This window comes from Martinezella lusitana, assembly GCF_900094565.1.
GTDB classification, from domain to species: Bacteria; Pseudomonadota; Alphaproteobacteria; order Rhizobiales; family Rhizobiaceae; genus Rhizobium; species Rhizobium lusitanum.
In genome coordinates this window covers 114588-574459 of sequence record NZ_FMAF01000002.1, presented here as the reverse complement: position 1 = coordinate 574459, position 459872 = coordinate 114588, and the positions used below count along the sequence as shown (strand labels likewise).

The 459872-nt window shown below is 61.1% G+C and carries 427 protein-coding genes, 4 tRNA genes, 3 pseudogenes and 2 riboswitches (2 of these 436 cut by a window edge); of the genes and pseudogenes, 193 read left to right on the top strand and 241 right to left on the bottom strand.

Annotation, left to right across the window (positions count from 1 at the left end; genetic code table 11):
- On the top strand, positions 1–510 hold the 3' portion of the coding sequence (locus GA0061101_RS05980) for a YdcF family protein (RefSeq protein ID WP_037196917.1). Its footprint begins 168 nt before the window's first position; only the last 510 of its 678 coding nucleotides appear in the window; its start codon lies off the left edge, out of view; its stop codon occupies positions 508–510.
- A gap of 98 nt (positions 511–608) precedes the next feature.
- A complete protein-coding gene (locus tag GA0061101_RS05975) occupies positions 609–1412 on the top strand; it encodes a lysophospholipid acyltransferase family protein (RefSeq protein WP_047637900.1) in 804 nt (267 codons plus the stop codon).
- A gap of 36 nt (positions 1413–1448) precedes the next feature.
- Here the strand turns inward: GA0061101_RS05975 and GA0061101_RS05970 are convergent, their stop codons facing one another.
- Positions 1449–1982 (bottom strand): gamma-glutamylcyclotransferase, encoded by a 534-nt coding sequence (locus GA0061101_RS05970; RefSeq protein WP_092573227.1) that lies wholly within the window; start codon positions 1980–1982, stop codon positions 1449–1451.
- 50 nt (positions 1983–2032) lie between these two features.
- On the opposite strand from GA0061101_RS05970, the gene GA0061101_RS05965 reads away from it, so the two are divergent.
- Positions 2033–3046: a DUF2125 domain-containing protein gene (locus GA0061101_RS05965; RefSeq protein ID WP_047637967.1), complete on the top strand. Its 1014-nt coding sequence runs from the start codon at positions 2033–2035 to the stop codon at positions 3044–3046.
- A gap of 39 nt (positions 3047–3085) precedes the next feature.
- On the opposite strand, the gene GA0061101_RS05960 is transcribed toward GA0061101_RS05965, so the two are convergent.
- The 3 genes from GA0061101_RS05960 to GA0061101_RS05950 all read right to left on the bottom strand — a co-directional run bounded on the left by GA0061101_RS05960 (position 3086) and on the right by GA0061101_RS05950 (position 6004).
- Entirely contained in the window at positions 3086–4015 is a 930-nt protein-coding gene (locus tag GA0061101_RS05960; protein WP_092573226.1) for a prephenate/arogenate dehydrogenase family protein, read from the bottom strand.
- Positions 4012–5121 (bottom strand): histidinol-phosphate transaminase, encoded by a 1110-nt coding sequence (hisC, locus tag GA0061101_RS05955; RefSeq protein WP_092573225.1) that lies wholly within the window; start codon positions 5119–5121, stop codon positions 4012–4014. Before hisC ends, GA0061101_RS05960 begins: the two co-directional genes overlap by 4 nt.
- Positions 5122–5224: 103 nt before the next feature.
- Positions 5225–6004 carry a class I SAM-dependent methyltransferase gene (locus GA0061101_RS05950; RefSeq protein WP_037196708.1) on the bottom strand — a complete coding sequence of 260 codons (780 nt, stop codon included), beginning with the start codon at positions 6002–6004 and terminating at the stop codon, positions 5225–5227.
- Positions 6005–6057: 53 nt separating this feature from the next.
- Between GA0061101_RS05950 and gloB the strand changes: the two genes are divergently transcribed.
- The 3 genes from gloB (at position 6058) to GA0061101_RS05935 (ending at position 8545) form a co-directional block, all read left to right on the top strand.
- Positions 6058–6828 carry a hydroxyacylglutathione hydrolase gene (gene gloB / locus GA0061101_RS05945; protein ID WP_037196709.1) on the top strand — a complete coding sequence of 257 codons (771 nt, stop codon included), beginning with the start codon at positions 6058–6060 and terminating at the stop codon, positions 6826–6828.
- The gene (locus GA0061101_RS05940) at positions 6828–7253 is read left to right on the top strand and encodes a cupin domain-containing protein (RefSeq protein ID WP_092573224.1); all 426 of its coding nucleotides are present in this window, start codon (positions 6828–6830) and stop codon (positions 7251–7253) included. Before gloB ends, GA0061101_RS05940 begins: the two co-directional genes overlap by 1 nt.
- 176 nt (positions 7254–7429) lie before the next feature.
- A complete protein-coding gene (locus GA0061101_RS05935) occupies positions 7430–8545 on the top strand; it encodes an esterase (protein WP_245297439.1) in 1116 nt (371 codons plus the stop codon).
- A gap of 22 nt (positions 8546–8567) precedes the next feature.
- Here GA0061101_RS05935 and yddG read toward each other — a convergent pair whose 3' ends face one another.
- On the bottom strand, positions 8568–9467 hold the full coding sequence (gene yddG / locus GA0061101_RS05930) for an aromatic amino acid exporter YddG (RefSeq protein WP_047637893.1): 900 nt from the start codon (positions 9465–9467) through the stop codon (positions 8568–8570).
- Positions 9468–9608: 141 nt separating this feature from the next.
- Complete coding sequence (locus tag GA0061101_RS05925) at positions 9609–10385, bottom strand: DUF3108 domain-containing protein (RefSeq protein ID WP_047554345.1); 777 nt, start codon at positions 10383–10385, stop codon at positions 9609–9611.
- Between the two features lie 237 nt (positions 10386–10622).
- Here GA0061101_RS05925 and rpmB point away from each other — a divergent pair, with 237 nt between their 5' ends.
- Both rpmB and GA0061101_RS05915 read left to right on the top strand, forming a co-directional pair.
- Complete coding sequence (rpmB, locus tag GA0061101_RS05920) at positions 10623–10922, top strand: 50S ribosomal protein L28 (RefSeq protein ID WP_037196918.1); 300 nt, start codon at positions 10623–10625, stop codon at positions 10920–10922.
- A gap of 114 nt (positions 10923–11036) precedes the next feature.
- Entirely contained in the window at positions 11037–11672 is a 636-nt protein-coding gene (locus GA0061101_RS05915) for a queuosine precursor transporter (protein ID WP_037196717.1), read from the top strand.
- 29 nt (positions 11673–11701) lie between these two features.
- Here the strand turns inward: GA0061101_RS05915 and GA0061101_RS05910 are convergent, their stop codons facing one another.
- The 4 genes from GA0061101_RS05910 to GA0061101_RS05895 all read right to left on the bottom strand — a co-directional run bounded on the left by GA0061101_RS05910 (position 11702) and on the right by GA0061101_RS05895 (position 16634).
- Entirely contained in the window at positions 11702–12709 is a 1008-nt protein-coding gene (locus GA0061101_RS05910) for an esterase-like activity of phytase family protein (RefSeq protein ID WP_167669530.1), read from the bottom strand.
- An 86-nt stretch (positions 12710–12795) separates the two neighbouring features.
- Positions 12796–14697 (bottom strand): cobaltochelatase subunit CobT, encoded by a 1902-nt coding sequence (cobT, locus tag GA0061101_RS05905; RefSeq protein ID WP_037196721.1) that lies wholly within the window; start codon positions 14695–14697, stop codon positions 12796–12798.
- Between the two features lie 17 nt (positions 14698–14714).
- Positions 14715–15704 carry a cobaltochelatase subunit CobS gene (cobS, locus tag GA0061101_RS05900; RefSeq protein WP_034511583.1) on the bottom strand — a complete coding sequence of 330 codons (990 nt, stop codon included), beginning with the start codon at positions 15702–15704 and terminating at the stop codon, positions 14715–14717.
- Between the two features lie 309 nt (positions 15705–16013).
- Positions 16014–16634 (bottom strand): J domain-containing protein, encoded by a 621-nt coding sequence (locus GA0061101_RS05895; protein WP_037196723.1) that lies wholly within the window; start codon positions 16632–16634, stop codon positions 16014–16016.
- A gap of 106 nt (positions 16635–16740) precedes the next feature.
- Here GA0061101_RS05895 and GA0061101_RS05890 point away from each other — a divergent pair, with 106 nt between their 5' ends.
- On the top strand, positions 16741–17028 hold the full coding sequence (locus GA0061101_RS05890) for a BolA family protein (protein WP_037196724.1): 288 nt from the start codon (positions 16741–16743) through the stop codon (positions 17026–17028).
- 18 nt (positions 17029–17046) lie between these two features.
- Here the strand turns inward: GA0061101_RS05890 and GA0061101_RS05885 are convergent, their stop codons facing one another.
- Genes GA0061101_RS05885 through GA0061101_RS05875 form a run of 3 tightly spaced genes read right to left on the bottom strand, consistent with a single transcriptional unit; the run spans position 17047 to position 20077 of the window.
- Positions 17047–18357, bottom strand: a complete 1311-nt coding sequence (locus GA0061101_RS05885) for an HlyC/CorC family transporter (protein ID WP_037196725.1) — start codon at positions 18355–18357, stop codon at positions 17047–17049.
- On the bottom strand, positions 18357–19487 hold the full coding sequence (gene aroB, locus GA0061101_RS05880; protein WP_092573221.1) for a 3-dehydroquinate synthase: 1131 nt from the start codon (positions 19485–19487) through the stop codon (positions 18357–18359). Before aroB ends, GA0061101_RS05885 begins: the two co-directional genes overlap by 1 nt.
- Positions 19484–20077 carry a shikimate kinase gene (locus tag GA0061101_RS05875; RefSeq protein WP_037196920.1) on the bottom strand — a complete coding sequence of 198 codons (594 nt, stop codon included), beginning with the start codon at positions 20075–20077 and terminating at the stop codon, positions 19484–19486. The genes aroB and GA0061101_RS05875 overlap by 4 nt, the downstream gene beginning before the upstream one ends.
- Before the next feature lie 158 nt (positions 20078–20235).
- On the opposite strand from GA0061101_RS05875, the gene GA0061101_RS39290 reads away from it, so the two are divergent.
- The 5 genes from GA0061101_RS39290 (at position 20236) to GA0061101_RS05850 (ending at position 24137) form a co-directional block, all read left to right on the top strand.
- Positions 20236–20403, top strand: a complete 168-nt coding sequence (locus GA0061101_RS39290; RefSeq protein WP_034511589.1) for a hypothetical protein — start codon at positions 20236–20238, stop codon at positions 20401–20403.
- A gap of 14 nt (positions 20404–20417) precedes the next feature.
- Complete coding sequence (locus tag GA0061101_RS05865; protein ID WP_037196921.1) at positions 20418–21374, top strand: site-specific tyrosine recombinase XerD; 957 nt, start codon at positions 20418–20420, stop codon at positions 21372–21374.
- Positions 21375–21437: 63 nt separating this feature from the next.
- Positions 21438–22391, top strand: a complete 954-nt coding sequence (locus GA0061101_RS05860; protein WP_037196727.1) for an acetyl-CoA carboxylase carboxyltransferase subunit alpha — start codon at positions 21438–21440, stop codon at positions 22389–22391.
- Between the two features lie 230 nt (positions 22392–22621).
- Positions 22622–23911, top strand: a complete 1290-nt coding sequence (locus GA0061101_RS05855) for a L,D-transpeptidase family protein (protein WP_037196923.1) — start codon at positions 22622–22624, stop codon at positions 23909–23911.
- Entirely contained in the window at positions 23904–24137 is a 234-nt protein-coding gene (locus GA0061101_RS05850; RefSeq protein ID WP_047637888.1) for a sulfurtransferase TusA family protein, read from the top strand. The genes GA0061101_RS05855 and GA0061101_RS05850 overlap by 8 nt, the downstream gene beginning before the upstream one ends.
- A gap of 284 nt (positions 24138–24421) precedes the next feature.
- On the opposite strand, the gene GA0061101_RS05845 is transcribed toward GA0061101_RS05850, so the two are convergent.
- Both GA0061101_RS05845 and GA0061101_RS05840 read right to left on the bottom strand, forming a co-directional pair.
- Positions 24422–25594, bottom strand: coding sequence for a CobW family GTP-binding protein (locus GA0061101_RS05845; protein ID WP_037196729.1), 1173 nt, complete (start codon positions 25592–25594; stop codon positions 24422–24424).
- Positions 25595–25609: 15 nt separating this feature from the next.
- On the bottom strand, positions 25610–26779 hold the full coding sequence (locus GA0061101_RS05840) for a D-alanyl-D-alanine carboxypeptidase family protein (RefSeq protein WP_037196730.1): 1170 nt from the start codon (positions 26777–26779) through the stop codon (positions 25610–25612).
- Between the two features lie 229 nt (positions 26780–27008).
- On the opposite strand from GA0061101_RS05840, the gene GA0061101_RS05835 reads away from it, so the two are divergent.
- The 4 genes from GA0061101_RS05835 (at position 27009) to GA0061101_RS05820 (ending at position 29662) form a co-directional block, all read left to right on the top strand.
- Positions 27009–28169 (top strand): M20 aminoacylase family protein, encoded by a 1161-nt coding sequence (locus tag GA0061101_RS05835; protein WP_037196732.1) that lies wholly within the window; start codon positions 27009–27011, stop codon positions 28167–28169.
- A 119-nt stretch (positions 28170–28288) separates the two neighbouring features.
- Positions 28289–28365 (top strand) — tRNA-Arg (locus GA0061101_RS05830).
- 73 nt (positions 28366–28438) lie between these two features.
- Positions 28439–28951, top strand: a complete 513-nt coding sequence (locus GA0061101_RS05825) for a P-loop NTPase family protein (RefSeq protein ID WP_037196733.1) — start codon at positions 28439–28441, stop codon at positions 28949–28951.
- Between the two features lie 111 nt (positions 28952–29062).
- Entirely contained in the window at positions 29063–29662 is a 600-nt protein-coding gene (locus GA0061101_RS05820) for a GNAT family N-acetyltransferase (protein ID WP_037196735.1), read from the top strand.
- Positions 29663–29716: 54 nt separating this feature from the next.
- Here the strand turns inward: GA0061101_RS05820 and GA0061101_RS05815 are convergent, their stop codons facing one another.
- Positions 29717–29983: a BON domain-containing protein gene (locus GA0061101_RS05815; protein WP_037196737.1), complete on the bottom strand. Its 267-nt coding sequence runs from the start codon at positions 29981–29983 to the stop codon at positions 29717–29719.
- Between the two features lie 200 nt (positions 29984–30183).
- On the opposite strand from GA0061101_RS05815, the gene dxr reads away from it, so the two are divergent.
- Positions 30184–31377: a 1-deoxy-D-xylulose-5-phosphate reductoisomerase gene (gene dxr / locus GA0061101_RS05810; RefSeq protein WP_092573220.1), complete on the top strand. Its 1194-nt coding sequence runs from the start codon at positions 30184–30186 to the stop codon at positions 31375–31377.
- Positions 31378–31414: 37 nt separating this feature from the next.
- Here the strand turns inward: dxr and hemA are convergent, their stop codons facing one another.
- The 4 genes from hemA to GA0061101_RS05790 form a co-directional block, all read right to left on the bottom strand.
- A complete protein-coding gene (gene hemA / locus GA0061101_RS05805) occupies positions 31415–32626 on the bottom strand; it encodes a 5-aminolevulinate synthase (RefSeq protein WP_092573263.1) in 1212 nt (403 codons plus the stop codon).
- A gap of 220 nt (positions 32627–32846) precedes the next feature.
- Entirely contained in the window at positions 32847–33641 is a 795-nt protein-coding gene (locus GA0061101_RS05800; RefSeq protein WP_047553525.1) for an FAD binding domain-containing protein, read from the bottom strand.
- 18 nt (positions 33642–33659) lie between these two features.
- The gene (locus GA0061101_RS05795) at positions 33660–36005 is read right to left on the bottom strand and encodes a xanthine dehydrogenase family protein molybdopterin-binding subunit (protein ID WP_047637961.1); all 2346 of its coding nucleotides are present in this window, start codon (positions 36003–36005) and stop codon (positions 33660–33662) included.
- Between the two features lie 81 nt (positions 36006–36086).
- Positions 36087–36575 (bottom strand): (2Fe-2S)-binding protein, encoded by a 489-nt coding sequence (locus GA0061101_RS05790; protein ID WP_037196745.1) that lies wholly within the window; start codon positions 36573–36575, stop codon positions 36087–36089.
- A 296-nt stretch (positions 36576–36871) separates the two neighbouring features.
- Between GA0061101_RS05790 and GA0061101_RS05785 the strand changes: the two genes are divergently transcribed.
- The 3 genes from GA0061101_RS05785 to GA0061101_RS05775 all read left to right on the top strand — a co-directional run bounded on the left by GA0061101_RS05785 (position 36872) and on the right by GA0061101_RS05775 (position 43641).
- A complete protein-coding gene (locus GA0061101_RS05785) occupies positions 36872–37159 on the top strand; it encodes a glycine zipper domain-containing protein (protein ID WP_037196746.1) in 288 nt (95 codons plus the stop codon).
- 300 nt (positions 37160–37459) lie between these two features.
- Positions 37460–39385: an autotransporter assembly complex protein TamA gene (locus tag GA0061101_RS05780; protein ID WP_092573219.1), complete on the top strand. Its 1926-nt coding sequence runs from the start codon at positions 37460–37462 to the stop codon at positions 39383–39385.
- 65 nt (positions 39386–39450) lie between these two features.
- The gene (locus tag GA0061101_RS05775; protein WP_092573218.1) at positions 39451–43641 is read left to right on the top strand and encodes a translocation/assembly module TamB domain-containing protein; all 4191 of its coding nucleotides are present in this window, start codon (positions 39451–39453) and stop codon (positions 43639–43641) included.
- A 3-nt stretch (positions 43642–43644) separates the two neighbouring features.
- On the opposite strand, the gene GA0061101_RS05770 is transcribed toward GA0061101_RS05775, so the two are convergent.
- On the bottom strand, positions 43645–44073 hold the full coding sequence (locus tag GA0061101_RS05770) for an Lrp/AsnC family transcriptional regulator (protein WP_037196925.1): 429 nt from the start codon (positions 44071–44073) through the stop codon (positions 43645–43647).
- A 238-nt stretch (positions 44074–44311) separates the two neighbouring features.
- Here GA0061101_RS05770 and rocF point away from each other — a divergent pair, with 238 nt between their 5' ends.
- From rocF to GA0061101_RS05755, 3 genes are all read left to right on the top strand, one after another.
- A complete protein-coding gene (gene rocF, locus GA0061101_RS05765) occupies positions 44312–45247 on the top strand; it encodes an arginase (RefSeq protein WP_037196750.1) in 936 nt (311 codons plus the stop codon).
- 182 nt (positions 45248–45429) lie between these two features.
- The gene (locus GA0061101_RS05760) at positions 45430–45906 is read left to right on the top strand and encodes a chemotaxis protein CheW (protein ID WP_034481767.1); all 477 of its coding nucleotides are present in this window, start codon (positions 45430–45432) and stop codon (positions 45904–45906) included.
- A 203-nt stretch (positions 45907–46109) separates the two neighbouring features.
- The gene (locus GA0061101_RS05755; protein WP_092573217.1) at positions 46110–46991 is read left to right on the top strand and encodes an alanine--tRNA ligase-related protein; all 882 of its coding nucleotides are present in this window, start codon (positions 46110–46112) and stop codon (positions 46989–46991) included.
- Between the two features lie 330 nt (positions 46992–47321).
- Here the strand turns inward: GA0061101_RS05755 and GA0061101_RS05750 are convergent, their stop codons facing one another.
- The 7 genes from GA0061101_RS05750 to GA0061101_RS05720 all read right to left on the bottom strand — a co-directional run bounded on the left by GA0061101_RS05750 (position 47322) and on the right by GA0061101_RS05720 (position 55623).
- Entirely contained in the window at positions 47322–47588 is a 267-nt protein-coding gene (locus GA0061101_RS05750) for a formate dehydrogenase subunit delta (RefSeq protein ID WP_037196755.1), read from the bottom strand.
- On the bottom strand, positions 47578–48405 hold the full coding sequence (gene fdhD, locus GA0061101_RS05745; protein WP_092573216.1) for a formate dehydrogenase accessory sulfurtransferase FdhD: 828 nt from the start codon (positions 48403–48405) through the stop codon (positions 47578–47580). Before fdhD ends, GA0061101_RS05750 begins: the two co-directional genes overlap by 11 nt.
- A gap of 178 nt (positions 48406–48583) precedes the next feature.
- The gene (fdhF, locus tag GA0061101_RS05740) at positions 48584–51463 is read right to left on the bottom strand and encodes a formate dehydrogenase subunit alpha (RefSeq protein ID WP_092573215.1); all 2880 of its coding nucleotides are present in this window, start codon (positions 51461–51463) and stop codon (positions 48584–48586) included.
- Between the two features lie 5 nt (positions 51464–51468).
- Positions 51469–53025, bottom strand: a complete 1557-nt coding sequence (locus GA0061101_RS05735) for a formate dehydrogenase beta subunit (protein ID WP_092573214.1) — start codon at positions 53023–53025, stop codon at positions 51469–51471.
- Positions 53022–53501: a formate dehydrogenase subunit gamma gene (locus tag GA0061101_RS05730; RefSeq protein WP_092573213.1), complete on the bottom strand. Its 480-nt coding sequence runs from the start codon at positions 53499–53501 to the stop codon at positions 53022–53024. Before GA0061101_RS05730 ends, GA0061101_RS05735 begins: the two co-directional genes overlap by 4 nt.
- Positions 53502–53661: 160 nt before the next feature.
- Positions 53662–54558, bottom strand: a complete 897-nt coding sequence (locus GA0061101_RS05725) for a LysR family transcriptional regulator (RefSeq protein WP_092573212.1) — start codon at positions 54556–54558, stop codon at positions 53662–53664.
- A gap of 99 nt (positions 54559–54657) precedes the next feature.
- The gene (locus GA0061101_RS05720; RefSeq protein ID WP_092573211.1) at positions 54658–55623 is read right to left on the bottom strand and encodes a quinone oxidoreductase family protein; all 966 of its coding nucleotides are present in this window, start codon (positions 55621–55623) and stop codon (positions 54658–54660) included.
- 63 nt (positions 55624–55686) lie between these two features.
- Here GA0061101_RS05720 and GA0061101_RS05715 point away from each other — a divergent pair, with 63 nt between their 5' ends.
- Positions 55687–56172: a MarR family winged helix-turn-helix transcriptional regulator gene (locus tag GA0061101_RS05715; RefSeq protein WP_047553546.1), complete on the top strand. Its 486-nt coding sequence runs from the start codon at positions 55687–55689 to the stop codon at positions 56170–56172.
- A 119-nt stretch (positions 56173–56291) separates the two neighbouring features.
- On the opposite strand, the gene GA0061101_RS05710 is transcribed toward GA0061101_RS05715, so the two are convergent.
- The 3 genes from GA0061101_RS05710 to GA0061101_RS05700 all read right to left on the bottom strand — a co-directional run bounded on the left by GA0061101_RS05710 (position 56292) and on the right by GA0061101_RS05700 (position 57934).
- Positions 56292–56492, bottom strand: coding sequence for a hypothetical protein (locus GA0061101_RS05710; RefSeq protein WP_131511877.1), 201 nt, complete (start codon positions 56490–56492; stop codon positions 56292–56294).
- Positions 56493–56722: 230 nt separating this feature from the next.
- Positions 56723–57061: an ArsR/SmtB family transcription factor gene (locus tag GA0061101_RS05705; RefSeq protein ID WP_092573210.1), complete on the bottom strand. Its 339-nt coding sequence runs from the start codon at positions 57059–57061 to the stop codon at positions 56723–56725.
- A 102-nt stretch (positions 57062–57163) separates the two neighbouring features.
- Positions 57164–57934: an SDR family NAD(P)-dependent oxidoreductase gene (locus tag GA0061101_RS05700; RefSeq protein ID WP_047554355.1), complete on the bottom strand. Its 771-nt coding sequence runs from the start codon at positions 57932–57934 to the stop codon at positions 57164–57166.
- A 97-nt stretch (positions 57935–58031) separates the two neighbouring features.
- Here GA0061101_RS05700 and GA0061101_RS05695 point away from each other — a divergent pair, with 97 nt between their 5' ends.
- Positions 58032–58805 (top strand): DeoR/GlpR family DNA-binding transcription regulator, encoded by a 774-nt coding sequence (locus tag GA0061101_RS05695; RefSeq protein ID WP_034511659.1) that lies wholly within the window; start codon positions 58032–58034, stop codon positions 58803–58805.
- 116 nt (positions 58806–58921) lie between these two features.
- Positions 58922–60433, top strand: a complete 1512-nt coding sequence (glpD, locus tag GA0061101_RS05690) for a glycerol-3-phosphate dehydrogenase (RefSeq protein WP_047637958.1) — start codon at positions 58922–58924, stop codon at positions 60431–60433.
- A gap of 10 nt (positions 60434–60443) precedes the next feature.
- On the opposite strand, the gene soxR is transcribed toward glpD, so the two are convergent.
- Positions 60444–60908 (bottom strand): redox-sensitive transcriptional activator SoxR, encoded by a 465-nt coding sequence (gene soxR, locus GA0061101_RS05685; protein WP_047553554.1) that lies wholly within the window; start codon positions 60906–60908, stop codon positions 60444–60446.
- Positions 60909–60982: 74 nt separating this feature from the next.
- On the opposite strand from soxR, the gene GA0061101_RS05680 reads away from it, so the two are divergent.
- Both GA0061101_RS05680 and GA0061101_RS05675 read left to right on the top strand, forming a co-directional pair.
- Positions 60983–61558, top strand: a complete 576-nt coding sequence (locus GA0061101_RS05680) for an NADPH-dependent FMN reductase (protein WP_037196772.1) — start codon at positions 60983–60985, stop codon at positions 61556–61558.
- A 204-nt stretch (positions 61559–61762) separates the two neighbouring features.
- The gene (locus GA0061101_RS05675) at positions 61763–62974 is read left to right on the top strand and encodes an acyltransferase family protein (RefSeq protein ID WP_047553563.1); all 1212 of its coding nucleotides are present in this window, start codon (positions 61763–61765) and stop codon (positions 62972–62974) included.
- 37 nt (positions 62975–63011) lie between these two features.
- Here GA0061101_RS05675 and GA0061101_RS05670 read toward each other — a convergent pair whose 3' ends face one another.
- The 3 genes from GA0061101_RS05670 to GA0061101_RS05660 all read right to left on the bottom strand — a co-directional run bounded on the left by GA0061101_RS05670 (position 63012) and on the right by GA0061101_RS05660 (position 66856).
- The gene (locus GA0061101_RS05670) at positions 63012–64133 is read right to left on the bottom strand and encodes a mandelate racemase/muconate lactonizing enzyme family protein (RefSeq protein ID WP_092573209.1); all 1122 of its coding nucleotides are present in this window, start codon (positions 64131–64133) and stop codon (positions 63012–63014) included.
- A 76-nt stretch (positions 64134–64209) separates the two neighbouring features.
- Positions 64210–65709 (bottom strand): aldehyde dehydrogenase, encoded by a 1500-nt coding sequence (locus tag GA0061101_RS05665; RefSeq protein WP_092573208.1) that lies wholly within the window; start codon positions 65707–65709, stop codon positions 64210–64212.
- A gap of 1 nt (position 65710) precedes the next feature.
- Positions 65711–66856, bottom strand: coding sequence for an iron-containing alcohol dehydrogenase (locus tag GA0061101_RS05660; protein ID WP_092573262.1), 1146 nt, complete (start codon positions 66854–66856; stop codon positions 65711–65713).
- A gap of 116 nt (positions 66857–66972) precedes the next feature.
- On the opposite strand from GA0061101_RS05660, the gene GA0061101_RS05655 reads away from it, so the two are divergent.
- Complete coding sequence (locus GA0061101_RS05655; protein ID WP_047553573.1) at positions 66973–67878, top strand: LysR substrate-binding domain-containing protein; 906 nt, start codon at positions 66973–66975, stop codon at positions 67876–67878.
- Between the two features lie 338 nt (positions 67879–68216).
- Here GA0061101_RS05655 and GA0061101_RS05650 read toward each other — a convergent pair whose 3' ends face one another.
- The 9 genes from GA0061101_RS05650 to GA0061101_RS05610 all read right to left on the bottom strand — a co-directional run bounded on the left by GA0061101_RS05650 (position 68217) and on the right by GA0061101_RS05610 (position 78317).
- Complete coding sequence (locus GA0061101_RS05650) at positions 68217–68624, bottom strand: F0F1 ATP synthase subunit epsilon (RefSeq protein WP_034511671.1); 408 nt, start codon at positions 68622–68624, stop codon at positions 68217–68219.
- A gap of 74 nt (positions 68625–68698) precedes the next feature.
- Positions 68699–70129, bottom strand: coding sequence for a F0F1 ATP synthase subunit beta (gene atpD / locus GA0061101_RS05645; RefSeq protein WP_037196782.1), 1431 nt, complete (start codon positions 70127–70129; stop codon positions 68699–68701).
- A 23-nt stretch (positions 70130–70152) separates the two neighbouring features.
- A complete protein-coding gene (locus GA0061101_RS05640; RefSeq protein WP_092573207.1) occupies positions 70153–71037 on the bottom strand; it encodes a F0F1 ATP synthase subunit gamma in 885 nt (294 codons plus the stop codon).
- 29 nt (positions 71038–71066) lie between these two features.
- Entirely contained in the window at positions 71067–72596 is a 1530-nt protein-coding gene (gene atpA, locus GA0061101_RS05635) for a F0F1 ATP synthase subunit alpha (RefSeq protein WP_037196785.1), read from the bottom strand.
- Positions 72596–73162: a F0F1 ATP synthase subunit delta gene (locus GA0061101_RS05630; RefSeq protein WP_080760447.1), complete on the bottom strand. Its 567-nt coding sequence runs from the start codon at positions 73160–73162 to the stop codon at positions 72596–72598. Before GA0061101_RS05630 ends, atpA begins: the two co-directional genes overlap by 1 nt.
- A gap of 261 nt (positions 73163–73423) precedes the next feature.
- Positions 73424–73807 carry an AGROH133_08824 family phage infection protein gene (locus GA0061101_RS05625; RefSeq protein ID WP_092573206.1) on the bottom strand — a complete coding sequence of 128 codons (384 nt, stop codon included), beginning with the start codon at positions 73805–73807 and terminating at the stop codon, positions 73424–73426.
- A gap of 112 nt (positions 73808–73919) precedes the next feature.
- Complete coding sequence (locus GA0061101_RS05620; protein WP_092573205.1) at positions 73920–76151, bottom strand: primosomal protein N'; 2232 nt, start codon at positions 76149–76151, stop codon at positions 73920–73922.
- Positions 76152–76208: 57 nt separating this feature from the next.
- A complete protein-coding gene (locus GA0061101_RS05615) occupies positions 76209–77345 on the bottom strand; it encodes an AAA family ATPase (protein WP_092573204.1) in 1137 nt (378 codons plus the stop codon).
- 24 nt (positions 77346–77369) lie between these two features.
- Entirely contained in the window at positions 77370–78317 is a 948-nt protein-coding gene (locus GA0061101_RS05610) for a GNAT family N-acetyltransferase (protein WP_092573203.1), read from the bottom strand.
- 244 nt (positions 78318–78561) lie between these two features.
- On the opposite strand from GA0061101_RS05610, the gene GA0061101_RS05605 reads away from it, so the two are divergent.
- Both GA0061101_RS05605 and GA0061101_RS05600 read left to right on the top strand, forming a co-directional pair.
- Entirely contained in the window at positions 78562–79497 is a 936-nt protein-coding gene (locus tag GA0061101_RS05605; protein ID WP_037196791.1) for a tyrosine recombinase XerC, read from the top strand.
- Between the two features lie 130 nt (positions 79498–79627).
- Positions 79628–80719, top strand: coding sequence for a TraB/GumN family protein (locus tag GA0061101_RS05600; protein WP_092573202.1), 1092 nt, complete (start codon positions 79628–79630; stop codon positions 80717–80719).
- Here the strand turns inward: GA0061101_RS05600 and GA0061101_RS05595 are convergent.
- A complete protein-coding gene (locus GA0061101_RS05595; RefSeq protein ID WP_092573261.1) occupies positions 80697–81209 on the bottom strand; it encodes a DUF2867 domain-containing protein in 513 nt (170 codons plus the stop codon). The two genes, GA0061101_RS05600 and GA0061101_RS05595, sit on opposite strands and share 23 nt — an antisense overlap.
- A 188-nt stretch (positions 81210–81397) precedes the next feature.
- Here GA0061101_RS05595 and GA0061101_RS05590 point away from each other — a divergent pair.
- Positions 81398–82341 (top strand): IS630 family transposase gene (locus GA0061101_RS05590; RefSeq protein WP_245297438.1). Its coding sequence is split into 2 segments (ribosomal slippage): positions 81398–81733 and positions 81736–82341, totalling 942 coding nucleotides; the frame shifts between segments, so codons are not numbered across the junction.
- A gap of 12 nt (positions 82342–82353) precedes the next feature.
- On the opposite strand, the gene GA0061101_RS05585 is transcribed toward GA0061101_RS05590, so the two are convergent.
- From GA0061101_RS05585 to sdhC, 20 genes are all read right to left on the bottom strand, one after another.
- A complete protein-coding gene (locus GA0061101_RS05585; protein WP_208864990.1) occupies positions 82354–85212 on the bottom strand; it encodes a M16 family metallopeptidase in 2859 nt (952 codons plus the stop codon).
- 114 nt (positions 85213–85326) lie between these two features.
- Positions 85327–86733 carry a dihydrolipoyl dehydrogenase gene (gene lpdA, locus GA0061101_RS05580; protein WP_092573200.1) on the bottom strand — a complete coding sequence of 469 codons (1407 nt, stop codon included), beginning with the start codon at positions 86731–86733 and terminating at the stop codon, positions 85327–85329.
- A 28-nt stretch (positions 86734–86761) separates the two neighbouring features.
- Positions 86762–87400 (bottom strand): LysE family translocator, encoded by a 639-nt coding sequence (locus GA0061101_RS05575; RefSeq protein WP_037196796.1) that lies wholly within the window; start codon positions 87398–87400, stop codon positions 86762–86764.
- A 17-nt stretch (positions 87401–87417) separates the two neighbouring features.
- A complete protein-coding gene (locus GA0061101_RS05570) occupies positions 87418–88173 on the bottom strand; it encodes an SDR family oxidoreductase (protein WP_037196798.1) in 756 nt (251 codons plus the stop codon).
- Positions 88170–88673, bottom strand: a complete 504-nt coding sequence (locus tag GA0061101_RS05565; RefSeq protein WP_092573260.1) for a hypothetical protein — start codon at positions 88671–88673, stop codon at positions 88170–88172. The genes GA0061101_RS05570 and GA0061101_RS05565 overlap by 4 nt, the downstream gene beginning before the upstream one ends.
- A gap of 20 nt (positions 88674–88693) precedes the next feature.
- Complete coding sequence (locus tag GA0061101_RS05560) at positions 88694–89443, bottom strand: DUF4241 domain-containing protein (protein WP_092573199.1); 750 nt, start codon at positions 89441–89443, stop codon at positions 88694–88696.
- Between the two features lie 14 nt (positions 89444–89457).
- Complete coding sequence (gene odhB / locus GA0061101_RS05555; protein WP_092573198.1) at positions 89458–90687, bottom strand: 2-oxoglutarate dehydrogenase complex dihydrolipoyllysine-residue succinyltransferase; 1230 nt, start codon at positions 90685–90687, stop codon at positions 89458–89460.
- Between the two features lie 31 nt (positions 90688–90718).
- Entirely contained in the window at positions 90719–91039 is a 321-nt protein-coding gene (locus GA0061101_RS05550) for a YciI family protein (protein WP_092573197.1), read from the bottom strand.
- A 72-nt stretch (positions 91040–91111) separates the two neighbouring features.
- Positions 91112–94096 (bottom strand): 2-oxoglutarate dehydrogenase E1 component, encoded by a 2985-nt coding sequence (locus GA0061101_RS05545; protein WP_037196805.1) that lies wholly within the window; start codon positions 94094–94096, stop codon positions 91112–91114.
- Between the two features lie 176 nt (positions 94097–94272).
- On the bottom strand, positions 94273–95175 hold the full coding sequence (gene sucD, locus GA0061101_RS05540) for a succinate--CoA ligase subunit alpha (RefSeq protein WP_037196807.1): 903 nt from the start codon (positions 95173–95175) through the stop codon (positions 94273–94275).
- 12 nt (positions 95176–95187) lie between these two features.
- Complete coding sequence (locus tag GA0061101_RS05535) at positions 95188–95679, bottom strand: DUF1579 family protein (protein ID WP_092573196.1); 492 nt, start codon at positions 95677–95679, stop codon at positions 95188–95190.
- Between the two features lie 5 nt (positions 95680–95684).
- Entirely contained in the window at positions 95685–96878 is a 1194-nt protein-coding gene (gene sucC, locus GA0061101_RS05530; protein ID WP_037196810.1) for an ADP-forming succinate--CoA ligase subunit beta, read from the bottom strand.
- 27 nt (positions 96879–96905) lie between these two features.
- The gene (gene mdh / locus GA0061101_RS05525) at positions 96906–97868 is read right to left on the bottom strand and encodes a malate dehydrogenase (RefSeq protein WP_037196811.1); all 963 of its coding nucleotides are present in this window, start codon (positions 97866–97868) and stop codon (positions 96906–96908) included.
- Positions 97869–98048: 180 nt separating this feature from the next.
- Positions 98049–99212 (bottom strand): cell division protein ZapE, encoded by a 1164-nt coding sequence (gene zapE / locus GA0061101_RS05520; protein ID WP_092573195.1) that lies wholly within the window; start codon positions 99210–99212, stop codon positions 98049–98051.
- A 60-nt stretch (positions 99213–99272) separates the two neighbouring features.
- On the bottom strand, positions 99273–99794 hold the full coding sequence (locus tag GA0061101_RS05515; RefSeq protein ID WP_047554363.1) for a protease inhibitor Inh/omp19 family protein: 522 nt from the start codon (positions 99792–99794) through the stop codon (positions 99273–99275).
- A 145-nt stretch (positions 99795–99939) separates the two neighbouring features.
- Positions 99940–100746, bottom strand: a complete 807-nt coding sequence (locus tag GA0061101_RS05510) for a nucleotidyltransferase domain-containing protein (protein ID WP_037196814.1) — start codon at positions 100744–100746, stop codon at positions 99940–99942.
- Positions 100747–100794: 48 nt separating this feature from the next.
- Positions 100795–101574, bottom strand: a complete 780-nt coding sequence (locus GA0061101_RS05505) for a succinate dehydrogenase iron-sulfur subunit (protein ID WP_092573194.1) — start codon at positions 101572–101574, stop codon at positions 100795–100797.
- A gap of 17 nt (positions 101575–101591) precedes the next feature.
- On the bottom strand, positions 101592–103433 hold the full coding sequence (gene sdhA, locus GA0061101_RS05500) for a succinate dehydrogenase flavoprotein subunit (RefSeq protein ID WP_037196817.1): 1842 nt from the start codon (positions 103431–103433) through the stop codon (positions 101592–101594).
- A gap of 7 nt (positions 103434–103440) precedes the next feature.
- Entirely contained in the window at positions 103441–103821 is a 381-nt protein-coding gene (gene sdhD, locus GA0061101_RS05495) for a succinate dehydrogenase, hydrophobic membrane anchor protein (RefSeq protein WP_037196818.1), read from the bottom strand.
- A 65-nt stretch (positions 103822–103886) separates the two neighbouring features.
- The gene (sdhC, locus tag GA0061101_RS05490) at positions 103887–104285 is read right to left on the bottom strand and encodes a succinate dehydrogenase, cytochrome b556 subunit (protein WP_037196819.1); all 399 of its coding nucleotides are present in this window, start codon (positions 104283–104285) and stop codon (positions 103887–103889) included.
- 303 nt (positions 104286–104588) lie between these two features.
- Here sdhC and GA0061101_RS05485 point away from each other — a divergent pair, with 303 nt between their 5' ends.
- Positions 104589–104990: a hypothetical protein gene (locus tag GA0061101_RS05485; protein ID WP_037196820.1), complete on the top strand. Its 402-nt coding sequence runs from the start codon at positions 104589–104591 to the stop codon at positions 104988–104990.
- Between the two features lie 6 nt (positions 104991–104996).
- On the opposite strand, the gene GA0061101_RS05480 is transcribed toward GA0061101_RS05485, so the two are convergent.
- The 5 genes from GA0061101_RS05480 to tsaD are packed head-to-tail and all read right to left on the bottom strand — an operon-like array spanning position 104997 to position 108507.
- Complete coding sequence (locus tag GA0061101_RS05480) at positions 104997–105647, bottom strand: class I SAM-dependent methyltransferase (RefSeq protein WP_047553628.1); 651 nt, start codon at positions 105645–105647, stop codon at positions 104997–104999.
- Between the two features lie 18 nt (positions 105648–105665).
- Positions 105666–106097: an EVE domain-containing protein gene (locus tag GA0061101_RS05475; RefSeq protein ID WP_037196822.1), complete on the bottom strand. Its 432-nt coding sequence runs from the start codon at positions 106095–106097 to the stop codon at positions 105666–105668.
- A gap of 3 nt (positions 106098–106100) precedes the next feature.
- Positions 106101–106394, bottom strand: coding sequence for a YciI-like protein (locus GA0061101_RS05470; RefSeq protein ID WP_037196823.1), 294 nt, complete (start codon positions 106392–106394; stop codon positions 106101–106103).
- 29 nt (positions 106395–106423) lie between these two features.
- Entirely contained in the window at positions 106424–107413 is a 990-nt protein-coding gene (locus GA0061101_RS05465) for an NAD(P)H-dependent glycerol-3-phosphate dehydrogenase (RefSeq protein WP_092573193.1), read from the bottom strand.
- Positions 107410–108507 carry a tRNA (adenosine(37)-N6)-threonylcarbamoyltransferase complex transferase subunit TsaD gene (gene tsaD / locus GA0061101_RS05460; RefSeq protein ID WP_037196826.1) on the bottom strand — a complete coding sequence of 366 codons (1098 nt, stop codon included), beginning with the start codon at positions 108505–108507 and terminating at the stop codon, positions 107410–107412. Before tsaD ends, GA0061101_RS05465 begins: the two co-directional genes overlap by 4 nt.
- Before the next feature lie 84 nt (positions 108508–108591).
- On the opposite strand from tsaD, the gene hemC reads away from it, so the two are divergent.
- From hemC to GA0061101_RS05430, 6 genes are all read left to right on the top strand, one after another.
- Positions 108592–109521 (top strand): hydroxymethylbilane synthase, encoded by a 930-nt coding sequence (gene hemC, locus GA0061101_RS05455; RefSeq protein ID WP_047637956.1) that lies wholly within the window; start codon positions 108592–108594, stop codon positions 109519–109521.
- A gap of 6 nt (positions 109522–109527) precedes the next feature.
- The gene (locus GA0061101_RS05450) at positions 109528–110256 is read left to right on the top strand and encodes a uroporphyrinogen-III synthase (protein ID WP_092573192.1); all 729 of its coding nucleotides are present in this window, start codon (positions 109528–109530) and stop codon (positions 110254–110256) included.
- Between the two features lie 79 nt (positions 110257–110335).
- The gene (locus tag GA0061101_RS05445) at positions 110336–111598 is read left to right on the top strand and encodes a COG4223 family protein (RefSeq protein ID WP_047637806.1); all 1263 of its coding nucleotides are present in this window, start codon (positions 110336–110338) and stop codon (positions 111596–111598) included.
- Positions 111599–111613: 15 nt separating this feature from the next.
- Complete coding sequence (locus GA0061101_RS05440; protein ID WP_092573191.1) at positions 111614–113221, top strand: heme biosynthesis protein HemY; 1608 nt, start codon at positions 111614–111616, stop codon at positions 113219–113221.
- A 50-nt stretch (positions 113222–113271) separates the two neighbouring features.
- Complete coding sequence (locus GA0061101_RS05435; protein WP_037196832.1) at positions 113272–113757, top strand: tellurite resistance TerB family protein; 486 nt, start codon at positions 113272–113274, stop codon at positions 113755–113757.
- Complete coding sequence (locus tag GA0061101_RS05430; RefSeq protein WP_047637955.1) at positions 113750–114475, top strand: glutamine amidotransferase; 726 nt, start codon at positions 113750–113752, stop codon at positions 114473–114475. The genes GA0061101_RS05435 and GA0061101_RS05430 overlap by 8 nt, the downstream gene beginning before the upstream one ends.
- A 13-nt stretch (positions 114476–114488) precedes the next feature.
- Here the strand turns inward: GA0061101_RS05430 and GA0061101_RS05425 are convergent, their stop codons facing one another.
- Entirely contained in the window at positions 114489–115109 is a 621-nt protein-coding gene (locus GA0061101_RS05425; RefSeq protein WP_092573189.1) for a poly-gamma-glutamate hydrolase family protein, read from the bottom strand.
- Positions 115110–115118: 9 nt separating this feature from the next.
- Complete coding sequence (locus tag GA0061101_RS05420; RefSeq protein ID WP_092573188.1) at positions 115119–116375, bottom strand: MFS transporter; 1257 nt, start codon at positions 116373–116375, stop codon at positions 115119–115121.
- A 115-nt stretch (positions 116376–116490) separates the two neighbouring features.
- On the opposite strand from GA0061101_RS05420, the gene GA0061101_RS05415 reads away from it, so the two are divergent.
- Both GA0061101_RS05415 and GA0061101_RS05410 read left to right on the top strand, forming a co-directional pair.
- Positions 116491–116814, top strand: a complete 324-nt coding sequence (locus GA0061101_RS05415; RefSeq protein WP_092573259.1) for a YggT family protein — start codon at positions 116491–116493, stop codon at positions 116812–116814.
- Positions 116811–117125, top strand: coding sequence for a DUF167 domain-containing protein (locus tag GA0061101_RS05410; RefSeq protein WP_092573187.1), 315 nt, complete (start codon positions 116811–116813; stop codon positions 117123–117125). Before GA0061101_RS05415 ends, GA0061101_RS05410 begins: the two co-directional genes overlap by 4 nt.
- Here GA0061101_RS05410 and ppa read toward each other — a convergent pair whose 3' ends face one another.
- From ppa to GA0061101_RS05385, 5 genes are all read right to left on the bottom strand, one after another.
- Positions 117126–117656, bottom strand: coding sequence for an inorganic diphosphatase (ppa, locus tag GA0061101_RS05405; protein ID WP_037196836.1), 531 nt, complete (start codon positions 117654–117656; stop codon positions 117126–117128).
- A 96-nt stretch (positions 117657–117752) separates the two neighbouring features.
- The gene (locus tag GA0061101_RS05400; RefSeq protein ID WP_034509000.1) at positions 117753–118259 is read right to left on the bottom strand and encodes a GNAT family N-acetyltransferase; all 507 of its coding nucleotides are present in this window, start codon (positions 118257–118259) and stop codon (positions 117753–117755) included.
- Between the two features lie 206 nt (positions 118260–118465).
- Complete coding sequence (typA, locus tag GA0061101_RS05395; RefSeq protein WP_037196837.1) at positions 118466–120292, bottom strand: translational GTPase TypA; 1827 nt, start codon at positions 120290–120292, stop codon at positions 118466–118468.
- Positions 120293–120465: 173 nt separating this feature from the next.
- Positions 120466–122529 carry a M3 family metallopeptidase gene (locus GA0061101_RS05390; protein WP_047553657.1) on the bottom strand — a complete coding sequence of 688 codons (2064 nt, stop codon included), beginning with the start codon at positions 122527–122529 and terminating at the stop codon, positions 120466–120468.
- A gap of 97 nt (positions 122530–122626) precedes the next feature.
- Positions 122627–123268 carry a LysE family translocator gene (locus GA0061101_RS05385; RefSeq protein WP_037196839.1) on the bottom strand — a complete coding sequence of 214 codons (642 nt, stop codon included), beginning with the start codon at positions 123266–123268 and terminating at the stop codon, positions 122627–122629.
- Positions 123269–123429: 161 nt separating this feature from the next.
- Here GA0061101_RS05385 and GA0061101_RS05380 point away from each other — a divergent pair, with 161 nt between their 5' ends.
- On the top strand, positions 123430–123912 hold the full coding sequence (locus tag GA0061101_RS05380) for a MarR family winged helix-turn-helix transcriptional regulator (protein ID WP_037196841.1): 483 nt from the start codon (positions 123430–123432) through the stop codon (positions 123910–123912).
- Positions 123913–124093: 181 nt separating this feature from the next.
- Here the strand turns inward: GA0061101_RS05380 and GA0061101_RS05375 are convergent, their stop codons facing one another.
- Positions 124094–125317, bottom strand: a complete 1224-nt coding sequence (locus GA0061101_RS05375; protein ID WP_037196933.1) for an argininosuccinate synthase — start codon at positions 125315–125317, stop codon at positions 124094–124096.
- 191 nt (positions 125318–125508) lie between these two features.
- Between GA0061101_RS05375 and GA0061101_RS05370 the strand changes: the two genes are divergently transcribed.
- Both GA0061101_RS05370 and GA0061101_RS05365 read left to right on the top strand, forming a co-directional pair.
- Entirely contained in the window at positions 125509–126363 is an 855-nt protein-coding gene (locus tag GA0061101_RS05370; RefSeq protein WP_037196842.1) for an SDR family NAD(P)-dependent oxidoreductase, read from the top strand.
- 64 nt (positions 126364–126427) lie between these two features.
- On the top strand, positions 126428–127069 hold the full coding sequence (locus GA0061101_RS05365; RefSeq protein ID WP_037196843.1) for a LysE family translocator: 642 nt from the start codon (positions 126428–126430) through the stop codon (positions 127067–127069).
- Here GA0061101_RS05365 and GA0061101_RS05360 read toward each other — a convergent pair.
- The 5 genes from GA0061101_RS05360 to GA0061101_RS05340 all read right to left on the bottom strand — a co-directional run bounded on the left by GA0061101_RS05360 (position 127053) and on the right by GA0061101_RS05340 (position 130631).
- The gene (locus GA0061101_RS05360) at positions 127053–127481 is read right to left on the bottom strand and encodes a hypothetical protein (protein ID WP_047637796.1); all 429 of its coding nucleotides are present in this window, start codon (positions 127479–127481) and stop codon (positions 127053–127055) included. The genes GA0061101_RS05365 and GA0061101_RS05360 overlap by 17 nt on opposite strands.
- Before the next feature lie 5 nt (positions 127482–127486).
- Positions 127487–128704, bottom strand: a complete 1218-nt coding sequence (gene rlmN, locus GA0061101_RS05355; RefSeq protein WP_376774247.1) for a dual-specificity RNA methyltransferase RlmN — start codon at positions 128702–128704, stop codon at positions 127487–127489.
- 282 nt (positions 128705–128986) lie between these two features.
- Complete coding sequence (locus tag GA0061101_RS05350) at positions 128987–129535, bottom strand: invasion associated locus B family protein (RefSeq protein ID WP_037196846.1); 549 nt, start codon at positions 129533–129535, stop codon at positions 128987–128989.
- Between the two features lie 334 nt (positions 129536–129869).
- On the bottom strand, positions 129870–130259 hold the full coding sequence (locus GA0061101_RS05345) for a YkvA family protein (protein WP_092573186.1): 390 nt from the start codon (positions 130257–130259) through the stop codon (positions 129870–129872).
- A 66-nt stretch (positions 130260–130325) separates the two neighbouring features.
- Entirely contained in the window at positions 130326–130631 is a 306-nt protein-coding gene (locus GA0061101_RS05340; RefSeq protein ID WP_092573185.1) for a 4a-hydroxytetrahydrobiopterin dehydratase, read from the bottom strand.
- A gap of 36 nt (positions 130632–130667) precedes the next feature.
- Here GA0061101_RS05340 and GA0061101_RS05335 point away from each other — a divergent pair, with 36 nt between their 5' ends.
- Positions 130668–131150: a low molecular weight protein-tyrosine-phosphatase gene (locus GA0061101_RS05335; RefSeq protein ID WP_092573184.1), complete on the top strand. Its 483-nt coding sequence runs from the start codon at positions 130668–130670 to the stop codon at positions 131148–131150.
- On the opposite strand, the gene thpR is transcribed toward GA0061101_RS05335, so the two are convergent.
- Both thpR and GA0061101_RS05325 read right to left on the bottom strand, forming a co-directional pair.
- Entirely contained in the window at positions 131081–131677 is a 597-nt protein-coding gene (thpR, locus tag GA0061101_RS05330) for an RNA 2',3'-cyclic phosphodiesterase (RefSeq protein ID WP_092573183.1), read from the bottom strand. The genes GA0061101_RS05335 and thpR overlap by 70 nt on opposite strands.
- Positions 131678–131745: 68 nt before the next feature.
- Positions 131746–132396: an arylesterase gene (locus tag GA0061101_RS05325; RefSeq protein WP_092573182.1), complete on the bottom strand. Its 651-nt coding sequence runs from the start codon at positions 132394–132396 to the stop codon at positions 131746–131748.
- A gap of 82 nt (positions 132397–132478) precedes the next feature.
- Here GA0061101_RS05325 and GA0061101_RS05320 point away from each other — a divergent pair, with 82 nt between their 5' ends.
- The 4 genes from GA0061101_RS05320 (at position 132479) to GA0061101_RS05305 (ending at position 137346) form a co-directional block, all read left to right on the top strand.
- Positions 132479–133189, top strand: coding sequence for an ABC transporter ATP-binding protein (locus tag GA0061101_RS05320; protein WP_047553670.1), 711 nt, complete (start codon positions 132479–132481; stop codon positions 133187–133189).
- Positions 133186–135732, top strand: coding sequence for an ABC transporter permease (locus tag GA0061101_RS05315; RefSeq protein ID WP_092573181.1), 2547 nt, complete (start codon positions 133186–133188; stop codon positions 135730–135732). Before GA0061101_RS05320 ends, GA0061101_RS05315 begins: the two co-directional genes overlap by 4 nt.
- Positions 135733–135928: 196 nt before the next feature.
- The gene (locus GA0061101_RS05310; RefSeq protein WP_037196856.1) at positions 135929–136669 is read left to right on the top strand and encodes a Bax inhibitor-1/YccA family protein; all 741 of its coding nucleotides are present in this window, start codon (positions 135929–135931) and stop codon (positions 136667–136669) included.
- A 119-nt stretch (positions 136670–136788) separates the two neighbouring features.
- Positions 136789–137346: a GNAT family N-acetyltransferase gene (locus GA0061101_RS05305; protein ID WP_037196857.1), complete on the top strand. Its 558-nt coding sequence runs from the start codon at positions 136789–136791 to the stop codon at positions 137344–137346.
- A 94-nt stretch (positions 137347–137440) separates the two neighbouring features.
- On the opposite strand, the gene GA0061101_RS05300 is transcribed toward GA0061101_RS05305, so the two are convergent.
- The 3 genes from GA0061101_RS05300 to acnA all read right to left on the bottom strand — a co-directional run bounded on the left by GA0061101_RS05300 (position 137441) and on the right by acnA (position 141899).
- Positions 137441–137842: a DUF2794 domain-containing protein gene (locus GA0061101_RS05300; RefSeq protein ID WP_037196858.1), complete on the bottom strand. Its 402-nt coding sequence runs from the start codon at positions 137840–137842 to the stop codon at positions 137441–137443.
- A gap of 359 nt (positions 137843–138201) precedes the next feature.
- Positions 138202–138945, bottom strand: coding sequence for a DUF1223 domain-containing protein (locus tag GA0061101_RS05295; RefSeq protein WP_037196859.1), 744 nt, complete (start codon positions 138943–138945; stop codon positions 138202–138204).
- Positions 138946–139208: 263 nt separating this feature from the next.
- Positions 139209–141899 (bottom strand): aconitate hydratase AcnA, encoded by a 2691-nt coding sequence (gene acnA, locus GA0061101_RS05290; protein ID WP_092573180.1) that lies wholly within the window; start codon positions 141897–141899, stop codon positions 139209–139211.
- Between the two features lie 263 nt (positions 141900–142162).
- Between acnA and ccmA the strand changes: the two genes are divergently transcribed.
- The 5 genes from ccmA to GA0061101_RS05265 all read left to right on the top strand — a co-directional run bounded on the left by ccmA (position 142163) and on the right by GA0061101_RS05265 (position 145287).
- Complete coding sequence (ccmA, locus tag GA0061101_RS05285; RefSeq protein ID WP_092573179.1) at positions 142163–142810, top strand: heme ABC exporter ATP-binding protein CcmA; 648 nt, start codon at positions 142163–142165, stop codon at positions 142808–142810.
- Between the two features lie 190 nt (positions 142811–143000).
- Positions 143001–143660 carry a heme exporter protein CcmB gene (gene ccmB, locus GA0061101_RS05280; protein WP_037196862.1) on the top strand — a complete coding sequence of 220 codons (660 nt, stop codon included), beginning with the start codon at positions 143001–143003 and terminating at the stop codon, positions 143658–143660.
- A 79-nt stretch (positions 143661–143739) separates the two neighbouring features.
- On the top strand, positions 143740–144501 hold the full coding sequence (locus GA0061101_RS05275) for a heme ABC transporter permease (protein ID WP_037196864.1): 762 nt from the start codon (positions 143740–143742) through the stop codon (positions 144499–144501).
- A 1-nt stretch (position 144502) separates the two neighbouring features.
- Positions 144503–144676, top strand: a complete 174-nt coding sequence (gene ccmD / locus GA0061101_RS05270; protein ID WP_037196865.1) for a heme exporter protein CcmD — start codon at positions 144503–144505, stop codon at positions 144674–144676.
- On the top strand, positions 144673–145287 hold the full coding sequence (locus GA0061101_RS05265) for a DsbE family thiol:disulfide interchange protein (RefSeq protein WP_037196867.1): 615 nt from the start codon (positions 144673–144675) through the stop codon (positions 145285–145287). The genes ccmD and GA0061101_RS05265 overlap by 4 nt, the downstream gene beginning before the upstream one ends.
- A gap of 215 nt (positions 145288–145502) precedes the next feature.
- Here GA0061101_RS05265 and GA0061101_RS05260 read toward each other — a convergent pair whose 3' ends face one another.
- Genes GA0061101_RS05260 through dapF form a run of 5 tightly spaced genes read right to left on the bottom strand, consistent with a single transcriptional unit; the run spans position 145503 to position 150530 of the window.
- Complete coding sequence (locus tag GA0061101_RS05260) at positions 145503–146093, bottom strand: DUF2585 domain-containing protein (RefSeq protein ID WP_092573178.1); 591 nt, start codon at positions 146091–146093, stop codon at positions 145503–145505.
- Positions 146090–146767 (bottom strand): septation protein A, encoded by a 678-nt coding sequence (locus GA0061101_RS05255; protein ID WP_376774248.1) that lies wholly within the window; start codon positions 146765–146767, stop codon positions 146090–146092. The genes GA0061101_RS05260 and GA0061101_RS05255 overlap by 4 nt, the downstream gene beginning before the upstream one ends.
- 38 nt (positions 146768–146805) lie before the next feature.
- The gene (gene ftsY / locus GA0061101_RS05250) at positions 146806–148335 is read right to left on the bottom strand and encodes a signal recognition particle-docking protein FtsY (protein WP_092573177.1); all 1530 of its coding nucleotides are present in this window, start codon (positions 148333–148335) and stop codon (positions 146806–146808) included.
- A gap of 18 nt (positions 148336–148353) precedes the next feature.
- Positions 148354–149628, bottom strand: coding sequence for a tRNA (N(6)-L-threonylcarbamoyladenosine(37)-C(2))-methylthiotransferase MtaB (gene mtaB / locus GA0061101_RS05245; protein ID WP_037196874.1), 1275 nt, complete (start codon positions 149626–149628; stop codon positions 148354–148356).
- Complete coding sequence (gene dapF, locus GA0061101_RS05240) at positions 149625–150530, bottom strand: diaminopimelate epimerase (RefSeq protein ID WP_037196876.1); 906 nt, start codon at positions 150528–150530, stop codon at positions 149625–149627. Before dapF ends, mtaB begins: the two co-directional genes overlap by 4 nt.
- A gap of 680 nt (positions 150531–151210) precedes the next feature.
- On the opposite strand from dapF, the gene GA0061101_RS05235 reads away from it, so the two are divergent.
- Positions 151211–151654, top strand: coding sequence for an SRPBCC family protein (locus tag GA0061101_RS05235; RefSeq protein WP_037196878.1), 444 nt, complete (start codon positions 151211–151213; stop codon positions 151652–151654).
- A gap of 83 nt (positions 151655–151737) precedes the next feature.
- Here the strand turns inward: GA0061101_RS05235 and GA0061101_RS05230 are convergent, their stop codons facing one another.
- Positions 151738–152757, bottom strand: coding sequence for an MBL fold metallo-hydrolase (locus GA0061101_RS05230; protein ID WP_092573175.1), 1020 nt, complete (start codon positions 152755–152757; stop codon positions 151738–151740).
- On the bottom strand, positions 152754–153746 hold the full coding sequence (locus GA0061101_RS05225; protein ID WP_092573174.1) for a hypothetical protein: 993 nt from the start codon (positions 153744–153746) through the stop codon (positions 152754–152756). The genes GA0061101_RS05230 and GA0061101_RS05225 overlap by 4 nt, the downstream gene beginning before the upstream one ends.
- A 408-nt stretch (positions 153747–154154) precedes the next feature.
- Here GA0061101_RS05225 and ffh point away from each other — a divergent pair, with 408 nt between their 5' ends.
- The 9 genes from ffh to GA0061101_RS05180 all read left to right on the top strand — a co-directional run bounded on the left by ffh (position 154155) and on the right by GA0061101_RS05180 (position 161491).
- Positions 154155–155723, top strand: coding sequence for a signal recognition particle protein (gene ffh, locus GA0061101_RS05220; RefSeq protein WP_092573173.1), 1569 nt, complete (start codon positions 154155–154157; stop codon positions 155721–155723).
- Between the two features lie 18 nt (positions 155724–155741).
- Positions 155742–156044, top strand: coding sequence for a chorismate mutase (locus GA0061101_RS05215; protein WP_034509068.1), 303 nt, complete (start codon positions 155742–155744; stop codon positions 156042–156044).
- Between the two features lie 116 nt (positions 156045–156160).
- Complete coding sequence (rpsP, locus tag GA0061101_RS05210; RefSeq protein ID WP_037196883.1) at positions 156161–156517, top strand: 30S ribosomal protein S16; 357 nt, start codon at positions 156161–156163, stop codon at positions 156515–156517.
- A gap of 222 nt (positions 156518–156739) precedes the next feature.
- On the top strand, positions 156740–157321 hold the full coding sequence (gene rimM / locus GA0061101_RS05205; RefSeq protein ID WP_092573172.1) for a ribosome maturation factor RimM: 582 nt from the start codon (positions 156740–156742) through the stop codon (positions 157319–157321).
- A gap of 24 nt (positions 157322–157345) precedes the next feature.
- Positions 157346–158038 (top strand): tRNA (guanosine(37)-N1)-methyltransferase TrmD, encoded by a 693-nt coding sequence (trmD, locus tag GA0061101_RS05200; protein WP_092573171.1) that lies wholly within the window; start codon positions 157346–157348, stop codon positions 158036–158038.
- Between the two features lie 288 nt (positions 158039–158326).
- Positions 158327–158746, top strand: a complete 420-nt coding sequence (locus tag GA0061101_RS05195) for a DUF1801 domain-containing protein (protein ID WP_037196886.1) — start codon at positions 158327–158329, stop codon at positions 158744–158746.
- A gap of 265 nt (positions 158747–159011) precedes the next feature.
- Positions 159012–159569: a 50S ribosomal protein L19 gene (rplS, locus tag GA0061101_RS05190; protein WP_047637772.1), complete on the top strand. Its 558-nt coding sequence runs from the start codon at positions 159012–159014 to the stop codon at positions 159567–159569.
- Positions 159570–159780: 211 nt separating this feature from the next.
- Positions 159781–160578, top strand: coding sequence for a basic amino acid ABC transporter substrate-binding protein (locus GA0061101_RS05185; protein WP_047637951.1), 798 nt, complete (start codon positions 159781–159783; stop codon positions 160576–160578).
- Positions 160579–160612: 34 nt separating this feature from the next.
- Positions 160613–161491 (top strand): amino acid ABC transporter permease, encoded by an 879-nt coding sequence (locus GA0061101_RS05180; protein WP_037196889.1) that lies wholly within the window; start codon positions 160613–160615, stop codon positions 161489–161491.
- A gap of 34 nt (positions 161492–161525) precedes the next feature.
- Here GA0061101_RS05180 and GA0061101_RS05175 read toward each other — a convergent pair whose 3' ends face one another.
- Positions 161526–162416 (bottom strand): tetratricopeptide repeat protein, encoded by an 891-nt coding sequence (locus GA0061101_RS05175; RefSeq protein ID WP_092573170.1) that lies wholly within the window; start codon positions 162414–162416, stop codon positions 161526–161528.
- Between the two features lie 246 nt (positions 162417–162662).
- On the opposite strand from GA0061101_RS05175, the gene GA0061101_RS40735 reads away from it, so the two are divergent.
- Entirely contained in the window at positions 162663–162785 is a 123-nt protein-coding gene (locus GA0061101_RS40735; protein WP_280117190.1) for a hypothetical protein, read from the top strand.
- Between the two features lie 69 nt (positions 162786–162854).
- The gene (gene leuC, locus GA0061101_RS05170; RefSeq protein WP_037196890.1) at positions 162855–164264 is read left to right on the top strand and encodes a 3-isopropylmalate dehydratase large subunit; all 1410 of its coding nucleotides are present in this window, start codon (positions 162855–162857) and stop codon (positions 164262–164264) included.
- 84 nt (positions 164265–164348) lie between these two features.
- On the opposite strand, the gene GA0061101_RS05165 is transcribed toward leuC, so the two are convergent.
- Positions 164349–165251, bottom strand: a complete 903-nt coding sequence (locus tag GA0061101_RS05165; RefSeq protein ID WP_092573169.1) for an EamA family transporter — start codon at positions 165249–165251, stop codon at positions 164349–164351.
- An 83-nt stretch (positions 165252–165334) separates the two neighbouring features.
- On the opposite strand from GA0061101_RS05165, the gene GA0061101_RS05160 reads away from it, so the two are divergent.
- Positions 165335–165823 (top strand): MarR family winged helix-turn-helix transcriptional regulator, encoded by a 489-nt coding sequence (locus tag GA0061101_RS05160; RefSeq protein WP_092573168.1) that lies wholly within the window; start codon positions 165335–165337, stop codon positions 165821–165823.
- On the opposite strand, the gene GA0061101_RS05155 is transcribed toward GA0061101_RS05160, so the two are convergent.
- Positions 165800–166726: a LysR family transcriptional regulator gene (locus GA0061101_RS05155; RefSeq protein ID WP_092573167.1), complete on the bottom strand. Its 927-nt coding sequence runs from the start codon at positions 166724–166726 to the stop codon at positions 165800–165802. The two genes, GA0061101_RS05160 and GA0061101_RS05155, sit on opposite strands and share 24 nt — an antisense overlap.
- Positions 166727–166863: 137 nt before the next feature.
- Here GA0061101_RS05155 and GA0061101_RS05150 point away from each other — a divergent pair, with 137 nt between their 5' ends.
- A complete protein-coding gene (locus GA0061101_RS05150) occupies positions 166864–168324 on the top strand; it encodes an MFS transporter (RefSeq protein WP_208864989.1) in 1461 nt (486 codons plus the stop codon).
- An 87-nt stretch (positions 168325–168411) separates the two neighbouring features.
- On the opposite strand, the gene GA0061101_RS05145 is transcribed toward GA0061101_RS05150, so the two are convergent.
- Together GA0061101_RS05145 and GA0061101_RS05140 are read right to left on the bottom strand one after the other, a co-directional pair.
- Positions 168412–169242 carry an aldo/keto reductase gene (locus tag GA0061101_RS05145; protein ID WP_092573165.1) on the bottom strand — a complete coding sequence of 277 codons (831 nt, stop codon included), beginning with the start codon at positions 169240–169242 and terminating at the stop codon, positions 168412–168414.
- 140 nt (positions 169243–169382) lie between these two features.
- A complete protein-coding gene (locus tag GA0061101_RS05140) occupies positions 169383–169931 on the bottom strand; it encodes a L,D-transpeptidase family protein (RefSeq protein ID WP_092573164.1) in 549 nt (182 codons plus the stop codon).
- A 148-nt stretch (positions 169932–170079) separates the two neighbouring features.
- Here GA0061101_RS05140 and GA0061101_RS05135 point away from each other — a divergent pair, with 148 nt between their 5' ends.
- Both GA0061101_RS05135 and GA0061101_RS05130 read left to right on the top strand, forming a co-directional pair.
- Positions 170080–170763 (top strand): response regulator transcription factor, encoded by a 684-nt coding sequence (locus tag GA0061101_RS05135; RefSeq protein WP_034509100.1) that lies wholly within the window; start codon positions 170080–170082, stop codon positions 170761–170763.
- A gap of 9 nt (positions 170764–170772) precedes the next feature.
- Positions 170773–171228, top strand: coding sequence for a cyclic nucleotide-binding domain-containing protein (locus tag GA0061101_RS05130; RefSeq protein ID WP_047553727.1), 456 nt, complete (start codon positions 170773–170775; stop codon positions 171226–171228).
- A gap of 202 nt (positions 171229–171430) precedes the next feature.
- Here GA0061101_RS05130 and GA0061101_RS05125 read toward each other — a convergent pair whose 3' ends face one another.
- The 6 genes from GA0061101_RS05125 to tesB form a co-directional block, all read right to left on the bottom strand.
- Positions 171431–172234, bottom strand: coding sequence for an exodeoxyribonuclease III (locus tag GA0061101_RS05125; RefSeq protein WP_037196897.1), 804 nt, complete (start codon positions 172232–172234; stop codon positions 171431–171433).
- Between the two features lie 196 nt (positions 172235–172430).
- A complete protein-coding gene (locus GA0061101_RS05120) occupies positions 172431–173081 on the bottom strand; it encodes an outer-membrane lipoprotein carrier protein LolA (RefSeq protein WP_037196898.1) in 651 nt (216 codons plus the stop codon).
- A 136-nt stretch (positions 173082–173217) separates the two neighbouring features.
- Entirely contained in the window at positions 173218–175890 is a 2673-nt protein-coding gene (locus GA0061101_RS05115) for an FtsK/SpoIIIE family DNA translocase (protein ID WP_037196899.1), read from the bottom strand.
- 272 nt (positions 175891–176162) lie between these two features.
- Positions 176163–177521, bottom strand: a complete 1359-nt coding sequence (locus tag GA0061101_RS05110; RefSeq protein WP_037196900.1) for an ammonium transporter — start codon at positions 177519–177521, stop codon at positions 176163–176165.
- Between the two features lie 28 nt (positions 177522–177549).
- Positions 177550–177900, bottom strand: a complete 351-nt coding sequence (locus GA0061101_RS05105) for a P-II family nitrogen regulator (RefSeq protein ID WP_034509110.1) — start codon at positions 177898–177900, stop codon at positions 177550–177552.
- 214 nt (positions 177901–178114) lie between these two features.
- The gene (tesB, locus tag GA0061101_RS05100) at positions 178115–178999 is read right to left on the bottom strand and encodes an acyl-CoA thioesterase II (protein ID WP_092573162.1); all 885 of its coding nucleotides are present in this window, start codon (positions 178997–178999) and stop codon (positions 178115–178117) included.
- A gap of 83 nt (positions 179000–179082) precedes the next feature.
- Between tesB and GA0061101_RS05095 the strand changes: the two genes are divergently transcribed.
- Together GA0061101_RS05095 and GA0061101_RS05090 are read left to right on the top strand one after the other, a co-directional pair.
- Positions 179083–180297 carry a ubiquinone biosynthesis hydroxylase gene (locus GA0061101_RS05095; protein ID WP_047637755.1) on the top strand — a complete coding sequence of 405 codons (1215 nt, stop codon included), beginning with the start codon at positions 179083–179085 and terminating at the stop codon, positions 180295–180297.
- 161 nt (positions 180298–180458) lie between these two features.
- Positions 180459–180932: a VOC family protein gene (locus GA0061101_RS05090; RefSeq protein ID WP_037196903.1), complete on the top strand. Its 474-nt coding sequence runs from the start codon at positions 180459–180461 to the stop codon at positions 180930–180932.
- 18 nt (positions 180933–180950) lie between these two features.
- Here GA0061101_RS05090 and GA0061101_RS05085 read toward each other — a convergent pair whose 3' ends face one another.
- From GA0061101_RS05085 to GA0061101_RS05070, 4 genes are all read right to left on the bottom strand, one after another.
- Positions 180951–181139, bottom strand: a complete 189-nt coding sequence (locus GA0061101_RS05085; protein WP_037196904.1) for a Trm112 family protein — start codon at positions 181137–181139, stop codon at positions 180951–180953.
- A gap of 10 nt (positions 181140–181149) precedes the next feature.
- A complete protein-coding gene (locus tag GA0061101_RS05080; protein WP_037196905.1) occupies positions 181150–181809 on the bottom strand; it encodes an LON peptidase substrate-binding domain-containing protein in 660 nt (219 codons plus the stop codon).
- Between the two features lie 231 nt (positions 181810–182040).
- A complete protein-coding gene (gene trxA, locus GA0061101_RS05075) occupies positions 182041–183015 on the bottom strand; it encodes a thioredoxin (RefSeq protein ID WP_037196907.1) in 975 nt (324 codons plus the stop codon).
- Positions 183016–183172: 157 nt separating this feature from the next.
- Positions 183173–183682, bottom strand: coding sequence for a prolyl-tRNA synthetase associated domain-containing protein (locus tag GA0061101_RS05070; protein WP_037196908.1), 510 nt, complete (start codon positions 183680–183682; stop codon positions 183173–183175).
- 244 nt (positions 183683–183926) lie between these two features.
- Here GA0061101_RS05070 and GA0061101_RS05065 point away from each other — a divergent pair.
- Positions 183927–184001 (top strand) — tRNA-Gly (locus GA0061101_RS05065).
- Between the two features lie 306 nt (positions 184002–184307).
- Here GA0061101_RS05065 and GA0061101_RS05055 read toward each other — a convergent pair.
- From GA0061101_RS05055 to GA0061101_RS05030, 6 genes are all read right to left on the bottom strand, one after another.
- A complete protein-coding gene (locus GA0061101_RS05055; RefSeq protein WP_092573160.1) occupies positions 184308–185372 on the bottom strand; it encodes an ABC transporter ATP-binding protein in 1065 nt (354 codons plus the stop codon).
- A 29-nt stretch (positions 185373–185401) separates the two neighbouring features.
- Complete coding sequence (locus GA0061101_RS05050; protein WP_037196125.1) at positions 185402–186256, bottom strand: sugar phosphate isomerase/epimerase family protein; 855 nt, start codon at positions 186254–186256, stop codon at positions 185402–185404.
- 30 nt (positions 186257–186286) lie between these two features.
- Complete coding sequence (locus GA0061101_RS05045) at positions 186287–187525, bottom strand: ROK family transcriptional regulator (RefSeq protein ID WP_037196124.1); 1239 nt, start codon at positions 187523–187525, stop codon at positions 186287–186289.
- A 148-nt stretch (positions 187526–187673) separates the two neighbouring features.
- Positions 187674–188516, bottom strand: coding sequence for a carbohydrate ABC transporter permease (locus GA0061101_RS05040; RefSeq protein ID WP_047553751.1), 843 nt, complete (start codon positions 188514–188516; stop codon positions 187674–187676).
- On the bottom strand, positions 188513–189442 hold the full coding sequence (locus GA0061101_RS05035; protein ID WP_092573159.1) for a carbohydrate ABC transporter permease: 930 nt from the start codon (positions 189440–189442) through the stop codon (positions 188513–188515). The genes GA0061101_RS05040 and GA0061101_RS05035 overlap by 4 nt, the downstream gene beginning before the upstream one ends.
- Before the next feature lie 158 nt (positions 189443–189600).
- A complete protein-coding gene (locus tag GA0061101_RS05030) occupies positions 189601–190899 on the bottom strand; it encodes an extracellular solute-binding protein (RefSeq protein WP_092573158.1) in 1299 nt (432 codons plus the stop codon).
- A 284-nt stretch (positions 190900–191183) separates the two neighbouring features.
- On the opposite strand from GA0061101_RS05030, the gene GA0061101_RS05025 reads away from it, so the two are divergent.
- Positions 191184–192230 carry a Gfo/Idh/MocA family protein gene (locus GA0061101_RS05025; protein WP_047553760.1) on the top strand — a complete coding sequence of 349 codons (1047 nt, stop codon included), beginning with the start codon at positions 191184–191186 and terminating at the stop codon, positions 192228–192230.
- A gap of 87 nt (positions 192231–192317) precedes the next feature.
- Here GA0061101_RS05025 and GA0061101_RS05020 read toward each other — a convergent pair whose 3' ends face one another.
- Together GA0061101_RS05020 and GA0061101_RS05015 are read right to left on the bottom strand one after the other, a co-directional pair.
- Positions 192318–193460, bottom strand: a complete 1143-nt coding sequence (locus GA0061101_RS05020) for an ROK family transcriptional regulator (protein ID WP_092573157.1) — start codon at positions 193458–193460, stop codon at positions 192318–192320.
- A 198-nt stretch (positions 193461–193658) separates the two neighbouring features.
- A pseudogene (locus GA0061101_RS05015) lies at positions 193659–193811 on the bottom strand ((R)-mandelonitrile lyase); the annotation flags it as partial.
- A gap of 165 nt (positions 193812–193976) precedes the next feature.
- Between GA0061101_RS05015 and GA0061101_RS05010 the strand changes: the two are divergent.
- Positions 193977–194870 carry a LysR family transcriptional regulator gene (locus GA0061101_RS05010; protein WP_037196112.1) on the top strand — a complete coding sequence of 298 codons (894 nt, stop codon included), beginning with the start codon at positions 193977–193979 and terminating at the stop codon, positions 194868–194870.
- Positions 194871–194942: 72 nt separating this feature from the next.
- On the opposite strand, the gene GA0061101_RS05005 is transcribed toward GA0061101_RS05010, so the two are convergent.
- The 3 genes from GA0061101_RS05005 to GA0061101_RS04995 all read right to left on the bottom strand — a co-directional run bounded on the left by GA0061101_RS05005 (position 194943) and on the right by GA0061101_RS04995 (position 197288).
- Positions 194943–195728, bottom strand: coding sequence for a carboxymuconolactone decarboxylase family protein (locus GA0061101_RS05005; protein WP_092573156.1), 786 nt, complete (start codon positions 195726–195728; stop codon positions 194943–194945).
- 190 nt (positions 195729–195918) lie between these two features.
- Positions 195919–196902 (bottom strand): aldo/keto reductase, encoded by a 984-nt coding sequence (locus tag GA0061101_RS05000; protein WP_092573155.1) that lies wholly within the window; start codon positions 196900–196902, stop codon positions 195919–195921.
- 14 nt (positions 196903–196916) lie between these two features.
- A complete protein-coding gene (locus tag GA0061101_RS04995; protein ID WP_037196109.1) occupies positions 196917–197288 on the bottom strand; it encodes a DUF2255 family protein in 372 nt (123 codons plus the stop codon).
- A 464-nt stretch (positions 197289–197752) separates the two neighbouring features.
- Between GA0061101_RS04995 and GA0061101_RS04990 the strand changes: the two genes are divergently transcribed.
- Positions 197753–198394 carry a DUF1007 family protein gene (locus tag GA0061101_RS04990; RefSeq protein ID WP_092573154.1) on the top strand — a complete coding sequence of 214 codons (642 nt, stop codon included), beginning with the start codon at positions 197753–197755 and terminating at the stop codon, positions 198392–198394.
- A 39-nt stretch (positions 198395–198433) separates the two neighbouring features.
- Here GA0061101_RS04990 and GA0061101_RS04985 read toward each other — a convergent pair whose 3' ends face one another.
- On the bottom strand, positions 198434–199180 hold the full coding sequence (locus GA0061101_RS04985) for a phosphatase PAP2 family protein (protein WP_092573153.1): 747 nt from the start codon (positions 199178–199180) through the stop codon (positions 198434–198436).
- Positions 199181–199828: 648 nt separating this feature from the next.
- On the opposite strand from GA0061101_RS04985, the gene GA0061101_RS04980 reads away from it, so the two are divergent.
- Entirely contained in the window at positions 199829–200614 is a 786-nt protein-coding gene (locus GA0061101_RS04980) for a MipA/OmpV family protein (protein WP_425349989.1), read from the top strand.
- Here GA0061101_RS04980 and GA0061101_RS04975 read toward each other — a convergent pair.
- From GA0061101_RS04975 to GA0061101_RS04920, 12 genes are all read right to left on the bottom strand, one after another.
- Complete coding sequence (locus GA0061101_RS04975; protein WP_051963419.1) at positions 200555–201895, bottom strand: SAM-dependent methyltransferase; 1341 nt, start codon at positions 201893–201895, stop codon at positions 200555–200557. The two genes, GA0061101_RS04980 and GA0061101_RS04975, sit on opposite strands and share 60 nt — an antisense overlap.
- The gene (locus GA0061101_RS04970) at positions 201895–202320 is read right to left on the bottom strand and encodes an EamA family transporter (protein ID WP_063835582.1); all 426 of its coding nucleotides are present in this window, start codon (positions 202318–202320) and stop codon (positions 201895–201897) included. Before GA0061101_RS04970 ends, GA0061101_RS04975 begins: the two co-directional genes overlap by 1 nt.
- Complete coding sequence (locus GA0061101_RS04965; RefSeq protein ID WP_047553776.1) at positions 202320–203468, bottom strand: GNAT family N-acetyltransferase; 1149 nt, start codon at positions 203466–203468, stop codon at positions 202320–202322. Before GA0061101_RS04965 ends, GA0061101_RS04970 begins: the two co-directional genes overlap by 1 nt.
- A complete protein-coding gene (locus tag GA0061101_RS04960; protein WP_037196105.1) occupies positions 203449–204264 on the bottom strand; it encodes an alpha/beta hydrolase in 816 nt (271 codons plus the stop codon). The genes GA0061101_RS04965 and GA0061101_RS04960 overlap by 20 nt, the downstream gene beginning before the upstream one ends.
- Complete coding sequence (locus GA0061101_RS04955) at positions 204254–205126, bottom strand: fatty acid desaturase family protein (protein WP_037196103.1); 873 nt, start codon at positions 205124–205126, stop codon at positions 204254–204256. Before GA0061101_RS04955 ends, GA0061101_RS04960 begins: the two co-directional genes overlap by 11 nt.
- Entirely contained in the window at positions 205123–205476 is a 354-nt protein-coding gene (locus tag GA0061101_RS04950) for a DMT family transporter (protein ID WP_037196102.1), read from the bottom strand. Before GA0061101_RS04950 ends, GA0061101_RS04955 begins: the two co-directional genes overlap by 4 nt.
- Positions 205473–206426 (bottom strand): arginase family protein, encoded by a 954-nt coding sequence (locus tag GA0061101_RS04945; protein WP_092573151.1) that lies wholly within the window; start codon positions 206424–206426, stop codon positions 205473–205475. The genes GA0061101_RS04950 and GA0061101_RS04945 overlap by 4 nt, the downstream gene beginning before the upstream one ends.
- Positions 206427–206430: 4 nt before the next feature.
- Positions 206431–207852, bottom strand: a complete 1422-nt coding sequence (locus GA0061101_RS04940; RefSeq protein WP_037196099.1) for an aspartate aminotransferase family protein — start codon at positions 207850–207852, stop codon at positions 206431–206433.
- Positions 207853–207872: 20 nt separating this feature from the next.
- Entirely contained in the window at positions 207873–208556 is a 684-nt protein-coding gene (locus GA0061101_RS04935; RefSeq protein WP_037196096.1) for an MtnX-like HAD-IB family phosphatase, read from the bottom strand.
- Between the two features lie 103 nt (positions 208557–208659).
- Positions 208660–210036, bottom strand: coding sequence for a sensor histidine kinase (locus GA0061101_RS04930; RefSeq protein WP_037196093.1), 1377 nt, complete (start codon positions 210034–210036; stop codon positions 208660–208662).
- Positions 210033–210689 (bottom strand): response regulator transcription factor, encoded by a 657-nt coding sequence (locus GA0061101_RS04925; protein ID WP_037196206.1) that lies wholly within the window; start codon positions 210687–210689, stop codon positions 210033–210035. The genes GA0061101_RS04930 and GA0061101_RS04925 overlap by 4 nt, the downstream gene beginning before the upstream one ends.
- A gap of 164 nt (positions 210690–210853) precedes the next feature.
- The gene (locus GA0061101_RS04920) at positions 210854–211720 is read right to left on the bottom strand and encodes a LysR family transcriptional regulator (protein ID WP_037196091.1); all 867 of its coding nucleotides are present in this window, start codon (positions 211718–211720) and stop codon (positions 210854–210856) included.
- A gap of 105 nt (positions 211721–211825) precedes the next feature.
- Between GA0061101_RS04920 and GA0061101_RS04915 the strand changes: the two genes are divergently transcribed.
- A complete protein-coding gene (locus tag GA0061101_RS04915; protein WP_037196204.1) occupies positions 211826–212254 on the top strand; it encodes a VOC family protein in 429 nt (142 codons plus the stop codon).
- Between the two features lie 62 nt (positions 212255–212316).
- Here the strand turns inward: GA0061101_RS04915 and GA0061101_RS04910 are convergent, their stop codons facing one another.
- Complete coding sequence (locus GA0061101_RS04910) at positions 212317–213771, bottom strand: aminotransferase-like domain-containing protein (protein WP_092573150.1); 1455 nt, start codon at positions 213769–213771, stop codon at positions 212317–212319.
- 108 nt (positions 213772–213879) lie between these two features.
- Between GA0061101_RS04910 and GA0061101_RS04905 the strand changes: the two genes are divergently transcribed.
- The 4 genes from GA0061101_RS04905 to GA0061101_RS04890 all read left to right on the top strand — a co-directional run bounded on the left by GA0061101_RS04905 (position 213880) and on the right by GA0061101_RS04890 (position 217439).
- Positions 213880–214743, top strand: coding sequence for a DMT family transporter (locus GA0061101_RS04905; protein ID WP_092573149.1), 864 nt, complete (start codon positions 213880–213882; stop codon positions 214741–214743).
- A gap of 87 nt (positions 214744–214830) precedes the next feature.
- On the top strand, positions 214831–215295 hold the full coding sequence (locus GA0061101_RS04900) for a nuclear transport factor 2 family protein (RefSeq protein ID WP_037196087.1): 465 nt from the start codon (positions 214831–214833) through the stop codon (positions 215293–215295).
- Between the two features lies 1 nt (position 215296).
- Entirely contained in the window at positions 215297–215860 is a 564-nt protein-coding gene (locus tag GA0061101_RS04895; RefSeq protein ID WP_037196085.1) for a TetR/AcrR family transcriptional regulator, read from the top strand.
- 253 nt (positions 215861–216113) lie between these two features.
- Positions 216114–217439, top strand: coding sequence for a glucoamylase family protein (locus GA0061101_RS04890; protein WP_037196084.1), 1326 nt, complete (start codon positions 216114–216116; stop codon positions 217437–217439).
- A 159-nt stretch (positions 217440–217598) separates the two neighbouring features.
- Here GA0061101_RS04890 and GA0061101_RS04885 read toward each other — a convergent pair whose 3' ends face one another.
- The 3 genes from GA0061101_RS04885 to GA0061101_RS04875 form a co-directional block, all read right to left on the bottom strand.
- Entirely contained in the window at positions 217599–218588 is a 990-nt protein-coding gene (locus GA0061101_RS04885; RefSeq protein ID WP_037196082.1) for an Ldh family oxidoreductase, read from the bottom strand.
- An 83-nt stretch (positions 218589–218671) separates the two neighbouring features.
- Positions 218672–220207 (bottom strand): L-piperidine-6-carboxylate dehydrogenase, encoded by a 1536-nt coding sequence (amaB, locus tag GA0061101_RS04880; protein WP_092573148.1) that lies wholly within the window; start codon positions 220205–220207, stop codon positions 218672–218674.
- A gap of 102 nt (positions 220208–220309) precedes the next feature.
- Complete coding sequence (locus GA0061101_RS04875; protein ID WP_092573147.1) at positions 220310–221593, bottom strand: NAD(P)/FAD-dependent oxidoreductase; 1284 nt, start codon at positions 221591–221593, stop codon at positions 220310–220312.
- 207 nt (positions 221594–221800) lie between these two features.
- On the opposite strand from GA0061101_RS04875, the gene GA0061101_RS04870 reads away from it, so the two are divergent.
- Both GA0061101_RS04870 and GA0061101_RS04865 read left to right on the top strand, forming a co-directional pair.
- Entirely contained in the window at positions 221801–222037 is a 237-nt protein-coding gene (locus GA0061101_RS04870; protein ID WP_034509182.1) for an Lrp/AsnC ligand binding domain-containing protein, read from the top strand.
- A gap of 411 nt (positions 222038–222448) precedes the next feature.
- Positions 222449–223651, top strand: a complete 1203-nt coding sequence (locus tag GA0061101_RS04865) for a glycosyltransferase family 4 protein (protein WP_037196073.1) — start codon at positions 222449–222451, stop codon at positions 223649–223651.
- Here the strand turns inward: GA0061101_RS04865 and GA0061101_RS04860 are convergent.
- Positions 223618–224472 (bottom strand): glycosyltransferase family 2 protein, encoded by an 855-nt coding sequence (locus tag GA0061101_RS04860; RefSeq protein WP_092573146.1) that lies wholly within the window; start codon positions 224470–224472, stop codon positions 223618–223620. The genes GA0061101_RS04865 and GA0061101_RS04860 overlap by 34 nt on opposite strands.
- A 200-nt stretch (positions 224473–224672) precedes the next feature.
- On the opposite strand from GA0061101_RS04860, the gene GA0061101_RS04855 reads away from it, so the two are divergent.
- From GA0061101_RS04855 to GA0061101_RS04840, 4 genes are all read left to right on the top strand, one after another.
- Positions 224673–226172, top strand: coding sequence for a lipopolysaccharide biosynthesis protein (locus tag GA0061101_RS04855; RefSeq protein WP_245297437.1), 1500 nt, complete (start codon positions 224673–224675; stop codon positions 226170–226172).
- Between the two features lie 10 nt (positions 226173–226182).
- Entirely contained in the window at positions 226183–227973 is a 1791-nt protein-coding gene (locus tag GA0061101_RS04850) for an alpha/beta fold hydrolase (protein ID WP_092573144.1), read from the top strand.
- A 63-nt stretch (positions 227974–228036) separates the two neighbouring features.
- Positions 228037–228705: a response regulator gene (locus GA0061101_RS04845; protein WP_047553810.1), complete on the top strand. Its 669-nt coding sequence runs from the start codon at positions 228037–228039 to the stop codon at positions 228703–228705.
- Positions 228695–230110: a sensor histidine kinase gene (locus GA0061101_RS04840; RefSeq protein ID WP_047637738.1), complete on the top strand. Its 1416-nt coding sequence runs from the start codon at positions 228695–228697 to the stop codon at positions 230108–230110. Before GA0061101_RS04845 ends, GA0061101_RS04840 begins: the two co-directional genes overlap by 11 nt.
- A gap of 174 nt (positions 230111–230284) precedes the next feature.
- Here the strand turns inward: GA0061101_RS04840 and GA0061101_RS04835 are convergent, their stop codons facing one another.
- The 3 genes from GA0061101_RS04835 to GA0061101_RS04825 form a co-directional block, all read right to left on the bottom strand.
- Positions 230285–231166: an ABC transporter permease gene (locus GA0061101_RS04835; protein ID WP_037196058.1), complete on the bottom strand. Its 882-nt coding sequence runs from the start codon at positions 231164–231166 to the stop codon at positions 230285–230287.
- Between the two features lie 14 nt (positions 231167–231180).
- Positions 231181–231999: an ABC transporter ATP-binding protein gene (locus GA0061101_RS04830; protein WP_034509194.1), complete on the bottom strand. Its 819-nt coding sequence runs from the start codon at positions 231997–231999 to the stop codon at positions 231181–231183.
- A gap of 91 nt (positions 232000–232090) precedes the next feature.
- On the bottom strand, positions 232091–233104 hold the full coding sequence (locus GA0061101_RS04825; RefSeq protein WP_047637736.1) for an ABC transporter substrate-binding protein: 1014 nt from the start codon (positions 233102–233104) through the stop codon (positions 232091–232093).
- Between the two features lie 330 nt (positions 233105–233434).
- Between GA0061101_RS04825 and GA0061101_RS04820 the strand changes: the two genes are divergently transcribed.
- From GA0061101_RS04820 to GA0061101_RS04805, 4 genes are all read left to right on the top strand, one after another.
- Positions 233435–233743 (top strand): hypothetical protein, encoded by a 309-nt coding sequence (locus tag GA0061101_RS04820; RefSeq protein WP_037196053.1) that lies wholly within the window; start codon positions 233435–233437, stop codon positions 233741–233743.
- A gap of 189 nt (positions 233744–233932) precedes the next feature.
- Positions 233933–234391, top strand: coding sequence for a helix-turn-helix domain-containing protein (locus GA0061101_RS04815; RefSeq protein ID WP_037196050.1), 459 nt, complete (start codon positions 233933–233935; stop codon positions 234389–234391).
- 185 nt (positions 234392–234576) lie between these two features.
- Positions 234577–235830, top strand: coding sequence for a YcaO-like family protein (locus tag GA0061101_RS04810; protein WP_047637938.1), 1254 nt, complete (start codon positions 234577–234579; stop codon positions 235828–235830).
- Positions 235831–236060: 230 nt separating this feature from the next.
- Positions 236061–236303, top strand: coding sequence for a hypothetical protein (locus GA0061101_RS04805; protein WP_047553818.1), 243 nt, complete (start codon positions 236061–236063; stop codon positions 236301–236303).
- A gap of 169 nt (positions 236304–236472) precedes the next feature.
- Here the strand turns inward: GA0061101_RS04805 and GA0061101_RS04800 are convergent, their stop codons facing one another.
- The gene (locus tag GA0061101_RS04800; protein ID WP_047637735.1) at positions 236473–237156 is read right to left on the bottom strand and encodes a TetR/AcrR family transcriptional regulator; all 684 of its coding nucleotides are present in this window, start codon (positions 237154–237156) and stop codon (positions 236473–236475) included.
- A 174-nt stretch (positions 237157–237330) separates the two neighbouring features.
- Between GA0061101_RS04800 and GA0061101_RS04795 the strand changes: the two genes are divergently transcribed.
- The 4 genes and pseudogenes from GA0061101_RS04795 (at position 237331) to GA0061101_RS04780 (ending at position 242467) form a co-directional block, all read left to right on the top strand.
- Positions 237331–238557 carry an efflux RND transporter periplasmic adaptor subunit gene (locus GA0061101_RS04795; protein ID WP_037196195.1) on the top strand — a complete coding sequence of 409 codons (1227 nt, stop codon included), beginning with the start codon at positions 237331–237333 and terminating at the stop codon, positions 238555–238557.
- A gap of 9 nt (positions 238558–238566) precedes the next feature.
- Positions 238567–241710 (top strand): efflux RND transporter permease subunit, encoded by a 3144-nt coding sequence (locus tag GA0061101_RS04790; RefSeq protein WP_047553827.1) that lies wholly within the window; start codon positions 238567–238569, stop codon positions 241708–241710.
- A 129-nt stretch (positions 241711–241839) separates the two neighbouring features.
- Positions 241840–242085: a FitA-like ribbon-helix-helix domain-containing protein gene (locus tag GA0061101_RS04785; RefSeq protein ID WP_047553829.1), complete on the top strand. Its 246-nt coding sequence runs from the start codon at positions 241840–241842 to the stop codon at positions 242083–242085.
- A pseudogene (locus GA0061101_RS04780) lies at positions 242082–242467 on the top strand (VapC toxin family PIN domain ribonuclease). The gene GA0061101_RS04785 and the pseudogene GA0061101_RS04780 overlap by 4 nt, the downstream one beginning before the upstream one ends.
- A 21-nt stretch (positions 242468–242488) precedes the next feature.
- Here GA0061101_RS04780 and GA0061101_RS04775 read toward each other — a convergent pair.
- From GA0061101_RS04775 to GA0061101_RS04760, 4 genes are all read right to left on the bottom strand, one after another.
- Positions 242489–245596, bottom strand: coding sequence for an efflux RND transporter permease subunit (locus GA0061101_RS04775; protein WP_092573143.1), 3108 nt, complete (start codon positions 245594–245596; stop codon positions 242489–242491).
- On the bottom strand, positions 245593–248712 hold the full coding sequence (locus GA0061101_RS04770; RefSeq protein WP_092573142.1) for an efflux RND transporter permease subunit: 3120 nt from the start codon (positions 248710–248712) through the stop codon (positions 245593–245595). Before GA0061101_RS04770 ends, GA0061101_RS04775 begins: the two co-directional genes overlap by 4 nt.
- On the bottom strand, positions 248709–250178 hold the full coding sequence (locus tag GA0061101_RS04765; protein ID WP_092573258.1) for an efflux RND transporter periplasmic adaptor subunit: 1470 nt from the start codon (positions 250176–250178) through the stop codon (positions 248709–248711). The genes GA0061101_RS04770 and GA0061101_RS04765 overlap by 4 nt, the downstream gene beginning before the upstream one ends.
- 216 nt (positions 250179–250394) lie before the next feature.
- Positions 250395–251495 carry an RHE_PE00001 family protein gene (locus tag GA0061101_RS04760; protein ID WP_092573141.1) on the bottom strand — a complete coding sequence of 367 codons (1101 nt, stop codon included), beginning with the start codon at positions 251493–251495 and terminating at the stop codon, positions 250395–250397.
- 171 nt (positions 251496–251666) lie between these two features.
- Here GA0061101_RS04760 and GA0061101_RS04755 point away from each other — a divergent pair, with 171 nt between their 5' ends.
- Both GA0061101_RS04755 and cueR read left to right on the top strand, forming a co-directional pair.
- Complete coding sequence (locus tag GA0061101_RS04755) at positions 251667–254171, top strand: heavy metal translocating P-type ATPase (protein WP_092573257.1); 2505 nt, start codon at positions 251667–251669, stop codon at positions 254169–254171.
- Positions 254172–254182: 11 nt separating this feature from the next.
- Complete coding sequence (gene cueR / locus GA0061101_RS04750) at positions 254183–254569, top strand: Cu(I)-responsive transcriptional regulator (protein WP_037196031.1); 387 nt, start codon at positions 254183–254185, stop codon at positions 254567–254569.
- 251 nt (positions 254570–254820) lie between these two features.
- Here the strand turns inward: cueR and GA0061101_RS04745 are convergent, their stop codons facing one another.
- On the bottom strand, positions 254821–256011 hold the full coding sequence (locus GA0061101_RS04745; RefSeq protein WP_092573140.1) for an acetyl-CoA C-acyltransferase: 1191 nt from the start codon (positions 256009–256011) through the stop codon (positions 254821–254823).
- Between the two features lie 188 nt (positions 256012–256199).
- Between GA0061101_RS04745 and GA0061101_RS04740 the strand changes: the two genes are divergently transcribed.
- Both GA0061101_RS04740 and GA0061101_RS04735 read left to right on the top strand, forming a co-directional pair.
- Positions 256200–256427 carry a type II toxin-antitoxin system VapB family antitoxin gene (locus GA0061101_RS04740; protein WP_037196027.1) on the top strand — a complete coding sequence of 76 codons (228 nt, stop codon included), beginning with the start codon at positions 256200–256202 and terminating at the stop codon, positions 256425–256427.
- The gene (locus GA0061101_RS04735; protein ID WP_092573139.1) at positions 256427–256822 is read left to right on the top strand and encodes a type II toxin-antitoxin system VapC family toxin; all 396 of its coding nucleotides are present in this window, start codon (positions 256427–256429) and stop codon (positions 256820–256822) included. Before GA0061101_RS04740 ends, GA0061101_RS04735 begins: the two co-directional genes overlap by 1 nt.
- A 22-nt stretch (positions 256823–256844) precedes the next feature.
- Here the strand turns inward: GA0061101_RS04735 and GA0061101_RS04730 are convergent, their stop codons facing one another.
- From GA0061101_RS04730 to hutI, 7 genes are all read right to left on the bottom strand, one after another.
- Positions 256845–257150, bottom strand: coding sequence for a hypothetical protein (locus tag GA0061101_RS04730; protein WP_047553839.1), 306 nt, complete (start codon positions 257148–257150; stop codon positions 256845–256847).
- An 83-nt stretch (positions 257151–257233) separates the two neighbouring features.
- Entirely contained in the window at positions 257234–258694 is a 1461-nt protein-coding gene (locus GA0061101_RS04725) for an MFS transporter (protein ID WP_092573138.1), read from the bottom strand.
- 208 nt (positions 258695–258902) lie between these two features.
- The gene (locus tag GA0061101_RS04720; RefSeq protein WP_047637725.1) at positions 258903–259565 is read right to left on the bottom strand and encodes a sulfite oxidase-like oxidoreductase; all 663 of its coding nucleotides are present in this window, start codon (positions 259563–259565) and stop codon (positions 258903–258905) included.
- Positions 259566–259643: 78 nt separating this feature from the next.
- A complete protein-coding gene (locus GA0061101_RS04715; RefSeq protein WP_092573137.1) occupies positions 259644–260207 on the bottom strand; it encodes a HutD/Ves family protein in 564 nt (187 codons plus the stop codon).
- Between the two features lie 2 nt (positions 260208–260209).
- Positions 260210–261895, bottom strand: a complete 1686-nt coding sequence (hutU, locus tag GA0061101_RS04710) for a urocanate hydratase (protein WP_047637723.1) — start codon at positions 261893–261895, stop codon at positions 260210–260212.
- A 1-nt stretch (position 261896) separates the two neighbouring features.
- Entirely contained in the window at positions 261897–263432 is a 1536-nt protein-coding gene (hutH, locus tag GA0061101_RS04705; protein ID WP_037196011.1) for a histidine ammonia-lyase, read from the bottom strand.
- Positions 263429–264685, bottom strand: a complete 1257-nt coding sequence (hutI, locus tag GA0061101_RS04700; protein ID WP_092573256.1) for an imidazolonepropionase — start codon at positions 264683–264685, stop codon at positions 263429–263431. The genes hutH and hutI overlap by 4 nt, the downstream gene beginning before the upstream one ends.
- A 101-nt stretch (positions 264686–264786) precedes the next feature.
- Here hutI and GA0061101_RS04695 point away from each other — a divergent pair, with 101 nt between their 5' ends.
- Entirely contained in the window at positions 264787–266130 is a 1344-nt protein-coding gene (locus GA0061101_RS04695) for a formimidoylglutamate deiminase (RefSeq protein WP_047553850.1), read from the top strand.
- A gap of 80 nt (positions 266131–266210) precedes the next feature.
- Complete coding sequence (hutC, locus tag GA0061101_RS04690; protein ID WP_092573255.1) at positions 266211–266930, top strand: histidine utilization transcriptional repressor HutC; 720 nt, start codon at positions 266211–266213, stop codon at positions 266928–266930.
- A gap of 13 nt (positions 266931–266943) precedes the next feature.
- On the opposite strand, the gene GA0061101_RS39285 is transcribed toward hutC, so the two are convergent.
- Positions 266944–267099: a hypothetical protein gene (locus GA0061101_RS39285; protein ID WP_167669529.1), complete on the bottom strand. Its 156-nt coding sequence runs from the start codon at positions 267097–267099 to the stop codon at positions 266944–266946.
- 314 nt (positions 267100–267413) lie between these two features.
- On the opposite strand from GA0061101_RS39285, the gene GA0061101_RS04685 reads away from it, so the two are divergent.
- The 3 genes from GA0061101_RS04685 (at position 267414) to GA0061101_RS04675 (ending at position 268758) form a co-directional block, all read left to right on the top strand.
- The gene (locus GA0061101_RS04685) at positions 267414–268028 is read left to right on the top strand and encodes a single stranded DNA-binding domain-containing protein (RefSeq protein WP_047553853.1); all 615 of its coding nucleotides are present in this window, start codon (positions 267414–267416) and stop codon (positions 268026–268028) included.
- A 90-nt stretch (positions 268029–268118) separates the two neighbouring features.
- Positions 268119–268352, top strand: a complete 234-nt coding sequence (locus tag GA0061101_RS04680) for an AbrB/MazE/SpoVT family DNA-binding domain-containing protein (protein WP_092573136.1) — start codon at positions 268119–268121, stop codon at positions 268350–268352.
- Between the two features lies 1 nt (position 268353).
- Entirely contained in the window at positions 268354–268758 is a 405-nt protein-coding gene (locus GA0061101_RS04675; protein ID WP_092573254.1) for a type II toxin-antitoxin system VapC family toxin, read from the top strand.
- Between the two features lie 17 nt (positions 268759–268775).
- Here the strand turns inward: GA0061101_RS04675 and GA0061101_RS04670 are convergent, their stop codons facing one another.
- Together GA0061101_RS04670 and GA0061101_RS04665 are read right to left on the bottom strand one after the other, a co-directional pair.
- The gene (locus tag GA0061101_RS04670) at positions 268776–271937 is read right to left on the bottom strand and encodes an efflux RND transporter permease subunit (protein ID WP_092573135.1); all 3162 of its coding nucleotides are present in this window, start codon (positions 271935–271937) and stop codon (positions 268776–268778) included.
- A complete protein-coding gene (locus GA0061101_RS04665; protein WP_173412156.1) occupies positions 271937–273100 on the bottom strand; it encodes an efflux RND transporter periplasmic adaptor subunit in 1164 nt (387 codons plus the stop codon). Before GA0061101_RS04665 ends, GA0061101_RS04670 begins: the two co-directional genes overlap by 1 nt.
- Before the next feature lie 207 nt (positions 273101–273307).
- Here GA0061101_RS04665 and GA0061101_RS04660 point away from each other — a divergent pair, with 207 nt between their 5' ends.
- Positions 273308–273931: a TetR family transcriptional regulator gene (locus GA0061101_RS04660; RefSeq protein WP_047637713.1), complete on the top strand. Its 624-nt coding sequence runs from the start codon at positions 273308–273310 to the stop codon at positions 273929–273931.
- On the opposite strand, the gene GA0061101_RS04655 is transcribed toward GA0061101_RS04660, so the two are convergent.
- Positions 273932–274402: an Lrp/AsnC family transcriptional regulator gene (locus tag GA0061101_RS04655; RefSeq protein WP_037196181.1), complete on the bottom strand. Its 471-nt coding sequence runs from the start codon at positions 274400–274402 to the stop codon at positions 273932–273934.
- Positions 274403–274514: 112 nt separating this feature from the next.
- Here GA0061101_RS04655 and GA0061101_RS04650 point away from each other — a divergent pair, with 112 nt between their 5' ends.
- The 4 genes from GA0061101_RS04650 (at position 274515) to GA0061101_RS04635 (ending at position 279700) form a co-directional block, all read left to right on the top strand.
- Entirely contained in the window at positions 274515–275303 is a 789-nt protein-coding gene (locus tag GA0061101_RS04650; RefSeq protein WP_245297436.1) for a tryptophan 2,3-dioxygenase family protein, read from the top strand.
- 349 nt (positions 275304–275652) lie between these two features.
- Positions 275653–277011: an Nramp family divalent metal transporter gene (locus GA0061101_RS04645; RefSeq protein WP_037195996.1), complete on the top strand. Its 1359-nt coding sequence runs from the start codon at positions 275653–275655 to the stop codon at positions 277009–277011.
- 132 nt (positions 277012–277143) lie between these two features.
- Positions 277144–278973: a M23 family metallopeptidase gene (locus tag GA0061101_RS04640; protein WP_037195993.1), complete on the top strand. Its 1830-nt coding sequence runs from the start codon at positions 277144–277146 to the stop codon at positions 278971–278973.
- A gap of 349 nt (positions 278974–279322) precedes the next feature.
- Complete coding sequence (locus GA0061101_RS04635) at positions 279323–279700, top strand: DUF427 domain-containing protein (protein WP_092573134.1); 378 nt, start codon at positions 279323–279325, stop codon at positions 279698–279700.
- On the opposite strand, the gene GA0061101_RS04630 is transcribed toward GA0061101_RS04635, so the two are convergent.
- From GA0061101_RS04630 to GA0061101_RS04615, 4 genes are all read right to left on the bottom strand, one after another.
- A complete protein-coding gene (locus tag GA0061101_RS04630) occupies positions 279697–280767 on the bottom strand; it encodes an ABC transporter ATP-binding protein (RefSeq protein ID WP_037195988.1) in 1071 nt (356 codons plus the stop codon). The genes GA0061101_RS04635 and GA0061101_RS04630 overlap by 4 nt on opposite strands.
- A 20-nt stretch (positions 280768–280787) precedes the next feature.
- Positions 280788–281636: a carbohydrate ABC transporter permease gene (locus tag GA0061101_RS04625; RefSeq protein WP_047553868.1), complete on the bottom strand. Its 849-nt coding sequence runs from the start codon at positions 281634–281636 to the stop codon at positions 280788–280790.
- Positions 281629–282567, bottom strand: a complete 939-nt coding sequence (locus GA0061101_RS04620) for a carbohydrate ABC transporter permease (RefSeq protein ID WP_092573133.1) — start codon at positions 282565–282567, stop codon at positions 281629–281631. The genes GA0061101_RS04625 and GA0061101_RS04620 overlap by 8 nt, the downstream gene beginning before the upstream one ends.
- Positions 282568–282872: 305 nt before the next feature.
- Entirely contained in the window at positions 282873–284174 is a 1302-nt protein-coding gene (locus GA0061101_RS04615) for an ABC transporter substrate-binding protein (RefSeq protein ID WP_092573132.1), read from the bottom strand.
- Between the two features lie 220 nt (positions 284175–284394).
- On the opposite strand from GA0061101_RS04615, the gene GA0061101_RS04610 reads away from it, so the two are divergent.
- From GA0061101_RS04610 to GA0061101_RS04560, 11 genes are all read left to right on the top strand, one after another.
- Positions 284395–285597, top strand: a complete 1203-nt coding sequence (locus GA0061101_RS04610) for an ROK family transcriptional regulator (RefSeq protein ID WP_092573131.1) — start codon at positions 284395–284397, stop codon at positions 285595–285597.
- Between the two features lie 40 nt (positions 285598–285637).
- On the top strand, positions 285638–286738 hold the full coding sequence (locus GA0061101_RS04605; protein ID WP_092573130.1) for a Gfo/Idh/MocA family protein: 1101 nt from the start codon (positions 285638–285640) through the stop codon (positions 286736–286738).
- Positions 286739–286762: 24 nt separating this feature from the next.
- Positions 286763–287404, top strand: coding sequence for a ThuA domain-containing protein (locus tag GA0061101_RS04600; protein WP_047553878.1), 642 nt, complete (start codon positions 286763–286765; stop codon positions 287402–287404).
- A 376-nt stretch (positions 287405–287780) separates the two neighbouring features.
- Entirely contained in the window at positions 287781–288809 is a 1029-nt protein-coding gene (locus GA0061101_RS04595) for a zinc transporter ZntB (RefSeq protein WP_037195972.1), read from the top strand.
- A 600-nt stretch (positions 288810–289409) separates the two neighbouring features.
- Positions 289410–290492, top strand: coding sequence for an ABC transporter ATP-binding protein (locus tag GA0061101_RS04590; protein WP_092573253.1), 1083 nt, complete (start codon positions 289410–289412; stop codon positions 290490–290492).
- Positions 290493–290507: 15 nt separating this feature from the next.
- Positions 290508–291578, top strand: a complete 1071-nt coding sequence (locus GA0061101_RS04585; RefSeq protein WP_092573128.1) for an ABC transporter ATP-binding protein — start codon at positions 290508–290510, stop codon at positions 291576–291578.
- Positions 291579–291580: 2 nt separating this feature from the next.
- On the top strand, positions 291581–292453 hold the full coding sequence (locus tag GA0061101_RS04580) for a carbohydrate ABC transporter permease (RefSeq protein ID WP_037195968.1): 873 nt from the start codon (positions 291581–291583) through the stop codon (positions 292451–292453).
- Positions 292454–292500: 47 nt separating this feature from the next.
- Entirely contained in the window at positions 292501–293373 is an 873-nt protein-coding gene (locus GA0061101_RS04575; RefSeq protein ID WP_234903919.1) for a carbohydrate ABC transporter permease, read from the top strand.
- 12 nt (positions 293374–293385) lie between these two features.
- Positions 293386–293673, top strand: a complete 288-nt coding sequence (locus GA0061101_RS04570) for a DUF2160 domain-containing protein (protein WP_037195965.1) — start codon at positions 293386–293388, stop codon at positions 293671–293673.
- Between the two features lie 68 nt (positions 293674–293741).
- Positions 293742–295472 (top strand): ABC transporter substrate-binding protein, encoded by a 1731-nt coding sequence (locus GA0061101_RS04565; protein ID WP_037195963.1) that lies wholly within the window; start codon positions 293742–293744, stop codon positions 295470–295472.
- A 303-nt stretch (positions 295473–295775) separates the two neighbouring features.
- A complete protein-coding gene (locus GA0061101_RS04560) occupies positions 295776–296630 on the top strand; it encodes a 5'-nucleotidase, lipoprotein e(P4) family (RefSeq protein WP_037195962.1) in 855 nt (284 codons plus the stop codon).
- A 260-nt stretch (positions 296631–296890) separates the two neighbouring features.
- Here GA0061101_RS04560 and GA0061101_RS04555 read toward each other — a convergent pair whose 3' ends face one another.
- On the bottom strand, positions 296891–298186 hold the full coding sequence (locus GA0061101_RS04555; RefSeq protein WP_037195960.1) for an ABC transporter substrate-binding protein: 1296 nt from the start codon (positions 298184–298186) through the stop codon (positions 296891–296893).
- A 149-nt stretch (positions 298187–298335) separates the two neighbouring features.
- Here GA0061101_RS04555 and GA0061101_RS04550 point away from each other — a divergent pair, with 149 nt between their 5' ends.
- The 4 genes from GA0061101_RS04550 (at position 298336) to GA0061101_RS04535 (ending at position 302978) form a co-directional block, all read left to right on the top strand.
- On the top strand, positions 298336–299358 hold the full coding sequence (locus GA0061101_RS04550) for a LacI family DNA-binding transcriptional regulator (protein ID WP_037195958.1): 1023 nt from the start codon (positions 298336–298338) through the stop codon (positions 299356–299358).
- Positions 299359–299397: 39 nt separating this feature from the next.
- Positions 299398–301254, top strand: coding sequence for a DUF2264 domain-containing protein (locus tag GA0061101_RS04545; RefSeq protein WP_037195956.1), 1857 nt, complete (start codon positions 299398–299400; stop codon positions 301252–301254).
- Positions 301251–302276 (top strand): hydroxyacid dehydrogenase, encoded by a 1026-nt coding sequence (locus GA0061101_RS04540; protein ID WP_037195954.1) that lies wholly within the window; start codon positions 301251–301253, stop codon positions 302274–302276. The genes GA0061101_RS04545 and GA0061101_RS04540 overlap by 4 nt, the downstream gene beginning before the upstream one ends.
- Before the next feature lie 114 nt (positions 302277–302390).
- Positions 302391–302978 carry a transglycosylase SLT domain-containing protein gene (locus tag GA0061101_RS04535; RefSeq protein WP_037195951.1) on the top strand — a complete coding sequence of 196 codons (588 nt, stop codon included), beginning with the start codon at positions 302391–302393 and terminating at the stop codon, positions 302976–302978.
- A 49-nt stretch (positions 302979–303027) separates the two neighbouring features.
- Here the strand turns inward: GA0061101_RS04535 and GA0061101_RS04530 are convergent, their stop codons facing one another.
- The 4 genes from GA0061101_RS04530 to GA0061101_RS04515 form a co-directional block, all read right to left on the bottom strand.
- Positions 303028–304290, bottom strand: a complete 1263-nt coding sequence (locus GA0061101_RS04530; protein ID WP_092573127.1) for a Gfo/Idh/MocA family protein — start codon at positions 304288–304290, stop codon at positions 303028–303030.
- Between the two features lie 111 nt (positions 304291–304401).
- Complete coding sequence (locus tag GA0061101_RS04525; RefSeq protein WP_037195944.1) at positions 304402–305823, bottom strand: mandelate racemase; 1422 nt, start codon at positions 305821–305823, stop codon at positions 304402–304404.
- Positions 305820–306017, bottom strand: a complete 198-nt coding sequence (locus GA0061101_RS04520; RefSeq protein ID WP_037195942.1) for a hypothetical protein — start codon at positions 306015–306017, stop codon at positions 305820–305822. Before GA0061101_RS04520 ends, GA0061101_RS04525 begins: the two co-directional genes overlap by 4 nt.
- 166 nt (positions 306018–306183) lie before the next feature.
- On the bottom strand, positions 306184–306879 hold the full coding sequence (locus GA0061101_RS04515; protein WP_037195937.1) for a TetR/AcrR family transcriptional regulator: 696 nt from the start codon (positions 306877–306879) through the stop codon (positions 306184–306186).
- A 181-nt stretch (positions 306880–307060) separates the two neighbouring features.
- On the opposite strand from GA0061101_RS04515, the gene GA0061101_RS04510 reads away from it, so the two are divergent.
- The 6 genes from GA0061101_RS04510 to GA0061101_RS04485 all read left to right on the top strand — a co-directional run bounded on the left by GA0061101_RS04510 (position 307061) and on the right by GA0061101_RS04485 (position 313498).
- Positions 307061–308347: an ABC transporter substrate-binding protein gene (locus GA0061101_RS04510; RefSeq protein WP_037195934.1), complete on the top strand. Its 1287-nt coding sequence runs from the start codon at positions 307061–307063 to the stop codon at positions 308345–308347.
- A gap of 61 nt (positions 308348–308408) precedes the next feature.
- On the top strand, positions 308409–309320 hold the full coding sequence (locus tag GA0061101_RS04505; protein WP_063835585.1) for a carbohydrate ABC transporter permease: 912 nt from the start codon (positions 308409–308411) through the stop codon (positions 309318–309320).
- The gene (locus GA0061101_RS04500) at positions 309313–310197 is read left to right on the top strand and encodes a carbohydrate ABC transporter permease (RefSeq protein WP_037195926.1); all 885 of its coding nucleotides are present in this window, start codon (positions 309313–309315) and stop codon (positions 310195–310197) included. The genes GA0061101_RS04505 and GA0061101_RS04500 overlap by 8 nt, the downstream gene beginning before the upstream one ends.
- A gap of 73 nt (positions 310198–310270) precedes the next feature.
- Positions 310271–311296, top strand: a complete 1026-nt coding sequence (locus GA0061101_RS04495; protein ID WP_092573126.1) for a Gfo/Idh/MocA family protein — start codon at positions 310271–310273, stop codon at positions 311294–311296.
- Between the two features lie 7 nt (positions 311297–311303).
- Positions 311304–312374, top strand: coding sequence for a Gfo/Idh/MocA family protein (locus tag GA0061101_RS04490; protein ID WP_092573125.1), 1071 nt, complete (start codon positions 311304–311306; stop codon positions 312372–312374).
- A gap of 44 nt (positions 312375–312418) precedes the next feature.
- Positions 312419–313498, top strand: coding sequence for an ABC transporter ATP-binding protein (locus GA0061101_RS04485; protein WP_092573252.1), 1080 nt, complete (start codon positions 312419–312421; stop codon positions 313496–313498).
- A 73-nt stretch (positions 313499–313571) separates the two neighbouring features.
- Here the strand turns inward: GA0061101_RS04485 and GA0061101_RS04480 are convergent, their stop codons facing one another.
- From GA0061101_RS04480 to epmA, 7 genes are all read right to left on the bottom strand, one after another.
- On the bottom strand, positions 313572–316043 hold the full coding sequence (locus GA0061101_RS04480) for a glycoside hydrolase family 2 protein (protein ID WP_092573124.1): 2472 nt from the start codon (positions 316041–316043) through the stop codon (positions 313572–313574).
- A 77-nt stretch (positions 316044–316120) separates the two neighbouring features.
- A complete protein-coding gene (locus GA0061101_RS04475) occupies positions 316121–317080 on the bottom strand; it encodes a DUF1839 family protein (protein WP_092573251.1) in 960 nt (319 codons plus the stop codon).
- A gap of 8 nt (positions 317081–317088) precedes the next feature.
- Positions 317089–317997 carry an amino acid--[acyl-carrier-protein] ligase gene (locus GA0061101_RS04470; protein ID WP_047637699.1) on the bottom strand — a complete coding sequence of 303 codons (909 nt, stop codon included), beginning with the start codon at positions 317995–317997 and terminating at the stop codon, positions 317089–317091.
- Between the two features lie 5 nt (positions 317998–318002).
- Positions 318003–319196 (bottom strand): acyl-CoA dehydrogenase family protein, encoded by a 1194-nt coding sequence (locus tag GA0061101_RS04465; RefSeq protein WP_092573250.1) that lies wholly within the window; start codon positions 319194–319196, stop codon positions 318003–318005.
- Positions 319196–319447 carry an acyl carrier protein gene (locus GA0061101_RS04460; RefSeq protein ID WP_037196168.1) on the bottom strand — a complete coding sequence of 84 codons (252 nt, stop codon included), beginning with the start codon at positions 319445–319447 and terminating at the stop codon, positions 319196–319198. The genes GA0061101_RS04465 and GA0061101_RS04460 overlap by 1 nt, the downstream gene beginning before the upstream one ends.
- Positions 319448–319797: 350 nt before the next feature.
- Positions 319798–320850, bottom strand: a complete 1053-nt coding sequence (locus GA0061101_RS04455) for a lysine-2,3-aminomutase-like protein (protein WP_092573123.1) — start codon at positions 320848–320850, stop codon at positions 319798–319800.
- Entirely contained in the window at positions 320847–321911 is a 1065-nt protein-coding gene (gene epmA, locus GA0061101_RS04450) for an EF-P lysine aminoacylase EpmA (protein WP_047553932.1), read from the bottom strand. Before epmA ends, GA0061101_RS04455 begins: the two co-directional genes overlap by 4 nt.
- Before the next feature lie 151 nt (positions 321912–322062).
- On the opposite strand from epmA, the gene efp reads away from it, so the two are divergent.
- Positions 322063–322632 carry an elongation factor P gene (efp, locus tag GA0061101_RS04445; protein ID WP_037195905.1) on the top strand — a complete coding sequence of 190 codons (570 nt, stop codon included), beginning with the start codon at positions 322063–322065 and terminating at the stop codon, positions 322630–322632.
- A 107-nt stretch (positions 322633–322739) separates the two neighbouring features.
- Here efp and GA0061101_RS04440 read toward each other — a convergent pair whose 3' ends face one another.
- Positions 322740–324599, bottom strand: coding sequence for an ABC transporter ATP-binding protein/permease (locus tag GA0061101_RS04440; RefSeq protein ID WP_037195903.1), 1860 nt, complete (start codon positions 324597–324599; stop codon positions 322740–322742).
- A gap of 165 nt (positions 324600–324764) precedes the next feature.
- Here GA0061101_RS04440 and GA0061101_RS04435 point away from each other — a divergent pair, with 165 nt between their 5' ends.
- The 4 genes from GA0061101_RS04435 (at position 324765) to GA0061101_RS04420 (ending at position 328353) form a co-directional block, all read left to right on the top strand.
- Positions 324765–325607 (top strand): AAA family ATPase, encoded by an 843-nt coding sequence (locus GA0061101_RS04435; protein ID WP_092573122.1) that lies wholly within the window; start codon positions 324765–324767, stop codon positions 325605–325607.
- The gene (locus tag GA0061101_RS04430; RefSeq protein WP_092573121.1) at positions 325607–326029 is read left to right on the top strand and encodes an NUDIX hydrolase; all 423 of its coding nucleotides are present in this window, start codon (positions 325607–325609) and stop codon (positions 326027–326029) included. Before GA0061101_RS04435 ends, GA0061101_RS04430 begins: the two co-directional genes overlap by 1 nt.
- A gap of 78 nt (positions 326030–326107) precedes the next feature.
- Positions 326108–326185, top strand: a riboswitch (SAM riboswitch).
- A gap of 50 nt (positions 326186–326235) precedes the next feature.
- Complete coding sequence (gene metA, locus GA0061101_RS04425; protein ID WP_037195896.1) at positions 326236–327162, top strand: homoserine O-acetyltransferase MetA; 927 nt, start codon at positions 326236–326238, stop codon at positions 327160–327162.
- 3 nt (positions 327163–327165) lie between these two features.
- Entirely contained in the window at positions 327166–328353 is a 1188-nt protein-coding gene (locus GA0061101_RS04420) for a vWA domain-containing protein (RefSeq protein WP_092573120.1), read from the top strand.
- A gap of 140 nt (positions 328354–328493) precedes the next feature.
- Here GA0061101_RS04420 and GA0061101_RS04415 read toward each other — a convergent pair whose 3' ends face one another.
- Positions 328494–329051: a DUF308 domain-containing protein gene (locus tag GA0061101_RS04415; protein WP_092573119.1), complete on the bottom strand. Its 558-nt coding sequence runs from the start codon at positions 329049–329051 to the stop codon at positions 328494–328496.
- 140 nt (positions 329052–329191) lie between these two features.
- Between GA0061101_RS04415 and GA0061101_RS04410 the strand changes: the two genes are divergently transcribed.
- The 6 genes from GA0061101_RS04410 (at position 329192) to GA0061101_RS04385 (ending at position 334893) form a co-directional block, all read left to right on the top strand.
- Positions 329192–329779, top strand: coding sequence for a TetR/AcrR family transcriptional regulator (locus GA0061101_RS04410; protein ID WP_092573118.1), 588 nt, complete (start codon positions 329192–329194; stop codon positions 329777–329779).
- 258 nt (positions 329780–330037) lie between these two features.
- A complete protein-coding gene (locus tag GA0061101_RS04405) occupies positions 330038–331060 on the top strand; it encodes an aldose epimerase family protein (RefSeq protein ID WP_167669528.1) in 1023 nt (340 codons plus the stop codon).
- Between the two features lie 122 nt (positions 331061–331182).
- Entirely contained in the window at positions 331183–331956 is a 774-nt protein-coding gene (locus GA0061101_RS04400; RefSeq protein ID WP_047554403.1) for a GntR family transcriptional regulator, read from the top strand.
- A complete protein-coding gene (locus tag GA0061101_RS04395; RefSeq protein ID WP_037195888.1) occupies positions 331953–332984 on the top strand; it encodes an SIS domain-containing protein in 1032 nt (343 codons plus the stop codon). The genes GA0061101_RS04400 and GA0061101_RS04395 overlap by 4 nt, the downstream gene beginning before the upstream one ends.
- Positions 332984–334141, top strand: coding sequence for an N-acetylglucosamine-6-phosphate deacetylase (nagA, locus tag GA0061101_RS04390; protein WP_092573116.1), 1158 nt, complete (start codon positions 332984–332986; stop codon positions 334139–334141). Before GA0061101_RS04395 ends, nagA begins: the two co-directional genes overlap by 1 nt.
- A 23-nt stretch (positions 334142–334164) precedes the next feature.
- The gene (locus GA0061101_RS04385; protein WP_092573115.1) at positions 334165–334893 is read left to right on the top strand and encodes an SIS domain-containing protein; all 729 of its coding nucleotides are present in this window, start codon (positions 334165–334167) and stop codon (positions 334891–334893) included.
- A gap of 94 nt (positions 334894–334987) precedes the next feature.
- Here the strand turns inward: GA0061101_RS04385 and GA0061101_RS04380 are convergent, their stop codons facing one another.
- The 5 genes from GA0061101_RS04380 to GA0061101_RS04360 all read right to left on the bottom strand — a co-directional run bounded on the left by GA0061101_RS04380 (position 334988) and on the right by GA0061101_RS04360 (position 342741).
- Positions 334988–338167: an efflux RND transporter permease subunit gene (locus GA0061101_RS04380; protein ID WP_092573114.1), complete on the bottom strand. Its 3180-nt coding sequence runs from the start codon at positions 338165–338167 to the stop codon at positions 334988–334990.
- Complete coding sequence (locus tag GA0061101_RS04375; RefSeq protein WP_092573113.1) at positions 338164–339342, bottom strand: efflux RND transporter periplasmic adaptor subunit; 1179 nt, start codon at positions 339340–339342, stop codon at positions 338164–338166. The genes GA0061101_RS04380 and GA0061101_RS04375 overlap by 4 nt, the downstream gene beginning before the upstream one ends.
- A 312-nt stretch (positions 339343–339654) precedes the next feature.
- Entirely contained in the window at positions 339655–341484 is a 1830-nt protein-coding gene (locus GA0061101_RS04370; RefSeq protein ID WP_092573112.1) for an ABC-F family ATP-binding cassette domain-containing protein, read from the bottom strand.
- Positions 341485–341486: 2 nt separating this feature from the next.
- Positions 341487–342140, bottom strand: coding sequence for a thiamine diphosphokinase (locus tag GA0061101_RS04365; RefSeq protein ID WP_092573111.1), 654 nt, complete (start codon positions 342138–342140; stop codon positions 341487–341489).
- A gap of 73 nt (positions 342141–342213) precedes the next feature.
- The gene (locus tag GA0061101_RS04360; protein WP_092573110.1) at positions 342214–342741 is read right to left on the bottom strand and encodes a MarR family winged helix-turn-helix transcriptional regulator; all 528 of its coding nucleotides are present in this window, start codon (positions 342739–342741) and stop codon (positions 342214–342216) included.
- A gap of 166 nt (positions 342742–342907) precedes the next feature.
- Between GA0061101_RS04360 and GA0061101_RS04355 the strand changes: the two genes are divergently transcribed.
- The 5 genes from GA0061101_RS04355 to GA0061101_RS04335 all read left to right on the top strand — a co-directional run bounded on the left by GA0061101_RS04355 (position 342908) and on the right by GA0061101_RS04335 (position 349882).
- Positions 342908–344443 (top strand): MDR family MFS transporter, encoded by a 1536-nt coding sequence (locus GA0061101_RS04355; protein ID WP_092573109.1) that lies wholly within the window; start codon positions 342908–342910, stop codon positions 344441–344443.
- A 70-nt stretch (positions 344444–344513) separates the two neighbouring features.
- A riboswitch (TPP riboswitch) is annotated at positions 344514–344630 on the top strand.
- Between the two features lie 50 nt (positions 344631–344680).
- The gene (gene thiB / locus GA0061101_RS04350; protein ID WP_092573108.1) at positions 344681–345709 is read left to right on the top strand and encodes a thiamine ABC transporter substrate binding subunit; all 1029 of its coding nucleotides are present in this window, start codon (positions 344681–344683) and stop codon (positions 345707–345709) included.
- Positions 345710–345719: 10 nt separating this feature from the next.
- Entirely contained in the window at positions 345720–347357 is a 1638-nt protein-coding gene (thiP, locus tag GA0061101_RS04345; RefSeq protein WP_092573107.1) for a thiamine/thiamine pyrophosphate ABC transporter permease ThiP, read from the top strand.
- The gene (locus GA0061101_RS04340; protein WP_047553961.1) at positions 347350–348078 is read left to right on the top strand and encodes a thiamine ABC transporter ATP-binding protein; all 729 of its coding nucleotides are present in this window, start codon (positions 347350–347352) and stop codon (positions 348076–348078) included. Before thiP ends, GA0061101_RS04340 begins: the two co-directional genes overlap by 8 nt.
- Positions 348079–348457: 379 nt before the next feature.
- Complete coding sequence (locus tag GA0061101_RS04335) at positions 348458–349882, top strand: M48 family metalloprotease (RefSeq protein WP_037196164.1); 1425 nt, start codon at positions 348458–348460, stop codon at positions 349880–349882.
- Between the two features lie 39 nt (positions 349883–349921).
- Here the strand turns inward: GA0061101_RS04335 and GA0061101_RS04330 are convergent, their stop codons facing one another.
- The 5 genes from GA0061101_RS04330 to GA0061101_RS04310 all read right to left on the bottom strand — a co-directional run bounded on the left by GA0061101_RS04330 (position 349922) and on the right by GA0061101_RS04310 (position 356255).
- A complete protein-coding gene (locus GA0061101_RS04330; protein ID WP_037195866.1) occupies positions 349922–350785 on the bottom strand; it encodes an RNA polymerase factor sigma-32 in 864 nt (287 codons plus the stop codon).
- A gap of 403 nt (positions 350786–351188) precedes the next feature.
- Positions 351189–351761, bottom strand: coding sequence for a CarD family transcriptional regulator (locus GA0061101_RS04325; protein WP_034509382.1), 573 nt, complete (start codon positions 351759–351761; stop codon positions 351189–351191).
- A gap of 396 nt (positions 351762–352157) precedes the next feature.
- Positions 352158–352496: a ferredoxin FdxA gene (gene fdxA / locus GA0061101_RS04320; RefSeq protein WP_034509384.1), complete on the bottom strand. Its 339-nt coding sequence runs from the start codon at positions 352494–352496 to the stop codon at positions 352158–352160.
- 207 nt (positions 352497–352703) lie between these two features.
- Positions 352704–353108 (bottom strand): RNA-binding S4 domain-containing protein, encoded by a 405-nt coding sequence (locus tag GA0061101_RS04315; protein WP_037195864.1) that lies wholly within the window; start codon positions 353106–353108, stop codon positions 352704–352706.
- A 3-nt stretch (positions 353109–353111) separates the two neighbouring features.
- On the bottom strand, positions 353112–356255 hold the full coding sequence (locus tag GA0061101_RS04310; protein ID WP_092573106.1) for a helicase-related protein: 3144 nt from the start codon (positions 356253–356255) through the stop codon (positions 353112–353114).
- A gap of 1272 nt (positions 356256–357527) precedes the next feature.
- On the opposite strand from GA0061101_RS04310, the gene GA0061101_RS04305 reads away from it, so the two are divergent.
- From GA0061101_RS04305 to GA0061101_RS39280, 3 genes are all read left to right on the top strand, one after another.
- Positions 357528–357683: a DUF3309 family protein gene (locus tag GA0061101_RS04305; RefSeq protein ID WP_075853478.1), complete on the top strand. Its 156-nt coding sequence runs from the start codon at positions 357528–357530 to the stop codon at positions 357681–357683.
- 45 nt (positions 357684–357728) lie between these two features.
- Positions 357729–357983: a YMGG-like glycine zipper-containing protein gene (locus GA0061101_RS04300; protein WP_037195857.1), complete on the top strand. Its 255-nt coding sequence runs from the start codon at positions 357729–357731 to the stop codon at positions 357981–357983.
- A gap of 160 nt (positions 357984–358143) precedes the next feature.
- A complete protein-coding gene (locus tag GA0061101_RS39280) occupies positions 358144–358317 on the top strand; it encodes a hypothetical protein (RefSeq protein ID WP_167669527.1) in 174 nt (57 codons plus the stop codon).
- A gap of 44 nt (positions 358318–358361) precedes the next feature.
- On the opposite strand, the gene phbB is transcribed toward GA0061101_RS39280, so the two are convergent.
- Together phbB and GA0061101_RS04290 are read right to left on the bottom strand one after the other, a co-directional pair.
- Positions 358362–359087, bottom strand: coding sequence for a beta-ketoacyl-ACP reductase (gene phbB / locus GA0061101_RS04295; protein WP_037195853.1), 726 nt, complete (start codon positions 359085–359087; stop codon positions 358362–358364).
- Between the two features lie 123 nt (positions 359088–359210).
- Positions 359211–360392, bottom strand: a complete 1182-nt coding sequence (locus GA0061101_RS04290; RefSeq protein ID WP_092573105.1) for an acetyl-CoA C-acetyltransferase — start codon at positions 360390–360392, stop codon at positions 359211–359213.
- Between the two features lie 240 nt (positions 360393–360632).
- Here GA0061101_RS04290 and phaR point away from each other — a divergent pair, with 240 nt between their 5' ends.
- Positions 360633–361205, top strand: a complete 573-nt coding sequence (gene phaR, locus GA0061101_RS04285; protein WP_034509395.1) for a polyhydroxyalkanoate synthesis repressor PhaR — start codon at positions 360633–360635, stop codon at positions 361203–361205.
- A 222-nt stretch (positions 361206–361427) separates the two neighbouring features.
- On the opposite strand, the gene rpmF is transcribed toward phaR, so the two are convergent.
- From rpmF to mtgA, 4 genes are all read right to left on the bottom strand, one after another.
- A complete protein-coding gene (rpmF, locus tag GA0061101_RS04280; protein ID WP_006724402.1) occupies positions 361428–361613 on the bottom strand; it encodes a 50S ribosomal protein L32 in 186 nt (61 codons plus the stop codon).
- A gap of 177 nt (positions 361614–361790) precedes the next feature.
- Positions 361791–362438 (bottom strand): glutathione S-transferase family protein, encoded by a 648-nt coding sequence (locus GA0061101_RS04275; protein ID WP_037195842.1) that lies wholly within the window; start codon positions 362436–362438, stop codon positions 361791–361793.
- Between the two features lie 16 nt (positions 362439–362454).
- Entirely contained in the window at positions 362455–363177 is a 723-nt protein-coding gene (locus tag GA0061101_RS04270) for a DUF1868 domain-containing protein (protein ID WP_092573249.1), read from the bottom strand.
- 94 nt (positions 363178–363271) lie between these two features.
- Entirely contained in the window at positions 363272–364018 is a 747-nt protein-coding gene (gene mtgA, locus GA0061101_RS04265; RefSeq protein ID WP_047554408.1) for a monofunctional biosynthetic peptidoglycan transglycosylase, read from the bottom strand.
- Between the two features lie 179 nt (positions 364019–364197).
- Between mtgA and GA0061101_RS04260 the strand changes: the two genes are divergently transcribed.
- A complete protein-coding gene (locus GA0061101_RS04260; RefSeq protein ID WP_047637684.1) occupies positions 364198–365112 on the top strand; it encodes a polyprenyl synthetase family protein in 915 nt (304 codons plus the stop codon).
- Between the two features lie 199 nt (positions 365113–365311).
- Positions 365312–365953: a LysE family translocator gene (locus GA0061101_RS04255; protein WP_047554292.1), complete on the top strand. Its 642-nt coding sequence runs from the start codon at positions 365312–365314 to the stop codon at positions 365951–365953.
- A 15-nt stretch (positions 365954–365968) separates the two neighbouring features.
- Here the strand turns inward: GA0061101_RS04255 and ispG are convergent, their stop codons facing one another.
- Together ispG and GA0061101_RS04245 are read right to left on the bottom strand one after the other, a co-directional pair.
- Positions 365969–367222: a flavodoxin-dependent (E)-4-hydroxy-3-methylbut-2-enyl-diphosphate synthase gene (gene ispG, locus GA0061101_RS04250; protein ID WP_037195836.1), complete on the bottom strand. Its 1254-nt coding sequence runs from the start codon at positions 367220–367222 to the stop codon at positions 365969–365971.
- Positions 367223–367349: 127 nt separating this feature from the next.
- Entirely contained in the window at positions 367350–368549 is a 1200-nt protein-coding gene (locus tag GA0061101_RS04245; protein ID WP_037195835.1) for an MFS transporter, read from the bottom strand.
- Positions 368550–368816: 267 nt separating this feature from the next.
- Here GA0061101_RS04245 and GA0061101_RS04240 point away from each other — a divergent pair, with 267 nt between their 5' ends.
- Complete coding sequence (locus tag GA0061101_RS04240) at positions 368817–369689, top strand: DMT family transporter (RefSeq protein WP_037195833.1); 873 nt, start codon at positions 368817–368819, stop codon at positions 369687–369689.
- Between the two features lie 28 nt (positions 369690–369717).
- On the opposite strand, the gene GA0061101_RS04235 is transcribed toward GA0061101_RS04240, so the two are convergent.
- The 4 genes from GA0061101_RS04235 to GA0061101_RS04220 all read right to left on the bottom strand — a co-directional run bounded on the left by GA0061101_RS04235 (position 369718) and on the right by GA0061101_RS04220 (position 373297).
- The gene (locus tag GA0061101_RS04235; protein WP_092573104.1) at positions 369718–370404 is read right to left on the bottom strand and encodes a GNAT family N-acetyltransferase; all 687 of its coding nucleotides are present in this window, start codon (positions 370402–370404) and stop codon (positions 369718–369720) included.
- Positions 370401–370892: a MarR family winged helix-turn-helix transcriptional regulator gene (locus GA0061101_RS04230; RefSeq protein WP_037195828.1), complete on the bottom strand. Its 492-nt coding sequence runs from the start codon at positions 370890–370892 to the stop codon at positions 370401–370403. Before GA0061101_RS04230 ends, GA0061101_RS04235 begins: the two co-directional genes overlap by 4 nt.
- Positions 370893–371214: 322 nt before the next feature.
- Complete coding sequence (locus tag GA0061101_RS04225) at positions 371215–372288, bottom strand: acyltransferase family protein (RefSeq protein ID WP_037195825.1); 1074 nt, start codon at positions 372286–372288, stop codon at positions 371215–371217.
- Positions 372281–373297: an SGNH/GDSL hydrolase family protein gene (locus tag GA0061101_RS04220; protein ID WP_131511887.1), complete on the bottom strand. Its 1017-nt coding sequence runs from the start codon at positions 373295–373297 to the stop codon at positions 372281–372283. The genes GA0061101_RS04225 and GA0061101_RS04220 overlap by 8 nt, the downstream gene beginning before the upstream one ends.
- Positions 373298–373774: 477 nt before the next feature.
- Between GA0061101_RS04220 and GA0061101_RS04215 the strand changes: the two genes are divergently transcribed.
- The 4 genes from GA0061101_RS04215 (at position 373775) to GA0061101_RS04200 (ending at position 376560) form a co-directional block, all read left to right on the top strand.
- Positions 373775–374548, top strand: coding sequence for an amino acid ABC transporter substrate-binding protein (locus GA0061101_RS04215; protein WP_047554412.1), 774 nt, complete (start codon positions 373775–373777; stop codon positions 374546–374548).
- An 87-nt stretch (positions 374549–374635) separates the two neighbouring features.
- A complete protein-coding gene (locus GA0061101_RS04210) occupies positions 374636–375316 on the top strand; it encodes an amino acid ABC transporter permease (RefSeq protein ID WP_037195818.1) in 681 nt (226 codons plus the stop codon).
- Positions 375313–376074: an amino acid ABC transporter ATP-binding protein gene (locus tag GA0061101_RS04205; RefSeq protein WP_047554296.1), complete on the top strand. Its 762-nt coding sequence runs from the start codon at positions 375313–375315 to the stop codon at positions 376072–376074. Before GA0061101_RS04210 ends, GA0061101_RS04205 begins: the two co-directional genes overlap by 4 nt.
- A 30-nt stretch (positions 376075–376104) precedes the next feature.
- Entirely contained in the window at positions 376105–376560 is a 456-nt protein-coding gene (locus tag GA0061101_RS04200; RefSeq protein WP_092573103.1) for a GNAT family N-acetyltransferase, read from the top strand.
- Between the two features lie 33 nt (positions 376561–376593).
- Here GA0061101_RS04200 and aidB read toward each other — a convergent pair whose 3' ends face one another.
- The 3 genes from aidB to GA0061101_RS04185 form a co-directional block, all read right to left on the bottom strand.
- Positions 376594–377415, bottom strand: a complete 822-nt coding sequence (aidB, locus tag GA0061101_RS04195) for an AidB family quorum-quenching N-acyl homoserine lactonase (RefSeq protein WP_092573102.1) — start codon at positions 377413–377415, stop codon at positions 376594–376596.
- A gap of 83 nt (positions 377416–377498) precedes the next feature.
- On the bottom strand, positions 377499–380960 hold the full coding sequence (gene pyc / locus GA0061101_RS04190) for a pyruvate carboxylase (protein ID WP_092573101.1): 3462 nt from the start codon (positions 380958–380960) through the stop codon (positions 377499–377501).
- An 80-nt stretch (positions 380961–381040) separates the two neighbouring features.
- Complete coding sequence (locus GA0061101_RS04185; RefSeq protein ID WP_047637921.1) at positions 381041–381781, bottom strand: helix-turn-helix transcriptional regulator; 741 nt, start codon at positions 381779–381781, stop codon at positions 381041–381043.
- Between the two features lie 369 nt (positions 381782–382150).
- Between GA0061101_RS04185 and GA0061101_RS04180 the strand changes: the two genes are divergently transcribed.
- Both GA0061101_RS04180 and GA0061101_RS41295 read left to right on the top strand, forming a co-directional pair.
- Positions 382151–383920: a glucan ABC transporter ATP-binding protein/ permease gene (locus GA0061101_RS04180; RefSeq protein WP_037196158.1), complete on the top strand. Its 1770-nt coding sequence runs from the start codon at positions 382151–382153 to the stop codon at positions 383918–383920.
- A gap of 383 nt (positions 383921–384303) precedes the next feature.
- On the top strand, positions 384304–385032 hold the full coding sequence (locus GA0061101_RS41295) for a hypothetical protein (RefSeq protein WP_483426002.1): 729 nt from the start codon (positions 384304–384306) through the stop codon (positions 385030–385032).
- A 50-nt stretch (positions 385033–385082) separates the two neighbouring features.
- On the opposite strand, the gene GA0061101_RS04170 is transcribed toward GA0061101_RS41295, so the two are convergent.
- Together GA0061101_RS04170 and GA0061101_RS04165 are read right to left on the bottom strand one after the other, a co-directional pair.
- Positions 385083–386297: an OpgC family protein gene (locus GA0061101_RS04170; RefSeq protein ID WP_081999507.1), complete on the bottom strand. Its 1215-nt coding sequence runs from the start codon at positions 386295–386297 to the stop codon at positions 385083–385085.
- A 91-nt stretch (positions 386298–386388) separates the two neighbouring features.
- Positions 386389–394899, bottom strand: coding sequence for a glycoside hydrolase family 94 protein (locus GA0061101_RS04165; protein WP_092573100.1), 8511 nt, complete (start codon positions 394897–394899; stop codon positions 386389–386391).
- 866 nt (positions 394900–395765) lie between these two features.
- Between GA0061101_RS04165 and GA0061101_RS39820 the strand changes: the two genes are divergently transcribed.
- Positions 395766–396083 (top strand): hypothetical protein, encoded by a 318-nt coding sequence (locus tag GA0061101_RS39820; RefSeq protein WP_162731006.1) that lies wholly within the window; start codon positions 395766–395768, stop codon positions 396081–396083.
- Between the two features lie 43 nt (positions 396084–396126).
- Here GA0061101_RS39820 and GA0061101_RS04160 read toward each other — a convergent pair whose 3' ends face one another.
- The 11 genes from GA0061101_RS04160 to GA0061101_RS40730 all read right to left on the bottom strand — a co-directional run bounded on the left by GA0061101_RS04160 (position 396127) and on the right by GA0061101_RS40730 (position 406754).
- A complete protein-coding gene (locus GA0061101_RS04160) occupies positions 396127–396315 on the bottom strand; it encodes a hypothetical protein (RefSeq protein ID WP_037195806.1) in 189 nt (62 codons plus the stop codon).
- A 162-nt stretch (positions 396316–396477) separates the two neighbouring features.
- Positions 396478–397227, bottom strand: a complete 750-nt coding sequence (locus GA0061101_RS04155) for an ABC transporter ATP-binding protein (RefSeq protein ID WP_037195804.1) — start codon at positions 397225–397227, stop codon at positions 396478–396480.
- On the bottom strand, positions 397224–398057 hold the full coding sequence (locus tag GA0061101_RS04150; RefSeq protein ID WP_037195802.1) for an ABC transporter ATP-binding protein: 834 nt from the start codon (positions 398055–398057) through the stop codon (positions 397224–397226). The genes GA0061101_RS04155 and GA0061101_RS04150 overlap by 4 nt, the downstream gene beginning before the upstream one ends.
- On the bottom strand, positions 398054–398986 hold the full coding sequence (locus GA0061101_RS04145; protein ID WP_037195800.1) for an ABC transporter permease: 933 nt from the start codon (positions 398984–398986) through the stop codon (positions 398054–398056). The genes GA0061101_RS04150 and GA0061101_RS04145 overlap by 4 nt, the downstream gene beginning before the upstream one ends.
- Complete coding sequence (locus GA0061101_RS04140; RefSeq protein ID WP_037195798.1) at positions 398983–400050, bottom strand: ABC transporter permease; 1068 nt, start codon at positions 400048–400050, stop codon at positions 398983–398985. The genes GA0061101_RS04145 and GA0061101_RS04140 overlap by 4 nt, the downstream gene beginning before the upstream one ends.
- A gap of 21 nt (positions 400051–400071) precedes the next feature.
- Positions 400072–401712 (bottom strand): ABC transporter substrate-binding protein, encoded by a 1641-nt coding sequence (locus GA0061101_RS04135; RefSeq protein ID WP_037195796.1) that lies wholly within the window; start codon positions 401710–401712, stop codon positions 400072–400074.
- Positions 401713–401740: 28 nt separating this feature from the next.
- Positions 401741–402817, bottom strand: a complete 1077-nt coding sequence (locus tag GA0061101_RS04130; RefSeq protein ID WP_037195794.1) for a dipeptidase — start codon at positions 402815–402817, stop codon at positions 401741–401743.
- Between the two features lie 174 nt (positions 402818–402991).
- Positions 402992–404017 carry an ABC transporter permease gene (locus GA0061101_RS04125; RefSeq protein ID WP_037195791.1) on the bottom strand — a complete coding sequence of 342 codons (1026 nt, stop codon included), beginning with the start codon at positions 404015–404017 and terminating at the stop codon, positions 402992–402994.
- A gap of 32 nt (positions 404018–404049) precedes the next feature.
- Complete coding sequence (locus GA0061101_RS04120) at positions 404050–405591, bottom strand: sugar ABC transporter ATP-binding protein (protein ID WP_037195788.1); 1542 nt, start codon at positions 405589–405591, stop codon at positions 404050–404052.
- A gap of 72 nt (positions 405592–405663) precedes the next feature.
- Positions 405664–406593, bottom strand: coding sequence for a sugar ABC transporter substrate-binding protein (locus GA0061101_RS04115; protein ID WP_037195787.1), 930 nt, complete (start codon positions 406591–406593; stop codon positions 405664–405666).
- 38 nt (positions 406594–406631) lie between these two features.
- Positions 406632–406754, bottom strand: coding sequence for a hypothetical protein (locus tag GA0061101_RS40730; protein ID WP_280518134.1), 123 nt, complete (start codon positions 406752–406754; stop codon positions 406632–406634).
- A gap of 208 nt (positions 406755–406962) precedes the next feature.
- On the opposite strand from GA0061101_RS40730, the gene GA0061101_RS04110 reads away from it, so the two are divergent.
- The gene (locus GA0061101_RS04110; RefSeq protein ID WP_037195786.1) at positions 406963–407469 is read left to right on the top strand and encodes a DUF1993 domain-containing protein; all 507 of its coding nucleotides are present in this window, start codon (positions 406963–406965) and stop codon (positions 407467–407469) included.
- Positions 407470–407490: 21 nt separating this feature from the next.
- Here GA0061101_RS04110 and GA0061101_RS04105 read toward each other — a convergent pair whose 3' ends face one another.
- From GA0061101_RS04105 to GA0061101_RS04090, 4 genes are all read right to left on the bottom strand, one after another.
- Positions 407491–409059: an alkaline phosphatase family protein gene (locus GA0061101_RS04105; RefSeq protein ID WP_092573099.1), complete on the bottom strand. Its 1569-nt coding sequence runs from the start codon at positions 409057–409059 to the stop codon at positions 407491–407493.
- Positions 409037–410020 (bottom strand): UDP-glucose 4-epimerase GalE, encoded by a 984-nt coding sequence (gene galE / locus GA0061101_RS04100; RefSeq protein WP_037195784.1) that lies wholly within the window; start codon positions 410018–410020, stop codon positions 409037–409039. The genes GA0061101_RS04105 and galE overlap by 23 nt, the downstream gene beginning before the upstream one ends.
- A gap of 139 nt (positions 410021–410159) precedes the next feature.
- Positions 410160–410843 carry a YoaK family protein gene (locus GA0061101_RS04095; RefSeq protein WP_037195783.1) on the bottom strand — a complete coding sequence of 228 codons (684 nt, stop codon included), beginning with the start codon at positions 410841–410843 and terminating at the stop codon, positions 410160–410162.
- Between the two features lie 126 nt (positions 410844–410969).
- Positions 410970–411158, bottom strand: a complete 189-nt coding sequence (locus tag GA0061101_RS04090; protein ID WP_047554321.1) for a hypothetical protein — start codon at positions 411156–411158, stop codon at positions 410970–410972.
- 258 nt (positions 411159–411416) lie between these two features.
- On the opposite strand from GA0061101_RS04090, the gene GA0061101_RS04085 reads away from it, so the two are divergent.
- Entirely contained in the window at positions 411417–412703 is a 1287-nt protein-coding gene (locus GA0061101_RS04085) for a nucleotide sugar dehydrogenase (RefSeq protein WP_047554323.1), read from the top strand.
- Between the two features lie 32 nt (positions 412704–412735).
- On the opposite strand, the gene GA0061101_RS04080 is transcribed toward GA0061101_RS04085, so the two are convergent.
- A complete protein-coding gene (locus tag GA0061101_RS04080) occupies positions 412736–413671 on the bottom strand; it encodes an NAD-dependent epimerase/dehydratase family protein (RefSeq protein WP_047637916.1) in 936 nt (311 codons plus the stop codon).
- Between the two features lie 189 nt (positions 413672–413860).
- Here GA0061101_RS04080 and GA0061101_RS04075 point away from each other — a divergent pair, with 189 nt between their 5' ends.
- A complete protein-coding gene (locus GA0061101_RS04075) occupies positions 413861–414436 on the top strand; it encodes a sugar transferase (RefSeq protein ID WP_037196155.1) in 576 nt (191 codons plus the stop codon).
- Positions 414437–414606: 170 nt separating this feature from the next.
- Positions 414607–415992 (top strand): O-antigen ligase family protein, encoded by a 1386-nt coding sequence (locus GA0061101_RS04070; protein ID WP_052224133.1) that lies wholly within the window; start codon positions 414607–414609, stop codon positions 415990–415992.
- Positions 415993–415997: 5 nt separating this feature from the next.
- Here the strand turns inward: GA0061101_RS04070 and GA0061101_RS04065 are convergent, their stop codons facing one another.
- The 12 genes from GA0061101_RS04065 to GA0061101_RS04005 form a co-directional block, all read right to left on the bottom strand.
- Entirely contained in the window at positions 415998–417113 is a 1116-nt protein-coding gene (locus GA0061101_RS04065; protein WP_092573098.1) for a glycosyltransferase family 4 protein, read from the bottom strand.
- A 42-nt stretch (positions 417114–417155) separates the two neighbouring features.
- Positions 417156–420077, bottom strand: a complete 2922-nt coding sequence (locus tag GA0061101_RS04060; protein ID WP_092573097.1) for a glycosyltransferase family 4 protein — start codon at positions 420075–420077, stop codon at positions 417156–417158.
- A gap of 476 nt (positions 420078–420553) precedes the next feature.
- A complete protein-coding gene (locus GA0061101_RS04050; RefSeq protein WP_092573096.1) occupies positions 420554–421519 on the bottom strand; it encodes a GDP-mannose 4,6-dehydratase in 966 nt (321 codons plus the stop codon).
- A gap of 28 nt (positions 421520–421547) precedes the next feature.
- Complete coding sequence (gmd, locus tag GA0061101_RS04045) at positions 421548–422522, bottom strand: GDP-mannose 4,6-dehydratase (RefSeq protein WP_092573095.1); 975 nt, start codon at positions 422520–422522, stop codon at positions 421548–421550.
- A 352-nt stretch (positions 422523–422874) separates the two neighbouring features.
- A complete protein-coding gene (locus GA0061101_RS04040; protein ID WP_092573094.1) occupies positions 422875–424008 on the bottom strand; it encodes a glycosyltransferase family 4 protein in 1134 nt (377 codons plus the stop codon).
- A 123-nt stretch (positions 424009–424131) separates the two neighbouring features.
- Positions 424132–424680 (bottom strand): dTDP-4-dehydrorhamnose 3,5-epimerase, encoded by a 549-nt coding sequence (gene rfbC, locus GA0061101_RS04035; protein ID WP_092573093.1) that lies wholly within the window; start codon positions 424678–424680, stop codon positions 424132–424134.
- Between the two features lie 62 nt (positions 424681–424742).
- On the bottom strand, positions 424743–425630 hold the full coding sequence (rfbA, locus tag GA0061101_RS04030) for a glucose-1-phosphate thymidylyltransferase RfbA (protein WP_092573092.1): 888 nt from the start codon (positions 425628–425630) through the stop codon (positions 424743–424745).
- An 83-nt stretch (positions 425631–425713) separates the two neighbouring features.
- Positions 425714–426613: a dTDP-4-dehydrorhamnose reductase gene (gene rfbD, locus GA0061101_RS04025; protein ID WP_092573091.1), complete on the bottom strand. Its 900-nt coding sequence runs from the start codon at positions 426611–426613 to the stop codon at positions 425714–425716.
- Positions 426610–427677, bottom strand: a complete 1068-nt coding sequence (rfbB, locus tag GA0061101_RS04020; protein ID WP_092573090.1) for a dTDP-glucose 4,6-dehydratase — start codon at positions 427675–427677, stop codon at positions 426610–426612. Before rfbB ends, rfbD begins: the two co-directional genes overlap by 4 nt.
- 522 nt (positions 427678–428199) lie before the next feature.
- Positions 428200–428273 (bottom strand) — tRNA-Gln (locus tag GA0061101_RS04015).
- Positions 428274–428512: 239 nt separating this feature from the next.
- Positions 428513–429148 carry an NrsF family protein gene (locus GA0061101_RS04010; RefSeq protein WP_092573089.1) on the bottom strand — a complete coding sequence of 212 codons (636 nt, stop codon included), beginning with the start codon at positions 429146–429148 and terminating at the stop codon, positions 428513–428515.
- Complete coding sequence (locus tag GA0061101_RS04005; RefSeq protein WP_037195762.1) at positions 429135–429701, bottom strand: sigma-70 family RNA polymerase sigma factor; 567 nt, start codon at positions 429699–429701, stop codon at positions 429135–429137. Before GA0061101_RS04005 ends, GA0061101_RS04010 begins: the two co-directional genes overlap by 14 nt.
- A gap of 312 nt (positions 429702–430013) precedes the next feature.
- Here GA0061101_RS04005 and GA0061101_RS04000 point away from each other — a divergent pair, with 312 nt between their 5' ends.
- The 5 genes from GA0061101_RS04000 (at position 430014) to GA0061101_RS03980 (ending at position 432820) form a co-directional block, all read left to right on the top strand.
- Complete coding sequence (locus GA0061101_RS04000; protein ID WP_037195760.1) at positions 430014–430280, top strand: BufA1 family periplasmic bufferin-type metallophore; 267 nt, start codon at positions 430014–430016, stop codon at positions 430278–430280.
- 47 nt (positions 430281–430327) lie between these two features.
- The gene (locus GA0061101_RS03995; protein ID WP_037195758.1) at positions 430328–430612 is read left to right on the top strand and encodes a BufA1 family periplasmic bufferin-type metallophore; all 285 of its coding nucleotides are present in this window, start codon (positions 430328–430330) and stop codon (positions 430610–430612) included.
- An 84-nt stretch (positions 430613–430696) separates the two neighbouring features.
- The gene (gene bufB / locus GA0061101_RS03990; RefSeq protein WP_092573088.1) at positions 430697–431551 is read left to right on the top strand and encodes an MNIO family bufferin maturase; all 855 of its coding nucleotides are present in this window, start codon (positions 430697–430699) and stop codon (positions 431549–431551) included.
- Positions 431552–431560: 9 nt separating this feature from the next.
- On the top strand, positions 431561–432316 hold the full coding sequence (locus GA0061101_RS03985) for an HvfC/BufC N-terminal domain-containing protein (RefSeq protein ID WP_092573087.1): 756 nt from the start codon (positions 431561–431563) through the stop codon (positions 432314–432316).
- Positions 432317–432334: 18 nt separating this feature from the next.
- The gene (locus tag GA0061101_RS03980; protein WP_092573086.1) at positions 432335–432820 is read left to right on the top strand and encodes a DoxX family protein; all 486 of its coding nucleotides are present in this window, start codon (positions 432335–432337) and stop codon (positions 432818–432820) included.
- A 67-nt stretch (positions 432821–432887) separates the two neighbouring features.
- Here the strand turns inward: GA0061101_RS03980 and GA0061101_RS03975 are convergent, their stop codons facing one another.
- The gene (locus GA0061101_RS03975; protein WP_037195748.1) at positions 432888–433844 is read right to left on the bottom strand and encodes a phytanoyl-CoA dioxygenase family protein; all 957 of its coding nucleotides are present in this window, start codon (positions 433842–433844) and stop codon (positions 432888–432890) included.
- Positions 433845–434324: 480 nt separating this feature from the next.
- On the opposite strand from GA0061101_RS03975, the gene GA0061101_RS03965 reads away from it, so the two are divergent.
- Positions 434325–435242, top strand: coding sequence for a DUF1003 domain-containing protein (locus GA0061101_RS03965; RefSeq protein ID WP_092573085.1), 918 nt, complete (start codon positions 434325–434327; stop codon positions 435240–435242).
- 128 nt (positions 435243–435370) lie between these two features.
- Here GA0061101_RS03965 and GA0061101_RS03960 read toward each other — a convergent pair whose 3' ends face one another.
- On the bottom strand, positions 435371–436033 hold the full coding sequence (locus GA0061101_RS03960; protein ID WP_092573084.1) for a flavin reductase family protein: 663 nt from the start codon (positions 436031–436033) through the stop codon (positions 435371–435373).
- A gap of 271 nt (positions 436034–436304) precedes the next feature.
- Between GA0061101_RS03960 and GA0061101_RS03955 the strand changes: the two genes are divergently transcribed.
- Positions 436305–436700 (top strand): cupin domain-containing protein, encoded by a 396-nt coding sequence (locus GA0061101_RS03955; protein ID WP_047559473.1) that lies wholly within the window; start codon positions 436305–436307, stop codon positions 436698–436700.
- 65 nt (positions 436701–436765) lie between these two features.
- On the opposite strand, the gene GA0061101_RS03950 is transcribed toward GA0061101_RS03955, so the two are convergent.
- Positions 436766–436855: transfer RNA gene (locus GA0061101_RS03950), tRNA-Ser, on the bottom strand.
- 305 nt (positions 436856–437160) lie between these two features.
- On the opposite strand from GA0061101_RS03950, the gene rplU reads away from it, so the two are divergent.
- From rplU to modC, 11 genes are all read left to right on the top strand, one after another.
- On the top strand, positions 437161–437478 hold the full coding sequence (rplU, locus tag GA0061101_RS03945; protein WP_034510937.1) for a 50S ribosomal protein L21: 318 nt from the start codon (positions 437161–437163) through the stop codon (positions 437476–437478).
- A gap of 32 nt (positions 437479–437510) precedes the next feature.
- Positions 437511–437780 (top strand): 50S ribosomal protein L27, encoded by a 270-nt coding sequence (gene rpmA, locus GA0061101_RS03940; RefSeq protein ID WP_037195734.1) that lies wholly within the window; start codon positions 437511–437513, stop codon positions 437778–437780.
- 129 nt (positions 437781–437909) lie between these two features.
- Positions 437910–438545: a GNAT family N-acetyltransferase gene (locus GA0061101_RS03935; protein WP_047637652.1), complete on the top strand. Its 636-nt coding sequence runs from the start codon at positions 437910–437912 to the stop codon at positions 438543–438545.
- On the top strand, positions 438542–439129 hold the full coding sequence (locus GA0061101_RS03930) for a GNAT family N-acetyltransferase (protein ID WP_092573083.1): 588 nt from the start codon (positions 438542–438544) through the stop codon (positions 439127–439129). Before GA0061101_RS03935 ends, GA0061101_RS03930 begins: the two co-directional genes overlap by 4 nt.
- 267 nt (positions 439130–439396) lie before the next feature.
- A complete protein-coding gene (gene obgE / locus GA0061101_RS03925) occupies positions 439397–440497 on the top strand; it encodes a GTPase ObgE (protein ID WP_047559468.1) in 1101 nt (366 codons plus the stop codon).
- A complete protein-coding gene (proB, locus tag GA0061101_RS03920; protein ID WP_092573082.1) occupies positions 440494–441663 on the top strand; it encodes a glutamate 5-kinase in 1170 nt (389 codons plus the stop codon). Before obgE ends, proB begins: the two co-directional genes overlap by 4 nt.
- The gene (locus GA0061101_RS03915; protein ID WP_092573248.1) at positions 441656–442939 is read left to right on the top strand and encodes a glutamate-5-semialdehyde dehydrogenase; all 1284 of its coding nucleotides are present in this window, start codon (positions 441656–441658) and stop codon (positions 442937–442939) included. The genes proB and GA0061101_RS03915 overlap by 8 nt, the downstream gene beginning before the upstream one ends.
- A gap of 37 nt (positions 442940–442976) precedes the next feature.
- Positions 442977–443558: a nicotinate-nucleotide adenylyltransferase gene (locus GA0061101_RS03910; RefSeq protein ID WP_234903911.1), complete on the top strand. Its 582-nt coding sequence runs from the start codon at positions 442977–442979 to the stop codon at positions 443556–443558.
- Positions 443559–444116: 558 nt separating this feature from the next.
- Positions 444117–444914 carry a molybdate ABC transporter substrate-binding protein gene (gene modA, locus GA0061101_RS03905; protein WP_092573081.1) on the top strand — a complete coding sequence of 266 codons (798 nt, stop codon included), beginning with the start codon at positions 444117–444119 and terminating at the stop codon, positions 444912–444914.
- 87 nt (positions 444915–445001) lie between these two features.
- Positions 445002–445703 (top strand): molybdate ABC transporter permease subunit, encoded by a 702-nt coding sequence (modB, locus tag GA0061101_RS03900; protein WP_092573080.1) that lies wholly within the window; start codon positions 445002–445004, stop codon positions 445701–445703.
- Positions 445700–446773, top strand: a complete 1074-nt coding sequence (modC, locus tag GA0061101_RS03895; protein ID WP_092573079.1) for a molybdenum ABC transporter ATP-binding protein — start codon at positions 445700–445702, stop codon at positions 446771–446773. The genes modB and modC overlap by 4 nt, the downstream gene beginning before the upstream one ends.
- Before the next feature lie 7 nt (positions 446774–446780).
- Here modC and GA0061101_RS03890 read toward each other — a convergent pair whose 3' ends face one another.
- A complete protein-coding gene (locus GA0061101_RS03890) occupies positions 446781–447164 on the bottom strand; it encodes a winged helix-turn-helix domain-containing protein (RefSeq protein ID WP_037195711.1) in 384 nt (127 codons plus the stop codon).
- A gap of 174 nt (positions 447165–447338) precedes the next feature.
- Between GA0061101_RS03890 and GA0061101_RS03885 the strand changes: the two genes are divergently transcribed.
- The 7 genes and pseudogenes from GA0061101_RS03885 (at position 447339) to GA0061101_RS03855 (ending at position 453750) form a co-directional block, all read left to right on the top strand.
- Positions 447339–447638 (top strand): DUF1330 domain-containing protein, encoded by a 300-nt coding sequence (locus GA0061101_RS03885; RefSeq protein ID WP_037195709.1) that lies wholly within the window; start codon positions 447339–447341, stop codon positions 447636–447638.
- 164 nt (positions 447639–447802) lie between these two features.
- A pseudogene (rsfS, locus tag GA0061101_RS03880) lies at positions 447803–448245 on the top strand (ribosome silencing factor).
- A gap of 116 nt (positions 448246–448361) precedes the next feature.
- Entirely contained in the window at positions 448362–448844 is a 483-nt protein-coding gene (gene rlmH / locus GA0061101_RS03875; protein ID WP_037195705.1) for a 23S rRNA (pseudouridine(1915)-N(3))-methyltransferase RlmH, read from the top strand.
- 200 nt (positions 448845–449044) lie between these two features.
- Positions 449045–450475, top strand: coding sequence for a murein hydrolase activator EnvC family protein (locus GA0061101_RS03870; RefSeq protein WP_092573078.1), 1431 nt, complete (start codon positions 449045–449047; stop codon positions 450473–450475).
- A complete protein-coding gene (locus GA0061101_RS03865) occupies positions 450465–451793 on the top strand; it encodes a S41 family peptidase (protein ID WP_037195701.1) in 1329 nt (442 codons plus the stop codon). The genes GA0061101_RS03870 and GA0061101_RS03865 overlap by 11 nt, the downstream gene beginning before the upstream one ends.
- Positions 451794–452019: 226 nt before the next feature.
- Entirely contained in the window at positions 452020–453195 is a 1176-nt protein-coding gene (locus GA0061101_RS03860; protein WP_092573077.1) for a divergent polysaccharide deacetylase family protein, read from the top strand.
- 15 nt (positions 453196–453210) lie between these two features.
- Positions 453211–453750: an RNA pyrophosphohydrolase gene (locus tag GA0061101_RS03855; protein WP_092573076.1), complete on the top strand. Its 540-nt coding sequence runs from the start codon at positions 453211–453213 to the stop codon at positions 453748–453750.
- Positions 453751–453797: 47 nt separating this feature from the next.
- Here GA0061101_RS03855 and bfr read toward each other — a convergent pair whose 3' ends face one another.
- A complete protein-coding gene (gene bfr, locus GA0061101_RS03850; RefSeq protein WP_047559539.1) occupies positions 453798–454283 on the bottom strand; it encodes a bacterioferritin in 486 nt (161 codons plus the stop codon).
- Positions 454249–454521: a (2Fe-2S)-binding protein gene (locus GA0061101_RS03845; RefSeq protein ID WP_312865278.1), complete on the bottom strand. Its 273-nt coding sequence runs from the start codon at positions 454519–454521 to the stop codon at positions 454249–454251. Before GA0061101_RS03845 ends, bfr begins: the two co-directional genes overlap by 35 nt.
- Between GA0061101_RS03845 and GA0061101_RS40010 the strand changes: the two genes are divergently transcribed.
- On the top strand, positions 454408–454650 hold the full coding sequence (locus tag GA0061101_RS40010) for a hypothetical protein (RefSeq protein ID WP_312865279.1): 243 nt from the start codon (positions 454408–454410) through the stop codon (positions 454648–454650). The two genes, GA0061101_RS03845 and GA0061101_RS40010, sit on opposite strands and share 114 nt — an antisense overlap.
- A 51-nt stretch (positions 454651–454701) precedes the next feature.
- Here the strand turns inward: GA0061101_RS40010 and GA0061101_RS03840 are convergent, their stop codons facing one another.
- The 3 genes in view from GA0061101_RS03840 to GA0061101_RS40005 are tightly spaced (at most 40 nt apart) and all read right to left on the bottom strand, a layout consistent with a single transcriptional unit that may run on beyond the window.
- Complete coding sequence (locus GA0061101_RS03840; protein ID WP_092573074.1) at positions 454702–458172, bottom strand: error-prone DNA polymerase; 3471 nt, start codon at positions 458170–458172, stop codon at positions 454702–454704.
- Complete coding sequence (locus GA0061101_RS03835; RefSeq protein WP_245297442.1) at positions 458169–459596, bottom strand: Y-family DNA polymerase; 1428 nt, start codon at positions 459594–459596, stop codon at positions 458169–458171. Before GA0061101_RS03835 ends, GA0061101_RS03840 begins: the two co-directional genes overlap by 4 nt.
- 40 nt (positions 459597–459636) lie before the next feature.
- Positions 459637–459872, bottom strand: partial view of an ImuA family protein gene (locus tag GA0061101_RS40005; RefSeq protein WP_245297435.1) — the end only. It continues 715 nt past the right edge of the window; only the last 236 of its 951 coding nucleotides appear in the window; its start codon lies beyond the right edge, outside the window; its stop codon occupies positions 459637–459639.

The window sequence follows — 459872 nt, the reverse complement described above, 5'->3', positions numbered from 1 at the left end:
GACGCCATCGTCGTGTTGACGGGCGGCTATCAGCGGATCGACCAGGCCGTCGAATTGCTGCGCTCCGGCGCGGGCCACCGGCTGCTGATATCTGGCGCACATCCGACCACGACGCCGTCGCAGATCCGCAGGCTGACGCAGAGCTCGGTCGGTCTCTTCAATTGCTGCGTCGACATCGGCTATGATGCCATCGATACGATCGGCAATGCACGCGAAGCGGCAAAGTGGATCCACGCCAAGGGCTATAAGAGCGTCCTGGTGGTGACGAACAACTACCACATGCCCCGCAGCCTCGCGGAACTGAAATATGTCGATCCCGCGACGGATTTCATTCCCTATCCGGTTGTCAATTCCGATTTGAAGACCAAGAACTGGTTCACCGACCCGAATGCGCTGCGCACGATGATCTCCGAATATGCCAAGGTTCTCCTCACCGGCGCCCGCAATCTGACTGGCCTGGGGCGTCCGGTCGGTCTGCGCTCGCAGGAACAGAGCGACGATCCGGACTGAGATCTCCGGCCGCACACACACCGACTTTTTATTGACGCCGTAATCGTGTAGGCAAGCCTTAGGATGCCGGCGCAAGCCGGTGCATTGGGAAAGTCTTGATGATTATCTTGCGTTCGGTCCTGTTCAACACAGCCTTCTATGCCAATCTGATCATTCGCATGATCGTGCTGTCGCCGATCTATTTTCTGATGCCGCGCAAGGCTGCATATGCAATCCCCAAGGCATGGGCGAAATCCAGCACCTGGCTGATGGAAAAGATCGTCGGCACCACCTTCGAGATCGAGGGCCTCGAGAATATCCCCAAGGGCAGCTACATCTTCGCGCCCAAGCATCAGTCCTTCTGGGACACCTTCGCGCTGCTGCCCTATCTCGACGATCCGGTCTATATCCTGAAGCGCGAGCTGATGTGGATTCCGTTGTTCGGCTGGTATGCGGGGAAGCAGCGCATGATCCCGGTGGACCGAGGCGCCCGCGGCAAGGTGATGTTCGACGTATTGAAGCGCACGCGGGAGGAACTCGCCACCGGCCGCCAGCTCATCATCTACCCCGAGGGCACCCGCCGCCCGCCGGGCGCCGAACCGGTCTATAAATACGGCATCGCCCGCATGTATCGCGATCTCGGAATCCCCGTCGTCGCCGTCGCCATGCATCCCGGCCTGTTCTGGCCGCGCCGCACCTTCCGCAAATATCCAGGCCACCTCAAGGTGCGCATCCTGCCGCCGATCCAGCCCGGCATGGATCCCGACGCCTTCTTTGCGCGGCTGATGGAGGAGACGGAAAAGGCGAGCGACGAACTGCTGGTCGAAACGATCGCCAACAATCCGCATCTCCCCGTCCCGCCGACCGCAGCACAGCGTCTGGCGGAAATCGGCAAGGCAAAAGTGACCACTGCGGCGGTTTGAACCGAAGGCGGCCGCATCACGTTGAAGAACGGCCTGTCAGGACGCTTCCCGCATACGCTCGATTTCACCGGCGACATGCTCGAGCCACTGATCGCGAATCCCCATCTCGCGCAAATGCGTCAGCGTGTTGAAGACATAGGCATCGTTCGGGCCAGACTGGCCGCTGGCGGATTCGACGATATGAGCGGCCTCTATGGCGTCCAGCGCGCCGGCATATTGCCTGTGATCGCGGTCGACGACATAGGCGACGGAGATCACGCGCCGGCCATCGGCGAGCCGGATCGGCGCTATCCTTTCCAGATAGACATTGGTGACCAGTTCACGCTCGCGCAAATAGGCCAATACCTCGTCCCACGCAGCCGTCGAGACGCGAAACGCCATGCCGCGGCAGGAGCCGCCACGATCGAGACCGAGGACCAGGCCGGGACTGGCCTCTGTGCCGCGATGGACCCAGGAACGAACGCAAAGCGAGCGGCGGTAGCCGAAAATAATGGCCTCCGCCTTTTCCTCATAGTCGAAGCCCGGATTCCACATGAGCGATCCGTAGCCAAACACCCAAAATTCGTCCATATCCAACGCCAAATCAGTGTGAAACTTCAGTCCAACCATTGGAGAACAACATGGCAGCGTCAAGCCAGAGCGTAGCGACCGGTCGAGGTAAACGTCTATCGCTCATCCTGATAGGACTGTTGGTGGTCTTGGCCGGGCTCTATACCGGCGGGTGGTATTACGCGACCAATATTGTCAAAACCAATGTGCTGAAGGCGCTCGGCCAGCAGAACAGCGCCGGCATTGCCGGCAAATGCACAAATATGGCCTTCAGCGGCTTCCCCTTCTCCATGGGATTGACCTGCGACACGGTGACCGTCGACAATCAGACCCGAGGTGTCTCGGCCAATTTCCAAACCCTCAATGCCTCGGCGCCGGTCTATCAACCGAACCATGTCAGCTGGAACCTGAAATCACCGGCCGAGTTGCGCACCGCCGAAGGGCTGGCGGTATCGGCCGAATGGACGGATCTGCAATCGAACCTCGTTGCCAAGGGGCGTGGCGTCGCGCAGAGCCAGACAGTTATCGAAGGTCTGAAGGCAGCCATCGTCTCCTCCGCCACCGGCCAGAGCGCCGATGTGACCGCCGCCCGCACCGAGATGCACGCCAGCCAGAACGGCAGCGACCTGGATTTCGCGATCGGTATCGAGAATGCCAATGCCGTCATCAAGGATTTCCCGCAGACGCTGCCGACCGCCTCGACAAGCGCCAATGTGACGCTGACCGGCAAGGCCGGCCTGCTCGACGGCACCGACCGGGAAGGCCTTCGCGGTGCCGCAGGCGTGCTGCATCAGGCCGTCATCGATATCGGCGACGGCCGCGTCATGACGCTATCAGGCCCTTTCAATTTCGACGATCAGGGACTTCTATCCGGCCAGTTCAAGCTGGAGATCAATCAGATCGGGCCATGGGGCGATAGTCTGACGGCAACGCTGCCGGCGGCCAAGAATGTCATCAAGACCGCCACCAAGCTGCTGAAGGCGCTTGCAAACGGCGCCGACAAGGTTTCCGTCGACCTGACGGCCGATCGCGGCCGCCTCGCGCTCAGCGGCTTCATCCCGCTCGGGAAGATCCCGCCGATCTGAGGATCAACACCTTCGCCCCAAGGGCAGAAAGAAAAGCCGCTACTTCTTCGCATCCAGAGCATGACGCCCGAAATCCGGTGCGTCGACGTCCTGGCCCGCCTCGACGATCGAGCGGCGAATGGCGCGGGTGCGGGTGAAAAGTTCGAAGATCTTGTCGCCCTCGCCCCAGCGGATCGCCCGCTGCAGGGAGGCGAGATCTTCCGAGAAGCGCGACAGCATCTCCAGGATCGCATCGCGATTGTGCAGGCAGACATCGCGCCACATGGTCGGATCGGACGCGGCAAGGCGGGTAAAGTCGCGGAAGCCGGAAGCGGAATATTTGATGACTTCCGATTCGGTCACCGTCTCCAGATCGTCGGCGGTGCCGACGATGTTGTAGGCGATGAGATGCGGCAGGTGCGAGACGATCGCCAACACCTTGTCGTGATGCTCAGGATCCATTTCGTCGACGCGCGATCCGAGCGTCTCCCAGAAATGCCGGAGTTTCCGGATGGCTGCCTCGTCGGTGCTCGGGATCGGCGTGAAGATGCACCAGCGCCCTTCGAACAGCCCGGCAAAGCCCGCATCCGGCCCTGACTTCTCTGTCCCCGCCAACGGATGGCCGGGAATGAAATGCACGTTGGCGGGCATGTGCGGCTGCATCTGCGCGATGACGGAAGCCTTGGTCGAACCGACGTCGGTGACGATGGCGCCCGGCTTCAGATGCGCCGAGATTTCCTTGGCGACGCTTTCCGAGGCTCCCACAGGCACGGAGACGATGACGAGATCGGCGTCCTTGACCGCCTCGGCCGAGGACGGCGTGTAGCGATCGCCGAGTTTCAGCTCCTCGGCGCGCTTCAGCGTCTCGGCGCTGCGCGTCGAGATCACAATTTCCTTGGCAAGGCCCAGCCGCTTGATGTCATGGGCGATGGAAGAGCCGATCAGGCCGATGCCGATCAGCGCGATACGGTCGAACTGAACGCCGCTCATGCCTTGCGCCCCATGAATTCGGTCAGCGTGTCGATGAGGCCGAGATTGGCCTCTTCGGTGCCGATGCTCATGCGCAGCGAATTCGGGAAGCCATAGGCGCGCACGGCCCGGACGATATAGCCGCGGCTGGTGAGGAAATCATCGGCCTCGGCGGCGCGCTTGCCCTCGCTGTCGGGGAAATGAACGAGAATGAAATTCGCGACCGACGGCGTCACCTTGAGGCCGATGGCCTCGAGCGCAGCCGTCATCTTCTCGATCCAGAGCGTGTTGTACGCGACTGCCTTCTCGGTGAAGGCCTGATCGCGAATGGCCGCAGCGCCCGCGGCGATGGCACCGCTGTTCATGTTGAACGGGCTGCGCACACGGTTGACCGCATCGACGATATCGACCGGCGCGTACATCCAGCCGATGCGAAGCGCCGCCAGACCATAGATCTTCGAGAACGTTCGAGTCATCACGACATTCTGGTTGGCCGAGACGAGCTCGAGACCGGCCTCGTAATCGTTGCGGCGAACATATTCGGCGTAGGCAGCATCCAGCACGAGGATCACATGCTTCGGCAGACGCGCATGCAGGCGGCGAATTTCGCTGACCGCAACATAGGTACCGGTGGGATTGCCGGGATTGGCGATGAAGACCATCTTTGTCTTCTCGGTGACGGCGGCGAGAATGGCGTCGACATCGACGGTGCAATCCTTTTCCCTGACCGTAACCGGCGTCGCGCCGGCAGCCATGATCTGGATCTTGTAGACCAGGAAACCATGCTCGGTGATGATGCCTTCGTCGCCGGTACCGAGATAGGTATGGCAGAGCAGGCTCAGCAGCTCGTCGGAACCGTTGCCGCAGAGAATATTGGCGACGTTCAGCCCATGCACATCGGCGATTGCCTGACGCAATTCCTTGGCCTGCCCGTCCGGATAACGCTCCAGATGCTCGGCCGCGCCGCGGAAGGCCTCGATGGCCTTCGGGCTGGCGCCGAGCGGCGTTTCGTTCGAGGAAAGCTTGAACACGCGCGCAACGCCCGGTGCATGCTCCTTGCCCGGCACATAGGCGGCGATATCGAGAATGCCGGAACGCGGGACAGGCTTGCTCATTTCCATGCTCATGGGTTCGACCTTGGGAAGGGCCGGAAACGTCCGGCTTTAGACACCCCGTCGCATTAATGCGGATTGACAAATTTGTCGAGTGTTTGCGCCGCCGGCGGTCCTGTCAGGCGCCGTCGCGCGTCGTCGGTATGCCGCGCGGCGCAAGAACAGGCACGAAGACGCGGCGCGAGGCGCGGACGGCGACGGGCAGGCCCTGATAAAGCCGCTTCTGCGCCTCGACGATGATGACGCCGGAGAAAGCGGGCCACAGCGTGCGCCCTACCCTTTCGAACGCGCGGCGCAGCCGCAGCACCGTGCGCAGCTTGGAGGGCGGGAAGAACAGCGCTTCGGCCGTCGCTCCCGGCGTGAAGTTGGTTTCCCGCAGCAGCGAGGTGAGCTGGCCGCGCGAATAGGGCCGGCCGGAACCAAACGGCGTGTGCTCCATGCGCGCCCAGACGCCCCGGCGGTTCGGCACGGCGATCACAAGCCGTCCACCGGGCGCCAATACCCGCCACAGTTCCTTCAGCGTCTCGCGCGGGCTCTCGGCGAATTCAAGCGAATGCACCATCAGCACGCGATCGATCGAACTGTCAGGCAGCGGCAGTTCTTCATCGAAGATCAATGCCGTCGACGATGCGGAGCCCATCGGCCAGTTCACCGCGCCCTGCCCCGCCGGCATGAAGGCGAAGGTGCGCTCGGTATCGGTGCGGAAGCGATCAAGATAGGGAACGGCATAGCCCAGGCCGACGAGGCGCTCCTCCGGCATGCGCGCCCAGATGGAGGAAAGCGCCATGGCAATCGACTGCTCCGCCAAGCGTCCGAGCTCGGAATGATAGAACTGACGGAGATCGACAATATCGGCGTGCATCGAAACAAATGTTATCAGCCGAGCGTTGGACTTCAAGGCCGAACAGCTTACATTCTGTCTCAACGGAAAAGACGAGGACGATTTCGATCATGAAACCATTGGAATTAGAGGTATTTATCTGCCGGTCCGACAATTTTGGCGTGTTGGTCCATGACCCTGAAACCGGATTGACGGCATCGATCGACGCCCCGGAGGCGGATCCCATTCTGAAGGCGGCTGATCGTCGCGGCTGGACGATCAGCCACATCCTGACAACCCATCATCACACCGATCACGTCGAGGGCAATCTGGCGCTGAAGGAGCAATTCGGCTGCGAGATCATCGGCCCGATCAACGAGGCCGTCGCCATTCCCGGCCTCGACCGGGCCGTGGGCGATGGCGATACGTTCGAATTCGCCGGTCACACGGTCAACGTCATCGAGACACCGGGCCACACGGCCGGCCATGTCTGCTATCACTTCGTGGACGACAAGCTGCTTTTTGCCGCCGACACGCTGTTTGCGCTCGGCTGCGGTCGGCTGTTCGAGCGCATAGCGGCCGACATGTGGGCCTCGTTGCAAAAGCTTGCCGTATTGCCGGATGAGACCGCAATCTATTTCGGCCACGAATATACGCTTTCCAACGCCCGCTTCGCGCTCACCATCGATCCCGACAACGAGCGGCTGAAGGCGCGGGCTGCCGATATTGAAGCGCTGAGAGCTGCGGGCAAGTTCACCATTCCGACGACTTTAGCGCTGGAGAAGGAAACCAACCCCTTCCTGCGTGCCGCCGATCCCTCGATCCGCCGTCACCTGCTGATGGAAAGCCGCAGCAACGAAGAGGTTTTCGCGGAGATCCGCAAGCGCAAGGACAATTTTTGATGCAGATGAAAGAGATCATCGAAACGCTTTCCATGCAGCGGCATCCGGAGGGCGGCTGGTACGTGCAGACCTTCCGTGACGAACAAGGCGGCGCGCGCGGCCACTCCACCGCGATCTACTATCTGCTGGAGGCGGGCGACCGCTCGCATTGGCACCGGGTCCGCGATGCCGCCGAGGTCTGGCACTATTATGCCGGTGCGCCGCTCGCTTTGCATCGATCCGCCGATGGCGAGGCGAGCGAAACGCTGGTGCTCGGCACCGATCTGGCAAGAGGCGAGCGTCCGCAGGCGATCATTCCCGCCAACTGGTGGCAATCTGCCGAAAGCCTGGGCGAATTCACGCTCGTAGGTTGCACGGTTGCTCCTGGTTTCGAATTTTCGAGCTTCGAGATGGCTGCGCCCGACTGGAAGCCCGCCTCCGCCTGAAAACCCTTTACCATTCGTTGGCATCGCGCAGGCCCAAAGCGCCGGTGCGATGCCGACCGTCTTGAAAAAGCGTCACGCTGCGTCAGCTTTACACGGGGAGAGAGAATATTGTTTCATCTGGAGGAGGCTTTTTCGTGCGTTTGTTGTTCCCTTTATTCATCGTGGCGGGTTGCGTCATGAGCGTTCCCGCCCTTGCCCTTGACGCGCCCGCCTCACCGCCGGCCGATCGCCCGCTGAAAAACTTCGTCACCTCGGTCGAAAAGGATGGATCAATCACCTTCCGCCTCTATGCGCCGGCGGCAAAAGCGGTCTCCGTCGTCCTTGGATCGTACGATCCGATGGCCATGCAACGGGGTGACGATGGCACCTGGAGCGTGAAGACCGAGGTACTGAAACCCGATCTCTATGAATATTATTTCAATATTGACGGCTTCCGCAGCATCGACACGGGCACCAATGCACCCAAGCCGCAGCGGCAGGTCAATACCAGCCTCATTCTGGTGCCCGGCAGCATTCTCGATACCCGCAATGTGCCGCATGGCGACCTGCGGCTGGTGACCCTGCATTCCAAGGCACTCAAGTCGGAGCGGCAGATGTATGTCTATACGCCGCCTGGCTACACCGATTCATCGAAACCGCTGCCGGTGCTCTATCTCTATCACGGCTTCGGCGACACGGTCGGCTCCTGGGTGGCGCAAGGCCGCGCACCGCAGATCCTCGATAACCTTCTTGCCGAAAAGAAAATCGAGCCGATGATCGTGGTCATTCCTGACACGGAAACCGACGTGCCCGAAGCGATTGCCGAGAATTTCCCCGGAGCCGACCGTCGTAAGGATTTCTATCCCGCCAACGCTGAAGCGGCCGATCGGGAGCTTGTCGAAGATCTCATCCCCTACATGAAAAATCACTACCGGGTGCGCAGCGATGCGGACGGCCGCGCCGTGGTGGGTCTGTCGCAGGGCGGATACCAGGCGCTCGTCTCCGGCCTGTCGCATCTCGGCATTTTCGGCTGGGTCGCGACCTTCAGCGGCGTCAGCACGACGACCGTGCCGAACAAGGCCGTCGATGCCGCGCTGAACGAACCGGCCAAGATCAACAAGGCGCTGCGCAATTTCACAGTAACGGTTGGAAGCAAGGATCAGGTCGTCGGCAAGGATGTCGCCGGCCTCAAGGCGACGCTCGAGGAAAAGAAGATCGCCCACGAATACCATGAGTATCCGGATCTCCAGCATGAGATGGACGTCTGGCGTCCGTCGCTCGCCGCGTTCCTGGAGAAGGTCTTCAAGAAATAGCCGACACCGGTTGCGGCGAAAATTACTCCGCCGCTTCCGCCTGCGCCGAACCGGCATTGTCTCGGCGCAGAATCATGCGGTGCGCCGCGAGCACAGCCCCGCCGGTCACGAGCAGGCAGGCAAATGCGATGCCCCAGCTCGGTTCCGCGAAGCCGAAAAGGGTGAGGATCAGCGTCGACAGCAATGGCGCGGCATAGCTTGCCGCGCCGAGAATCTGGATGTCACCGTTCTTGATGCCGAAATCCCAGGCATAGAATGCCGCACCGACCGGAAAGAGGCCGAGGCCGAGCACGGCGATCCATTGCGTCGGGCTCTCGGGCCAGAGCGTCTCTTCCAGGCCGAGGTGGCAGAGGAACGAGAGAATTGATGTCACGAGGCAGAATATGGTGACGACATCGGTCGACACCGCCTCGAAACGGCGGGTGATCAGGGAATAGCCGGACCATGTGAAGGCACAGAGCAAAGCCGCGCCGTAACCGATTGCATAGGCGCCTTCGAAATGAAAGCCGTTGCGGCCGACGATCAGAACCGTACCCGCCAACCCCATCAGCGCGCCGAGGATGTGATACCAGCGCAGCCGCTCACCTGGCAGCAGCGCCGAACCGACGACGATCAGCAGCGGCCAGAGATAGGCAATGAGGCCCGCTTCCACCGCCGGCGCATGACGCAGCGCAGTGAAATAGAGGAAGTGATAGCCGAACAGCCCTACGATGCCTGTTATCCAGACTTTGGCCGGCTGACGCAGCAGCTGCAGGCGCTCGGGCCTCAGCGCCAAGACGACGATGCCGGGAATGCTGCCGATGGCAAAGCAGATGGCAAGCAGCTGAAACGGCTGCATCTTGCCGGATGCCACCGTCAGCAGCGCCAGAAACGACCACATCACGATGGCCGAGAAACCTGTCAATGTCGCACGAAATTTCAACTCTGCCCCCAGCCTGGTGCCACCGACGTCCCCAGGCCCGCTAGAGCAATACCAGGAAAAGTACGCAGCGGTTTTCCGTCCGGAATTGCGTAGAAATAACGGCTGAGGCGGTCAAGCGATTCTGTGAAGCGTTTGACGACCTCAGCTACCGTATTTCACGGCGGTTATCGTCACCGTCCCGTATTGCGTCGGGATGCGGACGTAGACCGGAGCATATACATTCATGGTATCGGCCTTGGCAAACCAGATCTCCATATTGTCGCTCTTGGCAAGATAGAGATAGTCTTTGCGGGTGCTCTTGTAGCCGCTCTTCGGCGTGAAGCGGACACCGCAGGCGATGGTCTTGCCCTTGAATCCGTCGGTAGAGAACGGGTGCGATCCCTTCGGCGACAATTTCAGATCCATGCGCATCTCACCATCGAAGACGGCCAGGGTCTGGTTGCAGAGATTGAGGCTGGGCGTGATCGGAAAGATCATGCCGGAAATGGGATCGAGCACCGACTTCAGATCGCTCACACTCAGCGGGATCCAGCTGTCTGACCGCTTCGGCTCCGGCACGATCGTATTCGATGTCACATTGCCGTTGGTGTAGGCGACATCATAGGTGCGTTCTTTTTTGCCGTTTTTGTAGAAGAGCGAGTAATGCGTGGCCTGCAATTTATTATCGCTGACGACGCCGGCTACATCAGTCTTCGCATCGATCGAGGTAACGAGATCCGCGAGGCCCGCGGACGTGATATCGCCGCGGATCGTGAATTGGTTGCCTGTAACTTCGGTCTTGAAATCCGCCCTGGCAATCGGCAGGCCGGCGAGTGAAACGCGATACTGTGTTTCATGCCGTAGCATATCGGCCGACGCCAGGGATGGCATCGACGCGACGACGGCCGAAATAATAAGGCACTTCAGAATTTGAACCATGATCAGGGCCTTCAACGAGGATCAAGCAGGATATATAGATACTTTACCTGCTTGGTGCGACCGCAAGAGAACAGCAGCTTTTTGACGGAATTGCGGGAAAACACAAGGTTTGGCTTGACGCGGCCGGTCGCTCTGACTATAGAAACGCAACTTTCCAATTATGGCCTGTTGGATTGCGTGTCGGGTTTTGCCCGGAACGACTATCCGATGGCCAAGAAAAACAAAAGTAGGTGTTTCATGTCCCGCATGTGCGAATTGACCGGCAAGGCCGTCCTCGTGGGCAACAATGTCAGCCACGCCAACAACAAGACCAAGCGTCGGTTCCTGCCGAACCTTTGCCAGGTCACACTGATTTCTGACGTTCTTGGCCAGCGTTACCGTCTGCGCGTTTCCGCTGCAGGGCTTCGCTCGGTCGAGCACCGTGGCGGCCTTGACGCTTTCCTTCTAAAGGCAAACGAAAATGAACTCAGCATGCGCGCCCGCCTGCTGCGTCGTCAGATCATCAAGAAGACCGCTGAAGCCGCAGTCGCTGCCTAAGCTCTAGCGCTTCGAGATTTCATACGGGCTAAAAGGCTTGCACGGATCACATCCGGACAAGCCTTTTTCCATGTCCGGTTTTCTTCAACTGGTGGCATCTCCCAGGATAAAAAAATGCTGACGGCACGTCATACCCTTATCTACGTTCTGCTGATGACGCTGGTCGTCGTCGCCTCCAATATCCTTGTGCAGTATCCGCTGCAGGCTCAGCTTGCCGGCATCAACCTTGCGGATATCCTCACCTGGGGCGCCTTCACCTATCCCGTCGCCTTTCTCATCACCGATCTGACCAACCGCCAGTTCGGCCCGAAGGCCGCACGCAAGGTAGTGTTCGCCGGTTTCGTCGTCGGCGTCGCCCTGTCGTTCTTCACCGCACAGCCCCGCATCGCGATCGCCTCAGGCTCGGCCTATCTCGCCGGCCAGCTTCTCGACATCTCAGTCTTCAATCGCCTGCGCCGCATGGCCTGGTGGCGCGCGCCCCTGTTCGGCTCGCTGATCGGCTCGATGCTGGACACGCTGATATTCTTCTCCTTTGCCTTCGCGCCCTTCTTCGTCTTCTTCGGACCGAACGATCCCTTCGCGATCGAATGGGCGCCGATCCTCGGCGCGTTCTCCACCTCGGCGCCGCGCTGGATTTCCTGGGCGATCGGCGATTTCTCGGTCAAGGTAACTGTTGGCCTCGTCATGCTGCTGCCCTATGGAGCGCTGATGAACATGCTGAAGCCGATGCCGCAAGCCCCGACCGCGTGAACGGGCGATAATTCACGTCCGAACCGCTTCTAGTTCTGGCTGACGACGCTTTCGTCGCTCAGGCGGAATTCCAGCATCAGGCTGCGCTGCAGGATCGAGTGATTGTCGTCCGAAACCAGAATAAGGTGCAGGGTGCCATCGGCCGCGCGGAACACGTCGATCCCTTCCATATTGTCGATCTGTTCTCTGGAATTGGCCTCGAAAATCACCTTGCCGTCCACGACCGCATCCGGCCTGATATCCGCGCCGGCAATACGGCGGATGCGCATGCCGAGACCATGGGCCAGTCCGAAGCGCCGCTCCAGCAGCAGCAAATCCCCGTCGGGCAGAAACACGCCGTCGCTGACATCGAAGCTATCGTAATGCCGCACGGTGAAGCGGCCCTGCAGCGGTCCGTCAAGGATGGCCGCAAGCATGTTGCCCTGATCATCCAGGCTATCCTCCGCAACGATGACGGCTGCTCCGGCAAGCGGGCTCGACTGTGGCGCGATCATCAGGGCTTCGAGGCTGCGATTGGCGCGCAGCTGGCGCCTCGGAATGAGGATGGGGATGGTGTCGTCCGGCGGCGAGGTCTCGAAACCCGGGTCGGGATAGGTATCGACGCGATGATGCTGCTCGTAGCTCACGAGGACATGGTCGCCGCGCAAGGCCAGCCCCTCGGCATCCATCGCCCCCTTGCCGGCGTCGGTGTCCCCATAGCGGTCGATCATCGGCATGATGCGCGCCTCGGTGATACCCTTCGGCCGACCCTTGTCGTCGCGCTCGATGGCGCCGGTCAGCCAGTGGCCGGTATCCAGTACCGAGATGAAATGACGTTGATCGGGACGAAAGCGGATGGCTGAGATCGCACCGAGGAGCGCATTGTCCGAACTGAGTTCAAGACCGCCGACGAATTCCAGCGCCCCGAACTGCGTTTCCTGCGAACCCGGCCTCAAGGTGGAGATGACAGTGGCGCGAATATCGGCCGGAGCGCCCTCGTCGCCGGAGCTGCAGCCGACGAGCAGCGCCAGCATGGCTATCAGGCCGACGCATCTCATTGCGACCGGCCGGCCCTTGGAATCGGTATTGTCGAAAGGAAAGGGCATCGGCCGCGAGGCCGATGCGACAGAAAGCCTGAGCGGGCTCAGCTTGCGCGGCGCATGCGCGACCGCGGCATGCTTGTCTTATCCTCGAACAGCGATGCGAGCTGCTCGGTCATGGCACCAGCCAGTTCGTCGGCATCGACGATGGTGACGGCGCGGCGATAGTAGCGCGTCACGTCGTGACCGATACCGATCGCCAGCAACTCCACAGGCGAGCGCGTCTCGATCTGGTCGATGACCGCGCGCAGATGCCGCTCCAGATAATTGCCCGGATTGACGGACAGCGTCGAATCGTCGACCGGCGCGCCGTCCGAGATCATCATCAGGATACGACGCTGCTCGCGGCGGCCGAGAAGGCGGTTATGCGCCCAGATCAGCGCCTCGCCGTCGATATTCTCCTTGAGCAGGCCTTCGCGCATCATCAGGCCGAGATTGGCGCGTGACCGCCGATAGGGTTCGTCCGCCGACTTATAGATGATGTGGCGCAGGTCGTTCAGTCGGCCCGGCGTCTGCGGCTTGCCGCCGGCCAGCCATTTCTCACGCGCCTGTCCGCCCTTCCAGGCCTTGGTGGTGAAGCCGAGGATCTCGACCTTGACGCCGCAGCGCTCCAGCGTGCGCGCCAGAATGTCGGCGCAGGAGGCGGCAACCGTGATCGGCCGTCCGCGCATGGAGCCGGAATTGTCGATCAGCAGCGTCACGACAGTATCGCGGAATTGCGTGTCGCGCTCCATCTTGAAGGACAGCGCCTGCATCGGGTCGATGATCAGGCGCGTCAGGCGTGCCGGATCAAGATACCCTTCTTCCAGGTCGAAGTCCCAGGAGCGGTTCTGCTGCGCCATCAGACGGCGCTGCAAACGGTTGGCAAGCCGCCCGACCGCGCCCTGCAGATGAGCAAGCTGCTTGTCGAGGAAGGCGCGCAGGCGCTCGAGCTCGGCCACGTCGCAGAGCTCCTGCGCCGTCGTGGTCTCATCGAACTCTTCCGTGTAGACGTGATAGTCGACTTTCTCGTTGAAGTCGGCGAAGGGCGTGTTCGGACGACGGGTCTCGCCCGGCGTTTCCGAATCCTCCTCGCCTTCCTCGCTCATATCGTCGTCGGAGATCTCACCGCCGTCCTCGGTGGCGCCGTCGTCCATCTGCTCGTCGGAGGCTTCGCTGTCCTCGGCCGGGGCCGCGTCCGAGCCTTCGTCTTCCTTGACGTCGTCGTTATCCTGGTCTTCGCCGTTCGGCTTGTCCTCTTCGCTCTGCTGCTCGTCGCTGTCCGGCTCCGACTGTTCGTCGCCATATTCCTCGGCCATTTCCATGGCCGTCAGAATATTGCGGACGACGCGGGCAAAGCTTTGCTGGTCGTTGATGGTCGAAAGCAGATTGTCGAGCTCGCCGCCGGTCTTGTCCTCGATGAAGGATCGCCAGAGGTCGAGCACCTTGCCGGCGCTCTCCGGCGGCTTCTGGCCGGTCAGCTTCTCGCGCACGATCATCGCCATGGCTTCGCCGATCGGCGCATCCTCACGCCGCTCGATACCCGAGAAATTCGCCTTGGCGTATTTCTCCGAATTCATCGAGCCGATGTTGGCCGCGACACCGCTCATTCGCAGCGAACCGATCGATTCGACGCGCGCCTGCTCCACGGCATCGAAGATAGCGCGCGCATCGGCGCCCTGCGGCGCCATGACGGCGTGGACGCGCGCGTCGTGACAAGCCAGCCGCAGCGCCATCGAATCGCCGAGGCCACGCGTCACCGCCAGCTCATGCATCGTCGGCCGCTTCGAGAGCTCCGGCAGGCGGATGCGCTCGCCGGTCATCCCCGGGCGTTCGTTGGCGAATGCCACCTCGACTTCGGCATCGCCCGCGATCGAGCGTACGCAGCCGGTGATCGCACGGCGCAACGGCTCCATGTCCACCGGAGCACCCGGCTTCGCTTTGGAATTGTCTCCGCGACCTGACATGATGTGTGGGTTCTTCCCTAGGCTTCGAGCACGATGTTGGCAGCACTTTCCTTCAGCTCGATGCCGAAGGCGCGCTGATAATGCTCGGCGACCAACGGCCGCTCCAGCTCATCGCACTTGTTGAGGAAGGTGACACGGAAGGCAAAGGCGACATCGCCGAAGATCTCCGCATTCTCAGCCCAGGTGATAACGGTACGCGGGCTCATGACGGTCGACAGATCGCCGTTCATGAAGGCCGCACGCGTGAGGTCGGCGACGCGCACCATCTTGGAGACCGTGTCGCGGCCCTTGTCGGTGCGGAAGGACTTCACCTTCGCGAGCACGATGGCGACTTCGTTGTTGTGCGGCAGATAGTTCAGCGTCGTTACGATCGACCAGCGGTCCATCTGCGCCTGGTTGATCTGCTGCGTGCCGTGATAGAGGCCGGTCGTATCGCCGAGACCGATGGTGTTGGCGGTCGCGAACAGGCGGAAGGCCGGGTGAGGACGAATGACGCGGCTCTGGTCGAGCAGCGTCAGGCGGCCCGACGATTCCAGCACGCGCTGAATGACGAACATCACGTCCGGGCGGCCGGCATCATATTCGTCGAAGACGAGAGCGACGTTGTGCTGATAGGCCCAGGGCAGGATGCCGTCCTTGAATTCGGTGATCTGCAGCCCGTCCTTGACGACGATCGCGTCCTTGCCGACGAGATCGATACGGCTGACATGGCTGTCGAGGTTGATACGCACGCAAGGCCAGTTGAGACGCGCGGCAACCTGCTCGATGTGCGAGGATTTGCCGGTGCCGTGGTAGCCCGAGATCATCACGCGGCGGTTATGGGCGAAACCGGCGAGGATGGCGAGCGTGGTCTCACGGTCGAAGAGGTAGTCGGTATCCAGATCGGGCACATAGGCGCCGCCCTTGCTGTAGGCGGGAACGCGAATGTCGGAATCAATACCGAAAACGTCACGGACCGAAACGGTGGTGTCGGGAATCTCGGAAATATCAAGGTCAATCTTGCTCATCATGTCTCCAGGGCGGGTGGCTCTCACCCAGCCATATCAATCTCAGCCGCTTTATCCGAAACGCCGCAGCTTTATTGCTCGCATCCGTTCGGTCGGAACAGCGGCGATACTTCTCCGGGACTAAAGCAAAATCTCGGCACGATGAAATGATCGTTTGCGAGCATCCTTGAACAGAGTCCCGGACAAGAAACGCCGCGTCCGGAAAGTTGGCCGAGGTGCAGCCAGCCAAATGCGCACCCTGCCGCGGTTGCCCACGGCTTCAGCCGATTTGGACCATACCTGATTGAAGGCGGAGAGCAAGGACAGGAATTAACAAAAACCGTTCTGTTTCAATAATTGATAGGCCTGTATGACCGCGCGGAAACGCTCCTCGGAGCCACGGTCGCCGCCATTGGCATCCGGGTGGTGCATTTTCACCAGCTCCTTGTACCGGCGCTTGATGTCCGGCGCAGAGGCATTGGCGCCGAGCCCCATCGTATCGAATGCTTTCGCCTCCAGCGTTTTCAGCTTGCGCTGCTCCGGAAAACGCGGACCGCTGCCGCGGCCATCGCCATCTTTGACGAAGCCAAAGGGATCACGAACCCGGGTATAGGCGCCAGAGCGGACTTCCGACTGCAGGGGACTGTGCTTCGCCGCCTTGTTGACGCCGACGGTCCAGGTCGGACGATGGCCGGTAACGGCTTCCTTCTGATAGCGCGCGATCTCCCCGTCCGAGAGGCCGGAGAAATAATTGTAGCCCTTATTGTATTCCTTGACATGCTCGAAGCAGAACAAAAAGAACTGCCCTTCCGCATTGCGCCCGACGGGTGCGCGATGCGTGCCGTGCTTGTCACAGCCGTCCCATTGGCACGTCGGCGGGCCCTGCTCGGGTTCCTGCGGGCGTTTGCGGCGGGTTCGAATGCGATCGAAGTATTTTGAATCAAGTCCCATAGTGCCCTAATTATGGGGCCTGGATTAGCCCACAACAAGAATTGACAAATGGGAATGTTGCAGGCTTTGTGGGAACCTTTTTCGCGAAGAAGGACGAAGCGGGAACATGGAAACGACACTGCAATCCCGCATTGAGAAGAAACTCAATGAAGCCTTCGCGCCAGAGCGCCTTGTCGTCATCAACGAAAGCCACCTGCACGCGGGCCACCAGCCCGACATGACCGGAACCGGCGAGACGCATATAAGAGTTCGCATCGTCTCCGCCAAGTTCGCGGGCATGCCGCGCCTCGCACGCCACAGGGCGATCAACGATCTTCTGAAGCCGGAATTGGATGCCGGATTGCACGCGCTTGCCGTGGAGCCGGCTGCACCCGGAGAGGCGGTGCGCTGGTAATCCCGCAGGAGATGGCTCTTATTCGGGCTTGTTCTCTTCCATCTCCGCGGGGCGAATGCGCAGCTTGGTGATGCGGTTTTTTTCCCGCTTCATGACGATGAAGCGTTTTCCGTAGAAGGTGAAGGCTTGCCGCTCTTCGGGAATGGTCATCGATTCATGGATGACCAGGCCGGCAATCGTCGTTGCTTCCTCGTCAGGCAGGTTCCAGTCAAGCGCGCGGTTGAGGTCGCGGATAGGCACGACGCCATCGACCACAATCGAGCCGTCGGCCTCCTGCCGCACACCCTGGATGTCGATATCGTGCTCGTCGGCGATATCGCCGACGATCTCCTCCAGAATATCCTCCAGCGTCACGATGCCCTGCACCTCGCCATATTCGTCGACGACGACAGCGAAATGCTGCTTGCGGCGCAGGAAGGCGTTGAGCTGATCCTCCAGATTGGTGCTGTCGGGCACGAACCAGGGCTTCTGTGCGATCTTGACGACATCGAGGTTCTCCGGCTCGACATTCCGCTCGGCCAGCGCCCTCAGCAGATCCTTGGCGTGAATGACGCCGATGATGTTGTCGATCGTGCCGCGCCAGAGCGGCATGCGCGTGTACGGGCTGTCGAGGATGGCGCGCACCACGACTTCGGACGGGTCGTCGGCATTGATGGCGCGCATCGCCGTGCGGTGCACCATGATATCGGAGAGTTCGAGTTCGCCGAGGTCGAGCACCCCGCCCAGGCGGTCGCGGTCGGCCTTGACCACCGACCCTTCCCGGTGCAGCAGATCCACCGCGCCGCGCAGCTCGTCATGCGCCGACAGCATCGAAACTTCCTTCGAGAGGTTGATGCCGAAAATGGCAAGGATCCATCGAACGATGGCATTGACGAAGCTCGATACCGGACCGACGACGGCGACGAAGAGCCGCACCGTGCCGGCGACATTGAGCGCAAAGCGATCCGGCGTCGAAATGGCCCAGCTTTTCGGCAGCACTTCGGCGAATATGACGAGGATGACAGTCATGGCGACCGTCGCGAGCGCCACGCCCGAGTTGCCGAACAGGCCGAGGAAGACGCTGGTCGCCAGCGACGACGACAGGATGTTGGCAAGATTGTTGCCGATGAGCAGCGCGCCGATGAGCCGGTCCCGGCGCTCGATCAGCCGACGCACGATCCCGGCGTCCTCGTCGCCGTTTGCCTCCAGCGTATGAATGCGGCTGCGCGAGACGGCGGTAAGCGCCGTTTCCGAACCGGAGAAGAAGGCCGACAGCAGCACAAGCACGAGGATCGAGATGATCTCGGGCCAATATTCGAACAGTACAGCCAGCGTGCCCTCGACCGTCATCAGGGATGCTTTTCCTTCAGGAAACTCAGGACTTCGGAGGACGGCACGTCGTCGGCGACAAAGGACTGGCCGATGCCATGGGTCAAAATGAACGTCAGCTTGCCGCTCTTGACCTTCTTGTCCTGTGCGATCGCATCCATCAGCGTTTCCGCCGGCGGCAGCTCGCCCGGGATATCGCCCATCCGGGTCGGCAGGCCCACGGCCTTCAGATGCGCTTCGACGCGTTTCGCATCGTCGGCGCTCGCTAGGTTGAGACGCGTGGAAAATTCGTGCGCCAGCACCATGCCGATCGCAACGCCTTCGCCATGCACCAGCCGACGGCTGTCGTAAGCGGTAGCTGCTTCCAGCGCGTGACCGAACGTATGACCGAGATTGAGTAGGGCGCGCGGCCCATTTTCGCGCTCGTCGGCAACAACGACATCGGATTTCGCCTGGCAACTCCTGGCGATCGCCTCGATGCGCGCCGCGCCGCCGGCAAAGACATCTTTCCAGCTGGCCTCGAGCCAGGCGAAGAAGTCGGGCTTGTCTATCAGGCCATATTTGGCGACTTCGGCATAGCCGGCGCGGAATTCACGCTCGCTCAGCGTATTCAGCACGTCGATATCGGCAAGCACGAGATCCGGCTGATGGAAGACGCCGATGAGGTTCTTGCCGTGATGGGTATTGATGCCGGTCTTGCCGCCGACGGAAGAATCCACCTGCGACAAAAGCGAGGTCGGAACCTGAACGAAGCGAACGCCGCGACGCACGATGCCGGCTGCAAAGCCGGCGAGATCGCCGATGACGCCGCCGCCGAGCGCGATCACGGCATCGTTACGCTCGACACGCGCGGTCAGCACCGCGTCGCAGACCGTCATGAGATGTTCGAAGCTCTTGGTCTTCTCGCCGGCCGGCAGCACGAGGCTGGATGCCTGGATGCCCTCAGCCTGCAGGCTCGCGACCAAGGCGTCGAGATAGAGTGGCGCGACGTTTTCGTCCGTGATGATGGCAGCCTTGCGGCCCTTCAGCCGTGCGGCGATCTCGCGCCCCGCCCGCGCGATCAGGCCGGGGCCGATCAGGATGTCATAGGCGCGCTCGCCGAGAGGCACGCGCACGAGGCGTTCTGCGGAAGCCGCCGTGATCGCATTCATGGTGTTTTGCTTTCTGCTTTCTTTCCCTCGGCAATGGCGGCAAGGACTTCCTTGACCATGGTCTCCTTGCCCACATCAAGGGACAGAACCGTGAGATCGGCTTCCGCATAGATCGGATAGCGCGCATTCATCAGGTCCTCGAGGGTCTGTTTTGGATTCTCGGTTTTGAGCAGGGGACGCGTGTCCCGCTTGTTGATCCGTTCCCAGAGCACGTCGAGATCGGCCTTCAGCCAGACGGAAAGACTGCCGCGTTTGACATGAAACCGCGTGCTCTCGTTGATGAAGGCGCCGCCGCCGGTCGAGACGACACGCGGCCCGCCCTTAAGAAGACGCTTGATCACGCGCGTTTCCAGCGCCCGGAACTCCTGTTCGCCATAGGCCGCAAAGAGCTCCGTGATCGTCATGCGCGATACGCGCTCGATCTCTGCATCGGTATCGACGAAGGGGATGCCGAGTTGCTGGGCGACCAGCCGGCCGATCGAGGACTTCCCCGCCCCCATCAATCCCACGAGGACAAGATTGCGCTGACCTAGCGCGGCGCGCGCCCTGTCTTTGAGGCTCTCTGCAAGGGTCAGGACTTGTTCACTCATCGGCCCATTCACAATTTCTTTGGAAACGGTATCGTCAAATGCGCCTGTAGCGTCAAGACGCCGCGGCGTAAACATGTCTGCAATATCCTTCAGCTAACGCTTGGTGGGTATAATTGTTACGTCGCCGGACTTATGACTGGGACGAGGAGAGTTTCCGAATGCCAACCCTGTTTCGCTTCCTTGTCATCTGCGCGGTCATCGGCGGATCGATATATGGGGCAATGTGGGCGCTCGTGCTCTTCGTCGATCCGCAGCCGCGCGAGGTGACGATCCGTATTCCGCCGGAGCGCATCAATCCACCGGTCACCGGTTCGTTGAAGCCATGAATGCGAGGGCTGGGGTGAGAGATCTGAGCCGAGCGCATCTGGAAGCCTTCCTGGAGATGATGAGCGCCGAACGCGGCGCCGCAGTCAACACGCTGCAATCCTATGAACGCGATCTCGAGGATCTCCACGGCTTCCTGTCCGAGCGCAGCGTCCGCCTGACCGAGGCGGGGCCGAACGATCTCGGCGCCTATCTCTCCGGCCTCTCGATCCAGGGCTTCAAGCCTTCGTCACAGGCGCGGCGGCTTTCCGCCATGCGCCAATTCTACAAATTCCTCTATGCGGAAGGCCTGCGCACGGACGACCCCACAGGCATCCTCGACGCGCCGAAAAAGGGCCGTCCCCTTCCGAAAACCATGGGCGTCGACCAGGTGACGCGTCTTCTGACCCAGGCAGAAGTGGAAGCGGCAGCCGAAGGCCCCGACCAGCTGCAGCGCCTGCGCATGCTTGTGCTGCTGGAACTGCTTTACGCCACCGGCATGCGCGTGAGCGAGCTCGTTACATTGCCGGCCAAGGTGCTGGACCACGAAGGGCGCTTCCTCATCATTCGCGGCAAGGGAAACAAGGAACGGTTGGTGCCGCTGTCGCAGTCGGCCATATCAGCGCTGAAGGCCTATGGACGGCTGCAGGCCGACCTGGCGGCGAATGCCAAGCAGCCTGCGCCTGAAAGCCCGTGGCTCTTTCCCGCGGCGTCCAGGCAGGGCTACTTGCCGCGCCAGGTCTTTGCGCGCGATCTGAAGGATCTCGCCATTCGCTCCGGGCTGACGCCCTCGATGATCTCGCCGCACGTCATGCGCCATGCCTTTGCAAGCCACCTCCTCGCCAACGGCGCGGACCTGCGCGTGGTGCAGGAACTTCTCGGCCATTCGGACATTTCGACCACGCAAATCTATACGCATGTGTTGGAAGAACGCCTTCATCAGCTCGTGCAAACGCATCACCCCCTTGCCAAACAGGCCAAAAAACAGGAATAGGACCGGCACAAGGGTTAAACCTGCCGTCGCTCGTCACGCGCAAAAGGATCGGAAACGCACCTCATGCACAATTATCTGGACTTCGAAAAGCCCATCTCGGATCTCGAAGGCAAGATTCACGAGCTCAAGAAACTGGCGAGCGAAGACGAGAGCATCGACACGTCAGACGAAGTGGGCCGGCTTGAAATCCGTGTCCGCGAGGCGATGGCCGACATTTATTCCAAGCTCAATGCCTGGCAGAAGACGCAGGTCGCCCGTCATCCGCAGCGTCCGCATTTCGTCGACTATGCCGAGGCACTCTTCACGGAATTCACGCCGCTGGCCGGCGACCGCAAATTCTCCGAGGATGCCGCCATCCAGGCGGGCTTCGCCCGCTTTCGCGGCCAGCCGATCGCCATCATCGGCCAGGAAAAGGGCAACGACACCAAGAGCCGCCTGAAGCACAATTTCGGCAGTGCCCGCCCCGAAGGCTACCGCAAGGCGATCCGCATCCTTGAAATGGCCGACCGTTTCCAGCTGCCGGTCATCACCCTTGTCGATACCGCAGGCGCCTATCCCGGCGTCGGAGCGGAAGAGCGCGGCCAGGCAGAAGCGATCGCCCGCTCCACCGAAATGTGTCTTGGCGTCAAAGTGCCGATCATCTCCGTCGTCATCGGCGAAGGCGGCTCAGGCGGCGCCATCGCGATCGCCACCGGCAACCGCGTCTATATGCTCGAGCATTCGATCTACAGCGTGATTTCACCCGAAGGGGCGGCCTCGATCCTGTGGCGCGATTCCACCCGCGCCAAGGAAGCCGCCACCAACATGAAAATCACCGCCGAAGACCTGAAAAGCCTCGGCGTGATCGACGGCATCATTCCCGAGCCGCTCGGCGGCGCGCATCGCGATCCGCAGACGGTGATCGCCGCTGCGGGAGACGTGATTTCCAACGCGCTTGGCGAACTTTCCAGCCGTTCGGGCGAGCAGCTGCGCAGCGACCGCCGCCAGAAATTCCTCAACATCGGTCGCAATCTCTAAAGCGCATTCTGAAAACGTGATCGCGAAAAGCGGGAATGAGGCCAAATCTTGGCCACATTCCTGTTATCGAAGCTTTTATGGCAAAGAAAAGCTTGCGGCGCTTCGCGGGCGCGTCATAGGCTGGTAAGGAATTTTCAAGTATAAGCCATCTATGATTCCGTTTCATGCTTCGAAGGGGAGCGGCGAAACAGATCGAGCTGCCGCTCTTCGCATTTATGGGCCAAGTCAGAATGCGCATTCGTCACCTTGCTTACATCTTCCTGATGACGCTGGCACTCGCCGGCTGCAACGACGCGTTGGATACCGCGTCGATCGACCTGTCGAAGGTGACGAACAAGGTCGAACAGCCGCTACCCAGCCATATCCTTGCCGACATGGCGAAAAAGGGCATGGACCGCAATTCGCCGATCATGATCCGCATCTTCAAGGAAGAAGGCGCGATGGAGATCCTGAAGGCGAACCAGAACAATCGTTTCGAAGTGATCGCCGCTTACAATATCTGCGCCTGGTCCGGCCGCCTGGGCCCGAAGGTCAAGGAAGGCGACCGGCAAGCGCCGGAAGGCTTCTATATGCTGACGCCGGCCAATCTCAATCCGAATTCGAAATACTATCTCGCCATCAATACCGGCTTTCCGAACCGTTATGACGCAGCCAATGGCCGCACCGGCGCCAATCTGATGATCCACGGCGCCTGCTCGTCGTCGGGCTGCTATTCGATGACCGATCAGCAGGTGCTGGAAATCTATGCCTTCGCGCGCGACGCCTTCAAGGGCGGCCAGAAGGCCATTCAGCTCGAGGCTTTCCCCTTCCGCATGACGGCGGAAAACATGTGGAAGCACCGGCTCAGCCCCAATATCGAATTCTGGAAGATGCTGAAGGTCGGCTACGACAACTTCGAAGTCACCAAGCGACCGCCGGAAGTGGAAGTCTGCGAGAAGAAATACGTCTTCAACCAGCAGGCCAGCGGCCCGTTCAACGCCGGCGGCAAATGCCCCGTGATGACGACGCCGCCTGCCTTGCAGATGGCGCTTGCCACCTACGACAAGCAATATCAGGCCGATTATGCTGCGGCCACGAAGAAATATAGCGACATGGCCTGGTATGACCCGACCGAAGCCGAGCGCAAGGCCGTCGTCGCCAAGCAGCGCAAGGGCCACGATCTTGCCTATGCTCCCACAGGCACCGCGCTTGCCGCCGGCAAGATGATGAAGGTCGCCGATCTCGAGTCGATGATGTCCAATCAATCGGCGCAGCAGATTGCACGCGGCGGCACCGTCGCCAGCCCGACGACGACGGCAAGCATCCGCCTGGCGACATCAGCTCCCGATGCGGCGGCACAACAGACCGGCGGTCCGCTGGTTGCGGCCAACATTCCGGCGAATGTCCCGATCCCGATGGCCAATCCGATGAGCCCGGTCGTCTATCCGTTGGCCTACGCGCAAAATCCGGCTGTCGAAACCGCACAGACCGAGCCGGCAAAGAAGCCGCCGTTCTGGAAGTTCTGGGCGAAGAGTGAATAGTTTCGACGCCGAGATCTACGATCTGCGCGGACTGAAGTGCCCCTATCCGGCGATCAAGACGGAAAAGCGCCTGCGCGGCATGCCGAGCGGCGCCACCTTGACGGTCGAAACGACCGATCCCCTCGCCGTCATCGACATTCCGCATCTCTGCAACGAAAAGGGCCATGCCCTGCTGGCGAGCGAGAAGACGGAAAGCGGCCATCGCTTCGTCATCCGCAAGGGGTGATCCATTGTCGCCGCTGGACCATCCTGGCGGTGCGAGGATGGCTTCGCTCTCGCCTCACCATGAGGATGAGGGTCGTTCGGCCGTGTTTTGGTGACGACGAATTTCGCAACAACGCGAGTGGATCAGCCTCACCCTGAGGTGGCTCCCAGGGCCCTCGAAGGGCGAGGCAGGTTGCTTGGCACCTAGAGCGGCTACGCGTTTCATGGAATCGCTTAACCGCTCTATATTATTGTTTTTACACAATTCCGGACGGAAAACCGCTGCACACTTTTCCTGGAATTGCTCTAGAACCTCATCCCCGGCACCGCCAGTGGATTGTCCTGAAGTGCCGCCCGATCCGGCATATCGACCTGCGGCTTGCTGAGAAACGCATCGAACAGGCCCTTCACGAAATCCTGCGGCAGATCCTTGGTGATGATCACCATGCGCGTCCGCCGGTCCTGAGGATCGGGCCAGGCAGGCAGGCGCACCGGCGGATGGAAGATATTCTGCACGCCATGCAGCACGACCGGACGCTCCGGCCGGTCGGACACGGCAACGATCGCCTTCATGCGCAGCAGCTTTTCGCCATGCGCCGAACGCAAAAGATCGATGAACATGTCCAGCGCCATCGGATCGATAGGTTGGGTCTCAACGATCGAGAACGACCGGATCGATCCGTCATGGCGGTTCACGTCATGGGCGTGCTGATGCCGATGGCCATGATGGTGATGGCCGTGCTCACCGTGATGATGGTGGTGATGATCGTGGTCGTCGTGGTGATGGTGGTTATCGTCGGCCTCCAGCTCGTCATGCAGCCAGCGGCCGACATCGGCGATCTTCGACGCCGGGTCGTAGAGACCGTTGATGAGAATGGCGGCGCGTCCGGCCTCGTCGCTGTCGGCGTTCAGGATCTGCGCGCGCGGATTGAGCGCCCTCAGCCGGCCTTCCAGCAGGTTTTCGGGTGTTGCGCCGGCAATCCCGGTCTTCGAGACGATCAGGCGGTCAGCGACCGCCACCTGCTTGCGCGCCTCTTCATGGTTGTCGAGCGTCTGCAGCCCGTTGACAGCATCGACGACGGTAATGACGCCATCGAGATCGAAATTGGCCGCGATGATCGGATTGCCCATGATCGACTGCATGACAGGAGCGGGATCGGCAAGACCTGTTGTTTCGATGACGACACGCTTCAGCGGCCGGATACGGCCGGTCTGCATGGCGTCCATGAGGTTCGCGAGCGTATCCACCAGCTCACCGCGCACCGTGCAGCACAGGCAGCCGTCGGACAGCTCGATGATGGAATCGCCGGAGCTCTCGACGAGCAGATGGTCGATGCCGACATCGCCGAACTCGTTGATGATGACCGCCGCATCGCGCATGTCCTCATCCTTGAGGATGCGGTTGAGCAGGGTCGATTTACCCGCCCCGAGAAAGCCGGTCAGGATCGCGACCGGCACTCTTTGCTGCGAAACGCTCATGGTTCCAATCCGATATCAGAAAGTGGGACGCGGCATAGGGATCGGCACATTGTCCGCCGCCCGACCGGAGATGGCAATCTTGTCGCCCTTGATGGCTTTGTCGCCCTTGGCGGTGGCATCGTCCTTGTCGCCCTTGCTGGCGGTCATGACGTCCTGGCCACCGATCAGGCCGGCATAGATGAAATTCGGCTCGTGATCCATTTCATGGATATAGGGCGACTGTACCTTGGTGCGGCCGAACGGATCGCGCGTTTCGCTGCGCGCCTGCGCGCCCTTGGCGCTGCAGATATCGGCGGTAACATCGGCGACCTCGGCCGACTGAGGCGTGTCGGGCCGCAGGCTTGCCAGCGTCTCCCTGCCGGAAAGCTGATTCTGGAAACCCTTCTCCAGAAAATTGGCGGAATCGTCGGCGCGCGCCGCTAGGCTGTCGGTGCCGAGCACGACTGAGATCAGCGTGCGGCCGTTGCGGGTCGCCGATGCGATCTGGTTGAAACCGGCAGCACAGATGAAGCCGGTCTTCATGCCGTCGGCGCCATCGAAGCGGCCGATGAGCATGTTGATGTTCGGCACCTGCTTCACGCCGTTGGTAAAGCCTTCCAGCGCGAAATAACCGGCATATTGCGGAAACTCGCGGCGCAGCGCGACGCTGAGAACGGCAAGGTCACGCGCCGTCGTATATTGCCCCTTGCCCGGAAGGCCGTTCGGATTGATGAAATGCGTGTCACGCATGCCGAGGCGAGCTGCCTCCGCGTTCATCCGCGCCACGAAGGCCGGCTGCGAACCGCCCACGGTCTCGCTGACCGCCATGGCAAGATCGTTTGCCGATTTGACCAGCATCATCTTCAAGGCATTGTCGAGCGTCATCTTCTGCCCGGGCTTGAAATACATCTTCGCCGGCGGCTGCGCGGCGGCGAGCTTCGACATGACGACGGGCGTATCGAGATTGATCTGGCCGGACTGGATGGCGCGGAAGGTGACGTAACTGGTCATCAGCTTGGTGAGCGAGGCGGGATACCAGCGGCGGAACGCCTCCTGCTGGTCAAGCACGCGCCCGGTGCCGACATCGACGAGGATATGCGGGTTGGCTCCGGCCGTTTGCGCGGTCGACAGGAAAAGCATGGATGCGGCTGCGGCCACGGGAACGAGCCGCAGGGCGGCATACAAACGATTCTGCTTCGTCGGCACGATCTATCCTTCAGAGGTCCGGAATTTTCTCGAAAGCTTCGTCTATTTAACCTATATGGCTAGGAGAAGGCAAAGGCGATTGACGACTTTATTTCCCCGTAGGCGAGACGCTTTGGCATCACGACCTTTTGATCGTGCGTGATATTGGAAGATGCGCTGCGCCGGCCAAGGCTATGCGACGAACCGATGAGTTGAACCAGAACAGATATTGAGCAGCAGGAACATCAGCATGCCGATCTTGAACAGAGCCGCAGAACTCCAGGGCGAAGTGACCGAATGGCGCCGCTATATCCACACGCGGCCGGAGCTTCTCTATGCGGTTGAAAATACCGCCGCTTTCGTCGCTGAAAAACTACGCTCCTTCGGCGTCGACGAAGTGGTGACCGGCATCGGCCGCACCGGCGTCGTCGGCCTGATCCGCGGCAAGGGCGAAGGACGCACGGTTGGCCTGCGCGCCGATATGGACGCGCTACCGCTCACCGAGATCACCGGCAAGCCCTGGGCTTCCGAAACACCGGGCAAGATGCATGCCTGCGGCCATGACGGCCACACCGCCATGCTTTTGGGTGCCGCGAAATATCTCGCCGAGACCCGCAACTTCAACGGCAATATCGCCGTCATCTTTCAGCCGGCCGAAGAAGGCGGCGCCGGCGGCGACGCCATGGTCAAGGATGGCATGATGGAGCGCTTCCAGATCGCCGAAGTCTACGGCATGCACAACCTGCCGGGCCTGCCCGTCGGCCACTTCGCCATCCGCAAGGGCCCGATCATGGCGGCAACGGACGAATTCACCGTTTCCATCAAGGGCGTCGGCGGCCATGCCGCCATGCCGCACAAGACGATCGATCCGATCGCCATCGGCGCGCAGATCGTCTCCAACCTGCAGCTCATCGCCTCGCGCAGCACCAATCCGCTGAAGTCGGTCGTCGTCTCCGTCACCACCTTCAACGCCGGCAACGCGCACAACGTCATCCCGAGCGAGGCGAGCTTTGGCGGCACGGTGCGCACGCTCGATCACGAGATGCGCGATCTCGCCGAACAGCGCTTCAAACAGGTCGTCTCCGGCATCGCCGCCAGCCACGGCGCGGAGGTGGCGATCGAGTTCCACCGCAATTACCCCGTCACCTTCAACCATGCCGACGAGACCGACCACGCCATCGCCATCGCCGAGGAAATCGCCGGCGCGGGCAATGTCGTCCCCGACATCGACCCGATGATGGCCGGCGAGGATTTCTCCTACATGCTGCTCGCCCGCCCCGGCGCCTTCATCTTCGTCGGCAACGGCGATTCGGCCGGCCTCCACAACCCGGCCTACGACTTCAACGACGAAGCCATCGCCCACGGCATTTCCTACTGGGTGCGGCTCGCCGAACAGCGCCTCAACGCCTGAGACACATCAACCATTTCCCGTGCGCCTACCCGGGCGCGCGGCACAGCAAAAGCGAATTGTCCCGAGGACGTAAAAGGGCTTGGCTTCGGGCCTTTGCTTTTGTATGGATCATCTCAAGTGGTCTCGTAGCTCAGCAGGATAGAGCACCAGATTCCTAATCTGGGGGTCACGCGTTCGAATCGCGTCGAGATCACCATTTCACTTATCTTCTCTCTGACGCGACCTCAGCAGCCTTTGCGTCAATACCACAGTCAGGTTATCTTTCATCTATGACGCGAGTGATGGTGATCGGCAATGCAGGCGGCGGAAAGTCGACGATGTGCAAGGCGTTGAGCTCATCACATGCTTTGCCTCACCTCGCAATCGACAAGATTCAGTGGAAGCCGAACTGGGTCGAGGCATCGCAGTCCGAATTTGCAGCGTCCCATGACGCCTGGCTTTCGCAAGACCGATGGCTGATCGACGGCTACGGATCGTGGGAGTCCGTTCAACGTCGCATGAATATGGCCGATACGATTGTCTTCGTCGATCACCCGATATGGGTTCACTACTGGTGGGCCGCCAAGCGCCAGGTGAAGTCGCTCTTCCTTGGCCGCGCGGACGGACCTGACGGATGCCCCATGTTTCCGGTTACCATTCGTCTCTTCAAAATGATGTGGTGGCTGCATCGGGAAATGCGCCCAAAACTGCTTGCCGCGATCGAAATTCACCGCGGACGGGCGCGGATCATCCATATTCGCTCACCAAAAGAGCTTGCCGAGTTTGCCGCCAATCCAAGATAGGCAACCAGATAGCTGTCTCCACATGTCGCTCTTGCAACTTCGCCCCTGAATTCTGATTGTTATCTGTCGTCTGGATATGGCTGGCATCGAAGTGTCGGAAGGGGAGTAGGAATGGCAGAACACCAGGCCCCAACTGCTCCGACCAACACCGTGGTCCTGATTGAGCCGAGCTTGCTCAACCTGCAAGGCTTTGAAGAGGCACTTGCGCGGGGATGGTCACCTGATCCCAGACGCCAGCAAGACAAAGTCTACGCTGAAGCCGAACTCGAGATGCTCAGGCATGACAGGGCAGGTTTCCTGAGCCGCCTTATATCCAGTGAAGTCATCGCCACATCGGTATCGAACCGAGCGCCTCAATATCTCGCCATTCAGCCATTCTGGATCTGGGACGGGGGTTTCTGCGGTTACATTACACTTCGCCATCTGCCCGGAACAACTCGATTTCCGCTGCATGTGCCGGGTCATGTGGGTTACTCTATAGTTCCCTGGAAGCAGGGCAGAGGATATGCCACTCAAGCGCTGCTGCTCCTGTTGCCAATCGCGGCGAAAACCGGCCTCGCGAGAATAACCGTCATCTGCAACGAGAATAATCTCGCCTCAAGGCGGGTCATCGAGAAAGCGGGAGGCATGCTCCAGCGCACAGGCACCGATCCATCGGATTCCCCGGACATAACCAAGCTGTTCTTCGACCTACCGACTACGCATAATTAAAAGCATCAGATGCGTCGCGAACCCGCGTCGGGGGACAAGGGCACAAGCAGCACCTCACCCCACCGCGATCCTGTTCCTCACCAGCCTGACGCCGGGGATAGACTCCGCCACCGTAGTCGCCCGCTTCACCTCCTGCTGGGTGGCGACGGTGCCGTCCAGGCGGATCTCCTGGCCGGCGGCGGTCACCGTGACATCGGACGCATCGATCCCGCCGGCGACGGCGAGTGCATTGGCAACTGTGGACTCCAGTGCCGAGCGTCTGGACTGCTCATTTTCCAGATCGAGCTCCATGCCGTGAAATGTCGCCGCTTTGAAAACCATCCATTACCCTCCGCATTCGAGTGGACGGAAAACGCAGCACTTCGCATTTGGTTCAATAATTGGCTGAAAATATCATCAAATCAGTGGTTTCGCCTTAAACGCGCATTGGCGGCCGGAGGGGGTTGCATGGCATCACACTTGCCGCTTCCCGCGATCCCCTGTAGAGCCTTAGGGAATTTCGGCAATATGCGGATACCTGAATGACCACCGGCAGCAAGGCGCGGCGCCGCCTGACGATATTGGGTTCGACCGGCTCCATCGGCCAAAATACGCTTGATGTCATTGCGCAGTTGGGCGGACGCGAAGCTTTCGACATCGCCGCGATCACCGGCCACGACAATATCGACCTTCTGGCCGAGCAGGCCAAAGCCTGTGGCGCTGCTTTCGCGGTCACCGCGAATGAGGATCGCTATCAGGCGCTGAAGGACGCGCTTTTTGGCACCGGCATCGCTGTTGGTGCCGGCAGAAATGCGCTGATCGAAGCCGCCTCCATGCCATCGGACTGGGTGATGGCGGCGATCGTCGGCACCGCCGGCCTTGCGCCGACGCTGGCTGCCGCCCGCCGCGGCGCCGATATCGCTCTTGCCAATAAGGAATGTCTCGTCTCGGCCGGCGAACTTTTCGTGCGCGCCGTGGCCGAAGGCGGCGGCCGGCTGATCCCGGTCGACAGCGAGCACAGCGCCATTTTCCAGGCGCTGGAGGATGATCAGCAGCACGCGGTAGAGCGCATCATCATCACCGCATCCGGCGGCCCCTTCCGCACCTGGTCGCGCGAGCAGATGGCCAATGTTACGCCGGCGATCGCCCGCGCTCATCCCAACTGGTCGATGGGCTTCAAGATCTCCATCGGCAGCGCCTCGATGTTCAACAAGGCGCTGGAGATGATCGAGGCCAAGCACCTGTTCAACGTGCGCCCCGACCAGATCGAAGTTGTCGTTCATCCGCAATCCGTCATCCATTCCATGGTCGGCTACAGCGACGGTTCGGTGCTGGCGCAGCTCGGCTGTCCCGACATGCGCACGGCGATCGGCTATGCGCTCACCTACCCCGCCCGCACCAAGCTCAGCGTCGATCGGCTGGATTTCGCCAAGCTGGCGCGGCTGGATTTCGAGGCGCCGGACGAGGTTCGCTTCCCGGCATTGCGTCTTGCCCGCACCGCTCTCGAGCGCGGCGGCCTGCAGGGCGCGATCATGAACGCGGCCGAGGAAATCGCCTTCCATGCTTTCGTGGATGGCCGCATCGGCTTCCTGGAGATGGCTGACATTGCCGAGGCCGTCATGGATCAGATGAACGCGACAGGCAACGCTGAGACCATGGATGCCGTCTTTGCCGCCGACGATGAAGCGCGCAGCCGGGCGGCCCTGCTTGTCGCGCAAAAAGAAAAGGCCGCGTAAGCCGCGGCCTTCCTGAGGTTAAACGTAAGCAGCCGCTTCAGGCAACTGCGCGGGCCAACGCACAGCGCGACCACAGCGCATGCAGCGCGCCGACCAGATGCTCGATATCGCCATCCGAATGCAGCGGCGTCGGCGTGATGCGCAGGCGCTCGGTCTTCTTCGGCACCGTGGGGTAGTTAATCGGCTGGACATAGACGCCGCTGTCGAGCAGCAGGTCGGAAATCCACTTGCACTTGGACGCATCGCCGACCAGGACCGGCACGACATGGCTCGGGTTCGGCATGTGCGGAATGCCCGCTGCATCGAGCTGGGCGCGCAGCCTGCGCACACGATCCTGATGGCGCATGCGTTCGAACTGGCTGACCTTCAGGTGCTGGATGGAGGCGACGGCGCCAGCGGCAAGCGCCGGCGGCAGCGAGGTGGTGAAGATGAAGCCCGAGGCAAACGAGCGGATGAAATCGCACAGCGCCGTTGATGCGGCGATATAGCCGCCCATGACGCCGAATGCCTTGCCGAGCGTACCCTCGATGACGGTCAGACGATCCATCAGGCCTTCGCGCTCGGCAATGCCGCCGCCGCGCGGGCCGTACATGCCGACGGCATGCACTTCGTCGAGATAGGTCATCGCGCCATACTTGTCGGCGAGATCACAGATCTCCTTGATCGGGGCGATATCGCCATCCATGGAATAGACGGATTCGAAAGCGATCAGCTTCGGCGCTTTCGGATCGGCAGCCTTCAGCTTCGCCTCGAGATCGTGCAGGTCGTTATGCTTCCAGATGACCTTGTCGCACTTCGCATAGCGAATGCCTTCGATCATCGATGCATGGTTGAGCGCATCGGAGAAGATGATGAGGCCGGGAATGCGCGCGCCGAGCGTGCCGAGCGTCGCCCAGTTGGAAATATAGCCCGACGTGAAGATCAGCGCGGATTCCTTGCCGTGCAGATCGGCGAGTTCCTGCTCGAGCAGAACATGGTAGTGGTTGGTGCCAGAAATATTCCGGGTGCCTCCCGCACCCGCGCCACAGTGATCAATCGCCTCTTTCATCGCCTCGATGACCTTGGGATGCTGGCCCATGCCGAGATAGTCGTTGGAACACCAGACGGTCACTTCCTGCGGGCCATTGGGCGTATAGCGCGTCGCGCGCGGAAAATTGCCCCGGCGGCGTTCCAGATCGGCGAACACACGATAGCGGCCTTCATTGTGCAGGCCGTCCAGCTCGCCCTTAAAAAATGCTTCGAAATCCATAATCTGCTCCAGAACCATGCAACCGTTTTTCATAAATGCCGGTCTGCACGTCAACCCCTCCGTATCGCTTTCGCGCGCCACTGCGGCAATTGGCCCATAATTTTGAACAATTCCAGACAAGAATAAATGATCACGTCAAATTGACAATCCAAACCATGACCGAAACGAAGGAGCCGGAGCGGCGGTTCAAGCCGCCCCTCCGGCATGTTTCATAGCGGACCTATGCGGCAGCCACGGCGCGCTTGGCCATGACCTTGACCAGATTGGCGCGGTATTCCGCCGTCGCATGCAGGTCGGACAGCAGAGCCGCGGGATCGACGGTCACGCTCGTGATGGCATCCGGCAACCAGTTCGCCGCAAGTTCCCGTTCCATGTCGGCTTGACGGAATACACCGTCCGCGCCGGCACCCGTGACCGCGACGCGCACGCCTGCCTCGCTCCTGGCGACGAAGACACCGGTCATGGCGTAGCGCGAGGCCGGATTGGGGAATTTGGCGTAACCCGCCTTTTCCGGCGCCTCGAAGGTGACGGCGGTGATCAATTCGCCACCTTTCAACGCCGTCTCGAACAATCCTTCGAAGAAGTCTTCAGCCGCGATCTGCCGTCGGTCGGTGACGATGGTGGCGTTGAGCGCCAGCATGGCGGATGGATAATCCGCCGCCGGATCGTTGTTGGCGACGGATCCGCCGATCGTGCCCATATGGCGGACATGCGGATCACCGATCATGCCGGCGAGCTCGCAAAGTGCCGGACAGACAGAGCGGATCGCAGCCGAAGAAGCAACCTCGGCATGGGTGGTCGCCGCCCCGATGGTGACCCTGCGACCGTCGACACGAATGCCCTTCAGCGAGGGGATATGCCTGAGATCGACGAGATCGCTCGGCGAGGCCAGACGCTGCTTCATGGTGGCGATCAGCGTCATCCCACCAGAGACATATTTGCCCTCGTCGGCGTCAGACAGAAGCTTGACGGCCTCGTCGACCGAGGAGGCGCGGTGATAGTTCGTTGCGTACATGATCTTCTCCTCCTCTCTTCAAGCCACGGCCTGCGCCGCTTCCCACACCTTGAGCGGCGTGGCCGGCATGGTAAGCTTGTTATTACCTATGGCGTCGGTGATGGCATTCATCAGCGCCGGCGGCGAACCGATGGCGCCCGCCTCGCCGCACCCTTTGATGCCCAGTGGATTGTTCGGGCATGGCGTGTTCTGGTGCGAGATCTTGAAGGACGGCAGGTCGTCTGCACGCGGCATGGTATAATCCATGAAACTTGCCGTCAGGAGCTGGCCGCTCTCGTCGTAATGCACGGCCTCCAGCAGCGCCTGGCCGACGCCCTGCGCGATGCCGCCATGCACCTGCCCTTCAACGATCATCGGATTGATGATGTTGCCGAAATCGTCAGCCGCGACGAACTGGATGATCTCGGTCTTGCCGGTTTCCGGATCGACCTCGACCTCGCAGATGTAGCAGCCGGCCGGGAAGGTGAAATTCGCCGGATCGTAGAAGGCGGTTTCCTTCAGGCCCGGCTCCATTCCGGCCGGCAGATTGTGCGCGGTATAGGAGGCGAGCGCCACCTGAAACCACGGAAGCGCCTTGTCGGTGCCGGCGACCTTCACTTCGCCATTCTCGATGACGATATCGCTTTCGTCGGCCTCCATGAGATGCGCGGCGATCTTCTTCGCCTTCGCCTCCACCTTGTCGAGGGCCTTGACCACGGCGGACATGCCGACCGCGCCGGAGCGGGAGCCATAGGTGCCCATGCCCATCTGCACCTTGTCGGTATCGCCATGGACGATGGAGACACTGTCGATCGGCACGCCGAACCGGTCGGCGACGAGCTGCGCAAAGGTGGTCTCATGCCCCTGGCCGTGGCTGTGCGAACCGGTGAGCACTTCCACGGTGCCGACTGCATTCACCCGGACCTCGGCCGATTCCCACAGGCCGACACCGGCGCCGAGCGATCCCACCGCCTGCGATGGCGCAAGACCGCATGCCTCGATGTAGCAGCTCATGCCGATGCCGCGCTTCATGCCGCGCCGGGCAGCCGCCGCCTTCCGGACGGGGAAATCGTCCCAGCCTGCCTGTTGCATCGCGGCATTGAGCGAGGCTTCGTAATCGCCGGCATCATAATTCATGATGACAGGCGTCTGATGGGGGAACGAGCGGATGAAGTTGATCCGCCGCAGTTCCGCCGGCGAAATCCCAAGTTCGCGGGCAGCCGTTTCGACCGTGCGCTCGAGCACATAGGTCGCTTCCGGACGCCCGGCGCCGCGATAGGCGTCGACCGGCACGGTGTTGGTATAGACAGCACGGACATTGGCATGGATCGCGGGGATGGCATATTGGCCCGACAGCAGCGTCGCATACAGATAGGTCGGTACGCATGAGGAGAAGAGCGACATGTAAGCGCCGAGATTGGCGATCGTGTCGACCTTCAACGCCGTGATGCGGTGCTGCGCATCGAAGGCCATCTTCACCTTGGAGACATGGTCGCGGCCATGCGCATCGGTGAGGAACGCTTCGGTGCGATCGGCCGTCCATTTGACCGGCACGCCGGTCTTCTTCGACGCCCAGAGGCAGACGATCTCTTCGGGATAGATGTAGATCTTCGAGCCGAAGCCGCCGCCGACATCGGGCGCTATGACGCGCAGCTTGTTTTCCGGCGCGACATTGTAGAAGGCGCTCATGACAAGCCGCGCTACATGCGGGTTCTGGCTCGTCGTATAGCAGGTATAGTGATCTTCGGACGAATCGTAGATGCCGAGCGTGGCGCGCGGTTCCATGGCATTCGGCGAAAGCCGGTTGTTGTAGATCTCGATATCGGTGACATGCGCGGCCTCGGCAATCGCCTTGTCGGTCGCCGCGGCGTCGCCAAGCTCCCAATCGAAGATCAGATTGCCTGCGGCTTCCGGGTGTATCTGCGGCGCACCGGCTTTCAGCGCGTCCACGGCTTGGACGACTACCGGCAGCTCCTCATAGTCAACCACCACGGCCTCGGCGGCGTCGCGTGCTTCGCCAAGACTGTCGGCAACAACGATTGCAACGGCATCGCCGACATAGCGAACCGTATCGACCGCCAGCGGCCGCCACGCGCCCATCTTCATCGGCGAACCGTCCTTGGAGTGTATCATCCAGCCGCAGATGAGGTTGCCGATCCCATCGGCCAGCAACTGCTTACCTTCGAGCACACCGATCACGCCCGGCATCGCCAGGGCCGCGGCCGTGTCGATGCCCTTGATCTTCGCATGCGCATATGGGCTGCGGACGAAATAGGCATATTTCATGCCCGGCGTCACCATATCGTCGGTGTAGCGCCCCTTGCCCATCAGAAATCGCTTGTCTTCCTTGCGCGCAACCCGCGCACCAATGCCTTCAACGCCCATCACATCCTCCATTGGGGTTCCGGGGCCGGCAAACGCCAAGATAGCAGTCCAGGCGCTTCGCCAGACAATCTCGGTGAAATTCTATTCGGCCGCCCGATTGGCGGCGTGCATTTCGGCATTGGCTGACAGCACCGCCTGGACGATATTGTGATAGCCGGTGCATCGACAGATATTGCCTTCAAGCTCGCTGCGCACCGTCTTCTCGTCCAGCGCTCCGCCATGACGGTTGATCATGTCGACGGCCGTCATCACCATGCCCGGGGTACAGAAGCCGCATTGCAGGCCATGATGCTCCTTGAAGGCGGCCTGAACCGGATGCAGCTCGCCATTGGCGGCCAGACCCTCGATGGTTGTGATCTTGGAACCGGAAGCCTGCACGGCCAGGATCGAACAGCTCTTGATCGACTTGCCGTCCATATGAATGACGCAGGCACCGCACTGGGTCGTGTCGCAACCGACATGGGTTCCCGTCAGGCCAAGCTTTTCCCTGATGAAATGGACAAGCAGCGTACGATCCTCGCACTCGCCGCTGACCGCACGGCCGTTCACCGTCAAAGTCACTTTTGCCATATTTTCCTCCTAGCCTCTCCTCCAGAGGCAAAGAGCATCATTTGACTTTTTTGCAGTCCAATCAACCTCTACTTTAGAAACGCGGCAGATTTTCTACGCCGCACCGAGTGTTTTATTGTCCGAATAAGAAGCCGCCTTCGTTCAGCAACAAAAAAACTGTTCGCGCCCAATGGACAATCATATTTTGCACGATATTTTCCATAGTTGCAGGACTGACAAAGACAGCCCATCGTGGTGGAGCTGAAGAATTGGGACGACGTTGCCGTGTTCGGCTTAACTAACGTTGGAGAGAGTAAATGAAAAAAGTTCTTATGCTCGCATTGATCGGCTTGTCCATCGCAAGCTGCACCCCGACTGAACAGGGCGCTGGCATCGGTGCCGCATCCGGCGCCATCATCGGCGGCGCGGTTACCGGCAATGTCCGCGGCGCTGCCGTCGGCGCGGCCATCGGCGGTGTTTCCGGTGCCGTCATCGGCAGCGTCCAGGAGCAGCCCGGCCAGTGCTACTATCGCGACAGGTACGGTCGTCGCTACATCGACGATTGCCCGCGCGGCGGCTATCGTGGTGGCTACGGCGGCTACTGATCGATCCTCGATCGAGATACCGAAGTCCCGGACCACAAGTCCGGGACTTTCTGATTCCAGCCAGGCGAAATGTCTTGGCTTCGACATGGCGGCGGCAACTCTTGCGCGTCGCCGCGAAGCTCGCCCAAACATGCAAGAACCCCACCGAAAATCCGGGCGTTCGCCCCTCGACGGTCATCTTTTCCAGGTTTTTGACTCCAAAACGGTACACCTGAGGGGCTTTTGCCTCTATGGTGACCGCGCGTTAACCCGGGGGAAACGTAAACCTGAGTAAGTTCTCATGTAACCGTAAAGCGGCGTATGCATAAAAGAACTGGACCGAGGAAGAGTATTGCGTATCGGCAAGCAGGAACCGTTGCAGCGGTTGCGGCAGCGCTTGCGCTCGGGCCCGTTTACGTTGAAAACGCCTTTGCTTTCAAGATTTTCGGCATAAGGCTATGGGGCAAGGACGACACCGCGGATCAGGTTTCCGACCCCGTCCGCTACACGGTCGATCTGAAGGCGGACAATCTCGACAGGGATCTGAAGGAAGCCTTGAGCGGTAGCTCGATGCTGATTTCCGACAAGGACAAGCCCGTCTCCGGCGACCTCGGCGTTGTCGTCAAGGCACGCGACGACCGGGACCGGCTCGTCGCCACGCTCTATGAAAAAGCCCGCTATGGCGCCGTGGTCACCATTACCATCAACGGCACCAGCCTCGACGCATTGCCGCCGACGCCGACCTTCGATCGCTCAAAGCCCGTTGCCGTCACCATCAGCGTCGATCCCGGTCCGCTCTTCAAGCTCGGCAACATCAGCTTGCTCGGCGATGCCGCCGGTCTGGACGCATCGCGTTATGGGCTGGTGCGCGGTGGAGACGCAAGCTCGCTGACCATCCTGAAAGCCGCAGACAAGATCGTCGCCGACTTCAAGAATGAAGGTCATCCGCTTGCCAGGTTGAACAAGCGCGACGTCGTCGCCGATCATGCGACCAATACGGTCGATGTGTCGATGAGGATCGATAGCGGCCCCGTCGCCCCTTTCGGCAATGTTGCCGTCACCGGCCAGAAGTCCGTCGATCCGGATTTCATCAAGCGCTACGCCCGCATCAACGAAGGCAAACCGTATTCGCCGGACGAGCTGAAGAAGGCCTCGGACCGCCTGAGAAAACTCGGCGTCTTTTCCAGCGTCACCATCCGCGAGGCCGACAAGCTGGCGCCGGACGGCAGCATTCCCACGACCATCGAGGTATCCGAAGGCAAGCAGCGCTATTTCGGTGTCGGCGCGCAATATTCCACCATCGATGGCTTCGGCCTGCAGGGCTATTGGGGACACCGCAATCTGACGGGACGCGCGGATTCGCTGCGTATCGAAGGATCCGTCTCCCGCCTCGGCGAAACGACCGATATCGGCCAGCTCGACTATACCGCCGGCATCACCTACGTCAGGCCCGCGACCTTCTATCCCTCGGCAACCTTCACCACCGGGCTGAAGATGCAGAGCCTGCATCCGGATGCCTATGATGCGAACACCGTCACGGCGAGCGCCGGTCTTGCCTACGAATTGAACGATCGGGACACCGTCTCCGCCGGCGGCGAGGTAAGCTACGAGTCGGACACGACCGACGCCTTCGGAAAGCACAACTATCTGACGGTGGCGATCCCGCTCGAATACGTTCGCGACACGCGCGACAATAAGCTCGACCCGACGGAAGGCTACCGTGCCTCGGTCCTGGCAAAGCCGAGCTATGAAACAATGGGCGGCACGGTGTTCAGCTCCTTCGAGGGATCCATCACCGGCTATCAGGGTGTCGGCGCCAACAACAATGTCGTGTTTGCCGGCAAGCTTGCCGTCGGCTCGCTGCTGGGTGCGAACAGTATCGAGGATATTCCTGCCACCCGGCGCTTCTATGCAGGCGGCGGCGGCTCGGTGCGCGGCTACGGCTATCAGGAAATCTCGCCCTACAACTCCAACGGCGATGCGCTCGGCGGACGCTCCTATGCGACAGCCTCGTTTGAAGCCCGCGTGAAGATCACCGACACGATCGGCGTCGTGCCTTTCGTCGACATGGGCAGCGTCACCGACAGCACCTTTCCGGACTTTTCCGATCTGCGCATTGGCGCGGGCGTCGGCCTGCGCTACGCTACGCCTTTCGGTCCGATCAGGCTCGATGTCGCCGTTCCGTTGAACAAATATAACAACGGCACAGCCTATGGCATCTATGCCGGTATCGGCCAGGCCTTCTGACCGAACGTACAGTTGTCGCGGACGCTTCAGCACACGGTTACAACACTGAGGTTACTATCGCTTTCATGAGCATATTGATTCGAATTCTCGGGAAATTGGCACGCTGGATCGCCTACGCGGTCGTGGCGATCCTCTTGCTCGTGATCGCGGCTGTGCTCGTTGTCGGCCTGGTACCTTCCGCAACCGGCTATGCCGTCGACCAGGTGGCAAAGCTCGCCTCGACACCCGACCGCACCATAATCATAGCAGCGCCTTCGGGGCTGCTCAGCGGCAATCTGAAAGTCGGTTCGATCACGGTCGCAGACACGAAGGGCGTTTTCGCCAAGGTCCAGAATCTCGCCGTCGACTGGTCGCCGGTATCGCTGCTGACAGGCACATTCCATGCCGATCGCGTTGCGGCAGACGTGGTCGACTTCCAGCGCTTGCCCGTCTCGACGACCGCACCCGCACAGGAACCTCAAGCTGCGAGCAATAGCAGCAGCGGCTTTTCCCTGCCGATCGCCATCGATATCGGCGCCATCGCTCTGCCCGACCTCCGCATCGGACAGGCGGTTACTGGACAGGATTTCGTTCTGGCTGCCGATGGCAAAGTCAAGGCCAATAGCAGCAGCATCGGCCTGACACTCAATGCCAGCAGGCATGATGTGCCCGATGCCAAGCTCTCCGCCGACATCGCTTTTGCGCCAACCGAAAACCAGTTGAAGCTGAAGACGCAAATCTCCGAACCGCGCGACGGCATGCTGGCGGGTCTCCTGCACCTTCCCGGCAGTCCGGCCATCAATATCGACCTCTCAGGCGAAGGCCCGCTTTCCAACTGGGCCGGCAAGCTGCAGGCGGCACTCGACGGCAAGCCGACGGTCGCCATCAACGGTCATCACAGCCTTTCCGCCGACGGCCTGCACCATATCGACGTCAAGGGCGGCGGCGACGTGGATTCGCTGCTGCCGCCAACCATGCGGCCTCTCTTTACCGGCCAGACGACCATCGACCTCTCGGCAACCTTCGACGGCAAGGGCAAGATCGACATTCAGACCGGCAATCTTGCCACCGGCAGTGTCGTCATCGCCGCCTCCGGTACGCTCGATCCCGCCGGCAACAACAGCCTCAATGCCAATTTGATCGGCACCTCAGGCCCCGTGGATTTCCGCTGGCCGATGGAGGATGGCGAGGTCCGCGCCCTGATTTCACGGGTCGATATCGCGCTGACGGGGGCAGCGCAATCGGTGAAGATCGATGCCAAGGCCGCGCTCGACAGCGCCAGTGCGCCGCAGGGCCAGATCGGCCAGGTGAACTTCAGCGCCAGAAGCGATGCCTTCAATCTGGCGACCATGTCCGGGCCGCTGCAACTGCGTCTCGTCGTTGGCCAGACGGCCTTCCTCAGCCCGGATCTCAATCGGCTGATCCGTGCGCCGATCTCCTTGACCGCACCGCTGCAGATTTCGCCTGACACGATCGGCTTCAACAACACGACGCTGGAAAGCGCCAGCATCGGCGGCACCGTCAACGGCAAATATACGCTGTCGACAAAGGCGCTGACGGGCAATTTCAAGCTGTTCGCCCTGCCCGGCGTGCTGCCGGACAGCGTATCGAACAAGTTCGAAGGGACGATTTCGATGGAGGGCCAGGTTGGTGGCACGGTGCCGACCAAGATGACACTCTCCAATCTGGCGGTGAAATCCAACGTTGCCGAGATCAGCGGCAATGTCGCGCTCAACGACCAGTCGCTGACGTCGGATCTTTCCGGCAAGCTGCTTGATCTTTCCAAGCTCATCCCGAATGCCGAAGGTCAGGCCGACATCGGCCTCAAGGCCAAGGGGCCGCTCACCGCGCTCGGCATCGATGCGACGGTAAAGGCCGTCAACGTCAAGCTGGCCGGACGGCTTCTCGATACGCTCGATATCGACGTGACCGGGACCGCCGACCCCAAGGCTCCGCAGGCAAACATCCAGGCGAGCGGCGCGATCGACGGGAAGCCGATCCGCATCAACGCCGACGCCGTTTCCAAGGACGACCGCACCAGCATTCCCTCGCTATCAGCTGAAATCGGCGCGAACAAACTGCAGGGCAAGCTGGATCTGTCGCCGAGTTTCGAACCATCAGGCGCGCTGACATTCGATCTGCCCGATCTCGGCCTGCTCGCGGCGCTCGCCGGGCAGAAGGCCGAGGGCGACCTCAAGGGCTCGCTCGATATAGCGAGCGCCAACGGCAAGATCGGACTGAAGGTGAACGCCAACGGCAACGGCATCCGCCGCGACGATCTCGTCATCAGCAAACCGGCCGTGGCGCTCAGCGTCGACGACCTCAAGGCATTCTCCGCCAATGGCAGCATTCGTGCCGCCGCTATTGCCTCCGGCTCCAACCGCATCGCCGATCTCGGGCTGACCTTCACCCAGCAAGGCAACCGCACGGATTTCGATCTGAAGTCGACCTATGACAACGCGCCTCTGACCGCGAGCGGCAATGTCGAAACCGCCGGTGGCCAGACCACAATAAGCCTGGACACTTTCGCCGGTGCGCCGCGGACGATACCGGTAAAGCTCGCCTCGCCGACCAAGATCGTCGTCAAGGACGGTGCGGCCGCGCTGAACGGGCTGACGATCCAGACAGGCGGCGGCTCGGTCACCGTCGACGGCACAGCCGGTCAGGCCCTGAACATCAACGCCAAGATCGCCAACCTGCCGGCGAGCCTCGCCAATGTCTTCGCGCCGACGCTCTCAGCCGAAGGCGTCATATCCGGCACGGTGACGGTTACCGGCAAGGCCACATCGCCTGTCGTCGCCTTCCAGACCAATTGGTCGGGCGCGGCAACCAGCCAGACGAAATCCGCCGGCCTTGCGCCGCTCGGCATCAAGGCTGACGGTAAATTCGCCGACAATGTCGTTACGATCAACACCAACCTGACCGGCCAGAATGGCCTGGCACTCAATGGCGGCGGCACCATCGCCATCGCCGGCAGCAAGGCAATGTCGCTGAAATTTTCCGGCAATCTGCCGTTCGATGCCCTTGCCGGCCAGCTTGCCGCCCAAGGCATGGTCATGACCGGTACGGCAAGGATCGACATGCAGGTGGCAGGCACGACGGCAGCTCCCGCCGTCACCGGCACGATTTCCACCGACGGGGCCAAGCTCGTCGATGTCCGCCGAAACCTGACCCTCAACGGCCTCGCCGTGACCGTGACGCTCGACGGCAAGCAGGCCGTCATCTCGCGGCTGAGCGGTAATCTCGCCAGCGGCGGCAGCATATCGGGCACTGGTACGGTCGGCATCACCCCGGACGGCGGCTTCCCGGCCGACATTCAGGTGAAGTTCAACAACGCGACCTATGTCGACGGAACCCTGGTGGCAGCAACCGTCAACGGCACGCTCGGCATCAAGGGTCCGATGCTGACAGCCCCGATGCTGACGGGCAATCTCAGGATCAACAAGGCGTCGATCACCATTCCAGAAAAGCTGCCCGCCTCGCTGTCCGAGATCAACATCAAGCACAAGAATGCTTCGGCTGCGGTCAATGCCCAGTTCAAGGACCAGAAGCCGGAAGCGCCGAGGAGCAAATCGACGACCCTCGGCATCGACCTGCAGCTGGAAGCGCCATCGCAGATTTTCGTGCGCGGCCGCGGCATCGATGCCGAACTCGGCGGCAACATCTCAGTCCGCGGCACCGCGTCAGAACCGGTCGTATCCGGCGGCTTCACCATGCGGCGCGGGCGCCTGACCATCCTCAGCCGCCGGCTGGATTTCACCGACACCAGCAAGATCACTTTCGGGGGAGACCTGATCCCGGCGCTCAACATGGAGGCCACGTCGTCGGTGAGCTCCACCACCATCACCGTCGATGTCACGGGTCTCGCCACCGATCCTCAGATCGGCTTCTCCTCCTCGCCTGCCCTGCCGCAGGACGAGGTGTTGGCGCAGCTGATCTTCGGCCAGTCCATGTCGAAACTATCGGCCATGCAGATCGCCCAGCTCGCCGATGCCGCAAGCCAGCTGGCCGGCGGTCGCTCCACGTCGCTGTTCGAAGGCCTGCGCAGCCATCTCGGCGTCGACGATCTGGACATCTCGACGGATGCGAACGGCCAGGCGCAGGTCGGAGCCGGCAAATATCTGAACAAGCGTACCTATATCGAGCTGCAGCAGGGCGCCGCCAACAAAACCAAGGCGATCATCAATCTCGATGTCGGGCGCGGTGTGAAGCTGCGCGGCGCCGCGGGCTCGGACGGCGCCGGCGAAGCCGGCATCGTCTACGAGCATGAGTATTAGGATCTAGAATCCGAGCTTGCTGGTCTTCAGCAAGATATTGGATTCCGTTGTGTTTATGCCATTGATCAGCCGTATCCGGCGCAGCGTCTCATCGAAGGAAGCGAGGTCGCGATCCTCGAGTTCGGCTATGAAATCCCATTTGCCGTTGGTGCTGTGCAGCGCCCTCACCTGCGGCAGGCCGCGAAGTTGGTCGGCGACCTTGTCCGCCAACTTGCCGAGCACCTCGATGAGCACGATGGCCCTGACGCCGGCGGCGCGGGTTTCGTGGCCGGTTCGGATGGTGAAGGCGGCGATGGTGCCGTTTTCCACCAGCCGCTCTATCCGCGCGGCGACAGTGGCGCGCGAAGCGCCGGTTGCCGCTGCCAGGGACGAAACGGAGATGCGCGCGTTGTTGCGCAGAGCACTGAGGAGGTCGCGGTCAAGGTCATCCATATGCTTATCATTCTGGTAAATCGCATTGATCAATCTGTCGAAAGCTAATCTATTTTCGACAATTTTCCATCTTTTTGCTGTCACGCAGACAATCGATAATGCGGCCCGACAGCCTCTTGAGCGGTTCAGCTCTTCACCGAATCTCTGAACCACTTTATCTCATTGTCTTCACGTAATTCCGGACGGAGGCCGCTACGCGCCTCTCCTGGAATTGCTCTAACCCCTCGGAGCGACGCCGATGAATACGCAATCCACACCCATTACATTGATCGGCGTTCCCCTTGAGGAAGGCTCCGGCCGCCGCGGCGCCGGCATGGGCCCGACGGCGCTCCGTATCGCCGGCATCGAAACGACGCTGATCGAACTCGGCCACCGCGTCACCGACAGCGGCGACCTGCGTCCCGCTCCCGCCGCCGACCTGCCGGAGCATCCGCATGCCCATAACCTGAAGATCGTCGGCGCCTTCACGCGCGCGCTCGAGGCCAAGGTCTATGATGTCGCATCGTCCGGAAGCTTCCCGCTGATCCTCGGCGGCGACCACAGCCTCTCCATGGGCAGCGTTTCCGGCATGGCGCGCCATGCGGCGGAGGTCGGTCGTCCCCTCTTCGTCCTCTGGCTGGACGCACATTCCGATTTCAATTCGCCCGCCACATCGCCATCGGGCAATATTCACGGCATGCCCGTCGCCTTCTTCTGCGGCGAGGCCGAAATAGCAGGCGTTCTGCCGGCAGGCAGGCCGCTGGTCGATCCGACGAAGGTTTTCCAGGTCGGCATCCGCTCCGTCGATCCGCACGAGCGCGAGGAAATCCGCGAGCATGGTGTCAACGTCTTCGACATGCGGTCGCTCGACGAACAGGGCGTGGCTGCCATCATACGCAAGGTGCTCGATACGGTCAGCGCCGCCAACGGCCTGTTGCATGTCAGCTTCGACGTCGATTTCATTGATCCTGAGATAGCGCCTGGCGTCGGAACGACCGTGCCGGGTGGCGCGACCTATCGCGAGGCCCATCTCATCATGGAAATGCTCTCCGACAGCAGCCTGGTTTCGTCGCTCGATCTGGTCGAACTCAATCCTTTTCTCGACGACCGTGGCAAGAGCGCCCGCGTCCTCGTGGAAATGGCGGCAAGCCTCTTCGGCCGGCGCATCTTCGATCGTCCGACAAGAGCGGCGTAGCCGCGCATTTTCATGATCCCGAACCAACATAGTCGGGATCATGCCCGTTTCGGCGGACAGGCGCGTTTCATCCTCTTACTGTCGAAACCGCTTGTATAGGTTTAGGTTTAAGCAATGTTCTTGCTCTATCGTCACGCTAATACGCCGAATCTGGCGTCACGTTTCAAATGGGAAGAACGTTCATGGCCACGATCAATTCCACCAGCTTCAGCGGCGATACTCTGGAGATCATTGCCTTTCGCCTTCATGAGCAGGAGTTCTGCGTCAAGACCACCACGATCCGCGAAATCCGCGGCTGGGCGCCGTCCACGCCAATTCCGCACGCACCGGCCGATGTCATCGGCGTCATGAACCTGCGCGGCTCGGTCATCCCGATCATCGATCTTGCCTACAAGCTCGGCATGCAGAGCACCGTCGCCAACGAGCGCAGCGCCATCGTCGTCGCCGAAGTCCACAACATGGTCATCGGCATGCTGGTCGATCGCGTCTCCGACATCCTCACGATCGCCTCGAGCCAGGTGCAACCGGTTCCGGAAGTCACGGCATCCTTCGACCGCGCCTATTGCGAAGGCATCATCGCCACCGAGAACGGCATGATCTGCTTCCTGAACCTCGCCAAGATGTTCAAGGAAAGCGAAGCGGAAGAACTCGCCGCATAGTTCTAGCGGAACGTCCCTTTTTGAGAACCGTCACCTTCTCGGTGGCGGTTTTTTATTTGGCATTGAGATAGCTCCACCATCGATTCTGGAGCGAGGGTAAAAATACAATCTAAACATTCCCGCGAAGCGGATGCGCTACATACGCCTGCCAAATCGCTCTCCTTGCAATCCCGGCGAGGCCCCTCTATTTTTCGCTTGGGCACATGAACCAAAAGGAGGTTGCCTATGACATCGCGGGACGCCTGATACACGACTACCGTGACTACTGCCTTTCCAAAGGCATCGACTACGCATGCTTTCAATCCGTACGGCCGCACGACGATACCACGCTCTTCTGCAGCGCTGGCATGCAGCAGTACAAGCCGCTCTTCTCCAATCCTTCCCACAAGGGTACCCTCTCGAACAGTCAGGCTTGCCTGCGGATGGGAGATCTCGACGAGATTGGCGACGGCACACACTTCCTCCACTTCACAATGCTTGGGCTATTCTCCTTCCGGGAGATGACGCTGTCCGATGCCATCGAGTTCTGGCTTGAATTCCTCGCGCGAACCGGGGTGCGGCCGGACCATGTCACGATCCATCCGGACAGGATCGACGAATGGACGCCGCTCTATCGCGGTCGTATTCCCATCGTCGTGGATCCGGAATGCATGTGGAGCGACGGCAGCATCAGCGGATACTGTACCGAGTTCTACAAGGACGGGATCGAGATCGGCAATATCGTCAATCCGCTCGGCACCTGTATCGACGCCGGCTTTGGAGCTGAGCGCCTCGACATGCTTTCGAACGGGACCTCGCCGGAGAACGCTCTCGAGACGCTCTGCAGCACGGTTCTAAAGATCATCGAGAGCGGCTACCGTCCGGGGAACAAGGAGCAGGGCTATGTGCTTCGCAAGCTCCTGCGCCGGGTCCACTCCCTCGGCGGCTCGTTGGACCACCCGTTCTTCCAGGAAGAGGTGGAGCGTCAAAACCGTCTCGTTCGGAAGTATGAGCGGCTCCGTCACAGCTATCCCGACAAGTCCATCGAATGGTGGTTCGACACCCATGGCATCGACCCGGAGACGATTTCGTCTTACGGAACCTGATGCAACGATTTGGGTGTCCCGCAAGTCGCATTGACGAACGGGACACCTAAAACCAGGAGCCTTGTCTCTGCGGACTCTTCCTTGGCAGCGGTCGCCGTCCAATGGCGCTTTTATCCGAACGAACTCTCAACCGAACACCTACACACTCCAGCCAGCCGCCCCATATGGCGGCGGAGGAGCCGAGCAGCACGAAGAACAGCGTATAGATCCAGCCGAGATCGCTGACGCAACTCCTCCTCATTTCAAAGACCGGCACTTACACCTTAGCGGGAATCGTATTCGCGGACGGATTCCCCCCTCTCCATCCCATCATCCTCGTCAACCTGTATGCTAAGCCGGTTTTACTTTTTCGGCCGGCGCCGGCCTGTGGATCAGCGGGGCCGCCTCCAGCACGAGAGGGCTCAACCCGCTATCGCCATGGTCGATGAGCTCGAAAAGCTGACGCCGCATGCGCGGCTCCCAGAATTTGTTGATATGCGTGGCAACACCATTCACCGCTTCGCTTGCAGGCTGCGTCTTGAAGAAGGTCGCGATCTGGTTCGCCATATAGATGAGCTTCGTTTCGGTCTTGCCGTGAGGCTTGTCGTCAGGCGACATCGGCGATGCTCCCCGTAATAATGCGATGCGGATGGGTGAAAATCTCGAAGTCGTCGCCACGCACGAGCGCCACAAGCGTCAGGCCGGCCTCGTCGGCCGTGCGAATGGCAAGCGCCGTCGGCGCGGAAATAGCGACGAGCACTGAGCTGCCCAATATGGCAGCCTTCTGCACCATCTCGACGGATAGCCGGCTGGTGACGGCCACCACGCCGTCCGCTCCCTTGCGACCGGAGCGGATGACGGCACCGCAGAGCTTGTCCAGCGCATTGTGCCTGCCGACATCCTCGCGCACGGCAAGCAGTCCTTCTGCCGGGATATAGAACCCCGCTCCATGCACGGCCCGCGTCTCGCGGTGCAGCGGCTGGGCGTCATTGAGGAGAGCGATGGCGCGGACGATATCCTTTTGCGACAGTGACAGCGCAACCCCGGAAACATCCGGCACCTTGCGCACCGCCTGCTCGATCGATTCGATGCCGCAGAGACCACAGCCGACGGGACCCGCCATATGCCGCCGCCGGACACGCAACGCGTCGGCCACGTCATCGACCAGCGTGATCTGCACATCGATCCCTTGCTCGTCCTCGATAGGCTCAACGGCGGCGATCTGGTCGATATTCGTAATGATGCCCTCTGTCAGGCTGAAGCCGACAGCAAAATCCTCGAGATCGGCGGGCGTTCCCATCATGACGGCATGCGAAGAGCCGCCATAGGAAAAGGCGATCGGTACCTCTTCGGGGACGATACGCGAACCCGAATTGATGACGCCGTTGCGGCGCGCGGTTTCGGGGACGGTGGTGGTGGGGGTGAATTTGGTCATTACCGGGTCTCCCCTTCTCCCCCTCGGGGAGAAGGTGGTGCGGAGCGCCGGATGAGGGGGGCGAGGAGCGACAGCTCCGCGCGCAAGCGAAGCGCAGTTCTAACCACGCGGAAACACCTCCTCATCCGCCCTGCGGGCACCTTCTCCCCGAGGGGAGAAGGGGAAAGCATATCCATCGTCACTCCGCAGCCTCCATTTTCCCGGCAATACGGCGAGACTGCCGGGCCTGCTCATCGTATTCGACCTGCCACTGCGACGGGCCGTTGGACGGCGAGACCTGTACCGCCGTCACCTTGTATTCCGGGCAGTTCGTCGCCCAGTCGGAATAGTCCGTCGTGATGACATTCGCCTGCGTGTCCGGATGATGGAAGGTCGTGTAGACGACGCCCGGGGCGACGCGGTCGGTGATCAGCGCCCGGAGCGTCGTGTCGCCGGAGCGGCTCGTCAGCTTGATCCAGTCGCCGTCGCGAATGCCGCGCTGCTCGGCATCGTGCGGATGCATCTCCAGAAGGTCCTCTGCGTGCCAGACGACATTCTCCGTTCGCCGCGTCTGCGCGCCGACATTGTACTGGCTGAGAATGCGTCCGGTCGTCAGCAGCAGCGGGAAGCGCGGGCCGATGCGTTCGTCGGTCGCGACATATTCCGTGCGGATGAACTTGCCCTTGCCGCGCACGAAGCCATCGACATGCATGATCGGCGAACCAAGCGGCGTCTTCTCGTTGCAGGGCCACTGCACCGAGCCCATTTTTTCCAGATAGTCGTAGGAAACCATGGCAAAGCTCGGCGTGGTCGCAGCGATCTCGTCCATGATCTCGGACGGATGCGTGTAGCTCCAGCCCAGACCCATGGCCTGCGCCATCTTCTGCGTCACTTCCCAGTCGGCATAGCCGTTGCGCGGGCTCATGACCTTGCGCACGCGGTTGATGCGGCGCTCGGCATTGGTGAAGGTGCCGTCCTTTTCGAGGAAGGTCGAGCCGGGCAGGAAGACATGGGCGTAGTTGGCCGTCTCGTTCAGGAAGAGATCATGGACGACGACGCATTCCATCGCGGCAAGGCCGGCGGCGACATGCTTGGTATCCGGATCGGACTGCAGGATGTCCTCGCCCTGGATGTAGAGACCCTTGAACGTGCCGTCGACGGCGGCGTCGAGCATATTGGGGATGCGCAGGCCCGGCTCCTTGTCGAGCTTCACGCCCCAGAGCTTCTCGAAGATATCGCGCGTCGCATCGTCGGAGACGTGGCGATAGCCCGGCAGCTCGTGCGGGAAGGAGCCCATGTCGCAGGAGCCCTGCACATTGTTCTGGCCGCGCAGCGGGTTCACGCCGACGCCGGGCCGGCCGATATTGCCCGTCACCATGGCGAGATTGGCGATCGCCATGACTGTCGTCGAGCCCTGGCTGTGTTCGGTGACGCCGAGGCCGTAATAGATCGCGCCGTTGCCGCCCTTGGCAAAAAGGCGAGCGGCACCACGCACGAGATCGGCGGGAACGCCGGTATATTTTTCCGTTTCCTCAGGGCTGTGCTGCGGCTCGGCGACGAAAGCAGCCCAATCCTCGAATTCGGACCAGTCGCAGCGTTCGCGGATGAACTTCTCGTCGAACAGGCCCTCGGTAACGATGACATGGGCGAGCGCCGTCAGCACGGCGACATTGGTGCCGGGCTGCAGCGGCAGGTGATAGCTCGCCTCGACATGCGGCGTGCGCACCAGATCGATGCGACGCGGATCGATAACGATGAGCTTGGCACCCTGGCGCAGGCGCTTCTTCAGGCGCGAAGCGAAGACCGGATGGCCGTCCGTCGGGTTGGCTCCGATGACGAGGACGACATCGGAATGCTCGACGCTGTCGAAATTCTGCGTGCCGGCAGAGGTGCCGAAGGCCTGACCCAGGCCATAGCCTGTTGGAGAGTGGCAGACACGGGCGCAGGTATCGACATTGTTGTTGCCGAAGCCGGCGCGCACCAGCTTCTGCACCAGGAAGGTCTCCTCATTGGTGCAGCGCGACGAGGTGATGCCGCCGACGGATTCGCGGCCATACTGATATTGAAGGCGTTTGAACTCGGTGGCTATATGGGCAAAGGCTTCGTCCCAGGTGACTTCACGCCAGGGATCGCTGATCTTTTCGCGCACCATCGGGTTGAGGATGCGGTCCTTGTGGGTCGAATAGCCATAGGCGAAGCGGCCCTTGACGCAGGAGTGGCCGCGATTGGCCTGGCCGTCCTTCCAGGGCACCATGCGCACCAGTTCCTCGCCGCGCATCTCCGCCTTGAACGAACAGCCGACGCCGCAATAGGCGCAGGTGGTGACGACCGAATGCTCCGGCTGGCCGATAGCAATCACCGATTTTTCGGTCAGCGTCGCCGTCGGGCAAGCCTGCACGCAAGCGCCGCAGGAAACGCATTCGCTGTCGATGAAATGCTCATGCATGCCGGGCGAGACGCGCGAGCTGAAGCCGCGGCCCTCGATGGTCAGCGCGAACGTGCCCTGCACCTCTTCGCAGGCACGCACACAGCGCGAGCAGACGATGCACTTCGAAGGATCATAGGTGAAATAGGGATTGGACTCGTCCTTCGGCATCCATTTCAGATTGATGTCGCCGCTGTTGCGCGCCTTGACGTGATTGTCGCCCTCATAGCCATAGCGCACATCGCGCAGGCCGACCGCACCGGCCATGTCCTGCAGCTCGCAATCGCCATTGGCGGCGCAGGTCAGACAGTCGAGCGGATGGTCGGAGATATAAAGCTCCATCACGCCACGGCGGATATCCTTCAGTCGATTGGTTTGCGTGTGCACCACCATGCCCGGAGAGACCGGCGTGGTGCAGGACGAAGGCGTACCATTGCGGCCTTCGATCTCGACGAGACAGAGGCGGCAGGAACCAAAGGCATCGACCATGTCGGTGGCGCAGAGCTTCGGCACCTTTATGCCGGCTTCCATCGAGGCGCGCATGATCGATGTGCCCTCGGGCACGGTAATCGGGCGGCCGTCGACGGTCAGCGTCACCATGGTTTCGGAGCGGGAGGCGGGTGTGCCGTAGTCGATTTCTGGAACGAGAGACATGGGTCTTACTCCGCCGCTTCAATCAAGGGAACCGGAGAGAAATCCTCCGGGAAATGGGTCATCGCGCTCATGACGGGATAGGGCGTGAAACCGCCGAGCGCGCAAAGCGAGCCGAACTTCATGGTGTTGCAGAGATCGGCGAGCAGAACCCTGTTCTTCTCGGGCTCGATACCGCGGGCGATCTTGTCGGCTGTTTCGACGCCGCGGGTCGAGCCGATGCGGCAGGGCGTGCACTTGCCGCAGCTTTCGACCGCGCAGAACTCCATGGCAAAGCGCGCCTGTTTCAGCATATCGGCGGTATCATCGAAGACGACGATGCCGGCATGACCGATGAGGCCGTCCTTGGCGGCGAAGGATTCGTAGTCGAAGGGCGTATCGAACAAGGCGCGCGGGAAGTAGGCGCCGAGTGGTCCACCCACCTGCACGGCCTTCACAGGTCGCCCGGTCGCGGTGCCGTCACCGATCCTGTCGACGATATCGCCGAGCGAGAGGCCGAAGGCCGTCTCGTAGAGGCCGCCATGTTTGACGTTGCCGGCAATCTGCAGCGGGATCGTGCCGCGAGAACGGCCCATGCCGAAATCGCGGTAGAAGGCCGCACCCTTGTCCAGGATGACGGGTACGGAGGCGAGCGAAATGACGTTGTTGATGACCGTGGGGCAGTTGAACAGGCCCTTATGGGCTGGTAGCGGCGGCTTGGCGCGCACGATGCCGCGCTTGCCCTCGAGGCTGTTGAGCAGCGCCGTCTCCTCGCCGCAGACATAGGCACCAGCGCCGGTGCGGATTTCCATATCGAACGCCTTGCCGGAACCAAGCACGGATGCACCAAGAATGCCGGCTTTACGGGCGATTTCGACCGCTTCGGTCATCGCGGCGATCGCATGCGGATATTCCGAACGCGTATAGACGAAGCCCTTGGTCGCGCCGGTCGCCAGGCCAGCGATCGCCATGCCCTCGATCAGCACGAAGGGATCGCCCTCCATGATCATCCGGTCGGCGAATGTGCCGCTGTCGCCCTCGTCGGCGTTGCAGACGATATATTTGCGGTCGCCCGGCGCATCGAGCACGGTCTTCCATTTGATGCCGGTCGGGAAACCCGCCCCGCCACGGCCGCGCAGGCCGGAGTCCGTGACGTCCTTGACGATGTCGGCCGCTGCCATGCCGATGGCGCGGCGCAGACCCCTAAGGCCGCCATGGGCCTCATAATCTTCCAGTGAAAGGGGATCTGTAATGCCGCAGCGGGCAAAGGTCAGACGGGTCTGCTCTTTCAGGAATGGGAGGTTTTCGACCTCCCCAAGACAGAGCTGATGCTCGCCGCCTTCGGCGAGCCCGGCATCGAATAGTGCGGGAACATCCCTGGCCTTCATCGGCCCATAGCCGATGCGCTTGCCGCCGATCTCGACTTCGACCAAAGGCTCCAGCCAGAACATGCCGCGCGAGCCGTTACGCACAATCCGCGCATCGAGGCCGCGTTTGGCGACTTCCTGCGCAATGGCCTCGGCGACCTTTTCAGCCCCGAGCGAGAGGGCAGCGGCGTCGCGGGGAACATAGATGGTCAAGGTCACTGGCGCGCCTCCTTCACGAGGTCTTCGGCGCTCTCGTCGTCAAGCCGCCCGTAAAGCTCGCCATCCAGCATTGCCGCCGGCGCGCAGGCGCAAAGCCCGAGACAGTAGACCGGCTCGAGCGTGACATCGCCATCCAACGTGGTCTGATGAAAATCGATGCCCAGCAGCTGCTTGATGCGTTCGGCAAGAGCATCGCCGCCCATCGACTGACAGGCCTCGGCACGACAGAGTTTCAGGACATGGCGGCCGGCGGGATGGTCGCGATAATCGTGATAAAAGGTCATGACGCCATGGACTTCGGCGCGCGAAAGGTTGAGTGCCCTAGCGATCAGCGGCAGCGTGTCTTGCGGCACGTAGCCGAACTCTTCCTGAATCCCATGCAGGATCGGCAAAAGCGGCCCTTCCATCGACTTCATGGTGTCGATGATAACGCCGGCACGGGTCGCGATATCGCCCGCGCCCAAATTCAAACTCATAAGCATCCTCCTGCGCATAACCCCGAAAACCGCTGGCGATTTTCGGAAACGCTTATGCGGCATTTCCTCCGTGGGTGCGCGATCGACGCACGCTGGGACAAAAGTCGCAGGGAGGAGGCCAAGGATCAATAAGGCAGTCCCGTCGTTCGATAGAAGATTTCTATCGATCCTTATCGCCTTCCGCGAGCAATCTCGCCTCATGCAACAGGGCCGAGACGAGCGGTGTGAAAGGCTCGCGATGCGTGGCGACCAGACCGACGAGATGTTCGGCATCCGGCTCTGTGACCGGGATCTTGCGGATATCGGCCGGAAAGCCGAAGGAATCGGCGATATTCTTCGGCATGATGCTCGCCCAGCGTCCGGTCTGGACATGAGAAAAAAGCACGATCATCGAATTGGATTCGAGCGTCGGCTTCGCCACGGTGCCGGCCTCCGCCAGATGCCGGTTGATGATGCGGCGGTTCTGCATGTCGGCCGTCAATAGACAAAGCCGAAGGTCGCCGACTTCCTTCCAGGTCACGCTCTCACGCTCGGAAAGGGGGCTGCCCGCCGCAGTGATCAGGTGATAGCGCTCGGCATAGAGCGGTACGCTGGTGACGCGGCCAAGCGGCTCGTTCTCAAGATAGGTGATGCCGGCATCGATCTCGAGATTTTCGAGCAGGCTCAGAACCTGCAGCGAGTTGCGTGATGTGATGGAGAAGGTGACATCGGGGTGCCGCTCCTGGAAAGGCGTGGTGATCTTCGACACCATGGCAAGCGCCGTCGGAATGGCTGCAATGCGGATATGGCCGGCAAGGCCCTTGCGCGCCGCCCGCATCTCCTCGCGCATGGTTCGGCTGTCGCCGACGATGCGCCTTGCCCATTCCAGCACGCGCTGCCCCTCCGGCGTCAGCCCCTGAAAGCGCGAGCCGCGACTGACGAGCATGACGCCGAGCTGATCCTCCAGCTGCCGGATCGCCGCGGACAAGGTCGGCTGGGTCACGCCGCATTCCTCGGCGGCGCGGCCAAAATGCTTCTGGTTGGCAAGCGCGATGAAGAATTCCAGCTTGTCGATCATTCAACTCTCCCGAATGAGACAGTTAAATGGGCTGGGCCGTCAGCGCAACATTGGAAAAAGGAGTGCGGCATAGGCCGGATCACCGCACCCCACGGGCAATCACGCGCCGCCGACGATTTCGAAGACGGTGCGCCGATTGCTGTCATCAAGAGGCCAGGCATTTTCGACGTCGGAAAGTGGAACGGTTTTGGAGGCAATCTTGAAGTTTCCCGGCACTGTTGCCCGGAGCAGCTCGGCGGTCGCGTTGATGATGCGGTCGAGAGCGATGCTTCCTATGCCGCTGCCCATCAGCGTGATGGCCGACGACCGCAGCACGGCGCTTGGCAGGCTTATCTCCGCACCGCTGATCGAGCCGACCTGGACATAGCGGATCGGTACCGCATCCTTGCCGGCCTTGGCTGCCGCGATGAGAAGGCTTTGCGCACTTTCACCCCACAAATAGTCGATGACGATATCCACGCCGGACGCGAACTGCTCCTTGAATGCATCTTCCAGAGCCGATTTATCCTGGACGAGCGGAATCGTCACATCAGCGCCAAGCCCTTCCAGATCCTTGAGACTGTCGGCATTCCGGCCTGTCGCGATGACTTTGCTCGCGCCGAGATATCTAGCGATCTGAACAGCCAGCCGACCCGAGGTCCCGGTTGCGCCGTTGATCAAAACGGTCTCTCCGGATCTGAGCTTTGCCCGCTCTTGATAGGCCGCCCATGACGACATTCCCGGATTGGCGATAGCCGCCGCCGTGACATCATCGAGCTCCTCGGGCAGTTCAACGCACTGGGCGGATCGCACCGCGGCAAGCTCAGCCATGCTGCCATAAGGTGCGTTCGGCAGAACGAAATAAACCCGCCGACCGTCGTCAAGCCGTCCCACACCATCGATCCCCACGATGAAGGGAAATTGATTGCCGGAACTATAATGCTTTCCCGACGCCCGGCTCTTCACGACCTGGCTGATTGCGGCGGCACTGACGGAGACAAGCTTTTCATCTGCGGATGGGACAGGCGCCTTGAAATCACCAAAGACAGGAACTCGCCCCGCGTCCAGTACGATTGCAGCTTTCATCGCATATTTTCCTTTTTGATCATCCATATTATGTGCATAATGCACGCATAAAGGAGACGAGCGATGGCGTCAAGAAATAATGTGCAAAATACACATATACAGCAGCAATTCCGGAAGCTCCACGCAGCAGTGCTGGATATCGTCAGCGTGATAAACCGACCGCAGCGCGACGAAGTGCTCATCAAGGAGGCCGGAATTCCGCTCGAGCGGGCGCTTTTTCCCCTACTGGTCTCAATCGAGCGCTTCGGTCCGATCGGTGTCGTCGATCTGGCGGATCGCATCGGCCGCGACTACACGACCGTCAGTCGCCAGGTCGCGAAGCTTGAGAGCCTCGATCTCGTTGCGCGGCAGGCCGGTGCTGCGGACCGCCGTGTGCGTGAGGCTGTTATTGCACCAAAGGGAAAACTGATGACGGACGCGGTGGACGCCGCTCGTGACAGGATCGGCAGCGCGATCCTTGGAGCTTGGGATATCAACGACATCGATGAGCTTGTCAGGCTCATGCGAAAATTTGCCGATGCGTTGAACGAGGATCCCCCAACTGCGTAGGAGCGACAGACCGGTGGGTGCAAGTTCAGGTAGTCGAGAGACTATTTCGTCCAGATCCTGGCCGGCTCGCAATCGCTACCGCAGTCATTTCGCTTGCCGCAGCGCCTCTCCGGAAACTCTTAGTAACCCATCTCACTACCGGCAGATGAACCTTCAATGAGCGCTATGGCGCCTCGTTCGCGAGAAACTGCATTTCTTGCGCGGGCCGTTTTTTCCAGAAGCTTCGCAAATTCGCTCAACGACACGCGATCGGCACGAAGCATTTGCCGGATCACCGGGTCTCGCAAAACTTCCGACATCGTCATTTCACTATTCTGCACGGACTATTCTCCTTCAATGCCATGAAGGCGTATTAGCGCTCCCGCATAACACTGTCGTGTCGTGCAGTTGACGATACGATGATGAATTGAAGGCCAAAACGAGGCTTGGAATGTTTCCGAGCTTCTTGTCGCCGTTCACCTCGGCCTACAGGGCAAAAAATTCGCCGCACCAGACGTTCCGGGGAAAGCGGCGGCATTCCGTCGTCAGCCGACACGCCCGACAAAGACGATCAACAATCGCTCTGACAGAAGGCCTCCTGCAGCCAATTGACCACGGTGCAGATTTCCGAACGGGCGACGGCATAGTGAATGAGCCGCCCCTCACGGCGCGTATCGACCAGCTTTTCCAGGCGCAGCCGCGCCAGATGCTGGGAAACCACCGCCTGCGGCAAGTTAAGAAGCGCCTCGAGTTCCATCACGGTTTTTTCGCGCTTGGCGAGCATGAACAGAATCACCAGCCTCGTCTCATGCGAGAGCGCTTTCAGCGAGACGCTCGCACTGCGCGCCTTCCCTGTCATTTCCTCGATATTATGCTCTGCGGCACCGCCTTGCGGTGGAGACGACGACATATCACACAGCCTCTAGTGAGAACTAACATAGGGATATGCTTATAATATTATGAATCCGCAAGTTGATTCAAAAGACACGGAGACCAAAAAAGGTCCGATTTCTCAGCAGATAAGCTGCCCGCCATTGATCTCGATCACCTGCCCGGTGATGTACCCGGAGAGCGTCGGTGCGGCGAGGAAAAGATAGGCGGGGGCACAATCTTCCGGTGTACCCAAACGCTGAAGCGGAATCGACCGGCGCGTCTGCTCCAGTTTCTCCCTTGAGGAGTAACGCTCATGGAAATCGGTTGATATCGTGCCGGGCGAGACGCAATTTACCCGGATGCCGTCGGGCGCCAGCTCTCGCGCCAAGGCCTTCGAATAGGTGGCGACGAAAGCCTTCGATGCGGAATAGATGGCAGAGCCGGGGCTGCCGCCGGTCAGAGCGGAAATCGATACGGTGTTGACGATAGCGGCTTGCCCTGCGGCCCTGAGCAGCGGCAACAATCCTCTCGTCACCTCCATGACAGCGGTCTGATTGAGGTGGACGATTCTTTCATATTGCTCGTCCGTCACTTCGCCTGCGGGAAAGCGGCCGACCATGGTGCCGGCATTATTGACCAGCACATCGACGCGATCGAATCGCTCGCTGGCGGCGCTGACGAAATCCCGCGTGCCGTTGCCGGCGGCGAAATCGCCTGAGATCAGAAAGGCGCGGCGGTCGGTTTCCGCCTCCATCAGGAAATCGGGCAAGTCGCGCGCGGAGTCGCGCCCGATATGGACGAGAACATGGGCACCGCAATCGAGAAACTGCCTGGCCACTTCCAGCCCTATGCCGCGACCGGCGCCGGTGACCACGACGTTGCGATTTTCGAACAGCTTCGGATGAAACACGACGATCTCCCCAGTCACACAATCCGCGCGTCGGTAATTGCGGAATTTTCACTTTATCATATGATGACAAAAAAACGAAAGAAAGGGAGCGAAGATCATGTTTCTATCCGGACGCCAGACGGAGATACTCGACATCGCCAAGGCGGAGGGGCGCGTGCAGGTGGAGGAACTGGCGCTACGCTTTTCGGTGACGCCGCAAACCATCCGCAAGGACCTCAACGATCTCTGCGACGGTCGCGTGCTGTCACGCGTGCATGGCGGCGCGATCTTTCCCGGTGGAACCGAGAATGTGAAATATGAGGCGCGCCGCTCGATCGCCGCGCCCGAAAAACAGGCGATCGGCCGCGCAGCCGCCGGCCTCATCCCGAACAACAGCTCGCTTTTCATCAATATCGGCACGACGACGGAAGCCGTCGGGGAGGCGCTGCTCGGCCATCACGAGCTGATGGTCATCACCAATAACATCAATGTTGCCAATAAGTTGCGGATATTCCCATCCATCGAGGTCGTCATTGCCGGCGGCGTCGTGCGCGGTTCCGATGGCGGGATCGTCGGCGAGGCAGCCGTCGACTTCATTAAGCAGTTCAAGGTCGATTACGCCGTCATCGGCGCCTCGGCGATCGATGGCGATGGCGCGCTTCTGGATTTCGATTTCCGCGAAGTGAAAGTGGCGCAGGCGATCATCGCCAATGCCCGGCATGTCATTCTCGTGGCCGACAGCACCAAGTTCGAACGTACCGCCCCGGTGCGCATCGGGCATCTATCGCAAGTGCACACTTTCGTCACCGACGAATGTCGCGTCGAATCCGTGCGGACGACCGCGGCGGAGCATGACGTTCGCCTCGTGGAAACCTCCCGCCGACAGATCTGACCGGCTCGCTTTCTGTCAAAAAACGTTCGTTTGACATTCGTATCTATTTCGTTTTAGATGGATTGATTTTCGAATTTCCATCTTCACGAGATGGGCTGACCTTTGCGGAGGGGCGGGTGAGCGAACAGATCTACGACATTTTCGTTATTGGCGGCGGCATCAATGGTTGCGGTATCGCCCGCGACGCGACCGGACGCGGCTACAAGGTCGCCCTCGCCGAAATGAACGATTTCGCCTCCGGTACATCGTCCGGCGCCACCAAGCTCATCCATGGCGGGCTGCGTTATCTCGAGCACTACGAATTCCGTCTCGTGCGCGAATCCCTGATGGAGCGCGAAGTGCTTTGGGCTATGGCGCCGCACATCATCTGGCCGATGCGCTTCGTCCTGCCCTATCACAAAGGCGGCATCCGTCCGGCCTGGCTCATTCGCCTCGGCCTTTTCCTCTACGATCATCTCGGCGGCCGAAAGCTGCTGCCGCCGACGGCGACGCTCGATATGAAGACCGACCCGGCCGGCAAACCGCTGAAGGCGCTCTTCACCAAGGCCTTCGAATATTCCGACGGCTGGGTGGATGATGCCCGAATGGTGGTGCTGAACGCCCGCGACGCTGCAGACCGCGGCGCCACGATCATGCCGCGAACGAAGGTGATTTCCGCCCGCCGTGAAGACGCGGTCTGGACAATCGAAACGGAAAACACGATCACCGGCGAGAAGCGTCTGTTCCGGTCGCGCCTGCTGGTCAATGCCGCCGGCCCCTGGGTCGATCACGTTCTGTCCGACGCCTTCGGCAAGAACCAGGTGCACAATGTTCGCCTGGTTCAGGGCAGCCACATAATCGTGCGCAAGAAGTTCTCCGATCCCCGCGCCTATTTCTTCCAGAACCCGGACAATCGCATCATCTTTGCCATTCCTTACGAACAGGACTTCACCCTGATCGGCACCACGGATCGCGACTACAAGGACGACCCGAAGGATGTGAAGATCAGCGACGAGGAAACCACTTATCTGTGCAATGCCGCGAGCGAATATTTCAAGGAGCCGGTACGAGCAGAGGATATCGTCTGGACCTATTCGGCCGTGCGCCCGCTTTACGACGACGGCGCCTCGAAGGCGCAGGAGGCGACGCGCGATTACGTGCTGAAGGTCGAAGGCGAGGAAGGCCAGGCACCATTGCTCAACGTCTTCGGCGGCAAGCTCACCACCTATCGCCGTCTGAGCGAACATGCGCTGGAGAAGATCGGCGAGGCCATCGGCCTCAAGGGCACGCCATGGACGGCCAAGAGCTCGCTGCCGGGCGGCGACTTCCCGGCCCGCGGCTATGATGCAGAAGTCGCCAAGCTGAAGTCACGCTATCCCTTCCTTGCCGATCAGCATGCGCGCCGGCTGGTGCGCCGTTACGGCACCCGCGCCAGCATGATCCTCGCCGGCGCAAAGACGATCGCCGATCTCGGCCGCTGCTTCGGAAGCGATCTCTACGAGGCGGAGGTGCGCTATCTGATGGAACATGAATGGGCCTATACGGCTGCTGATATTCTCTGGCGCCGCTCCAAGAAAGGCCTTTACCTTTCGAAGGAAGAAGCCGTGGCGCTTGACGGTTACATCGCCGAGAGCCGAGTCCACGCATAAAGCTCTCGCCTCAATCTTCGGGGTCGAGCAAGCGCGGGCCCGCCCCCTCTTCGGAAAGCCTGTCCCAGGGATTTCGCAGCGGACAGCTTTCCAGCGAGAGGCAGCCGCAACCGATGCAGCCGTCGAGCTGATCGCGCAGGCCTTGCAGGCGCCTGATCCGTGCATCGAGATCACTCTTCCATAGTTCAGAAAGCGCTTTCCAATCGGCCGCCGTCGGCGTGCGCCCCTGCGGCAGTGCCTCGAGCGCCGCCTGAACGTCGGCAAGGGGAATGCCGACCCGCTGCGCCACCTTGATGACGGCGACCCTGCGCAGCACCTCGCGGGGATAACGGCGCTGGTTGCCACGGCTGCGATGGCTTTCGATCAGCCCCTTCGCCTCGTAGAAATGCAGCGCCGAAACCGCCACGCCGCTCCGCGCCGCCACCTCGCCGACCGTCAGCAGTCTGGAAAATTGATTGGGCTCGATTTTTTCCATGATACGCTATTGACCTCAACTTTACTTGAGGTCTTATAACCCGAGCTCCAAACCGCGTAAAGCAGGAGCAAGGCATGACAGAATCAACCCGGCTGGCGATCGTTTATGGCAGCACGCGTCCGGGCCGCCTATGTGACCGGGTGGTCAATTGGGTCGCCCGGGAACTGGTGCACTACCCCCTCATTGAGATCGACATCATCGATCCCCTCGAATTCGATTTACCGTCCCAACATGAGCGCGAGCACGCTGGAGTCGCCGCGCTTTCCGCCCGGCTTTCGCGGGCGGACGCCTTCATTGTCGTGACGCCTGAATACAATCACAGTTTCACGGCCTCGTTGAAATTCGTGCTCGATCTCGTCTACGAGCCATGGCACGGCAAACCCGTCGCCTTCGTTTCCTATGGCGGCATCTCCGGCGGCCTGCGCGCCGTCGAGCAGTTGCGGCTGGTCTTTGCCGAACTGCATGCCGTGACCGTGCGCGACACCGTGAGCTTCGCCAACCCCTGGGGCAGGTTTGCCGAGGACGGCTCGCTCGAAAATCCGATCGAGGCGCGTCAATCGCTGGTTCGATTGATCGCGCGGCTGAACTGGTGGAATGCCGCCCTGAAACCGGCCCGCGTCACCCGGCCCTATCGCTCGGTCGCTGCCTGATCATCACGCGCAATATCCGAATCCGGTCTTTCGTTTCTGGCAGGTGCGAAAGGCTGGTTTGACGTCCGGGCCCTCCTCCACCACGGACCCGGACGTCTATCACTCGCCGGAGCGAGACACAGTTGGCGCATAATCGCGACGATACTTGCCGATACCGCATCGATGGCTTAACCCACTACGGAGAAGATTTCGGCGGGGAGGCTGATGGATAAGACCGCGCGCCTGGGAGGAGCGGATTTCATGCGCGCCGTCGCATGTCTGATGGTCCTCGTTCACCATCTCGTGCTTCGAATGAATTTCTACAAGATCCCTCCGAGCCTGGATCTGACCTTCATATTGGCTCGTTTCGGCAATCACGGCGTCTCGGTCTTCTTCGTGCTTAGCGGCTTTCTTCTCGCACGTCCCTTCTGGCTGGCTCTGGATAAAGCCCAGCCGCTGCCGTCGCTGAAGATTTACGCGATGCGCCGAGCCGCGCGCATCCTTCCGGGCTTCTGGGTCGCCCTGACGGTCGGCTTCCTGATCAGCTTCACGATCTATGGCTTTCCGCTCGATGCGGAGCTCGTCAGCCGCTATGTCGCCGGCTTTTTCCTGATGAGCCAATGGCATTGGCGCACCTTTTTCCCGGTACAGGGCGACGGGCCATTGTGGTCGATCCCCTTCGAGACGACCTGCTATGTCCTGTTGCCGATTGGCTTCCTGCTGCTGTTCAATGAGAAGCTCAGAGCGCGCTCCGCTCTCGTCAGTCGCCTGCTATGGATCGGCATCATCGCGGCCGCTCTGATCGGCCATTGGCTGATAGTTACCTATCTTCCAACGGACAGCGCCGGGCGGGGATGGCAATATGGCTTTCAGGGCGGCGCCAAGGAATGGATGCCGCGCTACAACCCCATCGGCTTCTTCGCAATATTTGCGATCGGCGCACTGGCGGCCGGAATCCAGACCATCGTCCCCGCCCGCCGTTCGACAATATACGATGTCATAGGCGCGCTTGCGATCATTATGGGCGCATGGCAGCTACCGCAGTCGATCGGCGGCCCGGGGGAAGGCTATGCCTGGCTCGGCATTCCCTATCAATTCCCGCTGCTTCCGCTGGCGGTCGCCATCGCTCTTTGCACTCTGCCGCAATCGCTGTTGCTGGCAAAGGTGCTCGACAACCGCCTAAGCCGCTATGTCGCCACCGTCTCCTTCGGTGTTTACATCTGGCAGGATATCGTCCTGACGCTGATGCCACAGCTCCTCCCCTCGTCCTTCGGCTCAGGCTCGGACGACGTGCTGGGCGGTTGGATAGTCTCAAGCCTGATCGCAACCGCCATCATCTTCGCCATCGGCACGCTAAGCTATATGCTGCTGGAACGCCCCGTCATCGATTGGGCACGGACACGAGAAAACAGAGCCACCCGACCCGCCACTGCGTGACGGGTCGGGGAGAATATCATCGCGGAACGGAAGCGCCTCAGACGCGCGTCGCCTTCAGACGCTCCTCATCGAGAACGATGCCGAGACCCGGCGCTTCCCCGAGATCCAGCCAGCCCGCTTCGTGCTTCAACGGCGATGCCATCGGATAGTCGCGGCGCGCCTCGCTCCATTCCGGATTGTCATAGGGATATTCGAGCCAGGCGACATCGCCGACCCCTGCGCTCAAATGCGCATTGGCGAGAACGCCGATGCCGTTCGTCCAGGAATGCGGGGTGAACTGCACGCCCGCCTCGCGCGCCTGATAGACGAGCCGCCGGCACCCGGTGATGCCGCCAACGAGTGCGACGTCGGGCTGCACGACATCGAAGGCGCGCTCCTCGATGATGTCGCGGAACTCATAAAGCTCTCGCGTCATCTCGCCGCCGGCGATGCGCAGCGATGTCGCCTGCTTCAGCTCCTTCATGCCCTTGCGGTCGGACCGATGCAGCGGCTCTTCCATCCAGTAGACGCCGAGACGTTCCAGTTCTCTCGCCACCGTCAACGCATCCTTGAACGTCCAGGAGAGCGTCGTATCCCAGGGCATGCGCCAGCCCTGATTGCAATCGACCATGAGCTCCAGCCTGTCGCCGACGCGGGCGCGGATCGCCTCCAGCGCCTTGACGTCTTCGCGCCAGCCGCCACGGCCACCTGCCGACGAGGAGAAGCGCACCTTCATCGCCGGAAAGCCTTCCTCGATGTAGCGCTCGGCCTGATCGGCCATTGCTGACGGTTCGCGCAGCACGCCGGAGGATGCATAGAGCCGCACGCGGCTGGCGCGGCCGCCCAGCATGCGCCAGACAGGCTCGCCGGTGACCTTGCCGGAAAGATCCCACAGCGCCAGATCCATCGGCCAGCAGCGGCCATAATGGAAGTTGATATGCGACAGCACTTCGTAGTGACGCTCGAGATGCCGGGGATCCTGCCCTATGAACAGATCCTCATGGCCCTCGAAGCCCTTCATGAGATCGCCGGAGCCGATGCCTTCGCGGCCCTCGTCATCCCTGACGCGCACGATGGTCGCATCGAAGTGCCGGCGCGGGCGGCCGTCCCAACTCGCCTTGAACGCCGGATCGAGCGGCAGGCGATGATGGGTGATCTCTATGGAAACGATCTTGCTCACGGTAGCTACCCTCTCTCCCCGAGCATGATCCCGAAACGCCCGAAGCCGCTTTCGAGACCATGTTGATTTTTATGTCTTAGCCGAATTGCTGCCAGATGGTCTTGTAGTCGCAATATTTGTCGATCGCATGCACCGAGCGGTCGCGCCCAAAACCAGACTGCTTGAAGCCGCCGAAAGGTGTGGCGAAGTTCGACATGTCATAGGTGTTGATCCATACCGTGCCAGCATGGATCGCTTCGGAAAGGCGATGCGCCCGATCCATATCCTTGGTGAAGACGGCGCCGGCGAGGCCGTAGATCGTATCGTTGGCGATCCCCAGCGCTTCCTCTTCCGTATCGAAGGGAATGGCGGCAAGCACAGGCCCGAAGATCTCCTGCCGCGCCAGGCTCATGTCATTGGTCATGTCGACGAAGACGCCCGGCGAGACATAGTATCCCCCGGTCTCGCTCAGAACACGCTCGGCTCCGAAGGCGCGGCGCGCGCCTTCCTTCTCCCCGGCCGCAATCATCGCCAGCACCTTGTTCATGTGCTCTTCCTCGATCAGCGCGCCGATCTGGGCGCCGGGATCGAGCGGGTGCTTCAGCGCAATATCCGAGCGCGTCACCGCCTCGATCTTCTCGATCAACTTGTCCTGCACCGAGCGCTGCACGATCAGCCGCGTCGAGGCATGGCAAGTCTCGCCGGAATTGTAGAAGCAACCCCAGGCGGCAGCGACCGCGGCCGCATCGAGATCGGCATCCTCGAAGACGACGAGCGGCGACTTGCCGCCGAGCTCCAGCGCCACGCGCTTGACGTTCGATTGCGCCGCATAACCCATGATCAGCTTGCCGACCTCGGTCGAGCCGGTGAACGCGATCATGTCGACATCCATGTGCAGCGCCAGCGGCTTGCCCGTCTCCTCGCCGTAACCGGTCACGACGTTGAGGACGCCGGCAGGCAGGCCCGCCTCGAAGCCAAGTTCGGCCAGGCGGATCGCCGAAAGCGAGGATTGCTCGGCCGGCTTCAGCACCACGGAATTCCCGGCAGCGATAGACGGCCCGAGCTTCCAGGCATCGATGATCATCGGATAGTTCCAGGGCGTGATCGCGCCGACCACGCCAATCGGCACCTTGCGCACCAGTGCGCGGGCATTCGGGCCTGTCGGGGCGATCTCGTCATACATCTTGTCGATCATCTCGCCGTAGAACTGGATACCGTCGGCGCAGAGACGCACGTCGACACCAAGCGACGCCATGACGGGCTTGCCGACGTCAAGCGTCTCCAGCATGGCAAGCTCATCGCCATGGGCACGGATCAGCTCGGCCCATTTCAGCATGATCCTCTTCTTTTCCAGCGGCTCTTTCTTCCGCCAGACACCACTTTCGAAGGCGGCGCGGGCGGAAGTGACGGCGGCGTCGATATCGGCGGCATTGCCGCGCGCCAATTGCGCGCCGGGCTTGCCGTCCATCGGGCGGATGCGGGTGAAGGTCTCGCCGGAAGAGGAAGCGCGAAAGGCGCCGTCAATGAAGTGGCGCCCCTCGAGCTTCAGGCTGGAGAGAACATTTTCCCAATAATCGCGTGTGTATTCCTTGGTCATCTCAGATTCCTTTCGGCAGCGCCATGACGGCGGCCGCAAAATGATCGATGTCGGCATCCGTCACATCGCGGATGGTCGAGCGCCGCATGGGCTGGTTTTCCGGCGCGCGCATCTCGCGGGCAAGATCGGTGGCATCGAACGGCTTAAAGGCTGATGGCAGCGACCGCGTGATCCCGCAACGATCCATCCAGTCGGAGACGAAGGCCGGCAGTTCGGCGGCATTGGCCACGCCGCAAGCCTTTGCCGCCGCATTCAGTTCTGGCGTATCGGCTTCGACCAGCCAGCCAAGCGTCGCCTCGAAGCCGAGCGCGGTCGCAAGACCATGATGGACCGGCGCCAGGCCCGCCAGAGCATGGCTGACATTGTGGGCGATCGCCGTGCCGCAATTGTCGATGGCGATGCCGGCAAAACAGGAACCGAGCAGCACATCGCCACGGGCGGCGATGTCATCCGGCTGCTTGACCGCCGTCTCCAACGCGCCTGTTATCAGCCGCAGCGCCTGATGCGCATAGAATTGGGCGCCGCGATGGGTGTTGCGGTTCGTCGCCGCCTCGAAAGCATGGATGAAGGCATCAAGGCCGCACCACGCCGTCAGGTTGGCCGGCAGCGTCTTCGTCAGCGCCGGATCGAGGATGACGAGATCCGCCTTCGTCTCCGGACCCCAGATCCAGAGCTTCTTGCCTTCCGGCCCGGCAAAGATGTTCGTTGCCGAGGTCTCCGAACCCGTGCCGGCCGTGGTGGGCACCATGATCTTCTTCAGCGGGTTCTTCGGCAGCGGGTTGGCGGCCAGTGCGTAGTGCATCGGGTCCTTGCCGGAGGCTGCGCAGCAAGCGACGATCTTGGCGATATCCAGCGCCGAGCCGCCGCCGATGCCGATCACCATATCCGCGCCCTCAGCGACCTGAATGGCGGCCTGCAGATGCGCGAGTTTCGGCTCGCCGGAAAAGTCCGAGAAGACCTGCGTCTTTACACCGGCTTCCGCGAGCTCAGCGCCGATCTTGCCGGCAAGGCCCGACTGCGCCAGGAAAGCGTCGATGACAAGCAGAACGGCTCCGACGCTATCGAAGGATTTGACTGCTGCGGGAAGGTCGGACAGGGCGCCGTCGCCGAAACGAATGTCTGGGATGGCGGAAATGGAAAAGGACACGAGGGATCCCCTGATAAATGCGGCTGATATGATGTCGTGATCCTGCATCACAATTTCAGATCTTCAAATCCGGGCAATTATCAGGAATATTGATGATCTGAAGTTATGGAGAGCCCATGCTCGAGAAAATACCCCTGGAAGCCTTCCGCGTCTTCGACGCCGCCGCCCGCGCGATGAATTTCTCCCGCGCCGGCCGAGAGCTGAACATCACCCAGGCCGCCGTCAGTCGCCGCATCAAGGGACTGGAGGACCACCTCGGCGCGACGTTGTTTACCCGGCGCGGCCGGAACCTGGCACTGACGCCGGAAGGCGAACGGCTGTTCCAACGTGTACGCGCCACGCTGGAATATCTGGAAGAGAGCCTAGAGCCCTTCCGGGCCGGCACGGGCGAAATCATCTCCATCGCCGCCAGCGGCTCCATATCGCATCTCTGGCTCGGACAACGACTGAGGGATTTCGGCAAGGAAAGCCCCGGGATCTCCGTGCGCCTGCTGACGACAGACGTCCATTCCGAACTCGCATCGGAGAACAACGATCTCATCATCATCTATTCCACCGGCGAGCATCCGCGCTGGAGCCTGACGCCGCTGATGAAAGAGGTGCTGGTGCCCATCGCATCACCAGACTACCTGGCAATTCGCGGATTGAACCCGCAGGCATTGACGTCGGTTGATATTGCCGCGCTTGATCTTATCGATTACGAGCGTGCCAACGCCCACTGGATCAGCCTACGTCAATGGTTCGGCCGTATCGGCGACCCCTTGAAAGGCAAGCTGCCGAGACCGCGCCTTTCCTTTTCGACTTATATCATGGCTGTGGAGGCGGCGCTTAGGGGCGAAGGCATAGCGCTTGGCAGTCTCGGCCTTGTCGAAGAGTATCTGCAATCCGGTGCGCTCGTCACCGTCGGTACCGACCGTGTCGAGAGCGGCTTCGGATACTATCTCGGCGCACCACGCTTCCGTTCGCTGTCTCCGGAAGCGTTGCAGTTGCACCGGTTCCTGCTGCGCGGACAACAGGCCTGATGCGATTTTGGGAGGAATATCCCCGCTGCTTCCGCCGTGAGAAGTCGGAGATTTAAAGGGGTTGCGGTCGCTCACCACCCGCCCTCGTGGTTCGAGGGCGCTTACGCGCCACCTCACCATGAGGGCTAACCCGTTGCGCAAGACCTCGCACTCAACAAACCTCACGCCATTGGAACTAGCTTATGCTACGGCGCCCGCGCCATTCTCACCCTGAGGTGCGGAGGCTCCTGAGCTTGTCGAGGGGGCGAAGCCTCGAAGGGCGAGCATGGCCCAGGCCCTCTGACAAAAAAAGCGTCCCAGAGGACCGCTTTCATCTCAACTATTGCATCCGGATCGCATCAATCCTGCGGGATCGAGCCGCGCAGATGCGAGAGTTCCATGATGAAATGCTCAAGGCGCGATTTGTGCTCGTGATGCTCGGCATCTTCAAGCTCGGCCTTGGCAGCATTGATGCGGCGCTCCAGCTCGTCGCGGCTCATGTCCTCGACCGTAACGGCGGATTCGGCCAGCAGAGTGCAGCCCGTCGGCAGGATGTCGGCGAAACCGCCGAACACGACGTAATCCTGCTTCTTGCCCGAGGCCAGATGCACCTTGACGACACCCGGCTTGATGGTGGTCATGGTCGGCGCGTGATGCGCCATGACAGTCATCTCGCCTTCCGAGGCGGGGATGACGACATCGATAACCTGCTCCGACAGGAGCAGGCGCTCCGGAGAAACCAGTTCGAAATTGAAATTGTCAGCCATGACCCGTCACTTCTCGATTGTCTCATTCGCAAGGCAAGGGCGCGCGAGCAATGCCGCGCGCCGATGGATTGGCCTTAGGCAGCCAGCTTCTTGGCCTTTTCGATCGCTTCTTCGATCGAGCCGACCATGTAGAAAGCGGCTTCCGGCAGGTGGTCGTATTCGCCGTTGACCAGGCCCTTGAAGCCCTTGATCGTGTCTTCGAGCGCAACGAGCTTGCCCGGCGCACCGGTGAAGGCTTCGGCGACGAAGAACGGCTGCGACAGGAAGCGCTCGATCTTGCGGGCGCGGGCAACGGCCAGTTTGTCTTCTTCGGACAGTTCGTCCATGCCGAGGATGGCGATGATGTCCTGGAGAGCCTTGTAACGCTGCAGGGTCGACTGGACCTTACGAGCGATTTCATAGTGCTCTTCGCCGACGACCATCGGGTCGAGCATGCGCGAGGTTGAGTCGAGCGGGTCGACAGCCGGGTAGATGCCCTTTTCAGCGATCGAACGCGACAGAACCGTCGTCGCGTCCAAGTGGGCGAAAGAGGTGGCCGGCGCCGGGTCGGTCAAGTCGTCGGCCGGAACGTAGATGGCCTGAACCGAGGTGATCGAGCCCTTGGTCGTCGTGGTGATGCGTTCCTGCATCTGACCCATGTCGGTGGCGAGCGTCGGCTGATAGCCCACGGCCGAAGGAATACGGCCGAGCAGAGCCGACACTTCCGAGCCTGCCTGGGTGAAGCGGAAGATGTTGTCGACGAAGAACAGAACGTCCTGGCCTTCATCGCGGAAGTTCTCGGCAACCGTCAGGCCGGTCAGAGCGACGCGGGCGCGAGCGCCCGGCGGTTCGTTCATCTGGCCGTAAACCAGGGCAGCCTTGGAGCCTTCGCCGCCGCCGTGCTTGTTGACGCCGGATTCAATCATTTCGTGGTAAAGGTCGTTGCCTTCGCGGGTGCGTTCACCCACGCCTGCGAACACCGAGTAACCACCGTGCGCCTTGGCAACGTTGTTGATCAGTTCCATGATGAGAACGGTCTTGCCGACGCCTGCGCCGCCGAACAGGCCGATCTTGCCGCCCTTTGCGTAAGGTGCGAGCAGGTCGACGACCTTGATGCCGGTGACCAGGATCTGACCTTCGGTCGACTGCTCGACGTAAGACGGCGCGTCCTGGTGGATGGAGCGCTTATGGGCCGTGACCAGCGGGCCGGCTTCGTCGACGGGCTCGCCGATGACGTTCATGATACGACCGAGCGTTTCATGACCGACCGGAACCGAGATCGGCGCACCGGTATCCGAAACGATCTGGCCGCGAACCAGACCTTCGGTGGAGTCCATGGCGATCGTGCGGACCGAGTTTTCGCCGAGGTGCTGCGCGACTTCCAGAACAAGGCGGTTGCCGTTGTTGCTGGTTTCGAGAGCATTCAGGATCTTCGGCAGATCGCCATCGAAATGAACGTCAACGACGGCGCCGATAACCTGCGTAACCTTGCCGACCGAAACTGCGGCCTGAGCTGCGTCAGCCATAATCTTACCCTCTTTTCCTAGCCTCAGAGCGCTTCCGCGCCCGAAATGATTTCAATCAATTCCTTGGTGATCTGCGCCTGACGCTGACGGTTGTAGCTCAGTGTCAGCTTGTTGATCATCTCACCAGCATTGCGCGTCGCATTGTCCATCGCACTCATCTTGGCGCCCATTTCGCCGGCAACGTTCTCAAGGAGCGCGCGGAAGACCTGGACGGAGAGGTTGCGCGGGATCAGATCCTCGAGGATCGAAGCCGCATCCGGCTCGTATTCATAAACTGCACCCTTGTGGGCAGCATCTTCTTCGACGGCGGCGGGAGCCGAAGCCGGGATGAGCTGCAGCCCGGTCGGCACCTGGCTGATCACCGACTTGAACTCGGAGTAGAACAGCGTGCAGACATCGAACTCGCCAGCTTCAAACATCTCGATGAAGCGCTTGCCGATGGCATCCGCATTCTCGTAGCCGATGCGCTTGACGTCGCGCAGTTCCTTGCGCTCGACGATCAGGGAAGAATACTCACGACGCAGGATGTCGTAACCCTTCTTGCCGACCGTGAAGATCTTCACGGTCTTGCCTTCGGAAAGCAGCTTGCGAATGTGATCGCGGGCAAAGCGCGCGATCTGCGAATTGAAACCACCGCAAAGGCCGCGTTCAGCCGTGCAGACCACGAGCAGATGCACATCGCTCTTGCCGGTGCCGGTCATCAGCAGAGGCGCGCCGTCAGCTTCGCTGACAGCAGCCGTGATGTTGGCAAGAACGGCGCCCATGCGCTGCGAATACGGCCGCGCGGCCTCCGCCGCCTCCTGGGCACGCCGAAGCTTCGCCGCGGCGACCATTTTCATCGCCTTGGTGATCTTCTGCGTCGCCTTGACGGAGGCGATCCGGTTTTTCAGATCCTTAAGTGAAGGCATCCGGTATCCGTCCTAGAAGTGAGGTCCGATCAGGCGAAAGACTTGGCGTAGCTGTCGAGAGCAGCCGTAAGCTTGCCCTTGGTCGCGTCGCTGATAGCCTTTTCGGTCCGGATCGTATCGAGGATCTCCTTGCCTTCCGAACGGAGGTAGGACAGCAGACCCTGCTCGAACTTGCCGACCTGCGGAACCGCGACCTTGTCGAGGTAGCCGTTGACGCCGGCAAAGATCACCGCAACCTGCTCTTCCGTCTTCAGCGGCGAGAACTGCGGCTGCTTCAGGAGTTCGGTCAAGCGGGCACCGCGGTTCAGCAGACGCTGCGTTGCGGCATCGAGGTCCGAGCCGAACTGAGCGAAGGCGGCCATTTCGCGATACTGCGAGAGTTCGCCCTTGATCGAGCCGGCAACCTGCTTCATCGCCTTGATCTGCGCGGACGAACCGACGCGCGAAACCGACAGACCGACGTTAACGGCCGGACGAATGCCCTGATAGAACAGGTCGGTTTCAAGGAAGATCTGGCCGTCGGTGATCGAGATCACGTTGGTCGGAATGAAGGCCGAAACGTCGTTGCCCTGCGTTTCGATGACAGGCAGAGCGGTCAGCGAACCGGCGCCCAATTCATCGTTCATCTTGGCAGCGCGCTCGAGAAGGCGCGAATGCAGGTAGAAAACGTCGCCCGGATAGGCTTCGCGGCCCGGCGGGCGGCGCAGCAGCAGCGACATCTGGCGGTAGGAAACGGCCTGCTTCGACAGGTCGTCGTAACCGATCAGCGCATGCATGCCGTTGTCGCGGAAATATTCGCCCATGGCGCAACCGGCGAACGGAGCCAGGAATTGCATCGGAGCCGGATCGGACGCCGTCGCGGCGACGATGATCGAATACTTCAGCGCGCCGCGCTCTTCGAGCACCTTGACGAACTGAGCAACGGTCGAACGCTTCTGGCCGACCGCGACATAGACGCAGTACAGCTTTTCGCTGTCCGGGCCCGCATCGTGGATGGCCTTCTGGTTCAGGATCGTGTCGAGAAGAATGGCGGTCTTGCCGGTCTGGCGGTCGCCGATGACGAGCTCGCGCTGGCCGCGTCCCACAGGGATCAGCGCATCGATGGCCTTGAGGCCGGTCGACATCGGCTCATGGACCGACTTGCGCGGAATAATGCCCGGAGCTTTCACGTCGACGCGCGAACGGCGGGTCGCATTGATCGGGCCTTTGCCGTCGATCGGGTTGCCGAGCGCGTCGACGACGCGGCCAAGCAGTTCCGGACCGACCGGAACGTCGACGATCGCGCCGGTGCGCTTGACGGTGTCGCCTTCCTTGATGTCGCGGTCGGAGCCGAAGATGACCACACCGACGTTGTCGGCTTCAAGGTTCAGCGCCATGCCGCGGATGCCACCCGGGAATTCGACCATTTCGCCGGCCTGGACGTTATCCAGACCGTAGACGCGGGCGATACCGTCACCGACGGAAAGAACCTGGCCGACTTCGGAGACTTCAGCTTCCTTGCCGAAATTTTTGATCTGATCTTTCAGAATTGCGGAAATTTCCGCGGCGCGGATATCCATCAGCCGACCTCTTTCAATGCAAGCTTAAGGGTGGAGAGTTTGGTGCGAAGGGACGTATCGATCTGACGCGAACCAACCTTGACGATCAGGCCGCCGAGGATCGACGGATCGACCGTGACGGCAATCGCCACGTCCTTGCCGGTGACGCCCTTCAGCGCCGCCTTCAATTCATCTTCCTGCGCTTGGGTAAGCGCATGCGCCGAGGTGACCTCGGCGGAAATCTCGCCGCGATGCTGGGCGGCGATGATACGGAAAGCCTTGATCATGCCCGGCAGCGCAAAGAGGCGCCGGTTCTTGGCCACAAGCTTCAGAAAATTAGTAACGAAGGCGCCGAAGCCAGCTTTAGTCGCCAGCGCCTCAATCGCGCCGACCTGCTCCTCAGACGAAAAGACCGGACTGAGGACGAAGCGCTTCAGATCGGCGCTGTCATCGAGCATGGCTTGGAACCGATCAAGATCGGCGGTCACTGTCGGTACTGCGCCCTCCTCAAGGGCCAATTCGAACAATGACGAGGCATATCGTTCTGCAACACCAGAAATATGCTGGGATGTGTCTGCCACGGGCACAAATTTCCCTGATTTCAACCCAAGAACTCGGCTTCCGGGTGACGGAAGCCATATATCCTTGAATTCGTTTTGATTTCCCCCAGAAATCAGCAGGAGTACGTTCCTACCTCATCCGAAATTCGGGGTTCGTCTAACATAGGATATTGAGACTCGCAACACGCGTATCCACGGAATACGCCATTCGGGTGAAATTATGATGGCAAAAATCGAAAAGCGTGGGGATAGCGCAGGGAAATAAGGCCACGCCGAGCCTATTTCAGTTCAAATATAGCCCATTCCGTAGAGAAGCGGTAGAGCGGCCAGAATCGCCTGCACAACCAGAAGGAGAAGATTCAAGAATACACTTCCACGATCCGACATAATCGAAAGGATACGGCCGAACGCCGCAACGCCGAAGGAGGCGCCAAGCGCCAGATAGATCATAGGCTGAGCCAGCAGAATCGCAACCAGCCCGAAGCCAGCAAGGAACCCGCCCGCCGACCGCGCCTCGGCATAGGCTTCGGATCGCCCCTCGCGCACCTGCAATCGAAGGAAGCGATAAGTGTAGCCCGGCGCGAACATCATGACGAGACCGATCAGCGCCGTAAACGCCGCCGAGCAAAAGGCAAGCTGCTCGCCGAATTCGGTCGGAAAATAGAATTCCATCGGTCGCCCCTAAAAGATCGATCGGTGCGCAAATCACCTGAATGAGACGGCCGACTTATGGCATGATCCGGCGGAGCAGGGAAAGGCATGCCGCCATATCAGCCGGGTCAAATCACAGAAAGCTCTGTGGATCGATATCGAGCTGCACCTGCACCGAGCCGCGCTCCCTGGGCGATTGCGCCAGCATGGCCCGGAGGAACCCCTGCATGTCGGAATTGCGCCGGCCGTGCACGAGCAGCCGGAACCGGTGGCGGCCGCGCACCAGGGCAAGCGGCGCTTCGGCCGGCCCGAGTACGGAAATACCCTGCACCTGCGGCGCGGCATTGCGCATGCCGCGGGCATGGGTCTCGGCATCCTGGCGGGTTTCGGCCGAAACGATGATCGAGGCGAGCCGGCCGAAGGGCGGCAGCACCGCCCTCTCGCGCTCGGAAATCTCGCGCTCGTAGAAGGCGCCGGCATCGCCTGAGACGATCGCCTGCATGACGGGGTGCTGCGGCTGGTAGGTCTGCAGCAATCCGTGACTCTTCAGCCCGGTTCTGCCTGCGCGTCCCGTCACCTGAGACAAAAGCTGGAATGTCCGCTCGGCGGCGCGCGGATCGCCATTGGCAAGGCCAAGATCGGCGTCGACAATGCCGACCAGCGTCATCAGCGGAAAATTGTGGCCCTTGGCGACCAGCTGCGTGCCGATGACGATATCCGCCTCGCCCTTGGCAATGGCTTCGAGCTCCAATCTCAGCCGCTTGACGCCGCCCATGATGTCGGAAGAAAGCATGATCGTTCGCGCTTCAGGAAAGTGCCGCTCCACTTCCTCGGCAATGCGCTCGACGCCGGGCCCGCAGGCAACGAGGTGGTCGAGCGTGCCGCATTCGGGGCAAGCCTCCGGCGTGCGCTCGGCATAGCCGCATTGATGGCACTGGATCTGGCCGCGAAACCGGTGCTCCACCAGCCAGCTTGAACATTGCGGGCACTGGAAACGATGGCCGCAAACGCGGCAAAGCGTCAGCGGCGCATAGCCGCGCCTGTTGAGGAATAGCAGCGCCTGCTCGCCCTTGGCGACCGTCTTGCCGATGGCGCGGAGCAAGACAGGCGAGAGGAAGCCGCCGCGTTCCGGCGCGTGGCGGCGCATGTCGACCAGATGCAGGTCGGGAAGGGCGGCATCGCCGAAGCGCGTCGGCAGGTGAATGGTGGTGTAGCGCCCGCTCTGTCCGTTGACCTGGCTTTCGACCGAGGGCGTGGCGGAAACCAGCACGACGGGAAAATCGCCGATGCGGCCGCGCACGACGGCCATGTCGCGCGCATTGTAATAGACGCGGTCCTCCTGCTTATAGGCCGGATCATGCTCCTCATCGACGATGATCAGGCCGAGCTCCTCGAAGGGCAGGAACAGCGCCGAGCGCGCCCCGGCCACGACCCTGACCTCGCCCGTCACCGCCTGCCGCCAGACCTTCTCGCGCATACGCGGCGCGAGATCCGAATGCCATTCCGCCGGCTTGGCGCCGAAGCGATCCTGGAAGCGCTCCAAGAAACTTGCCGTCAGCGCGATCTCGGGCAGCAGGATCAACACCTGCTTGCCGCGCCTCAGCGTTTCGGCGATCGCCTCGAAATAGACCTCCGTCTTGCCGGAGCCGGTAACGCCGTCGATCAGCGAGACGGAGAACTCGCCCTTGCGCACATCGACCAATATCTCGTCGGCCGCTTCCTTCTGCGGCCCCTCCAGCCGCGAGCCGATATAATCCGGATCGGGCCGGGCGACGACGGGCGGCGGCGGCAGGAAGATGGTTTCGAAAATACCTTGCGAGATCAGCCCATCGACGACGCTTGTGGAAACGCCGGCCGCATGCGCCAGGCCGATGCGTGTCCATGACAGCCCGTCGGCGGCAGTCTCCATGACCTTGGCGCGCGCCGGCGTCAGCCGCTCCGGCTGTCCGCCGATGAAGCGCAACCCCTCGATCATCGGCTCGGGATCGAAGGCGGCCGGCGCGCGCAAGGCCATGCGCGCCACCAGCCCCGGCGGCGACAGCGTATAGGTGGCAACCCAATCGATGAAATCGCGCATATGCTTGCCGAGCGGCGGGCAATCGAACACACGACTGATGGGGCGAAGCTTCTTCGGATCGACGCCGCCATCCTCGTCGCCATCCCAGACGACGCCGATGACCTGCCTCGGCCCGAGCGGCACCTGCACGACAGAACCCGGCTCGACCGCCATCCCCTCAGGCACCGCATAGGAATAGGCCTTCGGCGCCGGCAACGGCACCAAAACCGGAACCGTGCGGCTCATCACAAGTTTCGCGGGCGCAGCCTCGAAAAGCGCACCGAACAGATCGGAAGAATCTTTATTCATTGCGCCAGACCATGCCCCGGACGGGCACAAAAGAAAACCCGGATTGCCGGATTGCCACTATTCGTCTTCATCGTCGATCACACCGGTCAGCCGCATGCCGTCGATCCAGGTGGCACCATCTTCGCGGATCACCCGGCGCGGCCGCACGCCGCAGCGCTCGCGCACGGCAGCGGCCAGAACCTCCGAGTGGGTGACGATCCAGATTTGGCTGGTCTTGGCCGCTTGCGCGATCATCTCGGCAAGCGGCACCAGCATGTCGGGATGCAGGCTCGCCTCCGGCTCGTTGAGCGCGATCAGCGGCGGCAGGCGATAGGACATCAGCGCAGCCGCCAGGCCGAGGAAACGGATCTGGCCGTCGGACAATTCGCGCGGCTGAAAGACGCGCCTCGGGAATTCGGGCAGCATCAGGCCGAAATCCGCCGTCTCCTGCGGTTCCGGCACGACGAGACGCGCCCCACCAAGGGCGGCGGCAATGACGCGATCGAGTTCAACGGTATCTTCGCGCGTGTGAACAAGCGTGGCGAAGACGGCAGCGATATTGGCGCCGTCCTCGTCCAACATCGGAGAAGTCACCGCAAGGCATGGCGCACGCAGCGGCGAGCCGCGATCGGTGCGAAAGCCATGGTAGAACCGCCAGGCATCGACGGCCCGTCGGAACGTGCCGACTTCCGGATAATATCCGGCATCGCCGAGCAGAGCGATCGCCGTTTCGGATGTCAGCGCCTGCTCGGGATGCGCCTGCATGCGGCCATTCTCGCCACGAACGGAAATGCCCGGTCCTTCGCGCTTCATCATCGTTACCGACCGCCGGCCCGTTTCGATCGACAATTCCTCAGCCTTGACTTGCGGCTCCAATGGAAAGCCGGCAGAGGCAAGCGGCGGCCGCATGCCGGCCTCGATCCAATAGCGGAAGGTCGCTGCCCGCTCCATGTCGAGCAGCTCGACATCGAAGCGGATGCGGGCTGATTCATGCGAGCGCCGCTTGCCCGACCACATGGCCGAGAACATGCCGCCCTCGCTGGAAATCTCATGCGCCAGCCGCCCACGGACCGCCGCCTGTACGAGCTGCAGCGAACGATAGAGATTGGATTTGCCGACGCCATTCTCGCCGATGAACAGGTTGACATCAGCGAGATCCATTCGGATCGAACGCAAAGAGCGGTAATTCTGGGCGAACATCGAGCGAAGTTGCATGCCCCGGTCTAGCCGATTCCCGATTTAAAGAGAATGCGCGGCCAAGGCCTCGTCCTGCCGCCTGGGCGAAACGAGCGGCGAGAACCTCGCATTGCCGTCAGCCGCAAGATCGACGACCGTGTGCTTCTCCAGCGCTTTCGTCACCTCGTTGACGTCGCCGTCCAGATGCTCGACGGGAATGAGATTGCCGACGAGGAAGTCGAACTGGTCGCCGCGCTTGTTCAGAAGCTCGTGAAAGACAGTCATATCGCGCAGCTCGGTCGACCATCTGGCGAGCCAGTAGAACAGGCCGGAATTGCGCGCCGTCAGGTGCACCGGCAGGATCGGCAGATTGTATTTGCGGGCCAGACCCACGGCGGATGTCTTCCACGGACGCTCGTTCAGCTTGCCGTCCGCCCAATAGGCGATGCGGCCGGACGGAAAAAGCACGGTGACCTTGCCGTCGGCGACGGCGCGATTGGTCAGCTGCAGTGTCTCGCGCGTCTTCGGCTTGCTCTTGTGCTCCTCTCGCCATTCTACCGGAATGATCATCTCGGCGAAACGCGGATTGACGCGGACGGCATCGCGATTGGCAAAGATCATCATGTCAGGCCGGCGCGATTTCAGGAGATCGAAAACGGCGACGCCGTCGGCAATGCCGGTGGGATGATTGCTGACGAGAATGAACCCGCCGGATGCCGGGATGCGATCGGCGTGGGTGACGTCGATGTCGAGCTGGAGCAGATCGCTCATATATTCGAAGCATTGAAAGCCGGACAACTTGGCGACATCATTGGCGAATTCGATCGCCTTGTTGTAGCGCAGCAGCGTGTAGAGAAAGGGGCGCATGACCGGCCAGAGCGGATTGCGAACGATCTTTTCGCCACGTTCGGCGATCAGCATATCGACAATATGTCCCGGCTGACCCTGCGACACCAAAGCGATCGCTTCTGCAATCTGTCCCAATGCAGTTATCGAACCGCGGCGTGCCATGAAGTATCCTGAATGGTTGGGGTATATTCTATTGCAACCGAATATGATCGAAGCATGACAAGCGCCTCGCATATAGCCGCCAAATCATCGGGGATTTAGGAACCGGCCCATATGCAGTTTTTTGGAGTGCCGTTGCTCCCGCAGCACATCGGAAATGCAAGCAGTGCAACGGGAAAGTTAGTGATTCCATAACCTTCCCTAATTCAAAGTGGCAGAAGGAATTTGAATTTCAAGGGGTTTTCCACTGAACGAATTGTTGATCATTGCCGACTCAAGGTTGATGGCGGAGCGTAGCCGCTGGCTCGACGCGCTCGGTCAGGAGCGGCGGCTCTCCGCCCACACGCTGAATGCCTACGAGCGCGACACGCGGCAATTCCTCACCTTTCTCACCGGCCATCTCGGCGGCCCGGCAACGATCGCGGATATTCACGCGCTGCGCCCCGCCGATTTTCGCGGTTTTCTCGCCGCGCGCCGAAAAGAAGGGGCCGGCGCCCGTTCGCTCGGGCGCAATCTTGCCGGCCTTCGGTCGCTGCTGCGCTATCTCGAAAAGAAAGGCCTGGTGAATGCCGCAGGCGCGGCGGCCGTGCGCTCGCCGAAACAGCCGAAATCGCTTCCCAAGCCGCTTTCCGATACGCAGGCCATCACGGTGGTCAGCGATGAGGCACAGTTGCATGAGGAGCCATGGATCGCTGCGCGCGATGCGGCCGTGCTGACCCTGCTCTACGGCTGCGGCCTGCGCATTTCCGAAGCGCTGGATCTGAAGCCGCAGGATATGCCGCCGGGCGCGACTGCGCTGCGCATCACCGGCAAGGGCAACAAGACGCGGCTGGTGCCGCTACTATCAATCGTCGTCGAGGCGGTCGATCACTATCGCGCGCTCTGCCCCTATCATCTCGACGCGGACGGCCCCCTCTTTCGCGGCGCGCGCGGCGGCAAGCTGCAGCCGGGCATCATCCAGCACGGCATGCAGAAACTGCGCAGCGCCTTCGGCTTGCCCGATACCGCCACGCCGCATGCCTTGCGCCACTCCTTCGCGACGCATCTGCTGGCGGGCGGAGGGGACCTGCGCACCATCCAGGAATTGCTCGGCCATGCCAGCCTGTCGACGACGCAGGTCTATACCGGCGTCGATTCCTCACGGCTTCTGGAAGTCTACGATCGCGCCCATCCGCGAGCGTAAGAAAAGATTAACCCCTTGCGTTAAGGGAATATGCGTTTCGCAAGGATAGAGCAGAAACATGTTTCGACATGCCTCCCGAAAGCCGCTTTCGAGCTTTAGAAGTCATGTCCTCTGCCAGCGGAAGGTTTAGATGATTTCTGCCCTCGGATCCAGGACGATGCGGTCACCGACGCCGGCGATCGGTGGCATGCTCCTTTGGCTCGCCACGGCCTTTCCGCTGATGCTGGCGATCATATTGATCGCAACCATGCTGACGCTGCAATCGGCGCACGCCGATGAGACGGTGTCCGACAGCTGCGGCGGCAAGGATCTGATGGCGGAGCTGCAGAAAACCGATCCTGCCAAATATGCCTCCATCATCGCGGCAGGCGATAAAGTGGAAAACGGCAAGGGCATCTTCTGGAAGATCGAGAAATCAGGCCTGAAGCCTTCCTGGCTGCTCGGCACCATGCATGTCTCGGATTCGCGCGTGCTCACCATGCCGAAGGGCGCGCCGGAGGCCGTAGCGGCCGCCGATACGATCGTCGTCGAATCCGACGAAATTCTCGATGACAAGAGGGCAGCCGCGGCCCTCTTCGCCAATCCGTCGCTGACGATGCTCACCGACGGCTCGACCATCAGCCAGCATCTGTCGCCCGAAGATAACGCCAAGCTCGAAGCGGGACTGAAGGCGCGCGGCATTGCGCTTGCCGCTGTCTCCCGCATGCAACCCTGGCTGATTTCGAGCTCTTTCGAGATGACCGGCTGCGAAATCCACCGCAAGACCGCCGGCGCGAAATTCCTCGACCAGAAGCTGGCAAGCGACGCCGCCGCCGAGGGCAAGCAGGTCAAGGGCCTGGAGACGCTGGCCGAGCAGGCCAAGGCCATGAGCGATCTGCCGATCGCGCTGCATCTGAAGTCGCTGATCCAGACGCTCGAACTCGGCGACAAGATCAACGACGTCAACGAAACGATGACCGATCTCTATCGTGCCGGCAATATCGGCGCGATGATCCCGATGCTGAAGGTAATCGAGCCGGACCAGAACATCTCCGACGACGACACGGCGGCCTTCGAGCAGCGCATCATCCTCGATCGCAACAAGGTGATGGCCGAACGCTCCGCACCGATCCTCGACAAGGGCAACGCCTTCATCGCCGTCGGCGCGCTGCATCTGGCCGGCGACCAGGGCTTGGTGGCGCTGCTGCGCAAGCAGGGCTTCACGGTAACGGCAGTAAACTGACCGCGCTCATCCGTTTGCCGAAATTGGCGAGCATTGTTATGACGATCAGCCGGTGGAATGGTGTAATCAGCGCTATATAGATCCGCCCGAGCCATATCTTTCGCCTGACCAGTGTCGTCGCATCGACCAGCCGACGCCCCTGGTCGTCGTGCCGCACGTCGATGACGACACGAAAATCGAGGTGGCGATCGTCGAACCCCAGAACGACTTGATTGTCCGACTTGCTGACGACCGGAAAGAAACCGATCGTTTCCAGCTCATCCGCCACCAGGCTACGGCTGGATCTCAATCCGAATAGACCAGTCACGGCGTCGCGCAGCCGCACCAATAGCCGCACCCACAGCGGAAACCGGCCAAGCATGGCATGCGCAGCCGTAATTGCCGTAAAATCCGATCTCGCGACCTGCAGCTCATAGCAATCCGCCCAATCCGCACCCGGCAGCGCGGGATGCGGCATATACGGTGTCACCATCCGAGGCCTTGCAGACATCGTCTCGCCCGTTGCGTCCATCCCTGCAACCTATCACACTCAGCACATCAACCTGAACAGACAAATGCCGGCTGCGACGATTGTGCAGGTGGACGGCCGGCTAGAGCAGGTCCTGCGATCGATGAATCGATTGTGAGGTGACGCGGCGCGGCGAAGCTGATTCAACATCCACAGCAAAGAGGTGGATGATGGCACAAGCACTGAGCGATGATCTTCGGTTACGCGTATTGAAAGCGTCTGCGGCGGGCATGTCAGCACGGCAAGCCGCAGCCCGGTTCGGAGTGGGAATTTCGACGGCGATCCGGTGGATTGCAAGAGCAAAAGAGGGCGAGGCGACCTCCCGCCCACAAGGTTGGAAACGCCCCTCGGCTCTCGACGCACACGAGGCATTCGTTGTCGAGCTGATCGAAGAGCGCAAGGATGTTACGCTTGATGAAATGGTCGAGCGCTTGTCTGTTGAGCGGCAGGTGAGCATCAGCCGGAGTGCACTCGGCGCATGGCTGCGAGGCCACGGATGGACGTTTAAAAAAAGACCGCACATGCACTGGAGCAAGACCGGTCGGATGTCCTGAAGCGCCGACGTAGCTGGTTTGATAACCAGCTCGATCTCGATCCTGACCGACTGATATTTATAGATGAAACCGGCCTCTCGACGAAGATGGCCCGTCTACGCGGGCGTGCACTTCGAGGCGAGCGTTGCCGAGCCGGTGTTCCGCACGGCCATTGGAAAACAACGACATTTACCGGCGCGTTGCGCCTCACCGGAATGACTGCGCCGTTTGTCTACGATGGAGCGATGAACGGTAACGTCTTCCTGGCTTATGTCGAGCAGGTGTTGCTGCCGACCCTGCGGGTGGGGGACGTTGTCGTCATGGACAACTTGCCGGCCCACAAGACATCCGGCGTGCGCGATGCCATCGAGCGCGCCGGCGCCAAACTCATGTTCCTGCCGCCCTATAGCTCAGACTTTAACCCCATCGAGAACGCATTCTCCAAACTGAAAGCCATGTTGCGAGGCCGGGCAGAGCGAAAGATCGACGCCCTGTGGGACGCAGTCGGCGCTCTGCTACCCCGCTTCACTCCGGCGGAATGCGCAAACTACTTCAGGGCCGCTGGATATGACCCGGAATGAACAAGATCTGCTCTAGCGCACAGCCGATCCGTTAGCCGGCAATATTTTCATACGCCAGGACGTCTCCGGCTTCAGATAGACTGTCGCAATTGCCCGGACATCCTGCGCTGTTATGGACTGGTAGCCGTTGATGCTGCCGCGAATCCGCTCGAGACGCCGGGCATCCGTCTGGGCACCATGCAAGCTCTCCAGCCAATAGCCGTTGGTCTGCTGCGAACGCTTTATCTCCTCCACGATCGGAGCCTTGGCGCGCGTGAGTTCGTCCGGTGAAACGTCCCTATCCCGCAAATCGGCGCTGATCTTGTCCACCAGATCGAAGAAATGATCCACCTTCGCCGGAACTGTCTCGACGTAGACATAGGCAAAGCCATAGCCCGGGATCGATCTGGACAGGTCGACGTCGCCCTGTGGGCTGTAAGTCGCGCCCTCGGCAATGCGGAACTGATCGATCAGGCGATTCCGGAAGATCGCTCCTGTAACATTGGCGGCAACGGCGCGCGGCAAATCGGAGAGAAAATCGCCGATCGGCATGGCAACAAGCGCGCCGGCATTGTCGCTTCGCCCGTCCTGAAGCCGCACGACCGGTTCCGGCGTCGGTGCCGGAAAAAGCGCGCTACTGTCGGTCCGCTCCTGCGCATCGGGCCGGGCCGGCAGCGCACCGAAGGTCTGTGCGGTCATGCGGATCGCATCATCCACCTGAACATCGCCGGCGATGATGACTTCGATCTGCCCCCTGGAAAGGAACGGCCGCAAGAGTGCCTCGAAATCTTCCGGCTTGGTGTCGAGCAACTGTGTCCGGTCCGGAAAAGTCCAGCGCGGATCATTAGAATGCAAAAGCCCGGGAAGATCGCGGCCGACCACGGTCCCTGGCGTTGCCTGAAGCTGCGTCAGACTGTTCAGATAGGCCTGTTGCACCCGCTTGAAGACATCAGGACGGTAGGCCGGATCGGAGACATAGGCCGTCAGAAGCTGCAATTGCGTCGCCAGGTCGCTCGGCCGCGTCGCCCCCTCGAATCTGAAGGAGCCATCCTGGATGGAAAAGTCGCTGCCGACGACGTTGCTGGCGAACGCCTTCTGCAAGTCATCGTAGCTGATTGCTTTGAGGCCGGACAGCGGCACCGTCGGCGCCGCCCATATTGGCAGCGGGCGGTCATGCGGCAGATCGAGCCGACCGCGACCGATATTCGCACGAACCAGGACTTCGTCGCCGCGGAGCTTTGTCGGCTTGACGGTCAGGCGGACGCCGTTGGCAAAGCGTACCATCGTCACGCCGAGATCATCGACGACTCGCTGTTCGACGACGGCTCCGGCCTTCCCGAAATCGGTATACGCCCAGACGGCCGCTGTCGTATGCTCCGGCGCAGTAACCGGCACGGCGCGCGAGTCCGCATAGGCCTTTTCAACAGCCGCGACACCGCCCTCGGGCATTTGCGGGATCTGCAGTACCAGTTGCGGACCGTTGCCCGCAAAGGCAGCCTGGAGACTCTGGTTGACCTCGGCCGCTGTCAAGCCTTTCATCGCAGCATCGAAGAGCGAGAGGTCTTCCGCCGGCGAGGTGAAGACCACGCCTTTGCCGACACTCCAGGCCAAAGATCCGGCAATGTCCGGGCTCGTGCGCGTTGCAGCGCCGCCCGTAGCCGCCTGCAGCGTCGACCGGTATTCGGCAATTTCGCGATCGATCTCGCTTTGCGCAGCACCGAACTCGGCAATGCGGCGCTGCTCCTGATCGATGGCGGCAAGCGCCGCCTGCCACTTGTCGGGATCGCTATCGGCGGCAATCATCGTGACGTGCGCGGACTTCAACAGATCCTGAGAACCGGCCTGCGCGCTGACGAAAGGCGGGTTGGGCTGTTGCGCCAGAACGGAGATGCGCCGGTTGAGAACAGCCAGCCCTATCCCGTCGATCAACTGCTGACGACGCTTGGCAACTGTGTCCTGCGAACCATCATAGGGACGCGTCCAGGCGATCTGCACGCAGGTGGCGCCACCCGGCACAACCACGGTTCCAACGCGCTCCCCGTGTTTTTCAAGAGCGCCCAGATCGGGCTCCGCCGGCGCCGGTGTATTTGACATCCAATTGCTGAAGCGGCTGCGGATGTCGGCTTCGAGGGCCGCCGCATCGATATCGCCGACCACGATCAGCGTGGCGCGTTCCGGCCGATAATTGGTGCGATAATAGTCCCGCACCAGATCGACCGGTGCGTTGCTGATGATGTCAGTCTTGCCGATAGGCGGACGCAGCAGCACGCGCTGGCCGGGCAGCAGCAGGTTCATGAAGCCGGTTCCGCCCCGATATTGCGGCGTATCGCGCAGCTTCTCCTCCGAGAGGATGACGCCGCGCTCGCGGTCGAAGGCGCCGGCGTCCAGCGTGAGTTCGCTCGCCGTCTCGCGCATCAGCATCAGGCCGGTGGAAACCGTCTCGGCATCGGCCTCAGGCAGATCGAGCGCATAGACGGTTTCGTTGTAGCTGGTCGAAGCGTTCGTATCCGCGCCGAAGGCCAGGCCGAGGCGCTGGAGGATTCGGGTCATCTCGCCTTCGGGAACGTGGGTCGAACCCTTGAACGCCATATGTTCGAGAAAATGCGCCAGCCCCTGCTGATCGTCTTTTTCCTGGAGCGAACCGGTGCCGATGCGAAACCGGATCGCCACCTGCCCCGCAGGCGTCGCATTATGCATGATGGCGAAACGCATACCGTTGGGCAGCGTGCCGAAACGGAGATCGGGTTCCGCCGGCAGATCGCTGGCGGCTTGCGGCCAACCGACATCAGGCGTTTCGGCATGAGCCGGGAGCACACCGGTCACTAGGACCGTGAAGACGACAACAATGAACAGTTGTAGGGATGCGGCAATAGCTGGGATTTGGCGTGACATGCTTGCTTCGGTGATTGGGGGAGCTTCGATGATGCGATGCACGAGAGGCCCCGTTCATCGCATCATCGCATGTCCATTGCAATCCCAGTATTCGACCGAGCTTAAACGCCGTTCTTACATGTGGATCGGCTTGAAAAAGGTCGCAAGCGCTGCCTCCTTCACGGCTTCCGACATGGTCGGATGCGCATGGCAGGTGCGGCCGAGATCTTCCGACGACCCACCGAATTCCATCAGCACGGTAATCTCGTGGATCATCTCACCGGCGCCGAAGCCGACGATATGGCCGCCCAGAACCCGGTCCGTTTCCTTGTCGGCCAGGATCTTGACGAAACCATCGGTCGCCAGCATGGCGCGGGCGCGGCCGTTGGCGGAGAACGGGAACTTGCCGACCTTGTAGGCGATGCCCGCGGCCTTCAGCTCTTCCTCGGTCTTGCCGACGGAGGCGACTTCCGGCTGGGTGTAGACGACGCTCGGGATGACGTCGTAGTTCACATGGCCCGCCTGGCCGGCGAGGATCTCGGCGAGCGCCACGCCCTCGTCTTCCGCCTTGTGCGCCAGCATCGGACCCTTCACCACGTCGCCGATGGCATAGATGCCGGCAACGTTGGTCTTGAAGTGGCCGTCGATCTCGACGCGGCCACGATTGTCGAGCACGACGCCGGCCTCTTCCAGGCCAAGGCCTGCCGTATAGGGCTTGCGGCCAGTCGCGACCAGCACGACATCGGCGTCGAGCACGACCTTGTCGCCGCCCTTGACCGGCTCGAAGGTAACCTTCGCGCCACCGCCGGACTTCTCGACGCCGACCACCTTGGCGCCGAGATGGAATTCCACGCCCTGCTTGGCCAGCATGCGCTGGAACTGCTTGGAGACTTCGCCGTCCATGCCGCCGAGGATGGTGTCGAGATATTCGACGACGGTAACCTTGGCGCCGAGGCGCGACCACACCGAGCCGAGCTCGAGGCCGATGACGCCGCCGCCGACGACGATCATCTTGCCCGGTACCTTGTCGAGCGCGATGCCGCCGGTGGAGGAGATGATGATCTTCTCATCGATTTCGAGCGGCACGCCCGGAATGCCGGCAACGTCGGAGCCGGTGGCGATGACGATGTTCTTGCCCTCGATCTCCGTCACCTTGCCGTCGTCAGCCGTCACGGCAACCTTGCCGGCGGAAACGATCTTGCCGGTGCCCTGGAAGGCATCGATCTTGTTCTTCTTGAAGAGGAAGGCGACGCCATCGACATTCGACTTAACCGTCGCGTCCTTGTGGGCCATCATCTTGCCAAGGTTCAGCGTCGGCGTTGCAACCTCGACGCCGAGCGCGTCCATGCCATGGCCGGCCTGATGGAACACTTCGGAAGCGTGCAGCAGCGCCTTGGAGGGAATGCAGCCGATGTTGAGGCAGGTACCGCCAAAGGTCACTCGCTTTTCGACGACCGCCACCTTCAGGCCGAGCTGCGCCGCCTTGACTGCGCAGACATAGCCGCCCGGGCCGGTTCCGATAATGATCACATCGTAGGACATCGTTTAATTTCCTTGTTTTCTATCTCTGTTAGTCGGCCGCCCGCGCCAAGGCGAGGCGGATGCCGAAGCCGACGAGCGCCGCTCCGGTGATGCGGTTGAACCATTTGCCTGACGCGATAAAGCGATCGCGAACCGGCTTGACGGTGAAAAAGGTGGAGACGCCGGCAAACCAGGCGACCAGAGCCGCCGCCATGCCGATGCCGTAGCTGAACTGGATCAGCGCCGGCGTGTCGTGATGCACGAGCGTCGAAAACAGCGACAGGAAAAACAGCACCGGCTTCGGGTTGAGCGCATTGGTGATGAAGCCCGTCGCCAGGCAGCGCCAGGCGGAGACCGGCTTGCGGTCGGCATCGGTGATCTCGATTTCCGCCACCTTGAAGCCCGGATCGCGGAACGACTTGAGGCCGAGATAAACGAGATAGAGAACGCCGGCCCATTTGATCATGCTGAACAGGACAAGCGATTGCGAGACGATCAGGCCGAGGCCGAGGATGGTGTAGCTGATGTGGAAGAGCAGCGAGAAGCCCATGCCGAGCCCGGTCATCATGGCGGCGCGGCGGCCATGCACGATGCTCTGTCGCAGGATGACGGCAAAATCGGCGCCGGGAATGACGATGAAGATTGAGAACACCGCCATCAGGCCGAGGAATTCGAGAATATATTGCATGAAAGCCACCCTTCCGCTTAACGGCCACCGCTCACGTCGAGCAAGGCACCCGTTATATAGGATGCGTGAGGCCCCAGGAGATAGAGGATGGAGTCGGCCACCTCGTCGGCCGTTCCGGCACGCTTCATCGGCAATTGCGGAGCGATGTCGCGAGCCCGGTCCGGCAGGCCGGCGGCGGCGTGGATATCCGTATCGATGATGCCGGGCCGGACGGCGTTGACGCGGATGCCTTCGGCCGCCACCTCGCGCGCCAGACCGACCGTGAAGGTATCGATCGCCCCCTTGGAAGCGGCATAATCGACATATTGCCCGCCGCCGCCGAGCGTGGCGGCCAGAGAAGAAACGTTGACGATCACGCCGCCCTTGCCGCCGTGCCGAGTCGACATGCGGCGCACCGCTTCCGCCGCGACGAGCATCGAGCCGGTGACATTGACGCGGAACATGCGGTCGATCCGCTCAGGCGTCATTTCGTCGAGGCGCTGGATCACACCAACGATGCCGGCATTGTTGACGAGGCCATCGAGGTGGCCGAAATGCGCGTCGATCGTGGCAAAGATGGATTTGATGTCCTCGGGCTTGCCGACATCGCCGGCGATTGCGATCGCCTCGCCCCCGGCCTCGCGGATCGTCGCCACCACAGCCTCGGCCGCCTCCTTGTTGGACGCGTAGTTGACCGCCACCGCCCAGCCATGCTGAGCAGCGGCCACTGAAACAGCCGCGCCGATGCCGCGGCTGCCGCCGGTTACGAGAAGAACGGGTGCACTCTCGCTCATTGATAGCATCCTTTCAGGCTGAGGACGTCCCAGGGCGCAACGGTTGCCTTGCCCTCGCCCCAAAGAGAAGACTTCTGGATCGAGGGTCCGAGCGCCGGCAGGAAAAGCCGTTCCGCCGCACTCTCGCCCTCGGTCGGAAGCGCGCTGATATGGCCCTTCAGGTCCGAGGCATAGACCATGCCCTGCCAGACGGTGCAGGCCCTCAGATCGGCCCCGGTCACATCACCTTCCGGGCACTCGAACATGATCCTGCCATCGGCGCGCTTTTGATCGTCGGTGCGCGTGACAACGCCATCGGCCACGACGTTGGTGTTGCGCACGGCAAGCTTGAACTTGTTGCTGACGGATGATTCCGACCCCATGGGCTCGAAGCGCAGCTCATAGGCGTCATCCATATCGCCGTAGACGGCCTTTTCCTGCACGCATTCGCCTGCCAGAGCCAGTGCCGGATTAACAGCAAAGGCCATCATCGCCCAGCGCACCGGAGCCAGCCGCGTCATCATGCGGTTAGTCAACATCGTCATTCCCCTCCCGGTTCGCGCCGGCCATCGGCGTTCTCCGTCACGCCGAAGTCGGTGAACAGAACCAGCGGCCGCCCGCCGGCATCGAGGCCCCAGAAGACCGGATAGAAGCCATCGCCCCAGCCGCTCCAGAAGATGGCGACATTACCACGCTCGCCGGCCACCGGCCGGTGCATGGCATATTTGTCCTTGTTCGCCTCGAGCTCGGGCGCCAGGACATCGTCATAGTAGTTGATATCCGAGGACGACTTCTCGGCCCGGACCTGCTTTTCCCGCTCCTGAATGAGAGCATAGGTATCGGCATCCATATAGCAGCCGAGGCCAGCATCCACCGGATAGCCGAAGAACTCCTCACCCTTCAACGCATTGATATCCTGGCCCGGAATGAGCGCCAGCTCCCAGCGCACCGGCTTGCCCTCGGCAAACCGAATGCTGCCGGCGGCGATGCGGCCGAAGGCTTCATAGAGCGTCACTGGATAATCGCCCGGAGGCACGGTCCTGACCAGCGCCGGACGGCCCGGTCCGACCAGCGGATCGCTGGCAACGATGCGGCCGGACGTCAGTTCGACATTACCGATGCGAAGGACGGTGATCGATCGTGCAGCAAGATCGGCGTCGCTGAGCGACGCCAGATCGAGGTTGCTGCTGAGCTTGGAAACGTCGAACTCATCCGCGCCGGCGGATGATGGCACCCATGCGGCGACGGCGCACAACAATCCGCGCAGCGTCCGCATGGGCCATGTCGACATGATCCAACGCTCCCTTAGAGATCGAGAACCAGGCGTTCCGGATCTTCCAGGCTTTCCTTGACGCGCACGAGGAAGGTCACGGCTTCCTTGCCGTCGACCATGCGGTGATCGTAGGAGAGCGCCAGATACATCATCGGACGGATGACGACCTGACCGCCGATGACGACCGGACGTTCCTGGATCTTGTGCATGCCGAGAATGCCCGACTGCGGCGCGTTCAGGATCGGTGAGGACATCAGCGAACCATAGACGCCGCCGTTGGTGATGGTGAAGGTGCCGCCCTGCATGTCAGCCATCGACAGCGTGCCGTCACGGGCAGCTTTTGCCAGACGGCCAAGCTCCTTCTCGACCTCGGCGATCGACATCTGGTCGGCATCGCGAATGACAGGAACGACGAGGCCCTTGTCGGTACCGACAGCCATGCCGACATGGCAGTAGTTCTTGTAGATGATGTCGGTGCCGTCGATCTCGGCGTTGACGGCCGGCAGTTCCTTCAGGGCGTGCGTGACGGCCTTGGTGAAGAAGCCCATGAAGCCGAGCTTCACGCCATGCTTCTTCTCGAAGATGTCCTTGTACTTGTTGCGCAGGTCCATGACCGCCTTCATGTCCACCTCATTGTAGGTGGTGAGCATGGCGGCGGTGTTCTGCGCATCCTTGAGGCGGCGGGCGATCGTCTGGCGCAGGCGGGTCATCTTGACGCGCTCTTCGCGGCTGACGTCCTCGACGGCGGTCGGCGCACGCGCGGCGACCGGAGCAGCCGGCGCGGCGGCAGGCGCCGAGGAAGCCTTGGCGATGGCGGCGATGGCATCGCCCTTCAGGACCTGACCGCGCTTGCCGCTGCCATCGACCTGATCGGCGGAGATATTGTTCTCGGCGAGCAGCTTGGCGGCGGCCGGAGCCGGCGGCATGGCGGAAGCCGAAGCGGAAACGGTTGCTGCAGCAACCGGCGCGGCAGCGGCAGGAGCAGCCGGAGCGGCAGCCTGAGCCGGAGCGGCGGCGGCACCGTTGCCGGCACTGATCTGGCCGAGCAGCGCGCCGAGGCCTACGGTCTCCCCGGCCTGGGCAACGATTTCGGACAGCGTGCCAGCCGCAGGTGCTGGAACTTCGATCGTCACCTTGTCGGTTTCAAGCTCGAGAATCGGCTCATCGGCCTTGATGGCATCGCCGACCTTCTTGAACCAGGTGCCGACGGTCGCCTCGCTGACGGACTCGCCGAGGGTAGGAACGCGGATTTCAGTGGCCATTGTTCAGATCCTGATTTTTCGTCGTTATACGTTAAGTAGATGATCCGGCAGCAGGCGGCCGGAGAATGATCGATGGCATCGGCGAGATTTCGGTGCGGAAGCCGAGTCCTGCAAGAAGGACGGGATCAGCATCGCAGAGCGCCTTCGCGGTGTCGGCATCTTCTGTCTCGATGATCGCCATGCCAAAGGCACCGGCGGCAGCGAAGACCGGGCCGACGACAATGGCCACCCCGGTTTGCGCATGCCCGTGCCAATAGGCGGCATGTTGCTGCATGGCCGCCATCTCCTCCCCAGTGGCGTCATGTGGAAAGCTGGGACGCGGCGGCACGAGTTTCATATGAAAATAAGCCATCGTCCCACCTCCCTATCGTCTTTGCTCGATGACCTTGTCAGAAAACCGCTTCGCACTTTTCTGGATCATGCTTCAACCGCCAAGCGCATCCTCAAGGAACGCCGCAAGCTGCGTCAGATGCTTGGACATCAGGCCCGTCGCCGGAGAGGCGGCGGCCGGACGGCCGGTGTAGCGAACGCGCTGGTACTTGGCATCGATATGGGCGAGCACCCATTCCAGGTAGGGATCGATGAAGGACCACGCGCCCATGTTCTTCGGCTCTTCCTGGCACCAGACCATCTCCGCATTGCGGAAGCGGCTGAGCTCGTTGATGAGCGCCTTGGCCGGGAACGGGTAGAGCTGTTCGATGCGCAGCAGGTAGATATCGTCGATGCCGCGCTTCTCACGCTCTTCCAGAAGATCGTAATAGACCTTGCCCGAGCAGATGACGACGCGACGGATCTTGTTGTCCTTCTGCAGCTTGATCGGGCCGTCCTTGATCACTTCCGCATCGTCCCAGAGCAGACGATGGAAGGAGGTTTCCCCCGCCATTTCCGCCAGGCTCGACACGGCGCGCTTATGACGCAGCAACGACTTCGGCGTCATCAGGATCAGCGGCTTGCGGAAGTCACGCTTCAACTGGCGGCGCAGGATATGGAAGTAGTTTGCCGGCGTTGTGACGTTGGCGACCTGCATGTTGTCTTCAGCGCAGAGCTGCAGATAGCGCTCGAGGCGGGCCGAGGAATGTTCCGGACCCTGACCCTCATAGCCATGCGGCAGCAGGCAGACGAGGCCGGACATGCGCAGCCACTTGCGTTCGCCCGACGAGATGAACTGGTCGAAAACGACCTGCGCGCCGTTGGCGAAGTCGCCAAACTGGGCTTCCCAGAGCGTCAATGCGTTCGGGCGGGCCAGCGAATAGCCGTATTCGAAACCGAGAACAGCCTCTTCCGAAAGCATCGAGTTGATGACTTCATAGCGGGCCTGGGTCGGCGACAGATTGGCGAGCGGGATGTAGCGCTCTTCGGTTTCCTGATCGTAGAGAACCGAGTGACGCTGCGAAAATGTGCCGCGTTCGCAATCCTGGCCGGACAGACGGATCTTGTGGCCCTCGACAACAAGCGAGCCGAAAGCGAGCGCTTCCGCCATCGCCCAATCGATGCCTTCGCCTGTTTGCACCATGTTGGCGCGGTTTTCCATGAAGCGTTGAATGGTGCGGTGCGCGTGGAAGCCGGCCGGAATTTCCGACAGCTTGCGGCCGATCTCCTTCAGCGTCTTCATCGGCACGGCGGTCTTGCCGCGGCGCTGCTCGTCGGCATTGTCAGCCGCATGCAGGCCCGACCATTCACCGTCCAGCCAGTCGGCCTTGTTCGGCTTGTAGTGCTGGCCGGCCTCGAACTCCTGCTCGAGATGGGCGCGCCAATCAGCCTTCATCTTTTCGACTTCGCCCTCGGTCAGCACACCTTCGGCGACCAGCCGCTCGGAATAGAGCTGCAGAACCGTCTTGTGGGCGCGGATGACCTTGTACATCTTCGGCTGCGTGAAGGACGGCTCATCGCCTTCGTTGTGGCCGTAGCGGCGGTAGCAGAACAGGTCGAGGACGACAGGCTTATGGAACTTCATGCGGAATTCGGTGGCGATCTTGGCCGCATAGACAACGGCTTCCGGATCGTCGCCGTTGACATGGAAGATCGGCGCTTCGATCATCTTTGCGACGTCGGACGGATAGGGCGACGAGCGCGAGAAGGCCGGATTGGTGGTGAAACCGATCTGGTTGTTGATGATGACGTGCATCGTGCCGGCAACGCGATGACCGCGCAGGCCGGACAGGCCGAGAATTTCGGCAACCACGCCCTGGCCGGCGAAAGCCGCGTCACCGTGGATCAGCAGCGGCACGACCTTGGCGCGTTCGGACAGCGGAATGATGTCGCCATCCCATTGGGTGGCGCCCATATCCTGCTTGGCGCGGGCCTTGCCCATGACGACCGGATTGACGATTTCCAGATGCGACGGATTGGCCGTCAGCGAAACGTGCACCTTGGCGCCATCGAAATCGCGGTCGGAGGACGCGCCCAGATGGTACTTGACGTCACCGGAGCCTTCGACTTCATCCGGCGCGTAGGAGCCGCCCTTGAACTCGTGGAAAATCGCCCGGTGCGGTTTGCCCATGACCTGAGAAAGCACGTTCAGGCGGCCGCGATGGGCCATGCCGAACAGAGCCTCCCTGAGGCCGAGCTGACTGCCGCTCTTCAGGATCTGCTCCAGTGCCGGGATCAGCGATTCGCCGCCGTCGAGACCGAAGCGCTTCGTGCCCTTGAACTTGACATCGAGAAACTGCTCGTAGCCTTCGGCTTCGATCACCTTCTGCAGGATCGCCTTCTTGCGCTCGGGATTGAAAGCAATACCCTTATCGACGCCCTCGATGCGCTCCTGGATCCAGGCCTTCTCTTCCGGATTGGAGATGTGCATGAATTCGACGCCGAGCGTCGAGCAGTAGGTGCGCTCGAGGATCTCGATCATCTCGCGAATGGTCGCATATTCGAGGCCAAGCACGTTATCGATGAAGATCTTGCGATCGAGGTCGGCCTCGGTAAAGCCGTAGGCTTCCGGCGACAGCTCCTTGTAGTCCTCGACCGCAGCGGCGATGCCGAGCGGATCGAGCTTGGCGTGCAGGTGACCGCGCATGCGGTAGGCGCGGATCATCATGATGGCGCGGACGGAATCGCGCGTCGCCTGCAGGACGTCGGCGGTATCGGCCGGCGCGCCGGCGGTTTCCGCCTTGGCCTTGATCTTGGTCTCGATAACCTTCTCGACAATGCCCCAATCGCCGTCGAGCGCGGAAACCAGGTCGCCCTTTGCCGGGATCGGCCAGTTCTTGCGCTGCCAGGAGGCGCCCTTGGCCGCCCTCTTCACGTCGTCAGGACTGTCTTCCAGCGCCTTGAAGAATGACCGCCACTCGTCGGAAACCGACGATGCGTCGTCCTCGTAGCGCGCATAAAGCTGCTCGATATAGGCAGCATTCGCGCCATCCAGGAACGAGGTGATCTGAAATTGCTCGTTGGCTTCTTGCCTTGCCATGGTGATATGCGGACAGCCTCGTCCGCCTCCCGACTTGTTTGCATTGCCGGCTTATGGACATCCGGCGACCGTATTTCGTCCACGGCCCATTGGGCCGCACATCTGTTTCCAAAAATTGGAAGGCCGGACGGGATATGCGGCTGCCGCTCCCCGTCCGGGTCTTGCTATAGGTAAGATCAGCCCTTCAGGACTTCCACCAGCGTCTTGCCGAGACGCGCCGGCGACGGCGACACGCGGATGCCCGCCGCTTCCATCGCTGCGATCTTGTCTTCCGCGCCGCCCTTGCCGCCGGAGATCACGGCGCCAGCATGGCCCATGGTGCGGCCGGGAGGTGCCGTGCGGCCGGCGATGAAGCCGACCATCGGCTTCTTGCGGCCCTTCTTGGCTTCGTCCTTGAGGAACTGTGCCGCGTCTTCTTCCGCCGAACCGCCGATTTCGCCGATCATGATGATCGACTTGGTTTCGTCGTCGGCGAGGAACATTTCCAGAATGTCGATGAATTCGGTGCCCTTGACCGGATCGCCGCCGATGCCGACGGCGGTCGTCTGGCCGAGACCTTCATTGGTGGTCTGGAATACGGCTTCATAGGTCAGCGTACCCGAACGCGAGAGAACGCCGACCGAGCCCTTCTTGAAGATGGATCCCGGCATGATGCCGATCTTGCATTCGTTCGGGGTGAGCACGCCGGGGCAGTTCGGTCCGATCAGGCGCGACTTCGACTTGAGAAGGCGAGCCTTGACCTTGACCATGTCGGCGACCGGAATGCCTTCCGTGATGCAGACGATGAGCGGGACCTCGGCTTCGATCGCTTCGAGGATCGCGGCTGCGGCACCCGCCGGTGGCACGTAGATGACCGAAGCGTTGGCGCCGGTCGCTTCCTTGCCTTCGGCGACCGACTTGAAGATCGGCAGCTTTTCGCCGTCCTTGCCGGTCCAGGTTTCGCCACCCTTGGAGGGGTGGATACCGCCGACCATTTTCGTGCCGTGATAGGCAAGCGCCTGCTCGGTGTGGAAGGTGCCGGTCTTGCCGGTCAGGCCCTGAACCAGAACCTTGGTGTCTTTGTTGATGAGAATAGACATGCGAGGCCTTTGCTACGAGAGGTTGGAAGACGCGGAGGCAACGCGACGATAGACACCGCTGACGACCTCCTGCCATGTATCGCTGCCGGCGGGCGAGAAAGTGACGCCCATTCGGTAGCAGTCTTCATTTTCGAACTGGAATAGAGTGCGCTGCGCACCGCGCGGCGAGACTTTCGTCAGGACAAGCCTATCCTCGGCCCACTCGCCGGAGGCCGGCGAGGCGGGCGCGAAGCCCAAGCTGTCGAACTGATAGAGCTTGTAAGCCTGATCCGCACCGTCGAAGCCGAGAATGTTCCGGGATTCGAAAGAGGTATCGCCGTCCCGCGTCTGCACGTAGCGCTGCTCGACGAAGAACCCGCCGAACAGACACTCGGCCGTGAGCCGCGCGGTTGCCGTGCCTTCCTTCGTCCAGGCCGAAGCCGCGACACGCTCTTCCCCTTCCCAGGTGCCGGCAAAGGCACCAAGGCGAAGATGAGCGGCCGTTGGAGCGAAGGAGGCAGCCATCCCGATCAGCCCTTGACTGCCTTGACGATCTTCTGGGCGGCATCGTCCAGGTCATCGGCGGAGATGACGTTGAGACCGGATTCGTTGATGATCTTCTTGCCGAGCTCGACATTGGTGCCTTCGAGGCGCACGACGAGCGGAACCTTCAGACCGACTTCCTTGACGGCTGCGAGCACGCCTTCGGCAATGACGTCGCACTTCATGATGCCGCCGAAGATGTTGACCAGAATGCCCTGGACGGCCGGATCGGCAGTGATGATCTTGAAGGCGGCCGTAACCTTTTCCTTGCTGGCGCCGCCGCCGACATCGAGGAAGTTCGCCGGCTCTGCGCCGTAGAGCTTGATGATGTCCATGGTCGCCATTGCGAGACCGGCGCCGTTGACCATGCAGCCGATGTTGCCATCGAGAGCGACATAGGCGAGGTCGTATTCGTGGGCCTGGATTTCCTTCTCGTCTTCTTCAGACGTGTCGCGCAGCGCGCGGATGTCTTCATGACGGAAGAGTGCGTTGCCATCGAAGGAGACCTTGGCGTCGAGGACGCGCAGGCGGCCGTTGGTCATGACGATCAGCGGGTTGACTTCCAGCAGCGCCATGTCCTTTTCGACGAAGGCCTTGTAGAGGATCGGGAACAGCTTGGCACCGTCCTCGCGGGCAGCCCCTTCGAGCTTCAGCGCGTCGGAAATGGCAGCCGAATTGTCAGCTGTGACGCCCGTCGACGGATCGATGGCAACGGTGATGATCTTTTCCGGCGTATCGTGCGCGACGGTCTCGATGTCCATGCCGCCTTCGGTCGATACGACGAAAGCGACCTGACCGACCGAGCGGTCAACCAGGATCGAGAGATAGAGTTCGCGATCGATATCGGCGCCGTCTTCGATGTAGAGACGGTTGACCTGCTTGCCGGCCGGGCCGGTCTGCTTGGTTACCAGCGTGTGGCCGAGCATTTCCTTGGAATTGGCAACGACGTCCTCGACAGACTTGGCGAGGCGAACGCCGCCCTTGGCGTCCGGGCCGAGCTCCTTGAACTTGCCCTTGCCGCGGCCGCCGGCATGGATCTGGCTCTTGACGACGTAAAGCGGGCCTGGAAGCTGCTTGGCGGCAGCAGCGGCTTCGTCGGCGGAGAAGATGGCAACGCCGTCCGCGACGGGTGCGCCATAGCTCTTCAGCAGAGCCTTGGCCTGATATTCATGAATGTTCATGGACTTATCCCTGTTATAGCGCGGAAATTACTTCAGCGACGGCGCGATGGCGATGCAGGCTTCGCAAAGGCCGGCGACGGACGCGACCGACTTGTCGAAGGCTTCCTTCTCGGCCTTGTTCAGGTCGATCTCGATGATGCGCTCGACGCCGCCGGCGCCGATGACGGTGGGAACGCCGACATACATGTCCTTGACGCCATACTGACCATTGAGATGGGCAGCGCTGGGCAGGACGCGCTTCTTGTCCTTGAGGTAGGATTCGGCCATTGCGATGGCGGAGGCGGCCGGAGCGTAATAGGCCGAGCCGGTCTTCAGCAGACCGACGATCTCGGCGCCGCCGTCACGGGTGCGCTGGATGATTTCTTCCAGGCGCTCAGCGGTGAGCCAGCCCATGGTGACGAGGTCCGTCAGCGGAATGCCGGCAACGGTGGAGTAGCGGGCAAGCGGAACCATCGAATCGCCATGGCCGCCGAGAACGAAAGCGGTGACGTCTTCGACCGATACGTTGAATTCCTTGGCGAGGAACAGGCGGAAGCGCGAGCTGTCGAGCACGCCGGCCATGCCGACGACCTTGTTGGCCGGCAGGCCGGAAAACTTCTGCAGCGCCCAGACCATGGCGTCGAGCGGATTGGTGATGCAGATCACGAAGGCATTCGGGGCATACTTCTTGATGCCGGCGCCGACCTGCTCCATGACCTTGAGGTTGATGCCGAGAAGATCGTCGCGGCTCATGCCCGGCTTGCGGGCGACACCGGCGGTGACGATGCAGACGTCAGCACCTTCGATCGCGGAGTAGTCGCTGGCGCCGGTCAGGTTGGCGTCGAAGCCTTCGACCGGCGAAGACTGGGCGATGTCGAGACCCTTGCCCTGGGGAATGCCGTCCGCGATGTCGAACAGGACGATGTCGCCCAGTTCCTTCAAGCCGGCGAGATGCGCCAGCGTGCCACCAATCATGCCAGAACCAATAAGTGCGATCTTGTTGCGCGCCATTTCGGTGTATCCTTTGCGATCAAAATCCGTGGCGGGACGCCGAGCGAGGCATCCACAATAGCCGCCAATCGCATAGACCCAAAGGTGCAAATTGGCAATTGATTATTTTGAGAGCAGCAATTTCAATCGGTTAGATCGTAAAATTCTTACGTAAACGTAAGTCACTCTGTCACCGAATTGTTACTCGGCCGCGCGTTTTGCCCGAGTCTGCGCCAGATAGTCTGCGCTGCGCATCTCGAAAAGCCGGGATGTCGTGCGGTCGAATTCGAAGCCTTCGGTCCCGCGCTTTTCCACCAGAAGATCCTCCGGCATCGCAGCCGCGGAAACATAAAGCCGGATGGCATGATCGTAGAGCGTATCGATCAGAATGATAAAACGTTTCGTCTGATTGCGCTTTTCCGGCCCGAGCTTCGGCACGCGATCGAGGAAGATCGTGTCGAAGCGCTCCGCTATGGCGAGAAAATCTGCGGGGCCGAGCGGCGCCTCGCAAAGATCGGCGAAGGAGAAGCGCGCCATGCGATCGACCGCCAGCGGCACATGGATGGAGCGCCCCTTCCTGGGGATCTCCGTCGGCTGCGCCTTGCGTCCATGCAGCGCCTGCATCCAGGATGCATCCATCGCCATATCGGTGCGGTCATCGATCGGGGTCAGATAAACAGGCTGGCTGTTCAGCTTCTCCATGCGGTAGTCGGTCGGCGAATCCAGTGTCACGACATCGACATGGCGCTTCAAGAGATCGATGAAGGGCAGAAACAGGCCACGATTGAGCCCATCGCGATAGAGATTGTCCGGTTCGACGTTCGATGTGGCGATCAGCACGCATCCGAGCGAGAACAGCTCGGAAAACAGCCGCGACAGGATCATCGCATCGGCGATGTCGGTGACGGTGAATTCATCGAAGCAGAGCAGTTCGGCCTCGGCGTAGAGATCTGCGGCAACCGGCGGTATGGGGTCTGCCTGCTTGGTCTCGCCGTTCTTGAACTTCAGCCGCTGCGCCGCGATGCGATTGTGCACATCGGTCATGAACTCGAAAAAATGCGCGCGGCGCTTCTTCTGGCAGGGCGCCATGGCGAAGAACATATCCATCAACATCGTCTTGCCGCGCCCGACGCTGCCGTGGATATAGAGCCCCTTGACGGTCTCGACCGACTTCTTGCGCGTGGCAAACATCCAGCCGAGCGCGCTCGACTTGCTGGCGGGCCGCTTCCGCTTCAGATCGGCAAGCACCCGATCCAGCAGTTTCGCCACATTCATCTGCGCCGAATCTACCTGAAGCGATCCGGAGACCGTCAGCGCCTTCAACTGCTCGCAGACGCTGTGGGAATAGTCGGGCATGGGCTGCATGGGGAAATACCCGCCTGTGCAAAAGGGAACACGCCCGAGGCGCGGCCCTATCGGAGAAGCTTATCGGCTGAGGCTGAGAGGCTGACCGGAAGCGGTCGAGCCATCAAAGCGCGCGTCGGCCGTCTTGTAGAGCGTTCCGATCGTGCTGCCATCGCGGTTCTTCAAGAGAACCTGTTTGCCGGAGACTTCCCAGGATCCCATTGCGGTGAGCTCGCCCGAGCAGCCACGCGTGCCGCCACGCGAGCCGCTGCCGAGGTTGGTGAGCGTCAGGAACATGTCGCAGCTCGATCCGCCGTTGCTGACCTTCCAGCTGCCGACCATCGATTCCTTGGTGACGTCCATGGCGGAAGCGGCCATCGCCTGCTGTTGCTGCGGGTTGCCACCGCTCGGCGCGTTCGTCGGCGCTGCTGGAAACTGCGAACCATTGGCGCCGTTCACAGGGGGAAGCTGACTTGACTGAACGGAGGGGACAGGCTGTGCCTGCAATGGCGGGGCCGAATAGTTATCGTTGTATGCTGTGCGCTGGCAACCGGCAAGCGACAGACCTATCGCAGCAGCCGTCACTGCATATCTGAACTGCATCATCACACTCCTAATTAATTGTCCACCGCTGACATTTGCAAAGTAATGCTCAATGACGTGGGAATTATCGTATTTCACTTTGGTTAATCAAGTCGATACCGCCACAAATTGCCGTCGGCCATAGCTGGACAAGAATCGGGTGGTTTCAAGGCCTAACCCGGCGAACCTCTTCCAGATAGAAGCGATCGGCAAATTCCTGCATGCTTTTGTCGCGCGCTCGATCTTCGCGAAACCGGCCTGAGAAGTCAGAATAGCGTGCGAGCGAGGCCGTCAGAAATTGCGTGAGGGGCAGTGGCGGGACGCCCTCTCCCATTTCGCGCGTCTCTTTCTTGACCGCCACCAATTGCAGAATTGTTGCCCGAATATCCTTGGCTATGTCGATGTCTGCGAGACATTCGAGCATGTTCATTGGCGGCAATTTGGCAAAATCCGTCTGACGCATCCATTCGAGCGCTATCGCCGGACGAATGGAATAGAGCAGCTTCTTCAAGCGAACAGGCTCGGCTCCATCGTCTGGCTGATGCCGTTTCATTAAGCCGACATAGTGCTGAGCGACCTTCTCCGGCACCATGATCGCATCCAGCAGCGCGCCGAGGCGATCTCGAAAGCCGGGCTCTTCCTCATAGACGATCGGTGATTTCAGCCATTCGACAAGAACGGCATTGCCCTTCAGTGCCAAAAGCAGCGCCTTGCGCAGATCCCACCCACCGGTATCGATATCGTCAACGATTGGAAACTCGATGACGTCCCGATGCGGGAACAAAGTCAGATGATCCCGCTCCTGCCTGATATAGACGAAGCGGCAATCATAATCGCTATCGGGCGAGGGAAAGCCCCAGGCGCGGCTGCCGCTTTCGATGGCAAGACCGATGCGGATGCCCTCGGCCTTGACCGAAGCAAGCCGCAACCGAATTTCGGCCACGGCCTCTGGCGCAAAGCCTTCTATCGTCATGCGAACATAATCCTCATCGCCGCCGAATTGGCGAATGATGGTCGACGGTCAAACCCGCCGTTCGACCATCATCTTCTTGATTTCGGCGATTGCCTTGGCCGGGTTCAGACCCTTCGGGCAAGTCTGGGCGCAGTTCATGATCGTATGGCAGCGATATAGGCGGAATGGATCTTCGAGATTGTCGAGACGTTCGCCCTTGGCCTCGTCTCTGGAGTCGATCAGCCAGCGATAGGCCTGCAGCAGGACGGCAGGACCGAGATAGCGGTCGCCGTTCCACCAATAGCTCGGACAGGAGGTCGAGCAGCAGGCGCACAGGATGCATTCGTAAAGGCCGTCGAGTTTCAGGCGGTCTTCGTGGCTCTGCTTCCATTCCTTGGCCGGCGGGGGCGATACCGTCTTCAGCCAGGGTTCGATCGAACGATGCTGGGCATAGAAATTCGTCAGATCCGGCACAAGATCCTTCACGACGGGCAGATGCGGCAGCGGATAGATCTTCACGGTACCCTTGATCTCGTCCAGACCCTTGGTGCAGGCGAGCGTGTTGGTGCCGTCGATATTCATCGCGCAGGAGCCGCAGATGCCCTCGCGACAGGAGCGGCGCAGCGTCAGCGTCGGGTCGATCTTGTTCTTGATGTAGAGCAGACCGTCGAGCACCATCGGGCCGCAATCGTCGATATCGATGTAATAGGTATCGATGCTCGGATTCTGGCCGTCGTCCGGGCTCCAGCGATAAACGCGGAATTCGCGCGTATTCGCGGCGCCGACCGGCTTCGGCCAGACCTTGCCTTCGCGCATCTGAGAGTTCTTGGGGAGAGCGAGTTCAACCATGGTCAGTTCCTCTCAGATCAGTACACGCGTGCCTTGGGCTCGATCTTGTGCGGATCGATGCCTTCGGCGATCAGGTCAGTATGGACGGGACGATAGTCGAGCTTCACATCGCCGGCCTCGTTGACCCAGGCAAGCGTATGCTTGCGCCAGTTCTCGTCGTCACGGCCGCCGAACTTGCCCTCGGTGTAGTCCTCGCGAGCGTGCGAGCCGCGGCTTTCCTTGCGGGCCTCGGCGCCGTAGATCGTCGTGATGGCATTGGACATCAGATTGTGCAGTTCCAGCGTCTCGACGAGATCGGAATTCCAGATCAGCGAACGGTCCGTGACCTTGATGTCGGACAGTTCCTTCCAGATCTCCGAAATGCGGCGGCAGCCGGACTCCAGCGATTCCTGCGTGCGGAACACCGCGGCGTCTTCCTGCATGGCGCGCTGCATTCTCTCGCGCAGCGCCGCCGTCGGCGTGCTGCCGCTGGCGTGGCGCAGACTGTCGAAGCGTTCCATGATCTTGTCGCAGGCGGCAACGTTAACAGGCGGAACCGGGCCGACGCGGTCGATGACCTGACCGGCGCGGATGGCTGCGGCACGGCCGAAGACCACAAGGTCGATCAGCGAGTTGGAGCCGAGACGGTTGGCGCCGTGCACCGAGGCGCAACCGGCCTCACCGACGGCCATCAGGCCCGGCAGAATGCGCTCGGGATTGTTGCTGTCGGCATTCAGCACTTCGCCCCAATAATTGGTGGGAATGCCGCCCATGTTGTAGTGGACGGTCGGCAGCACCGGGATCGGCTCGCGGGTCACATCGACGCCAGCGAAAATGCGCGCGCTCTCGGAAATGCCAGGCAGGCGTTCGTGCAGCACGGCCGGATCGAGATGGTCGAGATGCAGGAAGATATGGTCCTTGTTCTTGCCGACGCCGCGACCCTCGCGGATTTCCAGCGTCATGCAGCGTGAAACCACGTCGCGCGAGGCAAGGTCCTTTGCCGAAGGAGCATAGCGTTCCATGAAGCGCTCGCCCTCGGAATTGACGAGATAGCCGCCTTCGCCGCGCGCGCCTTCGGTGATCAGACATCCCGAACCATAGATGCCGGTCGGGTGGAACTGCACGAATTCCATGTCCTGCAGCGGCAGACCGGCGCGGGCCACCATGCCGCCGCCATCGCCGGTGCAGGTATGGGCCGACGTTGCCGAGAAATAGGCGCGGCCGTAGCCGCCGGTCGCCAGCACCACCATCTTGGCGGCGAAGCGATGGATCGTGCCGTCGTCGAGACACCAGGCGACGACACCAGTGCAGCGGCTGCCGTCATCCGACATGATGAGATCGAGCGCGAAATATTCGATGAAGAATTCGGCATTGTTGCGCAGCGACTGGCCGTAGAGCGTATGCAGGATGGCGTGGCCGGTGCGGTCGGCGGCAGCGCAGGTGCGCTGCACCGGCGGTCCATCGCCGAAATTCTGCATGTGGCCGCCGAACGGGCGCTGATAGATCTTGCCTTCCTCATTGCGCGAGAAGGGCACGCCGTAATGCTCGAGCTCGTACACGGCCTTCGGCGCTTCCATGACCATATATTGCATGGCGTCGACGTCGCCGAGCCAGTCCGAACCCTTGACGGTATCGTAGAGGTGCCACTGCCAGCTGTCCGGCGTCATGTTCTGCAGCGAGGCGGCGATGCCGCCCTGGGCTGCGACCGTATGCGAGCGGGTCGGGAAGACCTTGGTGATGCAGGCGGTGCGGAAGCCCTGCTCGGCCATGCCGAGCGTAGCGCGCAGGCCGGCACCGCCGGCGCCGACGACGATCACGTCATAGGAGTGATCGACATATTTGTAGGCTTTGCCATTCTGAGCGGGTGAGGTCGGTGCCATGATACAATTATCCTACGAACGCGATCTTCAGAATGGCGAAAAGACAGAGCCCCGCCACGAAAATCGCGAAGAATGTGTTGAGCATGAGAAGGACGATCTTGCCGAATTCGCCGTGGACATAATCCTCGATGATGACCTGCATGCCGAGCTTCATGTGAATGACGCCGGAGATCACCATGAGCCCCATGATGACGGCGACGAGCGGGTTCGACAGCGCATGCACGACTTCCGCGTAAGGCGCGCCGGCATAGATCAGCAGGAAAATGACGAAGAAAATGAAGAGCGGAACGTTGGCGACGGCGGTCAGGCGCTGACGCCAGAAATGATCTGTGCCTTCCTTGGCGGAACCGAGACCGCGGACTTTACCCAAAGGGGTGCGCATATCCATGAGAAATATCCTCTAAAGCATGATCCCGAAAATCATCGAGCGGTTTTCGGAAACGATCACACCAATCAACCCAGCCTGATGACGATGCCGATGATCCAGACCAGCACGGTCAAACAGATCGACGCGATAAGCGTGACCTTGGCCATCCTGGTCGAGACGGCAGGATCGAAACCGTAACCGAGATCCCAGACGAAATGGCGCAGGCCGCCGATCATGTGATGCAGCAGCGCCCATGTATAGCCGAACAGGATGATCCGGCCGATGATCGTGCCCAGGATCCAGTTGACCAGATCGAAATAGCCCTGGCCGGTCGCCGCGGCGATCAGCCACCAGGCAACCAGCACCGTGCCGAAGTAGAGCGCGCCGCCGGTGATGCGGTGAACGATCGACATGACCATGGTGGGAATGGGTTTGTAGATTTGCAGATGCGGCGACAGGGGCCGGTTTTGTGTGACGTTCGCCATCAGAACCTCGCGGCGTTACGATACGCTTAAAACCCGGATATCCGGGACAACGCGCGCGCAGAGACATGCTGTGTGCGTTGCATCATTGCGACCATTAATCACCCGGACGCCTATCGACAAGCACAATTGATGCCTGCACCGAATTTAATCGATTGGGATCGCTTTGCACTTTAGCGAGTATGCAAGGACGCGCTCCCCATTCGACCTCATTTACCATTTCCTCAACCCTGACGTGGACTTCGCGCCGGTCTTGGGGCAATCTGCCGTTAAGATTTCATTAACCGACCCAAACGGGGGCGAATCATGAGCTTGCATCTTTTCAGGGCATCAGCGCTCGTTTTGGCGGCAACAGCCGCATTTTCGTCAAGCGCGGTGCTGGCAGGCGATTACCGTCACTGGCATCACCGCGACCATTCGGGCCTCGTGCGCCTGAACCAGACATCGGCGCCGCAGGGTTTCGGGCAGCAGCAGCCGGCCAGAATCATTCTCATGGAACCACGCGAAGCCGCAGACACCGGCACCTATGCCGGTACGGCCGATGTCTATCAGGCGAATGGTGGCACCTATGTCGTCGGCTATGGCGGCTACAACCCCTATGCCCGCCCTGCCGCGATGCAGCCAAGGCCGCGCGCCAAGGTCATCAACGTACGTTATGCCGACAATCCCTGCTCGTACGAAGCCGGCGTCTGCGTGATCAGGCCCTGACGGTCTTCAGCCGGCAAGAAACCGCCAGACAGTAGTCTTCTTGATCTCGCTGTCCTCCAGCGCCCGCGTTACCGGCACCTGATAGGTCGCCTGCTCTTCCAGGCGATCCTTGGGAAGATAGGCCCTGCCGGGATCACCGACCAAAACCAGCTTCCCCTCACCTGCCAATTGCCGCAGCCAGGGAACCAGGCTCCCGGCAAAATCGTGATCGTAAAAGACGTCACCAGCAAGTATGACGTCGGCATCCACCGCACGGCCGATGATATTATCGCCGGCGAAGTCGAGATCGACACTGTTTTCGACCGCATTCAGTCGTAACGCGGTACCGGCCCATGGATCGATATCGACCGCCAGCACATGGCGGGCGCCGGCGCGCTTCGCCGCGATCGCCACAAGCCCGGAGCCGCTGGCGAAATCCAGCACCGTCCGGCCGGCAACCATTTCAGGATGGTCGAGAATGTAGCGTGCCAATCCTTGCCCGCCCGCCCAGGCAAAGGCCCAGAAGGGCGGCGGCAGGCCGATCTCTTCCAACTCCTCTTCTGTCTTCAGCCAGAGTTCATGTGCTTCGCTTGCCAGATGCAGCCGGACCTCCGGCACATGCGGCGGCGCCATGAGGCTGGTATTGGCGCGGATGAAGCTTTCCGGATCGGTTTTCAACGATTCCTCGAACCGGGATCAGACGGGAGGATTGTCAAGTTCGCCCATGCGGCAAACTTCGAGCCATTCTTCGTCGGTTACCGGCTGGACCGAAAGCCGCATGGAGGTGACGAGCGCCATCTGCGACAGCTTCGGGTTGGCCTTGATGTCCTTCAAGGAAACAAACTTCGGCATATCGCGGACGGCGCGGATATCGACACATTCCCAGCGCGGGTCGTCCTTGGCGGTCGAATCCGGATGCGCCAGCGCGCAAACCTCGACGATACCGACGATCTCCAACCCATCATTGGAATGGTAGAAGAAACCCTTGTCGCCGATCTGCATCGCCCGCATGTTGTTGCGGGCGAGATAGTTGCGCACGCCGGTCCATTCGGTCCCCTTTTCGCCAGCCGCCTTCTGCTGCTGCCACGACCAGGAAGACGGCTCGGATTTATAGAGCCAATGCGCCATGCCTCATGCCTCCGGATTGTTGAAGACCCAATTGAACGGCTTGATCTCGACGCTCTCGAACAGGCCGGCCTTCGTATAGGGATCGGCATCCGCGATCGCCTTGGCCGCTTCGATGGTCTCGGCGCTGACGACGACGAGGCTGCCATTCGGCTTGCCGTCGGCATCGAGGAAAGGCCCCGCTATCTTCAGCGTTCCTTCGGCATTCAGCTTGTTCAGATGCTCCACATGCGCCGGGCGCGTCTCCATGCGGACATTCAGATGACCGGGTTTATCCTTGCAGACAAAGGCGAACAGCATTGCTTGGGCTCCTTCAGATATCGAGAAAACTATTCCGTGGTGATAGGCCGCGTCATCAATTGGCCGATGGCGGTCGCTATGTCGAGCTTGCCGTCGATGATGGCCGAAACTGCTTCGGTAATCGGCATGTCGACGCCGATTTCGCCAGCCAACCGCGCGGCGATAGAGGCGGCATAAGCACCTTCAACCAGCGTGCCGTGCGTCGGATCGCCCGCTTCTCCGCGACCGAGCGCGATGCCGAATCTGAGATTGCGGGATTGATGGCTGGTGGCCGTCAGCACGAGGTCGCCGAGACCGGAGAGCCCGCGCACCGTCTCCGCCTTGCCGCCCTTGGCCGCGACGAAGCGTGACATTTCGGCCAGGCCGCGGCTGATCAGGGCCGCACGCGCGGAATCGCCGATGCCACGGCCTTCGACGATGCCGCAGGCAATGGCCAGCACATTCTTCAAGGCGCCACCGAGCTGCACGCCGATGCGATCGTCCGATGCATAGAGACGGAAACTCGGACCGGAGATCGCCTGCGCAAGCCTTTCAGCAACGGTCATGTCGGCCGCCGCGATCGCCATGGCCGTCGGCAGGCCCTTGGCGATATCGGTGGCAAAGCCCGGTCCGGAGAGGACGGCGATGGCATGCTGCGGCAGTTCCCGCTCGAGCATGTCGGTCAAAAGATCACCCGAGACCTTGTCGATGCCCTTGGCGCAGGTGACGACGACAGCGTCCTTGGCAAGGTAAGGCCCATAGAGCTTGGCCGCATCGGCCTGCGTCTGCGACGGCATGGCGAAGAGCACGATGCCGGCATCGGAGATGGAATCAGGTTCGGCCGAAAACCGCAGCGAATCCGGAAGCAGGATCCCGGGCAATACGGCATCATGCATCCGGTCGGCTGCAAGATCTGCCATCAGCCCCGCCTTGCGCCCGACGAGCGTCACATCGCTGCGGCCGGTCAGTGCGATGACGGCCGCGAGCGCCGTGCCGAAGGCGCCTGCGCCGATGACTGCGATCCGTTCGTTGCCGCTCATGCCTTCGCTCCGCGTTTGCCATGACCCAGGAGAGTTTCCGCCTTCTGATCCAGCGGCCAGCGCGAACGCGGCTGCACATCGAGATCGTCAGGTGCTGCGCCCTTTGCCATGCGCTCCAGTCCGGCCCAGGCGATCATGACGGCATTATCCGTACACAGTCTCAATGGCGGCGCGATGAAGCGAAAGCCGTTGGTGTCGCAAAGCTCCTGCAGGGTGCGGCGCAGCTCGAGATTGGCGGCAACGCCGCCGGCGACCACGAGCGCCGGCGTTTCCGTCGTCTTCGGGAATTCCGCCTTGAAGCGTTGCAGGCCGCGGCCGATGCGATCCTTCAACGTGCGCGAGACCGCCTTCTGGAAAGAGGCGCAGATATCGGCAATGTCCTGCTCCGTGACCGGCGCGATGGCCGTTGCCGCCTGCCGTACCGCGGTCTTCAGGCCGGAAAAGGAAAAATCGAGGCGTGTTTCGCCGACAAGCGGCCGCGGGAAATCAAAGCGATCCGCGTTACCGCTTTTGGCCGCCGCCTCCACGGCCGGGCCGCCGGGATAGGGAAGACCCAGGAGCTTGGCCGTCTTGTCGAAGGCTTCGCCCAGCGCATCGTCGATGGTCGTGCCCCAGCGCTCGTATTCGCCGACGCCGCGCACGAGGATAAGCTGCGTATGGCCGCCGGAAACGAGCAGCATCAGATAGGGAAAGGCAAGCCCATCGGTCAGCCTCGCCGTCAGGGCATGGCCTTCCAGATGGTTGATGGCATAGAGTGGCTTGCCTGTGGCGCGCGAGATCGCCTTGCCGGTCATCAGGCCGACAAGCAGCCCGCCGATAAGGCCTGGGCCTGATGTTGCGGCGATGGCATCGACGTCCAAGAGCGACACATTGGCGCGTTTCAATGCCTCGTCGATCAGCGTATCCAGCGCCTCGACATGCGCACGCGCAGCAATTTCCGGCACGACGCCGCCATAAGCGCTATGCTCCTCCAACTGGCTGAGGACGACATCGGAGCAAATCGTGGACGTGCCGTCTTCTAGGCGTTCGACAATGGCTGCAGCGGTTTCGTCGCAGCTTGTTTCGATGCCGAGAATACGAAGAATGGACGCCATGGAAGCTGTTCGTTGCCTTTTGGTCGATTGCGATGAAGCGGAAATATGGTTACGGGAACTGTCGGTAACAACGGATCAAAGCGGATGCAAACAAAACCTTTCCGGATCGGAACGCGCGGCAGCCCGCTGGCGCTCGCCCAGGCACATGAGGCACGCGACCGCCTGATGGCGGCGCACGGCCTTCCGGAGGAGATGTTCGAAATCGCCGTGCTCACAACCAAGGGCGACCGCATCACCGACCGCTCGCTGGCGGCGATCGGCGGCAAGGGCCTGTTCACGGAAGAGCTTGAAGAGAAGCTGGCCTCGGGCGAGCTCGACTTCGCCGTGCACTCGGCCAAGGATATGGCGACGAAACTTCCGGAAGGCCTGGCGCTATCAGCCTACCTGCCGCGCGAGGACATCCGCGATTCCGTCATCGGCCGCACGTCACCGAGATTGATCGAGCTGCCGCACGGCGCGACCGTCGGTTCCGCGTCGCTGCGCCGCCAGGCGCTGATCCGCCGGCTGCGCCCCGATATCAACGTCATCACCTTTCGCGGCTCGGTCCAGACCCGGCTGCGCAAGCTGGAAGAGGGGCAGGCAGACGCAACGCTGCTCGCCGTTGCCGGCCTGAAGCGGCTCGGCAAGGTCGAAGTCATCACCGATATCCTCGATCCCGACGAATTTCCGCCGGCACCGGCACAGGGCGCGATCGCCATCGAAAGCCGCATTGGCGACGCCAGGATGAACGACCTGCTCGCCGCCATCAATGACGGCCCTACCTTCGATACCGTCTCCTGCGAGCGCGCATTTCTCGCCGCGCTTGACGGCTCCTGCCGGACGCCGATTGCCGGCTATGCAATTTGCGAGGGGGATCACCTGCGGTTCTTCGGCATGATCCTGACGCCTGATGGACAGCAGGTGCATACGACCACCATCGAGGGCAACCGCCGCGACGCCGAGGCGCTCGGCACCAATGCCGGCCAGGCCATACGCGCCGAGGCAGGCAGCACCTTCTTCGAAGACTGGATCTGACATCCGATGCGCGTTGTCGTCACCCGTCCCCAGCATTCGGGTGAACGCACCATCCGGCGACTGACGCAGATGGGTCACGAGGCGCTGCTGCTGCCGCTGGCAGAGCCGGTCCATCATGCCGACGAGGCCAGGCGCGCGCTCCTGGACACACAAGGCGCCATTGCCGTCACCAGCGCCGAAGCGATTCGGGTTCTGGCCGCATTGGGATCCGATCTCGGGCCTTATCTCGGCCGACCGCTCTTTGCGGTCGGCAAGGCAACCGCCAAAGAGGCGGCAAGCCTCGGCTTCACCAATGTCGTCATATCCGAAGGGGGCGGCACGGAACTTGCGGCCTTGATTTCCGACCACGCGGCAAGCCTTGCCAAGGCTCCCCTCCTCTATCTCGCGGGCCATCCCCGCGCCGCCGGCTTCGAGGCGAGATTGGCGGAGCTGCAACTGCCGTTCCACACGGTTGAATGCTACCGGATGCGGGATATCGCTCCGAAAGATGATACTCTTCGCCGGCTTTTTATCGATATCAGCGCCAATGCGGTGCTGCTTTATTCCCATCAGACGGCGCAGCGTTTTTTCGGCCTGTCTTTCGTGCAGGAAAATCCTGAGATCTTCGCCGAAACGCACTTCCTCTGCCTGAGCGAGGCCATCGCGGGAGCGATTCCCCCTCAGATGCGTTTACACGTCGATATCGCTGACATGCCGAATGAGGACCGACTTCTGGCGCTGCTCGACGCTGAGTAAGGCCGCAATTTTGATCTAAGGTCTTTCCATAATCGCCTTGTCTGTCTAACTTCGTTGCAGCGCATGAAAAGAGGACCTCATGGTACCGGGAAAACCGCCTAACCATTCGAAGCCCAATGACGAGCCGGTCACGATTGATCTGGAGGCCGAAAAAACTGCGCAGGACGCAGCCCCCGAGGATATGACGGAGCACGCCCACGGCGAGTTCGGCTCATCCTCCGCCAATGAAGTGGAAATGCCGCTGGAGGCGGACAAGGAGCCGCTGCGCGAGGAGCCTCGCGAGCCTACCCCTGATCCCGTCCCGGAAGAGCCGCAGGCCACGACGACACGACAGGCCGAACCTCATGCCTCCTATGCAGAACATCAGCAGCGACGGGAAGGTTCAACCTCCGGCCTGATCGCCGCCGGCATCGTCGGCGGCCTGATTGCGCTCGTTTGCGCCGGCGCCGTTCAATATGCCGGCCTGTTGCCGGGCGGCGGCTCGCGCAAGGACAATTCCGCCGATATTGCCGCACTGAACGCTGAGATCGACGGGCTGAAGCAGAGCATCGCCAGCCTCGCCGCGGCGCCTGCCGCAAAGCCCGACGGCGCTCTTGCTGCCCGCATTTCAGCGCTCGAAACGGCTGCCGCCAACGGCACCTCGACCGGTGGATCGGCGGGAACGGCAAGCGCCGATGCAGATCAGAAGATCGCTTCCCTGAGTGCGGAAGTCGATCAGCTGAAGGCGGACCTCGGCAAGGCAACCCAAAGCCAGGCCAGCTCCGACGCCGAGGTCGGCAAGCGTCTCGACGACGCAGAGAAGAAGCTCAATCAACCGAGCCAGGAAAGCGCGGTCGCCCGCGCCATTGCCGCCGCGGCACTGAAGGCGGCGATCGACCGGGGCGGCCCCTTCCAGCCCGAGCTCGACACCTTCGCCAATGTCGCCTCGGACGACCCTGCCGTTGCCGATCTCAAGACCTTCGCCCAGACCGGCGTTCCCTCCCGCGCCGACCTGATCCGTCGGGTCACGGATGTCGCGACCGCGATCGTCGCCACGACTGAGAGCAACGATCCGAATCAGAGCTGGAGCGACCGCCTGATCTCGAGCGCCAAGACCCTGGTGCAGGTCCGCCCCGTCGGCAACGTTCCCGGCGACAGCGTCGATGCAATCGCCGCGCGATTCGAAGACAAGGTGAAGAATGGCGATCTGCCGGGTGCGGTGACCGAATGGAACAGCCTGCCCGATGCCGCCAAGTCGGCCTCCGCCGCCTTCAAGCAATCGCTGGAAGCCCGCATCCGCGTCGAGGATCTGGTGAGCGATGCGCTTTCGAAGGCAATCGCCAACACCGGGAAACAGAATTAAGGACGGAGCGCAGGAATGATCAGACTGCTTATCTTCGCCGTTTTCGTCCTGGCTCTCGGCTACGGCTTCTCTTGGCTCGCGGATCGCCCCGGCGATCTTTCGCTGGTCTGGGAAGGCCAGCTTTACCAGACCAGGCTGATCGTGGCCGCCGGCATCCTGATTGCGTTGATCGCCGCCGTCATGATTGTCTGGTGGTTCCTGCGTTTGATCTGGACCTCGCCGCATTCCGTCACCCGCTATTTCCGCGCCCGTAAACGCGACCGCGGCTATCAGGCGCTCTCCACCGGGTTGATCGCCGCCGGTGCCGGCAACGCCCTGCTCGCACGGAAGATGGCGGCGCGCACGCGCGGCCTCATCCGCGCCGATCAGGAACCCCTCATCAACCTGCTCGAGGCGCAGGCGGCTCTGATCGAAGGCAAGCACGACGAGGCGCGCCAGAAATTCGAGCTGATGGCCAACGATCCGGAAACGCGCGAGCTCGGGTTACGCGGCCTCTACCTCGAAGCCAAGCGCCTCGGCGCGCACGAAGCGGCGCGGCAATATGCGGAAAAAGCGGCCGATCAGGCTCCCTATCTGCCCTGGGCGGCACAGGCGACGCTGGAATATCGCAGCCAGGCCGGCCGCTGGGATGATGCCATCAAGCTTCTCGACCAGCAGAAGGTTGCCCACGTCGTCGACAAGACCACCGCGAACCGCCAGCGGGCCGTGCTGCTGACGGCACGCGCCAACGACAGGTTGGAGAGCGATCCGGCCGGTGCCCGCGACGATGCGCTTGCGGCCCTGAAGCTGGTGGATGATTTCGTGCCGGCGGCGCTGATAGCGGCGAAAGCTCTCTTCCGCGAAGACAAGGTGCGCAAGGCCGCCTCCATGCTCGAGCAGGTCTGGAAAGCGCATCCGCACCCCGAGATCGGCAGGGCCTATGTGCGTGCCCGCAGCGGCGATTCCGTCATCGACCGGCTGAAACGGGCCGAACGGCTGGAGGCCATCCGCCCGAACAATGTCGAAGCGTTGCTGCTCACGGCAAAGGCGGCGCTGGATGCCGGGGATTTCAACAAGGCCCGCGCCAAGGCCGAAGCCGCCGCGAGGATCGATGCGCGCGAAGGCGCCTTCATGCTGCTGGCTGATATCGAGGAGGCCGAAACCGGCGATCAGGGCCGCGTGCGTCACTGGATGGCGCAGGCATTGCGCGCCCCGCGCGACCCGGCCTGGGTCGCCGATGGTTTCGTATCCGATAAGTGGCTGCCGCTATCGCCCGTGACGGGCCGCCTCGACGCCTTCGAATGGAAGGCCCCCTTCGGCCAGATCGAGGGACCTGTGGAAGAGGGTTCTGCCGTGTCTGTCGATGCAGCGTTGAAATCGCTGCCGCCAGTGCGCGAGGCAGTTTCCGCAACCGTGCCAGCGAAATCAACCTCACCGAAAGTTGCATCGCCGGCAGCCGATGCCTATGTCATGGAGTTGGAGCCGGCGGCGGCAAAACCCGCGCCCGACGCATCCGCCGCAGCGCCAGAGCCGGCCCAGCAGGAGCCGGAACCACGGCCCTTCTTCGGCGGTGCGCCGGACGACCCGGGTGTGAAAAATCTAAAACTTGAACCGGAACCCAAAACACGGCTCAAGTTGTTCTAGAGCATGGTGCCCCAAGAACCCTGCTCGACTTGTTTTAAGAATGGAATCGGATGTTTGAACGCTTTCAGGAATTCTTCCATAACCTGACCCAGGATCGCCCCAAATCCGGCTTTGCTCCCGATGATCCGCGCATAGCGGTGGCGGCGCTCTGCATCCAGGTCATGGAAGCGGACGGCAAGATCGAGAACAGCGAGAAGAAGCGGCTTCGCAAGCTGCTGAAGGAGCAATATGGCCTGGACGGCCGTCAGCTCGATCGGCTGATCGCCGCCGGCGAGGAGGCCGAAAGCGAGGCCGTCGACTATTATCGCTTCACCTCGGACTTGAAGCGCCATCTCGACAATGCCCAGCGGCTGGAGCTGCTCGGCATCCTCTGGGATATCGTCTATGCCGATGGCGAGCGCAGCGAGATGGAAGATCACGCGATCTGGCGCATCGCCGACCTCATGGGCATTTCCGATCGCGAACGCATCATGAAGCGCCAGGAGGCAGCAGCCCGCGCGCCCGGTTCCAAGATGGAGACAGGCAATGATGATTGAAGCGCCGGAGAGCGCTGGCCGCCCCATTTTGATCGTGCTCCATCAGGAGCACTCCAGTCCGGGCCGCGTCGGCCAGATGCTGCTGCAAAAGGGCTACGATCTCGATATCCGCCGCCCCGTTCTCGGCGAAGGCCTGCCTTCCACGCTTGCGTCCCATGCCGGCGCCGTCATCTTCGGCGGCCCGATGAGCGCCAACGACCCGGACGAGTTCGTCAAGGCCGAGATCGATTGGCTGAAAATCCCGCTCAAGGAAAATCGCCCCTATCTCGGCATCTGTCTCGGCGCGCAAATGCTCGCCCGTCATCTGGGCGCCAAGGTGAAGGCGCGCGACGACGGCAAGACCGAGATCGGCTGGTATGCGCTGAACCCGACGGAAAAGGGCCGGCTGCTGATGCGCTGGCCGCAAATGGTCTATCATTTCCATCGCGAGGGTTTCGAACTGCCGCACGGCGCCGATCTGCTTGCGACGGCCGAGACCTATCCCAACCAGGCCTATCGCTACGGCGCCAACGCCTGGGGACTGCAGTTCCATGCCGAACTCACGCGCGCCATGATGCAGCGCTGGGTCGTGCATGGCGAACACCGTTTCTGCATGCCGAACGCCCAGCAGGGACGCGAGCATCTGGAAGGCCGCATGATCTTCGACTCGGCGCTCAAGGCCTGGCTTTCCGAATTCCTCGACATGGTTTTCGAAGGCAAGCAGGCCATGGCTGCCTGAGGCGGCCAATAGTTTAGTCCGCGGCAAGAATTCGATTATGCCGCTCGACCGCCTGGCGCACCGATCTGGCATATCGCCTGAGCTTTTCATCGTCTGACACGAGAGTATCCCTAACGCATCTCGGGATCTCCAGCTGGACGCCGGCATTCCGGCTGCCGCGGTTGCATATGTTACCGGCCGCCGTTCCCGCCAGAGCCTCGCCTTTGGCCCTCGCAACGGCTGCAAAGCCATCCTCCCGCAACGCCTGAACGATCAGATCGCGAAGCGCGGTATCGAGGCCGCCGACCCAGCTTGTTTCCGGGTCGCCCCTGTCCGTTCGGCCGTGAATGGCGACGACGATCGGTGATTTTGACACCAGACCGAGAGCCATCGGCTCGTCGAAACGTTCGGAGGTGACGTGCAGCTCATGGTGCGACCTGTCCGTAGCCAACCCCTCGAAGCAGTAGAAGGAAAAGCTCTCCGCCGCTATTTCAAGCGTGATCTGCGAGGTGGCCGGCTCAATGAAGCCGCCATGCGGAGCGATAACAACGACACGCGACGACCGATCCTCAATACGGATGCGATAGTCAACGCCCTCCGCTTCATGTTCGCGCAGCGCTGAAAACGAACCGTATCGATCAGGCTGCCTTTTCATTCGGCAACCTCACGCCGGCTGCGGCTCGCCCTTGCGATCGGGCGCGTTCAGGCTGTCGATCCGGCGAAGCTGCGGGAAGCCCGTCGCCCAGAGGGCGGCCACGGCGAGCGTGCCGACGCCGCCGATGACGACGGCGGGGATCGCGCCGAAATAATGGGCCATGGTGCCGGCGCGGAACTCGCCGAGCTCGTTCGACGCCCCGACGAAGACCATGTTGACGGCGTTGACGCGGCCACGGACGTGATCCGGCGTCCAAAGCATGATCAAGGTTTCGCGGACATAGACCGAGATCAGGTCGGATGCCCCCATGATGGCGAGTGCGGCAATCGACAGCCAGGCCGTATGCGAAATGCCGAAGATCAGCGTTCCCAGGCCAAACAAGGCAACGCCGATGAACATGCAGATCCCGGCGCGATGCCGGATGGGATAGGTCGCCAGAAACAGGCCCATGGCGATCGCGCCGAAGCTCGGCGCCGCGCGCAGCAGGCCGAGGCCCCAGGGGCCGAGCGTCAGGATATCGCGTGCAAAGATCGGCATCAGGGCAACTGCGCCGCCGAGCAGCACGGCGAAGAGATCGAGCGAGATCGCGCCGAGCACGACTTTTTCCGACCAGATGAACCGGAAGCCGGCGAGCATCTCGTTCAGGCTTCGCGCCTCATGGGCGACGCGCTGCTGCGGCTTCGGGATCAGGAAGGTCAGCACCGAACCGGCCGCAAAGAAAAGAACGGCCACAGTATAGGCAACCTCGGGACCGACGCCATAAAGCAGGCCGCCGGCCACCGGCCCGAGAATAGCCGCAGCATCCCATGACATCGAATTCCACGTGATGGCATTCGTCAGGTCTTTGGGCGGTATGAGATTGGGAGCCAGCGATTGCGTCGCCGGCGTCATGAAGGCGCGCTCGATGCCGAAGACGGTGAGGATCATGAAGACCGGCAGCGGTGCGAAGGTGCCGGAGACCGTCAGGAACAGTAGGGCGGCCGTACAGAGGGTGCCGATGAAAATGCAGGTGGCGGCAATCATGCGCCTGTTATAGCGGTCGGCAACCGTGCCCGTCACAAGGATAAGCAACAACGAAGGCAGGAACTGTACCAGGCCGATAAGGCCGAGATAGATCGGCTGGCCGGTATGCGCATACATCTGCCAGCCAACGGAAACGCTGACCATTTGGGTGGCGAAGCCAGTCAAAAACCGCGCAAAGAAGAAATAGGTATAGGCGATGTGCCTGAAGGCGGCAAACCGGTCTCCGCTTGCAGCGAACGACATTGGGCGAGACTTTCCGGCGCGGCGGCCTGCACTAAAAGCACGCTCGGCTGCCTTTTAAACATGATTCAACATGCATCAGTGCATGGGACTTGCCCGTTTAGTCGTCAATGTCTACATGTCTGTCAACCGCGAAATGGAGACGGATATGCTCGCCTTATTTCAAACCATTGATCTGGCTTTGAATCTTTATACCTGGGTGCTGATCGCCAGCGCCATCTTTTCATGGCTCCATGCTTTTAATGTCATCAATTCGAGCAATCAGTTCGTCAACTCGGTCGGCAATTTCCTCTATGCCGTGACGGAGCCGGCACTGCGCCCGATCCGCCGCATCCTGCCCGATCTCGGCGGCATCGACATCTCGCCCGTCATCCTGCTCCTGATCATCTTCTTCGTCCGCTCGCTGATGTGGAACTCGCTGGTTCCGCTTTTCTTGCGGTGAGCACGCCCTGGCAGGCGTCTTCGGATCACCTGCGACTATCCGTCCGTCTCACGCCCAATGGCGGTCGTGACGCGATCGATGGCATGGAGACCGGCAGCGAGGGCGAGTGCTATCTGAAGGCGCGTGTCTCGGTCGCCCCGGAAAAGGGTAAGGCCAACAAGGCGCTGATCGCGCTCATCGCCAAGAGCATCGGCATTCCCAAATCCGCGCTCAGCCTGGTCAGCGGCGAGACCGCGCGTAAAAAAATCCTCCGGATCGAGGGCGAGCCGGAGGATTTGATAGAAAGATTAAAGGCTATCGCGAAGAACTGATCAGGCCTTCTTGGCGCGCTCGATGGCTTCGAGAATGAGCTCGCCAGCTTCCTTGGAGCCGCCCCAGCCAAAGATCTTCACCCACTTGCCGGGCTCCAGATCCTTGTAGTGCTCGAAGAAGTGCTCGATCTGCTTCAGCGTGATCTCGGGCAGGTCGGTATGCTCCCTGACCTTCTCGTAGCGCAGCGTCAGCTTCGGCGAGGGAACGGCAATGATCTTCTCGTCCCTGCCGGAATTGTCTTCCATCTTCAGCACGCCGATCGGGCGGACATTGATAACGCAGCCCGGAACCAGCGGACGGGTGCTGGCGATGAGGACGTCGATCGGGTCGCCGTCTTCGGAGAGCGTGTGAGGCACGAAGCCGTAATTGCCCGGATAGGTCATCGGCGTGTAGAGGAAACGGTCGACGACCAGCGTGCCGGCCTCCTTGTCCATTTCATACTTGATCGGATGACCGCCGACCGGCACTTCAACGATGACGTTGACGTCTTCGGGCGGGTTCTTGCCAATGGAAATCGCGTCGATGCGCATGCGTGTCCCCTAATAAGGATGGTTGCCGCCAGCCAAATAATAGGAATCATGGCGCAACGCAACAATCCATCGAGAAAGCAGAGGATTTAGTTGGCGTCAGGGCCAGACGAAGCCGATCTTCTTCAGCTGTCGATGATCGAAGGTTTCGATGCCCTCGCAGAAATCGGCGCCACCCTGCCCTCGATAGAACTGGTAGGCATTTTCGTTTTCCTCGAGGCACCAGACGACGAGCCCCTTGCAGCCAAGCGACTTCAACAGCCGGCGCGCCTCGCCGAAAAGCATCCGCCCGAGGCCGAGGCCCTGATATTGCGGGCGCAGATAAAGCTCATAGATCTCGCCTTCCTGCGGAAGGGCGCGGGCGCGGTTGAGCCCAAGCGTGGCATAGCCGGCAATCTCGCCGGCGACATCGAGAACCAAGAGCGTGGCCGGACCGCTGGTTGCCTTGCGCCACCAGGATTCGCCGCGGCGTTCGATCATCTGGCCGAGTGCGCGATGCGGGATAATGCCGGCATAGGTGTACTGCCACGACTGGCGGTGCACCTCCGAAATGGCCCGGGCGTCATGGGGTTCTGCCCGCCGAACATCAATCGACAACGTCTTCATAACGTCTACTCTGGTCTCGCGACTCCGAATTAACCATCCTCATTCATAAAGACGGCAGACTTGCCCACAGCCTTTATCCGTGGATGATCGCTGAAAATTAACGCCTTTTTAACCTTTCCCACAAGGGTCCAAAAATCGAACACACAAAATAAAACCCCGGCACAATGGCCGGGGTTGATTGGTTCGAAGCGGTACAGGCTTTGCCGTTACGCGGAACGCGCCTTTTCGAAGCGCTTGCGCTCGTTCGGGTCGAGATACATCTTGCGCAGGCGAATCGACTTCGGCGTGACTTCCATCAGCTCGTCGTCCTGAATCCAGGAGAGAGCGCGGTCGAGCGTCATGCGGATCGGCGGGGTCAGCTTCACGGCTTCATCCTTGCCGGCGGCGCGGATGTTGGTGAGCTGCTTGCCCTTGAGCACGTTGACTTCGAGGTCGTTGTCTCTGGAGTGAATGCCGATGATCATGCCGGCATAGACCTTTTCACCCGGTTCGATGATCATCGGACCGCGGTCTTCCAGGTTGAACATCGCGTAGGCGACTGCTTCGCCTGAAGCGTTGGAGAGCAGGACGCCGTTGGTGCGGCCGCCGATCGCGCCCTTGAAGGGCTGATAGTCATGGAACAGGCGGTTCATGATCGCGGTGCCGCGCGTATCCGTCAGCAGTTCCGACTGATAGCCGATGAGACCGCGGGTCGGCGCGAAGAATTTCAGGCGCAGGCGATTGCCGCCGGACGGACGAAGCTCGACCATTTCGGCCTTGCGCTCCGACATCTTCTGCACGACGACACCCGAATGCTCTTCATCGACGTCGATGACGACTTCTTCGATCGGCTCCAGCATCTGGCCGGTGGCTTCGTCCTTGTGCATGACGACGCGCGGACGCGACACGGCAAGCTCGAAGCCTTCGCGGCGCATGGTTTCGATCAGAACAGCAAGCTGCAATTCGCCGCGGCCGGAGACGTAGTACGAATCCTTGCCTTCGGCTTCCTCGATCTTCAGCGCGACATTGCCTTCGGCTTCCTTGAAGAGGCGATCGCGGATGACGCGTGAGGTAACCTTGTCGCCTTCAGTGCCAGCGAGCGGGCTGTCATTGACGATGAACGACATGGTGACGGTCGGCGGATCGATCGGCTGGGCGTGCAGCGCCTCGGTGACGGACGGATCGCAGAATGTGTCGGCGACGGTACCCTTGGACAGACCGGCGATGGCGACGATATCGCCTGCATGAGCTTCCTCGATCGGCGTGCGCTCGATGCCGCGGAAGGCGAGGATCTTGGAAATGCGGCCGGTTTCGATCAGCTTGCCATCCTGGCCCAGAACCTTGACGGACTGGTTCGGCTTGATCGAGCCGGAATGAATGCGGCCGGTGATGACGCGGCCAAGGAAGGGATTGGCTTCGAGAAGCGTGCCGATCATGCGGAATGCGCCGTCTTCTTCGCCGACACTCGGCTCCGGCACATGCTTCAGCACCAGATCGAGAAGCGGGCCAAGGCCATCCTCGACGGGGCCTTCCGGCGAATAGTTCATCCAGCCGGCGCGGCCCGAGCCATAAAGGATCGGGAAATCGAGCTGCTCGTCGGTGGCGTCGAGCGCTGCGAAGAGATCGAAGACCTCGTTGATGACTTCTTCGTGGCGCGCATCCGGACGGTCGATCTTGTTGATCGCGACGATCGGGCGGAGGCCGACTTTCAGCGCCTTGCCGACCACGAACTTGGTCTGCGGCATCGGGCCTTCCGAGGCATCGACCAGCACGATGGCGCCATCGACCATCGAAAGGATGCGCTCGACTTCGCCGCCGAAGTCGGCGTGGCCAGGCGTGTCGACGATGTTGACGCGAACGCCCTTCCAGACAACGGAGGTCGCCTTGGCGAGAATGGTGATGCCACGCTCTTTTTCCAGATCGTTGGAATCCATCATGCGCTCAACGGTGCGCTGGTTCTCGCGGAAGGAACCGGACTGCTTCAGAAGCTCGTCAACGAGGGTGGTTTTCCCATGGTCAACGTGCGCGATGATCGCGATGTTGCGGAGTGTCATAATGTTATATCTCTGAGGCTGAGGCGCGATATAAAGTAAACACGCCAATTACGTTTGGCGCGCTCATAGCCTTTTTTTCGCGATTGCGAAAGGGGGGAGGCGCGAAAGCTCGCTTGCACGCCTCTTCAACCCATCGACAACATGGTCCCGACCTTCGAGCCCAAGGGCAAGGATCAGGCCGCCAGCCCCTTCTTCTTCAGCATCGCATCCGGGCTCGGCAGCTTGCCGCGGAAGGCCTTATAGGTGTCTTCCGGGTCGATCGAGCCGCCGACGGAATAGATGTTGGCCTTGAGTTTCTCGGCCATCTCGGCATTGAAAGCATCGCCGGTTTCCTCGAAAGCGGAGAAGGCGTCCGCATCCAGCACTTCCGACCACATGTAGGAATAGTAGCCGGCCGAATAGCCGTCGCCGGCGAACACATGCTGGAAATGCGGGGTGGCATGACGCATGACGATCGATTTCGGCATGCCGATCTCGGCAAGCACTTGCCCCTGCACCGCCATCGGATCCTCGACGGCGCCGCGAGTATGGAACGCCATGTCGACCAGCGCCGACGAGGTAAACTCCACCGTGTTGAAGCCGGCATTGAAGGTGCGGGCTGCCAGCACCTTGTCGAGCAGCGCCTGCGGCATCGGCGCGCCGGTCTCGTAGTGGACGGCATATTCTTTCAGGATGACAGGCACGGTCAGCCAGTGCTCGTAAAGCTGCGACGGCAGCTCGACGAAATCGCGGGAAACGCCGGTGCCTGATACCGAGGGATAGGTGACGTTCGACAGCATGCCGTGCAGCGCATGGCCAAACTCGTGGAACAGCGTGCGGGCATCGTCGAGCGACAGCAGCGCCGGCTTGCCTTCGGCCGGCTTGGCGAAATTGCAGACATTGTAGATGATCGGCAATTCGCCCACGTCACCGTTCTTCAATGGCAGTTTGTGCTGCGATTGGAACGAGCTCATCCAGGCGCCGGAGCGCTTGGAGCTGCGGGCAAAATAATCGCCAAGGAACACCGCGACGAGCTTGTCGGAACGGTCGCGGATCTCGAAGACACGCACATCGGGATGATAGGCGGGAACGCCCTTCTGCTCGACGGCATGAATGCCGAACAGGCGGCCGGCGACATCGAAGCAGGCGGCAATGATCTTTTCCAGCTGCAGATAAGGCTTGAGTTCGGTTTCGGAGAAATCGAACTTCTGCGTGCGGATCTTTTCGGCATAGTGCCGCCAGTCCCAGGGCATGACCTCGTGGTTGCGGCCTTCCTCGGCGATCAGCGCGGCAATATCCTTTTCTTCTTCGGCAGCGCGTGCTGCCGCCTTCGACCATACGGTCATGAGGAGGTCATTCACTGCGTCAGGCGTCTTCGCCATGGTGTTGTCGAGCTTCAATTCGGCAAAGTTGCCGTAGCCGAGCAGCCTCGCCTTCTCGGCTCTGAGCGCCAACATCTCGCGAATGATCTCGCGGTTGTCCGTCTTGCCGCCATTGGCGCCGCGTGCCACCCACGCCTTGAAGGCCTGCTCGCGCACATCGCGGCGCTCGGATGATGTCAGGAACGGTTCAATGATCGAGCGCGACAGCGTGACGGCATATTTGCCCTCTTCGCCGCGCTCGCGCGCCGCGGCCGCCATTGCATCGCGCAGATAGCTAGGAAGGCCGGCGAGATCGGCCTCCTCCGACAGCAACAGCGCCCAGTCCTTTTCATCGGCAAGCACATTTTGCCCGAACTGCGCACCGAGGCCGGCAAGCTTTTCGTTGATCGCGGAAAGCCGCTCCTGCTCCGCTTTCGGCAGCTTGGCACCCGACTTCACGAAACCCTTCCAGTGCCGTTCGAGCACGCGGGTTTCCTCCAGCGTCAGACCGAGTTCGTCACGGCCCTCCCAGAGAGCGTCGAGGCGGGCAAAGAGCGCGGCATTCGTGCCGATCTTGGAATAATGCCGCGCCATCTTCGGCGCGATCTCGCGCTCCAGCGCCTGGATCGTCTCGTTGGTATCAGCACCGGCCTTGTTCCAGAACAGCGCCGATATGCGCGACAGCTCATCACCGGCGAGTTCGAGCGCTGTCACCGTATTGGCGAAGCTCGGCGCATCGCTATCCCCGGCAATCGCATCGATCTCCGCCTCGTGGAACACAAATGCGGCGTTGAAGGCGGGAGCGAAATCCGTGTCCTTCACCGCGTCGAAGCGTGGCAGCCCTCGATGTCCGGTCCATTCGACGAGCGCGGGATTGACGGCGGCGTGGGAAGACATGCAGGGCATCCTTTCGACAGATATCTGATCGAAGCACGATATAAGGCCCGCCCCGCCAAATTGGTATGGCGGCGACAAACAAATTTATGGGGAAGGGTCAGGCCTTGCGCCAGCCGAGCAGGCCAGGCGTGGCGTGCCAGAGCGCCTGCGCCGCAAAGCCCATGAAGAGCACGCCGGAGCAGCGCACGATCAGCCGTTCATGCGCGCGATAGAAACGTCGCACAGCCCCCGCGCCGATAATGCTGATCAGGATGATATCCGCTGTCACGAAGCCGGCGAAGGAAACCGTGAGCAATAGCGGCAGCGCGCTGAAAGTCAGCGCTCCGGCTGAACCCGCCACCAAAGCGGTGAACGTCGCCAGCGCAACCGGATATCCCTTCGGGTTGGTGACGCCGAAGATCAGGCCCCGGCGGAACGGCCGGTCGACATTGACAAGCGATTTCCCATCTCCCTTAGGCTTGGCCGTCACCGCGCTCCAGCCGATCCAGGCAAGATAGAAGCCGCAAAGCAATCCGAGCAGATCGAAGACGAAGGTGCCGATGGTCTTGGCGCCGACGATGGCGACCAGCGCAAGCGACGACCAGACGATATCGCCCAGCAGATGGCCGCTGACGAAAAATGCGCCGGCCTTGCGCCCTTGCCCCGCGCCGATGCCCAGCAGCGCCAGAAAAGCCGGGCCCGGAATAAGGACATAAAACAGCGCGGCCAGGAAAGCGCCGACAACGAGCGATTGCGTCATGATGGAGGTCCCCACTGCTGATCGCGGGAGAGTAGCAACCTGCTGAATCGGGTCAAGTCGCTGTTCGTTTTATGACAGAAGAAGCCGTTGTGTTCATGGGTTTAAACCAATAAGAACGTATCGGGGCCCAAGAACTGAAAAGCGTAGGTAGGGAAGCGCTTATGAACAGCAGGATTAATACGGATTCGCTCGCCTTTCTTGTGAGCGATTGCGCCCGATTGATCAGGACGGCCTTCGAGCGACGTATTCTTGTCGCAGGGCTCGGCCTGACAGCGGGTGAAGCACGAACGCTGATGCAAGTCGCTGCCATTAACGGTAGTCGGCAGCTCGACATCGCCTCCCGCATGGGGTTGGAGCCGATGACCGTCAGCGCCTTTCTGGACAAATTGCAGGCGCGGGGCCTGATCGAACGCCAACCCGACCCGCTCGACCGCCGCGCCAAGCGGATCGTCTTGTCGGAAACGGCCGCCGCCAAGCTGAAGCAGATCGACAGAGAGGTTTGCGAGGTCGAGCGCAATGCGACGCAAGGCTTCGATCAGGGATTGCAGACGCAGCTGCACGACGCGCTCTGTACGTTCCGCAGCAATCTGCAGAAGGCAGAACTGCCCGCCGAGACCGAACGTGAGTTGAGGCCGGTCGACTAGAGCGATCCCGGTAAAAGTGCGTAGCGGTTTTCCGTCCGGAATTGCGCAAAACAACAACATAGAGCGGTCAGGCGTTTCACGGAATCGCCTGACCGCTTAATGTCCGGCACAGTTCCGCTTTCCAGCAAGAAAAACCCGCCTCCGGCAACCGGAAGCGGGTCTTTTGTTGTTTGGATTCTGATTACTTCGACAGGTTACGCTTGGCGAGCGTGCGCAAGCGCAAAGCGTTGAGCTTGATGAAGCCGGCTGCGTCCTTCTGGTCGTAGGCGCCCTGATCGTCCTCGAATGTGACGAGCTTATCGGAGTAGAGCGACTTCGGGCTTTCGCGGCCGATGACCATAACATTGCCCTTGTAGAGCTTCAGCGTCACTTCGCCTTCGACATGTTCCTGGCTCTTGTCGATGAGGGCCTGCAACATCTCGCGCTCCGGCGAGAACCAGAAGCCGTAATAGATGAGCTCGGCATAACGCGGCATCAGCTCGTCCTTGAGGTGCGCGGCACCGCGGTCGAGCGTGATGGATTCAATGGCGCGATGGGCCGCGAGCAGGATCGTGCCGCCGGGCGTTTCGTAGACGCCGCGCGACTTCATGCCGACATAGCGGTTCTCGACGAGGTCCAGACGGCCGATGCCATTATCGCGACCGTAATCGTTGAGCTTTGCCAGCAGCGTCGCCGGGCTCAGGTGCTGACCATTGATCGAGACGGCATCGCCCTTTTCGAAGCCGACCTTGATAACCGTCGCCTTGTCGGGAGCGGCTTCAGGGGAAATCGTGCGCATATGCACATATTCCGGCGCTTCCTGCGACGGATCTTCCAGCACCTTGCCCTCCGAGGAGGAGTGCAGAAGGTTGGCATCGACGGAGAACGGCGCCTCGCCCTTCTTGTCCTTGGCAACCGGAATCTGGTGCTTCTCGGCAAATTCGAGCAGGTCGGTACGGCTCTTGAACGACCAGTCGCGCCAGGGAGCGATAATCTTGATGTCGGGGTTCAGCGCATAGGCCGAGAGTTCGAAACGAACCTGGTCGTTGCCCTTGCCCGTCGCGCCGTGCGCGATGGCGTCAGCGCCGGTCTTTTTGGCGATCTCGATCAGGTGCTTGGAGATCAGCGGGCGGGCGATCGACGTGCCGAGCAGGTAGACGCCTTCGTAGACGGCATTGGCGCGGAACATCGGGAAGACGAAATCGCGCACGAATTCCTCGCGCACATCCTCGATATAGATTTCCTTGATGCCGAGCATTTCGGCCTTCTTGCGCGCCGGCTCCAGCTCTTCGCCCTGGCCGAGATCGGCGGTGAAGGTGACGACTTCCGCACCCAGCTCCGTCTGCAGCCACTTCAGGATAATCGAGGTGTCGAGACCGCCGGAATAGGCGAGAACGACTTTCTTCACGTCTTTATGTGATGCCATGATGAGATCCGTTTCAATGCAAGCCGAAGGAAAGGCCCGCAAACCCTGTATCGCGGCACTTTTAGCGAGATTATCGCGAGGCGCAAGGGGAAGTGCGGCGGAGCGCCTCGCACGGGTTCGACGCGGGTTTGACTCGCCTCGGGAAAGCACCATATTCGGCGGCGAGCAAGCAATGCCTCGGAGGGCACCCTTTGACCGATATTCAAGACATTTTCAAGAAATCCAATGTAGCCGTCATCACCGGCGGCGCGTCCGGCATCGGCTTTGCTGCGGCGAAATATTTTGCTTCGCTCGACATGAGCGTCGTCATTGCCGATCTCGGCGGCGACCGCCTGGCGGAAGCGAGCGCCGAGCTCAAGACGATCACAGGCGAGGAGCATGTGATGGCCATCGAGACCGATGTTTCCAGCAAAGACTCGTTGGAGGCGTTGGAGCGCGCAGTCCTGCAGCGCTTCGGCCGGGTGCATGTGCTGATGAACAATGCCGGTATCGGACCGGAAACCTCGATCTTCAGCGCACAGGCCGGCTGGGATGCCATTCTCGGCGTCAATCTGCTCGGCGTTATCAACGGCACGCGGACCTTCGGGCCCGGCATGCTGGCCCATGGCGAACCGGGTGTTATCATCAACACCGGCTCGAAGCAGGGCATCACCACGCCGCCAGGCAATCCGGCCTACAATGTCTCAAAGGCCGGCGTGAAGGTGTTCACCGAAGCGCTGCAGCACGAGCTACGCAATACTGCGGGCGCGAAAATATCAGCCCATCTCCTTATCCCCGGCTTCGTCTTCACCGGCCTCACCAAGGGCGAGCGCAGGGAAAAGCCGGCCGGTGCCTGGACGCCGGAACAGACGATCGACTTCATGGTGGAGAGCCTGAAGCGCGGCGACTTCTATATTCTCTGCCCTGACAATGACGTGGCCCGTCCGACCGACGAGCGCCGCATGCTGTGGGCCGCCGGCGATATCGTCGAAAACCGTCCGCCGCTGTCGCGTTGGCACCCCGACTATGCCGACCAATTCAAGGCATTTCTCGAAAAGAAGGATTGATTTGCAATCCCCCCAAAGCCGGATAAGAGAACACGGATCCCCTATCCGGCTTTCGGAGCATCTCATGGACTTCATACCCAGCCTGCCGACCCTTCTCGCCTTTTCGGCGGCAAGCCTGTTGCTGGCGCTGACCCCCGGTCCCGACATGACGTTGTCGATCAGTCGCGCTTTGGCGCAGGGCAAGAAGGCAGCGCTTTTCGTCGTTCTCGGCACCAGCCTCGGCGTCATCGTTCACACCTGTTTGGTGGCCTTCGGCATTTCGGCGCTGATCACCGCTTCGCCGGTCGCCTTCACGGTGCTGAAAACGGGTGGTGCCGCCTATCTCCTGTGGTTGGCGATCCAGGCGATCCGCTTCGGTTCCAGCTTGTCGATCAAGAAGGTCGATGCCGTCAAGGGCACGCCGCTCGCCAATATTTCCACCGGCTTCTCAGTCAATCTGCTGAACCCCAAGGTCATCATCTTTTTCATGACCTTCCTGCCGCAATTCGTCACGGCAGGCGATCCGGCCGTGACGCACAAGCTGCTGTTCCTCGGCTTCTTCTTCATCGTCATCGGCATTCCGGTGAACGTGCTCATCGTTCTTGCCGCCGACGGCCTGTCGTCCTGGCTGCAGAAGAACCGGGGCGTCATGCGCGGCCTCGACTATGCCTTTGCCACCGTCTTCTCGATCTTCGCGGTGAAGATCTTCTTCACTCAGGCTCGTTGAGGACGGGGCCTCGCCCGGCGAACCGGCCGGCGATCCACCAATAAACGGTGGCGCTGGCTGCCCCCAAGAAGGCGAAGCAGACCGCGATCGTGATCAGATTGAGGGTCTGCGGCTTTTCCACGCCGCCGGAAATCAGGATGGAGGCCACCGCAGACAAGACGGCGCCATAGATCGCATAACCGTACCAGCGACGCATACCGCGCCATTCCAGAATGGGGATGACGATGAGCGACGGCACAATGCTGACGATCATTGCGAGCTTGGTGAGCGCGATCGTCAGGACGAAAAGTTCGGGGGCGGCCGTCTCCGGCACCGTCCACGCGGCAACGCAGGCCAGCACGAAGCCCATCAGAGCGCAGGCGGCGACATAGCCCCACAGGAGGCGTATCGGCTTGCGCAGCCCAACGAGCATCGATCTCAATCCTCGCCGTGATTGGCGATCATCATCGCTTCGAAGGCCAGGCGTTCGGTCTTGCGCATGCGCTCCGATTCCGACTTCAGCTGGCCGCAGGCGGCGAGGATATCACGCCCGCGCGGCGTGCGGATCGGCGAAGCATAGCCGGCCGAATTGATGAAATCGGCGAATTTCTCGATCTGCTCCCACTCCGAACACTGGTAATTCGTGCCTGGCCAGGGATTGAAGGGGATCAGGTTGATCTTGGCCGGAATGCCCTTCAGCAACTGGATCAGCCCCTTCGCATCCTCGAGGCTGTCGTTGACGCCCTTCAGCATCACATATTCGAAAGTGATGCGCCGTGCGTTCGAAAGGCCGGGATAGGCGCGACAGGCATCCATCAGCTCCTTCAGCGGATATTTCTTGTTGATCGGCACCAGCATGTCGCGCAGGTCGTCGCGCACCGCATGCAGAGAGATCGCCAGCATGACGCCGATCTCATCGCCTGTGCGGTAGATTTCCGGCACGACGCCCGACGTCGAAAGGGTGATGCGTCGCTTCGACAGAGAGAGGCCGTCGCCGTCGGAAGCGATCAGCAGCGCCGTTTTGACGCTGTCGAAATTATAGAGCGGCTCGCCCATGCCCATCATGACGACATTGCTGACCTTGCGGCCTTCCGCCGGCATGACCGTGCCCTGCGGTGCTTCGCGGTCGGGGAAATCACCGAGCCGGTCGCGCGCCAGAAGCAGCTGCGACAGGATCTCTTCCGCCGTCAGGTTGCGCACCAGGCGCTGCGTGCCCGTATGACAGAAGGAGCAGGTCAGCGAACAGCCGACCTGGCTGGAAATGCAGAGCGTGCCGCGGCCCTCTTCCGGAATATAGACGGCCTCGATCTCGACGGGACGGCCGGCGCCGCGCGGCGGGAAACGCAGCAGCCATTTGCGGGTGCCGTCGTTGGACACCTGTTCCTCGACAATTTCGGGACGTGCGATGGTGAAATGCGTCTTCAGCATTTCGCGCATGTCCTTCGAGACATTCACCATGGCATCGAAATCGGAGACACCGCGCACGTAGATCCAGTTCCAGAGCTGGCTGACGCGCATCTTGATCTGCTTGTCGGCAACGCCCTTTTCCTTGAGCGCGGCACCCATTTCCTCGCGCGTCAGACCGATGAGCGACGGTTTCGGCGAAAGCTCCACCGGCTGCGACAAGGGCATCGGCTTCAGCTTGGGATGGGTCATGATATCGGTGGCGGACATAGGATCATTCCAACGGTTCACATCGGCGATGCCGCAAAAGCTGAAAGAAGCTGCGGATGCGGGCAAGGCACGGAAATCTGAAGATTCATGCGGTGGCGGGACAAGCTGTCTGCCGCACACCTGCTGTTGGCGCGGCCTTTAGCACTAATTTCCGCTCGCGTCATCCCTTTCCCTCAAAAGCAAAGGCCGGCGTGCTTGCCGGCCTTGTCATCACGGTCGCGGCGGCAGGACGATCACATTGACGTGATCCCTTGGCCCTCGAACTTACTTGCAGTTCTCGATCTGCTTCAGCGCGGCGGTAACGCCCTTTAGCGAATAGGTATAGGAAGTGGCCGTACCCTTTTTCGAAGTCGCCGAAACCTTCAGCGAATGGCCTGATTTGAGGGCTGCGACCAATGCAGGCTCCTGCGCGGCATTCTCGACCCAGGCGGCCTTGTCCTTGGTGAACATCACGAAGGTCTTGTTGTCGATGATGACGTCGACCTTCGAATTGTCCTTGAGCGGATAGCCCATCATCGCCTGCGGTTCATAGGAGATATTCTGGCCCGGGCGCTGGGACACGATGAAGAAATTGTCGCCATGGTCGATGCCGGCGGTCGGCGCCTTGGCGGTGGGCACGGAGAGAACGTAGCAGACCTTGCCCGCCGCGGACTGGTAGGAATAGGCGCCCCAGGCGTCGAACTGCTGGATGCGCGTCGGAGCCGCCGGCGCTGCTGCTGCCGCTGCCTGCGTCTGCTTCTTGGTCTGGGCGGAGGCAATGCCGGTGCCGGCGAGAACAAGCGAGAGGGCGATTGCGAAGCTTTTTACAAACATGGTTTCCTGCCGATTTCTTGCGGTCCAGAGCGCGTGGCGAGTCGATTAACGCACGCCTATGCTCGTGAGCTGCCTTATTTTGACTTTATTCAGGTTACCAAACCGTCAACGGAGCGCTAACCGCCCTTGGCTCCGTGCCATTTCAACCCAGGTATTGCGCAGAGCTTGAAACGCTTCAGAAGGAATTGGAAAACCCGGATGGTGGAACACCACCCTACGGGATCGATTTAAGACAGAAAGATTCAGGCAAGAATTTGTCCTCGCTAAAATCAGTGGGGCCTCATAAAGGTCTGGAAACCCGAGAGGATTCAGATCGACCCCTGTTGGGCGGGCATCAAGCCGTTTTTACAGCCTCTGGCTCGTTCTCCAACGCCCTGTCGGCAGCGTCGTAATGTTCCTGGCGGATATGGCCCCTGATCATGCTGAAGGCGAGCGTCAGCACCGCGACATCGTCCGTAAAGCCGACCACGGCAAAAAAATCGGGGATAATATCGAACGGCATGACGAAATAGCCGAGCGCAGCCAGCAGGATGCCGCGGACACGAGTCGGTGTCTGCGGATCGAACGCGCAATAGAAAGCCGCCACGACATCGCGGGAAAACGGGATATAACGAGCCGCCTTCCGCAAGGTCGGCCAGAATTTGCTGCGCACCGTCTTCTCCTGCTCCTTTTGGGTTTCTTCATCACCAGGCATCAGGATTTCCCCGTACTTGATGTCATCCATTCCATTCACCTCTATCGAGACCCGTTGCCCGGGCCGTGTAAACATATGGTGATCGCATCAGACGATTCAATCGATCCGCCGGGCCGCCGCCTTCTCCATTGCCTTCGCGAGCTTGATGTCGTGATCCGTCAGACCGCCGGCATCATGCGTCGTCAGTTTGACGTCTACACGGGAATAGACATTGAACCATTCCGGGTGATGATTGAATTTCTCCGCCGAAAGCGCCGCCTCTGTCATGAAGCCGAAGGCCTCGACGAAATTGCGGAATTTGAACGTCTTCGAAATCGAAATGCGGTCGGCCGAAAGCGTCCAGCCGTCCAGTTCCTTCAGGCTTTCATCAATTGCGGTCGGCTCCAGCTTCTCGTATTTCATGGCAAGGTCACTCCTCTCTAGCGATTGAACGATATCATGGATCGTCAAAGGATTCTTTTTGTCTGCGCCGGCAACATCTGCCGATCGCCGCTTGCCGAAGGCATTTTCAGGCATCTGGCGACCGAAGCCGGTCGCTCCCTTGAATTCGAGATCGATTCGGCCGGCATCGGCGGCTGGCATCAAGGCGAGCGACCGGATCGCCGTTCGGTGGCCGTTGCCGCCGGCCACGGAATCGATATTTCCAGCCAGCGCGCCCGCCGCATCGCATCATCAGATTTCGGCAGGTTCGATCTGATCCTGGCAATGAATCAGGACAATTTAAAGAATCTGCGCAAGGTCGCGCCTGCCGATCTTCACGGCAAGCTGCACCTCTTCAACGCCCTCGCGCTTGGCAGCAACAAGGACATTCCCGACCCGTATTATGGTGGCCGCGATGATTTCGAGGCTGTTTACACCATGCTCTTGGCCGGCTGCAGCGCGCTGTTGCCCAGGGCCGGGAAGGCGCTGTGGGGTTCGTGAAGCGGAAATATCTCTTCGGTGAGATAGGGTCCGCCGCCAACCGATTCGCGCGATGACAGAAGCACGAAGCGCCCCACCGTGAACGGCTGGGTATAGAAGTTGCCGCGGCCGGAGAGGTAGTGCACGACATCGTCGACCCGCGAGGACTTCAACCTGGCGAGCGTGACGTGCGGCGTGAACTTGCGGGGATCGGACTGTAATCCGATGCGCTGGCAGATGCGCTCGATCTCGCCTTGCAGCGCGTACATGTCCGGTGTCTGCGAGACCCCGGCCCAGACCGAGTGCGGCTTCTTGGAACCGAAGGAGCCTATGCCCTCCAGACGAAGCTGAAATTCTGGGCGATCTATCCGGTCCAGCCGGTCGACGATCTCATCAGCCGTCCGACCATCGACATCGCCGATGAACCGAAGGGTGATGTGATAATTTTCAACGTCGATCCACCTGGCTCCGGGAAGACCACCGCGCAACAACGAGAGGCTCATGGCCGCGTTGCGCGGAATTTCGAGGGCGGTAAAAAGTCTCGGCATCACGAGCACTCCCCGAATCTCTTGCAGGTATAAGTAGGGAATCACGCATTTGCAGTCGGTGCAAGCACCTATTTCGCACCTGCGTCAATCATCCCTACGAAAGTGACAATAGCTGGCAGAATGCGCTCGACCATTACATCGACGCCCTTAGGATTCGGATGCATGCCGTCGGACAGCTGCAAATCCGCATGCGTGGCCACGCCGTCGAGGAAAAACGGATAGAGCGCGAGCTGATATTTGTCGGCCAGGCGCTTGTAGATCGGATTGAACTTCTCGGCATAATCCGCCCCCATGTTCGGCGGTGCCAGCATGCCGACGAGGAGAACCGGGATCTTTCGCTGCTTGAGCTGACCGATCATCGTTTCGAGATTCTTTTCCGTCTGTTCCGGTGGAATGCCGCGCAGGGCGTCATTGGCGCCGAGCTCGAGAATCACCCCGTCCGTGCCATCGGTCACGGACCAGTCCACGCGGGAAAGCCCGCCGGATGTCGTGTCGCCCGATACGCCGGCATCGGCGACAGCCACATCAAGCCCCTTGGCCTTCAGCGCCGCCTCCAGTTTGGCGGGAAAGCCGTCGCCCGGCGGCAGTTGATAACCGGCCATCAGGCTGTCGCCCAATCCGACGAGCTGGATGGTCCGCGCCTCGGCGGCATCCACAGCGCCAAACAAAAGACCGAAAGTGATGACAGCGAAGTGAAACGCAGCAACTTTAAAACTCATGATCAATTTCCTAAATTCGCTGTCCGGGCCAATTTGCGCCCGCCACTATCTCTGATGTTCTCTGATATATAGGGCGTTCGCATTGGCAAAAACCATCATCGAGCTGAAGAAGGCGGATTTGACGCTCGGCAGTGCTGCCGCCTCCGTCCATGTGCTGAAGGGCATCGACCTCACCGTCATGGAGGGCGAGGCCGTGGGTATCGTCGGCCCTTCCGGTTCCGGCAAGTCGACGCTGCTGATGGTGCTGGCCGGCCTCGAAAAGCTCGACAGCGGCGAATTGCTGATCCGCGACACGCCTCTGCATAGCCTGAGCGAAGACCGCATCGCCGATTTCCGCGGCCGCAATATCGGCATCGTCTTCCAATCCTTCCATCTCATCGCCAACATGACGGCGCTGGAAAACGTTGCCGTGCCTCTGGAACTCGCCAACAACAGAGACGCCTTCGACATCGCCCGGCGGGAGCTGCAGGCGGTCGGTTTGGGAGAGCGGCTCAATCACTATCCCGGCCAGCTTTCCGGCGGCGAGCAGCAGCGCGTGGCGATTGCCCGCGCACTTGCGCCCTCGCCTGCCGTCCTCATCGCCGACGAACCGACGGGCAATCTCGACACGGATACCGGCCGGCAGATTGCCGACCTGCTCTTTGCCCAGCAGGCCGAGCGCGGCACCACCATGCTGCTCGTCACCCACGACCCGGCGCTTGCCGCCCGCTGCTCGCGCCAGATCCGCGTACGATCAGGCGAAATCGAGAAGGATAGCGCTCCGTCGCGCGTCAATCAGGCGGCCATCGCATGAACATGGCGGGGATGCGCCTGACGCTCGCCTTCCGCCTTGCCTTGCGCGAACTGCGCGGCGGTCTTGGCGGCTTCTATATCTTCCTCGCCTGCATCGCGCTCGGCACCGGCGCCATCGCCGCCGTCAACTCCGTATCCCGCTCGATCACCGATGCCATCTCGACGCAGGGCCAGTCGCTTCTGGCCGGCGACGCCCGCTTCGAGCTGCGCAATCGCGAGGCAAGCCCTGAGGAACTGGCCTATCTCCAAGGCCTCGGCAAGCTCTCCCGCTCCACCAGCTTGCGTTCCATGTCCCGCCTGCCCGACGGCTCCGACCAGGCGCTGGTCGAGGTCAAGGCGGTCGATGACGCCTATCCGCTCTATGGCACCTTTCAAGCCGATCCCGATCAGCCGCTATCGACCCTGCTTGCCGTCAAGGATGGCGCCTATGGCGCCGTCGTCGCTCCCCTCCTGCTTGAGCGTTTGAACCTCAAGGTTGGCAGCGATCTGCTGCTGGGCAATACAAAGCTCCACATCACCGGCACCATCACGAATGAGCCGGATGCCGTCTCCGAAGGCTTCGGCTTCGCCCCCCGTCTGCTCACCAGCCGCGATGCCTTGGCCGCCTCCGGCCTGATCACCACTGGCAGCCTCGTCGAGCAGGCCTACAGGATCCGCATGGACGATCCCGCGACCGGGCTGCGCAACCTCGGCGATCGCGCCAATGCCGCCTTCCCGCAGGCCGGCTGGTCGATCCGCACCAGCAGCCGCGCCGCACCCGAGCTTGCCGACAACATCACCCGCTTCTCGCAGTTCCTGACATTGGTGGGATTGGCGGCTCTCATCGTCGGCGGCGTCGGCGTCGCCAATGCCGTGCGCGCCTTCCTCGATTCGAAGCGCACCACCATCGCCACCTTCAAATGCCTGGGCGCCCCGGCCTTCGTCGTGGTGCTGATCTATCTCATCCAGATTGCCGTCATTGCGCTCGCCGGTGTTGCCGTCGGCCTTGTCCTCGGCGCCATCGCGCCGCTGGTCGCCTCGCAATTCATGGCGGAATTCCTACCCATATCGACTGCACCGCGGCTCTATCCCGGCCCCTTGATGCTGGCGGCCCTCTTCGGCCTGCTGACGACGCTTGCCTTTGCCATTCCGCCGCTCGGCCACGCCCGCGAGGTGCCGGCGACGGCACTTTTCCGCGAACAGGGCTTTGAAGCGCGCCGCCTGCCCGGCTGGCCCTATCTGCTCGCCGCCGGCGTGCTGATGGCGGCTCTTGCGGCTCTCGCGATCGTCACCGCCTATGATCGCTTCATCGCCATCGTCTTCGTCGTCTCCATCGCCGCCGCCTTCGTCGTGCTGCGCGTGGTCGCCGCACTCCTCTCCTGGCTCGCCCGCCGCAGCCCGCGTGTGCGCTCGCCGGCCCTGCGGCTTGCGATCGGCAATATCCACCGGCCCGGCGCGCTCACGGGTTCCGTCGTGCTGTCGCTCGGCCTCGGCCTGGCGCTTCTGGTGACCCTGACGTTGATCGACGGCAACATGCGCCACGAGCTGACCGGACGCATGAGCGAAAAGGCGCCGAATTTCTTCTTCGTCGATATACAGGGACCGGAACTCGAGGGCTTCCGCAAGATCGTCCTCAACGAGGACCCCAAGGGCAAGCTCGTCGAGGCGCCGATGCTGCGCGGCCGGATCGTCGCCTTCAACGGCGAGGATGTCACGAAAATGAAGGTGCCGGCGGCCGGACAATGGGTGTTGCGCGGCGACCGCGGCATCACCTATGCCGAGACCTTGCCCGAAAACGCCGCCCTTACCGAAGGGCAGTGGTGGGACAAGGATTATAGCGGCGAGCCGCTGGTCTCCTTTTCCAACGATGAAGGCAAGGCGCTCGGCCTGAAGATCGGCGACAAGGTGACCGTCAATGTCCTCGGCCGCAACGTGACGGCAAAGATCGCCAGCTTCCGCAAGGTGCAATGGCAGTCGCTGTCGATCAACTTCGTGATGATCTTCTCGCCCAACACCTTCAAGGGAGCCCCGCATGCGTGGCTGGCAACCCTTACCGATGCCTCCGCCACCTCGGCGCAGGAGGCGGCGATCCTGAGGAAAGTCACCAACGCCTATCCGACCATCACCAGCGTCCGCGTCAAGGATGCCCTCGATGTCGTCAATACGCTTGTGGGACAGCTCGCCACCGCCATCCGCGCCGCCGCCTCGGTCGCGCTTATCGCGTCCGTGCTGGTGCTCGCCGGCGCGCTTGCCGCCGGCAATCGCGCCCGCACCCATGATGCGGTCATCCTCAAGACGCTCGGCGCGACGCGGGCAATGTTGATCCGTGCCTTCAGCTACGAATATCTGATCCTCGGTTCGGCAACCGCCGTCTTCGCGCTGATCGCCGGCTCCGTCTCCGCCTGGTACATCGTCAGCCGCATCATGCACCTGCCCTCGACCTTCATGCCCGATGTCGCTTTCTCCACGCTCATCATCGCCCTGGTGCTGACGGTCGGCATCGGTCTGATCGGCACCTGGCGCATCCTCGGCCAGAAGGCGGCGCCCGTTCTGCGCGAACTGTGAATCGCCTTCGCGGATTAACCGAACGCCGCGAAAGCCGCCCGATATTACGCCGATTTAACACGGCGCCAACAGCTAGACCCTTGTGTATAAGGCATGAAAGCCTCATATTCTGTGCAGGCATGCTGGAGCTCCGCAGCGGCGCCTGGGCCTGGAAGGCCCGACACCGTACTCACATCGGAGCTTAAAAGAGGAAAACATGGCTGACTTTCGCAACTACCAAAACCGGGCGCAGAGCGGTGCGCAATCCGGTGCGATGATAGACGAAGGCCTTCGAGCTTACATGCTCAAGGTCTATAACCTGATGGCGCTGGGTCTGGCGATCACGGGTGTTGCCGCCTATCTCTCCTTCACCCTCGCCTTCGCCAACGGACAGATCACGACCTTCGGTCAGGCGATCTATCTGAGCCCGCTGAAGTGGGTGGTGATCTTCGCTCCGCTGGCAATGGTCTTCTTCCTGAGCTTCAGGATCAACCGCATGAGCGTAGCCGCCGCGACGACGACCTTCTGGGTCTATGCCGCGCTGGTGGGCCTGTCGCTGTCGTCGATCTTCATCATCTACACCGGCCAGAGCGTCGTGCAAACCTTCTTCGTGACCGCCGCCTCCTTCGGCGCGCTGTCGCTCTTCGGCTACACGACGAAGCGTGATCTCTCTGCGATGGGCTCGTTCATGATGATGGGTCTCTTCGGCCTGATCATCGCCTCGCTCGTCAACATCTTCCTGGCTTCGTCCGCCTTGCAGTTCGCGATCTCCGTGATCGGCGTGCTGATCTTCGCAGGCCTCACCGCCTACGATACGCAGCGGATCAAGGAAATGTACTACACCGCCGACGATGCGACCGTGGCCGGCCGCAAGGCCATCATGGGCGCCCTGTCGCTCTACCTGGACTTCATCAACCTGTTCATGTTCCTGCTGCAGTTCATGGGCAACCGCCGCTAATTGCACGGTTTGAACAACTCATCGGAAAGGCGGCTTCGGCCGCCTTTTTTATTTGCCTGGCTGCCGGCTCTGCGATTTGATATCGACGTTCAAAATCCCAGATCAGGCAATAGAAGCACATGTCCGTCAGCCTTCGCAGCGCAACTCCAGACGACCTTCCGCACATCACCGCCATCTACCGCGATTCCGTCCTGAACGGCACGGCGAGCTACGAGATCACGCCGCCGAGCGATGAGGAGATGGCAGACCGCTTTCAGGCAATCCGGGAGAAGGGCTATCCCTACATCGTCGCCGAAGACGAGGGCGGCGCATTCCTCGGCTATGCCTATGCCTCGGCGTTCCGCACGCGGCCGGCCTATCGCTGGATGGTGGAGGATTCGATCTATCTTGCCCCGGAAGCCCGCGGGCGGGGCGTCGGCAGGCTGCTGCTGGACGCCTTGGTGGAGAGCTGCCAGACGCTCGGCTTCCGCCAGATGATCGCCGTCATCGGCGGAGCACATCCGGCCTCCGTCGCCGTGCATCGCGCCGCAGGCTTCACCGAGGTAGGGTTACTGAAGGGCACCGGCTACAAGCACGGACGATGGCTGGATACCATGCTGATGCAAAAGGCGTTGGGCGATGGTGCGGATACCGATCCGGATCCGTCGGTTTATCCTGGGACGTTGTTCGGCGGGTAGCACTATCCGTATGCCGAGCCTCTGATACCCCCTCGGTCACTTCGGGACAGAGGGGGCCGCACTATCCTCATGCCCCACCGTCAATTCAGGGAAACTATTTCTCCACCAGCTTCAATTGCTTGTCGAAAACCTTCAACACCTGGCTCAGGTCATGCCCGCGTTTCAGGATCATGCCGCTGGTGCTGACCACCGAGAAGGCGCCCTGCTTGGCGGCCAGCTTCGGGTTCTTTTCGATACGGAAGAGCGGCATCTCGCCGGAGCGTTTGAAGACGGAGAAAACCGCCTTGTCCTTGAGATGATCGATTGCGTAGTCCCGCCACTCGCCCTCGCCGACCATGCGGCCGTAGATCCACAAAATGGCGTCGAGCTCCCGGCGATGAAAGGTCACCGGTATCGGATCCCTGCTCTGTTTGTATTCCCTGAGATCAACAACGACGGAGGTGGTGGTATCGACGGAGCGGCTTTCGCTATGTCGCAAATCCGGCTGATCAGTCATCAATCCCCCAAGGGCTATCTCATGACAAGAGAATGACAGTTTGCCTCAGCCGCTTCAAATTGCAAGACACCTGGCCGCTCACAATTTCTTTTCGGCGCGGGAAAGCATCTTGGCAGCGCCGCATTTCAGTCAAAACGACGCCTAATTTACAAGAATTATAGTCAGCCGTTTGGCGCCGCCGCGCCAAACGGCCCGGCCGGGGCGCATCGATTAAACCCCAGCCCCGAATGCGTCCTCGCCGGGCACCTCCCCTTTTTGGCGGCAGCCAAAATAGGGACCTTTTTGGCACCAGCCGAAATAGGGAGCTTTTCGGCGCTAGCCGAAACGGAGAGCTTTCAGGCTGATGTGGGAAAAGCCACTCAGCCGTCCGAGCCGATCGTCAAGACAGTTGCCCCGATGATGGCGGCCGGATCACCCGAAGGCGTCGAAGCCTGCAGGAGAACGGCAAGCCCTTTCCTGCCGGCTTTATCAAGCACATTGGCGGGCAAGACGATGTTCATGGCCTTGCCATCCCACATGCCCACGGTTTCGACATCGGAGACCGCATGCATATAGGCAATCTGCTGGCCGTTGTTTTCGCCGCCCTTCGGAGCCACCATCTGTTCCTTGTCGAAATAGACGACGACCACATTGGCCTTGCCCTGGCCAGCACCGATCTTGATCTCAAGCTCGTCGCCCTTCGTGGCGGCATTCACCGGCACGATCAGCCCCTCGCCTCCACGCTGGAAGTCATCAAGCTTGACATTGATTGCGCCGAGGTCGGCACCATTCATATGATCCCGGCCATTGACGACGGCCTGGGGGGTATAGACCCCGCTCCGGCCCAGCGCGCGGGCATAGGCATATTGGCGCGCCGTATTGTCCTTGGACGCCATGGTGTCGCTCCAGCCGAGATAGTTCCAGTAGTCAACATGATAGGCGAGCGCCACAACGTCGCCCTGGCGGATCAGCTTGCGGAACGCCGCATCGGCGGGCGGACAGGAGGCGCAGCCCTGCGCGGTGAAAAGCTCGACCACGCCCTTGATCTTCGCAGCCTCCTGCGCATGCAGCGAACTTGCCAGCGCGATGCCTGCCAGAAGTGGAACCGAAAATCGAAGGCGCATTCCCTTGTACCTCTTTCTCAAATTCGAGAGTGTCTGCCCGTGCAGACCTCGAAACCGCTCACGCTCCCTGGGGCAGCCAAGTCCGTATCAAGCCCGAAAAATCTGAAACAAGAGATAATAGTTTAGCGCGATGACGCAAAGTCACGATGGGGTGAGGCAAAGGCCCGACAACGCGCGTCTCGTACACATCAGCGTGAAAAAAGACGCCGCCGGGAAACTTCCCCGGCGGCATGCAATCATGGCTTCAAAGCCTATCAGGCCTATCAGGCAGCGAGATCGCGCAGAACGGTCTGCAAGATGCCGCCATTGTTGACGTAGATGATCTCATCCAGCGTATCGATACGGCAGATGATCGGGATGTCGCGAACCGTGCCGTCGCCATAGGTGATCTTGGCGATCTTGCGCTCGCGCGGTTTGATATGTTCCAGGCCCTCGATCGAGACGATCTCGTCGCCCTTAAGGCCAAGGGTTGCCCAGGTGGTGCCCTCCTCGAAGACGAAGGGGATGACGCCCATGCCCACCAGGTTCGAGCGGTGGATGCGCTCGAAGGACTGGGCGATCACCGCGCGCGCGCCGAGCAGGTTGGTGCCCTTGGCAGCCCAGTCGCGCGACGAGCCGTTGCCGTATTCGACGCCGGCGAAGATGACGAGCGGAACGCCCTCGGCTTTGTACTGCATGGCCGCATCGTAGATCGAGGTCTCTTCCTTGGACGGATAGTGGATGGTGTAGCCACCCTCCTTGCCGTTCGGGCCGAGCATGTGGTTGCGGATGCGGATATTGGCGAAGGTGCCGCGCATCATCACTTCATGATTGCCGCGGCGCGTGCCGTACTGGTTGAAGTCGGCAACGCCGACGCCATGGTCGATGAGGTAGGAACCGGCCGGCGAGGCAGCCTTGATCGAACCGGCCGGGGAAATATGGTCGGTGGTGATCTTGTCGCCGAACAGGCCGAGAACGCGGGCGCCCTTGATGTCGGAAATGCCGGCGCCGGTCTTGCCCATGCCGACGAAGTAAGGCGGGTTCTGCACATAGGTCGAGTTGTCGTCCCAGGCATAGGTCTGGCCCGGAGGAACCTGCACGGCCTGCCAGTTGGCATCGCCCTTGAAGACGTCGGCGTACTTGGATTCATACAGTTCGCGGGTGACGTATTTCAGGATGAATTCCTGGATCTCGTGCGAGGTCGGCCAGATGTCCTTGAGATAGACCGGCTTGCCGTTCTGGTCTTCGCCGAGCGGCTCCTTGGTCAGATCGAGCTGCACCGAGCCGGCGAGCGCATAGGCGACGACGAGCGGCGGCGAGGCCAGGTAGTTTGCCTGGACATCAGGCGAAATGCGGCCTTCGAAGTTGCGATTGCCGGAGAGGACGCCTGATACGATCAGGCCCTTGTCGTTGATCGTCTTCGAGATCGGCGCCGGCAGCGGGCCGGAATTGCCGATGCAGGTGGTGCAGCCGAAGCCGACCAGATTGAAGCCGAGCTTGTCAAGATCGGCCTGCAGGCCGGACTTGGCGAGATATTCGCCGACGACCTGGCTTCCCGGTGCCAGCGAGGTCTTGACCCACGGCTTGGTCTTCAGGCCCTTGGCGACGGCGTTGCGGGCGAGAAGGCCGGCAGCGATCAGCACCGACGGGTTCGAGGTGTTGGTGCAGGACGTGATGGCGGCGATCGCAACGTCACCATGGCCGAGATCGAAGTCCGTGCCTTCCACCGCATAGCGGTTCGAAAGCTGGCCGGGCTTCTTGTATTCGGTGTCCAGGGAGGTAGCGAAGCCGGAGGCGATGTTTTCCAATGCGATACGGCCTTCCGGACGCTTCGGGCCGGCCATCGACGGCACGACGTCGCCGAGATCGAGCTCCAGCGTATCGGTGAAGACGAGATCGGCACCGTCATTGTCGCGCCACATGCCCTGCGCCTTGGAATAGGCTTCGACGAGCGCGATGCGGTCCTTGGCGCGGCCGGACATGTTGAGATAGTTCAGCGTTTCCTTGTCGACCGGGAAGAAGCCGCAGGTCGCGCCGTATTCCGGACCCATGTTGCCGATGGTGGCGCGGTCGGCGAGCGGCAGCGCGTCGAGGCCGGGGCCGAAGAATTCGACGAACTTGGAAACAACGCCCTTCTTGCGCAGCATCTGCACGACGGTCAGCACGAGGTCGGTCGCGGTGACGCCTTCCTTGAGCTTGCCGGTCAGCTTGAAGCCGATGACTTCTGGCAGCAGCATGGAGACCGGCTGGCCGAGCATGGCGGCTTCAGCCTCGATGCCGCCGACGCCCCAGCCGAGAACGCCGAGACCGTTGATCATGGTCGTGTGCGAATCGGTGCCGACGCAGGTGTCGGGATAAGCGATCGTTTCGCCGTCCTCTTCCTTCGTCCAGACGGTCTGGCCGAGATATTCGAGGTTGACCTGATGACAGATGCCGGTGCCGGGGGGAACGACGCGGAAGTTCTTGAACGCCTGCTGGCCCCACTTCAGGAAGCGGTAACGCTCGCCGTTGCGCTGATATTCAAGCTCGACGTTGCGGGCGAAAGCCTGCGGCGTGCCGAATTCATCGACGATGACGGAGTGGTCGATGACGAGGTCGACCGGAACGAGCGGGTTGATCTTTTCCGGATCGCCGCCGAGGGACACCATCGCGTCGCGCATGGCGGCAAGGTCGACAACGGCGGGGACGCCGGTGAAGTCCTGCATCAGCACGCGCGCCGGGCGATAGGCGATTTCATTCTCGACTGTGCCCTTGTTGGTCAGCCATTCGGCGACGGCAAGGATATGCTCCTTGGTGACCGACTGCCCGTCTTCAAAACGCAGCAGGTTTTCCAAAAGCACCTTCATGGAATAAGGCAGCTTGGAAACATCGGGCAGACCATTCGCTTCAGCCCTGGGCAGGCTGAAATAGATGTAGTCCTTCCCGTTCACGGTCAGCGTGGAACGACAATTGAAACTGTCAAGAGATTTAGACACGAGATACCCCGTTTCTGATAGCCAACACAGTCGTGCGAACGCCTATGCACTTTATGCACATCAGGATGCGGGTACGGCCATTTCCGCTGTCCGCACGTAAGGCAGAAAACCTTATGTTCGGCGCAAGGATGAAATTCACGCCGACCGCTGGCGTGGTTGCAGGTCTTATAGATAATTTCGTAAAGACTTGCCAGAGTGACAAGATGCAAATTTGGACAATTTTTTGCGCGTTGCGGCAACGAAAATAGGGAAAGCCTGAGCGAATGCATCTAAGCGCTGAAAATCTGGCGGCGAGGCGGGGCGAAGACCTGATTTTCTCGAACGTTTCCTTTGGCTTGGAGGGTGGTGACGCCCTCGTTCTGACCGGCCGCAACGGCTCTGGAAAGTCCACGCTTTTGCGCGTGGTCGCCGGTCTTCTAAGGCAGGAGAAGGGCCGCGTCACATTCACTGGTGCCGACGGCGATTCGGACCGCCTACCCGGCGAGGCCAGCCACTATCTCGGCCATCGCAATGCAATGAAATACGAGCTCACGGTAGCCGAAAACCTGACCTTCTGGAAAGCCTTCCTCGGCGATATGCCAGGCGGCGCCGGCCTCGGCATCGAGGCGGCGGCGGACGCTGTTGGACTTGCCGATATCACCCATCTCCCCTTCGGCTATCTCTCAGCCGGCCAACAACGGCGAATCGCTTTCGCCAAACTCCTGGTCGCCCATCGCCAGATCTGGATCCTCGATGAGCCGACAGCCGCGCTCGACACTTCGGCGGACCAGCTCTTCACCGATCTGATCTCGGCACATCAGAAGAAGGGCGGCATCGTCCTTGCGGCGACGCATCAGCCGCTGGGATTAAATAATGTGCGGGAAATGCGGATGACCGGATTTGCCGGGGTGAGTGAAGGGGTTTGGGGATGACGAGAACGACGATTTTCCTCTTCTCCCCTTGGAGAGAAGATGCCCGAAGGGCAGATGAGGGGGGCGAGGAGCGAAGCACAGAGCATCTTGAGCGGAAGCGAAAGATCAGACTTTTATGGAGAAGAAGCCCCCTCATCCGGCCCTTCGGGCCACCTTCTTCCCGAGGGGAGAAGGGGATTGGTGCCACATCATGACCGCCCTCTTCCTCCGCGATCTCAAACTCTCGGTGCGCGCCGGCGGCGGAGCCTTGATCGGCATACTCTTCTTCCTCACCGTCGTCGCCGTCATTCCCTTCGGCGTCGGCCCGGACCTGAAACTGTTGTCGCGAATCGGCCCGGCCATCGTCTGGATCGGCGCGCTGCTTGCCTGCCTGCTCGGGCTCGACCGTCTGTTTCAGGCCGAACGGGACGACGGCTCGCTCGATCTGCTCGTCATGCAGGAGACGCCGCTGGTCCTCACGGTTCTGGTCAAATGCGCCGCGCATTGGATAGCCACAGGCCTTCCGCTGGTCATTGCCTCGCCGCTGCTCGGTCTCTTTATGAATATGAGTGAAACGGCGATCGCCGCCACGGCCCTGACCTTGCTCGTCGGCTCGCCGGCGATCACCTTCATCGGCGCGGTAGGCGCAGCTGTTGCCGTGGCGCTGCCGCGCGGCGGCCTGCTGGTGTCGATCCTGGTGCTGCCGCTGGCCATCCCCGTGCTGATCTTCGGCGTCAGCGCGACCTATGCTGCCGTCGAGGGGCCGCAACCCTTCCTGCCGCCTTTCCTGATCCTGATCGCCCTCACCCTGTTCTTCGCCGTGCTCGGCCCGGCGGCTGCCGCCCTTGCCTTGCGGAACACGACGGATTGATCGCGATGAGATACTGTTTCGCCCATCTGAGACAATGCTGTCGATTGCCGGAAAAGCCATATCGGGTTAAACAAGCCGCATGAGCGATATCAGCCCTGCGATCAGCCGATTTTCCGACCTCGCCAACCCCACGCGGTTCCTGGCCTTTTCGGCGCGTCTCATTCCCTGGCTGGCAGCGATCTCGGCCATACTCTTTGCGATCGGCCTCTACCTCTCCTTCTCGACCGAGGGCGATTACCAGCAGGGCGACACCGTCCGCATCATGTATATTCACGTTCCGGCCGCCTGGCTTTCGATGATGTGCTACACGATCATGAGCATGTCGGCGATCGGCACGCTGGTCTGGCGTCATCCGCTCGCTGACGTCGCCGGCAAGACCGCCGCCCCGCTCGGCGCCGCCTTCACCCTGATCGCGCTCGTCACCGGCTCGCTGTGGGGCAAGCCGATGTGGGGCACCTATTGGGTCTGGGATGCGCGGCTGACCTCGGTCTTCATCCTGTTCCTGATGTATCTCGGCCTGATCGCGCTGAACCGCGCCATGGACGATCCGTCCAAAGCCGCGCGCGTCGCCGCCGTGCTGACCCTGGTCGGCTTCATCAACATTCCGATCATCAAGTTCTCGGTCGACTGGTGGAACACATTGCATCAGTCGGAAAGCATCATGCGTCTGGATGGCCCGGCCATCGACACCGCATTCCTCTGGCCGCTCTTCATCATGGCGCTGGCCTTCACCCTGCTGTTCTTCACCCTGCATCTGATGGCGATCCGCAACGAGATCTGGCGCCGCCGCATTGCCGCGCAGCGCCGTATCGCCGCACGCATGGCAAGCCGGGAGGAATAGCATGACCCATCCCTTCTACGTCTTCGGCTCCTATGGCTTTGCTGCCGTCATGATTCTCGCCATCATCGCCTGGACATGGATCGATGGACGCCTGCGTCGTCGCGAGCTGGCCGCACTCGAAGCATCAGGCATCCGCCGCCGTTCGCAGCGCGCGCCCGAAGGCGATGCGAAATGACCACCGATGCCGGCAACAAGGATCAGCCGAAATCGGGCGGCGGCACCGGGCGCTATCTGCTGGCGCTGATCCCGCTCATCGTCTTTGCCTGCATCGCACTTGCCGTCGGCAAGGTCATGTACGACCAGGAGGTTCATGGCACTGACATCTCCGCCATCCCCTCCGCGCTGATCGGCACGAAAGCGCCAAAGCTCGCTCTGCCGCCGCTCGAAGGCTCCAACCTGCCGGCGCTGACCGATGAGGCCATCAAGGGCAAGCTGACGCTTGTCAATGTCTTCGCCTCATGGTGCGTTCCGTGCCGGGACGAGCATCCGGTACTGAAGGAGCTCGCGAAAGACGGCCGGCTGAACATCGTCGCGATCAACTACAAAGACACGAGTGAGAACGCCCTGCGCTTCCTCGGTGAACTCGGCAATCCCTACAACGCCATCGGCATCGACCCCAACGGCTCCGCCGCCATCGACTGGGGCGTCTACGGCATCCCGGAATCCTACCTCGTCGCCCCCGACGGCACGATCCTCTACAAACAGGTCGGCCCGTTTACGCCGACGAGTTTGAAGGAAGGGCTCTATCCGGCCATAGCGAAGGCGCAGGGGAAGCCGGTATCCTGAACTCCTTCTTCCCTCGGGGGTCCGAAGGACGGGTTGAGACCTGCGGCTCAACCCCGGTCATGTGCCCGAAGGGCGGATGAGGGGGCCGAAAAGCAAAACAACAATGGCCTCAAGCGACAAGCGAACGGCAATTTCCCGGTAACGCCCCTCACCCGGCGACCCTTCGATAAACTCAGGATTGCCACCCTCTCCCCGTAGGGGCGAGGGGGAACAAGCTAAATCCCGCCCTGCCAGGTCTTGATCGCTTCGACCGGCCAGACGAGCATCAGCACGTTCAGCGTGAGATTGTCGCGGATCAGGTAACCCGTCAGCAGCTCGAAGAAGATGGCGATGGCGATCGTGACGATCACCGGCGCACGCCAGGCAAACAGGAAGCCAACCACCATGAACACCGCGTCCATCGCCGAATTCAGAATGCTGTCGCCAACATAATCGAGCGAGATCGTCGCGGCGCGGTAGCGGTTGATGATGATGGGCGAGTTCTCCAGCAGTTCCCAGCCGGATTCGATCAGCATGGCGACGAACAGGCGCATCGACAGCGGCTTAGTGCGCATAAGCAAATGCGTGAGCCCGAAGAACAGGAAGCCGTGAATGATGTGAGATGGCGTGTACCAATCGGCGATATGCTGCGAATTGCCGCTGGATTTCACGACGGGCTCGAAAAGCTTCACGTAACCGCAGGTGCAGATCGGCACGCGGCCCATCATATATTCCGCGACGATCTGCACGAGCAGGACAAGGGCGCAGGCGATGAACCAGAAGCTTTGCTGCCGGTAGCGGTTTTGCGCGTCGACTGCTTCGGTCATTTTCCGCTTTCCGCCGGCTGCTCGATCGTATGCTTCATGATCAGCGGCATTTGCGACAGCGTGAAGAGGATGGTGATCGGCATCGTTCCCCAGACCTTGAAGTTCACCCAGAGATTATCCGCGGCCTTGACGTCGGGCAGGTAATACCAATTCGACAAGCGCCAGACGACTTCGTTGAGCACGGCAAGAACCAGGAAGAAGAGACCCCAGCGAAGCGTGAGCTTGCGCCAGCCTTCGCTATCCAGCTGAAAGGCGGCGTTGAAAACGTAGCCGAGCAACGATTTTCCGAAAGCGAGCCCGCCAAGCAGGACAACACCGAACAGAGCGTTGACGATGGTCGGCTTCATCTTGATGAAGGTTTCATTCTGCAGGTAGATGCCGAGCGCACCGAAGACGAGGACGACGATGCCTGACACGAAGGGCATCAGCGGCAGATGGCCGAGCACAACCTTCGAGACGACGAGCGAGATCACCGTTGCCGCCATGAACAGGCCGGTGGCGACGAAGAGCGGCCCTCCCAGCGCGGACAGCGCCGGGAACTGCTGCGCCAACCAGTCGCCGCGCAGATTGCCGAAGAAGAACACCAGCAAAGGCCCGAGTTCCAGCACCAGCTTCAACAGCGGATGATGCTTGTCGGCGGCACTTGGGGTGAGTTCGTTATCGCTGGTCGTCATTGCGGCACTTTCGCTATCGTCGAATTTGTTCTTATCGTTCATTGGCTGCTTCCGGCACCTGTCCCTGCGATGGCGTTGGCGAAATCCTCGGCCTCGAACGGCTCGAGATCGTCTACACCCTCGCCGACGCCGATGAAATAGACCGGCAGCTTGTGCTTGGCCGAGATCGCCACAAGGATGCCGCCGCGCGCCGTGCCGTCAAGCTTAGTCATGATCAGGCCGTTGACGCCGGCAACGTTGCGGAAAATCTCCACCTGGTTCAGCGCGTTTTGGCCGGTGGTGGCATCCAGCGTCTGCAGCACGGTATGCGGCGCGTCCGGATCGAGCTTGCCGAGCACGCGCACGATCTTTTCGAGTTCGGCCATCAGCTCCGCCTTGTTCTGCAGGCGGCCGGCGGTATCGATGATCAGCACGTCGCTCTTGTTGGCCTTGGCCTGCTGGAAAGCATCGAAGGCTAGACCGGCCGCATCCGCGCCGATCTTGGTGCCGATGAATTCCGACTTGGTGCGCTCGGCCCAGATCTTCAGCTGCTCGATGGCAGCCGCGCGGAACGTGTCGCCGGCGGCAACCATGACCTTGAGCCCGGCGCCGGATAGCTTGGCCGCCAGCTTGCCGATGGTCGTCGTCTTGCCGGTGCCATTGACGCCGACGACGAGGATGACGTGCGGCTTGTGGCTGAGATCGAGCTGCAGCGGTTTGGCGACCGGCTTCAGCACCTTGGCGATTTCCTGCGCCATGATGCGGCCGACATCCTCGCTTGTCACGTCCTTGCCATAGCGCTCGGAGGCCAGCGTATCGGTCACCCGCATCGCCGTCTCGACGCCGAGATCGGCCTGGATCAGCAGATCCTCCAGATCCTGCAGCGTCTGGTCGTCGAGCTTGCGCTTGGTAAAGAGCGCGGCGATCTGGCCTGTCAGTTGCGAAGATGTGCGAGCAAGGCCGGCGCGCAGGCGCTGGAACCAGGAGAGCTTCTGCTTGAGGGCTTCGGGAGCGGGCTCGGGGATGCTGGAGGCCGTGGCGAAGCCTTTGGGGAGGATGGGGGCTGCGGCTGGGGTTTCGGTAGTTTCCGGCGACTGTTCCGAGTCCGTCTGAGCTTCGGTGCTTTCCGACGAGAGCTCCGAGCTAGCCGAAACTTCCTCACCCCCCTCTGTCTTTTCGGACATCTCCCCCACAGGGGTGGAGATCGGTTCTGGAGTGGTATCTTCCGCTACAGCATCAGCCTCAGCGTTTTTGGCTTGCTCCGGCTCGACAATTTCACTCTTACCAGCCTGCTCCGGAGCAACCGGCTCATGCGAAACAACCGCCTCTGCGGCCTTTTCAGCCAACTGTTCGTGCTCGACCGGCGCGGCATCCTCCAACCGATCTCCCCCCGCGTGGGGGAGATGTCCCGACGGGACAGAGGGGGGCGAGGTAGGTTCGGCCAACTCGGAAGCCGGCGAAACATCCGCGACAGGCGCTTCTTGCTCCGGAGCGGGCACGTCCGGTGCAATAACCTCCGCAGGCGCCTGTTCTTCCGCCGGCTTCTCACGGCCGAAGGTGAAGACTTTTTTAATGAAACCAAGCGCCATGAAGTATCCGTTGAAGCATTAGGCCGCGTTAGCGGCCAGAAGTTGCATGTCGAGGTGCTTGCCATTGTGGCCGGTGATTGCGACCTGCACAAGGTCGCGCGGGCGAAGGCCGGGGGCGGCGACAAGCGTGAAATTTTCGGTATGGGCCAACCCGTTATTCTCCACAAGCAGCCATTGTCTTGTTCCGACCATGCTGTCGAGATGGGTCTGGTGCAGTCTTTGTCCAGCCTCGCGCAGGCGGGCGGCGCGTTCCTTGATCAGGACGCGGTCGAGTTGCGGCATGCGGGCGGCTGGCGTGCCGGGGCGCGGGCTGTAAGGGAAAACATGCAGATGCGCGATCGCGGCCTGTTCGGCAAGGCCAACGGCATTGTCGAACATCTCTTCCGTCTCTGTGGGAAAACCGGCGATCATGTCGGCGCCGAAGCTCGTCTCGGGTCGCAGGCGGCGCACATCCTCGATGAACCGCATAGCGTCGGCGCGCGAGTGCCGCCGCTTCATCCGCTTCAAGATCATATCGTCGCCATGCTGCAGCGACAGATGCAGATGCGGCATGAAGCGCGGTTCGTCGGCGATAAGATCCATCAGGTGCCTGTCGGCCTCAATACTGTCGATCGAGGAGAGGCGCAGGCGGCGGATATCCGGGATCTGCTTCAGCAATGTCTTGGCAAGCAGGCCGAGCGTTGGCGTTCCGGGCAAATCAGCGCCGTAACTCGTGGCATCGACGCCGGTCAGCACGATCTCGCGATAACCGCTTTCAACCAAGTTACGGGCCTGATCGACGACCGCGCCCATCGGCACAGAGCGCGAATTGCCGCGGCCATAGGGGATGATGCAGAAGGTGCAGCGATGATCACAGCCGTTCTGCACCTGGATGAAGGCGCGCACATGGCCGTCGATATGGCGGATCATCTGCGGGGCGGTCGCCCGCACGCTCATGATATCGTTGACGCGGAGCTTCTCTTCTGCCGAAACGCCGAAATCCGGCAGCGCGCGATAGGAGGCGCTCTTCAGCTTCTCCTCGTTGCCGAGCACGGCATCCACTTCGGCCATTTCGGCAAAGATCTGCTTTTCCGTCTGCGCGGCACAGCCTGTCACGATGATGCGCGCATGCGGATTGTCGCGCCGCGCGCGGCGGATCGCCTGGCGTGCCTGACGCACGGCCTCGCCTGTTACGGCGCAGGTATTGACCAGGATGGCGTTGTTGAGCCCGGCTTTCTCCGCCTGCGACCTCATCACTTCGGATTCATAGGTGTTGAGACGACAGCCGAAGGTAATGACCTCGACCCCGCTCACCGCGCCTGAGCCCCCTGCTCCTGATCGCGCGTGAAGCTGCCCGTCACGGGATCGACCATACCGGACCACTCCCATTCGGCAGGACCGGTCATGACGACATGCTCGTCACTCTCTCGCCATTCGATAGTGAGTTGGCTCGGCGCAGGCGCGGAGGCGACGTCGATCGTCACCTTGCGGCCGGTGCGGCCGGTGCGAGCAGCGCTGACGGCGGCAGAACAGGCGGCGGAGCCGCAGGCCAGCGTCAGACCGGCGCCGCGCTCCCAGGTGCGGGTTCGCACCGTCGTCCGCGAAAGCACCTGCGCCAGCGTGATGTTGGCGCGCTCGGGAAACATCGGATGGTTTTCAAGCAGCGGCCCGAAGCGAGCGAGATCGAAGGACATCGGGTCCTTGTCGACCCAGAAGATCGCATGCGGATTGCCCATCGACATCACAGAGGGCGAATGCAGGACGGGATTGTCGATCGGCCCGATCTGGAGTTCGATATGGCGCGTGTCGGCGAATTCCTCGGCGAGCGGAATCTTGTCCCAATCGAATACCGGCTTGCCCATGTCGACCGATATCGTGCCGTCCTCGTGCTCGACGGCGTTCAGGATGCCGGCGACGGTCTGGAAGGTGAACACCTTCTTTCCGGTCTCGGCTGATAGCGCCTGCACGACGCAGCGCGTGCCGTTGCCACAAGCCTGTGCCTTGGTGCCGTCGGAGTTGAGGATATCGATCCAGGCGTCGGTTCCCTGCGCCTTCGGATCATGGATCGCCATGATCTGATCGAACTCAGTAGCAGGATCGGCATTGAGCGCAATCGCAGCCTCAGCCGTCACCACATCCTTGCGGCCGCGCATGTCGACGACCAGGATCTTGTTGCCAAGCCCGTTCATCCGCGCGAATTCGACCATATTGCTCATGGTGGTATGTCCGTCAGTGTTTTCGAGCTGTATATGGCGGAAATGCGGGGGAATTACCAGTGCCGTGATATTCGCTGCTCGTGGCCAGGCTCAGGCCGCGCTTGACGAACACAAACGACCGCTTCAACCTCGACAGAGAAGCGACAAAGCTGTCCCGCGATCCTGCTCTATGCGACCGATGTGGTTTGCTCGCGATCCGTCATGTGGTTTCTCAGATGCATCAGCGTCAGCTCGGTTCCCGGGTGGGGCAATTCGGTCGCCGCGGCACACCGGACTCCAAGGACGGCCGAAGCTCTCTGGTGTCGTAGACGGAGGCCGCGAAGGCGACTTCCAGCTGCCCGTGAAGCCCTGCATGCAAACAGTACCCACCTTCTTGCCGGCTTCTCGCACGATGAGGTCGCACCCTCGTGGCGCAATGATAGTTTGAAATCGCGCATATCCGGACATGGCGGAGCGCAGAGACTGTTTCTCCCACAACCCGTACATCCAATATCCCGCCTGCTCGCAGGGACGGCATCGCCATGGCGGATAAGTCGGCTCTCTGCCTGATCTCGGCAAAAGACCTTGCGGCGCTGAGCCTGGCGCGATTTATTTCGACAAAAATTTGCTCCAGTGTCGGATTGCAGAAGGTTTGCTCGTCCTAGGATCGTCCACTCCGTCAATTCAGAAGGATCATGACCATGCCGAATACCATTCGCCTGCACCGCGTCCTGGCAACCAGCCCGGAAAAGGTCTATCGCGCATTCCTCGAAGCGGACGCGCTCGCCAAGTGGCTTCCCCCCAATGGCTTTACCTGCAGCGTGCATCACTTCGAACCGACAGTCGGCGGTACGTTCAAGATGTCGTTCCGCAACTTTACGACGGGCAAAAGCCATGCCTTCGGCGGCGAATATGTCGAGCTCATTCCCGGCGAACGCCTGCGCTACACCGACAGGTTCGACGACCCCAACCTGCCCGGCGAAATGGACGTGACCGTGACCTTGAAAAAGGTCCTGGTCGGGACAGAGGTGAATATAACCCAGGCGGGCGTGCCGGACGTCATCCCGCCTGAAGCCTGCTATCTCGGCTGGCAGGAATCACTGCGAAACCTGGCAAAGCTCGTCGAGCCAGAGATCAATCAGTAAGCTCGGCACCCACAAGGCTTCTGCACGCAACTCCTTCTCCCCGAGGGGAGAAGGAGTTTTCGGTGCGAACAGGCGGCGCCCCTTCAAACAACCGGCACGTCGAACACTTCCCCCGCCCTCAGCGGTCGAAACCGGTCCGGCTCCACGCCTTCGGCCTTCAGCGCCGCATCCAACGCGTGAACGGGCTCATCGATCCCCTCGTCCGTCAGCTGGAAGGTCGCGAAATGATGCCCGGCGACATAAGCGGCGTTGCAGAGCTTCATGCCCTTGACCGCCTCTACAGGGTTCTGGTGCTGGCCCTTCATGAACCAGCGCGGCTCATAGGCGCCGAAAGGCAGAATGGCGAGGCGGAAGCCGCCATGTTTCTGCCTGACAGCCTCATAGTTGATGCCATCGTGAAAGCCTGTGTCGCCGACATGGTAGATCCTGCCAGCCGGCGTCGTCAGCACGAAAGCGGCCCAAAGGGCCATGCGCCGGTCGCCCATGCCCCGCGCCGACCAGTGATGGCAGGGCTCGACATCGATGGTCACCCCGCCATTGACAGCGATGCGATCGCCCCAATCGACCACGACGATTTCGGCGTCGGGCACGGCCCGGCGGATAATCGTATCGTTGCCGAGCGGCGTAACGATCTTCGGCCGCTGGCGCGCCTGCAGGCTCGCCAGCGTGACGAGATCGAGGTGGTCATAGTGGTTGTGCGAGACCAGCACGAGGTCGATGGGCGGCAGATCCTCGAAGCGGATGCCGGGCGGCACCACGCGTTTCGGCCCGATCGAGCGGAACGGACTGACGCGTTCGGACCAGACCGGATCCGTCAGCATGTTCAGGCCGGCGATCTGCACCAGCATCGACGCATGCCCGACCATGGTCACCCGCATTTGATCGCCGAACACATGCCGGTCTGGCTTTGCCGAGGGAAAGGCGCTGATGACCGGATTGGGCCAGCGCACCCGGCCGCCCGCGAACTGCCATTTCAGCAGATCAAGCGGACTTCCCGGCCCGACACCGCCGGGATTGAAGAAGCGCAGACCATCGAAATGGTCGGAAGCCGGGCCTTGATAATAGGGATTCTTTTTCTTGCCGGAGCCGGATGCGCTTGTCATGGCTTGTCCGCTCCTCGCTCACCCATCATTTCCCCTTCGTCAGGCAAGCCAGCCTTCGCCAGCCACTCCTCGACCTCGCGCGCCGTCAGCGTTCGTTCAAGCACGACATTGGCCGGCATAACGAAAAGCTGCGGCGTAAAGAAGCTCGTGTCCCACAGCGCAGCACCTTCGACAGGAGGCGAAAGCAGGATGACCTGCGTGCCATCGATGCGGGTAATGGTATCGACGGATGCCTCGCCCGATATCTCCACAGTGCCAGACTGATTAGGTTGCACCGTTTCATAGCGCCACCATGGCTCGTCGTTACCGTTCTCCACCACCGTTACGCAACGCGCCATGTCGATGATGAACCTGTTTGGCGAGCGGCCGCCTGGCAGGGTCTCCCCGAAAGCCGCCTGGATCAGCGTGAAGAGATGAAAGCAGTTGACGATATTCTCATAGCGCAGGCGGAAGCCTCGACGGCTCGGCACATGCAGGACAAGCAAGAGGTCGCTGCGGCTCAGAAGCATATGGCGCACCCAAGCCGCACCCGGCGTATAATCCTGCAGCTCGGCGAGCTGCGCCATCAGGCTGGTATCACCGGCGGCAAGCGCACGCTCCTTCGGCATCGCCGCGAGGTGCGAGACGACCGACTGACCGAGCAACTGGAAAGCTTCGAGCAGCTGCTGTTGCCGCGGGCTCAGCTCCTTGCGGCCGGCAAAGCCGCGATGGATCTGCGGCAGCCAGGTCGTAAAAAGCTCCCACACGGCGGGACCGCTACGCTCCACCGAACCCCCGGTCTCGACCACGGTACCCAGCATATTCGCCAGGATCGCGGCACCGGGAGGCGGCAGGCTGCGCAACTCGCGCGCTGCCCGCGTGACGATTTTCGGCTGCACCTTGGCGTCGGCATAGAAGGCCTGCGCCGCGGCGTTGAACCGCGCGTCGACCCGGCCGCCGGCATAGCTGCGGCACGCGGCAAGAAGATTGGTCAGGGCTGCATCGTTCATTCAGTTCTGTCTCGGGGAAACATGATTTGGCGGGGATCAATACAATAACTAGAGGAGCCTATTGGCGGTAAAACGACGTTCATATAGCGATATTGGGCATGCATCCCAGGCATTTCCACCGCCTCGGGTTGACTTTGGCGGCCTTTTCCTGTTTATCGCCCGCAATCTGCGACGAGCACAAGCCTCCGAGCCACCGACCGGGACCCATAAAGGTATAAAGAGATCCCGGAGGTCAACACCCGACAGCGCGACGCGCCCTCGGGTGCTTTTTGGCTTTGCGTCTTGTTTTCGTCATGGAAAAGCACGACGTTTTCGGGCGATCCGCGCATCTCCCTTTCGAGGCAAAGCCGAGGAAGATAAGGAATAGGCGCAAATCTAAAGCCCAAAGCGATCGATAAGGAAGAATTGATGTTTGAAAACCTCCAGGACCGTCTTGGTTCCATTCTGAATGGACTGACAGGCCGCGGCGCGCTTTCGGAAGCTGATGTTTCCGCAGCACTCCGCGAGGTTCGCCGCGCGCTTCTCGAAGCCGACGTGGCGCTTGATGTCGTGCGCTCCTTTACCGACCGAGTCCGCGAGAAGGCCGTCGGCGCCGGGATCCTGAAGTCGATCAAGCCCGGCCAGATGGTCGTCAAGATCGTCCATGACGAGCTGATCGAAATGCTCGGCGGCGAAGGCGTGGGCATCGACCTTAACGCGCCGGCCCCGGTCGTCGTCATGATGGTCGGTCTGCAGGGCTCGGGCAAGACGACCACGTCGGCGAAGATCGCCCACCGCCTGATGAGCCGCGACCGCAAGAAGGTCCTGATGGCCTCGCTCGACACGCGGCGTCCTGCAGCGCAGGAACAGCTGCGCCAGCTCGGCGTCCAGGCCAACATCGATACGCTTCCCATTATCGCCGGCCAGTCGCCGACCGATATCGCCGCCCGTGCCGTGCAGGCCGCCAAGCTCGGCGGCCATGACGTCGTCATCCTCGACACCGCCGGCCGCACGCATATCGACGAGCCGCTCATGGTCGAGATGGCGGATATCAAGAAGCGGTCGAACCCGCACGAAATCCTGCTGGTCGCCGACAGCTTGACCGGTCAGGACGCCGTCAACCTCGCCCGCAATTTCGACGACCGCGTCGGCATCACCGGCCTGGTGCTGACCCGCATGGACGGCGACGGCCGTGGCGGTGCCGCCCTTTCGATGCGCGCCGTGACAGGCAAGCCGATCAAGCTGATCGGCGTCGGCGAAAAGATGGGCGAGCTGGAAGAATTCCATCCCCGCCGCATCGCCGACCGCATCCTCGGCATGGGCGACATCGTCTCGCTGGTCGAGAAGGCGGCTGAGAATATCGACGCCGAAAAGGCCGCCGCCATGGCCGCCAAGATGGCCAAGGGCAAGTTCGACCTGAACGACCTTGCCGATCAGCTCAGCCAGATGCAGAAGATGGGCGGAATGGGCGGCATCATGGGCATGATGCCGGGCATGGCCGGCATGAAGGACAAGATGGCCGCCGCCGGCCTCAACGACAAGCTTTTCGGCCGCCAGCTCGCCATCATCTCCTCGATGACCAAGGCCGAGCGCGCCAATCCGGACCTCCTGAAACATTCCCGCAAGAAGCGCATCGCTAGCGGCTCCGGCACCGACGCCTCCGACATCAACAAGCTTCTGAAGATGCACCGCCAGATGGCGGACATGATGAAGATGATGGGCGGCAAGGGCAAGGGCGGCATGATGAAGCAGCTGATGGGTGGCCTCGCCGGCAAGATGGGTCTCGGCGGTGGCGGCATGGGTGGCATGCCCGACCTGTCGAACATGGACCCCAAGCAGCTCGAAGCCTTGCAGAAGCAGGCGGAAGCCGCAGGCCTCGGCCGTCCCGGCGGCATGCCCGGCCTTGGCGGTGGTGGATTGCCTGGTCTGGGCGGCGCCAAGCTGCCGGGCCTCGGCGGTGGATTCCCGGGCCTGCCCGGTTTGCCGAAGAAGAAGTGAAAAGGATCGTTGACCCCCATGATTGATCCAGACGTCAAGGCCCAATTGGGCAACTACCGCCAGTCGATCGACAATATCGATGCCGCACTGGTGCACATGCTGGCCGAACGCTTTCGCTGCACCAAAGAGGTCGGCGTGCTGAAGGCCAAGTACAATCTGCCGCCGGCCGACCCGGCGCGCGAGGAATTCCAGATCGAACGCCTGCGCCGCCTGGCAAAGGACGCCAATCTGGACCCGGATTTCGCCGAGAAGTTCCTGAACTTCGTCATCAAGGAAGTCATCCGGCATCATGAACAGATCGCCGCCGATCTCAAAGCATGATCCCGAAATGTGTGAAGCGGGTTTCGGAAGAGATCATGCGACACACAAAAACAGCAACAGCAAATAAACACGCCGCCAAAATCAAGCGGTCACAAAAAGCCTAAGGAGTAAGAAACATGGCATTGAAAATTCGTCTCGCCCGCGGTGGTTCCAAGAAGCGCCCGTACTACCACGTTGTTGTCGCCGACGCCCGTTCGCCGCGCGACGGCCGCTTCCTGGAGAAGGTCGGTTCCTGGAACCCGATGCTCGCCAAGGACGACGCCAAGCGCGTTGAACTCGACGCCGACCGCATCAAGCATTGGCTCGACAACGGCGCCCAGCCGACCGACCGCGTTCTGCGCTTCCTCGCCGAAGCCGGCGTTGCCACGCGCGACGTCAAGAGCAACCCGGTAAAGGCAAAGCCGGGCAAGAAGGCTCAGGAGCGCGCTGCCGAAAAGGCACAGAAGGCTGCTGACGCCGCCGCTGCCGAATAATCGGCCCTCGTAATCATCGAAAAACGGGCGGCATGGCGACATGCCGCCCGTTTTTTATTTCCCATCGGGGGATGTTCATCCTATGAGAGAACGCAACTACAGCGCCGCGCGTCACATGTGACGCGCAAAGGTCGCTGAAGCACTTTAGATCTGCTGCATAATTCCTTAAATCGATTCCGATTTAAGGAATTATGCGGTGATCCGGCAATCGGCGAAGAGACCATGACGAAACTGCAAAACCCGGTATTGATGGCGACAATCGGCGCGGCACAGGGCCTCAAGGGCGAGGTGCGCGCGCGCGCCTATACGTCTGACCCCGCGGCGCTTGGCGACTACGGCCACCTGTACAGCATGGACGGCCGCAGCTTCGAGGTGCTGGAAATCCGTGAGGCCAAGAACGTGGTGGTGGTGCGCTTCCGCGGCGTCAATGACCGTGACGCCGCCGAGGCGCTGAACGGGTTGGAGCTCTATATCGAGCGCGACAACCTGCCGGACGACGAGCTCGACGATGACGAATTCTTCTACACCGACCTCGAAGGGCTCGAAGCCGTCGACGACAAGGGCACCGGCTACGGCACGGTCAGCGGTGTCTATGATTTCGGCGCCGGCGACCTTCTGGAGCTGAAAGGCCCGGGCAAGCGTCCGGTCCTGATCCCCTTCTCCGAAACGGCCGTGCTCGAAATCGATCTCGAAGGCGGCAAGATCCTGATCGATCCAATGGCCGCTGGCCTGATCGACAATCCGGAAGACCTTGTCGGCAAGCCGCCGAAACCGCCGAAGCCGGAAGGCAAGACGAAGAAATAATCCTCATTTGGAAGTGACTGCGCCATGAGTTTTCGGGCGACCATTCTGACGCTTTATCCGGAGATGTTTCCCGGCCATCTCGGCACGTCCCTTGCCGGCAAGGCGATGGAGCGCGGCCAATGGGCGCTCGACACGTTGCAGATTCGCGATTTCACCACCGACAAGCACCGCACCGTGGATGACACGCCCGCCGGCGGCGGCGCCGGCATGGTGTTGAAGCCGGACGTGCTTGCCCGCGCCATCGACCATGCCAGCGAAAACGACAGCCGCCCGCGCCTGCTGATGAGCCCGCGCGGCGCACCGCTGACGCAGAAGCGCGTGCGCGAGCTTGCAAGCGGCGACGGCGTCATCATCGTCTGCGGCCGCTTCGAAGGCGTCGACCAGCGGGTGATCGACGGGCGCAACCTGGAAGAAGTGTCGATCGGCGACTACATCCTGTCCGGCGGCGAGCCGGCGGCACTCATCCTGTTAGACGCCATCGTTCGCATCCTGCCCGGCGTCATGGGCAACGATCTTTCCGGCCTGCACGAAAGCTTTGAGGGGGGCCTGTTGGAACACCCTCACTATACCCGCCCGCAGATCTGGGAAGACCGCGAGATCCCCGCCGTGCTCACGTCGGGCAACCACGCCGCCATCACCAAATGGCAGAGAGAACAGGCCGAAGAGCTTACGCGGCAACGCCGGCCGGATCTATTGGAAGAGAAGGCAAGGAAATAGCATCGGGAAACCGGGCGGCGGCAAGTTGACGAGTTAGATCAACCGCCATTCGCCATTAAGGGGGAATCGGCCGAATGCCATTCAAGAATTCCGATGGCCTCGCCAGGATCGCTTCGGGACTTGAGCAAGCAGGGATATGCTGCGCCGACGTTCGGGGCTGGGGCCGGTCCTCACAGCCTTGCGGACGGCAGGATACCGCCGTCGAGGTCGATTTCGATAGCGCCAAATGATATCCAGCGATAAAACGCAACGGGCGATGGAACGACAGCGGCGGGGAGGACGCACAGGATGGCAAAAAGCGGCGCGACGGAGGACGAGCAGGGAGCCTCTGCCTCTAATCTCATAGACGGGAGAATTAAGGAACTGGACGATTGGCGGGGCCAGACGCTCGCTCGAGTCCGAACCCTTATCAAACAGGCCGATCCCGATGTGGTCGAGGAATGGAAATGGCGGGGCGTTCCCGTCTGGTCGGACGGCGGGATCATCTGCACCGGCGAGACTTACAAGAGTGTCGTTAAATTGACCTTCGCCAAGGGCGCTTCGCTGGAGGACCCGTCAGGCCTCTTCAACTCCAGCCTCGATGGCAATACGAGACGGGCCATCGATATCCGGGAGAACGAAGATATCGATGAGGAGGCGCTGAAGGCGCTCGTTCGTGCGGCAGCGGCACTGAATATATCGACGCGGAAAAAACCGAAGAAAGCCTGAACAGAATTCGGGGTGGCGGCGGACCACAAACCGTCATTGAAAGCCGCTTGCGCTGCAACAAATTCGCCGCCAAGGGGTGACAAAGCTGTGACAATAGGATATGTGCGCGCCGGGCATGGGAAATTTCCCATCAACTACCAAAGAAAAGCAGACGTATTCGCCCCTGCCTTCACAGGCATATATCCGAGGCGAGACCTTCAGGGTCCGACCAAGGATAGATCGCTCAGGGCGCTCTGGCTGTTGAAGCAACAACGAGGTTGATACTATGAACATCATTCAGCAGTTGGAAGCCGAACAGGCCGCCAAGATCGAAGCCAAGCGCACGCTTCCCGAATTTTCCGCCGGCGACACCGTCCGCGTCAACGTGAAGGTCACGGAAGGCAACCGTACCCGCGTTCAGGCCTATGAAGGCGTCTGCATCGCTCGCTCCGGCGGCGGCCTGCACGAAAACTTCACGGTCCGCAAGATCTCCTACGGCGAAGGCGTCGAGCGCGTATTCCCGGTTTACTCGCCGATGATCGAAAGCGTCGAAATCGTTCGCCGCGGTAAGGTCCGTCGCGCCAAGCTCTACTATCTGCGCGACCTGCGCGGCAAGGCTGCCCGTATCGTCGAGAACACCGGCACTCGCGCCCGCAAGCTCAACGACGCTGAGCGTCAGGCTTTCGCCGATGAGAAGGCTCGCATCGAAGCCGAGAAGGTTGCAGCAGCCCAGGCTCTCGCAGCCGAGAAGGCAGCCGCCGAAGCCGCTGAAGCAAAAGCAGCAGCCGAAGCAAAGGCAGCCGCCGATGCAGCAGCTGCCGCCGCAGAGCCGGCAGCCGAGTAAATTTCGATCCATCCGGATCGCTACGCTTAAAGGCGGCCTTCGGGTCGCCTTTTTGCTGCCTGCCGAAGACAGCTTGGCAGAAAGAAAATTCCGCCGCGAACCGCTTATTTTAGAGTTACTTTTCCGCTTTTACGCTCGCGGCCATGGCAACGGCCTTGCCATCTGCTTTCCAAATATGACACTTTTCCGCGCGCTAATCGGGGAGATTTCCATGGCATTCCGTCGTTCGTTCCTACTGGGCCTCAGCGCCCTCGTGCTTGCACCTTTCGCGTCCTTCGCCGCCGACCTGCCTGATCTCAAAGGCAAGACTGTCGTCGTTGTCACCGAGAACGCCTACCCGCCGCTGCAATTCGTCGATGCCAAATCCGGCAAGGCGATCGGTTGGGAATACGACGCGATGAACGAAATCGCCAAGCGTCTGAACTTCAAGGTCGAGTACCAGAACACCAGCTGGGACGCGATGATCCAGGCCGTCTCGGAAGGCCAGTACAACATCGGCATGACCGGCATCACCATCAAGGAAGACCGCAAGCAGAAGGTCGACTTCTCCGATCCCTACATGCGCTCCGAGCAGTTCATGCTGGTGCGTGGCGACGAGAAACGCTTCACCGACGCCAAGAGCTTCGCCGCCCTCAAGGAAGGCCTGATCGGCGCCCAGCCGGGCACGACCCCCTTCTACACCGCAGTCTACGAAGTTCTCGACGGCAACGAGCAGAACCCGCGCATCAAGACCTTCGAAACCTTCGGCGCGACCGTACAGGCACTGAAGACCGGCGACGTCGATCTGGTGCTGACCGACGGCACCGCCGGCAAGGGCTATGTCGATGCCTCCAACGGCGGCCTGAAGCTGATCGGCGGCCCGCTCGGCTCCGAGGATTTCGGCTTCATCTTCCAGAAGGGCTCCGATCTCGTCGCTCCGGTCAATGCCGCCATTGCCAGCCTGAAGGCTGACGGCACGCTCGAGGCGCTGAACAAGAAGTGGTTCCTCGATTACAAGATGGGCCAATGAACTCCCTAGATCGACATATGGGAAGCCCGCTCTGATGGCCCTGCTCGCAGGCCCGGGCGGGCACCAAGGCAAGGATGACTTTCCCTGGTGGCTGGTCGCACTCGCCGTTCTCGGCATCGTCGTCTCCATCGCAATCGCGGCGAACGGCCTCTACGCCCAGATCTTCTCCCTTCTGCTCAATGGCGTCGGCGTCACGATCTTCGTGACGCTGGTGGCCTTCACGCTCGCCATGCTCTTCGGTCTCGGGCTCGCTTTGCTCGGCCTGTCGGACTTCATCGTGCTCAGGCAGGTCGCCCGCTTCTATATCGAGATCGTGCGCGGCATCCCGATACTGGTGCTGCTTTCCTACATCGCATTCGTCGGAACGCCGGCCTTTGTCGCCGTCTATAATTGCGTCGTCTCGCCATTGATCTCCGCCGGCTGGGCAAGCCCGCTCGTCACCCGCGACGTGCCCTTCGTCTGGCGCACGATCATCGCGCTGACCATCGCCTATTCCTCCTTCATCGCCGAAATCTTCCGCGCCGGCATCCAGGCGGTGGACCAGGGCCAGATCGAAGCGGCAAAGGCGCTCGGCCTCAGCCGCTTCCAGCGCTTCCGCCTCGTCGTCTTTCCCCAGGCGATCCGCGTCATCCTGCCGCCGCTGTCGAACGATTTCATCGCCATGGTGAAGGACAGCTCGCTGGTTTCGGTCCTCGGTGTTGCCGATATCAGCCAGCTCGCCAAGCTCTATTACTCGGCCAATTTTCGCTATTTCGAAACGCTGTCGATCCTCGCCTTCATCTACCTGCTGCTGACGATCAGCCTGTCGCTGCTGCTCAGGCAACTCGAAGCCTGGATGCGCCGGCGCTCCGGCAGCGACCGCTCCGCCTTCCCCCGTCTGGCGGCGGGCCAGCCGCCAGGAGCGCAGGTGTGATCGTTGCGATTTGATTGCCATTCACCCTTATGACCTATCCCTTGAGGATAGGTCGATGCTCAGCTATGTATTGGAGATATTCTTGCGCCCGGACGTTTCCTTGTTCCGCGGCTTTTCGATACCAGAATATCGCCAGGCTGATATCCTTTTCGATCCCGGAGCCATTATAATAGGCGCTACCAAGATTAACCTCCGCTGATGGGTCACCCTGCCCCGCCGCTTTACGATACCAATTTGCGGCACACGCAAGATCTATTGGTCTGTTCAACCCAAGAAAGCACATGATGCCGAGACCATTTTGCCCTCCTGGGTCACCTTGATCTGCAGACTTTTGAAACAGAATTGCCGCTTTGGAATAATCTTTGACCCCATCCTCTGAAATATAGATACCGCCCAAATTGGATTGAGCAGCGGGGTTACCAGCGTCGGACGCCTTTTGAAGCCAAGCGATAGCAAGGTTTATGTCGCGAGGAACGCCACGCCCGAATCGGTACATATTGCTCAAATTAACTTCTGCGCGGACATTTCCTTGCTCCGCCGCGTTGCGATACCACTCCGTGGCTTGCACATCATCCTTGGCAAACCCCCGACCAACATCGTACATAGCCCCTAATGCGTTTTGTGCGTCAGACAAGCCTTGCTCTGCCGCCTTTCGATACCATCGTTGGGCCGTATCGAAGTTTTGCGCAACGCCTTGCCCGGCTTCATAAAGCAGCCCCAAACCAAACTCGGCTTGAGGATCCCCACGCTCAGCCAAGGGCTGCCAATACGCCAGCGCGCGTTGGTAATCTCCCGCATTATATAGATCCAACCCTTCGTCGGCATATGCCTTCGTCTGAATTGTGGACGGGATAAAAACGGTCGAAACCGTGAAAACTAGAGATAAGCCAACAAGAATGCCGCAGCCTTTCATTAAGACGTACATAGCATTGTCCGCATATATATCTTTGCTTTTTTATTTCAGACGGAAATGCAATCTGATCCGCAGCTTTGAAAAATGCAAGTGAGGTTTGGTGATAGGTTTAACTGACAGATTTTAGCCTTGGCAATTCGGCTATGCAGATGTGGTTGCGGCCGCGGTAGTTTTGGCTTCTGTTAATCTGGCGCGATTTACCACCCCCGGAAACGCTCGCCATTGCCGAAGGTTTTGAAAATTGATATGAGCATGGACATGAGTAAGATCATGAGCAAAGACGGACGATACGTCACGGCTTTCGTGCTGCAGGACCATAAGCGCCTGCCGGCACGCTTCTTTGCGATGATTTCGGGCGCGCTCAACAGCCGACTTCGCTGATCACACCCGAGGCCGGCGGTCCTGATCCGTCACCCCCTTTTTCGACACTGCCAATATGGATCTGTAGCCATGAGCGCTCCACGCACACTTTACGACAAAATCTGGGATGATCATCTCGTCGACGCCCAAGACGACGGCACCTGTCTTCTCTACATCGACCGCCATCTCGTTCACGAGGTGACATCGCCACAGGCATTCGAAGGCCTGCGCATGACAGGTCGCAAGGTCCACGCGCCGCAAAAGACGCTTGCTGTCGTCGACCACAACGTTCCGACCTCGCCCGATCGCCACCTCGGCATCAAGAACGAGGAAAGCCGCATCCAGGTCGAGGCGCTTGCCAAGAACGCCGCCGAATTCGGCGTGGAATACTACTCCGAAAACGACAAGCGCCAGGGCATCGTCCACATCATCGGCCCCGAGCAGGGCTTCACTTTGCCCGGCATGACCATCGTCTGCGGCGATAGCCACACGTCGACGCATGGTGCCTTCGGCTCGCTCGCGCACGGCATCGGCACCTCCGAGGTCGAGCATGTGCTCGCCACGCAGACGCTGATCCAGAAGAAGGCCAAGAACATGCTGGTGCAGGTCGATGGCCAGCTGCCACCAGGCGTCACCGCCAAGGACATCATTCTCGCCATCATCGGCGAGATCGGCACCGCCGGCGGTACCGGCTACGTCATCGAATATGCCGGCGAAGCCATTCGCGCGCTGTCGATGGAAGGCCGCATGACCATCTGCAACATGTCGATCGAAGGCGGCGCCCGCGCCGGCCTGATCGCGCCGGACGAGATCACCTTCGAATACATCAAGGGCAAGCCGCGCGCGCCGAAGGGCGAAGCGCTGGAACAGGCGATCGCCTACTGGAAGACGCTGACATCGGATGAAGGTGCGCATTACGACCGCATCGTCACGCTTAATGCCGCTGCCCTGCCGCCGATCGTCTCCTGGGGCTCCTCGCCGGAAGACGTCGTCTCCGTCCAGGGCATCGTCCCGAACCCGGACGAGATCCAGGACGAGAACAAGCGCACCTCCAAGTGGCGCGCCCTCGACTATATGGGCCTGAAGCCGGGCACGAAGATGACCGATATCAACGTCGATCGCGTCTTCATCGGCTCCTGCACCAACGGCCGCATCGAAGACCTGCGCGCCGTCGCCAAGGTCGTCGAAGGCAAGACGGTGGCTTCCACCGTCGACGCCATGATCGTTCCGGGCTCCGGCCTCGTGAAGGAGCAGGCGGAAGCCGAAGGCCTCGACAAGATCTTCAAGGCCGCCGGCTTCGACTGGCGCGAGCCCGGCTGTTCCATGTGCCTTGCCATGAACGACGACCGCCTGAAGCCGGGCGAGCGCTGCGCATCGACGTCGAACCGCAACTTCGAAGGCCGTCAGGGCTTCAAGGGCCGCACGCACTTGGTCTCGCCGGCCATGGCCGCAGCTGCCGCGATCGCGGGCCACTTCGTCGATATCCGCGAGTGGAACTGATCCGCTTAAAGCATGAATAGCAAAGGGCGGCCCGAACGGCCGCCCTTTTTGTTTGTGGGTAAGGCAATTGCATGGGAAATGAAGTCACTGCACGAAAAACCCTTCTCTCGCTCGGGGAGAAGGGGCTTGAACCGCCGGCTGACCTTGCTGCGCCCGCTGGCTGAGCCAGACACTGCCGAGCACCACGACGATGCCGAAGATCTGCATCGGGCTCAGTTGCTGGCCGAGCACCCACCATCCCAAGATCACAGCAGTCGTCGGGCTCAAGAAGCCGAGCGGCGAAACCACCGATGGCTCAAGCCGCGAGAGGCCGCGAAACCAGAGAATATAGGTGAGTGCTGCGCCGATCAGCCCGAGATAGGCAAAGCCGATAATATTGGCCCCGGTTAGATGCGGAAGCGGTGGCTCGAGCAAGAGGGCGAACGGCAGGAGCAACGCACCGCCCGCGGTCAGCTGCCACGCCGTGAAGGTGAGCGGCGAGACATCCGGCCGCCAGCGGCGGCTGAGCACGGTTCCACCAGCCATGGAGAAGGCGCCGGCGACGCCGGCGGCAATACCGATGGGATCGAGCGTTGCCTTCGGCGTGAGGATCAGCAGGGCGACACCGCCGATGCCGGCGATCGCGGCGATGATCGAAAGGCTGCGGATCGGCGAGCCGAGCAGCAGTCGCGCCAGCACGATGACGATCAGCGGCTGGACGGCACCGACCGTAGCGGCCACGCCGCCGGGCAGCCGATAGGCCGAAATGAACAGCAGCCACCAGAAGATCGAGAAATTGAGTGCCCCGAGAACAAGGGACTTGATCCACCAGATCCCGTGCGGCAGCCGCCGCACGATAAGGAGCAGCAGCAGCCCGGCAGGCAGGGCACGCAGCGTTGCGACCGTCAGCGGATAGCCGGCAGGCAAGAGCTGCGTCGTCACCAGATAGGTGCTGCCCCAGATCGCCGGCGCGATGGCTGTCAGCAGAAGGTCGACATTGCGGCTCATGGCCTTGGCCCCAAAATTTATCTTGACCTCAAGATAAACTGAAATATCTTGACGTCAAGATAAATTGGTGGCGATATCCCGACATGGATCGCATCGATAAAATTCTTGACCAGTGGCGCCGCGAGCGGCCCGATCTCGACACGACGGCGATGGGCCTGTTCGGGCGCATGCGCAACCTCACGCTCCATCTCTCACGCGAAATGGAGAAGACCTTTGCGCGCTTCGATCTGAACGCGGCAAATTTCGATATGCTGGCAACCCTGCGCCGCTCGGGCGAGCCCTACACCCTCTCCCCCAGCGACCTGATGGATACGATGATGGTGACATCGGGCACGATGACCAACCGCATCGATCAGCTCGAAAAGGCCGGTCTCGTCGCCCGCAGCCAGAACCCGAATGATGGCCGAAGCTTCCTGATTTCCCTGACCCCGGAAGGTTTCAGGCTCATCGACGCGGCCGTGACGGCGCATGTCGAAACGCAGGCTCGGCTTGTTTCCGCCCTCTCGCAAGAGGAAAGAGCTGCCCTCGACGGCTTGCTGCGCAATTATTTAGCCAGCTTCGAATCTCGCTGACAGGTCCGCACGCCGCTCCGCGCAAACATCGCGAATGCAGCCGCGCAGCCAGCGATGCGCCGGATCGGCGTCCAGCCGCGGATGCCAGAGCAGCGAGATCGCCACATCCGACGTCGGCACCGGCAGCGCGAAACTATGCATGTCAACGCGCAGGTTGCCCGTATAGCGTTCCGGCACGCTGACGATCAGGTCGGAAGCGCGGGCCAAAGCCAGCGCCGCCGAAAAGCTGCCGACAATGGTTGCGATCTGCCGCTCCAGTCCCAGCCTTTCCAGCTCCTCATCAATCTCCCCCTTCTTCAAGCCGCGCCGGGAGACGAGGATGTGCTGGCCGGCGGCATAGCGCGCCGGCGTCATCACACCCTCGCTCAGCGAGTGGCCGCGTCGCACCACGCCGATGAAGCGATCCCGGAACAAGGCCTGCGCTCGTAGTTCCGGCCCGGTATCGTCGCCGACGACTCCGGTCTCGAGATCGATCGTACCGTCGCGCAGCGGTGTGCTGTCCTTGTCCAGCTTCTGGGTGAAGTAGAGCCGCACGCCGGGCGCCTGTTCCGCAATGCGAGCGATCAGCTCGGGGCCGAAATTCTCCACAAAGCCCTCGCGGGTGCGCAATGTGAAAATCCGGACGAGCTGTTTCAGGTTGAGTGTCTCGGATGGCCGCAAGGCCGCCTCCGCCTCCTGCACGAGCCGGCCGACGCTCTCGCGCAATTCCAGCGCCCGCGGTGTCGGCACAAGCCCGCGGCCGGCCCTGACCAGCAACGGATCGCCCGTCGTCTCTCGCAGGCGTGCCAGCGCCCGGCTCATGGCGGACGGGCTCAGCCCCAACCGGCGAGCTGCACGCGCAACACTGCCTTCCGCAAGCAGGACATCGAGAGTGACAAGCAGGTTGAGATCGGGCGTCGACATGACGCGACCATAACACGATTTCGCCGAAGCATAGCGTCAAACGCACGAATAAGATGCAAATGGTGCGCGTTCCGCCATATCAGGCAAAGAGCTACCTTTCTGCCAGGACTTCTCAAACGTCGCCAGAAACGGAGCTCATGTTGAAACCAATTATTGAAAGACCGGACAAGACCGAAGCCGGGCGGACGAAAGCCACACCTTCGATCCGATGGGCGCTCGCCAGCCTCTCGCTCTCCATGCTGATGCCCTCGCTCGATACCAGCATCGCCAATGTCGGCCTGCCGACGCTGGCAGAGGCTTTCGGCGCTTCCTTCCAGCAGGTGCAGTGGATCGTGCTTGCTTATCTGCTCGCGATTACCGCGCTGATCGTCGGCGTCGGGCGGCTGGGCGATATCGTCGGTCGCCGCCGACTGCTGCTCGCCGGAATAGGCCTCTTCACCCTCGCCTCGCTCTTCTGCGGGATAGCACCGACGCTGTGGCTGCTGATCGCTGCCAGAGCCTTGCAGGGCCTCGGCGCCGCCATGATGATGGCGCTGACGGTGGCGATGGTCGGCGAGACAGTCCCGAAGGAAAGGACCGGCAGCGCCATGGGCCTGCTCGGCACCATGTCCGCCATCGGAACCACCCTCGGCCCGTCGCTCGGCGGCGTCCTGATTGCCGGCTTCGGCTGGGAAACCATCTTCCTGGTCAATGTGCCGCTCGGGATCGCGAATTTCCTTCTCGCCGCACGCTTCCTGCCAGTGGATCGCCCCAACCGAAAAGCGGGCCAGGGACGCCCGGATGCGATCGGCACGCTGTTGCTGGCCTTGACGCTTGCCGCCTACGCGCTTGCCATGACGATGGGGCATGGCAGCTTCGGTGTGCTGAACATCGGCCTGCTGCTGGCCGCAGCCTTCGGCACCGCGCTCTTCGCCTTTACCGAGGCGAAAGTGAAATCGCCCCTGGTGCGCCTCACGATGTTCCGCGATTCGGCGCTGAGCGTCGGCCTTGCCATGAGCACCCTTGTCTCGACCGTCATGATGGCGACGCTGGTGGTCGGGCCCTTCTATCTCTCCCGCGCGCTCGGCCTCGATGCCGCCCATGTCGGCGCCGTGATGTCCGCCGGTCCGCTGGTGGCGGCGCTGACGGGCGTGCCGGCCGGCCGCATCGTCGATCGCTTCGGCGCTCACCGTATGACCATCACCGGCCTCGTGGCCATGATCATCGGCCTGTTCCTGGTAGCAGCGATGCAGGGCAGGTTCGGTGTCGTCGGGTATATCGGGCCGCTTGCCCTTGTGACGGCGAACTACGCCCTGTTTCAGGCAGCCAACAACACCACGATCATGACCAATATCCGTCCGGACCAACGCGGCGTCATCTCCGGCATGCTAAGCCTGTCGCGAAACCTCGGGCTGATCACCGGCGCATCCGTGATGGGCGCGGTCTTCACGCGGGCATCGGGAACCACAGGCATCACCGCGGCCCGCCCCGAGGCCATTGCAACGGGCATGCAGGTCACCTTCGCGATCGCCGCCCTGCTGATCGTCGCAGCACTCGTCGTCGCGCTTACCGGTTTCGCCATCGCGAAGCGCACTGCACTTTCCGAGCAGGCGTCGTGACGCCGGGGCGATGCAGCCTGCTCGATACAAGGGAGGCTCGGAGCTTTCACTCCGAGCCTCCTGTACAATGCAATCCGGCGAGTTGAATCAGAACGTTGCCGTCACTGGATCCGGGCCGATACGGCCGCCGGCCGAATCGAGCTTGGCGATGTCAGCCAGATCGTCGCTGTCGAGCTTGAAGTCGAAAACCTTGAGATTTTCCTCGATGCGGCTCGGCGTGACCGATTTCGGAATGACGATCAGGCCGTTTTCGATATGCCAGCGGATGATGACCTGCGCCGGCGTGCGGCCATGCTTGGCGGCGACCTTGCCGATTGCGGCGTTGGTGAGGAGCTTGCCCTGGCCGAGCGGGCTCCAGGACTCAGTCTTGATGCCGAGCTTGTCGTGCACGTCGCGCAGCGCCTTCTGCTGGAAGGTCGGGTGCAGTTCGATCTGGTTGAGGACGGGCGTGACGCCGGTCTCGCCGATGATGCGGTCGAGGTGTTCCTTAGCGAAGTTGGAAACGCCGATCGAGCGGGCGCGGCCTTCTTCCTTGAGGCGCACGAAGGCCTTCCAGGTGTCGAGGTAGCGGTCGCGGTGCGGCGACGGCCAATGAATGAGATAGAGGTCGAGATAGTCGGTACCGAGCCGCTTCAGGCTTTCATCGAAGGCCTTGAGGGTGGAATCGAAGCCCTGGGCCTCGTTCCAGAGCTTTGTGGTCAGGAAGATATCCTTGCGGGCGACGCCGGACTGGCGCATGCCTTCGCCGACACCATCTTCGTTTGCATAGATGGCTGCGGTATCGACATGGCGATAGCCGGCTTTCAAGGCTGTGCTGACCGCCATCGGGGCAACGTTTTCGGGCGTCTGCCAGACACCGAGGCCGACCTGCGGAATGGAATTGCCGTCGTTGAACGTAATTGTCGGTTGCGTGGTCACGATAAGTCTCCAGATGATGGATGGTGGGGTGAAAGCGTGATTCAAATCCGGAAAGAAAAGGTTCCGGCCTGGCTCGCGGGAAGCGCCGGTCGAAAATCTATATAGTGGAGAATATTGGGACTTTAACCCCAAGCGACATCTCAGACAACCCGAAGCACCGTACCTTTTCGGAGCACTGGAAGTATGCGCCGCATGTCGCGAAGGCTGACCGCGACACAGCCGGCCGTCGGCTCGTAGCCGGGCTTGATCAGATGGAAGAAGATCGCCGAGCCACGGTGACGCCGTCGCGAGCGGATGTTCCAGTCAAGCACCAGGCATATGTCATAGAGGCCGTCGCCTCGCCGCATTTCCTCGTGGCTCGGCGTGAAGGGAGCCTTCACCAGCCTGTTGTAATTGGCATTGTCAGGCTGATCGCACCAGAGCATATCCCTGCCGATGCGCCGCATCGGCAGGGCGGTGCGAAGGAAGCGAACATGGTCGCCGCGAGTGAAGCCATAAAGCAGCTTCATATCGGCAATCGGTGTCGCGCCGTCGCCCTCGCGCTTCAAAATGCTGCGCCCGGATCGGCCGATCGCCGCCGGCACGGTTAGCGGTCCGACCCGCACCAGCGCACGCGTCTTCTTACCCGGCGCAGGACGTACGACGACCGTGAAAGCGGCCCGCTTGGCCCCTGCCCTTGTCTTTTCCATTTTCCTCACATGTTTTTGCTTTGCACGTGATTTCATTTGAAATCATAGCAGGTTCAACCAAACCACCAAGCCTGAGCCGCGTCGCGACTTGCTAAAAATGCAATTTGGCGTAGGACTTAGAAGGGATTAGAACGAGGATCCGAACGGCATGACCGCACGCACCATTCTCCTGGTGGACGATGACAACGACCTGCGCGAAATGTTGGTCGAGCAATTATCGCTTTACGAGGAATTCAACGTTCTGCAGGAGGTGAATGCCGGAAAAGGCGTGCAGACCGCGCGTACCGTGCCTGTCGATCTCCTGATCATGGATGTCGGCCTGCCCGACATGGACGGCCGCGAAGCCGTGAAGCTGCTGCGCAAGAACGGCTTCAAGGCGCCGATCATCATGCTGACGGGCCATGACACGGACTCCGACACCATCCTCGGCCTCGAAGCCGGCGCGAACGATTACGTGACCAAGCCCTTCCGCTTCGCCGTGCTGCTTGCCCGCATACGGGCGCAGCTGCGCCAGCACGAGCAGAGCGAGGACGCGACCTTCACCGTCGGCCGCTATCTGTTCAAGCCGAGCCAGAAACTTTTGACCACCGAAGACGGGCAGAAGATCCGCCTCACGGAGAAGGAAGCCGCCATCATCCGCTACCTCTATCGCGCCGACCAGAAGGTCGTGACCCGCGATATCCTTCTCGAAGAGGTATGGGGCTATAATTCCGGCGTCACCACCCATACGCTCGAAACCCACGTCTATCGCCTTCGACAGAAGATCGAACGCGATCCCTCCAACGCCGAAATCCTGGTCACGGAAAACGGCGGCTACAAGATCATCCCCTAGGGAACAGACATGGCGCTGAACGACGATATCCGCCTGCTGTCGCAACTGCCGCTGTTTCACGGCATGGGCGATGAGCCGCTGCGGCTGATTGCCTTCGGCGCCGACCGCCGCCACGTGGCCGAAGGCCAGACCCTGTTCAGGGAGAAGTCACCGGCCGAATGCGCCTATGTCGTCGCGCGCGGCAGCTTCGAACTCAGCACCATAGACAATGCCGGGGAGAAGCAGGTGGAAGCGGTGATACAGGCCGGCACCATGCTCTCGGAGCTGGCTCTGGTGACGCTGGTGGAGCGGAAATATACGGCCGTCGCGGCCGAAGAGTCCGACGTGATCCGCATCACGCGCGCCCTCTTCCATCGGCTGATCGAAGAATATCCCGATGCCGGCCTGCTGATCCAGAATAGGATCCGCGAGAACTTCGCGACACTGGCCAGGCAGGCAGCCGCGCTTCTCGGCCGGTTTTCCTGACCCCGCGCGGCGATCCGGTTTTAGCCAGATCATTCTAAAGCGCGTCGCGATCTTTCAGATTCGCTCCTTGCGCTTTAGGCCCTTGGTTTTTCGCATGCGTTATCGCAAAACCGCCGCGCACTTTTGCGCGACATGCTCTTGAGCATATCCAGGAAAGTGCGAAGCGGTTTTCCGCCTGGAATGCGTAAAGAAACAAAACGCTCTAGAGATTGAAATGCGCTGTTACCGGCACATGGTCGGATGGGCGATCCCAGCCGCGCGCCGCCTTCAGGATCTCGATGCGCTGCAGGTGCGGGCCAAGATCGGATGACGACCAGATATGGTCGAGGCGACGGCCGCGATCGGCAGCCTCCCAATCCTTGGCGCGGTAGCTCCACCATGTATAGAGCTTCTCATTGGCCGGCACCTGCTGGCGCATCAGGTCGAGCCAGGCGCCCCGCTTCATCACCTCGATCAGCCCATCGGTCTCGACCGGCGTGTGGCTGACGATCTTGAGCAGCTGCTTGTGCGACCAGACGTCATGCTCCAACGGCGCGATGTTGAGGTCGCCAACCAGGATCGCCGAGGTGTTGGGCTCGGCGTTTGCATGCAGCCGCTTCATTTCCTCGATGAAATCGAGCTTGTGGCCGAACTTCGGATTGATGGCGCGATCGGGCTCGTCGCCGCCGGCCGGAACATAGAAATTATGCAGCCGGATGCGCCGGCCGCCACGCTCGAAGATCGCCGAGATATGTCTGCTATCGCCGACGTTGCAATAATCCTGCCGATGATCCTCGGTCAGCGGAAAACGCGAGGCGATCGCCACCCCATGATAACCCTTCTGGCCATGGATAATGATGTGTTCGTAGCCGAGCGCCCTCAGCGGCGCATGCGGGAAAAGCTCGTTCGGAACCTTGGTCTCCTGAAGGCAGAGAATATCAGGCCGGGCCTGCATCACGAACTGCTCGACGATGGGCATGCGCAGCCGCACCGAGTTGATATTCCAGGTCGCAATCGAAAATCCCATGCCCAAGCCTTTCCCTGAGAGCAATTCCAGGAAAAGTGCGCAGCGGTTTTCCGTCCGGAATTGTGTCAAAACAGACAGCTGGAGCGGTTCAGCGATTCCGTGAAGCGCTCTAGTCAGGGTAAGGCTTTAGACCGGCTGCGACGGAAAGGAAAGCGCCATTCGGCGCTTCTCCCGTTGCCAGAAATGGAGACGACGATCAGCGCGTATAATCGATGCGGAAAACGCTGTCATCGAAGGCGACATTGGTCTTCACGTTGTTGATGATGACGTCGGTCGTCTTGCCTTGCGGGTCGATGACGGTCCACTGGCGCAGGTCGTAGCTCTTCGAATCGAAGATCATCGCGATTGTGGAATCGCCGAAGACGGTGCGGTTGCCGAGCGTGATCTTGGTCAGATCCGGCTGCGAATCAACATTGCGCACCATGTCGGCGGAAAGGTCGATCTTGTTGGCGAGCAACAGGCTCAGCGGCGTTTTCGACAGCTGGTACATGTTCTTCGTATTCGTCTGGTCGTTGATGACCTGGACGTTGTTGCCATCGCAGATGACGCGCATGCGTGACGGCGGATCGTAGTTGAAGCGCATCTTGCCGGGCCGCTGGATGAAAAAGGAGCCGCTCATCTGGTCGCCGCGCGGCCCGATCTGCAGGAAGCCGCCCTTCATCGTCTTGATGGACGAAAAGTGATCGGCGATGGCCTGGGCAATGTTGGGATTGAGGGCGGCAGCCTGCGCCTGCGCAAGAGCCGAAACCGGTAGAGCGCCTGCCGCACCGACCGCGACCACGGCGCCGAGGAAATGCCGGCGGGTCGGTGAAAATCGGTTCATGGGCTGCGCATCAATCTTTTTCATCGAATTCTCCTTCATGCTTTGTCCATGGCGCGCAAAATCGGCGTCTTCATGGCGCGGCGGCCCGGGTTCGGCTGCGGGCCGCGATCAAATTTCCCTGAACATAGGCGGGATATGTGACACGGAAAGGCGGATCGCCTCAGCGATCCAGAATGTCCGCCTTGGTGGGAACGAGGATTTCGCGCTTGCCGGCATGGTTGGCCGGGCCGATCACGCCTTCTTCCTCCATACGTTCGATCAGCGAGGCGGCGCGGTTGTAGCCGATGCCGAGGCGGCGCTGGATATAGGAAGTCGAGGCCTTGCCGTCGCTAAGAACGATAGCGACCGCCTGATCGTAGGGATCGTCCGAATCGGCGAGATTGGAGGTCCCCGCAGGGCCATGGCCCTCATCGTCCTCATCATCATCGGCGGTGATGGCATCGAGATATTGCGGCGAACCCTGCGTCTTCAGGTAGGCGACGATGTCCTCGACCTCGCCGTCGGCGACAAACGGACCGTGGACGCGCTGGATGCGCCCGCCACCGGCCATATAGAGCATGTCGCCCATGCCGAGCAGCTGTTCGGCACCCTGTTCGCCGAGAATGGTGCGGCTGTCGATCTTCGACGTCACCTGGAAAGAGATACGCGTCGGGAAGTTCGCCTTGATCGTGCCGGTGATGACGTCGACGGACGGACGCTGCGTCGCCATGATGACATGGATGCCGGCCGCGCGCGCCATCTGCGCCAGGCGCTGCACCGCGCCTTCGATATCCTTGCCAGCGACCATCATCAGGTCGGCCATCTCGTCGATGATGACGACGATGTAAGGCATCGGCTTCAGATCGAACTCTTCCGTCTCGTAGATCGCCTCGCCGGTCTGGCGGTCAAAACCGGTCTGGACAGTGCGGCTGATGGCCTCGCCCTTGGCAACGGCCTGCTCGACACGCATGTTGAACCCGTCGATGTTGCGCACGCCGATCTTCGACATCTTCTTGTAGCGCTCCTCCATCTCGCGGACGGTCCATTTGAGCGCGACGACGGCCTTCTTCGGGTCGGTGACTACAGGCGAGAGCAGATGCGGAATGCCGTCATAGACAGACAGTTCCAGCATCTTCGGGTCGATCATGATCAGACGGCACTGCTCCGGCGTCATGCGATAGAGCAGCGACAGGATCATGGTGTTGATGGCGACGGATTTACCCGAGCCGGTGGTGCCGGCGACGAGCAGATGCGGCATCTTGGCGAGATCGGCGATGACGGGTTCGCCACCGATCGTCTTGCCGAGCGCCATGGCAAGCTTGGCCTTGGAGGTCTCGAAATCGCGGCTGGCGACAAGTTCACGCAGATAGACGGTCTCGCGCGTGGAATTCGGCAGTTCGATGCCGATGGCGTTGCGGCCGGGAACCACGGCGACGCGGGCGGCGATCGCGCTCATCGAGCGGGCAATATCGTCGGCGAGGCCGATGACCCGCGAGGACTTGATGCCGGGTGCAGGCTCCAGTTCATAGAGCGTCACCACCGGGCCGGGTCGGACATGGATGATCTCGCCCTTGACGCCGAAATCCTCCAGCACGCCTTCGAGCATGCGGGCATTCTGCTCCAGCGCATCGGCGGAAAGCGTCGTATCCCGGGTGACGGTCTTCGGCTCGGCGAGCAAATGCACAGCTGGCAGCTGGAAGCCATAGGGCCGTATGAACGAGGTCTGTGCCTCACGCTCCGCACGCACGCCGGGCTTCGGACGCGCGGCCGGCGGGATGATGCGCTGGCCGGCTGCCGCCTTCGGCGAAGCGGGACGCAACGGCCACTCATCCTCGTCCTCATCATCGGGCAGGATATCGGCCGGGCGCCGCGGATCGCGCTCATAGGACGAATCCTCGTCCTCATCGTCGTCATCGCTGAGGCTGATGGAGGGCGCGGAAACGACACGGCGCGCGGCCGAGCCTCCGAGCGAAGGCTCGACGCGATCGCCCCGGGCCATCGGCGTCTTGGCGCGCACGGGCTCGTTCAGCGTGCCGAATTCGTCATCATTGAAATCATAAGGCGCATCGAAGGCGTGGTCGCGGCGCTTGCGCGGACCCATGCCGAACAGGCGGCGGAGACGAGCATGCGCATTATACCATGCATGCATGACCGCCCCGAAGGCCATAAAGTTGCCCAAAAAGCCGGTGCGATCGTCGTCCTCGTCTTCATCGCCTACCCGACGAGCGCGGCTGTGTGTGTTCTCATAATCGTCTTCGTCCTCGTCGTCCTCCACCAGGCTTTCACCGATCACGCCCGCGCCAAAAAGCATGAGCCAGATCGCGGGAACAGCCAGAACCGAACCGATCACGATGGCGACGACGCCGCTCGGATAGGTGCCGATGAAAAGGGCGGGAAAGCGCAGGAGGATATCGCCGACGACCCCGCCGATGCCGTTCGGGATCGGCCAGGTCGGCGGCGCGGGAAAGCAGGCGATGGAGCCGGCCGCGACGACGCAGCCGCCGAGCCACGCGCCAAGGCGCGACGGCACGCGATTGAGCTTGCGGTTGGAAATGAAAGCAAAGGCCCAGGCGGCGACAGGCAGCAGCGCGACGAGGGAGGCAAGCCCGAGCGCCTGCATCATGATATCGGCAAAGGCGGCACCGGGAAAACCGAGCAGGTTGGTCGGCGCATTGCCGGTGGCGTAGGAATAGCTCGGATCCATGACGTTCCAGGTCGCCAGCGCCGCGACGGCCAGCGCCAGCAGGAACAGCAGCCCAAAGCCCGCCAGACCCTTGATCTGACGCCACACCACAGCCGAAAGCGAAAAACGGTCGGGGCGACCGCTCAACGCCGCCGAATTGCTTCTGCCCATGATATCCAGCCCCGTTCCTTGTCGAAAGCCCAAGCGAATCGGTCTATGCCCACTCGCCGGCAGGTTAGCCCTACCTAATCAGAGGAGGGTTAATGGCATGTTAACCATGCGCCCAGGCCTGGCGAATCAACAGCTTTTGCAGCCGGATATTACCCCAAACAAAAAGGGCCCGAACCAAGGTTCGGGCCAAGAGCGGCCTATTTGCGATGAAATACGCCGCGACGGGATGTTTAGCGATGCCGGAGGCCTTGCTCCGGCATCGCAAGCTCTGATCAGGAATTGTGGTAGGCAGCTTCGCCGTGGGAAGCGAGGTCGAGACCTTCGCGCTCGGCTTCCGGGGTGACACGCAGACCGATGATGATGTCGACGACCTTGTAGAGGATCGCCGAACCGACGCCGCACCAAACGATCGTGGTGACGACTGCGGTCAGCTGAACCATGACCTGGCTGCCCATGGTGACGCCATCGGCATAGCCGACGCCGCCGAGCGATGCGCTGGCGAAGATGCCGGTTGCAATGGCGCCGAAGATGCCGCCGACGCAATGGACGCCAAAGACGTCAGCCGTATCGTCGTAGCCGAACTTGTTCTTCACGACGGACACGAAGAAGTAGCACAGCGGGGAGACAATCAGGCCCATGACGATCGCGCCCATCGGGCCGGCGATACCGGCTGCAGGCGTGATGGCGACGAGGCCGGCAACCATGCCCGAAGCGCCGCCGAGCATGGAGGCCTTGCCGCGGGTGAAGGTTTCAACCAGCGACCAGGAGATGATGGCGGCTGCAGTTGCGATGAAGGTGTTGACGGTTGCGAGCATCGCGCCGCCGGAAGCCTCGAGGTTGGAGCCGGCATTGAAGCCGAACCAGCCGACCCAGAGCATGGAGGCGCCAACCATGGTCAGCGTCATGGAATGCGGAGCCATCATGTCCTTGCCGAAGCCGACGCGCTTGCCGACGAGGAGAGCGCCGACGAAGCCAGCGATACCGGCATTGATGTGAACGACGGTGCCGCCTGCGAAGTCGAGAGCGCCCATCTTGAAGAGCATGCCGTTCGAATCCCAGACCATGTGAGCGATCGGGAAGTAGACGAAGGTCGCCCACAGTGCGCAGAAGAGAACCGATGCGCCGAACTTGATGCGCTCCGCATAGGCGCCGATGATCAGGGCCGGCGTAATGGCGGCGAAGGTCATCTGGAACAGCATGAAGATGAATTCAGGAATGACAACGCCCTTGGAGAAGGTCGCAGCCGTGGTCGAGGTCGAGACGCCCGAGAGGAACATCTTGGCCGTGCCGCCCCAATAAGGGCTGGTGCCGCCGCCGAAGGCGAAAGAGTAGCCGTAGAGGACCCAGATGATCATCACGACGGCGCCGATCATCGTGCACTGCATGAGAACGGAGAGCATGTTCTTCGCGCGGACGAGACCGCCGTAGAACAGCGCCAGACCCGGCACGAGCATGAACAGCACGAGAATGGTGGAGATGAACATGAAGGCGGTGTCGCCCTTGTCCGGAACCGGCGCAGCGGCTGCCGCAGCCGGAGCGGCGGTCTGCGCAAAAGCGATCGCCGGCGCGAGCAAGGCCGCAGAAAGCGCACCCACCCGCGCGAAGGTGGAGGAAAGCTTGGTAGATGTCATTGCAAATAACTCCCTGATCAGCCGTGTCTTACAGCGCTTCTGAATCGGTTTCGCCCGTACGGATGCGCACGGCATGGTCAATCGAATAGACAAAGATCTTGCCGTCGCCGATCTGGCCGGTCTTGGCGGCCGACGCGATGGCCTCGACAGCCTTGTCGACGATTTCGGATGCGACCGCGACCTCGATCTTCAGCTTCGGCAGGAAGCTGACGGCATATTCGGTGCCGCGATAGATCTCGGTATGCCCCTTCTGGCGCCCGTAGCCTTTCACTTCGGTCACAGTCAGGCCCTGGATGCCGACAGCCGTGAGGGCCTCACGGACCTCATCGAGCTTGAACGGCTTGATAATGGCCATCACAATTTTCATCTGGTTTCCCATCCTTTGTTTACCCTCGGCATGGAGCCGACTCTCCTTGCCGCCGACGAATGTTTCAGCAGCGACTGTGGGTACACATTCAAGGGGCGTGCCAGATTCGTGACACAATTATAACATATTGAAATCTAACAGATTTATCGAATAAACCCAATAAAGCGGCAGTTCGCGGCGTGGCCTCTGCACAAATAAAGTGCATTTTTATAAATTTGCACCTTATTTAATCATTTGCCTTTTTACGAATCAGCCCCTCTTGCGCGACAGACGCAATCAAGACACCGGATCGCGTAAACAGGCTGCCGCGGGTGAACCCGCGCGCGCCGGAGGCGCTGGGGCTTTCCTGGCTGTAGAGCAGCCAGTCGTCGAGCTTGAACGGGCGGTGAAACCACATGGCATGGTCGAGGCTCGCAACCTGGATGCCCTGATCCAGAACCGATGTGCCATGCGCGTTGAGCGCGACGTCGAGCAAAGTCATATCCGAAAGATAAGCGAGCACGGCGTTCCGATAGAGCCGGTCGTCCGGCACGGGGCCGGTCAGGCGCACCCAGATATTCTGCCGCTGGCTCGGCTGCGAGCGGGAGAAATAGCCCTCGATCGATACCGGCCGGATCTCGACCGCCCGCTTACGCTCCCAATAGCGGCGCACGTTCTCGGGCGCATGGGCGAGATAGCGCTCCTTGACCTGCTCCTCATCCATCAGCTCTTCCGGCATAGGGACTTGCGGCATCTCGCCCTGGTGCTCGAAGCCGGGCTCGTCGAACTGGAAGGAGGCCGTCAACGCAAAGATCGCCTTGCCATGCTGCACGGCCAGCACGCGCCTTGTGTTGAAACTGGAACCGTCGCGCAGCCGATCGACCTGGTAGAGGATCGGAACCGCGGGATCGCCCGGAAGCATGAAATAGGCATGCAGGGAATGCACGAAGCGATCGTCCGCCACCGTCCTCTGCGCCGCCATCAGCGCCTGGCCTATGACCTGCCCTCCGAACACGCGCTGCCAGCCCACCTGCGGGCTGTTGCCGCGAAACAGGTTCATCTCGATCGTTTCCAGATCGAGCGTCGCAAGCACGGCTTCCATGGGGGTCGGCTTCTCGCTCTCTCGCGACATTTTGGTTGAACTCCGATGGTAGGAACCATGAACAGGATGCTCTATATAGAACAGGAAATGACAGTGGGACACAGGGAAGCGCTATGTTGGACATGCTGGTAGTGGGTGGCGGATATGTGGGTCTTGCCGCTGCGGTGGCCGTCAAGCAGGCAGCCCCCCATCTCGACGTCATGATCGTGGAAGCCGCTCCGGAAACCGCGTGGAAGAAGGACATGCGCGCCTCGGCGGTCATCGCTGCCGCCTCGAAGATGCTTGAAGTCCTGGGCGTCTGGGACGAGATCGCGCCGGAAGCAGAACCGATCACCCGCATGATCGTCACCGATTCGCGCACCAGCGATCCCGTGCGTCCCGTCTTCCTCACCTTTGACGGCGAAGTGGCCGAAGGCCAGCCTTTTGCCCACATGGTGCCGAACCTTGCCATGGTCGCCGCGCTGCGCCGCGCGTGCGAACGCCTCGACATCACCATCAGCCACGGCCTCAGCGCCACCGGATTCGTGACCGACGATGCCAAGGTCGCGCTGACCCTTTCGGACGGCAGCGTGCTGGAAACACGCCTGCTGGTCGCCTGCGACGGCGTACGCTCCAAGCTGCGCGACATGGCAGGCATCAAGACCGTCAACTGGGACTACGGCCAGTCCGGCATCGTCGTGACCGTCGAGCATGAGCGCCCGCATGGCGGCTGCGCCGAGGAGCATTTCCTGCCGTCGGGCCCCTTTGCCATCCTGCCGCTGAAGAACAACCGCTCCTCCCTCGTCTGGACCGAGCGCACCGCCGATGCCAACCGGCTGGTCGCCTCGGACGATCTCGTCTTCGAAGAGGAGCTGGAGCGCCGCTTCGGCCACAAGCTCGGTGCGCTGCACGCCGTCGGCGAGCGTCGTGCCTTTCCGCTCGGCCTGACGCTCGCCCGTGCCTTCGTCGCGCCGCGTTTCGCGCTCGCCGGCGACGCCGCCCATGGCATCCACCCGATCTCCGGCCAGGGCCTCAATCTTGGCTTCAAGGATGTGGCAGCCCTTGCCGAAACCGTCGTCGAAGCCGACCGCCTCGGCCTCGACATCGGCTCGATCAACATCCTCGAGCGCTACCAGACCTGGCGCCGCTTCGACACCTTCCGCATGGGGGTGACCACCGACGCCCTGAACCGGCTGTTTTCCAACGACATCACGCCATTGCGCGTCGCCCGCGATTTCGGGCTTGGGATCGTCGACCGGCTGCCGAGCCTGAAGTCCTTCTTCATGGGCCAGGCCGCCGGCACGGCCGCCAAGGACAATCCACGGCTGCTCGCCGGAGAGGCCATCTGAACGGCCGAAGCCGAAATCCCCATCGGCATGCCTTCCGTCGGCCCGAAGCGGGCACCTCGAGCACTTTAAGGGTGTAAAATCGCTTCCATGGACTGGAGAAAGACAGTTTGCCTCTTATTTAAGCAGGGAATTGGGAACCCGACGAGCGAAAGGACCATGCAATGGCAAAGAACACGATCTGCGTATGGTATGACAAAGACGCCGAGGCCGCTGCTCGCTTCTACGCCGAGACCTTTCCCGACAGCGCAGTCGGTGCCATCATCCGCGCACCCGGAAACTATCCAGACGGTAAGCAGGGAGACGTATTGGTCGTTGAATTCACGGTTGCCGGTATTCCTTGCATCGGCCTCAACGGCGGCACCGCGTTTACACACAGTGAAGCCTTCTCATTTCAGATCGCAACGGACGATCAGGAAGAAACCGACCGCTACTGGAACGCCATTGTCGGCAATGGTGGCCGCGAGAGCAACTGCGGCTGGTGCAAGGACAAATGGGGTGTATCCTGGCAGATCACGCCGCGCGTCCTGACTGAAGCGCTCGCGGCAGGAGGCGATCAGGCAAAGCGTGCCTTCGATGCGATGATGACCATGAACAAGATCGACGTCGGGGTGATCGAAGCAGCGCGGCGCGGCTGAGGCGCCATGGTGCGGACGTCAATCCTCGATGCGTCGCGCTTCCGAAATCAGCATGATCGGAATGCCGTCGCGGATCGGGTAGGCGAGACGCGCCTTTTCGGAGATCAGTTCGTTCTTTTCCCGATCGTAGCTGAGCCGCCCCTTGGTGAGCGGGCAGACGAGCAGTTCGAGCAGTTTCGGATCCACCTTGCTGACCGTGATATCCATCACACCACTCCTATTGCAGCATGGAATCGGTCTCGCCCGAGCCAGCAAGTACGATCTTGACGATCGCGATGAAGGTCTCGGCCCGGGTCTTCAGGTCAGGCGCCTCCAGAAGCGCCTGTTTCTCGGCGGGATCGAAGGGCGCCATCATCGCCAGTGAATTGACCAGCATCATGTTGCTCGCCCGCTCCACGCTTTCCCAATCCGCTTCCAGCTTGTTAGCGTCCAGATAGGCCCGGAAAACCGACAGCAGCTCGGCCCGATCGACGGTATCCTCCTCGTCGCGCGACTTGAGGTCGGAAATGAAGGGCGTGATGTGGAAGCTGCGATAGGGCTGGTGGCCGATGACTTCATCCATCAGCCGGAAGCGGCAGATCCCGGTCAAGGACGCAATATAGCGGCCATCGCCGGTTTCCGCGATCGAGGTGATGCGCCCAAGGCAGCCGACATGCGATAGATTGGAAGAGTCCGCCGGCTCGCCCAGCGCCGGCTGCACCATTCCAATCAACCGGTTTCCGGCGATGGCCGAGTCGAACATGGCGAGATAGCGCGGCTCGAAAATATTAAGCGGCAGCTGCGCGCCCGGCAGCAGCAAGGCACCAGACAAAGGAAAGACGACCACGGTTTCAGGCAGATCGCTCGGCTTCAGATATCTGGCATTTCCGACTTGCATGTTTTCCATCCCGCTAGATCACTGCGCCACGCGCCGCAGTGGGCCGCGCAGGAACGACACACAGTCGCGGCCGCGCCCCATCTCACGCCGCGCCAGTGAACAATGTGGCCCTATCTGCCGAAAACACAAGAGTATTTCGAGTCAAAACGGCGATACCTCCCGCTTCCCCTCCACCCACGACCACCGCCTGGCGAACTGTCGTAAGGGAGGTTTGGCGCAAGCATTGCACGCTCAGGAAAACAGGATCGATGAAAGTTTGCGGCGGGCAGCGATCGTTGCCGGATCCTTCGGGCCCCAGACGTCGAAGAACTCCAGCAACTGGCGGCGGGCGCCATCGTCGTCGAAGCTGCGGTCTCGGCGCATGATAAGAAGCAGATGTTCGGCCGCCTCCTCCCGCTTGCCTTCGACGTTACGGATCTTGGCGAGCTTGATGCGCTGCTCGTGATTGTCGGGATTGGTCGCCAGCTCATGCTCGATCGCGACGGGGTCGCCGAGCTTGCGGGCTTCGTCGATCTGGTCGAGCTTCTTCACCACGGCCTGTATGCCGGCATCGTTGGCAAGCGTCTCGGGCAGGTCCGCCAATGCTTCGCGCGCCCGCTGGCTCTGGCCGGCGGCGATCATGCATTCCGCCATGCCGGCGAGCGCCTTGGGGTTTTCCGGATCGGCCTGCAGCACCGCGCCGAACAGTTCGGCCGCCCCATTGACGTCGCCGGCTGCGAGCAGGCCGCCGGCTTCCTCGAGAACGGCCGCGATCTCGGCTGCCTGATCGTCGGCACCGCCCGCGGGACCGCCGAGACGATCGATGAACTGGCGGACCTGGCTTTCGGGAACCGCACCCATGAAACCATCGGCCGGACGGCCATCGACGAAGGCGATGACTGCCGGGATCGACTGGATGCCGAGCTGACCGGCGACGGACGGATGGTCGTCAATGTTCATCTTGACCAGCTTGACGCGGCCATTGGCCTCGTTGACGACCTTTTCGAGAACCGGCGTCAGCTGCTTGCACGGACCGCACCAGGGCGCCCAGAAATCGACGAGCACGGGCTGATTGCGCGACTCCTCGATGACATCCTTGGCGAAGGTCGCGGTCGTGGTGTCCTTGATCGGCGAAGTCCCGGATGCCGCTGGCGCAGCCCCGTAGGAAGCCGAGGCCGACATCTGTCCGCCGAAGGAAGCGTTGTAGGGATTGTTCGGACCGCTCATGAGTATCTCCCGCCTGCCGGCATCCTGAACTTTGGAAGCATGATCCTCATGCAAGCCGACCGGCTTTGCATGGCATCGCGCTCGATGAAATAGCCTAAGCGATCGGACAATTCGAAGAGAAGTCGGATCGCTCTGATCTTAGCGCTAAAATCGTACGTTAGCCCGTCACTTTCAAGACTAGCGGCACATGACCCGTTGCTTCCATGAAACGCAAGAGATCGGCGCTGGCAATCGACGTCGTCGCATCGTTCGACAAGGGATGGCAATTGACGATGTCATGCGCCATCAGATCGGCATCGAGGACGAAGGTGACATTCTTTTCGGTATCGTTGATCGCGCCGAACGCCGTCACCGAGCCGGGAACAACGCCCAAATATTCCATCAGCTTTTCCGGTTTGCCAAAGGAGACCTTGCTGGCGGCGCCGATCAGCGTATGCACCGTCTTCAGATCGACCGTCGCGTTTTCCTCGACGGTCAACAGGAAGAAATTGTCCTTCTTGTCCTTCACGAACAGGTTCTTCGTATGGCCGCCGGGAATCTCGTCGCGCAGCGACACCGATTCGGCGACGGTGAAGACCGGGGCATGATCCTTGGTGCTGTGGACAATGCCGAGACTATCCAGGAAGAGGAAAAGATCGTCGCGGTCTTTCGGGCTGGTCTCGGTCATGGCGTCTCGCAATGGAAATGGTTCCGCCCCTGATACGTCGCCCACAATTCCATTGCAATCTTCCAGACGACGAAGAGCGGCGTTTCCGGGCTTTCCGGCAGCTACCGAAAAGAACCCGCAATTTTTCTTCGCCAACTCGTCATTTCCTTGTTGCATTTGAAAAACGGTTAGGCCATATAGCGCCCGTCGCCGCAAGACGACGCCCAGCGGTCCAACACACTACCCCGGACCACTGCGGAGATGAGCGGGTGTAGCTCAGGGGTAGAGCACAACCTTGCCAAGGTTGGGGTCGAGGGTTCGAATCCCTTCGCCCGCTCCAGTTTCTCTTTTGTCTATACGAAGACATAGATAACGGTTGTCCCCTGAGACAGGGGTGACGACCTCGTGCCGAACCGGTTGTCGATGGTTTGCAAAGTCCGCCGTTCCAAATCGATATAGCCCAGATCATTAATGCCTGATCGCAGCCGCGGCTCCAAACCCTGCCGTTCGCGCGTCGAATTGACAATATCCGTAACCGTCGGCCTTCGAGCGAACGGCCCGGTTCGGCGGGTAACGGAACGATGAACTGCGCGTATAAGCCGGCAGCCGGCTGCGCGCCGTGCCTCGCGCAGCGACATAGAGACGTTCAATAGGATGTCACGGCCTCGCCCGCCCCGAGACGGCTCCCTTCCCTGTCGAAGAGATGGATCGTCGGCCGGTTCGGCGAAACGTGCAGCAGGTCCCCGGGCTTCGCCTTGATCCTTTCCCGGAACACGCAACTGATGGTCTGTTCACCCAGCTTGGCCACGACGAGCGTTTCCGATCCCGTAGGCTCGACCACCACGATCGAGACAGGCACACCCGCCGGATCGAGCCGGATATCTTCGGGGCGAATCCCATACGTCACCGCCTCCGCCATCGTTCTGTCGCTTGGCAAGACCACGCCGTCTGCCGTCCGGAATCCCTCGGGCGTCATGGTTCCGTTGATGAAGTTCATCGCCGGCGAGCCGATGAAACCCGCAACGAAGAGGTTGCCCGGCCGGTCGTAGAGGTCGAGCGGGGATCCGGATTGCTCGACGCGGCCATCCTTCATGACAACGATCTTGTCGGCCATCGTCATCGCCTCGATCTGGTCATGGGTGACATAGATGGTGGTGGTTCTCAGGCGCTGATGAAGCTCCTTGATTTCCGAGCGCATTTGAACCCTCAGCTTGGCATCGAGATTGGACAAGGGCTCGTCGAACAGAAACACGGCGGGATCGCGAACAATGGCGCGCCCCATCGCGACGCGCTGGCGCTGTCCGCCCGAAAGCTGCTTCGGATATCGTTCCAGGAGGCTTTCCAGCCCCAGGATCCGTGCGGCATTGCCGACACGAGCGGCAATATCGGCTCTCGGCATCCGCTTCAGCCGCAGCGAAAATCCCATGTTCTGAGCCACGGTCATATGCGGATAGAGCGCATAGTTCTGGAAGACCATGGCGATGTCCCGGTCCTTCGGTGCCAGTTCGTTGACGACGTGCTTGCCGATATGGATCTCCCCCGACGTGATACCTTCCAGGCCGGCGATCATGCGCAGGAGCGTCGACTTCCCGCAGCCGGACGGTCCGACGAGGACGACGAACTCGCCGTCCTTTATGTCGACGGACACCCCTTTGATCGCCTTGAACGCTCCATAGTCCTTACGCGCATTGTTGACCAAGACATGTGCCATTGCCATTCATCCTCCCGGGTTGCAGGCGATTAGAGAGCGCCGATCACGCCTCGCAGATAAGCGAGGCCCTGCCGCTCCCCCTCCCTGCGGGCTTCGAGATCCTTGCCCGGCCAGCCATAAGCGGCATCCTCATGTTCGATGGAGAGCGTTCCATCGAAGTTCGCGGCGCGCGCCTGACGCAGGAACCGCGGCCAGTCGAGCACGCCCTTGCCGGGCAGCTTGTATTGCCACCATCCCTTGCAATGGTAACCGACGGCCTGCTGCGCGGCCGCATCGATCGCCGTGTCCTTGGCATGCAGGATGACAACCCGATCCAGGACCTCCTCCAGGGCCTTGTATGGGTCGATCCCGATGCGGATCAGATGCGACGGATCGAATTCGAGGCCGAAGCGGCGATCGGGAATTCTGTCGAAAAGCTCCCTCCAGCCACTTGGCGTCGTGCCGACGAAATTGTCGTGCGGACCCGGCCAGTTCTCAATCGCGAATATGAGCCCGCTCGATCGCGTCGCCGCGATCAGCCCGTTGGCGTGTTCCGCAAAGGCATCATAGTTTTCGGCGTCGCTTGCCGTATCGTCGCGCCCCGGAAAGATCACGAATATCGGAACGCCCGCCTCGCCGATCGCCTGTGCAAACTCCGCAGTCATGGCATGCAGCTCAGCCCGTTTCGATGGGTCGGGATCGAGCTGGTTGCCGAAATAGGCCACGGATGAGACGAAGAGATTGCGGCCGCGCGCCAGCGCGACGGCCGCGGCCACTTTCTCCGGCGATTGTATATGGCCTCTGACATCGATCTCGATCGCATCGAAGCCCGCGGCCGCCGCAAAGTCGACAACCTCCTCCAAAGGCCGATCATTGAATGTTGATGTGTAAAAGCCGATCTTCATCGAAATCCTCCCTAATGATCTTGAATGGTCCTAGGCGGTCAGACGGTCCATGAACTTGAGCGGCGAACGGGTGCGCTGCGCGGGATTTGCCGAAGCAAGCATCAGCGCTGTGGCCATTGGCATTGCCGCGGCTCCCAATGCCGACGCATCCTCCCCCAGCGAGGCGCGGTGGATCGAGGGCAGATTGGCGTCCGATCGATGCAGATGTTCGTGTACGTAACGCAGCAATTCATCGACCATGCGGATTGGCAGCCTGCCTCCGACCAGGACAGCATCCGGATCGACGATCGCGCCGATATGCTTGACGGCGACGGCAAGATGAACGCTCATCTCCATCAGCCACTGCGAGACCAGCCGCCGCCCGTCGGAATCGAGGGCAACGAGATCCTGTGGCGTGCGGGCCCGCACACCGTGCTTTTCCAGAAAATCGTAGAGAAAAAACAGCGAGAAAATCTGACCCAGAAGCTGCACCCGGGTGGCGCTGCTATGGGTGGAATCGACGATCGGCAACCAGCCGATCTCTCCGCTCAGACCCATCGCGCCCCGATGGCCGTTGCCGTCCAGAACGAGGCCGCCGCCGGGGCAGGCGTTGATGGCGATGTAGAAGAAACTGCTGCTCTCCGCACCAAGTCCGTATTCCAACTCGGCGAGCGCTGCGGCATTGGCCTCGTTTTCGATGAAAACCGGATGCGGCGTCAATCCTTCCAGCGCGGCGCGTACGTCGAACGCCGTCCATTCCTCGTATTCCGGCGGCTTTCCAAGCAGCGAGATTTCGCCGAGCCAATCGGGCATGGCCAGACCGATCCCGGCCAAGCGAGCCTCGTCGATGAGCCGGCTCCGCTGGAAATGGGAGATGGCATCGGCCGTGAGCTGCATGAATTCGCTAGGGAGGATGAAACGTTTCTCATAATGGACGCGCGCCCGAACGTTGCCCACCGCATCGACGGCAAGGATGGTCAGATGATCACGATCGATGTTGACGCCGATCGCAAAATAGGCGTCGGGATTGATCTCCAGCTCGATGGCCGGCTGGCCCCTGAGGCCGTGCCGCCTGCGCGCCTCGATAATCAGGCCCTCATCCAGCAACCGATCGACGATCCGGGCGATGGCGGGCTTGGTGAAGCCGGTCTGGCGGGCAATTTCGGCGCGCGAAATCGGTGCCTGGCGGTGAATGCAGCGAAGCACGACGGCCCGGTTGTGCTCGCCGGCGTCCCCGACATTTGCGCCGGATAGGTTGAGAAAGATGTTCCCGTCGTCGGTCTGCGTCATGTTTGAATATTCCCTCGTCCGAAATCCTTACTCAATCCGTTAGGGCAGTTCGGCTCGTCACGAAATCTCAAAACTGCTCCTTGTTGTTTCCAATCTCGCACGGAGAACCGCTCAAGCGCTTTTCCTGGAATGCCTTCAGTCAGCATCATCAGCCCTTTACCGCCCCGCTGGTCATCGCCCCAAGGATCAGCCGCTGCAGTGACAGGAAGGCGATGATCGCGGGTACAACGGAGATCAGGCAGGCCGCCGCCAGCAACTGCACGGAGGAATCGGTTTGCATTCCCTTGAAATTGAAGATTCCGACGCCGATCGGCATCAGATTGTTCTGCGTGAGAAGCAGAAACGGCACGAGGAATTGCGACCACCCCGCGATGACGGTGATGATGAAGACCGATGCGATCCCCGGTGCCGACAGCGGCAGAATGATGCGCCAGAAAACCGAGAAACTGTTGCAGCCATCGATCATCGCCGCTTCGTCGAGGCTGCGCGGTATCCTGTCCACCGCATTCTTCAACAACCATGTCGCCACCGGCACGCCGAGCGCGACATAGACCATGACAACGGCGAAATGCGTGTCGAGCAGGCCGAGCCGGTTCATATAGCGATAGAGAGGAACCATGATCACAAGCGGCGAGATCATCTGGAACATCAACAGCCCCATCATCGACAGGCCCTTGCCGCGGAACTGGAAGCGGGAAAAGGCATAGGCAGCCGGAAGCGCGACGATCAGAACGCCGAGGCCGCTTAAGGCCGCAAGCTTCAGGCCATTCCAGAGATAAAGTTGGAAATAGCTGTTGTTCAGCACGGTCACGAAATTCTCGAAGGTCGGATTGTTCGGGATGTACCTCGCAACGCCGCGATAGATTTCCCGACGGTCACGCATCGCCATCGACAGCAGGTAGGAAAGCGGTCCGGCAAAGAAGACGAACATCACCAGCATGAAGAGATAGCTGATGACATCGCCGAGACGGCTGCCCGTTCTGACACTCATTGCTGTTCCTCCTTGGGCAGAAACGATGCGTAGACAAGGGCGAGGCCGAGACTGATGAACAGCATCAGCACCGAAAGCACGCTGCCCCCGGACAGATCATAATTCCTGAAGACGATGTTGAAGACGTAGAGCGAGATGACTTCCGTTGCCCGTCCAGGCCCGCCGCCTGTCAGCGTGATGATGGCATCGAAGGTGTTGACCGTCATGATGGTGATGAGGATCATGTTGACGAGAATGGCCGAACGCAGCTGCGGCAAGGTCACGAATATGAACCGTTGCCACCCTGTCGCGCCATCGACTTCCGCAGCCTCGTAGAGCGAGGGATCGATGGCCTTCAACGCCGCATACATGACCACCATGGAGAATGCCGTGCCGCGCCAGATGTTGGACAAGAGCGCCGACCAGGGCGCTATCGCCGGATCGGACAACCAGGCGACGGCGGGCAGATGCATGAGACGCAGGATGCTGTTGAGGGCGCCATAAGGCGCCTCGGAAAACAGCATCTGCCAGATGATGCCGCCGGCAATCCCCGGCACGACCCAGGCGACCAGCGCTGTCGTCCGGAGGATGGCGGTGCCGAACAGGCCGCGGTGTTCGCCGCGAACGACGACCACTGCGACTGCAAGGCCGAGAACCTGCTGCCCTACGATGCTGCCGCCGACAAAGACGAGGGTCGCCCAGAGAATGTCGGGAAGCTGCGGGGAGCTCAGGGTGTTGACGACGGAGTCCAGCGTGTATTGCTGGCTGTCGCCGATAAGGGTGGCATTGGTCAGCGACAGGCGGAAGATGTCGAACACCGGATAGAGATAAAACAGGCCGATGACGATGATTGCCGGCATCATCCACGGCAGCGGCGCACCGGCAAAGCGACGCGCGAACGATCTGCTGGGAGACGGACTTGCTGCCTCAATTGCGATGGGACTCATGAGCTTCTCTATCCGCGTTTTGATGGCGATTGACGACGCCCAAGGAGACATCGCCGCGGCTGGATCGGCTCGAACCATCACCGGGTCGCAGAGCCGATCCCTTCATCAAACAATCCCGGTCGGAAAGCCGCATTGCGCTTTCGTCCGAATTGCTTCGGCTAGAGACGCTTGTAAGCCTCCATTGTCGCCTTGAAGGCACCATCGAGCGCTTCTTCCGGCTGCTTGGTGCCGGAAAGGACATCCCCCATCATGATCTGGATCTGATTGGAGATCTCGGGATAGATCGGCACACCAGGGCGCGCTTGCCCGTCGGCCAATGCCTGCGAGAAGGTCTTGTTCGCATCCGTGGCGAAGACCGGATATTTATCGAATAGCGACTTCCTGGTCGGAAGCTGTTGCTGCAATGCGTTTGCCGGGCCCATATAGACGTCACGAGCAAGATTGGCGCACATCTCCACCTTGCCCTTGTCCTTGCTGAAGGCGGCAATCGTCCAGCCGCCGGTACCGGTAGAGCGGTGATCCGCGGTCGGGCCGGGGATCGGCGAGAACGTCCAGTTGTTGAAATCGGCCTCGTCCAGCGTTGCCTTTAGCTGCGCATATTGCCAGTTGCCGCCGATGAAGAGCGCAGTCGTGCCCGCAGCGGCGGCAGCGTTCAGATCATCATAGTTGGCAATGGTGGTCACCCGTTTCGGCGCAGCACCGGAAGCGACGAGATCCTTGTAGTAATTTAGAGCTTTGAGAAATTTCTGCTTGTTCTCCCCCTCGCCGAACACAGGCTTGCCGCTGTCATCCACCAGCTTGCCGCCAAGGGCCCAGTAGTTCGCAAGCCAATCGAAAGTGGCTCCCTCGTAGCGGCCGCCGTTGAAAAGGACGCCTTCCATTCCCTGCTTGACGGAGGAGAGCGCCGCTGTCTTCAGGCCGTCCCAGGTCTGCGGCGCATCGGGAACGATAGACTTGTTGCGATAGAGCACGCGAAGATCCGTATCCCACCACCAGGCGCGGATCGTTCCGTCCTTGTCGAGGATACCGGTGCGGACGAAGGGGAAGAGGTCGGCGACTTCATCCTTTGAGAAATACGGCGTGAAATCGGCGAGGACGTGATTGACCATGAACTGCGACAGGACGAAGGAATCGACCGCAGCGCAATCCGGCGCATTCCCGGCCTTGGCCTGCTCGAGCATTTTCGCCTGCTCGGTGCCGATGTCTGTCGACATGAACTGCAGCTGCAGCTTCCAGTCCGGATGCTTCTTGATAAAATCGACGAACAGCTTCCGATAGCCGTCGGCAATCGCCGGGTCGGCATTGTTCGGGCTATCGTTCGTCAGACGGACGACGAGCGTCTTGGGTGCATCGGCAAGGCCGATCCGGTCTTTCGTCGCCAATTCCTGTGCGAAGACGGCATGCACTGACAACAACGCTGAACCCAGCGCAAGCGCGCTGACGGTTGCTCTGATCATGATGGGTCTCCTCCCCATTGTGAATGGATGCAGCCTGGTGGTCGGTTGACCTCTCCTCATTTCCATGCTGCATTAAATAGATTAAGTTACTTTGATTTGATGTCAAGGATTTGATGTCGAGCCGTGGGATGGAGGATCGAAGGATGGCGGCTTTCAACACGAGCTGAAGGGACGAATGCCCTTTCCCAGATAGCGAAACACGCAACCGCGGATGCTGCGGTCGCGACGGAGATGTTGTTCCTCCGGCTACGACGATAGCCGGCTGTTAGATCCAGGAGGACATTATGCGTTTGCTCATTCTCGGCACCGGCGGCATGGCCAACCAGCATGCCACAAGATTCAAGGAAATTGACGGTGTCAGCGTCGTGGGAGGTGTCGACATAGACCCCGAACGTCTCGCGGCATTTTGCTCGCAGCACGGCATTCCCAATCATTTCGGCTCGCTGGAGGAAGCCTTGGCGTGGGGAGAATTCGATGCCGTCGCCAACGTAACGCCGGACCGCATTCACCATCCGACGACCCTGCAGGCGATCGCCGCCGGCAAGCACGTCTTCTGCGAAAAGCCGCTGGCAACGGATGCCGTCAAAGCCATGGAGATGGCCGACGCGATGGAGCGTTCGGGCAAGGTCGGCATGGTCAACTTCACCTACCGCAATTCACCGGCCCTGCAGAAGGGACGCCAGATGGTACTGGCGGGAGAAATCGGCGAAGTCCGGCATGTCGAAGCCTCGCATCTGCAAAGCTGGCTGGTCGGCCGGCACTGGGGCGACTGGAAGACGGAAAGCAAATGGCTGTGGCGATTGAGCAAGAAGCATGGCTCGAACGGTGCGCTCGGCGACATCGGCATCCACATTGTCGATTTCACGTCCTACGGCTCCGGGCTCGACGTGGCGCATGTCTTCGCCCGGCTGAAGACATTCAACAAGGCCCCGGGTAACAAGATCGGTGAATATGATCTCGACGCGAACGACAGCTTCACCATGAACGTCGATTTCAGCAGTGGCGCAATCGGCACGATCCAGGCGACACGGACGGCTGCCGGCCAGATGGACCAGCTACGGCTGCGCGTCTACGGCGAGACCGGCTCGATCGAGATCATATACGATACCGGCAAATCGACGTTGCGCGCCTGCCTTGGAGACGATGTTCACACGGCGACATGGCGCGACGTCGCGTTCGACCCGGTCGAGACCAACTATCAGCGTTTCGTCCAGGCCGTGCGGGCGGGCAAGACCCAGGAGCCGTCCTTCCGGCGCGCAGCCAATATCCAGAAGGTTCTCGACCAAGCGATCGCCTCCGATCTCAGCCATGCGGACAAGGCGCTTGCCTGACATCGCCGACCAAGCTTGTAACCACCGGAGCGTGATGGTCTTTTGTTCGAATGGTCGCCACGCTCCGGTTCTTCAATTTCGCATGCCCTAGCCTGCCGCCGGCGGCGGCAGCAATGTATCGAGGAAGGGCAAAAGGGCGGCGCCCAGTGCAATACCGCCGCCACTGAAACTTGCGGGTTTCATCGGCGAAATCCAGGGGGTCAGAAACGGGCGGACGGTGGTATCCCGGCGTTCGATCGACAGTTGATGAATGAGGGATTCGATGAGGCCGCGCGGCAAATCCCCTCCGATCATGATCGTGCTGGGCGCAATGAAGCCGGCAATGGCGAGGATCGGGTCGAGGAGATGGCCGGCCGCGCTGCGAACCCATTTGTCGAGCGCCGGCGATCTCGGCAGTTCGCGTCCCTCGCGCGTGCGTTCGAAGTCCTCTTGGCTCAACACCGCCCTCAAGGCGCCGAAACCGACAGCGCCATTGAGGGGAACGTTGTCGGCGCCGGTGTGCATTTCGCCGATGCTGCCGGCTCTGCCGTGAACGCCTGAAAAGGGTATTCCGCGGATGAGGTAGCCAGCCTGGACATCTTCATCGATGATGATCATCGCCAGCGCGTCCAGCGGCACGGCATTGCCCATCGTGCGCTCCGCAAGCAGGGCGGCCGTGCATTCGTTCTCGACGAATATGCGCGGCAGCGTCACCATGGCGGCAAGCCGGTCGGTCTGCTCGTCGGTCCAGCCATTCGCGGCAATGCCGAGCCCGACGATCCGCAAGGATTTGGCTTCGCCTTGCATGAGATCGTCAACGGCGGTCTTTGCGGTATCGACGGCCGTGTCCATCACGCTGAATGTCCGGCGCTCGTGCACCTGGCCGCTAAGATCGATCAGGACGATTTCGCCGTGCGACGGGCGCAGGCGGATGCCTATCGAAAAAGCCCCTTCCGGCCGCAAGGCGAACTCGGAGGACGACGCGCCTCCAACATGATGATTGCGCCTGTTGGAGCTGATCAGGCCATCATCAGCGAGTCTGCGCAATATGTTGGTGATTCCCGGACCGCTCAGTCCGCAATGCTGCCCAAGCTCGAGCCGCGTCAGAGGACCGTGACGCCTTATCGCTTCCAGGATGACGCGGATGTTTCGGTCGGCAATTTCGCCGGAACGCAGACCGACCGTCTTACCGCGTTTGATGTCCGTGAGGGGAACCTGTGCCCGCCGCGGCCCTGTCCTCAGATACCGCATAACCGCCTTCCGATAATCCTTTAACGCTTGTGGACCAAGCGGAAATCACTGGCAACTCATTTGTGTCGGAACGGCCTGTCCTATCCAGAGTTTGCATGGGCCAGACCTCAGTAAGACACGGCCCGCAATGCGCGTCACGGCCGGTATCTCACCTATTCGTTCGTCCTATTTGGCGATACGAGTCTAGCCGCGCCGTCAGGCTGTTCTGGCTCCGGGTTCGAATGTCACGGTGCCCGCCGAACCGCGCCGTGCCTCGTTGGCGGCAAACAAGAGATCGACGCGCACGGTGCCGGTGAACCAGCTCGCCGGACACTTGCCGGAGGGGCTGCTACCGTTTCTGGTGATTTCCATGGTTCATTCCTTTCGGCTTCCTATTCTGCGAGAACATAGGTGCGCCCATTCAGCAGGATTAGAGCAAAATCCCGCAAAGACTTATGGGCTGTAGACATGAATTGCATGCCTCCGCAGCCATAATCTGTGCTAGAATACCCTCGCACTTATGCGAGAGGTCCATGAATGCTTCGCGAAAACGTTAACGATCTGCTCGCCTTCCTCGTCGTCGCGCGTGAGCGAAGCTTTACGAAAGCGGCAGCAAAGCTCGGCATATCGCAGTCTGGCCTAAGCCACACCATTCGCGGCCTCGAAGAGCGCCTCGGACTTCGGCTGCTGACACGCACGACACGCAGCGTTGCGCCGACGCCCGAAGGCGAGCGTCTGCTGACGACGATCGGTCCGCGTTTCGAAGAGATCGAAGGTGAACTGATCGCGCTGACCGATCTCAGGGAGAAGCCGGCCGGCACCATTCGCATCACTGCCGAAGATTTCGCGATCGACCATGTCCTGTGGCCGAAGCTTCGCAAGGTCCTGCACAATTATCCGGATATCAAGGTCGAGTTCGTCATCGACTATGGCCTGACCGACATCGTCGCGGAACGTTTCGACGCAGGTGTACGCCTTGGCGAGATCGTGTCGCAGGCCATGATCGCCGTCCGTATCAGCCCGGAACAGCGCATGATCGTCATCGGCTCCCCGGACTACCTCGAGCGAAATCCGGCCCCAGTGACGCCACAGGAGCTGCCTAGGCATAATTGCATCAATCTCAGGCTGCCGACTCGTGGCGGTCTCTACGCCTGGGAGTTCGAGAAGGACGGCGAGGAGCTGCGGGTGCGGGTCGACGGCCAGCTGACCTGCAACGGCATCACGCAGATCCTGACGATGGCGGTTGACGGCTATGGGCTGGGATTCGTTCCGGAGGGTCTGGCAAAGCCGGAAATCGACGCCGGACGCGTGGTTCAGGTTCTGGGCGATTGGTGCCCGTACTATCCGGGATATCACCTCTATTACCCCAGCCGACGGCAGTCGTCAGCGGCATTTAATGTCGTCGTGGATGCGCTGCGGGACCGGGGGTAGCAACCCGGCTTCCTGTCTCGATCGCGCCCGCCCCAACTTGATGGAAACAGGCGCCGCGAGCCTATTGTGCCCTCAGCTTTCCCGCTTTTCGGACACGTCCCTGGCGATAGGAACGGCCGAAAAGACGTTCGGCCAACCGGCGTAGAAGGCCAGATGCGTCAGCAGCTCGGACGCCTGTTCCCTTGTCAGCCCGGCATCCATGGCCCGGTTGAGATGGTAGGTAATCTGCGCCACCTGGCCGCAGGAGATCAGCGACGTGACGGTGATGAGGCTGCGGTCGCGGGGAGCGAGGCCAGGCCGCAGCCAGACATCCTTGAACAACAGAGTGTTTGTATATTGAACGACGCCTTGCGAGACCGGCCCGACGTTCTGCTCCACGCTCGCAGCGCGTTGAGCATCCGCCACCTCGTTCAGCGGCAGAGGGGTTGGCGACACTTCGGGTAGCTGCTCCGCGCCGATGCCGCGGGCGGCAAAGACGTCCTTGGCGACGGCGACAGCCGTGATGGCATTGGCCCAGCCGGAATAGAAGGCGAGGTGTGTGATGATCTCCGAGAGTTCCGCGGACGTCACGCCATTGTCGAGCGCCAGATTGAAGTGGTAGGGCATCTCGATCGGCTGATTTCGGGCAATCAGCGCCGCCACCGTCACGACGCTGCGATCACGAGGCGAGAGACCCGGACGCTTCCAGAGGTCGCCGAGCAGTGCGTCTTGCGTGTATTTTGCAAGCGCAGGCGAGACGGCCTGGACATCACCCATCGTGATGGGTGCGGAGGCGAGCCCTTTCCTGTCGTCCTCGGCCAAGGCTGGCGTTGATGCGGCCAGCGTCATTGACAGGGCAGTCGCGGTAAGCTTGTTCATATCCTTATCCTTTTCGACAGCGAGACTGGGCCGAAACGTTCGGCACCCATGCTGACAGATGGGTGCCGACATCTCAGGGATTAGATGTCCGTTGCTGATAGGGCTTATGGGCCTGGCACATGAGCGGCCCCGGCATCGCAGAGGACACGATGCTCTCGCAACCGACGACGTTGATCATGAGGGCAGCGCGTCAAATCCCGACACGCTTCATATGTTCCTCCGGATACCGCGCACCTTGGATCTCGATGTTCGCGGCTTCGATCTCGTTCAAGTCTTCCATCGTCAGATGCACGTCGATTGCGCCGACGTTTTCCTCGAATCTCTCGAGCTTTCTCGTCCCGAAGAGCGGCACGATCCAGGGCTTCCGCGCAAGCAGCCAGGCAAGCGCCACCTGGGCTGGCGTGGCGCCATGGCGACCACCGATGCGCCCAATAAGATCGATAAGCTTCCGATTCGCCTCCCTTGCTTCGGGGGCGAAGCGAGGAATACTGTTACGCATGTCCGACTTGTCGAAGGAGGTATCGACATCGATCTTGCCGGTGAGGAATCCCTTACCCAACGGGCTGAAGGGGACGAGGCCGATGCCCAACTCTTCAAGCGCTGGAAGTATCTCGGCCTCCGGCTCGCGGGTCCAAAGCGAATATTCGCTCTGCAGGGCCGCGACGGGCTGGACGGCGTGGGCACAGCGTATGGAATTCGCCCCAGCCTCGGATAGACCGAACCAACGGACCTTACCCTGCGCGATGAGATCCTTCACGACACCAGCCACATCCTCCATCGGTACGTCGGGGTCGACCCGATGCTGATAGAGGAGGTCGATATGGTCCGTTCGCAGCCGCCGGAGGCTGCCTTCGATCGCCCTTCGTATGTGATCCGGCCTGCTGTTGACATTGCCGCTATTGACGCCCGTATCCGGATCGACGTCCCAACCGAACTTCGTGGCGATCTTGACCTGATCGCGAAGAGGCTCGAGAGCCTCGCCGACCATCTCCTCATTCGTAAACGGACCGTAGACTTCGGCGGTGTCGAAGAAGTCCATGCCCCTTTCGACGGCCGTCCGCAGGAGCTTGATCATGTCGTCTCGGTCAGGCAGTTCTCGAGCCGCTCCATATCCCATGGCGCCCAGGGAAAGTGCCGAGACTTCGAGGCCCTGGCCCAGCGTGCGTTTTTGCATGTCGGTATTCTCCTTTAATCGCGCGGCGTGATCTTGACGGTCGCTGCACGCGCACGCTCCCCGATCATGGGAGCCAGATAAGTGCTCTTCGAATATTTGGTGCGATAGGCATCATCGATCTTGTCGTTGATCTCGCCCTTTGCGGCCTCGAACAGAACCTCGATCACCATGCCGGCCGCAGTGATCCGGCCTGCCTTCTGGTGGATTGCTGCCTGATACCACCGAGATCTCGCGCCGCTATATCCGCGAACATAGAGGCCGCCCTCAACAGCGACCGACCAGATCCATGTTGGCGTGCCATAGGTCGCGCCGTCATCTCTGAACGGCGATATATGCAGATCGTCCGTTTCGGCGATTTGCTTGAGCCTTTCCTTCTCCCATGCCATACGGCATTTCTCCTGGCCTGCCGGCCTGCAATTTTGTCCGGTGACAGACATCATCTAGAGAATTGCCGTCTGCCGACTATTGGCCTATTTCTGCTAGGACTTATGTGCCCGATTCATCAATGTGCTGAAGATGAGAGAGGCATCATGCATTTCTTCACGTGCCGTCGCCGTAAAGGGATTGGAATCCCTGGCTCACTTCGATTTCGGAAGATCCCAAGCCCAGCCCGACCATCGTCCACAGCGGCGGTACCATGTCTGCGCCCGGCCCATCGCCTTTCGCCAACGGGGAACCATCGGCCGGGGATAGGAGCCAACGGCTATCTCGCCTGGTGCTGTAACCGCAGACATGCTTCGCCCCTTGCCGATCGTCCCTTGAGCCACTAGGGGATGCGGGTCTCAAATCAGTCTCAATTGACGTTCAGGTCTGCACCTCGAATTGACGGACAGAACGCGGTATTGCTCGCATGAAAAGAAAGACGCCCCTGCTGATCGCGATGCTGGCGCTTCTGCCTGTGCCCGCCCTTGCCCATCCGCATATCTTCATCGATGCCAAGTTCGAGGTCGTGGCGGCGCCCGACGGCTCCATCAGCGAGCTGCGCAACGTCTGGAGCTTCGACGAGGTGTTTTCCTCCTCGGTCCTCATGGATTACGACAAGGCTGGCAACCAGACGCTCAGCGCGAGCGAACTTAAGGCCGTCGGCAAGACGGTCCGGGATTCGCTTGCGCAGTACGGCTATTATACGAACGTCACCAGCAACGGCAAAGCGGTGCCGATGGCCAAGCCCGACGTGATCCAGGCAGACTACAAGGACGGCTCGCTGAGCCTTACCTTTTCATTGAAGCCCGAGCAGAAGACCTTTCTCAAGGGTACCACGATCTTCGGGATTTATGACAAGACGCTCTACACGGCGGTCGATTTCGCCACCGACAACGATATAGCGACGTCCGGAGCAGCCTTCGGCCGCTGCAAAAGCAAGGTTGTGAGGCCCAACCCCAAGGAAGTCATGGCGGAGAACCAGGCAGCCCTCACCAGCATGTTCTTCAGTGATCCGAAGGGCACGGACTACTCGCTGCTCGTGGCAACGAGGCTGGAAGTTCAGTGCTGATGCTGCGCGAGGGCCTGCCCCCGGCCTGACGCCATCACCTTAATCAGGCGAGCCGGCATCGATTCGCGCCGAACCTTCGATGCCTCGGGATAGCGAGATATAGCGGCGGGCGATGATCCAGCAGCCGAGCGCCCAGGTCGCCCCGGCACACCAGCCGCCGAGAACATCGGTCGGATAGTGCACGCCGAGATAGACCCGGCTCGCGCCGATCATCAATGTCAGCAGGATGCCGACCGCGATGGTGAAGATGCGCGTCGAGCGATAGCGTCGCGTACCGGAAATGAGCACTGCAAGCGTCAGATAGGTAACCGCCGATACCATCGCATGGCCGCTCGGGAAGCTTAGATCATGAACCTCGACCAGATGCGGCACGATATCCGGCCGCGACCGCGCAACGCCGAGCTTCAACGTCGTGCTCAGCGCCCATCCGCCAAGCACCGAGGCTAATACGAGGATGGCAACGGCGCGCTGCCGGTCGAGCAACAGATAGACCGTCACCAGGACCGTCATCATCATGAGGACAGTGATGCCGCCGAGACTTGTGATGTCCTTGACCGCATGGGTCAGCCAGCTCGGTCCTATGGGAATAGACAGGTCACCAGGCTGGCGAAGCGCCAGCAAGATCGCCTCGTCAAACCCCCTTGTACTTCCCTCAAGAACCTCGCCCGTCAGAGAGACGAACAGAAGAACTCCGCCCGAAAGGGCGGCGAACATCACGAGCAGCAGGGGCTCAAAGCGGCTCAACCATCCCATTATGCCTGGTTTGCGAAACCGTTGATCGTTCATGCCGTATCGCCTGCCTGTCGCATTTTCACGTTGCCTCTTCCATATCTGGAAAGAAATCTATCTTCGGCCCAAGCTCCGCACCAATCGAAAAGCCTCGGCTTGCACAACCGTGACGCACCGAAAGCCGGTCGTCCTGAAAACGTCCGGACCGGAGTTCTTTCCGAAACGGGACGATGGCTATCTAGGGATAAAATCGGCAGGTTCCAACCGCGGGGAAAAAACAATCACGCCACGTTTGGCGCCAGGGCGTTTCAGGTTCATGACATGTTGCGCCTCTATTCTCGTCCGCGCGCTCTACAATCGCCGACGGTAACAGGGGATTTATTCGTTCATGACGAGGTGCATCTCGATTGCCCGCAAGGGAACACGACAACAGCGCCAAGACCGGTTCGCGGCCAAGGATCGAGATTCCCGGTGGCAAGCAATGAAACCTCATGAGCGCCGCGACCCATCTTCCACAAACGATGCAAAACGTTTCGGCCGTCATCCTGGCACAATGATTGCCGCAAAAATTTTTGCTATTTTCGGAACGTTGAGCTGTGATAATAGTCCCGCAAGGGCGATCAGGGATCGGGTGTAGTCAGAGTGTTAAGTGTTGGGACATCTTTCTCCGCCCGGTTGCTGGCGATGGCCGGATTGGGGGTGCTGATGACATCAGCCATCGGCGCGTTTCCCGCATCATCCATGGCCGAGGATGCCGCAAAGCCTTCATCAAGTACTTGGGTCGTGACGCTCGGCGCTACCGTGGAGTATGGTCCGAGCTACGAAGGATCGAAGCATTACACCTTCGGCGCCTTGCCCTCTTTCGATTTCCATCGCCTCGGCGAGGCCACGGAATACAGCGCTCCGGACGATAATTTCGACTATACTCTCTTCGACTTCCACGGCCTCGAAATCGGGCCTGTGGTCGGCTTGAGGGATGACCGTTTTGACCTCAACAATTTGCAGCTGCGGAGCCAGCGCAGGGTGCGCTGGAATTTCGATGCCGGCGGCTTCGCACAATATTGGCTGATGCAAAATCAGCTTCGGTTTCGGACGGAAGTGCGCCAGTCCCTTTGGGGCGGCGATGGCTTGGTCGGTGATCTCGCGCTCGATTGGTTTCAGCCCGTCGGCGACAAATGGCTCCTGTCCGCCGGGCCTCGCCTATCGCTGGCAAACTCCATCTACATGCGCAGCAACTTTGGCATCTCGGCGGGTCAAGCCGCGAGGAACGGTCATGTCAGCGCCTTCGACGCCGGTGCCGGCGTGAAATCTGTCGGTTTCACGGTGGCTGCGACCTATACGATCTCGCCCGAGTGGAGCGTGCAGGTCTACGAGAAATATAACCGTCTGGTGGGCGATGCTGCCGACAGCCCGATCACCTCGAAGTTCGGCTCACCCGATCAGAATATTATCGGCTTTACCCTCAACAGAACCTTCAACGTCAATTTTTGAGGCGCTGCGCGCTTCATGATCGGCGATGTAGTTTCGCGTAAGCGGAATGACGTCGTTGCGCTTGGCTATCTGGATCTGGAAGACCACAAGATCCTCATAGCGGAAGGCAGCCTCCGCCGTCGAAAGATAATATTCCCACATGCGGCAGAAGCGCTCGTCATAGAGCTGCGCGGCCTCGGGCCAGCGCGCCATGAAACGAGCCCGCCAGCTTTCGAGCGTCTTCGCATAATGCAGCCGCAACACCTCGACATCGGTGATCGCAAGACCCGCCGCCTCGATTTCCGGCACGATCTCAGAAAGTGCGGGAATATAGCCGCCGGGGAAGATGTATTTGTCGAGCCATGGCGTGGTGAAGCCGGGCGTCGCCGAGCAGCCGATGGTGTGAAGCACCATGATGCCGTCATCCTCGAGCAGTTCGGCGCACTTGCGGAAGAACGTGCGGTAGGAGGCGAGACCGACATGCTCGAACATGCCGACCGAGACGATCCTGTCGAAGCGGCCGGTCAGGCTGCGATAGTCTCTGAGCGCGAATTGAACTTCCGCCGGCGTTCCACCGGCCTTGTCGGCCACGCGCTTGGAGGCGTAGGCGTGCTGCTCTTCGGACAGCGTGACACCAAGAACGTAACCTCCAGGCGCATGTTCGGCCAGGTGCAGCGCGAGGCCGCCCCAGCCGCAGCCGATATCGAGAATGCTGTTATCGGGCTCGATCACGAGCTTGGCGGCCAGATGCCTTTTCTTGGCGATCTGCGCCTCTTCGAGAGACTGGTCGGCATGTTCGAAATAGGCGCAGGAATATTGCCGGTCGGGGTCGAGGAAGAGCTCATAAAGCCGGCCATCGAGATCGTAATGATGCGCGACATTGGCCCTTGAACGACCCGGAAGATTGCGATGACGGAAAATCCGCAGCTTGGTTCGGGCATGATCGATGACGCGCGCGATCAGCGGGTGGGTGCTGTTCTGCGCCTCCCGCAGCATCATGGCGACGAAGTCGTAGAGGGAGCCCTGCTCGACGATGAAACGGCCGTCCATGTAGAGTTCGCCAAGCCTCTTATCGGCATCGATCAGGAGAGCCCATTGCGCCCGGTCATCGGTGAAACGGACACGCACCGGCTCGCCGGTGCCATCGCCGAATGTGAAGACACGACCGCTTGCGGTCGTCACGGTCAGCGCGCCGCGCGTGACGATGGACGAAAGAGCGCGTTTCAGGCACCAGTCCACAAGGCTGGAGAAAACGGCATAACCCTTGCCCCTCGGGCGATTTTCAGCTTGCGGGTTGGACATCATCTATCCTTGCCGGCAACGGTGCGCGGTGCGTCGTGCTTCGCGTTCCAGTCGCCGTGATCCTCGGCTTCCACGTTGGCGCTTGCGATCAGCCAGACGCCCGTCAGGATCAAGCCGCTGCCGATCACCTGCAGGGCAACGATCCGTTCGCCGAAGACGAACCAGCCGGTCGCGATGATCAGCACGTAGCTGATACCAGAAAGCGGAAAGGCCCGGCTGAGATCGAGCTCGGAAAGAACATTCATCCAGATGAAGAAGCAGGCTATCTCGACGGCGATCGCCGCCAATATCCAGTAGGAGGAAAGCGCCTGCCACAACCATGCCTCCGCGCCGCCATCGCCCAATTGTTCCGCCCCATGCTTGATGAAGAACTGGAACAGCGTGTTGAGCACCGGCACGGCAAGCCAGGAAAAACGCATCGGCATCACGCACCCGCCTCATCTGTCGAGAACAGCGGCGACACCAGCCGCAGCAGTCTCTGAAGGACGGGATTGCGATGGCGAAAGAACATGGCGTTGGACGTCAGCTTGCTGCCAAGCCTGATCTTGTTTTCATAATAGGCCTGACCGCTTTGATAGCGGCTTATGCCATGATCCAGGCAATAGCGCAGGTTGGTGAACCAGCTCAGGAAATAGAGATTGTACGGCCGCCCCTTTTCGCCATCCATGCAGAAGAACTTGTCGATGGCGACATGCTCGTCATGCACGATCAGATTGGCGGCGAGCAGCCGGTCCTCGACGAAGTAGAAGGCGCAGTAGGAACGGCCGCCCATGCGGGTGAGAATTCCCTCGAAATATTCGGGGGTGAGCTCTTCGAACTGCCAGTCGCTGCGGTTTCGCGTGTCGTGATAGAGCGTCATCACCTCGGGCAGGAACGCACCGAAATCCGTCCTGATCTCGACTCTGACCTGTTCGAAGGACTTCAGCTTGCGCCGCATGTCCTTGCGGGTGCCGGAGGAAAGCTTGGCGAGATAGTCGTCGATCGTCTTGAAATCGATGTCGAGCCACGCCGTCGGCAAAGCGCCGATCGAGGCATAGCCATGTGCGGAAAGCGGATCGCCAAGCTCGGCGGAAACCTGTTCCGGAATATCCTTTAGACCGACGAGCGCGCAATCTTCCGTGACGGCAAACTGCTCGAAGAAAGACAGCATCTCCGCAAACAGCACGGCACGGCGCTCGTCCGGCACGTCGGGGTGAAAGCCGATCGCGCCCGTCTCGGTGCAGGGTGACCCCAGGCAGGCGAGGCGCAGCTTCAGAAAATTCGGGAAATGGCGCTGCACGCGCCGCACGGACCTACGCAGGAAGCCCTCTTCCAGCGTTGTGTCCAACGCATAGAGGCAGAGAAAAGCCGGCATGGCGGCGCTCATCCGTCCATCTTCGACGACGGTGATATAGCGCCATTCGAAGCCCTCGATGCCGGCTTCCTCGATGGCAAGCAGGCAATCGTAATCCTCGACCTGACCCTGAAAACAGGCGTTCCAGGCATCGCGGCCGATCGCACGGATGCTGAAGTGAACCTGGGCCACCGGATTGCCCGTCGGTTTGGGCACGGTTTTAAGCAGCGGCTGCGACATGGCGCGCCTCGAAGAAATCCGCAGTGAAATCGGCCACCTGGCGATGCTGTCGGTCCACATGGATCATGTGATAGCTGTCCTTGATCCATTTCAGCTCATGCGGGCCGCCGATGTGATCGGAGATGTAGCGTGCGTGTTTCGGACTGCTGAGGTCGTCGTCCTCGGCGTGCAGGATCAGCGTCGGCGTCTGGATATTCGGCAGCATGCCGCGGAGGGTCTTGCCCAGCCGATGCATCTCGACCAGCCCCTTGCCGGGGAATTTCTCGAGAATGCCCTCGCCTGCCATGCCCTCGATCAGCCGGCGCATCCGCTGGTCCTTGATCCCGAGGGAGGCCGTCTCCTTGAAGCTCAGGCGATCGAGGAAAGGAATACGGGACAGCCAGCCTATCTGCGACGACAATAACGGATAATAGAAGGGAACGTCCCAGCCGTCATAGTGAAAGCAGGGCGAGTAGATAGCCACCGCGTCGATCGCCTTCGGCTGCTGTTCGGCGGCCAGCAGCGCCAGCTTTCCGCCGACGCAGATGCCGGCGGCAAAAACCTCCTGCGTTCGCGTGGCGAGCAACGCCGAGGCTTCGACGACGCTATCGAGCCAATCTTCCCAGCGGGTGCGCCGCAGCGTGCCGGCATCGACGCCGTGGCCGGCCAGCAACGGTGCATAGATGCTGTAACCCTTGCGATTGAGTTGGCGGGCGATCAGCTTCATTTCCGCCGGTGCGCCCGTCAGTCCGTGTACAAGAAGCACGCCTTTTCCATTTGAGCCCTCCATGAAGAAGCTCAACTCATCAGCTTTCATGAGAGAGCTCCGACTGCCGGTTCTCCTTGGCCATGAAGCCGAGGGCGTGGCAGGTGCTGATGACATGCGTACCGGCTTTTTCCTGCTCTTCCTTGATCTGCTCGTGCAGTGTCGGCAGTTTCGTCCAGTGGGTGCGCGGCCGGTAATGATGTTCAGCATGATAGCCGTTGCCGAACCACAGCCAGTTGTAGAACGACTTGTGGCTGGAAACGCCCCAGGCGATCGGCTCGTCCGGATCGCCGTTCAGATGTTCGTAGTAGCCGTTCAGGGACGACAGGCAATTGCCGAGATAATAGAATGGCACGAAGAACAGCACCGCTTTCCAGTCATAGAGGAGCGCGATGGCTGCAAGGCCGAGGAAGAAAAAGAGCTCGAACCGACCCCAGGCCGCATCGAACGGACGGTTGCGGGAGATAGCCTTATGAATATCGCCGAGACTGTCGCGGAAGAAGCTCATAAATGTGTAGGACCACACATTCTCGGGCTGTCCGTTACGACCGTGGCGATAGATCGACAAGAGATCGATGGTATCGCCCTTTTCGTCCGGCCTGTCGCTGTTGCCGGAATGATGGCGCATATGCACCCAGTGATAATAGGTCTGCGAAAAGCCGATCGCGACCGACTCCAGCAGGCTGAAGGCGTAGTTCATCCAGCGCGGCTTGAAATAGGGCGTGTGGATGAAATTGTGGGATATGCTGTTGATGTTCCAGGAGATCGATACGGCATACAGGCAGCCGAGAACCGCCGAGAGCCACAGGGGACGGTTTTCGAAGCCGACGATCAGATAGACATCGAAAGCAAGATGCGCGACGGCGGCCAGAACCGGCGCCACATCCCATCTGGTGTGCGCGAAAATTTTCATAGTCCGGTAACTCCCACACAGGCCACGCCGGCGGTCACGAAGAACACGCCCGTTGCATGGCGTAGGTTGATGTTTTCTTTGAAGATCACGGCACCGGCGAACACGATGACGACATAGCTCAACGCCATAAGGGGAAAGGCGATGGTGAGCGGAACGTGCTCCAGAACGGCCGTCCATGCAAAAAGCTCCACGGCCCAGAACACGATACCGAGCCAGGTAACCGGCTTCGCCATTGCTGAAAGCAGCGTATGCTCGCTGGCCGATTGCTTGAAGCAAACCTCGCGGGCCGTCTCTGCCAGCACGCAGAAGAGTATGAGCCCAAGCATGGGAAGGGTCAGGATGCCACTCATTGCATGTACTCCGCCAGCACTTCCAGCAGCGCGTGATTGGCCGCGCTGTTGATGTTTCTGGTCGTTTCAGCTCCCTGCCGGACGCGCGGCTGATCGATGAAGATCTCGGCTCGCTTCATCAGCTGGGTCCTGAGGCTGCCGGCATATCTCGGAGCGGAATAGTCACCGATGACATCCGCGCCGATGATGCGATGACGGCTGCCGATTTCGCTGATCAGTGCCAGCAGATAGGGCAGCCGCATGCGGCCCTGATCCCAGTTCGTGACGGCATCGTCGGCGGCAAGGACATCCTTGTCGATGGTAACATAGACAGCCTCGGTGCGAATACGGCTGAGCATGCGGTCGATGAAATTTTCCTCGCCGATCTCCGAGATCGATTTCCAGTGCAGCGCACCCTTTTCCTGCCGATAGCTGGCGCCGCTGCCATAATCGGTCAGCACGCGGCTCGGCGGATGTTCGTAGGGATAGAGCTCGAGCTTGCCTTCACCGAGCCAGTGCAGGTTCGCCCCTTTGCGTTCCGGGCTGCGAAGATCGTGGCTGCAGACGCCTATCGTGATGACCTTCTGGATACCGGGATTGGCAAGGGCGGTATTGACCCAGGAGCCGCAATGCATGCCGCCGTCGAAGGTAACCCAATCCGGATGATTGTCGAAATGGATCAACGTCGCCGCGCCGGATTTCCGCTCCAACGCGCCGGCTAGCAGCATCGCCGTGATGTGATGGAAATCGCCGGATCCCATGAAGCAGAGCTGCGGACCCTTGGCCGGCGCCGGCGTATTCTTGACGATTTTGCGGCCGAGCTCCGCAAGAGCTTTCTGCTTGCCCCATAGCCGAATCTCTCGGCCCGTATCCTTGTCGAAATATTGGTACGCGCCCGCAAACTTGCAGGCGCGCACGAAATCCGGCTGCAACTCCAACGCATCATCGAGATGAAGAAGCAGGAGTTGCACCGTCTTATCTCCGGGCGGCGCGCGTTAGAAGCTGATCGAGCAGGGCAAGAGCCAGATCGATCTCTTCGCGGGTGATCAGCAGATTGGGCGCGAAGGTGATGACGTTCTTGTGGTAGCCGCCGACGTCAAGCACCAGGCCGTACATCTTCGCGCCGACCTGCAGGTCGCCCTTCATGCCTTCATCGCAGAGCCAGTCCATCGTGGCCTTGTCGGGCGTGTAGCTGTCGTCCTTGCAGATTTCCATCCGCAGGGCTAGGCCCAGCCCGTCGACTTCGCCGACGATGGCATGGCGCTTCTGCAATTGTTTCAGCCCGTCGAGGAAATAGGCGCCCTTCGCCATGATGGCCGCGCCGAAATCCTCTTCCTCCAACATCTTCATCGTTTCGAGTGCCACGGCGGTCCCCATCGGGTTGCTGGCGAATGTCGAATGCGTCGAGCCGGGCGGGAAGATGGTCGGATTGATCATTTCCTCCCTTGCCCACACGCCGGAAAGCGGATTGAGCCCGTTGGTGATGGCCTTGCCGAAAACCAGGATATCGGGCGAGACACCGAAATGCTCGATCGACCAGAGCTTGCCGGTGCGGTAGACGCCCATCTGGATTTCGTCGACGACGAGCAGGATGCCGTGTTCGTCCAGCACCTTCTTCAGCTCGACGAAGAAGTTCATCGGCGGAATGACGTAGCCGCCCGTACCCTGGATCGGCTCGATATAGAACGCGGCATATTCCGATTTGCCCGCCTTCGGATCCCAGACACCGTTATATTCGCTCTCGAACAGACGGGCGAACTTCTGGACGCAGTAGTGCCCGTATTCTTCCTTCGACATGCCCTTCGGGCCGCGGAAGTGATACGGAAACTCGACGAACTGCGCCCGATCTCCGAAATGACCGTAGCGGCGGCGATAGCGATAGCTCGAGGTGATCGCCGAAGCGCCGAGAGTGCGGCCGTGATAGCCGCCCTCGAAGGCGAACATCAGGCTCTTGCCGCCGGTATAATTGCGCACCAGCTTCAGCGAATCCTCGACGGCCTGCGAACCGCCGACGTTGAAGTGAACGCGCCCCTTGTGCCCGAACTTGAGTTCGGCATCCTGGGCGATCATCGCCGCAAGCTCCACCTTTTCACGATGCAGATATTGCGATGCGACCTGCGGCAGCCGATCGAGCTGACGATGCGCAGCGTTGTTCAGGCGCTCGTTGCGATAGCCGAAATTGACGGCGGAATACCACATCTGCAGATCCAGAAACGGTGTTCCTGTGCGGTCGTAGACAAAGGAGCCTTCGCATTCTTCAAAGAATTTGGGCTTGTCCGTGTAGTGGACCGTGTCGCCGTGCGAGCAGTAGGTCTCTTCGAGGACACGCAACTCCTCCTCGGAACGGACGGGCGCTTGCGTGTCGCCACTGAAGGCTTCGGCTACATTCGTTTTCATTCAATGCCTCTCAGTCAGATTCATGCTGTCTTGGAATGCGGCAGCACACGGGGGCGCCGTACGACGCTTGGAAGAACGGCTTCCATTTTTGGAAGCAGATCGGAAAAGTCCTCGAAAGCGACATAGGGAATGCCGTTTTCGTCACAGTAGTCGGCAAGCTTGGCCTTCGCGAAAACGAGGTCCACCTTGTCGGAAACGCAAAAATCGCTTCGCCCATCGCCGATGTAGACCTGCAGATCGGCGCTATCGACAACGCGGCATTTGCAGACGCCCGACCCGGACACGCAGCCCGTTGCCGTAAACGGCGGGAACAGCGAATAGGACTCAGCGCCTTGGCCGAAGCTGCAGGTGAGCACGTTGGCAACGATCGGCAGACCTTCGATGCCATGACGCGCCAGAATGCGGCGGATGAAATAGTCGACGCCATCGCTGACGACGGTCACGGGCAATTCATCGCGGCGGCAATAGGACAGGAAGCTTTCGAAACCCGGATCGATCGACACCGTGTCGAGAAACTGATCGAGCTCCGCCCTGCTTGCCTGAATGAGAGCGATCTGCCGGCGCATGCACTCGCCGGAACCGATCTGCCCCTGCTTCCAGAGCCGCTCTATGTCTTCCCACTCGGAACCGGCGAAACGGGACAACACCATATCCGTCGCGTCTTCGATGGATATGGTTCCATCAAAATCGCAAAACACCTGCATGAAATACCCTTTCACCATATCCCTAGTTGCGTCTAACAACCGCGGATGAGCCAGGCATGAGCTGAAAATGATGCGAAAATGAAAACAGACAGGAAGTTGATTTTTAACTTGCGAGCAATCTGAGGTCGACTTGGAGACCCTTGCTCCAACGCGGCGTTGAAAGCTCGACCGTCGCCGAGAGCCGATCTGCCGTATCCGCGACGATGGCGAGACCGAGGCCTGCGCCTTCCGTGTGAAGCGTATTGAGCCGATAGAAGCGCTGGAACACCGCCTCCCTTTCCTGGGGCGGAATACCCGGCCCGCTGTCACTGATCGAAATCCGGCCGAAACCGTCTTCCGACGTGATCGAAACCTTGATCTCCCCTCCGACGGGCGTGTATTTGATGGCATTGTCCAGGAGGTTGCTGACCATCATGCGGATCAGCGATTCGTCGGTCTGGACCTGCAGTGCTTCGTCTCCCTGCAGCACCACGTCGAGCTCGCGGCTGGTGATGATATTGCCGAATTCGGCAAGTACCGACGCCACCAGATGATAGAGCGTCACCGACGTCGGATTGAGGGGATGGTGACTGACCCTTGCCAGCCGCAGCAGCTGCTCAATCAGATGAATGGCGCGGTTGTTGCTGGCAACGAGGTCGGCGACGATCGCCTGCCGTTCATGCTCGCTGTCGCTGTTTCCAAGCATCTGCAGCAACAGTTTCACGCTGGCCTGGGGCGTGCGCAGCTGATGCGCGGCAAGATCGGAAAAGCGCCGCTCGAGCGTCAGCGACTGGCCGAGCTTCTCCAGCAGCTGGTTGATCGAGCGGCCGAGCGGCAGGAGATCTCGCGGCAAGCTTTCGACAGGAATGGCTGAGAGATCCTCGGGCGATCGGGTGCGGATTTGCCGCACCAGCCCGTGAATCGTTCGCAGGCCGCTGTTGATGCCGAGCCAGATAAGGAAGCCGATGACCGGCACGAGCATCAGCAGCGGGAAGAAGAGATTAAGGAGTATGTTGGAGACGAGCGTTTCGCGAAGCGCGATCTTCTCGCCAAGCTCGATCACGATGCTCGTGTTCGGGATTGGCAGCGAATAGACGCGCCAGTCCTCACCGCCATATGTCAGGGTCGTAAACCCAACTTTCTGTTGCGGTACGTCGGAAGGGAAGGCCGTGCTGCTGTAGAAGCGAATATTGCCGTCGACCCAGGCGCGAAACATATGCGCCTCGGCATAATCGTCGGCGTCCTCGTTGAAGGCCAGCTGATTGTCCATGTTGAAATCAATGTCGTCGATCTGCTTTGCCGCGCGGTCCGGCGCCTTTTCCAGGGGTCGGCGCAGCAGGCTCCAGATCACGTTCGCGTCATCGATAAGCTGGGCATCATAGATATTGTTGATCTCCCGAGTCGCGCTGTTGAACGCAAAAGCGGCAATCACCACGATCGTCACCACGACGACCGGGGCGATCCGGAGAAACAGCTTGCGGGTAAGCGTTGAGTTGTTCATCGCTCGATCATGTAGCCGACACCGCGGATCGACTTGATGAAGTCGGTGCCGAGCTTTTTGCGCAGATTGTAGATGGTGACTTCGATCGTATTGCTCTCGACGGTGTTTTCGGCGTCATAAAGCGCGTACTCGATATCGTTCTTCGTCACATAGCGGCCGCTGCGCTCCATGAGGAGCTTCAGCAGATGGAACTCCTTGGCCGTAGTATGCACCTGCGCGCTTCCCTTTCGAGCGACCATGGCGGAAGGATCGACCTCCACATCGCCGCATCGAATGACGCTCTCCGTGCGGCCGTCGCGCCGGCGGATGAGCGCGCGCAAGCGGGCGAGCAACTCGTCGAGATCGAACGGCTTGACCAGATAGTCGTCGGCGCCCTCATCGAGCCCCTCGACCTTCTGACGCACGGAATCGAGCGCCGTCAACAGCAGCACGGGCACCGCGTTGCCACGCTGCCGGATCCGCCGCAGAACTTCCATACCGCTCAGCTGCGGCAAATTGATATCGAGAACGATCGCCGCAAAATGGGAATGCTCGGCTGCCTCGAGGCCGGATTCGCCGTCCCGCATCCAGTCGACGCCGTAGGCATGTTTTTCCAGGGCCTTCTTCAGCGATGAGCCGAGGATATTGTCGTCTTCAACAAGCAGAACGCGCACGATCGACCCCATGTAGCCGAGAAAATTTCATAGCCGATGTGAGCCGCAATTGGAGCGACCTTGTGGCAAAGCTATGACGGATCATTTCCGCTTGGCAAGAGCCGAGGGAGTGCATCACCCTCCCGAAGGTTGCGCTGCCGGTTCGGAAGGATGAAATCGCCCCGTCAGGCAACCTCAGAGCCGCACGCGATCAGGCAATCGGCAAGGTACGCGCTCGCGGGGTTGCCGTCGCGCGACCGCAATATCCCGATCTCGCGATAGAATGTCGACGCAGCGAGCGACACCGCACGCACGGACGGCATAAGGGGCGGGCCGCCATCGACGATCGGCAGAAGCGCCACCCCGAGCCCTTGCCCGACCAGAGCCAGCAACGCGGCTATGTCATCGATCTCTACGGATTCGTTGGGCGCTATCGCATGGGACCGCAGGAACCGATCAACCTGCCGGCCGCCAAACGAGCTGCGGTCATAGCGGATGAATGGCTGCTCCCGCAGCAATGTCTGCCAATCATCGCCCTCCACCCGCTCGGGAACCGCCAGCACATAGGGCTCCCGCAGCAGGGGCTGCCACACAAGATCCTTGGGTATGCCGAAGGGAGGCTCGATGAGTACCGCCAGATCAAGCTCGCCGGCATCGAGCAGATCGAGCAAATGAAGGGAGACACCCGGAACGATATGAACATGATGGTTCGCAAATCGCTGGCGGAACGGCACGAGCGCACGCGCAAGCACCGTCGATTGAACAGAGGCAATGGCGCCGATGCGCAGTTGGCCGCCCGAAACCTCATCGGCCGGATCGGCGATGCGCTCGAACATCGCTATGATGCCCTTGGCGCGTTCCAGCGTTCGCAAGCCCGCGGCATTCAATGTGGCGGAACGGCCGGTTCGCTCGAATAATTGGACGCCGAGCCTTTCCTCGAGACGCTTCATTTGACCGCTGACGGCCGCTTGCGTCAGTCCGATCCGATCACCAGCGGCCGCAAATGTCCCGAAGCGGGCGACAGCAACAAGCGTTTTCAGTTCGGGTATCATGATGCATAATTTTTCCTATGACTCAGCCTTATAATATACAATTTTTCATAGGAAATAATGTACCTTATTGATCGCTGCATCGAGTTCGCACATCTGGAGACGATCATGAGTGCAGCACCTCTTCACCCTTTCCATCTCGCATTTCCCGTCAACGATCTTGCGGCGGCCCGCACGTTCTATGGCGGCCTTCTTGGCTGCCCCGAAGGTCGGAGCTCCCCCGACTGGATCGATTTCAATTTCTATGGCCATCAGGTCGTCGCCCACCTGGCTCCAGGAGAAACCGGCGAAGTGGCGGCGAATGCCGTCGATGGTCACGGCGTTCCCGTGCGCCATTTCGGCGTCGTTCTGTCGATGGAGGAATGGGAGGCGGCGGCCGAGAAGCTGACCAAGGCCAACATAGACTTCGTCATCAAGCCCTATATCCGCTTCCGGGGCGAGCCTGGAGAACAGGCGACCATGTTCTTCAAGGATCCAAGCGGAAACGCCATCGAGATGAAGGCCTTCGCCGACATCAACAGCCTGTTTGCCAAGTAAGGCATTAAGCCCCGCGATGTGAGCGCCCATGAATGGCGGAACGCTCATATCGCAGGGTTTTCCTACGTCCTCGAAGAACCGCGAGCTCCGCCGACAGTCGGACGATCCGTGCTCAGCCTCCGCATGGATGCTTCCAGCACGTCGAAGATCCGGCCATCGGTCGACTGCGCGACATTGAACCGCATGAAGCTGCCGGCATTATCCGCCACGCTGAAGGCATTGCCGGGAGCAAGGATGACGCCTTCCGCCAGGCCGGCGCGGGCGACATCCGCCGCATCCAGGCCCTCCGGCAGCCGGCACCAGAGGAGCATGCCCGCCTGCGGCTCGAGCCAGGGCGTGATGCCGATAGCCTCCAGCCGCGCCGTTACCTCGCTCATGGCCTTGGCAAGCCGGACGCGCAGCGCCTCGACATGCTTGCGATAGCTGCCGTCCTTCAGCGCCAGATAGACGAGCTCCGCCGATAATTGTCCGCAACTGAAGCTGCTGGCAACCTTGAGATCGACGAGTCCGTCGATCCAATCCGGCCGTGCGGCGATGAAGCCGCACCGCACCGAGGCCGAGAGCGTCTTCGAAAAGCTGCCGATATGGATCACCCGCTCGAGCCCGTCATAAGCGGCAAGCCGCGGTGCCGGGACATTCTCGAAATCGGAAAAGATATCGTCCTCGATGATAACCAGGCCGGACGCATCCGCCAGCTTCAGCAGGCGATGCGCCGTCACGGGCGACAGCACGGCACCCGTCGGATTATGGATGGCGGAGTTGGTGATGTAGAGCCGGGGCTTGTGCCGTTCGAGCGCCTGGCCGAACAGCTCGACATCCGGCCCCGTCGGCGTGAAGGGCACGGCGACGACATTGGCCCGGTGCGCACGCAGCAGCGCATGGAAATTGAAATAGCAGGGATCGTCCACCAGCACGGTGTCGCCGGGCTCCAGCAGGAAACGGCAGAGAAGATCGATCGCCTGCGTGCCGGATTCGGTCAGCATGATCTGGTCTGGAGGCACGGTGATGCCGTGCTCGCCCAGCCGCCTGGCGAGCAGCTGCCGCAACGGCGGCAAGCCGAGCGGCGTGGCGTAATTGGCGAGCGTTTCGAGGTCTCCGCGCGCCAGCGTCCTCATCGCACGGCGCAGCGCCGCCTGCGGCAACCAGGATGCGGGAAGCCAGCCGCAGCCGGGCTTCAAGACATCGTCGCCCATCTCAAGCGATTGCCGCGAAATCCACAACGGATCGACGTTGCGGTCCGATCTTGCGCCGGCCTCAGACAATGAAAGCGGCGGCAGGGGGCCGCACACATAGAATCCTGAGCCCGGCCGCGAACGGATCATCCCCTCGGCGGCAAGACGCTCATAGGCCTCGACCACGGTGGAGACCGATACCTGCATGATCTTGGCGAGGCTGCGAACGGAGGGAAGCCGTGCGCCGGGCATCAGGCTACGGGTGGCTATTCGATCGGAAATCGCAGCCATCACGGCTTCGATACGCGTGCCGCCGACCGCGCTCACAGCCAATGCATCGTCCATCCGTACTGCACCTCATACCATAACAGTTCCCTTAAATTGTACTGCACTGTCTCTGGAATAGCCAGTCGGCTTCGCCGATACCGCTGGCATCAAGAAGGAGCATGCGCAATGGACAAGGCAACGATAGGATGGATCTACGGGCTGATAGGGGTGGTGATCTTCAGCGGATCGCTGCCGGCGACGCGGGTGGCCGTCATGGACTTCGATCCGGTGTTCCTGACCGTCGCCCGCGCAGTCATCGCCGGCCTATTGGGCCTATGCCTGCTGCTTGCCTTTCGGGAAAAACGCCCCGCCCGCAGTGATATCGGGTCACTAGCGATCGTCGCGCTCGGCTGCGTCGTCGGTTTTCCCCTGCTGACGGCGCTGGCGCTCAAGCATGTCACATCGGCCCATTCGATCGTCTTCATCGGGTTGCTGCCGCTTGCGACCGCCATCTTCGGCGTGCTGCGCGGCGGCGAACGACCACGGCCGGCTTTTTGGATATTCTCCGCCATCGGCAGCGCCCTCGTCAGCGGCTATGCCCTTACGCAGGGCGTATCGGCCTCGCCGGTCGGCGATCTGCTGATGCTCGCAGCCATTCTCGTCTGCGGACTCGGTTACGCCGAAGGTGCCGTGCTGTCGCGCCGGCTCGGCGGCTGGCAGGTCATCTGCTGGGCTCTGGTTCTGTCCCTGCCGGTCACCGTCGCGCTCTGCATCGCCACCATGCCGCATACTATCGACGGCATCGGCGGCCCGGCCTGGATCGGCCTCGCCTATGTTTCGTTGTTCAGCATGCTGATCGGCTTCGTCTTCTGGTATCGCGGACTGGCGCAAGGCGGCATCGCAGCCGTCGGCCAGTTGCAGTTCCTGCAGCCATTCTTCGGCTTCGCGCTTGCGGCGGCATTGCTCAAGGAAAGCGTCAGCTGGTCCATGCTCGTTGTAACGATCGCTGTCGTCGCCTGCGTCGCCGGCGCCCGGAAATTCGCGCGCTGAGGCGCTCGTATCAGACGGCCGTGTGCCGGCTTGATCTTCTAAACTGATTGGTCTATAAAATACCAATCGGTTTAGAAGGAGCACATCATGCCGACCCCGCTTGTCCCACCCTTCACCCGCGAGACCGCGATCGCCAAAGTCCGCATGGCAGAAGACGGCTGGAACAGCCGCGATCCCGAGCGCGTCTCCAAGGTCTATACGGAAGACAGCCAATGGCGGAACCGCGCCGAATTCCCGCGCGGCCGCAAGGAGATTGTCGAGTTCCTCACGCGCAAATGGGCAAGGGAGTTGGATTATCGGCTGATCAAGGAACTCTGGACCTTCGAGGGCAACCGCATCGCCGTCCGCTTCGCCTATGAATGGCACGACGACAGCGGTCACTGGTTCCGCTCCTACGGCAACGAGAATTGGGAATTCGATGCCGACGGGCTGATGCAGCGCCGTTTTGCCTCCATCAACGACATGCCGATCAAGGAAAACGAGCGGAAGTTCCACTGGCCGCTCGGCCGGCGCCCCGACGATCACCCCGGCCTGTCGGATCTCGGCCTTTGAAATGACGCGCACCGTCTTCGAAAAGCCCGATGCCGTTGCCCTTGTGGCCGAGGTCTTTCGCGAGCTCGGCTACGAGGGCGCGTCGATGAGCAGCATCACGGCGCGCACCAAACTCTCGAAGGGCAGCCTCTATCATTTCTTTCCCGGAGGTAAGGAACAGATGGCGGCCGAGATCATGGCCCATATCGATGCCTGGTTCGTCACGGAAGTGTTCAGGCCGCTCGAAGAGGATGACCCTCGCGCCGCCATCCTCGGTATGTGGGAGACGACGGACACCTATTTCCGCTCCGGCCGCCGTGTCTGCCTCATCGGAGCCTTCGCGCTGGACGAAACGCGCGATCGCTTCCCGAGCGCCATTCAGAACTATTTCCTGCGCTGGATCGAAGCACTCGCCGGCGCCTTGACGAGAGCCGGCCTGGCTGCTGCGGAAGCAAGAGTGCTTGCCGAGGAAGCAGTGGTCGGCATCCAGGGTGCGTTGACGCTGGCAAGGGCGCTTGGGGATGATGCGATTTTCGGCCGCACCTTGGCGCGGCTGAAGGAGCGGCTGGGAGCGGCAGTCGAATAAAAAGCCCCGCGTCGCGAATCACTTGATAGGCGACAGCGCCTTGACCCTGACGCAGGGGGTTCACATCTTATTGCGCGATGTCCGAGAAACGGTGCCTTCCGCCATCAATATTAACGATGAGTTGCGCGCCAAAGCGCTGATCTTAAATAATCCTCCATAAAAGCGTGGCAGCGTTAATCATGTTTGATTTGCAACTATCCGAGCTCCTGTGCTCATCAGCAGGGAATGGGAGCATCCAGGAGATGGGTAGAAGATGCTGCAGCAGGTAAACGACACCGACAACGCGCTGATCGATCGATTGCAACGTTCCGCGTTCGATTATTTCATGCTTCACACCAATCCGGAAAATGGGCTGGTGGCCGATACGTCAATCAAGACAAGCCACTGCAGCATTGCCGCCGTCGGTTTTGCGCTGTCGAGCTATCCGGTCGCCGTCGAGCGCGGCTGGATCGACCGCGCCGAGGCAGCGACACGGGTGCTGACCACGCTCGATTTCTTCGCCGACAGCCAGCAGGGCACCGAACGCGGCGCCACTGGCCATCGCGGCTTCTACTACCACTTCCTCTACATGGAGACCGGCAAGCGCGCCTGGAACAGCGAGCTTTCGACGATCGACACCGGCTTGATGCTGCTCGGCGTATTGACGGCCGCCGCCTACTTCGATGGCCCCAGCCAGACCGAACAGGACATCCGCAAACAGGCGACCTTTCTCTACGAGCGCTGCGATTGGCGTTGGGCCCTCAACAAGGGACCGACGATCAGCATGGGCTGGAAACCGGCAAGCGGTTTCCTGCGCTGGCGCTACCAGGGCTATGACGAGGCGATCTTCCTCTATGTCATGGCGCTCGCCTCGCCCACGCATCCCATCCCGTCCTCGAGCTACGACGCCTTCGCCTCGACCTACACCTGGATGATGTTCAAGGATACACCTTTCCTTTATGCAGGGCCGCTGTTCATCCATTTGTTCTCCCATGCCTGGATCGATTTTCGCGACATCCGCGACAAGCACGTGGCCGACAAGGACATCGACTATTTTCGCAACACGCAGACGGCAATCGCCGTTCAGCGCGACTATACGGACCGCAATCCCGGCCATTTCCTCGGCTATGCGAAGGATATCTGGGGGCTTTCGGCCTGCGATGGCCCCAACCCGACCGGAACGAAACATAGCCGGCGACACGGCCAGAGAGTTTTCGGCTATGCCGCGCGCGGTGCGCCACTCGGCCCCGACGACGGCACGATCGCCCCTTGGGGGCCGCTGTCCTGCCTGCCTTTCGACCGTCAGGCTGCGCTCGACGGCACGAAGGCGCTGCTTTCGACCTATCCCAGCCTGCTGCTCGACGGCCGCTTTCCCGGCGGCTTCAATCCGAGCGTCAAAGGCCCAGGCCCGGAAGGCTGGGTGGACGACCGCTCGGTCGCCATCGACCAGGGCCTGCTGGTCATGATGATCGAAAATGCCCGCACCGGCTTGATCTGGAACCTCATGCGGCAATCGCCGATCCTTCGCCACGGCCTGGAACGAGCGGGCTTCACCGGCGGCTGGCTCGACGAGAAACAGGCGACGCCCGCGATCGCCTGATTTTGATCGCCGGTAGCCATCAGGTATCCTCGTCGACATGGCAACGTTGCTGCGCAACCCCTTCTCCCCCCGGGGAGAAGGGGTTGCCTCCTTGCACCAATTCATCTTAGCGTAAGAGCGCGGCCGAAACGCATTCACCTGACCATCATCTTCAGCGCTTCAAAGCCCCTTGATCGCCTCGATTACCTCGTCCTCAACCAAAATCCCATTGGCGATTGCCTCGCGTCGCGAGGTCTGCCCGCGCCGCCCGGGCAGGCGGACGTTGGGATCTTGGGTGATCTCGCTTGCCAGCAGTGCAAGCCGCTGTGCCGTGTCGGCAACGCTCATCGCCGCCGGATTGATGGCGATGATCGTGTGGCCGAGCCCCGGCGGCGCACCCTTGTCGTCGAAGAGCGACGAAGCCTCGAAGGCATAGTTGGCGCCGGTGAGACCGGCGGCGAGAATTTCCACCATCAACGCCAGCGCCGCCCCTTTCGAATCGCCGGCAGGGATCATCGTGCCGGCAAGCGCCTCCTCGGCATTGGTAGTCGGCCTGCCCTCGCGGTCGAAAGCCCAATCGGCGGGAATGGATGCACCCGTCTGCCGCGCGGCCATCACCTTGCCGCGCGCCACTTTCGATAGCGCCAGATCGATCACGATCGGGTCGTCGTCAGGAAGCGGCGCGGCAAATGCAATGGGATTGGTGCCGAAGACCGGCGTCTTGCCGCCCCAGGGCGCCATGGACGCCGGGGCATTGGCCACCATCAACGCCACTAGGCCCTGATCGGCGAAGCGCTCCACCGTCAGGCCCATCACGCCGGCATGATGAGAGCGGCTGATGGCGGCAAGCGCGATCCCCTGCTCGCGTGCGATGATCGGAAGCTCGCCGACGGCAAGATCGAGGGCAGGATAAGCATAGCCATGGCCGGCATCGATGCGCAGAACGGCGGGAAAGGGCCGGCTCATCTGCGGCACGGCGAAACCATCGGTCTTGCCCGCCTTTGCATGCCCGGCATAGGCGAGGACGCGCCGCAGGCCGTGACCGCTCTGCCCGGCAGCCTCCGCCGCAACGAGCGCGACGGCCACGGAGCGGGCGTTGTCAGCGCTCACGCTGCTTCGCTGCAGTGCCTCCACGACAAGCGTTTCAGCTTCGGCAAGCGACAGATGCATGAGACGAGACCTTGAGAACAAATGAGGAGGATGAAGACTTTCTACGCCTTCGCCCTCCTCATCGCAATGCAACAAAACTCTGGCTATTCCACATCGAACTTGACGCCCTGCGCCAGCGGCAGGGTCCGGCCGTAATTGATGGTATTGGTCGCCCGGCGCATATAGGCCTTCCAGGCATCCGACCCGGATTCGCGGCCGCCGCCCGTTTCCTTCTCGCCGCCGAAAGCGCCGCCGATCTCGGCACCGGAGGGGCCGAGATTGACATTGGCGATGCCGCAGTCCGAACCGCGCGCCGAAACGAAGGTCTCGGCCTCGCGCATGTCATTGGTGAAGATCGAGGACGACAGGCCCTGCGGCACGGCATTATGCAGCGCCACGGCGCTGTCGAAATCGCTGTATTTCATCACGTAGAGGATCGGCGCGAAGGTCTCCTGCTCGACCGGGCCGGTCTGCTCGGGCATCTCGACCAGCGCCGGACGGACGTAGAAGGCTTCGGCCGATCCGCTCTCGACACGTTCGCCACCGGTAATCTTGCCGCCGGCCGCTTTGGCTTCAGTGAGTGCCGCCTGCATCCTGTCGAAGGCATGTCTGTCGATCAGCGGACCCACAAGCGTTCCCGCCTCCAGCGGATTGCCGATCGTCACCGAACCATAGGCTTTCTGCAGGCGCGGCACGAGTTGATCGTAGACGCTCTCATGGACGAAGAGCCGACGCAACGACGTGCAGCGCTGGCCGGCGGTGCCCATGGCCGAGAAAGCAACCCCGCGCAACGTCAAATCGAGATCAGCCGTCGGGCAGACGATCGCGGCATTGTTGCCGCCGAGCTCGAGGATGGCGCGTGCGAACCGGCCGGCGAGGCGCGGACCGACGGCGCGGCCCATGGCCGTCGATCCGGTCGCCGAGACCAGAGGAACCTTCGGATGATCGACCAGCAGTTCGCCGAGGTCACGACCGCCGATGATCAGTGTCGAGAGATTGGCCGGCGCCTCCCCGCCTTCGGCGACATAACGCTTCAGCGCCTTTTCGAATAGAGCCTGCACTGCAAGCGCCGTCAGCGGCGTCTTTTCCGAGGGTTTCCAGATCGTCGAATTGCCGCAGACCATGGCAAGCGCCGCATTCCACGACCAGACGGCCACCGGGAAATTGAAGGCGGAGATGATGCCGATCGGCCCAAGCGGATGCCAACTTTCCATCATCCTGTGTTCTGAGCGCTCGGTGGCGATGGTCAGGCCGTAGAGCTGGCGCGAGAGACCGACGGCGAAGTCGCAGATATCGATCATTTCCTGGACTTCGCCGAGGCCCTCGGAGGTGATCTTGCCGACCTCGACGGAAACCAGCCGGCCAAGCGCCGCCTTGCCGCCGCGCAGCTCCTCGCCGAGCAGGCGGATCAGCTCGCCGCGCTTCGGGGCCGGCACGTCGCGCCATGCGAGAAACGCCTCATGCGCCTTGTCGATCGCAGCCTTCGCCTCTTCGGACGAATGCTCCTTGAGCCGGCCGATTTCGGCGCCGGTCACCGGAGAGGTGACGGCGAGCGTTCCGCCCGTATAGCGATCGGCTGCAACACCGAGTTCCGTCAATATCGCCTTGGTCTCGGCGACAAGATCGAGTGTCGCGGTCATCTCGTTTCCTCTTCCTGTAATGATGGTTCGGTTGCCGTTCTATCTCTTTGCTTTTCCGCAATTCCGGACGGAAAGCCGCTGCGCACTTTTCCTGGAATTGCCTTAAACTCTTGCGCCGACAAAATGCGCGGCTTGGGCGCCGGCCTCGTACCACATTTCCTTGACGGCCCTGAAGCCGGGCTCCACGATATCCGTCACCGGCAGCGGCAGCTCGGCCTCGGAGATCTGGCCGAGGATATGGCTTGCAAGCACTTTTCCGAACACCGTGCCCGGCGCGATGCCGCGACCATTATAGCCGGAAAAGCCGACGACATTCTGCGCAAGCCTATGGAAGCGCGGCAGCGCGTTGTCGGTCATGCCGATCTTGCCGTACCATTCGCATTCGAAGGGAATGTCCCCGAGCTGCGGGAAGAGCTTTCTCAGTGACCGGCGCGCCCAGTTCTTGTGCACGGCAAGGCCGGTATTGCGCAACGCCCCGACACTGCCGAAAACGAGTCGACCGGCTTGATCCATGCGGAAGGACGAGAGGACCTCCTTGGTGTCCCATGCCCCCTCCCGGCCGGGCAGGACGGATTTGCGCAAGTTGTCGCCGAGCGGCACGGTGGCAAAATTGAAATAGGGAAGATGCACCTGCTCGTTTCGCACCGTCTCCCAGGGGCCGGTGCTGTAGGCGTCCGTCGCAACGACGATCCAGTCGGCGCTGACCTTGCCGCCATCGGTCGAAACCACCCATTTCGCGCCGCTCCTTTCCGTAGATGTCACGCGGCTGCCGGTGTGAACCGCAACACCCGCCTTGACCACGGCATGCGCCAGGCCGCGCGCATAGGCGAGCGGCTGCAGGGTGCCGGCGCGCATGTCAAGCAAGGCCCCGGCATAGGCCGAGCTGCCGACGCGCCGCTCTGTCTCGTTCGCGTCGAGAACCGTTACCGGCGCACCGCGCTTGCTCCATTGCCGCGCCCGCTCCTCGATCTCCTTCAAGCCCTCGGGGCCGACAGCGCAATGCAGCGTGCCATTGCGCTCCAGCTCGCAGGCGATGCCGTGCTTGTCGATCAGCTCCATGACAAGCTTCGGCGCATTGCCGAGTAGATCGAGGAGCCGCTCGCCATGAACGGGGCCGAGCTCGCCCGGCAGGTCTTCCGGCATCACCCACATGCCGGCATTGATCAGGCCGACATTGCGCCCGGCACCGCCGAAGCCGATTTCATTGGCCTCCAGCAGCACGACACGGCTACCTGCCTCGGCGAGATGCAGCGCCGCCGACAATCCGGTATAACCACCGCCGACCACCACGACATCGGTGGAAACCTCGCCGGCAAGCGGCTTCGTCACCGGCGGTGGCGGGGCGGTCTTTTCCCAAAGACCGTGGGAACGTGGGTCATTCAGCATGAGATCGGTCCAATCGATGAAGGCAATCCCGCTAATCTAGCGCCACGTTCGAACTTGCGGAAGCGGCAAGAGCGACATCCGGTGGACAGAGAAAAACTTGCATGGCCATGGTGCTTTCGGCCACTATAGAAAAAATGCCGACCGCCATCGCGGTTGCAGGTAAAAGCACGCCGCCATCGCGGTCGCGGACAGAAGCAGGACAGTCTCATGAAGCCCATTTTCGTTCAGCTCCAATGCGCTCCCGGCAAGACCTACGAGGTCGCCGACGCAATCTACCAGACGGAGCTGGTCTCGGAGTTGTATTCCACCAGCGGCGACTACGACCTGCTGCTGAAGGTCTACATCAAGGAAGAGCAGGATATCGGCAAGTTCATCAACGATAACATCGCCCATATCCCCGGCATTGTCCGCTCGTTGACGACGCTGACGTTCCGAGCGTTTTGAGAGATCCAGATTTCGGATCAGCATGCGCCACGGTTAAAGCTGCATTCGCAGGATTGCCCTCACCCAACCCTCCCCCCGTTCTGACGGAGAGAGAGTTCACTGCGTTTTGTGGCCCGGGCACGATCGCACGGCAAACACTGGAACAGTTCCCTCTCCCCGCATTGCGGGGATAGGGTTAGGGTGAGGCGCCACGCACTGTAATCCGGCATCAACACACTCGCCTGACAAGCACAATCCCCTTGCGCAACGCTCCGATATTAACCCTCTTGCCTAAAGCCGCTTGGCTTTCGACCCGCGATTAAGCCTTTTTTAACCGACCGGATGATCTGCTTCGCCGACTGATCAACGGGCGGCGCGCCGTAGCGCCGGATTGCTGTCGCTTGGCGCAGCATAGGGGTTTAAGGTGGATCGATGACATCGGCTATTGCTGACAATCAGGCAAACAAGCAGGCCGGACCGCTGATCGTGCATGTCGTGCGCCAGTTCCTGCCGAACAAGGGCGGCCTGGAAGACGTCGTCGCCAATCTCTGCCGGCAGTTGATCTCCCGCGGCTATCACGTGCGCGTCGTCACCTGCGACAGCCTGTTTTCAGACCCGGGCCGCCAGCTGCCGCCGACCGAAACGATCGATGGCATCGAGGTCGTGCGTATCCCCTGGTCCGGCTCCAGCCGTTATCCGCTGGCGCCGCAGGTGTTCCGCCATGTTGCCGATGCGGATCTCGTGCATGTCCACGCCGTCGATTTCTTCTTCGATGCGCTTGCCTGGGGCAAGCTGATGCACGGGCGCCCCATGGTTGCCACCACGCATGGCGGCTTCTTCCACACGCCGAAATATGCCGCCATCAAAAAAGTCTGGTTCAATACCGCTACACGACTATCGGCGCTAGGCTACAACTATCTCATCTGCTGCAGCCAGTCCGACGCGCGGCTGTTTTCCAATATCGCTAGAAATCGCGTCCGCCTGATCGAAAACGGCGCCGATGTCAGCAAGTTCGCCAATTGCGCCGCATTGGAAGCCCGCCGCCGCATCGTCACCATCGGCCGCTTCTCGGTCAACAAGCGGCTCGACCGCATGCTCGACGTGATGAAGGCGCTCGCGGCGCGCCATGCAGACTGGCATCTCGACATCATCGGCGCCGTGTCGGATCTCGATCAGCCGACATTGGAGAAGGAAATTGCCGCACGCGGCCTCGAACGAAACGTCTCCCTGCATGTGGCGATCGATGACGGCTCGATCCGCAACATCATCGCCCGCGCTTCGCTCTTCGCTTCGGCCTCCGAATACGAAGGTTTCGGCCTGGTGGCGATCGAGGCCATGAGCGCCGGCCTGCTGCCGGTGCTGAATGCCAACGACGCCTACAAGGCCCTGGCCGAGACCCACCCGGCGCTGATGCTTTCAGATTTCTCCGATCCGGAAACGGCTGCCGATACCCTCACCGCGGCGTTCGAGCGCCTTGAGGCCGATGACCTGAGCTTGAGGCAGGAGCTGCTCAGCGACGCTCGCGCCTATGCATGGGATGAGGTCGCTCAGCGCTACATGGATGTCTATGCCGAAACCATCACGCCCAAGGGCAAATCGCCTCAGCTCCTGCGCCAGCGCGGCCAGGTCGCATAACCCTCCAGAATGCCCAGAAGCCAGGCGCGCTTGTAGCGCGCCGCATCGGGATTGAATCTGGCGAGCGCCGCCAGCCAGCCGGCAACGGGCCGGAACAGCCGATAACAGACATAGGGTAGCGGGAAAGCCTGCTTGCGCATCAGGGCGCCAAAGCCGCGGCCATATTTGCGTGCCCGCTCCACCTGCCGCGGACCATATTCGCTCGTGACCTGATCGTGATGGACGATCAGCTCCGGGAAGAACATCGCCCGTTTGCCGACGGCAAGCGCGCGCAGCAGGAAATCCGCCTCCTCGCCGCTCTGGAAGGGTGATTCCGAGCCGACGCCGAGGTTTTCATCGAAGCCGCCGATATCGGCAAGCGCCGCGCTGCGCACGAAGATGCCGTTTGAGTTGCCGCATTTCAGATAGTTCCAGCGCGTGAGGGCACGCCGCGTCTCGCCGGTCGGGCTGACGGAGGCCAGCCCCTCGGCGTCGAGGGTACGGCCGGTGACGATCGCAAGTTCGGGGTGCGCGGCAAACAGCGTCCCGGCAGCGGCAAGCGTATCGGCTTCGTACCAGCAATCATCGTCGGGAAAGCAGACATAGTCGCCCGTGGCTGCCGCCAGGCCATTGTTGCGCGCCCGCGAAAGCCCCTTGGGCGAGCGGATATGCCGGATCGCGAAGAGAGGCGAAAAACGGCCGATGAGCCCGGATAGTCGATCATCCGCGTTCTGATCGACAAGAACGACCTCGAAATCCTTGTAGCGCTGTTCGGCCAGCGACCGGAACAACCGCTCCAGCTGGTCAAAACGATCGATCGTGCAGACGATGAGGCTGAACAATGAAACCCTCCGGACAAGCCCCAGACGGCCAACATCAGAAGGAATGAATATTAGCCGAAGTAAAAAATCAACTTACAGCAGCATTAAACGCTAAATATTAAGGCATATGAAATAGAGCAGACGTTATCTCCACGAAGAGCCGATATGTGCGTTGGTTTCGGCGAATTGAGGAACGGTCTGTCTTCATGACGAAGAGCATCATGGCAAATTCGGTTTTGAACGCGGCGGCGGGATTGACCCTGCTCGCGACCGGCTTTGCCTGTTCTATCATTGCAGCACGCCTGCTGGGCCCGGAAGCCAACGGCATCATCGCCTTCTCGCTGTGGCTGACGACGACGGGAGCGCTTATCGCCGAACTCGGCGCCGGCGTCACGCTGCTGCGCATCCTGCCGCAATTGAAGGGACGGGGCTATTCGGCCGAGGAACGACTGGGCTTTGCCGCCTATCTCCTGCAGCCGACCATCCTCGCAACCTTGATCCTGCTCGCCGGCTATGTTGCCTACTACTGGGATACGGGGCGGTTGCATTGGGCCGGCAACGCGACCGCCGTCATCGCCATCACCGGCGTGTTTTTCGTTCTCCAGTCATTCGGCGCCTATAGCAAGAACTACCTGATCGGCGAGCAACAGCTCGGCACGTTCCTGCGCATCACCGTGACAAGTTCGGCGCTGCAGCTCGCCGCCGTGCTCGCCGGCGCCATCTTCTTCGGCGTCAGCGGCGCGCTTGCCGGCTATGCCATCGGCCAGTTGCCGATGTTCATCGCAACCCTCAGGATCGCCATCGCGCGGAAAAACAACTGCGGCGTCGGCCTTGCCTCTCTCATCAGTTCATCCCTTGTCCTCTCGATCGAACTCATCAACAGCTCGATCTTCCTCAACCGCATCGAGCTGCTTTTCCTGCAGCATTATTGGGGCATCGAAGCGGTCGGCTTTTATGCCGTCGGCCTGTCGCTCGCTAATCTGGCGCTGCAGCTGCCGGTGCAACTGAGCGGCAGCCTGCTGCCCTATTATTCCGAACAGATGCATGCGCGGGCATCCGACAAGCTGCCGGTTCACGTCTTCGCGGGCGTGGCGCGCAGCATAGCCTATATCACCCTGCCGATGAGCTTCGGCCTTGCGGCCATCGCGCCTGAGCTGGTGGTGACGATCTTCGGCACGCCGTTCGCTCCGAGCGGCAGCATGGTGGCGTTGCTGTCGCTAACCGCGGTGCCCTATGTCGTCATGCAGATCTGCACGCAATATCTCTATTCCCTCGATCGCGCGCGCGAACGCACTATCATCGGTGGGATCGCCAGCGTCGTCATGGTGGTCGGCTGCCTGATCGCGGTGCCGTTCTACGGCGGCGAAGGCGCCGCGCTGGTTCGCCTGCTGGTCTTCACTGTCATGTGCCTCCTGATGGTCCGTCGCATGGAATTCGAGGGCTCGACGCGGGGCATGCTCGTCAACCTCGCCAAGGTGACGGCTGCGGCCATTCTTTGTGCCGCCGCCGCCTATGGCTTCGTTCAAGCCCTATCCGGCGTCGCGGGCCTGGCGGGCGCCGTCATCGCCGGCGCTCTGACCTATGGCATCGCGCTCAGGCTGCTGAAAGCCGTGCCCACGGAGGACGTCGACGTCCTGCAGAAAATCGCGGCGCGATTGCCCGCCCGCATCAATCCGATTGCCGTTCAAGCTCTGGCGTTACTGGCGCCCCGCCGAATATAAGGAGACCGTCATGGCTGGTTGGGGAGCCGCCGAACAACACGATAAATCGAAGCGCATGAAGGCGGCAGCCGTGCCGGTGACCTTCGCGGGTACCGTTGGCCTGTTCACGCCGGCTGCTGTATCTCCAAGCGCAACTGCCGTGCTGTTCCTCAGCGCTTGGGGCTTCGAGGAAATGTGCGTCCGCAAGTTCTGGCGCATCCTGGCGGAGGATCTTGCCGATATCGGCGTATCCAGTCTGCGTTTCGACTACGCCGGCACCGGTGATGCGCTTGACGTCGCCGATGACGGCCGGGGCCTGGTGTTGTGGGAAGAAACCGCGCTCGCCGCCGTCTCCACGTTGAAGTCGCTCTCCGGCTTCGAGAGGCTGATTCTCATCAGCCAGGGCCTCGGCGGCAGCATAGCCGCCACGCTCGCCGAGCGCCTGTCCGATGTAGATGGGATCGCCTTCCTCGCGCCGGTCGTTTCCGGCCGTGCCTATCTGCGTGAATTGACCGTCTGGTCGAAGATGATCGACGAGGGCATGGGACTTGCGGAGGCGCAGCGTCAGACCGAAGGTGTCACCGTTGCCAGCCTGCGCATGCCGGACAGCATCGCTGATGCCGTCAAGAAGCTCAATCTGATGACGCTCTCGGGGCTCGGCGCGCCGAACGGCCTCGTGCTGACCCGGCCCGGCCGGCCGGGAGACGCGGACTTTTACCGCCACCTGGAGACGCTCGCCCCGCATGTCGAGCAGGCTCCCTACGAGGGTTACGACGACCTGGTGTCGAACCCCACCGTCGCCGTCATGCCGACCGTTGCGGGCCACAGGATCCTCGAGTGGGTGAAGTCGATTGTCGTAAAGCCCACAGCGGCGGTTTCTATCAATCTCATGAGGCCCGATGCCGAACCGCTCGTCGGTGACGGCTTTCGCGAGACGCCGGTGCGTTTCGGCGCCGGCGAACGCATTTACGGTGTGCTCTGCGAACCCATGGGCGTTCGCACCGGCGCGACGGCACTGCTCCTGACCACCGCCTACGACCGCCATGCCGGCTGGGGCCGGATGTCGGTTGCCATGGCACGCGCGCTTGCCCACGACGGCATCGCTTCCCTGCGCTTCGACACGGCCAATGTCGGCGACAGCCCACCGCTTCCCGATGCTCCGGAGCAGGTGCTGTATTCGCGCGACCAGCAACGGGATGTCGCCGACGCGCTCGACCTGCTGGAAGCGCGAAACCTGCTGCCGGCGTTTGTCGTCGGCCGTTGCAGCGGCGGCTATCTCGCCTTCCAAGCCGCCTTGCGCGACATCAGGTGCAACGGCCTGATCACTGCCAACCCTTACAATTTCTTCTGGGACGAGACCCGATCGGTCGACGAAGCCCTACGATTCGCGCCACGGTCGCTCGAAACCTACGGGCGGAAATTCCTGCAGCTGGAAACGCTGAAGCGGCTCTATGGCGGCCAGATCGATGCTGGAAGCGCGATACGCAACATGGCGATCGTGCTCGCCAGGCGCGCGGTGCGATTGTGCCGTCCGTTGTTCAGTCTCTTTCCCTTCTTAGCCGGTGCGCGCGAACCCGTCATCAGCGGTTTCCACGCGCTCGCCAAGCGCCGGGTCGACATCTCCCTGATCTACAGCGCCCATGATATCGGCCTCGATCACCTCCACGAGCAGTTCGGCGAAAACGCCGCCGGCCTGAAGCATTTTCCGGACATCCGCCTCACCATCATCCCCGAGGCAGACCACAATCTCACCCCGCCCTATGCGCGCAAGGTGTATCTGCGAGAGGTCAGGGAGATGGGATTGAGGCTCGGCAGGCGATGAAATCTGACCGTAACGTCAGCCGGAAATACTCGCCATATCCGGCACTTGTTGTATAGTTGCAGCATGAGGCTGCTGATCGTCGAAGACAACCGCGAACTGGCGTCCTGGCTCGGCAAGGCGCTGCGTCAGGCGCAATATGCCGTCGACATCGCCTACGACGGCGAGGACGCCGAGCACATGCTGAGGGTCGCAGCCTATGCCGCTGTCATCCTGGATCTGTCGCTGCCGAAAATGGACGGGTTGACCCTGTTGAAGCACGTGCGCCAGAGCGGCAACAAGGTGCCGGTCATCATCCTCACGGCCAATGCCAGCCTCGACGGCCGGATTGCCGGCCTCGATAGCGGTGCCGACGATTATCTCGCCAAGCCTTTCGAGATTGCCGAACTGGAAGCCCGCATCCGCGCCGCCGTCCGCCGTGGCCACGATCACGCTGCGCCGGAGATCGCCGTCGGCGACCTTTTGTTCGATGGCGGAACGCGGCAGTTTTATCTCGCCGGCGAGGCCCTGGCGCTGACGCCGCGCGAACATGCCGTGCTCGAACACCTGGTCATGAAGGCCGGCACGACCGTGACCAAGACCACGCTGTCGGAAAGCGTCTTCGGCTTCGACGATCTCGCCGATACCAGCGCCATCGAAATCTACGTGCATCGCGTCCGCAAGAAACTCGAGGGCAGCACCGTGCAGATCGCGACGCTGCGCGGCCTGGGCTATCTCCTCCGCCATGCACAATAAGGACGCTCCCTCGCCGAAAGGACGCCTGGGCCGCACCGTAAGCGCGCTGACGAACAGCCTGCGGGCACAATTGTTTGCCTGGGTGGTCCTGACGCTGATCGGGGCGATCTGCATCAACCTTTATCTCAGCTTCCGCTCGGCCGACGCCACGGCCGATCTCGTCACCGATCGCACGCTGCTCGCCTCGGCCCGCGTCATCGCCGAAGCCGTGCATGTCGATGGCAGCGGCACCGTGCAGATCGATATCCCGCCGGCGGCGCTTGAAATGTTCGATACCGGCTATGGCGACCGTGTCTTCTACCAGGTGGTGACCGCGTGGGGAAACCTCATCGCCGGCTATCCCGACCTGCCCCACCCGAAACGGGAGCAGGTCGGCGAGGACACGACCTTTCGGGCCGACGGGATGCGGGCCCTGATGCTGAGCCATCCCGTCGTCGGCCTCAACCAGGACGGCCCGGTTTCCGTCACCGTCGCCGTCACCCACAACAGCCAATATGCCATGCGCCGCAGGCTGTGGCTGTCGGACTTCACCAAGCAGCTCGTTCTCGTCCTGGTCGCCGGCCTGGTGACCATCATCGGCCTGCAGCGCGGCCTCACGCCGGTGCTGAGACTTCGCGACGCCGTGCGCGAGCGCGGGCGTCAGCGCCTGGATCCTTTGGAGCCCGATATGGTGCAGAACGAGCTGCGGCCGCTCGTTCACGCCCTCAACGATCACATGGAGCGCGTGCAGAACCAGATGGCGGCGCAACGCCGCTTCGTCTCGAATGCCGCCCATCAGTTGCGCACGCCGCTCGCTCTGATTTCGACGCAGGCAAGCGTTGCCGCACGCGAGACGGATAGCGCCAGGCGCGACGAGGCTTTGCAGGCGCTGCGTTCGAGCACGCGGCAGGTCACCCGGCTTGCAAGCCAGCTTCTCACCCTCGCGCGTGCGGAACCCGGCAGCCGCCGGCCACGGGACGACACGATCGACCTTGCGGATACCGCCCGGCGGGTGCTGGAAAATCTTGCCGAAGAGGCCTTGCGGCACAATATCGACCTCGGGCTGGAAGCCGGCGAAATGCCGGTGCGCATCGAGGGAGACGGCACCATGCTGCGCGAGATGCTGGTCAACCTCGTCGACAATGCCTTGCGGTACACGCAGCCAGGCGGGCGTGTGACGGTGGGCATCGGACGGGAAGGCGATACGGCCCTCCTATGGGTCGAGGATAACGGTCCGGGCATTCCGGAAGCCGAGCGTGCCCAGGTGTTCGAGCGCTTCTATCGCATCATGGGCACCGAACCCGAAGGCAGCGGCCTTGGACTAGCCATCGTCCGCGAGGTCGTCGACGGCGCCGACGGCTCGGTCGCGCTTGGCGAAGCGGCCGGCGGCGGGCTGTTGGTCAGCGTGCGGCTGCCGGCGGTTTGAACTGCGAAGTTAAGTCGGGAATTTACGTCGCGATCCCTGGTTCTGGAATGCGATAGTTGCGGGATAGTCCCCTCTCCCGCAAGCGGGGCGAGGGGGTCTCTCACGCCAGCGCAACAAAAAGGGCCGGGCAAGATGCCCGGCCTCGGCCTTGGGAGGCGCCAGAAAAGTCGCGGCTTATTGCGCGTCCATATGCTGTTGCGGACGCCAGCGGGTGATGCGGTTTTCCACCAGGGTCATCACATATTCGGCGCCGAGCGTCACCAGCATCACCAGGATGATCGCGGCATAGAGGCCGGCAGCGTCATAGGTGCCCTTGGCGATCGAGATCAGGTAGCCGACACCGGCCAGCGAGCCGACGAATTCGCCGACGATCGCGCCGATGATGGCAAACGAGAAGGAGACGTGCAGACTTGCGAAGATCCAGCTCATCGCCGACGGCAGGATGACGTTGCGGGTGACCTGCCAGTTCGAGGCGCCGAGGATGCGGGCATTGGCGATCATGTTGCGGTCGGCCTCGCGCACGCCCTGAAAGGCATTGGCGAATACCACGAAGAACACCATGATGAAGGCGAGCGCCACCTTGGAAGGCAGGCCGAGACCCATGATCATCACGAAGATCGGCGCCAGCACGACGCGCGGGATCGAATTGATCGCCTTGATGTAGATCGACAGGATATCGGAGGCCAGCCTGTTGCGGCCAAGAGCGACACCGACGAGAACGCCGGTGATCGAACCGATGACGAAGCCGATCAACGCTTCTTCCATGGTGACGCCGAGATGATACCAGAGCGAACCGTTTTCGGTGCCTTCCGTGACCCAATCATAGAGCCTGTAGCCGATGGCGGTCGGGCTGGAATAGAAGAACGGATCGATCCAGTGCAAATCCGAAGCAAGCTGCCAGACGCCAAGGATCGCCACGAGGATCGCGACCTGCCAGAACAGCACGACATATTTGCGGCGTGACATTGCCTTCATCGCTGCTGCTTCGATTTCCGCATCCGAGGTACCGGCGCGGAAGATCGGCGCATTGCCTGTCTCAAGGGCTGTGTTTGCCATGATCAATCCTCCCCTTATGCCGCTTGGGCGGCACGGCGATAGCTGGTTTCGACCTCTTCGCGAAGGTCATCCCAGATCGTCTTGCAATAATCGATGAAGTTCTGCTCGTAGCGGATCTCCGAGACGACGCGCGGACGCGGCAGGTCGATCTTGTAGACAGACTTCACCGTCGCAGGTCCCGCCGTCAGCACATAGACCTTGTCAGCCAGTGCAACAGCCTCTTCGAGATCGTGCGTCACGAACACCACGGAAGCCTGCCGTTCAGCCCAGAGCTTCAGCAGTTCTTCATGCATGACCGTGCGGGTCTGCACGTCTAGAGCCGAGAACGGCTCGTCCATCAGCAGGATTTCCGGCTCGTTTATGAAGGTCTGCGCCAGCGAGACGCGCTTGCGCATGCCGCCCGAGAGCTGATGCGGATAGTGATGCAGGAATTTCGTGAGGCCGACGCGGGCAAGCCAGTCCTTGGCGCTCTTCTCGGCCTCTGCTTTAGACTTGCCTCGGAACAGCGGGCCGGACATGACATTGTCGATAACGTTCTTCCAGGGGAAGAGCGCATCCGTCTGGAAGACGAAGCCGACACGCGGGTCGATGCCGTTGACCGGGCCGCCCATCAGGCGGACTTCGCCGGCACTGGGCCTGGCAAGGCCGGTGACGAGGTTGAGCGTCGTCGACTTGCCGCAGCCCGTCGGGCCGACGACGGCGACGAATTCGCCGCGTTCGACGGTCATGTTGAAATCGCGAAGTGCCGTCAGCGATTTGCCGGTCGGTGAAACGAAACGGCGGCTGACATTGATGAGCTCGATCGCCGATGTCCGGCGTCCATCCTGTTGCATGGTGCTGATCCTCACGCGTGCCTTAGGGCGTGCACGCAAAGCCCGGTGAACTGCCGCTTCCAACACCAGCCGGAAGCGGCATTGTGACTGCTTACTTGACGTTCTTGACGAATTCCGTCGTGTAGGTCTTCGACAGGTCGATCGTCTTGCCCTTGACGTTCTTGGAGAACGCCGAGAGCACGGCGAGAACGGTCTTCGGGCCATCTTCCGGCATTACGCCATCCGGCGTGAACATTTCCTTGCCGGCGTCCAGGGCCTTGATGTAGCCATCCTTGTCGCCGACGTAGAAATCCTTCGGCATCTTGTCGGCAATCTCTGCGGCGGAATGGGTGTGGATGAAGCGCAGCGTCTTGACGAAGGCGTTGGCGAGCTTCTGCACTTCTTCCTTATGGGCATCGACCCATGCGGCATCCATGTAGAGGGATGCGGCCGGATAGGTGCCGCCGAGCGCTTCCTCGGTGCCCTTGAGCGTACGCAGATCGACGAGAACCTTGGCCTCGCCCGTCTTCAGCAGACGCGAGATCGTCGGCTCGGTGGTCATGCCGGCCTGGATGGCGTCCTGCTGCATGGCGGCGATGAAGGTCTGGCCGGCACCCACCGGAACCGGGGTCACGTCGGCAGGCGAAAGGCCGGCCTTGGATGCCATGTAGAGCGTCAGGAAATTGGTGGAAGAACCGAGGCCGGTAACGCCGACGCTCTTGCCCTTCATATCCGCGAAGGACTTGATTTCCGGATGCTTGGCCGAGACCAGCTCGACTTCGCCGGGCGCCTGGCTGAACTGCACAACCGACTTGATGAACTTGCCCTTGGCCTGCAGGTCGACACAATGATCGTAGAAGCCGACGACACCCTGGACAGCACCGGCCAGCAGCTGGTTTTCGGCATCGACGCCGGCCGATTCGTTGAGAAGCTCGACCGCGAGGCCTTCATCCTTGAAATAGCCGAGCCCTTCGGCAAGCTTGGCCGGTAGATAGATCTGCTTCTCGTAGCCGCCCACCATGATGGAAATCTTGTCGGCGGCCTGTGCCGCCGTGGCTGCAAGTGAAGCAGCAGTCATGACGAGGGAAAGGGCTACGGTATGAAAAAAGGCGCGCGATGAACGCATCAAATGTCTCCTCCTGTTTTGGTGCTTGCGTCGCCCGACGCCGCAGAACATCTGCTTCCTCCACGAAGCTCGACGAACCTAGCGCGTGCAACCTTTCAGTCAGCTTTCAGTGCGCAAGCTCAAAAGGCGACATTACAATTTTTTTTATTTCAATGAGCTGAAAGGGCTTTTGGCGCGCGCTTGAAAAAACGGCACAGGGACAATGGCGGTTGCCGCCATCGTCAAGATACCGTTGCGATCGCCCCTTGCAACGGGGAAGCATCTTCCGATCCTGGCATTTCTACTATAGCGACATATCTAGAACATCGTATGTTCATTGGGGGATGACGGATGAGAAGCGTAGCCGCAGCGCTGATTCTAACGACGATCGCAACCGCCGGGCCGGCCTGGGCCATCTCTCGCTACGAGTCGCTGAGCCGAAGCTGCGCATCCGTGCAGCAGCTCATTGCCGGCGAACGCGCCGTCATATTGCGTTATCCCTCGAGTGACGGCCGCATTATATTGTATGACCGGTATGTCTCCGATGACGCGCAATGCGGCATAAGTGGTTATGCGGCCCGCACCTTCGTGCCGACCAGGGACAACCCGCAATGCCCAGTCCATAATTGCAGATCTTCTTCCGTCTTCAATCCGCATTGACGCGCCGCGTCTTTCTGCGTTTATTTGGCCTTCACTGCCACAAAAACTTTACAAAAAAGACTTTTGGTTGAATTTTACCCATATTTAACACACATTGTACGGGCAGATTGGACGAAGGTTCCCTGCCCCTATAGTGTCACAGCTAAGGTGGCATCCGCCTGGTCCCCTGTTTGAAAAGGAGATTGCGCAGTGAGTGCAAAAGTACCGAATCCGATCGACGCCTATGTCGGCTCCCGTGTTCGCACACGTCGACTGATGCTCGGCATGAGCCAGGAGCGGCTTGCTGAACAGATCGGCGTCACCTTTCAACAGGTGCAGAAATATGAAAAGGGCACCAACCGCATCGGCGCCAGCCGGCTGCAGGCGATAGCCAACGTTCTGGCCGTACCGGTCGCCTTCTTCTTCCAGCAAGACAATACGCAGCCGCTCAACACGGATGGTCTGGGCGCGATCAACGGCCTGGAGGATCTGTCGGAGTTTCTGACCTCCAAGGAAGGTCTGAGCCTTAACAAGGCGTTTATGAAGATCAACGATCCCGGCATACGTCAGTCCGTGCTGACACTGATCAAGTCATTGTCAAACGCCTCCGAACCGCTCGCGGGCCATGTGCCGCAAGCGGCCGACGCATCGATAGGCCTTCGCAACTGACCTTTAGCCTTGCCGCATCGAACATGGTCGAGGCGCGAACCCAACGGAAGCGCTGGTGGTCGCCTCGACAGTCGCAGTTGCGCTGTGTGCTGACGCTGTTTCCCCTCGAAAGCCGGCGCGTGGCATGGGCAATTGGGAGGCTGTGATACCCGGCCGGTCAATGATCTAACCCTTCGGCGGCAATGATGACCGTGGATCCTTCCCCAGCCGAATTTCTTGCCGGACATTCGGGCCGGAAGGCATCCGCGCTCGCCGCATCTCCTTATTCGGATCGCGCCTGCTCAGCCGGGGAAACCTTTCGGCGGATCGAGCCGTGTCTCCTGGCCCACGGCGTCACCCGTCTCGCGCGCCTGACGGGGCTCGACAGGCTCGGCATTCCCGTTTGGCAGGCAATCAGCCCGAACGCCCGCTCGATCGTCGTCCACAACGGCAAGGGCGTCACCGATCTCGATGCCAAAGTCTCGGCCGCGATGGAGGCACTGGAACGGGCCACGGCCAGTACGCCCGCCCTGGAAACCGTAAACACCAGTTGCGAGCGGCTGATGGCCGACGGACGCCGCACCGATACTCTGCCGCAGCTCATTGCCGGCGGCCAGGCCGATATCGCCGATGACGAGGACATCGCCTGGGCCGAGGGTCACGATCTCATTAGTGGAGAGGCCGTCTGGATCCCCGTCGAAGCCGTAGCACTCGATCGCACCATCCGAGTTGCACGTTTCTGGCAATCATCCGACGGGCTGGCTTCCGGCAACACCTTCGCCGAGGCCATCCTGCACGGCGTGCTGGAGCGCATCGAGCGCGACGCCGTGGTACTTTGGGACATCTCCACATTGAAGCAGCGCATGGACGCCTGCATCGACCCTGCCTCCTTCCACGATCCGGTGCTGAACGAGTTGACGGCCAGGATCGATTCCGCCGGGCTGACATTGCGCCTCTTTGACATCACCAGCGATATCGGCATCCCCGCCGTCACCGCTCTGCTCGGTCCCAGCGACATCGCCGCGGCGAGACGCGTGCGCTATCTCGATGTCACGGTCGGCAGCGGCGCACATCCATCGCCGCTCCGGGCAGTGATCCGCGCGGTGACGGAAGCCGCGCAGTCGCGGCTCACCTTCATCAGCGGCGGCCGCGACGATATAGAGCCGGAAACTTTTACCCGGGAACTGCCTGATAGCATCCGAAGCTGCTTCGACGCTGCCCCAAAACCCGCATCAAGGCTCGATGCCCCCTTGCCGAAAGGCGCCGAAGCCTTGTTGGAGCTGACGATCGATCACATGCGCCACGCAGGCATCGCCTCTGCAATAGCGCTTCCTCTGGCGCACACTTCCTTGCCCTTCTCGGTTGCAAAGATCGTGATACCAGAGCTCGAAAACCCACCGGGCAACCGCAAGCGCCGATACGGCCACAGGGCGCTTTCGAAATCCCTGCATCTGCTGTGACGATGCATATGCCCGGAAATCGAGCTTGGAGACCTGATATTTCCGGCCGCTGACCGGCGCATTTCTTCATTCTAACGTCCTGAAATTGCATAGGTAGGATTATTGCACAATCACGCCTCGTGTCACGCTGCATGTCACGCGCCAACTCCAGGAACATAAGTTAAGGTCTGCTCATGTTCTCGGCAGGATGCAATTCACCACCGCGAACAGGGGGCAATAGAGGGTGTGAAATGACTGCAGTACTTTCGATCGAAATGACAAACCAGGATCCGGATTCACTTAAGGAACTGGCGTCGATCGCACGACTCATCACTTATGCGCGGCAAAGTGCCAAAAATCTCAACGCGGAATTCCCGGTCTGGTGCCTGGATCTGGCGCTCGGGGCCGTGTTGCAGGAAATGTATGCAAACGGATTGCAGATGCCTTTGTTCGAAGAGGGCACGGACAGGGCAAACATGGCCGTTGCGCATTGAGCGCACCGGTGCGGGTTTCGGCGGGGGACCCGAGAAAATGTCGGTATGGTTAGCAAGCCATGCCGGCATTTTTGTTGAGGAGCAGAGAGCAAGACCAACCTGGAGCGTTTTGTTTCTTTACGCATTCCAGACGGAAAACCGCCTCGCACTTTTCCTGGAAATGCTCCAGCTAACCACCGCTCGTGCGCGGCTGCACACCTGCCACGAAGATCGCGATACATTGACGCAGGTGTCGCAAGCGCGTTTCCCGATCGGGCCAGTCATTCGGATGGCCCGGCTTTGAGATCATGGCACCGAAGATCATGCTCATCAGCATGCGCGCGCCGCTTGCAACATCGGCAATCTCGATAAGACCGCGCTGCTGCTGCTGGCTAAGCCAATCGGCAAGCATCTGCTGCGATTGCTTTGCGCCGTATGTGTGCATCAGTGTTGCAACCTCCGGAAATTGCTGCGATTCACTGATGGCGAGATGAATGAAGGCCTCGCGTTCGCGCTCCTTGGTCTCGTCGATATCGATCATGAAGATCTGTTCAAGCGTCTCGCCGAGCGGCAGATTCTCATCCGCGTCACGCGGCAAGGCCAGCATCGAGGCACGATGGTCGGCGATGATCGCCATGAAGAGATCGGTCTTGCGCGGAAACAATCGATAAAGGGTCTGCTTGGAGATCCTGCATCGGGCGGCAACCAGATCCATCGTCGTTCCGCCATATCCCAGCTCGTAGAATGTCGAGCGAGCCTCGCCGACGATCTCCGCGCGCCGCGTATCGTCGTTCACGGTTTTCGGACGACCGCGCGGGCGGCGTATCGCAGCCTGATCCGCGTTGCCTCCCCGTTCCTTCGTCCGCACTTCCATCTTGACCTCAACAGCCGAATGAGATTGACATTTGGAGCAATACAAATATTTTCCGTACGACATCGTACTGTAAATAAGGCAACAGGAAATAGCAACGTGCGAAAGCTTGCCTCTTTCACCTCCGAATCCACATATCCTGCGATATCCAGCCGCCTTCTGGCCACCCGAAGCGCGATGATCGTTGCGGGGGTCGCTGCCACGATGCTGCTTGTCGGCTGCAATGAGCAGAAGAGTGCTCAAAGCGGTATGCCGGCCGTCAAGATCGAAGTCAGCGCCATGGCGCTGCATCCGCAATCGGTGGCAATCACCGCCGAGCTGCCCGGCCGCACCAGCGCCTATCTCGTCGCCGAAGTGCGACCGCAGGTCGGCGGCATCATTCGCAGCCGTAACTTCAAGGAAGGCAGCGAGGTGAAGGCGGGCGACGTGCTCTACGAGATCGACCCGGCCTCCTACCAGGCATCCTATGACAGCGCGGTCGCTTCCTTGCAGAAGGCGGAAGGGGCCTTGCCGAGCGCTCAGTCGAAGGTGGATCGTTATAAGAGCCTCACGGCACAGGACGCGGTCAGCAAGCAAAATCTGGACGATGCTGTGTCCACTTTGGCTCAGGCGAATGCCGACGTGGCATCCGCCAAAGCGGCCCTGGAAACAGCGCGCATCAATCTCGACTACACCAAGATGCGCGCGCCGATCGGCGGCCGTGTCGATGCTTCCGCAGTCACCGTTGGCGCTCTCGTCACCGCGGACCAGACGACCGCACTGACCACCATCCGCCAACTCGATCCGATCAATGTCGACGTCACGCAGTCGAGCACGAACCTGCTTGAATTCCGTCGCGCCGTCGCGGAAGGCAGATTGAAGACCAGCGGCGACAACGTCTCGGTGCATCTGACGCTCGAAGACGGCAGCCAATATAAGGAAGCCGGCAAGCTCGAGTTTGCTGAAGCCTCGGTGGCCGAAACCGTCGGCACGATTACCGTACGCGCCGTCTTCCCCAATCCGGACCGCATTCTGCTGCCCGGCATGTATGTGCGCGCCACCATTCAGGAGGGCATTGCCGAAAACAGCTTCCTCGTGCCCCAGCGCGCCGTTTTCCGCAACACCAAGGGCGAGCCTACGGCCATGTTCGTGACCGCCGACGGCAAGGTGCAGCAGCGCGTATTGAAGGTACAGCGCAGCATCGGCAACAGCTGGCTTGTCAATGAGGGCATGAAGGACGGCGACCGCGTGATCGTCGAAGGCAGCCAGCGTGTCCGCGACGGCCAGGAAGTCAACGTCTCTCCCGTGACCATCGATGATGCGACCGGCGAGGTGAAGCAGGCAGCAGCCGACGCCAAGCCGGCACAGCAGCAGGCCGAATTGGAAAAAACCGATATCAAGGCCGCCTCCGGCGCTCAGAAGTGAGATTAGACGATGTCTCGTTTTTTCATTGACCGGCCGATCTTCGCCTGGGTTATCGCCATTGTCATCATGCTTGCGGGCGCGTTGTCGATCCTCACACTGTCGATCTCGCAATATCCGCAAATCGCGCCCACCACGGTGAGCATCAGCGCCACCTATCCCGGCGCCGATGCCGCAACCGTCGAAAACTCGGTGACCAAGGTCATCGAGCAGGGCATGACAGGTATCGACAATCTCGATTACATGACGTCGACCTCGACCTCGACGGGCCAGGCCTCGATCTCGGTGACCTTCACCAACAAGGCCAATCCGGACGTCGCGCAGATGCAGGTGCAGAACAAGCTGCAGCTCGTTACCGCACAGCTGCCGCAGACCGTGCAATCGACCGGCATAACCGTTTCAAAATCGACGTCGAACTTCCTCATGGTCGTCGGCTTCGTCTCGTCAGACAACAAGCTGAACTCCAACGACCTGGCGGACTATGTTTCCAGCACGCTCAACGATACGCTGAAGCGCATCGACGGCGTCGGCAACACCCAGATCTTCGGTGCCGGCTACGCCATGCGCATCTGGGTCAATCCGGACAAGCTCGCCAAATATCAGCTGATGGTCAGCGATGTCACCAGCGCGATCGAGGCGCAGAACTCGCAGGTTTCCGCCGGCCAGCTCGGTGCGCTGCCGCAACGCAAGGGTCAGCAGCTCAACGCGACTGTTACGGCCAAGAGCCGCTTGCAGACGCCGGAGCAGTTCGAAAATATCATCCTGAAGAGCCAGTCCAATGGTTCGCTGGTGCGTTTGAACGATGTCGCCACCGTCGAGCTCGGCGCGTCGTCCTATACCACGTCGAGCACCTATAACGGCCATCCCGCGGCAGGTCTTGCCGTGATGCTCGCTTCCGGCGCCAACGCCATCAGCACGGCGGAGGCGGTCAGATCGACTATCAACAATCTGAGCCAGACCCTGCCGCCGAATGTCGAGATCGTCTACCCCTATGACACGACGCCGTTCGTCAAGCTGTCGATCGAAGACGTGGTCAAGACGCTGTTCGAAGCCATCGTGCTCGTCTTCATCGTCATGTTCGTCTTCCTCCAGAACATCCGCGCTACATTGATCCCGACGCTCGCCGTCCCGGTCGTCCTGCTCGGCACCTTCGGCGTGCTGTCGCTGTTCGGATATTCGATCAATACGCTCACTATGTTCGGCATGGTGCTCGCCATCGGTCTGTTGGTGGACGACGCCATCGTCGTCGTCGAGAACGTCGAGCGCGTGATGGAGGAAGAGGGACTGTCGCCGCGTGAGGCGACGATCAAGTCGATGCAGGAAATCACCGGCGCGCTGATCGGCATCGCCACGGTCCTTTCGGCCGTGTTCATCCCGATGGCCTTTTTCTCCGGCTCGGTCGGCATCATCTACCGCCAGTTCTCGGTGACGATCGTCTCGGCGATGGTGCTCTCGGTCATCGTCGCGCTGATCCTGACGCCGGCCCTTTGCGCCACCATTCTGAAGAAGCCCGCACACGGCTCGAAGGAGCGCGGTGTTTTCGGCTGGTTCAACCGCAACTTCGAGCGGGGAACACGAGGTTATCAGCGCAGCATCAACGGCATGATCCGCTACTCCATCGTCTTCCTGCTGGTGTTCGCGTTGATCGGCGGCGCCGTCGCCTATCTGTTCAATCGTCTTCCCAGCTCATTCCTGCCGGAGGAGGATCAGGGCATTCTGCTGACCGCCATTCAGCTTCCCCCCGGCGCCACTGATTCCCGCACCTGGGCTGTGCTCAATCAGGTGAGGGACTATTATCTCAACACCGAGAAGGACTATGTCGACGGCGCATTCGCCGTGGCGGGCTTCGGCTTCAGCGGTCAGGGACAGAACGTCGGTATCGTCTTCGTGAGATTGAAGGACTTCGACAAGCGCTCGACGCCGCAATCGAAGGCGCAGGCGATCGCCGGTCGCGCCATGGGTGCTTTCTCGAAGATCAAGGACGGCAGCGTCTTTGCGCTCGCACCGCCCGCGATTCCGGGCTTCGGCAGTTCGAGCGGCTTCGACTTCTTCATCAAGGACGTCAACGGCGCCGGCCATGCCGCGCTCATCCAGGCCCGCAACCAGTTGCTGGGCGCAGCCGGCAAAAGCGCGAAGCTCTTCGGCACTCGCCCGAACGGCCAGGAAGATACGCCGCAATATTCCGTGAACATCGATCAGGAAAAGGCGAGCGCGCTCAATATCACCCTGTCCGATATCGACTCGACGCTGTCGACGGCCTGGGGCGGCACCTATGTCAACGACTTCATCGATCGCGGCCGCGTCAAGCCCGTCTACGTACAGGCCGACAAGAATTTCCGCATGCAGCCCGAGGATTTCGGCCGCTGGTACGTGCGCAACTCCGGCGGCGATATGGTGCCATTCTCGGCCTTCGCCAGCGGCGACTGGACCTATGGTTCGCCGCGGCTGGAGCGCTATAACGGCTCGTCGGCCGTTGAAATCCAGGGCGCGGCAGCACCGGGCGTCTCGTCGGGCGATGCCATGAACGAGATCGACAAGATCATGGCGACCCTGCCCCCCGGCTTCAGTCATGAGTGGACCAGCCTGTCGGCCCAGGAAAAGCTCTCCGGCAACCAGGCGACCCAGCTCTATGCAATCTCCATCCTGGTCGTCTTCCTGGCGCTGGCGGCCCTCTACGAAAGCTGGTCGATCCCGCTCGCCGTCATGCTGTCGGTTCCGATCGGCATCTTCGGCGCGCTGCTGGCCGCCACCATCTTCGGCCAGTCGAACGACGTCTACTTCAAGGTCGGCCTGTTGACGACGATAGGTCTGGCCGCCAAGAACGCCATTCTGATCGTCGAATTCGCCATTGAGCAGCAAAACCACGGCAAGGGGCTGATCGAGGCGACGCTGGAGGCCGCTCGCCAGCGCCTGCGGCCGATTCTGATGACCTCGCTCGCCTTCATTCTCGGCGTCATGCCGCTGGCGATTGCCAATGGCGCGGGATCGGGCAGCCAGAACTCGATCGGCATCGGCGTCATGGGCGGCATGATCTCGGCGACCGTGCTCGGCGTCTTCTTCATCCCGTTGCTGTTCGTTTCGGTCCGCCGCATCTTCAAGGGCAATGTTCGATCGACGGCAGCGCCGGAGGCCGCCAACCCTGACGTGGCGCATTAAGGCCTCTCACTCGCTCTCGAAAAAAGGAGCGGGCGGTCGAGACCTCGATCACGGATCGGCTGCTTCGGCTTGATTTGCCCAATCTGTCATCAATGATTAATATGCAATCATTGATGACAGAATATTTGTATTGCCAGTATGACGATCCGCAATATCGATGATCATCTAAAGACCCGGCTGCGCATTCGCGCCGCCGCACACGGGCGATCGATGGAGGATGAGGCGCGAGACATTCTGCGGGCGGCCTTATCGACCGAAGAAAAGCGTAAGCCCAATTTGGCCGAGACAATTCGTCGTCGCATGGCTGCAAGCGGTGGGGTTGTGCTGGATATTGCCCCACGTGAACCAATCCGCCCGGTCGATCTCGATCCATGATCATTCTCGACACCAATGTCATTTCGGAACGACGGGCGCGATCACCATCGCCAATGGTTGAAGCATGGCTCGCCGCCCAACCTCCTCTTACGGCCTCCGGCTCTTGCCCGAGGGCCGACGCCGAAGCGAATTGGAAGCTGCCATTCTCCCGATATTCGAAGAGGATTTCGCCAGAAGAGTTCTCCCCTTCGATGGCGAAGCTGCGGGAGCTTATTCCTTCCTTGCAACATCGCCGCGGCGGGCGGGCAGGCCAATCAACCAGTTCGATGCTCAGATCGCCGCAATTGCGGCGTCGCGAGGAGCGACGCTTGCAACACGCAACGCGCCGGATTTCCTGGACACCGGAATAGCGATCGTCAATCCGTGGAACTATCGGGAGTGATCCGATCCAAATGCCGCCAACTCAAGTTGATAGCGAAGACATCGGCGGTGCCGGCTCTTGCTTCGGCGACCATCGTGCATGCAGCTTGGCAAGCATCAGGTAGATGATCGGCGTGGTGTAAAGCGTCAGCACCTGCGACACGACCAGTCCGCCGACGATGGTGATACCGAGCGGACGGCGAAGCTCCGAACCTGGGCCGGTCGCGATGATCAGCGGAATGGCGCCCATCAATGCGGCCAGCGTCGTCATCAGGATCGGACGGAAGCGTTTGAGGCAGGCTTGATAGATCGCCTCCTCCGGGGACAGGCCGAGCACACGCTCACCCTGCAGGGCGAAGTCCACCATCATGATCCCGTTTTTCTTGACGATGCCGATTAAGAGGATGATGCCGATGAAGGCGATGATCGTCAATTCGGTGCCACTGATGACCAGCGCCAGCAGGGCGCCCAGGCCGGCTGATGGTAGCGTCGAGATGATCGTCAGCGGATGCGCCAGGCTTTCATAGAGAATGCCGAGAACGATGTAGACCGTCAGAAGCGCTGCCAGAAGCAGGAGCGGCTGGCTGCTGGACGACTGCGTGACGCTTGCCGCGTCGCCGGCGAAATCCGCGTGCAGCGTGTCCGGCAGGTGCATGTCGAGCACCGCCTTCTGGATGGCGTCGTTCGCCACCTGCAGCGGCGTGTTGAGCGCCAGATTGTAGGAAATGGTGACGGACGGATATTGGCCCTGATGATTGACCACCAGCGGCGCAAGCGTCCGGTCGACCGATGCGACGGCGCTGAGGGGGACCTGCGTGCCACCGGAGGCCGGCACATAGAGCTTGGAGATATCGTGCGGATCGAGGGCGTAGTTCGGATTGGCCTCCAGCACGACACGATACTGGTTACGTTGCGTATAGATCGTCGAGATCTGCCGCTGAGCGAAGGCATTGTTCAGCGCGGCATCGATGGACTGGATGTTGACTCCGAGTTGGGAAGCGAGGCTCCGGTCGATATTGACGGTCGCCTGCAGGCCGTTGGGCTGCCTGTCGGTCGCGACATCCTTCAGCCCCGGAAGAGCTTGCATGCGTTCCAGCACCTTCGGCGCCCAATACACCAGCTCGTCATAATTCGCGCCCCAGAGCGTGAACTGATACTGCGACTGCGATTGGCGAGCCCCGGCGCGGATGTCACCAGGCGAAAACAGGAAGGTGCTGAGCCCTGGAACGGCCGTGAGTTGCTTGCGAAGCCGGTCGATGACGTCGGCCGTCGGTGCCCGCTCCGATTCCGGCTTGAGTGAAATGAGGAGCTGCCCGCGATTGATGGAGCTGGAAAAGCCGCCGCCGCCCAGGGAAGAACCAAGACCCGAGACCGCAGGGTCCTGGGCGACGATATCAGCCGCCTGCCGCTGCAATTTGACCATGGCCGGATAGGAGATATCGGTCGCAGCCTCCGTCCCACCCTGGATGAAGCCTGTATCGTCCTGCGGAATGAAACCCTTCGGAACCTTGACGTAGAGATAGCCCGACATGACGACGCAGGCGATGATAACAAGCACGGACAGCACGCGGTGGTGCAGCACCGCTTTCAAAGTACGGCCATAAAATCCGATGATCGCGCCCAGCGTGCCTTCGATAATGCGGCCGAACGGACCTGGCCGCGCATCGATGTCGTGCTGACGAAGGCGATGGCCGCAGATCATCGGCGTCAGCGTCAGCGACACCAGCGTTGAGACAACGATGGTGAATCCGAGCGTCAGCGAAAAGGTCTGGAAGAAGCGGCCGACGATGCCGCCCATGAAGAACAGCGGTATGAAGGCGGCGAGCAGTGACAGGCTGATGGAAACCACCGTGAAGCCGATCTGCCTCGCCCCCTCGAGCGCCGCCCGCATCGGCTTCATGCCGCTTTCCAGATTGGCATAGATGTTCTCGATCATGACGATGGCATCGTCGACGACGAAGCCGACCGAGACGGCGAGCGCCATGAGAGAAAGATTGTCTATGGACAGTCCGAACAGCCACATCGCGGCAAAGGTTCCGGCCAATGAGAGCGGCACGGTGACGCCGGCTGCAAGGGTCGGCGTCGCGCGCCGCAGGAAGACGAAGACCACGGCCATGACCAGGCAGATGGTGGCGAGCAGGGTCCACTGCATATCGTTGACGCTGGCATGGATCGTCGTGGTGCGGTCGGAAAGGACTGCTATCTTGACGCCGGCGGGGATGAGTCTCTGCAGCTCGGGGATCAGCTCCTTGACGCCATCGACGGTGGCAATGACGTTCGCATCCGCCTGCTTGGTGATGTTGAGCAGCACGGCCGGCTTGCCGTCGTACCAGGCATCGGAGCGGCTGTTGCGCACGCCCGGCTCGACGGTGGCGATATCCGAGAGGCGGACGGCCGTGCCGTCGCCGCTCCGCACGACAAGCCTTCCATAGGCTTCCGGCGTCCGCAGCTGACTGTTCACGGCAAGAGAGAAGGCGCCGCTGGCGCCGTCGATGGAGCCGAAGGGACCGAGCACGTTGGCGTTGACGATCGCCGTACGGACGGCATCGAGCGATAGGCCCATGGCCGAGAGACGGTCGGGATCCAGCCTGATGCGCACCGCCGGCTGATCGGCGCCGCTGACCGTCACACCGCCGACGCCATCCACCTGCGAGATACGCTGCACGACCACCGTATCGGCCGCATCATATATGGCGCTCGGCGCGACATTGTCTGATGTCAGCGCCAGAATGAGGACAGGAGCCGCGGCCGGGTTGATCTTGCGGAAGGAAGGCAATGTCGGAAGATCGCCCGGCAGGTCGATTGCCGCCGCATTCAACGCCGCCTGCACATCCTGCGCCGCGCCATCGACACTGCGCGAGAGATCGAATTGCGCGATGATGGTGCTCGAGCCGAGGGAGCTGACCGAGGTCAGCTGCGTGACGCCGGCAATGGTGCCGAGATGGCGCTCGAGCGGCGCCGCGACGCTTGCCGCCATGCTGGCGGGATCGGCGCCCGGCCGGCCGGCGGAGACGACGATCGTCGGCAGATCGACGGTCGGCAGGCTTGCCACCGGCAGGAACCGATAGGCGACGATGCCGAGGATCATCAACCCGATCGCCAGAAGCGTCGTCCCGACAGGGCGTTTGATGAACGGCTCGGAGAGGTTCATGTCTCACCACCCGCCAGTTCGTTCATCTCTGGACTCGGCGTTCCGCTGGTGCGGCCGACGATGCGGGCGCGCAGGCTCTCGAAAGCCAGATAGATCACCGGCGTCGTATAGAGCGTCAGAAGCTGGGAAAGCACGAGGCCGCCGATGATGGTGATACCGAGCGGGATGCGCAGTTCGGCACCCGTGCCCTGCGCCAGGGCCAATGGCAGCGCACCGAAGAGTGCCGCCAGTGTCGTCATCATGATCGGGCGGAAACGCAGGATAGAGGCCTTGAGAATGGCTTCGCGCGGCGGAAGGCCTTCCTTGCGCTCCGCCTCCAGCGCGAAGTCGATCATCATGATCGCATTCTTCTTCACGATACCCATCAAGAGCACGATGCCGATCAAGGCGATGATCGACAGGTCCTGCCCGAAGAGCATCAGTGCTAGCAGCGCGCCGACGCCGGCCGAAGGCAGCGTCGAAAGAATGGTAACGGGATGCACGGCGCTTTCGTAGAGCAGGCCGAGCACGATGTAGATGGTCACGATGGCCGCGAGGATCAGCCAGGGTTCGCCCGCGAGCGAGGAGGCAAATTCTTCCGCATCACCCGAATATTTGCGCTGGATGTTATCAGGCATGCCGATGTCCTGCTCGGCCGCCTTGACCTCGGCAACTGCCTCGCTCAGCGAAGCGCCCTTGGCGAGATCGAAACTGATCGTCACGGCCGGAAACTGCTCGTCATGGCTGATGACCAGGGGCGCCGTCGTGAATGTCGCTGTGGTGAACGCATTGAGGGGAACCTGCGTGTCGCTGGCGCCCGCAACGTAGAGCTTGTTGAGCGACTTCGGATCCGACTGGTATTGCGGCGCGGCCTCGAGAATGACGCGATACTGGTTCGCCTGGCCGTAGATCGTGGCGATCTGGCGCTGGCCGAACGCGTCATTCAAAGTATCGCTCACGGCCTGCATCGACACGCCGAGCCGCGAGGCGGTTTCGCGATCGACATCGACGAAGATGCGGCCGCCACCCATTTCGACCTCGGACGTGACGTCGATGAGCTTCGGGCTCTCCTGCAGCTGCTGAGTGAGCTTTGCGGCCCAGTCGACCACCGTGGCCGTATCCGTCCCGGTCAGCGTGTATTGATAGGGTGCGCGGCTTGCCCGGGTACTGATCGAGATGTCGCGTACGCTTTGGAAGGTGACATGGATGCCGGGCAGGCCGTCGACTTCACCGCGCATCCGGTCGATGATCTGATCGGCGGAAACGTCGCGCTGGTTCCTCGGCTTCAGCACGAGGCTGAGATTGCCTGTGTTCAGCGTCAGATTGCTGGCGCTGGCACCGATGACGGAGCCGATGCCCTTCACGTCCGGATCCTTGCGCAGCCGGTCGGCCACGGTCGCCTGTATCGTCGTCATGGATTCGAAGGAGGTCGTCGGCTCCGCTTCTATGACGGCCGTGATCAGCCCCGTATCCTGCGCCGGCAGGAAGCCCTTGGGAATGACGACATAAAGCGCGATGGTCGCAGCCAGCGTCACCACCGTTGCCAACAGCATCAGGGCACTCCGGTCCACAGCCCAGACGAGACTGCGTCTGTAGCCCTCGACAAGCCGCTCCATGAAACGGTCGGTTCCGGCCAGAATACCGCCCTTGCGCTCCCTGGGCTTTCGCAGGATTCGGGCGCACATCATCGGAGTCAGGGTCAGGGACACGACTGCCGACACCACCACGGCAATGGTGAGCGTCAGCGCAAACTCGCGGAACATGCGCCCGACGATCCCGGTCATGAACAACAGGGGAATGAAGACGGCAACCAGCGAGACGGTGAGCGAAATGATGGTGAAGCCGATCTCGCCGGCGCCCTTCAGCGCCGCCTGCATCGGGTTTTCGCCCTCCTCGATGTGGCGGGCGATGTTCTCGATCATCACGATGGCGTCGTCGACGACGAAACCGGTGCCGATGGTCAGCGCCATCAGCGAGAGATTGTCGAGGCTGAAGCCGGCAAACCACATGACGCCGAAGGTCGCGATCAACGACAGCGGCAGGGCGACGCCTGCGATGAATGTCGCCGTCACCGTGCGCAGGAAAAGCAGGACGACGAGAATGACCAGACCGATGCTGATCACCAGCGTCCATTGCACGTCGTGGATCGAAGCCCTGATCGTCTCGGTGCGATCGTTGACGATGTCGAGCGAGATGCCGGCGGGCAGCGCCTGCTTCAGCTTCGGCAACTGCTGCAGGACGCTTTCGACCGTCTGGATGACGTTGGCGCCTGGCTGGCGCATGATATCGAGAATGACGGCGGGCTGTCCCTGATACCAGGCGCCGACGCGATTGTTCTCCAGCCCCTCGACGACGGTTGCCACGTCCTTCAATTGCACCGGTGCGCTGTTGCGATAGGCAATGATGACGGATTTATAGACATTGGGATCGACGATCTGGTCGTTGGCCGCAAGCGTGAAGCTCTGCTGGGTGCCGTCAAGCGAACCCTTGGCGCCGGCAACGCTGGCATTGGTGATCGCCGAGCGTATGTCCTCCAGAGCCAGGCCGTAGGAGGCGAGACGCGGCAGATCGACCTGGATGCGGATGGCCGGCTTGACGCCGCCCTGTATGTTGACGTCGCCGACACCGGAAACCTCGCTCAGCCGCTGCGCCATCATCGTATCGGCGAAGTCGCTGAGTTCGCGGATCGAATAGCTGTTGGAATGCAATGCCAGCGTCACGATCGGCGTATCGGCCGGGTTCACCTTCGAATAGGTCGGTGGATAGGGCAAGGTGCGCGGCAGCGTCGAGCCGGCGGCATTGATCGCCGCCTGCACATCCTGCGCGGCGCCATCGATATTGCGGCCGAGATCGAATTGCAGGGTGATCTGGCTGATGCCGAAGGCGCTCGACGAGGTCATGGACGCCAGCGACGGGATCTGTCCGAGCGGTCGCTCGAGCGGCGCCGTCACCAGGGCGGCCATCGTATCGGGATCGGCTCCGGGAAGCTGCGTCGTCACCTGTATCGTCGGAAAATCCACCTGCGGCAGCGGCGCGACCGGCAGGAAGAGAAAACCGAGAATGCCGCCCAGGAGAACCGCGACCCCGAGAAGCGAGGTGGCGATGGGCCGGGAGATGAAGAGCGACGAAACATTCATTGTTGCTGTGTCGGCGTTGTGGGCGACGTGGCGGGGGCAGCGCTGCCACTGGCATCCGCACCCTGGCCGGCGCCGGCGGCATGCTGGCCGCGATGGCTGCCATTGCCGCCCTCACCGTTGTGCCGACGATGCGGCCGCTCACCATCATTGGCATTGTTGGTCTGGCCGCTTTGCGGATCGTTCTCCGCGACCGGCTGCCCCTGATCATTCGCTGCCGGCGCATTCGGCGTTGACTGAACCGGACTGGCTGAAATCTGGACTTTCGACTTATCCTGAAGCCGCGCGAAGCCGGTCGTCACCACCTTGTCGCCGGGCGACACACCGTCAGTGATGACCGCCAGCGTGTCATCCTGCTGGCGCACCTTCACCGCCTTCATGGCAACGGTCTCATCCTGGTTGACGATATAGACGAAGGTGCCGTTCGGCCCGCGCTGCACGGCGGCGCTCGGAATGGTCGTGACGCCCTTCAGCGTCTCGACCAGAAGACGCGCATTGACGAAAGCACCCGGCCAAAGCGCCAGCTTGTCGTTCGGGAAATTGGCCTTCAGCCTTATCGTGCCTGTCGTGGAGTCGACCTGGTTGTCGACCACCGCAAGCGAGCCATTGTCGACCACCGTCTGGCCGTCGTTCCCCAGCGCCTCGACGGCGAGCGTTCCGGCCAGGCTGGCCGCGTTGACACGTGCAAGCTGCTGCTGCGGAATGGAAAAGAGGACGGAGATCGGCTGGATCTGCGACAGCGTCACGATGCCGGTCGTGTCGGACGAGCTGACGAGATTGCCGATATCGACGTTGCGGATGCCGGTGCGCCCGTCGATGGGCGCCTTGATCGTCGTATAGTCGAGCGTCGCCTGGGCGCTTTCTATGGCTGCCACATCGACCTGGATTTGCGCCGTATATTGCGCCACCAGCGACAGCTGGGTGTCGACCTGCTGCTGCGTGCCCGAGGCGCTCTTCACCATCAGCTGATAGCGCGCAAGGTCACGCTGGGCGCCGGCGAGCAGGGCTTCGTCCTGCGCCTTCTTGGCGACCGCCTGGTCGCGCTGCGCCTTGTAGACGCCGTCATCGATACGGGCGATTACGTCGCCCTTCTTGATGTCCTGGCCTTCGTCGAAATCGATTTCCACGATCTTTCCGTTGACCTGGGCGCGCACCGTCACGGTGTTCAGGGCCTTCACCGAACCCACGCCATCGATATAGACAGGCACATCGGCCGCCTTCGCGTCGGCCGCAAGCACCGGAACAGGACCGCTGAATTGCGAGAGGCCGCGCCGTCTTCCGCTGCCGCCACTCCCCTGGCCCTGGCCGTTGCGACGCTCACCTTGAGCTTGCTGGGCAGGTGCTGACGCATTCTGATAGCCGAGCAGCCGCTCGGCGCTGCCAAGCCAGAGATCGCGAGTGGCATAGGCGCCATAGGCCACTGCACCGATTACCGCCAGCGACATTACGACCCGAAAGGTCCGAGCCATCAACATACCTTCCTTCAAAGCCTTCGACGGTTCACGACCCGCCAGCATCACAGGGCGCGACTCTAGCTTGCATCGCGCCACTTAGGAATTTGGTATGGCCATTAAATTTTGTCCATTTTAGCGCGACTTAGCGTAACAAACTGTAACATTGGACAAAAACTAGGGTTGTAGTTGCAAAAGATCAGCGGCTGCGCAAGCGCACGCTGTCCCCTGTGATCACAGCACCCCCCAGCCGCGATAGCGCCCGCGACCGGTCATCTCGCGCAGGCCGAGATCAGCCACCAGATTGAGCGCGCCTCTTGGGGTAACACCGACATGGCGGGCGATCATCTTCGCCGAAACGATCGGTCGCGACAGCACGATATCGATAACCTCCGGCAGGCTGCTGTTCGATCGCCGGTCCTTCAGCCGCAATTCCATCTGCAGCTTGGCGAGCGAAAGCCGATCGAGTTCCTTGAGACCCGAATCGGCCGAAAGCGCCATGGCGTCCAGGAAGGCCAACAGCCGTGTGGTGCGATCCGACGCACGCCGCCGCTCGTGCCGCACGGATTTCAGGCCGACATTCAGGCAGAAGAGATGCGAGGTGACCTTGCCGCGGCTGCGCAGATAGGCGCTGACCAGCAGGCCGCCGAGCCAATGCTGCCGCCGCAGCGGCTCGATCCGCTCCCAGGCGTCGAAAAGCACGGCGGCGCCAAGAACCGGCGGCAACAGATCGGCCTCGCGGATCAGGGCGCGCCAGCTCTCCAGCCGCTCGCCTTCATCCCAATCCTCGTCGCGAACCAGGGCAAGCGGATCGTCGATCGTCTCCGGCCTGGCATCTGGGACGCCGCCGTTCAGGATCTTGTCGGATCGGGCAAGAATGGCGTCGATCTCGGCGAAATCGACGCCGAAATCATCCCCCCCATCCTCTTGTCCGTCATTAGGCTCACCGAGCGGCGGCGGACGCAGCTGGATGACGTCCTTGGCCTCGCCGATATCGCCCCGCAATGCGGCAAGTCCGGCCGCCTCCAACCCCCAGGAGGGCTCCGCGCTCCACAGACGACGCCTGACCCGCAGCACGGCGTGGGCGATGGTCAGCTCATGTGTCGGCGTGCGCGCATCCATGCGCGCATCGTGCAAGACCAGATCCTCCACATGCACCAGCTCGCCACCGACCCAGAGCGCGCCCGCTGCGTCGAAAAAATGCCCGCGCTCGCGAAAACCGTCCGCCACCGCATGCCTGAGGACACGCTCGTCCAGCCGCGCCAGCATGTCTTCCGCCTTGATGATGGCAGCCAGGAGCGTCGTCAGCGGGAGGGTGGTCAGATCATATCGCATTGGAATCACATCATTGAATCATTCTTACGGAACTTATCATCGCCGCATCCGGCGGGATAGGAAGAGACCCCTGTGAACTGTGGATGACAATCCCCATTTTATGCCTTGACCTTCCAGTGACAGGAAGGTTCATAAGCTATCCGACGCTCCCATGGAGCAATGGAGTTTGATATGGCATTGCACGACGAACACGATCACAGCCATCACGGCCACGGTCATCATCACCACCACGACGGACAGCCGCAGGAGACGATCACCCGCGATCCCGTTTGCGGCATGACTGTGGATCCCGCCGGCAAGCCGTCGCTCGATTATCAGGGCCGCACCTTCCATTTCTGCTGCGACGGCTGCCGCAAGAAGTTCGAAGCCGCACCGGAAAGCTATATCTCCGCCAAGGACCCGGTCTGCGGCATGACCGTCGACCGCGCCACCGCGCGTCATTTCCTGAAGCACGAAGGCGAGAAATTCTATTTCTGCTCCGCCGGCTGCAAGGGCAAATTCGAAGCCGATCCATCAGCCTATCTCGACGGCAACAAGCCCTCGCCGAAACCGGTACCGAGGGGCACGCTCTATACCTGCCCGATGCACCCCGAGGTCGTCAGCGACCATGCCGGCGATTGCCCGAAATGCGGCATGGCGCTGGAGCCCATGGGCGTCCCCTCCGCCGATGAAGGACCTAACCCGGAACTCGTCGATTTCACGCGCCGGCTCTGGATCAGCGCAGCCTTGTCGCTGCCGCTGCTGGTGATCAGCATGGGTCCGATGTTCGGCCTGCCCGTACGCGGCTGGATCGGCGAACCCACCGCCACATGGATCGAACTCGTGCTGGCAACGCCGGTCGTGCTCTGGGCGGCATTGCCCTTCTTCCGTCGCGCCTGGAATTCGCTCGTCAACTGCAGCCCGAATATGTGGACGCTGATCGGCCTCGGCGTCGGCACCGCCTATCTCTACAGCCTCGTCGCCACGCTCGCGCCCGGCCTGTTTCCCATGAGCTTTCATGGTCATGGCGAGGCCATACCCGTCTATTTCGAGGCCGCCTCGGTCATCATCGCGCTGGTCTTCGTCGGCCAGGTGCTGGAGCTGAAAGCGCGCGAACGCACGGGATCTGCCATTCGCGCCCTGCTCGATCTCGCGCCCAAGACGGCCCGACGCATCGGCGCCGACGGCAACGAAGTGGATGTGCCTGTCGACCAGATTGAGGCCGGCGACCGGCTGCGTGTTCGCCCCGGCGAGCGCGTGCCCGTGGACGGCTCGGTCGTCGAAGGACAATCCACCATCGATGAATCGATGATCACCGGCGAACCGCTGCCGGTCGAAAAGGCCAAGGGTGATGCATTGACCGGCGGCACGATCAACAGGAACGGTTCGCTGATCATGCTGGCCGAAAAGGTCGGTGCCGACACGACGCTGTCGCGCATCGTCGAGCTTGTCGCCAAGGCGCAGCGCTCGCGCGCCCCGATCCAGACAATGGTCGACCGCGTATCCGCGGTCTTCGTGCCCGCCGTGGTCGCGGCCGCCATCATCGCGTTTTCCGTCTGGGCCTTCGTCGGACCGGAGCCACGACTGGCGCATGCGCTGCTCGCCGCCGTCGCGGTGCTGATCATAGCCTGCCCCTGTGCGCTTGGACTGGCGACGCCGATGTCCATCATGATCGCCACCGGCCGCGGCGCACAGGAAGGCGTGCTGGTGCGCGACGCCGAGGCGCTGGAACGCTTTGCCAAGGTTGATACGCTGATCGTCGACAAGACCGGCACGCTGACGGAAGGCAAACCGAATCTCACCGACATCGTCACGGCTGACGGTATCGAGCAAGCTCATCTGTTGTCGCTCGCCGCCAGCCTCGAGCGCGGCTCCGAGCATCCGCTCGCCGAAGCGATCGTTGCGGGCGCCGAAGAGCGCGGAGCCAGCTTTGTCGAGGTCTCCGGCTTTTCGGCAACATCGGGCAAGGGCGTCGAAGGCCGTGCAGGCCATACCGCGATTGCGCTTGGCAACGCTGCCATGATGGCTGATCTCGCCATCTCGATCGACGAATTGAAAGCCGAGACCGAGCGCCTGCGCGGCGAGGGCAAGACTGTCATGTTCGTCGCCATCGACAACAGGCTGGCGGGCCTCGTCGCCGTTGCCGACCGCATCAAGCCGACGACCGCGGCCGCGATCAAGGCACTGCATGAAAGCGGCTTGAAGATCGTCATGGCAACCGGCGACAACGGCCGCACGGCAGACGCTGTCGCCAAGCAGCTCGGCATCGACGAGGTCCGCGCCGACATGCTGCCGGAAGGCAAGAAGGCGCTAATCGATGAGCTGCGAGCGAAGGGCCACATCGTCGCCATGGCCGGCGACGGCGTCAATGACGCGCCGGCGCTCGCCGCCGCCGATGTCGGTATCGCCATGGGCACAGGTGCGGATGTCGCCATGGAAAGCGCCGGCATCACGCTGGTGAAGGGCGATCTCAACGGCATCGTCCGGGCCCGGCGCTTGTCGGAAGCGACGATCCGCAACATCAGGCAAAACCTTGCCTTTGCCTTCGGCTATAATGCGCTCGGCGTGCCGCTGGCAGCCGGCGTGCTCTATCCGATCTTCGGTCTGCTTCTGTCCCCGATGATCGCGGCGGCCGCCATGAGCCTGTCGTCGGTCTCGGTCATCGCCAACGCGCTCAGACTGCGGCTGGCAAGATAGGGAGAATGCACATGAATATCGGCGAAGCATCCGACCGCTCCGGCCTGCCGGCGAAGACGATCCGCTATTATGAGGATATCGGCCTCATCCGTCCCGACCGCAGCGACAACGGCTATCGCGACTATCGCGCCGGCGACGTGCATAAGCTCCGCTTCCTGCATCGCTCGCGCAGCCTCGGTTTCTCGGTCGAGGAATGCCGGCAGTTGCTGGCGCTCTACGAGGACAAGAGCCGCGCCAGCGCCGACGTCAAGGACATCGCCACCGCGAAGCTCACAGAGATCGACCGCAAGATCCGCGAACTGACGGAACTGCGCCGCACGCTGGAACATCTGGTCCATGCCTGTCACGGCAACGAACGGCCGGATTGCCCGATTTTGGAGGAGCTGTCGGAGGGGTGAGTTTATTGTGGCGGCAGGTCAGGCGCGCCTGCCGCTGCCGCGTCTGCGGGCATGGCCCCTCATCCTAGCCTTCTCCCCGCTCATGCGGGGAGAAGGGACGACCGCGCAAAACAGCCGGTTTGAGAAGAGGATAGCCAGAGGTACGGGATAGCCCCCTCGCCCCGCCTGCGGGGAGAGGGTTGGGGTGAGTGGCCAGGCACTTCATTGCGGCGTTGGCAAGCGCGCCTGACCTGCCTCCCACATCATTCCACTCACCCAACCCGCTCAACCGCAATTGCCGTCGCCTCGCCGCCGCCGATGCAGAGTGCGGCGACGCCGCGCGTCGCGCCCCGGCGTTCGAGGGCGTGCAGCAGGGTCACGATCAGCCGCGCGCCGGTGGCGCCGATGGGGTGGCCGAGGGCGCAGGCGCCGCCATTGACGTTGAGGCGGTCTCGCGCAATGCCGAGATCCTTAGCGGCAGCCATGGCGACCACGGCGAAGGCCTCGTTGATCTCGAAGAGATCGACATCGCCGACCTTCCAGCCGGTCTTATCGAGCACCTTGCGGATGGCGGGGATCGGCGCGGTAGTGTACCAGGCCGGCTCCTGGCTATGGGTGGCATGCGCCTTGATTTCCGCGAGGATCGGCAGCCCCTCGCGCTCGGCAACCGAGCGACGCGTCAGGATCAGCGCAGCCGCGCCATCGGCGTTGGCCGAGGCGCTGGCCGCCGTGATGGTCCCGTCCTTGCGGAAAGCGGGCTTCAGTGTCGGGATCTTTTCCGGCGAGACCTTCTGCGGATGTTCGTCCTTGGCGATCGTCACCGGCCCGCTCTTTGCCGCGACCGAAACCGGGGTGATCTCGGCCGTGAAGGCGCCGTTCTCGCTTGCGGCGCGGGCGCGCGACAGCGTTTCGACTGCATAAGCATCCTGATCGTCGCGGCTGAACTGATAGGCCTCCACTGCCATTTCGCCGAAGTCGCCCATGGAGCGGCCCTTCTCATAGGCATCCTCCAGCCCGTCGAGCATCATATGATCGAAGATGCGGTCATGACCCATGCGGTAACCGCCACGTGCTTTCGCCAGCAGATAGGGCGCATTCGACATCGATTCCATGCCGCCGGCGACCGCGATCGAGGCCGAACCGGCGAGGATCAGATCATGTGCCAGCATGGTCGCCTTCATGCCGGAGCCGCAGACCTTGTTGATCGTCGTGGCGCCTACCGCATCCGGCAAGCCGGCGCCGCGTGCCGCCTGTCGGGCCGGAGCCTGCCCCTGCCCTGCCGGCAGCACGCAGCCGAACAGAACTTCATCCACCCTGTCAGCCGACAATCCGGCACGCTCCAGTGCCGAGCGGATGACGTGCGCACCGAGCTCGGTCGCCTGCAAGGACGACAACTCTCCCTGAAAACGACCAAGCGGCGTGCGCGTGGCCGAAACGATGACAACGGGATCAATAGCGGGCATGACATCTCCTCACGGTCAGAAAACGATGTGCTTTAACTCATTGCTAGCACGTTAGATGATGTTCGTCATCTAAAAATCGCGAAAATATCACTCGCCAAAATCGCCTCGACGCTGATGGCATAAAGGCGCGATTGCCCTCGTTGGAGACATATCCTATGGATATCCCAGCATAGCGAAATGGATATCTCATGCCACTTTACATCAAGGACGACACAATCGACCGGCTGGCTCGGCGCTACCAAGCGCTGACGAAAGCGTCGACCAAGACCGAAGCCGTGAGGCTCGCACTGCAGAAGGCGCTGGATGAGGAGCTGACCAAACCCGTCCTTGCCGATGTCGCCGTCGCCTTCTGCCGCAACCTCAAGCGAAAGGCGACAGCCAAAGCAGAGGGCGATCATACGACGGGAGAAGCCTGATGTTTATCGACGCTTCGGTATTGTCGGCAATGATGACTGACGAGGAAGAGGCGCGGGCCTTTGCCATCCGCATGCAGCCGGCAACAGCGCGGATGACCTCACCGCTTGCGGCAGCGCGGGCGGCAATCGAGATCTCCACCATCCTGGGGCTCTCGCCAACCGAGTCTGCGGAAGCGGTGCGCGCGTTCCTGCAGCTCATGAACATCCAGATTCTCGCCGTTCCGCCCCGTGTCGCCTTTCTGGCGGCAAAGGCATATGAGCGCTACGGCGAGGGCGGCCGCGCGGGGCGCCTTAGCCTCGACGATTGCATGACCTATGCCTGCGCCCACTATTATCGCCAGCCGCTATTGTCGAAAAGCGGCCGGTTCAATCAAACCGATATCGAAATGGCCTGAGCCACCCGATGCGATGCTGCCGTCAAGGGCAAAGCGAGGCCGAGCCTGAGGAATAGGTGTTCGAGCGCGCGCCGACCGAGTTCGGTGCGGCAGCGCATTGCAGTCGGGAAATCGAATCGCCGGCGCGGATCGGGCCGGTCACCGACGGGTCGGTGTTGATCGTGCCGTCTGGAAGGATAGCGTCCTTCGAGTGGTCGACATTGCCGACGTCGGTCTGAAGCGCCTCGACCTTGAGGTTCTTGGGGTGATGCTTATGCACCTGTTCCGCCATCGCGCCGCTGGACATGCCAATGACGAGGGCCGAGATAGCGAGAGTTTTGAGCAGCATGAGACTGCCTCCTGTGGGGGGTTAAAGCTCCATTTATATGGGAACTCGTTAACCGATTTACAGCGGCTTGTATCTCAATATCGTTAAGAGTTTGAAGGTTTTGACGACGTGTTGATTTTGTGCCGCGACACCTCCGCGCCGGCATCGTGCGGCAGGCTGATGAAACGCAGCGAAGAGACGGCGCCGATCAAGGCGACGACGAGGAAAGCCCAGCGAAAATCGACAGGAGAGAGCGTGGCGCCACCATGAATGGTGTGCGAGAGATTGAGAACAGCCGCGGCAACGGCAACGCCGAGCAGCAGCGAAACCTGCTGCAGCATGCTTGACAGGGTCGAGGCGGAACTGCGCTGGGAAGCATGGATATCGGCAAAGCCGAGCGTATTCAGCGCGGTGAAATTCATCGATCGTGACAGGCCGGCCGCCAGCAGCAGACAATAGATCAGCCAGTTCGACGTCGATGGCGACAGAAATGCGAAACCGCCGATGCATAGGGACGAGATCAGACCGTTGACCACGAGCACATTGCGGAAGCCGAAGGCTCGCAGCATCTGTGTCGTGATCGCCTTCATGCCGAGGTTGCCGGCAAAGTAGAACAGGAGATAAGTGCCGGCGTTGATCGCGGTCTGGCCGAAGCCCACCTGGAAGAGCAGCGGCAGCAGGAAGGGCGTGGCGTTGATCGCCACCCGGCTCGCCGTACCGGCCGACAGCGTCGACATGGCGAAAGTCTGGACCTTGAAGGCGGAGAGATCGAGCAGGGGTGCATCGACCCGCATGAAATGCCGGGTAGCGATGACGGAAAACACCACGCCGACGGCGATCAGCCCGACGCTGGCCACGACAGCGGTCGTGCCCTGGACGACGAATTCGAGACCGGCGAGCAGGAAGGTCAATCCCGCTGCCGACTGCAGGAAGCCGATGAAATCGAGCGGCGCAACCCTCTCCTCGCGCTGATCCGGCACGAAGCGCAGCACGAGGCCGAAGCCAATGATGCCGATCGGAATATTGATCAGAAAGTTCCAGTGCCAGCTCAGATAGGTGGTGATGAAGCTGCCGAGCACCGGACCGATGACGGGCGCCGTCAGCGCCGGCCAGGTAATCATCGACATCGCATGCACCAGATCGGATTTGCGCGCATTTTTGAGCACGATGATGCGTCCCACAGGCGTCATCAGCGCGCTGCCGATACCTTGAACGGCGCGGGCAATGACGAACTCGGCGAGGTTGCCGGAAAGGGCGCAAAACAGCGATGCCACGGTGAAGATGGTGATCGATGCCAGAAACACCCGCCGCGCGCCGTAGCGGTCGCCCGCCCAGCCCGCAAGCGGCACGAAGGCCGCCATGGTGAGCAGATAGACCGTGATGCCGATGCTCATCGACACCGGCTCGACGCCGAATGTGCTCGCCATCTGCGGCAGCGACGTCGTGACGATGGTGCCGTCGAGGATCTGCATGAAGAAGGCGACGGCGACGACGAAGGCGATAATGCGGGATTGCCGGCCGAAACTGGTCTCGGAAGGATGCTCTGTGGTCCGGACAACGGTCATTGCATGGAATTTCAAAGAATGGGGTTCAGGGCGTGGTCGGACTCCGCCGACGGCAATCATACGATCATTGAATACGCCCATCATTGCCGCTTGCAAAGCCGCAAACCCATGCGGGAGCCATCAAAAATTGACACGGTGACATAAGAAACCGCGATCTCTGCCGGATTTGCTTCGGCGGCACCCTCTGCCCTCCAACATCGAGCAGGCTTCAATCGTTGGAATAACGCTGCTCACGCCAGGGATCGCCATACATGTGATAACCATTCTTCTCCCAGAAGCCGGCCCTGTCGGCGCCGATGAACTCGATGCGGCTCAGCCACTTGGCGCTTTTCCAGAAATAGAGATGCGGCACCACGAGACGCATCGGCCCGCCATGCTCGCGCGTCAGCGGCTGGCCTTCCCAGGTTGTTGCGAGGATCGCATCCTCCGCGGCAAAATCCGACAGCGGCAGGTTCGTCGTATAGCCGTCATAGCTGGTCAGCAGCACATGATGCGCCTCGGCCGTCGGCATGGCGAGATCGAGCAGATCGCGAGTCGCCACTCCCTCCCAGCGATTGTCGTAGCGCGACCAGGTCGTCACGCAATGAATGTCGCTGATGCGGGTGCTCTGTTCGATCGCCTGAAAGCCAGTCCAATCAAGGCTGAGCCGCCTTTCCACAAACCCGAACACATCGAGCCGCCAGCTCGACAGCGAAACCTGCGGCTGCTGCCCGAGATCGAGCACCGGCCAGTTCTTGACGAGATGCTGACCCGGCGGCAACCGCTCGGTCTCAGGCCGGCTGATGCGCCCGGTCAGAAACTTGCCCTCCGCCGCCCAGCGGCGCTTGGAGGTTGTGAGCTTGCTATCGGCGGGGATCTGATCGTCGCTCATCGGGGTACCCTCTCTGCTGCGCGGAAATAGGATAACCGGGCCATGCCCATGTCAAGTCAAAGAGCGGCCGATAGCCGACTATATTGCCTCGATTTCGATGAGGAACAATTGCGCCGAACCCGAAATCGGATGTTGCGTGGAAGCCTCGTTCGAGAGGGCTAGGCAATCGCCTGCAATCAGGACCGCGCCATTGATTTCGGCAGTTCCCCGATGGCAAAGAATCAATGCGGTCTCGCTCTTAGGCTCAACCTTGCCATTTCCCTCAACCGAAATGCGCCGCACCGAATGCGTGAAGCGTCCCCGCCGCGTCATCACGTTGAGATCGGTGATCGTCCCGTCGATCAAAGTCGCGGAAGTCGGCGCATCCGCCGCGAAGGATAGCGGATCGCTTGCCTGCGTCAGACGCTCCGGTTCGCGGCCCTCGATGAAGAGGGTCATTCCCTCTCCCTCGAGAATGGATAGCGTGCGATCGATACCGGGAAAGACCGAAAACGGCCCATCCGTGGCAACCGTCGCCATGCTGACGCGCCAGTCGAAGTCGGCAAGCCCGACGCCGTCGGGCGAAACGGCGATTTCCACCGTTTCTCCGCCGCCGTTCTTCCAGGGCATGCGCTTGTGGTCACTGGCGCGCAGCAGCTTCATCTTCAGTTCCCCAGGATGGCCGGCAGGCGCAGGCCCTGCTCCTTGGCGCAATCGATGGCGATGTCGTAGCCGGCATCGGCATGACGCATGACGCCGGTCGCCGGGTCGTTCCAGAGGACGCGCTCCAGACGGCGGGCGGCATCATCCGTGCCGTCGGCGCAGATGACCATGCCGGAGTGCTGGGAAAAGCCCATGCCGACGCCGCCGCCATGGTGCAACGACACCCAGGTGGCGCCGGAAGCAGTGTTGAGCAGCGCGTTCAAGAGCGGCCAGTCGGAAACGGCATCCGAGCCGTCCTTCATCGCTTCCGTCTCGCGGTTCGGCGAGGCGACGGAGCCGGAATCCAGATGGTCGCGGCCGATGACGACGGGCGCCTTCAGCTCGCCGTTCCTGACCATTTCGTTGAAGGCAAGGCCGAGGCGGTGACGATCGCCGAGGCCGACCCAGCAGATGCGCGCCGGCAGGCCCTGGAAGGCGATGCGCTCGCGCGCCATGTCCAGCCAGTTATGCAGGTGGGTGTTGCCGGGGGTGAGTTCCTTCACCTTGGCGTCGGTCTTGTAGATATCCTCCGGATCGCCGGACAGGGCAGCCCAGCGGAACGGACCGATGCCGCGGCAAAAGAGCGGGCGGATATAGGCGGGCACGAAGCCGGGGAAGGCAAAGGCGTTTTCGAGGCCCTCGTCCTGCGCGACCTGGCGGATATTGTTGCCGTAATCGAGCGTCGGCACACCGGCATCCCAGAAGGCGACCATGGCCTCGACATGAACCTTCATTGAGGCGCGGGCGGCAGCTTCAACGGCCTTCGGGTCGCTCTCGCGCTTCGCCTTGGCTTCAGCCACGGTCCAGCCGAGCGGCAGATAGCCGTTCAACGGGTCGTGGGCCGAGGTCTGGTCGGTGACGATGTCGGGACGCGGACCGCCGGCCTTCATGCGCTTCACCAACTCGGGGAAGATTTCGGCGGCGTTGCCGAGCAGGCCGACGGACTTGGCTTCGCCGGCCTTCGTCCACTTGTCGATCATGGCAAGCGCTTCATCGAGCGTCTTTGCCTTTTCATCGACATAGCGGGTGCGCAGGCGGAAATCGATGCGGGTTTCGTCGCTCTCGACGGCGATGCAGCAGGCGCCGGCCATGACGGCCGCCAGTGGCTGTGCGCCGCCCATGCCGCCGAGACCGCCGGTCAGGATCCACTTGCCCTTGAGGTTGCCGTTATAATGCTGGCGGCCTGCCTCGACGAAGGTCTCGTAGGTGCCCTGCACGATGCCCTGCGTGCCGATATAGATCCACGAGCCGGCCGTCATCTGGCCGTACATGGCAAGGCCCTTCTTATCCAGCTCGTTGAAGTGATCCCAGGTCGCCCAGTGCGGCACGAGATTGGAATTGGCGATCAGCACGCGCGGCGCATCCTTGTGGGTGCGAAACACGCCGACCGGCTTGCCGGATTGCACCAGCAACGTCTCTTCCTCGGTCAGCGTCTTCAGCGTCGCGGCGATGCGGTCGAAATCGTCCCAGGTGCGGGCGGCGCGGCCGATGCCGCCATAAACGACCAGCTCGTTCGGATTTTCGGCCACATCCGGATCGAGGTTGTTCATCAGCATGCGCAGCGGCGCTTCGGTCATCCAGCTCTTGGCGTTGAGCTCCGGGCCGCGAGGGGAGCGGATTTCGCGGATATTATGGCGTGGGTTTGTCATGTCACATCTCCAAGGAGGGCAGGATGTCGGTTGAAATCGAGGCATTGAGCGCGCCTGAAGCGATGAGGTCGCTGGCGGCCTTGAGGTCGTTTGCCATGTAGCGGTCTTCTTCGAGCGATGGCACGACGGTGCGGATCGCTGAGATGGCAAGGGTCAGTTCCGGGCTGGTCGCCAGCGGCGCGCGCAGCTCGACACCCTGGGCGGCGGTCAGCGCTTCGATGCCGATGATGCCGAAGAGATTGTCAGTCATGCCAAGCAGGCGGCGCGCACCGTGGCAGGCCATGGACACATGGTCTTCCTGGTTGGCGGAGGTCGGCGTCGAATCGACCGAAGCCGGATGCGACATCTGCTTGTTTTCCGACATCAGCGCCGCCGAGGTCACCTCGGCGATCATCAGGCCGGAATTCAGGCCCGGCTTCTTGGCGAGAAACGCCGGCAGGCCGTAGCTGAGCGCGGGGTCGACGAGCAGCGCGATACGGCGCTGCGCGATCGCGCCGATTTCGCAGACGGCAAGAGCGATCTGGTCGGCGGCGAAGGCGACCGGCTCGGCATGGAAATTACCGCCGGAGACGACGGAATTATCAGACAGCACAAGCGGATTGTCGGTGACTGCATTGGCTTCGATTTCGAGCGTGCGTCCCACAGAGCGCAGGAGATCGAGGCAGGCGCCGTCGACCTGCGGCTGGCAGCGGATGCAATAGGGATCCTGCACGCGCTCGTCGCCCTCGATATGGCTCTCGCGGATCACCGAGCCGGCCAGCAACCCGCGAAGGGCGGCGGCGGTATCGATCTGGCCCTTGTGGCCACGCAGCGTATGGATATCGGGGTGGAACGGTGCGGAGGAGCCCATGGCCGCATCCGTCGACATGGCGCCGGTGATGAGGGCCGCCTGGGCGGCGCGATGGGCACGGAAGAGACCGGCAAGCGCCAACGCGGTCGAAACCTGCGTGCCGTTGATCAGCGCCAGCCCTTCCTTGGCGGCGAGCACGACCGGCTTCAAGCCTGCCTTTTCGAGTGCCGCAGCACCGGAAAGACGCTCTCCGGCATAGAAGGCTTCGCCATGGCCCATCATGACGGCGGTCATATGCGCGAGCGGAGCAAGATCGCCCGATGCACCGACGGAACCCTTTTCCGGGATGACGGGCACGACACCCTTGTCGAGCATGGCCTCGATCAGCCGTACCAACTCCAGCCGCACGCCCGAAGCACCGCGCCCGAGCGAAACCAGCTTCAGCGACATGATGAGACGGACGACATTGTCAGGCAGCGGCTGACCGACGCCGCAGCAATGGGAGAGGATGAGATTGCGCTGAAGCGTGGCGACATCGGCGCTGTCGATCTTGATCGATGCCAGTTTGCCGAAGCCGGTGTTGATGCCATAGACAGGCGCATTGCCGGCGGCAATCTCGGCGATCCGGGCGGCGGCCTTGGCGATGCCCGCATCGAAGGAGGCATCGAGCTTAGCCGGCTCACCGGTCCAATAGATCGTCGCCAGTTGCTGCAGCGAAACGGAGCCGGGATGGAGAACGACAGTCATCGGTTGAACCTTTTTCCCTTGAAGACATGAGCATGGAGCGGATTAAAGCCGATGCGATAGACCAGCTCCGCAAGGCTTTCGACGTCCCAGATAGCAAAATCGGCCGACTTGCCGGCTTCGAGCGTCCCCGTCTCGGACAGCAGGCCAAGGGCACGCCCGCCTTCGCGGGTGGCGCCAGCGATGCATTCCTCGACCGTCAGGCGGAAAAGTGTGGCAGCCATGTTCATGGTCAGAAGCAGCGACGTCAGGGGCGACGTCCCTGGATTGGAGTCCGTGGCGATAGCGATCGAAACGCCCGCCTCGCGCAGAGCCTTGACAGGCGGCTTCTGCTTCTCGTTGATGGCATAGAAGGCGCCCGGCAGGAGCACGGCAACCGTTCCCGCCGCAGCCATGGCCTTGACGCCGTCCTCGTCGAGATATTCGACATGATCAGCGGAAAGTGCGCCATAGGAGGCCGCAAGCTTGGCGCCGCCGAGATTGGAAAGCTGCTCTGCGTGGAGCTTCACCGGAATGCCGAGCGACCGGGCAAGATCGAAGACCCGGGCGATTTCCGCCGTCGAGAAGGCAATCCCTTCGCAGAAGCCGTCGACGGCATCGACGAGACCCTCTGCATGCGCCTGCCTCAATCCGGGCAGCACGACATCGTCGATATAGTCGCCGTTACGGCCTTTGTACTCCGCCGGCGTCGCATGCGCGCCGAGATAGGAAGTGACGACCCGGACCGGGCGAACTTCTTCGAGCCGGCGAGCGGCCCGCAGCATCTTCAATTCGGATGGGATATTGAGGCCGTAGCCGGACTTCACCTCGATCGTGGTGACACCTTCGGCCAGCAGCGTATCGAGCCGCGGCAGCGCGACGGCAACAAGCTCATCCACCGACAGCGCACGCGTAGCGTTGACGGAGGAGACGATGCCACCGCCGGCGCGGGCGATTTCCTCGTAGCTAGCACCCTCCAGCCGCATCTCGAATTCGCGGGCGCGATTGCCGCCATAGACGATATGCGTGTGGCAATCTACCAGACCGGGCGTGACCCAGCGACCCTCGAGATCGATAGCATCAGCGTTGGAGACATCGGGCAGATCGGCTTCGCTGCCGGCAAAAACGATGCGGCCATCCTTCGTCAGGATCGCACCCTTCTCGACCGTACCAAGCCGAGCCGAGCCCTCTTTCAAGGTCGCCAAACGGGCATTGCGCCAGACGCGGATTGCGCCGTCGCTTGCCGTGCTATCTTCGGAAAAATTGTTCCCACGCATCAGCTTTACGCCTTTCATCGTTGGCTCATAATGTATATACATATTAAAAAGGCTGACAAGAGGGATTTTGGACTCCAAGTCCGAAAGGAAAGGGTGAGACCATGACGACACTTCACGCACGCTCGGCATTGCTTGGCGACGGATGGCACGAAAATGTGCGGCTGACCCTCGAAGGCGGCCGCATTGCCGATATCGCCGTTGATGTCGCGCCCGAAGGCGGCGACAACAGGCAGGATATTCTCGTGCCGGCGGTGCCGAATCTGCACAGCCACGCCTTCCAGCGCGCCATGGCCGGCCTTGCCGAAGTCCGCGGCCCGGCAAATGACAGCTTCTGGAGCTGGCGCACCGTCATGTATAAATTCGCGCTGTCGATGACCCCCGATCATGTCGAGGCCGTTGCCGCGCAGCTCTATATGGAGATGCTCGAAGCGGGCTTCTCCCGCGTCGGCGAATTCCATTACCTGCACCATGACAAGGATGGCAGCCCCTATGCCAATATCGCCGAACTGGCGGAGCGCATCGGCGCGGCCAGCGCCGAAACCGGCATTGCCCTGACGCTGCTGCCAGTCTTCTACGCCCATTCCGGCTTCGGCGGCGCGGCCCCCATCGACGGCCAGCGCCGCTTCATCAATTCGCTCGAAAGCTTCGAGGCGCTGATGGCCGGCTGCCGCTCGGTAACAAGCCGCCTGCCCGGCGCCGAACTTGGGATCGCACCGCACAGCCTGAGAGCCGTGACGCCGGAAGAACTTGTAAAGCTCGTGCCGATGGCCGGTGACGGGCCAATCCATATCCACGTCGCCGAACAAGTGAAGGAAGTCGAGGATTGCGTTGCCTGGTCCGGCGCGCGGCCGGTGGAATGGCTGCTCGACAATGCTCCGGTCAATGACCGTTGGTGCCTGATCCACGCCACCCATATGACCGAGAATGAAACCCGGCGGATGGCAAAGAGCGGCGCGATCGCCGGCCTCTGCCCCATCACCGAGGCCAATCTCGGCGATGGCGCATTCGCCGCCCCTCTCTTCCTGGGGGAAGGCGGCCGTTATGGCATCGGCTCGGATTCCAACATCCTGATCTCCGTTCCGGAAGAACTGCGGCAACTGGAATATTCGCAGCGACTGGCACTGCGCGCCCGCAACGTCATCGCCTCAACAGGCGGCTCGACGGCGCGGATGTTGTTCGATGGCGCGCTGGCAGGCGGCGGCGCAGCCCTGAAAGCGCCGGCTGGGCTTGCCGTCGGCAACTACGCCGACATGGTTTCCCTCGATGCCGGCGCCGTGCCGTATCTGTCCGGCGACCGCGTTCTCGATCACTGGACATTTGCCGGTGGCGTCACGGTCGACAGCGTCTGGGTTTTGGGCCGCAAGCAGGTCGAAGGCGGTCGCCACATCAAGAGAGAGACGATCTCCGCACGGTTCCGGCAGGCAATGGCCGAGCTGATCGGTTGAGAAACCACTTTTCCTCCCGCCGATTGGCCCTTAAATAATTCACGGGAATTCCCATGTCTTACACGGAGATGGCAGGCGGCATGACCACGGGTAAAGAGGCGACCCTGCATCAGCGTATCCTGAGCGATATCGAGGGCCAGATCGTCTCGGGCGCCTGGCCGCCGGGTCATCGCATCCCCTTCGAGCTGGCCTTGGCGGAGCAATATGATTGCTCGCGCATGACCGTGAACAAGGCGCTGACCCAGCTTGCCCGTGCCGGCCTGATCGAGCGGAGAAAGCGCTCGGGCAGTTTCGTCACCCATCCGCTGGCGCAATCGGCCGTGCTGGAAATCCACGACATCGAATCGGAAGTCCAGTCGCTCAACCTGCCCTATTCGCACAAACTCGTGAAACGCACCGAGCGGCGCGACCGGCCGGAGGACGCGCGGCGGCTGCAGTTTGCAGGCTCCGTCCCAGTGCTCGAAATCAGCTGCATTCACTATGCCGGCCCGCGACCCTTCTGTCTGGAAGATCGTGTCATCAACCTGGATGCCGTGCCGGAGGCGGCCAAAGCCGACTTCGCGACCTTGCCACCGGGCCCCTGGTTGCTGAACCAGGTGCCATGGAGCACCGCCGAACACCAAATCCGTGCCATATCCGCCGAGGGCGAGGCCGCCGCGAGCCTTGACGTTCCCAAGGGGACCGCCTGTCTTGTCGTCGAACGGCGCACATGGAGTTCCACCGGCCCGATAACCCATGTCCGCCTTACCTATCCCGGCGATCGTCACAGCCTGGTGGCGCGCTTTACCCCGTCGAGCTGACCGACACCGCCCGCTATGGCCGCTGCTGCGTAGGCTCGGTCTGCATGGGTATGAGACTGTCGGATTGGCGCAGCGGCTGAGCGGGATCGACCAGCAGGATGCTGAGCGCAATCAACACCAGTGCCAGAATCAGAATGATACCGATCAGAAGTGGACGAATCGCGGTCATATCGGTTCTCCAACCTCCCCAGCCCAGCGCAACGGCGCGACAGGGATTTCGAGACAACCACCCCAGTCTAACGTCAAACGTTAAGCAAAGTTTGATGTTTCCGCACTTATTCCGGTTTTTCCAATCAATTCTCGGGCGGAACATAGCCCTCATCTCACGCTTGTTTGAATGGCGAACGGCAGAGCCGGCGCATAGGATCGTTGTGTCGATGGCCCCGCCCGCCAATCCCCGCAAGGATATCCCACTGGCCGGCTCAGCATCGCATCAAACACGACCGGCTCACCGCTCGGCCGATATCTCAAGGAGACACTGCCATGCATCGCAAACGCCTGATCACGGGTGCGCTGACGCTCACCGTCGCAATGTTCGCCGCGCTGCAAAGCGTTGATGCCGCCGAACGCGTCAGGGTACGCGGCACCGTCGAAAGCCTCGATGGCGACACGCTCAAGGTCAAATCCCGTGACGGCAATGACGTGACGGTTGCGCTGAAATCCGGCTGGAACGTCAGCGGCGTCGTCCAGGCAGCCGTCGATGACATCAAGCCGGGCGATTTCGTCGGCATCGCTTCGCAGCCGACTGACAGCGGCATCAACGGCGCCATAGAAGTCGTCATCTTCCCGGCAGCATTGAAGGGAACGGGAGAGGGCGATCGCCCCTGGGATTCAAAGCCGAACAGCTCCATGACCAATGCGACGGTCGCCAATGCCGTGACCTCGGTGAATGGCCCGACATTGACGCTCACCTACAAGGGCGGACAGCGCAAGATCAACATTCCCAAGGGCACGCCCGTCGTGACGCTGGCAACCGCCACGAAAGCGGATCTGAAGCCCGGTGCCGGTGTTTTCATCACCGGAGAGCAAACTGACGCTACGACCGTATCAGCCGACCGCGTCGCCGTCGGCCTCAACGGCACCGTGCCGCCGATGTGATCGCCAGGAGAACCGGCACACTGCGCGACTGCCTTGAACTCGGCCTCCAAAAGTAGGACCTCTGCTTCAGAGATCATTACCGAGGCGCGCATGAGCACGACTGTAAAAGCAAAGGGACAGGTCACGATTCCCAAGGCCGTTCGCGACATGCTGGGAATCGGATCTGGCAGCCAGGTCGATTTTCGCCGGACGGCCGACGGCAACATCGTCGTCGTACCGGTGGATGCGGGCAAACAAGTCAGCCGGTTTGCCAAGTTTCGCGGGCATGCCGGAAAGGGCATGAGCACCGACGAGATCATGGCATTGACGCGCGGCGATGGCTGACGTGATCCTTGTCGATTCCAACGTCCTCCTGGATATCATCACGAATGATCCGGTGTGGTTAGATTGGTCGTTGGCACAGCTTGATGGCGCAAGCCTTCTCGGCCCTCTTTGCGTCAACGATGTCGTCTATGCCGAGATCTCGGTTCGCTACGATAGAATAGAAGATCTCGACGCCATGCTCGCGGAAACCGGCATCGAGATCATGCCCATCCCGCGGGCAGCGCTCTTCCTCGCAGCCAAGGTTTTCACCCAATATCGCAAATCGGGCGGGACACGCGGCGGTGTCCCGCCCGATTTTTTCATTGGTGCTCATGCGGCCGTTAGCGGCCTGTCCCTGCTGACCCGCGCCACGAAGCGCTTCCAGACTTACTTCAAGTCGGTCACGCTCATCAGTCCACCGACCTAAGCGCGGAACAGGAAGCCCTACTCCGCCGCCTGCGCATGCGGACGATGATCGATCGCCTCGCCCTCGTCGTCGTCTTCTTCCGGTTTCGGCTGCTTCCAGGCGATCAGGCGGTAGAACATCGGGATGAAGAAAGTGGCGATGAAGGTTGCCGCCAGCATGCCGCCGATGACGCCGGTGCCGATTGCATGACGGCTGGCCGAACCGGCGCCGGTGCTGATGGCGAGCGGGACGACGCCGAGGATGAAGGCAAGCGATGTCATCACGATCGGGCGGAAGCGCAGCCGCGCCGCCTCGAGTGCCGCGTCAGCCGCACTCATCCCTTCCTTGCGTTTCAGCACGGCGAACTCGACGATCAGGATGGCGTTCTTTGCCGCGAGGCCGATCAGCGTCACCATGCCGATCTGGAAATAGACGTCGTTGGTGAGCCCCCGCAGATAGGTGGCGAGCAGCGCACCGAACAGCGCGAAGGGGATCGCGGTGATGACGGCGAGCGGCAGGCTCCATTTTTCATACTGCGCGGCAAGAATGAGGAACACCATGATGACGCCGAAGATCATCGCCTGCGTGCCGGCACCACTGGTCTCCAGCTCCTGATAGGCAGAGCCCGTCCAGGCGATCTGGAAGCCCTCAGGCAAGGTCTCGGCCGCCACCTGCTGCATGGCCTTGATCGCATCGCCTGATGTATAACCCGGCGCCGGATTGCCGGTGATCTTGGCGGCGTTGAAGGCATTGTAGCGTTCGAGTTGGTCCGGCCCGATGACGCGCGACACCTTGATGAGCGCATCGAGCGGGATCATCTTGCCGCTGTCGGAGCGCACGAAGACCTGGCGCAGATCGTCAGGCGATTCGCGGAAGGGCGCCTCCGACTGCAGATTGACCTGATAGTTGCGGCCGTAGAGCGTGAAATCGTTCACGTAGAGGCTGCCGAAGGTCGCCTGCATGGCATCGAAGACCGAGTTGATCGGCACGCCGAGCGCCTTGGCCTTCTCACGGTCGAGATCGGCGCGGAACTGCGGGACGTTGGTGTCGAGTGTGGTGCGCACCGCCGCAAGCTCCGGCCGCTTGGAGGCGGCCGCGACAAGCTTCTGCGCTTGCTCCGAAAGCCCCGCGACGCCCTTGCCGCTGCGGTCCTGCACATAGACCTCGAAGCCGCCTGTCGTCGACAGGCCCTGGATCGGCGGCGGGTTGAAGGCAAGCACCATGGCGTCCTTGAGGCCCATGTTGGCGCCGATCATCGGGCCTGCGAGATTGCGGGCGTCGAGTTCGGGCGTCTTGCGCTCGCTCCAGTCCTTCAGCGTCACGAAGGCAACGCCGGCGCTGCTCTTCAGGCCGCCCGACAGCAGGTCGAAGCCGGAGACCGCAAAGACGTTCTCGACGCCGGGAAGCTTCTCGGTGTTGGCAAGCGCCTCATCCATGACGGCCTGGGTGCGCGTCAGCGAAGCCGCCGGTGGCAGGATGGCGATCTGGAACAGCGAGCCCTGGTCCTCGTCCGGCACCAGCGAACCCGGCAGCGTATAGAAGAGATAGCCGGTCACGCCGAGCAGGCCGGCAACAAGCACGCAGCCGACGATGACGCGCTTCAGGAAGAAGGCGACACCGGCCGCATAGCCCTGCGTCAGCCGCTCGAAAGCACGGTTGAAGATACGGAAGGGCAGTACCGGCTCGTGATGGCCGGGCTTCAGGATCAGCGCGCAGAGTGCCGGCGTCAGCGTCAACGCCACGATACCGGACAGGGTGACCGAGATCGCGATAGTGACGGCGAACTGCTTGTACATCTGGCCCGCCAGCCCACCCATGAAGGAGACCGGGATAAACACGGCGCAGAGCACCAGCACGATGGCGATGACCGGGCCCGTGACTTCGCCCATCGCCTTGATGGCCGCCTTCTTCGGCGACAGCTTCTCCGTCGACATCAGGCGCTCGACATTTTCGAGCACGACGATGGCGTCGTCGACCACGATGCCGATCGCCAGCACCAATCCGAACAGGGTCAAGAGATTGATCGAGAAGCCGAGCAGATACATGCCGGCAAAGGTGCCGATGATCGAGATGGGCACGGCGATGACAGGGATCAGCGTTGCGCGCCAGTTCTGCAGGAAGACGAAGACGACGACAATGACGAGAAGGATCGCCTCGATGAAGGTGTGCACCACCTCCTCGATCGATACTTGGATGAACTTCGTCGTGTCGTAGGGAATCTGATAGGCGACCCCATGCGGGAACGATTTTTGCAACTCGTCGAGACGGCCCTTGAGTGCCGCCATCGTATTCAAAGCATTGGCGCCCGGCTGCAGATAAACGGCGATCGGAACTGCCGGTGTGCCGTTTAGGCTGCTTTGGATGGAGTAGCTCTTGGTGCCGAGTTCGATGCGCGCCACGTCCTTCAGCCTCAGCGTCGCGGCATTGGCCGTCGAACGCAGGATGATTTCGCCGAAGCCGTCGACATCGGGCAAGCGCCCCTGTGTCGTCACGGTATAGGTGAAAGCCTGCGGATTGTTGCTGGGCTGGTCGCCGAAGCGACCGGCGGCAAATTGCGAATTCTGCTCCTGGATGGCGGTCGCGACATCGCTCGGCGTCAGATTATATTGCGCCAGCTTGTCCGGCCGCAGCCAGATGCGCATCGAATAATCGACATCGCCGAGCAGGTTGACGTCGCCGACGCCGGGAATGCGTTTGAGATCGTCGATGACGTTCAGAAGCGCGTAGTTGCCGACATAGGTGCGGTCGTAGCGGCTGTCGGTGGAATACATCGCCACGAAGCCGAGGATGGAGGTCGAACGCTTGGTGACGACGACGCCGAGGCGTGTGACGTCCTGTGGCAGGGTCGAGACCGCACGCTGCACGCGGTTGTTGACGTTGATCGCAGCCTGGTCCGGATCGGTGCCGAGCGCGAAGGTCACTGTGATCTGCATCGCGCCGCTGTTGGAGTTCGTCGACTGCATGTAGAGCATGTTTTCGACGCCGTTGATCTGCTGCTCCAGTGGAGCTGCAACGGTCTGGGCCACCGTCTCGGCGCTGGCGCCGGGATAGGTCGCGGTGACCACCACCTGCGGCGGCGTCAGCTCGGGATATTGCGCGATCGGCAGAATGCGTATGCAGACGGCGCCCGCAAGCAGAATGACGATCGAGATCACCGCCGCGAAAACGGGGCGATCGATGAAGAATCTGTTGCCCAACATCAGTTCTGCGCCACCTTTTTCGCGTCCTTGGGCGTTGCATCCGCCGTCGCCTGCACAGCTGCGCCCGGGCGCACCTTGATGATGCCTTCGGTAATCAGCTTGTCACCGGCCTTGAGGCCCGAAAGCACCAGCCAGCTGTTGCCGACCTTCTGGCCGAGCGTTACCGGATTGACGTGCGCCTTGCCGTCCTGGTCGATCGTGTAGACGAATTGCCCCTGCGGGCTCTGCATCAATGCCACTTCCGGGATCGTGATGGCGTTGTCGAGCGACACGCCCGTTACCCGCGCGCGCACGAACTGGCCCGGCAGCAGCCGGCGATCGGGATTGTCGACCACGGCGCGGGCCTGCAGCGTGCCGGTCGACACGTCGATCGTGGAGGAGGTGAAGTCGACGACGCCGTCATGATCGTAGCTCGTGCCGTCGCCGAAAGAGATTTTGACGCCGAGATTGGGCGCCTCGCCCTTGGCCTTTTTCATGTCGACGAGCCGGCGCACTTCCGCAGCCTCGGAATCCGAGAAGGAGAAATTGACATAGACCGGATCGAGCTGGGTGATGTTGGTGAGCAGGCCGGTATCGCCCGTGGTGCCGATCAGGCTTCCTTCGGAGACCTGCTCCAGGCTGGTGATGCCGCCGATCGGTGCGGTCACCTTGGTATAGTCGAGATTGAGCTGCGCCGTCTGAACCTGTGCCCGCGCGGCCGCGACCGCCGCTTCCGCCAGCTCCCGCGCCGAAATGGCGTCGTCACGAGCCTTTTGTGTCGCTGCATTCTGGTCGAACAGGTTGATGTTGCGCTTTTCCTCGCGCTGAGCCTGAGTGAGCTGCGCCTGCGCCTGCTGAAGCTGCGCCTGAGACTGGGCGAGCGCTGCCTGGTAGGTCGCCGGATCGATTAGGAACAGCACATCGCCGGCCTTGACCTCGGCACCTTCGACAAAGTTTCTTTTCAACAGGATACCGCCCACGCGCGCCCGCACATCGACTTGCCTAAAGGCGGAGATGCGCGCAGCATATTCGTAGGAGAGCGATACGGTCTGGGGCTTGACCTCGATTGCCGTCACCTGCGGCGGCGGCATCTGTCCGGCCTGCTGCGCGAGGGAGGGAAATGCGCCGAAAATGAATAGTCCGGCTGCGGCGAGACTGCTGCGCAGGAGGAGAGAAATATGCATCGTCATGGAAAATCACCGCGATCTCAGACATTTTTGTTGCGCCGCAATATACAAACATCCATGAATGATTGTAAACATCAAATCGACGTGACTTTTTGCTCGATATCGTGTGCCGCGCATTGGCGCTTAGATATTAGCGTATGAAATCAAATACATGGAATGAGGCGAATGACCCCCTTTCGCCTCAAGGAAGCTTCGAGGAGGAGCATGCGCAGAACCAAGGAAGATGCCGCCAAGACCAGAGAGGAAGTCCTGACCGCCGCCGCCGCGGTTTTCTATGAAAACGGCGTAAGCGGCTCCAGCCTCGAGAAGATCGCCCAGCGTGCCGGCGTAACACGCGGCGCGATCTACTGGCATTTCAAGGACAAGGCCGAGGTTTTGACGGCGCTGCATAGCGAAATCCGCCTGCCGCAGGAGGCGATCGTCGATCATGCGCTGGAACATGGCCACGACGATCCTCTGGGCCTGATCGAGCAGGCATCGATCGAGGTCGTGCATATCCTGGCGAATGACGAGCATCAGCAGCGCGTCTTTGCCATTATGATCCTCGGCTGCGAATTCACCGAGGATCCCTCCGAGACTGCCCAGCGCATCATCACCGCCAACGCCGAAATGTACGAAAAGCTGCAGAAGCTGATCGACATGGCCGACCAGCAAGGCAAGCTCGCGAGCGGCTGGACCGTCGACACCGCCGCCCGCGCCTTCCAATGCTCGATGAACGGTCTTTTTGCCGAATGGCTGCGATCGGGAAAGTCGTTTCCGGTGGTCGATGTCGGCGAGAAGCTGGTGCGCAGCCTGATCGGCTCGATGCGGCGCAGCCAAGACCGGTAACTATTCGCGGGCGTGCCGCATGGCTTCGGCAAGAGAGATGTCCGACTTGATCTCCCGGGTCGACATCGATGTCACGGTGTGCCGCACGCCGGGCAGCCTGTTGAGCTCCTGCCGCAGCAGCCAGTCGAGCGCCGCCATGTCGGTGGCCAGAATATGCAGGAGATAATCGGCCTCGCCGGTGGTCGCATGACAGCGCCAGATCAGCGGATGGCGTCGCACGGCGGCTTCGAAGACATCGAAACGCTCGACATCGATCGAGACCTGCACGAAAGCCTCCAGGCCGAAACCCAGCCGGGCCGGATCGAGCGCCGTCCTGTACCCCCTGATCACGCCCGCCTCCTCCAGCGCCTTCACCCGCTTCCAGCACGGCGTCTTGCTGAGGCCGACCAGCTCGGCGAGAGCGGCAAACGAGATCCGGGCATCCGCCTCCAGCGCGGCAATGATCTTGTGATCCAGTGCGTCCAATTTCATCGTTCTTTCCATATCGCTGAAAATGATCGATCGTACTCCTGTTTTCCAATTTTGGGTGACAAATTGGAACAATGTTCAAGCTGAAATTTCGTATCCTTCGATAGGAGCAAACATGCTTGGCGGCCGCGGGCCGGATGAAAAGGGAACGAAGATGCAAAAGGAAGAATACTACGCCCGTATCGAAGCGCCCGACATGCGCGACTACGGCGTCTACCTGCAATGCGACAAGCTGCTTGCCTGTCAAAAGCCGTTGAGCGGCATGGTCAACGGCGATGAATTGCAGTTTCAGATCGTTCACCAGGTGGAAGAGCTCTGGATGAAGCTCATCGCCTACACGCTGGTCGACGTCATCGGCTTCATGGAGGAGCGCAACACGCACCGCGTCGTAACCCTCATGGGCCGCGTGCATCGGCTCATGCGCATGATGACGACCCAGCTCGACCTCCTGGAAACCATGTCGCCAAAGGAATACCAGGAAATCCGCCTGCAGCTCGGCAATGGCAGCGGCCAGGAATCGCCCGGCTTCAAGTTCCTGCTGCGCATGCCGCCAGATCTCTGGCACGCCTTCAAGGCGCACTATCTCGATGCCGCCGGACTGACGATCGAGGATATCTACGACGGCAAATACGATCACGGCGACAGCTACGTGGTCGCGGAAGCCTTGGTGGAATTCGACGAACTGTTCCAGAAATTCCGCGCCAACCACATCTATCTCATCCAGCGTTCCATCGGGCTCGGTTCGAAATCCCTGAAAGGCCGGCCGGTCGACCTGTTGCAGGCCGGCGCCCGTCACCGCTTCTTTCCCGATCTCTGGGATATCCGCGCTGAGATGACCGATCGTTGGGGCAGCCAATATGGTGTGGTCCGGGATTCCATTTCCAAGCATGACGCCGCCGAATAGGCGACGGCCGAAAGCAACCTTCCGCCGCGCGGCGTCACGCGACGGAAGGTTTTCATTGCCCGCGCACAAGCGCGACAGTGGGGTTGGCGCGATATGTGTCCCTCCTCACAAGGCGCGTCGTTATCGCCTATAGTCGACGACGATCTTTCCGACGGCGGACCCTCCTTCCACGAGCGTGAAACCTCTCCTCCCCACAATAACAGCGACGTCAACTCCGGCGGCAACGGCATAGGCAAGGTGCTTTGCTGCCCGATAAAATGCCAAAACCATGAAATATAGCCTATTGCATAATGTTGATATCCAGCATATTTGTTTAGTCACTTCAAAATTCGATCCTCCCGGAGTCCGCATGACGCAAATTCAGGAAGCCGCCGCGCAAGGCCGCGCATGGAAATTCGCGAGCGCCGACGAGGACGACCGCCCAAGCCTTCCCGAAGTCAATTCCACCATCAAGGTTCCCCATACCGGCACCTGGGTTCGGCGCCTGATCGCCTTCCTCGGACCGGGCTATATGATCTCCGTCGGTTACATGGACCCCGGCAACTGGGCGACGGACATCGCGGGCGGCTCGCAATTCGGCTACACGCTGCTTGCCGTCATCATGCTGTCCAACCTGATGGCGATCCTGCTGCAGGCACTGTCGGCCCGGCTCGGCATCGTTACCGGCCGCGATCTTGCCCAGGCCTGTCGCGATCACTATCCGCGGCCCGTCAACCTAGCTCTATGGTTTGCCTGCGAACTGGCCATCATCGCCTGCGACCTCGCCGAAGTCATCGGCACGGCGATCGCTCTGCAGCTGCTCTTCGGAATTCCGCTGATCGGCGGCGCATTGATCACCGCGCTCGACGCCTTCCTGCTGCTGCTTCTGATGAACAAGGGCTTCCGGTATCTCGAAGCCTTCGTCATCGCGCTGCTGGTCGTCATCGCCACCTGTTTTGCCGTGCAGATCGTCGCTGCCGCGCCTCCGGTCGCAGGCATCCTCCACGGCTTCATCCCCTCGCCCGAGATCGTCACCAATCCCGCGATGCTCTACATCGCCATGGGCATCATCGGCGCGACCGTCATGCCGCATAATCTCTACCTGCATTCCTCGATCGTGCAGACCCGCGCCTATAAGCGCAATGACGAAGGCCGCCGCGACGCCATCAAATGGGCAACCCTCGACAGCACCATCGCCCTGATGCTGGCGCTCTTCGTCAACGCCGCGATCCTGATCGTCGCTGCCGCCGCTTTCCACACCAGCGGCCATGCCGACGTTGCCGAGATCGGTCAGGCATACGAACTGCTGTCGCCGCTGCTCGGCCTCGGCATCGCCTCCACGTTGTTTGCCGTCGCGCTGCTCGCCTCAGGGCTCAATTCGACCGTTACGGCGACGCTCGCGGGCCAGATCGTGATGGAAGGCTTCCTCCGCCTGCGGATTCCGCATTGGGCAAGGCGACTTTTGACCCGCGGCCTCGCAATTATTCCGGTTGTGTTCGTGACCGCTATTTATGGTGAAAAAGGCACTGCCAATTTGCTCGTGCTGAGCCAGGTCGTCCTGTCCATGCAGCTGCCCTTTGCTGTCATCCCGCTGGTTCAATTCGTCACGAATCGCGAGAAAATGGGCAAATTCGTCGTCTCGAGAAGTATTGCCATTCTCTCCTGGCTGGTCGCGGCAATCATTCTGGTGCTGAACTTCAAGCTTCTCTACGACACCATCTTCGGTTGACGAATCATCCGGAACGCGCGAATCTGGACCTGTGGACGATCACGGCAATTAACAGACTCGTAATATTTGCCTAGATTTCGCCATGATTTGCCCTAGTTTGGGCCCACCGCAGTCTGCAGGGTTCCTCACTTCATGGTCGAAAGTCCATTGCGCGTCCAATTTCCTGCAGAAGCTGCGATGCAGGCGCGGCCGCATCATGAATTTCACATTCCGTTTCTGCCTCGCTCTCCACATCTTCGCCATCTGATCGCGATCAGCCTGGCCGGCACCGCTTCCTTCGGCCTCCTCGCAAGCGTGCTCTATCCATTGCTGGCGCATCATACCATCGAACAGGCCGTGCCGATGCGCACCGCCCAACTTGCGCGCCCGCAGCCGGCGCTGCGCAAGAGCACCCGCATCGCCGCTGCAAAACAGCGTTTCGATGGTGCCCGTTTCGCGCAGGTGGCAGAGAAAACCTCGAGCGGCGAAACCCGCATTTTCACCTATCACCGCACGACGCTGGTTTTCAAATCGGCGGAATCCGCAAACTCAGACGGCAATCTCGGTGCCATCAACGCCTCTTATGGCGGCGAACGTGCCGAGGAGGTAGTGTTCTCGCCGCCGTCGCTGTCGGATATCCGCCATGGTATCTATCCGCAGACGACGCATTATGACGCTGTTCGGCGCTCGCGCTTCCCCGTTCGCGGCGTTCCGCTGAATGTCAGCGTTTCGAGGGCAACCACGGGCGAGTCTGGCCGGGAGTTCCACAAGCTCGTCTCCATGCCGAAGGACAAGCAGGATCTGCAGGACATCCTGGCATCCGCGGGCCTCAGCAGCGACGCCGGCGATGAGCTGCAACGTGCGCTTGAGACCGACACGGTTTCCCCCGGCGACAGCCTGGAACTGCTGCTGGAGAAGAAGGGACCGAACGCACGCCCGAAGCTGATCATGGCCCGCCTCAGCGGCGACAAGACGCCCGAGCGCGTCGTCGCGCGCGACGATGCGGACAGCTTTGTGCCGATGGCCAATGACCAGCTGTTTTCCACGCTCTATAGCGAAAGCCAGGCCGAATTGCCTGCCTCGACGGAGGTAGCTGCCGTCGACCTCAAGGACGTTGACGGGAACGACGAGACGACAATCAGCGCCAAGCTCGAGAAGGCAGGCCTGACCAGAGAATGCGCCTCGCAGCTCGTCAAGCTTGCCAAGGCCAAGGGCATTTCGCTGACGAGCGTCGAAGATGCGCCCGACAGCGTCGATCTGCTCTTCCGCAAGGCGGAGGAAGGCAAGAACGAGTTGATGTTCATCGAGTTCCATGCCGACGGCGACACGCACCGCTTCTATCTGCACAAGAATAGCGGCGAAGAGCCCTCGGAATTCTACGATGAAGGCGGCCATTCGATCGCCAAGTCGCTTGTGCACCGTCCCGTGCCGAACGGCACGCTTGGCGACGGTTTCGCCTGGCGCATCCATCCCATTCTCGGCGTGAAGAAATTCCATAACGGCGTCGATTTCCGCGCACCGATGGGCAGCCCGATCCAGGCCGCCGGCGATGGTGTCGTCGAAAAGATCTCCTGGGAAACAGGCTACGGCAAATATGTGCGCATCCGCCACGACGGCGGCTATGAGACCACCTATGCCCATATTTCCGCAACACCGTCGGACTTGCGCGTCGGCCAGCGCGTCACCCAGGGCCAGACCATCGCCTATGTCGGCTCGACCGGCTACTCCACCGGCCCGCATCTCTACTATGAACTGCGCGTCAACGGCCGCTATGAGAATCCGCTGACGGCACAATTGCCCGCCGGCACCAATCTCACGGGCAAATCGCTCGACAGCCTGCGCTCGCAGGTCAACCACGTCGAAAACATCATGAGCTATCTCGACGTGCCGCCGGCGCGCGACGATCCGCCACCGCCCTTCCCGGGCTTTGAGCCGGGACCTGGGCCTGGCGGCCCGGGACCGAAGCACTTCGGCGCACCTTAAGCCTCCGTCGCGCGCGCTCGGCTGTTTGCGGACGCAGTTGCGCAGATTTACGACCGAGCACTGACAATCGGCGGTGCGCTTCCTATATCCCTTTCCGAACGCAAATCGTCAGGCCCTCCGCCGTTGCCGCGGCTTTGTACCTGACCCCCCACCCTAGCCCTCTCCCCGCAAGCGGGGAGAGGGGATGACAGAGCAAGGCAATCGGCCACTCCATTTAAGAAGGCTCGGTGTCGAGCATTGTAGAGCCCCCTCTCCCCGCACTGCGTGGAGAGGGTTGGGGTGAGGGGCCAAGCATAAAGTGCCACATCGGCGGACACACCCGACCATCGCTCAACCCAGGAGCCACGTGATGTCGCAAAAGCCAGTCAAAACACCCGGTCCCGATCATCCCATCACGATCGAAGAGAAGCATGCCCATGTCACCGTTTCCGTCGCCGGCAAGGTGATCGCCGACACCCACGAAGCGCTGTCCCTCAAGGAGGCATCCTATCCGGCTGTGCTCTATATCCCGCGCAAGGATGTCGACCTGTCGTTGCTGGAAAGAACAAGCCACGAAACCTACTGCCCCTACAAGGGCGACTGCTCCTATTACAGCATCCCCGCCGGCGGCGAGCGTTCTGTGAACGCGATCTGGACCTATGAGAATCCTTATCCCTCGGTCAGCCAGATCAAGGCCTACATGGCCTTCTACCCTGATCGCGTCGACGTGATCGACATCATCAGCTAAAGCGCCAGACCGCTCGACGCATCGAAGACGTAGACCAGGTCCGGGCTGACGGAAACATTCAGCGGCTGGCCATAGCGCACCGGAGCCTCGCCATCGACGACGGCCGTCACCTGCTCGCCGGCGAGGTCGAACAGCACATGCGTCTGGGCGCCGGTCGGCTCGACCAGCAGCGTCTGGCCGCTGAGCGGCGAACCGCCGCTCGCAAGGCTCAGATGCTCGGGCCGCAGACCGATCTTCACGCTCTGGCCCGGCTTCACCTTGCGCTCGCCGGCGATGCGCACCGACGTGCTATCCTTCAGCCGCACGGCCGGGGCGCCATCGACACCATCGACCACACCGTCGAGGAAATTCATCGCCGGCGAGCCGATGAAGCCGGCGACGAAGAGATTGGCCGGCTTGCGATAAAGCTCGATCGGCGTGCCCTGCTGCTCGATCTTGCCCTGGTTCAGGACAACGATGCGGTCGGCAAGCGTCATCGCCTCGATCTGGTCGTGGGTCACGTAGATCGACGTCGTCTGCACCTTCTGATGCAGCGCCTTGATTTCCGAGCGCATCTGCACCCGCAATTTGGCATCGAGGTTGGACAGCGGCTCGTCGAACAGGAAGACGGCCGGATTGCGCACGATGGCGCGGCCCATGGCGACGCGCTGGCGTTGGCCGCCGGACAGCTGCGCCGGCTTGCGGTCGAGCAGCTTGGTGAGATCGAGCATGCGCGCCGCTTCGTTGACGCGCTGCTCGATCACCGGCTTCGGCTCACCCGAGAGCTTCAGGTTGAAGCCCATGTTCTCGGCGACGGTCATGTGCGGATAGAGCGCATAGGACTGGAAGACCATGGCGATGTTGCGCTCGCGCGGCGTCATGCCATTGACCACCTGCCCGCCGATCGACACATCGCCGTCGGTGATTTCCTCAAGCCCGGCGATCATGCGCAAAAGGGTCGATTTCCCGCAGCCTGAGGGGCCGACGAGGGCGATGAACTCGCCGTCATCGATTGCCAGCGAGATATCGTGGATGACCGTGAGCGCCCCATAGGCCTTGTGGATATTGTGCAGTTCGACGGATGCCATGCTTTTTGCTCCGATAGGGCTCAGGATTTCACCGCGCCGGCGGTGAGACCGGCGATGATATGCTTCTGCGCCAGGAAGAAGACGATGATGGTGGGCAGGATGGTCAGCGTGATGAAGGCGAGCACCAGCTCCCACTCCGTGCCGAATTCGCCGCTATAGACCATCATGCCGAGCGGCCAGGGATAGATCGAATCCGAGTTCAGCATGATCAGCGGCAGGATGTAGCTGTTCCAGCTGCCCACAAAAGAGATGATGCTGACGGTTGCGATGATCGGCCGCGAGAGCGGCAACGAGATATGCCAGAAGAAGCGGATATAGCCGCAGCCATCAACGAAGGCGGCCTGGAACAATTCTTCCGGAAGGTTGCGAAAGTAATTGCGGAAAAGCAGGATACTCATGCCGAGGCCGAAAGCCACCTGCGGCAGCACGACGCCCCAATAGGTATTGAGCAGGCCGAGATCGCGGATGCGGATGAACAGCGGCAGGATGGCGGTCGCGGCCGGGAACATCAGGCCGATCAGGAAATAGTTCAGCAGGAAGTTCGAGCCGAAGAATTTTACATGCGCGAAGGCGAAGGCTGCCATCGCCGAGACCGATACCGTCAGGAACACGGTCAACACGGCGATGATCAAAGAGTTCATCATTTGCCGCCAGTAGCGGTCGCCGAACAGGATGCCGGCATAATTCTCGAAATGCCACTCGGTCGGCAGGCCGAAGGGATTGGTGCGAAGATCGCCGAGCGACTTGAAGCCGCCGAGCGCGGTCGTCAGCAGCGGGATCAGCACGATGGCGGCGATGATGGTGAGCGACACATAGAGATAGATCTTCGTGCCGGTGCTCAGTCGAACGGATGTGGCCATATCAGTCATTGCGCATAAATATCCGTTTGTAGCCGAAGGCGAGGGTGACGCAGATCACGAACAGCACGACGCCGACGGCGCTGCCGAGGCCGACCTGCATGCGGGTGACGCCGAAATTGTAGAGGAAGGTCACCATCGTCTGCGTCGAGTTGAACGGTCCGCCGCCGGTGAGCGGCATGATCATGTCGAAGAGCTGCAATGATCCCACCACGGCGAAGAACACGGAGAGACGCAGCGTCGAGCCGAGCAGTGGCAGGGTGACGTAACGGAACTTCTGCCAGCCGGTGGCGCCGTCGATCTCGGCGGCTTCCAGCACGCTCTTGTCGAGGGATTGCAGGCCGGCGATGAACAGCATCATGTGGAAGCCGAAATATTTCCACACGATCACGCCGAGCACCGCGTACATCGCCAGATCCTTGTCGGCGAGCACGTAAGGCGTGGGCGTGCCGAGGAAATGGGCGATCGCGGCGAAGAGGCCGTAGTCACCGTCATAGACGAAGCGCCAGATCAGGCCGGCAGCGACTTCGGCCAGCACATAGGGCAGGAAGAAGATCAGCCGGAAGAGCACGACGCCGCGGATGCGGTTGGCGAGCATCGTTGCCAGCCAGATCGCGAGCGGCACCTGAATGGCGATCGACACCACGATGATCAGCGCATTGTTCTTGAGCGATGTCAGGAACGCGCCGTTCTTGAATAGCACCTGGAAATTGCGCAGGCCGACGAATTCAGTGGGCGGACCGTAGCCGTCCCAGCGATAGAGGCTGTACCAGGCCGCTTCCCCCATCGGCAGGATGACGAAGATGGTGAAAAGCAGAAGCGCTGGCGGCAGGAACAGTAGGATGACCGGCATGCGGCCGCGTGCGGCGGGCGACTTTCGCTTCGCTGCGGGCTTCGCCCGTACAACTGAGGGCATGGCGGTCGTGGCGCTGACATCGGTCATAGATAATCCTGACCCCTGAAGTTCCAGGGAAGCACACGTCGTCTTTGGAATGGCGAGCCGGTATTAGGAGCCGGCTCACCCGATCAATTGTCGCGCCAAAATTCAGATGAATTCCATAAATTGGCGCTAGGGCACGTTTCACCTTCTCCCCGCCGGGGAGAAGGATGCCCGAAGGGCAGGTTGAGGGGGCGTTGCACCGTAAGGGCCGCAAAGAATATGCCGCACCCCCTCATCCGTCTCTCACCGCTTCACTTCGCTCAGCGTCTCGATCCACCTTCTCCCCGTTGGGGCGAAGATCTAAGATATCAAAGCTGATCCTGCTCGAAGGCTTCCTGAACCTGCTGCGCGCCATCCTTCGGAGTGATCTGGCCCGAGACGATGCCGACAGCCACGTCGTTGACAACGCGACCGACGGACGGGCCGAGATCCTGGTCGAAGAAGTTCTGGTGCCAGGTCGAATGCGCCAGCTGGTCGGCAGCCTCATGCATCAGCGGACCCTTGACGCCGTCTTCAGCGCCGACAGCTACCGGGATGATCATGCCGGCCTGCGCCATGGTGCGCTCATTCTCCGCATTGGTCAGATAAGCGAGGAAATCGAGCGCTTCGGGCGGAGCTTTCTTGGTGACGGCCCAACCGTTCAGGCCACCGAGCGTATCGGTCCCAAGGCCAGCGCCACCGGTGACGGCCGGAAAGGCGAAGCGGCCGACATTGTCGTTCGCCAGGCCCTTGCCATCGCCGGCATTGGTGCGCTGGTTGGCGACGGTATTCTCGAACCCGAGGATCATGGCAGCCTTGCCGTCGCCGAAGACGCCGAGCGCCTGCGGCCAGGTGGTGCCGAGATAGCCAGGCTGGAATGGTTCGAGCTTGCCGAGTTCGGCGAGCTGCTCGCCGGCCTTGATGATAGCGGGATCGTTGAAGCCGTTGCCCTTGCCGTTCTTGGCATCGCTGAAGACCTGCTGGCCGCCGTCGCGCATCACCAGATAGCTCCAGTAGAAATGAATCGGCCACTTCTCGCCGCCGCCGCCGGCGATCGGCGCGATGCCGGCCGCCTTGATCTTCTTGACCGCGGCCAGATAGTCATCCCAGGTCTTGATAGCGCTCGCGTCGACGCCAGCCTTGGCGAAGAGCGCCTTGTTGTAGAAGAAGGAAACGGTGCCCATTTTGTACGGCACGGCGCTGATCTTGCTGTCGAAGGTCAGGCCTTTGACGGCGGCCTGATTATAGCTCTTCGACCACGCACCGTCCTTGGCGTTCATGGCCGCAGTGAGGTCCTGCAATGTTCCGGTCTGCTGTTGCTGCTTCAGCACGCCGCCGCCCCAGCTGAAGAAGAAATCGGGAGCGTCCTTCGATTGCAATAGTGTCGGCAGTTTCGCCTTGAAGGCCTCGTTGGCCAGGAACTGCATCTCGATCTTCGTACCGGGATGCTTGGCCTCATACTGATCGGCGATCTTGCGCCAGACGGCAACATAAGTCGGATCGGTTTCCAGATGAAGCCATTTGACGACGGTGTCGGCGGCAGCGCTCGACACGCCGGCCAGAATCGCCAATCCGGTCGTTGCGGCAATAGCGGCGATGCGAAGGGCCTTGGCCCCACGTAGATGGATCATGATTTTCTCCTCCCAAGGGAACCAAGAGCCTCAATATTTTTTCCCTTATGCGGATTAATTCAACGGAGCTTTGCTGAAATGTCAACCACCATCGCTAAATTTTCGGCAGATCGTCGGTAAAACGGCTTGACATTGGGCAATGGGCATAGGTTATTTAATACGCATTCCGTTAAAAATACCAGGCCGCCGCCGAGCGGGTCAGACATCCGGCACCATTCTCATGAAAACAGCAGATCCCGAACTCATGCGGGCGATAAACCGCTTCAACGTGCTGGATACGATCCGGCGGGCGGGCTCCATCGCACGCATCGAAATCAGCGAGCGCACCCAGCTTTCGACCACCACGGTCTCGGCGATAACAGCGTCGTTGCTGGATGACGGCCTGATCCTGGCGCGCACGGAGGGCGACCTGCGCGAGGCCGCCGCCCGAGGCCGGCCCCGCGTCATGCTGGAACTCAATCCGGACGCCGCCCGCGTCGTCGGCGCGAAGATCGCCGCCAACCGCATGGTCTTCGTCGTCACCGATTTTCGCGGCGAAGTGCTTTCGACGCTGACGCTGGCGCTCCGCGTCGACCGGCAGCCGATCGGCGTCATCGCCGATCTGATCGAGGACGGCGTACGCCGCTGTGTCGTCGACGCCAACCTGGCGCTTGATGAAATCGATTCGGTCTGTCTCGGCCTGCCCGGCGTCGTCGAACATCGCACCGGCCATGTGCGCACCAGCCCGATCTTCCGCGAAACCGGAGTCGATTTCGCCACGGAAATGTCCGAACGGCTGGGCGTCACCACCATCGTCGAAAGCGATGCGCACGCCATCACGCTCGCCCATCACTGGTTCGGCAAGGCACGAGACCTTGACGACATGGTGCTGGTGTCGCTGGAACAGACACTGGGGCTGGGCGTACTGCACGGCGGCCAGCTCTTTCGCGGTGCCGGCGGCCTCAGCCACAATCTCGGTGACCTCGTTCTCGGCATCGGGCCGCAGGGCACGGTCAGACTGGCGAGCCTTGCCGGCGAGAGCGCCATTCTCGGCGATCAGCCGAGCGGCCGCTTCGCCGAGGCGATCCGTCTCGGGCAGGGCATGGCGCATGCCAAGACGCTGATTGCGGCGGAAGACAATACGCTGATCGGCGCGGCGGTCCGCGCCGGCGAAGCCTGCGGCACGGCGCTCGCCAATATCGTCACGCTGTTTGCCCCGCCGCGCGTCATTCTTGTGGGATCGAGCCTGGCGCTCGGCCAGCCCTTCCTCGACAGCCTGCGGGAGGCCTATTCACTGGCAATCCCGCCGTCGATCAAGGGGGTGACCGAACTGGTATTCGACCAATCGACCGACGAGACCTGGGCGCAGGGCGCAGCCGTCGTCGCACTGCGCGAACTCTACGAATCGCCCTGGGGCACGACAGGGCCGGCACCGGCCCTCTGATCCTCGGGGACAGGCAAAGACAATTATCTGGAGGAAGTCTATGAACAAGGTCGGCATCGGCATTATCGGCTGCGGAAACATTTCCGGCGCCTATCTCACCGCCATGAAATCCTTTCCCATTCTCGACATCAAAGGCGTCGCCGACCTCAATCGCGAGCTTGCCGAGGCAAAGGCCGCCGAATTCGGCCTGAAGGCGGTTGGGATCGCAGCCCTGCTCGCTGATCCCACGGTCGAGATCATCGTCAACCTGACCATCCCGAAGGCGCATGTCGCGGTCGGCCTGCAGGCGCTGGATGCCGGCAAGCACACCTATTCGGAAAAGCCGCTTGGCATCAATTTCGCCGAAGGCAAGAAGCTTGCGGACGCGGCTGCCGCCAAGGGTCTGCGCATCGGCGCGGCGCCCGATACCTTTCTCGGCGGCGGCCATCAGACGGCCCGCGCCATCATCGACGAAGGCGCAATCGGCATCCCGGTCGGCGGCACCGCCACTTTCATGTGTCCCGGCCACGAGCGCTGGCATCCGAATCCGGCCTTCTATTATGAAGTCGGGGGCGGCCCCATGCTCGACATGGGCCCCTACTACATCACCGACCTCGTCAATCTGCTCGGCCCCGTCTCACAGGTCGCAGGTTTTGCCATGACGCCGCGCAAGGAGCGCATCATCACCAGCGAGCCGCGCAATGGCGAGCACATCCCCGTGCATGTCGCGACCCACGTCGCCGGCGTCATGGCCTTTGCCAATGGCGCGGTCGTGCAGATCGGCATGAGCTTCGACGTCGCCGGCCACAAGCATGTGCCGCTCGAAGTCTACGGCACCGAGGGCACTTTGATCGTGCCCGACCCCAATCGCTTCGGCGGCCCCGTCGAGTTCCTGAAGAAAGGCGGCGAGTTCGCGGAGCGCGAAATCACGGCTCCCTATGCCGACGGCAATTACCGCTCTCTCGGCGTCGCCGATATGGCGCATGCCATCCGCTCGAACCGTCCGCACCGGGCCAATGGCAGCCTGGCGCTGCACGTGCTCGAGGTCATGGAAGCCTTCCAGACCGCGTCCGATAGCGGGCGCACGGTTACCATAACGACGCAAACGGAACGTCCGGCCCCGCTGTCCGAATCCCTCGTGGACGGAAAAATCGGCCGCTAACCGCACAATTTCAGGAGGAATATCATGCGTGAAGCACTTATCGTCTGGGGCGGCTGGAGCGGCCACGAGCCGCAGGAATGCGCTCATATCATCCGCGACATGCTGGAGGAGGACGGCTTCAAGGTCTATCTCGAAAACAGCACCGAAGCCTTTGCCGATCCCTCGATCCACGATCTCAGCTTGATCGTGCCGATCGTCACCATGTCGAAGATCGAGAAGGAAGAGGTGAAAAACCTTGCCGCCGCGATCGAGAGCGGCGTCGGCATCGCCGGCTATCACGGCGGCGCCGGCGACTCATTCCGAGAGAGCGTCGAGTACCAGTTTATCATCGGTGGCCAATGGGTCGCCCATCCCGGCAACATCATCGACTATACCGTCAACGTCACCCGCCCGGACGATCCGATCATGGAAGGGATCACCGATTTCCCCTACACGTCCGAGCAATATTACATGCATGTCGATCCGTCGAACGAGGTGCTGGCGACCACGACCTTCACCGGCGAGCACGCCTACTGGATCGACGGCGTCGTCATGCCGGTGGCCTGGAAGCGCAAATACGGCAAGGGCCGCGTCTTCTATTCCTCGCTCGGCCACCAGGCCAAGGAATTCGACGTGCCTCAGATGAAAACGATCTTCCGCCGCGGCGCCAACTGGGCGGCGCGCTGAGGGCGCCTGCCTCTTTCTGGCAAGGATTGCCCCTCATTTAATGCGAGCAAGAGTTGCCCCTCACCCTAGCCCTCTCCCCGCGCGCGGGGAGAGGGACGATCTCAGTCCCTCGTCTCGTAATGGGCTGGAAGGAAGGCTGCGGGTGCCCCATCCCCTTCTCCCCGTACCGACCGGGAGAAGGTGGCCGATAGGCTGGATGAGGGGCCCAGGAGGCTTCAGGAACTTTAGTGGCCCCATACCTCATACCGGCATGAGAAGCCGGTCACCCTTCACCTTGCTACCTTGACCCGAACTGATAAAATACCGCCAGCAAGCCACAAACTCTTGTGCTGCTTGCGCTTTTCGTTGCCATGGGGGTGGGATGGATCAAGGCGCCATGGAAGCACCCAACAGCTCGTCGGTCAGCTACGGCACCGAACCGGGATTGCGTTTCGCCTCCCTGCTCGACGGGCATGGTGGCTGCAGGCAGCTCAGCATGGATCAGGTCGGTTCCTGCAAGCCCGGAGAGGGCGTCACCTGGCTGCATTTTGAGCGCGACCATCCGGCGACCGCCGATTGGATCACCCACAGGAGCAATCTTGATCCTTTCGTGGTCGAGGCGCTGCTGGAAGAAGAATCTCGTCCGCGTGTCGAACCGGTAGGCGACGGACTGTTGATCATCCTGCGCGGCGTCTGCGCGACATCGCCCGATGGCACGACGCAGAAGCCCGCCGATATCGATCTGGTGCCTCTGCATCTCTGGGTCGATGGCAATCGCATCGTCTCCCTGCGCGACAGCGGCCACTACATCACGGCGCTGCGCGATATCCGCCTGTCGCTGGAGAAGAAAAAGGGGCCGCAACGTTCCGGTGAGCTGCTCGCCCTGATCGCCGACAAGCTGGTGCGCGATCTCGAACCCGTGCTCGACGCCATGGACGAAGAGGTGGATGAGCTCGATGAGCTGATCTTTCACGGCGAGGCCGGCCAGGTGCGCGAACGCCTGAAGCTGCTGCGCCGCCGCGCCGTGCAGCTTCGCCGTTACCTGGCGCCGCAACGCGATGCGTTGAACCGCATCGAACATGACGACGCGCCCTGGCTTGCCGAACGCGATAAGCTGCGCCTGCGCGAGGTCATCGACAAGCTGATGCGCTATATCGAGTATCTCGACGCCATCCGCGATCGCACCAGCATCCTGCATGACGACCTGTCGACCGTCATCAGCGAGCGCATCGCCCGCAATTCCAACCGCCTCGCCGCCCTAGCTGCCCTGCTCCTGCCGCCGAGCGTGGTGGCCGGCCTGTTCGGCATGAATGTCGGCGGCATTCCCGGCGTCAACGACACCTGGGCCTTCGTCGTCATCGTCCTCTTCGTGACGATCACATCGATCGCCACCCTCTGGGTGCTGAAGCGCATCAACTGGCTTTAACGCCCGGCTCTCGGTTAGGCCAAGCCCATGGCGCAGGCAATCCTTTCGAATAGGCAGCAGGCAATCCCGGCCGACGAGCGGAGCATTGGCCAGGCGATCAAAGGTGCCTGAGCAGCCTGAAACCCTCCACCCGCCGTTCGGGTCTGAAATATGGTTTCCTTATATTTCCAATCCCGATCAATCGGTTATCCGTTTTGTTATTTTTTGCTAAAATAAGACCTGGGCGAGATTTATGAAGCGAAACTGAAACGCGACCAGTTTTCGTTTGACATTCCTTTATCTTCATTTATCGTCATTCTTGTTTCGGTTTTCGCGTGAGGGGTGCAAATCGAAACGGGGGAGGTATCATTGTCCAGACATCAGATCCGCATCGGAAATGGCACGAAGTACGGCACAGCAAGCCGCACCGCCGCCATCAACCTCGCGCACCTTGGTTTTCGCTGCCGCGACGTTAGCGCAGGCGGATCGATGCAATTCTTTCTACGACCATAGCCTCGGCAATAGACGGCACCCGGTGAAGGCATAGCCCGATCCGGACGGATCAGTCTTCTTGAAATCCTCGTGGCGGCATCGGCCTGCGACGCATGGAGGGAATCTATCGTGCTTGAACTCAAAGGCGTCTCGAAGTCGGTCACCGGCGAGACGCATATTGCGGAAACGAACCTGACGCTGCAGCGCGGCACGCTGAACGTGCTTCTTGGGCCGACGCTTTCGGGAAAGACATCGCTGATGCGGCTGATGGCCGGCCTCGACAAGCCGACCACGGGCACGATCCATGTCGACGGCGCCGACGTCACCGGCCTGCCGGTACAGCGCCGCAACGTCGCCATGGTCTACCAGCAGTTCATCAACTACCCCGCCATGACCGTCTACGACAATATCGCCTCGCCCATGCGCCTCAGCGGCGCGAATGCGGCAACCATCGACCGGGAAGTGAAGAAGGCCGCCGACATCCTGCGGCTCGGCCCCTTCCTCGATCGCCTGCCGCTCAGCCTCTCCGGCGGCCAGCAGCAGCGCACGGCGCTTGCCCGCGCCATCGTCAAGAAGGCAGGGCTGGTGCTGCTCGACGAACCGCTCGCCAATCTCGATTACAAGCTGCGCGAGGAATTGCGCGCCGAGCTGCCGAAGATTTTCGCCGAATCCGGCGCCATCTTCGTCTACGCCACCACCGAGCCCTCCGAGGCGCTGCTCCTTGGCGGCAATACCGCGACCCTATCGGAGGGACGCATCACACAGTTCGGATCGACGATCGAAGTCTTCCGCAATCCGAAGGACCTGATCACCGCGACCACCTTCGCCGATCCGCCGCTGAACACCATAATTCTGAACAAGCGCGGCAGGGAATTCGTGCTGGACGAGAATATCCACCTGCCCGTGCCGCAAGGCCTCGAAAGCCAGCCGGACGGCCGCTACACCATCGCCTTCCAGCCGCATCACCTAGCCCTTGCACCGCAGACGCCGGAAGCCGTCGCCGCGCCGGCGAAAGTGATGGTAACCGAGATCACCGGCTCGGAAAGCTTCATCCATCTCGATTTTTCCGGTCGGCGCTGGGTGATGCTGACCCAAGGCGTCCAGGATATCGACGTCGATGATGCGATCGATGTCTATATCGACCCCCGCCACATCATGGTCTTCGACACCGATGGCGCCGCCGTCGCTCCCGACCTGCAACAAGCCGCCTGAGGAGAGACATCGCCAATGGCACGTATCGATCTTGACCACATCAGGCACGCCTACAACGACCATCCCAAATCCGATGCGGACTACGCGCTGAAGGAAGTGAACCATAGCTGGGAAGACGGCAGCGCCTATGCGCTGCTCGGACCGTCCGGCTGCGGCAAGACCACTTTGCTCAACATCGTCTCGGGCCTGGTGCAGGCCTCCGAGGGCCGCATCCTGTTCGACGGCAAGGACGTGACCCGGCTATCGACCCAGGAGCGCAACATCGCCCAGGTCTTCCAGTTCCCGGTCGTCTACGACACGATGACCGTCTACGACAACCTCGCCTTCCCGCTGCGCAACCGGCATGTTCCGGAAGCCGACGTAAAGCGCAAGGTCGATGAGATCATCGAAATGATCGGCCTTTCCGACAGCGCTCATCGCAAGGCGCGCGGGCTGACGGCTGACGCCAAGCAGAAGATCTCGCTCGGCCGCGGTCTCGTGCGCTCCGATGTCAACGCCATCCTCTTCGACGAGCCGCTGACGGTCATCGACCCGCATATGAAGTGGGTGCTTCGCTCGCAGCTGAAACAGCTCCATCGTCGCTTCGGCTTTACCATGGTCTACGTCACCCACGACCAGACGGAAGCGCTGACTTTCGCCGACAAGGTGGTTGTCATGTACAATGGCGAGGTGGTGCAGATCGGCACGCCGAACGACCTGTTCGAACGCCCGCGCCATACCTTCGTCGGCTATTTCATCGGCTCGCCGGGCATGAATGTCATGCCGGTCGAAATCGAAGGCCGCAACGCGCACCTCGGCAACCGTACGATCATGTTGCCCGGCGCGCTGCTGGAAAAACGCGCCGGCCGCTCCGAACTCGGCATCCGTCCGGAATTCGTCCGCATCGGCCGCGAGGGCATTCCCGCCACCGTCACCAAGGTCGAGGATCTCGGCCGCCGCAAGGTGGTCCGCGCTAAGCTGGATGGTCAGGATATCGTCGCTGTCATCGGCGAGGACCAGGCGGTGCCGGCCGAGCCGCATATCGCCTTCGATCCCGCCGGCATCAATATCTACGCCGACTCCTGGCGCATCGAGATGGGAGCCTGACGATGGACAAGACCTGGAACAACAAAGCCTGGTTCATGCTCATTCCCGTTCTGCTGCTGGTCGGCTTTTCCGCCGTCATTCCCTTGATGACGGTGGTGAACTATTCGGTGCAGGATACCTTCGGCAACAACGTCTTCTTCTGGGCGGGCACCAGCTGGTTCGAGCAGATCCTGCATTCCGGCCGTTTCTGGGATGCTATGTTCCGCAACCTGATCTTCTCCTTCGTCATCCTGGCGATCGAAGTGCCGCTCGGCATCTTCATCGCCCTTAATATGCCGAAGAAGGGTGTCGGCGTGCCGGTCTGCCTCATATTGATGGCCCTGCCGCTGCTGATTCCCTGGAACGTCGTCGGCACGATCTGGCAGGTCTTCGGCCGCAGCGACATTGGCCTGATGGGCTATGTCCTCGTCGGCCTCGGCATCGACTACAACTACGTCTCCGATCCGGTCGACGCCTGGGCGACGATCATCCTCATGGACGTCTGGCACTGGACGAGCCTCGTCGTGCTGCTCTGCTATGCCGGCCTCGCCTCCATTCCCGACGCCTTCTACCAGGCGGCCAAGATCGACGGCGCCTCGCGCTGGTCCGTCTTCCGCTACATCCAGCTGCCGAAGATGAACCGGGTGCTGCTGATCGCCGTGCTGCTGCGTTTCATGGATAGTTTCATGATCTATACCGAACCCTTCGTCGTCACCGGCGGCGGCCCCGGCAACTCGACGACCTTCCTGTCGATCGATCTCGTGAAGATGGCGCTCGGCCAGTTCGACCTCGGCCCGGCGGCGGCCATGTCGCTCGTCTACTTCCTTATCGTGCTGCTTCTGTCCTGGGTCTTCTACACCGTCATGACCAATTACGATGCGGGAGCAAGCCAATGAGCGGCAAACCCCTGTCCACCACGGCCGACGACGCCGCGCTGCACAAGATGGCAGTCTCCGGCGCGACAACAGGCAATGCCGCCGCTGCCGGCGCGCAGGTTGCGCGTAGGCAGAGCGAGAAGGGCCGATGGTCCTGGCTGGTGCCGGCGATCTACATCGTCTTCCTGCTCCTGCCGATCTACTGGCTCGTCAACATGAGCTTCAAGACCAACGAGGAGATCGTCAACGGGTTGACGCTCTATCCGCACGCGCCGACACTGCGCAATTACACGATCATCTTCACCGATCCGTCCTGGTACAAGGGCTATATCAACTCGATCACCTATGTCGTCATGAACATGGTGATCTCGGTTGCCTGCGCCCTTCCCGCGGCCTATGCCTTCTCGCGCTACCGCTTCCTCGGCGACAAGCACGTGTTCTTCTGGCTGCTGACGAACCGCATGGCGCCGCCGGCGGTGTTCGCGCTGCCCTTTTTCCAGCTCTATTCCGCCTTCGGCCTGATCGACACCCATATCGCAGTGGCATTGGCGCATTGCCTGTTCAACGTGCCGCTCGCGGTCTGGATCCTCGAAGGCTTCATGTCCGGCGTGCCGAAGGAGATCGACGAGACGGCTTATATCGACGGCTATTCGTTCCCGCGCTTCTTCATCAAGATCTTCATTCCGCTGATCGCCAGCGGCATCGGCGTCGCTGCCTTCTTCTGCTTCATGTTCTCCTGGGTCGAGCTTTTGATTGCCCGCACGCTGACGGTGACCGACGCCAAGCCGATCGCCGCCATCATGACGCGAACGGTCTCGGCCTCGGGCATGGACTGGGGCCTGCTTGCCGCCGCCGGCGTGCTGACCTTGGTCCCCGGCGCGCTCGTCATCTATTTCGTCCGCAACTACATCGCCAAGGGCTTCGCGCTCGGCCGCGTCTGAAGGGAAACCGCCATGAACACAGATTTTTCCTGGATGGCCTGGACGCTGCCGACAGCGCTGTTCTTCTCGACGATCCTGGTGCTGCTGATCGGCATGGCGGTCTGGGAATATGTTTCGCCCGGCGGCAATCCGCGCGTCGGCATCCTGCATTTCGAAACGACACGCGGCGACCGGCTGTTCATCTCGCTGCTCGGCGCCGCCTTCATCCACATCGGCTGGCTGGGCCTGGGAGGCCCCAGCCTGTGGTGGGCTCTTGCTCTTTCCGTGGTCTACGCCATCGGCGTCTTCCGTCTGGTCTGAAGCAAACTGGTACGGAGGCCGGGGTCTGGCCGCCTGGGAATATACTCGCAACCTGTAGGGAGGAATTTATGCGAAGACATCTCTTAACGACGACGGCAGTCGCCCTGCTGGCCTTGGCCGGCACGGCTCATGCCGGCATGAACGAAGCCAAGGCATTCCTGGACAAGGAGATCGGCGATCTCTCGACGCTCTCGCGCGCCGACCAGGAAAAGGAAATGCAGTGGTTCATCGACGCGGCCAAGCCCTTCCAGGGCATGGAGATCAAGGTCGTCTCGGAAACGCTGACGACCCACCAGTACGAATCGCAGGTTCTGGCACCGGCCTTCACCGCCATCACCGGCATCAAGGTCACGCATGACGTCATCCAGGAAGGCGACGTCGTCGAAAAGATCCAGACGCAGATGCAGACCGGCCAGAACCTCTATGACGGCTGGGTCAACGATTCCGACCTGATCGGCACCCATTGGCGCTACAAGCAGGTGCGCAACCTGACCGACTGGATGGCGGGCGAGGGCAAGGACGTCACCAATCCCGGCATCGATATCCCCGATTTCATCGGCACCAGCTTCACCACCGCTCCGGACAAGAAGCTCTACCAGCTTCCCGACCAGCAGTTCGCCAACCTCTATTGGTTCCGCTACGACTGGTTCAACGACGAGAAGAACAAGGCCGATTTCAAGGCCAAGTACGGCTACGATCTCGGCGTGCCGGTCAACTGGTCGGCCTATGAGGATATCGCCCAGTTCTTCACCGGCCGCGACGTCAACGGCAAGAAGGTCTTCGGCCATATGGACTATGGCAAGAAGGACCCATCGCTCGGCTGGCGCTTCACCGATGCCTGGCTTTCCATGGCCGGCAACGGCGACAAGGGCCTGCCGAACGGCCTGCCCGTCGACGAATGGGGCATCAAGGTCGATGCCAATTCCCGCCCTGTCGGCTCCTGCGTCGCCCGCGGCGGCGACACCAACGGCCCCGCTGCCGTCTACTCCATCCAGAAATATCTCGATTGGCTGAAGGCCTATGCACCGCCGGAAGCCCAGGGCATGACGTTCTCGGAATCCGGTCCGGTTCCGGCGCAGGGCAACGTCGCCCAGCAGATCTTCTGGTACACGGCCTTCACCGCCGACATGGTCAAGCCCGGCCTGCCGGTCATGAACGCCGACGGCAAGCCGAAGTGGCGCATGGCACCGTCTCCGCATGGCGTCTACTGGAAAGACGGCATGAAGCTCGGCTATCAGGACGTCGGTTCCTGGACGCTGATGAAATCGACGCCGGTCGACCGCGCCAAGGCCGCATGGCTCTACGCGCAGTTCGTGACCTCGAAAACGGTGGACGTGAAGAAGAGCCATGTCGGCCTCACCTTCATCCGTGAATCCACCATCCGCGACAAGAGCTTCACCAAGCGTGCGCCGGAACTCGGCGGTCTGATCGAATTCTACCGCTCGCCGGCACGCGTGCAATGGTCGCCGACCGGCACGAACGTTCCTGATTATCCGAAGCTGGCACAGCTCTGGTGGCAGGCGATCGGCGATGCCGCATCGGGTGCCAAGGACGCACAAGGCGCCATGGACGCCCTTTGCGCCGATCAGGAAAAGGTGATGCAGCGCATCGAACGCGCCGGCGTTCAGGGCGATATCGGCCCGAAGCTCGCCGAGGAACACGATCTCGCCTACTGGAACGCCGATGCCGTCAAGAACGGCCATCTCGCTCCGCAGCTGAAGATCGCGACCGAGAAGGAAAAGCCGGTCACCGTCAACTACGACGAACTGGTGAAGAGCTGGGCCGACTCGGCCAAATAAACCCGATCGATCGATTGAGGAGATGCGGCTGTGCCGGGGTCTGAAAAGGCCCCGGCATTTTGCTGTTCCCAGCCCAAACACTTCTCAGGCGCGCGTCAACGGGACCTTCGTACGGCACCCCGGCGATGGGCTCGGGCGGGGTCATCAACCAAAATCAGCCGAATCGGGGTGCAACCAGTTGTCATATGCTTGACACATTCCATCCGCGCGCAAACTATCCTTACCCGGATCAAGACTTTCACGCCTGTTTGAAATCGTTGATGCGACCCGTTGATTTTACAGAATTTCATAAAGGAGAACGGAGTGAGAAATAGATACTTTGGACGCCTGGCATTCGTGTTCGGCCTCGCTGCAGCCGTGCCTGCTTTTGCCGCCGATGTGCCGGCCGCCATGCCGGACGATAATCTCAACGCCGTTCTCTGGGATCAAACCTCGGTCGAAGCCCAGGCCAATGCGCTTGGCGCCTATGCGCTCGCACGCCTCCGGCTTGACGAAGCGCTTGCCGACAAGAACTGGACGGCAGCACCGGTCGAGCAAACGGGCAGTTTCCAGGATTTCCCGCCGGCCATCATCCTCGATGTCGATGACACCGTGCTCAATACCTCGCCCTATCAGGCGCACAACATCACGGCGGGCACCAGCTTCACGCCGGATAGCTGGACGAAATATGTGAATGCCCAGCAGGACAAGCCGATCCCGGGCGCGGTCGACTTCACGCAATATGCAGCCTCGAAGGGCGTCAAGGTCTTCTACGTCACCAACCGCACTGCCGATGAAGAAAAGCCGACCGTCGAGGAAATGAAGCGCTTCGGCTTTCCGATGGGCGACAATGTCGACACTTTCCTCAGCGCCAAGGAACAGCCCGATTGGGGCTCCGCCAAGGGCACGCGCCGCGCCTTCATCGCCAAGAACTACCGCATCCTCTTGATGTTCGGCGACAATTTCGGCGACTTCACCGACGACTACAAGGGCTCGGTCGAGGAGCGCCAGAAGGTCTTCGAGGCCAACTCCGCCCACTTCGGCCATGACTGGATCGCCATCGCCAACCCGACCTACGGCTCGTTCGAGAGCGCCCCCTACAAGGGGGATTACAAGTTGCCGCCTGAAAAGCAGCGGCAGATGAAGCAGGATGCGCTGAAGCCCTGGGATGGGAAGTAGCCGTCGTTCGAGGGTGATTGTCAGGCACGTTCAAGTCTGTGGAACCTTAGTGCCTGGCCCCTCATCCTAGCCTTCTCCCAGCAAGCGGGGAGAAGGGACGATCGAGAAACCGCTGGTCTTCAGGAAGACTGAAGCTAAGTCAGGCATGAAAACTCCCTCGCCCCGCTTGCGGGGAGAGGGTTGGGGTGAGGGGCCAGGCACAGAATCAAGGCAAAGCCGAACCAGCCTCACCGTCATCCACTCACATAGCCGGCCTTCAATCAGCTCTTCCGCTTCAGCTTCGTCGCACCTTCCTCCACCAGTCTCTTGGCCGCCTCGGCGACCGTGATCTTGCCGAAGGCGAGCTGGTCGGCGACGGGACGCGCGACGTTCTGGTCGAATTCTCCGGAGCCGAGCGGCGCCGGCACGGGATAGGTGCCGACCTGATCCTTGAGCAGCTCGATATATTGCACCGTCTGCTGCTCTACCGGATTAAGCGTCGGCAGGATGGCGGCGCGCACGGCGGGCGACATCGGCACACCGCGCTCGACGCCGAGGATCTTGCCTGCTTCGACATCGTTGACGAAGAAATTGATGAATTTCGCCGCCGCTTCGCCGTTCTTGCTGGTGGCGCCCACGCTCCAGATCAGCGCCGGGCGATAGTAATGGCCGGAGGGGCCGTCTTTCTTTTCGCGCGGCAGCATCGTGACGGCGAGCTTGCTCTTGACCACGAGCTGATAGCCGACGAGCTGGTTGGAATAGGCCATGCCGATGGCCGATTTGCCGAGAGCCAGGCAATTGCTTTCGATGACGTTCTGGTCGAGCGTCTGGACATCGGCGGAGACCGTGCCGCCGCGCTTGCGCAGCTCTTCCCAGTAGCTGTACCATTCCTTGGCATCGTCGACGCCGAAGCCGAGCCCGCCCTCCTCGGTAAAAAGGCTCTTGCCGCGCTGGCGCAGCCAGACATCGAGAACATAATTGTAGCGCGCGCCATAAGGCCCGCCCCAATAGCCGCGTTTGCCGGCCGCCTTGGTCATCTCAACGGCAAGATCCGCATAGTCTGCCCATGTCGTGGTGGGGCCGGGCGGCGTCAGGCCGGTCTTCTTGAACATGTCCTCGTCATAGAACATCGCGAAGGAATTGAGCCCAAGGCCGACGCCGTAAAGCTTGCTGTCGACGGTCGTGAGCTTCAGCACATCCTTGCCGAAACTGTCGACATTCAGCGTCGAGGGCACGAACTGATCGAGCGGCATGCAGGCGCCGCGCTTGGAATAATCGGAAATCGTGCTCGGCTCGAGCTGGAAGACATCGGCGATGTTCTGGCTGGCCATGCCAGTCGCAAGCTTGGCCCAGTAGCCGTCACCGCTGATGCTCTCGCCGATGACGGACAGATCGGGATTCTTGCTGTGAAACAGTTCGGCGACGGCGACCGTGCGCTTGCCGCGATCGGGCGAGCCCCACCACATCGCCCGCAGTTGCGTGGCGTCGGCGAAGGCCGGCATCGCCCCTCCCCCGAACGCGAGACCCGCAGCAGCTCCGGCAGTTCCGATCATGAATGAGCGGCGATTCATGCGCATGAGATTCCTCCTTCTCTTGCGTTGTCATCCGCGACGGTCTCCCGACGTCTTCAGCGGACAATTCCGAGCGAAGATATGCAACTTCATTGCGCTACGCAATAAAAAACTCTTTGTTGCAAATTTGCACAATTTTGCATAACAATTGCGATATGAGCGATGTTCGATCCAAACGTATCAGGCAAGCCGATATTGCTGCCGCAGCCGGCGTCTCCGTTTCGACGGTGTCGCGCGTGCTGACCAATGAACCCGGAATCAGCGACATGATCCGCCAGCATATCTTCAAGGTGGCTGGTGATCTCGGCTACCCGCTGAAGACGGCTGTGGAGGCGGAGGCGGGCGGCCTAGCGCTGATCGCCAGCGATAGCGTTACGGGCGGTTTGAGCGTTTTCTACGAAGGCATTCTGGAAGGCCTGCGCGCCGGCGCCGCCGAACGCGGCATGCGCTTCGACATTCGCCTCATCCGCGAGGCCCGCACCGAACCGAATCTGGTGATGGAATATCTGCAGGCTGCCGGCGCCGAGGGCCTCTTCCTTGTCGGCATAGATCCCTCCGAGGAGCTGTGCCGATGGCTCGAGGCAAGCGGCACGCCCACCGTTCTCGTCAACGGCACGGACCCGAAACTGCGCTTCGACGGGGTTTCACCCTCGAATTTCTTCGGCGCCTACAACGCGACGCGGCGGCTGCTCGATGCCGGCCACCGCCACATCCTGCACCTGACCGGTTCTCATCGCCAGACCATCCGCGAGCGCATCCGTGGCTTCGAAGCCGCGATCGCATCCGTCGAGGGGGCGCATGGCCGTATCGTGCCGATGAACTTCCGGGGCAGCTCCAGCCAGGAGGCCCATGATACAACAGCCGCGATCCTCGCTGCGGATGAGGGCTTTACAGCCGCCTTCTGCATGAATGATTTCATTGCCGTCGGCGTGCTCGACGCCGTGACCGAAGCCGGCCTGCGCGTGCCGGAGGATTTCGCCATCGTCGGCTTCGACGACCTGCCCTGCGCGCTGATGACCAATCCCAGGCTGGCGACCATGCGTGTCGACCGCGCAGCGCTGGGGCGCGAGGCCATAAGCCTGATGATCGCCCGCTTCCGCGACCGCGATGCGCCGGCACGCCACGTTTGCCACGGCGTTATACCGGTCGCCGGCGGTACCCTCCCACCCGAAACCTGAGCCTTCCCCGCAGCGGAACCAATCGAGAGAGCCACACCGATGATCTACGACCCCGCCAGCACCAATCCGCTTGCCGGCAACCCGTTGAAGAACCTCACCGACATGCGGCGGGCGCTGACCGACCTGTTCGATCCGCTCCTGCCCTATTTCTCCGAGGGCAATGCCCGTGTCCGCATCGACGCGGCAGGCGCCCATTTCGACCGGGCGGCCGCCGATCTCGAAGGATTCGCCCGCCCGCTCTGGGGCCTTGCGCCATTCGGCGCCGGCGGCGGCGATTTCGGTCATTGGGACCGTTATGCCGAGGGGCTCGCCAATGGCGTCGATCCCGACCATCCGGAATATTGGGGCACTGTCAACGGTCGCGATCAGCGCATGGTCGAGCTTGCAGCGCTCGGCTTTGCGCTCGCGCTGGTGCCCGAAAAGATCTGGGAACCGCTCGATGCGCGCGCGCGGAACAATCTCATCGCCTATCTCAAGCATGCTCGCACTTTCGACTATGCCGACAACAATTGGAAATTCTTCCGCATCTTCGTGGATATCGCGCTCGACCGGCTCGGGGCCTCCTTCGACCGCAGCCTGACGGAGAATTATCTGACAGAGCTGGATGGCTTCTATATCGCCGACGGCTGGTATCGCGACGGCGATATCAGGCGCATCGACCATTACGTTCCCTTCGCGATGCACTTCTACGGGCTGATTTATTCCAAGCTCGTCAATGACGACCGCGCCGAGCGCTACCGCGAACGCGCCATGCTCTTCGCCAAAGATTTCCGCCATTGGTTTGCGCCAGATGGCGCCACCATCCCCTTCGGCCGCAGCCTGACCTATCGCTTCGCCTGCGCCGGCTTCTGGTCGGCGCTCGCCTTTGCCGATGTCGAGGCGCTGCCCTGGGGCGAGATCAAGGGGCTTTGCCTACGGCACCTGCGCTGGTGGGCCGACAAGCCGATCGCCAATCGCGACGGCACCCTGCCGATCGGCTTTGCCTATCCCAACCTGCTGATGTCGGAAAACTACAATTCCGCCGGCTCACCCTATTGGGCCTTCAAGGCCTTCCTGCCTTTGGCGCTTCCCGAAACACATCCCTTCTGGACAGCAGAAGAAAAGCCGCTGGAAAATGAGCCGGCTATCGTCCCGCAGAAGCATCCCGGCATGGTGATGATGCGCAGCAAGGCCGATGTCGTGGCGCTCTCCAGCGGCCAGGAAAACCAGCAGATGCGCTTCGGCGCCGAAAAATACGCGAAGTTCGCCTATTCGGCCCGCTACGGCTTCAGCGTCGAGAGCGACGAGCGCATCTTTGCCGGCGGTGCGTTCGACAGCATGCTCGCCTTCAGCGACGACGGTCTGCATTACCGCGTCCGCGAGACCAACGAGGAGGCGAAACTTGCCGGCGACACGCTCTATGCCAAATGGTCGCCTTATGCTGATGTGACAGTGGAGACATGGCTCATCCCCGCCTCGCCCTGGCACATCCGCCTTCACAGGATCACTACGCCTCGGCCGCTTCAGACGGCGGAAGGCGGCTTTGCCATCGCGCGGCGCGATTTCGAGGTCGATACGCTCTCCTCCGAGACGGGTGCGGCCTATGTCATCGGCGAGGAGGATTTCAGCGGCATCCTCGATCTCGGCTCCACGATCGAGCGCAAGGGGCTGGCGCAGAAGGCGCCGCCGAACACCAACCTGATCGCTTCCAAGACGCTGGTGCCGCAGCTGCGCGCCACGATCCCCTCAGGACAAACCATTCTCGTTTCCGCAGTTCTGGCTGAAAAGGATCCCTCCTCCGTCGGCGGCATCTGGACGAAGCCGCCCGCCAGGCCCGATATCGATGCCCTGCGCGCGCTCGTGGCCGACAAGGGCATCACGGTCAGCGCCATCGAGGCGCCCGGTCGCCTGCCATGACGCAATTCGTCTCCACACGTCCCGCCATTGCCTTTGCGATGCAACCCACCCGCACGCAACACGTCCTGCCGGAGGTGCTGATCCAGCACCTCGATACGGTCGGCCGCGTGCTGGATGCAACGCCGATGCAGCGCTTCGATGATGACCGCGCAAGCAAACTGCTCGCCGAAACCGAAATCCTGATCACCGGCTGGGGCTCGCCGGCGATCGATGCCGCGGCGCTGGCGCTGGCTCCGCATCTGAAGCTGGTGGCTCATTCCGCCGGTACAGTGAAGGGCCTGCTCGGAGACAGCCTGTTCGATCGCGGCATATCGGTCAGCCATGCGGCGCAGGCCAATGCCCTCCCGGTCGCCGAATTCACGCTTGCCGCCATCATCTTTGCCGGCAAGAAGATCTTTCGCTTCCGCGATCTCTATGTCGCCGACCGCAACCGCAAACGAACGCAGCCGATCCAGGCGGAAGCCATCGGCAATTATGGCCGCACGGTCGGCATCATCGGCGCCTCGCGCATCGGCAGGCGGGTGATCGAACTGCTCGCGCCCTTCGACTACCGGGTCCTGCTCTACGATCCCATGGTCGATGAGGCAGAAGCCACGCGCCTCGGCGCCGAGAAGACCGAGCTGGACGCCTTGATGGCATCAGCCGACATCATCTCGCTGCACGCGCCGTCCCTGCCGGCGACGCGGCACATGATCGACGCCCGGCGCCTCTCGCTGATGAAAGAGGGGGCGACCTTTATTAACACCGCGCGCGGTGCCTTGGTCGACGAGGCGGCGTTGATCGCCACGCTGAAGACCGGCCGCATCGATGCGATCATCGATGTCACCGATCCGGAAATCCCGGAGGCGGATTCCGCCTTCTACGACCTGCCGAATATCTTCCTGACGCCGCATATCGCCGGCGCCGTCGGCCTCGAGCGGACCCGCCTCGGCAAGATGGCAGTCGAAGAAGCCATTCGTTTCATCGAGGGTCGGCCGCTGCTCCACGCGATCCGCCGCGAGGACATGGCGCGCATGGCATGATGCGACGCAGCAAATCCATGAAAACTCCCTGAAATCGCCCCATTTCGGCACAGGCGAACAACCCGTTTTTAATTATTCCGCGCTAGCAATCTTCTTATCGAAGAGGTTCTAGTTATGCGTACCCGCGTGCTTTCCATTCTGGCTGTGTTGCTGCTCGGCGTGCTGGCGGGTTGCGCAACCGCACCCTCGCGCACCCGCAACATCTGCGCGATCTTCGACCAGCGGGACGGCTGGTTCAACAATTGGCAGCGGGCAGCCGAACGCACGGAGCGCAAATACGGCGTGCCGGTGCCGATCCTGATGGCGACGATTTACACCGAATCCGGCTTTCGGCCACGCGCCCGTCCGCCAAGGCGATACCTGCTCGGCTTCATTCCCTGGAAGCGTCCAACGACCGCCTACGGCTATTCGCAGGCCCTCGATGGCACCTGGGACAAATACAAGCGCGAGACGGGCAACTGGACCGCGAGCCGCACCAACTTCGCCGACGCCATCGATTTCGTCGGCTGGTATCACTACCAGACGCATCTGCAGACCGGCATTCCCCTGAACGATTCCTACGATCTCTATCTCGCCTACTACTCCGGCCCGAAGGGCTATCTGCAGGGGGCATGGCGCGGCAATTCCGCCGCACTGTCCGGCGCCAAGCGCTTCAACGGCATGACCAGGATCTACGCGCAGCAGCTGCCGAGCTGCAGCTGATCGCGCGGTCGACTTCGGAGCAATTTCCGCAATACACGTAGCTGCGGGCCTAAGGCCGCGGCTCCAAGAGGTTCAAGCCGCCATCCTCGCCCCAGATGTCGGCGATCGATACCTGCTGGCCGGTGCGGCTGCTCTCCAGCGCCGCGATGCCGCAGAGAACCGACATCGCACCCGCGCGCGAACCGGCGCGTTGCTTGAGCTCGTCGTTCGGGCCGGAGCGCAGCAGCATGTTGCGCAGCCGGTCGTCGCCGCCATAGTGGCCGCCGGATGAATGCGGCACCCATATGCGCTCGACATCGCCGAAATTCTTCATGACGACGATCTCATCCGCCGGTGGTGTCGTCCAGTGTTGCTTCTCGTATTGCCGCAGCTCGATCCGGCCCTTGTGGCCGTTGAAGGCGATGTGGTGCCCTTCGATCGGCATGTAGGTATTCAAGGAATAGGAAACGTTGACGCCGTTACGATAGCGGATCGAGGCGACCATCGTGTCCGGAATGTCGATATCCTCGCGGAAGACGCAGGCATCGCGCACGTAGCCGTCGACAGTGGACGGATCCTCATAGAGGCTTTCGAGCAGCGGTGTCGCGCCGATATCGAGATAATAGTCGCACTCCTCCTTGTAGCGACAGTTACGACAGCGCTCGCCGCGGAACGGACCCTTGCGGCCGTAATGCTTGAGATCGGCAAAGGCTGCGACCGTTTCCGGATCGGAATCCAGATACCAGTTCAGCAGATCGAAATGGTGCGTCGCCTTGTGGACGAAGAGACTGCCGGAATTTTCGACGAATGCATGCCAGCGGCGAAAATAGTCGGCGCCGTGGCTGGTGTCGAGATACCAATGGAAATCGACTGAGGTGACATCGCCGATAACGCCGGAATTGATCAGCTCCTTGATCTTTGCCGCCGTCGGCGCGAAGCGATAGTTGAAGGAGACATCCAGCCGTTTGCCGGTGCGCGCCTCGGCATTGAGAATGCGCTTGATCTTGTCGACCGTCGTCGTCATCGGCTTTTCGCTGATGACGTTGGCGCCGGATTCCATCGCCTTGACGATCAGATCGTCATGGCTGGAATCGCGGGTGCAGACGATGACGAGATCCGGTTTCTCGACCCGCAGCAGCTCATCGAAATCGGTATAAACAGGCACCGACGCGCCGATATAGTCGAGCGCCCGCTTGGCCCGCATGGCGTTGAGGTCGCAGACTGCAACGAGTTCGACCTCGTCGCTCCAGCGCTCGACCAGATCCTTGCCCCACATGGTCGCGCCGCGATTGCCGGTACCGACCAGAACGTAGCGTTTCTTCGATGACTGCATCTGCTCCTCCAGAATCTGTGATGGCGATGGTCAGGCTAGTCCGGGTTTGGCCGCACCTTGCTGCCTGGGCGCTGCATCAAAGACAAAACGAGCCTGACCTTAACCAGAGTCCTATGTCAGCGATGCCTCCATCGCCGTCCAGTCCGGCTCCACGGACGAACCAAGCCCGACGGCACTGATAACGGAGCCGATGGCGACCTGACCGCTCTCGATCCGCAGCCGCGTCCGGCCGTTGCTCACGCGATAGAGATCGGAATGGGCCCGGGCGAAAGCCGCCTGCTCGGCGTCCGGCGCGCCGGCCATGCCATCGACATAGTGATGGCCGTTGCGCTCGATATGCGTCATGCCGATCAGCGAAGCGAGCGCCAGGTCCTGCTGCACGGCAAGGCCGCCCTGCGTCGTCAGATCCTCCGCCGACATGAAATAGGGTATGCCGTCCTCGGTGCTCCATTTGGCGACGCGTGCCCGGTTCAATAGCGAGCGATAGAAACCCTTGCAGGACTTCGAGGAAATGCCGGTATAACCGAGCCCTCGGGCGGTAACGAAGGCATCGATATCGGCATCGGATTCATCGATCTCCACCGGCTTGAATGCGGCAAGCGCCTTTACCGACTTCTCGAAAGCGTAGGCACGCGCGATCGGCTGCTCGACGAACAGGATCGAAGCGGCGAAACGCGCCAGCCTCGGCTCCTCCTTTATGCGGGCGAGCAGATCCGCGACCGCCTCGGCGGATGAAAACTGCTCATTGCCGTCGAGCGTCACCGAGTATGCAGGCAGCTTGGCGTCGATGACAGCAGCAACACGGCAGAGGCGGTCGATATCGGCATCGGGAGCGCCCGACACCTTGACCTTGAAGAAGGTCAGGCCATAGGCGTCGATCGCCTCCTCGAAACTCTCCGGCAGGCCGTCGTTCAGACGGTCATCTACCGGAATATCGTCCGGCACGATCGCATCGACCAGACCGACGGTGTGGCGGGCAGCGAGGCTTCCGGCGGGTTCCAATGTCGACAGGAAGCCGGAAAGATCGAAACCGGAAAGATCGTGCGCTGTCGAAGAGTCGATGCCGGGCCGGTTCGCCCTGATCGCCTGCGCAACCGTCAGCCCTTCCAGCCGGCAGAGCGCATCGAGGATCGCCCTGTTGGCAAGCGCAAGACCGAAAGAGGCGACGAGGCCGTTCAGCTTTTCAGCCGCCGCCCGCGCATGATGGGTAGCCTCGACGGCGGCATGCAGCCCAAACGCCATTCCAAGGCCCGCGCCTCGCAGGGCATCGAGTGCCAGAGCCAGCGAACGGCGCAGCTGATTTTCATTGTCTGCATTGGAAAGCTCAGGCGATTTGTCGAACCATTTCGGCACCATCAGCTCGGCGGCCATCCCCCCAGCCGAACGGCCGCTCGCATCCTCGATGCGCACCCGCAGGAAAATCTGCCGCGCCTCCCGCAAGGTCGCAGCCCCGAAACGGAAGGGAAGCCGCAATTTGACCGGGCGCTCGAATGCCTCGGCCTCGACAAGCCTGATCTTCAATGACTCTGTCATGATGGTTGGGTGCTTCCTTCGAAGAAATCGATCGTCTGCGGCTGACCGGCACTCCAGACAGGCTTCGACATGTTGGTCCGATGCTGTATCCAACAATGCATCAGGCTACCGAGCGCCTGAGCCGGCCCGAAGAGACTATCGAGCAGGTAGCGCCGGTGGCAAATCATATCGAGAATGATGCCAACGCCCTTCATGATGTCTCCTCCCTGCCCGATTCCCTCCAGAATCAGGAAAAGCAAATGCTTGGTCGCTCAAGCAATGTAACCATATGGTTACAAGATCGCGCGATCACTCCGGCCTTGTCAACCGCCTTTTGAAAATTTCTCTGAAGGCTGGAGAGCCATGGGCTCTCGGGATACGCTACGCTCGGATGGAAGCAAGGGTCACCTCTACGATATGTTCGCCCCAGGCATTGAGCGCGTCCGGGCTGGTCAACTTGCGGGCAAAAATCGTCGACAAGGTGTGACGGTTGGACAGGTAGAAGAAACCGAGTGCCGCGATCGTCAGATAGACGGATACGGGATCGACGGCGGACCGGAACACGCCGGCCGCCTCACCGCGGCGCAACACATCTGAAAGCTCATCGATGAAATGCGAATGCATCTCCAGCACCCTGTCCGATCGCTGCAGATAGTGTGCCTGATGCAGATTTTCGGTCACGAGCAGGCTTAGAAACTCGGGATGCGCGAGAAAATGCCGCCAGGTGAACAGCGCAAGTTCCCGCATTCCCTCTTCGGGGTCGCGGCGGGCGAGATCGAGATGCCTTTCGGCGTTGCGGATCGCCGCATAGGTCGCCTCCAGTACGGCGAGATAGAGCCCCTCCTTGTCGCCGAAATAGTGATAGAGCATCCGCTTGTTGGTCTGCGCCCGCGCCGCGATCGCATCCACCCGCGCGCCGCCGAAGCCATGCGCGGCAAACTCTTCCGTCGCAGCTTCCAGGATCGCGGCATGGGTCCGTTGCGGATTGCGCGACACTTTTTTCGACCGTGTTCGTACAGCCTCGCCGATCCCGGCTTGCGGTGACTTTTCAGTCTCTTGCCTCTCCCTGGCGGTCATGACTAACCTCCTCTCGCATCGATCTTTCCCGCGAGGGGCGCCACCGGCTCTCGCAGACGTCGTTTTGATTGTGACACGATTGACGCTTGACAGCGGTCGCATTTCTATCCAACTTGTAACCAAATAGTTATATCATGCAAAGCAGTTCGTAAATCATCGGTTTACTGGGGAGGAGACCAGGATGACTTTGACGATCGACCGCCGGCAGCTCATTGCCGGCATGGCAGCTACGCTAGCTTTCAGCAGTATCGGACTTTCCCGCGCCCATGCGGCAACGGCGATGCGCCTTCTTTGGTGGGGATCGAAGGAGCGAAGCGATCGCACATTCGCAGCCGTCAAGGCCTATCAGGCCAAGAATGCCGATGTCACCATCGCCGGCGAGTCCTTCGGCTGGGACAGCTACTGGACGCGTCTCGCCACGCAGACGGGCGGCGGCAATGCGCCCGATCTCATCCAGATGGACTATCGCTATATCTTCGAATATGCCCGCCGCGGCGCGCTGCTCGACATGACGCCCTATCTCGGCAAGAGCCTCGCGATCGAGGATTTCGGCCCGGCCAATATCGATTCCGGCAAGGTCGACAACAAGATTTACGGCGTCAATCTCGGCGTCAATTCCTCGATGGTCGTCGTCAATGCGGCGGCCTGGACCGAAGCCGGCGTCGAGCCGCCGCATGACGGCATGACCTGGGAACAGCTCGGCGATGCCTGCGCCAAGGTGACATCAGCCAAGAAGCGCCGCGGCTTCTATGGCACGGCGGATGCGAGCGGCGGAGAGCCGGCCTTCGAATGCTGGCTGCGCCAGCGCGGCAAGGCGCTCTATACCGCCGACGGCAAGGTGGCCTTCGAGGCCAAGGATGCCACCGAATGGTTCGACTTCTGGGGACATATGCGCAAGATCGGCGCTTGCGTTCCGGCCGATGCGCAGGCGCTCGACCAACAGACCCTCGAAACCGACATGCTCGTGACCAAGAAGGCAGCCGTCAGCTACGCCCATTCCAACCAGTTCGTCGCCATTCAGGGTCTGGTCAAGGAAAAGCTCAATATCGTTTCCTATCCGGTCCCCGGTGCTGACGGCAAACCCGGCCAGTATCTGAAGCCGTCGATGCTGATGTCGGTTTCGGCGACCTCTGCCAACAAGGACGCTGCCGTCGCTTTCATCAATTACCTGGTGGAGGATCCGGAGGGCGCCAAGGCACTCGGCGTCGAGCGCGGCGTTCCGCCGTCGACAAAGATCCGCGATCTCCTGACCCCGGATCTCGATGCGACGAGCAAGCAGGTCGTCGACTATATCGGCCGACTGACGCCGCATGTCGGAGCGCTGCCGCCGTCTCCGCCGAACGGCGCCGGCGAGAATGCATTCCTGCTGAAAAAGATCGCCGAGGAAGTGGCCTTCGGCAAGACCAGCGCGCAGGACGCCGGGACGAAGTTCACCGAACAGGCAGCAGCAAACGTTACGCGAGGCTGATACCGTGGGTACAAACAGCAAGAGCGTTGCCGGCGGCTTGGCCGTCGGCGTGCGCGCGCCGATGCGCGTGGAAACCACCTACAAGGCGCCGAGCGCATTTTCGCGCAACGCGCCGGGCTATCTCTTTCTCCTGCCATGGTTCATCGGCTTCTTCGGACTGACCCTCGGACCGGCGATTGCGTCGCTCTACCTGTCCTTCACCGACTACAATCTGCTCCAGTCTCCGAACCTGGTCGGATGGGATAATTACGTGCGCATCGCCACGGCGGACGACAAGTTCCTGTCGTCGATGAAGGTGACGCTGTTCTACGTGGTTTGCTCCGTGCCGCTGAAGCTTGCCTTCGCGCTCTCGGTGGCGCTGCTGCTCAACCGCGGCATTCGAGGCCTTCCCGTCTATCGCGCCATCTTCTACCTGCCGTCGCTGCTCGGCTCCAGCGTCGCCATCGCCGTCCTGTGGCGGCAGATCTTCGATGCCGACGGCATCATCAACACCCTGCTCTGGTATGTCTTCGGCATCAACGGCCCGAGCTGGATCTCCAATCCGGACTATTCGCTCTATACCCTGATCATCCTGGCAATCTGGCAGTTCGGCTCGCCGATGATCATCTTCCTGGCGGGCCTCAGGCAGATCCCGACCGATCTCTATGAAGCCGCCAGCCTCGATGGCGCCTCCAAGAGGCGGATCTTCTTCAAGATCACCCTGCCGCTGCTGACGCCGGTGATCTTCTTCAATGCGGTGGTTCAGACCATCGACGCATTCAAGGCCTTCACGCCGGCCTATGTGATTTCCTCCGGCACCGGCGGCCCGATCGATTCGACACTGTTCTATACACTCTACCTCTATCAGGAAGCCTTCGGCTATTTCCGCATGGGCTATGCCGCCGCACTCGCCTGGATCCTGGTGATCATCATCGCGATCTTCACCACCTTCTCCTTCCTCTCCGCTCGTTATTGGGTTCATTACGATGACTGACGCGAAGCTCACCCATTTTGCCGAGGATATGAACCCGCCGCGCGAGCGTCCCTGGTTCGTCTCCGTCCTCATCCACATCGCCCTCGTCGCCGCGTCGATCGTGATGCTCTATCCGCTGCTGTGGATGCTTTCCGGCTCGATCAAGGACCAGAACGAGATCTTCGGCACGGCATCGCTGATCCCGTCACACTTCGACTTCAGCTCCTATGCCCGCGGCTGGTTCGGCGGTCAGGTCACCTTCGGCACCTTCGTCTGGAATTCGGTTGTTATCGCCGTGCTCTCGGTCATCGGCAACGTGATCTCCTGCTCGCTGGCGGCCTATGCCTTCGCGCGGCTGGAATTCTGGGGCAAGAATTTCTGGTTCGCTTTGATGCTCGGCACGCTGATGCTGCCCTACCACGTCACGCTGATCCCGCAATATATCCTCTTCCTCAAGCTCGGCTGGGTGAAGACCATGCTGCCGCTGGTCGTGCCGAAATTTCTCGCTGTCGACGCCTTCTTCATCTTCCTGATGGTGCAGTTCTTCCGCGGCATCCCGCGCGAGCTGGACGAGGCCGCCATGATGGACGGCTGCAGCCCCTGGCGCATCTACTGGCGCATCATGCTGCCGCTGTCGCTTCCCGTTCTGGCGACGGCCGCCATCTTCTCCTTCATCTGGACCTGGGACGATTTCTTCGGGCCGCTGATCTATCTCTCCGACATCAATACCTACACGGTGCAGCTCGGCCTGCGCTCCTTCGTGGATTCCACAGGAAGTTCCGACTGGAGCAGCCTGTTCGCCATGTCGAGTCTCTCGCTGATCCCGGTCTTCCTGATCTTCCTCTTCTTCCAGAGGCTGCTGATCGACGGCATCGCGACCGCCGGCCTCAAACGCTGATTATGAACCTCGCAGCCCCGAATACCCAAGATTCGGGACGGCGAACCAACAAACCTACGAAAGGAAATGTCGCATGAGCGCGCTGCGCTTCGCCGCCATCGGCCTCAATCACGATCACATTTACGGCCAGGTCAACGTCATGCTGCGGGCCGGCGCGGAACTGGTCGCATTCCATGCCATCGAGGACGACCTTGCCGCCGTCTTCGCCGAGCGCTTTCCGCAGGCGAAACGCGTTGCCGACAGAAAAGAAATCCTGGAGGACCGCTCCATCGCGCTGATCGTCAGCGCGGCGATTTCCAGCGAACGGGCGGGCCTTGCCATCGAGGTGATGCGCCACGGCAAGGACGTGATGCTCGACAAGCCCGGCATGGTGACGCTGGATCAGCTCGCCGAGGTGCGCAGGGTGCAGGCCGAAACCAAGCGCATCGTCTCCATTCTCTATTCCGAGCATTTCGAGACGGCATCGACCGTCAAGGCCGGCGAGCTGGTCAAGGCCGGCGCCATCGGCAAGGTCATCCACACGACGGGCCTTGGGCCGCACCGGCTACGCAAGCCGACCCGGCCGGAATGGTTCTTCGACCGCAAGCGCTACGGCGGCATCATCACCGACATCGCCTCGCATCAATGCGAGCAGTTCCTGTTCTTCGCCGGCTCGCTCGAGGCCGAGGTGTTGTCGGCAACCGTGTCCAACCGCGCCAATCCCGAGACGCCCGGGCTGCAGGACTATGGTGATTTCCACCTGCGCACGCCTGACATGACGGGCTATGTCCGCGTCGACTGGTTCACGCCGGACGGCCTTTCCACCTGGGGCGACGGCCGCCTCTTCATCGTCGGCACCGAAGGCACGATCGAGCTGCGCAAATATATCGACGTTGCCGGCCGCCCCGGCACCGATCATCTCTTCCTCACCGACCGCAAGGGCATGCAGCATATCGACTGCGCCGGCCTCGATCTGCCCTACGGGCGGCAGTTTGTAGCCGACATCAGGGACCGCACCGAAACGGCGATGGGCCAGGACCATTGCTTCAAGGCCATGGAGCTGGCGCTAAAGGCGCAGGCGCTTGCCGAAGCAACATCGCTCAACAGCATCCAAAGGTAATCCGCATATGTCCGACATAAAGAAAGTCGCGATCATCGGTCTGGGTATCGGCCGCTCCCACATCGTCGAAGGCTATCTGCCCCATTCCGATCGCTTCGAAGTTGCCGTCCTCTGCGATCTCAACGAGGAGCGCCTGAACGCGGTCGGCGACGAATTCGGCATCGGCAAGCGTGTCAAGGATTTCTCCGAAGTCCTCGATATGTCCGATATCGACATTATCGATATCTGCACGCCGCCCGGCTCGCATTTCCAGCTTATCATGCAGGCGCTCGCAGCCGGAAAGCATGTGGTCTGCGAAAAGCCGCTTGTGGGATCGCTCGCCGATGTCGATGCCGTCATCGCCGCCGAGAAGACGGCCAAGGGCAAGCTGATGCCGATCTTCCAGTATCGCTACGGCGACGGCATCCAGAAGGCCAAGCGCATCGTCGACGCCGGCATCGCCGGCAAGGCCTATGTCGCCACCTCCGAAACCCACTGGGTGCGTGGCGCCGATTATTATGCCGTCCCCTGGCGCGGCAAATGGGCGACGGAGCTTGGCGGCGTGCTGATGACGCATTCCATCCATCTGCACGACATGCTGACCTATCTGATGGGACCGATCGCAGGCCTTTTCGGCCGCGTCGCGACGAGGGTCAACGACATCGAGGTCGAGGATTGCGCCAGCGCCAGCCTGCTGATGGAAAACGGCGCGCTCGCCACCATCAGCGCCACGCTCGGCTCGCAGGAGCAGATCAGCCGCCTGCGGCTTGCCTTCGAGAATGTGTTGATCGAAAGCAACCACGAGCCCTACAGCCCCGGCCAGGACCCCTGGAAGATCATCCCGGCCAATGACGAAATCGCCGCGAAGATCGATGCGCTGCTGACCGACTGGACGCCGATTCCCAACCGCTTCAACTCGCAGATGAAGCTGTTCCACGAGGCGCTAATGTCAGGTGGACCGCTGCCGGTGACGACAGCCGATGCCCGCCAGGCGCTGGAACTGGTCACGGCATTCTATGAATCATCGGAAACGCGCACCGAAGTCCGCTTTCCTGTCGGACCGGAAAGCGCAAAATACAAGAGCTGGAGGCCGTCATGAACGTTGCCCCGTCAGCCATCAGGACGAACAAGGAGGAAGCGCCCATGGCGACAAGTGTCTCGCTGCAGAAGGTTATCAAGCGCTATGGCGAACTCCAGGTCGTCCACGGCATCGATCTGGAAATCGAACCGGGGGAATTTACCGTTTTCGTCGGCCCATCCGGCTGCGGCAAATCAACGCTTCTGCGCATGATTGCCGGGCTGGAGCCGATTTCCGGCGGCGGTCTTTATCTCGACGGCAGCCGCATGAACGATGTTCCCGCCTCCAAGCGCGGCATCGCCATGGTCTTCCAGTCCTATGCGCTCTATCCGCATATGTCGGTCTATAAAAACCTCGCCTTCGGCCTGGAAACGGCTGGCATGAAGAAGCAGGACATCCAGCCGCGCGTCGAAAAGGCCGCCGAGGTTCTGCAGATCACGCAGCTTCTCCAACGCAAGCCGAAACAGCTCTCCGGCGGCCAGCGCCAGCGCGTCGCCATCGGCCGCGCCATCGTGCGCGAACCCAATATCTTCCTCTTCGACGAACCGCTTTCGAACCTGGACGCCGAGCTGCGCGTCCAGATGCGCGTCGAGATCGCCCGCCTGCACCAGCGGCTCGGCAACACCATGATCTACGTCACGCACGACCAGACCGAGGCCATGACCATGGCCGACAAGATCGTCGTGCTCAACGGTGGCAAAATCGAGCAGGTCGGCGCACCGCTCGACCTCTACAACAAGCCGAAGAACAAGTTCGTGGCCGGCTTCATCGGCTCGCCGAAAATGAACTTCCTCGACGCCAAGATCGTCGCCTCCGACGATGGCTCCGCCGTCATCGACCTCCACGGCCAGACAGTTCGCCTGCCGCGCCGGCTGGGCGGCATCCGGCCCGGAGAGAACGTGACACTCGGCGCGCGCCCCGAACATCTGAACGTCGGCGATCGCGGTCTGGCGCTCGGCACCGCCGGCGTCGATCTCGTGGAGCATCTGGGCGGCCAGACGATCCTCTACGCCACGCTGCAAGGCGGCCAGATGCTGACGGTGGCATTGGAAGATCAGCAGGCCATCCGCGCCGGAGAAACGGTCAACATCCGCATCGATCCCGAACGCTGCCACCTGTTCGGACCGGATGGCGCAACGCTGTAAGGGAAGCTGATGCGCGCAGGGGTTATCCCGCCCGCCAGGGGCGAGATAGGGCTCCGCATTCGCCGCACCTTGGTCACACTTCGACGATTCGCCGGCTACCGACAGCGCGGATCTGACCCATCGGAACGGCGTCGGCCGGTATTCCCGCACGCCGGTGAAGCCGAACACGCCGGCTGCCGTCCGGCGGGAGATGAAACCAGTCATCCTCTGCCCGATAGGCCTCGAAATCGATCTGCACCGATTGCGCAAGCCGATCGCTGCGAAGATCCAGAAACCAATCCTCGCCCTCCTGCAGGACCGATGCTGCAATCTCGGCGTCGTGGAATGCGGCCGCCCTTCCGAGCGGGAAATGAAACGCTTCCGCAATCAGCGCGCCGGTACCGGGTGCCGTCAGCCGCGCCACCGTCACATCATGCGACGGCGGGCCGAAGCGAAAGGCGTAGCTCGTGTCGAAAAAGGCGCCGAAGAGATCCGTGCAGGCAATCTTCTGCTTGGAGCGGGCTTCGACTACCAGTTCGCGGCTACCGCCCACCACCCTCTGACGGCCATCGCGCAGGCAGGAAACCTCGAGCGCGATATCAAGCGCCGCATCGCTCTCGTTGATCACATGCACATCAAGGCCGTTGGTGCCCTCGTCTGTCAACAGCACCTGCACGGGCCGGAAGGCGCGGCGCAACGCATACCATATCGGCTTGGGCTCGCCGGTCGAATCGATCACACCCCAACCCGCGCCGGGCAGCAGGTCCTGCAGCGTCCAGACAAGCGCGCCGTTGCAACCCGAACCTTGCCGCCGCCATTTGGCATAGGTCTCTTCCGCGACCTCGCCGGTCACCGCGCGGGAAAGGCCGAGATAGAGATCGGGGTCCTCCCGCCGCAATCGGTTGGGCTCGAAGCCGTAGAGTTCCTGAAGGTAATGATCGCGCACATCCTCGAAATCCCAGGATGCGCCGCGATCGCGCGGCACGCGCTCCTTCCATAGCGGGCTATGAACAGCCGGAACCGGCAGATGCCGGATGAGCGTGCGGGCCTGCGGCACATGCGCGAATGCCAGGCTCTCGGCCGCAAAGCGGACATCGGCGCGGCGCGCATCGGCAAGCGACCGCATGTAGGCGCCGACGCCGTAGTAATGCGTCACGCCGGCATTCGGAGAAAACGGCATGGCGCCGCCGGACGGCGAGTTGACGACATAGGGCACATCGGGCCGAAGCGATTGTACGACCGGCGGGATGATGTCCTCGACAATCGGGCTTTTCCAGAACTGTTCGGGCAGGCCCATCATCGCCGCCTGCTGATGGATCTCGCTGCCGCCGCAAAGAACGGCAAGCGAAGGCGACAGGCGCGTACGGCCAAGAAGCTGCGCAACCTCCGCCTCGACATGGGCGTTGAAAGTCTTGTCGTTCTTCGGGTAGTCGAAATTGGCGAACATGAAATCCTGCCAGACCAGCAGGCCGAGTTCGTCGCAGAGGCGGAAGAAATCCGGCGCCTCATAGGCCATCGTGCCGCCGATGCGGATCATGTTCATGCCGGCCTGCGCCGCCAGCCGCAGCCAGGGTTCGTAATCCTCGCGGCCGCCGGGCAGGCGCACGATGTCGGCCGTCGTCCAGACCGCGCCGCGGCAGAAAATCCGCTCGCCGTTGATGACAACAGCAAAATCCTGCCCATCGGCGCCACGATCGACTGACAGCCGTCGAAAGCCGGTGTTTCCGAGGGGATATTCCGCACCGTCGATGACAAGCGCGACGTCATATAGGTATGGTGCGCCATGCGTATGCGGCCACCATGGCTCCACACCGGGAATTTTCAGGATGGCGTTGTAGCGGCCGGGACTGTCCAGCTCGAAAGCCTGCTCGACCTCACCGCAGCGCAGGACGATCTCCCCGGCATCGCCCTCGATCGAAAGCGATGCATAGAGCCGGCCTTCGCCATCATCGAGCAAGTCCGGCCGCAGGGAGAGATCGCGGACGACAGGCGCGCTCGGGCGCAGAAGGGAAACCGGTCGCCATGGGCCAACGGCATGGATCTCCGGACACCAACCGGGCATGTGGCCGAGCAATGTCGTGCGCACGAACCGGAGGCCCTGCGGCGTGATCATCTGCGGCCGCCAGCGGGCGCGGGGACCCTGCTCCGAAAGCCTTGGCGCCAGAGCGCGGAAGCACAGCGCCAGCTCGTCGCCGCCGAGCAGCCTCACGGCGATATCATGGGCTTCGAACATGCTTTCGGAGACGAGGATTTTCTGACCGTTGAGGAAGACCTCGCAGAGTGTCGCCAGCCCTTCCAGCCGCAGCACCGCATCGCCGGCATCCACATCCACCATGCGACAAATATACCAGGCATCCCGGTCGTTGAGGATGTGAGGTTTCGCGCGGTCGAAGAGCCCGGCCTTTTCCAGCGCCTCGGCCACGGTGCCCGGCACCGGCGCGGGGATCAAGCCGGCCGAAAAGGGCACGTCGGAAGGCAAGGCACAGGTGCCCGCATCCGTCAGCACCAGATTCCATCCTTCGCTCAGCTGCATTCCGCCGCCGATATCAGCCAAGCGCCCGCCCATGACATCTTTCCGGGGATTTCCCCGCCCCACATCTATCCCGAAATCGCCGAGCCGTTTCGCAACCGAACGGCAGCCGGTCAGAGCTTCCGTTCAAGCAGCCCCATCATGGCATCCCACGCATCGGCCGCCGGATCAAGCGCCGTCCGCAATGGCTCGAATTTCTTGCGCGTAATGGCGCGGGCAAGCTGGAACTGCACCGATTTCGCCGCTTCGGAAATCCGTCGCGCTTCGACGGCAGCGTCGGAGAAATCCGCCGTCAGCCAGTCCAGATGGCTGCCCGCGAGCTCGAAATTGGCGCCGAGCTGGCGCAGCGTGTTGAAGGCATATTTATGGAAGAAGCCGAAAGGCCGCTCGGCAACCGCTTCGACCTGCACGGGAAAGACCTCGGCAAAGGCGCGGATAGGATTAGCCTGCGGACGGCGGCGGAAATGGAAGGACAGCAGCTGCCGCGATGTTTGCCGGACGGCGGATTCTCCCGGTGTCTTGTCGGGAAATTTCGCGAATTCCGTATAGGGCAGGAACGGCAGGTCGTCTTCCGTCAGCTGCAGCTGGAACAGCCCGTCGAAATCTTCACCTGAAAGCTGGAAGAAGCCGCCATTGTGGAAATAGTCGAGCGTGCAGCCGTCCATATCGAGCCGGTTGATCGCGACAGTCGTCTTGCCATGCTCGCGGCGATAGCCGACGCCCTGCGTGTCGGGCATGAAGAAGGAGTCCATCTCCACCAGGCAGAGCCGACCGCGGCCGATCTGCTCGGCGACGTGATGCTGGACCTTGTCGTAGATCGCAAGCTCCGTGCAGCGGATGCCGTAGAGCGCTTCGAGATCTTCGAGCGGCACCTTGAAGAAGGTGAACTGGTCGCCCTCGAAATCCTGGCCCAGGGTGAAGCCAAGCATGGCTTCCGGCTGAAGCTTCAGGCTCGAGAGCACTTCGATCCACAGATCGATGTAGCAATTGGTCTCGGGCCACATGCGTTCGCTGTCGTGCAACGCATGTGGCTTGTAGGTGGCGGGATCCAGTCCCTGGAAAACGGCAGCCATGGAAGCGATCAGCCCCACAGCGTCTTGCGCACGCTCTCGGGCCATTCCTTGACGTCGAGACCGTGGTGGTGGAAGAGCGCCAGCGCAATGCGCTCGAGGCCGAAGCCGACGCAGGCGGTATGCGCAACGCTACCGTCAGCGAAGTTCAAACCCCATTTCGTCCCAAAGGCGTCCTGGTGATAGTTGAAGCTCATGCAGGCCGTCGGGTTGGCTGTCGAGGTGATCGGGATCAACAGTTCGAACTTCAGGTTCTGGTCGCGCTGGTTGTTGGCGAGCATCTTGCCGGCGCGGCCGAAGAAGGGATCGTTGGCAACGTCGATGGTCACGTCGAGGCCGACGGCCTTCATCATCTCGATGCCGCGATCCATCCAGCTTTGGCGGAAATCCGTCACATGCTTGTCGGTGCCCATGCAGACATATTCGCGCATGCGGAAGAGCTGCTGGCGGGCCGGATCCTTGGATGGCTCGTGACGGAAGCAGTAGGACTGCAGATCGAAGAGCGCGCCGCTTTCCGACAGAGCGCCGCGCTTGGCAACGGTCGGATAAAGCGGATAGCAGGCCGCCGGCGTCAGCACGATATCGGTCGCCTGCTGGTCTTTCGTCCAGTCGTCCCCGACTTCCATGCACTTCAAGAGGCTCATATGGTCGAGCTCGCTGCCGCAGAAGCTGTGCACCGTGCCGGCGAGCTGCGGGAAGCTCTTCATGTAGCCGCTCTTTTCGAAAAAGGCGCGGTTCATGCCCGGCGGAAAGCGGATGGCCTCGGCGCCATCGGCGCCGCCGAATTTGTCGATCAGCCGCTCGAAGGCGGCAATGACGTCTTCGAACTGACCGCTGCGCCCGTAGAGACCGTCAACGCCGGTGTCGATCAGAAGACCAGAATCAAAAAGACGATCGAGAAACGAGGATTTCATATCCATTACGATTACCCCAACAGGCTTGTATCTTGTTTGTGGACGAGCAGCATGGTCGACGTGTTGCCGAGAATGCGATCATTCGAGATCATCAATTGAGCGGAGTGCGCATCGCGCAGATGGCGGCCGAGGCTGTAGGGCGTGCCATTCTTGTAGCCCATGATGCCGCAGATCAGCATGGCGTGGTTGATGATCGGCAGGATCATCTCCGACGACGCGATCTTGACGTTGTTCATCGCCACGGCAAAGGCCATCGAAGACAGCCGATCGGCATCGACCTTGGCCTCTTCATAAACCTTAAGACCGGCAACGACATTCGACTTCACCATCTGCAGCAGACTGGAGACTTCCGCCAGCCGCAATGCACCCGGCGGCTGCGTGCCCGGCGATTTGCGGGCCGCTGCGCGCACGAAAGCCTGAGCACGGGCAACTGCATCGGCCGCAATGCCGTACCAGACGCCGCTCCAGAGCAGATGCGAGCTCGCCAGCATCGATTGCGCGGCGATCTCGGCAAACGGCTTCGGCAGGATCTGCACGGCCGGCGCCTCGCCCTTGAACAGGAAGCCGTCGGAGCAGGTGCCGCGCATGCCGAGCGTGTTCCACTCGACCGTGCGTTCAATCCTATACTGATCCCTAAGGAAAACCGTCAGCACCTGGTCGGAAGAAGCCGCCTCGGCGTGGCTGCGGGATGTGATCAGGATCGCATCGGCATGGGCGCCATAGGAAATGACGGTCGCATCCTTTTCCAGGAAGCAGGTATCGCCCTCGACCTTGATGGCGCAGATGCTGTTGCGCAGATTGCCGCCAATGCCGCCTTCAGTCGTCGCCGAGGCCAGCAACAGCTGCTCGCTCGCAATGCGGCGCATGAAATCACGGTGCCAATTGCTGTCGGCGCCATGCTCGACCAGGCTCGAAAGCTTGATCTGATGCATGGCGAAAACCATGGCGCTGGCCGCGCAGGCCTGGCCGAGGATCGAGCAAAGCTCGGCGATTTCAGTGATCGATGCGCCCTCGCCGCCGAGAGCGGCCGGGATCTGGATGGATAGCAATCTCTCAGCGCGCATCGCGTCGACGGCTTCGCGCGGGAACCGGCCCTCGGCATCGACGGCATCGGCGTGTTGGCTGGCGATCGCGGCGACGCGCGCGGCACGTACCGCCGGTCCGTCTCCCGTCCCAACCTCAAGCAAAGCGACCGCCACGCTCATCATGCAACCTTCCGGCTGTCCAGGATCATACCGACAGTCTTTTCGATGGCGGCAATGCTGGCGAAGGACTTGCGGTTCAGCAGATTGTCGGGAAACTCAACGTCAAAAGCCTCTTCGATGCCGAGCATCAGCTGTACGGAAGCAAATGAGGACAATCCCGTGACATAGAGATCGGCATCATCGGCAATCCCATCGACAGCAACGGGAAGCGCACCGAATTTGGTCAGCAAATCGCGAATCGTCTTATTCATAATCTTGTCCCTTCTGGCAATGGCAAGCATAACTGCAGTTACGCAGTCTTATCGTCAGCCAAGAAGTAACGGGCAAAATAGAACATTCCGCTAATCGACGTGGTAAATACAATTGGGATATACTTCTAGAAAATTCGCATATTCAACATTTTTCTAAATGAAGTTTACCATCTGTAAGCCATGCAAGGCAGCGTTTACAGGCAAATATTAAGATGCTCTAATATTTTCGCGTATTCGATTTGTGAATAGGCGCCACCGGCAATAAGGTTAATGTGCCAACTTCGCCAATACGTTTTATTCAAAAAATCTCATAACAAGCATAGCGGCAGAGTAAAACGGCAGCCCCGGATCTATGGATCGGGCGGGTAGACGTGCTCGCCTCCGCGATAATCCGAAATCGAGTAGCAACCCTCGCTGACCTCGCGAACCGAACTCTTGCCGATATCCGCCTTGCCGTGGCCGCCGGGAATATCGAGAATGTAGGTGGGCTGGCAGAGGCCGGAAATGCGGCCGCGCAGAGCCGAAACGATCGCCTGGCCTTCGGCGATCGTCAGGCGAAAATGGCTGGTGCCGGGCGCCAGATCGGGATGGTGCAGGTAATAGGGCTTCACCCGCGTTTCGACGAAAGCCTTCATCAGGGTTGCCAGCACATCCGGATCGTCGTTGACGCCCTTCAGGAGCACCGATTGGCTGATCAGCACGATCCCCGCATCGACCAACCGGGCGCAGGCAGCGCGCGCCTCACTCGTCAGTTCCCGCGGATGATTGGCATGCAGCGCCACATAGATGGTCTTGCCGCTCGCCTTCAGTGCCGCGATCAATGCCGCATCGATCCGCAAGGGATCGACAACGGGAACGCGCGTGTGGAAGCGGACGATCTTCACATGATCGATATCGGCCAACTGCCGCAAGATCTCTTCGAGCCGGCGCGGCGAAAGAACCAGCGGGTCGCCGCCGGTGAGAATGACCTCCCAGATCTCGCTGTGACCGCGGATATAGGCAAAGGCGGCATCGAGCGCCTCGCCGTCGAGCGTCCCGAGACCTTGTGGCCCGACCATCTCGCGGCGAAAGCAGAAGCGGCAATAGACCGGGCAGACATGCACGGCCTTCAGCAGCACGCGATCCGGATAGCGATGGACGATGCCTTCGACGGGGCTATGGGCATGATCGCCGATCGGATCGGCGCGCTCTTCCGGCGTTACGGCAAGTTCAGCCATGTCGGGCAGGAATTGCCGGGCAATGGGATCGGCTGGATCGGTGCGGTCGATCAGCCGCGCAACGGTCGGTGTCAGCGCCACCGCATATCGCTCCGTCACCGCCTCCAGCGAAATTGCCTGATCGGCATCGATCAATCCGGCACGCTCGAGTTCGCTGATATTCCTGATCGGACGCATCGAATTCATACGCCGAACTCCGCGACCGGCGCCCAGAGCACCTGCTCGATCCGCGAGGCCCCGGTTGCCAGCATGACGAGCCGATCGAAGCCGAGCGCGATGCCGCTTGCGTCAGGCATGACGGCAAGCGCCTCCAGAAAATCCTCGTCGAGCGGATAGGTTTCGCCATAGACGCGCTGCTTTTCCGCCATCTCGATTTCGAACCGCCGCCGCTGCTCGTCGGCATTGGTCAGTTCACCGAACGCATTGGCAAGCTCGACTCCACAGGCATAGAGCTCGAAACGTTCGGCGACACGGTGGTCTCCAGCGGAGGGCCGGGCAAGCGCGGCCTCGGAGACGGGATATTCATCGAGGATCGTCGCACGGCCGAAGCCGAGATTGGGTTCAACCTTCTCGACCAGCACCCGGCTGAAGAGATCGGGCCACACGTCATCTTTGGCGACCCGTATGCCGACCCGCCGCATGTCCGCCGCCAGGCGCTCCGGGTCCGTGGATCCGTCCATGCCGATGGAGGCAAAAAGATCGATGCCGGCGTAACGTTCGAAAGCCGCTGCGACGCTGATACGCTCCGGCGTGAGGAAAGGATCGGTCTCGGCGCCGCGATAGGTCAGCTTTTTTGCCCCGACCGTCTCGGCTGCCAGCGCCAGCAGCACAGAACAGTCGGCCATCAGGGCCTCGTAGCTTTCCCCAGCCCGATACCATTCCAGCATGGTGAATTCCGGATGGTGCAGCGGGCCCCGCTCACGATTGCGATAGACATGGGCAAAACAGGCGATGCGCTCCTCACCGGCCGCGAGCAGCTTCTTGCAGGCAAACTCCGGCGACGTATGAAGATAGAGAGGTGATGCCTTGCCGTCCGTCGTCAGCGCCTCGGTCTCGAAGGCATGGAGATGCGCCTCGTTGCCGGGCGACACCTGCAGCGTCGCCGTATCGACCTCGATGAAGTCGTTGCGCGCGAAGAAACCCCGCAGAGCCGCCTGGATGGCGTTACGGCCAATGAGAAACGGCCGCCGGTCCGCATGGACATTGCGGGTCCACCAAGGAGACGCCTTGCTCGTTGTTGGCTTCATTCCTAGCTTTCTTCAGGGCGCAGGCCGCGTTGGGGGTGGCAATTTCCATTGATTTAGGGTAGTTGCGCCCCCAAGCAAACAATTGCTGCGTCTCGGAGAGCATTTAGACAGTCCCTCTACGACGCAAAACACAGCGTTACAAGGAAGTCTTATGGTCAAGGTCATCGCCTCTTCGGTCCGCAAGGGCAACGTTCTCGACGTCGACGGCAAGCTCTACGTCGTTCTCACCGCCGCGAACTTTCATCCGGGCAAGGGTACGCCGGTTACCCAGGTCGATATGCGCCGCATCGTTGACGGCGTTAAGGTGTCCGAACGCTGGCGCACCACCGAGCAGGTCGAGCGCGCCTTCGTCGAAGACGTGAACTTCCAGTACCTCTATGAAGACGGCGAAGGCTTCCACTTCATGAACCCGGCCAACTACGATCAGGTGGTCGTCGATGTCGAGACCATGGGCGACCAGAAAGCGTATCTGCAGGAAGGCATGACCTGCGTCCTGTCGATCCACGAAGGCATTCCGCTCGCGCTCCAGCTGCCGCGCCATGTCACGCTTGAGATCACCGAGACCGAACCGGTCGTCAAGGGCCAGACGGCATCCTCGTCCTACAAGCCCGCCATCCTGTCGAACGGCGTGCGTACCATGGTGCCGCCGCACATCAACGCCGGCACCCGCGTCGTCATCGCCACGGAAGACAATTCCTACGTCGAGCGCGCCAAGGACTGAGCCTCGGCCGCTTGCTTGCATGAGAAACGCCTCGTCGCCAAGACGGGGCGTTTTAGTTTCAGCGGCTGGCGTCGCCATGGCCGGACATGCACGTCTCCGAAGCAAAGTTACGGCGCGTTGGCCTTCTTCGTATCCCTGACCGTTGCCTCTGCGGGTACGGCCGCCGGTGGCGTGGCTGCGGCCACATCATCCTCGTCGCGCGATACCAGTGCCTGCAGATGCAGGACGCGAGGGGACATGGCATGAAGATAGGCTTCGTTGCGGCCGATATAGATCACGGTCACGTCGGTCAATTCCGCCAGCAGCGCTGAAAACTGCGCCTGAATTTCCGCCTCCAGCCCTTCCATGGCGTCGTCGAGGACTACCCATTTCGGCTTCGCCAACAGCAGATGCGCAAAGCCGACGGCCTTCTGCTCCTCGATATCAAGCAGCCGGTCCCAGCGGGCTTGCGTGTCGAGACGGCTCTTGAGGCGACCAAGGCTCACCTTGTCCATCGCGGCCTCGACCGCGGCCTCGTCGTAGACATCCCGATCCTCAGGGAAACAGATCGCCTCCCTGAGCGTGCCGCTCGGCACATAGGGTGTGTGCGGCATGAACAGAACGTCTTCCATCGGCGGCAGGCTGACGGTGCCGGAGCCGCTATACCATTGATGCGCCAGCACCTCGAACAACAGCCGGCGGTTCACGCCGTGATCGCCGTTGACCATGATGTGTTCGCCGGCATTGATCGTGACCGTCCCCTCGGCGATCCGGAAGCCGTTCTCGGTCGCCTCGTCGCTGGTCCTGGTGGAGATCTCCATGTCGGTCCATACCATCGTGCCGGGCGCGGCCTTCTCGAAGACGAGGGTGTGCGGCATCGGCGTCTTGTCGTCCATCTCCGTCAGTGCCTTGCGGAAATCGGTGACGCGCATCAGCGTGGCGCGCCATTCGGCGATCGGTCCGAAATTGGCAACATACCAGCGCAGGGCCGAATTGACCTGATTGAAGGCGCCGACCGCCACCATGAGCTGGCCGAAGGTCAGCCCGCCGGAGAAATAGGCGGGCGCAGCCACGAGGATGGGGATGATCAGCACCAGCCAGCCATAGCCGGCGGAAACCCAGGTGAGATTGGTATTGGCGATCGCAAGCTGGCGGATGACGGCGAGCACGGCGGAAATATCGACATTGATCCGCCGGCGTTCATTCTCTTCGCCGCCGGCAATGGTGATCGCCGGCATATGTTCGTTGGCATGCATGAGCGCGAAGCGCAGCTCGGCTTCCTTCGAATAGCGATCGGCATTCAGCCGCACCAGCCGGCGGCCGACGAACTGGCTGAGGAACGATGCCGAACCGGCATAGAGGATCGCCGCCCAGACCATATAGCCTGGGACGGAGAAGCTTGCGCCCCTGAAATGGAAGACCATGCCGCTCGACAGTTCCCAAAGCACGCCGATGAAGCTCAGCAGCAGGATCGTCGCCTGCACCAGGCCGATCGCCAGACCCGTCGTGCTTTCGGCGAGATTGCGGGCATCCTCATGGAGCCGCTGGTCTGGATTGACGCCGATCAGGCCGGAGGAGGCAAGGCGAAGCGCACGCTTAGCCTGCAGCCATTGGTTCACCAGATCCCTTGCCAGGCCCTCGCGCATATAGAGCGCGGTCATCTGGTTCAGCCATGCCTGGATGACGTTGAGGACCAGAAGCGAGCCGGCAATGATGCCGAAGACGCCAAGCTGGTGGAAGAAGGCGGAGGTATCGCGCCTTGCCAGCGAATCGTAAAAAGGAGCGTTCCAGCTGTTGAGCAGCACCTGGACATAGGCGGTGACCAGGATAATCAGGAAGAGCGCTACGGTCAGCGAAATGATCTTGATGCGTACCGGCGAATTCCAGAAAGCCGAGAACATCATCCTCAGCCGAAAGAAAAGACTCAAATCGTAACCGACCTGCTCGTTTCCCTGGATATTCGGCTTGGCTTGCGCTTCAACTGCCATCAGCACTTCCCTGCGACGCACGTCCCGTCAGTTAATCAAGACCCGCCCTCATGTCCACCCTTGCAACAGATTGGTGCGATCACGTTCCTATATACACGGTTTCACGCCTTGAACCGAATAAGGTCAGCAACTAGCTTGCACTGGAAAGATTGAGAAAGCCTTCCGATGCAATTTCAAGGAACTGCCGACTATATCGCCGACAAGGATCTGATGGTCGCCGTCAATGCAGCCATCCGGCTGGAGCGTCCGCTTCTCGTAAAGGGTGAACCGGGCACGGGCAAGACGGAACTGGCGCGACAGGTGGCCGCTGCTCTCGGCCTGGACCTCATCGAGTGGAACGTAAAATCGACCACCAGGGCGCAGCAGGGCCTTTACGAATACGATGCCGTCTCGCGCCTGCGCGACAGCCAGCTCGGCGACGCACGCGTTCATGATATCAGCAACTATATCAGACAGGGAAAGCTCTGGCAGGCCTTCACCTCGCCGCGGAAATGCGTGTTGCTGATCGACGAGATCGACAAGGCCGATATCGAATTTCCGAACGACCTCTTGCAGGAACTCGACCGCATGGAATTCCATGTCTACGAGACCGACGAAACGATCCGGGCCGCCATCCGGCCGATCGTTATCATCACATCAAACAATGAAAAGGAGCTGCCGGACGCCTTCCTGCGCCGCTGCTTCTTCCACTATATCCGCTTCCCCGACATGGAAACACTGGAGCGCATCGTCGAGGTACACTATCCCGGCATCAAGCAGACGCTTCTGCATGCGGCGCTGACGCAATTCTTCGAGATCCGAGACGTGGCGGCCCTGAAGAAGAAGCCCTCGACATCCGAAGCGCTCGATTGGATCCGTCTGCTCGTCGCCGACGATGTCGATCCGGCCACGCTGCGCGGCGATGCGAAAAACGCCCTGCCGAAGCTCCACGGTGCTTTGCTGAAGAACGAGCAGGACGTGCACCTCTTCGAGCGGCTGGCCTTCATGGCGCGTGGGCAGGGAAAATAATGCAGCCGGATGCTGTTAAGGTCCTGATCTACGCCGTTCGGGAGCGCCACCTGCTTGTTTTCGACGAGCCGGATTTTCCGGCGGTCGAACTGCAGGTCCCCGGCGGTACCGTCGAGGCCGGCGAAGACATAGCGGCAGCGGCAGCACGAGAGTTCGAAGAAGAAACCGGGCTCACAGCAAACGCGCTGCATCCGCTCGGCATCGACGATTACCGGTTCGAGAAGAGCGGTCGCACCTGTCACCATCAGCGGCATTTTTTCCGCTGCATCCTCCCGGAGACGACACCGGCCACCTGGCGCCACTTCGAGATGACGCCGTTCGATGGCAGCGCACCCATCTGCTTCCGCTTTTTCTGGATATCGCTCGCCAAGGCGCGGAAGCGTCTCGGCTATGGTATGGCGGCGCTTCTTGAACATTTGTAAGTGAGAACCGACATCAGAGCGCGGCCGTCAGCCGCCGCAAAGCTTGCCCATTGACCAGCAGGAACAGCAGGTTTATGAAATTCCTTCTGTGGTGATTTGGCCGGCCGGCTTGCAGCCACGTTAAATAAGTCGCTAAAGGGCCGCGTGCGGACCGGTAGCGATTCATGATCGCGGCCGGTTTTTTTGTATTTGGTCGAGTGAAAACAATGCCCATCAAGATTCCCGATACGCTGCCCGCATTTGAGACCCTCCGGAACGAGGGCGTGCGGGTGATGACCGAAACGGTGGCGATCCGTCAGGATATCCGCCCCCTTCAGATCGGGCTTCTCAACCTCATGCCGAACAAGATCAAGACCGAGATACAGATGGCGCGCCTCATCGGCGCATCGCCGCTGCAGACGGAGTTCTCGCTGGTGCGCGTCGGCGGCCACAAGGCCAAGAACACCTCCGAGGAACACCTGTTTTCCTTCTACCAGACCTGGGAAGAGGTCAAGGATCACAAATTCGACGGTTTCATCATCACCGGCGCGCCGATCGAGCTGCTGGAGTATGAAGAGGTCACCTACTGGGACGAGATGCGGCAGATCTTCGACTGGACGGCGACCAATGTCCATTCAACGATGAATGTCTGCTGGGGGGCGATGGCCGCCGCCTATCATTTCCATGGCGTGCCGAAGCATACGCTGAAGGAGAAGGCCTTCGGCGTCTATCGCCACCAGAACCTTGCACCGTCATCTGTCTACCTGAACGGCTTCTCCGACGATTTCGCCATTCCGGTCTCGCGCTGGACGGAAGTGCGCCGCGCCGACATCGAAAAGGTGCCTGGCCTGCAGATCCTGATGGATTCAAGCGAAATGGGCGTCTGTCTCGTGCACGAACAGGCCTGCAACCGGCTCTACATGTTCAATCATGTGGAGTATGATTCCACCTCGCTGGCGGACGAATATTTCCGGGATGTGAATGCGGGCGTGCCGATCAAGATGCCGCATAACTACTTCCCCCATAACGACCCGGAGATTCCGCCACAGAACCGGTGGCGCAGCCATGCACATCTGTTCTTCGGCAACTGGATCAACGAAATCTACCAGACCACGCCTTATGATCTGGAGGAGATCGGCCAAGAAAGGGCTTGAGCCTTGTTCATTCCCTTCTTCCTGAAGCTGAAGGAAGCGAAGGTGCCGGTCACGCTCCGGGAATTCCTGTCGCTGCTCGAAGGGATGGAAGAAGGGATAGCCGATTACGATATCGAGGCCTTCTACTATCTGGCCCGTACGACGCTGATCAAGGACGAGCGCTTCATCGACCGCTTCGACCAGGTTTTCGCCGATTATTTCCGTGGCGTGGAGGCGATCGGGGCCAATGCTGACGCGGTGGAGGCAACGGCCATCCCCGACGAATGGCTGCGCAAGCTGGCGGAAAAGCATCTCACCGAAGAAGAACGGAAGCAGATCGAGGCGCTCGGCGGGTTCGACAGACTGATGGAGACACTGCGCCAGCGCTTGGCCGAACAGCAGGGCCGGCATCAGGGCGGATCGAAATGGATCGGCACGGCAGGCACATCGCCCTTCGGCGCCTATGGCTATAACCCTGAAGGCGTGCGCATCGGCCAAGAGACGTCGCGCAATCGCCGGGCGGTGAAGGTCTGGGATCGCCGTGACTTCCAGAATCTCGACGACGGCGTCGAGCTCGGCACCCGCAACATCAAGGTGGCGCTGAAGCGCCTGCGCCGCTGGGTGCGCGAGGGGGCGGCCGACGAGCTGGATCTCTCCGGCACCATCCGCTCCACCGCCGAACACGGCTATCTCGACGTCCAGACCCGGCCGGAACGGCGCAACGCCGTCAAGCTCTTGATGTTCTTCGATGTCGGCGGCTCGATGGACGATCACATTCGTGGGGTGGAAGAGCTGTTTTCCGCCGCCCGCTCCGAGTTTCGGCACATGGAGTATTTCTACTTTCACAACTGCCTCTATGAGGGCGTGTGGAAGGACAATCGTCGCCGGCGTGTCGATGTGACAGCGACAACGGATCTGATCCGCACCTTCGGTCCCGACTACCGTGTCGTCTTCGTCGGCGACGCCGCGATGAGCCCTTACGAGATCACGCAGCCGGGCGGCTCGGTCGAGCATTGGAACAAGGAGGCCGGCGAGGCCTGGCTCGCCCGAATGACCGGCCATTTCCGGAAATGCATCTGGATCAACCCTGTTCGGGAAGACTCCTGGAGCTATACGACCTCGATCTCTCTCATCCGCCGCATCATGGCTGACCGCATGTATCCGCTGACGCTCGGCGGGTTGGAGAAGGCGACGCGGGAGCTGTCGCGTTGAATGGTATCAGCGCGACAAATTGATGCCCACGGCAAGAGAATTGACCAAGTCGCTAAAGCTGCTGCGAAGAACGGGTGCTGCCCGCCCTTTCGGCGGCAAAAAATGGATTTTCACCTTGCCGCCGCCAGATCGGGCAACCTCTACGCTTCGGCGTTGCGATAAGCCGTGACGACAAGCCAGATTGCCGAAAGCAGGAAGTAGAACGCGCCAAACCCGACATAGGGGGCGATATCCAGAATCGTCGGCGCCACGGTGCCGAGAGATCGGCTGATCATGAAGGCACCGGCGAGGGCCGATTGCGCACCACTCAGGATCATCACCCATTGTGCGCCATAGTGACGCCAGCGCCTTACCGCCGTGTAGAGTTGCAGCAGACCCGAGAGGATTGCCCAAACCCCAAATACGGCCAGAACGGCATAAGTGCTGTCGCTGATTGCGACGATCACGGCGAGCGCGGTTATCGTGCTCACCACGACATTCAATGCTTGGGACGAGTTAGCTCTCAGGCCGCCATTGACCCGTGCATCAACGAGATTGGCAAGGGCATCCCATGCTGGGTAGATCACAAGCAGAAGCGCGATCGGGTTGGATTGCCCGCCGAAGAGAATGGCAGCGGCAATCCAGGCGATGGAGAATATGGCACGTGCGAAATAATAGGATCGCAGCCAGCTGGACTGGCGAGAGGATTGGTTTTGCATTGGAAGGCTCCGGGTTGAAATCTACCAACTAGTAGGAAGACAAAACTTTTCTGTCAACTCGTCACCCGAACACCTCTTTGTGAGAAGCGGAAGCATCGAAGCAATCTTGACAAACGACCTACCAGAAGGTAGGCAGCAGCATGAAATCGATAGCTTCGACTTCCGGAAAAATCCTCGACACTGCGCAGTCTCTCATCGTCGCGGGAGGCTACAACGGCTTCAGCTATGCCGACATCTCGGCTGCGATCGGCATAAGGAAGGCGAGTATCCACCATCACTTTCCGACAAAGGCCGAGCTGGTCGCGGTGTTGGTCGATCGCTACAGGCAGCAAGTGGAAGTAGGTTTGAATTCCCTTCGTGAGCAGTTCCCAAGCCCTGCCGAACAACTGCAGGCTTATCTGAATTTCTGGCAAACATGCATTCGCGATGCCTCGCTGCCCTTCTGCGTCTGCGCAATGCTCGCTGGCGAGATGCAGATGCTGCCGGAAGAGGTCGCATCACGCGTCCGTGCCCATTTCCATAGTCTCGCCGGGTGGCTTACGTCGGTGCTGGAGACTGGAGCACAGCAAGGCCTGTTCCGGCTTCACAAACAACCGGGAGAGGAAGCCCAAATGCTGATGGCATCGGTTCATGGGGCAATGCTCTCCGTGCGAGCTTTCAGCGATCCGGGACTGTTCAGCACAATCGTCAGCCCGCAGATCACCAGGCTGATGGCACCGCCTCACTAACAAACCGCCGGGCCAAAGCAGGAAGATCGCGCTGGCGGCGCTCGTTACGAAGTACCGAAGCAAAATGCACACACCTGTCGTGCGTACTGCACATTTGCAGCGCAGTTTAACGTTCCGAAGCCGATGAGAGAAAGCCCGGTCGAGCCTTGATCCCCCTCCGCCCGCCTCTAAATTTCACAATCGAACCGGTTGCGGAACGGCCCGAATGGGGGCAGGGTCTGGCCTCGCATTTTAGATAGGTATGGATGAGCTGATATGATGGAAAATACTTTGCAACGGGAAGTTTTCGGAACGACGCCGAGCGGCGAAACGGTCTATCGCGTCAAGATCGTTGGCGGCGGCCTGACGGCGCATATCATGTCCTGGGGCGCGGTCATCCAGGATCTCCGGCTTGATGGCCATGAGCCGGCCTTGCTGCTCGGCTTCGACAATTTCCCTGACTATCCGGCCCACTCCTCCTATTTCGGCGCCACGCCCGGCCGCTGCGCCAACCGCATCGGCGGTGGCCGCTTCACGCTGGATGGCAAGCAATACCAGCTCGAGCTCAACGAAAAGGGCGTCACGCACCTGCACGGCGGCAAGGACAATATCGCCAAGCGCAACTGGACGATCGTTGAGCACGACACCGACCGCGTAGTCCTCAAGATCGTCGATCCCGACGGGCGCGCCGGCTATCCCGGCAACTGCACGATACAGGCGACCTATCGAGTGCATGGCAACGGCGAACTGTCGGTCACCTACGAATCGACCACCGACCAGCCGACGCTCGCCAATGTCTGCCAGCACGCCTATTTCAACCTCGACGGCCGCGACGATGCCCTCGGCCACGACATCATGATCGCCGCCGATCACTACACGCCGACGGACGACAAGCAGGTGCCGACGGGCGAGGTGCGCACCGTCGAAGGCACTGTGTTCGATTTCCGCGAGATGGCGCCGATGAAGCGCTTCGACGGAACGGAGCAGGCGCTGTACGACCATAACTTCTGCCTCTCGACCGAGCGCACTGCCAAGCGTTCCGTTGTGCTGGCCCGCAGCGTCAATTCCGGCGTGTCGCTGGAGGTGCGCACCACCGAACCCGGCGTGCAGTTCTATACCGGCTTCAAGCTCGACGTTCCGGTTCCCGGCCATGATGGCCGCAAGATCGGACCGTTCGCCGGCTTCTGCCTGGAAACGCAGGTTTGGCCCGACGCGATCAATCACGAAGGCTTCCCCAATGCCGTGCTCCGCCCGGGCGAGGTATTGCGGCAGGAAACGGATTACATCTTCACCAAGAACTGATCGGGGCATGCCCCGCTCTCTTGAAATTCGGCCGGGCGTCCAAAGCGCCCGGCCGATTCTTTTTAGGCCCGCAGGCAGATTCGCCTTGTGAATTGGTTCTAAATAGGTTCTATATGCACATCATGGATAGAACCAGTTTGATCGCAGAATTGAACAGCCGCGGCCTCAGCGAGGGGACCGGGAGTGGGCCGCTCTATAAGCGCCTGGCGCAGGCGCTGACGGGCCTTATTCAGGAGGGACTGCTGAAATCGGGCACCGCGCTGCCCGGCGAACGCGATCTTGCCGGCGCCCTGCAGATCGGCCGTGTCACGGTGCGAACGGCCTATCGCGACCTGCTCGCTTCGGGCGTCATCGAATCCCGCCACGGCAGCGGCACCTTCGTCTCGCAGCATGTCGAGCGCATCGAGCAGCCGCTCTGGCGCCTCTCCTCCTTCTCCGCCGACATGCGCTCACGCGGCCGCGAGCCGGCAGCCCGCATCCTGTCGCGCACCATCAGCGCGCCGGCGCCGGAGGAATCCTTCCTGCTCGGCCTCGGCCTTGACGAACCTGTGCTGCGGCTTGACCGCCTGCGCCTGGCCGACGGCCAGCCGCTCGCCATCGAACGCGCCGTCGTCCCCATCAAATTCCTCGGCGAGGACGCGGTATCCGAGGGTTCGCTCTATGATGCGCTCGCTGCCAAGGGCTTCAAGCCCGTGCGTGCCCAGCAAAGGCTGACGGCCGTGACGCTGGACCCCACATCCGCATCGATCCTGACCGTCAAGGCCGGAGCGCCGGCGCTTTTGATCGAACGGGTGTCACGCCTCGCGGACCAGCGCGTCGTCGAATACACCCGCTCGCATTATCGCGGCGATGCCTATGATTTTGTAGCCGAATTGAGAATTGGAGATGACCTATGAGCGAGACCCAATCCCTGATGCTGACGGAAGCCGGCCAGTCGCCGGACGTGGTTGCAACGCTGCTTGACAAGGAAAAGCCCGCCTTTGCCGAAATCGCGAAGCTCTTCTCCTCCACGCGCCCATCGCTGGTCACGACAGCCGCGCGCGGCTCTTCCGACCATGCCGCGACCTTCTTCAAATATCTCTTGGAAATATCCTGCGGCATCCCGGTCGCCTCGGTCGGCCCGTCGATCGCCTCCGTCTATGGCGTTCCGCTCCACCTGAAGGGCGGCATCCACTTCACCGTGTCGCAATCCGGCGGCAGTCCCGATATCATCGCCATGCAGGCCGCCGCCAAGAAGGGCGGCGCTACCACGATCGCCGTCGTCAACGTCACCGACAGCCCGCTTGCCAACGAGGCCGACATCGTGCTCGGCCTCAATGCCGGCAAGGAACAGAGCGTCGCCGCCACGAAATCCTTCATCGCCTCCGTTGCCGCCCTTGCCGGCGTCACCGCAACGATCTCGCAGGACCAAGCCCTCTTCGCCGGCCTAGCCAGGCTGCCGGAAGCACTGAGGGCCACCTCGGGCATCGACGGCAAGGCTGCCGAAGACGTGCTCTTCAACGCCTCCTCGCTCTATACCGGCGGACGCGGCCCCGCCTTCGCCATCGCACTTGAAGCCGCGCTGAAGGCCAAGGAAACCGCCGGCCTGCACGCCGAAGCCTTTTCGCTGGCCGAACTGATGCATGGCCCGATGCGGCTGGTGCAGCCAGGCTTCCCCATCGTCGCCTTCTCGCCCGATGACGCGGCCTTCGCCAACAATGCCCGGGCGCTGGAGCGACTGCAGAAGCTCGGCGCAACCGCCGTCTCCTTCTCGACCGCTCCGCTTGCCGGGATCAACCTGCGCATGCCGACCACCGGGAACGGCCTGCTTGATCCGCTGGTATCGCTGCTTTGCTACTACCGCCTCATCGAGTCCGTGACGCGCCGCAAGGGCTTCGATCCTGACAAGCCGGCTAACCTTCTCAAGATCACGGAGACCATGTGATGGACTACAAGGTCTTTACCGGCGCCCGAATTTTCGACGGCGACCGCTTTCACGACGACAGTGCACTGGTGATCGGCAACGGCCGCATACACGCGATCACCAGTGCCAACGACGTGCCCGACAACGCCGAAACGGTCCAGCTGAACGGCGGCGTCCTGTCGCCGGGCTTCATCGACGCTCAGGTGAACGGCGGTGGCGGCCGCATGCTGAATGACGAGCCCTCGGCCGAATCCATGTATATGATCGCCGAGGGACATCGGCCCTACGGCACCACCTCGTTGCTGCCGACGCTGATCACCGATGTCGCGGCCGCGACGACGGCTGCAATCGAAGCGGCAGTCGAGGCCGTGAAGGCCAATCGCGGCGTCGCCGGCCTGCATCTCGAGGGCCCGCATCTGGCGCCGGCCCGCAAGGGTGCGCATCTGGCCGAGCTGATGCGTCCGGTCGAGGACAGCGATGTCAGAACCTTCATCCGCGCCCGTGAGGCGATCGGCACGCTGCTGGTCACCATGGCGGCCGAACAGGTGACGGAGCGGCAGGTGCAGGCGCTTGCCGAAGGCGGCGTCATCGTCAGCATCGGCCATAGCGACTGCACGGCAGAAGCGGCAAATGCGCGTTTCGATGCCGGCGCCCGCGGCGTCACCCATCTTTTCAACGCCATGAGCCAGATGGGCCATCGCGCGCCGGGTCTGGTCGGCGCGGCGATCGACCATCCTGCCCCGTGGTGCGGTATCATCGCCGATGGCCACCATGTCGATCCGATCGCGCTGCGCGTCGGGCTGCGCGCCAAGCGCGGCGAGGGCCGGCTTTTCTTCGTCACGGATGCAATGTCGCTCGTCGGCACCGATCTTCCGAGCTTCACGCTGAACGGCCGCACGGTCTATCGCACCAAGGGCGGCTATTGCTCGAAGCTGACGCTGGACGACGGCACGCTCGCCGGCTCCGATGTCGATATGGCTTCCACCATCCGCTATGGCGTCAATGTCCTTGAATTGCCGCTGGCCGAAGCGTTGCGTATGGCGACCTCCTATCCCGCCCGCTTCCTGCGCCTCGGCGATCGCGGACACCTGACGCCTGGAACTCGCGCCGATCTCGTCCATATCGATGACGACATCGAAGTCACTCAAACATGGATTTCGGGCCAGCCTTCGGCTTGAAACAATCGAGAAGGAGGCACGGCATGAGCACAATCACAGACAGCTATTTCTCCGCCCTCATTGGCCGGCTGGAAACCCTGCGCGAAGCGCTGGCGGAACCGATGTCGAGGGCCGCCGCCGCCATCAGCACGGCAGCGCGCGCCGATCGCCGCGTCTATGTCTTCGGCACCGGCCATTCGCATATGCTGGCGGAAGAGGTGCACTATCGCGCCGGCGGCTTGGCTTTCACCATCCCGGTGCTTGTGGGATCCGCCATGCTGCACGAAGGCGCCGTCATCAGCTCGGTCTATGAACGCACGGAGGGCCTCATCCGCCCGATCTTCGAGCGCTATGGCATGCAGCCGGGCGACGTGCTGATCATCGCCTCCAATTCTGGCGTCAATGCCGCGCCGATCGAGGCCGCCGATTTCGGCCGAGAAATCGGCGCGACCGTCATCGCCATCACCTCGTTCGCCTATTCGGCCGCCATCGCCAACGGCCGCAGGCGGCTTGCTGATATCGCAGATATCGTGCTGGACAACGGCCTGCCGCCGGGCGACGCCATCATCGACCTGCCGGGCACCGACCTGAAGGTCGGGCCGGCATCGACGGCCATCGGCACCACGGTGCTGAACGCCATCTTTGCCGATGTCGCCGCCGAGCTTTGCAAGGACGGCGAACCGCCCGTCTACCTCAGCGCCAACATGCCGGGCGCCAAGGAAACCAATCAGCGGCTGGTGAAGAAATATCGGCCACGCAACCCGCATCTCTAGAAACGCGCGGCGGTTTTCAGTCCGGAATTGCATGAAAGCAAACGATTGGAGCGGCTCAGCGATCCCATGGAAAGCTGAGCCGCTCCAATTGATGTTATTGCGCCGCCGCGTCTGAGGCTGACGGCTCTTCCACCACTGCCTCCGTCTGCTTGCGCCGCCTGCGCAGCACGACGTAGAAGACCGGCGTCAGGAACAGGCCGAACAGCGTCACGCCGAGCATGCCGGAGAATACGGCCGTGCCGAGCGACTGGCGCATTTCCGCGCCGGGTCCGGTCGCAATCATCAACGGCACGACGCCGAAGATGAATGCGAAGGCCGTCATCAGGATCGGGCGCAGACGCAGATGGCTGGCCTCGATCGCCGCCTCCACCGCGCTCTTTCCTTCGAGCTGCGCCTGACGCGCGAATTCGACGATCAGGATCGCGTTCTTGGCCGCAAGGCCGATCAGCACGATGAGCCCGATCTGCGTCAGGATATTGTTGTCCATGCCTCTCAGATGCACCCCGATCAATGCGGCGAGCACCGCCAGCGGCACGATGAGGATGATGGCGAGCGGCAGCGTCCAGCTTTCATACTGGGCCGCAAGCGCAAGGAAAACGAAGATGACCGACAGGGCGAAGATATAGACCGCCGTATTGCCGGTATTCCTTTCCTGATAGGCAAGCTCCGTCCATTCGAAGGTCGTGCCCGTCGGAAGAAGGTTCTTCGCCAGCCCCTCCATGGTGTCGAGGGCCGTACCGGTGGAGACGCCCGGCGCCGGATTGCCCTGGATGGGAACCGACACATACATATTGTAGCGCTGCACCAGCGTCGGCCCGGTCGTATCCCGGATATCGACGAGGGTGCCGAGCGGCACCAGCGCGCCAGTGGCTGAGCGAACCTTCAGCGCCAGAATATCCTCCCGGTCCATGCGATATTGCTGGTCGGCCTGCGCCCGCACCTGATAGACGCGGCCGAAGGCATTGAAGTCGTTGACGTAGGACGTGCCGAGGTTGATCGACAGCGTCTCGAAGATGTTCGGGATCGGCACGTTCAGCGCCCGCGCCTTGTCGCGGTCGATCGCCAGGAAATATTGCGGGCTGTTGGCCGAGAAGGTGGTGAAGACGCCGCTGACACCCTTATTCTGTGCGGCAGCGCCCATCATTTGATAGGCCAGCGGCAGGATCCGGCGCATGTCGGGATTTTCGCGGTCCATGATCTGCATCTTGAAGCCGCCGGAATTGCCGACGCCGCGGATCGATGGCGGCGGAATGGCGATGATGAAGGCCTCCTGAATGCCCTGGAGGCTACCATAGATCTGGCCGATGATCTTCATGGCCGTCTCGCCGCTCTTCAATCTCTCCTCGAAGGGTTTGAAGGGCGTGAAGATGACGCCCGAATTCGAGGCATTGGTGAAGGTCGCGCCATTGAAGCCGGCAAAAGCAACCGCGTTTTCCACGCCAGGCGTCTTGTTGATGATCGCGGTCGCCTTCTCGATGACGGCATTGGTGCGCGCCAGCGACGCTCCATCCGGCAATTGCACGACGACGATGGCATAACCCTGGTCCATTGTGGGAACGAAGCCCTGCGGCACGATCCTGCCCATGAACCAGGTCGCGCCGAGCAGCCCGACGAACACGAGAAGAGCGCAGCCAAGCGCGACCCAGGTGGTGACGAGATGGCGGATGACCCAGGAATAGCCCCTGCTCATCGACTCGAAACCCCTGTTGAACTCATCGCCCAGAGCGCGACCGAAACGCGAGACGATATTGTTGGATTTCTTGTGGTCGTGTGGACGCAGCACGATGGCGGCAATCGCCGGCGAGAGCGTCAACGAATTCAGGCAGGAAATCGCCGTTGCGATGGAAATGGTCACGGCGAACTGCCGGTAGAACTGTCCCGTTATGCCCGGAATGAAGGCCGTCGGCAGGAAGACGGCGATCAGGACCAGCGAAATCGCCAGAACCGCAGTGCCGACCTCGTTCATCGTCACATGCGACGCCTCCTTTGGCGTCATCCCGAGCGCCAGGTTGCGCTCGACGTTTTCGACGACCACGATCGCGTCGTCGACGACGATGCCGATGGCGAGCACCAGGCCGAACAGCGTCAGCATGTTCAGCGAGAAACCGAAGGCAAGCAGGAAGGCGAAGGTGCCGATGAGCGATACCGGAATGGCGACGATCGGAATGATCGCCGTCCGCCACGACTGCAGGAAGACCAGCACGACGATGGCAACGAGCACGGCTGCCTCGAAGATCGTCTTATAGACCTCGTAGATCGATTCCGCGATGAATTCGGTCGGATTGTAGACGATGCGATATTCGAGGCCCTGCGGAAAATCCTGCGCCAGGCTCTGCATCGTCTTCTGGATGCTTGCGGCGGCGTCAAGCGCATTGGTGCCGGGGCGGGCAAAGATGCCGAGCGCAACCGCCGGCTTGCCGTTCAGATAGCTGTTGGTAACGTAGTCCTGCGCGCCGAGCTCGATACGCGCCACGTCCTGCAGCTGCACGAGCCGGCCGCTATCCGTCGCCTTGACGATGACATAGCGGAATTGCCGCGCATCGGAAAAACGCCCCTGGGTCGTCACCGTATATTGAAAGGCGTTGGTGCCCGAAACCGGCGGCCCGCCGATCGAGCCGCCGGACACCTGCACGTTCTGGTCCCGCAACGCCTGGACGATGTCGCCTGCGGTCATGCCGTAGGCGGCGAGCTTTTCCGGGTCGAGCCAGATGCGCAGCGAATATTGCCGCTCGCCGAAGAGCTGCACGTCGCCGACACCGTCGAGACGGACGAGAAGGTCGCGGATGCGCGTTCGGGCATAGTTGGAGATATAAAGCTGGTCGTAGCGGTTGCTCGGCGAGAGCAGATGCACGACCATCATCAGGTCGGGCGAGCTTTTGACCGTGGTGATGCCGATGCGGCGGACATCATCGGGCAGGCGCGGTTCGGCAATGGCGACGCGGTTCTGCACCAGCACCTGCGCCTTGTCAAGATCGGTGCCGAGCTTGAAGGTGATGGTCAGCGACATCGAGCCGTCGGCGCTGGAATAGGAGGACATGTAGAGCATGTCTTCCACGCCGTTGACCTCCTGCTCGATCGGCGTCGCCACCGTATCGGCGATCGTCTGGGAATCGGCGCCCGGATAGGAGGTGCGCACCACGATCGTGGGAGGCGCGACCTCCGGATATTGCGCCACCGGAAGCTGGAAATAGGCAATGCCGCCGACGATCAGCAGCACGATGGACAGAACCGACGCGAAAATCGGCCGGTCGACGAAAAAATGGGAAAACCTCATTGATCCGTCCCCTGTGCGTCCGCCTGAGCCGGCGGCTCGTCATTCGACGCTTCCTGCGGCAATTCGATCAGCTGAGGCGCGACCTTGACGCCGGGCCTGATGCGCATCAGGCCGTTGACAATAATGGTCTCATCACCAGTCATGCCGTCGCGGATCACCCGGTAGCCATAAAGCTTCGGCCCGACCCGCACCGACTTCGGCGTCACGTTGCCGGCCGTGTCGACGACATAGACGACACGCTGGTTCTGATCCGAACCGATGGCTTCGTCGGGCACCAGAATCGCCTTGTAGCTGTTAGAGCCCTGCACCTGGATGCGCCCAAACAGGCCGGGCTGGAGAATGAGATCGGGGTTGGGGAAGGTAGCGCGAACACGGATCGTACCCGTTTGATTGTCCACACGGTTTTCCGCAAAGTCGAGCTTGCCCTTGAAAGACTTCTGGTGAGAGTCGGCGATCGTCACGGTGACGTTGAGACCGCCGCCGCCCTGCTGCAAGGCGCTGCCGTTCTTGCGCGCCTCGTCGGCATAGGAAAGCAGCCGGCGCTCATCGACGTCAAAATAGAAATCGATCGGGTCGAGAGACACGATGGTCGTGAGGATGGTCTGATCGGCCTGCACGAGATTGCCGACGGAAATCAGCCGGCGGTCGATCCGGCCGCTGAGCGGCGCGGTGATCTTGGTGAAATCCATGTCGAGATTGGCGCGATCCACGGCCGCCTCCGCCCCACGCACATTCGCCTGTGCCGAGATCAGGTCGCGGCGGCGGTCGTCCAGGTTCGAGGCCGACTGGCTGCCCGTCGTCGACAGGGATTCCGTCCGCTTGAATTGCGCATCGGCAAGCGTGAGCGACGATTTCGCCACCTCCAGCGACGCCGTCGCCTCGTTCAAGGTGGTGATGAACGGCCGCTGGTCGATGACAAAGAGCAGATCGCCCTGCTTGACCATGGTGCCGTCCTTGAAATGCACCTCCTGCAGATAACCGCCGACCCGCGAGCGCACGGAGACCTCGTCGACCGCCTGGAAGCGCCCGATGAACTCGTCGCTGTCGATGACATCGCGAACGACGGGCTTGGCGACCGTGACGGGCGCAGCCGGCGCGCTTTGCGCCAGCGCCTGGGCGCTCGAGAAAACGGTGATTACACAGCTGAACAAAATGGCACGCGGCAGCATCGGCATGAAGGCCCCCTCGAAAAACCGCACACGGCAATAAGCGCCGCCGCGTTAAACGTCTACGATATTTGCCTGCAACTTTTACGAAGGACCTGTCGCCATCAGGCGAAATCCAATCAAGTCTCTTCGGACTTCCCCAACATGCGCCACGGGCCGCGCCGGCCCGGGGGTATCAACCGGCTCATCGTCCGGCAGCATGCGTTAATGTATAAACAGTTTATCGGATTCGACAACAGGGAATGAAGCGGCCGCGACCGAGCGCAACCGATTGTTTTTTCTAATATAGACGGACGCGCATAGGGCGAGCTGGCAGAGATATCAGCCCTCCAGCTCCTCGCGCAGCATTTCAAGCTCAAGCCATTCCTCTTCCATCCTGATCAAGCTTTCGCGCAGCTTTTCCATCTCTGCCGCAAGACGATTGAACGTAGCGGGATCCTTGGTGAAGAGAGTGGGATCGGCCATTTTCTTCTCGCGGACGGCGATCTCCGCTTCCGCCTTGGCCATTTCCTTGGGCAGGTTTTCCAATGCGAATTTCTGCTTGTAGGAAAGCTTGGCCTTGCCTTTCGAAGCGTCCGCGGCGGATGACGCAGTCTCTGCGGCCCTCGGCTTTTCAGCCGCCTTTTCCGCCCGCTTGCGCTCTTCCATCGCGCCCTTGCGCTGGGTGAGCATGTCCGAATAGCCGCCGGCATATTCGATCCATCGGCCGTCCGGATCTTCCGGGTTGGCGGGCGCGATCGTCGAGGTCACGGTGCGGTCGAGAAAATCGCGGTCGTGGCTGACGAGGATGACCGTGCCGGAAAAGCCGGCGACGATTTCCTGCAGCAGATCGAGCGTCTCGATGTCGAGATCGTTTGTGGGTTCGTCGAGGATCAGCAGATTGGTCGGCCGCGACAGGATACGCGCCAGCATCAGCCGGGCGCGCTCGCCGCCGGAAAGATTCCTGATCGGCGTGCGGGCCTGCTCCGGCTGAAACAGGAATTCCTTCATGTAGCCGGTTACATGCCGTTGCTCGCCGTTGACAAGCAGGTTTTCGCCTCGCCCGTCGGTCAGGTAGTTGGCAAGCGTGTCCTCGGGATCAAGCTCTTCGCGCTTCTGGTCGAGCGTGGCGATCTCCAGATTGGTGCCGAGCTTCACCGTGCCACTCTCCGGGGCCAATTGGCCGGTCAGCATCTTCAGGAGCGTCGTCTTGCCGGCGCCGTTCGGACCGACGAGGCCGATGCAATCGCCGCGATGCACGCGGATCGAAAACGGCGCCACGATGACGCGTTCGTCATAGGCCTTTGTAATCTTCTCGGCCTCGATCACCAGCTTGCCGCTCTCCTGCGCATACGCGGCGGTCGCCTGCACGGAACCCAGCGCGCCCCTGTGGCCACGATGGCGCGAGCGCATGTCGTGCAATTCGCCGAGGCGACGCATGTTGCGCTTGCGCCGCGCGGTCACGCCGTAGCGCAGCCAGTGCTCCTCGCGCTCGATCGCCTTGCCGAGCTTGTGCTGCTCCAGCTCTTCGGCTTCCAGCACCTGATCGCGCCAGGCTTCGAAGAATGCAAAGCCGCGATCGAGCCGCCGCGAGGTGCCGCGATCGAGCCAGACGGTCGCCGTCGAGACTTTTTCGAGGAAACGACGGTCGTGCGAGATCAATACCAGCGCGCTGCGGGTCTTCTGCAGCTCGCCTTCCAGCCATTCGATGGTTGGCAGGTCCAGATGGTTTGTGGGCTCATCGAGCAGAAGGATGTCCGGCTCCGGCGCCAGAACGCGGGCAAGAGCCGCACGGCGCGCTTCGCCGCCCGAAAGGTTCTTCGGATCTTCTTCGCCGGTGAGGCCGAGATGCGACAGGAGATAGGTGACGCGATAGGGATCGTCGCCAGGCCCCAACCCGGCTTCGGCATAGGCGGCCACCGTCTTGTAATCGGCGAAATCCGGCGCCTGTTCGAGATAGCGCACGGTCGACGACGGATGACGGAACACTTCGCCGGACTGCGCCTCGACCATGCCGGCTGCGATCTTCAAAAGAGTCGACTTGCCCGAACCATTGCGGCCGACGAGGCAGATCTTGTCACCCGGCTCCACCTGCAGCCCGGCGCCGGCGAGCAGGGGTGCTCCGCCGAAGCTCAGGAAGATGTCGTCGAGTTTCAGAATGGGAGGGGCCAAGATCAGACTCCGCTGAGATCATAAGGGCGGGCAAGGACGATCGCCCTGCCGCTGCCGAGCGAAACGCGCACAGCGCCTTCCGCCACATTGGAAATGGTGCGCGACGTGCCGAAGGGCAGATGGAAATCGCGCAAGGGATAACGGGCATTGTCGATGAAAAGCCCCGTAAGGTCGCTGAAACCGAGAACCGAAAACAGCGATCCGGCCGGTAGCTGAAGCATCAGCTCTCCCGGCGGAAGCGGCACCGCTTCCTCATCACCGGAGGTCAGCAGCACATCAAAGCCCTTTTCGGCGAGCTGGACGCCGTAGAGCAGGTGCTGGATCGCATGATCAGACCGTTCGCCACCCATGGCCCCGGCGAGGATCAGCCTGGTCGCCCCACGATCGATTGCCTCCGATACGGCAATCTCGCCATCGGTTGCCGCTTTCGCCGCCGGATAGGGCTGCTTCGGCACCTTGGGAAACGCCGCGAGGAGGTCCGCGGGCGTGGAGTCGAAATCGCCGACCCAGAGCTCCGGCTCTACGCCAAGCGCCACGGCATGGCGCATGCCGCCATCGGCCGCGATGAAACGGCTACCGGAAACCGCGGCGCGCAACCGATCCGTCATGCGAAGCTCGCCGCCGAGTAGGATGGTGAAGGTGGTGGACTGGCTCATGCGCCAAGCCCATAGCGCAAAGTCGTATCCCTAGGGAAGAGCGCCGTTCGCAAGAACGACCCGTGTCGGCCGCTCAGTCGGTCGTTTCCTTGAGGCGGGCCTCAATAACGCGTTCATAGCCTGTGACATAGCGATCGAACAACAACGAGAAACTCTTGATTTCCTCAGCCGACCAATCGGCAAAGATGCCGCCGATGACGGAGTATTTTTGCGCCTGAATTTCCGACAGCAACCGTTGCCCGAGCGCGGTGAGCACGACGACGATGCGCCGCGCATCTGCCTGGGACGCCTTTCGCCGCAAGACACCGCGCGCCACCATATCGGCAACGATGCGGCTCGCCCGCGACGGATCGATGCGCAGGATGTCCGCAATCGTCCCGACGGTGACTTCGCCTGTGGCCTCTGCCCGCCTCACGACGTCGAGCACATCGAGATGCGAAAGCTCAAGCCCCGGGGCGACGTTCTGAATGGCGAGCCTGCCGATCATACGGCGGCCTGTCAGCAGGCGCATGCGCGTCATCGCCTGACCGATCAGCAGGAGATTCGCGTCTTCGGTCAGCGGCGGGCCTTCAACTTCACGTGTATTCATCGCTGATGTCATTTTTCCACCATATCAGAGGCGGAAAAGAAATAAAACATGCAAACAGCATTCACCTGTCATTGACAATTATATGCTAACAGCACATATGTTTCCTATATGAAACCGGGGCGCCCCGCGCATTCGCTCGACTGCGCAGCGTTTCGGACAAGCTCGGATATCTTGCTCCATGGACATGCAGACAACGTTCGCGCCGCTCGTGACGGATCCCAGGCGGCGGCTTATTCTCTTCCTGTTTCTGATGACCGCCATGTTCATGGCAACGCTCGACAATCAGATCGTATCGACGGCACTCCCTACCATCGTCGGCGAGTTCGGGCATCTGGAACGCTTCGGCTGGATCGGATCGGCCTATCTTCTCTCCCTTTCCGCCGTGATGCCTGTTTATGGCAAGCTCGGCGACCTCTTCGGCCGCAAATATGTGATGATGACGGCGATCGCGATCTTCACTGTCGGCTCCGCCGTCTGCGGCCTCGCGGTGTCGATGAACACGCTGATCGCCGCCCGCGTGCTGCAGGGCTTCGGCGGCGGCGGCATCATGGTGTCGATCTTCGCTGTCAACGCCGATCTCTTCGAGCCGCGCGAACGCGCCCGCTACCAGAGCTATTCGAGCCTCGTGCTGATGGCGTCCGGCGCCATCGGCCCCGTCCTCGGCGGCACGATGAGCGATCTGTTCGGCTGGCGCTCGATTTTCCTCGTCAATGTGCCGATCGGCTTCGTCGTGCTCGCCGGCCTCGCCACCATGCTGCCCTACCGCAAGCCGGCCCGCCGGCCGAAGATCGATTATGCCGGCGCGCTTGTTCTTGCACTGACGACGACAAGCATCGTGCTCGCCGCAGACGGCACCGAGCTCTTCGGATCGCTGCTGTCGCCGCAATGCCTCGGCATCATCGCCTTCGGTGTCATCTGCGCCATCGCCTGGGTCTTCATCGAGCGGCGTGCGCCCGAACCAATCGTGCCGATGACACTGTTCCGCAATCCGACATTCGGCCTGCTCCTCATCATCTCGATCACCAGCGGTGCGGTCGCCATCGGCATGGTCAACTACTTCGCTCTCTTCCTGCAGACGACGACGGGCCTCTCGCCCTCGCTGGCCGGCCTGCTGTTCATCCTTTTGACCGGCGGCATCGTCTGCGGCTCGCTTTCCGCCGGCAGGTTGATCGCGGCAAGAGGCCGCTACAAACCCTTTGCCGTCACCAGCGCCGCCTGCAGCACCATTGCTTTCGGCTCGCTCGCCTTCGTCCATGCCGGCACGCCCATCGCCGTCATCGGCGGCCTGATGCTGCTGCACGGCATCGGTATCGGCCTTGCGCAGCAGGTGCCTGTCATCGGCGTGCAGAACGCCGCCAATAGCCGCGACGTCGGTGCTGCTACCGGCGCGGTGACGCTGTCGCGGATGGGCGGCGCCTCGATCGCCATCTCCATCTATGGCGCCATCATCGCCGCCAAGCTCGGCAATGTCAGTGTCTCGATTTCAGGCGTTTCCGACATCAAGGAACTGACGCCGAAGATGATGGCGGCCCTGCCGGAAGCCACCCGCGAAGCCGTCGCCAATGCCTATGCAAGTGCCTTCAGTCCCCTGTTCATGACGGCAGCCGGCATCTGCCTGCTCGGCCTTCTGACAGCGCTCACGCTGAAGAACGTGCAGCTGCCCGGCGCCACCAAGAAATTCGAAAACACGGTTGCCGCCGAAGCCGCCGAATAGATCGTGCGGCCTGCAATCGACGGGGGAATCATTCCCCTTGTCATCCCTTCGTCGCAAGGCTAAATCTGCCGATGCTCTAACGGGGTGCCTTATGTCCTTTGGGATATTTGGCTGAGAGGCTTTGACAGGCCAACCCGCGGAACCTGATCCGGCTAACACCGGCGGAGGGATTAGACGCGTGACCAAATCATAGCGCCCTTTTCCCCTTCAAGACGAAACCAAAGAGGAGGCGCTGTCATGCACGACCGATCGCTATTGTCATTCTTCGCCGGCCTGGCTCTCGCCGCCGGCACGACGTTTTTTACTGCCCAGGCCGCCCAGGCTGCCAACAAGACGCTGACCATCTACACCTATGAGAGCTTTACCGCCGATTGGGGTCCCGGCCCCAAGGTCAAGGCCGCCTTTGAAAAGACATGCGGCTGCACGGTCAACTACGTCAGCGTCACCGACGGCGTGGCGCTTCTGTCCCGCCTCAAGCTCGAGGGCGCCGGCACCAAGGCCGATATCGTTCTCGGCCTCGACACCAATCTTGTCAATGAAGCCAAGGATACCGGCTTGTTCGATGCGAGCGGCGTCGACACATCGGCGCTCAAGGTTCCCGGCGATTTCAAGGATGATGTCTTCGTGCCCTATGATTACGGCCATTTCGCCGTCATCTATGACACGCAGACGGTCAAGAACCCGCCGAAGAGCATGAAGGATCTCGTCGAGGGCGATCCCCAGCAGAAGATCGTCATCGAGGATCCGCGCACCTCGACACCGGGCCTCGGCCTCTTGCTCTGGGTCAAGTCGATCTACGGCGACAAATCAGCCGATGCCTGGACCAAGCTCAAGGGCCGCATCCTGACGGTGACGCCCGGCTGGTCGGAGGCCTATGATCTCTTCACCAAGGGCGAAGCGCCGATGGTGCTCTCCTACACCACGTCGCCGGCCTATCACATGATCGAGGAAAAGACCGACCGCTATCAGGCGGCTGCCTTCTCCGAAGGACATTACATCCAGATCGAGGTCGCCGGCCTCGTCAAATCGTCTTCGAATAAGGACCTTGCCCGCGATTTCCTGAAATTCATGGTGTCGCCGGCCTTCCAGGACATCATCCCCACCAGCAACTGGATGATGCCGGCCTCCGCTACATCGACGCCGCTGCCGGACGCCTTCAGCAAGCTCGTGGTGCCGACGAAGACCTTCCTCATGAGTCCTGAAGTCGTCGAGAAGAACCGCAAGGCCTGGATCGACGAATGGCTGGCCGCCACCAGCGGCAACTGACATCGCGACTATGCTGACGGCACTCGAAAGAAGACGCGCCATTTCCGGCGGGGCGCTCAGCCTCGCCGGCATCGCGCTTTTCGTCGGGATCGCCGTCGTCGTCCTGCTTGCCGCCGGCATCGAATCCGGCGGCGACTCCACGCTCGCAGATCCGTATCTGCTGCGCGTGCTGCGGTTCACGCTGCTGCAGGCGACCCTGTCGGCGCTGCTCTCCATCGTGCTTGCCATCCCCGTCGCCCGCGCCCTGGCGCGCCAGCCGCGCTTTCCCGGGCGGCTGTGGCTGATCCGCCTGATGGCCGTGCCCATGGGCCTGCCTGTCCTGATCGGCGCGCTCGGTCTGCTCGGCATCTGGGGGCGCCAGGGATTGCTCAATCAGGCCCTCACGGCACTTGGCCTGTCGCAGCCCGTCAGCATATACGGCCTTGCCGGCATCCTGCTGGCGCATGTCTTCTTCAATATGCCGCTTGCCTGCCGGCTGATGCTCGCCGGGCTGGAGCGTGTGCCGGCGGAATATTGGCTTGTTGCCGGAGGCCTCGGCATGCGACCCGCCTCGGTCTTTCGCTTCATCGAATGGCCTGTCTTGCGCGGCCTCATTCCCGGCATCGCCGGTCTGATCTTCATGCTCTGCGCCACCAGCTTCACACTGGTGCTGATCCTCGGCGGCGGCCCGGCCGCAACCACGCTGGAAGTCGCGATCTACCAGGCGCTGCGCTTCGATTTCGATCCCGGTCGTGCCGTATTGCTGTCGCTGCTGCAGATCGTCGTCACAGCCGCAATCCTCGGCGCGATGACGCTGTTTCCCTCGCCTGACGATCATGGGCTGACGAGCGGCCGCGCCCTGCGGCGCATCGACGGGCAGCTGCGCGCCGCGCGATGGGTCGATGCTGTATTGCTGTCAAGCGCTGCCCTCTTCATCGGCCTGCCGCTTGCCTCGGTCGTCGTCGCCGGCCTCGAAGCCGATCTTCTCAAGCTCGCCGGTCAGACGATCTTCCTGCAGGCGGCTGTCACGAGCCTCGCCATCGCACTCGCCGCCGGCCTTCTGGCCGTGGCGATATCGTTCGCGATCATCCGCGCCCGCTCGGTGATCTCGGCCGACCGCAACAAGACCTTCAGCCTGCGCGGCCTGGCGACGGCTCTGAGTGGAACCTCCTCCCTCATCCTGCTCGTTCCGCCGATCGTGCTGGCAACCGGCTGGTTCCTGGCGCTCAGGCCATTCGGCGATCCCAGCCGCTTCGCCGCCGTCCTGATCGTGACAATCAATGCGCTGATGGCGCTGCCCTTTGTCATCCGCGTCCTCGAGCCGGCTTACGTGGTTCATAGACGCCGCACCGAGCGGCTGGCGGCGAGTCTCGGCCTTGAGGGGATTTCTCGCCTGCGCCTGATCGACTGGCCCGGCCTGCGCAAACCGCTTTTCACGGCGCTCTCCTTCGCCATCGCGCTTTCGCTCGGCGATCTCGGCGCTGTCGCTCTTTTCGGCTCCGACAGCCTGATGACCCTGCCCTGGCTGGTCTACAGCAAGCTCGGCAGCTACCGCACCAACGATGCCGACGGATATGCCTTGATCCTCGGCGTGGTATGCCTTCTCCTCACCATCGCCGGCACGGCGGGCCAAGGCACCCGCGAAGACGAAGGCAGGCGAAATGACTGACCGCGGCGACATGATCGAACGCAGCATCGCGATGACCGGCGTAGAACTGCGCCTCGGCACGCATGATTTCCGCTTCGATTGCGCATTGCCGGAGGGCAGGATCATTGCCATTGCCGGCCCCTCCGGCTCGGGCAAGTCGACCTTCCTCAACCTGTTGGCCGGCTTCGAGCAGCCCGATCGCGGCCGCGTCCTGCTTGCCGGACAGGATGTGACCGGCAAGCATCCCGCCGAGCGGCCGGTATCGCTCGTCTTCCAGGACAACAATCTCTTTGCCCATCTGGATCTCTTCACCAATGTCGGCCTTGGCATCAGCCCGTCGTTGAAACTCTCCGCCCGGGACCGTCAAAGGGTCTCGGAAGCCCTGGCGCGTGTCGGGCTCCCTGGTTTCGACAAGCGCAAGCCGGGAACGCTTTCCGGCGGAGAGCGGCAGCGCGCAGCCTTCGCCCGGGCACTGGTGCGCGACAAACCGATCCTGCTCCTGGACGAACCCTTCGCCGCACTCGATCCTGGGCTGCGCTCCGGCATGGTCGAGCTGCTGAAGGCTCTCCACCACGAAAGCGGTAATACGGTCCTCATCGTCTCGCACGATCCGGCCGAGGTCAGGCGTCTTGCCGACCATGCGGTCTTCATCGACGGCGGCACGATTCGGCTTTCCGCGCCCATCGAAGCCTTCCTGAAGGAGGGCGGCATTCCGGCACTGACCACATTTTTGCAGCATTGAATGCGACGCAGCATGCTGTTGCCGGTTTTGCCTTAATTTCGTCCAGCCAAACGGCTGAAAGTCCTGAGAGAAATGCTTGCTAAAATACAACGCTGCCACATTTAAACGGAGTCTCGCTATGCAACCGGTGCCAAAATCGGCTAGAGCAAGGGGTGGAGACCGTCCGGTAAACGCGGATTGATGGGGTGAAAGCAACCTTTATCGGCGCGCGACGACGATCGGCCCGGTAACGATCAACCGGATTTTGGCGCCGAGCCGGCATGGCAGCGAAATGAGTGAGACACAGGTACTGAAGCAGAGCGAACGAGCAAAACGAAGGATCAGCGTGCCCGTCGCAGCCCGTTTGCGCCGCCTGGCTTCTCTTCTTGTCGCCGCGGCAATGTTGAACAGCTGCCAAACGGTGATGGATCAGTCCTATCAGCCGAGCGTTTCGCCCTCAGCCAATCCGCAGATCGTGTCCGAGGTGCAGAAAAACGATCCGCGCGCGCAGATGGGCGCGCGCGAGCATCCACGCATTCTCGCGAGTTACGGCGGCGAATACAAGGACGCCAAGACCGAACGTCTCGTTGCCCGCATCGCCGGCGCCTTGACCAGCGTGTCGGAGAACCCGCAGCAATCCTATCGCATCACCATTCTGAATTCGCCGTCGATCAACGCCTTCGCCTTGCCGGGCGGCTATCTCTATGTGACGCGCGGCCTTCTTGCTCTTGCCAACGATGCGTCGGAAGTTGCCGCCGTGCTGTCGCACGAAATGGCGCACGTGACAGCCAATCACGGCATCGAACGCCAGAAGCGCGAAGAGGCCGAGGTCATCGCCAGCCGCGTCGTCGCCGAGGTCCTGTCGAGCGATCTCGCCGGCAAGCAGGCGCTGGCCCGCGGCAAGCTGCGCCTCGCCGCCTTCTCCCGCCAGCAGGAACTGCAGGCCGACGAGATCGGCATTCGCACACTCGGCCAGGCAGGCTATGACCCTTACGCCGCTGCACGCTTCCTGAACGCCATGGAAGACTACAGCCGCTTCATGACGGCCAATTCCGATGTCGACCAGAGCCTGGACTTCCTGTCCAGCCATCCGAGCACTCCGCAGCGCATCGACCTCGCCAAGGCACACGCCCGCGAATTCGGCGAGGAAGGCAAGGTCGGCGACACCGGCCGCGACTATTACCTGAACGGTATCGACGGCCTGCTCTATGGCGACAGCCCGGAGGAAGGCTATGTGCGCGGCCAGACCTTCCTGCATGGCGGCCTTGGCATTCGTTTCGACGTGCCGCCTGATTTCCGTATCGACAACAAGGTCGAGGCTGTCATGGCGACCGGTCCTGGCGATATCGCCATTCGCTTCGACGGCGTTGCCGATACCCAGAACCAGAACCTCACGAATTATATTTCCAGCGGCTGGGTGACCGGCCTTGATCCTTCGTCGATCCAATCGATCACCGTCAACGGCATGCCGGCCGCCACCGCGCGCGCTTCTGCCGATCGCTGGGATTTCGACGTCACCGTCATCCGCGACCGCACGCAGATCTTCCGTTTCCTGACGGCGGTGCCGAAGGGGAACCTCGCCCAGCTCGATCAGACGGCCAATGTGCTGCGGTCGAGCTTCCGGCATATGACGCCGGAGGAGGCTTCATCGCTGAAGCCGTTGCGGGTTCGCGTCGTCACCGTCAAGCCCGGCGATACGATCACCACGCTTGCTGCCCGCATGATGGGCACCGACCGCAAGCTCGACCTGTTCAAACTGATCAATGCCCTGCCCACCGGCGCAAACATTGCACCGGGCGACAAGGTCAAGATTATTGCGGAATAACGGCGGGTTTACCTTCCCCCGCTCGGGAGAAGGTGTCTCTCAGGCATAGGTTGCCATACGCGGGTCGGCATCCACCAGCGCGCTGCGGAGCTTGTCCATCGCGCGGCTTTCGATCTGACGCACACGTTCCTTGGAAATGCCGAGATCGGCGCCAAGCTCCTCCAGCGTCGCCCCATCCTCGACAAGGCGGCGGGCGCGGATGATCTTCATCTCGCGTTCATTGAGGTGCTTCAGCGCCGATGCGAGCCAGATGCGACGACGTTCGCCATCGATCATGTCGGAAACCTGCTCATCCGGAAGCGGCTCGTCGCTGATGAGAAAATCGATACGTTCGGCGCTCTCCGAATCGCTTGCTATCGAAGGCGCCTGCAGCGAGGTGTCGCTGCCGGAAAGGCGCGCATCCATGGTCTGCACATCGGCAAGGCTGACGCCGAGCGTGACGGCGATTTCCTCGTGGATAGACTGAACGGTAATGCTCGAATTGCTTCTTGCGAGCTTGGCGCGCAGACGGCGGAGATTGAAAAACAGCGCCTTCTGCGCCGAACTCGTGCCGCCGCGCACGATCGACCAATTGCGCAGGATATAATCCTGGATCGACGCGCGGATCCACCAGCTGGCATAGGTCGAAAAGCGCACCTCCCGCTCCGGCTCGAAGCGGGCGGCAGCTTCCAGCAAGCCGACGTAACCTTCCTGCACGAGATCGCTCATCGGCAGTCCGAAATTGCGGAATTTGCCTGCCATCGAAATGACAAGGCGCATATGGGCGGTTGCGATCTGATTGCGGGCGCCGCGATCGTCGTGATCCTTCCAACGTATGGCGAGATCATGTTCTTCGTCACGATCTAGATATGGAGCAGCCATCGCAACTTTAATCATGCGCCGATCTGCAGACATATTCGTCATATGCATCTCCTGGGTTCGGCCTCAAGTCGTCTCTGTGCCGCGGTCGACGAAAAGGGCAGCAAGCGTCGTTTCCGAACATCCCTGCTCGGATGAAAATCAATGAATGAAATGCAATTGGAGACCAATCTCCGGCTCGCCGGATAATCGATGACTAGTCTAACTCGATATCAGCGAACGAATCTGACGATTGAAGCATCTTCAGATCGCCGGGGAGCTTCGAATGAAAACGCATAGGCCGGTCCTCGTGAACATCAATGAAACAGCCAGTCGAGACAACTCACCCGTAGGAAGGAACCCGCACCGACCGCCAACACGAGCTTTAAACGCGGCAGACGGAAAAAGGTTCCAAAGAAAAAACCCGGCACGAGGGCCGGGTTTTTTGAAGCAGTATCTGACACTGGCCTTATGCGGCTTCGTCCTGGGAATCGTCTTCTTCGACGACCTTGCCGCGCTTGGGACCCTTGTTGAGATTGGCCTCGACGAGGCGAACGGCTTCGGTCTCCGACATCTTGTTTACGGCAGCAATTTCGCGCGCCATGCGATCGAGCGCGGCTTCATAGAGCTGACGTTCGGAATAAGACTGTTCCGGCTGATTCTCGGCACGATAAAGATCGCGAACCACCTCAGCGATAGAGATCAGATCGCCGGAATTGATCTTGGCATCATATTCCTGAGCGCGACGCGACCACATGGTACGCTTGACGCGGGCCTTGCCCTGGACGACCTTAAGTGCACGCTCGACGAAATCCGTCTCGGAAAGCTTACGCATGCCAATGCTCATGGCCTTCGCCACGGGCACCTTCAGACGCATCTTGTCTTTTTCGAAGTCGATCACAAAAAGCTCAAGCTTCATGCCTGCGACTTCTTGCTCTTCAATCGCGGTGATCGTACCAACCCCGTGAGCGGGATATACGATCGATTCACCAGTCTTGAAGCCATGGCGTGCTGCTGAAGGTTTTTTCTGCTGGGTCGTCATTCTTTTCAAAAACTCCCTGTTACGCACCGGTAAAGGCCGGCGCCGGGTCAGTCAGGCCCGGATGAGACGGAAGCACCGTCGGGTGACTTCATCCTGGTCCAGCCAGACTCATGCAAAAGAAACCCCTCCATCGCGATCCCAGACCCGACAACTCAAAACGTTGATATGTCAAGGAAACCGCGTACGGATTGGTGATTTGCTTTCGTGATGGTTTTGGGCATGCGAAATGCCGCTGTGGATCAGTGTAGGTAAGCTATCACAAAAATCTGAGGAAATCAATAATTTGCTTCACGCGCGCCAAAAAGGCCACGTTGACAGCCCATGCGGCCCAACGGCAATGATTCGTTCCGTGCGATATCGACTACACCTTTATCGGCAGCCTGTCACGGCTTTCGATCAGTCGCCCGCACCCGGGTTCGCCGAGAAATACTTCTCGAACTTGCCCTCTTCGCCGTCCATTTCCTTGGCTTGCGGAAGCGGATCGCGCTTTACCGTGATATTCGGCCAGATGGACGCATATTCGGTATTGATCTTCAGCCACTTGTCGAGACCCGGCTCCGTATCGGGCTTGATCGCCTCGGCAGGACATTCGGGTTCGCAGACGCCGCAATCGATGCATTCGTCAGGATGGATGACGAGAAAATTCTCGCCCTCGTAGAAGCAGTCGACGGGGCAGACTTCCACGCAATCGGTGTATTTGCAGCGGATGCAATTGTCGGTCACGACGTATGTCATGAAGCACTCCAGGAATGTCTCTAGTTTTCCGCGGATGCGCAACCTGGAACGTCGCGCCCTCCCGCGGTGCCGAACGAACAGACGAATGCCAAGCGAGCACGCGTGCCGTCCGGCTGGTTACCGGCAGGTTGATGGTGAGGTATCGACTTTGTAAGCCAATTTCAAGGACAAACAATCTTGAAAACCATCCGGGGCAGACAGAGTTTTCTAATCCCCGTCCTTGGTCAGGCGATCGATGGCGCGCCGGTCGCGTTTCGTCGGCCTGCCGCTGCCCGGCGCCCGCAAGGCCTGTTCGAACGCCGTGAGGCGTTTTGTCTCATCTGGCGGAGGCGTCAGGTCCTCGTAGAGCAGCTTGGCTTCCTCAAAGGGTCCCCTGCGTTCGCCGGGTGCACGCACGACGAGGACCAAATCGCGCCGTTCGAGGGACAGCTCGATCCGGTCGCCTGCCTTGATGCCATAGCTCGGCTGTACGACCCGTTCGCCGTTCACCCGCACGCTGCCATTCTGCACATAGACCTGCGCCAGCGAACGGGATTTCACCATGCGGGCAAAGAACAGCCATTTGTCGATGCGCTGGCGCGAACCGGAAAATGTCTGTCCCTCGTCCTTCATGGCCTATTTCTTCATCTGCTCCTTAAGCGCAGCGAGCTTTGCGAAAGGAGAATCCGGATCGATCGGCTTTTCCTTGCGCGGCGGCTTGGCTTCGAAGCGCAAAGGCTGCGACGCGCCGCGATTGTTCCGGTCGTTCCGATTGTTGCGGTCATTGCGATCGCCGCGTTCCTGGCGGTCGTTGCGCTCGGGACGGCCCCCTTGATGCGGCGGACGGCCACCATCGCGATTATTGCCGCGCGGGCCTTTGTCGGCACCACGGACTTCGCGACCGTCGCGCTTGTCACGGCCTTCGCGATTGCCTTCGCCGCTCGGCTGCTGCTGCTCGCCAGCGCGGCGGTTGCCGTTCTGAGCGCGGCCCTCGCCCTGTTGGCCACGGCGATCACCGTGACCACGCCCGCCTTGACGCTGCTGTTGATCGCTGCGACCGCCAAGACGCCAAAGCAGAACCGGCTTCGGCTCCACCGGCTCGGCTGCAACGGCCTCGGCTTCGGTAGCTTCGGTCGCCGCAACCACCGGCTCAGTCGATGCATCCGCAGCCGGAGCTGGTTCCTCGGAGGTTGATTCGGCCTCCTTGGCGGGCTCGTCGCCGGCAGCGTCGGCATCGTCGTGGTCTGCCTTTTCGGCAGCAGCTTCCGTCGCCTGCCCGGCCGGAGCCGCCACTGCATCCTGCTGTGCGAGGAAGGCTGTCGCCTCCTCCGCCTTCACGGGATCGGCACGATAGCCGAGACCCTTGAGGATCTCTTCCATATCCTCGAGCGTCGCGCCGAGGATCGAGAGCATCGCCGTCGTCGTCGTGAAGCGGCGGCCGTCATAGGCGCCTTCAGGGCGCGAAGCCTGGCCGGGCTTCCACTGCAGCAGCGGGCGGATGATATCCGCCAACCGCTCGAGAATGTCGATGCGCACCGCGCGCTTGCCAAGGAAGCGGAAGCCGGCGAGCTTGTAGAACATGCGCTCGTAGCTCGGATCGGTGACAACAGAGGTGCGGCCGGCGGCCAGCACCGGAATGAGATCGCCATAGCCGGGCTTGTCCAGGCCATCGTTCTTCAATGCCCAGAGCAGGCTGATGAGCTCGGCCGGAGCGGGCTTCAACAGCGCTGGCACGAAAATGTGATAGGCGCCGAAGCGAACGCCGTAACGGCGCATGGAGGCGCGCGCGTCCTGATCCAGCGACTTCACCTCTTCGGTGACATCGCGGCGGAAGAGCACGCCCAGATTTTCCACCAGCTGGAAGGCGAGCCCCTTGGCGAGGCCCTGCAGATCCTCAGCGCGCTGGAGGTCGTCGAGCGGCTTCAGGATCGTGCTGATGTGATGGTTCACGAAGCGCTCGATGCGGGCGGCGACATGATCGCGCGCATTGCCGGTCAACTGCTCGTCGGCGAGCAGGAGGACACGCGGCCGCATGATATGATCGCTGCCCGACAGGCGCGCCACGGGATCGCCGAGCCAGCGCACGAGACCATCGGCGCTGATCGCAAGATCGCTGTTGCCGGCCGCGTGCATGCGAGCGGCACGCGCCTCGAACTCCAGCGCAAGCGCCTTCAGCGAAGCCGACTGGACAGCCTTGGCGTCCGGCCCCTCCGTTCCGGAGATTGGCGTGAACCGGAATCCGGTCAACTGCCCCACATGATGCCCCTCGACGAAGACATCCCCATTCACACTGATTTCAGCTTCCAGCATCGCATTCTCTCTCAGGCGCTTCATGAGCACAGATGTCCTGCGATCAACAAAGCGTTTCGTCAACCGTTCATGTAACGCATCGGACAATCGATCTTCGATTTCCCGCGTCTTTTCTTGCCAGTGTGTCGGATCGGCAAGCCAACCGGGCCGGTTCGACACATAGGTCCAAGTCCTTATCTGCGCGATTCGCGCCGAAAGCGTGTCGATCTCGCCATCTGTCCGATCGGCACGATGCACCTGCTCGGCCAGGAAATCCTCTTTCACCGTGCCATAGCGCACGAGATCGGAAAAGAGGGTAGCGATAAGATCGGCATGCTGGGCGGGCGTGATACGCCGATAGTCGGGAAGCGCACAGGCCTCCCATAATTTTTCGACCCGCGCCGGGCTGCTGGCAAGATCGGCAATCTCCAGATCGCGTGACAGATATTCCAACGCCTGCTGGTCTACCGCAGGCAGCGCCCGCGTCAAGCCCTGCACGCGCGGAGCGTCTTCGAGACTGGCGCGCAGCGCGGCGATCGAGGCGAAGTCGAAATCCTTGCTGCGCCATTGCAGCACCTTCACCGTGTCGAATTCGTGCCCCTCCATACGGCGCACCAGCTCGTCGTCGAAAGGATCGACCTGACCCGTTACGCCGAAAGTGCCGTCCTTCAGATGGCGCCCGGCGCGGCCTGCGACCTGGCCGAGCTCGGCGGGATTGAGATTGCGGAACTGATAGCCGTCGAACTTGCGGTCCTGGGCAAAGGCGACATGATCGACGTCGAGATTGAGGCCCATGCCGATGGCGTCGGTGGCGACCAGATATTCGACATCGCCTTCCTGGTAGAGCGCCACCTGCGCATTGCGGGTGCGGGGGCTCAGCGCGCCGAGCACGACGGCGGCTCCGCCGCGCTGGCGGCGAATAAGCTCCGCGATGGCATAAACCTCGTCGGCGGAAAAGGCGACGATCGCCGTGCGTTGCGGCAGGCGCGTGATCTTCTTCTGCCCGGCATAGAAGAGATGCGACAGCCTCGGCCGCTCGATGACGGTAATCCCGGGCAGAAGCTGCTCGAGAATCGGCCGCATCGTGCCGGCGCCGAGCAGCAGCGTCTCGTCCCGGCCGCGCAAATGCAGGATGCGATCCGTAAAGATATGGCCGCGTTCCAGATCTCCGGCCAGCTGCACTTCATCGATGGCGACGAAGGAAGCACGCGTCTCGCGCGGCATGGCCTCGACGGTACAGACCGAAAAGCGCGCATTGGGCGGCGATATCTTTTCCTCACCAGTCACCAGCGCAACATGCTGGGCCCCGACCTTCTCAACGACGCGCGTATAGACCTCACGCGCGAGCAGCCGCAGCGGCAGGCCGATCACGCCACTGCCATGCGCCACCATGCGCTCGATGGCATAATGGGTCTTGCCGGTATTGGTAGGTCCGAGCACTGCGGTCACGCCGCGTCCGCTCAGGATCATGGGGTGCGAGATTTGAGTCATGGGTCCGTGCATGGGCGAGAAACTACCGTCTTCCGATCAGCGAGCTCCTCCTTGAAGAGAAGAACAAATGACGACCATATGTGACAAAGGCAAGACCTGAATCAAAAAACAGCGGCCGCAACAGCTGATTTCATAAACGGCAGTCTCAACCAAAAGATACATTATCCCTGCATCCCATGCGAGTCCCCCCGACTGGGGAACAGCTTGGGAACGAATCGGCGACGAATCGCTGACTCGGCGATGTTCTTCATTTGTTCACTACTATATATGGATTTCGATTCACAGAATCCCACCAGATACTGAATCGCACTTTCATGGCCTTTTTCGTGGAAAGGGGAGTCAAGCAATGAATTCGCGGGAGGCGAAATTTCACACGGATTTACGGTTAATCATTTGTAAACATACCGGATTTCCCGAGGTGCCCGCCGTCGCATTAACAATCGGGCCAAAGCCGGAACGAATCAGCGACGAATCGCTGATTCCGGCAGTTTCTGCCTTTGTTCTCTACAATATATAGCGGCTTTTCGTCGAAAGCACGCAGGACTCTGAATGGTTGAGACCGCGATTCGGCCCGAATCTTGGATTGCGGTTAATCTTTCAGCGAGCCCAGATATAATGAATCAATAAATACACCCTGTAATTGTATCCGTTAACGCTTCGACCAAAGCCGGAACGAATCGGAGACGAATCGCTGATTCGTCCGCGTATTTCGTTTGTTCACGGCCATATCTAGTAGCTGGACAGAAATGCATCGCGAGATGAAGAACGGCACGCGCCCGCCGGCCAACGCGCAAACTGGTCCCCATTAACCAATCGGACCTGCGACGCACCACTTTCCGGCGAGCCGCCCAGGCTCCTTCCCGCTCGAGCCTCAAGCGCAAGCGCCTTCCCCGCCGACCCCAACGTTAACCAAGGCCATATGCAGAACGAATCGCAGACGAATCACAGACATGATCGCCTTCCCGTTTCGTTCACCGCAACATATTGTATTTTCAGCAAATTTTAACCATAGGCATAAGTCCTGCCTGGCCGGTTCGCCATCACATCACATGATCGCGTTAACCCTTTGCCGGACACCGAGCCCATTGCACTCGCGTATTTTTATTTCTTAGCCGGAACAATTTTCCCGGAAGAAAGTTTCTACGGCAGCAACGCAAGGAACTCCGCTAGTTCCCCACAAACGAACCAGCGGGGCCGCATGGAATATGCTGTTGGCCGGGCGACAAGCCCGTGCCGGCGAAATGTTCGAGCGACGCACATGGAGGACGCATCATGCTTGGTACGGTACTGCTCGTCATACTGATTCTGCTACTGATCGGCGCACTTCCGAGCTGGGGTTACAGCCGGGCTTGGGGATATGGTCCATCAGGCGGCCTCGGACTTGTTCTCGTTATCGTTCTTATTCTGCTATTGATGGGTCGGATCTGATCCTCAGACCATTGTTGAAAACCTCGAAACACTAGGGAGCTAACCATGAAGAAGATCATCGTCGCGATCGCGCTCGTCGGCGCACTAGCGTCGTGCACCGCCACGGAGAAAGGCACAGCCATCGGCGCCGGTACAGGCGCCCTGATCGGTGGCGTGGCCACGCATAGCTGGGGTGGCGCCGCGGTCGGCGCTGTCGCCGGTGGTGTCGTCGGCAACCTTATCGGACGGTCGCATGAACGTAGCGGCTATTGCATCTACCGCGACCGCTATGGTCACCGTTACGAGGCTCGTTGCCGCTAAGGCAGGCTGACGCCTCATGGCCGGTTGCCCTTGACGGTCGATCATGATCGTCAGGCTCTTTGCGCCGCCCCCCCGGGGAGAGCAACTCCTGTAGGACAATCCTCTTCCCGCGAGAACCGATCGCGGGAAGGGAGCAGTGTTTTGAGAAAGGAACGGCATCATGGCCGCAATCATCGCAAGCATTGCAGCGTTCGCGCTCATTGGCACCAGTTTTTATGCGCTCGTCTGCGCGACAAGGGCGCGTGACAAGGAAAAGCGGCGGATGCCGTTGGAAGCCGTCGTCCTGGAATTCAAGCCGCGACGGCAGCAATCGGCCAATTCAGGCCGAGGATGATTGCCGGGCTCGCCCGGCAATCCCACCGATAACGAAGATCGGCTTCAAGCGAAGAATTGCCCGCCATTGGCTGATATCGTCGATCCCGTGATGAAACCGGCATCGTCGCTGGCAAGGAAGACAACGACGCGGGCGATTTCCTCGGGCTGGCCCAGGCGTCCCACGGGGATCTGCGGAATGATGCGCTCGTTCAAAACCTTTTCCGGCACAGCAAGCACCATTTCCGTGCCGATATAGCCCGGGCAAATGGCATTCACGGTGATGTTTTTGGCAGCCCCCTCCTGCGCGAGCGCCTTGGTGAAGCCGAGGTCGCCGGCCTTGGCGGCGGAATAATTTGCCTGGCCCATCTGCCCCTTCTGACCGTTGATCGACGAGATGTTGATGACGCGGCCGAAGCTGCGGTCGCGCATGCCCTGCCAGACATGATGCGTCATGTTGAACAGGCCGGTGAGGTTTGTATTGATAACCTCCTGCCATTGCTGTGGCGTCATCTTGTGGAACATGGCGTCCCGGGTAATGCCGGCATTGTTGACCAGAACCTCGACATGGCCGAGATCGTGCTCGACCTTGGCGATGCCCTTGCCGCAGGCCTCGTAGTCGGTCACATCCCACTTGTAGACGGCAATGCCTGTCACTTCGTGGAAGGCCCGCGCTTTTTCCTCATTGCCGGCATAGGTTGCCGCCACCTTGTAGCCCGCATTGCGCAGCGCCATTGAAATGGCCGCTCCGATTCCTCGCGTACCCCCCGTTACCAATGCCACTCTGCTCATGTGCCACTCCCCTTTGTTGCTGCGGAGACGAGACGACCGCTCATCAGGTCGCCTGCTCCGCCTTCACCGCCTCTTCTGGAAAACTTTGCTCGGGATCTCGAGCGCCCCCGCGCTCGAGATGCTTCAAAATGCCTCGAAGCACATGGCAACACCCATGCCGCCGCCGATGCACAGCGTGGCGAGACCCTTGCGGGCGCCGCGGCGCTTCATTTCGAACAGCAGCGTGTTGAGGATGCGCGCGCCGGAAGCGCCGATCGGATGGCCGATGGCGATGGCGCCGCCATTGACGTTGACGATCGACGTATCCCAGCCGAGGTCCTTGTTGACGGCGCATGCCTGAGCGGCGAAAGCCTCGTTGGCCTCGACAAGGTCGAGGTCGTTGACCGACCAGCCCGCTTTTTCCAACGCTTTGCGGGACGCCGGGATAGGTCCCGTGCCCATGATCTGCGGATCGACGCCGGCCGTTGCCCAGGAAACGATGCGCGCGAGCGGCTGGATGCCGCGGCGCGAGGCTTCGGCCTCGGTCATCAGCACGGCTGCGGCCGCACCGTCATTGAGGCCGGAAGCGTTGCCGGCCGTCACCGTGCCCTCCTTGTCGAAGGCGGGCCTGAGCTTGACCATGCCATCCAGTGTCGCGCCATGGCGGATATATTCGTCGGTATCGACAGTGACGTCGCCCTTGCGCGACTGGATCGTGAAGGGAACGATCTCGTCCTTGAACCGCCCGGCCTTCTGCGCTGCCTCTGCCTTGTTCTGCGAAGACACGGCAAACTGATCCTGATCCTCGCGCGAAAGCTGCCATTGGCGCGCGATATTCTCCGCCGTGATACCCATGTGATAGCCGTGGAAGGCGTCCATCAGGCCATCCTTGATCATCGTGTCGACCATTTTCATGTCGCCCATCTTGGTGCCGGCGCGAAGATGCGCGGCATGCGGGGCCATCGACATGGATTCCTGCCCGCCGGCAACGATGATCTTCGCGTCGCCGGTCGCGATCTGCTGGAGGCCGAGCGCGACTGCACGCAGGCCGGAACCGCAAAGCTGATTGACGCTCCAGGCGGTCGCTTCCTGCGGGATGCCCGCCTTCATCGCAGCCTGGCGGGCGGGGTTCTGTCCTTCGCCGGCCTGCAGCACCTGGCCAAGGATCACTTCGTCGACTTCCTTGGCGTCGACGCCGGCGCGTTCCAGTGCGCCCTTGATGGCGGTGGCGCCAAGCTCGTGCGCGGGAACGGCCGCAAAAGCGCCGTTGAAAGAGCCGACGGCGGTACGCGCCGCGCTGGCGACGACGATGGATGAACTGCTCATGGATGCCTCCTCACAGAATGGACAGTATATGAGGCGAAACTGTCAAAGCTTTGCGCCTGAGTCAAACAGCAAGAATTTTCATCGCGCACATTTCGCGAAGCTGTCACTGCCTTCAAAAAATGCAATCAAAGGAAAGGTCTTGCCGCATCGCACAAAGCGATTGTCACCAAGCTTCTTTTGCGTCTACACTTAGGGGTGGAGGAGTATTCCATACAATCAGACGGGGCCAGGAGACTGATAATGGCAAAAAATGAGGGCCAGATCGTAATCAAGAAATATGCCAATCGCCGCCTATACAACACCGGAACCAGCACTTACGTGACGCTGGACGACCTTGCGGAGATGGTAAAAAAGGGCGAGGAGTTTACCGTCCAGGATGCAAAAAGCGGTGAGGATATTACGCATTCGGTCCTGACGCAGATCATTTTCGAACAGGAATCGAAGACCGGCAACACGCTGCTGCCGATTTCTTTCCTTCGCCAGTTGATCGGTTTTTACGGCGATCAGATGCAAATGGTCGTACCGAGTTTTCTCGAGCATTCCATGCGTTCGTTCACAGAGCAACAGGTGCAGATGCGCGAGCAGATCAACCGGGCCTTCGGCGAAACGCCTCTCGGCAAGAACCTGCAACTACCGATCCAGATGGTGGAGGAACAGGTTCGCCGCAACACCGAGATGTTCCAGCAGGCCATGCAGATGTTCTCGCCCTTCATGAAGCCCCCGGCGAAGGAAAGCCGCAAGGCCGAGGCCAAGGATATCGACGAGCTGAAGGAACAGCTCCGCGCCATGCAGAGCAAGCTGGATAGCTTGTGAAATCTACCCTTCTCCCCTCGGGGAGAAGGTGCCCGCCATCCTTCAACGCTCCAGAGGGCGGATGCGGGATGAGCGCCGGCCTTGAATTTACGGAGAGTGCATACCCAGCGGCGCGGCCCCCTAACAGGCCGCTTTTCTTCCACCCATACAACCAGATCAAAACGGAAAAAGGCCGGCGAACCGCCAGCCTTTTTAATTCATGCCATCAAGGCAGCGCTGAAATTATGCGCTTTCCTTCGGCGTCAGGACCTGGCGACCGCGATACATACCGGTCTTCAGATCGATATGGTGCGGACGGCGCAGTTCGCCGGAGTTCTTGTCTTCAACATAGGTCGAAGCCTTCAGTGCGTCAGCCGAACGGCGCATACCGCGCTTGGACGGGCTTGTTTTTCTCTTCGGTACAGCCATTTTCGGTACTCCAATTTGCGGACGAAACATATCTACGGCCAGCCAGGCGGCCGAAATAGACATGCATCAATTTCGGAATTTGGCCGGGCTTGTACATGACTTATCGGGCTTTGACCAGTCCCTTCCAGCATTTTTTGCCCGCAGCAGCTGATTCGGCATATCGGAACCGATCGAGGTTCAATCCTCGTCTTCCGGCACGATCCATGTTTCCTGCAGCGCCGCCTCTTCCCACTTCTTCCAGGCAGGTAAGCCTTTCATGAAAGCCATATAGTCCTTTGTGTCGGCATTGGTAGCGATATCGTATCGCTCGAGGCGGCTGACGACGGGCGCAAACATCGCGTCTGCCCCAGAAAACGTTCCGAACAGGAAAGGACCGCCGGAGCGGGACCGCGCCTCGCGCCAGATTGTCTCGATGCGTGCCACATCCTCCATGACCCCTTCCAGCCGGTCGGGGCGGCTCACCGGACGGCGCATGTTCATCGGGCATGCATTGCGCAGGGCACTGAAACCCGACAGCATCTCCATGCTGTAGGACCGTGCCAGCGCTCGCGCCTGCCGATCCCTGGGCAGCAGGCCGGCATCGGGGAAAAGCTCGGCCACATATTCGATGATGGCAAGCGATTCCCAGACCTTGAAGCCGCCATGCACCAGCATCGGTACTTTGCCCGTCGGCGAAACCTCGCGAATGTCGGGATTGCCGGCCGGAAAATCGAAGGGGATCAGAACCTCTTCGAAGGCGATGCCGCAACCCTCCAGCGCGATCCATGGCCGGAACGACCAGGAGGAATAGTTCTTGTTGCCGATATAAAGGATCAGCTTGTCCATGATCCCTGCTCCCTTGTTAGTTCCGGAATTCCAGGACGGGAAGTTCCTCGAAATGGTTCATATCATCGAACGAGCAGAAGGCCGGTGGCCGCAGCTCAAGAACGGGCACCTCGGCACGAAGCTCGGCCGCTACCTCGTCCAGCATCGCCTGCCAGCGCGGCAGCGCCTCGTCGGCCAGCCGCTCGATGACATAGGTGAAGGTGATGTGAAAGGCATAGGTGTCGTGATCGGGATGGCGATAACCGAGGAGATCGGCCAGCACATTGCGCCATTCCCGCATCGTCTTGCGGTCCGCTTCCGTTGCGCCATCGACCAAGAGGCCGCTCGGTCGCGCCTTTATCACCGCCACCTTGAACGGATCGCGCATGGAGAAGGCCTTTAGCCGCTCACGCATGATCTCGGTCATCTCGTCGATCGGCGTATCGAGCGCAAGATCTGCAGGCCAATGAGGCTGCGTGCGTCGATATTCGATGACGCCCTGGAACAGCGTCATATGAAGGCTGGAAACCGGCGTGAAGGTAAATTGCCGGGCTTCCGGCATCTCCAGGTACTTCTGCCTTGCCACTACCATGGCACGCTGTGTTTGCGAGCCCTCAGGCACATGGCAGACGATCGTATTGCCAGGCTCGTACTGGAAGACCCCGGAAAGATCGTAGCGCGTACCGAGATGGCGCGGCGGCTCAGGATGCAGGCTCTTGGCATATTGCAGCAGCTCGGGGGAAAAGGCGGAGAAGTCCATGGCATGTCCGATCGTCGTTGGCAGATCATCCGCCCTTAGGTCATAGCCAAGAATGGCAGATGACAACAAGCCGATCGAACGACAAGTTCTGATCTCAATCATAAAGGCATTTGATGTATTCGTCGGCATTCCTCGCACGCCGCTGGATCAACGAGGCGAGCTGGCTGAGGCCGCGCCCCGGCTTGCTCGCCACCCGATCGATCGGATTGGGGAGCGAGACCGCAAGAAGAGCGGCCTGGCGCGCAGTAAGCTTGGAAGCGGGCACCTTGAAATGATATCGCGCCGCCGCCTCGATGCCGTATATGCCCGGCCCCCATTCGGCGACATTCAGATAGATTTCCATCATCCGGCGCTTCGGCCAGACGAAGGAGGCCGAAACCGCAAGCGGCAGCTCCAGCGTCTTGCGCACGAAGGAACGGCTGTTCCAGAGAAACAGGTTCTTCACCGTCTGCATCGGGATGGTGCTGCCGCCGCGCGTGGATTTGCCCTGGAGCGTCTCCTGGACCAGCATCCGCATCTCGCCCCAATCGACCCCGCCATGGAAGCAGAACTGCCCGTCCTCGGAAACCAGGACCGATTTCACCAGCACCGGCGCTATCTGGTCGAGCGGAACCCAGCGGCGATCATATCCCTGAAACGTGACCACATCGCGCAGCATCAGGGTCGAGACCGGGTGTACGAACGGCAATACGTAGAGGAGGATGAAGAGATAGGGCAGCAGCAACAAGCCGATCAGGATGAGGACGATGCGTTGCCAAAGCGGACGGTCCTTGAAGCGCGCAAACAACGAGGACCGTTGCGGCATATCGGCTTCCTCCTCATTGTCCGTCGATATGTCCAATTGCCTGACGTCCACGATCGCTCCATCCCGGAACACTCTTCACGCATCCGGGAAACGCTCAGAATGCTGCAATCGTCATACCGTCTACACAAAGCGATGACCAGAGTGCGACGCAATTCCCCAACCGGCTGTTGACAATTCTCGTTGCCAGCCATCGCCTCTCATGCCAAACAGCGGCCATGGACAGCACCCATTCCTCATTCGAACAGCGCCTCAGGGACAATGCCGGCAAGATCGAGGCGACGTTGAGCCGGCTTCTCGGCGATGCCAGCCTCGGCGACGAGATCGTTCGTCCCGCCCGGCTTCTGAGCGCGATGCGCCATGGCGTGCTGAATGGCGGCAAGCGGCTGAGACCCTTTCTCGTCATGGAGTCATCAGCGCTTCTCGGCGGCAATGCGGGTGCCGCCCTGAGGGTCGGCGCAGCCCTCGAATGCGTGCATTGCTATTCGCTTGTCCACGACGACCTGCCTGCCATGGACGACGACGACCTGCGTCGCGGCCAGCCGACCGTGCATATCGCCTTCGACTACGCGACAGCGATCCTGGCGGGCGACAGCCTGCTGACCTACGCCTTCGATATCATAGCCGCACCCGAAACGGAGTTGCCGGCCGATCGGAAAATGGCGCTCGTGCTTGCGCTCGCGCGAGCATCCGGCATCGGCGGCATGGCCGGCGGCCAGGCACTCGACCTCGCGGCGGAAAAAGAGACGCCGGACGAAAACGGCATCACGACGCTGCAGGCGATGAAGACAGGTGCGCTGATCCGCTGCGCCTGCGAGGCAGGCGCGATCATCGCCGGCGCCGGCGTGGAAGACCGAAGGCGACTGCGGACCTTCGGCGAAAAGATCGGCCTCGCCTTCCAACTTGCCGACGACCTGCTCGACCTGACAGCCGATGCCGCCACCATGGGCAAGGCAACGGGCAAGGATGCCGCCCGCGGCAAGGGCACGCTGGTGGGCCTGCACGGCCAGGAATGGGCCGAGACGACGCTCGCAAGGCTGGTCACCGAAGCGGCCGATCTGCTGTCCGGTTACGGCGACAAGGCGCATGTGCTTGTCGAAACGGCGCGGTTCGTGGCGAACCGCAGGAACTGAACTCTCTCGGACGCAGCGGCCTGCCTTGCACCAGAGCACCCCGTTGCAGGGGCCTTTCGAAACAGCCCAATGTCACCATGACAAGAATCTCCGCAGCGGAGGGTGATTTTCGCTGCGCTTTATGACAAATTCCCCTACCGAATTGGCCCGCAGACGCGGAATTGTCCGCGCCAGCCAAGGCCCCCCGGGAATTTTCTCCATGCGCGAGACGCTTGCCTATCTGCCGCAGATCCTGCCGGCCTATATCGCCTATATCATCGCCGTCGTCAGTCCTGGACCGGCGATCATGGCTATCATCGGCACATCGATGACGCACGGCCGCAAGGCGGGCATGACCCTCTCGCTCGGCATCTTCGGTGGCTCGCTGACCTGGGCGATCGCCGCTGCTGCCGGCCTCGCCACCCTGCTGCAGACCTACGCGATGGCGCTGGAGGTGCTGAAGATCTTCGGCGGCATCTATCTGCTCTATCTTGCCTACAAGGCATTTCGCGCCGTGCGGGCAAGCGGCGACGTGCCAACCGCCACCATGGAAACAAAGGCACCGACCTTCAAGTCGCTGGTCCTGCGCGGCTACGGCATCCACGTCACCAATCCGAAAGCGATCTTCGCCTGGCTCGCCATCATCGCGCTCGGCATGCCGCAGGGCGCGCCCGCCTCCGTGGCGGTGCTGATCATCATCGTCTGTGGCGTCACAGGTTTCGTGGCGTTCATGGGCTATGCGATGCTGTTCTCGACGCCGCATGCGCTGAAGATCTACAGGAACGCGCGCCGCTGGATCGAAGGCGCCATGGCCGGCTTCTATTGCTTCGCCGGCATCAAGCTGCTGACGAGCAATATCTAGCGTGAGGGTGGCGGATCACTCCGCCGCGACGCTCTTCTGGCCGAACCGCTTCTCGATATAGTCGGCAACCAGCGCTTCGAAGTCCGAAGCGATGTTCGGGCCGCGCAGCGTCATCGCTTTCTGGCCATCGATGAAGACCGGGGCTGCCGGCGTTTCGCCGGTGCCTGGCAGGGAAATACCGATGTCGGCATGCTTGCTTTCGCCGGGACCGTTGACGATACAGCCCATGACGGCGACGTTCAGCGCCTCGACGCCCGGATATTTCTCGCGCCAGACCGGCATGTTCTTGCGGATGTCGTTCTGGATGTTCTGCGCCAGTTCCTGGAAGACGGTCGAGGTCGTTCGGCCGCAGCCGGGACAAGCCGCGACGACGGGTATGAACTGGCGGAAACCCATGACCTGCAACAGCTCCTGCGCCACCTGCACCTCGCGGGTACGGTCGCCATTCGGCTCCGGTGTCAGCGACACGCGGATCGTATCGCCGATGCCATGCTGCAGCACGTAGCCCATGGCGGCCGACGAGGCGACGATGCCCTTGCTGCCCATGCCGGCCTCGGTGAGGCCGAGATGCAGCGCATGGTCGGAACGCTCCGACAGCATGGAATAGACGGCGATCAGATCCTGCACCTGGCTGACCTTGGCCGACAGGATGATGCGGTTGCGCGGCAGGCCGATTTCCTCGGCGAGATCGGCAGAGATCAGCGCCGACTGCACGATCGTCTCGCGCGTCACCTGGCGGGCCGACAACGGCGAACCCTCGGCGGCGTTCTTGTCCATCAGCGCGGTCAGAAGATCCTGATCGAGCGAACCCCAGTTGACGCCGATGCGCACCGGCTTGTCGTAGCGGATCGCCATCTCGATGATCTCGGCGAACTGCTTGTCCTTCTTGTCCTTGAAGCCGACATTGCCGGGATTGATGCGATATTTCGCCAGCGCCTCGGCGCAGGCCGGATGATCGGCGAGCAGCTTGTGCCCGATATAATGGAAATCGCCGATCAGCGGCACGTCCATGCCGAGCCGCAGCAGCCGCTCGCGGATCTTCGGCACGGCGGCCGCACTTTCGTCGCGGTCGACGGTGATGCGCACGAGCTCCGAGCCGGCCTTGAACAGGGCCGCCACCTGCGCCACGGTCGAATCGACGTCGGCGGTATCGGTATTGGTCATGGATTGCACGACCACGGGCGCACCGCCACCGACGATCACACCGCCGACATCGACGGCAACGGAGGAACGGCGCGGTTTCGGGTCGAAATCACTGGCAGACGACATGGATAGCTCTCGCAGGCCTTTGAAACTGGTGCCTTTCAGGTGGATCACGGAGCGGTCGTTGTCAACCGCTCCGGGTATCTCTTTTGATCGGACAGGATCAAGCCGATAGCGAGCAAAAGCGACAAAATTAATGCTTGCTGTCACCGATACCGTCAGCGTAGCGCGCCAGCGACGACAGCGCCAGCACGACGAGCAGCAGCACCGGCAGCGCCATCAGCACCGGCGAGAATCCGATGTGTTCGGCGGCAAAGCCGATGGCCGAAGGCGCAACCAGCATGCCGGAATAGCCGAGCGTGGTAACGACGGAGATGGCGATGCCGGGCTGCAGGCCCGGAATATTGCCCGCCGCGGAGAAGGCGATCGGCACCATGTTCGAAATGCCGATGCCGCAAAGCGCGAAGCCGAGAATGGCGATCTCCGCATTCGGCGCCAGCGCCGCCGTCAGCATGCCGACGATGGCAAAGATCGTGCAGACGCGCAGCGTCCTTACCGCACCGAGCCGATCACGCACGAAATCGCCGGCGAAGCGCATCGTCGCCATGGTGGCGGAAAAAGCGGCGAAGCCGAAGCCCGACAAGATGACCGATGCTCCCTTTTCCTGGCCGAGATAGAGCGCGCTCCAATCGAGCACGGCACCCTCCGGCACCATGCAGAACAGCGCGACGATGCCGAGCAGCCACGGCAGCGGGATCATCGGAAGCCGCGCCTTCGGCTTGGCCTCGTCCGGATGCGGCTGATCGCCGAGCACCATTGGCCAGGCGACGACCAGGAAGAAGATTGCCAGCACGGTCGAAACCTCAGCATGGCCGAGAACGCCCCAGTGCGAAATCAGGAAGCCGCCGATCGCCGAGCCCAGCAGGCCGCCCAGGCTCCAGAAGGCATGGCAGGACGACATGATCGCCCGGCGCATGGATTGCTCGACCGACACGGCATTGGCGTTCATCGCCACGTCCATGGCGCCGATGAAGCCGCCGAAGAAGAACAGCGCAACGGCCGCCGTCCAAACATTTGGTGCCAACGTCAGAGCCAGGAGCATCGGTACCAGCAGCACCCCGAACGCCCTGACGACGACCCTCGAACCGCGAACGGCGATCTGCGCGCCGGCCAGCGGCATCATGACAAGCGAGCCGACGCCGAAGACCAGGATCATCAGGCCGAGTTCGAATTTAGACAGTTGCAGCCGCTCGGCGAACTCCGGAATTTTCGGTGCCCAACAGCCGACCATGAAGCCATTCATCAAGAACAGCAGGGAGACGGCCGCGCGCGATTTTGTGAAAAACCCGCTCCTTCGCGCCTCAAGACCCTCCGATCTCGTCATATTGTCCATAAAAAATCCTCCGGATCGGTGCCGCACTCTATTTAAATCGATTGAAATCGCAACGATTGAAAACGGCCGACACGGTCACATTTCGTCTCCCTCTGTTAAAGCGGAGGCAAAGACGCCACAACCTCGAATAAATCATTCATATGTGCACGGCATTGGCAAAATGTCCTATTGACGGCGAAAAAGTAGGCTCCTATCGGTTGAGGCCTGAAAGATTCTTCAGTCGGCCCGAGTCGACCATTTTTTGTCGGCCATCCCTTTGGTGCTTCCGTGAAAAACCCCATCAGCTATGGCATCCTGCTTACGGTGTTTGCCTACATGCTGTTCACTGCCCATGATTCGGCTGTGAAGCTGCTCGTCGCTTCCATTCCGGTCTGGCAGGTCCTGTTCATTCGAAGCTGCACCATCCTTGCAGGCTGCTTCGTCTTCGAAGGCCCGTCGCTGGTCCGCAAGGTGGCGCGCTCGCCGATCATCAAGCCGATGATCGTGCGCAGCATCATCATCCTGATTGCCTGGATTTCCTATTATTCGGCGGCCTCCTACCTGCAGCTCGCGGAGGTGACGACGCTTTACTATGCCGCACCGATCGTCGGCACCATTCTCGCCACCATCGTGCTGCGCGAAAAGGTCACCTTCGCCCGCTGGATGGCGGTGGGCGTCGGCTTCTGCGGCGTGGTGATCGCCTCCAATCCCGTGGGACTGTCGATCTCCTGGCCGGTCTATCTGGCGCTGCAGGCCGCCATCCTCTGGGCAAGCGGCATGGTGCTGCTGCGCAAGACGGCGCTGCATGAGAAGAGCCATATCCAGATGGCCGTCTCCAACATCATGTTCATCATCCTCACCGCCGGCATGGCGATTGCGCACTGGCACACGCCGACGCCGTTCCAGATCGTCCTGCTTGCGCTGACCGGCGTCATCGCCGGCGCCGGCCAGCTGGCCCTCTTCGAAGGCATGCGGCAAGCACCCGTCTCCGTGCTTGCACCCTTCGAATATACGTCTCTCGTCTGGGCCTTCCTGCTCGGCTACCTGATCTGGGGAGACATCCCCGGCGCCAACACCTTCATCGGGGCCATCCTGATCCTCAGCGCCGGGTTCATCATCATTATCAGCGAACGGATGAAGCGGCGCGCCGCGGCGGCCTGAGGCGGATTCAGGCTGGCCGAAGGGATGATTACGCCGCCTGCCGGCGCGTAACCACGCTGAGATTCATTTCGGTGCGCAAGCGGAAACCAAGCGTCTTGTAGAGCGAGATGGCCGGAGTATTCGCGGCAAAGGCATGCAAGTAGACGGTCTCGTCCCTCGCCGAGATCTCGCCGGCAACGAAGCGGAAGAGCAGGGTGCCGAGGCCTCGCCCCTGAAAATCGGGATGGGTGCAAAGGCCGCTGAGCTCGGCAAAACCGGGCTGGCGCATGCGCTGACCGGCCATGGCAACGAGCCGGCCATCGATCTTGACACCCCAAAAGGTGCCGAGGCTCTGGGCGCGCAACGTGAAGGGACCGGGCTTGGTCAATGTGGCCAAAGCGAGCATCTCCGCTGCATCGCCTTCCGTCAGCGGCGCGATCCGGCTGTCTGAGATGCGCTCATGGGGCCGTTCGGCGATCATCTGCACGAGCCTGCTTTCGGAGAGGACCGTCAAGCCCTGCGGGATCGTGATTGGGCAGGCTTCGACGAGCGCCATGACCTCGTCGGCGGCAGGCAGGTTCTCCAATGCCTCAAGGCTTTCCGCCGTATCATCGGCAGCGGCCGCGAAGGGCACGATCGAGGGCGGATAGCGGCGGGCGCGTTCACTGCCTTCGGCCAATGTCGCATGGGCGGTTCGCAGCGCATTCCAGGCCGGCCGGTCGAGAATATGACTCATGATTTCTGCTCCTTATCGACACCTCGACGGGCAAGCGGCGCTTCGGCAAGCCCGTCCTCGATCGCGGCGAGCTGTTGCAGGATCGGTCCGGAGAGATCGCCGCAAAGCTCGGTCACCGCCTGTTCGATGCGCGGCCAGACCGATCGTTTCGAATAATCGACGAGTTCCCGGCCCTTTGGCGTCAGCGAAACCAGCCTTCGGCGCTGATCCTCGGCCGAGGCCTGCATGTCGACGTAACCCAGCTCCAGAAGCTGCGAGATGGTGCGCGTGGCACCCGGCTGGGTGATGCCGACGGCCTGGGCAAGTTCGCCTATCGTCATCGGGCCGGCGCGGTCGATCGCCGCGAGGAAGGGATATTGGGCCGACTGGAGGGAGACGCCGAACTCCACCATGATCTGCTGCGTATCCGCCTGAAGGCGTTCGCCGATACGGCGAAAGCGGCTGCCCAGGCAAAGGAAACCCAGCGATTTCACGATATCCTCAGCCAAGGTGTCCTCCATAACAATTTACATAACTTGTTATATAAACTGTTATGGAATTGATATCAAGCGCCTCTTCGGGTTGGGATGGCGAGCAGTTTCATGTGGGAAGCCGGGCAAGGACTTGTCCAGGCGAAGTCGCAGCCGCAGGGCTCAACGAACGCGACGACGAGCTCACTCCAGAGGAATTCTGTGATACTCCGCAGCTGCGAAGCCGGTTCGAGATCAATATCCGCCGCGGGCCAAATCCGCTATTGCCGGCACCCGCCAGGCGCAAGCCAGGGAGCGCCTCGCAAGAGATCCCTTCAACCGCCGCCAGATAGCCGGGATTTTATTCCGCCTGAACGACAGGCTGCCCGATAGGTTTCGAACGCCTCATCAGAAAAGCCTGCATCGGTCGCTCAAAAAACTTCAGAAGCATCACAGAGATCCCAATCGTGCAAAGCGTAACCAGGACCAATATTCCCGTCACAAAGGATATGGAAAAGTGGTCGCCCAGCAATTTGATCGGAAGCTGCAATGTGTAGGGGTGTATGAGGTAAAGCGAGTAGGAAGCGTCGCCGAGGAGAACCAGGGTAGCCAATATTTTTCCGGCAGGCAGCCGCATGAGCAGGAAGCCCGAGACCAGAAGGACAGCCAACAGGCTCGAGGCGAAAATATTGGGGCCGGCGAGTGTCGTGATGAGGAAATGGGCTCCGCACGCTAAAATAACCAGAGCAACCGCGACGGTATTCGATCCACTCCTGAAGGCGCTGGACGCGGAGTATGCTTTGTGAAGCATCATGCCGAGAGCGAACTCGATCAATATCGGACTTGTGTAGAAACGCCATTCGACAGACCCGTGCGGCCAGATCGCACCCAGTGCCACCAGGGATAGGACGATTGCGCAGGCATACCATGTCGCCTTGGCGCCAAACAGCAGGCAGGCACCGAAAATCATGTAGAAAAACATCTCGTAACAGAGCGTCCAACCCAGAAACAGGATCGGCTGTATCGCGCCTCCGCTTTTCTCATAAGGGATGAAAAGAAGAGATTTAACCACAGTCTCCACGCTCACGATCGTCGAGTTGAGCAGGTTGGGCTTCACAAGCGCAATCAAGATAATCGCGAACGTCAGCAGCCAGTAGAGCGGAACGATTCTGGAAAGTCGCTTGCGTGCGAAATAAGCAACCCCACGTGCCGGATCGGAGGAGTAGCTGATGATAAATCCACTCAGAACGAAGAAAACGTCGACGCCGGCTGCGCCCATGCCAAGATAGTTGCGATCGAGATGATATTGTATCGTGAGACCGCTTCCGAAATGGAAGAGAACGACCGCGAAAGCCGCCGCGAACCGAAGTACCTGGAGAGATTCAAAATGCTTCGAGTTTGATTGCCGAATTGACAGTACGCGTTCGTTAATCATGAAGGCCCCGATCCGCTTTGATTGCCTGTTCCAACACTGTTGCCATTGCCGCATTGGTGCTGCGGCTTGGATGCCAATCGCATCCGAAATCTGTCGGTTTGACCCGCAAGTTCAGATAGCGCAGACGATTTTCGCCTTTCGCGGCGCTCGTCTGGACGGCGAGTTCAATTGCTTTCTCCGCCACGTCGAAATCCTTCTGGGACATCATCGGACCGAGTGCGGCGTATAGATACGCCTTCGGAAATTGATGCCTCAGCCTGGCGACGAGCTTGACGTATTCATCGACAAAATCGCTGGGATTCTTGTTGCCCGAGAAGTCGTTCGTTCCCAAATTGATAACCACCGCGGAAACGCGTTCATTGGGAGCGCTGGGTGCGCCATGTCTCAACGGCGTCACGTTATCCATCACGTCAGCCATGGTTTTCGTGCCTTTGCCGGCATGCGAAAGACCGATTCCCGAAACCGCGAGCGTCGTCAGTTCCATTCCCAGACTACGCGCTGCTACGGCGGTATATGTCAGGTATTGATTTTCCGTCTCGGGGCTGAATTTGCATCCGGGGCCGACGCCCTCGACGCCATAGCCGGCGGTGATGGAGTCCCCTATGGCCACCAGTTCATCCCTCGGGGCTGACGGTGGGAGAAATGAACCGTCCGTTTCCGCCGAAACGAATATGGTATCGCCAATCCATCCCTCGGTGCGGCGCGTCGCGCGAACATCATGGACGCCTTGCTGCAACCCGTCGGCAAGCTGGTATTGGTGCTTCCCCGCCTGCAGATCGAGGCGCTGGGGAACGCCATCCACTTCGATCACCAGACTGTTTTTTCCGGTATCAACGAGCGTGACGGAGAGCGATCTGCCTTCGAAACGAAGCGCGAAACCGCTGCCAGGCCAGCCAAAAGCTGCGTCATCAGCAGCAACGCGGCCGATCCATTTCGATGGCCGCTCAGTCGTTTCCGCCGCAAAGGCCGGCATGAAAGTAGACAAACCCAGAAGGAAAGACGCAGCCACGACAACAAGCCTAGTAACCGGCCAAGGCCGCCAGCACGCAATGATGGGCAATTCGTCACCTCTTCGGGCTGTGTCAGATCAATTCCTGCACTTCACTTCGTAGTAGAAACGCATTTCGATTGCCGCCGGCGTCTCCCGGCAAGCCGCCAGGAGACATTCATGGCGCACGCCCTGCGTGAACGATGCCGCACCAAACAACAATCACATGACGCAACGGGCAACATTGAGAGAAATGGAGCAACACCGGGAGAAGTAGGGCAACATTCAGAATTGTCACCATGCTGCACTGCCACATCAGTCAGCAATTATCGACGGAGACGGAAGCCTCGGCTCTCCTGACGGCTAGATCGGCTGTTCTTTGAGAAAAATATTCGCAATTGCCCAATCGTTTCGCAGTTTTCTACGCTTCCGTGATGCAATTTTTCTGCGATGTATGCGACATTGATTGAAACCGCTCTCAAGAAACGGAAGAAAATTATGAACTGGTTGAAGACTGTTGCTGCCGCCGCCCTCGTGCAGGCTGCGTTTCTCCTGCCCGCCCATGCCGGCGACAACCTCAAGGCGATCCAGACCGCCGGCGTGCTGAAGGTCGGCACGGAAGGCACCTATGCGCCCTTCACCTATCACGACGAGAGCGGCAAGCTCACCGGCTTCGATGTCGAGATCGCCGAAGCCATCGCCGGCAAGCTCGGCGTCAAGGCGCAGTTCCTGGAAGGCAAGTGGGACGGCCTGATCGCCGGTCTCGACGCCAACCGCTACGACACGGTCATCAACGAAGTTGGCATCACCGATGCCCGCAAGCAGAAATATGATTTCTCCGATCCCTACATTGCCTCGAAAGCCGTGCTGATCGTCAAGGAAGGCAATAAGGACATCAAGGATTTCGCCGACCTCAAGGGCAAGAAATCAGCGCAGTCGCTGACCAGCAATTTCGGCAAGCTCGCCCAGCAGTCCGGCGCCGAACTGGTCGGCACCGACGGCTTCGACCAGTCGATCCAGCTCGTGCTGACAGGCCGCGCCGACGCGACGATCAATGACAGCCTCTCCTTCCTCGATTTCAAGAAGCACAAGCCCGACGCGCCGGTGAAGATCGTCGCCCAGCAGGCCAATGCCGATTATTCCGCCGCCATCATCCGCAAGGGCGAGCCGGAGCTGCAGGCTGCCATCAACAAGGCACTGGCCGATATCAAGGCCGACGGCACCTATACCAAGATCTCGCAGAAGTACTTCGGACAGGACGTTTCGAAGTAAGTGGGAATAGGCAGAAACACCAATTTGTGAAAAAGATGCGTCCGGGGTCATCTCCGGACGCATTCTCTTATCGAAAGGCGCTTCTCCTTGGAGCACTGGTTGCAACTGATGTGGGACTCTTTGGGCTCGCTGCTTTGGGCAGGGCTCGTCTTCACTATCCCGCTCACCCTCATCACCTTCGTTCTCGGCCTGCTGCTCGGGCTCGTCACCGCCGTTGTCAGGCTGTTCGGCCCGCGGCCGTTGGTCGCCGTCGCGCGCTTCTACGTCTGGGTGATCCGCGGCACGCCGCTTCTGGTGCAGCTCTTTGTCATCTTCTACGGCCTGCCAAGCCTCGGCATCCTGCTCGATGCCTTCCCGGCCGCCATCATCGGCTTCACGCTGAACGTCGGCGCCTATTCGTCCGAGATTATCCGCGCCGTCATCTCCTCGGTGCCCAAGGGCCAGTGGGAAGCGGCCTATTCCATCGGCATGAACTGGCGCCAGGCGATGAGCCGCACCATCCTGCCGCAGGCCGCCCGCGTCGCCGTGCCGCCACTGTCGAACACCTTCATCTCGCTCGTCAAAGATACCTCGCTTGCCGCCGCGATCACCGTGCCGGAGCTGTTCCAGGCCGCGCAGCGCATCGTGGCGACGACCTATGAGCCGTTGATCCTCTATATCGAGGCCGCCATCATCTATCTCGTGCTCAGCACGTTCCTCTCGACGCTGCAGGGCTATCTCGAACGCCGTTTCGCCCGCTCCGGCGGCACGCTGGAGGCGCAGGCATGATCGAGCTGTCGCATATCGAAAAACGCTTCGGCGACAATGTCATCCTGAAAGATATCAGCCTGCTGATCCCGGAAGGCACCGTGACGGCTCTGGTCGGCCCCTCTGGCGGCGGCAAGAGCACGCTTCTGCGCTGCATCAACCTTCTGGAAATTCCGACTGCCGGCACCATCCGCATCGGCGAGGAAACGGCCACCTTCCTCCCGGGCAAGAGGCCCACTTGGCAGGAGATCCAGAAAATCCGCCGCCAGACCGGCATGGTCTTCCAGAATTTTCAGCTCTTTCCCCATCAGACGGCGATCCAGAACGTCATGGAGGGCCTGACTACCGTGCTGCGCTGGCCGGCGGACAAGGCCCGCGCCCGCGCCGTCGAACTGCTGACTAAGGTCGGCATGGCGCACAAGATGGATGCGTGGCCCTCGACTCTGTCGGGCGGGCAGCAGCAGCGCGTCGCGATCGCCCGGGCGCTTGCGCCCTCGCCGCGCGTGCTGCTCTGCGACGAGCCGACCTCGGCGCTCGATCCGGAACTCGCGGCCGAAGTGGTCGATGTCCTCGGCAAGCTCGCCAACGAAGGCACAACCATGGTCATGGCGACACATGATCTGCGGCTTGCCTCGAAGATCGCCAACAATGTGGTTTTCCTCGAGGCGGGCAACATCGTCGAGACAGGTTCCTCCCGCAGCATCTTCGGCTCACCGTCGCAGGAGCGCACCAAGCAGTTCATCTCGACGCTGAATGCCGGTCACAGCTACGATATTTGAGGATCGGACCGCTCGCCGGAGGCAACGAGAGTGACGCAACCCTTTTTTCTGCGCGCGGCGACCGCCGACGATGCCGAGACCATTCGCCTGCTGACGCGGGAAGCCTATGCCAAATGGGTGCCCGTCATCGGTCGCGAGCCGCTGCCGATGGTTGCGGACTATGCGGAGGCCGTTCGCAAGCACCGCATCGACCTCGTGGAGATCGAAGGCAGGCTCGCCGCGCTGATCGAAATGGTTCCGGGCGCCGACCATCTGCTGATCGAGAATGTCGCGGTATCGCCGGCACATCAGGGGCAGGGCATCGGCCGCAGGCTGCTGGCGCACGCCGAGGATGTCGCGGCCTCGCTGGGACACAGGGAAATCCGGCTCTATACCAACAAGCTTTTTGCCGAAAATGTGCGGCTCTATCTGAAGAATGGCTATGCGATCGACCGTGAGGAGGCGTTCAAGGGCGGCTTCATCGTCCATATGCGCAAATCGGTCTGATAGCGTGCGGCAAGCCGCAACGAGCCGGGTGTTTTACACCGGCACGATCTGGTAGCCTTCGGAGGCACGCCGCACGCGGCCGAAGCCGGTGATATGGCCGCCGGCGATGATCCAGCCTTCGCGAGCGGCATCTTCCAGCACGGCTTGGCGCGTTCGCAACGCCATCTCGGCATCGAGATCGAAGATCAGCCCGATCTTCGGATCACCGGGTTGAAGATTCCCCATATGCAAGGCATCGCCCCAGATCAGAAGATGCTTGTCTTCGCCGCGAACCAGATAACCGGTGTGACCGGGGGTATGGCCCGGCAGAGACCGCGCCTCTATGCCGGCCAATACAGGGCCTTCCTCGATCCGTCGGACTCGCGACCCATAGACTCGCTGGAGCTGTTCGGCCACCTTGAAGCCGCCGCGCCGCGCCTCCGGTGTTGCCTCCCGAGCGGCCGGATCGGTGAAAAAGGCAAGATCCCTGTCCGGCACGAACACATCGGCATGGGGGAAATACGGGGTGTCTCCATCCAACAGACCGAGCGCATGATCGCCATGCAGATGGGTGATCAATATGTGCTGGACCTGTTCCGGCGCGATTCCCGCCTCACGCAATGCAGATCGCGCGTGACCGTAATTGGGTCCCCACGAAGTGCCCGTACCGGCGTCCACGAGAATGATGCCATCGGCACCCCGCAGGGCGAAACAGTTTACATCCACTCGAAGCGTCGGCTTGCCCCAAGCCTCGATGACACGCTGCCTTGCAACACTGCCATCGGCATGGATGAGCACATCAATCGACGGTTCGAAAACGCCGTCGTGCAGGAGGATGACGTCATATTGCCCGAAATGCCGGAATTTGCTCGTCATCGATACGATTCCACCTCGATATCCAGACTCAAAAAAAGGGGCGGAGCCCGAGAGCCGCCCCTTCCTTATTTCATCAGCGACGATCAGGTGCCGTAGACGACCAGCAGGTCCTTGGCATCGATCTGATCGCCGGCGCGCACGAGCACCTCTGCGATGGTGCCGTCCTTCTCCGCATGCAGCGCCGTTTCCATCTTCATGGCCTCGATGGAAACGAGCACATCACCGGCCTTGATGGCCTGGCCGGGGGCCACGAAGACGGTGGAGATGACGCCCGGCATCGGCGCGCCGACATGGGCTGAGTTGCCCGCTTCCGCCTTGCGGCGGATGGCGCTGCCGGAAGCGCCATGGGCGCGATCCGGCACCTTGATGCGGCGCGGCTGGCCGTTGAGCTCGAAGAACACCGTCACCATGCCCTTGTCGTCGGTCGTCGTCATCGCCTGGTTGACGACGACGAGCGTCTTGCCGCGTTCGATCTCGGCGAACAGCTCTCCGCCTTCTTTCAGCCCATAGAAATAGGCTGGTGTCGGCAGCACGGAAACGGGGCCGTAGGTGTCGGCGGCCAGCGCATAGTCGGTAAAGACCTTCGGATACATCAGATAGGAGGCAAACTCGAAGTCATCGACCTTGCGCTCCAGCTTGGTCTCGATCGCCTTGCGCTCGGCATCGAGATCAGCTTCGGCCAGCAGCGAGCCCGGACGTACAGTATAGGGCTTGTCGCCTTTCAGCGCCTTCTTTTGCAGGGCTTGCGGCCATCCGGACGGCGGCTGGCCGAGATCGCCCTTCAGCATGGAGACGACGGATTCAGGGAAGGAGACTTCCCGATCCGGGCTGACGACGTCGGCAACCGTCAGATCCTGGCTCACCATCATCAGCGCCATGTCGCCGACCACCTTGGAAGACGGCGTCACCTTGACGATATCCCCGAACATCTGGTTGGCATCGGCATAGGCCTGCGCCACCTGGTGCCAGCGGGTCTCGAGGCCAAGCGAGCGGGCCTGTTCCTTGAGGTTGGTGAATTGTCCGCCCGGCATTTCATGCAGGTAGACTTCGGAAGCCGGTCCCTTGAGGTCGCTTTCGAAGGCAGCATACTGATTGCGGACAGCCTCCCAATAAAAGGAGATGCGGCGGATCCATTCGGGATCGAGGCCGGGATCGCGCTCCGTGCCCTTCAGCGCCTCGACGATCGAGCCGAGGCAGGGCTGCGATGTATTGCCTGACAGTGCATCCATTGCCGCATCGACCGCGTCGACGCCGGCGTCGACGGCGGCCAGCACCGTCGCAGCGGCAATGCCTGAGGTGTCATGCGTGTGGAAGTGGATCGGCAGGCCGGTCGCCTCGCGCAGCGCCTTGAACAGCACCTTGGCGGCAGCCGGCTTCAACAGGCCGGCCATGTCCTTCAGCGCGATGATATGAGCGCCGGCCTTTTCCAGCTCGACGGCGAGATCGGTATAGTACTTCAGATCATATTTCGGGCGGGCGGAGTTGAGGATATCGCCCGTGTAGCAGATCGCCGCCTCGCAAAGCTTGTTCTCCTCGGCAACGGCATCCATCGACACGCGCATGTTCTCCACCCAGTTCAGGCAGTCGAACACACGGAAGAGATCAACGCCGCCCTTGGCCGCCTGGCGGACGAAGTATTTGACGACATTGTCGGGATAGTTGGTGTAGCCGACGCCGTTGGCGCCGCGCAGAAGCATCTGCAGAAGCAGGTTCGGCGCACCCTCGCGGATCAACGACAGGCGCTCCCACGGATCCTCGGTGAGGAAGCGCATCGAAACGTCGAAGGTGGCGCCGCCCCAGCATTCCAGCGACAGCAGCTGCGGCAGCGCCCGCGCATAAGTGCCGGCGACATGGGCGATGTCATAGGTGCGCATGCGGGTGGCAAGCAGCGACTGATGGCCGTCGCGCATCGTCGTGTCGGTCATCAGCACGCGCTTTTCATTGCGCATCCATTCGGCGAACTTCTGCGGGCCGAGCGTGTCGAGCAGCTGCTTGGTGCCGTCAGGCACCTTGCCGTCGATATAGGGCAAGACCGGCTCCGCCGCCTTCGGCGAGGGCGTCGGGCGGCCGCGCGTTTCGGGATGGCCGTTGACGGTGACGTCGGCAAGATAGGTAAGCAGCTTGGTCGCTCGATCCTGGCGCTTGACCTGCTGGAACAGTTCCGGCGTCGTGTCGATGAAGCGGGTCGTATAGCTGTTGTCGCGGAATTTCGGGTGGGTGATGATCGCTTCGAGGAAGGTCAGGTTCGTCGCCACGCCGCGGATGCGGAATTCACGCAGCGCACGATCCATGCGGGCGATCGTCTCTGCAGGCGTAGACGCCCAGGCCGTCACCTTGACCAGCAGAGGATCGTAGAAACGGGTGATGATGGCGCCGGAATAGGCCGTGCCGCCGTCGAGACGGATGCCGAAGCCGGCAGCCGAGCGATAGGCTGTTATGCGGCCATAATCCGGAATGAAGTTGTGCTCGGGATCCTCGGTCGTCACGCGGCACTGCAGGGCATGGCCGTTGAGGCGGATATCCGCCTGCTTCGGAACGCCCGATTCCGGCGTGCCGATGGCAAAGCCGTCGAGGATATGGATCTGCGCCTTGACGATGTCGATGCCGGTAACGACTTCGGTCACCGTATGCTCGACCTGGATGCGCGGGTTGACTTCGATGAAGTAGAACTTGCCGGTATCGGCATCCATCAGATATTCGACGGTGCCGGCGCCGACATAGCTGGTCGCGCCGGCGATCTTCAGCGAATAGGTAGCCAACTCCTGGCGCTGCGCGTCGGTGAGGTAAGGTGCCGGCGCGCGCTCTACGACCTTCTGGTTGCGACGCTGGACCGAACAGTCGCGCTCGAACAGGTGAACGACATTGCCGTGCGTGTCGCCAAGCACCTGGCTTTCGACGTGGCGGGCACGCTCGACCAGCTTTTCGAGATAGACCTCGTCCTTGCCGAAAGCGGCCATGGCCTCGCGCTTGGCTTCCGTTACCTCCTTGGCGAGATCCTTGGGATCGCGGATGGCGCGCATGCCGCGACCGCCGCCGCCCCAGGAGGCCTTGAGCATCACCGGATAACCGATCTCCTCGGCCATCTTCGCGACTTCGGCCATATCATCAGGCAGCGGCTCGGTGGCGGGCACGACCGGCACGCCGACCGAGATCGCGAGGTTGCGGGCCGCCACCTTGTTGCCAAGCTGGCGCATCGTATCGGCCCTCGGACCGATGAAGATGATGCCGGCGGCATCGCAGGCGTCGACGAATTCCGGGCTTTCCGACAGCAGCCCGTAGCCGGGGTGAATGGCGTCGGCGCCGGAAAGCTTGGCAACGCGGATGATCTCGTCGATCGACAGATAGCTTTCGATCGGACCGAGGTCGCGGGCCAGATGCGGGCCGCGGCCAACCTGATAGCTCTCGTCCGCCTTGAAGCGGTGCAATGCCAGCTTGTCTTCCTCGGCCCAGATGGCGACTGTTTTTATGCCGAGCTCGTTGGCGGCGCGAAAGACGCGGATGGCGATCTCGGAACGGTTGGCAACCAGGATTTTGGAAATGGGCAATGCAGTCTCCTCACGGCATCGAAACGGGCAATGCTGCACCCGCGAAGAGAATTCTTAACTTCTTGTCACGAGAAGTTCAATTACGGAATAAGTCCGTTTCTGAAAGCAATCGCGACGATATGCTGCCGGTTCCGGGCCTTCAGCTTGTCCTGGATGCTGTTCGTGTACCAGTCGACGGTATGGTTCGAGATTTTCAGAAGCTTGCTGATCTCGATCGACGTCATGCCTTCGGCGAGGTGATTCAGAACTTCCATTTCGCGCTTGGTCAGATTGATGTCGCCCTTGGCGGCTTCTTCCAGCGATTGGGCCTCGTCGCGCAGCTCCAGAAGCCTCCAGAACGCCTTTCTTGCCACGGCATCGAAAAGGGAAAGCTCCGTCGGCGACAGGTCCACGGCATCGCCGCCGATCGTCATGCTTCCAAGCAGGCCGTTGCGTCCGTGAATAGGGAAGATATAGCCGTCGACGAGCCCGTTGGCGCGGGCATCCGCCATCATCTGCTCCATCCGCCGCCGCAGAGGGTCTCCCTTCAGCGCAATCATGGCATCGCGCCAACGGAAGGGCCGCTGCGCCCGGCCGAGATGGCGCGCCACCGGGTCGACGAGCAGATATCTCTTGCTGGCGTAAGTCCGCGGCCAATTATCGGGCCAACGACCCGCAAGTATGAAGTTGGCAATATCGACATTCGGCCGCGGCTGCCTCAACAGGCCATAGAAGTCGAACTTGTAGGAGCGGAGCACCAGCTCGAGTTCGACCACGACATTCTTGGTAAGCTTGCATTCTTCAATGACCACAAGCAATTGCAATAACGAATGGATAGTCACATGCACCCCTTGGCTTTACAGCCCGAATTGTTGGCGGCCGGACATTGCGGTCGATATCCGCTTAAGCCCGCAACCCGCTCGATCGCCGGCAACATACTCAGCTCGGCACAAAATTGAACGCCTTTGGCGAAATTTTTATCTTTCAACCTGGAATGGATGTATTTGCACGACGCAACAGCGTGGTGGCGAAACCATTCTCAAATTGTCACATTTCTGCGGCGACCGATAGCGTCACCTTCGCGCGAGTGCGCGCGGCACGTGAAAATTCCCGTGAAAAAACAGCGTTGGATTCCGTTAATCGCCGGTTCAGGTAGCGATATGTAGCATCGCAACATTCCTAGTTCTGCTTATGCACAGAGGGTGCCCAACGTGTCGCTGTTCAAAGTCTATGCAAGAGCCCTGAAGTATCTTGGCGCGTATCGCTACCGCGTCTGGATGGTCGTGATCGCAAACATCGCGTTGGCGATGACGACCATTTACGAACCGGTTCTGTTCGGCCGCATCTTCGACGCCATTGCCAAGAAACAGGCAGTGACGCCGACCATGATGCTGTGGGCCGGCTTTGCCGTCTTCAGCGCTGTCGCCTTCATCGTCGTGTCCCGCGAGGCGGATCGTCTCGCGCATGGACGCCGCGCGTCCTTGTTGACCGAGGCCTTCAGCCGCATCATTTCCATGCCGCTCTCCTGGCACAGCCAGCGCGGCACGGCGAGTGCGCTGAACACGCTGCTGCGCGCCTGCGAAGCGCTGTTCGGCCTGTGGCTCGAATTCATGCGCAACCACCTGACGACGGCCGTAGCGCTCGTCGTCATGGTCCCGACTGCCATGGCTATGGACCTGCGCCTCTCGGCAGTGCTCATCCTACTCGGTATCTTCTACTGGGTCATCGGCCAGATGGTCATGAACCGCACGAAGGACGGCCAGACCTCGGTCGAAAGTCACTATAACACGGTCTTCTCGCATGTCAGCGACTCGATCAGCAACGTTTCGGTGCTGCATAGCTACAACCGCATCGAAGCCGAAACCAAGGCGCTGAAGTCGTTCACCGAACGTCTGCTTGCCGCCCAGTATCCGGTTCTCGACTGGTGGGCGCTTGCCGGCGCGCTGAACCGCACGGCCTCGACCGTTGCCATGATGGCGATCTTGATGATCGGCACCGTGCTCGTCCAGGACGGCAGCCTGAGCCTTGGCGCGCTGATCACCTTCATCGCCTTCGCCAACGTGCTGATCGGCCGTCTGGAACAGCTGCGCAACTTCGCCAACCAGATTTTCGAGGCACGCGCCAAGCTGATTGACTTCTATACGCTGGAAGATTCGGTTCGCGAACGCGAAGAGCCGGCTGGCCTGGCGGAAATCAAGGACGTGAAGGGCGAAGTCGAGTTCCGCAACGTTTCCTTCGGCTTTGCAAGCACCTCCCAGGGCCTGCACGACATCTCCTTCAAGGTGAAGGCCGGCCAGACCGTTGCCATCGTCGGTCCGACCGGCGCCGGCAAGACGACGCTCGTCAACCTGCTGCAGCGCGTCTTCGACCCGCAGGGCGGCCAGATCCTGGTCGATGGCCAGGACATCACCAAGGTGACGCGCCGGTCGCTGCGCCGCTACATCGCCACCGTCTTCCAGGATGCCGGGCTGCTGAACCGCTCGATCAGCGACAACATCCGCCTCGGCCGTGAAGGCGCGACCCAGGAAGAGATGATCCGCGCTGCCCAGGCGGCTGCCGCCAACGACTTCATCGAAACCCGCGAAAGCGGCTACGAAACCCGTGTCGGCGAGCGTGGCAACAAGCTTTCCGGTGGCGAGCGCCAGCGTATCGCGATCGCTCGCGCCATCCTGAAGGACGCACCGATCCTCGTGCTCGACGAAGCCACGAGCGCGCTCGACGTCGAAACGGAGAACAGGGTCAAGGCGGCGATCGACAACCTGCGCCAGAACCGCACGACCTTCATCATCGCCCACCGTCTGTCGACGGTACGCGAGGCCGATATCGTCCTCTTCCTCGACAACGGCCGCGTCATCGAGAACGGCAGCTTCAGCGAGCTCAGCCAGAGTAACGGTCGCTTTGCCGCCCTGCTGCGCGCCAGCGGCATCCTGACGGACGAGGAAGTCCGCAAGGCGCACACGACGGAACACGAAGCCGCCTGATATTCGCAAGGGGCCCAAGATCGAAGCCGGGAGAGCACTGCTCTCCCGGCTTTTTGCTGCCGAACTTCCGGCCGGACGACGTTTGTCAGGCAAGCGCGATGCCACCGCAATCTGCGCCTGGCCCCTCACCCCAACCCTCTTCTCCCCGTTGAAACGGGGAGAAGGAGCTTACCGCAACAAAGTCAGCACCTTTTCCCCCGTCCACAGGTGCCGCAAACACGAACAGATCCCCTCTCCCCGCCTGTGGGGACGCCTACATCCAGAAGCCACAGCCAACCAAAAACAAAGAAAGGCCCGGCGGGAAAACCGGGCCTTTCCGCGTTTCTGATCGGAGGTCAATTCGGTTGGGCGCTACCAGGAGTTAACATCGGCGCCCAACGGAGATCGGATCAGAACCCGCGCTCAAAGCGGAATACGCCGGCCCACTGGTCGCGGTCGGCGGCATCCCAATCGGTGTAGGAGACTTCCGGCTCGATCAGCAGATCCTTGACCGGACGCCAGGCGACGTTTGCGGTAGCGGCGAAGATCTTCGAGTCGGTGTAGGCCACCTTGGGCATTGGCCTGCAGCTTCGGGGTCAGCTGATAGCTGGCGCCGGTCCAGAAGGCCCAATCGCCCAGCTGCAATCCGCGCCGTTGGTCGGGCAGGCGGAACGGTTGCTGTTGAGGTAGGAGCCTGCATACTTGTTCAGCTTGTCGCCGTCCGTATTCCAGCCACCCATGAGGAAGGCCTTGAAGGCACCGAAGTCGGCGTCGATACGGGCCTTGACGGCACCTTCCTCGACGACGGAATCATAGCCGCCGATGACCCTCAGCGACCAGGCACCCGTTGTGTAGCCAGCGCCGAGGACGACGTCCGGAGCATAGTGGTTGCCCTTGCCGGTCTGCCATGCGCCGCCATAGGACGAGGTGTCGCCCGAGGAGTTGGAATCTTCCAGCGAGATAATGGCCGTGAAGCCGTTGCCGGCATCATACTTGTAGGTGAGCTGGTTGAGTTCCTTCGGGCCGTCATAGATGACGTCGTCGTTGATGACGTTGCCGGCATAGCCCATGTAATAATTGTACTGCGAGTCGGTCACACTTCCTTCGCGAAAGTATCACAAACAAAGTTATGAAGAAAAATCAGACAATTGAGCCGCGCATAAAGCGCGCCTCTACAAAACGTTCAGCGGCGTTTTCCGAAATGCACGGGCATTGCAATCGCTGCGGCCGGCGCTTTCACAGGACGTTGGCCAGCCGCCTGAAGCCGCTTGTGCTCGAGATGATAGGCATAGGCGAACTGTGCGGCGATACCGATGACGACATAGATCGCGCCGACGGTGGGACTCTTGTTGGTCACATAGAGAAGGACCTGGCCGGCCATGGCAAGGATCGTGCCCGCAACGAAGATGCTGAGCGAATGCCGCCCGAGGATCGTCAACGGATGGTTCGCCGAGCGCCGCAGCAGCGCTGATAAGGACGGTATGCTGATGATCAGATAGGCCAGCGCCAGCACATGCAGCAATCGCGGCAGCGACAGGAACGTCTTGTCGAAGCCGGTGACGACTGTCGGCAGGCCGAATGTCGCAAGATAATCGCCGATCACCCAGAGCTTGTCGGTCACCCAGATGAAGGACAGGAGCACATAGGCGGAAGCGAGCCCGATCAGCACGGGATGAACGAGGATCCGCCCGCCACGCTTCACATGCATGGTGGCAACGAAACCGATGACGAACAGGAACTGCCAGGACAGCGGATTGAGGAACCAGAATCCGTCAAGCAGTGTCGTGTGCGGCGCGATGTAATAGATGCCCGAAACAAGCCAGACGCTGGCGGACACGAGAAGCAGGAGCAGGGGATTTCTGGCCTCCAGCAGCATCATCAGCGGCAGCATCAGAAACAGGGCGCCATACATGGGCAGGATATTGTTGTAGCCGATCTGATGCCCGAGCGTCAGCAGCGCCGGAATGCCACGACCCGGATCCATCAGCAGCGCGAGGATATTCACCTCGCACAACAGGCCCTTCTGATGGAAGATCCACGCGCCGCAGATGAACAGTACCAGCGTCACGAAGGTGGTGATCATATGCGCGGTATAGAGGGTGAAGGCGCGCTTGACCGCCTTCCACATCATTGCCAGCCGATTGCCGCGGAGAAACTTCGTTCCATAGGCGAGGCCGACGGAGATTCCGGAGATCAGAACGAAAGCTTCCGCTCCATCGGAAAAGCCGAAGTTTTTCGTGGTCAGTTGCTCGAAGAACTGCCCCGGCACATGATTGATGAAGATCATGATCAGGGCCAAGGCCCTGAGGACATCCAACCGAGTGTCCCGCATCGCCGCAGGCTTTGGCAAACTCATTCGTTTTGCCGCAGCCGCGTCGATATTCACCCTCGAGTTCATCAAACTCTCCTGTTCCGACAATCAAATGCGATCGGGGCCAAAGAGTTCCCCCTTTGGCCCCGATCGTCGAAGCAAAACAGTGCGGAAAGCACTACTGTCCGATCGGATAGCCCTCTTCGGGATGGGCGATTGCCCTATCATTTATGGTGACCGAGTATCCCTCAGCATCGGGCGCTTTTGAGACGGAAATACGGTATTTTCCGCTCGGCAGTTCGAGGTCCGCCCCAAAGCCGTCCCATGTCGAAGGCAGCGCCGGCCTAACATACAGTCTGCCGTTTTTGACGCGAATGCCAAGAATGCCCTCGATTGCTACGCGATACAGCCAGCCGGCCGATCCTGTGTACCAGGTCCAACCGCCACGGCCGGTCAATTCACCTTCACCGTAAATATCAGCGGCAACGACATAGGGCTCTACACGATAGGTATCGGCCTGATCACGATCGCGTGCATGGTTGACCGGATTGAGCATGTCGAAGCAATGCCAGGCGTCATCGCCGCGGTCCATTTCCGCCAGCGCCATCACGACCCAGGTGGCCGCATGCGTATACTGACCGCCATTTTCACGGACGCCCGGCGGATAGGACTTGATGTAGCCCGGATCGCGCGCCGACTTGGCGAAGGGTGGCGTGAACAGCCGGATGATCCGGTTGTCGTCGTCCACCAGTTTGTCGAGAACGGCATTCATCGCCTTCTCGCCGCGTGCCTTATCGCCTTCGCCGGAGAGAATGTTCCAGGACTGCGCGATCGAATCGATCTGGCACTCGAAATTCTCGCTGGAGCCGAGCGGGCTGCCATCGTCGAAATAGCCGCGGCGATAATGACCGCCGTCCCAGCCCGCCGTTTCCAGCGCCTTGCGCAGTTCCGGCAGATGATCCGACCAGCGCTTGACGCGCTCCTTGTCGCCGCGAGCTTCCGCATAGGGCAGGAAGGCGGTGAGGGTACCGGCCAGGAACCAGCCGAGCCAGATGCTTTCGCCGCGACCCTGGATGCCGACGCGGTTCATGCCGTCGTTCCAGTCGCCGCCGAGGATCAGCGGCAGGCCGTTGCCGCCCTTGCGCTTGATCGCGAGATCGAGCGCCAAGGCCGCATGTTCGTAGACGCTGGCTTTGTCCTCAGAGACGGTCGGCTGATAGAAGACGTCATGTGTGCCGGGCATCAGGGCAGCACCCTCGACGAAGGGAAGCTCCTCGTCCAGGATCGACCTGTCGTTAGTGACTGTGCAGTACTGGTTGATGGCATAGGCCAGCCAGACGACGTCATCGGAGATATGCGTGCGCACGCCGGCGCCGCTGCCGGGCAGCCACCAATGCTGCACGTCGCCCTCGCGGAACTGGCGCTGTGCCGCATTCAGGATCTGCTTGCGGGCAAGTTCCGGCGCATGCATCAGGAAGGCCAGCGTATCCTGCAGCTGATCGCGGAAGCCGAAGGCACCTGACGCCTGATAGAAGGCCGTGCGCGACATGATACGGCAGCCGAGGCTTTGATAGGGCAGCCAGGCATTGATCATGTTGTTCATCGCCTTGTCCGGCGTCGAAATCTTCACGCGGCCGGTGAAATCATCCCAGAAACCGCGGTTCGCCGAAAGCACCGCATCGAAGTCGGCCTTGCGGATATCCGCCACCAATGCACGCGCCTCTTCGAGCGAAGCGGTGTCGCCCATGTAGAAGCAGATCTCCTTCTGCTCGCCGGCCCCGATCGTCAGATCGAAGGCAAGAGCTGCGCAGGGATCGCCGTCCAGATCGGTCGAATTGGAGAGTGCCGCACCGGAGACGACGGCCTCCGGCAACTGCACCGTGCCATGGCGGCCGATGAATTCGCGGCGGCTTGCCGAGAAGCTCGAATGCGCCTCGCTTGCCGCCATGAAGGCGATCCGCTTGGAATAATCGATGCTGTAGGGGTTGTTGGCAAACAGCGCGCCCGTCCCCTCGTCCAGCGACGAGAGGATGAAGGGCTTGGTCTTGTGCGGATTGATGCCGAGCACCCATTCCGCATAATTGTATACCCGCAGCCGCCGGCTGCCCGCGCCCTTGTTGCTGAGGCGCAGGCGGAAGAGCTTGACCGGACGCTCGCGATCGACCGTCTGGGTCAGCTCCAGCGCCACGCCATCCTCTTCGCTCGAGAAGACGGAATAGCCAAGGCCGTGACGGGTCTCGTACCGGACCTTCGGGTTGCGGGACAGGCCCGCATAGGGCGTCATGACCCTGTTGCCATCGAGATCGGCCACGTAGAGCGCCTCGCCCGGGCGGTTGAGGACCATGTCGTTGGTCCAGGGCGTCAGCTGGTAGTCGCGCGAATTGTGACTCCAGGTGAAGCCGCCGCCTTCGGCGGGCACGTGGAAGCCGAAACGCTCGTTGGTGATGACGTTGATCCACGGATGCGGCGTCGATTGTCCGCCGGCGAGCCGGACGATATATTCGCGGCCATCCTTGGCGAAACCACCATAGCCGTTCCAGAAATCGAGATCGTCCTGCGCTTCGAGCGCATCGGCAACAAAGACCGACTTCTGCGGCGCCATCGGCACTGCAAGTCGATTGACCGGCACCGGTCCGTCAGACTGCGAGGAGGCAAACAGCGTCGCCGCACGGGCAATCTGGTCGACGAGCTTGCCGTTTCGTGCGTGGAAGATCACGCGCGAGGCCGCGAGGATCTGCTGGTAGGTCTCGTTCTCGATCAGATCCTTGCGAACCGAGAAGATATTCGGCCGCAGCCCGTCGCCCTGATTGTGACGGACGTGCTCGACGAGCTTATCCAACTCGCTCTGCATCTCCTGGACATGATCCGAGGTGCGTTCGTTGACGATGACAAGATCGGCGTTGATGCCGCGCGAGCGCAGATAGTCCGCCGCACTCAGCGCTTCTCTCGCGATTTCGAGATCGATGTCGTCGTTGATGCGCAGGGTGAAGATCGGGAAATCACCCGATATGGTCACCGGCCAGAGCGCCGATTGCGAATGCAGACCGGCCAGCACGGTGGCGCCGTCGGCGCGCAGGTGCATGTCCGGATAGACGAGGTAGCGGGCAAGCTTCTGGAAGGCTGCCGCCTGCTGCGAGGTGACGCCGACATGGCGCATCTGCATTTGCGTGCGCGTCCAAGCCTGCGTGAGCTCGACCCCGAAAGTATCGGGATTGCGATAGCGGTCGACCGCCTTGTCGACGTCCTCGCGGCTGGGTGCTGCGATCGTCCAGAAGATCACGCTGACCTTCTTGCCGGCCGGAACGCGCACGACGCGACGCAGAGACAGGCAGGCGTCCATGGTGAAGCCGTCCGTGCCGGAGAGCGTTGCGCCCGGATCGAAAGCCGCAGCTTCGGCAAGCGTGCGGCCGCGGCCGAGGAACTTGCGGCGGTCCGTCTCGAATTCCGTCGGGCGTTCGGAGCCGGCATTGTCGACGACCAGATGGGCGACCGACATATCCGGCTCGTTATAGTCGCGCTTGTTGCGCTCCGCCCGGATCATGTCGCCCTTGCCGCCGATCTCGGTGCGCACGAACATGCGCGCGAAGACCGGATGACCCGAATCGACATCGTCGCTGGCGATGGCCGGCTCGAGATAGGAGGTGACTTCGATGAAGCGGTCCTCCGCGCCCATGTTGAGCAGCGTCACGCGGCGGCCTTCGGCATCGTGTTCGGTCGCAACGATGCACTCGACCTCGCTGGTGAGGTCGCCCACGGTCTTGCTGTACTCAGCCTTTTCGTCGCTGAAAGTGACCTTGACCTTTTCGCCTTCGACACTGCGCGGCTCTGCGGTTGCCGACCACCATTGGCCGGAAGCGGTATCGCGCAGGAAGATGAAGGTGCCCCAACGGTCTTCCGTCGGATCCGGGCGCCAGCGCGAGACCGACAGGCTGTTCCAGCGTGAATAACCGGCGCCGGTCGCCGTCAGCATGACCGAGTAGTGACCATTGGACAGGAAGGCGAGTTCGCGATCCTGCGTGGCCGGATCGGCGATCTTGCGAATTTCCGGACGCAGCAGATCTTCCTGGATGTTGGCCGGCTGGTCGCTCTCGTGCTTGGCGGCCATGACCGGAATATCGCGCGGAGCCTTTTCCTGCAGCAGCAGTTCGGCAGCTTCGATCACCGGATCGGCATGGAAGAGTTCACGCAGACGGCCATTGAAGGCGACGTTGGCAATGGCGGCGATCGACATGCCGTGATGGTGCGCATAGTAGTTGTAGACAACAGCGCATTTCTTGCCCTCGGGAACACGGGTCGGCGTGTAGTCCACGGCGTCGTGGAAGCCGTAGATGCCGAGCGCGCCGACCTTGCGCAACTTCTGCAGATTCTCCAGTGCGGCGGCCGGGCGATACTGGCTGGCGAGGATCGAGGCATATGGCGCGATGACGGCATTCTGGCCGAGGCCGCGCTTCAGGCCGAGCGAAGGCACGCCGAAATTGGTGTACTGGTAGTGCATATAATGGTCGCGGGCATTGAAGGCCGCTTCCGAAATGCCCCAGGGGATGCCGGTGCCGAGGCGCTTGGCATAGTTCATCTGTTCCTGGACAATCAGATTGTTCGTCTGGTTCAGGATACCGCCCTGACGCTCCTGCATGACGAGCGGCGGCATCAGATATTCGAACATCGAACCCGACCAGGATACCAGCGCGCCGCGCGACCCCACAGGCACGACCTGGCGGCCGAGACGATACCAATGCTCGGTCGGCAGATCGCCCTTGGCGATGGCGAAAAGGCTGGTGAGGCGGGCTTCGGAAGCCAGCAGATCGTAGCAGGCGGCATCGAGTTCGTTGGTCTCGACGCGGAAACCGATGGAGAGCAGGCGCCGCTCCGGGCGATAGAGGAAGCCGAACTCCATGCCGAAGGCGATCTCGCGCATGCGGTCGCGCAGCTTCGTCAGGCGCTGGCGCAGCGAATCGACGTTGGCGAGATCGAAAATGCTGTCGGCGATATGGCCTTCGCAGACCTTCACCAGCGTTTGCGACCAGGTGAGCACTTCGCCGCTCTGCGGAGACTTGACCTCGTGATCGAGGTTGCCCGCCAGCTTCTGGATATCCTGCGCCAGAACCGAGAGGTTAATGACGCGGATGGAGGCGAACTCATGCTCGCGCTTGACAGCGACGAGCGCGTTCTGGAAGCCGGCGATGCGCTCTTCCAGGCGGCGGCGCAGCGGCCGCACGGTCTTGCGGTCGTCCGGGAGCTCGGCAAGCGTCTCGGCGAGAATGCCGGCGACGTCGCCGATGCCGTCGAGGTTGCCCTGCATATGCGCCGAGGGCGCTTCCGCCCAGATGCGGCAGGCCGAGGACACCGCGATCAGATGACCGGCGAAATTGCCGCTGTCGACAGCCGAGACATAACGCGCGCCCATCGGCTTCAGCGTATCGGTGTGATACCAGTTGCACAGGTGCCCGCGGAACTTTTCGAGCTTCTCGACGGTCGCCATGGTCTTTTCCATGCGATCGATGGTTTCCTCGAAGGAAATCCAGCCGAAATGACGCGCGGAGATGATCGACAGGAAATAGACGCCGATATTGGTCGGCGAGGTGCGCGATGCCACAACCGCATTCGGGGTCTGCTGCACGTTGTCAGGCGGCAGATGGTTCTGCTGCTCGACCACGAACGTATCGAAATAACGCCAGGTGCGGCGAGCGATCTTGCGCAGCTCGGCCGAGACGCTTTCCGGCACGTCAAGCCTGTCTTCGGTTTCCGCCGACTGGCTGACATACCAGGCGATCGCCGGCGACAGCATCCAGAGCAGCGCAAAGGGAATGCCGACGAAGAAGGCGTTGTCGCCGGAAAGCGAGGCGAAGGCGAGGGCCAGCAGCGCCAGCACCGGCGCATGCCACATGACGCGATAATGGCCGAGGATCGTCGTCTGCGCGGCGGCCTGGGCGCTGGCGGCCGTGCGCCATTGCAGCATCAGCTTGCGGCTGACGAAGGCGCGGTAGAGCGAGCGGCCGATGGCATCGGCCATGATGCAGGCGCCGTCGGCGATGAAGACGATACGCAGAGCCACTTGCGCATTGGCGGCGCGAATATCGGTCCAGACCGTATAGAGATGGGCGCGCGCGATGATATCGCTGGTGCGGGGGATGATGCCGTTGATGAGCGACAGCGTCGGTGCCACGAACAGGCAGAAGATCAGCAGGATCTGCCACAGAAGCGCGGCAAGCGGTCCCATGAAATACCAGCCGAGAACGGATGCGAAGAACCAGGCGATCGGCGTCAGCGAACGACGCAGATTGTCCACCATCTTCCAGCGGCCGAGGCCGGTCACGCCGCGCTTCGGATTGAAGAGATAGGGAAGGAGCTGCCAGTCGCCGCGGGCCCAGCGATGCTGGCGCGAGACTTCGACCTCATAGCGGATCGGAAAATCCTCGACGAGCTCGCAGTCGGTGACCAGCGCGCAACGCGCCATCGAGCCTTCGAGCAGGTCGTGGCTGAGAACGGCATTCTCCTCGATCTTGCCCTTCAGCGAGGCCTCGAAGGCGTCCACATGATAGAGGCCCTTGCCGGTGAAGGTGCCTTCCTCGACCAGATCCTGATAGACGTCGGAAACGGCGAAGACGTAAGGGTCGAGGCCGCGATTGACCGAGAAAACGCGCTGGAACACCGACGCATCCTTGCCCGTCGTCAATGACGGGGTGACGCGCGGCTGCAGCACGCCATAACCGCGAACGACGCGCTTGCTGTCGGGATCGAATACGGGCCGGTTGGTCGGATGATGCAGCTTGCCGACGAGCTTGGTGACCGTATCGCGCACCAGACGCGTATCGGAATCGAGCGTCATGACATATTGCACATCCTTCGGCACCGTGTTGGCGCCGGGCAGGAAGGTGGTGTCGCGGTCGCCGCGCAGGAGCATGTTCAGCTCATGCAGCTTGCCGCGCTTGCGCTCCCAGCCCATCCAGGCGCCTTCGGCCGGATTATAGAGACGGCGGCGATGCAGCAGGTAAAAGCGCTGCTTGCCGTCCTCGTCGTAGCGGGCTGCGAGATTAGCCACTTCGCGGCGGGCGTAGTCCAGGATTTCCAGATCGCGCTCGCTCTCTTCCTCCTGGCTATCAGGCCAGTCGCTGAGCAGCGCGTAATAGACTTCGCCGCGCGGATTGGCCAGGTAGTGAACCTCGAGATTGCGGACGAGCTCGTCGACGCTGTCGCGATTGCCGATCAGGGTCGGCACGACCACAAGCGTGCGGGCTTCTTCCGGAATGCCTTCCTTGTATTCGTAGCCGACGAGGCGCGCCGGCGTCAGATACATGGTGACGACGAAATTGAAGAGACCGGTCGCACCCTCGGAGGCCGGCAGCGAGAACATCAGCAGCAGGATGACGGTTTCAGCCCAGCCCATGCCGGCCTGGATCATGTAATAGCCGACGACGCCTAGCACCACGGCGGTGAGAAACAGCACCGGCGCCGCGATCGCCAGCCAGTTGAGCTTGCGCCACTGGCGCACGAAGCTCGTCGATATCGGCGGACGATAGCCGATCGCCTTCTCCAGCTTCTCCGTTTGCTGGCCTATGATGAAATCGCCGATATTCGGCTCATGGGGCTCATGTTCGCCGGACGCCGTCGCCGCCGCGGTCATCGCCATGGCGACCTGGGCGATCTCCATTTCGGTCTTTTCGGAACGGCGCGCAAGCTTTTCAATGCGGCGGCGATAGCTGTTGCGCGAGCCCGGATCGAGCTTGGCATAGTCGGTCTCGTCCCACAGCAGCTTGTCGACCGCACTGACGTCTTCCACCCAGACCGACCAGTCTGTGTCGTCGATCAGGCGCAGGCTCTTGATGATGTTGCCCATCGTCACGTTGCCTGATGACAGCCGATTGTGCTCGGCCATCATGACGCTTTCGGCGTCGGTGCCGGCTTCGGTCAGCCGCTTTTCCATCCAGGTGACGGCAAGGCCTGAAGTGTGCGAGCCGTCGCGCAGGCGATAGAGGAACTGCGTGGCGAAGGTATTGTCCGACGTATAGGGCTCGAGTGTCTTCAGGAATTCGGCGACCTTGGCCTCGTCGTTGAGGCGGATCAGCTCGTCGACGGCGGCATTGGCCTTTTTGCGCGTGAGACGGCTCTGCTCGACGCGGCTCGAAATGCGGCGCAGATTGTCGACGAGAATATATCGCACCAGCGACGGAACGGCCCAGAGCTCGCCGATCTTCAGCATCTCTACCGACTGGAAGCCTTCGACCAGCGCCAGCAGGCCCGGACCGGAAACCGTGCTGTGCGTATGGGCGACATAGAGCCAGGCCAGCGCCATCGTGCGCGGCATGACCATGCCGCCGAGGGTGATCGTCTGCAGCTGATCGTAGAATTTCTTCGGGAAATCGCGGCGGACTTCCTGAATGGCTTCTTCGATGATGTAGTGGTTGTCGAGCAGCCATTCGGCGGCCGGCGTGATCGATTCACCGGCGTCGACATCGGCATTGGCCGAGCGATAGACGCGCAGAATCTCTTTTTCGTTCTCCTTGTGTCGCGCAAAGAAGTCGAACGGTGCAAAGCCCGGCAGCTTGGTGTTGGCGCCATTGCGGGCGAAGGTCGCGCCGCATTCCCGTATCTGCTCGTTGGAGAAATAGGTCGCGCGGATCGCATCGTTGTGATCGATCTGCTTGGCTTCAGAATCGCGCGGCGTAACGGTGGAGAGATTTTGAGATGTCATGGATTCGGGTTCTGGGTCCAAACAGAGTGAGTGGCATTGCCGCCTTTATCGTTTTTGCCCTGCCTGACACAAGAATTCACGCATCTGGACCCTTTTGCTTCGCTTCCCGGCGGGCGAAGGGGGTGAATTCGAGGTGACAGCTTAGAACAAACATATAGAGGCGAAGATTTTCACGGGCGGTTTTTGAGAATAATGGCGATTTCCATCATCCCAAAGGAAGTGTCCGTGAAACTGGATATGCGGCTAAATGGTTCCGGCCGCGATCCGCACACGTCAACGACAATCGATCAAGGTCATGAGGCATTCTCCTTGGGCTGATTCATCCAATTGCGGAAATTCAGCATGGTTCGGCATATTGAACCCTCAATATCCCGCAGAAGATGAACTTAAACTGAACCCCCTCAAAAGATTCGCAAATTCCTTTCGGGACGCATCGGCTCCGGAAGCGATTAAGGCCGATTGGCTGACCATAAGCGAGCTACCGCCTGAAACGGAGACACCGCAAAACCTACTCGTCGCCATCCCGCGATGACAAAGTCACGCTCATTTCGAGCCTGGGAAGCGCGACGCACCTGCGCGCAAGGGTTACTTGGCATTCTACATGCCGCCAAACGCCTGATTGCGCCCGGCCGCCTCCCGAAATCTCTCTCATCTTTGCGGGAAGCTTACTGTTTTCACGAGGCGTATACCATCGGGTCGGGCAAATTTTCTTTGTCCGGCAAAGTTCAGTGAGTCGGATGGAGAGGAATTGTCCCAAGTGGAAATGGAGGTTTGAAAAGCAGCATACCCAAACGACGCGGCTCGACATCGCAGTCAGCCACGCTTGTCAGCACTTTATATTATAGGAATGGTCTGCATCGTCGCAGATGGCGGTCACGCCAACCGCCTCGCGAACAGCGTGTTTAAACAACGATGCCGCAAACAATGGCCGCGACGAAAAGAAACGCCGCGGAAAACAGAACGACATGAATCGCCATCTGTATCTTGTGCCGCGTCTTCGCGGCGCGCTTGGAACCATCGAACTGATTCACATGCGTATTCGATATACCCAAATTCGCCATGTGTTGCCTCCGTTCGTTTTTTATTTATATCTCATGGGCCAAGCCCAAGGCGGATATTCATATATTTCCTATCAATTAGGTAGACATGAATTTCCGTCCAGAACTCCGTCTGAGAAAAATTAAACCACTGGACTGCTAGGGGCCCGAAAGATCGGCAAAGCCAAAATCAGCAGAGAATGCGGCGAGCCCAAATCAAACTGCGCTCTATGGCGCTTGCATCAGCGACCTGCTCTTCGGCAGGACCTGTCCGGCGGCGGCTGTTTTCTTCCGAAAGAGCGGCGGCCCCTACGCGTTCCTCTTTCGCCGGCACCGGCGGATGAAGATAGCCCATGGTCATGCCACCCATGAAAAACATGCCTGCCTCCACTTAACGTCTGACCCTTGATCGGGATCACGAAAGTTAACTGCTATTAACGAGATCATGACATAATTGCGGCGGGTGTCAATAGTCTATACGATTGGTCGTGTTTCGATGGGCCATTCGTTAACGAGCGCGCGGGGTCTGGAGACCGTCCGATCAGGTGCGGACGAAGCCCTTGCTGGCGATCATCAGATTGCGCGTATAGTCTTCCTTCACGTCGCCCGCCGCCAGGTCTTTTGCACTCAGCCGCTCGACAACGGCGCCGTTGCGCATGACAGCGAGACGTTCGCACATATGCGTGACGACGCCGAGATCGTGGCTCACCATGACGAAGGTCAGATGGCGGTCCTTGCGTATCTGTTCGAGCAGATTGAGCACCTCGGCCTGCACCGAAGCATCCAGCGCCGACGTCGGCTCGTCGAGCAAAAGGATGGAGGGTTCGACGATCAGAGCGCGGGCAATGGCGACGCGCTGACGCTGGCCACCGGAGAGCTGGTGCGGATAGCGGAAGCGAAAGCCGGTTCCGAGACCCACTTCATCGAGCGCCCTCGCAATGCGCTTTTCGCCGTCGCCGATACCATGGATCACCAGCGGCTCCAGCAGCAGCCGATCGATCGTCTGGCGCGGATGCAGGGAGCCATAGGGGTCCTGGAACACCATCTGCACCTGGCGATAGAAAGCCTTGCTGCGTTTTGCTCCCTTCAACTGCTCGCCGCCGATGCGGATCCTGCCATCGCTGACGGGCGCAAGGCCCGCGACAGCGCGCAGCAGCGTCGACTTGCCGGAACCGGATTCGCCGACCAGACCGAAGGATTCGCCCTTGTTCACCTCGACGCTGACGGCATCGAGAGCGTAGTAACCATCATAGACGACGCTGAGGCCGTCAACCGCGAGCGCCACCGTCATGCCGCCCACTCCGGCTTGCGATCGAGAACCGGCAATGGATGGCGGTTCTCGCCGATGACCGGCATGCAATTCAGCAGACCGCGCGTATAGGGATGCTGGGCGTTATTGAGCTCGGAAGCCTTGATTTCCTCCACGACCTTGCCTGCATACATGACGATCACGCGATCGCAGAAGGAGGAAACCAGCCGCAGGTCGTGTGACACGAAAATCAGTCCCATGCCGCGCTCCGACACCAGCTTGTCCATGATCCTGAGCACATCGAGCTGCACGGTGACATCGAGAGCGGATGTCGGCTCGTCGGCGATCAGAAGCTCAGGCCCGGCAATCAGCATCATCGCAATCATCACACGCTGGCCCATGCCGCCCGATACTTCATGCGGATGCAGGTCGTAGACGCGCTTGGGATCGCGGATCTGCACGGCCTCCAACATCGCCATGGCGCGGTCGCGCGCTTCTCCCCTGCCCACCTTCTCATGCGTGCGCAGCGTCTCGGTGATCTGCCGGCCGATGGGCATGACAGGATCGAGCGAATATTTCGGATCCTGCAGCACCATGGCGATGCGCTTGCCGCGCAAAGACCGCCGCTCCTTGGCCGAGACCGACAGCAGCTCGATACCGCTGAAATTCAGCGTGTCGGCGCTGACGAGAGCGTGCGGCGGCGTCAGGCCCATGATAGCCCGGCCCGTCTGCGACTTGCCGGAGCCGCTTTCGCCGACGATGCCGAGCCTTTCGCGGCCGAGCGTGAAGGACACGCCGCGCACCGCTTCGATGACGCCCGTGCGCGTCGGATAACGAACCCTCAGGTTTTCTACGGTCAACATCGTCGTCATTGGCCGCTCTCCTTCGGATCGAGCGCGTCGCGCAGACCGTCGCCGAGCAGGTTGAAGCCGAGGCTGACGATCAGGATCGCAATGCCGGGCATGGCCGCCACCCACCACTGGTCGAGATAATATTTGAAGCCGTTTGCGATCATGACGCCCCATTCCGGCAGGGGCGGCTGCGCGCCGAGGCCGAGAAAGCCGAGACCGGCCGCGGTCAGGATGACGCCGGCCATATCGAGCGTCACACGCACGATCACCGAGGAGATGCACAGCGGCATGATGTGGCGGAAGATGATGCGCAGCGACGAGGCGCCCATGAGCTGCACGGCGGCGATATAATCGGAGTGACGCACCGTCATCGTTTCCGCCCGCGCCAGACGCGCATAGGGCGGCCAGGAGGTGATCGCGATGGCAATGACGGCGTTCTCGATGCCCGCCCCGAGCGCACCGGCAAAGGCGAGCGCCAGCACCAGCTTCGGGAAGGCGAGGAAGATGTCTGTGATGCGCATCAGCACGGTGTCGACCCAGCCGCCCAGGTAGCCGGAAACCATGCCGATGATGAGCCCGATCGGCGCCGATATGATCGCCACCAGCACGACGATGTAGAGCGTCCACCGCGAACCGTAGATGAGGCGGGAAAGGATGTCGCGCCCGAGATCATCCGTGCCGAGAAGATAGCCCGGCGTGCCCGGAGGCTTCAGATAGGCATTGGTCAGATCGCCGATGACGGGCGAATGCGGCGCGATGACATCGGCAAGCGCTGCCACCAGCACGAGCGCAATGATGATCAGCAATCCGACAACGGCCAGGCGATTGGCGGAGAATTGCCGCCAGGTGACATAGGCACGCCCGAGCCTTGCCTGCCGGCGCGACTGCGGCCGGTCGGACAGCAGCCAGTCACGCCAGCCGAGGTGGGTGGTCTCAGCGGTCGCCGTCATTTACGTCGCGTCCTTGGGTCGAGGGTCCGATAGAGCAGATCGGAGAACAGGTTGATGCCGATGAAGACCGTGCCGACGACGATTGTGCCGCCGAGAACGGCGTTCATGTCGGCATTGCGCAGCGAACTGGTGATGTAGAAGCCGATACCCGGCCAAGAGAACACGATCTCCGTCAGCACCGAACCCTCCAGCAGTCCGGCATAGGACAGCGCGATCACCGTGATCAGCGGCACCGCTGCGCTGCGCAGGGCATGGCCCCAGATCACCCGCGTCTCCGAAAGACCCTTTGCGCGGGCAGCGACGATATATTCCTGGCCCAGTTCGTTCAGCATGAAGCTGCGCGTCATGCGACTGATATAGGCGAGCGAGAAATAGCCGAGCAACGACGCCGGCAGGATGATGTGGCGGAAGACGTCCCAGAAGACGTCCCACTGCCCCTGCAGAGCGCTGTCGAGCAGATAGAAGCCGGTGATCGGCGTGAAGGTATATTCGTAGGCGATGTCGATGCGGCCGGGATAGGCCACCCAATTCAGCTTCGCATAGAAGATGACCAGCGACACCATGGCCAGCCAGAAGACCGGCACGGAATAGCCGACGAGGCCGATGACGCGGACGATCTGGTCGATGAAACTGTTGCGGCGCACGGCGGCAAGCACGCCGAAGGGAACCCCGAAAATCGCACCGATGATCGTGCCGACGGTCGCAAGCTCCATCGTCGCCGGAAAGACGCGCTTGATGTCGTCCATGACCGGATTGGTCGTCAGCACCGACGTGCCGAAATCGCCGGTAAGCGCGCTCACCAGATAGTAGTAGAACTGCTGGTACAGCGGCTGATCGAGATGCATTTCGCGGCGCAGGCGATCAATCACCTGCGCAGGCGCATGATCGCCGGCAATCGCCAGCGCCGGATCGATCGGGATCACCCGTCCGATGAAGAAGGTGACGGCCAGAAGGCCGAGATAGGTCGTGATCGCAACGACGAGGAATCGCAGCAGACCCATGAAAAAAGGAGCGGCACGGCCCTTCTTGGGCCGCACCTGCATTTTCCGCTCGACAGTGCTCAAAGGACTAATCCTGCCGGATTATCACTTTGACACCGGCCAGACAAAGTTGGTGTCGAAGGTCGGACCGAGCTTGAAGTCCTTCACGTCCTTGCGATAGCCGGCAACTTCCGTCTGCTGGAACAGGATGACGAAGGGGCTGGCATCCAGGAACTTCTTCTGGATGTCCTGATACATGGCGGCACGCTTGGCGGCATCGCCCTCGAACAGCGCTGCCTTGGTTTCCTTCTCCAACTCAGGCGTCGTCCAGGTATTGCGCCAGGAGAGCGTCTTGTTCGAGCTGCCGTCAGAATTGTCGTCGTTGGTCGTGAAGGTATCGGCGTTGGAATGGGGATCCCAATAGTCGTTGCCCCAGTTGCCGAAATAGATGTCGTGATTGCGGGCGCGATATTTGGTCAGCTTCTGCTTGCCGTCGCCGGGGATGATCTCCACCTTGATGCCTGCCTGGCCGAGCGTCTGCTGGATCGATGTGGCGACACCGGTATCCGGCTCGATGCTGCGCACGTCCATGGTCACGGAGAAGCCGTTGGGCAAGCCGGCCTTGGCGAGCAGTTCCTTGGCCTTGGCGATATCGAGCTTGAACGGATTTTCATCCAGCGCACCGAGCAGGCCCTTCGGCTCGAAGGTCTGATGGATTTCGCCGATACCCTTGATCAGGGTCTTGCCGATGGCATCGTAATCGACAAGGTACTTGAACGCCTGCTGCACTTCCGGCTTGGCAAGGTTCGGGTTCTTCTGGTTGAGGCTGATGTAGTAGATCGTGCCCTTCGGCGCGTTGGTGGAGGCAAGCTGGGCGTTCTTCTCGATGGCTGCGAGATCGGTCGGCGACAGGTTGCGGGCAACGTCGATATCGCCGTTCTCCAGCGCCAGACGCTGCGCCGAGCTTTCCTTCATGAAGCGGTAGATGACGCGGGCGAGCTTCGGCTTTTCGCCGTAGTAATTGTCGTTGCGCTCGAGGACGACGGCTTCGTTGGCGCGCCATTCACGCAGCTTGAACGGGCCGGAGCCGGCAAAACCGGTCTTCAGCCAGCCATTGCCGAAGTCGTTGTCGTATTTGCTGTCGGCCGATGGCGTCACCGGCTTGACGTGCTGCAGCACCAGCTTCTTGTCGACCACTTCGGCGACGGTCGCGGTCAGGCAGTTCAGCACGAAGCTCGGTGCGTAGGGCTTGTCGACGGTGAAGACGAAGGTATTCGGATCGGTGGCCTTGGCCTTTTCCGTCACATTGTCGCCGGTCAAGCCGAACTGGGTAAGAATGAAGGCCGGGCTCTTGTTGATCTTGACGACGCGCTCGAAGGACCATGCCACATCATCGGCGGTGATCGGATTGCCGGAGGCGAATTTCAGGCCGGGCTTCAGCTTGAACGTATAGGTCAGATGATCATCGGAAACCGACCAGCTCTCGGCAAGATCGCCCTGGATCTTGGAGGTGTCTTTGATATCGAGGCGAACGAGCAGGCTGTAGCTGTTGCCGGTGATTTCGGCAGCGGAAAGTTCATAGGCTTCCGCCGGGTCCATGCTCAGAATGTCGTCGAAGGAAAAACCTTCGACCAGCGTGTCCTTCGGCGTTGCGGCAAAAGCGCTCGGCACGGCCATTGTCAGAATAGAGAGAGCAACACCGGCCGTAAGGACGCGGAAGCTGCGGTTCATTCTGGTAATCATCATTGTTTTCGTTCCCTTCTTTGAGCTTTTATCAATATTGCGACGCGCGTGTTGCGCTGCCTTCCTTCCAAGCGGACGCCAGGATGCGAAGCCAGTTCTCCCTACACAGCTTTACAAGATCGGCTTCAGCATAACCAACGTTCCGAAGGGCGGCAATCAGCTTCTGGTTACCCGCCGCATCACTGATTTCCTCGGGAATCGTCGCGCCGTCGAAGTCCGATCCGAGGCCGACGCAATCGATACCGACGCGGCTGACCAGATGATCGACATGACGCACCATGGCTTCGATCGGCGTATTGGCATCAGAGCGGGCATCTTCGCGCAGCATGGCCGTCGCGTAGTTCAGGCCGACAATGCCGCGGCTTTCCTTGATTGCGCCGAGCTGCTTGTCGGTGAGATTGCGGGCAACGGGCGTCAGCGCATGCGCATTGGAGTGGCTGGCCACAAGCGGCTGATCCGAGGTCTTGGCCACATCCCAGAAGCCCTTCTCGGTGATATGGGCGAGATCGATGAGGATACCCAGCCGGTTGCATTCGCGCACCAGCGCAAAGCCCGCATCCGTCAGGCCCGGGCCGGTATCCGGAGAGCTCGGATAGGCAAAAGGCACACCGTGGGCGAAGACATTGTTGCGGCTCCAGACGGGGCCGAGCGAACGCAGCCCCGCCGCATAGAAGGTTTCGAGCGCGACGAGGTCGGCATCGATGGCTTCGCAGCCCTCCATATGCATCACGGCTGCGAAAATGCCCTTCTCCATGCAATCGCGAATTTCTCCGGTGGTACGGCAGAGCTTCCACGCGCCGGCGCGATCGAGCCGCAGCGCGATCGCCGCCATTTCCAGCGCGATATCGAGCGACGGCGCCCGCTCCAGGGGAGCAGCAAGCGGCGTTGCGTAATGACCGTTGCGATCGGGATCGGCGAAGACGAGGTCGCCTGATGGAATGTAGATGGCGCAGAGACCGCCGGCCAGACCGCCCGCTTTGGCGCGCGGCGCATCGATATGACCGCTCGATATCCCATCCTTGAATTCGGCGATCGGGTCGGCGCCATCGCGCTCGTGATGCCAGAGTCTCAACAGAACGTCATTATGACCATCGAATACGGACTGCATTGTCTATCCTGGGTGAAGCTCATGCGGAGCAGATGGAAAGCGGCCAGAATAGAAAAGCTGGCGGGATTCGCCATACCCAAATGAAAAAAATTTGCATTTGCATGGAATGCCGGATGCAAATGAAAAAGGCGGGGCAAAACCCCGCCTCGGATCATCGATCCTGTTTCAGGCGTTTCAGCGTTTCGCCCGCTTCTTCTGGCGGTAGACGTCGATGGCGACGGCGGCGATGATGATGACGCCCTTGGCGATTTCCTGGTAGTACGCGTCGACGTTCAGGAAGGTGAAGCCGGAAATCATCACGCCGAGGATGACCGTGCCGATCACCGTGCCGGCGATGCGCCCCACGCCGCCGGTAAGCGAGGTACCGCCGATGACGGCGGCTGCGATCGCGTCCAATTCATAGGTCACACCCATGCCGGCCTGCGCCGTCTGGACGCGGGCGGCGGTGATGATGCCGGCAAGCCCGGCCAGAAGCCCCGCAATTGCATAGACCTTGACCAGATGCCCCTCGACATTGATGCCCGACACGCGCGCTGCCTGCATGTTGGCGCCGATCGCATAGGTGAACTTGCCGTAGCGGGTGTAGCGCAGCACGACATGGAACGCGACCGCGATGATCAGGAAAACGATGACGGGCCAGATTCCGGAACCGATGAAATTGAACTGCTCGGTGAGGCCGGAGATCGGCTGTCCCTTGGTGTAGAGCTTCGACAGGCCGCGCGCCGAGACCATCATGCCGAGCGTGGCGATGAAAGGCGGAATTTTCGTCCGGGTGATGAGCTGACCGTTGATATAGCCGGCAAGCAGGCCGATCAAAAGCCCGACGCCGATCGGAACGAAGAAGGGCATGTCGGTCAGCGCCGGATAGACGGCCCGCGCCCAGGTGGAGGACTGGGCAAAACTCGCAGCGATCATGGCGGTCAGGCCGACGACGGAGCCCGACGACAGATCGATCCCGCCGGTTATGATGACCTGCGTCACGCCGATGGAGATGATGCCAATGACGGAGACCTGCAGAATCATGATCTTCAGGCGCTGCACGTTCATCAGGAAGCTCTGCCCGACGAAGATCCAGCCAAGGATTTCGCAGACGAGTGCAATGCCGATCAGCACGAGGAAGATGCCGAGTTCGGGCGGAACACGGCGACGTCTCGGACGCGTCAATGCCGGTGCGGCCGCCTCTGCAACTTTGCTAACCATGGTTCAATCCTCCCTTGCGATGATTGACGGCGTCACTGCGCCGCCAGCTCCATCACCTTCACTTGAGTTGCTTCCGCTCGATCCAGGAATCCGGTGACCCGTCCCTCATGCATCACCATGATGCGGTCGCTCATGCCGAGTACCTCGGGCATTTCCGACGAGATCATGACGACGGCGACGCCGTCGCGCGCCATTTCGGTGACCAGGCGATGGATTTCCGCCTTGGCGCCGACATCGATGCCGCGCGTCGGCTCGTCCAGGATCAAAATGCGAGGCTTGGTAAGCAGCCACCGGCCGATCAGCGCCTTCTGCTGATTGCCGCCGGAAAGATTTTCGATCCGCTCATCAAGGTTCGGCGTCTTGACGCGCAGCTTGCGCGCCATCTCCTCGCAGGCCTGCTCCACAGAGCCCTCCTGCACGAAGCCGCCACGCACGAACTTGTCGTGCAGCACGGCGACCTGCATGTTTTCGAGCACGCTGAGGATCAGCAGACAGCCGGTGTCCTTGCGGTCTTCGGTCAGAAACGCCATGCCGTGACGGATCGCCGCCGCCGGCGAGGAAATCTCGACCTTCTTGCCGAAAAGCTCGATCGTGCCTGACGATGCCGGCGTCACGCCGAAGATCGTCTCGGCGACATTCGATCGCCCGGAGCCGACCAGTCCGGCAACACCGAGGATTTCGCCGGCCCTGACATCGAAGGAAACATTCGAAAAGACGCCGTCGAGGCTCAAGTCCTTGACCGAAAGGACGGTTTCGCCGATCGGCACCTCCTCCTTCGGGAACATCTGCGTGATCTCGCGACCGACCATCATACGGATGATGTCGTCGCGGGTGACATCGGTGGACGCATGCGTGCCGATATACTTCCCGTCGCGGAAGACCGAGAATTCGTCGGCGATCTCGAACAGCTCGTTCATCTTGTGGGTGATGTAGACGATACCGATGCCCTGTTCGCGCAGGCCGCGGATAATCTCGAACAGATGCGCCACCTCGCGCTCGGTCAGCGCCGAGGTAGGCTCGTCCATGATCAGCACGTCGGAATCGTAGGAGACCGCCTTGGCGATTTCGACCATCTGCCGGCTGGCAACCGAAAGCTCGCTGACCTGGATTTCGGGATCGATCGAAATGTTGAGGCGGCGGAAAAGCTCTTCGGTCTTGCGGCTCATCTCGGCGTGATCGACGAAACCGAAGCGGTTCTTCGGCTCGCGCCGGATCCAGATATTCTCGGCAACAGTCATGAACGGCATCAGGTTGAGCTCCTGATGGATCATCGCAATGCCGTTTTCCAGCGCATCCAGCGGCGATTTCAGCCGGATCTCGACGCCCTTGAGGCGCACTTCGCCCTGGTCTGGAATATAGATGCCGGCAAGGATCTTCATCAGCGTCGACTTGCCGGCGCCGTTTTCGCCCATCAGCGCATGCACAGTGCCGCGCTTCAGACGGAAGGAAACATCGTCGAGGGCCAGGACGCCCGGAAATTCCTTGCGGATGCCTTCTGCGCTGAGCAGGTAGGCGGCGTTGGGGACGGCGCCGCTGGCGCGTACCGCAGCCATGGTGGATGGGCTGACAGCCATTTTTTCCTCCCGGGCAGCTCGGATTTATGAGGATGCGGGCTCAAACGCCCGCATCCGTCGATCATCGCACCGTCAGTTCTTCTTGACGAAGTCCTTGACGTTTGCCGGCGTCACGAGCTGGAAGGGAATGTAAACCTTCTTCTCGATCTTATCACCCTTGGCGAGCTTCAGCGCGGCATCCACGGCGCCCTTGCCCTGACCGGCGGCATCCTGGAATACCGTGACCTTCAGGTCGCCGGCCTGCATCGCAGCCAAGGCATCCTGCGTCGCGTCGACACCGGCGACGACGATCTTGTCGAGCGACTTGCCGGAAGCCTTCAGCGCCTGGATGGCGCCGATCGCCATTTCGTCGTTGTTGGAGATCACGGCATCGAATTCGATGCCGCTGGAAAGCCAGTTGGTCATCAGGTCGGCGCCCTGGGTACGCTGCCAGTTGGCAGTCTGCTCCTGGACGATGGTAATGCCCTTGCACTGGTCGGTGGCGATAACGTCATGCACGTCCTTCGTGCGCATGCGAGCAGCCTGGTTGGACAGCTCACCCATCATGACGACAGCCTTGCCCTTGCCGCCGAGAAGCCGGCAAACTTCCTTGGCTTCCAACGTGCCGGATTCCTGCTCGTTGGATGCGACGAAGGCCTGCTTGTCCGGAAGGCTGTCGACGTTCGCCGGCTCGCGGTTGACGTAGATCAGCGGGATCTTGGCATCGGCAGCCAGTTTGGAGATGGCAGCCGTCGCGTCGGTATCGACCGGGTTGACGATGATGGCATCGACCTTACTGGCGATGAAGTTCTGAATCTGGCTCTGCTGCTTGGCGATGTCGTTCTGAGCGTCTTCGACCTGCAGGTTCACGCCCTTCAAGGTCTTGGCGTAGTCCTGCATGCCGTTGCGCAGAACGGTCAGGAAGTTGTCGTCGAACAGCGCCATCGAGACGCCGATTGTTTCGGCATGGGCCGCAGTCGACAGCATAAGTGCCATCGCCGAGCCAAGGATGAATTTCTTCATGTTTTTCCTCCCAGATACGGTGCCCGGCCGCACCCCTCCTAAATGCCGGAGCCCCCGGTTTCGACCGCAGGACCTACAATCAATTCGGCCGTCACTCCCATGGCGGCCACATTGAAAAACGGAACAAACAAACCGTAAAATTCTCTATGCGGAATATTCATTCCATTTTTCCACACAAAGGTCAATACTATTTTCTGACCGCATCGCAGAAGCCGGCGATGACGGATTTCTCAGGGCGGATACTGCAAGAATCGACGATCGAACCTACATACGGGCACCCCTCAGGTGGAACCGACGTTCCATCGCCATATGAACGGGGTAGAATGCCATTGATACCGGCCGCCCGGCCGGCCATAACGGAGAACAAGCATGCCTTCGATGTACAGTTTCTCGGTCCCCGTCTTTCAGCGCGGCCTGCAAAATCTTTCCGCCTATCTCGACAGGATCGAAGCCTATGCCGCTGAAAAAGGTATCGAGCCGAATGAACTCATCGCGGCGCGTCTGTTTGACGACATGCTGCCGCTTTCCGGTCAGTTCCAGCGCGCTTCCGATACCGCAAAGCTCACCATATCCCGGCTCGCCGGCATCGATGCTCCGCGCTTCGAGGACAACGAGACGACCGTCGCCGACCTGCGCGAGCGCCTGAAGAAAACGCAGGATTTCCTCGCGACGGTGACGCCGGAGGCTATGGAAGGCAGCGCCGAGCGGGAAGTCACCATCTCGCCGGGAGGCAACAAGACGGTCTTCAAGGGCGAGGATTATCTTGCAAAGTTCGCGCTGCCGAACTTCTTCTTCCACATCACCACGGCACACGGCATATTGCGCAGCCGTGGCCTGCCCGTCGGCAAGATGACCTATCTCGGACCGTTTGCCTGATAGCCTGCCATTGAATCTCGATCAGGGCCGGCGCGAAACCGGCCCTTCTTCCGTCAGCTCCGTATAGGCAAGCGTCTGGTCCAGGTGCTGTGCCCGCAGGGACAGGAGCTTTTCGGCATAGGCAAGCCGGGTTGCCGCGTAGGCTCCATCAGCAGCGACATTGGAAAGCTCCATCGGGTCCTTCGCCAGATCGAACAGCAGTGGCGGCAGGCCGGCGAAATGGACGTATTTGAAGCGCTCGTCCCGGATGACGGCGAGGTTGCAGGCATTGGATTTCAGGCCGAAATGCCGCTCAGGCTCGCCATTGGCGATATCGCGGAAATCGAACTCCCAGAATGCCGCCTCGCGCCAACCCTCCGGCACCGCGCCCGCGAGAAAAGGCAACAGCGTCTCACCATCGACATGGTTTCGAGGCTCGATACCGAGCCGGTCGCACAGGCTCGGGAAGATATCCGCCGCGCTGGTGAAATGCTCCACTTCCCGACCGTGGGCAACGGGCCGGCCCGGATCGCGAATAACAAGCGGGACATGATAGCTGCCGTCGAAAAAGCCGCCCTTGCCGAGCATCCAGTGATCGCCCATCATTTCGGCATGGTCCGATGTGAAGATGATCAAGGTGTCATCCCAGGCATCGGCATCCCTGAGCGCCTGCCAGATCCGCCCGAGCTGTGCGTCGACCTCGGCAATCATGCCGTAATAGATGGCGCGGATCGCCGACAGATCCTGCGACGTCCAGTCGGCGATGGGACCTTCGCCGCCGTAGATGAAACCGCTCTTGTCGATCAGCGGCAGGGCGAAGGCAAGAAGCGGATGCGCTGCCTGCTCCGCCTCGCGGTTGGCGGCGCGCGCAAAAGTCGGGCCATCACTCGCCGAGAACATGCGATTATAGGGTTCCGGCACCGAGAACGGCGGATGGGGCCTCAGAAAGGAAACATGCGCGAACCAGGGCGCATCCTGCTCGCCGAACCAACGGATGAATTCGCCGGCGAGGAAAGCCGTCTGCGTCTCGTCCCTGGAATAGGTGGGCGCATTGCTTGAAATCTCGCCGGGCTTCGCGCCGACGGGAATATGGATTTCGCGGCTGACGGCATCGGCATGGCCGCGCGAACGCAGCCAGGATAGCCACTGCTTTTCATGCTCGGGCAGAAGCTGCCGCGCCGTGAAGCCCGGCAGCACGCCCTCATAGGTCGTCAGATGCGGATCGTGAGGATCCCTGCTGCGCGGATCGGGCGCGGTATCCGTGTAGCCGAACAGCGTCGGATCGTAGCCGGCCCGGCGCGCTGCAAGCGCCAGATTGTCGAAACGGGCATCCAGCGGCGACCCGTTGCGGCAAACGCGATGGTTCATCTGATAGAGGCCGGTATAGAGCGTCGCCCGCGCCGGCGAGCAGGGCGCAGCCCCCGCAAAATGCCGGCGGAACAGCACGCCCTCCCGCGCCAGCGCATCGACATTCGGCGTCCTGACGCAATCGTGTCCAACCGCGGAAAGGCAATCGCCCCGCCACTGATCGGCCGAAATCAACAGCACGTTTGGGCGCTTGCCCACACCATTCAGAGAGGAACGCTGCTCAGTGCTGGTTCGACTTGGCATGCCAATTCCAGGCGGATTCGACGATCTCAGTCAGATCATATTTCGGCGACCAGCCGAGAACGTCGCGGGCCTTGTCGTTATTGGCGACCAAGGTCGTCGAATCGCCCTCGCGGCGACCGACATATTCGACCGGGAACGGCCGATCCGACACGGTCTCGATCGTTCCCAGCAATTCCTTCACCGTCGTGCCGGTGCCGGTGCCGAGATTGAGCGCGACGGATTCGCCGCCGCGCAGCAGATATTCCACCGCCCGGACATGCGCGTCGGCGAGGTCGAGCACATGGATGTAATCGCGCACACAGGTCCCATCGCGGGTGTCATAGTCGCTGCCGAACACCTTGAAGCCCTGGCGGCGACCGAGCGCGGCTTCGATGGCGAGCGGAATGGCATGCGTTTCCGGCGTGTGCCACTCGCCGATGCGCCCCTCGAAATCCGCGCCGGCGGCGTTGAAATAGCGCAGCACCACGGAGCGCAGCCCCTTGTACTGATCATAATCGGCAAGCGCCTGCTCGACGATATATTTCGTGCGGCCGTAAGGGTTGATCGGCACCTGCCGATGGCTTTCGTCGAGCGGCACACTCTGCGGCAGGCCATAGGTCGCGCAGGTGGAGGAAAAGACGAAGGCCCCGACACCGGCCGCCTGCGCCGCCGAAAGCAGGGTCAACGTGCCGATGACGTTGTTTTCATAGAAGGAAACGGGATCCTTGACCGACTCGCCCACTTCGATCAGCGCGGCGAAATGCAGGATGGCGGCTGGCTTGTGTTTGGCAAGCACCTCGTCGAGGCGCGCGCGATCGCGGATATCCCCCTCCTCGGCCGGACCCCATTTGACGAATTCACGATGGCCGTTGGAGAAATTGTCATAAACGACTGGCTGAAATCCCTTGTTCGCAAGATCCAGACATGTATGCGAGCCGATATAGCCGGCTCCGCCTACCACAAGCACCGTTTCTCCTGCCATAATCACCTCTTCTCAACCTTCAACGACATCTAGCCCAAGCGCGGGGGACCGTATTCGATCCGACGCGTAGAGTTAGAGAGCTGTAGCCGACTTGCAAGGCCGGAGAAAGGCGCAAGATTGGCAGGATCGGGACGAAAAGCTAAGCCGGCTTCGCCGCAGCCTTACTGGTGTGCATGAGAATTCCGACAAGCGCCAGAACCGGCGGCAGCAAGAAACATTGCATGCCGGCGAACAGAAAAAGTGCGGCGGCCATGCCGCAGCCAAGGGCAAAACCGCCGACGGCAGCTCCCATGCGGGCAAGCCGGGCGGTCATTGCCGCCCGCGCCTCCGGCTCGGCCCCGCGCAGCATATCGGCGATATCGATCATGATCTGCGTCGTCGTCCCCGTCATCATCGTCGTCGGCGGCGTCGAGCCGAGATGGACGCGATGAGCCGCCGTCTGGATCGCCATCGCCGAGACCAGCGTCATGCCTGTGAGGATCGCCTGCCAGCCATCCCCATCGGCGAACGGGCCGAAACGGATGGCGAAAATGGCGGCAAGCACCAACAGCAGGAATTTCAGCGACAGGATGATCTGCAATGTCGGCAGGTTGCGCCGCGACAGATCACTGCCAATGAGGCGCGCGAGAATGACGACCACGCAGAAGACCGGCAGCGCCAGAAGCTTGGCCGCAGCGCCGGACGTTCCGAGCGCCATGGCCGCGCCGAAGGTCACGAAATTGCCTGTGACATGCGCCGTGAACAGTCCGTGCAAGGCAAGAAATCCGGCGGTATCGACATAGCCGCCATTGATGCTCAGGAGGGTGGGCAGGCTCGGCTTCATCGGCTCCTCGTCTTCGCGTTGATCGCCTCCGATCTTATCGCGCCGAACAATCGCCGATGTCGAGATAATTGCGCAATCACGCTGTACAAGCTTGTGACGATTTCTCCAGCTAATCGCCGCTCGCGCCTATTCGCCGCGCTCGCTTTCGAGTGCGGCGATTTCGTCGGAGATTTCCGTAATCCTTTGCTGAAGCTCTGCTTCGGTGCCGTCCTCGACGTCACCTTCGCCAAAACAATAGCGCGCTATATGCAGCTCAAGCTTGGCCTCGAGTTCCTCGCGCTGGACGTGGAGATGTTTGAGATGGCTGTTTCGCATTGCGAACCACGCTTTCGATAAAATAAGTCTCACCCTTATAAATAGGTTGGAGACCAGAAAGTTTCGATGCACATGTCAGGCGCGTGGCCAAAACTGCTTCCGCAACACGCTGTAACACCGTATCCCCCGCCTATTGCAAAGCCCTCATCCGATATTCACATTCACGCGACCTGCACCTGAAACAGGCTGAAGGCAAATATTGGCGCTGACACGGGCCATGGATTTGGGCTAATTCAGGTGGCTTGTTCGAGGTATGGTGTGTTGAACGAAAAAATTGCCGTCATCGGCCTGGGTTATGTGGGATTGCCTGTCGCGATCGCGCTGGCCGAAAAATTTCATGATGTGGTCGGTTTCGACATCAAGGCCTCCCGCGTCGCCGCGCTGAAGGCGGGTGACGATGATACCCGCGAGGTTTCCGCTGAGAGGCTGAAAGCGAGCGGGCTGCGCATCAGCAGCGACCTGCAGGACCTGCGGGACCGCGATATTTTCATCGTCGCCGTGCCGACGCCGATCGATCGCAACCGGCAGCCGGATCTCAGGCCGATGATTTCCGCCTCGCGCACGGTGGGCCAGGTTTTGCGCAAGGGCTCAGTCGTCGTCTACGAATCGACTGTCTATCCCGGCGTGACGGAAGAGGTATGCGGCCCGGTGCTCGCAGAAGTTTCCGGCCTGCGGCAGGGTGAGGATTTCCATGTCGGCTATTCGCCTGAGCGCATCAACCCCGGCGACAAGGAACACACCTTCGAGCGCATCGTGAAGGTCGTCGCCGGCGACAGCGAGGAAACGCTGGACAGGATCGCCGCCGTCTATGGCGCCGTGGTCGAGGCCGGCATTCACCGCGCGCCCAGCATCAAGGTCGCCGAAGCCGCCAAGGTGATCGAAAACACCCAGCGCGACGTCAACATCGCGCTGATGAACGAGCTGTCGATCATCTTCGAAAAGATGGATATCCGCACCGCCGACGTGCTCAAGGCGGCAAGGACGAAATGGAATTTCCTGCCCTTCACCCCCGGTCTCGTCGGCGGCCATTGCATCGGCGTCGATCCCTACTACCTCACCGCCAAGGCGGAAGAGCTCGGCTATCACCCGGAGGTCATTCTTTCCGGCCGCCGCATCAATGACGGCATGGGCGCCTTCATCGCCCAGAAGCTCATCAAGATGCTGGTATCGGCAAAGAAGCCTATCAATGGCGCCAGAATCGGCATCTTCGGCCTGACCTTCAAGGAAAACGTGCCCGATCTGCGCAACAGCCGCGTGCCCGACATCATCCGCGAGCTGCACCAGTTCGGCCTGGAGCCGCTGGTGCACGATCCGATGGCGAGCCATCCGGAAGCGGAAGAGGAATACGGCATACGCCTGGCGCAACTGAAGGATTTCGGCAAGCTCGACGCCCTCGTTCTTGCCGTTCCGCACAAATCCTATCTGGCCGAGGGTGCTGCCGGTATTCTCGATCTGCTGACCGAGAACGCCGTGGTCGTCGACGTGAAAGCGGCACTCGACCCCCGCAATCCCTTGCTACAGAGCCACTCGGTCTGGAGCCTCTAGGGGTCTGGCGGAAGACCCCGGCCCGATGCCGATCAACCGTCTTTCGCGTCGGAACCACCGACCGTCAGCGCCAGTCCCTCCTCGACGGAATAGGGCGGCGACCAGCCGGTGATCGCTTTCGTCTCGCCGATATCGACCTGAAGCGAGCCAAGAAGACGCTGTGCCGCCGCACGGCGCCCGAGGAGCGCTGCTAGTCCTTCCAGCAAAATCGGTGGCACCGGCAGCATGAGGGCTTTCCGCCCCGTGGCCGACGACAGCCTGGCAATCAATTCGCCGATCGAAAGATCCTCGCCGTCGCTGATCAGAAACACACGATTTCCGACGGCCGGATGACGAACGCAGAGCAGCATGAAATCGACGAGATTGCCGACGAACACCAGAGACCGCCGATTGACGACATTGCCGAACGGCCAGGGGAACGGCCGCTTGGCCCATGTCATCAGGCTTGCGAAATTCGCTTTGACGCCGGGTCCGTAGACCAGCGGCGGCCGGATGATGACGACATCCATGCCCGTCTCGGCGGCCACGGCCAGCAGTGCCTCCTCCGCTTCCAGCTTCGAGCGGCCATAGGCATCTTCCGGGTGCGGGACATCCGAGGCCTTGAAGGGCTTATCCCGCGCGGTTTCCTCGCCATTGACCTTGATCGAGCTCAGGAAGAGGAAGCGCCTGACACCGGCTCTCGCCGCCTGCCGCGCCAGATTGACCGTGGCATCGACATTGACGGCGCGAAATGCGGCAAGCGGATCGGCTGCACTCTCGTTCATGACATGAACGCGGGCGGCCAGATGCATGACGACGTCGGCACCGGCAAGCGCAGCCGACCAATCCGTCCCGCCATCGATCGCGCCCATGGCGACGAATCCCGGCCTCGGCGCGCGGCTCACCGGCCGATACTCCATCTGCCGCCGGGAAAGCTCGGCACAAAGCGCCCGTCCGACAAAGCCCGTCGCACCGGTGACCAGGATCATGCGTCCATTGCCTCTATTCGTTCGTCTGTTCGTTTTGTCGGACATGCTTTGCATAGGACATCGGCTGAGAACAAGCCCGAGGAATTTTGAGCAGGGCGGTTGTGCGCCAATCCGCGATATGAGATGCACAACGGAACAATGGCTATCATCGCGACCGCAAAGCCGGTGCCGATGCAACTCAACGAGACGATGCTCTATACGATCGCCAAGCGCCTTTTCGATTTTCTTGCCGCTCTTGCCGCGGCCATCGTCTTTTCCATTCCGATCCTGATCGTCGCCATCGCCGTTCGCGTGACATCGCCAGGCCCCATCCTCTACTGGTCGGATCGGGTCGGCCGCGGAAATAAGATTTTCGGCATGCCGAAATTCCGCAGCATGCGCACGGATACGCCCGCGGTCGCCACGCACCTGCTGAAGGATCCCAAGATCTATCTGACGCCGATCGGCTCCTTCCTGCGTAAATCCAGCCTGGACGAGCTGCCGCAGCTCTGGTGCATCCTGAAGGGAGAAATGAGCATCGTCGGCCCCCGCCCCGCTCTTTTCAATCAGCACGACCTGATCGCGCTCCGCACCGAGCGCGGCGTCGATGCCTTGTTGCCCGGCCTTACCGGTTGGGCGCAGGTCAATGGTCGCGACGAACTGCCTATTCCTCAGAAGGTGGCCCTGGACGAGGACTATCTGCGCCAGCGCTCCTTTCTCTTCGATCTCAAGATTATCATTCTGACGGCATTGAAGGTGGTTCGACGCGATGGAGTGACCCATTAGCAGGCACCTTGGCAAGCATCGGACGGAAATCGCCGTGGCGGAGGGAGTGGTGCGCAAAAATGCCGTATTCCTGCCCCTTTGCGACCCTAGGGGCCGTCATCGGGTTCCGGAATGCCGGATATTCAATCGAATGTGGACGAAGGCGGACGACGACATTGGACGACTCGCGCATGAACAACCTGCATGCTGATCTCGCGGCCGAAACTCCTGGCGTCGCCAAAGCAGCGAGCACAATGCCGAAAGCTGTGGCGATCATCGGCGGCTTGCTTTGGCTTTTCCTGGCTTCTCCGACCGTCGTCGAAAGCGACGCCTATCGCTATGCGGCGGCGCTCCTCTCGCTGATCGCCCTCTATTACTATATGAGAGCGCCCGTGCGGCCGCGCACGGACTGGATCGGCTGGCTCTGCATGGGCTGGGCTTTCTACGTGATGGCGCGCTTCGGCATCAACTATTGGCTGACGCCGCAGCATGATATCGGCGCATCGGACTGGCTCTACGCCTTTCCCTTCTTCTTTCCCATCATGGGCGTCGCCTTCCTGATCTATGAAGAGCTGATGGAAAAGATCGTGGCGGCCTATTTCGCCATGGCGCTCATCATGCTGATCGCCACGCAGCATTTCCGCGAGGTTTTTGCCGGCGAGACCATCCGCCCGCTGATCATGAACAATCAGATCCACGGCGCCGTCGCCTGCGGCATGATCGTCATCTTTACGCTGTTCTGGCTGCTGCACTACCTGACGGAAAAATCCGGCGATCGACGGATTGCTCGCTTCGCCTACATCGTTTCGCCCTTCATCTTCGCTCTCTGCTTCATCGCCATTTACGGTGCCAAATCGAAGGGCGTCTGGCTGGCGCTCGGCATTACCCTACCGCTGATGGCGCTTATCACGCTGACCTATCTGCGCATGAAGAGCGGCATCATCGCCATCGTCGCCGTAGCGGCCTTGCTGATAGCCGGCGTCTATGGTGTGCGGCACAATCTCGACAAGACGGCAGGTCCGACCGTATCGGCGGCTCTTGCCATGGTGGAAAATGTCACCGGCGGTCACGATCTGGGCGGCGTGGTCTCAAGCACCATCAGCTCCACCAATACCCCGGTATCGATGGACGAGCGCCTGCAGCTCTGGTCGAACAGCTGGGAGGTCTTCTCCTCCGCGCCCGTTTTCGGCTGGGGCAGCAAATGGCTCGAGCGCTGGGCCGAGACGCGCTATTCGCACATTCAATACACGCTGCTGCACAATGGCTACCTGGAGATCCTGGTGCGCTACGGCCTGTTCGGTGCCGTCGTGATGGCCTTCATGCTCGGCGTCTTCATCCGGGCCGTCTGGCGCGCCCGCAAGGCGGGAATCATCCCCCGGGCCGCATGGCACGCCTATATCGTATGCATTTTCTTCTTCTCGCTGACGCTGCTCAGCAACTCCAACAACCGTCTCGCCATCGGCGAAGGCTTCGCCTTCGCAAGCTCCGCCTTCGCCTGCTGGTGCCACATGCGCACCAAAGGCGAATATCTGGCGGCGTCGAAGCCGGTGCTGCAGAGCGCCACATCCAGCGCTTGAGTTCATCAGCCGCGGCGCTTAGCGATCGCCTTTTCGAAGATGCGCTCCAATTGCCGCGCACTTTCCATCCAATCGAAGCGAGCGGCATTCGGCCTTGCCTTTTCGGCAAGGCGCGCATGAAGCTCGCTATCGGTCGCAAGGCTTTCCAGACCGCCAAGGATGGATTGCACATCGTTGGGGTTGACGAGGATACCCGCCTCCCCGGCAGCCTCCGGCATGGATGATGTATTTGATGTCATCACAGGTATGCCCATCGCATTGGCTTCGATGATGGGAAATCCAAAACCTTCATAAAGCGACGGCATCGCCAGAAATCGGGCCCGGCCATAGAGCTGCGCCAAATCGGCATCGGATACATAGCCGGTCAGCCGAACGAACGGCTCGATCTGCAGGGTCGCGATGTGCTCCTTGAGATCACCAAGCCTCCAGCCTTGGCCGCCGGCGAGCACGAGCAGCAACTCTTGCCGTATCTCTTCCGGCAAAGACGCGTAGGCCTGCAACAGCCGCAGCAGATTTTTGCGCGGCTCAAGCGTCCCCACGAATAGAATATAGGGGCGATCGACGCCAAAAGACGACAGAGGCTTGGGTTCGGTCGTCCCGCCGATGGCCGTCAAACCGGGATAGACCACGTTAAGCTTTTCGCCGCATGCCGGAAACTGAGCCTTCAGCACATTAGCCGTGGCGGCGGAAACGGCAACGACTTCATCCGCAACTGCAATCCCCGGCTTCATCAGCCAACGATCGCCCATCCATGTCTGCCAGCGCATGGTTGCGGCCATGTCCTTCCAGACGAGGTCATGGATCGTGATGACTCGCGCGATCCGGCGATCAAGAAAGGACGGCAGACGGTGCGCCGGCCCCCAGAAGACGTCAATCCCGTCCTGTGCCGCGCGGCGTGGCAGCTCCGTCTGCGCCCAGATCATTCTCCTCACACCGCCCGGAAAGCGCGCGACGCGCAGCTCCGCGGGGGGCAGAGCCTTTACGTCCCCATGAGGTTCCTGCGGAAAATAGAGATAGAGCTGATGGCCAAGAAGCGCGAGATGCCGGCTCATTTCCAACACATACCGGCCAATTCCGGTCATGCTCGTTACCAGATTGCGCGCGTCGATACCGATCTTCATTTGGAAATCACCCCTGCGCCGACATGTGTCGCGATCTTGTCATCACAACGGGACCCTCAGCGGATTGCTCCACCAGCCGACTGACTCTTGAACCATGCCTATCTCGGCAGAGGCAGCACCCCGTCGCTTGAACTCCAGTGGGATATCGATCGCCAAATAGACACTATCGCCGGGCGGCACTACGAGCGGAATACGAGATTCATAGTTGTCGGGACCTATAAAGCCGCCATCTTTCGACGGGATGCGATAACTCGCCGCCACTCCAAACGAACCATCGGCGGTGCTGGCGCCCGCCCATGATTTTGGCGAGAGATTTGTCACTCGGACGAGGTATTTCAGGTTCCCGCTGTCGGTTGCGATCGGTCCTTCGACCAGCTCGATCTTGTGCCGGGTGTCCCCGCGAGCAAGCGGCTCGGACATTTTCGTGTTGCCGATATCGGTAATCGGGACATAGGTCTTGTCGGCAGCTGGCTTGTATATCCGATACCAGTCGTCAGCGAGGACGACCCGCTGCAATTCCTCGGCGCTTTCCCTCCAGCTTGTCCCTCTATTCACCATCGGCTGCGAAGAGGAAGAGAGGACGCTATCGGTGGAAGCATTCACGAATGAACGGATCGTTGCTGCAAGAGAATCGGCGGAACCGCTGGTGAAGAAGCGACAATTTTGGTCACTCGCCGTGACTTCGCGAAAAACGGGAATATCGCTCGCGATCACGGCTTTCCCGAAATGCGCCGCTTCCACGATCGGAAGACCGAAACCCTCCGCATAGGAAGCCGCAATCAGCGCATTGCTGCTCGCATAGGCCTGCTGCAGCTTTTCATCCGAAATGCCATTGAGCCAGACGAGGCGCTTTCCGTATTCACGATGCTGCTCGATGCGCCGAACAAGATGCTCGACGCCCCACCCGGGCTTCCCGACGATCGTCAGCCCGACATCCTGACCCTCATCCCACAATCGATCGAAAGCGTCCAAGGCGATCGCATAGCCTTTACGAGGCTCGAGTGTCCCGACCATAAGGAAGGCGGGGCGCTCGTTTTGGCGATCAGCGGCGATGCTTGTGGAAACGGCCGCTTTGCCAAAATCGGCACCGAGATGCCAATAGCCTATCTTCATCTCTCGCGGAAACTGGATGGCCTCGAGTATCGTGATCAGCTCATCGGCGACGGCCTTCGAAATACAGACAAATGCGTTCGAATAAGCAAGTGCCGTCTGAAACCATGCCGAGAAGGTGGGAGGCATGCCTGGATCGCAGAAGCCGGGAAATCTCAACGGAACCGTGTCGTAGAGACACGAAATGACTGTCGCGCCTCTGAGCCGCGCGGTGCGCAGTGTTTTATAGTGATGCCTGAAAAACTCCCAGGAACTGTCGAGCATCAAGATGCGGTCACTCGCGGAAAACTCCAGACGCGCATCTTCTGCGAATGCAGTCGCACCCTTGGGTTTCTCCAGCGTCCTCGGAATAGCGAACCAACCATCGGGGGAATCGCTATAGGCCACGATCCGCTCGACAAGCTGGCTGTCTGCATCCTGCAACTCAGGCAGATTGGCGCATATGTTCTTGACGACCCGCTGAATCCCGGTCTTGTGATCGACGCGATATGTGGATGTGGCGTCGATGATCAGCCGCGACGCTGTCGATCTTATGATCTCCGCGCGCGCAAGCGCCTCCGAAACCATGTCCGGCGGGAGATCAATACTTTGAACCTGGTGCAAAACGGCTTGCTGAGCCGTTGAAAGCGGTTCAGCGTTGCCTTTGCTCCGGGCAGTCGCAACGGCATCCTTCAATGCGGCAACGGCGATGGCGGCGGATCTCGTCCAGCTGAAGTCCAGAGCATGGCTCCGCTGCCTCTCGGCCGCAACTCTTGTCGCCTCGCGGTCGCTCAGCGCATGCTGCATGACCCGCGCTATGTCAGTCACATCGGCTGGGTCGAAGAGAAATTCTTGATCTCCAATGACTTCGGGCAAGGCGCCGGTGTTCGACGCTATCACGGGGGTGCCGCAAGTTGTCGCTTCCAGCGCCGTCAGGCCAAAACCCTCCAGTAGAGAAGGCTGGATTACCAGGTCAGCCTCCTTATAGAGTGCTACAAGTTGGCTGTCGGTCACATGTCCAACCGCTACAAAGTCCCGCGCGGGAAGCCCCAGCTTCCGCCATCTCTCCTCTTCTTCTTTGAGGGGCGATTTCGGATGATCACCGGCCAGCACGAAACTGTACTGCGCTCGCAGATCTGCCGGCAACCGCGCAAACGCCGCGATGGCGGATTTCACATTCTTTCGCCAATCCAGGCCACCAACATAAAGGATGAAACGCTTCTCCGTTGGCCTGGGAAACTTTCCATCAGCATGGTCGATCGCATCCCTGAAATCTTTCGATATTCCTGCGAGCATATTGATGGCATGAGAATTTTTCGAGATTTCGACGCACTCGCTGCGAGAATATTCGGAAATGCAGAGATTGAGATCGAATTGTGAATAAAGGGCAAGGCGCCGCTCATAGCAGGTACGCGTCGCCGACGTCAGCAAATACTGTTGGGGGTAACGGTGAGGTATCGCATCGTAGAATATGGATGCGACAGGAATTTTCAAAATACCATTGGGAAGAAGGGGAATGGCCTTATCCCTGAAACCTTCGAAAGGGCTTGCGGAGAGGGCAATGTCCGGATTGAGCGAGGCCACATGATATGCGAGCGCGATCTCGCTGAGCCGCCGTCGCTCGGAATAGCCGTCGATCCCTTCCCCACCCTCGGCAACGCCATGCCACATCAGAATGTTGGCGGGTTTTATCCATTGTTGAAGATGGTCACGAGCAGCAAGCGCATCCTGCGGCATACCGGCATTGAGCGAGACGAGGAGATCGATCTCCGGGTGATTATCGATGATCCCCAGGAGCAGTTCCTGTACATATCGACCAATTCCGCGCCACTTGCTCGCTGTCTGAAAGCATTGCCCATCAATCCACAATCGCATCAAAGACGATCTTTCATTTCGATTTTGAGATGCCCTGAAGCAACATGTTCCATTTGGTCACAGCGCCCTTCGGTGCATCGATAAACCATTGCCCCTCCTGGTCGCCGTCCAGGAATTCGAGCGTTGGAACTCCATATCCCTGGGCTCTTGCGAATGCCGCAAGCCTTCCCCTTAACATTGGAAAGCGCTGCGCCGACCGAAGGCAGGCATCCTTTAACCGCGGCCTTTTGGCAAGCCAACCCAGGAGCCTTTCCAGAAAGACAGCGACGATACGTTTCAGTAGCCTCTTCATCTCCAGTAGCTTTCGAATTCCTGCCCGAAGCGGGCGAGTAAAACATCATGAAATGCTATTGTGCACCTGTTCGAGTTGATGGCGAGGAACACTCTCCGGACTGCTCGCGTCCCGGGCAGCGTCCTCCAGATCGCAGATTTGATCGTCCTCTGCTGACGCGCAAGCTCCGCGCTGGTCTACATTATCAGCGCGCGATCCGGATCTTCCAGTCCTCGAACACGTCGCCAAGGGTGCGACGCAGGTCTATTTCCGGCTTCCAGCCCAGGGCTTCGAAGGCCGCCTTGTTATCACCGGCGGCGACGGCAATTTCCGATCCGCGCAACCGCTTCGGATCAACTTCAACGTCGACATCCGATCCGGACAGCTCGATCAGCATATCGAGTATCGACCGAATCTGCACCGGCCGGCCTGACGATAGATTGAAGACTCCACCCAGAACCTCGGATGTCACGTCGTTCAGCGCGGCATCGGCATAGGCGCGCACGACGTCGCGAACGTCGAGAAAGTCGCGGTATGCCGAAAGATTCCCGACGCTGATACGAGGAACTCCGACACCCGAGACAATTTCGGCGAGTTGCTTCGCGAAAGCGGGTACGACATAGTCGACCGTCTGGCCAGGTCCGGTATGGTTGAACGGACGAAACCGGATCGCTTTCAATCCATCATAGGCAAGTTGGCCGATCAAAATATCGGCCGCCGCTTTCGTCGCGCCGTAGACATTCATCGGCTTGAGCGCCGCGGTTTCCTTTATCGGCACCTTCGCCGCGTCAACGAACGAGGCGCCATAGGCTTCAGAGCTGCCGACGAAGACAAACCGGGCCTCCGGCGCATATTCCATCACGGCATAGGCGAGATTCATCGTACCCTGGAAATTCACATCCCAGGCCCGCTGTGGCATCTTTCGCGCATCCCCCGGGGCGGCGATGGCAGCGAGATGGATGATGGTCGTCGGGCGGCAATCGCGGATCAAGGTCGCCACCTGCTCCCGATCCGCAATTTCGGTCTTCCAGTCCGATACATCGCTTTGACCGGCGGTCAGAACGGTCAGCTCCGTACCCAACTCCAGCCGTCGCTTGTTGAGCTCATGCAACAGCCACGAGCCCACGAAGCCGCTCGCGCCTGTTACAAGAATTCGATGTTCCCTCGGCATGAGCTGCCTCGCCATCCGCTAGAGAGTCTTACTTGTCCAACCGCTTGAGGTCGGCCTCGACCATTTCGACAATCATCTCTTCGAGGCTGATTTTCGGCTCCCACCCAAACGTCTTGCGAGCCTTCTCCGGGTTGCCGAGCAGCACATCCACTTCCGCCGGTCGGAAGAGTTGAGGATCGATCACCAGATGATCCTCCATCTGCAGGCCGACATGCTGAAAGGCGATGGCACACATGTCGCGCACGGTCGTCGTCCGACCGGTCGCAATGACATAGTCGTCAGCGACGTCCTGCTGCAGCATCAGCCACATGGCACGAACATAATCCTTCGAATGCCCCCAATCGCGCTTGGCATCGATATTTCCGAGCCGAAGTTCGTTTGCCAGGCCAAGCTTGATGCGAGCGACCGCATCCGTCACCTTGCGCGTGACGAACTCGATACCGCGAAGTGGAGATTCATGGTTGAAGAGAATGCCGCTCGACGCATGCAGGCCGAAACTCTCACGATAGTTGATCGTGATCCAATGGCCGTAGAGCTTGGCGACCGCATAGGGCGAGCGCGGGTAGAAGGGCGTCAGCTCCGACTGCATCGGCTCCTGAATGAGCCCGTACATTTCCGAGGAAGACGCCTGATAGAAGCGAGCCTCAGGCCGCTCGAGACGGATGGCCTCCAGGATATTCGTCACGCCGAGAGCCGTTACCTGGCCGGTGAGATAGGGCTGCTGCCAGGAGGACTTGACGAAGGATTGAGCACCGAGATTATAGACTTCGTCCGGCTTAACGTCCTTTACGGTACGGACGAGACCGGAAAGATCCATCAAGTCACCGTCGACGATACGGACGTCTTGCTCGATGCCAAGCCATTGCAGGCGACTGAGATTGACATCCGAAGTGCTTGAACGACGGGCAAGTCCGTGGACTTCATAACCGTTTTTCAGCAATAGTTCCGCCAGATAGGCGCCGTCCTGACCCGTGATCCCCGTTACCAGTGCTTTCTTCGCCACTTATATCTCCATTCTCGCCGCATTTGACCAAATTGCTTACAGCAAGGCACCGCTTTTTGCCGAACACATAGTTACGTCCGGGCACCGATTTTCCAGCGCCATTTAGCCGTTATGTGAGCCAATGACAACGACTGGCGACAAGCTCCCTCATCGCGTGCATTATCGATAACAAAAAACCACCTATGAGGAAGTCCATACTGCAATCGTTCGTTCCATGTCAAAATCGGACTGGGCAGCAAGTTTGGGGATTCTGGAGCCGCCGCATTCGTCGGCCGCAATTGGGCACCGAAGACAGACCGTGTCATAATAGGCCGAACGAGCTCAATTGAAGACTTCCGCGATCGAATTTTCCCTAGACGCGCTCGCTCTGGATCGGCAATTCGCCCGCCAGTTCGCGATATAGACCATAATAGGCCAAGCACATTTTCTCAGCTGTGAAATGCGAGAGATAGCGATCCCGGGCCGCGGCACCCATCGCGATCGTCTTCTCCCTGTCCTGCCAGATGCGCTTCATCGCATCCGATAGGGCATCAATGTCATTCGGCGGTACCACGAATCCCGTCTCGTTGTTCAAATTGACGAAACTTGTCCCAGTGCCGATTTCGCAGGAAATCATCGGCTTGCCGAACATGGCAGCCTCGACGAGCGACAGTCCGAAAGCCTCTGAACGGAGCGGGGACGGGAAAACCAGCGCCTCGCAGAGTTCGAGCAGGGCGATCTTGTCGGGATCCGGCAGGGCGCCGACAAAGTGGACATTGTGGACACCTTGTTCGGCCGACTGCTTCAACTCCGCTTCCATCGGCCCGCTGCCGACGACGACGACGCTTAGGCCGTTCCTCCTTGCCGCCTCCAGCAGGATGTGGACACCTTTGTAATATCTCAGAACGCCGACAAACAGGAGAAAGCGGTCGGGAAAGCGGTTGCGCCACCGCGCACGGGTCGCCTCATCAGCCCTTGGATAGTCCGCCTCGTCGAGACCCAAGGAAATGACTGTCGTCTTCGATTCGAACCGTTTCAGGACGTCACTCGACGCCAGATAGTTGGGGGACGTCGCAACGATGCGATCGACACTTTTCAAAAAGCGAGACATCAACGGCTTGTAGAATTGCAGCAGGACCTTTTGCTTCACGATATCGGAATGATAGGTGACGACCGTCGGCTTGTCGGTATGGGCCGCAAGATGGACGATATCCATCACCGGCCAGGGGAAATGATAGTGGACGATGTCAGCCCTGCTGCTCAGCTCGCGAAAACGTCCGAACACCTCGCGCGAGAAGCCGGTGGAGGCGAATTCGAAATCGAGTCTGGCCTTGTGAGCCATATGGCCATCGAATTCCACGCTGTGTTCGCTGGGCTTTTTGCTAAGTGACAGAACATCGGATTCGACGCCGTATATGGCAGTCCCTTTGGCAATCGCATGGATCGTCCGCTCGACACCACCAAATGTATCGGGCCAATATGTTTTGAAGAAATGTAGAACGCGCATGCTATTCCTGTATCGAAAAGCGATGGCGGCGTCACCTACGGCATCGTTTGGCCTGTCAAAAACACATGACGAGTCGCATTGCCTTGCATGCATGCTTCGCCGGCGAGCGGCCCCGATATCGTCTCAATCGAATAGTTCTGCGTCCGCGAGCAACGGCTGGCGTTGATCCTTGGCGGAAAGTGTCGATACGTCGGCGGTTTTCCAGTCGATGGCGATTTGCGGGTCATCCCAGCGAATTCCGCGATCGCTCTCCGGCGCATAATAATCCGTCGTCTTGTAAAGGAATTCGACATGGTCGCTTAGCGTCAGGAACCCATGGGCAAATCCTTCCGGGATCCAAAGCTGGCGCTTGTTTTCCTCCGACAGCAAAACCCCCACCCATTGCCCGAATGTCGGCGAGGATTTCCGGATATCGACAGCGACATCATAGACTTCGCCAACTACGACCCGAACGAGCTTGGCCTGGGCATGCGGCGGCAACTGATAGTGCAGACCGCGCAAGACGCCCTTTCCCGACCGGCTATGGTTGTCCTGCACGAAATCGGCGCTTCGCCCGATCGCCGCCTCGAACTTGGCCTTGCTGAAGCTTTCGAAGAAGAAGCCACGGTCGTCGGCAAACACCGTGGGTTCGATGATCTTGACATCCGGAATGGCGGTATCGATGGCTTTCATTCGTCTTCCTGCTTCAGTTGATCGCATTGCGGAGGCAAGCTGCGGGAGATGTCACGGCGCGGTCAGAATATCCGCTCGCGCAGCATTCCGAGAAGATATTGCCCGTAGCCGTTCTTCTTCAGCGGAAGGGCCAGCGCCTCGACCTGCGATGCATCGATCCAGCCGCTGCGATAGGCGATTTCCTCGGGGCAGGCGACTTTCAGGCCCTGCCGGTTTTCGATGGTGGCGATATAGTGACTGGCCTCCAGCATGGATTCGTGCGTGCCGGTGTCGAGCCAGGCATAGCCACGCCCCATTGTCTGCACATCCAGTTGTCCGGTGTTCAGATAATGCATGTTGACATCGGTTATTTCCAGTTCGCCGCGCGGCGAAGGGCGTATGGATTTCGCCACGTCGACAACGCTCGCATCATAGAAATAGAGCCCGGTGATGGCATAATTGCTCTTCGGCAGCGCCGGCTTTTCCTCCAGGCTGATCGCCCTGCCCTGCTCATCGAACTCGACCACACCGTAGCGATGCGGGTCCTGGACGTGATAGGCAAAGACAGTTGCTCCGGCCTCTTTGTCGCCCGCCTGATGGAGCAGCCCCGAGAAGTCATGTCCATAGAAAATATTGTCCCCGAGCACTAGGGCGGACGGTGCTCCATCCAGGAATTTCTCGCCGATCAGGAATGCCTGCGCCAGACCATCCGGGCTCGGCTGAACCGCGTACTCAAGCTTGATCCCCCATTGGCTGCCATCCTTCAACAGCTGCTCGAAACGGGGCGTATCCTGCGGCGTCGAGATGATGAGGATTTCGCGGATGCCGGCCAGCATCAAGGTCGTCAGCGGATAGTAGATCATCGGCTTGTCGTAGATCGGCAGGAGCTGCTTGCTGACGGCCAGCGTAACAGGATAGAGGCGTGTTCCCGATCCACCAGCGAGTATGATGCCTTTGCGTGCCTTGTTCATGGTCCAGCGTCTCGTCTCTATCGCGTTCTCGTTCCGTCAGGCCATGGAGGGTGACCACAAGCCTTCATGAGATCTTGCCAGTTTCAATGCGTCGAAGGCTTCAGCCTGTCGATGACGTCCTCGACACCCTCCTGCCAGGCAGGAAGACTGAGGTCAAAGCCATCCATAAGCTTTGTGCAATCCAGTCTCGAATTGTGCGGGCGCTTTGCAGGCGTCGGGTATTCGGCGGTCGGGATAGGCTTGAGCGCGTCGATGGTCAGCGCAAGCTTGACGTCCCTGGCAGATACCTGGCGGACGATATGCGCCGCATAGCCATGCCACGACGTGTTGCCTTGCGCGCTGAGATGATAGGTACCCGACAAATCCGACGCATCCGGACGGGCGATACGCTCGATGACCGTGCGCGTGACATCGGCGATCAGGGCCGCCGATGTCGGCGCCCCCACCTGGTCTGCAACAACATTCAAGGAGCTGCGCTCTTGCGCGAGCCGAAGGATGGTCTTCAGGAAGTTGTTGCCGTGATGGCCGTAAACCCAGCTCGTACGAAGGATGAGATGGCGACCGCCGGCGGAGCGGACGGCCTCTTCACCCAGCCATTTGCTTTCGCCGTAGACCGATTGCGGATTGGCCGTATCGCTCTCCACATACGCATCGGCTTTTGTGCCGTCGAAAACATAATCGGTCGAATAGTGGACCAGCCAGGCGCCGTTGTCGGCGGCCCAGCGCGCCAATATCCCCGGCGCCGCGGCATTCACGGCCATCGCCTGCTCCGCGTCGCTCTCGGCACGATCAACAGCCGTATAGGCGGCCGGATTTACGATGACGCGCGGCCTGTGCGCCTGCAGTGCTAAGAGAATGCTTGCCTCATTGGCAAGATCCATCTCCCCGCGGGTCATGGCCACCACGTCGCCGAGTGCTGCGAGCGAGCGCTGCAATTCGAACCCGACCTGTCCGTTGGCGCCCGTCACCAGAATTGTGCTCACAGCTGCACCTCATACTGCTTGCCGACCCATTCGCGATAGGCGCCACTGGTGACGTTTTGCACCCAATCCTGGTTACCGAGATACCATTCGATCGTCTTGCGAATGCCCGTCTCGAACGTCTCCTCGGGCTTCCAGCCCAGTTCGCGTTCGAGCTTGCGGGCATCGATGGCATAGCGGCGATCGTGACCGGGCCTGTCCTTCACAAAGGCGATCTGATCGCGGTAACGGGTGCCATCGGCCTTCGGCCGCAGCTCATCGAGGATGGCGCAGATGGTATGAACCACATCCAGATTGGGCTTTTCGTTCCAGCCGCCGACATTGTAGGTCTCACCGACCCTGCCGGCTTCCAGCACGCGACGAATGGCGCTGCAGTGATCCCTGACGTAAAGCCAGTCGCGGATCTGCTGTCCGTCGCCATAGATCGGGAGGTTCTTGCCCGAAAGCGCATTCAGGATCACCAGCGGGATCAGCTTTTCCGGAAAGTGATAGGGGCCGTAATTGTTGCTGCAATTCGTCGTCAGCACCGGCAGCCCATAGGTATGATGCCAGGCGCGAACGAGATGATCCGATGCAGCCTTGCTGGCCGAATAGGGGCTGTTCGGCTCATAGCGATTGAGCTCGTTGAACGGCGCGTCGTCCTTGGACAGCGTACCGTAGACCTCATCGGTCGAGACATGGAGAAAGCGGAAGGCCGGCTTCTCGTCGCCCGGCAAGCCATCCCAGTGACCACGAACCGCCTCCAGCAGATTGAACGTGCCGACGACATTCGTCTGAATGAAATCGCCAGGCCCGTGAATGGATCGGTCGACATGGCTTTCGGCGGCAAAATTGATCACCGCGCGGGGTTGGTGGGTCGCAAGCAACGTATCGACCAGTCCGCGGTCACCGATATCGCCATGTACGAACACATGACGATTATCGCCGTTCAATCCCCTCAGCGTATCCAGATTGCCGGCATAGGTCAGCTTGTCGAGGTTGATGACCCTTTCATCACCCTGCCTGAGCCAGTCGAGAACGAAATTCCCGCCAATAAAGCCGGCTCCTCCGGAAACCAATATCGTCATTTAAATTCCATTTTTGCCGAAATTTTTTATAAAACTGCAGCCGAGGCCTGCAGCACCGAGAAATAAACAGCGTTGGCAATGTCCCCGCCACCTGAAGCCTGCTCGAGCATACTGGAGAACGGTGGGCGGCGTACAAAAGATGGCCGGGACCGATCCGCCGGTCTCACCAGGTCACCCTGAGGACGCTGTACGCAGAACCGTCGCCGGAGAACCACTATGGGCTTGGGCTGGAATCAATTCCATTTGGCGGGAGACAATCATCCCTTCTTGAAATGTTCGCATAGGAACAACGACGCAGCTCTTCATGTGCGGCGGCAATTGGCTAAATCAGGCTACCTTATTATCCGGCGACACCACCAAACACAATATACCGTGACAAGCAATGGTTGAGATTCGCAACTCCTTTGAAAAAAAATTAACTGAACTTCAGCGCGATCCGGAAGCGTCAACCGGCTTCGAAAGCGACTAGAGTAACCCGGCTCGAGCCAAGGCTGCTACTTCTATTGATTGGAAGCCGAGAATTGGCTGGGGAACCTGGACTCGAACCAAGATTAACGGAGTCAGAGTCCGTCGTTCTACCATTGAACTATTCCCCAACGGCCGCCTAGCGATGAAATCGTTCGCGGCGAAGGCTGCGCCTCTATAATAGAATTCGCCGCAGATGCAAATAGTTTAACGCGGACAAATGCAATTTTTTGAAAGCCAAAAGCTGAAATCCGGGATGGCCGGCGAATGCGCGTTCTTCAAGGGGATTCTGCGGATATCACCGTCCGCGTCGCCCATGACAGCTGATCAGGGATAACCGGCGTCTCTCAAGACCAGCATTTCGGCCGGTTTACCAGCGCAAGATGCGTCGGCCGATCACATAACCTACCGCGGTGACCATGGCGATTGCCATCGGATACCAGAGCAGGACGAAAAGCGGGCTGTCATCCGTGCAGTTGGATGCATAAAAGGTCGCGGCGATGCCGCTGGCGGCAAGCCCCGCGACGGCGCCGGCCAAACCCGGCCGCTCCGGCGCCCCATGACGCAATGCAAAGAGGAAGCAGGCAAGCGGGCCGATCGACAATAATGGGATGAGCGTCAGGCAAAAGCGGGCATTGTGTCCGATCATCCGTGCGCTCCAGCTATCCGCCGGCATGACCGCCATCTCGACGGCCGCCGCCGCCAGCAGCAATAGCGGCGCGGCCAGAAGCGTCCAGCCCCAGATGCGCAAGGAGACGCCTGGCCGGCCGATGCGGAAGACGACGGCGCAGGCCGTCGCGGCGAGAGCGATCGTGACGACGAATTTGAACAGGAAACGAACGGTCTCGATCGCGCTGCCTATATCGGCGCGGAAACCGATCATCGCAAAGAAAATGCCACCGCTGATCAGGATGCCCGCGATGACCGACAGGGCCAGGACCTTGCCGATCCGCGTGCGGACCGGCGCATCCTGCGCCAAAAGATTGATGAGGTCATCGGTTTTCACTGGTCTCACTCCGGTACAAGGCCGCAAGCACCTTCAAAGCACGATGCAGTGCAACACGCACCGCACCTTCCGTCATCCGCAACCGATCCGCCGTCTCCCGCACGCTGGTTCCCTCGACGGAAATCGAGCGCACGATGGTCTTCTGCGGATCCTTCAATTGTTCCAACATACGATCGACGTCTAACCGATCCAAGGCGTCCGTCTGGTCTTCCGCCTCGAGAATATCGATCACGTCATCGATCGGTACGCTCGTATGTCGTCCACGTCGCCTGAGGCCGTCGATCAGCTTGTTGCGCACGATCGTCGATATCCACGGGCCGATCGGGCGCGATGCGTCCCAGGTTCCGCGCTTCAGATGGATGGTCAGCAGCACTTCCTGAACCACGTCCTCGGCCTCGCTTACCGGCGCGCCGAACTGTTCGCAACGCCGGCGCGCCATGGCGCGCAGATGCGGTGTCACTGCGGACAGAAAACGATGGTAGGCCTGCACGTCGCCGTTGACGGCGGCACGCATCCAGACTGCCCATTGCTCTTCGCGCGCCGAATGATTCACCCGACATCTCCTCTACGCAGGACCGCAGGCTTTCGTTACCGGCAACGGCCATTCTTTTTCAAGCCTTTTCGGAACAGGCTTCGATCTAAGACGACGGCGCCGTGATCGAACGGTATTATTCGCCCGCTTGCGCGCTTCCGATTAGAGCATCATTCGCTACACTCAGAGCAGGTAGGCTAAACGCGTAGCCGGCGCATGACATCGTAATGACGTTCAAAAAAAATTCGCACCGCCTGTAACATCCGCTCGGACAGCTCCGTAGACCTTGATGCAAGCCAATGACGGCTCGCACCCCATCAAGGAGACAGTCCCATGAAGAACAGCCTCATCACCCTGGCCATTGCCGGTTCGATCGCCTCAGCACTTGCCTCCGTCGCGGTTCCCGCTGCGGCTGCCGACTCCAAGGAAAAATGCTACGGTGTCGCCCTCAAGGGTCAAAATGATTGCGCCGCAGGCAAGCATGATTGCGCCGGCAAGTCGACCATGAGCTACGACAAGATGTCCTTCAAGCTCGTTCCGACCGGCACCTGCACCTCCATGAAGACCCCGAAGGGCCACGGCACGCTGACCCCGGCTTGACCCTAACCCGGATCACCGATCCAATCACAGGATGTAAGGAGCATGGCATGAACAAGATTTCCGCAGTCGCCTTGGCCGCGTCGGTCGCGACGGCTTTGACATTGGTCGCCGGCGTCACCACCGCCTCGGCCGCCGATGCCAAGGAAAAATGCTACGGCGTCGCCCTCAAGGGCCAGAATGATTGCGCCGCCGGTCCCGGCACGACCTGCGCCGGTACATCGAAAGTCGATTACCAGCGCAACTCGTGGAAGCTCGTTCCCGCCGGAACCTGCGAAACGATGAAGACACCGAACGGCCACGGCACCCTGATGCAGGGTCCGGCGCCTGTCTGACCCAAGCGCGGTGACGCAGGGCGGCGCAAATTCCCGCGCGCCGCCCTCCTCCCAAGATCAAGCATATCCAAATGGAGGCTTGCAATGAAACCGTCAGAACTTCCCCGTCGCGCCGGCGTCGGCTTCAAGCCGGAGCATTTCGCCGCCATAGACGCCGTAAGCCAACCGATCGGCTTTTTCGAGGTCCATGCCGAAAACTACATGGGCGCCGGCGGACCGCCGCATGCTCAACTCGGCAAGCTCCGTCAGGACTATGCCCTGTCCATTCACGGCGTCGGCCTTTCGATCGGCTCGATGCAGCCGCTTGATGCCGATCACCTCGCCCGCCTGAAGATCGTCTGCGACCGCTACGAGCCGGAGAGCTTTTCCGAGCATCTGGCATGGTCGAGCCACGACACCACCTTTCTCAACGATCTCCTGCCTTTGCCCTATACCGAAGCGACCCTCGCCCAGGTTTGCGCCCATATCGATGAAGTGCAGACGCTGCTCGGCCGCCAGATGCTGCTCGAGAATCCGGCTACATATCTGCTGTTCGAGGAAAGCACGATCGAGGAAGTCGATTTTCTCTCAGAGGTGGCCCACCGTACCGGCTGCGGCCTGCTGCTCGACGTCAACAACGTCTTCGTCGCCGCCACCAATCACAGGCTGGATCCGCGCGACTACCTCAAACGTTTTCCAGTGCAGCAGGTGCGCGAAATCCACCTGAGCGGCCATTCGGAAACCACCGACGATGCCGGCGCGCCGCTTCTGATCGACAGCCACGACACGCCGGTGAAGGATCCGGTCTGGGAACTCTATGAGGAGCTGATCACCCGCACGGGACCGATCGCCAGCCTGGTCGAGTGGGACAATGATGTCCCGCAATGGCCGGTTCTAAGGGCCGAGGCGGAGGCCGCCGGCACCATCCTGCGGCGTGCCGCCGAACGCTGGGCGGCATGAGGAGGAGTGATGTCTCTCTCGACGCAAACCGAATTCGCCGCAGCGCTTGTCGATCCCGACCGGTCCGTTCCTGAGGGCCTCGCGGCCTGGAACGGTCCCCGCCCCGAGCGACGCTTCGGCGTCTACCGCAACAACGTCGCCATCGGCCTGATCGGCGCGCTCGCCTCGCGCTTTCCGGCTGCCGAAAAGATTGTCGGCGAGGAATTCTTCGCCGCCATGGCGCACGAATTCATCCGGCAGCATCCGCCGCGATCGCCGTTGCTGCTGGCTTATGGCGACGGCTTTGCCGATTTCGTCGCGATATTCGAACCCGCGCGCGAAATTCCCTATCTGCCCGATGTCATCAGACTGGAGACTGCACGCGGCAGGGCCTATCACGCCACCGACTCAACGCCGCTCGACGCCGCCTTGCTGGCAACGATCGAGCCGGAAGGGCTGGCAGGTTTAAGCTTCGTGGCACATCCCTCCGCGTCGATCATTCGCTCGGCCTTTCCGGCGGTCACCATTTGGGCGATGAACGTCGGTGAGATCGAGCTGGCGGACATTGAAGATTGGACGGGTGAGGATGCGCTCGTCGTTCGCCCGCGGATGACTGTGGAAGTGCACCGCTTGCCGGTCGGCGGCGCCGCCTTTCTCGAAGCGCTCATTGCCGGCGCCGATCTGGGCAGCGCCTTCGAGACGGCTCTTGCTGAAACTTCGGACTTCGATCTTTCCGCCAACCTTGCCGGCGCGCTCGCGGCCGGCGCATTCACGGCCGTTCGCTGAACGCCAGGGAGAACCAATATGCAAGACCAGATGATGACGGCCGCCATGGCCGAACGCGAAACCGTGCCGCAAAGGCTCCACGGCGCCCTCAGGCTTCTCGACCGCATTCCGCATGATCTGATCGCCCTCGTTGCGCGCCTGTCGATTGCCGCCGTCTTCTGGCAGTCCGGTCAGACCAAGGTGGATGGGTGGCATGTTACCGATAATGCCGTCTACCTCTTCCAGACGGAATACAAGCTGCCCTTCGTCGATCCCTGGATCGCCGCCCACATCGCCGCCTTCAGCGAGCATTTCTTTCCCTTTTTGCTGGTGATCGGCCTGGCCAGCCGGCTGTCGGCACTGGCACTGCTCGGCATGACGCTTGTCATTGAAATATTCGTCTACCCCGACGCCTGGCCGACGCACGGCACATGGGCGACCTGCTTTCTGGTGATCATCGCCGGCGGTCCGGGCCGGATCGCGCTCGATCATTTCATCGCCAAGCGGTTCGGCCGATCGTCATAATGCCGAAGCGGCAGGAGCGCCGGTCGCCGGCGCTCCACGGCATGGCTTCCACAGAATAATCCGCGCCCTATCGCAGCACGGGTTCCCCATGAAAGCGACGTTGCGACGGCTTCGAGACGCCAAAGCCGACTTCCATCATCAGGCGCGGCTTTTGCGTGGGAACGGTGCCCATGTGGAAGCCGAAAGGATCCTCGACAAAGCCGGAGCCGGCCTTGCCCGTCAGCGTTAAGGTGCTCGCTTGCCCATAATAATCGAGCACTTCGTCTGCCGAATGTCCGACAAGCAGCGTGAGTTGATGTTTGACACGCCTCCGCTTGTGGCTGCCTTTGACGAAGACGTGCGGGCCGGTGCCCTCGTCCACGTCGACCAAGTTGAAGAAGAACTTCAGCATCCGCCAGTCGTCGAGGTCGAAATGGAATTTGTCGAGCGAAGCCATGCTTCTGTCCGCTTCCGACGCCTGCGTCGGAAAACTCCACCAGATGCGCGTGGTAATCACCTTTGCCTGCCCACCGAGATATTGCCGGGCGACGTCGATCAACAGCGGATCGCGTTGAACTGCGAGGACCGCATCGCAATCGAGCGAGCGCTCGAAGAAATGCCCGCTGAGGATCGGGCGGGCGAAGCGGGTCTCCGCCTGCTTATGTTCGCTCGCGACGAATTCGAGCTTCCTGTTGAAATTGCCGAAGCAGCCGGTGGTTTGCGCGAATTCTGTGATTTCGCGATGGATATGGTCCGGGAGCATCAGGCCCGAATAGATGCCATCCGTCCGCAATGCGTTGACGACAGTGCCACGCTCGAGCTCGGTGAACATGGAAGCACCGGAAACGGGAAGCGTGACGGCTTGCCTGGTGGCAAACCAATGCATGCGCCGAAACGGGAGTGTTCGCGCCAGGAGGAACATCGGCAGCCAGGCTGGATTTTCCCGAAGATCGGTCAGGTAGGTGGGTATCCTGACAGCCATTCGCTTGAAGCGACCGCCTTGCCGGGCAATGGACTCCAAGTCTTTTGCCGGGGGATTGTGCATAGCTATCCTTTCCGCACATGTGCAAAAGCCACGCAACAGGCCCAACATCCTGTTGATGTAATTCTTTGAACATAAACATTTATTCGCTGCAGCGGGGGTCTCTGCTGCACTGCGGCAAATAGAAGCCGGTGGACCCCGGTCAAGGGGGCGGAAAATCACAATCCTGATTTAAACGGTAGAATTTTTCGCATAAACACGCTGCGATTTAGCAAATGCTTACGAAAGCGCACGGGCCGGTTGTTTTCACGGCCTCCGGTCCGAAAACAGCGTAGCCGGACGCATGAACGGGACATTTCATTTGCCGTTGCTTAGGACAATGGCGCTATTAAACACTTGGCAAGCGCAAGCCGAACGACAGGATCGAGACCTCGCGGCAACAAAGTTTGATGGCGGCTACGATTTTGACAGTCTTCCAACCGTCACAATCCTGTTCGCATTATTGGCTAAACGAGCGGAAAACGTGAAAGAAGGCCCCCGTATATGACAGAAACGAAGACCTTTGACCCGGCGGACGGGATAGTCGACTTCGATGCCGGCGAAGGCGAAGCCGCAACCGTGGTGGAGATGGACGACTATACCAAGAGCCTTGCCCAGGCGAAGGCAAAGTCCGTCAAGCTCGTCGATGCCATCACCGGCCAGACGCTCAAGAAAAAAGATGCCGTGCACGTCGACGACCTCCGCCCCTCGCTGGCGGATTTCATGCGGTTGAAACATCCCGAACTTCGCGCCGACGACTATATCAGCCGCAAGGCGATGGACGACTATCGCGCCCAGTATATCGCCGAGCTTTTGACCGATGAGCGCGGCGAGCTTTCGAACCTCGAAGACGAAGTCGTCGAAAGCCTGAAGACGCATGATACACTGGCCGAGAATATCGAAGAGGATTACGAGGATCACCGCTCCATCGGCGACCGCATGGCCGACATCGTCGCGTCCTTCGGCGGCAGTTGGACCTTCATCATTTCCTTCTGTTTGTTCCTGACCGTTTGGATGGGCATCAATGCCCTCATGGGCGAAAACAAGGCCTTCGATGCCTATCCGTTCATTCTGCTGAACCTCATTCTCTCGACGATCGCTGCATTGCAGGCTCCCATCATCATGATGAGCCAGCGCCGGCAGGAAGCAAAGGACCGGCTGCGCGCGCTCAACGACTACAAGGTCAACCTGAAAGCTGAACTGGAAATCCGCCACCTGCATGAAAAGGTCGACCATCTCCTCAATCGCCAATGGGAGCGGCTCACCGAAATCCAGCAGATCCAGATCGAGATGATGCTGGAACAGGCCAAGGCGGCCACACGCGCCATGAAGGCCAACAAGGCGGTGAAAGCCAAGACCAGTGCGCTGAAGAGCCTCTTCGGCAAGGTCAAGGAACCCGAGCCGGACGATTCGCCGAATTGACGCGACGAAGACCGATGCGGCCATGGCCCTGCCCCGCGGCCATGGTTGCGCCGGATAGCCGGCTATTCTCCAAAGTTGGTTCTGCGGATCTCGGTCCCGCAAGATAGTCGACCCAAGCGCGGAACACGTCACGCCTCGGCCTTGAACGTGCGGCCGAGATCCGGCCCGAGGCCGAAATAGTGCCTGAACACGTAGAGAAGCGGGCTCCATCTCGTCGTATCGATATGACTGCTACCCGGCATGACGATGCTCCGGTGCGCATGAACGCGGACCACCTTCGCTTCGATGATCCGGAAATTCTCAGGCCGGTCCGAGGGCCATTCGCCACCGGGTTCGTGCGACGCCACGACCTCGGCTTCGAATTGAATCGGGCACTCCGCTATGCGCAGCGGACCGACAAGCTCTGCAGCTTGCGGCGTAAAGCCGGCGACATCGAACTTGTCGGATTCGAACCGGTATCCGATCTTCTCCTTGTGGGGAGGAACCGGATCGCGACCCGTCGTCGGAGCAATCGCTTCGATCTTCTGCCACAGGTCAGGCGAGGGAAAATTCAACACCAGCTGCCGCTCCCGCATGGCGTTCTCCCGACCCTTGCTTGTCGATGTCAGGCCCAGAACGACGCGGTCGAAGAGCGTCCAGGCCGACGACATGGGCGAGATATTCGTGGTGCCATCGGGATTGAGACTGGTAACCAGCACGACGGGCGTGCCGACATAGAGCATGCTGGGCTTGATGACGATATGTTCGCGATCGCTCTCGACGGACTTGGATAAGGCTGTGTTCATCAACATTGCAAACTCTCCTTATTGAGCTGCAGTGTAGCCGAACAGGCACATGGAAGAGTTCGGTCTTGGCCGAACTATGGACATCAGAGAACAGATCGGTCGATATGGGCGGCGGCAAATATGCCTGGGCCTTCCTCGCGCTTTTGCGTCGCAGCGGTCTGATCGCCGAATAGATCGAAGCAGCCCGAAGACGCGGATTCCCACGCCCGGGCAATTGACATTCGCCGCCGGTGTGACACCGTTTCGGCTTGTTGCTGAAACACCGTTTTGAGGCAAAATGACAAAACGATCGCAAGCAGTTATCACCACGGCCGAAGAACGCCCGCGCGACGGATGGGACGACCCCATCCATGGCCGCATATCCTGGCACACGCTGCTGAGCAGCGACATCACCCCCACCGACAGCATGAGCGCCGGCATTGCGGAACTTGCCCCCGGCGGCGAGCTCAAGCCTCACCGGCATGACCCGTCGGAAATCTATTTCATCTTCGAGGGGACAGGCATCGTGCGGATCGACGGGCAGGAAACGACGGTCAAGGCCGGCACGACAGTCTTCATTCCCGGCAACGCCGAACACGGCATCCGCAACGAATCGGGCACAGATCTGAAGTTTTTCTACGTCTTCCCGACCGGCTCTTTTGCGGACGTGATCTATCGCTTTCCGGAAAACTGACCAATCTCAAGACGATTCTTATCTGGCACGCGATCTGAGAAACATAGGCAACCAAGGCCCAAGAATGGCGGAGAGGGTGGGATTTGAACCCACGATGCCCTTGCAGGCATGCCGCATTTCGAGTGCGGTGCATTCGACCACTCTGCCACCTCTCCGGTTATGCTGGTCGGCGCGTTTGAGCGCGGCGTTCTCATAGCGAGAGACGGGGGGGATGGCAAGGGCGAATATGAAAGCTTTTCATCCTTTTGCCTTGACAGATCAGGGGCGCTTATATATCCCGTGCGACGCAATAGGTGTGGATAAGTCCGTACCTTGCCAGCCTTGCTTTGCGCGAGGTTTCACCGGCAGATCTTCTTGAGGGCCTCAAGCCTTTGGAATCCCTGCTAAGTTTCGACTGATAAAAAGACGGCCACTTGTCCTTGTTGGCAAGAGAGCCGGAACGAACATGAAAGGACAAAAAATGTTCGCAGTCATCAAGACCGGCGGTAAACAGTACCGTGTGGCAGCCGACGACGTGCTGACCATCGAAAAGCTGGAAGTCACCGCCGGCGACATCGTAGAATTCACCGAAGTCCTCGTTATCGGCGAAGGCGCCGACGCTGCGATTGGTGCTCCCTTCGTCAAGGGCGCTTCCGTCAAGGCCGAAGTGGTCGAGCACAACCGCGGCAAGAAGGTCATCGCCTTCAAGAAGCGCCGTCGTCAGAACTCGAAGCGTTCGCGCGGCCATCGCCAGCATCACACGGTCGTCCGTATCACGGACATCGTGGCTGCCAAGTAAGTAACGGGATCAGGGTTTAAAGGAGAACTCCAATGGCACACAAAAAAGCTGGCGGTTCGTCGCGCAACGGTCGCGATTCCGAATCCAAGCGCCTTGGCGTGAAGAAGTTCGGCGGCGAGAACGTCGTCGCAGGCAACATTATCGTGCGTCAGCGCGGCACGCAGTGGCATCCGGGCACCAACGTTGGTCTCGGCAAGGATCACACGATTTTTGCGCTTACCGCGGGCAACGTGAACTACCGTACGAAGGCCAATGGCCGCGTGTACGTGTCTGTAATGCCGAAAGCGGAAGCAGCGGAATAAGCCGGTAGCGCTCTAAAACAGCCGGCGTCTCATCGACCCGGCTGAGCGCATCAGGTTCAGTCAAGAAAAAAGGGGAGATGGGGCGCCATCTCCCCTTTTTCTTTACCCTCAACCAAGGAGGACTGAACCATGCAAGGCGAATTGTTAAGGGAAGACCAATCAAGGTCTCCCGAAGAACGGCTGAGGCCGGAGCGGTTAAGGACCGATTGCCCTGTCTTACTGTCGGAAAGGCTCGTTCTGCGCGCGCCCCACGAAGAAGACATCGACGCCCTTGCCCATCTCGCCAACAACGCCAATGTCGCTACTATGGTATCGCGTATGCCGCACCCGTATACGACCAATGATGCCGCCGATTTCGTGCGACGCACGAAGCTTGGCGAGATTGGCAAGTGCGTCTATGCGATTACCAAAGCCGATAACGGCGCCTTTCTCGGATGCTGCGGCGTCGAGCCGACGGCCGATCCACGCACCGTCGAGATCGGCTACTGGCTGGGCGAACCGCACTGGAACCAGGGCTATACGACTGAAGCCGCCCATGCCCTGATCGACATGGTCTTCCGCACGCGCGAAAACGTCGGCCAGATCGATGCCCGTTGCCGGGTCATGAACGTCGCGTCCAGACGGGTCGTGCAGAAGTGCGGCTTCCAGTTCCAGGGGTCCGGCCTTGCCGCATCCCTGGCGCTCGGCAGCTCCGTGCCGGTCGAATGGTACAGGCTCGACCGCAAGACCTGGATATCGTTGCGCAGCTGGGGAGGTCTGAGATGAACGCGCTTGCTCTCAACCGCCGCAATGACAGGATGCTGATGCCGGGGCCGTCGCCGGTCATCCAGACCGGGCGGCTGACGCTGCGCCCGCACCGGCTCGGCGATGCCGACGCGATCGCCGAATCGCTGTCCGATTTCGCCGTCACCCGCATGCTGGCCCGGGTTCCCGCGCCCTATGACCGGCAGGATGCGCTGGACTGGCTGGTCCAGCACACCTCTGGCCTCGGCATCGATTGGGAACTGGCCATCACCGAAGGGGATGATGCCCATATCGGCTGTGTCGGCATAGAGCTCAGGCATGGCCGGTGGCATCTCGGCTACTGGCTGAACCGCTATTACTGGCGGCAGGGCATCATGACCGAGGCGGTCACATCAGCTCTGGAGCGCTTTGGCCGCCGCATGCCCGAGGTCGCCGTCCATTCCGGCGCCTTCGCCGATAATCCGGCATCCCTGAAGCTGCAGCAGAAGCTCGGCTTCGAGATCACCGGATGCTCGGAGATCTACAGCTTTGCCCGCAACACCATGGTTCCGCATATCGAAACCGTGCTGAAGCCCGGCGCACTGCGGCTCTCGCAGGCGGCGTGAAGCCCTGAAATCCAGTCATCGCCGGCCGCCGGCGATGACGCCACACCAATCGCGCTGTTCTTGATGTTATGGCACGTCGAGCGCACGATATTCTTTGACCTCAGCCCGAAGCGCCTATATCGAAGGCGACATGACGGGTAAATGGCCGGCCGATGCGTCTCTATGGATGCGCAAAGGGCGGCTGAAATCGATTAAAGAGCGCATAGGCTTTTCTAAATCCCATTCGATCCGAAGGGATATGCGCCGACACCGGGTGACGGACGTAAGATGAAATTTCTCGATGAAGCAAAAGTCTATATTCGCTCAGGCGACGGCGGCGCCGGCAGCGTCTCCTTCCGGCGCGAGAAGTTCATCGAGTTCGGCGGACCGGACGGTGGCGATGGCGGTCGCGGCGGCGATGTCTGGGTCGAGGCGGTCAACGGCCTCAATACCCTGATCGACTTCCGTTATCAGCAGCATTTCAAGGCGACGATCGGCACGCATGGCATGGGCCGGAACCGCGCCGGCGCCAAGGGCGAAGACGTGACGCTGAAGGTGCCTGTGGGAACGCAGATCTTCGAAGAAGACGGGGAAACCCTGATCTGCGACATCACGCAGGAAGGCCAGCGCTTTCGCCTGGCGCCGGGCGGCAACGGCGGCTTCGGCAACGCCTATTTCAAATCCTCGACCAACCAGGCGCCGGACTGGGCCAATCCCGGCCTGCCGGGCGAAGAAAAGACCATCTGGCTGCGGCTGAAGCTGATTGCCGATGCCGGCCTCGTCGGTTTGCCGAATGCGGGCAAATCGACCTTCCTTGCCTCTGTCAGCCGTGCCCGGCCGAAGATAGCCAACTATCCATTCACGACGCTGCATCCCAATCTCGGCGTCGCCACCATCGATGGCCAGGAATTCGTGCTGGCCGACATTCCCGGCCTGATCGAAGGCGCGCATGAAGGCGTCGGTATCGGCGATCGCTTCCTCGGCCATGTCGAGCGCACCCGCGTGCTGCTGCATCTGGTTTCCGCCCAGGAAGAGAAGGTCGGCAAGGCCTACAAGACGGTCAAGCACGAGCTTGAAGCTTACGGCAACAACATAACCGACAAACCAGAAATCGTCGCGCTATCGCAGATCGATGTGGTGGACGAGGAAACGCTGAAAAAGAAGACGCGCGAGCTGGCACGAGCCTGCGGCAAGACGCCCTTCCAGATCTCCGCCATCACCGGCCGCGGCATGACCGAAGTGCTGCGCGCGCTGCGCGACGTCATCGTCGAAGCCAATGCCGGCGAGGCGGACAAGCCGGCAAAAACGCATAAGATACGCCATCGCGACCTGCAGGCCTCCGACGACGTGGATGAGGGGGACGACGATCACGAGGAGCAGCAGGGATGACCGCCCGCAAGCCGCTCGACCGCTATCGCCGGATCGTGATCAAGATCGGCTCGGCTCTTCTCGTCGATCGCAAGGCCGGCCTGAAAAAATCCTGGCTCGACGGCATGTGCGCCGATATCGCCGCCCTGAAGGCCAAGGGCATCGACATCCTCGTCGTCTCATCCGGCGCCATCGCGCTCGGCCGTTCGGTGCTCGACCTGCCCTCCGGCGCCTTGAAGCTGGAGGAAAGCCAGGCCGCCGCAGCCGTCGGGCAGATTTCGCTCGCCCGCGCCTGGTCCGAAAGCCTGTCACATGACCATATCGTCGCCGGCCAGATCCTGCTGACGCTCGGCGACACGGAAGAGCGCCGCCGCTATCTGAACGCCCGCGCCACCATCAACCAGCTGCTGAAGATCGGCGCCGTGCCGATCATCAACGAGAACGACACGGTCGCCACAAGCGAAATCCGCTATGGCGACAATGACCGCCTCGCCGCCCGCGTCGCCACCATGACCGGCGCCGACCTTCTGATACTGCTCTCCGACATCGATGGGCTCTACACCGCCCCGCCGCATCTCGATCCGCAGGCACAATTCCTCGATACGATTGCCGAAATCACGCCTGATATCGAGGCCATGGCCGGCGGCGCCGCCTCCGAACTGTCGCGCGGCGGCATGCGCACCAAGATCGATGCCGGCAAGATCGCCACCGGCGCCGGCTGCGCGATGATCATCGCCTCCGGCAAGACCGATCGGCCGCTGAAATCAATTGAAAACGGCGCGCGCTCGTCCTGGTTCGCACCGTCGGGTACGCCCGTCACCGCCCGCAAGACCTGGATCGCCGGACAGCTGCAGCCGGCTGGCGAGCTGCATGTCGACGAGGGCGCGGTGACCGCGCTCGGCGCCGGCAAGAGCCTGCTGCCCGCTGGCGTGCGCAATGTCGTCGGCCATTTCGGCCGCGGCGATACCGTGGCCGTGATCAGCCCTGCCGGTCGCGAAATCGCCCGGGGCCTAGCCGGCTACGACGCCGAGGAGGCGCGCCAGATCACCGGCCGCAAGTCGGCGGAGATCGAGGCCATCCTCGGCTATGCCGGCCGCGCCGCCATGGTGCACCGCGACGACCTCGTCATGACCGCGTCCGTCAAGACGAAGGCGGAGAAATTGAAGAGGGATGAAGCCCATGCTTGATACTGTCGCACAAAGCCCCGACATCGAAGCGCTGATGAGCGATATCGGCCGCAAGGCCCGGGCTGCGTCGCGACCGTTGGCCTTCGCCTCCACAGAGAGCAAGAACAAGGCGTTGAGCGCCATGGCAGACGCAATTCTGGCCCGCAAGGATCATATTCTTGCCGAGAACGCCAAGGATCTGAAGGATGTGGAGGGCACGGATATGCTCGCCTCCTTCGTCGATCGCCTGACGCTGAACGACAAGCGCGTCGCAGAAATGGCCGACGGCATTCGCGCCATCGCCGCTTTGCCGGATCCGGTGGGCGAGGTCATCGCCGCCTGGGACCGTCCGAACGGGCTGAAGATAGAGCGCGTCCGCACCCCGCTCGGCGTCATCGGCGTCATCTTCGAAAGCCGGCCGAACGTGACAGCCGATGCCGGCGCACTCTGCCTCAAGGCAGGCAATGCCGTGATCCTGCGCTGCGGCAGCGATTCGCGCCGCTCGTCGCAGGCGATCCACGACTGCCTGGTCGAAGGGCTGAAGGTGGCGGGTCTGCCTGAACATGCCATCCAGCTCGTGCCCGTCAGCGACCGCGCCGCCGTTGGCGCCATGCTGCGCGGCCTCGAAGGCAATATCGACGTCATCGTGCCGCGCGGCGGCAAGAGCCTGGTCGCCCGCGTGCAGACCGAAGCGCGCGTGCCGGTCTTTGCCCATCTCGAAGGCCTTTGCCACATCTATATCGATGCTTCGGCAGATCTCGACATGGCGAAAGCGATCGTCGTCAACGCCAAGATGCGCCGCACCGGCATCTGCGGCGCGGCCGAAACGCTGCTGGTCGATTCGAAGGTCGCATCCACGCATCTGAAGCCGCTGCTCGACGGGCTTGCCGAAGCAGGCTGCGAAATTCGCGGCTCCGCCGAGGTGCTGCAGCTCGTGCCCGGCCTGAAAGCGGCAACGGAAGAAGACTGGACGACGGAATATCTGGCCGCGATCATATCCGTCGCGCTCGTCGACGGCATTTCCGGCGCGATCGCCCATATCGGCAAATATTCGTCCAACCATACCGAAGCCGTCATTGCCGAGGATCCCGAGGTCGTCGAGCGCTTCTTCACCGAGATCGATTCGGCGATCCTCTTGCACAATGCCTCGACGCAGTTCGCCGATGGCGGCGAATTCGGCATGGGCGCGGAAATCGGCATCGCCACCGGCAAGATGCATGCTCGCGGACCGGTCGGCGTCGAACAGCTGACCTCCTTCAAATATCGCGTGCGCGGCACCGGACAGATACGGCCCTGACGTGCTGAGAGAAGAGATCGATCAACGCTATCTGCGCATGCCCCATGCCGAGCGCGGCATGGTGGTCGGTCTTTTCGGCGGCTCGTTCAACCCGCCGCACCGTGGCCACGCGCTTGTGGCCGAGATCGCCATTCGCCGGCTCGGCCTCGATCAGCTCTGGTGGATGGTGACGCCGGGCAACCCGCTGAAGAACCACAATCATCTTGCGCCGCTTGCCGAGCGCATCGCGCTCAGCGAAATGGTTGCCCGCGATCCGCGCATCAAGGTGACGGCATTCGAGCAGGCGCTCGGCATGAACTACACGGCCGATACCCTGGCTCACGTGAAAGCCCGCAACAGCCGGGTGCATTTCATCTGGATCATGGGCGCCGACAGCCTCAATACGTTCCATCGCTGGCAGAAATGGGAGGAGATCGCCCGCACCTTCCCGATCGCCGTCATCGATCGGCCGGGATCGACGCTGTCCTACCTTTCCGCGAAGATGGCCAAGACATTTCATTATGCCCGCGTCGACGAGGATGATGCCCGGGTGCTTTGGAAGAAGCGTGCACCGGCCTGGACTTTCATCCACGGACCGCGTTCGGCGCTCAGCTCGACAGCCCTGCGCGCGGCACAATAACCGACTGAATTTTCAGGAAAACTCCCAGAAATGAAAAGCCCGACGGGGGAGGAGGATCCGTCGGGCTTTAAACCTGATCAGCAACTGGGAGGAGGAGAGTTGCCGATCCATATCTAGCGGCATTGGGAGGAGGAGATCGCCGCTTCGATGATTGTGTTTTAGCAGATTTCACCGATAGATAAATGGCCGATTGCGCATTGCAGCAATGCACTTAACGCATATCTTTGAAAATTTCCTGCCCAAAAAACGCTTCTTTTGCGAATTGTCTGATTTTTTAACGTCACCCAGACTCCGGAAGCCGGAGCGGAAAAGCGCCAGAACCCACGGTTCGTAACGTTACGTCTTGTTTCGTGAGCGTTCGCCAAACCACTGGGCGAATCCAGTCATGCGTTTTTGACGTAGCAAAATCCACTCATATGCGCCTTTGAAAAGAAAACCCATAAAATTCGTAGGGTTACATAGCAACAATGCGATATATTTTTCGAGATACATCCCTAGCCAAGCTTCGCGCATCGTTATATCTCTCGAAATATGTCGATATCTTTGGGGAGAAATAAGATGGCAACCAGCCGACGCCGATGGATCAAGCTTGCAACCGCCGCACTATCAGCGGCATGGCTTGGCCTCTCGGTCATTCCGACGTCGGCTCTCGCCGCCGACAAGATCGTGGTTTTTGCTGCCGCCAGCATGAAAAACGCGCTCGACAATGCAGATGCCGCTTTCACCAAGGAAACGGGCAAGGAAGTCACCGTGTCCTATGCCGCGAGCGGACCGCTCGCCAAGCAGCTTGAAAACGGCGCCCCCGCCGATGTCTTCATTTCCGCCGACACCAACTGGATGGACTATGTCGCGGGCAAGAAATTGATCAAGGATGACAGCCGCACCAACCTCCTCGGCAATAAGCTCGTTCTCGTCGCCGCCAAGGACAAGGCCAAGCCGGTCGAGATCAAGCATGGCCTGGATCTGGCCGGCCTTCTCGGCGACGGTCGCCTGGCGATCGGCCAGCCGGAATCGGTGCCGGCCGGCAAATACGGCAAGGCAGCGCTTGAAAAGCTCGGCATCTGGGCTTCGGTTGAAAAGAAGGTCGCCGGCGCTGAAAGCGTACGCGCAGCCCTCGCGCTCGTTTCGCGCGGCGAAGCGCCCTACGGCATCGTCTATCAGACCGACGTCTCAGCCGATCCCGGCGTTGCCGTCGTCGGCACTTTTCCGGCAGATAGCCATCCGCCGATCGTCTATCCGATCGCAATCACCGGCAACAGCACCAATCCGGATGTGCAAGCCTATTTCGACTATCTGAAATCGGCTAAGGCTGTTCCATTCTTCGAGCATGAGGGCTTCACGATCCTGAAGCGGTGAGCATTCTCACCGCATATTGGGCATAGAAGTTCAACGATCCAGGCTCGCCGACCCATGGCGGGCCTAAGATGTTTTAAGGGGCGGGATTTGGACGCATTGGGTTTGAGCAGCGATGAATGGACGGCCATCGAGCTGAGCCTGCGCGTTTCCATTGTCGCCATGCTGGTCAGCCTGCCCTTCGGCATCGCCGCCGCGTATCTGCTCGCCCGCGGCAGGTTCTGGGGCAAATCGATCCTGAACGGCATCATCCATATGCCACTGATCCTGCCGCCAGTCGTGACCGGCTTCATCCTTCTCATCCTTTTTGGCCGCAAGGGGCCGATCGGCTCGCTGCTCGAGCAATATCTCGGCATTGTCTTTTCATTTCGCTGGACAGGCGCCGCACTCGCCTGCGGCGTCATGGGCTTTCCGCTGATGGTCAGAAGCATCCGCCTGTCGATCGAAGCCGTCGACCGCAAGCTGGAGGAGGCGGCCGGCACCTTGGGCGCCAACCCCCTATGGACGTTCCTGACAGTGACCGTGCCGCTGATCCTGCCCGGCATCATCGCCGGCATGATCCTGTCCTTCGCCAAGGCCATGGGCGAATTCGGCGCCACCATCACCTTCGTCTCCAATATTCCAGGCGAGACGCAGACCCTGTCTTCGGCCATCTATACCTTCACGCAGGTGCCGGGTGGCGATGCCGGCGCGATAAGGCTGACGATCGTCGCCATCGTCATTTCCATGGCCGCCCTGCTCGCCTCAGAATTCCTCGCCCATCTCGCCGGCAGAAGGGTGGATTTCGAATGACGCTCTCCGTCGACATCCGCCACCGGCTGGGCGCCTTCTCGCTTGAGGCCACGTTCACCTCCGACGGCGGCGTGACAGCCCTTTTTGGCCGTTCCGGCTCCGGCAAGACCTCGATCATCCGTATCATCGCCGGTCTCATCCGGCCCGATCATGGCCGCGTCAGCCTTGACGACAGCGTCCTTGCCGACACCGGCCGGCAGGTCTTCGTTCCGCGCCATCGCCGCCGCTTCGGCTATGTCTTTCAGGAGGCGCGCCTGTTCCCGCACCTATCGGTGCGGCAGAACCTCAGTTACGGCCGCTGGTTCGCGCCCAGGAACGAGCGCAGCGAAAGCTTTGACGGGGTGGTCGATCTCCTCGGTATCGCCGCACTGCTCGACCGCAGGCCGGCCAAGCTTTCCGGCGGCGAGAAACAGCGCGTCGCCATCGGCCGCGCACTCCTGTCCTCGCCACGGCTGCTGTTGATGGACGAACCGCTGGCGGCACTCGACGAGGCGCGGAAAGCGGAAATCCTTCCCTATCTCGAGCGGCTGCGTGACGAGACGAAGATCCCGATCATCTATGTCAGCCACTCTATCGCCGAGGTGGCGCGGCTGGCAAACCGCGTCGTCGTCATGCGTGACGGCAAGGTGGAGGCGATCGGCCCCGCCCTCGATATCTTCAGCCAGCTTTCCGGCCCGCTGGCGATCGACCGGCGTGAGGCGGGCGTGCTGCTGGAAGGCCGCGTCGAGCATATGGAGGATCGGCATCGGCTGACCGTCGTTGCCCTGAAGGCGGCGAAACTCTTCGTGCCCGGCCAGGCGACCTCCCTCGGCAAGACGGTGCGCGTCCATATCCCCGCTCGCGATGTCATGCTGGCAACAGCCAGGCCCGAAGGCCTCAGCGCGCTGAATATTCTCGAAGGCGAAGTGCGCGATATCAGCGCTGCAGCCGATGGAACCGTGGAGGTGAAGGTCGATTGCGGCGGCGATATTGTGCTCGCCCGCATCACGCAGTTCTCGGCCGAAAGGCTGGGTCTGCGGGTCGGCCTGCCGGTCCACGCGGTCATCAAGACCGTGGCGCTCGAACAATAGGGCTTGATCAAGACTTTCTGGACGAAGCTTCCGCCGCGCTGCGATTGGCTTCGAGCCATTGCAGATCGGCGGCTATCGCCGCGCGCAAGGTCGTTTCCATGCCGCGAAAGCGCTGCAACAGTTCTTCGCCGAACGGGGTAAGGGCAGCGCCGCCACCCTTCTGGCCACCGCGCTGCGATTCGACGACCGGCTCCCGGAACATATGGTTCAATTCGCTGATGAGCAGCCAGGCACGACGATAGGACATGTCCATGGCGCGGCCGGCGGCCGAGATCGAGCCGGTGTCACGAATATGCTCGAGAAGTTCCATCTTGCCGCGCCCGAGTCTATCCTGCCCAGAAAAACTGATGCGGAGAATAGGCTTCAACGATGGCTGCGGAGTGTCGGTCATGGCATCTGGGCGTTTTGGTCTGCCTTCGTGTATACGCGGCCTTCGCGCGCCTGTACATGGCGGTTAGAATGGACAAGCGACGGCACAGGCCTATCTGATCTTCAGCCTCACGACGCATTGATGCCGACAATATCGGCAACGAGAAACTGCGTTTTGCATAGGGATTGGAAACAGATGTCAGCCTATATCATCTCCGATGTCACCGCCAAGGATGCCGACGCCTTCCAGATCTACCGGACCCGCGCCGCTGCCTCCATAGCCTGCTATGGAGGCCGTTATCTGGTGCGTGGCGGCCCGATCGAACAGTTGGAAGGAAACTGGGCGCCGCGAGCGATCATCGTCGTGGAGTTTCCGGACATCGAACGGGCCAGAACTTGGTATCGTTCTCCCGAATACGCGTTTGCTCTCGAAGTTCGTGATCGGGCTCTGAGCCGAAACCTCATTCTTCTCGACGGAATAAGCCAGGAAAGCTAGCGAGGACGCCGTCAAAGCGATCATTTGCCCATATATGGTGCGAATGCGCGGGATTTTGATACAAATCCTTGTCTTCGCAGCCGATAGATGGCCGCGTGCGTCTTGAAACCTTAATGCTTTGATGCCTATCTTTGTAGCGTGATCGACTCAGATCGCGTATGAGCATGTTCTGTTACTCAAGGAAGGAAGAGCACTGACAACAGTACACGCCAAGGGGAGAACGCCTGTCGTTATCCCGAAGAGCTCGGAACGTGGCGCCGATGCCGCTGCCCGCGCCCTGCAAGCCGTCCTCGCAAGCCTCGAGGACTCCAAGGCCGAAAATATCGTTACCATCGACATTGCTGGCAAATCCGCGCTTGGAGACCATATGGTCGTCGTCTCCGGTCGCTCGAGCCGCCATGTCCTGGCGATTGCCGATCATGTCATGACCGACCTTAAGGACGAGGGCTTCGGCAACGCCCGCGTCGAAGGTCTGGATGGCGGCGACTGGGTGTTGATCGACACCGGCGACATCATCATTCACGTCTTCCGTCCTGAGATTCGCGAGTTCTACAACATCGAGAAGATGTGGGCCGCGCCTGACCTCGACGAAGGCACGCTGCACTAGCCGATCCAAGGGCGCTGTTCCCGGCCCCGGCTGGCAGCTTCATATCGCCGGATATGACTGTCCGGCAAGAGTTTGGTTTTTTGCCGCCATCATGGCGGATAGGCTTGGGAGCGGGAATGCGGATAGGTCTTTTTGCCGTGGGACGGTTGAAAACCGGCCCTGAGAAGGATCTTGCGGCTCGCTATCTCGATCGTTTCGCCAAGGCCGGGCCGGCAATCGGCCTAGAGCTGATGCGTTTGACCGAGGTTGCCGAAAGCCGCGCCTCCAACGGCGAGACCCGCAAGCGCGAGGAGGCGGCTCTGCTGCAAAAGGCGCATCCGGAAGGCGGCGTCCTCATCCTGCTCGACGAACGCGGCAAGGCGCTTGATAGCGAAGCCTTCGCCGCCATGCTCGGAACATTCCGCGATCAGGGCAAGCGCGACCTGACGATCGCCATTGGCGGCGCCGACGGGCTCGACCCGTCTCTCTACGACAAGGCCGACATGACTATATGCCTCGGTAAATTGACCTGGCCGCACCAGCTCGTGCGCATCCTCATTGCCGAACAGCTCTATCGCGCGGTCACCATCCTTTCCGGCCATCCCTATCACCGGGTCTGACCTCCAATCGCGACAACGTGCCTCCTTCGAAAACAGTTTGGCTTTCGGTCATTTTGCGTTAACGAAACGCTCACACAGGCGTGTTTTGATTCCTGCTTCAAAAATGACGATGCTTCCTAGCTGATCGCGGCAAATCGGCTTATTTTCACGCGATCCGAAGGGACCAGGCCCGAACCGACTGGATGAGAAAAGCCCCGCCCATGCTTTCCCGGCTTCTGCTGCCATCTTTGGCCGCATGCCTTGGCGTGGGCGTCTATATGGCAAGCCCGATTTCTCTCATGGACATGGCCCTGGCGCAGGAGGCCGATGCCGGCGCGGCACAAGCGCCCGACGAACGTCCTTCGACGACAGCGCCGGCGCAACAGGCACCCGACCCGGCCGCTGAACTCGCCCGCAAGCGCGACGAAACCCGCGCCGAGCTGGAGACGCTGTCGAAGACGATCAACCTCTCCTCCGACAAGACGAAAGAGCTGGAAGACAGCATCGCATCCCTCGACAAGAGCACCGCCAGCCTGCGCCAGGCATTGATCGACAGCGCCGCCCGCCGCAAGGAAATGGACCGCAAGATCCAGCAGAGCGAGAAGACGTTGACGGATCTCGCGATCAAGGAGGACAAGATCCGCGGCTCCCTGCATGAGCGCCGCGCCCTGCTGGCCGAGGTTCTGGGGGCCCTGGAGCGCATGGGCCGCAATCCGCCGCCAGCACTCCTGGTCACACCGGATGATGCGCTCGCCTCGGTGCGCAGCGCCATTCTTCTGGGTGCAGTCGTGCCCGGAATGCGCAAGGAGACGGACAAGCTCATCGCCGACCTGACCGATCTCAGCAAATTGCATGCCGACGCCGCCGCCGAAAAGACGAGCCTCACCGCCACCATGACGAACAGTCTGGAGGAGGAGCGGCGCATGGACCTGCTGGTCGCCGAGAACGACAAGCACAGCAAGGAAAATGCCGCCCAGCTCGACGCCGAACGCAAGCGTGCCGAGGAGCTTGCAGGCCAGGCGACCAGCCTCGAAGGGCTCGTCGCTTCGCTGGAAAGCCAGATCGGCTCGGTCCGGGATGCAGCGGCCGCTGCCCGGGCGGAGGAGGTCCGCAGGGGGCAATTGACCGACCAGCAGCGCGAGCAGGCAAAGGCTTTGGCCGAGAGCGGCGTGCCCGATAAAAACCGCATTGCGCCCGCATATCCCTTCTCCGATCTTAAACAGAAGTTGGAGTTGCCTGTGGCGGGCGATATTCTCCGCCAGTTCGGCGACGACGACGGCACGGGCCACACGGCGATGGGAGCGACCATTGCGACCGGCCCCGATGCGCTTGTCACAGCTCCCGCCGATGGCACGGTCGTTTACGCCGGCGCGTTTCGCAGCTACGGCCAGATGATCATTTTGGATACGGGCGACGGCTACCACATGGTGCTGTCGGGAATGGACGCGATCAAGACGCGTCCGGGCAGATTTGTCTTCGCCGGCGAGCCGCTCGCCGTGATGGGCCAAAAAAGAGTCGCGAGCGCGACTGCATTGGCGCTGGAAACGGATCGGCCAACGCTTTACATTGAATTCAGAAAAGATGGGAAGCCGGTCGATTCTCGACCCTGGTGGACCTCCAAAGACACTGGAAAGGCACGCAATGATACGTAGGGCTTCTCTTGTTCTCGTTGGCGCATTGATGGGTGCGACTGCGATGGGCGTTATCTACACGGCGGTCGTGCCGGCGGAAGCCGCTGGCGCGTCCACCTACAAGGAATTGTCGATTTTCGGCGATGTCTTTGAGCGTGTTCGTGCCCAATACGTGACGCCGCCGCAGGAAGACAAGCTGATCGAATCCGCGATCAACGGCATGCTGTCCTCACTGGATCCGCATTCGAGCTACATGAATGCCAAGGATGCCGAAGACATGCGCACCCAGACCAAGGGTGAATTCGGCGGTCTCGGCATCGAAGTCACGATGGACAACGATCTCGTCAAGGTCATCACCCCGATCGACGACACGCCCGCCGCCAAGGCCGGCGTCCTCGCTGGCGACTACATCACCGCCATCGACGGCCAGTCCGTGCGCGGCCTGAAGCTGGAAGACGCCGTCGAGAAGATGCGCGGCCCGGTCAAGACGCCGATCAAGTTGACGCTCATGCGCAAGGGTGCCGACAAGCCGATCGAGCTCACTATCGTCCGTGACGTGATCGCTGTTGCCGCGATCAAGTCGCGTGAAGAAGGCGGCGATGTCGGCTATATCCGCATCATTTCCTTCACGGAAAAGACCACGCCCGACCTCGAATCCGCGATCGCCAAGATCAAGAAGGATATCCCCGCCGACAAGCTGAAGGGCTATGTCCTCGACCTGCGCCTCAACCCGGGCGGCCTGCTCGACCAGGCGATCAACGTCGCCGACGATGTGCTCGAGCGTGGCGAAATCGTGTCGACCCGCGGCCGCAATCCGGACGAGACCCGCCGCTTCAACGCCACCCCGGGCGACCTGACCGACGGTAAGCCGATCATCGTGCTCATCAACGGCGGTTCGGCTTCGGCTTCGGAAATCGTCGCGGGCGCCCTGCAGGATCTGCGTCGCGCCACAGTCCTCGGTACCCAGTCCTTCGGCAAGGGCTCCGTCCAGACGATCATCCCGCTGGGAGACGGCAACGGCGCGCTTCGCCTGACGACGGCGCTCTACTATACGCCGTCGGGCCGCTCGATCCAGGGCACCGGCATTACGCCCGACGTCAAGGTCGACCAGCCGCTGCCGGACGATCTGAAGGGCAAGCTGACAACCGAAGGCGAATCGAGCTTGCCGGGCCACATCAAGGGCCAGAGCGAAACCGACAAGGGTTCCGGCTCGTCGGCCTATGTGCCGCCGGATCCGAAGGACGATATCCAGCTGAACTACGCGCTCGACCTGCTGCGTGGCGCCAAGACGGATCCGTCCTTCCCGCCGAACCCGGAAAAGGCAGTTTCCTCCAAATAAGGAAATGGCGCCGGGCTGGAAACAGACCCGGCGCTTTCATAAGGAGGGAGCGGAACTCGCGTATCGTTCCGCTCTCCCCGATCGAACGAGTATGGGCTCGTTCAAAAGCTGTTTCGTTCATGTTTTGACACTTTGAGCCTGAGGCGCGGTTTTCCGTTGCGTGACAACGCTGGAAAGCGGAATGCTCAGGGCCGGAACAATTTCCCGTTTGGGGCGGATACGGACTTTGGGAACGGATTTGCATGCACCGCTGGGACAGAATCGCGGCCCCGGCCGTCAGCGGAGACTGCCGCCCTTCGGGCGCATTCTTGGCGGCTTCTGTCTGATCGCCATCGCCGGCTTTTCCCTTTATTCGGCGCTGCTGCGCGACGATCTCAAGAAAACCCAGCCGATCGAGACCGCCAAGAAGGAAGAACCCGCGCCTGCTGTCGAAGAAAAGCCGGCGGCAACGGGCCTGACGCAGGTCGATCCGCAATCCGGCGCCAATACCACGCGCATCGTCACCGGCGACGGCTCCGTGGTCACGATGTTCAGCCCCAATAATCGCGATGGCAACGGCCCGGTATTGATCAACGCCAATCAGATCGGCCAGGACCCCCGCATGGCGGCAACGCCGAACGACAGCCTGCTGGAGGATTCGCCCTTCGGCAAGTTGCCGATCACGGGGCCGAGCGGCTTGAGGCCGATGGATCAATATGCCAGACCCTGGTCCGGCGCACGCGGCACGCGCGTCGCCATCGTCGTCAGCGGCCTCGGCCTCAGCCAGACCGGCACGCAGCGCGCCATCGAGAAACTGCCGGAAGAGATAACGCTCGCCTTTGCGGCCAGCGGCAACAGCCTGCAGCGCTGGATGCAGGATGCGCGGCGCGGCGGCCACGAGATCCTGATTCAGGTGCCTTTCGAACCCTTCGACTACCCGGGCAACAATCCGGGTCCCGACACCCTCCTGACATCGTTATCCGCTACGAAGAATATCGACAACCTGCACAAGGCGATGGGCGAGATCACCAACTATACCGGTGTGATGAACTATCTCGGCGGCCGGTTCCTTTCCAATACCAGCGCCATGGAGCCGGTACTGCGCGACATCGGCAAGCGCGGTCTGCTTTTCCTCGACGACGGCTCTTCGGCGCAATCGAAATCCGGAATGCTCGCCAAGACGCTGGAGGTACCGCATGCCTTTGCTGACGTACAGCTCGACGGAGAATTGCAGCAGGATGCGGTCATGAAGAAACTCGACGAGCTCGAGCGCATCGCCCGGCGCAACGGCTCGGCGATCGGCGTTGCCTCCGCCTTCGACGAGAGCGTCGACGCCATCAGCAAGTGGAGTGAGGAAGCCGCCATGCGCGGCATCGAAATCGTCGCGGTCTCGGCGCTTGCCGACGACCCCAAGCACCCCTGATCTTTGGAGAGAATGATGAGCAAGCCCCACGCGCCCGTGAAGGCCGAAGACCTGCCCTACCGCCCTTGCGTCGGCATCATGGTGCTCAACCGCGATGGCCTGGTCTGGGCCGGCCGGCGCATTCCGATCGGCAATTCCGAGTATGACGGCTCGCCGCAGCTCTGGCAGATGCCGCAGGGCGGCATCGACGCGGGCGAAGATCCGCTGGAGGCCGCCTATCGCGAGCTCTATGAGGAAACCGGGATGAAAACGGTGAGCCTACTGGCCGAAGCGAAGGACTGGATCAACTACGATTTGCCTTCGCAACTGATCGGCATCGGCCTGAAAGGGAAATTCCGCGGCCAGACCCAGCGCTGGTTCGCCTTCCGCTTCGACGGCGACGAAAGCGAAATCGCCATCAACCCACCGCCGGGCGGCCATGAACCGGAATTCGACGCCTGGGGATGGAAGCCCATGGCAACGCTGCCTGAGCTTATCGTCGCCTTCAAGCGATCGGTCTACGAACAGGTGGTCGCCGAATTCGAGCACCTGGCGGGTCTGCAGGCCGAAGACTGAACGGGGGGATCCGGCCGCTCAAAAAGCGGCCGGCTTCGTGATACCAGTTATTCTGCTGAGTCAGCAGAATCGGCGTTCAGCTGGCCGTACTTGGCTTCGCCGATCTTTCCGAGCAGCTCGAGCTGGGTTTCCAGGAAGTCGATATGGCCTTCCTCATCCATCAGCAGCTCTTCGAACAGCTTCATCGAGACGTAGTCGCCGGCGTCATGACAGATGTCGCGCGATTTCTTGTAGGCCGTGCGGGCGTCGTATTCGCCGGCGAGATCGGCCTCCAGTACTTCCTTGACATTCTGGCCGATACGCAGCGGTGCCAGCGTCTGCAGGTTCGGATGTCCCTCGAGGAAGATGATGCGAGCAACGAGGCGATCTGCGTGCTGCATCTCCTCTATGGATTCCGCACGCTCCTTCTTTGCCAGCTTGGTATAGCCCCAATCTTCGAGAAGTCGGTAATGGACCCAATACTGATTAACTGCGCCAAGCTCGAGGAACAGTGCCTCGTTAAGCCGCTCGATGACTTTTTTGTCGCCTTTCAATGTCCGCTCTCCTGCTGTCTTCATGAAATTTTTTCAAGCGGGACATGAAATCAAATATTTCTGCTTCCGTCGAGTGACGACGGGCATGATAGTCCTCGGTTGTCTGTATAATGATATCAACGACATTCGGGAAACATCCGCAGCAGCGACCGCGCTTCGACATGGCGTGATAAACCTTGGCGGGGACGATGAGCTGCCAACAGTCCTCATCCAGGAACTCGTTGATGACGTCCCGGATTTCCTTGTCGGTGATGTAATTACAGCTACAAACCAGCATTCTTCGCTCAGCCCGTCAAACATGACACTTGCTGTCTTGTTATCTGCTAAAGAAGACGCTCTTTGTCAAGAAAGAAACGATTCATTTTGATCGGCAGGCGACACCGGTGGCCTATGGGCCCCGGATGCAAACCTCTGCATTTCAATGAAAGTTGCGGCCTCGCGGCATCACCTTCGCCGTTTCGACAATATCGGTGCGGCCTTCCGTCGCTGCCCCGGCCTCGTGCTCCAGCGGGTCGGGCGATACACGTCTTTTCTTTTGTCGGTGGTCCATGGTTGGCCGCAGCGCTTCATCCGCCCGGTCGCTGACGCCGAAGCGCCGCGCCTCGCGCTGCAGAATACCGAGCGCCGCGGTCATATCCTCGATATAGTCGACCACCACATGGATGACACCGCTCTCGCTCTGCAGGCGGCCGCGAATCTTCACCAGCCGCGCACCCATGACGATGGCGCGGTATTTTTCGAACATTTTCGGCCAGACGATTGCATTGCCGACACCCGTCTCGTCCTCCAGCGTCATGAAGATCACCCCATTCGCCGAGCCCGGCCGCTGGCGTACCAGCACCAGACCCGCGATCGTCACCATCCGCCCATTCGCCACATTGGGCAGATCCCGGTTCTGCACGATGCCCATGTTGGCGAAGTCGGCACGCAGGAACGAAACCGGGTGCGCCTTCAGGGACAGCGACAGGTAGCGATAGTCCTCGATGACCTGCTCGCCGGGCAGCATCTCGGGCAGTGCGACCGCCGGCTCGAGCTGCAGGTCCGTATGGTCGCCGAGATCGAAGAGGGGAAGTGTTTCCGCAGCGCTGCCGGCATCGAGCGCCCGAACCGCCCATAGCGCCTCACGCCGGCTCAAGCCGATGGAACCGAAAGCGTCGGCATCCGCCAGGCGCTCGATCTGCGACTTGGCAAGCCCGGAGCGCAGCCAGAGATCGCGCACGGACCGATAGCCATCGCCGCGACGCTCGACGAGCTGTTCCATCTCCTCATCCGACAGGCCCTTGACCTGCCGGAAGCCGAGACGGACGGCACATTTCGTCTTGATGTGGCCGCGCATCGACGCATGGCGGGGCTCGACCGAGTCTTGATCGAAGCGCGCCTCCTCCAACAGGCAATCCCAACGGGAATGATTGACATCCACCGGCCGCACCTCGACGCCATGTTCGCGCGCATCGCGCACCAGCTGCGCCGGTGCATAAAAGCCCATAGGCTGGGCATTGAGGATCGCCGCGCAGAAGACATCGGGATAATAGGTCTTCAGCCAGGAAGAGGCGTAGACGAGCAAGGCAAACGAAGCCGCATGGCTTTCGGGGAAACCATATTCGCCGAAACCTTCAATCTGGCTAAAACAGCGTTCGGCAAAGTCTTGAGGGTAACCGTTCGCGACCATGCCCGAAACCAGGTCCTGCTTGAATTCGTCAACCTTTCCTGTCCGCTTGAACGTTGCCATGGACCGGCGCAAACGATCAGCTTTTGCCGCCGAAAATCCGGCTGCTGTAATGGCAATCTGCATCGCCTGTTCCTGAAATAGGGGAACACCTAACGTTCTTTCCAAAACCGCCTTCAATTCAGGCCGATGGTAATCGATCGGCCGATTCTGAAGAACGTCATCCCGTCGTTTGAGATAAGGATGCACCATATTGCCCTGGATAGGACCGGGCCGGACAATCGCCACCTCGATAACCAGATCATAGAATCTGCGGGGTTTGAGACGCGGCAACATGCTCATCTGCGCCCGGCTTTCGATCTGGAAGACGCCGATCGTGTCGGCACGGCAGATCATGTCATAGACAGGTACGCGGTCGGGATACTCGCCACTCCCGAGATCGGCGAGTTCCTTCTTAACGTCGTAATGCAGCAGCAGCAGGTCGAAAGCCTTGGCAAGGCAGGTCAGCATGCCGAGGGCCAGGACGTCGATCTTCAATATGTTGAGATTGTCGAGATCGTCCTTGTTCCACTCGATCATGTAGCGATCGTCCATCGCCGTGTGCATGATCGGCACGACCTCGTCCAGCCGATCCCTGGTGATGACGAAGCCGCCGACATGCTGAGTCAGGTGGCGCGGAAACCCCATCAGCGTCGCGGCATAGGAAAGGACGTTCCGTGTCGTCTTGTCGGTGAGATTGAGACCGGCAAGCTTGGCCTCGCGTTCGGACAGTTCCTCCGTCGACCAGCCCCAGACACCGCTGGCAAGAGCTGACTGCACATCCTCCGACAAGCCGAAGGCCTTAGCCACTTCGCGACCGGCCGAGCGTGCCCGATAGCTGGTCACCGCCGCCGTCAGCCCGGCATGCTCCTTATGATAATGCCGGTAGATGAACTGAATAACCTCTTCGCGCTTCTCATGCTCGAAATCGACATCGATATCCGGCGGCTCCTCGCGCTCCGTCGAGATGAAACGCTCGAACAAAAGTGTCGTGATCTCCGGATTGACCTCGGTAATTCGAAGACAGTAGCAGACTGTGGAATTGGCGGCAGAGCCGCGCCCCTGGCACAAGATATTCTGACTGCGGGCATATTCCATGATGCGATGCACCGTCAGGAAATAAGGCTCATATTGCCGTTCGCGGATGAGCTTGAGCTCATGATCGATCTGTTTGGCGACCTTTTCAGAGATTCCATTGGGATAGCGCCATTTCGCACCCTCCCGCGTCAACCGCTCCAGCGTTTCAGAAACCGCCTCGCCCGGAACACTTTCGTCGGGATAATTATGCTTCAGCTCATCGAGCGAAAAAGACAGCCGACTAAAGAATTTCTGCGTATTGGCCACGGCCTTCGGATAATCCCTGAAAAGGCGCGCCATCTCGGCAGCACCCTTCAGATAGCGCTCGGCATTGGCCGCGAGCCTGAAGCCCGCTTCCGCGATTGTCACATGCTCGCGGATCGAAACGACGATATCGGCAAGCGGCTTGCGTTCTGTTGCGTGATAGAGCGGCTGGTTGCTGGCGATCAGCCGCACCCCGTTGCGCAATGCAATGATGGAGAGTGTGGCAAAGACCAGCCGATCCCGCCCGTCATAGGCAGGCGACAGCACCATATGGAGCTTCCTGCCGAAGCGCATCCATAGCCGCGCCAGGCATTGCTCCAGCTTCTCCTGCCCTTCCGGCGTCTCCACGCTCTCAGCGTTGGGAACGAGCGCCAGCATCATCTCGTCACCCCATACCATCAGGTCGGCTTCTTCAAGCGTGCAGGAGCCTTTCTCAGCCTTGAGATTGCCGGCGCTCAACAGCCGGCAAAGGTGCGCCCAACCCTTGCGATTCTGCGGATAAGCAAGAATGTCGGGCGTATCGTCCGAAAAGACCAGGCGAGCGCCGGGCTGGAAAGCGACCGGCTTCAGGAGCGGCTTTTCCGGCTTCCCTTTGGCTCGAAGCTCCAGATTCTCCTTGATAGTTTCCTTATATTTCGTCTGGAGAAGCTTGGTATGCGCATGTGCCTTGACCACGCCGGCAACCGAATTGCGGTCGGCAATCCCAAATCCGGAAAGCTTCAGGCGGGCGGCCTGTACCACCATCTCCTCCGGATGCGAGGCTCCTTCGAGAAAGGAGAAGTTCGTTCTCACTCCGATCTCGAAGAAGGGCACAGGCTCGTGAAAGCTCGGACGCGCGTTCATGCGAAAACTCCGTGCATGTACCAGTCCGGCGCCGTCTCGCCTCGGCCATAGAGACCCTTGCGGAACAGCCAGAAACGATGGCCCTCCTCGTCCTCGACCTGGAAATAATCGCGGGCCGGCGTTTCTTCCTCCTCGATCCACCATTCCGCCGAAAGCCGCTCCGGCCCTTCGGCTCGGCTTACCCGATGCATGACGCGCCGCCAGCGGAATTGCCGGGGCGGCCCGTCAGGTACTTCGGCAGCAACGGTTTCGATCAGTTCCGGCATGCGAAACAACCGTAGCGGCCGTTCACCCCGGAAAAAGCCGTGGCCGGCATAGTCGCTGCCTGTCCGCCTATGGGCGGCGAGGATTTCCATGGCGGGCACCGGTCGGGCGGCCCGTTCGGGAATATGACTTTCCCTGAGCTCGAAACCCTGCAGGCAATCCGGTCCCAGCCGCGCCGCGACCCGGTCGGCGAAGGCAGCAAGCGACGTGCCCTGCCGGCCTTCTCCAACGAAATCACCCTGCATCGCCTCGAAGGGTGCATGCTGCAGGACATTCAGGCGGACGATCTCGAAGCCGTATCCCACATCGAGATCGTCATGAATGGCGGTAAAACGCTCGGTGAACAGGCTGGCGATTCGGCTCGGCTCCCGCAGCGGCTGCGATGCCCCGGCGGCAATGCGGAATACCGCCCCATCCACCCTGAACAGCAAAAGCTCGAAGGAGCGGCCTCCGACACCACGCGCTTCCAACCCCGGTTTCAGCGTTTCGGCAAGCTGGCGGGCGAGCTGCAGAATATCGGCTTCCGCCTGTACCGGTTCGGCAAGCCGGCGCTCGACAGACAATTGCGCGACCGACCGGCGCGGCGAAATCGGCTCTTCGACCAGCCCAACGGCCTGATCGAGCCGCAACGGCAGCTGCGCGCCGAACCGGCGGGCAAGCGGTGCGCGCGGTGCGGCCAGAAGATCGCCCACCTGCTTCAACCCCAGCTTCTGCAACGCGGCAATCGTCTCCTCGCCGAGCCGCAGCGAAGCCACCGGCAACGGCGCCAACGCCTCCTCCATGGCTTCTGGGGGAACGATGCGGCTTTCCTCGAAACGGGCGACCGCCCAGGACAGGCCCGGCGCCGAGGAAATGGCGCCGCGCACGTCGAGCCCCAGCCGGGAAATCCGGATCAATATATCCTCGAGCAGCGCCTCCTCACCGCCGAAGAGATGAGCGCAGCCTGTAATATCGAGAAACAGCCCATCCTTGCCGTCGATCGCCACCAGCGGCGTATAGCGATCGCACCAATCGGCGATCGCTTCCAGCAGCTTGCGATCCGCCGAGGGTTCCTCCTCGACGACATCGAGGGTCGGGCAGATCGCCCTCGCCTCGGCCACGCCCTGGCCCGGCTTCAGCCCGATCATCTCCGCCCGCTCGTTGAGCGCGGTCAGCCGCATGGCATTGTTCAGCTTGCCGGCGCAGACCAGCGGCGGCGTTTCAAGCCGGCCTGTCGAACGCCAGGACAGGCCCCAGCGCTTGCGGGCGATCCGGTCGGTGGGCAGATGCGGAAAGGTCAGCGCCAGAATGCGCTGCGTGTTCGCCGGGAAGGGCAGGGTGCTGAGCATCGGGGACAAGGGCAAAGCGGCGGTCATGGGCATTCCACTCCAGGGTTATGGAAAGAGGCGCCGGGTTACGGCTCTTTTCCAAGGTCAGACGAAAGGCCGGATGACCGA

Coding starts and splice junctions, on each gene's coding strand:
- GA0061101_RS05785 (WP_037196746.1), top strand. CDS start 36,872: ATGAAAAAAGTTCTTATGCTCGCATTGATCGGCTTGTCCATCGCAAGC.
- GA0061101_RS39280 (WP_167669527.1), top strand. CDS start 358,144: ATGGCCGCAATCATCGCAAGCATTGCAGCGTTCGCGCTCATTGGCACC.
- GA0061101_RS05825 (WP_037196733.1), top strand. CDS start 28,439: ATGACGCGAGTGATGGTGATCGGCAATGCAGGCGGCGGAAAGTCGACG.
- GA0061101_RS04225 (WP_037195825.1), bottom strand. CDS start 372,288: ATGATTAACGAACGCGTACTGTCAATTCGGCAATCAAACTCGAAGCAT.
- GA0061101_RS05080 (WP_037196905.1), bottom strand. CDS start 181,809: ATGCAAGTCGGAAATGCCAGATATCTGAAGCCGAGCGATCTGCCTGAA.
- GA0061101_RS04110 (WP_037195786.1), top strand. CDS start 406,963: ATGCCTTCGATGTACAGTTTCTCGGTCCCCGTCTTTCAGCGCGGCCTG.
- GA0061101_RS04400 (WP_047554403.1), top strand. CDS start 331,183: ATGGATAGAACCAGTTTGATCGCAGAATTGAACAGCCGCGGCCTCAGC.
- GA0061101_RS04920 (WP_037196091.1), bottom strand. CDS start 211,720: ATGATACCCGAACTGAAAACGCTTGTTGCTGTCGCCCGCTTCGGGACA.
- GA0061101_RS05535 (WP_092573196.1), bottom strand. CDS start 95,679: ATGGCTGCCTCCTTCGCTCCAACGGCCGCTCATCTTCGCCTTGGTGCC.
- GA0061101_RS05365 (WP_037196843.1), top strand. CDS start 126,428: ATGGACTTCATACCCAGCCTGCCGACCCTTCTCGCCTTTTCGGCGGCA.
- epmA (WP_047553932.1), bottom strand. CDS start 321,911: ATGAAGCCAACAACGAGCAAGGCGTCTCCTTGGTGGACCCGCAATGTC.
- GA0061101_RS39285 (WP_167669529.1), bottom strand. CDS start 267,099: ATGACCGCGATTCGTCCACTTCTGATCGGTATCATTCTGATTCTGGCA.
- soxR (WP_047553554.1), bottom strand. CDS start 60,908: ATGGAAAAAATCGAGCCCAATCAATTTTCCAGACTGCTGACGGTCGGC.
- GA0061101_RS04755 (WP_092573257.1), top strand. CDS start 251,667: ATGGCATTGCACGACGAACACGATCACAGCCATCACGGCCACGGTCAT.
- dapF (WP_037196876.1), bottom strand. CDS start 150,530: ATGAGCAATATGGTCGAATTCGCGCGGATGAACGGGCTTGGCAACAAG.
- rpsP (WP_037196883.1), top strand. CDS start 156,161: ATGGCATTGAAAATTCGTCTCGCCCGCGGTGGTTCCAAGAAGCGCCCG.
- GA0061101_RS05475 (WP_037196822.1), bottom strand. CDS start 106,097: ATGGCGCATTGGCTCTATAAATCCGAGCCGTCTTCCTGGTCGTGGCAG.
- GA0061101_RS04805 (WP_047553818.1), top strand. CDS start 236,061: ATGACTGCAGTACTTTCGATCGAAATGACAAACCAGGATCCGGATTCA.
- GA0061101_RS04905 (WP_092573149.1), top strand. CDS start 213,880: ATGGACAAGGCAACGATAGGATGGATCTACGGGCTGATAGGGGTGGTG.
- GA0061101_RS05775 (WP_092573218.1), top strand. CDS start 39,451: ATGAGCATATTGATTCGAATTCTCGGGAAATTGGCACGCTGGATCGCC.
- GA0061101_RS04475 (WP_092573251.1), bottom strand. CDS start 317,080: ATGGCTGCCGTTTTCCAGGGACTGGATCCCGCCACCTACAAGCCACAT.
- GA0061101_RS39290 (WP_034511589.1), top strand. CDS start 20,236: ATGCCAACCCTGTTTCGCTTCCTTGTCATCTGCGCGGTCATCGGCGGA.
- GA0061101_RS05965 (WP_047637967.1), top strand. CDS start 2,033: ATGGCAGCGTCAAGCCAGAGCGTAGCGACCGGTCGAGGTAAACGTCTA.
- proB (WP_092573082.1), top strand. CDS start 440,494: ATGACCGCCCGCAAGCCGCTCGACCGCTATCGCCGGATCGTGATCAAG.
- GA0061101_RS40735 (WP_280117190.1), top strand. CDS start 162,663: ATGAGTAAGATCATGAGCAAAGACGGACGATACGTCACGGCTTTCGTG.
- GA0061101_RS05295 (WP_037196859.1), bottom strand. CDS start 138,945: ATGCGCCTTCGATTTTCGGTTCCACTTCTGGCAGGCATCGCGCTGGCA.
- GA0061101_RS05275 (WP_037196864.1), top strand. CDS start 143,740: ATGAGCGATATCAGCCCTGCGATCAGCCGATTTTCCGACCTCGCCAAC.
- hemC (WP_047637956.1), top strand. CDS start 108,592: ATGCAAACAAAACCTTTCCGGATCGGAACGCGCGGCAGCCCGCTGGCG.
- hisC (WP_092573225.1), bottom strand. CDS start 5,121: ATGAGCATGGAAATGAGCAAGCCTGTCCCGCGTTCCGGCATTCTCGAT.
- GA0061101_RS05450 (WP_092573192.1), top strand. CDS start 109,528: ATGCGCGTTGTCGTCACCCGTCCCCAGCATTCGGGTGAACGCACCATC.
- GA0061101_RS05715 (WP_047553546.1), top strand. CDS start 55,687: ATGGCGTCAAGAAATAATGTGCAAAATACACATATACAGCAGCAATTC.
- bufB (WP_092573088.1), top strand. CDS start 430,697: ATGAAACCGTCAGAACTTCCCCGTCGCGCCGGCGTCGGCTTCAAGCCG.
- tsaD (WP_037196826.1), bottom strand. CDS start 108,507: ATGGCGTCCATTCTTCGTATTCTCGGCATCGAAACAAGCTGCGACGAA.
- GA0061101_RS05095 (WP_047637755.1), top strand. CDS start 179,083: ATGTTGGACATGCTGGTAGTGGGTGGCGGATATGTGGGTCTTGCCGCT.
- GA0061101_RS04840 (WP_047637738.1), top strand. CDS start 228,695: ATGCACAATAAGGACGCTCCCTCGCCGAAAGGACGCCTGGGCCGCACC.
- GA0061101_RS05770 (WP_037196925.1), bottom strand. CDS start 44,073: ATGGATGACCTTGACCGCGACCTCCTCAGTGCTCTGCGCAACAACGCG.
- GA0061101_RS04980 (WP_425349989.1), top strand. CDS start 199,829: ATGACATCAGCCATCGGCGCGTTTCCCGCATCATCCATGGCCGAGGAT.
- GA0061101_RS05215 (WP_034509068.1), top strand. CDS start 155,742: ATGATTGATCCAGACGTCAAGGCCCAATTGGGCAACTACCGCCAGTCG.
- GA0061101_RS04570 (WP_037195965.1), top strand. CDS start 293,386: ATGAACACAGATTTTTCCTGGATGGCCTGGACGCTGCCGACAGCGCTG.
- GA0061101_RS04595 (WP_037195972.1), top strand. CDS start 287,781: ATGGAAGCACCCAACAGCTCGTCGGTCAGCTACGGCACCGAACCGGGA.
- typA (WP_037196837.1), bottom strand. CDS start 120,292: ATGACACTCCGCAACATCGCGATCATCGCGCACGTTGACCATGGGAAA.
- GA0061101_RS04270 (WP_092573249.1), bottom strand. CDS start 363,177: ATGGACTTCTCCGCCTTTTCCCCCGAGCTGCTGCAATATGCCAAGAGC.
- GA0061101_RS05705 (WP_092573210.1), bottom strand. CDS start 57,061: ATGTCGTCGTCTCCACCGCAAGGCGGTGCCGCAGAGCATAATATCGAG.
- GA0061101_RS03835 (WP_245297442.1), bottom strand. CDS start 459,596: ATGCGGCTGACCGCGCTCAACGAGCGGGCGGAGATGATCGGGCTGAAG.
- sdhC (WP_037196819.1), bottom strand. CDS start 104,285: ATGGCGAACGTCACACAAAACCGGCCCCTGTCGCCGCATCTGCAAATC.
- GA0061101_RS04135 (WP_037195796.1), bottom strand. CDS start 401,712: ATGATGATTACCAGAATGAACCGCAGCTTCCGCGTCCTTACGGCCGGT.
- GA0061101_RS05515 (WP_047554363.1), bottom strand. CDS start 99,794: ATGCAGTTCAGATATGCAGTGACGGCTGCTGCGATAGGTCTGTCGCTT.
- GA0061101_RS05000 (WP_092573155.1), bottom strand. CDS start 196,902: ATGCAAAAACGCACGCTGGGCCAGGGCCTCGAAGTCTCGGCACTTTCC.
- GA0061101_RS05565 (WP_092573260.1), bottom strand. CDS start 88,673: ATGACGCGGCTGGCTCCGGTGCGCTGGGCGATGATGGCCTTTGCTGTT.
- GA0061101_RS04550 (WP_037195958.1), top strand. CDS start 298,336: ATGAGCGATGTTCGATCCAAACGTATCAGGCAAGCCGATATTGCTGCC.
- GA0061101_RS05345 (WP_092573186.1), bottom strand. CDS start 130,259: ATGGATGACATCAAGTACGGGGAAATCCTGATGCCTGGTGATGAAGAA.
- GA0061101_RS05730 (WP_092573213.1), bottom strand. CDS start 53,501: ATGAGTTTGAATTTGGGCGCGGGCGATATCGCGACCCGTGCCGGCGTT.
- GA0061101_RS05230 (WP_092573175.1), bottom strand. CDS start 152,757: ATGACAAGCGCATCCGGCTCCGGCAAGAAAAAGAATCCCTATTATCAA.
- thpR (WP_092573183.1), bottom strand. CDS start 131,677: ATGCCGAGACTTTTTACCGCCCTCGAAATTCCGCGCAACGCGGCCATG.
- GA0061101_RS39820 (WP_162731006.1), top strand. CDS start 395,766: ATGGCGGTCACGCCAACCGCCTCGCGAACAGCGTGTTTAAACAACGAT.
- GA0061101_RS04155 (WP_037195804.1), bottom strand. CDS start 397,227: ATGACGGTGGCGCTCGCGGTTGACGGCCTCAGCGTCGTCTATGATGGT.
- GA0061101_RS05430 (WP_047637955.1), top strand. CDS start 113,750: ATGATTGAAGCGCCGGAGAGCGCTGGCCGCCCCATTTTGATCGTGCTC.
- GA0061101_RS05885 (WP_037196725.1), bottom strand. CDS start 18,357: ATGACGGTCGAGGGCACGCTGGCTGTACTGTTCGAATATTGGCCCGAG.
- GA0061101_RS04645 (WP_037195996.1), top strand. CDS start 275,653: ATGACGCAAATTCAGGAAGCCGCCGCGCAAGGCCGCGCATGGAAATTC.
- GA0061101_RS05350 (WP_037196846.1), bottom strand. CDS start 129,535: ATGTTTGTAAAAAGCTTCGCAATCGCCCTCTCGCTTGTTCTCGCCGGC.
- GA0061101_RS04810 (WP_047637938.1), top strand. CDS start 234,577: ATGACCGTGGATCCTTCCCCAGCCGAATTTCTTGCCGGACATTCGGGC.
- GA0061101_RS05040 (WP_047553751.1), bottom strand. CDS start 188,516: ATGAGTGTCAGAACGGGCAGCCGTCTCGGCGATGTCATCAGCTATCTC.
- GA0061101_RS04300 (WP_037195857.1), top strand. CDS start 357,729: ATGAAGAAGATCATCGTCGCGATCGCGCTCGTCGGCGCACTAGCGTCG.
- GA0061101_RS04060 (WP_092573097.1), bottom strand. CDS start 420,077: ATGCGATTGTGGATTGATGGGCAATGCTTTCAGACAGCGAGCAAGTGG.
- GA0061101_RS05390 (WP_047553657.1), bottom strand. CDS start 122,529: ATGTCTTCCCACGCCGCCGTCAATCCCGCGCTCGTCGAATGGACCGGA.
- GA0061101_RS04065 (WP_092573098.1), bottom strand. CDS start 417,113: ATGAAGATCGGTATCGACGCGCGCAATCTGGTAACGAGCATGACCGGA.
- GA0061101_RS04910 (WP_092573150.1), bottom strand. CDS start 213,771: ATGGACGATGCATTGGCTGTGAGCGCGGTCGGCGGCACGCGTATCGAA.
- GA0061101_RS05360 (WP_047637796.1), bottom strand. CDS start 127,481: ATGCTCGTTGGGCTGCGCAAGCCGATACGCCTCCTGTGGGGCTATGTC.
- GA0061101_RS05375 (WP_037196933.1), bottom strand. CDS start 125,317: ATGGCATCACATAAAGACGTGAAGAAAGTCGTTCTCGCCTATTCCGGC.
- GA0061101_RS04170 (WP_081999507.1), bottom strand. CDS start 386,297: ATGAACTCGAGGGTGAATATCGACGCGGCTGCGGCAAAACGAATGAGT.
- GA0061101_RS03930 (WP_092573083.1), top strand. CDS start 438,542: ATGAACGCGCTTGCTCTCAACCGCCGCAATGACAGGATGCTGATGCCG.
- GA0061101_RS05615 (WP_092573204.1), bottom strand. CDS start 77,345: ATGCAACTTCGCTCGATGTTCGCCCAGAATTACCGCTCTTTGCGTTCG.
- GA0061101_RS05620 (WP_092573205.1), bottom strand. CDS start 76,151: ATGAATAAAGATTCTTCCGATCTGTTCGGTGCGCTTTTCGAGGCTGCG.
- GA0061101_RS05815 (WP_037196737.1), bottom strand. CDS start 29,983: ATGGTTTTCAAAGCGGCGACATTTCACGGCATGGAGCTCGATCTGGAA.
- metA (WP_037195896.1), top strand. CDS start 326,236: ATGCCCATCAAGATTCCCGATACGCTGCCCGCATTTGAGACCCTCCGG.
- GA0061101_RS04650 (WP_245297436.1), top strand. CDS start 274,515: ATGCTTGGCGGCCGCGGGCCGGATGAAAAGGGAACGAAGATGCAAAAG.
- GA0061101_RS05030 (WP_092573158.1), bottom strand. CDS start 190,899: ATGATCAGAGCAACCGTCAGCGCGCTTGCGCTGGGTTCAGCGTTGTTG.
- GA0061101_RS05895 (WP_037196723.1), bottom strand. CDS start 16,634: ATGGGACTTGATTCAAAATACTTCGATCGCATTCGAACCCGCCGCAAA.
- GA0061101_RS04395 (WP_037195888.1), top strand. CDS start 331,953: ATGAGCGAGACCCAATCCCTGATGCTGACGGAAGCCGGCCAGTCGCCG.
- rpmA (WP_037195734.1), top strand. CDS start 437,511: ATGGCACACAAAAAAGCTGGCGGTTCGTCGCGCAACGGTCGCGATTCC.
- sucC (WP_037196810.1), bottom strand. CDS start 96,878: ATGAACATTCATGAATATCAGGCCAAGGCTCTGCTGAAGAGCTATGGC.
- GA0061101_RS04075 (WP_037196155.1), top strand. CDS start 413,861: ATGCTCTATACGATCGCCAAGCGCCTTTTCGATTTTCTTGCCGCTCTT.
- GA0061101_RS04095 (WP_037195783.1), bottom strand. CDS start 410,843: ATGAAGCCGAGCCTGCCCACCCTCCTGAGCATCAATGGCGGCTATGTC.
- rlmH (WP_037195705.1), top strand. CDS start 448,362: ATGCGGATAGGTCTTTTTGCCGTGGGACGGTTGAAAACCGGCCCTGAG.
- GA0061101_RS04495 (WP_092573126.1), top strand. CDS start 310,271: ATGAGCGCGCTGCGCTTCGCCGCCATCGGCCTCAATCACGATCACATT.
- GA0061101_RS04380 (WP_092573114.1), bottom strand. CDS start 338,167: ATGAGGTTTTCCCATTTTTTCGTCGACCGGCCGATTTTCGCGTCGGTT.
- GA0061101_RS04520 (WP_037195942.1), bottom strand. CDS start 306,017: ATGAAGGGCGTTGGCATCATTCTCGATATGATTTGCCACCGGCGCTAC.
- GA0061101_RS04255 (WP_047554292.1), top strand. CDS start 365,312: ATGCGCGAGACGCTTGCCTATCTGCCGCAGATCCTGCCGGCCTATATC.
- GA0061101_RS04640 (WP_037195993.1), top strand. CDS start 277,144: ATGGTCGAAAGTCCATTGCGCGTCCAATTTCCTGCAGAAGCTGCGATG.
- GA0061101_RS04800 (WP_047637735.1), bottom strand. CDS start 237,156: ATGGAAGTGCGGACGAAGGAACGGGGAGGCAACGCGGATCAGGCTGCG.
- GA0061101_RS05055 (WP_092573160.1), bottom strand. CDS start 185,372: ATGGCACATGTCTTGGTCAACAATGCGCGTAAGGACTATGGAGCGTTC.
- GA0061101_RS04235 (WP_092573104.1), bottom strand. CDS start 370,404: ATGAGTCATATTCTCGACCGGCCGGCCTGGAATGCGCTGCGAACCGCC.
- sucD (WP_037196807.1), bottom strand. CDS start 95,175: ATGTCTATTCTCATCAACAAAGACACCAAGGTTCTGGTTCAGGGCCTG.
- ftsY (WP_092573177.1), bottom strand. CDS start 148,335: ATGGCGCTTGGTTTCATTAAAAAAGTCTTCACCTTCGGCCGTGAGAAG.
- fdxA (WP_034509384.1), bottom strand. CDS start 352,496: ATGACATACGTCGTGACCGACAATTGCATCCGCTGCAAATACACCGAT.
- GA0061101_RS05595 (WP_092573261.1), bottom strand. CDS start 81,209: ATGTCTGCAAGGCCTCGGATGGTGACACCGTATATGCCGCATCCCGCG.
- GA0061101_RS04260 (WP_047637684.1), top strand. CDS start 364,198: ATGGACAGCACCCATTCCTCATTCGAACAGCGCCTCAGGGACAATGCC.
- GA0061101_RS05800 (WP_047553525.1), bottom strand. CDS start 33,641: ATGTACGCAACGAACTATCACCGCGCCTCCTCGGTCGACGAGGCCGTC.
- GA0061101_RS04565 (WP_037195963.1), top strand. CDS start 293,742: ATGCGAAGACATCTCTTAACGACGACGGCAGTCGCCCTGCTGGCCTTG.
- GA0061101_RS05960 (WP_092573226.1), bottom strand. CDS start 4,015: ATGAGCGGCGTTCAGTTCGACCGTATCGCGCTGATCGGCATCGGCCTG.
- GA0061101_RS04470 (WP_047637699.1), bottom strand. CDS start 317,997: ATGGATATGAAATCCTCGTTTCTCGATCGTCTTTTTGATTCTGGTCTT.
- GA0061101_RS04875 (WP_092573147.1), bottom strand. CDS start 221,593: ATGCTGAATGACCCACGTTCCCACGGTCTTTGGGAAAAGACCGCCCCG.
- rlmN (WP_376774247.1), bottom strand. CDS start 128,704: ATGACCCATCCCAAGCTGAAGCCGATGCCCTTGTCGCAGCCGGTGGAG.
- GA0061101_RS04480 (WP_092573124.1), bottom strand. CDS start 316,043: ATGGGCGGGCGCTTGGCTGATATCGGCGGCGGAATGCAGCTGAGCGAA.
- GA0061101_RS04160 (WP_037195806.1), bottom strand. CDS start 396,315: ATGTTTTTCATGGGTGGCATGACCATGGGCTATCTTCATCCGCCGGTG.
- GA0061101_RS05795 (WP_047637961.1), bottom strand. CDS start 36,005: ATGGGCGTTGAAGGCATTGGTGCGCGGGTTGCGCGCAAGGAAGACAAG.
- hutC (WP_092573255.1), top strand. CDS start 266,211: ATGACCACGGGTAAAGAGGCGACCCTGCATCAGCGTATCCTGAGCGAT.
- zapE (WP_092573195.1), bottom strand. CDS start 99,212: ATGCAGCCCATGCCCGACTATTCCCACAGCGTCTGCGAGCAGTTGAAG.
- GA0061101_RS05120 (WP_037196898.1), bottom strand. CDS start 173,081: ATGAAAAAGATTGATGCGCAGCCCATGAACCGATTTTCACCGACCCGC.
- GA0061101_RS04460 (WP_037196168.1), bottom strand. CDS start 319,447: ATGAATAAGACGATTCGCGATTTGCTGACCAAATTCGGTGCGCTTCCC.
- GA0061101_RS04615 (WP_092573132.1), bottom strand. CDS start 284,174: ATGATCCATCTACGTGGGGCCAAGGCCCTTCGCATCGCCGCTATTGCC.
- cobT (WP_037196721.1), bottom strand. CDS start 14,697: ATGTCAGGTCGCGGAGACAATTCCAAAGCGAAGCCGGGTGCTCCGGTG.
- GA0061101_RS03890 (WP_037195711.1), bottom strand. CDS start 447,164: ATGACCGACACTCCGCAGCCATCGTTGAAGCCTATTCTCCGCATCAGT.
- GA0061101_RS04890 (WP_037196084.1), top strand. CDS start 216,114: ATGCTGCAGCAGGTAAACGACACCGACAACGCGCTGATCGATCGATTG.
- GA0061101_RS03995 (WP_037195758.1), top strand. CDS start 430,328: ATGAACAAGATTTCCGCAGTCGCCTTGGCCGCGTCGGTCGCGACGGCT.
- modC (WP_092573079.1), top strand. CDS start 445,700: ATGACGCTCTCCGTCGACATCCGCCACCGGCTGGGCGCCTTCTCGCTT.
- GA0061101_RS05940 (WP_092573224.1), top strand. CDS start 6,828: ATGCAGATGAAAGAGATCATCGAAACGCTTTCCATGCAGCGGCATCCG.
- GA0061101_RS05545 (WP_037196805.1), bottom strand. CDS start 94,096: ATGGCAAGGCAAGAAGCCAACGAGCAATTTCAGATCACCTCGTTCCTG.
- GA0061101_RS04715 (WP_092573137.1), bottom strand. CDS start 260,207: ATGAAGCTGCTGCGCGCCAGTGACCACAAGCGCATGCCCTGGAAGAAC.
- GA0061101_RS05155 (WP_092573167.1), bottom strand. CDS start 166,726: ATGTCGACGCCCGATCTCAACCTGCTTGTCACTCTCGATGTCCTGCTT.
- GA0061101_RS04935 (WP_037196096.1), bottom strand. CDS start 208,556: ATGCAGGTGTTTTGCGATTTTGATGGAACCATATCCATCGAAGACGCG.
- GA0061101_RS05975 (WP_047637900.1), top strand. CDS start 609: ATGATTATCTTGCGTTCGGTCCTGTTCAACACAGCCTTCTATGCCAAT.
- GA0061101_RS04660 (WP_047637713.1), top strand. CDS start 273,308: ATGCGCAGAACCAAGGAAGATGCCGCCAAGACCAGAGAGGAAGTCCTG.
- GA0061101_RS04070 (WP_052224133.1), top strand. CDS start 414,607: ATGAACAACCTGCATGCTGATCTCGCGGCCGAAACTCCTGGCGTCGCC.
- GA0061101_RS04680 (WP_092573136.1), top strand. CDS start 268,119: ATGAGCACGACTGTAAAAGCAAAGGGACAGGTCACGATTCCCAAGGCC.
- GA0061101_RS05035 (WP_092573159.1), bottom strand. CDS start 189,442: ATGAGTCCCATCGCAATTGAGGCAGCAAGTCCGTCTCCCAGCAGATCG.
- GA0061101_RS03980 (WP_092573086.1), top strand. CDS start 432,335: ATGCAAGACCAGATGATGACGGCCGCCATGGCCGAACGCGAAACCGTG.
- GA0061101_RS05420 (WP_092573188.1), bottom strand. CDS start 116,375: ATGTCGTTCGCTGCAAGCGGAGACCGGTTTGCCGCCTTCAGGCACATC.
- atpA (WP_037196785.1), bottom strand. CDS start 72,596: ATGGATATCCGCGCCGCGGAAATTTCCGCAATTCTGAAAGATCAGATC.
- GA0061101_RS04885 (WP_037196082.1), bottom strand. CDS start 218,588: ATGCATCTGTCGCTTGCCGAAGCTGAAACGCTTGTCGTGGAGGCACTG.
- sdhA (WP_037196817.1), bottom strand. CDS start 103,433: ATGGCACCGACCTCACCCGCTCAGAATGGCAAAGCCTACAAATATGTC.
- GA0061101_RS04635 (WP_092573134.1), top strand. CDS start 279,323: ATGTCGCAAAAGCCAGTCAAAACACCCGGTCCCGATCATCCCATCACG.
- GA0061101_RS04405 (WP_167669528.1), top strand. CDS start 330,038: ATGGAAAATACTTTGCAACGGGAAGTTTTCGGAACGACGCCGAGCGGC.
- GA0061101_RS04315 (WP_037195864.1), bottom strand. CDS start 353,108: ATGAAGGACGAGGGACAGACATTTTCCGGTTCGCGCCAGCGCATCGAC.
- GA0061101_RS04745 (WP_092573140.1), bottom strand. CDS start 256,011: ATGCCCGCTATTGATCCCGTTGTCATCGTTTCGGCCACGCGCACGCCG.
- GA0061101_RS05045 (WP_037196124.1), bottom strand. CDS start 187,525: ATGACGCAGACCGACGACGGGAACATCTTTCTCAACCTATCCGGCGCA.
- GA0061101_RS05070 (WP_037196908.1), bottom strand. CDS start 183,682: ATGACCGAGACCAGCCCGAAAGACCGCGACGATCTTTTCCTCTTCCTG.
- GA0061101_RS04120 (WP_037195788.1), bottom strand. CDS start 405,591: ATGGCTGTCAGCCCATCCACCATGGCTGCGGTACGCGCCAGCGGCGCC.
- GA0061101_RS05570 (WP_037196798.1), bottom strand. CDS start 88,173: ATGAGCGAGAGTGCACCCGTTCTTCTCGTAACCGGCGGCAGCCGCGGC.
- rfbC (WP_092573093.1), bottom strand. CDS start 424,680: ATGAAAGCCATCGATACCGCCATTCCGGATGTCAAGATCATCGAACCC.
- GA0061101_RS04605 (WP_092573130.1), top strand. CDS start 285,638: ATGAACAAGGTCGGCATCGGCATTATCGGCTGCGGAAACATTTCCGGC.
- GA0061101_RS05135 (WP_034509100.1), top strand. CDS start 170,080: ATGACCGCACGCACCATTCTCCTGGTGGACGATGACAACGACCTGCGC.
- GA0061101_RS04720 (WP_047637725.1), bottom strand. CDS start 259,565: ATGAGCGACGATCAGATCCCCGCCGATAGCAAGCTCACAACCTCCAAG.
- GA0061101_RS05265 (WP_037196867.1), top strand. CDS start 144,673: ATGACCACCGATGCCGGCAACAAGGATCAGCCGAAATCGGGCGGCGGC.
- GA0061101_RS05260 (WP_092573178.1), bottom strand. CDS start 146,093: ATGACCGAAGCAGTCGACGCGCAAAACCGCTACCGGCAGCAAAGCTTC.
- GA0061101_RS03915 (WP_092573248.1), top strand. CDS start 441,656: ATGCTTGATACTGTCGCACAAAGCCCCGACATCGAAGCGCTGATGAGC.
- thiP (WP_092573107.1), top strand. CDS start 345,720: ATGCTGACGGCACTCGAAAGAAGACGCGCCATTTCCGGCGGGGCGCTC.
- GA0061101_RS04685 (WP_047553853.1), top strand. CDS start 267,414: ATGCATCGCAAACGCCTGATCACGGGTGCGCTGACGCTCACCGTCGCA.
- GA0061101_RS04915 (WP_037196204.1), top strand. CDS start 211,826: ATGAGTGCAGCACCTCTTCACCCTTTCCATCTCGCATTTCCCGTCAAC.
- GA0061101_RS04215 (WP_047554412.1), top strand. CDS start 373,775: ATGAACTGGTTGAAGACTGTTGCTGCCGCCGCCCTCGTGCAGGCTGCG.
- GA0061101_RS40730 (WP_280518134.1), bottom strand. CDS start 406,754: ATGAATATTCCGCATAGAGAATTTTACGGTTTGTTTGTTCCGTTTTTC.
- GA0061101_RS04545 (WP_037195956.1), top strand. CDS start 299,398: ATGATCTACGACCCCGCCAGCACCAATCCGCTTGCCGGCAACCCGTTG.
- trxA (WP_037196907.1), bottom strand. CDS start 183,015: ATGAGCGGTCCGAACAATCCCTACAACGCTTCCTTCGGCGGACAGATG.
- tesB (WP_092573162.1), bottom strand. CDS start 178,999: ATGTCGCGAGAGAGCGAGAAGCCGACCCCCATGGAAGCCGTGCTTGCG.
- thiB (WP_092573108.1), top strand. CDS start 344,681: ATGCACGACCGATCGCTATTGTCATTCTTCGCCGGCCTGGCTCTCGCC.
- GA0061101_RS04355 (WP_092573109.1), top strand. CDS start 342,908: ATGGACATGCAGACAACGTTCGCGCCGCTCGTGACGGATCCCAGGCGG.
- hutH (WP_037196011.1), bottom strand. CDS start 263,432: ATGACTGTCGTTCTCCATCCCGGCTCCGTTTCGCTGCAGCAACTGGCG.
- GA0061101_RS04465 (WP_092573250.1), bottom strand. CDS start 319,196: ATGAGCGTGGCGGTCGCTTTGCTTGAGGTTGGGACGGGAGACGGACCG.
- GA0061101_RS04575 (WP_234903919.1), top strand. CDS start 292,501: ATGGCAGTCTCCGGCGCGACAACAGGCAATGCCGCCGCTGCCGGCGCG.
- GA0061101_RS04970 (WP_063835582.1), bottom strand. CDS start 202,320: ATGCCGATGCGTTTTTCCTGGCTTGCCGTGCCGGTGCTCAACACGCTG.
- GA0061101_RS05425 (WP_092573189.1), bottom strand. CDS start 115,109: ATGAAAAGGCAGCCTGATCGATACGGTTCGTTTTCAGCGCTGCGCGAA.
- trmD (WP_092573171.1), top strand. CDS start 157,346: ATGAGTTTTCGGGCGACCATTCTGACGCTTTATCCGGAGATGTTTCCC.
- GA0061101_RS04725 (WP_092573138.1), bottom strand. CDS start 258,694: ATGACCGTTGTCCGGACCACAGAGCATCCTTCCGAGACCAGTTTCGGC.
- amaB (WP_092573148.1), bottom strand. CDS start 220,207: ATGACCGCGACACTCGATCTTGTCGCCGAGACCAAGGCGATATTGACG.
- GA0061101_RS04630 (WP_037195988.1), bottom strand. CDS start 280,767: ATGGCATCCGTCGAACTGCACAATATCCACAAGGCCTATGGGGCGCTC.
- GA0061101_RS04670 (WP_092573135.1), bottom strand. CDS start 271,937: ATGTTGGGCAACAGATTCTTCATCGATCGCCCCGTTTTCGCGGCGGTG.
- GA0061101_RS03840 (WP_092573074.1), bottom strand. CDS start 458,172: ATGAACGCGCGTCCGAGCTTTCACGAGCCTGTGCCCTTCTTCGAGATC.
- GA0061101_RS05655 (WP_047553573.1), top strand. CDS start 66,973: ATGCTCGAGAAAATACCCCTGGAAGCCTTCCGCGTCTTCGACGCCGCC.
- GA0061101_RS05610 (WP_092573203.1), bottom strand. CDS start 78,317: ATGGCACGCCGCGGTTCGATAACTGCATTGGGACAGATTGCAGAAGCG.
- cobS (WP_034511583.1), bottom strand. CDS start 15,704: ATGAGCAAGATTGACCTTGATATTTCCGAGATTCCCGACACCACCGTT.
- GA0061101_RS05005 (WP_092573156.1), bottom strand. CDS start 195,728: ATGAACAAGCTTACCGCGACTGCCCTGTCAATGACGCTGGCCGCATCA.
- GA0061101_RS05325 (WP_092573182.1), bottom strand. CDS start 132,396: ATGAGTTTTAAAGTTGCTGCGTTTCACTTCGCTGTCATCACTTTCGGT.
- GA0061101_RS04365 (WP_092573111.1), bottom strand. CDS start 342,140: ATGAGCCAGTCCACCACCTTCACCATCCTACTCGGCGGCGAGCTTCGC.
- GA0061101_RS05505 (WP_092573194.1), bottom strand. CDS start 101,574: ATGGTTGAACTCGCTCTCCCCAAGAACTCTCAGATGCGCGAAGGCAAG.
- GA0061101_RS04540 (WP_037195954.1), top strand. CDS start 301,251: ATGACGCAATTCGTCTCCACACGTCCCGCCATTGCCTTTGCGATGCAA.
- GA0061101_RS05130 (WP_047553727.1), top strand. CDS start 170,773: ATGGCGCTGAACGACGATATCCGCCTGCTGTCGCAACTGCCGCTGTTT.
- GA0061101_RS05510 (WP_037196814.1), bottom strand. CDS start 100,746: ATGACGATAGAAGGCTTTGCGCCAGAGGCCGTGGCCGAAATTCGGTTG.
- GA0061101_RS04625 (WP_047553868.1), bottom strand. CDS start 281,636: ATGACTGATATGGCCACATCCGTTCGACTGAGCACCGGCACGAAGATC.
- mdh (WP_037196811.1), bottom strand. CDS start 97,868: ATGGCGCGCAACAAGATCGCACTTATTGGTTCTGGCATGATTGGTGGC.
- GA0061101_RS05110 (WP_037196900.1), bottom strand. CDS start 177,521: ATGACATCTACCAAGCTTTCCTCCACCTTCGCGCGGGTGGGTGCGCTT.
- GA0061101_RS05470 (WP_037196823.1), bottom strand. CDS start 106,394: ATGCTGTTCGCCTTTGTCTGCAAGGATAAACCCGGTCATCTGAATGTC.
- efp (WP_037195905.1), top strand. CDS start 322,063: ATGGTCAAGGTCATCGCCTCTTCGGTCCGCAAGGGCAACGTTCTCGAC.
- lpdA (WP_092573200.1), bottom strand. CDS start 86,733: ATGTCCTACGATGTGATCATTATCGGAACCGGCCCGGGCGGCTATGTC.
- GA0061101_RS04760 (WP_092573141.1), bottom strand. CDS start 251,495: ATGCGATATGATCTGACCACCCTCCCGCTGACGACGCTCCTGGCTGCC.
- GA0061101_RS04795 (WP_037196195.1), top strand. CDS start 237,331: ATGATCGTTGCGGGGGTCGCTGCCACGATGCTGCTTGTCGGCTGCAAT.
- rocF (WP_037196750.1), top strand. CDS start 44,312: ATGAATACGCAATCCACACCCATTACATTGATCGGCGTTCCCCTTGAG.
- GA0061101_RS04305 (WP_075853478.1), top strand. CDS start 357,528: ATGCTTGGTACGGTACTGCTCGTCATACTGATTCTGCTACTGATCGGC.
- GA0061101_RS04500 (WP_037195926.1), top strand. CDS start 309,313: ATGACTGACGCGAAGCTCACCCATTTTGCCGAGGATATGAACCCGCCG.
- dxr (WP_092573220.1), top strand. CDS start 30,184: ATGACCACCGGCAGCAAGGCGCGGCGCCGCCTGACGATATTGGGTTCG.
- aroB (WP_092573221.1), bottom strand. CDS start 19,487: ATGAATGCGATCACGGCGGCTTCCGCAGAACGCCTCGTGCGCGTGCCT.
- GA0061101_RS04090 (WP_047554321.1), bottom strand. CDS start 411,158: ATGCGAAACAGCCATCTCAAACATCTCCACGTCCAGCGCGAGGAACTC.
- GA0061101_RS05915 (WP_037196717.1), top strand. CDS start 11,037: ATGCTGACGGCACGTCATACCCTTATCTACGTTCTGCTGATGACGCTG.
- GA0061101_RS04585 (WP_092573128.1), top strand. CDS start 290,508: ATGGCACGTATCGATCTTGACCACATCAGGCACGCCTACAACGACCAT.
- GA0061101_RS04555 (WP_037195960.1), bottom strand. CDS start 298,186: ATGCGCATGAATCGCCGCTCATTCATGATCGGAACTGCCGGAGCTGCT.
- GA0061101_RS05875 (WP_037196920.1), bottom strand. CDS start 20,077: ATGAGTGAACAAGTCCTGACCCTTGCAGAGAGCCTCAAAGACAGGGCG.
- GA0061101_RS05585 (WP_208864990.1), bottom strand. CDS start 85,212: ATGTCACGCCAAATCCCAGCTATTGCCGCATCCCTACAACTGTTCATT.
- rimM (WP_092573172.1), top strand. CDS start 156,740: ATGACGAAACTGCAAAACCCGGTATTGATGGCGACAATCGGCGCGGCA.
- GA0061101_RS05380 (WP_037196841.1), top strand. CDS start 123,430: ATGAACAGCAGGATTAATACGGATTCGCTCGCCTTTCTTGTGAGCGAT.
- gloB (WP_037196709.1), top strand. CDS start 6,058: ATGAAACCATTGGAATTAGAGGTATTTATCTGCCGGTCCGACAATTTT.
- GA0061101_RS05600 (WP_092573202.1), top strand. CDS start 79,628: ATGATTTCTGCCCTCGGATCCAGGACGATGCGGTCACCGACGCCGGCG.
- GA0061101_RS04610 (WP_092573131.1), top strand. CDS start 284,395: ATGAAAACAGCAGATCCCGAACTCATGCGGGCGATAAACCGCTTCAAC.
- GA0061101_RS04695 (WP_047553850.1), top strand. CDS start 264,787: ATGACGACACTTCACGCACGCTCGGCATTGCTTGGCGACGGATGGCAC.
- phaR (WP_034509395.1), top strand. CDS start 360,633: ATGGCAAAAAATGAGGGCCAGATCGTAATCAAGAAATATGCCAATCGC.
- rplS (WP_047637772.1), top strand. CDS start 159,012: ATGAACATCATTCAGCAGTTGGAAGCCGAACAGGCCGCCAAGATCGAA.
- hutI (WP_092573256.1), bottom strand. CDS start 264,685: ATGCGTGGGAACAATTTTTCCGAAGATAGCACGGCAAGCGACGGCGCA.
- GA0061101_RS03885 (WP_037195709.1), top strand. CDS start 447,339: ATGTCAGCCTATATCATCTCCGATGTCACCGCCAAGGATGCCGACGCC.
- GA0061101_RS05400 (WP_034509000.1), bottom strand. CDS start 118,259: ATGAAGACGTTGTCGATTGATGTTCGGCGGGCAGAACCCCATGACGCC.
- atpD (WP_037196782.1), bottom strand. CDS start 70,129: ATGGCTGACGCAGCTCAGGCCGCAGTTTCGGTCGGCAAGGTTACGCAG.
- GA0061101_RS05050 (WP_037196125.1), bottom strand. CDS start 186,256: ATGAAGATCGGCTTTTACACATCAACATTCAATGATCGGCCTTTGGAG.
- GA0061101_RS05790 (WP_037196745.1), bottom strand. CDS start 36,575: ATGGCAAAAGTGACTTTGACGGTGAACGGCCGTGCGGTCAGCGGCGAG.
- rfbA (WP_092573092.1), bottom strand. CDS start 425,630: ATGAACAAGGCACGCAAAGGCATCATACTCGCTGGTGGATCGGGAACA.
- GA0061101_RS05020 (WP_092573157.1), bottom strand. CDS start 193,460: ATGCGGTATCTGAGGACAGGGCCGCGGCGGGCACAGGTTCCCCTCACG.
- GA0061101_RS04080 (WP_047637916.1), bottom strand. CDS start 413,671: ATGATCCTGGTCACCGGTGCGACGGGCTTTGTCGGACGGGCGCTTTGT.
- GA0061101_RS04775 (WP_092573143.1), bottom strand. CDS start 245,596: ATGAACCTCTCCGAGCCGTTCATCAAACGCCCTGTCGGGACGACGCTT.
- nagA (WP_092573116.1), top strand. CDS start 332,984: ATGGACTACAAGGTCTTTACCGGCGCCCGAATTTTCGACGGCGACCGC.
- GA0061101_RS04125 (WP_037195791.1), bottom strand. CDS start 404,017: ATGGTTAGCAAAGTTGCAGAGGCGGCCGCACCGGCATTGACGCGTCCG.
- GA0061101_RS04505 (WP_063835585.1), top strand. CDS start 308,409: ATGCGCGTGGAAACCACCTACAAGGCGCCGAGCGCATTTTCGCGCAAC.
- GA0061101_RS05780 (WP_092573219.1), top strand. CDS start 37,460: ATGCATAAAAGAACTGGACCGAGGAAGAGTATTGCGTATCGGCAAGCA.
- GA0061101_RS04790 (WP_047553827.1), top strand. CDS start 238,567: ATGTCTCGTTTTTTCATTGACCGGCCGATCTTCGCCTGGGTTATCGCC.
- GA0061101_RS04950 (WP_037196102.1), bottom strand. CDS start 205,476: ATGAGTGGCATCCTGACCCTTCCCATGCTTGGGCTCATACTCTTCTGC.
- GA0061101_RS04655 (WP_037196181.1), bottom strand. CDS start 274,402: ATGAAATTGGACGCACTGGATCACAAGATCATTGCCGCGCTGGAGGCG.
- GA0061101_RS05010 (WP_037196112.1), top strand. CDS start 193,977: ATGCTTCGCGAAAACGTTAACGATCTGCTCGCCTTCCTCGTCGTCGCG.
- GA0061101_RS04965 (WP_047553776.1), bottom strand. CDS start 203,468: ATGTCGCAGCCGCTGCTTAAAACCGTGCCCAAACCGACGGGCAATCCG.
- GA0061101_RS05550 (WP_092573197.1), bottom strand. CDS start 91,039: ATGGCTTATTTTCATATGAAACTCGTGCCGCCGCGTCCCAGCTTTCCA.
- GA0061101_RS04900 (WP_037196087.1), top strand. CDS start 214,831: ATGCCGACCCCGCTTGTCCCACCCTTCACCCGCGAGACCGCGATCGCC.
- GA0061101_RS04330 (WP_037195866.1), bottom strand. CDS start 350,785: ATGACGAATATGTCTGCAGATCGGCGCATGATTAAAGTTGCGATGGCT.
- GA0061101_RS04665 (WP_173412156.1), bottom strand. CDS start 273,100: ATGCATATTTCTCTCCTCCTGCGCAGCAGTCTCGCCGCAGCCGGACTA.
- GA0061101_RS04825 (WP_047637736.1), bottom strand. CDS start 233,104: ATGCGTTCATCGCGCGCCTTTTTTCATACCGTAGCCCTTTCCCTCGTC.
- GA0061101_RS05665 (WP_092573208.1), bottom strand. CDS start 65,709: ATGACCAAGGAATACACACGCGATTATTGGGAAAATGTTCTCTCCAGC.
- GA0061101_RS03855 (WP_092573076.1), top strand. CDS start 453,211: ATGAGCAAGCCCCACGCGCCCGTGAAGGCCGAAGACCTGCCCTACCGC.
- GA0061101_RS04930 (WP_037196093.1), bottom strand. CDS start 210,036: ATGAACAACTCAACGCTTACCCGCAAGCTGTTTCTCCGGATCGCCCCG.
- GA0061101_RS05720 (WP_092573211.1), bottom strand. CDS start 55,623: ATGAAAGCTGCAATCGTACTGGACGCGGGGCGAGTTCCTGTCTTTGGT.
- GA0061101_RS05385 (WP_037196839.1), bottom strand. CDS start 123,268: ATGACGCAATCGCTCGTTGTCGGCGCTTTCCTGGCCGCGCTGTTTTAT.
- rplU (WP_034510937.1), top strand. CDS start 437,161: ATGTTCGCAGTCATCAAGACCGGCGGTAAACAGTACCGTGTGGCAGCC.
- GA0061101_RS04165 (WP_092573100.1), bottom strand. CDS start 394,899: ATGACATCTCAAAATCTCTCCACCGTTACGCCGCGCGATTCTGAAGCC.
- GA0061101_RS05820 (WP_037196735.1), top strand. CDS start 29,063: ATGGCAGAACACCAGGCCCCAACTGCTCCGACCAACACCGTGGTCCTG.
- GA0061101_RS05835 (WP_037196732.1), top strand. CDS start 27,009: ATGCCGATCTTGAACAGAGCCGCAGAACTCCAGGGCGAAGTGACCGAA.
- GA0061101_RS03985 (WP_092573087.1), top strand. CDS start 431,561: ATGTCTCTCTCGACGCAAACCGAATTCGCCGCAGCGCTTGTCGATCCC.
- cueR (WP_037196031.1), top strand. CDS start 254,183: ATGAATATCGGCGAAGCATCCGACCGCTCCGGCCTGCCGGCGAAGACG.
- GA0061101_RS05185 (WP_047637951.1), top strand. CDS start 159,781: ATGGCATTCCGTCGTTCGTTCCTACTGGGCCTCAGCGCCCTCGTGCTT.
- ccmA (WP_092573179.1), top strand. CDS start 142,163: ATGCATCTAAGCGCTGAAAATCTGGCGGCGAGGCGGGGCGAAGACCTG.
- fdhD (WP_092573216.1), bottom strand. CDS start 48,405: ATGACCAAATTCACCCCCACCACCACCGTCCCCGAAACCGCGCGCCGC.
- ccmB (WP_037196862.1), top strand. CDS start 143,001: ATGACCGCCCTCTTCCTCCGCGATCTCAAACTCTCGGTGCGCGCCGGC.
- GA0061101_RS04525 (WP_037195944.1), bottom strand. CDS start 305,823: ATGACAGAGTCATTGAAGATCAGGCTTGTCGAGGCCGAGGCATTCGAG.
- ppa (WP_037196836.1), bottom strand. CDS start 117,656: ATGCGCATCGACGCGATTTCCATTGGCAAGAACCCGCCCGAAGACGTC.
- GA0061101_RS05225 (WP_092573174.1), bottom strand. CDS start 153,746: ATGAACGATGCAGCCCTGACCAATCTTCTTGCCGCGTGCCGCAGCTAT.
- phbB (WP_037195853.1), bottom strand. CDS start 359,087: ATGAGCAGAGTGGCATTGGTAACGGGGGGTACGCGAGGAATCGGAGCG.
- GA0061101_RS05140 (WP_092573164.1), bottom strand. CDS start 169,931: ATGGAAAAGACAAGGGCAGGGGCCAAGCGGGCCGCTTTCACGGTCGTC.
- GA0061101_RS04510 (WP_037195934.1), top strand. CDS start 307,061: ATGACTTTGACGATCGACCGCCGGCAGCTCATTGCCGGCATGGCAGCT.
- GA0061101_RS05165 (WP_092573169.1), bottom strand. CDS start 165,251: ATGAGCCGCAATGTCGACCTTCTGCTGACAGCCATCGCGCCGGCGATC.
- GA0061101_RS05315 (WP_092573181.1), top strand. CDS start 133,186: ATGAACATGGCGGGGATGCGCCTGACGCTCGCCTTCCGCCTTGCCTTG.
- GA0061101_RS05235 (WP_037196878.1), top strand. CDS start 151,211: ATGCCGAATACCATTCGCCTGCACCGCGTCCTGGCAACCAGCCCGGAA.
- GA0061101_RS04995 (WP_037196109.1), bottom strand. CDS start 197,288: ATGGCATGGGAGAAGGAAAGGCTCAAGCAAATCGCCGAAACGGACGAT.
- GA0061101_RS04515 (WP_037195937.1), bottom strand. CDS start 306,879: ATGACCGCCAGGGAGAGGCAAGAGACTGAAAAGTCACCGCAAGCCGGG.
- GA0061101_RS05255 (WP_376774248.1), bottom strand. CDS start 146,767: ATGACGACCAGCGATAACGAACTCACCCCAAGTGCCGCCGACAAGCAT.
- GA0061101_RS05755 (WP_092573217.1), top strand. CDS start 46,110: ATGAACCAAAAGGAGGTTGCCTATGACATCGCGGGACGCCTGATACAC.
- GA0061101_RS04340 (WP_047553961.1), top strand. CDS start 347,350: ATGACTGACCGCGGCGACATGATCGAACGCAGCATCGCGATGACCGGC.
- odhB (WP_092573198.1), bottom strand. CDS start 90,687: ATGGCCACTGAAATCCGCGTTCCTACCCTCGGCGAGTCCGTCAGCGAG.
- GA0061101_RS04975 (WP_051963419.1), bottom strand. CDS start 201,895: ATGTCCAACCCGCAAGCTGAAAATCGCCCGAGGGGCAAGGGTTATGCC.
- GA0061101_RS05180 (WP_037196889.1), top strand. CDS start 160,613: ATGGCCCTGCTCGCAGGCCCGGGCGGGCACCAAGGCAAGGATGACTTT.
- GA0061101_RS04865 (WP_037196073.1), top strand. CDS start 222,449: ATGACATCGGCTATTGCTGACAATCAGGCAAACAAGCAGGCCGGACCG.
- GA0061101_RS05625 (WP_092573206.1), bottom strand. CDS start 73,807: ATGGAATTCTATTTTCCGACCGAATTCGGCGAGCAGCTTGCCTTTTGC.
- aidB (WP_092573102.1), bottom strand. CDS start 377,415: ATGACGAGCAAATTCCGGCATTTCGGGCAATATGACGTCATCCTCCTG.
- GA0061101_RS05090 (WP_037196903.1), top strand. CDS start 180,459: ATGGCAAAGAACACGATCTGCGTATGGTATGACAAAGACGCCGAGGCC.
- GA0061101_RS03975 (WP_037195748.1), bottom strand. CDS start 433,844: ATGCACAATCCCCCGGCAAAAGACTTGGAGTCCATTGCCCGGCAAGGC.
- GA0061101_RS03865 (WP_037195701.1), top strand. CDS start 450,465: ATGATACGTAGGGCTTCTCTTGTTCTCGTTGGCGCATTGATGGGTGCG.
- GA0061101_RS05335 (WP_092573184.1), top strand. CDS start 130,668: ATGGATCGTCAAAGGATTCTTTTTGTCTGCGCCGGCAACATCTGCCGA.
- GA0061101_RS04580 (WP_037195968.1), top strand. CDS start 291,581: ATGGACAAGACCTGGAACAACAAAGCCTGGTTCATGCTCATTCCCGTT.
- ccmD (WP_037196865.1), top strand. CDS start 144,503: ATGACCCATCCCTTCTACGTCTTCGGCTCCTATGGCTTTGCTGCCGTC.
- GA0061101_RS04290 (WP_092573105.1), bottom strand. CDS start 360,392: ATGAGCAGTTCATCCATCGTCGTCGCCAGCGCGGCGCGTACCGCCGTC.
- modA (WP_092573081.1), top strand. CDS start 444,117: ATGGCAACCAGCCGACGCCGATGGATCAAGCTTGCAACCGCCGCACTA.
- GA0061101_RS05760 (WP_034481767.1), top strand. CDS start 45,430: ATGGCCACGATCAATTCCACCAGCTTCAGCGGCGATACTCTGGAGATC.
- GA0061101_RS05435 (WP_037196832.1), top strand. CDS start 113,272: ATGTTTGAACGCTTTCAGGAATTCTTCCATAACCTGACCCAGGATCGC.
- GA0061101_RS05105 (WP_034509110.1), bottom strand. CDS start 177,900: ATGGGAAACCAGATGAAAATTGTGATGGCCATTATCAAGCCGTTCAAG.
- GA0061101_RS05680 (WP_037196772.1), top strand. CDS start 60,983: ATGACAGAATCAACCCGGCTGGCGATCGTTTATGGCAGCACGCGTCCG.
- GA0061101_RS04310 (WP_092573106.1), bottom strand. CDS start 356,255: ATGACTCAAATCTCGCACCCCATGATCCTGAGCGGACGCGGCGTGACC.
- GA0061101_RS05440 (WP_092573191.1), top strand. CDS start 111,614: ATGATCAGACTGCTTATCTTCGCCGTTTTCGTCCTGGCTCTCGGCTAC.
- GA0061101_RS04955 (WP_037196103.1), bottom strand. CDS start 205,126: ATGAAAATTTTCGCGCACACCAGATGGGATGTGGCGCCGGTTCTGGCC.
- GA0061101_RS05305 (WP_037196857.1), top strand. CDS start 136,789: ATGTCCGTCAGCCTTCGCAGCGCAACTCCAGACGACCTTCCGCACATC.
- GA0061101_RS05115 (WP_037196899.1), bottom strand. CDS start 175,890: ATGGGCAGAAGCAATTCGGCGGCGTTGAGCGGTCGCCCCGACCGTTTT.
- GA0061101_RS04985 (WP_092573153.1), bottom strand. CDS start 199,180: ATGAACGATCAACGGTTTCGCAAACCAGGCATAATGGGATGGTTGAGC.
- GA0061101_RS03910 (WP_234903911.1), top strand. CDS start 442,977: ATGCCCCATGCCGAGCGCGGCATGGTGGTCGGTCTTTTCGGCGGCTCG.
- GA0061101_RS05640 (WP_092573207.1), bottom strand. CDS start 71,037: ATGCCTTCACTTAAGGATCTGAAAAACCGGATCGCCTCCGTCAAGGCG.
- GA0061101_RS05575 (WP_037196796.1), bottom strand. CDS start 87,400: ATGCAATATATTCTCGAATTCCTCGGCCTGATGGCGGTGTTCTCAATC.
- GA0061101_RS05695 (WP_034511659.1), top strand. CDS start 58,032: ATGTTTCTATCCGGACGCCAGACGGAGATACTCGACATCGCCAAGGCG.
- leuC (WP_037196890.1), top strand. CDS start 162,855: ATGAGCGCTCCACGCACACTTTACGACAAAATCTGGGATGATCATCTC.
- GA0061101_RS04150 (WP_037195802.1), bottom strand. CDS start 398,057: ATGACGACGATGTTGACCGTAGAAAACCTGAGGGTTCGTTATCCGACG.
- GA0061101_RS04490 (WP_092573125.1), top strand. CDS start 311,304: ATGTCCGACATAAAGAAAGTCGCGATCATCGGTCTGGGTATCGGCCGC.
- GA0061101_RS05310 (WP_037196856.1), top strand. CDS start 135,929: ATGGCTGACTTTCGCAACTACCAAAACCGGGCGCAGAGCGGTGCGCAA.
- GA0061101_RS04530 (WP_092573127.1), bottom strand. CDS start 304,290: ATGCAGTCATCGAAGAAACGCTACGTTCTGGTCGGTACCGGCAATCGC.
- GA0061101_RS04600 (WP_047553878.1), top strand. CDS start 286,763: ATGCGTGAAGCACTTATCGTCTGGGGCGGCTGGAGCGGCCACGAGCCG.
- GA0061101_RS05485 (WP_037196820.1), top strand. CDS start 104,589: ATGAGCTTGCATCTTTTCAGGGCATCAGCGCTCGTTTTGGCGGCAACA.
- GA0061101_RS04990 (WP_092573154.1), top strand. CDS start 197,753: ATGAAAAGAAAGACGCCCCTGCTGATCGCGATGCTGGCGCTTCTGCCT.
- GA0061101_RS04325 (WP_034509382.1), bottom strand. CDS start 351,761: ATGACGACCCAGCAGAAAAAACCTTCAGCAGCACGCCATGGCTTCAAG.
- GA0061101_RS03955 (WP_047559473.1), top strand. CDS start 436,305: ATGACAAAACGATCGCAAGCAGTTATCACCACGGCCGAAGAACGCCCG.
- GA0061101_RS05465 (WP_092573193.1), bottom strand. CDS start 107,413: ATGAGCGGCAACGAACGGATCGCAGTCATCGGCGCAGGCGCCTTCGGC.
- GA0061101_RS04535 (WP_037195951.1), top strand. CDS start 302,391: ATGCGTACCCGCGTGCTTTCCATTCTGGCTGTGTTGCTGCTCGGCGTG.
- GA0061101_RS05085 (WP_037196904.1), bottom strand. CDS start 181,139: ATGGATATCACGGTCAGCAAGGTGGATCCGAAACTGCTCGAACTGCTC.
- GA0061101_RS04205 (WP_047554296.1), top strand. CDS start 375,313: ATGATCGAGCTGTCGCATATCGAAAAACGCTTCGGCGACAATGTCATC.
- GA0061101_RS04455 (WP_092573123.1), bottom strand. CDS start 320,850: ATGAATTCGATGCGTCCGATCAGGAATATCAGCGAACTCGAGCGTGCC.
- GA0061101_RS05125 (WP_037196897.1), bottom strand. CDS start 172,234: ATGGGATTTTCGATTGCGACCTGGAATATCAACTCGGTGCGGCTGCGC.
- hemA (WP_092573263.1), bottom strand. CDS start 32,626: ATGGATTTCGAAGCATTTTTTAAGGGCGAGCTGGACGGCCTGCACAAT.
- GA0061101_RS04435 (WP_092573122.1), top strand. CDS start 324,765: ATGCAATTTCAAGGAACTGCCGACTATATCGCCGACAAGGATCTGATG.
- GA0061101_RS03960 (WP_092573084.1), bottom strand. CDS start 436,033: ATGTTGATGAACACAGCCTTATCCAAGTCCGTCGAGAGCGATCGCGAA.
- GA0061101_RS05845 (WP_037196729.1), bottom strand. CDS start 25,594: ATGAGCGTTTCGCAGCAAAGAGTGCCGGTCGCGATCCTGACCGGCTTT.
- GA0061101_RS04050 (WP_092573096.1), bottom strand. CDS start 421,519: ATGCCGAGGGAACATCGAATTCTTGTAACAGGCGCGAGCGGCTTCGTG.
- GA0061101_RS05860 (WP_037196727.1), top strand. CDS start 21,438: ATGCACAATTATCTGGACTTCGAAAAGCCCATCTCGGATCTCGAAGGC.
- ffh (WP_092573173.1), top strand. CDS start 154,155: ATGTTTGAAAACCTCCAGGACCGTCTTGGTTCCATTCTGAATGGACTG.
- GA0061101_RS04485 (WP_092573252.1), top strand. CDS start 312,419: ATGGCGACAAGTGTCTCGCTGCAGAAGGTTATCAAGCGCTATGGCGAA.
- GA0061101_RS03870 (WP_092573078.1), top strand. CDS start 449,045: ATGCTTTCCCGGCTTCTGCTGCCATCTTTGGCCGCATGCCTTGGCGTG.
- GA0061101_RS04385 (WP_092573115.1), top strand. CDS start 334,165: ATGAGCACAATCACAGACAGCTATTTCTCCGCCCTCATTGGCCGGCTG.
- GA0061101_RS04115 (WP_037195787.1), bottom strand. CDS start 406,593: ATGAAGAAATTCATCCTTGGCTCGGCGATGGCACTTATGCTGTCGACT.
- GA0061101_RS05300 (WP_037196858.1), bottom strand. CDS start 137,842: ATGACTGATCAGCCGGATTTGCGACATAGCGAAAGCCGCTCCGTCGAT.
- GA0061101_RS05725 (WP_092573212.1), bottom strand. CDS start 54,558: ATGATCGACAAGCTGGAATTCTTCATCGCGCTTGCCAACCAGAAGCAT.
- GA0061101_RS04130 (WP_037195794.1), bottom strand. CDS start 402,817: ATGCAGTCCGTATTCGATGGTCATAATGACGTTCTGTTGAGACTCTGG.
- GA0061101_RS05650 (WP_034511671.1), bottom strand. CDS start 68,624: ATGGCTGACAATTTCAATTTCGAACTGGTTTCTCCGGAGCGCCTGCTC.
- GA0061101_RS05675 (WP_047553563.1), top strand. CDS start 61,763: ATGGATAAGACCGCGCGCCTGGGAGGAGCGGATTTCATGCGCGCCGTC.
- GA0061101_RS04735 (WP_092573139.1), top strand. CDS start 256,427: ATGTTTATCGACGCTTCGGTATTGTCGGCAATGATGACTGACGAGGAA.
- GA0061101_RS04730 (WP_047553839.1), bottom strand. CDS start 257,150: ATGCTGCTCAAAACTCTCGCTATCTCGGCCCTCGTCATTGGCATGTCC.
- GA0061101_RS04415 (WP_092573119.1), bottom strand. CDS start 329,051: ATGCAAAACCAATCCTCTCGCCAGTCCAGCTGGCTGCGATCCTATTAT.
- obgE (WP_047559468.1), top strand. CDS start 439,397: ATGAAATTTCTCGATGAAGCAAAAGTCTATATTCGCTCAGGCGACGGC.
- GA0061101_RS05855 (WP_037196923.1), top strand. CDS start 22,622: ATGCGCATTCGTCACCTTGCTTACATCTTCCTGATGACGCTGGCACTC.
- GA0061101_RS05415 (WP_092573259.1), top strand. CDS start 116,491: ATGTCTGTCAACCGCGAAATGGAGACGGATATGCTCGCCTTATTTCAA.
- GA0061101_RS05970 (WP_092573227.1), bottom strand. CDS start 1,982: ATGGACGAATTTTGGGTGTTTGGCTACGGATCGCTCATGTGGAATCCG.
- GA0061101_RS03935 (WP_047637652.1), top strand. CDS start 437,910: ATGCAAGGCGAATTGTTAAGGGAAGACCAATCAAGGTCTCCCGAAGAA.
- GA0061101_RS05025 (WP_047553760.1), top strand. CDS start 191,184: ATGCGTTTGCTCATTCTCGGCACCGGCGGCATGGCCAACCAGCATGCC.
- GA0061101_RS05195 (WP_037196886.1), top strand. CDS start 158,327: ATGGCAAAAAGCGGCGCGACGGAGGACGAGCAGGGAGCCTCTGCCTCT.
- GA0061101_RS04835 (WP_037196058.1), bottom strand. CDS start 231,166: ATGGCAAACACAGCCCTTGAGACAGGCAATGCGCCGATCTTCCGCGCC.
- GA0061101_RS04245 (WP_037195835.1), bottom strand. CDS start 368,549: ATGGACAATATGACGAGATCGGAGGGTCTTGAGGCGCGAAGGAGCGGG.
- GA0061101_RS05560 (WP_092573199.1), bottom strand. CDS start 89,443: ATGTCGACATGGCCCATGCGGACGCTGCGCGGATTGTTGTGCGCCGTC.
- GA0061101_RS04410 (WP_092573118.1), top strand. CDS start 329,192: ATGAAATCGATAGCTTCGACTTCCGGAAAAATCCTCGACACTGCGCAG.
- rpmF (WP_006724402.1), bottom strand. CDS start 361,613: ATGGCTGTACCGAAGAGAAAAACAAGCCCGTCCAAGCGCGGTATGCGC.
- GA0061101_RS04000 (WP_037195760.1), top strand. CDS start 430,014: ATGAAGAACAGCCTCATCACCCTGGCCATTGCCGGTTCGATCGCCTCA.
- GA0061101_RS04430 (WP_092573121.1), top strand. CDS start 325,607: ATGCAGCCGGATGCTGTTAAGGTCCTGATCTACGCCGTTCGGGAGCGC.
- GA0061101_RS04940 (WP_037196099.1), bottom strand. CDS start 207,852: ATGAAAACGAATGTAGCCGAAGCCTTCAGTGGCGACACGCAAGCGCCC.
- fdhF (WP_092573215.1), bottom strand. CDS start 51,463: ATGTCTCTCGTTCCAGAAATCGACTACGGCACACCCGCCTCCCGCTCC.
- GA0061101_RS05925 (WP_047554345.1), bottom strand. CDS start 10,385: ATGGTTCAAATTCTGAAGTGCCTTATTATTTCGGCCGTCGTCGCGTCG.
- GA0061101_RS05935 (WP_245297439.1), top strand. CDS start 7,430: ATGAGCGTTCCCGCCCTTGCCCTTGACGCGCCCGCCTCACCGCCGGCC.
- GA0061101_RS04850 (WP_092573144.1), top strand. CDS start 226,183: ATGGCTGGTTGGGGAGCCGCCGAACAACACGATAAATCGAAGCGCATG.
- GA0061101_RS04845 (WP_047553810.1), top strand. CDS start 228,037: ATGAGGCTGCTGATCGTCGAAGACAACCGCGAACTGGCGTCCTGGCTC.
- GA0061101_RS04765 (WP_092573258.1), bottom strand. CDS start 250,178: ATGGCTCGGACCTTTCGGGTCGTAATGTCGCTGGCGGTAATCGGTGCA.
- GA0061101_RS05175 (WP_092573170.1), bottom strand. CDS start 162,416: ATGTACGTCTTAATGAAAGGCTGCGGCATTCTTGTTGGCTTATCTCTA.
- GA0061101_RS04375 (WP_092573113.1), bottom strand. CDS start 339,342: ATGCCGATGCTGCCGCGTGCCATTTTGTTCAGCTGTGTAATCACCGTT.
- GA0061101_RS04360 (WP_092573110.1), bottom strand. CDS start 342,741: ATGACATCAGCGATGAATACACGTGAAGTTGAAGGCCCGCCGCTGACC.
- GA0061101_RS03965 (WP_092573085.1), top strand. CDS start 434,325: ATGACAGAAACGAAGACCTTTGACCCGGCGGACGGGATAGTCGACTTC.
- rpmB (WP_037196918.1), top strand. CDS start 10,623: ATGTCCCGCATGTGCGAATTGACCGGCAAGGCCGTCCTCGTGGGCAAC.
- GA0061101_RS05910 (WP_167669530.1), bottom strand. CDS start 12,709: ATGAGATGCGTCGGCCTGATAGCCATGCTGGCGCTGCTCGTCGGCTGC.
- hutU (WP_047637723.1), bottom strand. CDS start 261,895: ATGACAAACCCACGCCATAATATCCGCGAAATCCGCTCCCCTCGCGGC.
- GA0061101_RS04770 (WP_092573142.1), bottom strand. CDS start 248,712: ATGAATGTTTCGTCGCTCTTCATCTCCCGGCCCATCGCCACCTCGCTT.
- GA0061101_RS04620 (WP_092573133.1), bottom strand. CDS start 282,567: ATGACCGATGTCAGCGCCACGACCGCCATGCCCTCAGTTGTACGGGCG.
- GA0061101_RS04830 (WP_034509194.1), bottom strand. CDS start 231,999: ATGCAACAGGATGGACGCCGGACATCGGCGATCGAGCTCATCAATGTC.
- GA0061101_RS04105 (WP_092573099.1), bottom strand. CDS start 409,059: ATGCCAAGTCGAACCAGCACTGAGCAGCGTTCCTCTCTGAATGGTGTG.
- GA0061101_RS05890 (WP_037196724.1), top strand. CDS start 16,741: ATGGAAACGACACTGCAATCCCGCATTGAGAAGAAACTCAATGAAGCC.
- GA0061101_RS04740 (WP_037196027.1), top strand. CDS start 256,200: ATGCCACTTTACATCAAGGACGACACAATCGACCGGCTGGCTCGGCGC.
- GA0061101_RS04335 (WP_037196164.1), top strand. CDS start 348,458: ATGTTGAACAGCTGCCAAACGGTGATGGATCAGTCCTATCAGCCGAGC.
- GA0061101_RS04440 (WP_037195903.1), bottom strand. CDS start 324,599: ATGGCAGTTGAAGCGCAAGCCAAGCCGAATATCCAGGGAAACGAGCAG.
- galE (WP_037195784.1), bottom strand. CDS start 410,020: ATGGCAGGAGAAACGGTGCTTGTGGTAGGCGGAGCCGGCTATATCGGC.
- rfbB (WP_092573090.1), bottom strand. CDS start 427,677: ATGACGATATTGGTTTCCGGAGGAGCCGGCTTTATTGGCGGGAATTTC.
- GA0061101_RS05445 (WP_047637806.1), top strand. CDS start 110,336: ATGGTACCGGGAAAACCGCCTAACCATTCGAAGCCCAATGACGAGCCG.
- GA0061101_RS04895 (WP_037196085.1), top strand. CDS start 215,297: ATGACGCGCACCGTCTTCGAAAAGCCCGATGCCGTTGCCCTTGTGGCC.
- GA0061101_RS04870 (WP_034509182.1), top strand. CDS start 221,801: ATGAAGCCCATTTTCGTTCAGCTCCAATGCGCTCCCGGCAAGACCTAC.
- sdhD (WP_037196818.1), bottom strand. CDS start 103,821: ATGGATATGCGCACCCCTTTGGGTAAAGTCCGCGGTCTCGGTTCCGCC.
- GA0061101_RS05160 (WP_092573168.1), top strand. CDS start 165,335: ATGGATCGCATCGATAAAATTCTTGACCAGTGGCGCCGCGAGCGGCCC.
- ispG (WP_037195836.1), bottom strand. CDS start 367,222: ATGTCGTCTGCCAGTGATTTCGACCCGAAACCGCGCCGTTCCTCCGTT.
- GA0061101_RS04960 (WP_037196105.1), bottom strand. CDS start 204,264: ATGAAAGCTGATGAGTTGAGCTTCTTCATGGAGGGCTCAAATGGAAAA.
- GA0061101_RS05150 (WP_208864989.1), top strand. CDS start 166,864: ATGTTGAAACCAATTATTGAAAGACCGGACAAGACCGAAGCCGGGCGG.
- GA0061101_RS04855 (WP_245297437.1), top strand. CDS start 224,673: ATGGCAAATTCGGTTTTGAACGCGGCGGCGGGATTGACCCTGCTCGCG.
- GA0061101_RS04040 (WP_092573094.1), bottom strand. CDS start 424,008: ATGCGCGTTCTACATTTCTTCAAAACATATTGGCCCGATACATTTGGT.
- GA0061101_RS05750 (WP_037196755.1), bottom strand. CDS start 47,588: ATGTCGCCTGACGACAAGCCTCACGGCAAGACCGAAACGAAGCTCATC.
- GA0061101_RS05340 (WP_092573185.1), bottom strand. CDS start 130,631: ATGAAATACGAGAAGCTGGAGCCGACCGCAATTGATGAAAGCCTGAAG.
- GA0061101_RS04820 (WP_037196053.1), top strand. CDS start 233,435: ATGAGAAGCGTAGCCGCAGCGCTGATTCTAACGACGATCGCAACCGCC.
- GA0061101_RS04275 (WP_037195842.1), bottom strand. CDS start 362,438: ATGGACAAGCTGATCCTTTATATCGGCAACAAGAACTATTCCTCCTGG.
- GA0061101_RS04145 (WP_037195800.1), bottom strand. CDS start 398,986: ATGACGGCGACCGCTGAGACCACCCACCTCGGCTGGCGTGACTGGCTG.